Here is a 461373-nt window from a genome sequence, read left to right as displayed (position 1 = left end):
AGTGAGGTGTATTTTTCAGCTTTTTTAGCTTGATTTTCTAATGATTTGAGATTCTTTGTGATTTCGTAAAGCAAGTCATCTACACGGCTGAGATCGGCCTCCGTATCTCTCAGCTTTGCTAAAGTTTGTTTTTTACGAACTTTATACTTAGAAATTCCGGATGCTTCTTCGAATAGGTTGCGGCGTGAATTATCTTTATTATTGATAATTTCATCAATCATTTTCAATTCGATGATCGAATAGCTGTCTGCGCCAACTCCGGTATCCAGGAATAAATCTGTGATATCTTTTAAACGACATTTGACATCATTCAATCGATATTCACTATCGCCGTTGCGAAACAGCTTACGGGTGACAGTCACTGTCGAGAATTCCGTTGGTAAAATATTATTGTTGTTGTTGAAGGTCAGCGAAACCTCCGCAAGGTTTGCCGGCTTTCTATTTTTCGTTCCATTGAAGATAATATTTTCCATTTTATCGGAGCGAAGCATCTTTGTGCTTTGTTCTCCCAGTACCCAGCGTATGGCGTCGACCACATTGGACTTCCCACATCCATTGGGACCGACAATCGCTGTGACACCATCATTGAAGTTGATCGTGATCTTGTCTCCGAAACTCTTAAATCCTTTAATTTCTAGTTTGGTTAACTGCATTTATACCAAATTTGTTTGTCGTTATAAGCTTGCGAAAATAGTAAAATTAAACAATAATTTTTTCTTTCTTTATTCACATTTTCCTGTTTCAGGGTCACATGAAGGGCCTTCTTCGCCTCTACGCTCAAGCGGTGCAGGCTGACTGGCCAAGCATTCATTTATGGTGTTGTGAAAGACCTCCATGGGCTGTGCGCCGGGGATAGCATATTTTCTGTCAAATACAAAGAAAGGAACACCTCGTAGTCCTAAGCTGACACCTTCTTGGATATCCTGTGCAACATCATAAGCAAATTCATCCGATTCCAATAAGTTTTTTACCTCCTGAGCGGAAAGCTGCTCTTGTGTTGCGATAGCGATGAGAACCTCGTTGTTATTTACATCGAGACCATCGGTGAAATGAGCTTTAAATAGGGCTTTTTTGATCTGGGTGCTTTTTTGCTGCGCCTGGGCAAAATGGATCAGACGATGTGCTTTTTTTGTATTTACGACGATTGCCTTTTCAAAATTTAGTTCAATACCCAGCTCTTTTCCCTGTGTACTGAGCTGTGAAGTCATCGCAACGACATCGTCCAAGCTCATGCCTTTCGTCTGAACGAGGTAATCGTAGGTTGGCATTGCTGGAGCATCTTCGGGATAATCGGGGTTAAGCTGATACGATTTCCAGATGATTTCAGCGGCGGGCTTACTTGTGGATTCCTGAAGTGCCATTTCAAGCTTTGTCAGACCAATATAACAAAATGGACAAATGATGTCCGACCAAATTTCTATTTTCATATTTCTTTTTTTACTGCGTATATTGTAATCAAAAATACATATAATAACGATGATTATCTGTTTACATTGTTGCTTGGATGTAAACAAGTGTTTCAAGTACTTGTATAACTATGGTGGAGAAAGCTTTTTTGAATCGTAAAGTTACCCTTGTCCTGGGCGGAGGTGGTGCTAGAGGTCTTGTGCATATTGGTATTATTCGACGGCTTGAAGAGCTTGGCTTTGAAATCGATGAGGTGGTAGGTTGTTCAATAGGAGCGCTTGTCGGTGGTATTTATGCACAGGGAAAGATGGATGTTCTAGAAGATTGGATGCAGCGCCTGACGAAGAAATCGGTCTTTAATATGATGGATTTTAGTTGGAAGGGATTGGGGATGATGAAGGGAATCAAGGTTTTTAACGCCTTGAAATCTGTGATTCCTGATGCGAATATAGAGACTTTCCCAATTTTATTTAAAGCCGTTGCAACAGATCTAAATTATGAAAAGGAGGTTGTGCTGGATTTTGGAAGTATGTATGATGCGATTCGGGCTTCGATTGCCATTCCCGCTGTGTTTACAGCTGTAGAAGAAGATAATCATGTCTATGTTGATGGAGGGGTATTGAATCCATTGCCCATAAATCATGTCACCAAAAAAGAGAACCTGATCATAGCGGTTAATCTGGAATCTAAACCGGATAAACAATATTCTGTGATCAAAAAACTGGATACAAAGACTTCGAATTCGTTGGATATACTCCAAGCCTCATACTATGTGATGCGCAGGAAAATGAGCCGTATGATTGTTGATTTATACCATCCCGACGTGGTGGTTGATATTCCTTATAATATCTGTAACCTTTGGGATTATCACCGCTCTGAATTTTTGGTTCAAAAGGGGCGGGAATATATTGACAAAGCATTAAAAAACAAAACCAAAGCAAAGTAGTTGCGGGTGAACAGCTTTGCTTTGGTTGGACTTGGTTTCTCCTGGCATTGAGATGCACTGGAATTCAGTTTTTTATTTTAGGCGAAACAAGCAATGTGTTCGTTAAAACAAATTGGGGTAGTCGCTAATAATGCCATCAACCTTTACGGCCTTCAGCTGTTCTATCTCGTCTTTTGTATTGACGGTCCATGGAATAACCTTGATATCTGCTTTATGACACTGCGTTATAAAATCGCGCGTAGCAATTTTATAGTGTGGACTTAGAATAAAAGGTGTAAAACCTAAAGCTGCAATTGTTTGCTCTACACTTTTGGTATAGTTTGCATCAATAAGATAAGAAACTTTGATTTGAGGATATGCTTTGTGCAGGTATTTAATAGCTCTGCTATCAAACGATTGGATGACGGTTCGTGAAGCAATTTTCTTATCGGTGATTACCTGCACCATAAGGTCCACAAATTCTTCTACCCTTGGATGGAAAATACCATCTTTATCTTCCTTACTCTTCACCTCGATATTATAAAACATCGGCGCTTTCCTTTTTACACTTGCGTAGGCTTCAGTACTATCAATAAGGTCTGATAGTTTTGCTATACGTGTAACCTGTTTTTTCTGTTCAGGAAACTCTTTATAAAATTTCGATCCGATATCGTATTTAATCAGATCTTTATAAAGCATATCATAAATTCTCAGCGGTTTATCCTTGTCAGAAATTTCGGCGCCATTGGGTTTCAATACAAATTTTGGGTTAAGATAATCGTCGTGAAAGACAACAACCTTACGGTCTTTGGTAATATGGCAATCCATTTCCAGTGTGGTCACCTTTGTGAGATCTATTGCATTTTTCATGGCTGCGATAGACTCTTCAGGATATAGGCCGCGACCACCGCGATGTGCTTCCAGACTAAGTTTAGGGAAATTGTCTGAATTTGATTTTGCTGAATCTTTCATAACTGAACAAGATACAAATGGTAATAACGTGCCCCAAAAGGCAATTCTGAGAAGACTTCTTTTCATTATTAAAATATTTAAACAAAATAGGGGAGTTGTTATATATTGCCCTTTTGAATAGGCGAATATACATATATATTTTACTTCTAAGCCGAGCTCGATTAAAGAAAAACTATAAATGGTCATTCCCACCAAAATGTTTGCTGTGAAATTAACTAACGTACGATGTTTGAATGGGCACTCATTTTTATTCTAGCGTGAGAGTGGTCTGATGATTGCCGTTTTAATAGATATTCAAAACCTATATTAAAACGGTAACATCTTCGTGTCAAGTTACCCCTAATCTCAATTTTTAATCAATTTTTAGACAGTGATCATTCAGTTATTATTCAGTCCGCACTGAGCAAGCACTGAACAATCACTGAACGATCACTGAACAAGCACTGTATAAAGGTGGAAGTTGATCCCTATCTGATCCCCGTTCGTTGCTCCTATGTGCTGACCTCAACTCCGTTATTCGGTCCTTTGTCATTGGATAAATTTCTTAATTGTTGACATGAAATCTATTTTTTTTGTCTTTTTTGCAAGAAATTATTGTCATTCCTTTCAGAATTCCCTTTATTTGCACAAATCTCAAATTAGATGGCGAAAAATTTATTGATAGTTGAGTCTCCGGCGAAAGCGAAAACCATAGAAGGGTATTTAGGAAAGGATTTTTTGGTCAAGTCAAGTTATGGACATATTCGCGACTTGGTGAAAACCGATGATGCAATTGATACCGAAAAGAATTTTGAACAAAAGTATGAAGTTCCCTCCGATAAAAAGGCGGTTGTCAGTGAACTTAAGAAATTGGCTAAAGCTGCAGAAACCGTTTGGTTAGCGTCCGATGAGGACCGCGAAGGAGAGGCTATTTCATGGCACTTATTTGAGACTTTGGGTTTAAAAGATGAAAGCACAAAAAGAATTGTGTTTCACGAGATTACGAAGCCTGCTATTCTAAAGGCTATTGACAATCCACGTAAAATAGATTATAACCTCGTGAACGCCCAACAGGCGCGAAGGGTATTGGATCGATTGGTCGGTTTTGAATTATCGCCGGTTCTCTGGAAAAAGGTGAAACCTTCCTTATCTGCTGGTCGGGTGCAATCTGTTGCAGTTCGTCTGATTGTAGATCGCGAGCGTGAAATCAATAAATTTGAACCCGAAGCGGCTTTTAAGATCGTTGCTTTTTTTCATACGGGAAAAGTTAAAGATAGTTTCAAGGCTGAGCTTCCGCAGCGTTTTGCAACAGAAGCAGAGGCGACCAAATTTTTGGAAGATTGTAAAGCAGCGCTGTTTTCTGTAAAAAACTTGGAAACAAAACCTGCAAAACGTTCACCAGCGGCACCATTTACAACATCAACATTACAGCAAGAAGCAAGCAGAAAACTCGGATTTTCGGTTGCTCGCACCATGCAGGTAGCTCAAAGGCTATATGAATCAGGACGAATTACCTATATGCGTACCGATTCTGTTAATTTGAGTGATACGGCAATTGAGGCTGCTGAAAAGGAAATCAAATCGGCTTATGGTAACCAGTACCATAAGGTCAGAAAATATAAAACAAAAACATCGGGTGCACAAGAGGCGCACGAAGCTATTCGTCCTACTTATTTCTCTGAGCATACCATTGACGGTGATGCATCCGAAAAAAGATTATACGAGCTTATTTGGAAAAGAGCAATTGCGTCCCAAATGAGTGAGGCGGAATTTGAACGTACATTGGCAAAGATCGACATCTCAACCCGCACCGAAGATTTGAATGCTTCGGGTGAGGTTATGAAATTTGATGGATTTTTGAAAGTTTACATGGAGTCCTTGGATGATGATCAAGACAATACGATGGACGAAGATAGTGACAATGCTATTCTTCCGCCATTAGCCGTTGGTATGCCATTGACTTTGAAAAATATGTCGGCAACGGAGCGTTTTACTCGACCTCCGGCACGTTATACGGAAGCGGCTTTGGTGAAAAAATTGGAGGAACTGGGAATTGGCCGACCTTCAACCTACGCACCTACAATTTCAACGATTCAAAACCGCGGTTATGTTATAAAGGAAGAGCGTGAAGGTAAATCGCGCGATTACCGTGTGCTGACATTAAAAGATGCTGAATTAACAGCGGTAACAAAAACCGAAATCACTGGTGCCGAGAAAGGAAAAATGTTTCCAACGGATATCGGTGTTGTGGTGAATGATTTTTTGGTTGAACATTTTAACGGTATTGTGGATTTTCATTTTACCGCTAACGTGGAAAAAGAGTTTGATGATATCGCACATGGATTGACCGAATGGACAAAAATGCTGCACGATTTCTATGGCCCGTTTCATTCTGAAGTTGAAGATACCTTGGTAAATGCTGATCGCGCAAATAACGAGCGTGAGCTTGGTGTTGATCCGGTTTCTGGTAAGCCAGTTTCGGTGCGTATTGGTAAGTTCGGTCCACTGGTACAGATTGGTTCCCCTGACGACGAGGAAAAACCACGTTTTGCATCTTTGCGGAAGGGACAGATGATCGAAACCATTACTTTTGAAGATGCCATGGAGCTGTTCAAATTACCGAAAAAAGTTGGTTTATTTGAAGACAAAGAAATGACGGTTGCCGTGGGACGATTTGGACCTTATATCCGTCACAATTCAGCTTTTTATTCGTTACCAAAAGGTATCGATCCTTTGGATGTAACAGAAGAGGAGGCAATACAGATTATCAAAGACAAACGTCAAAAAGATATCGAGAAAGTTATTCGGGTTTTTGATGAAAATCCGGATGCTCAGATCGAGCAGGGACGCTGGGGACCATTTATTCGTTTTGGCAAGCAAAATCTGAAAATCCCTAAAGGAACCGAGATTGAAAAAATCACCTATGCCGATGTGCTGCAGTGGGCTGAAGCGGATGCGCCGAAAGGGAAAGGGACCAAAGCAAAATCGACAGAAAAGAAAGCTGCCGTAAAAAAGACTACAGCGAAGAAAGCTCCTGCTAAGAAAACTACAAAGTCTAAATAAGCATGAAAGCAGATTTGCCTGAAAATATTGTCAAGGACATTATGATCGCCGTTGTTTTGGAAGGTGAGACCGTGGAGACAAAAAATTGGACTGTCTATGTTATCAACGACAAGAACATTGCCATTCAGAATGTGCTGATCAGCTCAAAAGGTTATGGCGAAAAGGATGGTCGACAAGTAACAACAACGACTTTGCGTCATTTTATTGGAAATATAGAAGCTAAATCTTTTGATCGCGTTGAAGCGATCGATGAACAGGTATTCGGGCTGACGAATGAATATTGGTTAAGTTTTTATATTGATAATATTATTTACGATAAAAAATATATCTTTTTACCCGAGAGCATTGTAGACGGTAACCTGACTAAGGTTCCTTTGGTCAATCGTCCAGGTGTAATCATAGGAGGAAACGAATAATGAGTGGACGTCACAATTTTATTATTGCCATAGATGGTTTTTCCTCCTGCGGTAAGAGTACACTGGCAAAAGCTTTGGCAAAAAAACTGAAGTTTGCCTTTATTGATAGCGGAGCTATGTATCGGGCAGTCACACTCTATTTTATTCGGCATGAAATAGCGCTAGATGATCAAGAAGCGATCGAAAATGCACTGAAAGATATCCATATTGATTTTATCCCAAATGCAATAAAGACGGAGATTCATCTTAACGATGAGGATATCTCGGAAGAGATCCGTCAGATGTATATTTCTGATAAAGTCAGCGATGTGAGTGCGATCAAAGCTGTTCGGCTTGCAATGGTTGCCCAGCAGCAGAAATTGGGCAGCAGACGAAATATTATTATGGATGGCCGTGATATCGGTACTACTGTGTTTCCAGATGCTGATCTGAAAATTTTTATGACAGCAGATCCCAAAGTACGCGCTGCGAGACGTTATCTGGAGCTGACGGAAAAAGGAGAGGATGTGACTTTAGAAGAAGTCGTCGAAAATCTTTCTACGCGTGACCGTATCGACAGTACGCGTGCGGAAAGCCCATTACGACAAGCTGAAGACGCAATTGTTTTGGATAATTCAAATCTGACGCCAGAACAGCAGCTTCATTTTGTTGAAGAAGAATATTTAAAAGCTAAGGCTGCAAAAGCCCAATCATAAAACAAAAGAAGGCCGATTAAGTAATCGGCCTTCTTTTTGTGCTAGCTATTTTACGCTATTGATCTGTTGTTGTTCCAATAATTTTCCAACATTGTTTTTCTCTCCGAACTCCGCTGTCTGCTCTTGAAAAGATTCCAGAAGAGCCTTAATAGCATCTGAATTATCTGCTGTACGTTGATAGATATCAGGAATTGTTTTTTCAATATTCTTATCGCCGAGTTCAATGTTATCAACTTCGATTTTGCCTATTTTTTCCAAAACAGCTTGTTGACTATTTCTAACATCTTCTAATTCTCTTGCTATTTTTTCCATCAATTGGAATTTCTTCAATTTATCCATATGAAATCGCTTTTGTTACTATAATAAGAACAAGATGCTTCAAAACTTTGTTTTGTTTTTTTTAAAAAAGCAAATAGAAGACAGGTTTATGGGAAGGAACTATGAAAAAAGAAAAAGGCGGAACATACATGTCCCACCTTTCATAAGTGCTGTTATTTTATTGTTAATTTGTACGTCCCGGATACACTTGGAGTGCTTTCTCTAGGCAAACTAAGGCATTTTTAAGATCATCCTGATTCAGTACATAGGCCAGGCGTACTTCATTTACCCCGGCACCTTCCGTGCTATAAAAGCCAGTAGCTGGAGCCATCATAACTGTTTCGTTATTGTAAGAGAACTCTTCCAACATCCATTGACAGAATTTATCTGCATTGTCAATTGGTAGTTTGGCGACGACGTAAAATGCACCACCTGGGTTAGGAGAGTAAACTCCTTCAATGGCATTAAGTCCTTTTACGAGTGTATCTCTTCTTGCTGTATATTCTTTGGATACCGCTTCAAAATAACTGTCTGGTGTATCAACAGCAGCTTCACCCGCTATTTGTCCTTCTAAGGATGGGCTTAAGCGAGCTTGTGCAAATTTCAGGGCAGTCTGATATAACTCTTTATTCTTGGTTATGATACATCCAATTCGCGCACCGCAGGCAGAGTAACGTTTAGACACCGTATCAAAAATAACGACATTATTTTCGAGCCCTTCTAAATGCATTGGGGAAATAAATTCTCTTCCGTCATAGCAGAATTCACGATAAGCTTCATCCGAGAAAAGGTAAAGATCATATTTTAAGCAAAGTTCACGAAGTGCTTCTAGTTCTGCTCTGGAATAGAGGTAACCGGTAGGGTTATTTGGATTACAGATACAGATCGCTTTTGTTTTAGGGGTGATTACTTTTTCAAATTCAGCGATAGAAGGCAATGCAAATCCACTTTCAATATAGGACATGATTGGCTTGATAACAACATCTGAAGAGCAGGCAAAGCCATTGTAATTCGCGTAAAATGGTTCAGGAATGATAATCTCCTCGCCTTCATTTAAACAGGCTTGCATAGCGATCATAATCGCTTCCGAACCGCCATTTGTTACCAATATATCTGTTGGCTCAATATTATAATTTAGCTTATTATAATATTCTGCTAACTTGTTTCGGTAAGAGGCTGTACCTTCAGAAGGTGTGTAGGCCCACACTTTGAACTGTATATTTTTCAAAGCATTAAGCATCACTTCAGGTGTTTGGATATCAGGTTGTCCGATATTGAGGTGATATATCTTTTTACCTTCTTTTTTTGCTTGATCAGCATATGGCGTCAACTTTCTGATAGGCGACGCAGGCATATTCAGTCCTTTTTCTGATATTACTGGCATTATCGTTTTTTTAAAATTAGTAGTGCAAAGCTAACCAAAATAAAACGAAAAAAGCCACATGATTATGTGGCTTTTTTCGTTTTATCTACGAGAATTGTTATTCTACAATACCCTTAATATATAGCGTTTTTACAGGAGTTTTGGTGTTTGACTGCACCGTGAAGCTCTTTGTGAATGGAGCTTTTGCTGCCGCATTATAAGTCACTTTAATTGTGCCGCTTTCTCCTGGTTTAATTGGCGTCTTTGTGAATTCTGCTACAGAGCAACCACAGGTAGGTACAACATTTGAAATGATAATCGGCTCACTGCCGGTGTTTGAAAATTTGAAATTATACGAAACGGGCGTACCTGCCGGAATTTTGCCAAAATCATGTGTCTCTTTTTCGAATTTAAATTCCCCTTGTCCTGTTTGCATCGAAGAAAAACCAATAAAGGAAATGATCACTGCTAAGATTGTTATATACTTTTTCATGCTTCTAAAATATTACTTTACGATTAAAATAGTACAACTGATATGCCAAATTTAATATTTATTGCCAATTTATTGTACATCTAACAACTTTATTACAGTTATATTATCCCTTCTTTCAGTAGGTCCTGTATGTGGATGACACCGGCATAATTCCCTATATCGGAAACCAATAGTTGTGTGATGTTATTTTCACGCATAATATGGAGGGCATTGGCCGCCAATTCATTTTTGTCGATGATTTTTGGTGATTTTCCCATGATGTCAGCAGCAGTAATTGCCGCTAAATCAGTGTGTTTCTCCAGCATACGACGGATATCACCGTCTGTAATGATGCCAAGTATGTGGTCACCATCCAACACGGCGACAGCTCCCAGTCTAAACTGTGTTATGGTGATGATGATATCACTTACTGTGGCTTGTGGTTGGACACTAGGTTTGCCGTTCTGATCAGATAGATCGCCGACTCTTAAGTACAGCTTTTTGCCTAATGCTCCTCCAGGATGGTATTTTGCAAAATCTTTGTCTGTAAAATCGCGGCACTCTTGTAATACGACGGCAAGCGCATCACCCATTGCTAACTGAGCGGTTGTACTTGAAGTTGGTGCAAGGTTGTTAGGACAAGCTTCTTTCTCAACGGTGGTATTTAAGATATAGTCGGCATTTTTAGCGAGGTAGGATTCGGTGTTTCCAACCAAAGCCACCAATACATTCTTTGTTTGCTTTAGGAAAGGAACAAGTACTTTAATCTCAGGTGTATTACCACTTTTAGAGATGGCAATAATTAAATCATTTTGTTGGATAATGCCTAAATCTCCATGGATGGCATCGGCTGCGTGCATGAAGATCGATGGTGTACCTGTCGAATTTAGCGTTGCAACTATCTTTTGTGCAATAATGGCACTTTTACCAATTCCAGTTACGATCACTCTACCTTGCAGATTTAAAATACAATCGACAACGGTAACAAAATCATCGTCAATATATTGGGCTAAAGCAGCTACCGCCTTAGCTTCTTCTTGAATAGCCTGAATAGCTATATTTTTTATTTCGTAGTTGTTTTTCACAAAAAATACTCTTACTTTTATGTATTAGAATAGATTGCAAAAATAGATTATTTTTCAAGATTATTTCTTCATTTATCTATCTTATTTTTGCCCAAGGCGCAATGGAAATAGAAAAATCACTTTTCGACAATTTACAAGATTTTTTTGGTTTTGATACTTTTAAAGGGGATCAAGAGGCAATTATAACTAGTATTCTTCAAAGAAGAGATACCTTTGTAATTATGCCAACCGGAGGAGGAAAATCAATTTGCTATCAGCTTCCTGCTCTTATGAGTGAGGGGACAGCAATTGTTATTTCTCCGTTGATTGCTTTAATGAAAAACCAGGTAGATCAGCTTCGTGCATTCGGTGGCGAAGATAGTATCGCTCATTTTTTAAATTCTTCATTGAATAAGAGCGAAATTACAAAGGTTAAGGATGATGTACTCGCCGGAAAGACCAAGTTGCTGTATGTAGCTCCAGAATCACTTGCTAAGCAAGATAACCTGGAATTCTTACATCAGATTACCGTGTCTTTCGTAGCGGTTGACGAAGCGCATTGTATTTCGGAATGGGGACACGATTTCAGACCAGAATATCGTAAAATACGCCAGGTCATTAACGAAATAGGGGCCAATATTCCTATTATCGCGCTTACGGCGACTGCTACACCCAAGGTTCAGTCGGATATTCGTAAAAATTTACAGATGAATGATGCTGTTTTATTTAAATCATCGTTTAATCGGAGCAATTTGTATTACGAGGTGCGTCCCAAAAAGGATGTTGTTAAAGAGATTGTTCGTTTTATCAAAACCAAATCAGGTAAGACCGGTATAGTTTATTGCTTAAGCCGTAAGAAAGTAGAAGAAATCAGCGAAGTGCTGAACCTGAACGGCATCAAAGCTTTACCTTATCATGCTGGTCTAGATGCGAAAACGAGAGCTGATACGCAGGATAAATTTTTGATGGAAGACGTCGAAGTTATTGTGGCGACCATCGCTTTCGGTATGGGAATAGACAAACCTGATGTTCGTTATGTCATTCACCATGATATTCCTAAATCCATGGAAGGATACTATCAGGAAACAGGGCGTGCTGGCCGTGATGGCGGAGATGGTTATTGTTTGGCTTTTTACTCGGAAAAAGATGTTGAAAAGCTGACAAAATTTATGAAAGATAAACCTGTGGCTGAACGCGAAATTGGTACACAGATTTTAAAAGAAGTTATTGATTATTCCGAGTCTGCAGTATGTCGTCGTAAACAGATCCTCCACTATTTTGGAGAAAATTTCGACGAACAGGGTTGTAGTAACATGTGCGATAACTGCCGCTCGGAGAAAGAATATTTTGAGGCAGAAGACTCCTTGAAAAACGTACTGGGCTTCATCCAGGAGCAGGGCGAGAAATTTGATGATCATCATGTGATCAATGTCATGATGGGGCAAAATAATCAACCAGTATCTTCCTATAAACATGATGAACACCGTCTTTTCGGAACAGGTAAAGAGAAAGGCGTTATCTATTGGAAATCCTTACTTAGACAGGCAGTGCTTGATAACTTTATCGAAAAAGATATTGATCATTATGGCCTTTTAAAATTGACAGATATTGGGCGTCATTATTTGGATAATCCTTATCAATTAAAATTTGTTTTGAATCGCCCAATTGAAGGAGGAGATAACACAAATTCGGAAGATACAGGGCATGGCACAGGTGCTTTAGATACCGTATTGTTGGGTATGCTCAAAGATCTACGTAAGAAAATTGCAAAAGGTAAGTCGTTGCCTCCGTTTGTCATCTTTCAGGACCCTTCGTTGGAAGAGATGTGTACCCATTATCCGGTCTCAATTGATGAATTGAAACAGATTCAAGGCGTTGGAAATGGTAAAGCAATCAAATTTGGAACACCATTTATTGCGTTGATTAAGGACTATGTGGAAGAAAATGAAATTGATAGACCGGTAGATCTTGTTATTAAGAGTACAGCCAACAAATCCGCGTTAAAGGTATCTATTATTCAAAATATCGATCGTAAAATTGCCTTGGATGATATTGCTTCAGCTAAAGGGATCACCTATGAGGAAATATTGAAAGAAATTGAGACGATTGTGAACGCTGGGACCAAAATCAATATTAATTACTTTATTGATGAGGTCATTGATGAGGATCGTCAGGATGAGGTATACGACTATTTTAAGACAGCGGAGACTGATTCAATTAATGATGCGCTTAAAGAATTAGGTGGAGACGATTATAGCTACGAAGATCTCCAATTGATGCGCATCAAATTTTTATCAGAACTCGGCAATTAATTTTTTATAATTTTATGATTAACAAATACATTCCCGAAATCAAGAATGGGACATCGCAGAATTTCTTTTTAATGGCAGGGCCATGTGCAATTGAAGGAGAAGAAATCGCTTTGCGTATTGCTGAAAAGATTGTTACTATTACAGATAAACTTAATATTCCGTACATTTTTAAGGGATCTTATCGTAAAGCAAATAGATCTCGCCTAGATTCTTTTATGGGGATAGGTGATGAAAAGGCCTTGAAAATTTTGGAAAAAGTAGGGAAGACTTTTGGTGTACCGACTGTTACGGATATCCATGAGAGCCATGAGGCAGAGATGGCAGCGGCCTATGTTGACGTTCTTCAGATTCCTGCATTTTTGTGTCGCCAAACGGATTTATTGGTTGCAGCAGCAAAAACAAACAAGGTAGTAAACGTAAAGAAGGGGCAGTTTTTGAGTGCTGGTTCCATGAAATTTGCGGTAGATAAAATTATTGAATCTGGTAATGAGAAAGTTTTTTTAACTGATCGTGGCAATACGTTTGGTTACCAGGATCTTATTGTTGATTATAGAGGAATTCCCGAAATGCGTTCCTTTAATGTACCTACTGTCATGGACTGTACCCATTCTTTGCAGCAGCCGAATCAGACTTCTGGTGTTACAGGCGGAAAGCCTGCGCTGATTGAAACGATTGCGAAAGCAGCAATCGCCGTGGGAGCTGATGGTCTATTTATCGAAACACATCCTGATCCGGCAAATGCAAAGTCCGATGGCGCCAACATGCTACATTTGGATTTACTTGAAGGCTTGATGGAAAAACTGGTACGCGTTAGACAAGCTATTTTATAGTATAATAAATAAATCGCAATAGAAAGGAGCCAATAGGCTCCTTTTTTATAATCAATTACACCCAAATAAAGCTAAATTATTGTATGTTTTCAAAAGTTGCGTTGACAGCTTTCTTGCTGTTGTCTTTTTCTGCCATCAAAGCGCAGGAGAATTATAGTTGGTTTTCTCCACTTGAAGATAAACATGTGGAAGGTAGACTGGAGAATCAGAAGCTTTCTGGATTTAACCGGCTTCCCGATGAATTGGAAAGCCAGGTACGTAAACCCGTATGGGAACTGGGGAAAAACAGTGCCGGATTCTACATAGACTTTCAAACCGCTTCTCCCGAAATAACCGTTCAATATCAAGTGGCAGGAGGTTTAAATATGGCCCATATGCCGACAACCGGTGTCAGTGGCGTGGATCTTTACGCTTATGACACCGTAAAGAAAGAATGGAAGTGGGCTTATGGGAATTATGATTTTTCGGACACCATTTCATATACCTGGAAAAATATTGGGCGTAATGAAAAGTTTAACTACCGTCTATATCTACCTTTATACAATACTGTTAAATGGTTGAAAATAGGCGTTCCGAAAAGTGAAAAGTTAACATATACTCATACTACGGCTGCAAAACCAATTGTCGTTTATGGAACGTCGATCGGACAGGGTGCCTGTACGAGCCGTCCTGGTTTGGCTTGGACCAGCCAGGTAGGGCGAGCATTTAATCACGAGGTGATCAATTTATGTTTCTCTGGAAATGGTCGACTCGAACAACCCATTCTAAATATGATGAACAAAGAGGATGCCGCCTGCTATATTCTCGATTGTATTCCTAATCTGGCTATTTCGAAGTCGTTAACAGAAAAACAATTGGATTCTTTGTTGGTCAATGCGGTGACATTTTTAAGAAAAGAACATCCTGCAACGCCTATTATTTTGACGCAGCATAGTTCGGGCAATATAGCCGAAGTTTTCAATGAGGATAAAAATGCAGAGTATCAGCAAAGTAGCCGTGTGTTGAAGGCAACGTTTGAAAAATTGCAATCGAAAGGTGTTCGCCAGCTTTTCCTGTTGTCGAGCCAAGAGCTTAATTTGGATCTGAATTCAACTGTGGACTATGCTCATCCAAATGATCAGGGCATGGAACGAATCGCAAATGCGTATATTAAATTGTTGAAGAAAATTCTAAAGTAGGCTTCAGCTACCAGTGACATCACGATAGCATCGTTCGGAATTTACTTTATCAATAGGGAGTCGTATATGAAGGAGATTTATTCGGGCAGTATTCATCCTTCGGCAAAAATAGAAAGGGAAGTTTTAAACTTCCCTTTTTTATTTCTTTTTCATTTTCATCGTCATCTTTGCCTTTTCGCCACCCCCGTAATTAAAAGTCTTGGCATTGCTTTCTTTCTTTTGGTGAAAGGCGCCACCACGGGAAAGATCTTCTTTATATTCCTCCTTGCTCGACTTTTTCTTCTTGTCAGTGATGGGATTATAAATTGCAAGATCCTCCGGCAATTCCAAAACATCCATTCTCTTACCAACGGCCTGTTCTATTTTTTTAACCATGGGTAATTCCAGGTCAGTTGTGAAAGTCAACACGACCGATTCTTCATTTTCGTCGTTTTTAACAAGATGATTTAAGAATTCCTCCTTTTCATTCGGTAACTCAAATTGAAAAATGAATGGAACAGCGGAAAGGTCCACATCGTTTGTATTTTCCCGTGCAATAATCAGGACACGAGATTGACTATTTTCCTTGAAATCTTCCATAGTCTCATAGCCAAAATCATCGTAGAACAATGGATTGAGGATAGCAATTTCTTCTTTATTGCTACTGAATAAACTGCTGGCCAACTTTTGGGCAGTAAGCTTCGAGTTTACAAAGACAACTACTTTTTGAAATACTTCTTTATCCTGCAACAGAAGATTTAATAAATTGATCTTTGTTGTGAAATTAGGAACATGATATAATAATAGATCTAGGGTGTCGACGGTGTCATTCTCAAGTTCATCTATTTCGACCGAGGCACAATTTTCATTCATGAAATTGTCGATCATATCATAAAGTTTTTGGTGTTCAACAGTACTGAAAACCAAATGTTGTACTTTTCCGCAGCTTTCGGCCAATTCCCTTACTGTATTTTGCATTCCTTGTTTGATAATCTCTTCGGCATCATCGATAATTAATGTCTGAATACGGTTGAGATTCAAGGCCAATTTAAGATAAATAGCTCTTGCACGATTTGGAGTAGCTACGACGATGTCTTTTCCATCAACCAGTTCTTCTATTTCTTCCTCCATGCTGCCCGAAGCCCGCAATCCAATGATACGAAGACCTTTGTTTTTGCTTAACTGGTAGAATCTCTCAACAATCTCGTCGATACGTTCTTCATTAGGCGCCAAGATCAAAAACTTTGGAGCTTCATCTGTGGTGAATTTCAGCTTCATCAAGGTCGATAAGACATAAGTAGTGGTTTTACCAGCACCTTCGGGAGCAATGGCAATTACATCCTGTCCACCAAGAATTCTGGAAATGCATCTACTTTGAATTTCCTTTGGAGCCAGATAACCGAGTTCAGTCATCGTAGCAGTCAATCTTTTGCTAAGTTTTAGTTTCTCTAACGACACGTATCCTTTAATTTATGTAAGTTACAAAAATACAAATTTAGATCTTAGATCAGCTAATGTGCGCCCATTTTTGAAAATAGATTGATAATAATGACGCCAGCGACAATCAGTGTCATCCCAATAATAGCAGCGGTATCGGGAATTTGTTTAAATAAGAACATCCCAATTAATGTAATCGCTACAATGCCAACTCCCGACCAAATTGCGTAGGATATGCCGACGGGTAAGTATTTGAGGGTGATACTTAAAAAGTAAAAGGCGATGATATAACCGACGATACAGATCATAGTCGGTTTTACAAGGGTAAAGCCTTCGGACTTTTTGAGGAAAGTGGTTGCTAGGATCTCAGCAGCTATGGCAAGAAAAAGATATATATACTTCATTGTTATAAAGGTACAATTTTTTGCTGGGCAAGGTGCAGTTAATTAAGACAATAACTGGGGCTCTTTAACTTCTATTTGGGATAATTAATTGCGTATAAAGGTAAATTTATCTAAGTTTGGCCTATTCACATAGCTAGAGCAATTATTTTTTTTATGGGGCATATTCGAAATTTTTGGAGATCGGTACTGATATTTTTTATCTTTTTATGCGTCTGTTGTACTGTTTTTGCCCAAGAACAACTGCAGGAGTTAAAAAAATCGTACTACAGTCTTCCTTTGGGGAGCAGGGAGCGTTTTTTGTTGACTGGAAAATATGCACAGGCTTTATATTTTAGTAATGAGAAGGCGCTGGCGAGTCAATTGCTGAATGATAATATTCAGCTGGCCAGAAATTACCCCGACAAACAATATTATGCCTATTTGAATTGTATTGCTGCCATGAATAGCTTTAACGATCATGCATTTGAAAAATCACGCTATTATTTGGAGCATGCTAAATCTGTGCTCCCTATAGTTAACGATAATGGCATCAAGGGCTATGTTCATTATTGTGATGGATGGGTTATGACACGCCAGAATAAGGAGGATGAGGCTGTTTCACAGTTCCATAAAGCAATTTCATTTTTGGAAAAGGCACCACAGACTGAAGCAAATATTGCCCGAAAATTGGCGGTTTACAAGGAGCTTACAGCTATCTATGCGAATCAGCGAAATTATGATTTCCAGGAGAAGTATACATCACTTTTGTTGGAAACAGCTAAAGAAGGGAAAAATATCAATAGTTTATTTGACGCCTATATGCAAGCAGGTTACTTATTTGAAGAGGAGTATAGATCAAATAATGCAGACCGCAATTTGTTGAGGAAAGCTGAGCAGCATTACCTTGACGCATATAATTTGGTTAAAGATCATGAGAAGAATATGGTTAATCCGACTGATCTAGCGTATGTTTCTGTTAACCTGGCGAATCTGTATCATGAGTTTTATCCTGATAATGGCAGTAAAAAAGCGATATCATATGCAAAGCAGGCTTTAGAGATCGCCGCGGAAACAGGCCAATATGCGATTACAATACCCGCTTATGGCGTCCTGGCTGATGAATCTTTTAAATTGGGACGTCGCGAAGAGGGTAAAAAATATTTACAGCAAGCACTGTATAATCTTCAACAGGAGCCTCATTATGACTACCAGGTCGGATTAAGCCTGTTTAGCAGATTGGCCGAAGTAAGTGTGGAAGAAGGAAAATATGAAGAAGCTTTCAACTATCAAAAAAGCTATATTGACGTCTTTGAAAAGGCATTTAATTCGGACAAACTGGATAAGACGAAGCAGCTGGAGCTGAAGTATGAGCGTGAACTGCAAAACCAAAAATTAATGCGGCTTCGACTGGAAGGAGAGAAAAAGGAACAGCAGATCAAGTTGATGAAAGCATTGAATGACAGGCAGCATCAGTTGGTTGAGAATTTGAAGTTAAATGAACTGAATCGAACCCAGCAACTTAAAGTATTACAGCTCGAACGCGATAAAAAGGAACAGGATCTGCAATTAAGCCGACTGGAAAATGAACAGCGCTTACAAGAGCTTGATGTCTCCAAAAAACAGATTGCTTTTAAATCACGGATGAATTCGATTTATATCTGGCTATTTATCAGTTGTTTGATCGTGATCATGTTACTATTTTATGCCTATTGGCAGCGTTCAAAGGCATTGAAGCAAAAGGAACATTTGCATGAACTTGAAATAGAAAAGAATAATCAGCAACATGCAATTAAAAATCTAACTGCGATGCTCGCAGGAGAGGAGAAAGAGCGTACCCGCCTTGCACGGGATTTACATGACGGCCTGGGTGGTTTATTGTCAAGCACCAAATTGGGCTTATCGTCTATCAGTAAAACTACCTTGGAACAGGAATCCGTAAAGGAAGGAATCGATAAAAGTATTGATTTGTTGGATGGTGCTGTCGATGAACTTCGTCGGCTCGCTCATAATCTTATGCCTGATTTAATTGTAAAATATGGATTGAAAGAGGCTTTGAGAGATTATGCGAGTCGGATGAGTCAGTCTAAATGTCAAGTTGAATGTGAATTTTTGCAATTCGAATCAAGTTTGAGCACTGAACAGGAGATCTCTTTATACAGAATTATCCAAGAATTGGTCAATAATGCCTTAAAGCATGCCGATGCTTCAACTATTTTAATACAACTTTCTGCACATAAAGAACGTTTACATATCACTATTGAAGATGATGGCAAGGGTTTTGATATGGAAAGTATCGATTTGCAGCATTCTGCTGGAATGCACAATGTGAGATCAAGACTTTCATTTCTACAAGGAGAAATGAAGGTTCTCTCGGAAAACGGAGCGGGCACAACAATAGAATTGGAACTGCCCATGATTTAAATTTTTGAAAATGATTAAAATAGCAATTACAGACGATCATCCTTTGCTGCTTGAAGGATTGAAAAATATTATAAATGCCCACGAAGATTTTGAAGTTGTGGGAATGTATTCCAGTGCAAGTGAGTTATTCAACAATATTGCGGCTGATACACCTGCGGTATTGTTGTTGGATATTAATCTTCCTGATGCCAATGGAATAGACTTAGTTAAAGGCTTGAAAGAAACGAATACGGATTTGAAAATCATTGCATTTAGCGTTCACAATGAATTTGCGGTGATCAATAGTATTTTGAATGAGGGTGCCAATGCCTATTTGCAGAAAAATGCAAATGGCGATGAAATACTGGCCGCAATATCCACTGTTCTTGTCGGAAAACGATATATCTGTGCGAAAACTCAGGCTATCTTAAATAAAAAAGCAGAAATGGGCCTGAAACAGGTGCCAAAATTAACGCGTCGGGAAAAAGAAGTTCTTTCTTTTGTGGCCCGGGGAATGACGACCAATCAAATTGCGGATTCCCTGTTTATCAGTTCGCATACAGTGGAAAGCCACCGGAAAAACCTAATGGAAAAATTTCAGACCAAGAGTGTGACTGCAGCAGTAAAATCTGCCATAGAGTATGGATTGATCCGGGAAGCTTAGTTAAATCCCTCAATTCCCTGAATTCAGGGATAAAGAAATGGACTTGCATTTGATACTTTTGACATTGTTGATTTAAAAAGAAATTATAAAGGATTTCACCAGATGGATTTTCAAAAATTGACTATTCAATTGAGGTAACTGAGGATGATAAAAAAAATAATAATTTGGACGATAAGTGTCATTATATTTTCGGCAGTAGTTGCTTGGGGATGGTATATAGTTCGGCAGCAGCAGTCTTACAAATCATTGGTCCATAAAAAAAGCAAGTCTTTATTGACCGTATCATTGGACGATATTCTGTTGAACCAATTTTTCGATAAATGGCAGACAGCACAGAAAGAAGGACAGGATTTTGGTAAAAAATTAAGTAAACTCAGAGACAACGGGATTGATATCAAAGCGAATGTATTCCTTTTTGCTTTGGAAGACCATCCAAAAAACTTTTATGCTTTTTTCCAGCTGAAAGATAGGCAACAATTTTTACAGTTTTTAAAGGAGGCAATACAGGTTGATACTATGGAGACAAATCTTGCTCCGGGTGTGAGTTATGCCTATCATCAAAAGAATAACATTGCATTTGCCTGGAAAGGGGACGACTTGTTGATAAGCTTGGGCTTTGATCTTGATAGAAAGAAGAATGAGATGATTCAGCTCATTCAGTCAAAAGACAATTGGGTGACCATAGAACAATTTATCAGTCATCCAAGTACACTGACACGTAAATCATTGCGCTATAGTGATGTTTCTACGCCAAATTTTATCGAACTTGAATTGAAAGGAGATCGCGTCGATGTTACGGGTGAATTTTTCTCAAAAGACTGGAACTTTCCAAAGGATTATCTTGTTCGTGAACTTGTATCCGCAAATTACATTGGGAAAGGCTGGACCAACATCCCGAATATCCAGCTGAAAAATAAGTTAAAACAAGTGCTTCAGGAATTTCCTATTGCTGCTGATTCTCTGATGTCACATTTGGATGGAAATTATGTGGACATTGAGATTTTGAAAAATAAAGTTGTTCAAACTGATACCATCATTAATTATGCTGTTGATGAGAATTTCGAAACGGTGGAAGAGAAGACTCCTTATGAAACGAAAGTTCCCGATGTTAGAATAGCTATGCGTGGTGATCACTACCTTTCCAACTTCCTTCCAAATAAACTATTCTATCAATGGTTTCAAAAGCGGGATAATGAATTCAGTATTTTATCAACATCGAAGGATATGGATAAAATTCAGCCAAAATACAATAAGACTGTAGAGCTGTCTAATGTGGCACTCCGTTTGGCGGATTGGCCCGATGAAGTGAAGATATCGCCTATTCTATTATTAAAGGCTCTCGCTTCGGATATTAATCTCAGTCTGAAGGTGGCTGGACATGATCATTTGGTTCTCCAGGGAACGATTGAGGACTATTCACATTAAAACGCTCTAAAAACAAACTTTCTTCCCTTGTAAACGGTTTGTTCTTGTGTATAACAAAGCACAGGAATATGGATATAAGAACAAAAAGTAGAAATAAGTTAAAAACATATTGGCGAATTTTGAAGAGCACTGTCTCAGGATTTCTAAATGAGGATTCGATGAAGTACAGCGCATCATTATCTTATTATACTGTTTTCTCGATTGGTCCGATATTAGTTTTAATGATTGCACTGGCAGGAATTTTTTATGGAGAAGACGCTATTGAGGGAAAGGTGTTTATGGAACTGCGCGGTTTTGTGGGAAATAGTGCTGCTAAACAGATCCAGGAAGTTATTCAGAATTTACAGCTTTCCGGAAAATCAAATCTGGCTTTGCTTATCAGTGCGATTACGCTGATTTTAGGAGCGACGACAGTCTTTGGGGATATCCAAAATTCAATTAACAAGATTTGGCATGTACGTGCAAAGCCTAAAAAAGGGTGGCTAAAACTAATTCAGGATAGGCTGTTGTCGTCCTCATTGGTTATTGGTTTAGGGTTTTTGTTGGTCGTTACGCTCATAGTCAATGGTGTAATTTTAGCGGCGACAGATCAGCTACAGCGCTATTTTCCGGACATGACGGTGATGTTGATGGATGGGATTAACTTTACCTTATCCTTTGGGATTATATTTTTGTTATTTAGTGTGATATTTAAAGTGCTTCCGGATGTCAATATACATTGGCGGACCGTACGGGCCGGTGCTTTATTCACCTCAATTTTATTTGTACTGGGGCGGTATTTAATTGGAGTTTATCTGGAGCATTCAGCGACACAAGATACCTATGGTGCCGCAGGTTCATTTGTATTGATCCTGCTCTGGGTCTATTATACAGCTGCAATTTTATATTTTGGTGCAATTTATACCAGGGAATATGCTACAGTCATGGGCATTCCGATTGAACCTTCGCAATATGCTGTTCATGTCGAAACTCAGGAGATTGAAAGAAACGTAACCGAAATTCCTCCGGCTCCGCTGACACAGGAGGAACAGACGATAACGATAGACGAAGATCAGGGGCATCATTCCGATAAGTCGTAGAAACTGAATTTACACAATTATTAATCCTTAATTCTGTAAATTTGGTCAGAGGATCAAACTATTATGATGAGCAAATTGCAGTTATTACGGGAGAAGCATAATCTGACTCAGGAAGATGTCGCACAAAGATCGGGCATTTCTGTTAGAACGATTCAACGGATTGAAGCAGGGCAGGCACCCAAAGGTTATACGCTTCGTGCTTTGGCCCAGGCGTTAGACGTTGATGAGTCGGAGCTTTCTTCTCCTGGCACAGGCGTGGAATCGGAAAACTTGCTGTGGGTTAAGATCATCAACCTTTCCTCTTTGCCGTTTTCTATCCTGCCACCATTAAATGTTTTGGTTCCAATTGCGATTATGCTATTAAAAAAACAGAATTCTCACAAGATTCGCCAGCTTATTTCTATTCAGATTTTATCCACATTAATTGCTGTTATATTGTTGCTTGCGGTATTTATCCTCAATGATTGGTTGGGTGTTGAAAGTAATGTGAAATTATTGATTCCACTATTTTGGATTCTTGCAAATGTGATTGTTATACTACGCAATGCCATCGCATTAAATAAAGATGTAAATAAACGTATTTTGCCGGATGTTAGTATTCTGTAGGCGTCTTCAAGCAATTGTCGGGTACCTGTCGGGACATTGTCAGGTAATAGACTAGCCTTCTTCTTTTGCGATTTGTTTTCTTTGATTTTGACAAAAAAGCAAAATTATGAAAGCAATAAACTATCAAAAAATCCAGGGCGATGTAGCCCGCCTAACTCTTGTTATTATTTTTATTTTTTCAGCCGCATGGAACAGCTTCTCCCAAGTTAAAATCCCTCTCATTAGAGCCTCATCTGAGAAAGTAGTTATTAAAGATGGCGCCCATTGTCGCGTTGACTGGAAATTAGATCCTCTAACAAAACCAGATACTTATTTCGTCAATATTCCGTCAAAGAAGAGCACAGTTGTTTTCAAAACAGATCAGGAAGAATTGGCCGTTGCCACTGAACCGGGCAAATCTTATGATTTTGTGGTTCTATTGAATAACAGAGATACCTGTTATGTTCGCATAAGTGCTCAGCTGCCGCCAGATCTACCTTCAATGGATAGCACGCTTCAATATCCTATTCGAATACCTTTTAGGCTCATTGGTTCCCGAATTTTCCTGAATGGGTCAATTAACAAAAAAGAGGTAAGTATACAGTTTGATTTGGGCGCTGGAACCGGTGTTGTTAACAGGAATAGCTCAGAACGGCTAGATTTATCATTTTCTTCGTTTACTACGGTTTCAAATACAGAGGGGGTGAATAGCGAACGCACAAGTTTGGAAAATCAGTTGAACATCGGTTCGATTGATTGGAAAGGTGTTTCGTTAACAGAAGTTGGTAATATGAAGCCTTTTGAAGATCTTATTATTGGTAACAGTTTCTTTCGAAACCACATTATTGAAATCGATTATGACAAAATGGAACTGGTAATTCATAACGATCTCCCCGCTAAAGCAAAAGAGTATACAAAACTTCCGGTATTCTATGAGCAGAACCGACCTAAGTTTGAAGCTGCTTTTAGACATAATAAACGGCAATATGATTTCTGGTTTCTTTTTGATACCGGACGTGATGGCACTATGCTTTTAGGGGAAGATTTTACAGGAAAAGGTAATATTTGGAGTGAGTTAATGCCACTGACAGTGATCAATAATCGTAAGATCATTCGTTTAGACGCTACGATTGCTGGTGTAGAATTTAGAGATATTGTGACTAACGCGGCTGATCCGACCAAACCTAACGGAAGATCGAGCTTGTTTGGCAATCAGATTCTCAACCATTTCAATGTAATTTTGGACAATAGAGCTGGATTTCTGTATCTAAAACCAAACGGAAGGACCAAGGAGCCCTATTCAAACTATGAAAGTTATTTAAATCAAATACCGCCATCCATCAAGAAGAACTAGAGATAGGACCGATGTGGTTGGTATTCGAGCAGAAAAACCACATCGGTTATTTACTATATGCTGGTATTTAAATTAAAAAATCGGTCCATTTTTGTTCTGATTTTCCTGAAGCTATTACCGTTTCTAGAAATTTCATGCCACGAACGCCATCAGCAACAGTTGGAAAGTCCGCATCTTCTTCCGTCGGCTCTATGCCTTGCATGGTGGCCAAAAGAGAGACCGCAAAATTTCTATAGATATTTGCAAAAGCCTCAATATAGCCTTCTGGGTGACCGGCAGGCAAACGAATATTGTGTTTTGCACTTGAAGAAAGATATTGTTGACCTGCCCGAAATATTTGCGTTGGTGCATCGAGCTGTTTAAATAAGAGTGTGTTAGCATCCTGTTGGTTCCATTCCAATCCCCCATGTTCACCATATATTCTAATTTTTAGCGCATTCTCTTCTCCCGCAGCGACCTGAGAGGCCGATAGTACGCCGGTAGCACCATTTTCAAAGCCAAGTAATATATTACCGTCATCTTCAAGTTTTCTTCCTGCTACGAAGGTTTGAAGATCGGCACACATTTTAGTGATTTTCAAGCCTGAAATATATTCTGCCAAATGTGCTGCGTGTGTTCCGATGTCACCCATGCAACCACTTTTTCCACTCTTTTCGGGATCTGTCCGCCAAAAGGCTAGTGAAAGTCCATTTTCGATCATTTTACTCAGCCAGCCTTGAGGATACTCGACCATAATTTTTCTAATAGTACCTAATTGGCTGTTTCTAACAAGCTGACGGGCTTGCTTTACCATTGGATAAGCAGAGTAGGTATAAGTAACGCAGAGCATCAATCCCGTTTCTTCTACCTTTTTCTGTAGCAGCAGCGCCTGTTCCAGCGTAAAAGTCATAGGTTTTTCCAGCACAACATGAAAACCATATTCCAGAGCCATCATTGCAGGTTCGAAATGAGCGAAATTGGGTGTGACAATGCTGACGAAATTCATGCGGTCATCTGGAGAAAGTTCACTTTCCCGCACAATCATTTCCCGGTAACTAACATAAACCCTTTCTTTTGGAAGTCCCAGAAGTTCACCGGATTCTTTTGCAACAAGAGGGTCAGAACTCAATGCGCCGCAACATAATTCAATGTGGCCATCGATTCCTGCGGCCATGCGATGTACCGCACCTATAAAGGCATTTTTCCCCCCGCCAATCATTCCCATTTTTAGTTTCATATTGCTCATAAAGTTAAATTTATAATGACGGTATCATTGTTTACAGACCCAATAGTTTGCGATTAAGACTGTCATTTGTTTCGACAGCAGCAAAATTATCGAATGCTTTATCGGTAACACGAATAATATAGTCTTTTATATGCAAAGCGCCTTCCCGTGCACCGTCCTCGGAATTTTTGAACGCACATTCCCATTCCAGTACTGCCCAGCCTTGAAAGTCATATTGCGTGAGTTTGGTAAATATAGATTTAAAATCAACCTGTCCGTCGCCAATTGATCTGAATCGTCCAGCTCTTGATTGCCAGCTCTGAAAGCCACCATAGACGCCCTGGCGGCCAGAAGGAGTAAACTCAGCATCTTTGACATGAAACATTTTAATTCGCTCGTGATAGATATCGATGAACTGAAGGTAGTCAAGACATTGAAGGACAAAGTGGGAGGGATCATAGAGAATGTTTGCACGTTTGTGGTAATTTACATTCGCTAAAAATAGATCGAAAGTGACACCATCATGGAGATCCTCGCCAGGGTGTAATTCATAACAGAGGTCGACATCGTACACTTCACATTCATCAAGAATGGGTAGCCATAATTTTGCAAGTTCGGCAAATCCGGTTTCAATCAGATTAGCAGGTCTTTGCGGCCAAGGGTATATAAATGGCCATAGAAAGGCTCCACTAAAGGTGGCCAGTGCTTTAAGCCCGAGATTGTGGGAAGCTTGTACGGCATATTTTAATTGCTGGATCGCCCACTGTTGTCGTGCTTGAGGATTACCATGTAAATGCTGTGGCGCAAAAGCATCAAATAGATCATCGAAACTTGGATTTACGGCTACTAATTGCCCTTGTAGATGAGTTGAAAGCTCGGTGATTTCCAATCCAAAAGACTGAACTTTAGCTTTTAGATCAAGTGCATAGCTTTTATCGAGTGCTGCTTTTTCTAGATCGATAAAACGGGCATCCAAGGTTGGAAGTTGTATACCCTTATAGCCAAGTGCAGCAGCCCACTGGCAGATAGAGTCCAAGGAGTTAAATGGAGCTTCATCGCCAATAAACTGTGCGAGGAAGATGGCAGGACCTTTAATTGTTGTCATATGTATTGCGTTTAGAAAAAGACTATGTTCTGTACAAAACAGCTCAACATTCCAATTCGTTTGAAGAAATGGCTCCGTCTGTCGTTTATACTATTATAATTTGGTTATCCAAGCTACCTGCTTGTTTAATACAATATTACAAAAATTTGCAACCGGTTGCAATAAAATCAAAAAAAAACCTTAAACTTGTTTAGATGATCGATTTTTACGCTTTCCAAAATATAAGAATAGGTCGTCTAAACAAGGTAAAACTGTCAGGCATCTTTGTGGCGCTTGATCGTAGAGGAGACTTGATTTGAACCGGAAAATTTTCCCTCGAGTAATAACCAAATAAACCAATTATAAATAAATGGCAAATAACGTTTATGATGCAATTGTCATCGGGTCTGGGATCACAGGTGGCTGGGCAGCCAAGGAACTAACAGAGCGTGGACTTAAAACCATTATGTTAGAAAGAGGACGCAATATTGAGCATATCAAAGATTACCCATCGCCAAACAAAGATCCATGGGATTTTCCGCATCGGGGTCGGGTGCCCTTGGACCGTGCTCAGCACTACTTACCTTTTGGAATTAAAAATCAATGGATGAACGAAGGGAACATCGACTTTTGGACCAATGAGACAGAAAGTCCATATAAGGAAATAAAACCTTTCAATTGGTTCCGGGGCTATCACGTTGGCGGGCGTTCGCTTATGTGGGGACGACAGAGTTATCGTTGGTCGGATGTTGATTTTGAAGCGAATAGCAAAGATGGGCATGGCATTGATTGGCCCGTACGCTATAAAGATATAGCACCTTGGTATAGTCACGTTGAAAAATTTGCCGGTATTTCGGGTAATAGAGACGGTATACCGGTGCTGCCTGATGGCGAATTTATGCCGCCAATGGACATGAATATTGTCGAAAAAGATCTTGCTGCGCGCTTGAAATCGCATTATCAGGGAAAACGACACTTTATAATTGGCCGGGTCGCCAACATTACAGTGCCCCACCATGGTCGTGTTAATTGCCAATACCAAAACAAATGTTGGCTGGGTTGCAATTTCGGCGCTTACTTTAGTACACAGTCTGCAACGTTGCCCGCAGCAATGAAGACAGGGAAACTTACCCTACGACCATTTTCAATTGTAAAGAGTATTATTTACGATCGGGATACGCAGAAAGCTAAAGGAGTAGAAATTGTAGATGCGGAGACGAATCAAACCTATGAGTATTTTGCTAAAATTGTCTTCGTATGTGCTTCGACTTTAAATTCCACCTGGGTATTAATGAATTCAGCTACCGATGTATGGGAAGGTGGGCTCGGGAGCAGTAGTGGTGAACTGGGACATAATCTGATGGATCACATGTTAAATAGTGGGGCTGGGGGAAGAGTAGAAGGATTTGAGGATAAATATATTTTTGGACGACGGGCCAATGGATTATATGTACCCCGATTTGCTAATCTTACCGGCGATACCAAGAAGAGAGATTACATACGTGGTTTTGGCTACCAGGGCGGAGCTTCAAGGGGACAATGGTCTGGTAAGGTCGATAATAAGAGCGTGGGCGGGGCTTGGAAAGATGCGATTGCTGAGCCCGGAAGCTGGGGTGTAGGTTTTACTTCATTTGGCGAAATACTTCCATATCACGAAAATAAAGTCCTATTGGATTCATCTGTAAAAGATAAGTGGGGGCTTCCTGTATTGGCCATAGATGCAGAGATTAAGGATAATGAGCGGAAAATACGGGTTGATGCAAGCAACGAAATGAAGGAAATGTTGGAATCTATCGGGGTCAAAGACGTAACAACCTACGACAACGGGTTTAGTATGGGGCAGGGAATTCATGAAATGGGAACAGCGCGAATGGGTAATGATCCGAAAACCTCAGTATTAAACAAGTTTAACCAAGTATGGGATGCTAAAAATGTTTTTGTGACAGATGGGGCCTTTATGACGTCTTCTTCCTGTGTGAATCCATCGCTTACCTATATGGCATTTACTGCAAGGGCAGTAGATTTTGCTGTAAATGAATTAAAAAAAGGGAATCTTTAATATTTTATGATGCAATAGTTATGAATAGACGAGAAGCAATACAACGTGTAGCCATGCTCATGGGAGGAACAGTTATTGGCGCTTCGTTATTTTTGGAAGGATGCCAACGGTCTGCTTCGAAAGACATAGAAATGCTTTTTGATTCAAAATCAATAGACTTTCTGGGAGATCTCGCTGAGGCCATTCTTCCTAAAACCACTACTCCGGGGGCGAAAGAAGCTGGTGTAGGTTCTGAGATTCCCGTTCTGGTGCGAGACTGCTATAAACCTGAAGAACAGCAGGTCTTTTTGACCGGAACAGCCGGAATTGACGAACGTGCCAAGAAAGAATTTGGGCGTAATTTTCAGCAACTCGAAAAGAACGACCAAACTGCCTTTGTTGATATTTTGGACAAGGAAGCGCAGGATTATGATGAAAAGAAAAGAGCAGGCGAATTGCCTCATTTTTTTACGATGTTTAAGCAGCTTACCCTTCTTACGTTTTTTAACTCAAAATTGGGTGCCACGGAAGTGTTCCGTTATGTGAAAATCCCAGGAAAATATGATGGCGATTTCCCATATCAAAAGGGGGATCATGCCTGGGCAACATAGCTAACAAATCGTATAAATCTGATATTGACCCCCTTGCCCTTAATTGGCAGCGGGGTCAATTAAAGAGGTTGTCAAGCCCATGAACTTTAACAGATTTTTGCTATCAAAAAGTAAGGTGGTAAAATGTGTTCCCGTTTTCATCGTTAGTCTGGTACCTTCAGGAAAAGAGCTCCCAGCATCAAGTTTTTCTCTTTTTACATCGTGACGACTGAATTTTGATAGCGCCTCGTTGAGCGTTGTTTTATTGATTGCTAGATCGAAGGGCAATCCTTCAACAACCAGGAACTTGTCTTCCGGAATATCAAAAAAGATCTCATTAACGGATTTATCAGCTTGGTAATTGCTGTAGAGTTCTAAACCGGATTTAGTGATCCATTTCGCATACTTTTCGTCATTGGCATCTTCATAGAAGATCGTTTTTACGTTCAAGGCTTGAGCAATTTTATCCACTGTCTGTGGAAAGATAAATTCTCGGTTTTTATTTAACAGCGATTTTAACGCTGCATTCTGCTGCGCAAAGGTCGTCACCGCAAATAGGAAAAGGAAAATAGTTAGGGTAAACGCTTTTATCTTCATCATGATTTTGAGATATGTATGTCAGTACTTGTTCAATGAGATTAAAATTAATTAAACGAATAAAAATATACAATAGTATTATATACTTGTTTTAATGGTTTACTTAGCGACCACCTAAAGAGGTTTGATCAAATAAGCAATTTCTAAAATCGATCTAATTTAATCCCAAAAGTGAATAGAGTAGTTCTTTTTTATTGCTTGCTATAGGAATGATTTTCCCATTTGAAAGCTGAACGATATTTCCATTTAGTGACTGTATACGGTCGGTGTTGACGATGAAGGCCCTGTGAATTCGAAAGAAATTGGAGTGATGTAAAATTTCTTCCATTGCTTTAAGAGTAGATAGTGTCTGACTTGTACCAGCATCAGTGACAATGTGCAAATAGTTTCCCTGAGCCTCCATATATATAATATCGCTAAGCATTATTTTAATAAATTTACTCTCGCTTTTTATAAAAATACGATCGTTTTTTATCGCTCTGGAAGTTAGCTTGTTAATGATATCCAGTTGTTCTTTTACTCTATTTACAGCTTTTAAAAATCGTTCAAAACGGACGGGTTTAATGAGGTAATCTGCCGCACCTTTTTCAAATCCGTCAATGGCAAAATGACGATGCGCAGTAATAAAAATAAAATAGGGTTGCCGCTCTAGTGTTTCCAAAAGATCCAAGCCCGTTAGCCGGGGCATCTCAATATCGCTAAACACGAGATCGATTGAATTATTCTGCAGGTAAGTCATCGCTTCAACAGGTTTTCTAAATATCTTTTTGAGCTCCAGAAAAGGCACTTGGCTGACGAAATCTGTAATGAGTTCTATACCTAAGGGTTCGTCATCAATGACGATGCAACTGTATTTTTCAATCATGTTGTAATGCAATATTTAATGAAACTTTAAATTCACCTTGGCCGTCTGTGATTTGGAGATCACTCTTAGTTGGGTAAATTAGATGTAAACGCTTCTTTAAATTCTTAATTCCAATACCCCTGGATCGGGATGTTATTGTTTTATCTAAAATATCTCTGTCATTTTTAATTTCAAAAACAAATTGATCTTTGGTAATATTAATTGTCAGTATAACAAAGGATTCTTCCTCGTTTTTCAGACCATATTTAAATGCATTTTCAATAAGAGTAAAGGTTAGTAATGGAGCGATGGTCAAGTAATTAGCGTGTTCACGACCTTCTATCTGCAGGTTAATCTCATAAGATTTTGGGTACCGCATTTTTTCTAACGAGAAGTAGTTCTCGATAAAATCCAGTTCTTTTGTCAATGATACATATTCAGCATCCGAATCGTATAACGTATATCCCATAATTTCGGACAAATTTAATACAACCTCAGGTGCCGTATTATCTTTTTTTATAGCGAGACGATAAAGATTATTCAGTGTGTTGAATAGGAAATGTGGATTGAGCTGGGCTTTTAAAAAATCCTTCTCCACTTTGATATTTTCCAATGCTAATTTTGACCTCTGGTCCTGGATTCGAAGACGATCCTTATTTATTCTCCTGATATCAATTAATATTTTTGTAAAGAAAAATGGGGACAAGGAATAAATAACAGATAGGGCATTTAATATGACTGCTTTAAAGCTGAACACAGACCACAAGGTAGGTATGAAATTCTTTTCCTTGCCCATTAAGGGGTATAAATTTGATATGTCAAAACCATATCGATAGGCTAGTACATAAAATAAATTATTAATGAACAGCCAAATAAGAATACATATAGGGGCAGCTAAGAATGGTATTATCCATAATTTTGATCCCCTGGCGTAAGGGATGACCAAATAGAAAAAAAGATAAAATATAACAAGAGAAGAAACTAAAACACGGACTGATAGAAACAAGGATTGGTTGATCGAAATTCCGATCACATCATAGTAATTGCTAAATAGAAGTATGGTAAACATAAGCCACATGCCAAAATGCATTATGATGCGGACTTTTGATGTATAAAGGCTGTCGAAATCCTGCTTCTTAAAAAATGAATTTACTTTAGTGATAATTTGATCAGGTCTAATTTTTTTCATAAATCATTTGATATGTTGAGATAGCGGCTCATTGAGCCGCAAATATAAAAATAGTCGAGCATTTATAACCTTCCTTTCTCCTCCATATTGCTGGATTCTATTCGTTTTGTTTTAAAAGCGGAGCCAGTTTTAAAATTATATATTAAAGAAAGGGAGCTTACCCGCGATTGTTCCTTATGGCTTATCCAAATTTTAGTATTGTTAAAATAACTTGTGGCCTTGTAATTATTTGTGTAAAAGATATCGCTTACGTTTGCTTTCGCAATAAGCTGATCTTTAAGAAATTTTTTCTGGATTCCTAAATCCACAGTTCCGATGGCTTTCGTGATAATATTTCCAAGTAGCATTTGAGGTGTATAAAATGCATTCAGATTTATACTGTAACCTTTGCCACATGAGATTTCTTGGTCGGTTTGTAATACAAAAGAAGCTTTTTGTAAATTAAAATAAGGTGAAGTGGAGTGGGTATGCGTGAATAAAAGAGTATTCGTACTTGTCCACCAGGATACCCATGAAACAGGTGCGCTTAAAGTGACTGTCCATATTTTGTTCGTTCCAGCGTTGTCCTTAATAACCGTCAACAGTTCGTCTTCGACATTGTTGCGTATAATCTGTGCAATCGCATTTTTAGTATGTGAATAGCTCAAAGCGGTATAATATTTTTCTTTCCACAGTCCGCCCATCTCAACTGAATTTGTAAATTGTGGTTTCAAATGAGGATTTCCCGTTTGTACAGAATAATTATCAATGTAATATTTATATGGATTTAAATCAAAATAGGAGGGTCGCCTTATTCTGCTGTTGTAGGAAAGTGAGAGGTAGTTGCTTCCCTGTGTATTTAGATTCTTCTTTAAAAAAATACTTGGAAACCAATTGAAATAATTTTGCGATAGGCTGGCATTTTGATTTCCCAAAAGTTGTCCATGGACATCGGACTTTTCAGCTCTTAAGCCCAGTTGATAGTCAATTTTTGCCCATTTCCCGGTATAGTTTGCATAGGTAGCATAGATTCTTTCTTGATAATCGAATTGGAAATCAAGTGTGGGTATGGGTAACCAATCTTGCTGAAAAACTTCATAGTTATTGGTATTCATGATATCTGTTGCTGTCGCCTTAAGACCCACTGATAAATTGCTTCCGGTTTTAGCTATCCAATTGTATTTGGCATCAGCGGTAAAAATTTTCGCTGTGCTGGGATAAGCTAATCTAAATAAAGTATCAGCTATTATATGGCCACTTGCATCGATATCTGTACTGTTGCTAACACTATTTCCTGTCCGTTGATTGAGTGTGTAGTCAGCCACAATGGTAAATTTGGAGTGTAGACTGTCCGTTTCAATGGAGTAGTTTAATCCGAAGTTTTGATAATTGGATTTTGATTCTGAAGGAAATCTTCCTGATGAAGTCATGTTTTTAGTCGGATCGGGATAATTGATTGTCGAATGGGCCAGGGATGGCCCAATAAAACGACTGTATTGACCTGTATAGGAAAATCCTAAAAATTCTCTTCCAGAGATATCGTATGTAGCAGCTGCTCTTATCCGGTTATTCCTGTTTGTTTGGGTATTTTCTGTTGCTTGGTTATATGTACCAAGGTTTGGAAAGTTCCGTTGCTGCTTCAGTTCCTCATATGACTTAGCATGGGTATATGAATAGCTCGTCATTAGGCCAATTTTGCCCTTTCGATAATTTAAAGCTGTATAAGGGTTGTATGTCGCGTATTTTCCAAGACCAAGGGCATAGTCATTGCCAACATGGCCATTGATGCCTTGTATATTATGTTTTTTTAATATGATATTGATGATACCTCCACTACCCTCAGCATCAAATTCTGCTGAGGGGTGTGCTATAATCTCAATGGATTGGATATCATTAGAACGCAATGTTTGAAGGTAGTTTTTGAGATCATTTCCTGCTAGATTGAGGCTTTTGCCATCCACAAGAATACGTGTCCCCATAATGCCATTAATGGAAATTTGCCCATTATTAACAAATACTCCCGGTGCTATTTTAAATACATCTAAGGCTGATTTTCCTACAGCGTTGGCTGTTTGTGCAACATTCATGACAAGACGGTCAATTTTTCGCTGTATCATAGGTTTCCCTTTGCTTACAGTTACTTCATTTAATATCTGGTTGGTTAATAGTGATTTGGGTATAATAAATTCTAATGTCTCTTTAGATTCCTTTATTTCGATTTTCCGCTGTATTTTAAGAACATTTTCAACGTGAATAGAAACAAGGTAGAGACCTTTTTCGGAGAGAGCTAAGTCGAAGTTGCCGTACTCGTCTGTGATTTTTTCAATTATCGTATCTTTCTTTGTTTTCAATGCTTGAAAGGATACTGTAGCATAGTGGAAGGGCGCACCATATTGATCAGAAACTTTTCCCGTGACCGCGCTTTGAGCAAATGAAAAGCTATTGATAGAAATTGTGGTAAGACTAATGGTAATTAATTTGATCATAAATTTTGAATAGTTATCCAAAACTATGTTCATATATATTTTCATTCAATTTTTTGGGATATAAGATGCTGCTTTAGGGATGAAAGGGGTAGATTTCATGATGAGCTATTTTGTAGTTGGCAGATTCATTTTTGCTAAAAATGAAAAGGATAAAAAATCATTGTTCCGAAAACAATTTGAAGTATTGGACAGTTACAATTTAAATTGTACTTTCATAACGTTTTTTAACAATGGGAGATATTGATATTTTATGATCACAACCAAGTATTTTAACTATCGACAAATATTCAATTTAGCTGGAGCGCATTTGATATGGCTTACGTTATGGTGTTCTTTGGTGGCGGTCATTTATTATTTTTTTAATTGGCAGTGGATGATAATTCCATGGGTTCCCTTGGCATTGATTGGAACTGCAGAGGCGTTTTACGTTGGTTTTAAAAATAATCAAGCCTATGACCGACTTTGGGAAGCTCGAAAGATTTGGGGCGGAATCGTCAATTCGAGCCGTTCTTTTACGGCGATGTTGTATGCATTTGATACCGAAGATGGCGATCATACAGATTTAGAGGAGAGAAGAAAAAGGATTGCTTATCGGCACATTGCCTGGCTGTATACTTTTCGTGAGCAATTGCTCGTCCCGACGGAATGGGAGCATATCAGTTTAAAAAAACACTTTGGTTCAATGAATGTTAAAAGGAATAGACTGATAAAAGCGGGCTTTCCAGATTACAGTAGAACATCTATTTTTTTGCATAAATATCTTCCTACAGAAGAACTTAAACTACAGCGCGAATACAAGAATTTTGCGACTTATTTGATTTCAAAGCAAGCCAAGGAAGTCAATGCGTTGAAGAATGATAGAATTATTTCGGATTTCAATCAAACTCAATTGCAGAATTGTCTCAATCAGTTTTATGATTATCAAGGACAGGCAGAAAGAATAAAAAAATTTCCTTCACCAAGACAGTTTGCCAGTACAGCATTTGTCTTTAATGTTATCCTCATTATTCTGCTTCCATTGGGGCTAGTGAACGAATTTGCAAAATTGGGGGATTGGGGAATATGGACCAGCATTCCTTTTTGTGTGGTCATTGGATGGATCTATATTGTGATGGAATTGGTAGGGGATTATACCGAGAATCCTTTTGGAGGACTTATGTTTGACATTCCTATGCTATCCATTTGTAGAACAATAGAAATTGATGTATTGCAAATGATAGGTGATAAGGATCTTCCAGAACCCATTGCATCGAAAAATGGTGTACTGGTTTAAGTTTCTATAGACCTATTGCTATTGTGTTTTTTACTTCAGCGATCATAAAGGAGCTATGGGTGCTTGCGATATGCTGTAGACTTGTTAGTTTTGTTAGCATAAAATTACGGTAATCTGCCATGTCCTGAACACATATCTTCAGAATATAGTCGTAATCACCACTAACATGGAAGCATTCCGTTACTTCCTGAAGATTTATTACCTCTTTTTCAAATTCCAGGATAAACTCCTTTTTGTGTTGTGCTAGTTTAACATGACATAATACCAAAAAATCTTTGGCTATTTTCTGTCTATCGAGTATTGCGACATAACTTTTGATAATTCCTGTATTTTCGAGCTTACGCACACGTTCGTAGACTGCTGTTACGGATAAATTGAGTTTATGGGAAAGTTCTTTAGTGGTTTGTTTTGCGTCTTCCTGTAGAAAAAGCAATAATTTACGGTCAATTTCGTCGAACTGCATAGATTTTTTTTTGGTTTTCTCTAATTATTTTTACTTCAGTTAGTTCTTTTAACTAGATATTGTTGTTATAATAGATTTATAATCTAATATATGTATAATTCCTTGTAATCTAATTTGAAATATCCCAATTTTAAAGATAAAAACATGGAAGATTTTAATGCAGCAAATGAAATCCAAGATTTGCAATATTTCGGTGAGTTTGGAGGGGTAAATCCATCAATATCTGATAGTTCTACTTATACGTTTCTTTCCGCTAAAACAATGTTTGATACATTTGAAGGAAATGCGGAAGGCTGTTATCTCTATTCAAGGCATTCATCGCCAATGAATTTATATTTGGCGCAGGCCTTAGCGAAAATGGAGAATACAGCTGCAGCCAATGTAACCTCTTCAGGCATGGGGGCGATTACAACAGTTCTTCTTCAGCTTTGTAAAAGTGGTGACCATATTATTTCAAGCAGGACGATCTATGGTGGAACTTATGCTTTTCTCAAAAATTTTCTTCCGCCGTTTCAGATTGAAACAACGTTTTTGGACATTAATGATTTTGAGACACTCGAGAACTCAATAAGGCCCAATACAAAAATTGTGTACTGCGAAAGTGTGAGCAATCCTTTGTTGCATGTGGCAGATCTAAGGAGATTATCGGCGATATGTAAAAAGTATAAGCTAAAATTGATTGTTGACAATACGTTTTCTCCACTTTCTATTTCACCAATACGCCTGGGGGCAGATATTGTTATTCATAGTTTAACCAAGTTTATCAACGGCAGCAGTGATACAGTGGGTGGGGTTTATTGTGCGAGTCAGGAGCTTATCGATGACACTAAAAATGTGAACACAGGAGCATCTATGCTGTTGGGGCCAACCATGGACAGTTTGCGTTCGGCGAGTATCTTGAAGAATCTACGTACACTTCATATACGGATGAAACAGCATAGCCATAATGCCATGTATCTCGCTGAGAGGTTTGAGAGAGACGGATTAAAGGTTTCTTATCCGGGATTGCCATCTCACCGAGATCATGAATTAATGAAAAGCATGATGCACGAGGCCTATGGTTTTGGTGGTTTGATGACTTTGGATGTGGAAACAACTGAAAGAGCCAATGCATTGATGGAGTTGATGCAGTCTGAAAATTTGGGATATCTTGCCGTAAGCTTAGGGTTTTATAAGACATTGTTTTCCTGCTCAGGTAGTTCAACATCGTCGGAAATCCCCGAGCAGGAACGTCTAAAGATGGGAATTTCAGATGGATTGATTCGATTTTCTATTGGCTTGGATCAGGATATCGAACGGACATATCAAAAGATGCGAACATGTATGCAGAAGACCGGGGTTCTGAAATAATATGGATCATGTATTTAGACCTAGAATAAGACATCTTGACATGTATGGCCTGATCGTATCCATGCTTTACTATCTGTTGCGGATTAAAATAGTTCCAATTGTCACAGGGAAATCAGTATTTAGAGTAGAACGGTTTAAGAATCTAAAAAATAGATCTTTTGGCATATCATTAGCAATTTTAAATCAATACGTTATCGATATGGCAAAGCGACTTTTACTGATATTATCCCTATTTGCGTTAGGTGACATCTATTTTTTTCAGGCTTTCAGTACTGTTATTCAAGGTTCAATCTGGCACAACATGTATTGGTGGTTAGATGTACTGTTGTTGTTTGGGGTTTTTACCCTAATTTTTTTGCGAAGGGCGGGATATGATGTTCAGCATACAGCGACCAGTCTGATCACCGCATTTTTGATTGTCTTTATACCGAAACTGCTTGCTATTCCGTTTTTATTTATAGAAGATCTTACTCGTATTTTTCGTTCCTTTCCACCACGGAGCATTTTTTTAAGTGAGATTGTACTTCTTTTGGGCGGAGCGATGTTATTGCTTATTTTTTTCGGCTTAACGAGAGGCCGTCATTTTTATAGGGTTCGGGAAGAGGTATTAAGTTTTCCAGATCTTCCGGAGGAATTTGATGGGTTTAAAATTACACAGCTTTCGGATATCCATTCGGGAAGTTTATCTGATATCAAAGGAGTTCGTAAAGGTATCGAATTAGCAAACGCACAACACAGTGACCTTGTATTATTTACGGGGGATTTGGTGAATAATAAAGCTTCAGAAATGGAACCCTGGATTTCGGACTTTAACCGGTTGAAAGCTCCCGCAGGTAAATTTTCGGTACTTGGAAACCACGATTATGGAGATTATGTGCAGTGGGAAAGTGCCGAATCGAAAACTTCAAATTTGAATAGGCTGAAAGAAATACATCATGAAATGGGATTTAAGTTGCTGTTAAATGAATCTATTGCGATTGAGAAGCAAGGAGCCCGAATTTCATTAATTGGTGTTGAAAATTGGGGAAAAGGTGGGTTTCACCAATACGGCGATCTAGCAAAGGCAACCCTTGGATTAGCCAAAGATACGTTCAAAATATTGATGTCTCACGACCCTTCACATTGGGATCATGTTACACTTGGGCATGATCAGCATGTTCATCTAACCTTGGCCGGGCATACACACGGTATGCAGTTTGGAATAGAATTGTTTGGCTTTAAATGGAGTCCGATCCAATATTTTTATAAACAGTGGGCCGGACTTTATCAAAAAGAAGGAAAATACCTATATGTCAATCGTGGTTTTGGTTTTCATGGCCTAAAAGGCAGGGTAGGTGTTTGGCCTGAAATTACGGTTATTACATTGAAAAAAAGTATTACCTGACTTTCTGGCACATGATAGGGTATTCAGTTTAACTTCAATCAATGAGGTTCATTTCCTTTAACTGCTGAAAGATAAGTTGATCCACGGCAGAGGTTCTATCTTTGTCCTTATAGGTTAACCATTCAAATGTTTCAATTTCATTGGCTGGAAGCAATACTCCTTCGAAATCAGAAAAGTAGCAGATCATTCTTACGAGCGTATCTTGATTTCGTCCATCGGCGATTGCTTCAAAGGTGCCCAAAAGGCGCATTGATTCTTCGACTATGTGCACAGAAAGCTCCTCCAGTATTTCTCTTTTTAAACAGGTAATATCGGATTCATTATTCTCTCGTTTACCACCGGGAAAGTAAAATTTTGTTTTAGTCTTGGATCGTGTACTCAGGATTTTCCTATCTTTAATGTTAATTAAAGCAACTTTGTCTATTATTTTATGCTGCATGTTACAAAACTAGCCATTGAGAATGAAAAATCAGATAGCATGGTGAAATACTTCTTGAGATTTTATTCAAATTTGAGTATTTAAAAGAGGATGAACCTTTATATTCCTGATGTTAGTATCTTAACAATTTCATTGAAGCCTCTTTGTTTTGCGTGTTGCAAAGGGCTTGTTCCATTAAAATCAGGAATATCCAATTTTGCTCCAGCATCTTTGAGAATCCGAACGATTTCCTGATATTTTTTACTTCCGTCACCGAGTACAATTGCTTCCATCAAAGCAGTCCATCCTAAACGATTGACATGGTCCAAGGGGAAATTTTTTGTATTGGCTAATAATTTTACCGTTTCGACGTGACCGCGCTCGCATGCAGGGATCAAAGCTGTGCCGTTATATCTATTAAATAGATCAAAACGAGCTCCGTGATCTAAGAATAGTTTGACAAGTTCTGTCTGTCCGCTTGCACCCGCATATAAAAATGGGCTATCCATATTGTCCGCTTGAAGGTTGACGTCGGCACCATATTTTACCAATAATTTTGCCATTTCAAGATGTCCATTGTTTGTTGCAATAAGCAGGAGAGAGCGTTTGTTTGCATCTTTACTATTCACGTCGATATTGTTTTCCAACGCATTTCTGACCCCTTGTATGTCATTCTTGTTGACCAATTTAATAATATCTTCCTGCGGCGCAGCTTCAGTAGCGGGGCTTTCTGTGAATGCTGAGCGACACGAGTTGGTTAAAGTCATCATGATGAGGAATATTAAAGTTGTTTTCATCTTTTTTTGATTAGTGCAATTTCATCAATAAGCAGTTGAAGAAATTCCGATACCTTTCACAAAAATAGTAGATAACAGTATTGCTGCAATGTAGTTTTCATCTCATCCGTTGGAGAATTTATTCCAGCGACATATTAGGAGATTCATTATTCACGTCATTTTTAGATAATCGTTAACACCTCGTTTTCCAGTCGTTTGGTCGGCTATTGTTGTTTAAAGCGAACGCTGTGATAAATTGTTCAAGTATCGGGATGTATTCTGCAAAGCATCCGAGGGAAACATTGCGACCTTTGTTCAGCAAACAGATGCCATTTCTATTGTCTTATCGTTTATTGATGACCGGAAATGGCTTTTATCAAAATAAATATGAAAGCTAAAACATATCGTTTAAAAAATGTATTACTGGAGACTGGTTTTGAGTATGAAGGTAATGAAGTTGTAAGGACAAACACCGCTTTACATACCGTCGAAGTTGAAGATGGTAAGATAAAATTGCTTAAACCCAATGATCCAAATGTAAATGCTATTGACGCAAAAGGACATCTAATGCTACCGGCCTTTAAAGATATGCATGCACATTTGGACAAAATGTTATTTGGTTTGCCTTGGGAAGCAGTATCTCCAACACGACATACCGTGAAGGATATGATCGCCTATGAACAAAAAATGATTCCCACATGGCTAAATACTTCTGTAGAAAGAACGGGTAAAATGCTGGATTTTTTGCAGGCCTATGGAACCGATTTTATTCGATCACATTTCAATGTTGATCCAACATCAGGACTGAAATCTCTATCGAACTTAGAAAAAGCACTTGCTTCAAAAGAAGGTACTGTGGAAGCTGAGCTGGTTGCTTTTCCACAGCATGGTCTCTACTATACGGAGACATTACCTATTTTAAAAGATGTTGCAAAATTGGATGCAGTAAGTTTTATCGGTGGAGTAGATCCATACTCCCTAGATGGAAGCATAGAAAGAACCATGGAACAGATTACCAAGTTGGCGCTCGATAATAAAAAAGGGATCGATATACATCTCCATGAGATGGGAGAAAGTGGTATAAAGACAATTGAGTTTTTGATCGATCGAACGTTAGAAAATCCAGCATTGAAAGGAAAAGCTTTTGTAAGCCATGCCTTTGCACTTAGTCGTCTCACCAATGTGGAGGCAGAGAAAATAGCAGCACGTCTTGCAGAGGCAGGAGTTGGGATTGTTTCCTCAGTGCCTTTTGGCAACATGATTATGCCAATACCAACACTGCGAAAATACGGTGTGGAAGTATTGGTTGGTAACGACAATATTCAAGACCATTGGAATACTTTTGGATCTGGTAATATGCTTCAAAAAGCGAATCTTATTGCAGAGCTATATGGTTATGGGACGGAATTTGGTTTATCAAGAGCGCTTGCTTTTGCCACGCGTTATAAATTACCTTTGGATAATCAGGGTAATCAGCAGTGGCCAAAAGTAGGGGATGAAGCAAGCATGGTTTTTGTCGATGCAAGTTGTTCGGCAGAAGCAGTTTCGCGTATTTCGCCAGTGACATCACTATTGCACAAAGGAAATATTGTATTTTAAATGGGGTTCTTATAACGCTATAAAGCAAGTATCTCCTTATTGCATATCGCAACAGAAATATTGGAAAAGAAAGAACAATTATATGTGGGAGCCAGTTATTATAAATGACTGGCTCTTTTGTTATCTTGATATAACAAGATTGAAAGCTAGAATATAGCTATTATTGGGTTTGAATATAGATGATCACTGAGGATCAGGTTTAAACATTTAAATATGGAATTTTCACCATTTAATCATGTTGTAAAGCTTTGCATACAAGGAATGCGTATGGAAGAAGAAGGCAAAGCTGATGAAGCATTAGATTTTTTTATGCAGGCTTGGGCAGACGCTGCTGATGACCATGAGAAGTTAATTTCGGCCTATTTTGTAGCAAGACAACAAAAAACGGTGCCTGATCGCTTACATTGGCTTCAGATAGCCTTAGATCACGCTTTGGTAATAGAAGATGATCGGGGAAGCAGCGCGCTACCTGGACTCTATTCGAAAATTTCCGAAACCTATACAGACTTAAGGGAAGAAGCAATGGCGGCTGAATATGCTAGATTGGCATCTTCCTATAGGAATAATCTGGTTGATAAGGGCCCTTTCTACCATGGTACAAAAGCAAACGCGCAAATTGGAGATTTATTGACGCCTGGATTCAATTCCAATTATAAGGCTGAATTTAAAATGAACCACATTTATTTTACAGCCATGATGACTGGAGCCGGATTAGCAGCGGCGCTAGCAAAAGGCGATGGCAAGGAGCGGGTATTTATGGTTGAACCTACCGGTGATTATGAGCATGACCCTAATCTGACGGACCAGAAGTTTCCCGGAAATCCGACACGTTCCTACCGATCGGAATCTCCATTAAAGATTATAGGTGAGGTTGCTGAATGGGCAATACCAGGTGTTCAGGAACTTGAAAAATTTCGTGATAAACTAGATCAGAATGGTGGCGAGATTATCAATTAAGAAACCAGGAGCGGTTGCTCCGGCAATCGGAATTATGTCTTACTGATAACAATCTTACTGATGACTTCAAAATCTGAAATTCGATAATCGTCGTCAAAAAATAACCCGTTGATATAACGTTGTATTGGATAGAACAGATCGGCCGGTGTATCCCCGAAAAACGTTTTGAAATCGTTCGGAATAGAATACAGATAATTGTATTGCCCTTTACCCAAACTGATACCGCCGATCTTTTTGAGATAACCCGTTATCTTATGTTTATTTTTGTTGGAGAATGCTTCTTTCGTCTCTATAAAATAATCTTCAATGTAAAAATTACGGATATCTTGAAGATTAAGTATGCTGTTTGGAGCAGGTTTGATACGTCTTGAATAGGATACATCAACCAAAATACAACTGGCTTTATGCGCTTTTGAGAGATCAATAAAGTAGCCTTCATCGACCATAAGGTGTTTACTGTCTTTATATACACCGAGCAGCATTTCATTGATCTCCCGATCCGAATAATCGGATATATTAGAAGATCTTCCCAACTTTTCAAATGCGAGATCACTTTCACTCCAATTTTTTCTAATTCTATTAAGCTCGTGCTGTTGAAAAGTTTTTATTTTCTCCATATATAATTTGTCTAACCTTACTTTAGCGAGTTTAAAGATAATTTTAAAACTTTACTTTCATCAATCTTATGGCTTGCAAAGTGCAATTTGAATCAAATCTAATTTAATAGAGTCTTTGTTTAATGCTGTCGTACTGCGCTAATGCGCTATTTCTGAGGAAGGATAAGTGTAATAATTATTGGATTTTCCGTGTCGATATGAGGTGACATCACAGCTTTAAGTAACCCGTGTGTCAAATCATTTTGAGTAAATCGCGTCGATTCTCGGCGCGATTACGTAGTGAAGAAAGAGCCACCTGTATTAACAAATGGCTCCTACGATTTTTTTATTTTACAGCCTTAAGCACGATATCTAAGGTGAATTCATCATCGATGGCGCGATTGCCTAAGTCGGAGAAAAAGCTTGCTGAACGATACTGTATATCAAAGTCCAGTCGATTTACCTTAACTCCTATAGCTTCAGCAGAAAGTCCGTCTGCAGTTGTGGTGACTTTTGCTGGAAAGGAGATCGATTTTGTTTTATTCTTAATCGTCAGATTACCCGTTATGATTGGATTACCTTTGCTATTATCAACTTTACTGATGACAAATTTACTGCTGGGGTAGGTAGGCACATTGAAGAAATCTTCATTTTTTAGATGCCCGGTCAATTTGGGAGCATCAGTACAAGCCATGGAATTCATATCTATGGTAAAACCACCGCCGGTAATTTTCCCCTTTTCTGTCTGTACCGTTCCTTCTTGTATATTGATTGTTCCCACATGTCCCCCGACAACTTTTTTCGCATTCCATTTGATCGTCGAATTTTGCGTGTTCACTTTGTAGCTTATCTTTTGGGCGAATGCCATTGATGTTAAGCAAATAATTGCTAGCGTTAGACTGGTTCTTTTCATTGAAGTGATTTATATCAACTCAAATATACATGGTCTCGTGCGGATACTTCTATGTTTAAACTTGTTTTTTTGTTTGCGCAATGTCAATATTATACTCGACTTCTTTATCAGTCGGCAATAGCGACTAACTTAGCACAAAGTAAATCGTGGATCGAAGATATTTTCGTATCCGAATTTTGGTCTATAAAAAAAAGATAATATGATTAAATCGAAAGGTTATGCGGCAAAAGACAGTAGTTCTCCACTTGAGTACTGGGAATTTGAAAGAAGGGAGCTTGGTGCAAACGATGTTTTAATAGATATCTTGTATAGTGGGATCTGTCACTCCGATATTCATCAAGTGCATGATGAATGGGGGGGAACACAATACCCGATTGTGCCTGGTCATGAAATTGTAGGCCGCATCAGCGCAGTTGGTCCTGAAGTGACTAAGTTTAAAAAAGGTGATCTAGCTGGTGTGGGCTGCATGGTTGCCTCTTGTGGAGAGTGTGACAACTGCAAGTCGGATCAACAACAGTTCTGTTCAGAAAAGAAGACCGTCTGGACCTATAATAGCAAGGATGTGATGCATGATCACAGCTATACATTTGGTGGGTACAGCAATAATATTGTTGCGGATGCAGATTTTGTGCTTCATGTGCCCGAATCCTTGGATATCAAAAAGGTTGCACCGTTGCTTTGTGCTGGGATTACGACTTATTCGCCATTAAAAAGATGGAATGTAAGCAAAGGTCATAAGGTAGGGGTACTGGGTTTAGGTGGATTAGGGCATATGGCGGTCAAAATTGCAGTAGCTATGGGAGCAGAGGTTACCATGATAAGTCACTCGCCGCGAAAAAAGGACGACGCAGCTTTGCTTGGCGCACATAAGTTCTTGAATACACATGAAGCGGATGAAATAAAAGAGTTCTCATCGTATTTTGATTTCATCATCGATACCGTATCCGCACCCCACGACTACAACCTCTATTTAGCATTGCTGAAAACAAAAGGTGTTTACATTTGTGTGGGAATTCCTGCTGCTCCTATGGAGATTAATGGACGCTCCATCATGGGAGGAAATAAGATTCTAACAGCTTCTAGTATTGGAGGAATACAAGAAACACAGGACATGCTTGATTTCTGTGCTGAACATAGTATTCTTCCCGAGACAGAAATGATTGACATTGATTACGTCAACGAGGCTTATCAACGCGTATTGGACAGTGATGTAAAATATCGATTTGTAATCGATATGGCATCTATCGAAAAGTAGGAGAAAAACAGGTTGACTCCTTCGAGCAGCCTGTTTTTATCTAAACATCTTTTGAATATTTCATTAAATAAGAGTCGTGACTTTCTTCCATAATTTTAAATCCAAGCTTTACGTATAGTCTTTGTGCTTTATTGACTTTTAAAACCTGTAATGTAATTGATCTCTTCTCGGAATTTGCTTCATTTATGATCTGTTCAAAGATCTTTTTTCCGATTCCTCTGCCTTGGTATAGCGGATCGATCTGAATTTGTATCAACTCGATACTATCCTGTTTTCTTTCTATTTTTAAGAGTCCAATTGATGTTCTATTATATTCAATGATGGAGGCATGTTCGAATTTGTATTTTACTCTCAGCATATGTGAGTCGACGGTTGTCGAAAGAGAAGATGCTATTAAATGGGGATTCATAGTTTTTGTTCTTAAATCCAAAAGAAAATTCAAATCACTTTCCAGTGCTGTTCGATATGTTAATTGGGACATTACTATGTTGATGTTTTAACGGTTTAATCTATTTAGTTTGATGGGGCATATTCTGCTTAACCATAAACTCAGAATACAAGTTTCTGTAATGAGGTGATGAATCAGATGATAAATCACCCAGGGAAATTATCCTGCAATTTAGCATATTCTTATCATATCTGTATCTTCTCATTCCTACAGCTTTGCCTAAAGGCTGAATAACTAAGTTGTTTTAGATTTTTTTTATGACAATTTTATGTGACGGTTTTTGAGCCTGTCTCGCTGTGAATAGCGTAACTTTAGTGTAGTTTTTACACATATTATGTGATAAATATTTTTTATTCAATGAGACAATAAATAAATAATTTCAATGAAAAAGGTAGAAATACAACACACAGATTTGCAGATAGCACCTATTAATTTTGGTGGAAATGTTTTTGGATGGACTTTGGACCAACAGCAGTCATTTGAGATTTTAGATAAATTTGTAGGGGCAGGATTTAATTTTATTGATACGGCCGATACCTATTCATGGTGGGTAAATGGCACAGGGGGACAATCAGAAGAAATTATTGGCAAATGGCTGAAGAGCCGTGGTAATCGTCAGGATATGGTGATTGCAACAAAAGTTGGCTCGGAAACCAAGGAGCACGGCTACGATATATCAAAAAAGCATATTCTGAAATCTGCAGATGAATCTTTAAAAAGGTTGGGAGTAGATCATATTGATTTATACTATACCCATTTTGACGATAAAGTAACACCGGTGGAGGAGACGCTATCTGCTTATGATGAATTGATTAAAGCGGGCAAGGTTAGGTATATTGCAGCTTCTAATTTGTCTCCAGCACGATTAATCGAAAGCTTTGATGTTGCAGAGAAAAACGGTCTACCCAAATATGTCGCATTACAGCCACATTACAATCTTGTTGAACGGGCAGGTTTTGAAACAGATTATGCTTCGTTGGTTGAAAGATATGGCTTGAGTGTATTTCCTTATTGGTCGCTTGCTGCCGGATTTCTGACAGGTAAATATCGCACTGAAGCAGATTTTGATAAAACAGCCAGAGGGGGAGGAATTAAGAAGTATTTTGATGAGAAAGGAAAAGCTGTTTTGAAAGCACTGGATTCCATCTCTGAGAAACATGAGGCGAAACAGGCGACGGTAGCGCTAGCTTGGTTGTTGGCCAAACCCCTTATTACGGCACCGATTGTAAGTGCTACAAGTGAAAATCAATTGGAAACATTGTTTGCTGCTCCGGCGCTAAAATTGGATACAGAGGACATTGAATTGTTGAATGAAGTGAGTAAATGATGATTTTATAATTATCCAGTGATCACTTATTAGATCCCAACCATCATACAGAAATCCTCACCTTTGGTGGGGATTTTTTATTTCTGTCTGGAAGATAAGAAATAGAGAAATACGTATGCTAATAAGCGTTGTATAAAACAAAACAATGGACCAGGACAAGAGGAGGTTATTTCTATACTTTAAGAAGTTTATTGTAAATTAGGTTGATAAATTGATCTTATGAAAAAAATCTTGATACTCTTTTTGGTATTGCTTTCCGGTAGAAGTTATTCCCAGACGCTTACACCATATGAACAAGGCAATGGTAATCAGACGACAACTTTTGATGAAATGCGTAGATACTATCAGGGATTAGCACAGCAATACGCATCTATCAGTTATGAACCAAAGGGGCAAGATGATAACAATAAACCAATCGATGTCGTTATATTTAATCCTTCAGGAAATACTTTGGAGGAGTCGAGAAAAGAGAAGTGTATTTTATTTGTCAATAATGGCATTCATCCTGGAGAGCCAGATGGGATCGACGCGACTATGATGCTTATGAGAGATTTGGCAACAGGAAAAATTAAACCGCCAAAAAATGTAATTGTCGTTGCGCTCGCGAGTTATAATGTCAGTGGAATGTTGAATAGAGGTAGTTTTTCCAGGGCCAATCAAAATGGTCCTGAGGAGTATGGTTTCCGAGGAAATGCTAGAAATTATGACTTAAATAGAGATTTTATCAAAACGGACACCAAAAACTCACGTAGTTTCCAGCAGATTTTTCACTGGATCAAACCTGATGTTTTTATTGATAACCATGTCAGCAACGGTGCAGATTATCAATACACATTCACGTATATTTCAACAAATAAAGAACGTTTGGGAAACCTTTTGGGAAACTACTTTAACGGCCAAATGCAGAAAACCTTGCTAAAGGATCTTCAGGGAAAAGGATTTATTTCTGTTCCCTATGTTAACATCCATAACGACGTTCCAGATGGTGGATTTCCAGCTTTTATGGACTCACCGAGATACGCAACGGGTTACACCAGTTTATTTAATGTAATTGGAACGGTTGTAGAAACGCACATGTTGAAGCCTTATAAAGAACGGGTTAAAGCGACTTATGATTATATGCTTTGTAACCTCAATTTTATGGAGGAGAATTGGAAGATCATCAAGCAGAAGAGATCTGAAAACCTGGATCAATATAAAATAGGGAATAAATACGCCATTGGATGGAAGCTTGATTCCTCCAGGTATGAAACGATGGACTTTAAAGGCTTTGAAGCAAAATATAAACAGAGTGATGTTTCTTCCAAAGATAGATTGTGGTATGATAGGGAAGCAAAATTTTCAAAGCAAGTTAAACTGTACAATACGTATATGCCAACAAAAGAAATCACTATTCCAAAGTATTATGTAATACCGCAGTCCGAATGGAAAATTATTGATTTGTTAAAGCTCAACCAAATCAAATTGATATGTATCAATAAGGATACTGTTATTACAGTGGAGCAATACAGGATTAAGGACTTCAAGACAACTTCAAGCCCCTATGAGGGACATTATTTGCATTTTGATACCGATCTTCTTCGGGAAGTTAACAAGGTCAAATTTAGCGCTGGCGATTGTTTGGTACCATTGAATCAAGAAGGCGTGAAATTTTTGCTGGAAACTTTAGAGCCTGAAGCTATTGATTCTTATTTCAATTGGAATTTCTTTGATGCAATCTTAGGCCAGAAAGAGTATTATTCAGCCTATGTTTTTGAAGACACGGCAGCTAAGCTTCTAAAAGAGGATAAAGAATTAGGAGCTGCATTTGAAAGAGAAAAAATGACCAATCCTAAATTTGCCGAAAATGGAAAAGCACAATTAGACTGGATATACAGACATTCTCCTTATTATGAGGGATCTCATCTTCTTTATCCTATTTGTCGCATCAATTGATAATTATTTTTTTGATAGAACCATATCGTAGGACTGTTATTTTGCAAATATGTCCAATGTGATACCGATGCAAAGTATGACTATAGAGTATGTTGTAAAGCCTAATATTAAGACTATGAATGCTTTGAAATAATTGATCATTTTAGATTTATCAAAAAATTGGCCTATTGCCCAAGAATAATAGACAAAGCTTAATACAGTTGCATGCACTATTAAACTAATATGGGTCACCCCCTCCATAATGGCAAACAGGGCATAAATTAACATGGTCATCCCCATAATAAAACACAAAAGTATGAGGATCTCGAAAAGGTTATAATCGTATTTTTTGAAGAATATTCTAGTCCAGAGTGCGATAAAGAATCCCATAATGATATTCGCATAGCCGTAATGATTTTGTAGCCACTGGAAGATTTTGGTTGTTATAATTAGTTTTTTTTCAATGGAGTGTGTGTCGATTGACTGCATGTATCTTTCTTCTGTATGGAAGAAATGCGAAATGATAGAATACAGCAATGATGTCACAATAACGAAAATGATTGGTTTCACTAGGCGGCTTCGGTTTTCAGAAATATAGTTTCGTACATTCAGTCCGGGAGCAGTCACCAGTTCTCGAATAGTATAGAGTATGCCGCGTTCAAAGTGAAGTACGTGCTCTATTTCATGGGCAACATAATGGGCGTCTATTCTTTTAAGAACCGCAGGCTGACCACAATCGGGACAGAATTTTGATGTCATGTCCGTACCACAGTTTTTGCAATTTATCATATTTACGTGTTTCTTTAGTTAAAGGTTAGTCTTCCTTTTTTAAGGTGGAGGACGTCAAAAGGAGATCGTCATTCCCGATTGGATTAATTAAGATATTCCGCAGCTTCTTTGAGTTGATATTTAGGACTCCTTTTTATAAACTCATGCAGAAAAGCGGCGTGAGCGGCGCCCGAGATAATAAAAATGCGATCTTGTTCTGTTACCGGAATTTGATTGAGGTTGGAGAATATTCTTAAATTTCTCCGATAGAACTTACTAGCTTCATCTGCTCCCTCAAAATTGCCTTTGGTACTGCTATATGTGAGTATATCCGCGTTTATGTTAATAAATTTTTGTAAAGTCTCTTGCTGATTAAATAGTTTTAATTTATTGAGTGTTGAAAGTTCTTCAATGCTGGAAAATTCCTTCATTATATTTTTAATATAGTTTTTGGAGGTTACGCTGTCTACCTGGTTGTCTAGTTCTGTTCCGATGTTGTAATTATAAAGAGCGGTTTCCTGCTCATCAATTCCATAAATTTTTTTTACCCCTGCAAGTTTGCCAACTTCATAAGCGATTAAGGCTACTTCGCCGCCAAACTTGGTTTTATAGGCTTTATCATTGATAAAAGAAGTATAATCTATGTTTAATTCTTTATTTTTTTGCGGCACAATTTCCACACAGATAATTGTTGGTTTAAACGCAGCTAATAATTTGGCTATTTTAAGGGTTTCATCTCTATTTTTTTTATCCTTTTCATCGAAATCCACTTTATGAGCATCAGGTGTGTAGCTCATGTGAAATGTCGCAAAATTCAGAACCTCTATTTTTTTCTGGGCATAGGAGTTTCCATAGAGTAAGACCCCGAGGATTATCCCAATATTTCTAAGGTGGATGGCGTTAATGAACATTGTGCTATTATACGATTATATGTTTTTCAGTTATGATGGCTAGTTTTTTAGCTGTTTTTTCCAAAAGTATTACAGTTTGTCTAATTAAAAGCTACACTTGAGTGTAGTTTTTTTTAACTTCGGGATTTAGAATTTTGATATGGATTTTAACGCGTTGTTTTCTCAAAAAAATACGGTAGATAAACTTTCAGAGAAGGACCTATCACAAGCCTATGGTTACATCGAGCTCGTCAAAGCATTTTCACGAGTTACTTACCAAAGTATTTACGTGATAGATTATCAAGCTAAAAGTTTTGAGTTTGTATCAGATAATCCATTGTTTTTGGCAGGTTTAACAGCTACTGAAGTGATGGAAATGGGGTATAGCTTTTATCAAAAATATGTTTCACCAGAAGACTTCCAGATGCTCATCAATATTAACGAAGCGGGTTTTAGCTTTTACGAAAAAATCCCCATGGAGGAAAGAAAGCTTCATATTATATCTTATGATTTTCAGATACAAAACGCCTACAATAAATTTATTCTAATCAACCATAAATTGACGCCTATTTTTTTGACAGAAGAAGGTAAAATATGGAAAGCAATCTGTATCGTATCACTGTCAACGAAGGTATCTTCAGGTAACGTGACAATCGAAAAACTGCATTCTGATTCGTTATGGGAGCTAGATCTCTTGACCGGTAAGTGGAATTCGCAAAAAAAGATCAATCTTACAGAACGCGAGGTAGAGATCTTACGTTTTTATCATCGTGGTCTGACAATTCACGAAACTTCAGAGAAAATATTCGTTTCGATAGATACGGTGAAATTTCATCGACGGAAATTATTTGAAAAGTTGGGTGTGAGTAATATGAATGAAGCACTGGTCATTGCGTTGAACAATAGATTATTGTAGCGGAGCGAGGAATTGATCCTGTTTTAATAAAAGCGCCCCCGTAAGGAGGCGCTATTTAGCTATTTTTTTACCAATAAGGGCAGGTACTTTTCGTAGCCCTCTGCTTTCATCTTATCTTTTGGAACAAAACGCAGCGAAGCACTGTTGATGCAGTAGCGCAAACCACCTTTGTCGGCTGGTCCATCATTAAAAACGTGACCGAGATGAGCGTCTCCAGTTTTACTGCGTACTTCCGTTCTTCGCATTCCATAAGAATTGTCTGAGAGTTCCTGAATCAGGCTATCATTAATCGGTTTAGAGAAACTTGGCCAGCCACAGCCAGATTCAAATTTATCCGTGGAAACAAATAAGGGTTCTCCTGTAGTAACATCGACATATATCCCTTCCCTGAATTCATCATTGTATTCATTGTCGAATGCGCGCTCAGTTGCACCGTTTTGTGTGACATTAAATTGTAATGGTGTTAACTCCTTCTTCAAGGTTTCCTTGTCTGCTTTTTTAAATGATTTTTCGGAATTCAATGCCGTCTTTTCTGGGTTCGCCTTTCGGGCAAGTTCAAATAGATCCGGACTTATATGACAATAGCCACCTGGGTTTTTGTCCAAGTATTTTTGATGGTAGGCTTCTGCATCATAGTAGTTCTGTAAAGGTTCTACTTCGACAACTATTTTGCCCGAATATTGACCTGCCAATTTAGTGATCTGTTCTTTGATGATAGCGGCATCTTCCACATTATTGTAATAGATACCTGTGCGGTACTGTGTGCCTATATCATTACCCTGTTTATTGACTGAGGTTGGATCAATAGTTTTGAAGAAAAGGTCAACGAGCAGTCTGAGGTCTACAGCCTGAGGATCGTAGCTTACCTTTACTGTTTCTGCAAAACCAGTCTTTCCTGTAGAAACTTGTGTGTAAGAGGGATTTTGAAGATTTCCATTGGCGTAGCCAACCTCGGTTGCAGTAACCCCTCGAACTTGTTTAAAGAAATGTTCCGTTCCCCAGAAGCAGCCTCCTGCAAAATAGATGACATGATCTTTTTGATGTGTAGTATTCATAGTATTTTGTGTTGACGATTTTAAATCTTTTCCTTTTTGTGAAAAACAAACCTTACTGATCAGAAATAGACCGATGGCTATAGCAAGGAGGATAAATAAGTGTTTCATAATATGAATTGCTAAGCGAAAGAAACATAATTGTTTCTTTATGTCAATTAACAAACACCGTACCTTTCTACGCTGTTTCGCTCGGAGATATCAGCAGTCATTAAATCTTAGTACTCTTTTTACAATTGAAAGACGAAGTCGTTAAATCAAACTTGGATACTGACAAAAAGACCACTCTGGCGACAATCGAGCGTGGAATGTTTGACAGTATAATTCTTATCCTGTCAATAGCTTCTATGGCGCATCGGAGATGAATGATCAAGTGAAAATAGGACAGTTTTAATAACGAGATACACTGTTGGCTGATAAGGAAGCTACGTTGTCATAAAACTGTCTTATTACTGCGATTATAGCTTCCTTGTCATAAGCATAGAGTCTATGAAGTTCTTCTTGGGTGCCCTGGACCGCAAAAGTATCAGGTAGTCCCAGTCTTTTTAAACGGGCCTTATAACCCTGATCGACCATAAATTCCATGATAGCGCTGCCCACGCCACCTGCTATACATCCATCTTCGACAGTAATGACATAAGGATATGTTTGGAATACTTCATGTAAGAGTTCTTCGTCGAGGGGTTTAAAGAACCTTAAATCATAATGAGCAATAGATATTCCTTCGTTGAGCAATTCGCTGCAGGCTTCCATAGCATATTGGCCGACCGGGCCGAGAGAAAGTATTGCAATATCTTTACCGACGCAGAGTTTTCTTCCTTTTCCGATTTCAAGTTTGGTGAATCTATTGGTATGCTGATCCTGAATGCCAAAACCTTTTGGGTAGCGGATTGCAAATGGCCCTTCAACAGGGCCGGCCTGTGCGGTAAATAGTAAGTTTCTAAGATCCGTCAGTGTCATAGGGGAAGCCCCCACGATATTGGGTATGCAACGGAGAAAAGCAATGTCAAATGCACCCTGGTGAGTGGGGCCATCGGGACCGACTACGCCAGCTCTGTCAATACAGAGCACGATCTGTAATTTTTGCAATGCGACATCATGGATCAGCTGATCGTATGCGCGCTGTAAAAATGTCGAATAGATGACACAGAAAGGCAGCAATCCATCGGTGGCAAGACCCGCAGAAAAAGTAACAGCGTGCTGTTCGCAGATACCAACGTCAAAAACACGATGGGGCATCGCTTGTTTCATTGAAGTCAACTTACTGCCCGAGAGCATGGCTGGACTAATGGCCACGATACGGTTATTGCTCTGGGCCAATTTGGTCAGCGTTTCCCCAAATACCTCCTGAAATGTGTTCCTATAAAGCTGAGAAGACTTGTTTTCTAAACGCATGCCCGTCAGCTTATCGAATTTTCCGGTTGCATGCCACAGTTCTTTGTTTAGCATTGCTGGCGCAAAGCCTTTTCCTTTTTGTGTTACACAGTGTAATATTTTGGGCCCGGGGATCTGTTTTAGCTGTTCGAATACTTTGATTAATTTTGGAAGATTATGACCATCAATCGGTCCAAAATAGCGGATATTTAGAGCTTCGAAAAGATTGCTCGAAGCAAGTAAGCCTGTCTTCATAAGTTTTTCCAATTTTCGGATTGTAGCGATAGACCAGCCTGCCCGCTGTTTAGTCGACAAGAGCTTTTTAATGTGAGCTTTTAATTTATTATAAGTGTGCCCCGATATTAGGTCAACCAGATAGTTCTGCAATGCCCCGGTACCAGCATCAATAGACATATTGTTGTCATTTAAAACAATAAGTACGTTAGGCTGTTCGAATCCTATATTATTTAAAGCTTCGAACGCCAGACCAGCCGTCAACGCACCGTCGCCAATCACAGCAATATGCTGACGATTGTGGTCCCCTCTATAGCTGGCTGCACATGCCATACCCAAAATTGCAGAAAGAGAAGTTGATGAATGGCCGGTGCCGAAGGCGTCAAATTCATTTTCTTCCATGGAAGGAAATCCGCTGATACCTCCTAAAAGCCTATTCGAGTGAAAGAGGGGAGCTCTTCCTGTTAGTAATTTATGTACATAAGCTTGATGCCCTACGTCCCAGATCAATTTGTCTTTAGGAGTGTTAAATACGTAATGCAATGCGATGGTAAGCTCCACAACACCAAGGCTTGAACTAAAGTGACCACCATACATAGCGATATGGTCAATTAAAAAAGTGCGTAGATTCTGGCTCAATTGCGGTAATACATGGGGTGGAAGCTCCCGTAATTCTTCGGGGTTGTTTATTTGGTAATTGCCTGTCATTTCTTTTTTGTACAAATTTAAATTGATTAGATTTGTGGTACAGGTACAGTATATGTAAAAGTGATCAATACAGATGAAGAGTTACAAATTTGAAATCTTTACACAAACAATCGAGAAAAATATCAGATCGGGCACCTATAAGCCCGGTCAAAAACTACCTTCGGTACGTGAATTGAAAGATTACTATGGTTTTAGTATGAGTACAATACAAGCTGGCTATGAGTATCTCGTGATTCGTGGTTTGGTAGAAAGTGTTCCAAAATCGGGATACTACGTTAGCACGAAGATTGAAATAGTGATCGAAACCGGTCGGGTTACACATCGGCCAGTAGCAAGAGATGCGGTCTTTGAACAGGGGATTGGTCTGACGACTTCCTCTCGAGGAACTCGCCATTTTTCGGAATTTAACGTTGCTGCACCGGGAGATCTTCTTATACCTCAAAAATTGCTACTTCGGACTATGCAGCAGGTCATTCGGGAAGAGGGGGCCAGATTATTGCGCTATTATCCATCCAATGGTTCGCTGCAATTGAAAGAAAACATTGTCAGACGTGCCGCCTCACATCAGATGTCGCTGCATCCAGATGAATTGCTGATTACAGATGGTGCTCTTCAAGCATTATATATTGCCTTAGCCTCTGTATGTAAATGTGGGGATGTAGTTGCAGTGGAAAGCCCATGTGTGTTTTCTGTATTGGAAGTCATTCGGGTGCTAAAACTACGTGTCATTGAAATTCCTGTTCTTGGTAATGATGGATTTGATATAGACTTTTTTAGCCAAGCCTGCCAGGGCAATGTGCTAAAAGCAGTAGTCCTTACACCCAACTTTCATAATCCAACAGGTATTTTGCTCTCAGACGAACAGAAAGTTGCTTTACTGGAGATTGCTTATCGATATAACATTGCAGTTATTGAGAATGATATCTATGGTGATCTGAATTTTCAAGGGAATAGACCATCTACGATAAAACAATTTGATGAAAGTGGACTGGTTATGACATTTTCGTCTTATTCAAAAACACTGGCACCTGGTATTCGACTGGGCTGGTTGAGTACGGGGAGATTTCTGAAAGATGCCGAGCAGATTAAGTTTGCGTTAGGGAGCACAGTTTCACCTTTGAATCAGGAAACGGTAAACCGTCTGATTGGCAACAATAGTTATGATCGGCACATTCGATCGCTGCGGATGCAATTGGCGAAAAATTCTTATCAGGCTATCAATCTTATTACTTCCAGTTTTCCCGAGAAGACCGCGGTTATCGGACCTGCTGGCGGTTATAATCTTTGGGTGAAGATGCCAGGAAATATAAATATGAACGATTTTTACACACAGTGTGAAAGAATCGGAGCAAAGTTTACTCCTGGATATACATTCTCTTTTTCGAATACCTTCGGACACTATTTCAGAATGGTCATCGCAGACAAATTCTCTGATAAACGTGTAAAAGCTATTGAGCTTATAGGCCAGTATTTATGTGGGATTATTTAGCATCTGTATCGATTGTAAATGCAGAATGTGTACCGAATAATAGTCATTTAAAGGGTTTACATTTGAGCTTTTAAATGTAGATGCAAATATGAAAATAATCACAAAATTTACAGTCGCAACAGAACAAGGCATTGAAGCGCTGATGATGCTCACCAAAACATTGGCTATACAAAAATTTACTCAACTATTGAAACCAGTTGAATTGGAACATTATATTATTGAAAATTTTAATGCGCAAACCCTCGTCAGCGAAATAAACAGTATGTCAAATCAATGGTTGGTGGTATATGTTGACGACCAGCCGATAGGATATGCAAGAATTACGTCAAAAGGCCAGAAACCGATCGCTGTGGAAGGTAAACGCGCCATCCGAGTGGCGGACTTTGGTGTTTGCCAACATCAAGCTCAACAGCAAATAATGACATCATTAATTGATAAATGTCTTACAGTATGCAGTACTTACGAAGCGATTTGGATCAACGAACCCATAGGAAGTTCCTTCACAGGGCTTTTTGAACAGAAAGGTTTTATCAGGCAACCGGGAACGAGCCGATTCGATAAGTTGCCGTTGGAATCAGCCTTATACCTTAAGATCAATTTGTAAACAAACAAAAAACGCACGCCATCAGTGCGTTTTTTATTTAGTTATGGATACGTTAATATTAAAATTTGTAATTTGAGCTATCGAAAAGAAAATATTGATGTGATTTCTGCCCTAATAGCTTATGGGGTAGAAAGCCGTATTTTATAACCTGCTTTTAAATCTGTGTAATGAAGAAATTGTTAATTGTTGTTCCCGGTCTATTACTAAGCACAATCGCATTCGGGCAAGAATTTGAGGAGGTAAAGTTAGATAGTATTGTGCAATATTTTAGTGAAATTAAAACTGCAACTAAAAGATCTTTTGGTTTGTGGGACAGGGATCTATATGGTAATGTTATTTTAGTTGATCCAAGCACACGACAACTCTTTAGTAACAACTCCGGCACAGATAATTCTTTCATAAAGTATAAAAATATCTATGTGGGCAAATTACCGGATAGTGTCAATATTGCCAACACATCTTTAAAATGGAATGGTCATACCTGGGCGATGGTTATGTTGCCTTTGTCCAAAGATTATTACGCACGTATAAATTTATTGGCGCATGAATTGTTCCATTCCGTACAGTCCTCTTTAGGATTTGTTCAAAATAACTACGAAAGCAATCATCTCGACCAGCAAAATGGACGTATATTCTTACGTTTAGAGCTAGAAGCACTTAAAAAGGCTTTTGATACAGATTCACAAGACAAGCAAAACAAACATTTGACGAACGCATTGATCTTTCGGAGATATCGAAATTCACTTTTCCCAGGATCTGCCCAAATTGAAAATCAATTGGAACTTAATGAAGGTATAGCTGAATATACGGGCGTAATGATTAGTGGCAGAGGCAAAGAGAGGACTAAAAAACATTTCATTGATGCAATAGATAGTTTTTTCTTAAATCCAACTTATGTCAGGTCTTTTGCATATAATACTACAGCACTCTATGGTTATTTGCTGCGTTTAAAGCATCCGTTTTGGAATCAGAATATTTCCGCGAATACAGATTTGACTGATTTTTTCATTCGGGAATTTAGTATTGAGCTTCCTGAGGATTTAGCATCTGCGGCAGAAGGCCTCGCACCTGATTATAATGGAAACAAGATTTTCGCTGAGGAACAAGTACGAGCAGATAAAATAAAAGAGCAGATCGGGTTATATTACTCATTGTTCGTTGATCAGCCCCATGTGATCCTAAAATTTGAGAAGATGAATATATCTTTTGACCCAAGAAATATTCTTCCTATTGCAGATCTGGGGACTGTCTATCCGAACATTAGGGGCACAGATAATTGGGGAATTCTCGAAGTTAAAAATGGAGCACTCATGAGTCCCAATTGGGATAAGATAACGGTTAGTATACCGACAAAAATCGAAGGACAGCGAGTAGAAGGAGAAGGTTGGGTACTACAGCTCAAAGAGCCCTATGCCCTCCATAGGGACGAATTATTGAATAATTATAAATTGATTAAAAGATAGTTCCCTTCAATCGAGACTTTTAGTCGTTTTGGAGTTTTGCCCCTAAACAAATTGTATCAGATATAATCCAGTGAGTTTAAAGCTCTAAATTTTCGTGGACTAAGGCCTGTATGCTTTTTTATAAACCTTGTTAAAGAAGCCGATGAACTGAAACCATAGCGAGATGTCAATTCTTTAATTGGAATTTCAGTAGAAGCTAGCTTCTTGGCAATCTCATTTGCTACAATATCCTTAACGATCATGCTTGGAGGTGCTTCATTGTTGGAAACCGTCAATCGATGTAAAGTTAATCTTGATACGTTAAGCTTTTTCAAATAGAACTGGAGATCCCAATGATTCTGAGGGTATTGGTGTATTAGATTTTTAAACTCTGCTAGGATGGGGTGTTCAGTTAGCAATGCTGAATTTTGATCCAATTGATTTAATGTTTCTTTTTGTTTTGGAATGTCGTTTTTCATGTTTTCAGATAATTTGCCCTGTTGCCGTCCCACATTGCGCGGCCTCAATATTTTGGTTAGGTGTTTAATCAATCTTATTGAATGAACCAAAATTAGTATATTAATTTCATAGTCTACTTTTCGAAATTAACGATTCGCTTTTTAAAATTATAATTTTTTGTGGTTGATCGACCTAAAACTGACACACTGGCGACTATTATTGAAAAAATCGGAAAGTAATGCTCGATGGAAAATATTAAGTGAAAAATCCCGAGTGCTGTTCCGATTTGGTAATTGATTTATTTTGCTTATATTTTTATTATTACTCTTTGTAATTTAGGTTTTTATGGGTTTTAAATTTATTAAATATTTAAGTGGTAAAATGCAGTGTTATAACTTTAGGTTATAGTATGTTTTAAGTGTTTTTAGATGTCCACACACAGTGTGTTCGCGCGTCACACCAAAAAATCTATATGCTGATGAATGATAAGAATGCAGAAAATTTAACTTGCTCCTAATTTCAACCTATATGATTGCACCATACTAAAAGGAGAAGGTCTTGCTTTCCATGGGACAGAAAAGTCAAGTAAGCGGAGTTCCATCGGAATAATTAGTTCGAATGACATCTACAGCCCATATTAAAGTTGATGAATCGATATATATAGAGTTAAGGAATTTGCATGCTTTAACACAGGATATATCCGCTTTAAGAGATTAGGCCGATGAATTACTGCACTATACGCCCAATTTTGTTACTAAAAAAAATTAATCATTGTTTTACAATAAAAACATTGAAAAGTATTATCTTTAGTATGGAAGTTAATTCCAATAACCACGTATTTATTTAATTAATTGAGAAAATGGGTAAATTTGAAGTAAAAACAAGAAAAAATGGAGAATTCCAGTTTAATTTAAAGGCTGGAAATGGACAGGTAATTTTAAGCAGTGAAGGTTATACAACCAAAGCCAACTGTTTGAATGGAATTGAATCTGTTAAGAAGAATGCTCAGGATGATAATAAATTTGATCGTAAAACTTCCACGAACGGCAAGCATTACTTCAATCTCAAAGCCACTAACGGCCAAATTATTGGGACTAGTGAGATGTATGAAAGCGCAAGTGGCATGGAGAATGGTATTGAATCTGTCAAAAAGAACGCACCTGATGCTACAGTTGAGGAAATAGCTTAAAGAGTAAAGCTTATGATTTGATAATAAAAGAGCCGGTTTTTATCCGGCTCTTTTTAGTTTATTTTTGTGCTGTCGGAAGAGGAATGGAAAACCAGAAACTGCTTCCTTGGCCTATAGTACTATCGACACCAATCTCACCAGCATGTTTTTTTATAATCTCAGAGGAGATGTAAAGTCCGAGTCCAAGGCCTGAATAGGATTTACCCTCATGATTAGCCCGGTAATATCTATCGAATATAAAAGGTTGTACAGCTGGATTAATACCTTCGCCTTTGTCTATAACGGTTATTTTTATTTGATCTTGTAATTGTTCAACGACAATATTGATTTCTTTTGATTCCGGGGCGTACTTAACAGCATTGTTGACGAAATTAACAAGAACCTGTTCTAATCGCTGTTCGTCTGCAAATATATCTGCATCAAGATCTCCCGTAATGTTGACTTGATGGTTACCTTGCGATATAATATTGTGACAACTCGACGTAAGTATCTTTAATGCCTTGAAAGTTGTCTTTTCGAGATGGAGCTGCCCCTCACTGATTCGATGCATATTAAGTAAATCGTCAACAAGTGTAACAATCTTTTTGATATTGACAGCGGACTGATCAATAAGCCTTGAAATAACGTCACTTCCGGTCTTGTCTTTGAATCGCTCCAGCAGCTGAATGGTGCCTTTTAAACCTGTGACAGGGGTTTTTAATTCATGACTCGCAATACCAAGGAAGTCATCTTTTTGAGATTCATAATTTTTCCTTTTTGTAATATCTGCGACTACGCCAATGAGGTGAGTGGCGTTACCTTCTGCATCGTATTTGGGAAGTCCAGAGGCATTGATCCAATGCAGTGATCCATCTGGCCAACGGATAAGATATTCAGCGTGATAGGTCTTCCTGTTTTGGATTGCTTCCTGAACTTTTCTGTAGACCATTTCACGATGCTCAGGAATGATGCTTTGCATAAGGTCTTCATAATCAAAGCTATCTTTTTTAGTGAGGCCAAAATTTAGTTTGCAGGTTTCAGAGCAATCCATTTTCCCAGTTCTGATATCGCGATTGTAAGAGCCAAGTTCACCAGCTTTTAGTGCAATTTCTAACTGGTGATTGAGCGCTTCGAGATGTTCATTTCTTTTAATACGCTCAGTAACTTCATTTGCTATAACAATAATAGATTCGGTTTCACCTTCATCATTTTTCAAAGGCTCATAAGTGAAATCGAAGTAATGATCACCTAAGACGCCTTTCGACTCAAGTTTCGCATAGGCGGTATCTCCAATATAATTTTGGCCTGTTGTAAAAACGTCGTCCAATATTCCCAGATAGGGTTGTCCTTGCAGTTCAGGGAGTGCCTGAACGAGTGGTTTGCCAATGATAGCTTCTGTCTTACGCCAGAGTTTAAGCATCATATCGTTGGCTACTTCTATATATAAATCACGGCCTGTCAAAATAGCAAAAGCGATGGGAGCTTTATCTATAAAGGATCTGAATCGACGTTCGCTCTTTTTGAGGTTTTTGTTGAGTAGAACTGTCAAATCGTAGGATTTATTCAGCTGGCTATTGGTACGATAGAGTTCGTCATTGGCAAGTTCCATCTCATCGTTAAGTTCGATGAGTCGTTGTTGCATGGTTGCCATTGTAATATTTAGTCCCTCGAGCTCATCAATTTTATCTATGGAAGAGCTCCGAAGCTCAATTTGATCCATTGCTGTTCGTGCAAGACCCTCCAGTATCTGTCGGTCACTGCGCGTGAATGTGCGTGGATGCTTGTCGATAACACATAACGATCCGATCATAAATCCATCGTGAGTAATGAGGGGAGCGCCTGCGTAAAACCGCAAGCCAAAATCACCTATCACATTTGGATTGGCCAGCAATATGTCCTCCTTTAGAGCATCTTCGAAAACTGTTACTTTCTTGTTCAGAATAGCCAGACTACATAAGCTTTTACCTCGATTCGTTTCTTTTGTGGCACCCATGCCAATATTTGCTTTGAAATAGACAGATTCAGCGTCAACCAACGATAGCAACGCAATAGGAGCATTGAATATTTGTGTGGCTAATTTTGCGATTCCATCGAAGCTAGCTTCGGAAGGCGTACCGGTAATTTTATAGCGTCTAAGTGCATTCAGTCGGTCATGTTCATTTTTTGGCAAAATATCCATTCCAAACGTATTCTGTATCATAGTGACCGTGTAATTCTTTTCATAAAGATAAAGTTTTAATTACAAAAGCAATGATGCTTTTTCTCTATTTCATGTTTGAAAGAACGGGTAACATGGATTGTGTAAGGCATGGTGGTCGCCAGTTGTCGAAAGAATAAACAATTTTAGGAATCAAATAGCGTCGGTGTGCGGCATCGTTGTTCAAGATCAAGCAGGATAGATTTATTACGGAGGCCTCCGGCAAAGCCCACGAGCTTACCTGATTTGCCAATTATCCGATGGCATGGAGCAATAATGGCAATGGGGTTTTTATTCAATGCACCGCCGACAGCCCTGACGGCTTTGATGTCACCTAATTGCTGCGCGAGCTGGCCGTAAGTGATGGTGGTGCCGTAGGGGATTTGTAAAAGTGCTTTCCAGACCTTGACCTGAAATGCTGTTCCTTTAAAATCCAGCGGAACATCAAATACCTTTCTTTGCTTTGCAAAGTATTCCTTCAGTTGCAGTTCTGTCTGTATTAGAATTGGCGCCTGTTCGTCATAGTTTGCAGTAGGAAGCTTTGTGCGTATATAGTTTTCGCCTTCCCAAAGCAGACCTGAAAGTCCCTTTTCTGTAGCAACAATGTGGATGAGCCCAACAGGCGTGTTGATTTCCTTGTATACAAATCTATCGTTAACTTCCATATCTCTGTTTATCAATGCAGGGTTTGGATAAATCTACAAAAATGAATAGGTATCGAAAAATGTTAAGTTGACTTGTCTAGTGGATAAATCCAAGATTTTTTAACTCAATAATTTCAAAAGCTGCTCCTCTGCTAAAAAATACCTATTTTTATAGCTACTCTATTTTCAATGAAGATGAAAAAGCTTTTTCTGCTGTTGCTGATTACTTTTTTTTGCCAAAGCTTGTTTGCCAAAAAGATAAACGAACTTAAAATCTTGCAGATCAATATCTGGCAAGAGGGCACTGTCGTACCCAACGGTTTTCCGGCTATTGCTGATGAGATTATTGCTAAGCAAGCAGATGTCGTATTATTTAGCGAGGTCCGAAATTATAAGAATACAAATTTTGTTCAACATATTTTAGCCGAACTACGGGCAAAAGGAGCAAGTTATTTCGGAAAGTCAAGCGATGAAAAGCTGGATGTGGGTTTCATTTCCAAATATCCAGTGAGAGAGCAAAATGCGCTCTACGAAAAAAATAGTGATATGGGAGGGGTACTTAAGAGCAAGATTAAAGTCGGAAGGCGCAATTTTGTATTCTACTCTTTGCATCTTGATTACACCAATTATGCTTGTTATATGCCACGGGGCTATGATGGAGTAACTTGGGAGAAACTGACGAATCCAATTACAGATGTTTCAACCATAATCGCTGCAAATCGGAAAAGCAAACGCGATGAAGCGATCCGTGATATTATCAAAGATGTGGAAAAAGAGGATCAATCACAATCTTTTGTTGTCGCTGGGGATTTCAACGAGCCCTCACATCTGGATTGGACGAATGAAACAAAAGATCTTTTTGATCATAGGGGAGCTGTGGTTCCATGGGATTGTTCAGTTCTGCTACAAAGGGCTGGATTTACGGATAGTTTTCGTCAAAAGTATCCCAATCCGGTCAGGTATCCGGGATTTACTTATCCTGCATATAACAAGGATGTATCAATCAATAAATTGGCATGGGCACCAACAGCAGATGATCGTGATCGGATAGACTATATATATTATCGCAGTAGACTGCCCTTTCAACCGATCGAAGTGCATATAGTGGGTCCGGTTGAAACGGTCAAATATGGGCAAAAACAAGATAAAGATAGCGAAGATCATTTTTTAGTACCCAAGGGTATTTGGCCTACCGACCATAAAGCATTGCTCGTTTCCTTTAAATTCTAGCCGATCAGTTTTTGTGCTAACAGCACGTGGGTTCTTCTAGCTTGACCTGTGGTGTATTGCTTGGGCAGGAGGGTAGCCCCACGCTAAAAACTGAACCCTTGTTGGGCGTACTCTGGATGTTCACAACACCTTTGTTCCGTTCAATAAGATCCTTGCATAGGACAAGCCCCACACCTGACCCCGGTTCGTCTTCGGTACCAAAGGACTTTTGCTGAATCTCGTTAAACAATAAGGCAGATTTCGAGGGGTTGATGCCTACTCCTTCATCCTGAATATGGATATGTGTATAGAGGTCGTCTACGCTAGCATAGATGTTGATATTCCCATTAGCATAACTGAATTTGATTGCATTACTGATTAAGTTGCGCAAAATAATTATTGTATGATCCCTATTGGCAATTATTTGCGTCTCAGTAGGTATATTGATATTGATTTTTAGTTGTTTAGATAATGTGTTCTCCTTAAAACCTTTAATGATCTGCTGGATCATGGGTTTGATTAATAATGCTGACGCCTTGGTATCCATTCCCTGCATGCTGCTGCTGCCCCATTGCAATAGGTCATCTAATGCTTGATTCTGCTGCCTAATCTGCTGATATATTTGTTGAATATATTCCTGTGAGGTGGTACTGTCAAGCATTTGGTTGCGAAACATGAATACCAATGCCTCAAGGTTGGCAAAAGGACTTTTAATGTCGTGCGCAATAATTGAGAAAATTTTTTCTTTGTCTCGATTCAAGGATTCTAAATGATGACGTTGACGTTCGATCTTTTTCATATTCTTATAAATGATATCAAGAAAGAAGTTGACCGCAACAACCATAAAAGCAAGTGCATTGATAATGTTGAAAACAGACCTAGAGCGAGGGACTTGCTGATTCAGAGGAAGAATATCCGGGAGCAGATATAAAAGCGAAATCAAGAAAGCTACGGTAAGGCAAAGAATAATATGAATTTTTCTATTGTCATACATCAGCATGGAGACAATCAATGTGCACAATAAAAAGTATTCGCCCCCATTTTTATAGAGGAGAGCCCCTAAGAAGAAAAATACCGAATTGCTTGTCAGCAACGTAGCCTTAGCGATATTGTGTTTTCCATAATATTGAAGTAAAAGGACGGTAAACGCACATATTGAATTGGAGAAATTAATCGCTGATAAAATATAGCGGTGGTCAATAAGATTGAGGACTGAAAAGAAAATTGTCGGAAATAAACATAATAATGCAATCAGGTTTATCATGTAGACGCGTTTGAAATCGATGTACGACATCTCATGATGTGCACCAATATGGGAAAAAAAATTCCAATATTTACGAAAATGATTCATAGGGACGCGTCTGAATTTTCTTACAATTTCTGAATAGTCAAAATTAGCCATAAATCAGGAGTCCAACAATGATTTTTCTCGAATAGAATATATCGTAGACAGCGTCGGTAATTAAAAGGAGATCTATTGAATTGGGCGGGCACCCTTAATTCGGAAAAAACAGGCGTATTTCGGTCCCTTGATTTTCCTGGCTAAAGATAGCCATCTGTGCTTTCAGTCTTTCCAAAAGTTCCTGGACGATAAACAATCCGATACCCTTTCCCTGGTAATCCATAGAGTTGGAGCCACGAAGTCTTTCCATGCGGATATTTTCGAGTTCGTGTTGCGGAATGCCTATGCCATTATCTCTGATAATATATAACACGCCATTGGTTACTTTCTCACTGTAAATGTGTACCTGCGCATTTTTATTGGCCGATGAGTATTTAATAGCATTATTGACCAGGTTGGTGAAGATCTGGTAAATCCCATTCTGATCGCTGTTTACTGAAAAAAGATCGCCGAAAATAAGTTCCGTATGGGGGCTACGATATAATAATTTGGCCTCTCGGCACCAATTGGGAAGCGTGAGATCTAAACGGATGTTTTGTTTCTGTAGCTTATTGATCGGAGCAAGACTCAGTTCTACCGTTTTGTCAATAATATCTGCAATGTTTTCAAGCGATTGGTCGATCACATCGTACAGCTCCATCCGTCGATTGGATTGCATGTCTAAATGTTCTTTCAGCACACCTATCCCCAGTTTAGCGAGAGCTAATGGATTCTTGGCATCGTGAGAAAGCGTGTAAGAGATCATTCGCAGGTTTGTTGCGGGGTTGATCGCGGTATTTTCTTGATTCTTTTGTTTTTCTTCCTGTATTTTATGGGTAACATCTGTGGCTGTATGCAGGATAGAATATGTCCGACCACGCTTATCAAACAGCGGTTTATATTCAAAATCAAAATATCGTTTAAATTTAAAGTCACGGTCAGTGATTGTTGCTGGCGTATCAAAGGCCTTATAGGTTACACCGCTATCCCAAACATTACGCAGTATATCGGTAAATCCCTCTTGCGTAAATATGGGAAATACCTCTGCGAAAGAATGTCCGAATATCTCATTTTCAGTACGCCACATGCTTAACATACGCGAATTGGCAAATGCGATATTGAGGTTTGAATTATCATAAATGGCCGTTGCAATCGGCATCTGATTTAATGCTTCAAAAAAAATCGGAACATCCTTTTGAGGTTTTCGCATATTGGATATCTAATGATGGCCTGCTTACTGCAGTGCTGCGCTAAAATTACTCAAAAATCAAGCCAATAGGCAATTATTTTTGCGCTTTTTAGTTTCATTCCAAATTATCTTTTAGCTAAATTTAAAGGACATAGATATGGAAGATACAATTGGTTTTAAGATTTATGATCCTTTTAAAAGACAGACTTTTCCTTTTACGTATAAAGGACAGGATTATCAAGTCAGATTACTAAAAAGAGATGTAGCGAAAGAACAGGAGGAAGTGGAAATACTATTGGATGGCGTCATTCAGAACATTGTCAAAAAAAATAGCAAGTGGTCCTTTGATCGTATTGATGAAGACCAAGATTTTGCAAATGATATATGGCGGGCCATTTCATTACGTTATAGACTGTAATTTAATCAACAGACAAAAGAAAATTTAGCCAGTCGTACGTTTGGGATACTTGGAAAATACAATACTATTAGACTTTTTTATAGTAAGCTGACCTAATAAAAACACAAAATATTATTATATTTAATAAGCGTCAGGAATTTTAAAATTAAGAAATGGATAGGAATTTGTAATCGTATTACATATGGATAAGTATCTGGAAATTAGAGAATATGATGTTCAGGATAGAAGTAAGCTGATTGATATTCTCCGTATGAATGTACCGAAATATTTTGCGCCGAATGAGGTCGCAGACTTTAAGGAATATCTTGACCAGGAGATGGAAAGATATTTTGTTGCTCTTGTTAATGGACAAATTATTGGTGGTGGCGGAATCGGTTTTTCGGATGATGAACGGATAGGATTTCTTAGCTGGAGTTTTTTAAATCCAAAATATCACGGATTTGGTTTTGGTAAAGCCTTATTGCACCATCGTATCGATTTTCTCTACAGCCATGGCAGTGTCGAAACAATAGAAGTTGGAACCTCCCAGTTTACATTCGGATTCTACAAGAAAAACGGATTTATATTGAGGGAAATTCACAAAGATTACTGGGCTGAAGGATTTGATCTATACGATATGGTTCATACAAGGCAATAGGCTATATTTGATTAAGCCTAGTTAGATTGGGAGACTATAGGTAAAGGATAATATCATTTATTTAGTATCGTGAGATTTGCTTTGATTTGATTAAGGTGATGTATCGGATGATAGCTCATCAGGTAAAACATTTCGCGTATACTGAGCTTTCCCAGTAGAGGATGGGGTAGAGCCAGGCGATCAAGTTCATCTTCCTTGTATAAGGCAAGAAGCTGACTAATTGTTTCTAAAGTCTCTTCCGTTTGTGCTATCAGGAGCTCTTTTTGTTCGGTTGCAATCTCTTCAGGCAAAAATTGTTTTGGCGCCTGACTGCTTGTTTTTAGATAGTTATTGCGTACAGCATCGTAATCCCAGGGCGCGCGCTCCAGCATGCCGAATTTTTCGGAAATGAAATCTTTTGACTGAAGTACCTTAGGAAAAGGCAGTAGCGTTAGTAAAATATGTTTTAGCTGCTGACCGGCAGTCCATTTTTCATTGTGGCGAAAGGAAAAATGTGATTCAGGTAATGCCTGTATATAAGAAATAGCCGTATAATGATTGTCAGAAAAAGTTTTGATCAGCTCTTGTTTAGTCATAAAATTTTTATCTGTAATTGGTGTTTCTGCTTTGTTTAACGGAACATCCCCAACAGATGCTAGCATATAGCAGGTATTAAAAATAACAAATTATTTGTGAATGTCTATTATTTCGCTGTAATCAAAGCTAAAAACGGCCGGTATTTCACTATACCGGCCGTTTATTTAATCATCCAAGGTTTATTTTCTTCTTTGAAAGAGGCTATCTAGCTTTTAATAAGCACCAAAATCAGCAAGATGAGAATAAAAGAAATCGCCCCAGGAACTAGTAGATTCTATTTTAAAATACTGGGTACTAATTGATGTGTTAAGATCAACATTGATCCAGGATCCGGAAACTTTAATCAATTGAGCTGTTTTAATCAACGTCCAATTTATGCCGTTTGTACTTGAATAAATATTGATATCCTTCATCGCTCCATTTAAATTGTCGCGGTTACGGAAAGCAACTCCTTTCACTGTACGTATTGCACCCATATTGACGGAGAAGAAATGTGGCTGTGGGGTTTGGGTAGAAGACCAAGGCGTATGCCAAACCGTACTTCTGTTCATATCCAGGACATTGCTTGCCGGTGAACCAGGTTCGTTGCTATCGCTGGCGATAATTGACCAGCCTGTGGTCGGTAATAATTTATAAGTAACCACTTTGGATAGATCGGGTATATTATTAACGAAATTATAGGCGTAGCCTAAAGTTGTGCGGCTTCCGTTGACATGCATAAATCCGATTCGCATTTCGTAATTGCCTGTGAGATCATAGAAATCAGCTAATGGACATTCAAATCGAAAACTATCCTGACCGATTATTTTTGTAGCCCACTGTACCGCATCATAATCGTTATTTACACCGAAAGGTTCTCTATCGTGCCAAACAACAATGTCATTCACTGGTTTTGTTGCTGTAAACTTTCCAGAAACAATAATCTTGTTATTTACGAAGCTTGAGGACAATGAAGTGATTTCTGCAGATGCAGATGCATACCAGTCACTTCTTGCCACAGGGCTGAATACCTGGCTATTGTTGAATGTTGCTGCAGTGGTACTTGTCAATGAGGTAGTGGAGATTCCGTAAGTTGAGTTGCCTGAACCCATTAATGCAGTACCTAAGGTTGGAGCTAATGTTTTGTTCATTCTATTATGACTTGCATTTAAGCCATGGCCCAGTTCATGAATCATTCCGCCGATCCATACGGTCGCCTTCCAGCCAATATCACCGCCTATTCCGAGGTTCTTAGCGTCCAGATTTACATAATCCAAGGCGTAGCAACTCGTACCTGTGCCATAGAATGGAGGTCCTCCAGGATTTGCTGGATCGGTATCATAAGTTGGGATAATGATTAGATTATGTTCACTTTTTTTCGCGGAAGGATTTTGACTAAAATAACTGTCTACTTCCGTCTTCACAGCTCCGCTGCCTCCCGAATAAGGGTAAGTAGCTTTACCATATTTTCCAGCTATGTAATGGATATTAATTAGGCTGTCGTTGAGGAGATCCAGTCCAAAAGATCTTCGGCCAAAGCCTTCACGATCCATATTGTTGGCAAACATATTTTGTGCGTCCAGCAGGATCTTGCTGAGCCGTTTTCTGAAATTGGGAATAGAGTCTACATCATTTGGAACGAAATAGATGACGTTCAGTTTATAGGGGTTACTATTCCATTCGTTCGTTACTGTGGCAGTAGATGCTTTCGCTTTGAGAGTTCCAACGGATTCTTCGGTGTTTACCAGCGTCTTGCTACAGGACGCAGCTCCTATGGTGAGGGCCATAAGCATTAAATTTAGAAGTTTTCTCATAATGGTTTATATTGTGTGCCAATAAATATAAATGATACACCTTTTATTGGTGTGTAAAGAAATAAACTTTTACCATAATTAGTTTAGTCAATCGATTGATTAATCAACTTTGAAAAATGTTTTGTAACATTTTGTTTTTTTGTCATGAATCCGCTTAATTATGAATCAATAAATAACTTGATAAAATTTAAGGTCGTTTTTGCTGATTTTCCTAGCGGTCTTATTACATTTGAGTGTTTGAAGCATTAAATCGGATGGAAAAAATTAAAAACCTGATATTATTACTAGGCGCACCCAATGATGAGCAGGGGAATCTTAGCGTTATGGCATTAAATCGAAATGAATGTGCCTATAATTTCTATTGCCACAATGAAGGGACTGCAATTTTATGTACGGGCGGCATAGGTGAACATTTCAATCGGACAGAAAAACCGCATGGAGCTTATGCCAAAGCCTATTTGACGGAAAGAGGTGTCGCTGAGAGAGATTTACTTTCGTGCGTACTATCCACAAATACTTACGAAGATTTCATGCTATCAAAGGAGATCATCAAACAGATTTCTCCTGATCTCTTCATCGTGATTACATCTGATTTTCATATGAAGAGAGCAAGATTATTGCAAGAAAAACTGATTGGCTATCCTAATGTAATATTTATAGCAGCAAAGTCGACTGTTAGTTCTGAAGAATTTGATTTGCTGTCATTGCATGAACAAAAGGCTATTCAGCGGATACTGGAAAGTTAAAGAGTCATATTGTTTTTAGCGATTGATCCCTTATGCCGCAGTGTTAGTTATACAATGAAATGGATAGAACGATTAAATTAGATGTTTTTTTACCTTATGACCAAGATCTTGTGTGGCGTGCCCTGACGGATGCAGATCTTCTTGGAAAATGGTTTATGCTAAATAATATCAAAGCAGAAACGGGGCATTATTTTACTTTTAGGATGAAGGCCCAAAAAGGCTGGGATGGTATTACCCATTGCGAGATTATTTCTGCCATACCCCGGCAGTATCTTGCTTATACCTATCGGGGTGAAGCTACTGGGGAGAAAGCATTGGCCTGCGCCGGAATTCATTCGGATAAGGCAGATAAACTAACCAAAGGGATCTTTACAAAATTGGATACGGTATTGAGTTTTTCATTGGAACCTACATGCGGCGGGACTCTATTGAAGGTGAAACAGTCCGGGTATAAAGGCATTAAGCTTGTCTTGATTAGTTTTATTATGGAAATGGGCTGGAAAAAGCAGTTGCGCAAGAAGTTACCCAATCTCTTGCAAAAGCTCAATCCAGACCTATAGAAGCCATGATTAGCCCATTTTTTTTCTGAGCCATTTGCGGACAGGTTCATCATACCATTTCAAGCTGGCATAGGCTAGCGCAATACTTGTTACCAGAATCAATATGGCGTAAGGTAAGGCCTGTACAATGGTCACATCCTTATTGTTGCTGATCCAGGCAACATAAAAATAGACAAAAGGGTAGTGTACGAGATATAACGGGTAGGAGATGTCACCCAGAAATTTACAGAGCTTATTCTCTATTTTGCTGGTTGATATGTTGCCTGTCCCTAGGTAAACAATCAGGGGGAATACAATGATAATGCATACCGACTCATATATTCCATTCATCCAGAGTTTTTCTGCTCCACCTATACGAGGCATATATAACACAATAGCGATTAAAATACTACAGTACAAAAATGCATGCCGGATACGGCTCGGACTTGTTATTCTCGATAGGAGGAGCCCTGCAAAGAAAGGATACATCGTCCGGGTGATTCCTATCCGCACTTGCTCAGTATTTAATGTCCAGCCTCCGCTAACATCTCCGTTGGGACTTGTGATTGCCAAATGGGCGAGCGCCACAGCTGCTATAAAGACCAAAATGCTTAATGCTGTTTTAGATAATTTTCGAATACCTATGGCATATAAAATATTAGCAATATATTCAAAAAACAAAGACCAGCCGACACTATTGAGTGGGTGCATTTCCTGCCAGCCACGAATATCCAATGAAAGGGGAACGGGGAGAATCGTATAACCGATGAGCATTACCAAAAGCATTTTCCAGAGTGGAACGGTGTGAATAAGTGGCCAGATTGTGGAATCTGTAAAGTAAAAGCCGATTGCGCCAAGGGTCATGCCCAGTATAACCATGGGTTGAAGTCGTTCAATACGGCGTTTAAAGAAGGTGCCAATCGTCATTTTAGGCCAGCGATCATCATAGGCATAACCGATCACAAATCCAGATAAAAGAAAGAAAAAGTCAACTGCTAAATAGCCATGATTGACCAAGATATCGAGATGCCCTGTCCCCAGTGGCTCCGTGAGATGAAAGGTGACAACGATAATTGCTGCTACTCCTCTTAGTCCGTCTAAAATGGGATAGTGTGGCTTTGTAGAAAGGTTTTTATTGTTCATGGCTTCTGATCGTATTTCGAAGATGTCTATGGACTTGCTAATTGTTTATAAATATTATAATGAATGGGTGAAAATAATGAAATAACAGGTTCGAATTTGATCAAATCGTATCAAAATCCCGATGGTTAGTCTCATTTTTCATATTGCAGCGAACAGTTTATACGGATTCACAATTCTTGTTACTGGTATATACAGCTACCCAACTTATTTTCTTATTGATGATGCATTGCGGGATTCAATGCTCCAAATTTTTTATATCTTGCTGCCCGATTCACAAAGGCTTTCTTTGACCTTAAGTTTACGAAAGAAGGAAAAGAAGCTCACTTTGCGCATTGAAAATCCTATTGAGCATTTATAAACATAAATAATAGAAGAGATGATTGTTGTTAAAGTAACCTATAGTGTCCATGATGACTATATACATACGAATAAACAAATGATTGAAAGCTTTCTCAAAGATTTCAGAAAGTTAGATGGAACACAATTCCTATATACTATTTTACAGAGCGGTGAAAGCAATACCTTCGTGCATATTTCCCAGTATAAGAATAGAGAGATACAGGATCAATTGTTGAAAGTACCCAGCTTTCTCCATTTTCAGGAACAAAGAGATAAAAACCTTGCTACTGAACCCAAAATCGAGTTTATGAACTTTATAGGAAGCTCAAAGAATCAGTTTTAGCGAAGACGAAACTACTTCCTAAAAAGATATGTTTAATCGCTATACGCAATCAAACCACTTTGTTTGGTATTTGCAATGTCAAGAATTTGGGTTAAGCTTTTTATGTCAGTATCCATGTGCAGTCCCTTGCTTAATATAATTTGCTGCATTTGTTTAATCAGAGCAGTATCCAGCCTGAAATCTGTATAATAGTCAAATCGTTTGGCGATTATTCCTTTTTGCTGAAGGCTACAGAAAGTTTTTTCATCAAGTTGTCCAGCAAAAACCAGCCCTGCCTTTTCGGGGAAATCTGGTTTTGGTTGTTTATCATCGATCGTATAAAAGTCTAACATGTTAAGATTTAAGTTTAGCAAGTATCTGGTTACATCGACTCGATGGTGTACCGTGTACTTCAATGACCTGTATGCCGAGATCGTCAATCCAATCGAGGAGTAAATCATTTACTTGAGATCTAAGTTTTGGTAGATCCGACTTTTGGCAATGTATCAAATCAGGTTCTTCGATGGGGACAAACACCAAAATATCAATTTCAGCCAAAACTGTAATGGTTTTTTCAAAAAGGGACTGAATATTTTTCTTAGGATCAAGAATATGCAGATACGCCAAGATGTCGAGTACACATCTGTCGAATATCACATCCTCTCCACTTTGGGAAATTAGCCGGGCAGAGTAGTTAAATTGTTCAACGAAATCTTCAGCAGTGGGTTCTTCAAGGAATTCATGCCCCGATGATTCCAGCTGATAGTAGGGTTCTACTTCTAGGGTATACTCGGGAAGCTTTTCTAGGAGCTCCTCTGCTAAGGTGGTTTTACCTACTTTGTGCGTGCCAAATAAAGCAATTCTCATTTTTCAAATATATTTGTGGAGTAGGTAATTCAGGTGTTACGATAATGGTGTAAACTCAAAAAGTGGATTTTTTGATTCTCTTTTTGAGCGTTTCCTACGTTTTTGCTTATTGTAAATTTGGGAAAGGCAATCTATAAGATAAAGAATATTTTTCTCCATTAATTTCAACGGCTTGCTTTTCCTTCATGGTTTGTAATAACTTAGTGAAGTCACCAAAAAATTTTTTGTCTAAATAAATACTGTATAAGTCATCACTTCTTTTAATCGTCGAACCGCTCTTAATATCGTTCCAGTCCTCGTTCCATTTCAATGGTTCTTCAGGCGAGTAACTATACTTTGTCGCCATAACTTCAAAGGTATCTGGTAGCCATTCTTTTGCTTTACTTTCATTGTAATTGACAATACGATCAAATACAGTTAAGAAGTCTTTTGGGGTATTTTGTCGAGCATCACTATTAATTCCCCTTATTTGGCCATATACACTGATTTCTTTTAGTGTATCAAAGTTAAAAATAATAATATTGGTCGGTTGGTCTGTTTTACTTGAAGCTTCAATAAAGTCTTCTTGTTTTATTAAATTGTCTGTGATTCCAAGTGATTTAATTATTTCCTGCGCTGTCGTTCTGTCATTTGACACTTCATAGTATTTCCATTGTTTATTGACTATTTTTTTGTAAATGATTTGCCCACTTTCATATAAGGCAAAAGTAGGGACGTCAGAACCGATAACCATTAGCCAAGGGTCTGTTTCAATTAAAACAACAATGGGTTTTCCATATTTTTCATTAAAGGTTTGTCCGAATGTAACCGTCAAATTCAAGGTTAGTAATATTGTCAAAATCTTTTTTATCATATCAGTTGTATTTTTTAAGTGATAAACAAAGTCAAGCAATTATGCTTTAATAAGCTGATTGGAGATGATTCCATTCCTCGGTCTCACGAATTACCCAGAATGATAGCTACATAATTGTTGGAGAATATTTCGTCAAGTCGAACTTAATAAAAAATAGTGTACTTCATACGATGAAAATGAAATTTTTTAGGTACAGGACTAAGTCTGCAAAAGGATCTACCCCGGCTCTTGTTTATTTGTATCCAAATGCGGTTAAAACAAAAAAAGCTAATCTTGCGATTAGCTTTTTTTTGTGATCCCGCTGGGATTCGAACAAAGCCCGAAAATCTGCAAAATAAAGGGAGAAACGGTATATAGTGGTGGAATAAAAAGCTTTTATTGAGTATTATAGCTCAAAATCTTTTAATAGTGCTATGACGATTTGATCTATGAATCTTCAAAACTATATGGTTCATTCTGTTAAAATGTTATAATCTTTGTCAATCCAGAGGATTAGAAATTATTAGTTTTTTTTGATGAAAAAAGAGTTGGTCGGATTTGTGCTGTCAACGAAGATAAATTATTCCGACCTTATTTATCTGTTTGATTTAGTTGGTTTTGGAAATGTGAGAAGCATCCTAATTGGCTCTTAAAGCTATCTCGATAATTTTCTGATGGATCCTGAGGGAAAAATCATTTCTAGGAGTGATAATAAAAAAGGGTATTGGAAAAGAATAGTAGAATGTTTTAATAAATCAATCAATGGTTAATGTTTTTTAGTAAATCACGGTCTTTTGAAAGAAATATTTTCGTTTCGAAAAGGTTTTCGTAGAAAGAACAAACGTTTGCTTGTGAAAAAAAAGTAAAAGTAAAAGAAACTTTTATCTACATTGGATAGACATTCCTAAATACAGGAAAATAAAAGAACCAATATAAATTATGATAAGTATTCCGTTTTTTCTAAAAAATAGATTGTCTAATGATCTCCTTGAAAGTTGTTCAGCATTATTAAATCACTATAACATAAAATATACACGGAACAAATTGAATGAATTTCTGGAATCTCATGTAGAATATCCCTCACTTCTTGCCATTAAGGATACCCTAAATGAATATGGAGTCGCCAATGTAGCCGTCCGTAAGGGATCGTTTAATTACATAGAGTTTGAAACACCCTTTATCTGTTCTATACAGAAGCCTTATTGGGCTAAGGCTAGTTTCGTTTTAGTAACCTCTACGGAAGAAAATCAGATAACCTATCTAGATCCCGAAAATTTTGTAACAACTGATTTATCTATAGAAGAATTTGAACGAATTGATAAAGGAATAGTCTTATTAGTTGATGGATCTGAAGCAAAAGATGAAATAGATTATAAGAAAAATAAAAAAGAAGAAAGATTAAATACGGTTATAAAGCAGCTTCCTATCAATATATTATTAGGTATTTCTCTACTAACAGTATTTTTCTTATTGTACGAAGAAAGGACAATATTTAGTTGGTTACATATAGGTTTTATAATCAGCAGTTTGTCAGGTGTTGTTTTATCCTCTAAGATTCTTCTCTATAATATTGATTCCGAGGATCCTTTTTTAAAAAGTGTTTGCGGTATGTTAAAAAAGCAGTCAGATTGTAATGCGGTACTTTCTTCATATGGAGCAACATTTATGGGTATAAGTTGGTCCATATGGGGATTTTCCTATTTTGTGACTTTCTTTGTCAGTATAATATTTTTTGCAGGTAGTTTAAACAATATATGGCTTTGGTCCCTGATATCTGTGTTGGCTAGCTTTTATATTCTTTTTTCTCTATATTACCAATGGCGTGTGGTAAGGCAATGGTGTCCTCTTTGTTTAACAATACAAATTATTTTAGGTATTAACCTCGTTATTGGATTGATTAGTCTTTCTATTTTTGAAGATTTTCAGAAAAAGATAGACTATCATAATGTATTGTCGGTCTTTTTTATTGGCATGGGAGTTCTTGTCTTGGCGTATTTATTAATTCCTATTATCAAAAGAGCAAAAGATAGTCACCTCTTTGAAAAACGTTGGAAAAAACTGCATTATAATCCTGTTATTTTTAAATATTTACTTGCTTACAACGAATCTATTTCTATATCTCCCGAAGGATTGGGAATAGTACTTGGGAATAAATCTGCATCAACAGAAATTATCAAGGTCTGCAATCCATATTGCACCCCATGTTCAAAAGCACATCCTGAATTAATCTCTATTTTAAAAAATAACCGAGATGTTAAAGTGCGTATAATCTTTACTGCCTCGGTTAATGATGGAGATATGAGAACTGCTCCGGTGCTGCATTTGTTGGCAATTCAGGATAGGTATGATGATATTGTAACTCATCAGGCATTAGATGACTGGTATCTTTCGACGAAAAAAAATTTTACTGCTTTCGCAGCAAAATATCCAATCAACAGCGAACTAAAGGAACAAAAAAACCAAGTTAAAGCAATGCGAGATTGGTGCGATACAATGAAAATCCGTGCAACTCCCACATTCTTTATTAATGGTAGAGAATTACCCGATAGCTATGAAGTAAAAGATTTGAAGAATTTTTTCTAGATTAAAAAATGCCCGAGCCAGTTCGAAATGTACTCGGGCAAAGGGGGCTCACAAAATCTCTCTTTTAAAGACTGTAACAAAGTAATCTGATGTGAGCAGAGTACAAATTTAAACATTTTAAATTTTGTAAAAATGAAAAAAATTTCATTAAAAAACTTTAATCTAAAGGAGATTGAGCAACTTTCAAGAGAACAATTGAAAAATGTTTTAGGAGGGTATGTGCCTAAAGCAACGGATGTTACATTACCGGGTGATCCTACTGGCACAACAACCTATGCTCAATCTGGAACTCGATGTAGCAGCGATCAGCATCTTTGTAAATGTAAGTCGGGAGCTGAATATTGTATTCCAAGTGATATGGACTGCGTTCATGCTTGTCCTGAGGACTCTATTTAACTTTATTTTTCATAGGCCACATTCAAAGGTGGTCTATGGCATTTGATAAAAATTTACAGTTTTGAAGTTTAATAAATTATTTCGTTATATCTATAATATACTTATTATTTTTCTTTTGATCGGGGGTTCTGTCAGCCGGACTTTTGGCCAACAATCCGTTTCACAAATCTACCTACATACAGACCGAGCAGCGTATTTCCCCGGAGATACAGTCTGGTTTAAAGGGTATATATTGAGGGGAGGAAAGTTAGATAGCTCGATTCGTAATCTCTATATCGATTGGGGAGATCAAACAAAAAATATCATTCAACATGATGTGTACTTAGCTGGAGATGGGTTTTCCGTAGGACAATTCAAGATTCCGGAAAACTACAATCAGGAGGAACTTCAATTAAATGCATTCTCTTCTAAAATGGAAGGAAATGGAACAGAAGGATATTATAAATCTATTGGAATCATATATCCGAATGGCAGACAGCAGACTGCCAAAGCAGAGGAAGATCTAGCAGAGAAGACCTTGCCGATATATTCGCCGGCAACGCAAGGAGGACGAGAAAGAAATAGTTCGATGTTTACGGTTAAAACAGTTGCTGACACAACAGTGATACAGGTCAATCCTGTGACATTAAAAAATAGATCCGTTCACCTGATTGGTATATTTCACCATAAAGAAGTTTTGAATAGAGAGATAACCCTCCGAACAGATAATATGTTAGAACCTATTGAGGTAATGACAAAAGGATGGGGATATGGACTTTTGCAGTTACAGATAAAAGATCATACAGGAGCAATATTAAATTTTCAGAATATCCCGATTGGGATAGACAATGTCGTTATACCACAATTGGCCACTAGCGAGGATTCCCTTTTGGTCACACTGCCCGATGGAATATTTGGTAATATATCGCTATCTGTTACCCATAAAATAGCCCCAATTGATAGTGTACATCACATTGTCGCTGATTTATTGTTGGGTAACAATTGGAAAGCTCCATTTCCTACGATAGATATCTTAAAAGCTTCTTCTACAAGCCTAATCGGAATGTTACAAGAAAAAAGTCCTTCATACAATGATTACCTGGCGTTCACCCCACATGAAGACAAACTTTTATATCTCAGGGGCAAACTGCTTTTTAACAAGAAACAACTTGCTCGTTTTCAGCAAGAATACCATAAGCTAAAAGTAAAAAATAAAAATGTAAAGGGGATTTCTTTTGGATATAAAGAATCAAAGGACATACAGTTCCGCTATGAAACACTTTCTCTGGATACAGCTTTTCAATTTGAAGTCCCTCAATTGACTTTTTTCGATTCACTTAAGGTTCGGATTACACAGATTGAACCAACATTGAGATCAATTCCATTTCAGGTGACTTATACTTTTAATCCCATGAAACCTAACGCACAACTATATACTCCATCATGGAAAAAGTGGAAAACGGAAAAGTTTTTTAAAAATGAGGAGTGGGTGCAATGGTACGGAACCTATTTGAAAAACACCAAAGAAATTCGGTTAGAGGAAGTTCAAATAAAGCGGCAAATTAGGGATCAACGTATAACGAAATTGGAAAAAGAACATGCTATTAGCGGTATTTTTTCGGGAATTAATGCCATGAGCATAGCTGTCGAAGATGATCCCCGTGCAGAATCCGAAATAAATATTTTTACTTATCTCCAAAATCAACTTCCATCATTAAGGATCAATACTACCGATCCACTGAGGCCACAGGTTAAAAATAATCGCGGAGGAGGAATATCTTTTTTTCTCAATGGAAGTCCATGTACCAATTTGATGGATTTGGCATTGATTCCGATAGCAGACATTTCATATGTTAAATATTTTTATCCTCCTTTTGTAGGAGATCCAAAGGGAGGAGCTGCCATTGCCGTGTATAGCAAGAAAGGAAATCCAAGAACTCGTACCCCCGATGGTGAGATTTCAGAAACATATGTGAGAGGTTATGTTAATCCGCTACCTTTTTATAAAAATAATAATTTACTGACTCCAACGCTTCTCTGGATGCCATTGCTCTTCTTATCTGCGAAAAACGATACGATTCGAATTGGACTCGACAAATTGGACATTCAAGATGGATGGGTTACTATACAAGGCGTTACAACTACAGGGAAACTTATTTTTATGCAGGAAAAGTTAAATATTTCGAATCGTTAAAAAAGAGACAGTACGTTTTTATTTATAAAATCAGATTCTAAAGGAGATAAAAATTAATTGATGAAAGTTCTCATTATCTATTTGGCTATTTTATTTCTATGTGGACCTACTTTTGGACAAGGTATCAATGGAATTTATGTCCATACAGACCGAACAGCCTATTCGCCGGGTGATACCGTTTGGTTTAAGGGATATGTATTGAAGGATGGCCATTTAGACAGATCAGCAGTCAATCTATTTGTGGATTGGGCAGATCGTGACACTATTATTCGGAATGATGTTTTTTTGGTTGGTGGGGGTGTTACCCCAGGACAGTTTGTAATTCCAATAAATTACAGATATCCGATGTTGGAACTTAATGCTTTTACCCGAAATATGGTAAGCCATAGGCAATTTGGATATTACAAGAGTCTTGTTGTGTTTCAGGACAGTCTAGAGACAGAAAATTTTCCACAGGATACATTTCTTAAAAATTCGGTAACACCCAGTTCGGCAGATACAAGTCATGTGGAAATGAATGTTCTTTTTCAACCGGATACGATTAAAATCTCGCTGAGATCACTGGTTTCATATGACATACAGAATTTAATGCTGGAATGTATTTTTCAGTATGTGGAGGTTTTTTCAAATCAAATAGATCTTCAAAGTAGGGCAGAGATGACTTTTAAGCTTCCGCGTTACGGGATTGACAGTGGCGTTTTGCAATTTCGTCTAATCAATGAAAAGAATAGGATATTATGCCATTACGCCAAGCTTCTAATCGATAGTTCACAAATGATTACGCCTAAGATAGGGTTCAACGGGACCGGAGAACCTACAGTCAGCCTATCGAATGGCGAGCTGGCGAACCTGTCCATCGCAATTACCAAGAAGAATACTGTAATTGGAAATTCAAAAAGCATGTATGGAGAACTGTTGTTGAATAATACGGCAGACAAAAGCTATCCCGACCTATACCATGTCAATAACAAACAGGTCTGGCAATGGAATAACCAGGCTGAGATTCCTCAATTACGGGACAGTGTTCTTTATCTGAAAGGGAAACTGAACTTTTCAGAGAAAGTAAGCAGGCAATACGAGAAAGCACTTGCTAACCTTACCACTAAAAAGAAACGTGACTTGAGGGTACTCTCTGTGGGATTTCGTCCGCTAGCAGATACTTTGATGCAATTTTCGGAATATACGCTAAACGCAGCCAATACCTTCGAGATACCAAATTTAACTTTTTTTGACAGTATCGAAGTGCGAATCAAACAGATAGAGCCTTCTTTACAGTACTATCCGTTTGATGCTATTTGTAGTTTTTATCCTATTGAAAGACATAAAACAATATACCGTCCGTCTTGGGCAACTTTCGAAAATCAAGAAAGCAGATTATTATCAATCGTAAATGGTAATGAGAGATCAGTAATAGAACGACGTTCTTTTCAAAATATGAGAAGATTACAAACTGTAGTTGTCAAACGAGATGTAAATACTCAACGAATTGCTTTGTTAGAAAAGGAACATGGTATTTCTGGCCCGTTCAAATCAGTCAATGCTTATGCTTTTGATGCTGCCAATGATCCGCTCATTTCCGTGTCGTCAGATGCGAGGTCTTATCTTTCCTCGAAGCTCCCCCATGTTAATATCGGTTCGGGAAGAATGAACCGTGGAGACAATATTCGCCTTTTTATTAATGAAACACCAAGTGAATTTTCTGAATTGGAATATCTATTTGCCGATGATCTTTCTTATATAAAATTTTTCCAGCCTCCTTCAATATTAAATCCTTCCGGCGGGGCGGCCTTAGCGGTCTATACGAAAAAAGGAAATCAGTATAAGCGTAGCTCTTTGGCTAAAGCCTTCACTGCGAAGGTGATGGGTTATACCGAACCATTGGCAAAAAGTATCAGTCTGAAAGAGGAGACAATCTATTGGCAGCCTATGGCTCTGTTGTCACTTTTAAATCCTTATTTCACGATTCCCTTAAATAAGAGCGAGCTTAAAAATACAACTCTTACAATAGAAGGGGTAACGGAATCGGGGAAAATAGTGTATTTACAAACAGAAATGGATAAGTTATAATTATAATTCTATTATTAAAAACTAGTTATTGATAAGACCTCGCAAATATTGTTGGGTATTACCAACTAGCAATAGTAGAAATCAATTTATGGGCCAAATCAAATAATCTTATCATAAATAAGACATGCCGAACTGTTTATAAAATATCATTAAAATTTCTGATTATAACCTTATAATATGTCTAAAATGTTATATCTATCAGCACAGCCAGATGAACAATATTTTCTTTGGCAGTTAGAGATTCAAATTAAAAATTTTCTTTCCGTAGGAATTAAAAAAACTCAAATCCATATTGTGGTTGCGTATGATCCCAATTTAGGGTTGGACGATAACTTTCGAAAGTTTTTCGTGATTTACGAAAATTGTGCAAATTTTTACACGTATCCTGATCTGATAAGTAGTAAAAAATACAGATCCTCGATACGCCCACATATCCTAAAACAGCACTTCCAGAAATTTCCAGAACTTGAAGAAAAGACTATTTTTTACCATGATTCTGATATTTTATTTTCTCGAATTCCCAACATATCTGCTAGGGAAAAAAACAATATATGTTATGTATCTGATACGCGAAACTATTTGGATAGCCAATATATCCGCGGAGCAGCAACTGATGGTTTGTTAAATGATATGATAAATATCGTGGGCATTTCGAAGGAAATTTTAGAACGGAACGATTCTCATACTGGCGGAGCGCAGTATGTGCTGAAAGGAATTACAACATCTTTTTGGGAGAAAGTTGAGAAGGACTGTGAAGAGTTATATGCTCTGATGAAAAGGTATAATCATCAGCTCTGGGAAGATCAGTACCCTAAAAATAAAGAATTTAAAAGTAAAAAAAGGGGTATACAAGCTTGGTGCGCAGATATGTGGGCCGTACTTTGGAATCTCTGGTATTTTGGCAAGGAAGTAAAGATAGATCCTGAAATGGATTTTTCATGGCCATTCAGCGCGATAGGGGATTGGGAGAAAAAATCTATCCAGCATTATTCAGGAAATATCACAGAAAAAGATAAGTTTTTCAGAAAAAGTGAATATTTAAACTACCCTCCCTGGTACGATGAGGATCTTCTTGCTATCCCACCAACAAGTTGTAGTTTTAAGATCGTTGAGTTTATACGAAGCAGACGTCAGGAATTGGATGCTGAACGGAAATCAATATTTGAAAAAGCGATTATCTTTCGCATTGAAAAGATCGATCAATCTATAATCCGTCTGTTTGAATTGTTGAAAAAATATATTCAAAAATATCTTAATGTCGCGGTCTTTTTGAACGGGGAGGAAAAACGAGAAATGGACGAAGAGATAGACTCATCCCCTTATTTATGGAACGATAGGTATTGGGGGGGGTATGATCAGTGTCTGATTTTACCGATCCATGTCTTGCCAGATATCGCCAGCATTATTCGGATATTGGAAGAGAGTAACGACACGAGTCTATGGTTTGATGTCGTAACCAACTACAGAGTGGATGCTCTTTTTGTAGAAAGCTTTGAGAAAATATTGGACAGTGATCTTTTATATCAGAATCGTGGTAAATTTAACAGAAAAGAATGTTCAAGGGGCTGTTATGCGTTGTTATTGCATCGAAATGAAAATAGGGCCGATTCAAACCTAGTTCCCACTGAAGACAATTTTCCACAGGAGCGTCGTCGCATCATTCCTATAGCTTATAATTTACTATTAAATTAACTCATCATGGAACACATTATGGTTATAAGTGATATTCTTTTTAAATATACTTTTTATAACGAAGAAGTTGGAAAGGAAAATTTATTGGACAATTGGGCTTCAATAGTAGTCTCCAGCGGCAAGTACGGGTTTGAAGATGGTCTGTTAGGGCTGGGCTGGCTGGTTGCTTATTTGGGTAAAGTAGGGAAAATTGACTGTGATGTGGACGAGGTATTGGAAGATATTGACGATATGATCTATAAACTGACCATCAAAGAACATCTACAAATTGAAATCTGCCCCAAAAGGATACTAGATTTCGTTACCTTCTACCAGATGCGTCTGTATTCGAAAGGTAACAGGGCATCTTTTCATAGAAAGTTTGTCCATTTTGAGTGCCTAAAATTATTGGTGGAAAAATTAAATCAATATCTTCTGAATTTGGACTATTCCTCTCGTCCTGCAGTAGAGAACGGAATAGAGATCATATTAAAATATAGTCTCATAGCCAAGGTAAACGGAAATGAAGGCACTTTTGACACCTACTTCTACTCGTTTATAGAACAAGTGCTGGAACTTTTGGAAAGTGGAAGACCTTTGGATATTGCATCTTTGTCACTTCTTAAACTGTACTGTGCAATTAAGCAATATGAACATCCTTATTGGGAAAAGAAACTTAAACCTTTTGTTCCCAAAAATCCGATAAGTAAACAAGAAATCTATTGGGGAAAAGTGCGAGATTCTTTGGAGAATAATAATTCGGAGATTTTTCTCCCGTTGAACCAATTGGACGACCCGCAGGGTAGAAGTTTTTTGTTAGACTATGTTACTAATATAAAAGGGGCAGAAATAATCTATGAAAAAAATAGCAGTGAGTATTGTCGTTCCTTTGTTCAATAACAGAGAACATGTTGTTCGTACATTGGAAAGTATCTGCTTACAGTCTTATCCGGATTGGGAATGCATAATTGTAGACGATGGTTCAACAGATGGCTCAATAGAAGCTATACAGGAATTAATAATCCATGATTCAAGGTTTACGCTCTTAAAACGAAGTGACCGGACAACTATAAAGGGAGCGAATGTATGCCGCAATATCGGGTTGAAACAGGCAAAGTCAGAATGGTTGATCTTTGTTGATGCAGACGATTATCTGGCTAATGATTGCCTATATCGACGTCTCCAATATATACAATCCAACACCGGGTTTGATTTTTATGTATTCAAAACAGCATTTGTTAATGATGCAGGAACGGTCATGGGTACCTTCTGTCACCCCGATAATAATCTCCAAAACCTGATTTTTGGGTTGATAAAACATCAGATTCCCTGGCATACCATGTCCCCGGTATGGAATGTTAAATTTTTGCAAAAAATCGGTGGTTGGAGTGAAACATTTGAACGCTTGCAAGATGTTGAGCTTTCTATTCGCGCTTTACTCCATGCCCCTTCTTTCCGAGTCGATAATGGGCAGATAGATAGTTTCTACCGTTCCAATGGAATGACACCGCAAAAAATAGCTGCCGCACGAATGGGCTTCTGTCGTCTGATAAAGGATTGCTATTTTGATTTAATGAATTCCAAATTATTGGACGAATCTTGTAAAGAAGAAATTGTTGGAATATTTCAGGGGATAATAGAAGGGCAGCTTTACCATTATATAGTCAATAATGCAGAAGATAAAAACTGGGAAGCACTGTACCTCCAGACGCTTGATACCTTAGAGATGGAAGAATATACGAGCGTGAAAAAATTGTTTGAAACTATTTAATATTACAGAGGTATATGAGAATTAGACTGACCACCTTTGCAAGGCCTGATGACGATCTTCTAAAACGCTTTTCGCTACGATATATTGACGGAAAGACTGTTTGGAAAGATCTGCAATTTGTGACGGATGAATCTTATGACAGACTGGTAATATTAACCTATCCTTATGAAAGAACACTTCAACAGGGATATCTGCCTGAGAAATCGATCATCTTTATGACAGAACCTTCCGTATCTTATTTTGCTAAAGCACATCCCACTGGAGCTGTTATGGATATACATTTGCATTTACCTTTTTTTCCTATGCGATCAGAAGGTATGTGTGGGACTTGCCTCAGGGAAGATATTGCCCTCCTAAAAAAAGACGTCTTGTCCTGTATTGTGAGCGAACTGTCGGGGCTAGAAGGGCATAATAGGCGCCTTGAGTTCGTATATGTGTTGGATCAGCTATTTGAAGAGGGGTTGGACATTTTCGGCCGCCCCTCAAAAGGTAACTTCTTTCAACAACTGTCCAATTATAGGGGCTTTTTACCGGATAAATATGATGGACTATGGTCGTACTGTTATCATTTCGCCTGTGAAAATTGCTTTCAGGAAGGTTATTTTACCGAAAAAATTGTGGATCCCATCATAACTGAATACTTCTGTTTCTATGATGGCTGTCCCGATATTGAAAACTATAGACAGTAGGGCATACATTAAAATAAATGTTAGGGATATAGCCACATCTATTCCTATGATAATTAAGAGCATTCACGACAAAGAATGGAAAAAACGGCTTCCGTATATCCAACAGGAAAAGCAACGCTTTCTTACAGATTTACACCCCTTCAACCTGATCTGGATGGCGGTACATGACAATGATCTTCATCGTCTTTAAACTAAATATATATGACAATAAACCATATAACGTGCTAAATAAATTTCCTCATTATAAACAGATGGATATGATGGACTGTGGAGCTACCTGTCTCCGTATGGTCTTTAAATACTATGGACAGTTAGTTTCTATCCATAAGATCCGTAAGCTTTGTCAGACCACAAAAAATGGCGTCAATCTGCTCGGAATATCCGAAGCAGCCGAAAAACTTGGTTTTCGTACCTATGGTGTACGGTTGACCCTAGAGCAACTTGGTGAAGTAGAACTTCCCTGTCTCTTACACTGGAACCAGAACCATTTTGTAGTACTCTATAAAATCAGAAAAGGACGATATTATATCGCGGACCCAGCAACAGGACTGATATCGTGTGAGGAAAAAGAATTTGCCAAAGATTGGTATTCTACCAAGGAACTTCATTCAGGGTTATCACTACTATTAAGTCCTGGTCCTAACTTTTATCAGTTGGACGAAGAAGAACCTGAACTTGCGCTGCAATGGGACAAGATGTTTACTTATTTTTATCGGTACAAAAAGCTTTTTCTTCAGCTGATCCTCGGCATGCTGCTGGGTACGATTCTTCAGTTAGTTACACCATTTTTGACTCAATCGGTAGTAGACATTGGAATCAATACCAAGAACATCAGTTTTATTAACCTGATCCTGACTGCTCAGCTCATGCTATTTGCGGGAAGCACGTCAGTATCCTTTATTCGCTCCTGGATTATGCTACACATCAGTACAAGAGTAAATATTTCCATTTTGACGGATCTACTCATCAAGATCATGAAACTGCCCATGTCATTCTTCGACCTAAAAACCCACGGCGACCTGATGCAACGGATGTCGGATCAACAGCGTATCGAATCGTTTCTAACAGGAAATACATTAAATACACTTTTTTCCCTAGTCAATATGTTGATATTTGGAACTCTGCTGATTGTATATAACAAGACCATATTTGTAGTGTTTTTTATCGCAACAGTATTATATACTTTGTGGATATTATTTTTTATGAAATACCGGCGCGAGCTTGACCACAAGCGGTTCAAGATTTCTTCGGAAAATCAAACCTATATGGTCGAAATGATTCAGAGTATTAAGGATATTAAGTTGAATAATGCCCAGAAACAAAAACGTTGGGGCTGGGAAGCACTACAAGCTAGATTATTCAAGTTTAAGGTGCGAAGTCTCGCATTATCCCAATATCAGTCAATCGGATCGATGGCAATCAACCAGACTAAAAGCATCTTGATCACTTATATCAGTGCCAAAGCGGTCATCGACGGCGAGATTACCCTAGGCGGCATGATGGCCATTCAATATATCGTAGGGATGGTAAGCAGTCCAGTGGAGTCTTTGTTGAGCTTTATGCAATCCTATCAGGATGCTAGGATCAGTATGGAACGGTTGAATGAAATCTATGAGACAGAGGAAGAAGAGAATATTCAGAAGGACTATCTGGACAAATTACCGCCGCAAAAAGATATTGAGATCCGTAATCTGACTTTTCGTTATTATGGTGCTGGAAATGAACCCATATTTCACAAGATTAATCTATCCTTTCCTTCCGGAAAGACAACTGCCATTGTGGGCACAAGCGGGAGCGGTAAAACGACTATATTGAAACTGTTGCTTAGGTTTTACGATTATGAAGAGGGCGAGATTCTTGTTGGCGGTAAACGTCTGGAGCAACTTGATTTCTCGCTTTGGCGGGACAGCTGTGGGGCTGTATTGCAAGATAATTATATCTATGCTGACACAATTGAACGCAATATTGTAGTCAATGACGAGTTTCCGGAAGAACGGCGCTTACAGGATGCTATCACAATAGCCAATCTGGACGAATTTATCGCGGAGCAACCTTTTGGCTTAGCAACCAAAATAGGCACAGGAGGAAAAGGTGTCAGTCAGGGGCAACGGCAACGGCTCATGATCGCCAGAGCAGTGTATAAGGCGCCTGAATTTATCTTCTTGGATGAGGCGACCAATTCATTGGATGCCAATAATGAAAAGGTAATCATCGAAAATCTTGATCGCTTTTTCCAGAATCGGACAGTGGTTGTTGTGGCCCACCGATTGAGTACGGTAAAGAATGCCGACAATATAATCGTAATCGAAAAAGGAGAAATCGTCGAACAGGGTACACATATAGAGTTGACCCGATTAAAAGGTAGGTACTTCGAATTGGTTAAAAATCAATTGGAATTAGGGAATTAGCGGATGAAAAAATCGAATTTAATGGAAGATGATCTCCATTCCGAAGACTTACAGGAAATTATAGCGAAACCACCTTCCTGGCTGCTAAAAAGGGGAATTTCACTCGTGCTTGGAACCGTTCTATTGATTATAGGGCTTTCGGTATTTATCCGTTTCCCGGAAATGGTGGGCAGCTCAATAAAATTCAACAGTGTAGATGCGCCAAAAGTCATTACCAGTCGAGTCAATAGTAATTTGACTAAGCTATTGATCAAGGACGGGGAACAAGTAAGCCCAGGTACTGCATTGGCTTATTTGGAAAGTACGGCAGAACACAGTCAGGTAATTATGTTGTTGCAACGCTTACAGGATTTACGAACAGGAGAAAAACAAAATTATAATCTTGAAAGTCTGATCAATCCTAAAGATTTGAATTTAGGGGAATTACAGGGAAGCTACCAAAACTTTTATCTCGCCTATCTAAATTATAGAGCCGCAAGTCAGGATGGAATTTACCAAAAGCGAAAAGGAACACTGCAACAGGAAAAAGCTAATATAGTCCGACAATACGGGAAAGTATCTCAATCTTTTGAATTACAGCAACAACAGCTAAAACTAGCGGAAGAAGAATTTGAAAAATACCGCTTGTTGGCACAAAAGAAAGTTATTAGCCCTTCGGAGCTACAGGAAAAAGAAGCACTGCTGCTTGTCAAGAGACAAACTATACCCCAGATGGAAAATAATCTGATCGGCTACGAAGGAAGTGTACTTTCGAAAAACAAAGAATTGACTGATCTCGATAATCAGATCAATGAGGAACGCAAGAAATTTGTACAGGCTTTGAATAGTTTTATCAGCGAGGCGGAGATTTGGAAACGGCAATATATCTTGACGAGTCCTGTAGGAGGTAAACTGATCTATGGGGCTTTCTTACAGGAAAACCAACCTGTCAAGATAGACGAACCACTCTTTTATGTCAATCCAAATAGTGATCAGTATTATGGCGAGGTATTATTATCTCAAAATACATCTGCTAAAGTCAAAAAAGGGCAACAGGTGCTGATAAAAGTCCGCAGTTTCCCCTATCAGGAGTATGGCTACCTGCATGGCAAAGTAGATTATATATCTGATATTCCAATGCGGGACAGCGTATTTTTCATTAAAGTATCACTTATTAGATCAACGTATGATGCGTTGATTACATTGAAACCAGGTATTTATGGCGATGCGGAAATTATTACGGAAGATAAATCAATATTTAGGAGAATATGGGATAATCTCACCAAAAACCTTAGATTTTAGTGTTATCTAACTCTAAAAGCTGTTTTATTAAAATATTGCCGGTCCAGTTGGCTGGTTTTTCTCACGCTCATTTTCGGCATGCGGAAACCCGTCTTTTTTTCTTTGGTTCCGGTGGCCTTTCCGGCCTTAACGTTCCATCTGTAAGGTTCAATTTCCCGTCCAGCAGATAATTCTGTCCTAAAAAAGCAAAAACCCTGCAAATCATTTGATTTTCAGGGTTTTTGCTTTTTTTGATATTGTCTCTTGTGATCCCGCTGGGATTCGAACCCAGGACCCATACATTAAAAGTGTATTGCTCTACCAGCTGAGCTACGGAATCTTACCTCTTTATTTTTGAACTACCGTTCCTTGTTTGAAGTGATGCAAAAGTAGGGCTTTAATCCTATTCCTGCAAATAATTTTGGCTTAAAATCACGCTCTAATGCTTAATAAGCTGATTTTAAGCCAAAAAAATTAATCATTTTCCAAATCCATGATTTCTTCCGCCAACTGCTCCCAACTCTCCTGGAATTGTGTCAATAATGCCTTTGCTGAGTTGTAAGAACGTGTAGTTTCCTGTAACTTAGTCGCATCCGAATACACTGCTTCGTCCGCAAGCTTCGATTCTAAGTTTTTGACTAAAATTTCCTGCTCCTCAATTTTTTGTTCAAAAGACGTTAGCTCCTTATTTTTCTTGCTCAACAAACGTGTCTTATCTTCCGTAAGTGGTTGTTTCTCCTTCTTTACTTTGGGTTCTTCCTTGACTTTTTTCTCGGTTTTTACCTCCGTCTTCACAACGCGTTTTGCAGCCCATTCTTCATACTCCTGGTAAGTACCTGGGTACTCCTTGATCTGTTTGTCTTCAATGTACCAGATTTTGTTGGCTACATTATCCAAGAAATAACGGTCGTGGGATACAACTATAAATGTGCCTTCGTATTGTTGTAAGGCCTGGATCAGAATGTTGACAGACTGCATATCCAAGTGGTTGGTAGGTTCATCGAGCGCTAAGAAGTTCGCGTCTGCGGTTAATGCTTTCGCTAAAGCTACACGTGATTTCTCCCCACCGGAAAGGACTTTGATCTTTTTGAATGCATCGTCACCTGAGAATAGAAAACATCCAAGAATAGAGCGTAGCTCCGTCTCTGTATGCTTTGGTGCAAAAGCCTGTAACTCCGCAAGGATAGAATTTTCCAGGTGCAGTGCCTCGAGCTGATGCTGCGCAAAAAATGTTTGCGACACGTTGTGTCCCTGTTCTGCTTTTCCTTCAAACTCGTGATCCGCATTAGCCACGATACGTAAGAGGGTAGATTTACCTTTACCATTGGCACCAATTAGTGCAATCTTATCACCTTTTTCTATAATCGCTGAGGTATTTTTTAAGATCTCCAGGTTAGGGTAGGACTTGGAAATATTTTCCAATGTCACAACGTGACGACCTGAAGGTTTTGAAAATTTAAAGCTGAAGTTTACTGTAGGGTTGTCATCGTCAACATCGTCAATTCTCTCCAAGCGATCCAACGCTTTGATCCGCGACTGCGCCATTTTAGCTTTGGAAGCCTTAGCGCGGAAACGCTCAATTAAACGTTCTTCCTGTTTTATCTTGGCTTGCTGGTTTTTAAACTGATTGGCCTGCAATTCATTTCGTAATTCCTTCTCTTCAAGATAAAAACTGTAATTACCTGCATAAAGTGTTAATTTTCCTTTACGTGATTCTACCGTTTTCTTGATGATGCGGTCAAGGAAATATCGATCGTGGGAAACAATCACAATGGCCCCATCAAATGCTTGCAGATAGTTCTCCAGCCATTTAATGGAAGGCAAGTCCATGTGGTTGGTCGGCTCATCCAGCAATAGAATATCCGGAGTTTGCAATAAGATACGGGCAAGCATAACCCGCATACGCCATCCTCCAGAGAAAGTGGCCAATGGTCTTTTTTGTTCTTCTTCCGAAAAACCTAGACCAGCAAGGATTTCATGGGCCTTAAATTCGATGTTATAACCATCTAAGGCCTCAAATTCTACTTGTTTATCGCTTAGTTTATTCAGGATGTCATCCGAATAATCTGTTTCTAGTTTGTGGAGTAAGTCCTCGATTTCGGCATGTAATTGATTTTGGCGCTCAAAAGCTTCCATGGCAACATGCAAAATGCTTTTGTCAGAATGGTACGACAATAAGTCCTGGTTTAAATAACCAATCTTAAGGTCCTTCGCCATGGAAATTGTTCCTGATGTGGGCGTATATTGACCGACAATAAGGCGAAGTAAAGTCGATTTACCTGTACCATTGGCACCGATCAAGCCAACTTTATCTCCTGGTTTGATATGCCAGTTTGCTTCGTCATATAAGGCGCGAGATCCTATTTCAAATGTTAAATTATTTATTGATATCATTTCAACTGCAAAAGTACAAAAGTAATGAATATTTCTTCTTCTTTGAGTAACTTTGCGATTATGTATAAATTAGTCAAACCTATATTCTTTACAATGAATCCGGAGACGGCACACCATAAAGTGACCGGCGGATTGAATGTCTTCTCAAAAATTTGGGGTGCCAAGCAATTATTGAACGCTTTTTTTACCGTGGAAGATCCACGTTTGGAACGCGAAGTCTTTGGATTGAAATTTAAAAATCCTGTGGGCCTTGCTGCTGGCTTTGATAAAAATGCGGAATATATTGCAGATATGACTAATTTGGGATTTGGTTTTATCGAAATTGGAACGGTGACTCCCAAGCCTCAGCCGGGCAACGATAAACCCAGGATGTTCCGACTTGTTTCCGATGAAGCTTTGATCAATAGAATGGGATTTAATAATCAAGGGGCAGACGTTGCCGCCACAAGATTGAAAAATCTAAAGGATCGAAAAGGATTGCTAATAGGGGGGAATATCGGTAAGAATAAGATCACACCCAACGAAGAAGCGGTCAATGATTACATTTATTGCTTCAATGCCTTGTTTGATTACGTAGATTATTTTGTTGTCAATGTGAGTTCTCCGAATACACCTGGTTTACGGGATTTACAGGAAAAGGAACCGCTAAAACATATACTGAACACTTTACAGCGTCTGAATGTTGAGAAACCGGCACCGAAGCCGATCTTGCTTAAAATAGCGCCTGATTTGACAGATAGTCAGCTGGATGATATTGTTGAAATCGTTATGGAAACACAGATCGCAGGTGTCATTGCGACAAATACGACCATTTCCAGAGCAGGATTAAAAAGTCAGCCAGCACTGACGCAAGAAGCGGGTGGGGTAAGTGGACGTCCTTTGACCAAGCGTTCAACAGAAGTTATTCGCTACTTAAGTGAAAAGTCCAACAAGGCATTTCCTATTATTGGTGTAGGGGGGATTCATTCGGCCAAAGATGCTATTGAGAAGTTAGATGCTGGAGCCAGTCTCATTCAAGTTTATACCGGTTTTATCTACGAAGGTCCAGGCTTGATTGCAAATATTTGTAAGGGTATACTGCAGACAAGAAGATAAGGATTAGGATGGCAGTTGATTTTGATTTGAAAGATTTCTTGGATAAAAAAGTTGATGAATATAATCAACCAGGTTTTATCCCAAATGATCCCATATCGATACCGCATCAATTTTCTGCGAAGCAGGATATTGAAATTATGGGATTCCTGGCTTCCATTATGGCCTGGGGACAAAGAAAGACCATTATCAATAAATGCAATGAGCTGATAACGCGAATGGATGGCGCACCCTATGAATATATCATGAACCACCAGGAGCATGACTTAAGGAGCTTATTGGGATTTAAGCATCGCACCTTCAATGATACTGATATTCTTTATTTTGTGTCTTTTTTTAAACAGCATTATCAGCATTTTGAATCGTTGGAAGACGCGTTTCTAATGGGACAGGAGGCCAGCAAAGAGATTGATCTGGAAATGGCACTTAATGCCTTTAAAATATATTTCTTTTCATTGCCAGACTACCCTGTTCGTACACGTAAGCACATCAGTAGCCCAGCACAGAAATCTACGGTCAAGCGGATCAATATGTTTTTGCGCTGGATGGTCAGAAAAGATACAAAAGGTGTAGATTTTGGTATCTGGAACCGCCTTTCGCCAAAAGACCTGATTTGTCCATGTGATGTTCATGTGGAGCGTGTGGCACGTAAATTGGGTTTGATTACGCTCGATAAGGTGAATTGGAAGACCGCACAGGAGTTAACCGCTAATCTGCGGCTACTGGATTCGAATGACCCGGTAAAGTATGACTTTGCACTTTTTGGTTTGGGCGTAGAAAGGGAACTCTAATGTCCCTTCAAACTCCCTTGCTTCCATACCACCTCGGTACGGATAAGGCACTACTGCGGTACTGTTGCCATAGCAACAAGGCATACGCCAAGCAGCGGCCCTAGGCATAAGTACTTCTTTCGTGTTTTATCTATGCTTTTCTTGCCTTAGGTCTATTGTTAATAGGGAAAAAGATACCCAAAAAAAGCGTCCTTGCCAGAATTAGCTGACAAGGACGCTTTTTTTCTTTTATACCGGTACCTATTGTAGGTCGGCACTGGTTCAGCTAAATTATACGAGCCTATCGATCTTGATCAGTAGGTCTACCAGCCGATTGGAATAACCAAATTCGTTATCATACCAGCCAACAACTTTAACCAATCCACCTACAACGGATGTAAGCTGTGCATCAAATACACATGAATAAGGATTGTTAATAATATCGACAGAAACGATCGGATCTTCCGTATAATAAAGTACTTCCTTTAATTCATTTTCGGCAGCTGATTTAAAGGCCTTATTGATTTCTTCTACCGTAGTACCTTTCTCCAGAGTGCAGGTAAAATCCGTCAATGAGCCATTGAGTACGGGTACACGTATGCCTGCTCCTCCAAGCTTATTCTGCAGATGCGGAAAAACATTGGTGATCGCTTTCGCGGCACCTGTAGTTGTCGGAATGATGGATGAAGACGCAGCCCGAGCTCTCCTTAAGTCTTTATGTGGGGCGTCATGAAGATTTTGATCGCCCGTCATGGAGTGGACCGTCGTAATATACCCATCTTTGATACCCCAATTTTCATCCAATATCTTAACCAGTGGAGCGACATTGTTTGTCGTACAGGATGCATTGGATAGGATGGAAGCCGCAAGATCAATTGTGCTGTCATTAATGCCCAACACAACAGTAGGTATATCTTTATCTTGTGCGGGTGCGGAGATGATCACCTTTTTTGCACCAGCTTCTAAATGCAAAGCAGCCTTGGCACGACTGGTAAAATATCCCGTGGATTCAATGACAACATCAATAGCCAGGTCCCGCCAGGGTAATGCTGCAGGATCTTGTTTATTGGTGACCAGGATCGAATTGCCATTGACAATAATATGTGTGTCATCATGCGTTACGGTGCCCGGAAAAGGACCATGTACAGAATCATATTTAAAAAGATGGGCCAAAGTCTTGGTGTCTGTCAGATCATTGATCGCAATGACCTGTAGTTCATCGGTAGCCCCCCGCAGAAAAATGTTACGCAAGGTATTTCTGCCGATACGCCCGAATCCATTGATTGCTATGTTTAGCATTTCAGATTATTTATGAAATTGGCTGATGGCCTCGTTAATGTTTTTTTCACCTTCCCAATGTGCTTTCAATTTTCCATCAGCGCCATAGACATAATTTGCTGGAAATTGTGAAGGGACATGGATCGTTTGAATAAATGTCTGATCCTTATCGATTAATACCTCTACGTTGGAAGCTTTGGACAGTTTAGGTGCAAATGTGTCAAAAAAGCCCAAAACTAATGCCGGGTCATTCATAGAAATATAATAGATGTTGACGTCTTTCAAGCGATCGATATTTTTTTCAAGCTCGGTAGCTTCATGCTGACAGTGACTGCACCCTGGATCAAATAGAATAAAAACAGTATTCTTATCTTTCGCAACGTTTTCCTGTGTAACGCGGATTCCCGAACGAAGCTGATAAAATGTGAAATTAGGAAGGATAGCTGCTGGGTCTGAAGATTGTGTGGGTGCAGCTTGACTATGATCATGGCCGGCATGGTCATGATTTTCAGGGCTGGCTTCTTGGCTGGTATTTGCCGTATTATCTGTTTTCGGTTTACTGTTATTGTTGCATGAGTAAAGGATTGCGGCAGTCAATATCGCTGATACTCCTAAGATTATTTTTTTATTCATAGACTACGTTTGCTTTTAAATCAATTTTAATGATTTTATCGTTTTAATGTTTATGCACAATAGATTGTCAAACTTTGCGTAGAAAGGATGGAAGAATCTATTGAATCAATGACCAAAACTAGGAAAAAAAAGGGATTATCAATCTTTCAATCTCATTTATGACAGTTTACTGGATATTCCGTTCCGATCAGCCTGATTCAATTAAATATCCTTATTCAATGATATCCGGTGTATCATGTGGAGCGGTTGAATCCGTCAATGATGTCGATTGAATGATTTCAGGCGTGCTTCTTCCAAATTCAATGCTGTATACTTTCAGTAGTACACCAACACAAGATAGGATTAGTGGACCGAATATTAATCCGAGCATACCAAATAAATTTAATCCAAGTAATACCCCAAACACGGTGATCAGGGGGTGTACGTCGCCCAACCTTTTTAGTATGGTAAAACGCAGTACATTATCAATGCTTCCGATAATAATGATGCCATATAGGGCAAGACCTATTGCATTGCCAGATTGTCCATTGGCAAGAAGAAAAAGTGCCGCTGGTAGATACACGACCATGGTTCCTAGAATAGGGATTATGGTAGAAACTGCGGTGAGTATACCCAAAAAGATAGGACTTTCCAATCCAAAGAACCAATAACCCAGGCCTGCTACTATACCTTGACACATCGCCAGGATAGGAATACCAATTGCATTGGATTTTACCATCATATCAAACTCTTTCCATAACTCGGCTTTACTTGTTTTGGTGAAAGGGATTGCTTGATAGATGGTCTGCTCTAATTTTTTGCTGCTTACCAGCATAAAATATAAGACAAATAAGGCAACAAGAATATTGACACCGACCTCAGCAACGGAATTCAGAATGTTGGGTATAAATTTAGCTGCTTTTTGAAGAGCACCCATTAATGCGGTATCCGAAAGATCTATATTGCTCAGGTACGGGCTGTCCTTGAAGTAAGTCTTGATCGAGTCGAACTTTTGCATGAGTTCATCTTTGTTGCTGATAACTTCTGTAACCTGCGGCACCATGTAGTTGATTAAAAGGTAGAGCGGGCCTACCAAGAATATGATTGTCAGCAATATCAATAGAATACTGGTAAAAGATTTATTCCATTTTTTTTCTTCCGTCAGTTTCAAATTGACTTTTCTAAAAAGAACATACAGTGTAATTGCGCCAAGAAAACCAGGTAAATAATAAAATAAGCTCGTAAAAATCAATATACAGATCGCCAGAATAATGACGATAAGCATGATTTGATTGATGGAATTGTTGTTGATTTGTTTATACTTCATATAGCTGACAAATGTACTGTCTATGGATTGTTATTTATCGTATGACAATATTTTTTTGGAAAAGTTTTATAATGTTAAATTAAACTTCCTTTTTTATAATTTCAATGATTTTTTGAATTTCTTTTTCTAAGCCTATGCGGGTTTCGATAAGATAATTACGGATTGTGCCAGTGAATTCCCTTCGCTTGATTTGGAATTACTTGTGTATCTGCTCATTTTCGGGTGAATTCGCTTGGTTTAGAACCAAAACGTGCTGTAAGACGGCAATAGTCAGCTACACTGATCTGCATATATAGCTGCGATTGACCGTTTTTATCAATACGAATAAATGGACTAAAATCTAGCTGATCCAAACCAATTCCTCACTTGTGCCTGGAAAGTTAAGCATTTTAACTAAATTTTAGTTTTGATTCTGTGGCATGAGGATCTCCTTGAAAATACTTAGGATATCGTAATGTTTGACAAAAAGCATAGATTGTGCTGACCGCATAGAATCGGATCCGCGATCTGATGTGTTTGCATGGCCCGATGTTTTAGCCCCCTTATGAAAAAAAGGATGAGACCCTTTTCCTTTTTTATTGTTTGAAAATAAGCCCATAATCTTTTGTTTTTACTGGTTATAGCGGTCACACCAAGTGAGTTAGACCACTATAACTAATATACAAAATAAATTGGATTTAATTGATAAAAATTTGGCTGCCATGCTCTTCATCCTTTTCGATCGAAAGTGATACCGGAATACGTTCTTTGAGCTCTTCAACGTGTGAAATAATGCCGACGATTCGGTTTTCTTTATGCAGATCCAAGAGCGTTTCAAAAACGATGTTCACAGAGGTGACATCTTGGGTTCCAAAGCCTTCATCGATAAAAAAGAAATTTTTGGCTGCCCGTGTATTCGACTGGACACTTTCAGCCAAGGCCAAGGCCAAGCTTAAGGATACCTGAAAGGCTTGTCCTCCGGACAGCGTCTTTACACTACGGCTTTTTCCTTCATTCAAATAATCTATAATCTCAAACTCATTGCTGTCATTTATCTGTAGACTAAGCTGATTTCGGGTCATACGGTGGAAGCGGATATTGGCGTGATCACACAGCTGACGGAGATAAATCGAAGACACATATTGTACAAAACCCGCGCCTTTAAACAGGTTAAAAAGTTGTTTTAAATTGTCATTGCGCAAATTTAATTTGACCTGTTGTTGCAGAAGATTTTCCTTTTTAGCATAGGCTAACTGCAATTGATCGAGGTCCTGCCGGAGTCGGGCAACGTTTTCTGTGCTTTCTTTTAACTGTTGGGAGCTTTCTTCTAGGATCTTTTCCTGCTCAATAAATATGTTTTCGTCGTGTACCTGGTCGGCAAGTTTCTTTTCCAGCTGGCCAATCTGTGCTTTGACGGTCTCGAATTGTATTTGAAATTGTTCAAGTTGCTGCCGGATCTGCTGTATAGATAGATTTTCAGCTAAGATTTGTCTGATCTCTGCCAATGTGCCAAAAGATGAACCGGTAAGCAGCTGCTGAATTGTGCTGTCGACTTCAAGCTGTTCGCGTTTGATCGTTTCCAGACGTTCAGCGATTGTCTGTACCAAGCTATTTTGCGCAGCAAATTGACTGTTCAAGTTGTTAAATCGTTCGGTTAACGCACTGTAATCTCGCTCTATCTCAAGATTTGATTTTTTCAGTGCAGTATATTCCCGGTCGACACTTTCGGCTTCCTGCGTTATATAATCGGACCAGTTCAATTCTTTTAGGTTGCCCTTATTTTGATTGATCTGTGCCTGTTTGCTTGCCTCATCGCGCTCAAATTGATGCAATGCTTTGGAGTATTTGTCCAGCTTTTCATCTATAGCAGCTAATGCGGACTGATTCGTTGCAAGCTGTCGCTCCACCATTGTAATCTGCCCTTCGATTTTAGAAAGTTCCTGTTTTTTTGATGAATAGCTGGATTCGTCTGTACTGCTGTAACCGGTCCATATAAACTGATTTAAATGTGCAATTTTGCTGGATGCATTTTGCTGGATTTTCGTATTTAAATCATGTTGCTGGTCGGTCAATGACTGTAAACGAAGAAGCAGTTTTTCGACTTGGAATTTTTGATCCTGTCTGTATTTGAGCGTTTCATTTATCTCAGCAATCTTTTTTTCGTTGGCGATAATTTCCAGGGAAATATCTTGTCCCTGGTTGATCGCGGGATGTTCCAATGCCCCACAAAGCGGGCAGGGGGAACCTTCTTTCAGATTTTCTGCATAATGAGTCAGCCTTTGCTGTAAAAGGAGGTGAGACTTCTCATTCTGGAGTGCCTGAAGTGTGTGTTCCAGTTCTCCAACCTCGGTACGATGGTTTGACTGGAATTCTTCAGGATCAGGATGGACAGCATATAGATCTTGTTTCAGTTGAGTAATGCTCTTTGCTAAGTCGATATGCTGTATATGGAGATCGCTTTCCTGTTGCACTATCCCTTGCTGTTTGGTGTACCATTGACCTAGCTCCATTAGTTCGTGCGCAGAAGGTTTTGACTGTTTTAAAGCAGCGATCTGAGTTTCGTTTTCTTGGATTTTGGCTTTATAATGGAGCTGTTGTTCTTTTGTTTCCTGAACAAAATTGCGTCCTTTTTGCGCGCGTTCCTGTAAACTTTTAATTTCATTTGAAAAAGTAATCAACTGACCTATTAGTTCAAGGTCTAATTCCTGAATACGGAGTTGCGGTAGTCGTTCATACTGGGGCTTCAGGTGATTTAGACCTGTGGAATGTTCCTGCAGGAGCAGTTGAATTTCTGCCTGTCTTATTTTTTCGATTTCCAGTTTTTTTCTCTCGGTTACGCCTTCTTGCTCCAATTTTTCCTTGGACCTAAGGGGATGTGAAAAGTTGGTCTGTGCTTCCTCAAACTTATTCAGCTTGATCCGTAAATTCTCTTTTTCGGTTTTTTTTTCAAGCAATTGCGCAAAGGCCGACTTCATCTTGTGCAATTCCAAAAAATCCTCTTTGAGTTTTTTTAGGTTCTGAAATTTTTCATGATGAAGCTTATGTGTAGACTCAATCGTGGCAAAGGACGCTAACTCGGCATGCAGATTGGTTTCCGTCGTTTCGATATGTTCGGCTGTAACATCTTCAAATCCGATCAACTGACCATTGAGGTGATCCAGTTCGGATTGGTTTTTTTTATAGAGGTTAGAAACTTTATCCTGGAGGTCGAATCGATGCAGCTGAAAAATCTCTTTCATCATATCCGTACGTTCTTTGGCACCTAGTTCTATAAATTCTTTGAACTGTCCTTGTGGAATGATGATAGTTCTTTTGAAGTTTTCATAGCTCAGGCCAATGATCTGCTGGGTATTGCTGCTTTCTAAAGGAGTCCATTGTTCATTTATTAGCTCGTATAATACAACTGTAGGCGATTTTACATCATCAAAATTTTTGGAATTCCGTTTAAACTCCCGTGTGATTCTGAAGGTACGATCTTCAAAGTTGATAAAATCAAGTTCGATGTATGATCTATTCGACTTGAGATTCATCATGTTATAAGCGCGTTTATCACGCGCATTTAAACGCTCAGTTTCTCCGAATAAAGCATAGGTGATCGCTTCTAATATAGACGATTTACCGGAACCTACGGCACCAAAGATACCAAAAAGCCCTGCTTCTGATAGTGCGGTAAAATCGATCGTCTGACGATCCTGATAGGAGTATATACCTTCTAATATGAGCTTTAATGGAATCATGGGATTAAGAATTTAGTATTTCGCGAAAAAGGTCGAGGATATCATCATTGGGTGTCTGGTTTGCATTCTTGGATTTAAAGTAATCTTTAAATAAAGTAGACATGTCTTCCGTAAGGTTGATTTCTGGGTTATCCGAAATTCCTGCTTTGTTTTGTTGAACGACAGGAATAAGATAAATTATGCCCGAATGTGCCTGATAGATTCTTTTGCGGTCCGCTGCTTTCAGGAATGTATCTGATTTTAAGGAGAGTTCTACCAGGGCATTTGGATTTTCCGCCAGCCAGGATATACAGCATTCAATATCGTCAAATGATTTGCGGATTAACGGTTTGCCCGCTGTTAAAGGAATTCGCTCCACCTTTGCCTGGCTGCCTGCAGCTATATCGACTAGCGCGACATATTTGGTTTGTCCGGCCTCCGAAAAACTATAACACAATGGGGATGATGCATACACTGCTGGTTTCTCGGCAGAACCAATATTTTTATAACCATGGAGGTGTCCCAATGCCGTGTACTGTATCTGGGCGGGGATGGATTGCGAATAAATCAAATCGGCATTTCCGATTTTGACAGGTTTTTCGCCGTCAGGTTCTTCTAAAAGTGGACTGCCCATTTTGTTCATATACAGGTGGGCTGTTAGTATATTTACTCCTTTGTCATCACAGTAAGCATTTGCGATAGTTTGCCAATTTGTTGCCAGAACCTCATTTAATTTACTTTCTTTCTCTTCCCCTAAATATTGTTTCAGACGAATTTCATTTGCATAAGCAGTATGCAGTATACGAATTGGGTACTCAAATTTTGGTAAACCTATTTCAATGAAACCTGCATCTGAGCGAAGAACAGTAAAGCCATCTGTATAAAATGGGGTAACCTCGGCATTTGGATGTCCAATGAGGATGATTCCCGACGCTCTAGCCAACGGATCAGGAGCATCAATCAAATGCGGTGAATCGTGGTTGCCTGCAATAGCAATTACAGGTCGCATGCCGTTTCTCGTAAGGCGTTTGATGGTTCGATAGAATAGTTCAATGGCCTCCACGCCTGGATTGAAAGCATCGAAAAGATCTCCCGCAATAATAACGAGGTCCACACTTTCCCGATCTGCGATTTCAACGATCTCATCCATGACCTGTATCTGTTCTTCTATCCGAGAGAAACTGTCCAATCGTTTTCCTAAATGCCAGTCGGCGGTATGCAATATTTTCATGTGAGAGCTTGAATGTTTTTGCGTCAACAGTACAAACTAAGATAAATTTGCCATGAAATGCAATTATAATTGAATTGAATCTTACAAATCGGTGGTTTGGTTAAATGAGTTATCTGAAAATTTTCTCTTTCCTAAAACGGATATTGTTTTTGTGAAATGTTAAAAGTTGTTAAATGCATCTTGTAAAAGTCATTTAATTGTATTTTTAGTGCTCCAAAATTAAGCTAAATAGTCATAGACAAGTATTATGCGAAAAGTTTATCTGTATGTCTGTTTTTTCTTTATGCTGTTGATACGTGCACATGCGCAAGAGATACAGGCAATAAAAGGGGAAACTGCTTATCCTTTTTTATTGAAAGAAGCGGCTCCTGATTCATTGGAATCGGAGAAACAGCCTGTATTTGTTTTTTTACACGGGAGAAGTCTGTCGGGAACAAATTTGGATCGTGTAAAACGTTATGGGGTATTGTATGCGATCAATAAGGGGCAGGAGGTACCGGGAATTATCGTTGCGCCGCAGTCGCGGGGCGGATGGGATCCCGATAAAGTCATCGAAATTGTGGATTATGTTATCGAACATTACCATGCGGATCCCGATCGTATTTATGTTTGTGGCATGAGCATGGGCGGCTATGGTACGATGGATGTTGCCGGGAAATATCCTGAAAGGGTAGCTGCAGCCGTGGCAATATGTGGTGGGGGGTCAAGTCAGTATGCATCCAATTTGACACAGGTGCCCATTTGGCTGCATCATGGTACAGCTGATCGTGCTGTGCCCATTTCGGAATCCAGAAAGATTATGAATGCAATTAAAAAAGAGGATCCGGATGCAAACGTGAGCTTAAATGTAATTAAAGGCGGTACACATGGAAGTGTGGAGCGTCTGTTTCATGACGATGCAATTTACAATTGGATGTTAAAATTTAAGAAAAAGCATAAATCATAGTCTGTACAGACGATGGTTTGAAGTCATAAAAAAAGCCTGATGAATTTTCATCAGGCTTTTTTTTAACCTTCATGGTTAGTGGCAGGCTGTCTTTTTCGAAATTGAGCCATTAGAATATTCGGCTGATGGATCAAATGCGATTTTGCCAGATAGTCCGAATTGTCGGCATAAATAAACAATAAAGTCCCATCTTTGATGGTATTGATGATCGGGCCTGCAAATTCTCTGGGGACTGCAGGGCAGCCATAGCTTTTTCCCAGTCTGCCTAAGCTCGCGATCGTTCCCGTGCTGCAATAATCAGCACCATGCATGACGACATATCTTGCTTTCGCATTATCATTTATACCTTCTTCAAGGCCATTTAATACCAAAGAGTAACCATTTTCACCATTGTAAGTGTTCTCCGTCGTAAAGAATCCCAACGAGCTTTTTAATGACTCCTGTTGATTTGAAAAATTTACAGCGTAGTTTTCTCCACTATTTTTTCCGTGAGCTACCAGCGTATTGAAAAGTACTTTTTTATGCGCAAGGTCGAGCACCACAAGTCTCTTTTCTGTTGATGCCAATGAAAAGTCAATGACTGTCATGATATCTTTGTTGTGGATAGAAAGCTCTTTTCTGCCTTCCATTGCTTGACGAAACGCTTCGTATTTCAATACTTGGCCTAGGTTCATTTCATCGTATAAGGAGTCAACCTCGGTGCGTTGACGTTCTACATTAATACGATGTGTGCTGTTGGTTTGTTGATCTGTTGTTTTTAATTCTTCTTGTGACGACAATGCGGTGTTGAGTGCCATCAAAAGAAACATAAACGTATTTCCCATTCTTCTCCCTTTTCTGTGTAGATGTTTACAAAATTAATTATTAAAGTTAATACATATTTGATTTACAGAATGTTAAATATTGTTAATCAATAACAATGACCAATGAGGCAAGGTCTTTTGACCGTTTATAGACAAATTGGGCGTGAGATGACGCATTTCTGACGCACATATGTGACTTGGGTGTGGTGCCAAGACTTTCACTGTATTCGATAATACTTCCATTGGGATTGTTAACGGGGACACCGTGTATATATGCTCCCGCCGTAAATCGGGTGGCATAGGGGGCAAATCCACCATAGGTTTTGGTGCCATCTTCATAATAAAACATCTTGGATTTATGTTCTTGTACCACAAAAAGTCCCGTTGGGGTTTCTTGAGCGTGCGGAGGTTTGTGCCTTCCGCTCGTTACGGGATTCATGCTCCTGACAAGCCATTCATTTCCGACCTTCTCTAAGGTGCAAATATTTTGGTTTGTAACATCGACGACGTTAATAATCTTAAATTGCACTGTGTCGCTCACCATGCGTAGATATTTTTTTGGAACGGTGTATTTTCCTTCAAATGAGATACCTTCAATTGGAATTCTCGCTAGGGTATCCGGACCTTGAACCCTGACAAGCCAGCCATCGCGGCCATAGCGAACAGCTTTGTCGGTATTGATATCATACAATGGGGCAGCTTGATATCGTTCAACATTGAAACTGTCAGATACACGTTTATAGGAGTCCCTTTTATAATCCTGTATTGTTGGGGCTTCGCCTTTTTCATTTTGATAATTTTGAAGAACCCCATATAGGGAAGGTGTTTGCTGGAAATTTTCTACGAATGCAAGTCGTTCTTTGATTTTGTCCCATTGAAAGCCGCGGGTGGTATCTTTGTAAGGGTAGCTGTCTTCCAAGGTATATTTGTTATAAAGCAACTCCTTTTTTATGCTAATATCCGCAGCTGTGAATACCTTAGGTTTTTCCTCCTGTTTTTTAGGTGGAGGAGCTGTTTTTTGTGACTTAACGACTTCCTTATTAGCTGTTGTGTCTTTCTTGCCTTGTTGACATCCGAGCGATAGAAATAGTATGCTTAGTATTAAACAGGTTAATCTTCGATTCATATATGGATTTATAGATTATTGCTTTATTCTTTAAACTTAGATAATTTGTTTATTATTTGCAATTTTATTCGGGCTGAGCGAAAGCAATTTGCTGTTTGCTTTCTTCTTGTCTGTTCGGTTTCAATCATCAAATATGTTTTCGATCATTCGTTCTTTACGATCCGGATTGGAGGAATTGGATTCCAGGGACGTTTGCTCATTGGTCGTCGTATGTTTTTTTACATGATTAATAAAAGGTTAGTTTTGTGTTCTGAAATAAAAGATATGGATAAAATTGTTATTTGCTCTGCAGCACTGCTTAATCCGGAAGGAGATTTGTTGATGGTCCGAAAAAAAGGGTCTTCCTATTTTCAATTGCCTGGCGGAAAAATAGGACCTAGAGAAAATCAAGAGCAAACCTTAGTTCGTGAATTAAAGGAAGAACTCCAATTTGATGTAAGCGAAATGGGGATGAGGTTCATTGGAAGCCATTGTACTCAGGCTGTAAATGAGCTAAATACAGTGGTGGAAGGCCATATTTATTTAATTAATTTGGCTGAACGCCGGGCTTTTGCTGCTTATGAAGAATTGGAAGAAGTGGTTTGGATTTCGCGCCAAGACTGGCAAAGCTACCGATTGGCACACCTTGCGTCTGAATTTGTGATCCCGAAATGGCTTTCGGGTGATTTTGATGAATAAGGTGCATAGAGTGAACAAATTAAACCTTTGTTTGTTAAAGTTTTATATAAACTAAAAATAAACGAAGATTATGGAAAATCAGCTTTTAAAAGGGGCGCGGGACTTTTTTGACGAAGAGACCGTCGCTCAAATAGGGCAAGTTTTAAATCAGGATAATGAACAGGTGAAACAGGGTTTGAATGTAACAATTCCAGCTTTGTTTTTGGGCTTAAGCCAGCAGTCTGATGCAAGTGGCGGAATTGCTGCGATTTTGGAAAAAGCGAAACAACACTTCTCTAATTTCGATCTGCATAGCCTTTTCGGTGCTGCGGGCGACACAAATGAACCTTCAGCACAGGATTCTACAGAAGAGGGGAAAGCACAAGGGATACTGGGGTCTATATTTGGCGGCGGACTGGAGACTGTTTTGACAACTGTTTCCGGATATCTTGGTATTGATGGAAACGCTATTGGAAAATTAATGAATTTTTCTTTGCCCGCAATATTTTCCAGTTTAACCAATAAGGGGCAAAATTGGGATTTTGATCATATTGGCCGTGTATTACAGGACAATAAAACAGCTTTTGCGGCCGCTGTTCCGGCGGGATTAGGATTGGGTGCTTTTGGTAAGCTGTTTGATGGCGGACATTTTTCTTCACCGGTGGAGCCGACGATTGAAAATGAGGCGCCGACGGAGGTTCCGAAAGAACCTGGTATACATACATCAACTCCCATTACTCCTTCAAATGAGTTGGAAGCGCATAAGGAACCATTGTCATTACCTAGGGCTGAGGATTCTAGGGCTGCGGCCGCGAGGAGTAGTTCTGGCGGCAGCTGGTGGAAGATTTTAATTGCTTTAATTGTATTGGCCGCACTCTGGTTTCTATTTGGAAAAGGTTGCAGCGGCAGTAAGCAAGAGGGGGCTACTGATACCAGTGTAAATAGCACAAAGGTTGATTCAAGCGCCTTGAAGACGGAGCCAGGGAGCAGTGTGGTAGAGCGGGAGCGTACGGATGTAGTTTTACCAAATGGCGTCAAACTGGCCGCTTTTAAAGGCGGGATAGAGGACCAATTGGTTCAATTTTTAAAGTCCGACTATAAATCCCTGGGCGAAGATTCCTTGAAAAATACGTGGTTTGATTTCGATAATCTGAATTTTAAAACGGGTACAGCAGAGGTTCTGCCTGAAAGTCAGGTGCAATTGAGTAATCTGGCAGCGATATTAAAGGCTTTTCCTACCGCAAGTATTAAGATTGGAGGATACACCGACAAAACGGGAAATGAGGACTTTAATAAAAAGTTATCGCTTGAACGGGCAACGGCTGTAAAGGACTATTTAGGTAAAGATGGTCTATCCAAACAGGTAACAGGGGCAGAAGGCTATGGCTCACAATTTGCAAAGTATAATGCGGATGCACCTGAAACTGATCGCATATTAGATCGGCACGTTTCTGTCAGTGTTCGGTAGGTAGATACTATCGGTGTCGTCAATTGGGAATGATATATGAAAAAGCAGAAGAATAGCTGGTCTATCTATTGACCAGCTATTCTTATTTTAGGTGTATGTTTAGAAGCTATAGACACATGCTAATAGAAACTGCCCTGCAGATTTCGTCGGACTGAGGTCATTCTTGATGAACCGCTCTGTATTTCCTTTATCAATTCTGATTTCGGGAATAAATTTGAATCCATGATAACTGTATTCTGCCGTTAGTGTTGTTGCGAGGATGTTGGTGCTTGGAATTCCGTTTTCCTCTTCTTTATGCGTCTGGAAAAATTCTTCACGCAGTCCCAGCCCAAAATTTTCTGAAAAATGAACCCTAGGGTAAAGTGCTACGCCAGAGTAGCCGCCACCGTCTCTCTTTTTATAATTCGTCGCATTTAAACCGAGGAAAAATTTAGGGGTAAAATCATAGTTAGCAACAAGATCAACCAGAGTGCCGGAACTATAATTCGATTTGCCACCTGCAGAGGAACCTGTTAGGAAGTTAAGGTAAAAGCTGCTTTTATCGTTGGGTGTATAAGCCAGTTGGGAGCCTACGTGGGAAACCCCGTTCATATCTTGATAGACATTCCAGTCGTTGAATAGTCCGACCATTAAAGCCACTTTGTCTGAGAAACTATACGTAGCTTTTAAACCTGCGTCTTGAAATGGACCAGCGCCGAATAAATAAGAGGTTGAATAGTGGAAGTTGTAGGTTGGTGATATCACTTCAAAACCCACAAATGTTCCCATGAAACCTGCGGTAAGATTGAGTTTCTCGGTTAGATCATAGCCTACATATAGATTTTGGATATGGAAACTGTTTTTGTCATCACCGGCTTGGCCATCGCCATTCATAATTGATCGGTATTGGCCGCGGGGACCAAAAGATAATTCTCCGACAAATGATGCTTTTTTAAACTTCTTTTTTACAGCTAGATCCACCATCCCAATAGAGACGGAGTTGTTGTCTTCGGTAAAGTAGGTGTTGATGTTAGGTTTATTTTGAAAATCATATTTCCAATAGGTGTCCACTGATCCGGATATTTCTATTCCTTTTTCTTTGTTTTCCTCTTGTGATGTGGCTGTTTTTATTATAAATACTGATAAAATGATGGTTGTTAGAAGTTTTTTCATGTTTTTTTCTGGTTTAAGTTTGATTTGTTTGGGATTTTTGTGGTTGTTTTCTTTTGTTTTACCTGTTTTATCTTTGTTTTTGTTTGAAAAATAGGTTTTTATTATGGTTTTTGTATTTGTTTTTGTGAAATTATGTAAAAAAAATCATAAAAAATAAAATAACATAGTATTTTTTTAACAAAAAGACTTTATATTTGAGAAAATTATAAGGGAAAGTAGGTTTTTGTTTTGTTCTTGTATTTTTTTAACAATTTTATTAATGTATTGAAAACACTAATCAGTTTAAACAAATGAAAAAAATTATTCCACTCATTGTTCTAGTTCTTTTAGGAGTATTGGGACTTGTATTTCCATCCATTGACTTGTCTGACTTAAACAAGGCAGAATTTGATACGGGAGATACGGCCTGGTTGTTAACTTCTTCTGCATTGGTGTTGATTATGACACCTGGACTTGCCTTTTTTTATGGCGGTATGGTTAGCAAGAAGAATGTAATCTCCACGATGATGCAAAGCTTTATATGTATGTGTTTGATGACAATCCTCTGGGTCATTGTTGGCTTCAGCTTGGCTTTCGGCGATGATATTGGTGGTATTGTTGGTGATCCACGTACGTTCTTTATGATGAAAGGTACATTAGGGAATGTTGCTTGGGGAGCACTTCCCACTATACCTTTGGTTTTATTTGCCATGTTTCAGCTTAAGTTTGCAATTATAACACCAGCGCTAATCACCGGTGCATTTGCCGAGCGTATCCGATTCAATTCATTTATGTTGTTTATAATTCTGTTCAGCATTTTTATTTATATGCCACTGGCACATGCAACTTGGCACCCTGAAGGGATATTGGCAAAGTTTGGCGTACTAGACTTTGCTGGTGGTACCGTTGTACACATGTCGGCAGGTTGGGCGGCTTTGGCGGCAGCGATTTATTTAAAAGGCCGTAAAACACAGATTCATAATCCCGCTCGTATAAGCTACGTGATATTGGGTACTGCACTTTTGTGGTTTGGCTGGTTTGGATTTAACGCCGGTTCTGCCGGCGGAGCAAATTCTTTGGCAGCTTACGCTTTTGCGACCACGACGACAGCTTCAGCCATGGCCGCTATGGCCTGGATATTTGTTGATATCATACGCGGAAAGAAACCTTCAGCAATGGGGGCATGTATCGGCGCCGTTGTTGGTTTGGTTGCGATTACACCAGCTGCTGGTTTTGTTAGTATTCCACATGCGATGATCATTGGTTTGGTTGGCGCTTTGGTTAGTAATCTGGTTGTATACCTGAGAAGTAAAACGAGTATCGATGACACCTTGGACGTATTCCCTTGTCATGGGGTAGGTGGTATGGTTGGTATGGTACTTACGGGTGTATTTGCCCATCATAACATTAATCCTGTTGTTGCGGACAATGGTTTGTTTTTTGGCGAAACGAAGTTGTTCTTTGTGCACATGGTTGCGTTATTTGCGGTGTCATTTTTTGCCTTCGTTGGTTCATTGGTGCTATTGAAGATCACTGATCTTATTGCTCCATTGCGCGTCGAAGAAACGGATGAAGAACTTGGTTTGGATGTTTCTCAACATGCAGAAGCTTTGTAAACGAGTCGCGGCATAACGCATAGTTTATCCCAAACAATGTACTGCTTAGCGGTACATTGTTTGGGATATTTTTTGCATTTTTGTCAGGCCAGGAGAGGGAGGATATGATTCTATACGCTATTTCCAACAACTGTGCCTCTAAAAAAGATTTTCATGACTACTGAGATAAAAGATACTTTGCGTTCTGATTTTGAAAAAATGATGCGTTATTGCTTACAGAAAAATGGCGATTTTGGATTTAATATGTTTGGTGACTACGCTGTTTCCGTGCTGAACTTCTATGTTGGAAGCGGTATTCTGCCCCTCGATCAAAAACGTGAAGCAGCCCTTTTCTTGGCAAACCTGTATAATGCGGGTATCAGAAACGCCATTAGCCCAGAGGATCTTGAAGAGATTGCTGATGTGCTGAAACAGGATGCAACATTAAACTACCAGCTATTAGCTCCGATCTTCGACTAATGTTTGGTCCATACAAGGTCGCCGGTCTCATAACCACATTGTAGGGCATAGGTTAGAAATTCATTTCTGATTTTATCTGGGATCTCCGTCTCGCGACCCAAAATCCACATATAGTCGAGGTTGTCACCAAAAACGAGTGCGTATTTATAATCCGCCGTTATTTTTACAACATTATACCCACTGTAGAACGGACCAAAGAACGATACTTTAAGTGCACCTTCATTGGGGCTGTTGACAAATTTGGCTTTTCCGATAGACTGTTTCCATCGTTCCTTTTCTTCTGAATAACCCTGGTTATTGACGCGTATTGTGCCATTTTTATTTTTATTGTATTCGGCAGAGACCTGACTTAATCCTCTTTCCCAATGGAAATCGAGCCGGGCTATTTCATACCATTTTCCAAGGTATTTATCTAAATCAAAAGGATCCACGACATCCGGACGGGAGACGACAGGCTTCAACGCATTGTAGGCTACCGCTCCAATTGCAGCCGCAGCCAAAAGTAAGAGTGATTTTTTTTTATCTAAGTTCATCTTTCGAATTTGTTTGTTAATAAAACAACAATTTTGATACCAATAAGGTTTAGACATACCGAGCTATTTTGTTAATTTTGCTGACTTAAAAGTTGTATCAGTGTATTCAAGGGAAGAGATAAAGCAATTAAAACAGGTGTTCTGGACGAAGTTTGGTCAGTTTATGGCTTTACATTTATCTGCAGACGGTGAGAAGGCCAATTGGATTAATTACAAAACAGGTATAAAGCATTTATTCTTCAAAATGGATGCAGATAAAAAAGTGGCCAAGATTGCGATACAATGGTCTCAGTCCGATGCTGGTATCCGAGCTTTAATGGCCGAACAATTTCTTCAATATAAGGCTTTATTACATGATCTTTTGGGTGAAGAATGGATTTGGGATATGGACGGCAGGGATGAATATGGAAAACCTGTTTGCCAGATCTATGCAAGTCTAGAAGGCTATAGTGTCTTTAAAGAAGCCGATTGGCCTGAGCTGATCTCTTTTTTCAAACCGCGGATGATTGCGCTGGATGAGTTTTGGTCCTCCGCAAAATATGCTTTCGATGTTTTCAAATAATTAAAATTCAATATATACTAAGATGGACTATTACAAGTTTGAATCGGCATTTACAACCACTTGTGTGGAGTCGAATGCGTTAGCATGTAAGAGTCTTATCATCATTTAAAACAACAATCTAATGAAAAAAATGATTAAGGGTTTGCTGGCGATGGCATTGTGTTTTCAGCTTTCATCGGTATTTGCATGGGGAACTACGGGGCATCGTGTAGTCGCTGAAATTGCGGAACGTCATTTGACTAAAAAGGCTAAAAAGAATATTGGAAAAATCATTGGACAGCAAAAGTTGGCCTACTGGGCCAATTGGGGTGATTTTATCAAGTCAGACCCTAATCCTGAGTTTAAAAAGCTGGGTAATTCACATTTTATAAATTTAAATTCAAATTTACCTTGGGCTGAATTCCAACTGGGGCTGGAAAACTCGGCTGATGAGAATTTATATAAGACCGCGATTCGTATCGAAAAGTCGTTTGCAGATAAGACGGTTTCTATGGATCAGCAGAAGCAAAACCTTTATTTCCTGATCCACATTTTGGGCGATGCGCACCAGCCTATGCACGTTAGCCGTGCCGAAGATCAGGGCGGAAACAAGATTGAAGTAAGTTGGTTTGGAAAGAAATCCAATATTCACCGTGTATGGGATAGTGATCTTGTGGATAATGAAAAGTATAGCTATACAGAGTATGCAACTGTTCTGGATGTAAATAATAAGCAAGAGAATGTGGAGCTGGCTGCGGGCGAACTTTCCAACTGGTTGTACGAATCGAATCAATTGGCTGAAAAAATTTATGCCGATGTAGCGAATAATGCCAACTTGTCTTATTCCTATGTCTATCAAAATAAAGATATTATGGAGCAATGCATGCTGAAAGGTGGTTTGCGCCTGGCGAAAGTGCTGAATCGGATCTTCGGATAACCCAGAGCAGCTAAAGCATTTTTAGAAAGGCATATCACCATGTGATATGCCTTTTTTAATCCTATTCTCCCGTTGTGATCTTCCCGATTTTATACTTAGATTTAAACAATGTCGTCAGATTATTTGTTTGCTCTGTATTAAAATCGATTTCAATGACTATTCCGCAATTATTTAAAAAAATTGTTCCCTTCGCCAAACCCTACCGTAGACTGATTATTTATACCCTGCTATTGACCGTAGTCGGTTCTTTTGCCGCGCAGATCAACGCTTTTATCTTACGCTATACGGTAGACCAGATTAATGTGCTGATGGTTGCCAAAGAACCGTTGTCTAAAGGCATGTATCTCGTTGGTATGATCAGTATCGTCTTGTTAGCGAAGGAAATTATTTATGCTTTGGTTCAGTTTGGGCAGAAGTTTTATGGCGAAAAACTTCGGATCTATATTGCCCGTGACTTCTCTCAGTCGATTGTTGACCGTATTTTAACGTATAGGCTGGCCTTCTATACCTCAGCAGATAATGAAAGCGGAAAATTGGCGACCCGGATTGATGCAGGAATTAGTTCATTGACCCGCTTGGTACAGAATTTTTTTATTGATATTCTTCCTTTGTTTGCGAACGCAATTATTGCGCTCATCTGTATGTTCTACGCAAATGTATACGTAGGTTTGGTCGGTGTAGCTGTTATTCCTTTGTACCTCTATATCGGTCAGGCTCAAGCGTCAAAATTAACAGGTTTCCGGAGACAGATGCGCAATTATCGGGAATCAAAAAATAACCGGATTATTAGTTTGATCGATTCAATTTTGGTCATTAAATCTTTTGTCCGTGAGCCGGAAGAGGCTAAGCGCCATGAGAAGATCCAATATGAAATGACCGAAAATCAAATGGCAACCCGTAAAACAAGTTTCCTATATGACAGTATTAAAAATTTTGTTGAACAGATAGCTGTCGTGATTATCATCGTATTGACGGCCTATCTTGTGCTTTCTGGTCAGATTACTATTGGCGCCATTATGTTTCATATCATGTTATTCAATAACGTCTCGGCGCCTATACGCCAGCTACACCGTATATATGATGAAGTAAATGATGCTTTGATTTATTCAGAATCCTTTTTTGAGATTTTGGAATCCGATGAGCAGATTGAATCCAAAGGTAACTATAAGCCTGTTCACATACACGGAGATTTGGAACTGAGGCATGTATCTTTTGAATATCCCAATGGTACAGTTGCCTTGAAGGATGTGAGCTTTGCTATTAAACCGAATGAAATAACGGCTTTGGTTGGTTTGAGTGGTGCGGGAAAAAGTACGATTATCAATTTACTGGACAAGTTTTACGAACCTAGCCATGGGCAGATTTTTTTGGATGGCGTAGATCTGGCCAGTTACGATACGGCTTTTCTCCGTCAGCATATCGGAATGGTACTGCAGCGCAACCATATTTTTAAAGGAACTATTTTTGAGAATATCGAATATGGTAAAATGGGCAGCTCGCGGGAAGAGATTATTGAGGCGGCAAAAAAAGCTTACATTCACGAACAGATCATGGAGCTTCCTAAAGGGTATGATGCTGATGCCCAGTCGTTGTCTGGTGGGCAACAGCAACGGATTGCCATCGCACGCTTGTTTTTGAAAAATCCTCCCATTATCTTTCTCGATGAACCTACAGCTAATCTGGATGCCATTGCTACCGAACAGATCAAAAATAGTTTAGATGCGATCAAAAAAGATCGCACAGTCATCATCGTTTCTCATAGCATATCTCAGATCATTGATTCCAATGCGATTGTGGTTATGGAAAAAGGCTGTGTTGTAGAAAAAGGTCAGCACGAAGATCTTTATGCAAATAAAGGCACCTACTACGACATTTTTTCCGCCATGGCCAACAGCTTGAATTTAAATAAAATAAGTAGGACCTTGCAATCCGATGAGCGATGAATAGGACGGTTAGCTTGATCGGCTATGTAGTATCATCCCGATGACCACCATGAGAATACCGAGACAAGAATACATTGTTGGAAGTGCGGCATGCAGGATAAGAATTTCACCGATTAATGTAAAAATAACCTCCATGGCCTGTGTTGCTTCCACTGCGGCAAGGGCCTTATGGTCATGATGGACCAGGTCGGTAGCTGTGAAAAATAGAAGTGTTGCAATCACCCCCGAACATAAAGCAACCAGGAAGGTCTGGAAGAGCTGACTATCTGTAGGCAGTCCGTTTTCTGCATATCCAAATAGACTAAGCACAATCCAAAATGGCATGCTGCATAGTGTCATTCCCAGCGTACGCTGAAAAGCATCCAGTTTATTGCCCGAAATTTTCATCATTTTACGGTTGCCTAAGGGATAAGCAATTGCACCGATTAATACTGGTATAGTACCTAATAACATGGCCTTCATGGAAGTCGATCGAGCTTCTGAAATCTGCATGAGCAGAATGCCGCAAAAAATAATAATGGAAAAGAGAAGAGAGGCTTTTGATAAGCCTTTTCGATGCCCTTTTTTCTCGAGAAGGGGCCCAATAAACATCCCGGCAATAATGGTGAATTCAAAGGTGCTCGCAACCAACCAGGATGGTCCATAATTTGCGCCATACGTAAGCGTCGCATAGAATACTCCGAATCCGATGGTACTCCAGCATAGCCATTGAAGCAGATTGGATTTAATTTCTTTGAGTAAACTGACGAGATTTCCTCTGATAGCAACAATAAGGACCAAGATTGGAAGCATCCAGATAAAACGTAAAGAGGCTGTCCATTGCCAGCTTCCACCCGATACCGCCATGATGCGATTGAGAACAAAAGTGCTGGCAAAAAATAAAGCAGCTAAAGTTCCGAGGAGAAGTGCATTATTTTTATTCTTTTTTATTGTAAATTGGACTGGCATAAATAAGATGAATAGGATGTAAACTTAACTTTGTGAAAGTAAGCAAATGCCCGTTCAATTGAAAATGAAACAAAAACTAATTGATTTTTATCACGATTTTCTCATTTAAAATTCCTTATTTTGCCTAATCAATAAAACAAGTAGTAAGAAAATTAATCAAGATGATTATACAACCAAGAACTAGAGGTTTTATTTGTTTAACCTCGCATCCACAAGGGGCTGCGCAAAACATTAAAAATCAAATTGAATACGTGAAATCCAAAGGTGAAATCGCGAATGGTCCGAAGAAAGTATTGGTGATCGGTGCTTCTACAGGATTTGGTATTGCATCTCGGATTTCTGCAGCATTTGGTTCTGGAGCTGCTACAATCGGTGTATTTTTTGAAAAACCTGCAGCAGAAGGCAAGCCAGGAACTGCTGGATGGTACAACTCCGCAGCTTTTGAAAAAGAAGCCCATGAAGCGGGATTATATGCCAAAAGTATTAATGGTGATGCTTTTTCAGACGAAGTGAAAAAACAAACCATTGAGCTTATTAAAAAAGATTTGGGACAGATTGATTTAGTGGTTTATAGTTTAGCCTCGCCGCGTCGTACGCATCCAAAGACTGGAGTGGCACACGCTTCTGTTTTGAAACCAATACAAGAACCGTTTACCAATAAAACAGTAGATTTTCATACTGGTGTAATTTCAGATATTACCATTCAACCAGTAGAAAATGAAGAGGATATTGCAAATACGGTAGCTGTAATGGGTGGGGAGGATTGGAAATTTTGGATCGAAGATCTGAAAGCTGCTGGTGTATTGGCCGACGGCGCTAAAACAGTTGCTTATTCTTATATAGGCCCTGAGCTTACTTACCCGATTTACCGTAATGGTACTATTGGCCGTGCTAAGGATGATTTAGAAGGAACGGTACCTGCGATAAACGCTATTTTGAGCGATATTCATGGTGTATCTTATGTATCTGTTAATAAAGCCTTGGTTACACAGTCAAGTTCTGCTATCCCTGTGGTTCCTTTATACATTTCTCTATTGTATAAAGTAATGAAAGAAAAAGGAATTCATGAAGGCACAATCGAGCAGATGCAACGTTTGTTTGCTGAGCGTCTTTATACAGCCGATGGAAAGGTATTGCTTGATGATAAAGGCCGTATCCGTGTAGACGATTTAGAAATGCGTGAGGATGTTCAAGCTGAAGTTGCGGCGTTGTGGGAAAAAGCGACAACCGAAAACTTAGCTGAAATTTCAGATATTGAAGGTTACCGTAATGAGTTTTTCAATTTATTCGGTTTCAATTTTGATGGCATAGACTACAATGCGGATACCAATGAAGTTGTTGGTGTACCTAGTATTGAAGGTTAACATAAAGAGTTTTAATACAAAAAAGAGCGGCTGTATACACAGCCGCTCTTTTTTGTATTAAACGATTTGACAAGTCCTTATTTCTATTGCAATGGACTATTTTGCCAGCACTTTTCGTTTATTATAAAGAATATTTCCAACGACAGCAAAACCGATAGAAACCATTATGGTGCTAAAAGGATATATAGCCGTCATCCCCATGTTATTGGCAACAAATCCGATTAAAGGTCCGGTGATCCCCAGGGATATGTCTATAAATAAGCCATATGCTGCCAAAGCAGCACCCTGTTGATTTTGATCAACCCTTTTTATCGCTTCCACACCAAGCGCCGGAAATACCAGAGAGAAGCCAAGGCCTGTTAAAGCGGCCCCTAAGAGTGTCCATAGGGGATGGATCGCTGTAGCAATAACCATCAGACCCAGTGTTTCGACGAAAAGACTTACCAAGGCAACTTTTAATCCCCCATATTGGTCAATGACTTTATTGAATACTAACCGTGTCAGAATAAAGAAGATTCCAAATACAGTTAAACATGCTGCACCATTCTGCCAGTTAAAGTGCTCATAATAAAGGGTCATAAAAGTGGAAATGCTTCCAAATCCAAGACCTCCTAAAGCGAGGCAGATTCCGAAAGGAGCTACTAAAAGCAACACACGTTTAAAACTTACTGTTTCAGTTTTTTCACGGCTTACCCGATAGGGTGTTTTCGAGCGGCAATAGAGGTAGCCGAGTATGCCCACGGCAATTGTCAGAAAAGCTAAGGTTTCATAGCTGATATGGTCTACCATTAATACACCTAATGGAGCTCCGATAGCTAATGCCCCATAACTGGCTATCCCATTGAAAGAGATTGCCTTGGCCGCGTGTTCATCACCCAGTTCCATCAATGCCCAGTTTATAGGGCTGGCACCGACGAGGCCTTCGCCGATTCCGGTCAATAATCGGGTAATAAGCAGGAGGCCCAAGCTTATAAAGGGCTGAGACTTGAATAAAAATACGAGGAGGAGAAGTAGGCCTGATAATGCAAAAAATAACATGCTGCGCAGAACAGAGACCTTGGGTCCCTTGGTGTCAACAATTTTTCCGGCATAACCGCGGAGCATAAATGTCGCAATATATTGAACGCTGATGACCAGGCCAGCAATAATTGTGTTAAATCCTAAGGTCTGGTGGATAAAAATGGGGAGGGTTGCAAGCGATAGGCCGATCGTGAAATAACCAAGGAAAGTTAAAGATACATAGCCTAAAATCTTTTGATTGACCTCCCGAAGAGAAACTGTCATTTTAAAAAATTTTAGGCAAAATTACGTCTTTAAGCTTATTTTTTGAAATAAAATCAATAGACAACTGTCTCTTTAATATCACAATTGTTTTTTAGCCACTCCTGATCAAATTGTTTCGGTGAAATTCTTTTGCCTTGATAGATGTAATAAATCTTTTCGGTTTCACCCTTTACCGGCGGACCGGGTATTTTGTTTACAATTTTCTCTTCGGGACAGTCTTGTATTAGGGCCTGATCCTTCAGTTGGTTTGTTTTACAGGAAACAAATGCTGTTACAGCAATGAAAAGGTATATTACTTTATTCATGAGTTTAGTTTTAATAAAATAGTTAACGTAGTAGCCGGAGGGATCGCGACATTAATTTATGCGTAGGGCACAACTTTTTTATCCACGATTTGTTCTATGAATGGTGACAGGGGAACTTTTGTCACAAAAGCTGAATTGATAAAAATTAGAATTGATAACAGATATTAAAATCATGAGAAGAAAAGCAACAGCCCAATGGAATGGCAATCTTAAAGAGGGGAAAGGTAACCTGACTACCGATAGTACAGCGTTGGATCATACGCAATATTCATTTTCGACCCGCTTTGAAAACGGTGTCGGAACAAATCCCGAAGAATTACTGGCAGCAGCACATGCTGGCTGTTTTACCATGCAGCTGAGTGCCTACCTGTCTGAGGCGGGTTTTGTCCCTGACGAGTTGACGACCGTATCAACGATCGTTTTTGAAAATGGTTCAATAGTACGGTCTGAACTTGAACTAAAAGGTAGTGTCCCTACAATCAGTGAATCCGAATTCCAGACAATAGCGAATAAGGCAAAAGAAAATTGTCCCGTTAGCAAGGCATTTAGCTTCGAAAAAACGCTGCAGGCTACTTTGCTGCAATAAAGCCTTTTTAAAGAACAAAAAAGCCGATTTTTTTCATTAAAAGGATAAAAAGCTGTTATTTTGAGAATAAAATAAATAATTGGCATTTTAGCAATTTAATCAATTTGGTTTTGGTTCAGAAAAAGAAAAATAAAGCAAATTCAGGCGCACTTCTGGAAAGGAATCGCGAAGCAGGAAGAATATTTTTGGAGGAAAATGCGCACAAGGAGGGCGTTGTGGTTTGTGCATCAGGTTTGCAGTATAAGGTATTGACGGCGGGAGCTGGGAAGATTCCCAAAAAATCTTCCAAGGTAATCTGCCATTATAAAGGCGAGCTTTTGGATGGAACGGTATTCGACAGTTCCTACAAGCGCAAACGTCCCGAAACTTTTTATATTAATGAACTCATTATCGGTTGGCAAGAGGCTATTTCGAAAATGCCTGTTGGATCGATTTGGGAGGTATGCTTGCCGCCGAATTTAGCATATGGAAAAGAAGAATTGCTTCCCAGAAAAGGTGGCGAATGTACATTGATTTTTCAGATTGAGTTAATTGCAATCTTAGCCTAATTTATTGGGTATAACAAAAAGAAAAAGCCCGCATAACCAGTTATGCGGGCTTTTTCTTTCTTAAAGAAATCGATTATTCAACTTCTTTGATTTTTGCATTGATTTCAGCGGTTTTAGCTTCATCTTGCATAAAGATATAGTAGTTCTTTAAGTTAGTTAAAGCGTCTACATTTTTTGGCTGTAAAGAAACCGCTTTCTCTAGGTAAGGAAGTACTGGTTTCAATTCTGCTTTAATTTTATTCAATTCTGCGTCATATTGAGCTTGCGTCAATTTTCTGTTGTTATTGACAACATTTAATTTTTCACGCGTTTTGTTCATCAATGTGATCGCTAAGTTTGTATTTGCTTCGAAAAAGTTAGGATCGATTTCCAATGCCTTTTTATAAGCTGCAACAGCTGCCTCGTCATTTTTTGCAGAAGATTGTGCAATACCTAAATAATAATTTAAGCTCTTATTATTTGGATCTTTTGCCAATTGCGCAGTAATTGCATCAATTGTTTCTTTTTCATGACCTGTAATCAAATTAAGTTCAATGTTTTGGGTCATTGCTGCATTATCATCTGGATATGCTTCAGCTGCTTTTTTTGCATATTCAAGCGCTGATGTAGTATCTTGCATAGATAGGTACAATTTAGGTAAATCCACCATGATTGTTTTATGCGAAGAGAAATCTTTTCTTGGAATTAATTCTTTGTACCTTTCAATGGCATTTTTATAATCTTTATTAGATAATGCCGCAACACCACTGTAATAAGTCACTAATGTATCACCAGGGAGATAGGTCAATGCTTTTGTAAAAGAACTGTATGAATCAGCATATTTTTGAGCCTGATATTCTTCAGCACCTAAATTGAAGTTATATTGTCCCAAGATTTGTTCTGCAACATTAATATTTGCTTTATTGGCGCCATCTGTATCCAGCTGTTTTGCTCTAGCAATCCCATCTTCAGCTAATTTTGCTAATTCGGATGATTTATCTATTGTTGATAAGTTTGCATTTACTAAAGCATATACAGTCCATGCTTCAGCATTATCTTTTGTTTTGTCATTGATAACAGCTGCATCAATAGCTTCTTTTGCTGATTTCAGATTTGGGATACCCAATTGAACGGTGCCAGCATCTTTCAATTCTTGAAATTTAGCCAGGCCTGTTTTTGCTTTTTTAATATTACCGGTTTGCGCAAAAGAAACTGAGGTAGATACAGTACCTATTGCTGCTAATAATAATAGAGATTTTAAATTCATATCTATTTAACTGTTAATTGATTCAATAATAAATTCACTCTGTCTAATTGTGATGCGTCTTCAATGAGTGTATAGTATTTCGCCAAAGCTTTAAGGGCATTGACATCATAGGGTTTTATCTCATTCGCTTTCAAAAGATATTCGATCGTTAATTCCTGTATATCTTGATTGGAAGGTTCCTTCAATAAAGTCTCCAGGTTGATCAATCCTAATGCAAGATTAGATTCATAATTATTCGGATCTAGACGCAATACATTATTATAATACTCTTTCGCTTTTTTGACGTCATTCGCATTTTCATAGGAATAACCTGCAATATAATTTAATTCGACATTTTCAGGCTCCAAACGTATCGCATCGGCAATTACGTTCAAGATAGCATCATACGAATGATTGGCCGAATACACATCTATTAATCTGAAAAGTATCTGTTTATTTTCAGGAAATATAGCATGTCCTTTTTCAAGAACGTTTAAGACATCCTGTTTAGTACCTCCAAGTGTATAAATATGTGCTAATTCGAGAAAGTAATTTGGCTTCGGCTGTTCACCTTTGATGAGCTCGTCATAATATTTGATTGAGTTCATATAATCTTTATTCTTACCAGAAAGCACGGCTAGATTATATTTCAGATCATTATTTTTAAAACCCAGTGAGTCTATGCGGAGATATGATTTATAGGCTTTGTCAAATTTACCTTCTTTTAACGCCAATCCACCTTGATAGGAGATGGCTCCAGCAAGGTTTTGACGAATATAGTCCATCTCTGCAGGAAAGTTTCGGCGTGCTTTTTTCTGATCCAAAAGCTTAAGCGATTTAATGGACACGTCAATAGGATCCATTTTGTATTGCTGTTTTCTTGTTGAATCTGCAACTGCTAAGGAGCTATATACCAGCGCTCTTAAAAGATTGTTATTGACAGAAGCTGAATCCTTTTTAGATTGAAAAGCAGCATCGGCGAATTTTCGCGCATTTTCAAGATTTTTAAACTCGCCAGTTTTGGTATATAAAGCAAAACTGTTGCTGCCCTCTTTCAAATTAGATTGGGCAGCAACAGTTAAACTACTTGCAGATATTAACAATGATATCAGTAAGTTTTTCATTAGACTATTTATTCTTCGTTTGAGTCCGTATTTTCTTCAGAAGTCGAATCATCGTTGTCTGTAGAACCTTCGACAAGATCAGACTCTTCTTCAGATTCTTCTTCACGATCGACTTTCGTAATGGAAGCGATCTCATCGTTATCTTTTAGATTAATGAGTCTCACACCTTGCGTTGCACGTCCCATTACTCTTAATTCTTCCACAGCGATGCGGATAACAATACCGGATTTATTGATGATCATTAGATCCTCATTGTCGTTAACGCCTTTTATCGCAACAAGCTCGCCAGTTTTATCCGTAACGTTAATTGTTTTAACGCCTTTACCACCACGATTTGTTACGCGATAATCCTCAATATCTGTACGTTTTCCATACCCTTTTTCTGAAACGACCAATACAGTTGTTTCTGAATCATTCACACTAATCATGCCAATCACTTCGTCACTTTCAGTACCTAAGGTGATACCACGTACACCTGTTGCTGTTCTGCCCATTGGACGAACAGTAGATTCATTGAAACGAATTGCACGGCCAGAACGAAGAGCCATGACAATTTCACTACTTCCGGTAGTCAAACAAGCTTCGATTAATTGATCTCCTTCATTGATATTGATCGCATTAATACCATTTGCTCTTGGACGTGAATAGGCTTCTAAAGACGTTTTCTTAATCGTACCTTTTTTGGTACACATAATAATGAAGTTGTTTTCCAAGTATTCTTGGTCTTTCAAGTTCTTCACTAAGATAAAGGCCTTTATTTTTTCTTCTTTTGGAACATTAATGATATTTTGAAGTGCCCGTCCCCGAGAAGTACGGCTTCCTTCAGGAATTTCAAATGCGCGCAACCAGAAACAACGGCCAGCTTCTGTGAATAGAAGCATATAGTTGTGTGCTGAGGCTGTGATGATATGTTCCGTAAAATCTTCTTCACGTGTATTTGTACCAATTGATCCACGACCACCGCGACCTTGGCGTTTGTATTCAGATAAAGGCGTACGTTTTACGTAGCTATTGTGGGAGATCGTGATCACGATTTCTTCATCATCAATAAAATCTTCCATACGCATATCTTCCGCAGAGTGGACGATTTGCGATCTACGTTCATCACCAAATTTTTCTTTGATCTCAATCAACTCATCCTTGATGATCTTCATCCGAAGTTCTTCATCTGCCAATACAGATTTCAAATAGTCAATTGTTTTCATTAATTCAGCATACTCTTCTTTGATCTTATCACGTTCCAGTCCAGTTAGACGGCGCAAAGTCATATCGAGAATTGCACGTGCTTGAAGATCGGATAAGCCAAATTGTTCCATTAACCCAACACGTGCATCTTCAGGTGTGTCCGAATTACGGATTAACTTGATTACTTCGTCCAAATGGTCTAGTGCAATCAAGTACCCCTCTAAGATATGAGCACGTTTTTCAGCTTCTGCTAGTTCGTAGCGTGTACGTCTGACAATGACATCATGTCTATGTTCTACAAACTCATGAATCATATCTTTAAGATTCATCAGAACAGGCCTTCCTTTAACTAGTGCAATGTTATTGACTGAAAAAGAGGTTTGTAGTGCGGTGTATTTAAATAGATTATTTAAAACAACATTGGCATTAGCATCACGTTTGATATCGTATACAATACGCATACCTGTACGATCAGATTCATCACGGATGGCAGAGATGCCCTCCAGTTTCTTTTCGTTGACCAACTCGGCTGTACGCTCGATCATATTGGCCTTATTCACCTGATAAGGAATTTCTGTAACGATAATTTGCTCTTTTCCAGACTTGGTTGCTTCGATTTCTGCTTTAGCACGCATAACGACACGACCACGACCTGTATTGCAGGCATCCTGAACCCCCGAATAGCCATAGATCAATGCACCAGTAGGGAAGTCTGGTCCCTTGATATGCTGCATGAGTTCAGCGATTTCGATATCACGGTTGTCAATAAAAGCGATTGTACCATTAATAACCTCAGTAAGGTTATGTGGAGCCATATTTGTCGCCATACCTACTGCGATACCAGAAGCTCCGTTAACAAGGAGATTTGGAATACGGGTAGGTAGTACAGTTGGCTCTTGCAGCGAGTCGTCAAAGTTATTTTGGAAATCAACAGTATCTTTGTTGATGTCGGATAGCATTTCTTCAGCAATTTTCTTTAATCTTGCCTCTGTATAACGCATCGCCGCAGGAGGATCTCCATCAATGGAACCGTAGTTACCTTGACCATCTACCAACGGATAGCGTAAACTCCAATCTTGAGCCATACGGACCATGGTGTCATAAACGGATGAATCACCATGTGGGTGATATTTACCTAATACGTCACCAACGATACGGGCAGACTTTTTATAAGGCTTGCCACTGGTAACCCCTAAGTCCAGCATACCATAAAGAACACGTCTGTGTACTGGTTTCATACCATCACGTGCATCAGGAAGCGCCCTTGATACAATGACAGACATAGAGTAGTCAATGTACGCAGACTTCATCTGATCCTCGATATTGATTGGGATAATCCGGTCGTTTGCCGGAACAAGATTGTTGTCGTTTTCTGTTTCTTCAGCCATATGAATTTGGTTTCAATAAAACTAGTAGACAAGCCCCTTAAATTGGCTTGCCACGCATGCGAAGTTACAAAAATTTAACCTCAAAAGCGAATGATTCAAGCTCTAATATACACAAAAAAGACAATCTTTTATGGATTGTCTTGGTACTTATGGAGTAGGGTATTTATTTCATTTTTTTAAAGCGCAGACGAATGGAGTTACCTATCACAACGAGGTCTGAAAAGGCCATGCTTAAGGCTGCTAGCATCGGTCCGAGAAAGCCGATCGCGGCAAGCGGTATAGCAACAATATTGTATGCAAAAGCCCAAAATAAATTTTGTTTAATCGTCAGTAAGGTATGATGGCCAATCTTTAGAAGCTTTTCGATCGACCGCAGATCGTTGTTTAACAAAACGACCTTTGCTGACTGGATCGCGATGTGTGTCGAGTCTCCAAGCGAAATACCTACATCCGCAGCGGTAAGTGCTGGAGCGTCGTTGATGCCGTCACCTACCATTGCTGTCGGTCCGTTCTTTTTTAGTTTGAACAAAATTTCCAATTTTTCTTCTGGTGATTTGTCCCAATACACATCAGCAATGCCAAGTTTTTGAGCGGTTCGCTCGCATTTACTCTGTCTGTCCCCACTTAAAAGAATAGGACGTATGCCTTTGTCTTTCAGGTATTGTATGAGTTCCTTTGCATAAGGTTTAATCTGATCTTCCAGTACAATACCGGCAATGACAACGCTATTGATGGTTAAAGTGAGGTCATAACGATTGGAGTAATCTTTTTCGCCAAGTTTGGCATTGCAAATAGAATAGCTGTTTCCGTTTGTATCTGTTGCAAATATTCCTTTCCCTCGTATTTCGTTGACTTCCTGGAAGATAATTCGGTAAGACTTGATCTCTTTGAGTTGTTTCCGGATTGATTTCGCAATCGGATGACTCGAATAGCTTTCAAGCTGCGCTATAATAGATTCTACCTGGGATTGTTCAATACCGAATGTCTGAATCGCTTTGATATTGAAATCGCCGGTGGTTAAGGTGCCAGTTTTGTCGAACACCATCTGCTTGAGGTCTGACATTTCCTCAATTGTGCTTCCGCCTTTGATCAATATTCCTTTTTTTGCTGCCCTTCCCAAACCAACCATAACAGCTGTTGGAGTCGCTAACCCCATCGCACATGGGCAAGATACAACAAGCGTTGCTATGGCATTCATTAACGATTGCTGCAAGGGTAACTGGACAATAAAGTATGTAATGAAAAAGGTGAAAAACGAGATCGTGACGACAATGGGAACGAAATAAGCAGCTACCTTATCGCCGAATTTCTGGATAGGTGGTTTTTTGCTCTGCGCATCCTTAATTAACTGGATAATTTGATACAGCACGCTTTTTGAACCAACTTTTGTAGCAATAATTCGGATGTTGCCTTCAGTCAGAAGGGTACCGCCGATGACTGAGTCATATTTTATTTTTTCTACAGGCACACTTTCCCCTGTTAACATCGATTCATCCACCCAAGCCTGTCCATCCACGATATCACCATCAGCAGGTATCTGATTTCCTGTATTTACTTTGAGTATATCACCAGATTTGATTTCTTTAGCCAGTATTTCTACTTCTTGGTCGTCTTCAATTTTAATAGCAGGTATATCTTGATATTTAACCAACTCTTTGATTGCTGATGTGGTTTTGGTGACAGCTCTTTTTTCCAGAACATTCCCCAAGAAGACTAAAGTAATAATTGTCGCACATGTTTCATAGAACTGATAATCATGTCCAAGATGATAGTAAGTTCCAATCAGGCTATAGATAAATGCGGCTGTAGATCCAATAAAGATGAGCACATCCATATTGGGCATTTTATTCCAGATGGAACGAAACGCACTGATTCCAAAATAGGAAAAACCAATCAGGTAAACTGGGGTACATAGCGCAAGTTGGATATAGGGATCATGCAAGACGGATAGTTCCGTAAACATGTGGCTCCATAAGGGTATGGTAAAGATGAGGCAGCAAAGGAACTTAAATTCAATAGATTTCCAAAAGCTAGGCTTCTTATCCTTGTCCCCAATTACTTTGTAACCCAAAGACTCGATACCTTTGACTAGCACAGGGATTTGTTCCGGGGGGATCTCCGAAAATTTCACCTCATCTGAGGCAAAATCGACGTAGATATCTTTAGCTCCGTTGTTTTCTAGGTATTGGTGAATTGAAATAGCACAATTTGCACAGTGCATTCCGCTTACGTTAAGTTCAGTTTGCACGTTCGATTCCTTCATTTAATAGCATGTAATGTCTTTAGACAAAGATAGGTATTTCCTGATAATGCTTTTTACGTAAAGTAAAATTGTTTAGTTTAGCAAGCCTGTTTGTAGCCATTTTACATTAAATATCGCGAATAGCGAATGGGAGAACATTAAATTTGATTAGATAGACAACTTAAGCTTGTGTAAAAAATGACAAAACCAATTTCAATTTCTTTTATTGTACGGATTATACTACTGATTGCACTAACAGCATCCTTTGTTCAATTTGAAACCTTTTATCAGCAGCGGGAGATCATTCGAAATATGGCATACGGCTTAAACACTTTTCTTACTGCTAGTGTCTTGATCTCAATTGGTCATTTTATCCTTGTGAAACTATACAATAGTCGAAACGAGCAGCAGGTTGTCCGCGGAAATTTTGTACTGGGCATTACCCGCGTAGCTACCGTAGGGAATGTCTTTTTCATTATTGTCAGTCTCATGATAGCCGTAGGTATTAATCCAAAGGATTTTATCACCAGTATGACAATTGTCGCAATGGCTATTGCTGTGATTTTTAGGGAGTATATCACGAATATGATATCCGGTTTAATTATTATGTTTTCGGATCAGTTCTCCGTGGGAGACCGGATAAAAATAGGCGAATATCAGGGTAAAATTGTTGATATTACACTGGCCAATCTTGTGGTGCGGGATGAAGATGATGATGCCGTGATGATTCCAAACAACTTGGTGTTTACGGCGACCTTAGTGAATAAGACCTCTCAAAAGTCGAATAAGATTGTCGTGAAGTTTGAATTGCCCACTGATCGTTCCGTTGCTGTGACAGAGTTGGAGCAGTATTTAAGCCCATTATTTCAAAAAAATCCAAATTTAGACCATTCCCAGGGATTTACGGTTAAAGTTGCCGATGTTGCAAAAGATTATATCAAGTATAAAGTGGAGATAAGCACGATTTCTTCCAGTAACAAAATTCATCAGCAAGTGCAGAGTACGATATTAAATGAGGTTTTGCAGTTTACGAGAGCAAGGGGTTAAATCTTTCTTACTTTTACATTTTTAACAAAATGGTGGCTTCCTTTTTCTAAAATGAGATCGGCGCGATATCTCGTCGGCAAGATATTCTTGATTAAGTTGGGTTTATTGATCTCATTCCAGATATTTACAGCCATAGCATGGCTTTCGTCGGCGGTCATATTTGCATATTTATGGAAAAAAGATGCTGGATTTTGAAAAGCTGTTGCTCGGAGTGACTCAAATCGATTGGTATACCATTCAATCAGATTTTTTTCACTGGCATGTACATAAATGGAATAATCAAAAAAATCGGAGACGAATACACTGTGTCCTTTCCGTGGCCGCTGAGAATTCACCTGTAAGACATTGATCCCTTCTACGATTAGAATATCCGGCTGTTCGATCACTTGCTGCTGCTCGTCTGGTAATACGTCGTATACCAAGTGGCTGTATACCGGAACGGAGATTTTTGGAGCGCCTGATTTTACAGCTGAAAGGAAATGGATCAATCTTTTGGCATCATAACTTTCAGGAAAGCCTTTTCGGTTTAGAATACCACGTTCGATAAGTTGTTGATTAGGATAAAGAAAGCCATCTGTCGTCACCAAATCGACCTTCGGCTTGGATGGGAGCAGACTCAGTACACGCTGCAATACCCTGGCTGTGGTACTTTTTCCTACAGCAACCGAACCCGCAATACCAATGATATAGGGTAGTTTGCTTTCTTCCTTTCCAAAGAAGCGGTTTGTTCGCTGATGAAGACTTTGAAAACGATCAATATGAATCTCAAGCAAGTGACTGAGCGGAAAATAGACTTCTTCGATTTCCTGATTTGTCAATGGCTCGTTCAGTGCATGCAGATTTTCGAGATCTTCGACACTGAAGTTGTGCAATACTTTTCCATTTAGATTTTTCCAGTCTTCCCGTCTGATCGATCTAAAAGGCGAGTCTATTGCTATTTGTGGATCCAATTGCATCGTTTGCTTTATTTTTATTTCAAGTATCTGTTTTCCTCTGGGACAAGCAAACCTTTATGATTCAGTTATAACGATTATTAAAGGTCTTTTTTGCGCGGACAAATATAAATAGTGTTGTCCGTTATCCCAAGAAACATTACAAATGATTTGAAGTTATTACAATGGGATTTGATAATATCTTGTGCACAGGGCATTTTTCAGCAATTTTAAATAGCCGTTGTTTTTGAATATCATCTAAATCCCCTTTAAAACTTAGGAAGCATTGGATATAGGTCGTCTGCTGCTGTTCACTTTGCTGTACCTCATGTGTCAGGCGTACGACAACTTCTTCTAAGGGCCAGTTTTTACGATCCGCATACATTTTTACTGTAATTGCTTTACAGCTGCCTAAAGAAGAAAGCAATAAGGGAGTAGGGTTTATTCCTTCATCCTGGCCGCCCAAATCCTCCGGTTCATCAACAATTATTTGATGTTTGCCGTATTGTACCGTAGTTGTATAAGGTATTTTTCCTATTGAAACGATTACTTCATTGTCCATGGCCTATTTAAATTATTCTGTAATATCTTCCAATAATCCTTCGATGATGAGACTTCCCGTAGCCGGATTTGTCGCTAATGGTACATTGTAGAGATCAGACACGCGCATAAGCATTTGGATGTCCGGTTCATGGGCATGTTTTCCCAGTGGGTCGCGAAAGAAAATAATGCCGTCGACTTTTCTTTCGGCCGCTAAAGCCGCGATCTGTGCATCTCCGCCCATTGGTCCACTCAATTTCAATTCGACGGGTAAGCCGGTCTGTCTGACATAAGAGCCTGTTGTACCTGTAGCAATGATGTTGGCGCGCTCCAATAATTCTTGGTGGTCTTTGACAAAGGCGACCATTTCAGGTTTTTTGCCGTCGTGGGCTATTAGTGCAATTGTTTTTTTCATCACGATATAATATTTGTAAATACCTGGGCACTGTTATAAAAGCAGGCCTTTTCTGCAATATAAGTATGTTATTTAAAGAATATGTAGGAGATAATAATTGCTGCAATAACACCTGCCAATTCCGCTAATAATGCACACGGCAATGCATGCCTTGTACGCTTGATACCCACTGCTCCAAAATACACGGCGAGGACATAAAAGGTAGTTTCTGTTGATCCCTGAATCACACAGGCAACGCGTGCAGCGAAGTCCATCGGACCTTTTGCATTCATCAGATCAACCATTAATCCACGCGCACCTGAACCGCTAAGTGGTTTCATAAAAGCTACAGGCAAAGCGTCGACAAAGGAGGTGTCTAAACCGCATAGTGCGATTCCCTTGGATATGCCAGCGACCATATAATCCATCGTGCCAGACGCTCTAAACACCGCAATACCGACCAGCATGGCGACGAGGTAAGGGATTATTTTAACAGAGACTTCGAAACCCTCTTTGGCCCCCTCGATAAAGGAGTCGTACACATTTACCTTACGGAAAAGAGCTAAGCCTATGAATGAGGTGAATAAACTAAATAAAATAACATTCCCGAATACCTTGCTGAATATTTCGATTTCGGTTTGCTGCAATCCCGAGAAGTAATAGAGCAATCCACCAATAAATAATCCCATTGCACCCAGGTAGCCTAGGATTACACGGTTAAACAGATTGATTTTTTGATAAATGGACACAAGGATCAAGGCAACCAATGTAGAAAAGAAGGTTGCTATCAGAATTGGCAGAAAAACATCTGAAGGGTCTGGTGCACCTGCTTCCTTTCGATAAGCCATAATGGAAATGGGCAAGAGGGTTAAGCTGGAAGCATTGAGCACAATAAACATGATTTGTGCATTGGTCGCGGTTTCCTTATCTGGATTAAGCTCCTGGAGTTCTTTCATGGCTTTGAGTCCCAATGGGGTAGCGGCGTTATCCAGGCCCAGTGCATTAGCTGAGAAATTCATAAGAATAGAGCCGAGCGCAGGGTGGTTTTTGGGAATCTCTGGGAATAACTTATGGAAAAAAGGACCTACGATTTTTGCGAAAATATTGATCATACCACCTTTTTCACCAATTTTCATAATCCCAAGTGCAAAACTCATCATGCCGATCAGCCCTAAAGAGATTTCTGCCCCGGTTTTTGCGCTGTCAAAGATTGAATTTACAATTTGTTGGAAGATTTCTGTATCTCCGAAAAAGATTAGTTTTACAAGGGCTACGGCAAATGTGATTAAGAAAAATGCAACCCAAACGTAGTTTAATGCCATATAGATTTAAAATATGCGTAAAAGTAATCTTTTAGAACTTATCCATCAACTTGCTCCATGGATTTTTCTTCTTATTCTGATTCTTTTCCTTAATTAAATGTGCAACAATATAATCCAGTGTATCCTCATGCTCGCTGATCATTTTATCCGATAAGGAGATGAGCTTCTGTATATTATTAGGGGAAGCCGCATCGAGTGAAGCATTGATACTGGAAAGGTTCGCCGGTTCTATGCGTAGATAATTTTGTTGCTTGCCATTATTTTGAAACAGTTGCCGGATAAAAAACTCTGTACTTTCTGACGATGCACTTGTCATGATATCGACCAAAGCCGGGCCGATCTGAATGGCGAGTTTTTTCTTGAAATGTTCATAATTATATGCCGTTTTTGACATACCGGTACCCAAAGATACCATAAACATATCGTTTATCTGGGTGCTGTTAAATGCCTTTAATACTTCAAGTAAACCGCATATAGATGGGTTCTGTGCGAATACACCACCATCAATCAAAGGGTATCTCGTTTTTGAAAGTGAATAGATCTCAGCAACAGGAAAAAAAGTTGGTGCTGCCGAAGTTGCCTTGCAGACATCTTTGAGGTAGAAATCTCTCGCTTCGCCATGGGTAATCGCTTTTTGCTGTCTGAAAAAGTGATTTTTTCGTAATTCGATGTTGTAAGCGGTAATAATACAGGGCTTGATCAGGTGGCTCAATCGTGCATTCTGGAAGTATTCATCCAGAACATTCGATAAGGGATTGGATGAATACAGTTCGCTGACCAGCCCAAATCCACTAAGAAAACGTCGCCATTTGGAGGCATTGAAGATTTCAGTTCCATGATTGACAAATAAGTTTAACGCATCCCGGGCAGAAAACTTAGGATGGGAGGGATTGCCTTCCTCTGGATATAATAGGATACTCGTCAGAATTCCGCCGCTGCTTGTACCTGCAATAAAATCAAAGTAGGAGGCAATCCGTGCATTAGGATCCATGGTCTGCTTTTGTAACTTCTCTTCCAAAGCGACGAGAACCATTGCAGGAATGATACCCCGGATACCACCGCCATCAAGCGCGAGAATATTCTTCATATGCTAAAAACTGATTTAGTAAACGATATGTAAATATAATAAATGTCTACAATTGGCAGGAGTCATATATTGGTGACAATTGGATCATATATCCTGTGCGAAAAAAGCATATTCAATATTTTTCGTAGATCACCTTGGCCAGCATCGTGCTACCCGCTAAGCAGTTTCTGAACTAATGGGGATTTACTAGATTATACCCCTGTTAATCCCTAGTAATACCCCTGTTAATATAGAAGCTGATGAGTGTATTATACAAATCTGATAGGATCGGAGACACTACAGAAAGGAATCTTGGGGTTTATGAGGAGTATGGACCGTTATAAATACTTTTACAAGTTCGTCCTATACAAAAAAAGCTGTCTCAGTAAAATCTGAGACAGCTTTTTTATTTAGCATCGATGCCGATTTAATTGAACCAAGCAAATACTTCGTCTTTGGTTGGCATGTTGATATCTAATTTCAATTTTTTACGCATACCGCCAAGGTCGTTAAAAACCTTGTTTGGATTTGCTTCTTTTAAAGCTTCAATAGTTGTAAAGCCCATTTTTTGTAAGGCAGGAACCCATGCAGCTGGAATGCCTTGTTCTTCATAATCTTTTACTTCCGCTACTTTGGCGACTTTTTCAGGTCTCATTTGTGGGAAGAAAAGAACTTCCTGAATGGAAGCATTATCAGTCAGGAACATAATTAAACGGTCCATTCCGATACCAAGGCCCGACGTTGGTGGCATACCATATTCCAAGGAGCGTAGGAAGTCCTGATCAATAAACATCGCTTCGTCGTCACCTTTTTCAGAAAGACGCAATTGATCTTCGAATCGCTCACGTTGATCTATAGGGTCATTCAGTTCGGAGTAGGCATTAGCAATCTCCTTACCGCAAACCATCAGCTCAAAGCGTTCCGTTAAATCCGGATTATCTCTATGTTTCTTGGTTAAAGGAGACATTTCTTTTGGATAATCCGTGATGAATGTTGGCTGAATATAGTTGCCTTCGCATTTAGCGCCGAAAATTTCGTCGATAAGCTTGCCTTTACCCATCGTTTCATTGACATCAATTCCCATTGCTTTGGCCGCAATACGGATTTCTTCTTCAGATTTTCCGGTAATATCAAATCCAGTGAATTCCTTGATCGAATCCGTCATCGATATACGTTTGTATGGAGCTCTGAAATCAATTTTATGTTCTCCGAATGTAGCTTCAGTTGTTCCATTTACAGCAAGTGCACAATGTTCCAGTAAACGTTCTGTGAAATCCATCATCCAATTGTAGTCTTTATAAGCTACATAGATCTCCATTGCGGTGAATTCTGGATTGTGGGTACGGTCCATTCCTTCGTTACGGAAGTTTTTAGAAAACTCGTATACACCATCAAATCCACCGACGATCAAACGCTTCAAATAAAGCTCGTTGGCAATACGGAGGTATAATGGGATATCCAATGCATTATGGTGCGTGATAAATGGACGCGCAGCAGCTCCACCTGGAATGGATTGTAGCACAGGTGTTTCGACTTCCATATACCCCGCGTCATTAAAGAACTGACGCATCGCATTGAAAAGCTTCGTACGTTTGATAAATATGTCTTTGTTACTTGGATTTACGATCAAATCTACATAACGCATTCTATAACGTTGTTCGGGATCTGTAAAGGCATCAAATGTTTTACCTTCTGCCGATTTAACGACAGGTAGGGGACGAAGTGATTTGGATAAAACGGTAAGTTCTTCTACGTGTACTGCAATCGCTTCGGTTTGTGTTGTGAAAACATAGCCTTTAATGCCGACGATATCCCCAATATCCAATAGCTTTTTGAAAACTACATTGTAAAGATCCTTATTTTCATCAGGACAGACGTCATCGCGCTTAATATAGGCTTGAATTCGTCCGGTAGAGTCTTGAATTTCAAAAAATGAAGCACTGCCCATCACACGACGGCTCATGATCCGTCCAGCAATAGTAATGTTCTTATAATTCAATTTATCTCTATCGTAATTTTCTAAAATATCAGCAGCATGTGCATTGACGACAAATTCGTTTGCTGGAAAAGGGTCAATTCCCATATCCAACAACGATTGCATCGCTTGTCTTCTAAGTTGTTCCTGTTCGGATAATACAGTACTCATTCGGTATGAATAATATTTAAAATGTGAAAATCACGCAAAAATAGCCATTTTTTTTCAATTCTTTTTATGGATTTTTTTCGAAATCACTGTAGCAAAAGTACAATGTACTCCGTTTAAGGAATAAAAATAGTTAAATAGTGATATTACAAGGGGACATTCGGCTATTTGATTTTAAGTTTTATAACTTTAATTTCGTTATCTCCGCGACAAAAAATGGTTCACAATGCTAGCGGAGGGTTCGATAGGTTGTTTTCGTAGCTGCTGCAATTTATTGCATATAAAAAGCAATTTGTCTAAGTTTGAAACTTGATAATTAAATAGTTTAAGTGGGTATAATTCAGTCATATTTTTATAACAGGAAGTTATCATCTTTACATGATGCCTTAGAACGTTGCTTGCGTGATCGTGAGGATGGTAAAGCCTTCGTTTATAAGAAGTATTATGGTTACCTCATGGCTATTATTATACGTTATGTAAAACAGGATGTGGATGCAGAAGAGCTCGTGAATGAAAGCTTTGTTCGGGTATTTCGCAAATTGGATTCGTTTAACAGAGATATTGACGATGAAAATCTAGAAAAGTCTTTCAGAGCCTGGATAGGGCGTATTGCAGCAAATATTTCCATAGATTTTTTACGAAGTAAGAAGCAATTTTATTCAGTTGAAGATCTAGGAGAAGGGGATATGCATACACCTGCTGTTCAGTTGGATAGTCGACTGGAAGTTAATGAGATTATGCGTTTGCTGGATCAGCTTCCTGAGATTCAAAAAACTATTTTTAATCTCTACGAAATCGAGGGGTATTCGCATGATGAAATAGCTCAAATGCTTAATATACCAGATAGCACTTCGCGTACTTATCTGACAAGAGCGAAACAAAAACTTAGAAAGTTATACTTGGACTATACAGGTATAGTTCAAGAAATAAGATAAATATTGTTGTTACGATGAAAGACAATAAGAAAAAGGAATTGATAGAAGAGATCATTGGACAATTAAAAGACCATGAACTACCTTATAAAGAAGGTTCCTGGGAGAAGTTTGCTTCAAATTATGGGGTAGCTTCCCGTGGTTCTTCCAATTGGAAGTATTGGAGTGCTGCGGCGGCTGTATTATTATGTTTTGGTGCAGGGTATTGGGGTTTTAAAAATAATGTACAGACTGATTCACCTTCAGTGGTCATGGAACATCGTCATGAAAGTGCAGAGGTTTTAGGGAATAATAAAGACTTAAAAGAATCTATTCAGCGTTCGCTATCAGCGATTACACAGGATAATGGAGCAGCTTCAGAGGCACTATCCTTGAAAAAGCCCTTTACGTATTCAGCAGCGCCCACTTCTTCCAGTCAAGCTATGGACAAGCATCAACTCGCATTAAATTCTGGACAATTGATACATGGACATGATGTAAGTGTTTCAAATGATGTTGGACAATTACGGTCGATGCAATTGAAAAATACCAATTTTTCAGCGAGTATTAGTTTAAATGAAAACGAAGGGGAGGAAGCATCAGTTGCTCCAACAAGCCGTGTTGCTGCTGCCCAATCTAATCCATTCAATATTTCTTCCGGCAATCAGACCCAACGCGAAGCAGCGAAGCTTTCACAGCTGTATGCTGCGCAGCAGGGAAATGTTAAAAATAGTGTTGTCATTAATAAGACAAGCCAGGAGAAAAAATGGGAGATGGGAGCTTTTGTATCTCCTGCTTCAACATCAGAGAGTATAACATTGGGTGGCGGTGTAGCGCTAGCTTATAATCTTTCGAGCAAAGTAAGCCTTCGTTCGGGCGCTTCGATTCAACATTATGGAGCTGTTTCGGGAAATACGCCTATAACACCAGCGATGGGATCGAATTCCATTTATGCGGATGCTCCAAATTATATTTCTCAATCAAGTGTTAGCAACTCATTTGCGATGCGTACTGCTGATGCAAAGGATGCGAAGAGTAATGAACGGGTTTCTGGTAAAATTTTAACAGTAGATATCCCGTTGGATGTTCGGTACGCGATCAACAAGAATTTCTATACTTCCGTTGGTGTATCTTATGTTGGTGTCTTGGATCAGGAACGAGCAACGATTTATGAAACAAATAATACGGAGTATAAACAGAAGTCTACCGATAAAAATGTTGATGATAAAGGTGTAAACGGTTTTATTAATTTTTCAGTTGGACGGAAACAGAAGGTTGGGAAATTGTCCATTTCCGTAGAACCTTATTACAAAGCCCCTATAGGTGGATTAAAATCATCGGATTTGAATTACAGCAATGGTGGGGTGAAAATAATTACCAGTTTTTAAATAAGATAAAGGATTACTGCAAAAAGCCGCAATTGATGTTAGCATTGATTGCGGCTTTTTTTATGAAACTGTCTGATGTTATTGGTTACAAAGAACCTTCAGTTCGCTGCTATAGTTCATCAACACGAACCCAGCCCATTCCAGCTGCTTTTGCACCTTCTACTCCGGGGATACCATCTTCATAGACCAAACATCTTTCTGGGGCAATATTCAATTGAGATGCGGCCAAAAGGAAAGGCTGAGGTGAAGGTTTGCCTTCTGCAGTATCTCCTGCGCAAACTAGTGTCTCTAAATCATCCCATACCCCAATGGTGTTTAAGGTCATCGATAAGGTCGTCCGGGTACCTCCCGATACGGCAGCAATATGCTTTTTCCCTTTTTGATATTTTAGATGTTCAACAACGTAATCCACTGGTTTGGTCTTGAAAACATATTCATCTCGAAATATGGTGGATTTGAGCGTAGAGAATTCCTGGAAGTCAAAATCCACGCCATAACGCTTACTGATCTCCTCCGCGACGGCAACCGTTGGCCATCCAGCAGTTTCATCAATCAGATTCACATCCAGTTCTACACCGTATTGTTTGGCAGCAGCTTTATAAGATTGTTTATGGGCGTCCATATTGTCCGCCAAAGTGCCATCGACGTCAAATAATAGCGCATCATAGGATTCGGCAAGAAGGTTTAAGAGTTCAAATTTGCGTTGTGATTCAGGTGACATATACGTTTAATAGTGAGCTGTAAAATTAAAGAAATATAATTGGAAGAGCAAAAAGCAAGAAGCCTTTCCTACATTTAAAGGAAAGGCTTCTTGCTTTTTGCTCCGTATGAATTTCATACGAAGGATTGCATATAATTAGTGTGAACTTAAATTTTTTGCTTTTTCTTCATCGAAATTCGCTTCCAATTCAGCTAACTTTTTCTTACCGTACGCCATGCGTGTAATTACAACAAATAGCACCGGAACGATAAAGATCGCTAGAAGTGTGGCTGCAGTCATACCGCCGAATACGGTCCAACCGATGGTTTGACGGGAAATTGCTCCAGCTCCATGCGATAACATCAACGGAATAATACCTAAGATAAAGGCAAAAGATGTCATGATGATTGGACGTAAACGTAATTTTACAGCATCTAATGTCGCTTCATAAAGATTCATTCCGATATCAACCCGTTCTTTCGCAAACTCCACGATTAGGATGGCATTTTTGGCTGCAAGACCAATAATTGTCACCAAACCAATCTGCGCATAGATGTTATTGTCCAATGTAGGGATTAATGTTAGTGTCAATATGGCACCAAATACACCCAGCGGAACTGACAATAGAATGGAGAACGGAACTGACCAGCTTTCGTATAATGCGGCTAATAGCAAGAATACAAATAGGATACAGAGGGCAAAAATTTGAATTGTCTTCGATCCCGACTGCATTTCTTGAAGCGACAGACCAGAGAATTGATAGTCAAAACCTTCAGGCAATGTTTGTGCAGCAACTTCTTGCAGTGCTTTCAATGCATCCCCTGAGGAATAACCCGGCGCAGAGCTACCATTAATCTCAATACTTCTAAATATGTTGTAGTGGTTGATGATTGAAGGCATCGTCGTTAGCTCATATTTTACCAAGGTACCCATTGGTACTGGGTTTCCAGAAATATTATTGACATACAATTTGTTGATGTCTTCAATATTCATACGATAAGGGATATCAGCTTGCGTAACGACACGGTAGCTACGACCGTACTTCGTAAAGTCGTTTACATAACTACTTCCCAGATAAGAAGAGATTGTCGAATAAATACTTGAAATCGGCACACCCATACGTTTAGCCTGTTCACGATTTACTTCCAATTTGTAGTTAGGCGAGTTGGTGTTAAACATCGTATAAGCCATTCCAATTTCAGGACGTTGATTGGCAGCCATCAGGAACTTGCCTACAGTAGCTTCGAAGTCCTTGATATTGACCGTCTGCAAATCTTGAACTTGCATAGAAAAACCGCCTGAAGTACCTAGACCTGGAATTGCAGGAGGTGTTACAGCCAGTACTCTTGCTTTTGTATACCCCATGTATTTACCCATGATCATGCCCGCGATGTCATTTGCTGTACGCGTACGTGTTTCCCACGGTTTTAGCGACACGAACACTGTTGCACCATTGGATTTAAACGCACGGTTCAAGATATTGATACCCGAGATTGCGGTAACATACTTGATTTCAGGGAAAGTCTTGTGTAGATCGTCTTCAATCTCTTTAAGGACTTCATTTGTACGTGCCGAAGAAGAACCCTCTGGCAGCGTAATACCCGCGAAAAATGCCCCACCATCCTCGGAAGGAATAAATCCTGTCGGCTTGGTTGTAAACATCCAGCCTGTCCCGATGAAAATACACAATAGAATAATCAATACAAGCGGTGCTTTTTTAATCGCTTGTTTTACCCCATTGGAGTATTTGATGGTCACTTTTTCAAACCAGACATTGAATTTGTAGAAAAACTTATTCAGTCCTTTTGCGCCTTCATGTACTGCTGTAGGTTTTAATAATATCGAACATAACGCAGGAGTTAGTGAAAGTGCGATAAACGCCGATAGCATAACCGACACAGCGATCGTGATGGCGAATTGTTGATACAATTTACCTACCATCCCTGGAATAAAACCTACTGGAACGAATACTGCAGCCAAAATCAATGCAATTGCAATAACCGGAGCTGTGATATCGCCCATGGCGCGGCGTGTCGCTTCTTTCGCATCCAATTTATAATGGTCGATATAGTGCTGTACAGCTTCCACCACAACGATGGCATCATCCACCACAATACCGATGGCCAGTACAAACGCAAGCATGGTTAAGTTGTTGACCGAAAAGCCAAACATCAGGAAGAAGATGAAGGTACCGATGATGGACACCGGAATTGCCAGTACAGGAATTAGGGTTGCTCTCCAGCTTTGAAGGAAGAAAAATACCACTATCGTTACTAAAATCAATGCTTCAACCAACGTATGGATAACCGAAGAAATAGAGGCATTTACAACCGATACTGTCTCGTAACTGATTGTGTAATCCACGTCAGTAGGAAACGATTTCTTCAATTTTTCCAATGCAGTAACAATGCCCTCTGCGGATTCTACGGCATTTCCTCCCGGCGTTTGGTTGATCATCATTGCAGATGAAGTCATGCCATTTACAGTTGAGGATGTACCATAATTGAATTGACCCAATTCAACACGTGCAACATCTTTTAAAAGTACAATGGAACCATCTTTGTTGGTCTTGACGACGATATTTTCAAAATCTTCAGGGCTCGAAAGGTCACTATCAGTAATGATTGGATATTCAAATACCGTTGAAGATTCTTGTGGACGTCCACCAACACTACCGCCAGGTATACGGGAGTTTTGTTCCGCAATCGCTGTAGATACGTCTGCAGGTGTCATGCTTAGGTTCGCTAATTTGTTGGCATCTAACCATACCCGCATGGAGAATGGCTGACCAAATGCGGTTACATCACCGACACCTTTAACACGCAATAATGCGTCTTTAACGTATAAGTTGTTGTAATTGGCCAAGAAATTTTCGGTTCTTGTTCCTTTTGGTGATGTCAACGCAACCAGCATGAGGATATCGTTATTGGCTTTACGGGTTGTAATACCTAAACGACGTACAGCTTCTGGCAAGGCAGGTTCAGCAATTCCCACACGGTTTTGCACGTCCAGGGTTGCTATATCAATGTCGGTACCTACTTCAAATGTAACAGTAATTGTTGCTTGACCATTTGAAGTACTGTTGGACGACATATAAATCATGCCAGGAGTACCGTTGATCTGACTCTCAATGAGTGTAGTCACCGTTTGCTCAACCGTCTGTGCATCTGCACCAGTATAATTGGCTGTAACCGTTACTGTTGGAGGTGCAATAGAAGGATACTGGCTAATTGGCAGTGTAGATACCGCAATAATCCCGATAATTGAAATCAATATCGAAATAACGATTGCGGTAACTGGCCTCTTAATAAATACTTCTGAAATCATTCTATATCTTTTAGATTCTCTTTAAAAATTAATGCTGTTATTTTCCTTGAGGAGCTCCTTTTGCAGCCTGTTGGGCAGCAACAGCAGCGTCAACTACTTTAACACCATTTTGGACGTTCATGGTACCATCGACAATGATTTTTTCACCATCTTTAACACCCTCTTTGATAACAATTTTATCGCCGGCTTTAATGCCTAATTTTACCTGACGGATTTCAGCTTTGCTGCTATCATTAACAGCATATAGATTGAATACCCCTAGTTGTTCAAAGATAGCTTTGTAAGGAACCACCACTTCTTCTGTTGCCGAAGTTGAAGAAACATTCATCGTGATGTTCATTCCAGCTCTCAATGTATTGGAATTATTTGGGAATGTCGCTCTAACTTTAATTGTTCCTGTTGCCGGATCTACAGCACGGTCAATCGTCGTAATTGTTCCTTTTCCTTCATAAGTACTGCCATCAGGCAAAAGCAAAGAAAGATCTGAAGAAGAATGGCTGCTCTGTAATTTGGTGAATTTCGTAATATCCTTTTCATTTACCTGAAATTCAACGGCAATAGGGCTTGTTGATGAAAGTGTATTCAACAGGGTAGTACCTGGATTCACCAATGCACCTAGACGTACTTGCGAGATACCAATTGTACCCGAAAATGCTGCACGTATGGTTGAGCGGGATAAATTTGTATTTGCAGTAACTAATGCAGCGCGAGCCGATTCAACCTGTGCCTGCGCAGCAGCAACACTCGATTTGGCATTGTCAAACACTTGTTTTGCAATCGCATCTTTATCAGCCAGCGTTTGGTATCTTGCCAAATCTCTTTTTTGACGCTCCAATTCCGTTTGCTGTACTTGGAGACTTGCCTTAGCTTGTTGGACAGCGGCATTATAGCGTGTTCCATCAATTTCATAAAGGGCTTGTCCTTGAGACACTACGGCGCCATCTGAAACATATATTTTGGTGATATAACCGCTAACTTCCGCAAATAGGTCTGCTTCGTTCAACGGTTTGACTGTTGCAGGGTAGCTGATCGTACCTGTAACAATCTCATGTGATGCTACACCAAAGCTAACAGGAACAACCTTCTCAGCTTGAGCCTGAGCTGCGCCTTGCTTTTTTGCATCTTTATTTCCACAAGAGGTCCATACTAATGCCGTCCCAAGGAAGAAAGCGAATAATAATTGTCTTTTATTCATGATTTGTATTAGTTTCCGTTTATTGATTAATTTGTGTGAATCGCACCAACAGCTTTCTGAACATCTAATTTACTCGATAATAAAGCATATAGCGAGTTCAGATAGTTGAGTTGCGTTGTTTTGAGATCAGTCTCTGCTGTCATGAGATCAAGGTAAGTTTTAATACCTGAATCATATTGAAGTTTGATTGTATCGTATACCTCTTTGGATAAATCCACATTTTCTTTGGCTGTTTTCCAGTCATTTAAGTTCGCATTATAGGTTGCTTTTGCCAGCGAATATTCGGTATTGATGCTATTCTCCAAGTTTTTGATGTCCCAGTCGATTCTTTCTTCCTGCAGTCTGGATTTGTTGATTTGTTTTTTACGTTTAAACCCGTCGAAAATTGAAAAAGATACATTCAGTCCAGCAACAGAACCTGGGAAATTATCGGTATAAAGCTTACTGAATTTGTCATTTCTATAGTTGAATGCATAATTATAGAAGGCGCTCACACTTGGCAAGTACGTCCATTTATAATATTGTGTACTTAACTGCTGGATCTTTTTTGATGTTTCCAATTGTTGGAATTCAATTCGATTAGAAACATTTATTCCGGCTGTTGTGTCTATCAGAATCTCCGACTCCATACTGCTATTGTCAAATGAAAGGGTCAGATTTTGACTTTTATCCAAAGCTAATAGCTGTTTTAGATATTCGTATTTATATTTTCGAAGTTCAACCGTCCGTTTTTCGTCGGCGTTTGAATTCGCTAAAGCTATTTGTGCTCTTTTATAATCTGTTTTGTCAACTATACCTACATCATATTGTGATTTGGCATCTTTCAATTGTTTTTGCAAACGGGCAATGTTTTCGCGGACAATTTTGATCTGCTCTTCTGAAGTAAGGATGTCGTAGTATGCTTTGCTGACCTCAACGACTGCAGTTATTTTTTGGTTCTCGGTATTTTGTTTATTTCCGAGACGTACCAATTCAGCTGCTTTTCTTGCTTGCATTAACTCAGGGTTCAGAATCTGCTGGTCTACCTGAAGCGTTACTGCGCTCGCATTATTCTGTCCCATTTTGATGTTATTACCACCAATATTTGCCAATGGAACGATGACGTTATAGTTGTAACTTCCTTTTAAGCCCAATTGGGGGTACCAGCCTGAAAGGGAGATGTCGATATCCTTTTCACCAATGGCTTCATCCAATTGCGCTTGTTTTACAGAGATTCGATTACGCAAGGCATAATCTATCAGCTGCTGAAGTGTTGCATTTGCAGGCAAGTTTTCAGATTGCTGTTGTGCAAATCCTGTATTACTCAAAAGCGACAGGGCCGCCAAGGAATAAACGATTTTATTAAACTTCATATATGTAATTAATTATTTTTTTCTCTATTAATTGCTCCATCCCAAATAATTCCAATCAATTCCTCCATATTTCGTTCGGAAAAGCTCAGGTCTTTGAATTTTATGCTGTGAACGGTAGACAATGCGACTCCGATATAACTGGCCACAAGCAGATGCACATTCACTTGTTTCAAAATTTTGCGGTCTATACCTTCCTGTAAAAAATCGACAACTTTATTTTGGCCTCCTACAGGTTCCTGTATCTCAGCCTTATTTTTTTCGTAATAAGGAGAGGAGAAGAATTGCTCAAAAAAACTGAAGACATGACCGTTTTCTAAATAAAACTTCACAAAATTGCGCCACACATGGAAAAAGGAATCTTTGTAGCTGAAATCATCTTTTATACCATCAAAAATATAATCATTTAGTAATGCCCGACAATGTTTGAACAAGGCAAAAATAAGGTCATCTTTAGAAGGGAAATAATGGTAGATAGTTCCGATTGCCACATCTGACTCTTGGGCGATTTTACTCATCGGCGTCCCGTGGAAGCCGTTTGTTTGTATAAGTTTTAGTGTGCTGGCAAATACTGCCGCTATTTTTTCATTAGAATTCATCAATCGAACGTTCATTCGGTTGCAAAATTAGCGATTAATTTGTATCCAAAATGTCAGATTATTGTTATAAATCAATAAATGTAAAACGATTTGGATCAATAATACAATAAGGAAAAAAGGATAAAATTGTTTTCATCTTTTTATTTTTTTTGTCAATAGGTAATGGAAGCGCTCCGGAAGCTTAATGGGGCTGTTTAGTGGTGTTGTTTCAACTTTGGTTCAAATGGATGCGGGAATCCTTTTTTGTTCATCGGGAGGACGTCTTTGTTGGGAAGTGGGTGTTAAAAAGAGAGGGAGCTTTTGGCAAAGCTCCCTCTCTTTTTATTGACAATTCTTTAAATTTCTTTCCACCTCATCCAAAGGGTAACTATGTTTTCCTTTGTTGATTTTAGTGTTGATATATGTCAGTACATAAGCGATATCAACAGCAGAGAGATTAGATGCCGGCATTACACTATTGAACTTTTTGCCTGCGACTTCCAGCTCACCAGAAGTTCCATGCTTGATGATACAAGCTAGTTTATGGCGATTAACCTGTAAAAATGTGGTATCTGTTAAAGGCGGGTAGAGGGTGCCCAATCCTTCGCCCTTCTCTCCATGGCAATTTTGACAATGGGTTATATATACTTTTTGACCGTTTACAGCATATTGTGCCGTTTTGATATCAACTTCATTCTGGCAGCCTATCAATATAAGCAATAGAGCGCCAATTGCCAGGCATGTTGTTAGGAGAATGCGCATATTATTTTTTCGCCTCGCTCAATAATGATGGTAGATCGTTCATTAATTTTTTTACCTGCTCATCATTCGTGCCATCATAAGCACCTCGAATACGTTTATCTTTGTCAATCAAAACAAGGTAGCCCTGATGATCATAGCCGCCGGGTGCATTTTTATCCTCCGCAGTATAAACCAGGTATTGATTGGCAAGTCCATAAATTTCTGCTTTCGTTCCTGATACAAATTGCCAATGATTATTGCTTACACCCAGTTTGTTGGCATAATCTTTCAAAACGTATGGCTGATCGTATTTAAAGTCAATACTATGAGACAGAAAACGAACCTCATCATTGTCTTTATATTGCTGGTATATCTTTAGAAGATTGCGATTCATTGTCGGGCAGATGCTTGGACAATGGGTAAAGAAGAAGTTTGCAACATAAACTTTTCCATCAAAATCTTTATCCGAAATCATCGCACTATCTTGATTAAGAAGTTTAAATGGCGGTATTGTATGGTAGAGGGTATCTACAATTTTTTTTCCATCAACTGTTTTTTCTACAGCCTCCCTTTCGCCATAGATCGGTAAGTTTGTCTGACTATTATTTTTACAGGAAAATAGCCCCAATAATAGAAAAGTTGCGCAGTAAAATTTAGTTATGGATCTCATGTTTTTATTTTTTGTTTTAAGGTTTGGCTTAACTTCCCGACTATATTAATTCGTTCCGTGGCCATTTTGTTGAACTTGTGAAGTCTTTTGGACTTAAAAATTCTTTAATTTTCCTTCACTTTCTTTGGAGACATTATCAAATATCTTTTTCATATCACTTACTTTCTGTAGTTCTGTTTCGAAATATTTGACATCTGTTGAATCCGGATTGTAGCCTTTCATCCAGTCCATCATATGGTCTGTGGCGCTTTCTAAGTTGGCTTTTAAAACACTCAGTTCTTTCCTTGTCGCAATGGTATCTAAATCCGTGCGGGCTGTCTTAATAGTTTTTAAATTTGCCAGAATGGAATCTATCTTGACGGCATCGCGGTCGAAATGGGCAATTTGAGGCATGATTTCATCATGGATTTTTATGGTTGAATCTTGCAGGGCTTTTACTGTCGTTGCGCCATTTCCATTCGTCCCACATGCTGCTATTGCCAGAGATGCGATAGCCAAAAAAGCGATTTTATTCATGTTTCTTGTTTTTGGTAATTCGACAAATATATCAATTTCTTATGGCTCGACATTTCGATTTCTGGACGGGAATGTAAAATTCAAGTCACGAATATAGGTTTCACAGCGTACCGTAGCACATAAGTCACCTGTTTTGTCTTTGATCTCTAAGGTAAAATCTCTTACAATCTTTCCTTTTGTTCTGATCGTCTGTGCGCATTCTTCAAGTACTTCTTCGGAAAGGTTTACAGCATACTCTACACTGGTCTTTCCGGGCTTCTTAAAAACGATCTGTGATGATTTTAGCCAGGCTACTGTTTTCTTGAAACCAATTTTTTGAAGATATTGATCGATCAGGATGGGAAATATAGGGTCTGCAGCAGCGAATATCGTTCCACCAAATAGTGTTCTGTTTGTATTGATATTGAATGGCGTCTTGTATATTTTTACTTGGGCACCTTGAAAGCCGGGACTAATTTTTTTTACCCATATTCCTTGAAACAGAAAAGGCGGATAAATACGCAATAGCCAAGTTAAGGCAAGTGGACTGTATCTCATAAAGCAAAAATAAAACAATGTATCGGAATATTTTCTGAAATCTTGGTTTTGTAGCTTCACTATGGTATTTTTACAGCTTCAAAAAACCTAAAATGTCAACACTAAAAGAAAATCGACCCGACAATAAAGTATGGTTACTGGTTATGATCGCATCACTGGGATACTTTGTCGATATCTATGATTTAATTATTTTCTCCATTGTCCGTATTCAGTCCTTTACTGATATTGGTGTTCCCGCTGAAGAAATGCGGGTAAAAGGTGAATTTGTGCTTAATATGCAAATGGGGGGGCTGCTATTAGGCGGCATCATTTGGGGAATTATTGGTGATAAATATGGCCGTTTAAAAGTGCTCTTTGGATCGATTCTTCTCTATTCTTTAGCAAATATCGCAAATGGCTTTGTACATGATGTGCTTATGTATGGTATTATTCGTTTTATAGCGGGTATTGGTTTAGCGGGAGAGTTGGGAGCGGGTATTACCTTGGTCTCCGAAAGTATGCACAAGTCAAAACGTGGTTACGGTACGATGTTGGTTGCTGGAGTCGGTGTATTGGGAGCTATACTTGCTTATTTTGTGTCTGAGGAATTTGATTGGCGGACCGCTTATTTCGTCGGTGGAGGCATGGGCTTATTATTATTGCTTTTGCGTGTGGGATCCTTTGAATCAGGACTGTTCAAGGAACAAGATCATGCAGGGGTAGTGAAAGGTGATATCCGCATGCTTTTTACGGATAAGAGCCGGTTAAAACGGTATATTAATTGCCTTTGTATCGGGCTGCCTATTTGGTTTGTTGTCGGTGTATTGGTGACTCAAGCACCCGAAATAGGGAAGGCATTAGGTACTACAGATGTGCTGAGTGCTGGAAAAGGGGTGATGTTTACGTATATAGGTATATCATTGGGCGACGTATTAGCGGGGATATTTGCACAAGTTTTAAAATCCCGAAAGAAAGTTGTCCTTATTTGCCAGGTAATTATCATCGTCAGTTCGCTTTGGTATTTGTTGAGCGATGGTATTACTGCCACTAAGTTTTTGGGCTTAGCATTTGTGATGGGATTAGGGGTGGGGTATTGGGCTACATTTGTAACGATTTCGGCAGAGCAATTCGGTACAAATCTCAGAGCGACTGTGGCAACTACTGCACCTAATTTTGTTCGAGGCGCACTCATTCCATCAACAATGATCTATGGGGTACTAGTCAATGCTTTTGGTATCGTACCGGCTGCAATTACAATGGTCTTATTGCTTTCAGGAATAGCGATCTATTCACTGACACAATTGGAAGAAAGTTTTGATAAAGATTTGGATTACCTAGAAGAATAGCAAATGAGAAGCATGTCTATTTTTTCTGACCCGGACACTTTTTACAACGTTTACCTTCTTTGTACTTTTTGCAGCACTTCTTAAAACAAGCACATGAAAAGTCAGAAAAAGGGTTCATGGCTGTATTTCTAAATTGAAACACATGGCCTTTGTTTTCTGACTCACATACATCCATCACCGATTCAATAACTTCGTTCATGAAAGCAAAGTTACGATTTGTTTAAAACAATTCTAAATAATAAAATTGTTTTTACATTTTTTTGATCAGATTCTCAATAATTTTAGGGAAGTATTGGTGTTCGAGTTGCTGCCCTTTAAACTTGATGATATCTAATGTGTCATTTGGATCGACTTTAAAACGCGCCTGATGGATAATTTCTCCTTCGTCGAAGTGTTCATTGGCAAAATGTATCGTGATACCATGTTCCTCTTCTTTATTAGCAAGAACAGCTTTATGCACATGATCGCCATACATTCCCTTGCCACCATATTTTGGCAGGAGGGCAGGATGTATATTAATGATTTGATTCGGAAATGCTTTTAGCAGATTGGTTGGAACAAGCCAAAGAAAACCTGCTAAGACAATAAGATCAATATTCAAGTTCTTCAGTATATTGACAACGTTGTCTGTTTTGTAAAATTCTTCACGATCGAAAATATGTGCCGGGATTTCAAAATTGTCTGCCCGCTGAATAACGTATGCATCAGGATTATTAGATAAGATCAAGGCAACCTCAGCTTCATCCGAATATTTAAAATGTTCCATTATTTTTTGAGCATTGGAACCTGAACCTGAAGCAAAAATAGCAATTCGTTTTTTCACGATTAATGAGTATTAATAGATTTGATCGACTTAAAAATTAGCCCAAACTTACGGATTTTTTGTAAAAAAACTAAAATATTAGTGTACTGACGCACATTTTTAGGTATTATTGATTAAAATTAATTGAATATTCATTGTTGGTTTAAAATTCTTTAACATGAGGTTTCTTTATTCTCTATTTTTTGCAAGTGCTTTTTTTTTAATTCAACCTATATTTGCACAGGCACCTAAAACGCTTCCAGCCTTTACTTTTGATGAGGTTTATCAAGCGAGTAATTTTAATTCGGATAAACTGCCCAAGTCCGGCTATATCGTATTGAATTTTTATGATCCCGGTTGTGGACATTGTCAGAAAATGGGAGCGGGCATTGCGCAAAATTTGGCGAAGCTAAAGAATGTTTCGTTTTATTTTATTTCAATGAATGATAAAGCCTATGTGGATGGTTTTATTAATATGCATGCTAAGGCATTAAAAAATGCAGCAAATGTAAAGTTCTTATTTGATGCTGGAACGCAGTTTATCGAAAAATTCAAGCCGAGCAATTATCCCTCATTATATATTTATGATGCGAAAACGAAAATGCTGGTACAGCATCTGGACGGAGAAGATGATGTAAAGAAGCTATTAACAGCGCTAGGAATCAGTAGTTAGTGGTCAGTTTGCATGGTATAAAAGCGAAGCGCCCGGTTTTTCTGCCGAGCGCTTCGTTTTTTACTAATCTTGTTTATTGATGAAGACAAATTTACCGTCAAATACATCCAGCCGGATAATGGAATCACGACTCACTTTTCCGGATAGTATTTCCTTCGAAAGTTCATTCAGAATGCGTTTCTGAATAACCCGCTTTAACGGTCTTGCTCCATATATCGGATCATAGCCAAGCTGTGCTAACCAGTCCATCGCTTCGTCTGATGCCGTGATAAAGATATTTTGTTCAGCCAGCTGTTTCTCAACATGGGCAAATTGCAGCCTAACAATATCTCCAATTTCGTCTCTGCTTAACGGAGTAAACATAATGACTTCATCGATACGATTCAGGAACTCCGGACGGATCGATTGTTTCAGCAGATCAAATACCTCGTTGCGTGTTTTGGCAATGATCTCATCTCTATTGTCATCACTCAGATGGCTGAAATTTTCTTGTATGATATGAGAACCCGTATTGGATGTCATAATAATAATCGTATTCTTGAAGTTTACCGTACGGCCTTTGTTGTCCGTTAGATGGCCATCGTCCAGTACCTGTAAGAGTATGTTAAATACATCAGGATGAGCCTTTTCAATTTCATCGAGCAGAACCACGGAATAAGGACGTCTCCGGACGGCCTCTGTCAACTGACCGCCTTCATCATAACCAACATATCCCGGAGGCGCTCCAATCAAACGGGAGACAGCATGCCGCTCCTGATATTCCGACATATCAATACGTACCATCGATTGTTCGTCGTCGAATAAGAACTCAGCCAGTGCTTTTGCCAATTCTGTTTTTCCGACACCAGTAGTACCTAAGAATATAAATGATCCTATAGGTCTTTTTGCATCATTTAGTCCAGCTCTTGAACGGCGTATCGCATCTGAAATTGCTTCTATTGCTTCATCCTGACCAGCAACGCGTTTATGGAGTTCCTCTTCTAGATTCAGCAATTTTTCGCGCTCAGACTGAATCATTTTACTTACGGGTATTCCAGTCCACTTAGCGACGACATCGGCAATATCTTCGGAAGTTACTTCTTCTTTCAACATACGTTTGCTTTCCTGTTTTTCGGCGAGCTCAGCTTTCAGTTTTTCCACTTTTTCCTGCGCCTCTTTGATTCGGCCATAACGTAATTCTGCAACCTTGCCATAATCGCCGGAACGTTCTGCCTGTTCGGCCTCGAGTTTGTAATTTTCAATGTTTTCAATCTCCTGGTTTACATTGTCAACCAAACTCTTTTCCTCTTGCCATGCGGCACGCAGCGTATCACGTTCAGCAGATAGATTGGCTATACTTTCTGAAAGTTCTTGCACCTTTTTATCGTCGTTTTCACGTTTCAAAGCCTCGCGCTCGATTTCAAGTTGCATAATGCGGCGTTCCAGTTCATCGACTGCCTCAGGTACAGAATCCATCTCCAGACGTAATTTAGAAGCTGCCTCGTCAATTAAATCAATCGCCTTGTCTGGTAGGAAACGGTCCGCAATATAACGTTGCGATAACTCTACTGCTGCAATAATGGATTCATCCAGTATGCGTACCTTATGGTGTGTTTCGTACCGTTCTTTCAATCCCCGAAGGATGGATATGGCGTCTTGCGTATCCGGCTCTTCTACCATAACTTTTTGGAATCGACGCTCCAGTGCTTTGTCCTTTTCGAAATATTTTTGGTATTCGTTTAACGTTGTAGCTCCAATGGCACGAAGTTCCCCTCTGGCCAGCGCTGGTTTAAGGATATTTGCTGCATCCATTGCGCCTTCACCACCACCGGCACCCACTAAGGTGTGAATCTCATCAATAAAGAGGATAATTTCGCCGTTGGAATCTGTAACTTCTTTAACGACAGCTTTTAAGCGCTCTTCAAATTCCCCTTTATACTTAGCCCCAGCTACCAAGGCCCCCATATCCAAGGAAAATACGATTTTGGATTTTAGATTTTCAGGAGCGTCACCTTTTATAATTCTGTATGCAATACCCTCAGCAATAGCAGTTTTACCAACCCCTGGCTCACCGACGAGTATAGGGTTGTTTTTGGTACGGCGTGAAAGAATCTGCATGACGCGTCGAATTTCCTCGTCGCGGCCAATCACAGGATCTAATTTGCCAGATTCAGCATACTCATTCAGATTTCGGGCATATTTTCCCAAAGCATTATAAGTCGCTTCAGCATTTTGATCTGTCACCCGGCTGTTTCCACGTAGTTCCTTAATTGCAGTCTTTAAGTCCTTTTCAGTTACGCCCTGTGATTTTAGGAGCGTTGAAGTCTTGTCGGATGTGGCTAGAATACCTAACAGTAAGTGTTCCACAGAGACAAATTCATCATTGAATTCTTTTAAAAAACCTTGTGCTTTCTGCAGCGCACTATTCGCATCACTGCTTAAATAAATGTTGCTTCCACTTACTTTAGGAAATCCTTCAATCTGCTTGTCGAGTTCAGTTCCCAAATAGGTGATATTGACGTTTAGTTTCTTTAATAAGTGGCTGACAACGTTTTCATCCACAGTAAGTAAAGCTTTTAAAATATGCGCAGTTTCAATAGCCTGTTGTTGATGTCCGGCTGCAATTTCTGACGCTTTTTGTATGGCCTCCTGGGCCTTGATTGTATAATTGTTAAAATTCATTCCTATAATCTTAATTAAAGTTTTGTTGATACGTCTAAATGATAACAATCGAAGTGCCATTCAGGTTTTAGCTGCTATTTCGGAAAAAATGGCAATATTTTTTATTGAATCATGACAAATTTGCAGCTATTTAAAATAATAGGCTTGATTTTTAAATAATTGGCTTAGCAGACGGAAAAATTGTTGTGATCGACTTGCTTTTTTGATTGAAGGTTTCGATATTTGCAGCATCTTAAAGCGGTCAGACGTGATAAGATTGAGAAGAAGTAACGCCTCTTTAGCTCAGCTGGTAGAGCAACTGACTTGTAATCAGTAGGTCATTGGTTCGATTCCGATAAGAGGCTCTTAAGCACAAGCATTAACTTCTTTAAAAAGCCTCTTTAGCTCAGCTGGTAGAGCAACTGACTTGTAATCAGTAGGTCATTGGTTCGATTCCGATAAGAGGCTCATAAAAAAGATCCCCAAGATTTCTTGGGGATCTTTTTTTGTTTAGTCTAAACTAAGTTTTGCTGCTGTAGCGATTTTCTTTGGTATATCTGTGTTGTCCATTTTCTGACTGAATTGTTCAGAGCCAACTCCGATTGCATATACTGGTGCGTAGGCCGCCGAATGATTATTGGAAGCCCAGCTTATTGATCCCATCCGATTTAAGATTGAAATACTCAATGCAGCTATTTTGTCGTCACTGGCGTAAAGACTTTTTGCAGTCTCCTTTTGATGATCGACAAAGCTTTTTTGATAGGCATCCTGTAGCGCTTTACGATCTGTTTCGGTTACCTCTATTTTGGAGAACAGACCTGTTTGCAAAGAGATCAGATTTTTTAAATCATCCCAGGTAGCATTTGGACGATCTTTACGCAAATTGCCAATTGTATTTGAAAGTTCAGACTGCGAGGTTTTTTGGTGGGATAAGAATTTCGTTTTCAGCGAAGAGCTTCCATTTCCGATACCTAATCCTCCAGTTTCGTGGTCTGCAGTGACGACAATCAGCGTTTCTTTTGGATATTTTTGATAAAATTCATAAGCCAGTTGTGCTGAAGCATTGAAATCCAGGACTTCCTGAATAGTTGTTCCAGCGTCATTGGCATGACAGGCCCAATCAATTTTGCCACCTTCGATCATTAAAAAGAAACCATTTGTGTTGTCTTGATGTAGTGAATTGATAGCTGCAGATGTGATATCTACCAATTTTAAATCACTCGGCTTTTGGTCTATGGCATATTTAAGGGCATCTACAGGCGTGCCATCTGAATTCATCAATATGATCTTATCTGATTTATTTGGTAGTTGTGTGTAAGCATCTTTTCCTTTAAGCACTTTATAACCGGCTTTTTCTAATATAGGGAAAAGTGATGGTGCCTTTTTATGATCAAATGTTGTTTCGGGTTTGAGAAAATTGGATCCGCCAAAAAAATCGAAATTGGAAGTTATAATTTCTTTACCGATTTCATAGTACATGTCGCGGTCAGGCTGGTGAGCATAAAAGGAAGCCGGGGTGGCGTGGTCAATGCTGACACTTGTAATGATACCTACTTTTTTACCTTGTTCCTTCGCTGCATAGGCAATGCTTTTATAGGGAATGGTCCCTGTACTATCCATACCGATCACGCCGTTTTTCGTTTTTTTCCCAACAGCTAAAGCTGTACCTCCTGCGCCAGAGTCGGTCACACCATTGGAGAGTGAATGTGTGGAGGCAAATCCAACGTGAGGAAACTGGGTGAAAACAAGTGGGATTGGACTATTTTTATGCTGTATTTCAGCTTGATGGATTTCGGTGAGATTAACTTGGTTGAGCCCCATGCCATCTCCAATTAAGTAAAAGATGTATTTTGCTTCTTGACCAAAAGTGGGGATAACATGTACAAAAACGAGGAAGAACAGAAATAAAACGTGTTTTTTCATTTGAATGGTTGTTATTTTAAAAAAACACAAATTACAGCCTTAGGATTAGCTTATTGTTAAATCTATATTATGAATGCTTTTTATTGCAGTTGTACAGTTCGCTACGTTGTCTATTTCTAATTTATCAATTTAGTTTCTTCGCTCTTCGCTTCGAACTAGATTCGTACCTGCTTCGGATGATCTATAGATAATGAACAGATCCTGACCAGTTTCCGACCAGACCCTGAACAGGAATTATCTGGTCGGAAAATGGTCAATCATAGTTACCAGACTACCCATGGCCGAAGGTGGTCCGAACACAATACGAAGACAACCCGAAAACAGCATGTGCGCTACAGACAGAGAAAGCCACTGCAGACCTAAAACGCCAGCTAACCTGCTGCACAGAGGTATAGAAACTTACGAAAGTTTAGCTTATAGGTTCAGGATATGAGTAAGCAAATTTTGAAACAGGTTAAGAATTTGCTGCTGTTAATGATTTTATATCCTTCACTGAGACAGTATTGATTTTCTCTTGACATTTATCGATTGAATGAAGCATTGCGGCGGCAACTTGCGCAACGGGGAGAGCCTCATATGCTTTGAATAATCCGATGCCATTGAAGACACGAAGCGCACCAATGGATATTTTTTCACCTAAACGGTCAGTATTTGGCCGGATTAGGCCACCCGGCTGGATGATAATAAGTTTTTTGAAATCAAGGGACTTCACGTGTTGTTCAAGGCTCCCTTTCATCCGGTTATAGAAGATCTTCGACTTTGGATCTGCATTAACGGCCGACAGTAAAACGAAAACTGGACAGTCATTTTTTTTAGCCAGTGCTGCAAATTGCAAATTAAGATCATGGTCTATTTTCCATTGTGCTTCCTGACCACCTGCATCCTTGATCGTTGTACCAAGGCATGAAATGGCAATGTCGCCTTGAATATAGGTATCAAAGTCCGCTAGATTTTCAAAATTCACGACGACCTGCTTTAATTTGACATGTTCATCAAAAGAGATACGGCGTAAAAGAACGACGATTTCTGTAATCTTGTCAGATTTTAGCATCAACTGTACAAGTGCTCTTCCAGTAGCGCCAGATCCGCCAATTAAAATTACTTTCATGATCTATACCTGTTTTTTGGATTTATATTTGATGAAGTGTTTATCTAATCCGTCAGCCAAAAGGATGGATTTACAATTAATCTTTATAATTTGGTTTCCCTGGTGTAAAACGGACGATAGATTGATCTAGTCTGAGTGTGTCTGCCACCGTGATAAGGTCTTCTTCAACAATAAAATTTTGATCAATGGAAGTCTTGATCGTGGTAAAATCTTCTTGGTCTGCGTCCTGAAAGTACAAGAGCGATTGAATTGTAGACACAGCTACAAGTTCAAGTAATTCTTCCTCACCTTCGTATCCTACATAGAAAAAATCTGCCATAACAATAGAATTGATGTTATACGAATATACTTTTTTTTTCTGAAAGTGCCTGATCTTATTTGCCAGAAAGAACCTTCAGTTTGCTTTCATTGCTGTTGGTGCCTGCGAAGTCATGAAGGTTTTATTCTTAAAATTTAGCAATTAAGGTGAGAACTTCGTAAGACAGATCGAAGCGGTGTCAAAATTTGTTGAAATTTAAGTTTATTTCAGGTCGCTTTGGGTAGCCAAGATAAAATACATTATATTTGGTATAGTCATTTTATAGATAATTACAATTAAATTTGGATAACGATGGATAAAGAGCAGATACAAAGTTGGCTGGATAATGGTTATGATATACTTCATCATGGGCGGCCAGTGAAAGTAGAAGGCGATTTGTGGGATTACATAGACGGATTGGGCAGTTATGAGAACGTGTATGTCTTACGGGAGTTGATTTATTGGACAGAGGAAGAGCTGGCAAATATTGGTAAATAGTTTTGAGATTCTGAATAGCTCCATCCAGAATCCCCGTTCGGTACTGTTTTTCTCTTAGAATACAATATTGCGTTTGAAAGCGCAGCCAAGTTCGATCAGGGAATCTGTTTTGGCAATTCCTGGAATGCTATCAATCTTCTCATAAAGCAATTGCCGCATATGTTCGTGGTTTTTAGCAATAATCTTGACGTAAAGTGTATAGTTTCCTGTAATGTAATAGCATTCTGTAACTTCGGGTATTTTCTTTAGTTCTTCAATAATGCGGCTTGAGTCATGGTCTTTTTCTAAGCTCAATCCTGTAAAAGCCCCCCAATCATATCCCAGCTTCTTTTCGTTCAGCACAGGTTTTATCCCTGCTAATATTCCTTGTTCGGTTAAACGGTTTATTCGTTGGTGAATCATGGTATTGGATACGCCCATAGCTGCGGCTATGGCAGAGAAGGCCATCCGTCCATCTTCATCCAAATATTTTAGAATTTTGAGATCAAAGTCATCTATTTTATTCATGTAAGTAGGGGTTTAAAAGTTAATTTTAATATTTTAATACGAATTTAACGTTAAATTTTATTTATTCTACAATAAAATAGTAAATATTGTATATTTGTTATTATTTGAAAAAATCCAAATTATGAGTACAGTATCTAAACAAGGGAAAGGCGAGCTATTCATTGCCAAAGAAGAAAAGTATGGAGCGCACAATTATCATCCTTTGCCGGTTGTATTGGAACGGGCTGAAGGCGTTGTGGTGTGGGATGTGGATGGTAAGTCGTATTTTGATTTTTTGTCAGCATATTCTGCCGTCAATCAAGGGCACTGTCATCCCAGGATTATCAATGCTTTAAAAGAGCAAGCGGAGAAATTGACACTTACCTCGAGAGCATTTTACAATAATAAGCTGGGTGATTTTGAGGAAATGCTTTGTCAGCTTTTTGGATTTGATAAGGCTTTGGTGATGAATTCTGGCGTTGAGGCCGTGGAAACAGCCATGAAGCTTTGTCGGAAATGGGGTTATCAGGTGAAAGGTATACCTGCTAACCAGGCGAAGATCGTTTTTGCGAAAGATAATTTTCATGGGCGGACAATTTCCGTAATATCTGCATCGAATGACGTAACAGCAACAAATGAATTCGGTCCTTTTGTTGACGGCATTGTTCTGGTTCCATACAATGATGTAACAGCTTTGGAGCAGCTGTTTAAAGCGGATAAAAATATAGCTGGTTTTATTGTCGAGCCGATTCAGGGTGAAGCGGGTATCGTTGTTCCTGATGCGGATTATTTAATGCGTGTCAGACAATTATGTACAACCTATAATGTATTGTTTATTGCTGATGAAATCCAGACTGGGATAGCCCGGACAGGAAGTATGTTGGCATCTTATGATGTTGCTGATCAGCAAAGCGAAAGTAAGCCAGATGTATTGATTCTGGGAAAGGCTTTGTCTGGCGGCGTATTGCCTGTGTCAGCTGTATTGGCAAATAATGCGATTATGTTGTGTATTAAACCCGGTGAGCATGGTTCTACTTATGGTGGGAACCCATTAGCCTGCGCAGTGGCTATGGAAGCACTCAACGTGGTCCGGGAAGAAAATTTGACAGAGCGGGCTCGTCAAATGGGTGAATTATTTCTGCATGGTCTACGTGATATAGCGACACGATGTGATTTAATTACAGAAGTTCGGGGAAAAGGCCTTTTGACAGCGATTGTCATTAATGCGGATGAAGAAAGTGATTTAGCCTGGAATATATGTCTTGAATTTAAAGAAAATGGACTTTTAGCCAAGCCTACACACGGTAATAAAATCCGTTTAGCTCCACCGTTGGTTATCACGGAAGAGCAAATAAAGACCTGCCTGGAGATTATTGAACGATCGTTGACTAATCTGAAGTAGTGTATGGAGAAGATGATTGAATTGATTAAAAATAGATCCGATATAGGCGCCGGAACAAGAGGGTCGGACCTGGGGATCGACGCTATTGAGATAGCAGCAATAAATAAAGGAAGTCAGTATTTTATTAATTATCCTTTTGTTGATGTGCCAACCCGAAATAGCTCCATCTACCAAAATGATAATCACCCTTTCGGTAAGCATATTCAGCAGATCTACGAGCAATGTAAACAGGTTGCTTCCACAGTTGAAGATAGTCTTTCTTCTGGCAATTTTCCATTGGTTTTTTCCGGAGATCATTCATCAGCGATGGGAACGATCAGTGGGATAAAATCTGCCTATCCGGACAAAAATCTCGGAGTGATTTGGGTAGATGCGCATGCCGATATTCATTCTCCGCACACAACACCCTCCGGAAATATGCATGGAATGCCATTGGCGGCCATGTTGAATGAGGATAATATGGACTGTAAAATCAATGCAATTGACGATTCTACCCAAGAGTTTTGGAATAAACTAAAGCGTATAGCTGGTCCGGCGGGAAAAATCCAAGCCAACCATTTGATTTATTTTGGGGTAAGGGATACTGAAGAGCCGGAAGATCTGTTAATTGACCGTTTAGGGATCAAAAACTACCGTGTCGAAGATACGAGGCAGCGTGGAATAACGGATTGTGTGAAAGAGGCTTTGACAGCGCTGGAAGACTGTGATATGGTTTATATTTCGTTTGACGTGGATAGCATGGATAGTGAATTGATATCGGATGGCACGGGGACACCAGTACCTAAAGGGTTTTTACCTAGGGAGATTGTCTTGATCTTGGAAGAGATTATTCGATCTGGAAAAGTAGTCTGCTTTGAAATTGTGGAAGTTAATCCCTTATTGGATAATAAGGGCAACAAGATGGCAGAGGTTGCATTCGATATATTAGAACGGATCACGCCTTTAATTGAATTTAAGTCGAGTAGTTAACCATTTTTGAATAAGGCGTTTAAGGCCCTTTTGTTGATTCTTCAATCAGCAAAAGGGCTTTTTTATAAACTGATAGCTGGATTAAATATGAAAAATTTGACAGACTATCGGGTTAAAATTGGCGCAGCTCTGTGTTATTTAATATTCTGTTAACATGTTTAGCGTACATTTACACCTATCCATTGTTCACTTTAAGTATGCGGATTTCTTCTAAGATTATATTGTTGGTATTTTTTTCCATGCAGCTGTTTCTGAGCCCTTTAATTTATGCCCAGATAACCTCTTTTAAAGATATTAGGCTGTTAAGCCAAAATCATCCAGATTCGGCAATTATGCTGGTCAAAAAAAGGTATGCGAAAGCCGTGGGCGATAAGGATTTATTCGTGCAGGCCAATTGCTTACAGGCAATTGGTTGGCTGTGTGTCAATCAAGGACACTATGGGCAAGCGCAGGATTACTACTTCCAGGCAGACCGTATCTATACACAGCTCAATTCAAAACAGCTTCTGGCATCCAATTGGAGCGACATTGGAGAACTCAATATTTTTAATAAACAGCACGATTTGGCGAAGATTTATTTCAATAAAGCGCTGCATTCTTTCAAGATTGAGGGGGATAAAAACGGGGAGGCAAGTGTCTTGGGAAATATCGGCCATTTATTTGAGAAAGTGGCCAACTATGATTCAGCTTTTGTGTATCAAAAACGGGCTTTGACAATTTATAAGGAAGTGGCGAATAAAAATGGCGAAGCGAAGATCCACGAAAATTTGGGAAGTATTTATGAAGACCTAGCGAAATACGATAGTGCATTTTATCATTTTGAGAAAGCTAGCGATCTCTATCGAGAAACAAAAGATAACTACGGAATGATTGTGGTGCTGAATAATATGGGTGATATTTTCAGAAAGACCGATAGATTTCCAGAGAGCATTAAATTGACGCAATCTGCTTATCATATGGCCGAAAAATTGGGTGATGTATATCAGATGGCGGCGACGACAAAAGACTTGAGCAAAACTTATGCGTTGAGCAACCAGATGGACAGTGCCTATTTTTATGCCGAAAAGAGCCGCAAATTGGTGCTCGAACTTTACAGTGTAGACGGTGCCCGGCACACCGCTTTTTTCCAGGCACTCTATGATATGAATCAGAAAGCAGAAGAGATTGAAAAATTACAGGTCACAAAGAAAATCAATTTAATCATGTTATGGGGAACAATAGTGGTGTTGGTTTTACTTATTGTGTTGTCCTATGTATTGTACAGTCGCCAGAAAATTAAGATCAAAAACCAGATTACTGAATCCCGGAAGCAGGAGGCAGAACGTGAATTGACCGAAATTGCACTTAAAAACCAGTTGCTTGAAGATAAACAGCTTAAACAGGAACTGACATTAAAACAGAAGGAATTGACCTCTCATACCCTTAATCTGATTCGTAATAACCAGTTTTTGGAAGAGCTACGTGATGAATTAAAAGTGATGGTCAAAGATGAGCGTCGGGACCAAAAGCGGCAAATGCAGCAATTGGTTTTACAAATCAATGAAAACATTACCCAGGGGGTTCATTGGAAAGAATTTATGGGAACTTTTGAACGGGTACATCATAGCTTTTTTGAAAAACTTATTCAACGATTTCCCGATTTGACAGCGGCGGATATGCGATTGATAGCGTTGCTTAAGATCAATTTGAACAATGCAGATATCGCGGTTTTACTGGGCATATCACAAGATAGCCTTCGAGTTGCGAGACACAGGCTACGAAAAAAAATGAGATTGGAACAGGGAGAAGACCTTGCTGGTTACCTATTAACTGTTTCATAATTTATTAACATAAGGGTAATAGAACCTTAATGGCGGTTGTTCATAACTTAAGTGTCTATTATATAGAGTTTTACTGCTCTTTGTTTCCTTGTTGTATAGTGCTCATTTTGCCTTGTTTCCTTGTTGTAACGCTCGAAATTTTGCCAGATTAAAATTGGCCATCATCTTTGCGACAACAATCAAAGATTCATAATAATCTAAGCAAAATGAAAAATTTTTTAACGGTATTACTTGCCTCTAGTATTTCGGTCAGCACAGCCTATGCGACCAAAATAAAAGGTAAGGTTTTGGATGTACAGACCGGAGAAGCTATTGTCGGTGCTACTGTGTTTCTCGAACAAAGTGGCTTATCTACCAAAACGCAATTGGATGGTTCATTTGAATTCAAAGGATTATCAGCAGGTATGGACAGAGTTCATATTAAACACATGGCCTATACTGAATTGATTAAGGAAATTGAGATCCAAAAAGAAAACACACCGCACTTCATTTTTCAATTGATTTCTACGGAACAGACTTTAATGGAGGTTACTGTTAAAGGGCGACGAAATGGAGGCGACGATGATCCAAGCGCAAGGCGTTTGGAAAAAAATGCTTCGCAAATTATGAATGTCGTTTCGGCCCGCGCGATTGAAATTTCTCCGGATATTACCGTAGCAAATGTTGCACAGCGTGTGTCGGGAGTATCCATCGAAAGAAATTCAAATGGTGAAGGACAATACGTTATCTTAAGGGGGATGGATAAGCGTTACAACACGACCTTGGTTAATGGTGTTAAGGTACCTAGTCCTGACAATAAATATCGTTATGTACCCTTGGATTTATTCCCTTCGGATATGTTGGAACGATTGGAAATCTATAAATCACTGACACCAAACATGGAAGCTGATGCGGTAGGTGGGGTTGTCAATATGGTTATGAAATCGGCACCGAGTAAACTATTGCTTCAGGCAAATTTGGCAACAGGTTATGGTCAGCGTTATTTTAATCGTGATTTTGGGAGTTTTTCAACAGGTGGAACTTCAGCAAAATCTCCCTATGAACTGAACGGAAAGAATTATAATGCGACTTCAGCAGATTTTAATAAGGGCGCATTAGATTATACCTATAAAAAACCTTTGCCTGATCTTATTGGTAATCTGACAATTGGCAATCGGTATCTGAATGACAAATTAGGTGTTATATTAGGTGCGAGCTATCAAAATCTACATCGCGGTAGTCGCTCTATTTTTTACAAATCTTCTGTTGTTGGCGTAAATCCCAATGCGGTAATCACCGAGCAGAGTGATCGTCAATATGATGAACAGCAACAACGTTTAGGTGTGCATAATAAGATCGATTATCGATTTAATCCGAATCATCGTGTAAGTTTCTATCAAATGTATGTGAATTTGAATAACCTGCAATTGCGTGATGCGGTAAATACAATATACAATGGTCAGTATGATCCAAGCATCGGTAAAGCCGAGTTGACTTACGTAACAAGAAGCCGAAAAACCCAACAACAAATTTATAATGGTACTTTACAGGGAGATCATCACTTTTTAGATAATCGTCTAAATGTTCGTTGGTCAGGTGTGCTTTCTTCGGCGCGCAATCAATTACCACAAAATACGATGATTAGTTTGGATGGGGTAGAAGAAAATTTTGAGCGCAAACGCACTTCTCTTGTCAACAAATCTCCTGTAACCTATCGTTGGGAACGAAATACGGATAATGATCGTGCAGGTTATTGGGATGTGGCTTATAAAGTTCCAATGGATCACAGTAAGCTGGAATTGTCTACCGGTGGATTGTACCGTGATAAACAGCGCAGCAGTTTTTACAATAATTACAATCTTTCGCCAGCCTCGGCAGAAGAGGCAAAGTATAAATACGGAGTGGATTTTCAGCGGTATACTGATCTAAATTTGACGGTGACTAATCCTACTGGTGCTGTCGCAAATCCATTAACGTACGATGCCAACGAGAAGACGACTGCTGTATATGGGATGTTCAATTATGAGAACGATAAATGGCAAATGATCGGTGGCGTCCGGATGGAGCATACCAATCAAGATTATAAATTATTGTTTCCTGCAGGAGAAAAAAGACCAGAAGGATCACAAATTTATACAGAATGGCTGCCGAGTTTGACCATGAAATATCATCTGGACGACAAACAACAGCTTCATGCGGCTTATTATCGTGCGTTAAACCGTCCTGGATTTTATGAGATCGTTCCTTCAAGTGTGGTTAATGAAGAGTTTTTGGAGAAAGGAAATCCAGATTTAAAACATGCCATGGCTGATAACTTTGATTTAAGGTATGAATTGTTTCCGGAAGCCTCTTCTCAATTTCTTGTGGGTATGTTCTATAAAAAGATTAAAAACCCCATTGAATATACCTTTCAGCCGGATGAGATTCGCAAACAGGATGTATACTACACACCGGGCAATTTTGGTAATGCCAACAACTTTGGTGTCGAGGTTGATTATATCAAGTATATCAAGCAATTTGGTGTTAAGGCCAATTATACCTATACACATTCGCGGATAACAACCTCGAAGATGTCCCGTCGAATCAATGAGACCACACAGGATCCCGAAGCGATTATTGTCGACCAAACACGTCCGCTTTATGGCCAGGCAGCGCATGTGGCAAATCTATCCCTGCTTTATAAAGATGCTAACAAAGGTTGGGAAGGACAATTGGCCGGTTCTTATACAGGTTCACGTATCAACACAGTATCCCAGTTCCTGAATGATGATTTATGGCAAAAAGGATTCATTCAGCTCGATGCTTCCATTGAAAAGAAATTTAGGGCAGGCTGGGCGATTTTTGCCAAAGCTAACAACATCTTGAATACACCGATGGAATTGTATGTGAAAGGAACAAATCCCGAAAATGAGAAGATCGCCGAAAAGCTTATTGAAGGTGGAAATACATTGATTAGAAAGGATTTGTATGGACAAAACTATATCCTTGGTTTACGTTATTCGTTTAGTAAATAATAGACCCGCATAAAACACGGCATGTTTTAATCTGAACATGTGCGACGTGAAATAACAACAGTTTGTTTCGGTGAAGCTTTCACTTTTTTGGAAAGCCAAAATTTTGGATAAGTGAAATCTGCTTCATCATTAAAAATTAAATATATACAGATGAAAAATAAATGTATTTTATCGTTTCTAGCGTTTTTTATCGTGGTGCTAAGTGCCTGTGAAAAAGCGAATATTGATGTTGATACTTCTGATGCTGATGGAAGTGCTATTGGTGAGGTATCTGGTGTGTGGAGTAAGGGGAGTGTACAGCATATTAAGGGAGACATTATTATTCCCGAAGGCAAGAGCCTGACGATTGAGGAAGGCGTAACCGTATTGATGGATTCCGTTAATAAGCCTGAAATTGTTGTTTTGGGTAATTTGTATGCACTAGGTACAGCTGAAAATCCGGTGAAGTTTACGGTTGAAGATGGCTATAAGACAAAAACGAATGAATTTGGCAAGTTATGGGGTGGGATTTTGGCTGCCCCAAGTTGCCAGGAACTTGTTTTGGACAATACAATCATCGAATATGGCGGTGCAATTACATCGGATGCTTCGACTTCTGTGAAGATGGGTTTGTATAAAAAAGTATCTGGTGAGGCGTTGCCAGCATTGTGGTTTTCAAATCCGGATGGGAAGTTAGTAGTTCAGAATAGTACCGTAAGCCATTTTCATGAGGACTGTACGTATATTGAGGGCGGAAAAATCATTTTCGCTAACAACCGCTTCTTTTCCAATGGTGTGACCGGTGGTGAAGCGATGAACTTTAAATCTGGCTGTCTTGCGGATGTAGCCTATAACTTGGTTTATAGCGTAAATACCAATGCGCTGAAATTATCCAATTCAGGAGATCGGACTCCGCAAGCGTATATTATTGTTTATAATAACACCATGCTCAACACAGGTTGGCGGAGACCTACTGCAAAAGGAGGTTCTATTTGGTTAGAAGCATCTGTCAGAGCCGAGATTTATAATAATCTCTTTGCCAATACACGGTTTGGAGTCAAGCGAGACCCTAAAAAACCAGAAGATAGCCGTTCGGTATCAAGTAATAACTGGTACTATGGCTATAGCCAATTGACTGTAGATCAGTTTCAGGTCGGTAAAAATGATATCGTAGGCGGCAGTAATGATGTCCGGGGCAAAGTGGCAGGGGAGAATAACCCTAAATTTGCCGCCTATCCTTTAGAAACATCGGTTGACAACTATGTATTTGATGCAGCCTGGGATTTTCATCTCCAGGGAAATTCTCCAGCATTAAAGGCGGGTACTCTAGCTTTTAAACCTCATTTCACAAGTGGTTTGGTGATGTCAAATGGCTTGACCTATAATTCTCCTGAACCTGCAGTTTATGTAGGTGCATATGGTACCAAATTCTAATTTATTTCATGTAATGACAAACTATAAAACAATACTCTCGATTGGTGCTGGCGCAGTTGCACTGTTTCAATCAGCTTGCAAAAACCCACAGCAAAATGCCACAAACCCGGTTAAGCCTGTTATCGTTACCGATGCGGTACGTTATGACTCTGATGATCCTGCCATATGGATCAACAAGACAGACCCCAGTAAAAGCTTAATTATCGCCACAGATAAGGATGCTGATGGCGCATTATTTGTATACGATCTGGAAGGTAAAACCGTGAAGGAAAAAGTAGTTTCAAACCTGAAACGTCCGAACAATGTTGACGTGGCTTATGGTTTGCTATTGAACGGGAAGCCCGTAGATATTGCGGTGACAACAGAGCGTATGACCCATAAATTACGTGTATTTTCGTTACCAGATATGAAACCTATTGATCAGGGCGGATTAGATATGTTTGTCGGTGAGACTGAGCCAGAATTTAGGGACCTTATGGGAATCGCCTTATATACAGCTCCGAAAGGAGAAATCTACGCTATTGTCGGACGGAAAAATGGACCAAAGGATGGTTACCTGGGACAATATTTATTGGAAGATAATGGTTCAGGGGCAGTGAGAGCGACCTTGGTGCGCAAGTTTGGTTCATTTAGCGGAAAAAAGGAAATCGAGGCGATAGCTGTAGATAATGAACTTGGTTATATTTATTATTCGGATGAACAAGTTGGTGTAAAACAGTATTATGCGGATCCTGCAAAAGGGAACCAGCAGCTGGCATTATTTGCTACCACGGGTTTTAAAGAAGATCATGAAGGTATTTCGATTTATAAACTAACGGATAGTACGGGGTATATATTGGTTTCTGATCAGGGGGCTAACCGTTTTCAGATCTTTAGCAGAGAAGGAACTAAAAGTAATCCATTTGAACATACTCATCTAAAGACAGTGCCTGTGATGGCAACACAAAGTGATGGTTCAGAAGTTGTTTCTTCCAGCTTAAACGAGACGTTCAAACATGGACTTTTTGTAACGATGAGTGACGATAAAACATTCCATTATTATCGATGGGAAGATATTGCTGGGGGGGATCTGAAAAAGAAATAGTCCTGAGCTAAAATGTATCGGCAACAGTTGTATTCTGAAATACAACTGTTGCCTTTCTGAATACAAAAGCTTTTTGCCAATATAGTTTTTAGGCATTCACCGGTATTTTAAACCAGAAAGTTGAACCTTCTCTCCGCTGACTGTCAACACCAATTTCACCATGATGCTTTTGAATTATTTCCTTACAGATAAATAATCCGATACCAAATCCTGATGCATAGCTTTGGGTATCGTCATTTACGCGATAAAACTTATCGAATATTTGTTTTTGGTCTTTCGGGTCTATACCTTTTCCCTGATCTTTAATTTCGACCTGAAAATAAGCTTTATTTACTGTAACATGCATCGTAATTGTTGAATTATTAGGGGAATATTTAATTGCGTTATCCATGAAATTGATGAGCACTTGTTCGATTTTATCGCGATCTGCCATGACTTCCAAACTTGAGTGGATGTCACCTGTATAGTGGATGAAATGTCTTGCGGGTTTTAAAGAATACATATTTTGGATATAATCCATTAGTGAACAGACTCGAAATATTTTTTTACGAAGTAATAATTTACCTTCATTCAGTTGTGTGACATTTAGAAAACCGTCAATTAACCCACGCATACGTGTAGCTTGTTCATTAGACTGATGCAGATATTGTATTCGTTTTTCAGTACTCAATGATTCTTCTTTGGCTATCAATAATTGAATATAGGCAATTAATGAAGTCAAAGGCGTTTTGAGTTCGTGACTTGCAATGCTAATGAAATCCAGTTTTTTTCTTTCCTCTTCTTTATCGCTCGTATTGTCTATTATCGCCCCATAGATCATGTGTCTTGTGGTATCGGATTCTGATTGGCTGCCGCCAATGGATCTCAGCCATTTTACCTGGCCGGTCTTTTTGTCTTTTATTTCGCATTGGCAATCGAAAGGGGATTGTTTGAGCGTTACCTCCTGAAAAATCTGCTGTATTTTATTTCTGTATTTGGGCAGGATCTGAGCAAAAAAGTCAGATTCTTTGATTTTTGTATTTTGTTCGAAACCGAATAGATCGCGACAGCGATCATTGAGCTCCATTTGATTTGTCTCTACATCAATAGAAAAAATACCGATTCCGGCAGCCTCCACAATCATTCGAAACTGCTGGTCCCTTTTTGCAATGAGATGATTAATTGCTTCGAGCTTTTCACGTTCCTGATGCTGAGCGGTCACATCAATTGCTGTTCCTGCAAACCATTCCGGTTGCTGGTCCGCGTCAAAATATACCCTGCCTTTACAATGCAACCAGCGTAACTGATGATCCTCAGCGCCAATGGTCCGGAATTGTACGTCATAAACTCCTTTGTTCTGGTTGGTTAGCGATTTTTGGACTTCCTGATCAATTTGATGTCTATCTTCTGAGTGGATATATTTTAATACCTCATTGTAAGGTACATATTCACCTTTTGCGAAGCCGAAGAGTTCCCGTGTCCGTTCATCCCAGTGTACAATGTAATTTTTACAATTTAGGTTCCATGTTCCCATCTCGGCTGATTGCAGCGCGAAATGATAATGTTCTTCACTTTCGATGATCTTTTTGAGCGCATCTTTAAGTTTTTCATTAAGATCCTCCGTCTGTTTATTTGATGTGGTATCATTATTATGAAACTTCATGATTTTGTAATTGCTCGCAGCAATTGTCTGCTTTTGTGTCAATAGATCCTGTAGAAGTTTTCGCTCAATTGTGTTTTTTTCATGCGTTAGGGGCTGCATGCTATTGTTTTCGGGAATCAGTGTCATCCGCTGAAATACACCGCAGGTTTCACCTTTTTCATTTAAGAGCGGATGATATTCAAATGTGTAATCATAGGCTAAAGAAGGTTGTATTTCTGATTGAAGTTTGATCTGTACCTTTTTTGCATCCTGCTCTTTGCCATAGTGCCAAGCCTCTTTCAAGAGCGGAATATAGGGCATTAATTCTTCACGTCGCATGCAGTCTTCAAGATGCTGACCGATAGCCTGTTGATCACAATTCCACAATTTTAACATGTTTGTATTTGCATAGGATATATGAAGATCTGCGCTATCATAAATTGCACAGGCTTCCATTGAAGATGTGAGAACGGCTAAAATGTCTTTATCTGAACGAATCATAACGTGTCAAAAATTAAGTGTTGATTAAAGTAATACCAAGTATTATTTGATTTAATAGCGTGCAAATATTGTTCCTTTTCTAATTAGTTTCCTGCTTCTCTTTAAATGATAGCCAGCTGTAAGTTACGATGAGCCTGATTAGGAGGATCAATGATGTGTTCAGTACAATGTGCAGAATTTCGTATCTTTATTTCGTTTATGCAGTTTATTTCTCGTCATTCCAGCTAGAATTATGCAAGCATCACGATTGTGTTGTACGAGTTTTGGAAGAAAGCAGAGCTGAAGGTTTTATTTAAATGCTATAGAAGATGAATACGGTTAAGATACTATTAGTTGAAGATCACATGGTCGTGCGCAATGGTATTAAGCTACTTTTAGAATCCGAAGGAGAATTTACAGTGATAGGCGAGGCATCTGATGGTGTTGAAGCTTTATCCATGCTAGCGAATGGTTTGGCTCCTGACATTGTCTTAACGGATATCAGTATGGAAAATATGGATGGGATGGAGCTATTAAAAGTCGTCGTTCAGAAATACCCTTTGGTAAAAGTTGTTATATTGTCCATGCTTAATCAGATTCATTATGTTGTGGAGGGATTTGACCATGGTCTTGCAGGGTATCTACTGAAAAATGTCGGTTATCATGAGCTTCTTTTTGGACTAAAACATGTGGCTGACGGTGGTCGTTATATCAGTGAAGAAGTGAGTATGGCCCTGCTTGAGCAAGTTTCTTCTGGACAAGTTTATACCGCTGTTGAAAAGGGCATGACGGTAGATTTAGATATCAATGATCGTGAACTGGAAGTATTGGCATTAATCGCTGATGGGTTTACCAACGTAGAGATTGCTGATCGGATCTTTTTAAGTAAGCGAACTGTGGAAGGCTATCGCCAGAGCCTGATTGATAAAACAAAAGTAAAAAATACAGCAGAACTCGTAAAATATGCCTTCCAGCACGGTTTATTAAAGTAGGTAGCAGAGCAGCTTTTTGTAATGACTGCTGGTACACATGTGGCTATAAGTGGCTATTAGGGCCTGTGTAGCTTATTAGTGCAACTGTTGTGTACTTGTCTTAAAGCGGTTAAGAAGAAATATACCGATTCCGATTATGATAAATGGTATGCTGAGCAGCTGCCCCATATTGATGAATAAAGAATCTTCAAAACGTTCTTGGTTGATTTTCATGAATTCATCCAAAAATCTAAATGAAAATAAGAGAATCAATAATAGCGCAAAATAATTACCGTTACGGCTTCGAAGCTGGGTATTTTTCCATAGTCCGTATAACAATAAAAATAACAGGATACAAAATATGGCTTCATAAAGCTGGGCCGGATGCCGGGGTACTGTATCGATATGTGTAAATACAAAGGCCCAGGGCAGGTTACTTGGCGTGCCAATCATTTCGGAGTTCATTAAGTTTCCCAATCGAATACAGGCACCAGCAACAGGCACAACCAGTGCTATGCGGTCTGCGACCCAAAGAAAAGAAAGCTGCTGCTTTTTGGCGAATAAATAGATAGCGATCAGTATGCCCATGCCAGCTCCATGACTCGCCAGACCTCCTTCCCATAGGGCAAAGATTTTTAATGGATTATGGAGGTAATAGCCGGGGTCATAAAATAAAACATGCCCTAGTCTTGCTCCAATGACAGTGCCCAATACAATGTAAATGGTTAGCTGATCGAGAAACTCAATTGGTCGGCCTTCTTTTTTGAATATTGACCACAATATCCTATAACATAATACAATACCCAATAACCAGCATATTCCGTACCAGCGGATGGGGTGTTCAATAATGGGGATAACAAAGATGTCGCTGTCTATATTCCAGGTGATGTAATTCAAGAATAGATTATTTGTCATTTTGCGCTGTATAGTGATACTTCTTTGTATAAGTATACACTATTGGTCTTTCGTTACAGGATTTAATAAAAAAATGATGATGAAAAAGGAATAGCGGTGATGCTGTATGCGGAAAGTTGCTTCGTAGTAGGCAAATATTAAGTTGAATACCACGATTATGAATTGTAATGTTCCCCTTCTTTGGCTAATTAGTATGTTTGTGGATGGCAGGACTGGGTAATGTCTACTTAAGTATCAGTAAGGTTAAATACTTTTGAAAGTATGTATTGTTTTTTTGAGAATATTCCGATATTCGGCAATAGATAATAGGAGATGCTCACCTGCACGTAAATGCAAAATTGTTTGTTATATTCAGATGATACAAAATTTGAAAAGATTTACTTTTTATTTTCTATCCTTCGTGCTGCTGGCACAACTGTTCTCCTGTCACCAAAATAGTAATCAGGCTGCCGGAAACAATAGGAGGATTGAAGACGATTCACAGGATCTAAGATATAGGGATACTTTATTAAAATTCCTCTCTTCGCAGGATTTCAGCGATCAGTCTATTATCGCAAAAAAGATAGCTGAATTCAAGGGGGATAAGTCTTATGAAAACTCTGGGTATAATTGGGTTTTCTTGGCTTATATGTACTTGTTGAATGATAAAATTGATTCTACAGAAATAGCATTAAAAAACCTTGATGGAAGAAAATTATCTTCAGATTTACTTGTACTGAAAGATTACTTTAATATACGCGCTCATTTTAGTTTTAATGATGTGACTAATATTAGCACCATGGAGCAGATTATTGATGCGAAAGAGTATGCGATAAACCATCATAGTAAATTCACTTTCCTTTTTTTTAATTTACTGGCGAATGCTAACTATCGTCGGGCGGATTATAGTCAGGCTCTCAAAGACAATGAATCATGGTATTATTATCATCCCAATAAATCGGATCCGCATGTTGCGCAGGCTTATCAGGAGATCAAATTTATGCAGTATATTGAGCTGCATGATTTTGAGAAACTAAAGATAACATTGGATAGCTGTAAATATTATGCAAATAAAACGGCTGATTCTGCTGTTATTATGCGTATGTATAATTTACAGTCCCAATATTTCTTTAGCATTGGTAATAGCCGAAAAGCTGTGGAGGTGTCGCAGCAATACTTTAACTATTTAGCTGCAAGTAAGAAACTCAATGCTTATGCGTATGCTAACCTGGCAAAAAACTTTTTGAATAACCATCAGGTTGACTCTGCTATATTTTATTTTCGGGCGGGATTGCAGTTTATCAAAACGCATAAAAGCCAGCAGAGTAAATTGTTCTATTATCAGAATCTACAATTAGCACATGCCTTAAAAGGTGATTATGAACAGGCTTATTTTACATTGGACTCTGCCTATCAGGATTATAAGAATGGTATAAAACGCATTGAAAATGAACGGATAAATGAGATCAATACTCGGTATGAAACTGAAAAAAAGGATCAGGCTATCACGCTTCTAAAAACAACAAATGCATTCAATCATAAGATTATGGCTCAGCAACGCTGGATTTTCGTCATTTTATTTGCCCTTATCTTAAGTATTGCATTTTTCATTTATTACCGGAATAAACAGAAGTTACTGCAAAATATAAATCAGCGTATAGTTGCTGAAAATAGGCAATTAATTCTTGAGCAAAAGACGAGACAAAATCAGCTTAATCCCCATTTTATATACAATGCGATCGCTAATTTGCAAGGTTTGATTAGCAGTGAGCAAAAAGCAAAAGCAAATCAGTACCTTATCTTATTGTCCCGTCAAATCCGGGATATACTCGAGCTGAATAGGGAAGAATATATTTCTTTGGATCAGGAGATTAAATCATTAAAGAATTATATACTTTTACAACAGATGCGCTATCAGGATGTATTTGATTTTGAAATTGACAGTGATGAACTGGATGTTGATGATGTGATGATTCCCCCGATGTTAATACAGCCATTTGTTGAAAATGCGATTGAACATGCGTTCAAAAACTTGGATTACCGTGGACAATTGCAAATTCTTTTCAATCGGGTGGATGATCAATTGCATATTGTTGTCCGTGACAATGGCTGGGGAATGCAAGCTGAAAAGAAAGAGACTGGACATAAAAATTCTTTATCACAAGTGATCACCAAAGAGCGTCTTGAGCTTTTGTTTACTGATCCTAAGCACAAAGCAAGGATTGAAATCAAACCCAATTATAGAGAGGATAAAAGTGGGTATAGTGTAGAAATCTACATACCACTCGTTTTATATTTTAATTAAATACGTGAAATTATGAAAGTTTATATTCTTGAAGATGAGTATAATATCTATTTGTATATTAAGTCTTTATTGGATGCTATTCCTTATGTTCAAATTGTAGGTCATAGCCCATCGATTGCTCAGGCAGAACGCGAATTGCCCGGATCAAATCCAGACCTTATTTTAGCGGATATTCAATTGAAAGATGGATCAAGTTTATCCTTCCTTTCAGAATTGAAATTGGATATCAATACCATCTTTATCACCGCTTTTAACCAATATGCCATAGAAGCACTTAATATTGGTGCTATAGCGTATTTACTCAAGCCTCTTGTTCCCGAGCAATTTATGGAGGCTATTGAAAAATGCTATAAGAAAAATACTGAGTTTAGGTTCAATAGCATGCAATTAAGTATGGCCGAAAACTACCTGAAATCTCCCAGTAGACCGCGGAAGATTGCCCTGCGTACATTTGAATATACCCAAATTGTCAATATTGATGATATTCTTTATTGCCATGGAGATAAAGGGTACACGACCTTTTATATCAAGGACAATAAACCTATGATGGTTTCGAAAGTTCTCAAACATTTTGAGACGATGCTTCCGGAATCAGAATTTATACGTTGCCATCAATCGTATTTAATTAACGCAAACTGTATAAAAAAATACTTTAAGGATGGTCAGATCGAAATGTCTGATGGTAAAATGATCCCTGTTGCCACAAGAAAAAAAGAGGTTATTCAGCAATTCCTGAATGAAATTTAACATTTGAGATAACCAGGGGACGATGCATTTGGGAGTCTTTGTTTGCTAAAAAAAATAGCTTTTACTTTTAATACTAAAATATTTAGTATTACATTTGTATGTAATACTAAATAGGAGGGGCTATGATGTTAGAAGATAAAAAGGCTTTGATCAGCAAACTTAAAAAAGACTTGCTTGTATGGCAGGGGGTGCCTCAAAGGTCTATTGATGATAGCCTAATGGACTTGGGGTCTTTGGAAGAGGCTTTTCCGAATGGCGTCTTTCCTAAAGGTGTGATCCATGAATTTATTAGCTTTAACCGTGCTGATAGTGCAGCATCCTGTGGTTTTATTGGTGGGCTTCTAGGGAAACTTATGCAGCATGGGGGGATTTGTATCTGGATAAGTTCTATTCAGACATTATTTCCAGCTTCAATTAAATCATTTGGTGTTGTGCCTGAATCTATTGTTTTTGTTTCTATGAAACGAGAAAGGGACGTTTTATGGGCAATGGAAGAGGCACTCAAATGCCCTGGTATAACCGCGGTATTAGCAGAAATACATCAATTGGACTTTGTCCAGTCAAAACGGCTTCAGCTTGCTGTCGAAAAAAGCCGCGTGACGGGTATCATCCTGCAGCATAACCCAAAGATGCTGCTGGCTACGAGTTGTGCGGCCCGCTGGAAGGTCACTTCATTGCCCAGTCAATCGGAAGATGAATTGCCGGGTATTGGCTATCCGAGCTGGAGTGTGGAATTGTTAAAGGTAAGAAATGGAATTCCGGGCAAATGGCAAATAACCTGGTGCTCTCAGGGATTTAAAGTGGCGCCTAATAAAACGACGAAAGTAAAGGACTGGACTCCTCGTTATCAAAATTTAGGTTAAAATAATGATGAAAAAAAGATTTGCCTCACTTTGGTTTCGTCATTTGAAAACGGATTGGATGACGGTCTGTAAACCGCATTTACAGGAAGTTCCCTTTGTCCTGGCGCTTGCTGTCCATGGAAAATTAATTGTAAATGCAAGTAATTTATTGGCAGAACAGGCCGGAGTACATGTAGGTATGGCCATAGCAGATGCGCGAGCCTTTATTCCATCACTCCATATCATTCATGAACAAGCCGGATTAGGTGAAAAAATACTTCATTTTATTGCGCACTGGTGTATAAGGTATACACCACAGGTATCTTTGGACAAGCCTGATGGAATTATACTGGATATTAGCGGCTGTGCACATCTTTGGGGCGGTGAGGCCTCTTATCTGGAATATATTGTTACTGCATTTAAACGGCATGGTTATGATGTTTGCATGAGCATCGCAGATACGATCGGTGCTGCCTGGGCAATGGCGCGTTTTGGTCCTGAAAAAACAATTATAAGCGAGCAGGCCCAATCACAGGAACTTCTTTCTTTAAGCCCTCGAGCATTACGGCTGGAACAATTTCAATTGAACCGATTACAGTCACTTGGTTTAAAAACAATCGGCAGCTTTGCACATATGCCCCGCTCCGTGCTACGCAGGAGATTTGGAGATGGCCTACTACTTCGTCTGGATCAGGCAATGGGATTTGAAGATGAATTTGTTATTTCTATAAAACCCATCTTGCCCTATGAAGAACGTTTACCTTGTTTGGAGCCTATCAGCACAGCAAATGGCATTGAGCTGGCTTTGGAAGAGCTGTTAATCAAATTGTGCCAGCGTTTGTCTGGAGAGGGTAAAGGATTGCGTGAAGCTGAATTGAGCTGCCACCGTATCGATGGAAAAATAGAAAGAATTAGCATTGAAACAAATCGTGCTACGGCGCAGGTAAACCATCTTTTTCAATTATTTGCGATTAAGATTCCGCAGGTGGAGCCTGCATTAGGTATTGAGCTATTTAGCCTAGCCGCTTCCAGTGTTGAGGATGCGGACGCGGTTCAGGAAAACCTGTGGGACAATCGGATAGGTCTTAAAAATCCAGCGGTTACTGAACTTTTAGATCGCCTGAAAAGCAGAGACTCCAGCTGTGAAATTTTACGTTACGTGCCTGCGGCACATTACTGGCCAGAGCGATCGATGAAAATAGCCGCGACAATGGATGAGGTAGCCACTGTTGATTGGCAAACCGCAAGACCCCGACCGACAAGGTTGTTAAAGGTGCCCGAGCGTATTGTCGTTACTGCACCTATACCTGATTACCCACCGATACTGTTCATCTATAAACGAACTGCGCATTATATAAAAAAAGCAGATGGTCCAGAACGTATCGAACGCGAATGGTGGATGGATCAAGGTGAACATCGGGACTACTATGCTGTAGAAGATCAGGAGGGAAGGCGTTTTTGGCTGTTCCGTGCCGGTCACTATGACGGTCAGACCGATCAGTGGTTTATACATGGTTTTTTTGCATAAAGATGGGATATTGTGAATTACAGATAACAAGTAACTTTAGTTTTCTTGAAGGCGCCTCACATCCAGAAGAATTGATAGAACGTGCGGCGCAATTGGGGTATCATGCTGTTGCGGTAACTGACCGGAATAGTTTTGCTGGAATTGTTCGTGCGCATATAGCGGCTAAAAAAGAAGGTATACGACTGATTCCGGCATGTCGTCTGGATTTACAGGATGGTCCAAGCTTACTTGCATACCCTACAGATAAAGAGGCCTATGGGAGGCTTTCCTCCTTGTTAACTGTTGGAAATCTAAGGACTGAAAAAGGAAAATGCAAGCTGTATAAAGCGGATGTTTATTCTTATGCTGAAGGGATTATATTCGTTGTTTGTCCACCTGAAAAATTGACGGTAGAATTTGAGCTTGATTATTCTTTTGTTGAATTCGTCAAGGAATGCCAGCAACACCTGCATGGCTCTCTGAATTTAGGGATCAAAAAACTCTATCGTGGAGATGACGCTAAACTGCTGTATCGGATAAACCAGCTGGGTGAACAGCTGGGTATTCCACTCGTTGTACTCGGGGATATCTACTATCATATACCTGAAAGACGTGAATTGCAGGATATTTTAACCTGCATCCGGGAGAAATGTACGATCCATACAGCTGGATTTAATTTACACCCCAATGCTGAGCGTTATCTAAAATCAATGACCGAAGTTGAACGTTTGTTTAGAACGTATCCAGAAGCGGTACAACAGAGTGTCAAAATTGCTAATGCTTGTCATTTCTCTTTAGATGATCTGAAATATATCTATCCGGATGAACTTTCTTCCAATGGCCGGACGACACAAGAGGAATTATCCTATTTAACTTGGGAAGGAGCGCGGAAACGTTTTGATGGACATGTTCCAGATGCAGTGCGCGAAACAATCCAAATGGAACTTGATTTTATCGAACGCAAAAATTATGCTTCTTATTTCCTGACCGTATATGATTATGTGCGTTTTGCAAAAGAACGCGGGATTTTATGTCAAGGACGTGGGTCGGCCGCCAATTCTACGGTGTGTTATTGTCTTGGCATTACTTCTGTCGATCCATCGAAATATAGACTTCTTTTTGCACGATTTATGTCTGATGCACGGGATGAGCCCCCTGATATAGATGTCGATTTTGAACATGAGCGCCGGGAGGAAGTGATCCAATATATCTATGAGAAATACGGCCGTAATCGAGCCGCTATCGTAGCCACAGTAACACAGGTGCGTTCTAAAGGAGCAATACGCGATGTCGGCAAGGCGATGGGGCTTTCAATGGATGCTGTTGGACGTTTGGCGGGGGTAGTAAGCAGCCATTGGGATGATTACATCAATTTAGAACGCTTGGTTGAACAGGGCTTTAATCCCGAAGATCAGCATTTACAGAAGGTTCTGGAACTCACGCATCAATATATCGGTTTTCCACGGCAATTAGGACAGCATACTGGTGGATTTGTGATCACACAGGGCAACTTGCATGAACTTTGCCCTTTGATCAATGCAAGGATGGATAACCGGACGAATCTCGAATGGAATAAAGATGATCTTGAGGCACTCGGTTTCCTAAAGGTTGATGTACTTGCTTTGGGGATGTTGACCTGTATCCGTAAGGCTTTTGATTTAGCCCGAGTCCATTATGGAAAAGAGCTCACCTTGGCCGATATTGGGGCCAACGATGATCCTCAAGTTTACGATATGATCTGTCATGCCGATACGCTGGGCGTATTCCAGATCGAAAGCCGGGCCCAGATGTCGATGTTGCCCCGGTTAAAACCGCGGGAATTCTATGATCTGGTTATTGAAGTGGCCATTGTACGCCCAGGGCCTATACAGGGTGATATGGTGCATCCCTATTTACGCCGTCGAAATAAAGAGGAACATGTTGACTATCCCAGTACGGAGATCCAGACCATCCTTGAAAAAACATTGGGTGTGCCTCTTTTTCAGGAGCAGGCCATGGAAATAGCGATTGTTGCAGCAGGTTTTACGCCAGCAGAGGCTGATGAACTGCGACGCAGCATGGCAACATTCAAAGCAAAAGGAAAAGTGTCTGCCTTTCACAAAAAGATGGTTGACGGTATGGTGAAGAAACACTATACCGAAGAATTTGCCAATAGGGTTTTTAAACAATTGGAAGGTTTTGGCAGTTATGGTTTTCCCGAAAGTCATGCGGCATCTTTTGCTTTACTGGTGTATGTTTCCTCGTGGCTTAAGTGTTACTATCCTGATATTTTTGCAGCCTCTTTACTCAATAGCCAGCCAATGGGATTTTATCAGCCGGCTCAAATTGTTATTGATGCACAGAAACATGGTGTCAAAGTACTTCCTATTGATATTAATCATTCCTCCTGGGACAACAGCCTGGAAGGAGAAATTGGAAAACCACATGCCCTTCGCTTGGGTTTACGCCAAATTAAAGGGTTTTCACAGGAAGAGGCCTTGGTGCTGACACAAGGAAGATGCCCGAGCTATTCATCCATTACAGGCATGATGGATGCAGGGGTATCCCTTGTCGCTTTGGAGAAATTAGCTGATGCAGACGCTTTCCGTTCCCTGGATATTGATCGTAGAAAAGCGCTTTGGGAAATTACGGCATTGGGTGACCGTCCGATCGCATTATTTGAGGGACAACCTTCTGAGAGTATGGCAGAAGGACAGATTGCCCTGCCTTTATTGACAAAAAGCCAGCACGTAGTAGCAGATTATGCAAGAACCTCTTTGTCCATTAAAGCACATCCGGTCAGTTTTTTGCGTGGGAAATTAGATCTTCTCCAGGTTGTTCCCACAGCAAAATTGGCTTTATTAAAAAACGATATGCCCGTGAAAGTATGTGGGCTAATTACTGTTCGGCAGCGACCGGGTACTTCGAAAGGTGTTTTATTTATTACTATTGAAGACGATACAGGCTTTGCAAATATTGTTGTCTGGAGCACTATATTTGAAAAATATCGAAAGGAGATCCTCCGTTCAAAACTCTTCATGGTGGCCGGTAAAATACAGGTTGAAGGTGAAGTTATTCACGTGATTGCACAACGATGTTTTGATATGTCAGGACTATTAAAAGATCTGACGGCAGCAGATGATAATATAAGAGGTGTTTTTCATAAAGGAAGAAATTTTCATTGATCTTTCATTTTTAAATCTCACTTTTGGGAAGACTGGCGTTGTTGGTAATACAACACAACATTAAAGCAGAAAGATAAAAGGATATGGCCAAGAATATTCTCGTAAATACAATTGAAATTGATAAAGCAACTATTCGCGATTTAATTAAGCAGGGAGATGAAAATGACGCTCTTGATCTCATTGCCAAACAGGCGAATGTGACATTAAAAGCCGCCCGGGATATTGTGCGGATGTTTAAAGAAGAGCATATTGACCGATTTGACGGCAAAGACTTGTTTTTACTGGATTATGATGAGCTTGCAAATAACAATGATTCCCAAAGAGCGAATCCCGATGCGTCTTCATTTTTGGAAGTAGAAGCAAATAGCCGCCGTCGTACGGGAGCCATGAAAGGATTGTTTATCTTGTTTTTCATTGCTTTATTGGCTTTTGTTGTATTAAAATATGTTGTAGGTTTTAATCAAATAGGGCATCATATCTCCGAACTTACTCAACTATTTGATAAAAATGATGGTTCACCTGCGCTTGATGCAGATACATCCAAACTGAATCGCCCATTGGAAGCCGGTGTTACCCAGGTAGCTGAAGTTAATGACCTTCATCCTGTTGATACAAATCTTTTAACCATGGACTTAAGGCCGGCAGAAATAGACCGGATAAATAAGGCTCAATTCCATCAATTAAAACCCGCAAAAAAATCACCAACAGATGAAGACGCACAACTGGCTTTAATTCACCTGACTAATGGAAGGCTGACAGATGTTATTATTCAGCAGAAACTGAATATAAAAATTGGCAAATGCTATGAAAATCCAAGTCTCAAAGACAAAGGGATCTGTGTGAGCTGCATGATACTCCTGTATAATCGAGAAAAGAAAAAGTGGCAGGAAGCTCCCAATGGTGAAAATTTCCTGGATAATGCCTATGATTTCTATTTGCCCGACGGCGGGGATATATGGGAAGCGGCTCCGCTGAGTATGCGTATCCCATATGATTACGCATTAATAAATAAGTATAAGGCAGCAGATTAACGATCTCATCAACGACTTTAAGTATTTATCCCATCGATTGAAATATTGAACTACATTTGGTTTTATTTTACTTTTTCTGAAGGTAAATAGCTTATTAAACTTACCACACATAAAAGTAATATGACCGATAATGTCGTTGCGTAACCATAGGCTGAGGAAATGTCCTGCCAAAAGAAAAATCTAGCTTTTTGTTGATGTAAGAATACACCGACAATAAATGCAATTCCTAAACAAATAGATAGTTGCTGTACTGTGAGATAGATGGCCGATCCTACTGCAACTAATTTTTCAGGAAGATCCTTTAATGCAAGCGTCATCAATGCAGGTAATACACTGCCACAGCCAATACCATAGAAAAAGAAGAGCGCATGTACCTGATGCGGATCTAAAAGCAATGTATTGAAAACAAAAAGATGAGACAGTAACCCTAAGATCATAATCCCTAGGCCGAAAAGGACAACCATCTTTCCATGCCGCTGGATCAATTTGCTGACAACGATACTTGCCAGTACATAACCAATACCTTGATAAACAAAGGCAATTCCTGTCATTGTAGCCGAATACTGTTTTTGATTCTGAAGGTAATTGGAATTAATAATAAAGTAAGCATCCTGTACCATGTAATAGGCTAATGCTGCTAGCAATCCTAAATTGAAAACCCGGTTATTGAATAGAGAGAAATTGAGGAGACTAGCATATCCCATTTGCTCCAATGCTCTTTGCTTTCTGATAAATACGATGAAAAGGACGATTGCTGTTCCCAACAGCAGCAGTGACCATAAGGGCCATTTCAGTTCAGGTCCCATAATTAATGGAAAAATAATTCCCATTAAAAGAATAAATAGTGTTATCATAGGCATGAAAGAGCGCGGAGATTGTCCGTTCACTTGATCTTTAGGCGTGTAACGGTAAACCGCTAGGCAGGCAAGTGATCCTATTGGGACATTAATTAGAAAAATAAGACGCCAGCTTTCGTTTATCCAAGTCTGATCAGGAAGTATTCCGCCCAAGAGCTGACCAATAACAGAGGCAATACCGGCTATGCTTCCATAGATGCCCAATGCCATCGCTCTTTTTTCCCGGTTTTCAAAAAGTAAGGTGATTAACGCTATACCCTGCGGAACCATAAGCCCGGAACTGATTCCCTGTATCAGTCTACCCGCCAATAGCATGTAAAGATGATTGGATAGACCACAGACGAGGGATGCAAGGGTGAAACCTGCCATTCCTATTAAATATAATTTTCTCTTTCCGAAATGGTTTCCCGCGTTGCCAGCATTAATGAGAAGGCTTGCGTAACCAATGATGTAAAGGATGATAATCCATTGTGTATCACTATTGCTTAGCTGTAGTGAATGCTGAATCGTAGGTAAGGATACATTAATAATAAAAAGATCTATCACGAAAAGAAATATGCCTGTTGAGAGCAAGAAAATATGAAGTAAATCTTTAATTTGAAAGCGCATATAGAAAGTTTTTAATAATTTTACGGTTAAAAATAGTTTGGATATTTTTTACAATCAAGTAGTTATAAGTTATGTACTTAGTATGTTTTTATGAACTAATGGTCAGTATGAGATGATTATGAATGAAAAAAAAAGTGAAAATTTTGGGGCCTGTTGTGATGTTAACGGAATTTTTAAGATCATCGGGGGGAAATGGAAAGTTCTGCTCATTAAAGCTATTGCCAAGCAATGCCCTAAAAGATTTGGTGAATTGAGGCGGGAAATGGAAGATATGGCCCAAACAACACTAACTGTTCAGCTCCGTGAGCTTGAACGGGATGGTATTTTATGCAGACAGATTTACGCTGAATCGCCGCCACGAGTGGAATATAAACTTAGTGAATTGGGCAAAACTTTATTACCAGTCATCGAAAGACTTGATGACTGGTGGGAAAGTTATAAAAGCGAAAGGGGGTAGGCAGCTATCTGTTCCTTTACAACAAGACCTCTGCATCCGTCGTTCCTTTGGTGGATAGGTCAGCAATGCTTCGCAGGGTTCTTTGCGAAATTTCTGTTAAGGCTTCTGTTGTGAAAAAGGCCTGATGTGCTGTGACCAGAACATTCGGATAACTCATCAACAATTGTATTGTTTCATCTTCAATGATTGTTGTCGATAAGTCTTTAAAAAACAACTTTTCTTCTTGTTCATAAACATCAATGCCGAGAAGGCCAATTTTTCGTTCTTTAAGGGCCTTAATGACATCGTTGGTGTTGATGAGATTTCCTCTGCTCGTATTAATAATAGTAACACCATTTTTCATTTTCTCCAAAGATTCCTTATTAATGAGATAGTGATTTTCGGGAGTGAGCGGACAATGAAGTGAAAGGATATCCGATTCCTGAAATACCTCATCCAATGATTTGTAACTGACGCCTTGTGCGGCCAGTTGCGGATCTGGAAATAAATCATAGGCGAGGACGTTTGCGCCAAATCCCAATGCAATCTTGATAAAAGCCTTTCCAATTTTTCCTGTACCAATTACCCCAATCTTTTTCTGGTAAAGGTTAAACCCCAAAAGACCATTTAATGCAAAATTTTGCTCTCTTACCCGATTATAAGCTTTATGTGTTTTTCGATTAAGGGTGAGCAACATAGCCATTGTATGTTCGGCTACAGCTTCAGGTGAATAAGCGGGGACCCTGCAAACCTTTATTCCAAACTCTTTAGCAGCTTCCAGGTCAACGTTGTTAAAACCGGCACAGCGCAAGGCGATGAGTTCCACACCCTTTTGTGCAAGTATCTCAATAACCTGTCGGTTTAGTTTATCATTGACGAATGCACAGACAACTTTTTCATCTTCAATAGCATTGACAATATGCGGACCTAAATGCGTTTCATAGAAATTAAACTGAAAACCATAAGTGCTATTTTCCTGTTCAAAGAATAATTTGTCGTAAGGTTTTGTCGAAAAGAAGGCGATTTTCATAAAATTGATTGTTACGTAATACGATATTCTAAATATACGGTATAAATCGGTTATTTGGTATGCGCTTTCTAGGATCTTTTTATCAACAGCATCGTATATTTTGTGCTAAAAAGATCTAAATTAGAGCAATCACAATAACGGTATTATCGTCGATTTTTAATGATTAAAAATTATCCCTGATATGAAGTGGTCAAATCAAATCACACAATTAATAGGTATTGAATATCCAATTATCCAGGCCCCCATGTTTGGTGTTACTACCCCCGAAATGGTTATTGCGGCCTCGCGTGCCGGTGCGCTCGGCTCCTTATCTTTAGGCGATCTTCCAGCAGATCGCTGCAGCGATCTGATTCGTTCAACAGCTGCAAATTTGAATACCCCCTTTGCTGTCAATATTTTTGTGAATACTATTCCAGAGATATCAGCTGATTTGCGTGCACAATACAACGAGACAAAGGTCTTTGTGGAGGAACTCGCCAGGGCGCATGACCTAGAAGTGACTTTACCAGCACTTGATAGCATTCGTATAACCGATTATAGAGAGCAAATCGACGCTATTCTAGCGCATCCCTGTAAAGTCGTAAGCTTTACTTTTGGTAATTTAGATACGCAGAGTATAAAACGCCTGAAGGATAATGATGTAACTATTATTGGTACATGTACTTCGGTGAGGGAGGCTATAGCTTTGGAAGAGGCGGGTATCGATATTATCTGTGTGCAGGGATTGGAGGCTGGAGGGCATCGTGGAAGTTTTGATGAGATGCCTGTTCCGGAGATCGGCGGATTTTCCCTGCTGCCACAAGTGAAAGAACAGGTCAGTGTTCCTTTAATTTATGCCGGAGGCCTTTATAATGGAAGGACTATCCAGTCGGCGACGCTATTGGGAGCTGCCGGTTATCAGATCGGTAGTTTACTGCTTAGATCTAAAGAGAGCGCCTTGCAAGATTTTGAGAAAAAGCGCCTTTCACAGGTGCAGGAATCGGAGATTGTATTGACAAGAAGCTTTTCAGGACGTTATGCCAGAGGGATTAAGAATAAGTTTATCGAAGTTTTGGATGCTTCGAAAAAGATCCTGCCGTACCCTTATCAAAATAAGTTGACGGGCGAATTAAGAAAGGTAGCAAGGGCGCATCAAAAGGTTGATTTTGTAAATATTTGGGCCGGGCAATCCATTCACCCTTACAGTGAACTATCGACAGCGGATATTATCCGCCATCTAATCCGAGAAGTTGAAATTTTACATACTAGTTTAGTTGTTTAACTTTTATATCGCTTGGTTTAGATGTCATTGCAATGTCATTTAAATTAAAGCTAATGATTAAATTCTTTGTTTAAATGCTTTTAATAGGGTTGTAGTTGTTAATCTACAAGGAGTTTTTCTTTTTTTTCGAAACTTTGTACCACTGTGAAAAACTAAAAATTTACCGCTATGGGGAACGAAAAAAAGAGAATTCTTGTTATCGAAGATAATGAAATTCTATTGGGCACAATGCAATTTGTTCTTGTTAGGGAGGGCTATGATCTATTGCTTGCCAAATCTGGCAAAGAAGCACTCGCATTGGTTTCTGACGAAACAATTGATTTAGTCATAACGGATCTGGCATTACCTTTTGCCAATGGTTACGAAATTATTGATCGCATTAGAAAGGGCAATACGAATAATCAGGTGCCTGTTATTATTATTTCTGGCTACCGTGATGATAACAGCATTGTAGAAGGATTTGAGGTTGGTGCGAATGATTATATTAAAAAACCCATTGCTCCTTCTGAACTGATTTCACGTGTACGTTTAAGAATCGGCCATGCTTAGTTTTAGAAAATAGATGCTTTACACTTAGGGGGGCTGGAAGTATTTTTAATATGATGTGGAAGTTTATGTTATGCTTATTGTCTATTGTAACGATAGTTCAAGGTAAGGAAAGAATTACATTGGTTGAAAATGGAAAAACGGATTATGTAATTCAAGCCAATATGCAGGATCCTGTCTTACAAAAAGCTGTGGACGTTATCAACGTATTTACGGCGGAAAGCACAGGTACCAAGTTTGCAATAGGCGCTACATTGGAAGGAACCCGTTCCATTTTTTTAGAGAAAATGCCTATAAGCAGTGCATTCCCTGAGGATAGTTATTCCATTCAAGCTGTAAGGAATAGTATCTATATCAAAGGAAGTGGCAAAGGTGTATTGTTTGCAGCCTATCGGTATGTAAGGGATATCATAGGCGGGAGAAAATGGTATGTAGGCAAGGAAAATACATATATCCCCAAATTAACGCTCTTAGCTGTAGATTCAGACTTAAAGATTTATGCCAAACCCGATTTTAAGTTTAGAGAGGTTTATTTCCCTGTGGAGTTAGATCAGGAGTATATGGATTGGTATGGATTGCATAATCTGGAGGAAAGATGGGGCGATTGGGGGCATAACTTTAGTAAAATATTACCGCCATCAATTTATTTTAAAGATCATCCTGAATATTATTCTTTATATGATGGAAAACGTCAGCCTATTCAACTTTGTTTATCCAATGAGGAAGTTTTTCATCACACAGTAGCCTATTTTAAACAAAAGATGCTCGAAAATCCGGCGGCTATCTACTGGTCCATTGCGGCTAACGATGATATCGGTAGCTGTACCTGTGATCGTTGCCAGGCTATTGATAGGAAAGAAGGTGGGCCACAGGGCTCATTGATCCGTTTCGTAAATAGAGTAGCTGCTCAATTTCCCGACAAGAAATTCACTACACTGGCCTATCTGGAATCTGCAAATGCTCCAGCACAGCTTCGTGTTGCAGATAATGTCACCGTTATTTTAAGTAATATCGATGCTTTTAGAAAAAATGACATGGAGAGTGAACCTTCTGCGGCAGCATTCCGTAGACAATTGGGGGCTTGGAAAGCTAAGGCTAAACATGTATTTGTATGGGATTATCTGACACAGTTTACCAATTATCTTGCACCTTTTCCAATCCAAGGTACGATGGAATCGAGTTTGCAGTACTTGAAGTCACAGGGTATTGAAGGAGTCTTTTTGCAGGGGGGCGGAGGCACATATAGTGATATGGCTGAACTAAACGCCTATGTATTGGCTAATCTCGCCTGGAATACAGGGCTTTCAGAAAAGCAGCTAACCGACGAGTTTATCGAGGGCTATTATGGTCAGGCTGGACCGTTTATCAAAGCCTATCTCGTCCAACGAAGAAATCATTTGCCCGGAGCCTCGTCAGCGCTGTCGATCTATGGAAATCCAATTGACAATAGAAAGGACTTTTTAAGTCCAGAAGCCATGGACCAGTATAGTACATTACTGGAAAAGGCCGAAGTTGCCAGTGAAGGAAATCCAATGTTGGAGTCGCGTGTTAGACGTATTGGATTGGGACTGGATTATACGTATTTGCAACAAGCCAGATTTTATGGTCCGCATCAACACGGTATATTTGAGCAAAAGGAGGGACGCTGGAGGGTAAGACCCAATGTCAGCCGTAAAGTAAAACAATTTGTTGAAGATGCCAAAAAACTAGGCGTCGTGGAGCTCGCCGAGGGTGGACTATCCCCAGATGGCTATGCAAAGGAGTGGATGGAGATATTCAACGCTGGCGTTAGAGCGAACAAAGCCTCGGATGCAACTATAAAATTGAAATACCCGTTTGATCCTTCTTTCCCTGCTAACGGACTGAAGACACTAACGGATAGCGTACCCGGTTATATGGATTATAGTTATAATTGGCTGTTGTGGAATGGTGATCCAATAGATATCACTTTTGATTTTAAACAGGAGAAGCAGATAGATACCATTGAGCTTAATTTTCTAAAGGATGCCAGGCATTGGATATTTCCACCGAAGGAAATCAGGATTTCTGTGTCTAAGAATGGTACGGATTTTCAGGAAGTACTTTTCCATAAGCTTGAATCTGTAGAAGAGGATTATACCTTGGAGAAGGTCCGTTATCGCGCATTAATAAATGACCATATCAAAGTGGTCAAGGTTTATGCTGAGCCATTGCCAAAATTACCTGAATGGAGGTACCATCCGAAGCGAAAGGCACTTATCGCCTGTGATGAAATCTGGCTAAATTAATTTCGAAATCTTATTTGAGTTGTTTTTTACCTGTGTGGATATTGTTCTACAATAATTTATTTAGCAGTATAATTTTATATGGAAAATGATTAAATTAGAGTTAACTAAGTTATAAACAGATTCATATGGAAATTAAAACATCTTCAAAATTTGTCGCCGAACTCATTGGAACATTTGGTTTGGTGCTTTTTGGCTGCGGAGCAGCCGCTATTGCAGGAGCCAACACCATGGGTGGCCTTTCTGGGCTGGGGCTCTTGGGTATTGCCGTCGCTTTCGGTCTATCGGTTGTCGTTTTCGCCTATGCAATTGGGGGAATTTCTGGCTGTCATATTAATCCTGCGGTGACAGTTGGCGTATTATTGGCAGGAAGAATGTCTGCCAAGGATGCGATCGTCTATATTGTCGCTCAATTTATCGGTGCGCTCTTGGGTGCATTTGTGCTCCAGCAGATTTTAAGCGGGCAATTGGGCGGATTTACCGCAGGTGAGTGGGCTTATGGTTCAAACGGCTGGGGTAAGGGCTATCAAAACGAATATGGCACTGTTTCGGCCTTTCTGATTGAAGCTGTATTAACCTTTATCTTTCTATTTGTGATCCTGGCAACGACTTCGAAGGTGGGCAATAGTACAATGGCCGGACTCGCTATCGGCTTTACACTTCTTCTGATCCATTTAGTAGCTATTCCGGTGACAGGTACATCGGTTAATCCAGCCCGTTCATTTGGGCCCGCAGTTCTGGCCGGTGGACAGGCATTATCACAGCTTTGGCTGTTTATTGTTGCGCCTCTCGTAGGAGCGGCTGTAGCAGCAGGAGTGTGGAAAGCACTGGAACCTAAAGATTAGTCTTTTTAATTTTATAGGAAACGCCCAATAAGTATATGGTTACTTATTGGGTGTTTTCGTTTATGATCTAGATGAGCAAGGTGTTGAGCCGCCTATGAATTCAGTATGTCGTTTATGAAGTTATTGACCTGTGTCTCGTCTGTGGCCCAGGAGGTAATCAAACGGATTGCTGCATGATCATGATCTATTTCCTTCCATATATAAAATTGATAATCTAAAAGCAGTGTATTGATGACTGATTTAGGTAAAATTGGGAAAATCTGATTTGTCGTGGAATCCGTGAGAAAAGAATAACCTCTATCCTTGATGGCCTTCGCCATCCGCATAGCAAGTGAATTCGCTTTCCATGCCAGTTCAAGATACAGATCATCTTTAAATAGCACTAGAAATTGAATGGAAAGCACTCTGCCTTTAGCGAGCATAGCACCCTTCTGTTTAATTGCATAATCAAAATCCTGCGCTAAATCGGGGCGATTAAACACAACTGCTTCCCCTAAAAGCGCACCATTTTTTGTTCCACCAATATAGAAAACATCACTGTACTTAGCGATAGCTGCAAATGTTAGATCGTTGTTTTCTGCAGTCAAGGCATGACCTAGGCGTGCACCATCCAAGTAAAGCAACAGTTGCTGCTGCTGACAGCATAGGTATAGCGCTTTCAGCTCTGCCAAAGAATATATCGTGCCGATTTCAGTCGAATTAGAAATATAAACTATCCGTGGCTTTACCACATGTGGTGCCAAAGCATGGTCGTTTAGTGTCTTGGTGATATCTTCAGGTGTCAATTTTCCGTCCGCTGTTTCAACAGTAATGACTTTATGTCCAGTTGCTTCTATAGCACCAGTTTCATTTGCAGATATATGCCCTGTTTTTGCACTGATCACCGCCTCATGCACACGTAAGAGAAAGGATATAACAAGCAGATTTGTTTGTGTTCCCCCAGATAAAAAATGGATAACAGCATGCTGGTTATCAATCTTATTTCTTAAAATCGTCTTTGCTTCTTTCGAATAATCATCCTCTCCATAACCCAATTGCTGTATCAGATTGGTTTCAACAAGTTTCTCTAAAATGTGAGGATGTGCCCCTTCCGAATAATCATTTTTAAAGTTATACATAAATCTATCTATTATAAATACAGTAACTATCAGTGATTTATCTAAAATTGTTCCTCCGGTAGGAGGGCGAATCTTATGAAAATCAAATGTATAAATACAATCTCGTTTTTCACTAATCTCTGAAGGGAAAACATTAAATTCGAAAGAGATTGAAGCAAGTTGTATGTAATCTTATTGTATAATGAAAAGAACCTTATTTGTCGGAACTATCTTATTGGCATTTGGAATGGGATATGCTTTTAATAACTTGACACATCCGAGTAGGACCACGACGTTAAAAAGAGTGACCGGAATTGGTGGAGTTTTCTTTAAGTGCAAGGATCCCAAAAAACTTAGGGCCTGGTATGCCGAGCACTTAGGCCTAACGACAAACTCGTATGGCGCCGTATCTGAGTGGTATCAGGGGGGCGATAGTACAAAAAAAGGATTTACGCAATGGAGCCCTTTTAAAGAAAATACAACTTATTTTGCCCCCTCAGATAAAGACTTTATGATCAATTATCGCGTAGAAAACATGGAGCTATTGGTCGATGCATTGAAAAAAGAGGGGGTCACAGTTCTTGATACCATCGAATCATTTGACTATGGTAAATTTGTTCATATCATGGATATCGAAGGGAATAAAATAGAACTTTGGCAGCCTAATGATGTTGTTTACGAAAAGATGGGAAAGGATATGGGAGCTAAAACCACCAAGTAAAGCTATTTATCCCGCACTTTGTCTGTCATGTCTATTTTTCGAGACCTCGTATAGTCCCATAAAGCAGCACCGATTGTTCCAATACAATAGGCGACTAGATCTGACCACAGAAAACCCTGACCAAATACTAGCCGCAGTAGGGGATTGCTTCTTATCGATCTAAGTAATGGACATTGTACAAGTTGTAAAAACTCGATGCTAAAACAAAAAATGATTGTAGCTACAAAAGAAAATAACAATGATTTCCCCGTAAATAAAAATCGCGACAACCAATAAATCATCACCGCATAAAGCACATCTCCAGTAATGGGTGGTATGGCTGATATTTTGCGTGAGAGCAATCCTAAGAGTATGGTTAAACCAACTAAAAATAAATATCGAATTTTTGTCATCCTCTTCATGGAATCCAGTATATATCGTTATTGTTTCGAATAGGAGATGGTTTCAACAGGATTGCCAAAGATTTTCTTGTTTCCCTTTTTTTGTATAAATCCGCCATGTTGCGCGATGGCATCTGCAATAGCGAAAATAACATTCATATCGTTCTGAGGATGTATCGTCGTTAGCAGCTGTCCATTTTTGCCGAATAGCTGAAGCTGGTTGACCAGAGCGTGATTAATTTCCATCTTATCAATGACATCTAGCAGGATAACTTTGTCCTCCTTTTTCGGCTGTTTAATAGATAACTTATCTTTGTCAACTTGTATTTCGATCTTAGGGTTGATGAATTGCAATAGTATAATTAGCGGGCCGATTACGATTACAGCAACCAAGATGCCAAGGCCCTTCGCCGAACCAAAATTGTTGACCGCATCAGCGAGCCCATTTATACCGCCAAAAACTAAGCAGAATAGAATAAATACAACAATTAGGTAACCAAATCCGAAGATCAGGCCCTTTTTAACATTATGGGATTTAAATTGAAAAGTTTTCATTGTCGTGCTTTGTATTTTTTACGCGTTTATATTTACTAAAGATATTTATATTTATGCAATCAAAGATATATTAGCTAAAGAGATTTTTTTCTTTCATTAAAGAACACATTGGAAAATATCATTGAAATTAAAAGAACTAATTTTCAGCGGAAGTCAGCGTACTTTCAGCTAGTGAATTATGCGCTGTTTTCAATTCTTGGAATCGTGAGTATATTTTGGGATTGGAAATCCAGCATTGCCCCAATCATTTGTGTCATTGTTTTCTATCTTTTGCAGCGCAAAATTGACTTTTGGTCAAATGTAATCTGGTTTATCATCGTTTTTTTAGCCCTTTCATTTTCTTTGTCATGGATATTCAGTCTTTCTTTTGGTATATTTATTTTTCAATGCCTATTGCTTACCGCCATTAAGCCTGCTATCGATGTCTGGAAAGAAACCAGACGGGAGCATTCTGATGTGATCTTCTCCATGAATTCGGATTATTTTGTCTGTTTATGTCCGGAAAACAGTGATTATAAAGGTTACGCCGTGAATCCTATGGGGTATAAAAAACGCTTTCCAATGGCTGATATTATTTCAGTCCAACGAGATGGCAAAACTTTACTTATTGCATTGAAAGAAAGGGTAATACGTCCCCGCGAATTGCGCGCAGATGAAATCGAAATGATTCTCACCTATTTTAAAACGAATAAGGCAGCTGTTTTAGCTGCTGTCGAAACGAAGACTATCCGTAAGGAAGAAGACCGGGTGTATTGGGTTAAATTTATCGTTATCGCTGTGCCATGTATTTTAGGTGGACTATCACTGTATTTCTGGGCAGATAATGGAAGGAATACCCTAGTGACCATACTCAGTATCGTTGCGGCATTACTTCTGGGAATAATTTTATTGAAAATTACAAATAATGTATCTCGTCATAAAGATAATTAAGCATTCCAATTATTTTAAAAAGTCTGCATACCAATGACCAGAGGATTTTATAATACGCTGTTGATTTTTGAAATCAACATACACCAGTCCAAATCTTGGCCGATATCCCTCGGCCCATTCGAAGTTGTCAAGAAACGTCCATACAAAGTATCCATTGACATTGATCCCCTCTTGCTTCGCTCGATAAACTTGATGTAAAGCTTGCTGCAGATAGTCTAACCTTTTGGGATCGTGAACAAGGCCATTTTCGATTTGATCAGGAAATGCAGCGCCATTCTCGGTAACGATTAAGGGAGGGATATTGGGGTAGGCACTAAATTTCTTAAGCATATGATAGATCGAAGCTGGATAAACTTCCCAGTTCATTTCGGTCAATTCAACTTTACGCTCTTTGGCTGATACAATTTTTGCCTGAAGGTAAGGAACAAACATCGCATATCGTATAATCTCCCGTGTATAATTCTGTACACCAATAAAGTCCATGTCAAATTTCAGATCCCTTTCATCATCGGCCTGCATGTACTTTTCAATTCTATTCAGTATCTTGATCTCCTTGGTCGGGTAGCCCATTCCTAATAAGGGCTCTATAAATAAACGATTGAGCAAAACGTCGGCTTTCTTTGCCGCAATAATGTCTCTTTCTTTCGTTGTGAATGGCTCGACATGAGAACAGGAAAAAGTCGTTCCTACTTCGCTATCGGGCAGCAATGACTTAATGATCCTTCCACCTTGAGCCTGAGCTAGGGCCGCATGATGCGCTGCCGCCAAAAAATTACCGAGACCTTTCCTTTCTGGCGCATGTACACCGAAAAAATAGCCTGCAGCGGTGAATACGGTAGGTTCATTCAAAACCATCCAATTCTTGACACGATCACCATAGACATCGACACATTTGGAAACAAATTCTCCAAACCAATCTTTCACTTCACGGTTTACCCAGCCGCCTTTTTTTTCTAATGCATGTGGAAGATCCCAATGATATAATGTAACCCAGGGTGTTATCCCTAATTCGAGCGATAGATCGATCAAACGATCATAAAAGTCCAATCCAGCTTGATTTATCTCACCAGTGCCCGCTGGAAATATACGGCTCCATGATAAAGAGAATCTATAGTTTGGAATATGCATTCCCTTCATCAAATACAAATCCTGGATATAGCGATTATAAAAATCACATGCCTCATTGCCATGCTGATTCTGAAATATGCGATTTCTTTTCTTGACGAATATATCCCAGATGGAAGGACCTTTTCCATGTAAATCATGTGCTCCTTCAATCTGATAGGCAGCTGTAGAAACTCCCCAAATAAAATCTTTGCCAAAGGCATCTTTGGTTAAAAGCATTTATAAAAATAAAATTATCGGACCTCAATGCCGTTTTTAAAACAACTAAGTTTTGTGGAATCTCAATGGTGAATAGAATGAACTAAATCGACCTAAAAAGATCCTAAATATAATCCGCTGGAAAAAATAGTTTATCGTTTTCATAATAGATACATTAACTCCGTTGACTACATTAACTATCGCATTATAAAGTAACGAAACTCATATGAACTGAATATGAATTATATATTAAATATACGAAAAAAATAGATACTATGTTTCCCCGCATTTAATCGTTTATGGAGATAGCTGTTTTTCCGCAGGATCTGCCATGAATAGTTCGTTTTATTTGTCCCGTTAACAGTCAAATTGAACAGTCCCAACGTAAGGAAATTTTTGCGTTGATAAGATGAGTATTTTACGATGCTCTTCATAATCTCTTGGGCTTGAAATTATAAAATCCAATATACCGTCCCTATCTAGATCACCAATAAACTCAAGCTCTGTTGCGGTATCATGATAGGCATCTTGATCAATAAGCGTCCGAATAAACTTATTATTGATGAAAAGTTTTAAGGTATATCCCGGATGTTCAATGTTTGTATTTTCGTCCTTATAGAATTCTATTCCAGCAGCCACCAACTTATATTTATCATTTTTAAAGGAAAATTCCATTGGCTGATTTGGGGGAACGATTTTATTATGAAAGGGAATGCTATCCACGGGGCCGGGTTGCAATGCTGAAATATTGAAGAAAAGTAGTACATCTGCCTTCGGATTGATCGTTTCTGTCGGTAATCCTGCACAAGGTTCTTCTTTTTCATAAACGATGGAGTAAACCGCTTTTCCTATATTGTACTTGCCATCTTTTCGATGTAGTTCGAGCCAACTTGGGTTAATGATTTTAGACACATTGTTATCGTCAAAAACACGATAGGTATAAGGCATAAGAATTTGGCCATCAATCAATGAATCTTTAGGCTGGGCGGATTGATTAGATTCTACAACTGCTTTTTGCTCAATCGCTGGGGAAAGAGATGCTTCTTTGCCTGGTATGCGTATTTTTCGCTGATTGGTTGAACCAGTCGTTGAATTTTGACACGAAGCTGCTGTACAGGCTACAATAAAATAAATGCCGATAAAATAAGAAAAATGCATTGTTGTATATTTTACTGTAAAGTTAAATAAATGCATGATGATTTGCGAATGGCATTTAAATGCTAGATTCTTTATCCTTCCTTGTTAGCTACATCCTTCCTTGTTAGCTATTTAATTTCAAATTCGGTAAATATTGTTCTTTTAAACTCCAGGACTTCGGGTGCAATTTTAAAGCCTTCGCCACCATAGGCCTTATTGAAGGTTTCCAGGGCCATACCAGTTCGATATTGTGTTGACTCGTTGGAAGCACTGCCGTCGTTGGATAAAAACAATAGTTTGCCGATTTCTACATTTGCTCTAGATGCAAGTTTTTTTGCAGACTTTAAGGCATCATCATAAGCAATTAAATCGGCTTCTCTCAGTATACTATCTGCTTTAGAGTGATCAAATGATATGGATCCGATTCCGCTTATTTTGGTTTCCAGTAATTTGCCTGTTAATTCGGTAAATTTGGACAAATCATGTAAAACAAAATCGATCGTTTGCTGTGCTTGATAGCCTACAAATTTATTTGTATTTCCTATGTACTGATAATCCTTATTTGCAGATACACTACTTGTTTTAATGTCTTCTTTTTTATTTCCATATTTTTGGAGCAAAGCGATTACGGTATCAACAGTTGCCTGGGTTTCTCGAACAGCATCAATCATCCGCGGTTTTGTGAAAGCTGTGTTGATCGTTAGTGTAACCTGATCCGGCATAATCCTAATTTTTCCTTCGCCACTTACCCGTATCCGATTTTCGCTTTCTTTTGATCCGGAATGGCAGGAAATCACAAGCATGATTCCGATTAAACCCGTAAAAATAATGAAGATCGATTTCTTTTTCATCTCGTAAAGTCCTCAGATTTATAGTTAACTTATTGATTTGCTATGCTAAATATACTAAATATTCACGATAGCTGCGATTGATCCTGTCTAATTTACCTTAGATTATTCAAAATAAAAAAGCAGGTATTTCACCTGCTTTTTTATTTTGAATAATCTTTTAATCTATACTTTTCGAGTAAATCTTTAGCTGCTTTTGCAATGATTTCCGTGCCATATGTATACGTGTTTTCACTGTTCCTTCCGGTATTTGCAAGTGCTCTGCAATTTCGTAATATTTAAACCCTTCCAAAAACATGGCAAAGGCATTATAATAATCCTTCGATAAATTATTGAGGGCATGCTGTATATCAGAAGCAACAAAATTATCTTCTCCGCGATTGGTGGTTATTTCATTACGATAACCCGTGCTGATGTATTCGCTTCTGTAATTCTCTAATCTTTTATTACGTGTATATTGATTGATATACGTATTTTTCATAATGATATAGAGCCAAGACATCAATTTCGGATGTTTCAGGAATTTTTCGATAGATGCTAGTGACCTCACCATGGTCTCCTGAACCAAATCTTCCCGTTCATCCGGATCGTTTGTAAATTGCGCTGCCAAATATTTTAATGTAGGTCTTTTTTCCTTAAACAGTTGATCGATTGTTGTATTTTCCATATTATCAAATTTTAAGTGTCTATCTTGTCTACACTTACTACAATTAAGATGCTAGAAAAGGTAATTTAGATACATGACTCTAATTAGAGTATATCTAAGTATATTAATACTTGTTTTTTGTAAATTTTTGAAATTCAATGTTTTACATTTTGTTTTCGCCTCGATAATGGACTGTTTTGCCAATCTTTATACTTTAACAACAAGTGTTTTCCTGTCCCAATTCCCCCTTTTATCTTTTTCCTGCACGTATTTATACGTAGTACTTTAAAGAATACATTTTTTATTTAAATAGGTGTTAATTTTTAAAACTGTTCATGCCTTGAAGTGGTTATTAGTTATAACATGAAATGGAAAACAATATGGGGGACGAGAACAAAAAACTATATTTTGACCTATCGGAAGGAGCGAAAGGCCAATCTGAAGGCCTGAAAGATCAGTCTGAATTAAAGCAGATATGGGAAGGTAGTCAAGAAGATTTTTACAAGTCGATTATTAGAAATCAGCAGGATGATATTGGAAGAATAGGACGATATTTCCGCGATGAGCTTGCTCAGGAGCTCTATGGGATGCGTATATCTCTTCAGAATTTTACAAACCGTTATGGAGATTTTGAAGAATTGCGTTGTCTGCGTGATTCATTGAGTACTTTAGTTGTAGAAATCCGCAATAAAGCGGGATTACTGTATAATCCCATATTAAATGACCTGGGAATTTTTCATGCCCTTGATGAAGTGGTGGCCAGTTACAAGAAACGATCCGGTTTTACAATTGATGCGCTGCTTGACCCTCAATTGCGGGAACTACATCATCAGGCACAAGTTCATCTATTTAAATTGCTGACTGCAATATTCCAATATTTAAATGATGAAGTCCCCTCGCAGGCCATCTCAATTTCAGTGCAGGTGATTGAATTTGAAATCCTTGTTAAAGTATCACCATTTTTTCAGCAAGGAGAAGCCCTATCGGTATCAAAGCTCGAAAACAGTCCAATGCGTTTGATGAAGATTGCTGAGCTCTACAATGCGCGCATCATGAATGACACATTGACGACAGGTATTTTACTAAAATTGACTATTTAAAAAGATAATAATGATAAAAATCCTATTGGTTGAAGACCACATGGTTGTACGTAACGGTATAAAATTACTATTAGAATCACAAGATGGATTTGAAGTTGTTGGTGAAGCGTCGAATGGAAAAGAAGCTCTCCAATTCTTAAGCTCAAATCCTATTCCTGATATTGTCCTAACAGATATCAGTATGGATGAGATGGACGGCATGGAACTACTTCAGGTCCTAAACAAACAGTATGACTCTATTAAAGTAGTTATACTATCCATGCTAAATCAGATTAATTATGTCATCGAGGCCTTTGAATCTGGTCTTGCTGGCTATTTGGTCAAAAATGTTGGCTATCACGAATTGCTTTTTGGATTGAATCACATTGCAAACGGTGGCCGGTATATGAGTGAGGAAATCGCCATGATACTTTTAGATCAAGTCCGTTCTGGACAGAGTTATGCACAGATCCCGGGGGAATTGCAAACGGATTTTGATATCTCGGAGCGGGAATTGGAAGTTTTAAAATTGATTGCGGAAGGCTACACGAATGTAGAAATAGCAGATAAGATTTTTTTAAGTAAGCGTACTGTTGAGGGCCACCGTCAGAATCTCATCGACAAAGCGGGTGTAAAAAATACGGCACATCTGGTTAAATTTGCTTTTGAAAGAGGTATTTTAAATTAGGAAAAATTTTCCTGACAGATGATCAGGAAAATTTTGATATATGCAGGTATGGGGGTATGCAGCTATTTTGATACAAAATGATGTTCAATTGATACGATTTACCTCCCGTCTTCGCAAATATTTATTCAATTTTAGGCTTTCACCTATATGATGTATTACAATCAATGAATAAAATATATTTGCTGCCTATTGCGCTCTTGCTGTTTTTTGGCCAAAGGACGGTTGCGCAAACTACAAACAAAGATCAGATTGGAAATCAGCAGATGCCGACCAATGGCATTTTTCAAGCGGATCCCACTGTATTCTACCATAAAGGATATTATTACCTCTACGGTACAAATGGTGATCCGGCAGAACAGCAAGGGTTTAAAGTGTATCAATCGAAAGATTTAGAGTCTTGGGTAAGTCCGGAAGGAGCTAATTCAGGTTTTGCTGCTGTAAAAGGCGATATTTTTGGCTCAAAAGGATTTTGGGCACCGCAAGTATGGTTTGAAAATGGGAAATTCTATATGGCTTACACAGCCGATGAGCATATTGCAATTGCAGTCAGTGATACGCCAACCGGTCCTTTTAAACAGGCGGTTAAAGCGCCAATTGCTGTTGGACAAAAGCAAATTGATCCCTTTGTATTCCGCGATAGAGATGGGAAAAAATACCTGTTTCATGTAAGGCTAAGGGAGGGAAATCGGATTTTTGTAGCGGAGCTGAAGTCGGATTATTCTGGAATAAAGGAAGAAACGCTGAAAGAATGTCTCCATGCAGAACTTCCCTGGGAAAATACGGCAAATGCTGATTGGGCAGTCAGTGAAGGTCCCACTGTCATTCGGGAGGGGAAATATTACTATATGTTCTATTCAGCGAATGATTTTCGGAATAAGGACTATGCTGTGGGTGTTGCTATCGCTGAAAATATTTATGGTCCCTGGAAAAAACTGGACGATCAGCCTGCCCTAAGCCAAAAAAATAGTGGATTTGCCGGAACTGGACATGGCGACATATTTAAAAAAGGCAAGCAATGGTATTACGTCTGTCATACCCATTTTTCAGATGAAAAAGTTGCTCCTCGGCGGACAGCCATCGTACCTATTCATTTCGTGGCAAATAGCAGCGGTGTTTTGATTCCGCAGTTTGAAACTGCAAAGTTTCGCTTTTTGAGCTCTGATCTGCAATCGAAGCAAGGTAGAAAATCTTATCAGACAGACGTAGCCTTTGGTGACCCTTTTATTGTATTCGATCCACCTTCGGATCAATACTATTTATATGGGACCGGCGGAACCGAAAATGGTTTTATAGCCTATAGCTCCAAAGATCTAAAGACATGGAAAAAGGAGGGAAAAGTATACGATGCCAAACAGCCCAATGGTTGGGGAGAAAAGGATTTCTGGGCCCCTGAAGTCTATCGTGTGAACAACAAATATTACATGTACTATAGTGCTCACTGGAAAGAAAATCCTAAAAATGACTTGGAAAACTATCGTATTGGAGTTGCAGTGGCGGATAACCCACTGGGGCCCTTTAGAGATCTGACCGGCAAACCCATTTTTGACCCTGGATATCCCATCATTGACGCAAATGTTTTTAGAGATACAGATCATAGAAATTATCTTTTCTATTCACGCTGCTGCTACGAACATCCTGTAGAATCAGAAATTGCAGATTGGGCGAAGAAGAAATTTGGCTATAAAAATATTGAAGAAAGCTGGGTCTACGGAGTCGAATTGGATAGCAGTATGACGAAAGCAATTGGGAGTCCGGTTCTTTTAATGCGCCCCCCAGCGACGATGCACGATGCACAGTCTGAATGGGAAAGTCGATCAGTTACTTCAGGTGAAGTCAATAGGCGATGGACAGAAGGCTCTTTTCTAGTCAAAGAAAACGGAATATACTATATGATGTATTCGGCCAATTATTTCGCAGGAGCCAATTACGCTGTTGGCTACGCTACAGCAACCGCGCCTTTGGGAAGCTATCAAAAATCGTCATCCAATCCGATCATTGAAAAAAATACCAATAGAGGTGGAGTAATTTCGGGAACAGGGCATAATAGTTTATTTCAAGACAGGGAAGGAAAAATCCGCTGTGTATATCATGGCCGCACTATACAGACGGGCGATCAACGTATTGTTTTTATCAGCGATGTTTCTTTTGATGAAACGGGAAAGTTGAATATCGTTACAGATTGACCCATCGGTCAATCTGTCTTTTTTGGTATGGCCGGATTTTTGACATTTTCATCCCAGTTGGCGGGAGATTTCTTTTTGGGGTTGATGCTGTTTCTTGTATGCGGATTTTTATGTGAGTAGCTGATATTTTCCTCTTCTTCCGGATCGGTTTCATCTATATCTGGCTCAGGATGTTCGATAGGATCAGTGTCAGTTGGATCGGGAATAGTGCGTTGCCCGAATAATCCTTTACGATACCAGATGTTACTAAAATAATAGGCAATAATTAAACCTCGTTTTACTACTGCATGTTGCAATATCTCTTCCATTTTCGATTTCGTTTTAAGTGATACGATCCTTTTTTGAGGGATGGTATACTCTCCCTAAATGAACAACGTTAGGTGGAAAATAGTTTGAAAGATTTCAGGATTTGAAACAAAGATCAATCGAGTAACATTTGCTCAGGAAATGGCTTAACAATAGGGAAGTAAAGGTGGACAGTGGTGCCCAAACCGACCTCTGATTCAATTGCTATACTTCCGCCCAATCGTTCCATTATCCGTTTCACGAGCGAAAGTCCAATCCCTGTACCGGGTATGGAACCTACATTGTCTGCTCTGGTAAACATTTCGTAAATATGAGGCAAGTGGTCATCCGGTATGCCAATACCGTTATCCTTGATCTGATAATGCGTATAATCGTCTTCATGGGAACTATCTATTGTCACTAAAGGCCTGTCTGCTTGTGCAGAATATTTTATTGCATTAATAATTAGGTTGGAAAAAATTTGGTATGCGGCACTTTTTTCGCCCCAAATTGGTAATAGGGTACCAAAAGTAGGCTGACAATTATTGACATTATATAAAATACTGTTTTCTTGAAATATGCGTTGAATTGTATACGCCATGGGAAGTGGTTCCTTGTCTAAAATGCTAGAGCGGTGCTGACTTAACTGAACCATATTGTTGATAATATCTTCAATGTTCGTAACGCTTCGGCTGAAATTCTGGTACCACTTATTGATTTTTGTAAAGTCAATATTGTCGGAGTGCTGCTGTAGAAATTGTATGCCCATTTTTAAGATGGACAAGGGGTTTTTTAAATCATGTGAAAGCGTATGAGTAAACATTTCCAGCTCATTGTTCAAACTCAGAAGCTCTTCATTCAGCAACTGACGTTCCTTTAATTTTGCAAAAATAGATTCTTTGATAATCTGATTCAGACGAAGAACAAAATTGATTTCAGCATCATTCCAGGGTTTGGCAACGTCATAGCGCATATCTGCCCAGATTTTGAGCTGCTTGTTCTCACGCGGTTCATTTTTTAGCTCCATCTGCATCACCTGATTGCGGTTTTCCTTTCTAAACCAAACGAGGTAATAATCGTTTTCTAAGCCAACCTTTAGATACATAAGTCCCGCAAAACCGAGTTTATCTTTAAAGTTATCCTGATGATTTAGCCGAAAATTATAGTCTTTGAAGAGGGCTTTATCGGTATGTTTTTGCAGGAATTGAATGATTTCATAAAATTGCGCTTTCTGCGGAGAATGGCCATAGTTAAAAACATCGCCCTGATTGAATATCGCCAATCCATCTGCATTAACCAGCTGGGTCAATATATCCATATGCTGTATCAAAGCACAATTCACCATCTTATTTTCAGAGAGACTTCTTTTTAATTCTTCCTCGGCGAGTTTCAGAAGCTCCGTTCTTTCCAGCAGATTCTGTTTGACATGACTTTCATACTTACTGGTGGCTGCCTGGATGGCAAATGTACATAGCTTTCGCTGCTGCAGATCGACCACTCGCTCTTCATCGTTCTGTGCCACTACCAACCCCCAGAATTCGTCATCGATACAGATTCGAAAAAACAAGGCGCTTTGGACATTTATTTTTTTCAAAAAAAGCCGATGAAGCTCAGGTAAAGGTGATAACAAGCTCGAGAGCGGATCAATCCCTTCGTCTGTATAATAGAACTCCTGTCCCTCTAGATCAATATTGGGAGCATATCGATAGGAATAACTCCGATAGTATGACAAGACTTCCTCTGGCATGAAATCTTTCGAGAACTCTTTTCCTTTGAAATGGGCTTGTCCGTCTGCTGTATGCTCCGCAATCACTGAACTGTAACCCGTCTCCTGAATCTGCAAAACGAAAACCCGATCATAATTCAATAACTTGTTGATGGCCGAACAAACACGACCCCAATTATTAGGCTGGATAGTGTCTAGCAAAAAATTAAGCTCATTTATTTTTTTTGCGGCAATGTATTTTTTGTGTTGTTGTTCCCATTCTATATAAAGGTATTCATCATGTCTCCGTAATTTTACGTAAACACGTTCTTTTCTTATTTTAATAGGTAAAATATGGCGAGATTGTCCGTTTTCAAGTAAATCAACTACGGTATTTTTGATTTTGGATAGCGCTTCACCAAATGTATTGTTAAAACTATCAAAGAAATTAGTTCCTAAGAGGTCCTCTTTGGCGCCATGGTCTTTTACGACAGATTCGGTTATTCCAACGACATTAAAATGCTGATCTAAGATGACTAGACTGCCAAAAGATTGAAGCTTAATGATGGTTTGATTGTTAGATTGAAATGTATGATTCATAATACCCCAAAACTCCTTATGATATACATAAATATAAGAAAAAAAATTACGACAACATAGATCGAATCTTTATTAATAGAACGTTATAAAAGGTATAAAATTGCCTTATTGGGTTCTTTTTACTTTGAAATTAAAGTTGCTACCGAATTTCGGCGGACAAAAAGCATTAATGTTGCATATTAAACTCTTTGGCTACTGCATGAGCCATTCCTTTGAGAAGTGATTTCCACTGCGGATAAGATGCGCCCATTTTAGCTGCTAGGCCAACAAGATAATTCCGGATATTATCACTCACATTTTCATTGTCAACATTGATGATCTCGTTTCTTCCAGCATATTGGAACAAGATGCTATTTCTCCGCTGTTCGATCAGAAAAGTTGACGATGAAATCCCTTCGAAAAAATGCGCAGTATTTTTATCTCCTGGATGGCTCGGGTCGGGGCAAGGTTTTAATGTTATAGCAAAAACACGATAGTCATTTGTTTTTTCTGAAATGAGGTTAACAACATTCACCCAATCATAGCCATCACTACTTGGGAGCCCTGGTCCTGGAATATCCAGTCTAATATAATCATGTAATTCGAGTAAACGATCAATTGGAGTACCATAACCAGCCGTTAATTGAAACACAGTGGCAGGTAACTGCGCTAGTTCATACCAATGATTGACCTTTCTAAGATTGTTTATAGCCAAATCATAGGCTAATTCGGCAATAGCTTCACTTGGAAACTCGAGGGATTCAAAGCAATCCAGATGCTTACCTTCTTTCTGTTCCGGTATGATATTTTTCATGATTTTTCACTTCTTATGCTTAAAATATTGAATTTCTTGCTCATGTTTTTTTGCCTCTTCAAGGGTATCAAAAGTACCCAGATTCCGACGTCTGTTCGTTTCTTTATCTGGATGCTTGGCATATATTCGATACTGCCCAGATTTTAGTTTACGTATCATGGTACAGGGTGCTATGTTTAACCTAAGCTTGCCTTCAGTTTTGCAAGCAAATCATCTGCTTTTGTATGCTCTACTTTCATTTTTCGAATGGTCGGACGTTTCCCTTTGTCTTTTTGTTTGATTATTTTGAGGAGATCGTCCATGTATTCGTTTTTATAACTACTGATATCAAAGGATGCGCTGTGTTGTTCGATCAGTTGAGTAGCCATGTCCATTTCTGCTTTTTGAATTTTAATTTTACTGGGCAATTTCAGCTCATCCAGTGTCCTGATCTCCTGTTGATAACGTATTTTATTCAGAACTAATGCGTTTTGATAGGGCTTTATCAGGGCTAGATGCTCGACATTTCGCATTACGAATGACCCTAAGCCCGCCATCTTAGTTTTTTCCAATGCTTTGAGCAATAGTTGATAGGCTTTTTCACCACCTTTTTGTGGCTCCAGATAGTAGGGGGTTTCAAAGTATATACTGTCAACATCCATTAGTTTGACAAATGCATGGAGATTGATAAGTTTAGTCTTTTCTGGACTTGCGTCTTCAAAATCCGCATCTTCTAACACGACATAATGGTCTTTCATGAAATATCCTTTGACAATATTGTCCCATTTAACTTCTTTGCCGGTTTGTTCATTTACCCGCTTGAATTTAATGTTGGATAGGTCATTTCGATCAAGCATATCCAGATCCAAAGCCGCATTCTCCGTTGCACTATATATTTTAATTGGGATATTGACCAAACCAAAACCAATAGCCCCCGTCCAAATTGCTCGCATAAGTAAACTATTTATTGCTAATAAGATAACCTTGGTAATGCTCAAATGGTTTGAAATTTAATAAAATGCCAAGCAAACTATTTCTTTTTAGAACTAGTTATACAAACATTTAATATGCTTTTATTACAATGGATTTAAAGTCAAATGAACCTTTCTGGTTAGTAAAAAACGGTCTTTTAAACAATTACCCTTCCTTACAGGATGATCGCAGCTGTGATGTTCTTATCGTTGGAGGTGGCATTACGGGAGCCTTGATCGCACATCAATGCATGGGTGATGGAAAGAAATGTATACTTATAGACAAGCGTGAAATTGTGAACGGGAGTTCGGCGGCGACAACTTCGATGTTGCAATATGAAATCGATGTGCCTTTGTATAGATTAAAGGAACTAATTGGCGAAGAGGCTGCAATAGCGAGCTACAGGGCCTGTGGAGAAGCAATTGGTAAATTGGGAGAAATCGCAAAGAAAATCCGGTCGAAAGCTGGTTTTAGAACAAAAAAATCACTCTACTACGCGGCTAGAAAAAAAGATGTCTCCTGGTTGAAGCAAGAGTTTGAATCCCGGCAAGAGGCGGGTTTTGACGTTAAATGGTTAACGGAACAAGATATCAGTGAACGTTATGCAATACAAGGCGCTTATGCAGGAATTCTCTCGGGGCTAGGGGCAAGCATTGATGCGTTTTGTTTTACACATGAGCTGCTGGCATACAACGTTAAAAGGGGGCTATTGATTTTCGACAAAACGGGGTTAGAAAACGTGGTTTATAAGCCAGGTTATAACGCTGTGATGACTTCAACTGGGGCTAAAATCAAGGCCAAAAAGATTATCTATTGCACAGGCTACGAAACAACAAATCTTATCCCCGAAAAATTTGTTGACCTGTTAAGCACATTTGCAATTGTATCTGAAGTTGATAAAGAGCAATATCAGCGATATCGCGATCTGCTTATCTGGAATACTGCTGAGCCATATTTGTATATGCGAACCACAGACGACAATAGGTTTCTAATTGGGGGAGAAGATGAGGAATTTAGGGATCCGGTCAAGCGAGATATGCTGATTTCGAAGAAGTCACTTAAATTAGAGAAGTCATTTAACAAAACGTTTGTCGATAGGACCTTTCGTACTGATTTTACATGGGCTGGCACTTTTGGGACGACCAAGGATGGGTTGCCCTATATCGGAATACATAAAAAGTTTAAAAACTCCTACTTTGTGTGTGGTTTCGGTGGAAATGGCATTACATTTTCTGTTGCCGCCATGGATATGGCATCATGTTGGCTGAATAACCTAAGCCATCCATTGGATGAATGGTTTAGGTTTGGCCGTTAAGCCGTTGCCTAATCGTTGTGTTTAAGCAAAAAACGATATAGTTTATCCTCTAGCTTTGCTAGGGGTAATTTACTTTTTATGCTGGGGAATTTTCCTTCCATAAATAAACGCTGTATGGTGGGATGGATATAATAAGTCTGCGAAACAGTCTTCGTATTTCCGAGCTGCTCAGCTACCTGTTTAATGACCTTGTTTAATTGTCTTTTTCGTGCATTGAGTGCCTCTGCCTGTTTGGTTTGGGCGAGCTGGTAAAAAGCTTCCCGACTAGCTCCCCAGATGCGGATGCTTTTGCAGCTGATCTGGCCGGTAGAATTCTCCCTTAAATAGTGATTAAAGGCGGCACCACAGAAAGTACTTTCGCATGTAGCGCTATCAAGCTGAAATATCCTTCTGCCTTTCATTTTTAGAAGTTCTTCCAGAAGCTTCGCCTGCTGCCTATTGGACCAGGACTTTTGTTGGAAAACACCTTTTTTGCCTTTATAGGCCAAAGATATTGTATTGTTTTTGATGGTGACGTGCCTTTTTTCCAGCGTACTCAGGCCATAAGACTTATTGGTAAGGGTATAGCGCTTATTGCCGATACGAATTAATGTACTGTCCATTATTTTAAAAGCAATTGCACACAATTTGTCCATATCCCAGACCTGATGTTTAAGATGTTTAGTGCTGATTTTTCTTAATTCCTGTAAGTATTTACCCATAAAAAGGATATTACTGAACTTTGCAGCCTGCCTTTGATCAACGAATTTCGCATGATATATATATTGTTTACGTTCTTTTTGGTCGAATCCAAAAGCTTGCAGATCACTGGTGGCACTTTTGGCAATCCATACATTCTTCCAGTTGGGTGGAATAACCAGTTTTATAATTCTTTCTAAAATCTTTTTGTCAGATATTTCGGTTCCTGTTCTATCAAAATATTTAAAAGACTTGCCTACTTTCTTTCGTGTATAACCGGCTTTTACTTTCATATCGTAATTTCTAAAGTCATCGTATTCTTAAATCCGAAAATGTAATCTAAATTTTCTATGTGGAAGCATCCGTACAAATAAGCCACCTATTGATAAGCTACAATTTGATCCTTTTAGATCTGTATTTGATCATCGATCGCTGTCTTGTGATTTATCAGGTTATTGTTCATTTTATCCTGCTGGTATGCGAATTCTTCATCTTATTTGTAAGAACGGATGAGCGATATCTCCGGTTTTTGAAAAAGATAAGTTGCGTATTATTCGCATACAGCAAGGATTTATACAGATAGGGGTGGGATAGGCTAACAATAGATAAAATAGTAAAAGGCATTAAAAACGGCTGTTTTTTTTAAAAAAAACAGCCGTTTTTAATGATAAATTTTCATCTATTTTGTTTTATTTACGGCAGAAGTTTTTTTACCTTTTTCTGTGTCTACTTTAGTTCGGTTTTTGTCTAATGTATCCAGAACTTCTGCTTGTATAATGGTTTTACTATTTCCCTTTCCTATAGGACCGCCACAGATAATCAGCATAATCACCATATCGTGCTGATTTTTTATTTTAACTTCCGATTTCATATGTTTGTTATTTAGCGAATTGTCAGCTATCCGGTTAATCAACTCTAGTTATATAACCTCAAAATTTATCTTTTGTTTTTATTTTAGTCTGTAAATTTTAAGCTGTTTTTGAAGCTTTTTTCGCGTCATGTGAATTCTGGTTTTAATTGTACCCTCTGGCATTCCAAAATACGTGGCGATTTCATGGTATTTGTATCCTTCGAGGAACAATTGAAATACCTGATAATTTTCTTCCGACAAACTGCACATCGCTTTTTCAATATCATCAGCGATAAACTTGTTGTCACTTTTATTGGATTCTACAGTGTTAGTACTTTCCAGACCGATGTAGGCTTCATGGATGTCGTTTGTACGTTTGGCTTTACGATATTGATTAATGTATACATTCTTCATAATAACATAGAGCCATGACATTAACTTTGGATGACGGATAAAATCATCGATCGATTTCAATGCACGAATAAGGGTCTCTTGAATTAAATCCTCTTTTTCATCGGGATCATTGGTGAATTTTCCCGCAAAATGTTTCAAAAGACTTCTTTTTTCTTCGACTAGAATATTCAAATTGGAATTGCTCATAGTATCGTTTGTTAAATTGATTGATGTGTATTTGATACATTGAGGTACAATTAAAGTGCTACAATTACGTTTAATTGCTCATCTAAAACTTGTTTAAACAGTCATACGGGAAAAATACGTACAGCTGCGAATTGATCGTTTTGTAGTCTAAACGCTACAAGAATACGCTATTGAATGCGTTTCGATAGAAGGAGGCAACTGATTTGGGACTGGTCAATTGGGTATTTGTTCCATTAAAAAATGTCTTTATTACGGGTACCCTTCTGTATTTAGCGGAGTTTTGAAGTGTCTGTTTTTTTAAGCAGAAGTTTAAAGCATTGTTTTTTATGAGTTTTTATTAAACTAATAGGTTCTGAATGTGGTTCTTAAGAAAAAAGGTTCATCATAAAAACAAAATAGACTATGAAAAAGAGCAAGAAATACACTGTGGTTTTGGGAGCATTATTATTTTGCAGCACACTATTTTTTTCGTGCCAAAATACAAACAAAAATCCAACTGAAGGAAGTGGTCAGGCGGACAATATCGCACCGAGCGCTGCCGATGAAACAAGATACAATTTAAGTGAGCAACAAAAAATGAGTATGCAGAAGGATACCAGTTTGGCAGACACGCTTAGGAAGGATAGTATCAATGCTATACAATCTAAACCTTAAAGGAGCACTTAGAAAAGGTCACTCGGACCTCTTCGTTATATCCACAAAAAAACTCCCTTAGCTGTGGGAGTTTTTTTTGTCCTTTTCTTTTTGATCTGAATTAGCATCATAAATATCTTCTTCTGAATGATCTGGTTTCTCTTTATGTTGATCCTCTTCTGTATTAATTTTTTCTTTCGTCGTGCGGTCGCGTTGTTCTTCTTCACTTGGATCGGGGCCAGCCATACTTTTGGGAGCGTATAGTTTGAGGTTGACCGCATCTCTATCCGAGACTTTGGATGAGCTAAAGAGAAGCTTGCGAACAGCGGTGTCCGCTTCGTTTTCCATTGGGACTATTTCGCGCAAGAATAGGGAGCTGTCTTGGAAATAATCTGAAATAGTATCGCCAAATTGAATTGCTGTATGCATAGTCTTTTTAATAGGAACATGAGTCAAATCTGATTGGTTCTCTTTTTTATAAAATGAAAACGTGGCATATTTTAAGAATAAATTTAAAACTTTTCATTTGTCGATCTTGTTATAAAGCTAAAGTAATTTAGATAATAGAAATACTATGAGAAAATTGACACTTCTTTTATTAATAACAGCAGCTATTGGGTATCAGGCCCATGCTCAGAAAATTGAGACAACACCGCAGATGTCATCCGACGTTGGTATTGAACCCATACGTCAAGGGAATTGGATGGTCGGAGGATCAATCGGTAATCTTGGTTATAGTTTTGAAGGAAAATCATTTAATGTCGCACTTCAACCGCGCGCTGGTTATTTCGTATCCGATGGATTGGCTATTGGTGCACAGGCAAATCTTGGTCTGGCTACTCAAAAAGATGCTGATAATGAATGGACCTATGGTGTAGCGCCATTTGTACGTTATTACTTTCCAAATGCAGGATCAAGTACAGGTCGCTTTTTTGGTCAGGGAGACATCGGTATTTCAGGAAGTTCCAGGGGTAAAGACGTCGCGCTGGCTGTGGGAGCCAATGTTGGATATGCACATTTTATAACACGAACCGTTGCTTTGGAAGCTACCTTTGGCTACAATTATAGCAAAGCCAATATTAATACAGGTAGTGGTGCAAGTGGTTTAGGCTTTGGATTAGGTTTTCAAATCTATTTACCAGGTAAACGCTAACAGAAATAGCAATCTTTAACAGCATGTTTCCAATTGATCAATTGGGAACATGTTTTTTTTGGTCGCGACCGTATAATTACTTGCTCTTGTGTATGAAAGACCTATTCTTATCAAAATGACAAAAATTAGAAAACATTTGGAGCAACGTAGGTGTTTTTTTTAAAAGAAGCTGAAGCGATGACAGGTACAAAAAATATTGGATTGGTGCTCAAAGATAAAATGGGTAAATGGTCTTCTTATAACATTCCATTACTCAAAGAGTGCCACCTGAACAATAAGCTTGTGAAGAGCAATGAGCTCGAAGGTATTTTTGTCATAGGAAGTTTGGCAACGGGACTATACATATTTTCATTATATAAAAACCGTTTTATAGACTTGATGGGCAAGCGAATCGGGACCGAGGAAATCTGTGAACATTTTGATCGGTATAAACAGACATTCATATAAGTATATACATTTCATTTTTAAAATAAGGAGCATTTATGAGTAATTTAACATGGAAAGGCCGTTGGAACGAGCTGAAAGGTAAAGTAAAACAACAATATGCAGATTTAACTGATGATGATCTTTTATATGCCGAAGGAAAGGAAGATGAATTGTTGGGTAAATTGCAACAAAAGACAGGAAAAACCAAAGAAGAGGTGGAAAGCTGGTTGGATAAATTGTAATATTTTATCGAGGCCATTTACTTGGCCGTTATAAGTGTATAAGATGTGCGATCAATTTATATTGACCGCACATCTTGTTTTATGTCAATGAGAAAATAGGTTTATCTAATTTTATGGCTAGCCGATACACAGCATTCATCAACCCGACATGACTGTAGGCTTGTGGAAAGTTACCCCACTGGCTGCCATTATCCTCTGTGACGTCCTCACTGAATAGACCCAGGTGATTGCTGTAGGTCAGCAAACGTTCCAGGATTTCTTTCGCTTCCTCCACACGGCCGACGCAGGCTAGCGCTTCCACATACCAAAATGCACAGACTAAGAAGGTGGATTTGGGTCTGCCGAAGTCATCCTGATGTTTATAGCGATAGAAAAGTCCATTTTCACCTTTTAATTCCTTTTCCAGCATTTCGAGATGATGAAGTGCGCGTTCCGATTTTGGGTCAAGGTAATCCATGACAATAAGCTGCAAGGTGCTGGCATCTAGATTTTGGCTATTAATTGCATTCTGATAGACTTTCCGCTCTTCATCATAACAAGCCTCAATATAAGCTTCTGCTTTTTTTAAGAGGACATTCGCGCGGTCCTCCATATCTTGATAACCATTCTGACGTGCAATCAATAAGGCTGCTTTACATCCAACCCATTGAAAAAGATTGGAATAACAATGGTGGTTGGAAAAATTTCTAAACTCCCAAATACCAGCATCTTTTTCCTCTATAGTAGCCTCAATCTTTTCGAGAATGAAATTTACCCAGCCCAACACATTTTTGTTTTCATGAATTTTAAAACGTTGATCCGTGAAAAGGGGCAACAAGGCAATCATTGCCTGACCATATACATCATTTTGAATATGTTCAAAAGCTTGATTGCCAATCCGCACTGGACCGTTATCCTGATAGCCCTTTAGATAAGGTAAGATATGTTCTGTCAGTTCGGAGGTTCCAAGGATACCATACAAAGGTTGAAGTCTTCCCGGGTTGCGATGCGTGATGCCGGCAATATAATTTGCAAAGCTTTCCATTTCTTCAAATTGACCAATGTGTGTCAATGCTGTTAAGACGTAATAACTATCACGTACCCAGCAATAGCGGTAGTCCCAGTTTCTTCCCGAACCTGGATATTCGGGTAGGCTAGTTGTTGATGCGGCAATAATTGCTCCTGTGTCCTCATATTGATGTAGCTTGAGCACCAGAGCTGATCGGATAACCTCTGTTTGATAAATATTGGGAATACTACACCTTTTAATCCATCGCTGCCAATAACTGAGCGTCTTATGGAGGAAATCCTCACAGGTGCTTGCAATAGCCGATTCGAAGGCTGCATCATACGTAAGTATAAGGTATTTATTTTCACTGATAATCGTCCAGCTTTCCTCTTGGAAGAAATGGGAAATAGGCAGATCAGTGGTCAGGCGAATCCGTTCGCCGATCTGATCGTTGCTATAAAGAATATGGTTACTGCCACGGGTAGGCTTAAGTGCCAAGCGGCCGTAGTCACCAGTCGGCTGACATCTGATGTTAACGCTAGGAGCTCCATGCAGCGGTTCGATCTTTCGTATCAGCATCAGTGGTTTAAAATACCGCCCGAATTGTTCAAAACGAGGGGCAAAATCGGTAATACGATAGGCGTAGGATTCTGTGTGGATTTCCGTGCAGAGTACATTGGAGTTTTTGATGTAATACTGCTTGGTTTCCAAAACTAGTTCCTCTGAACTGATCTTGAAAGATCCACCTTGATTTTTATCGATCATACTGCCGAATACAAAGCTATCTTCGAACGATGGCCAGCACAACCAGGATATGTTTGTGTCAATGCCAACATGCGCTATGTAGGAACAATTACCAATGATTCCAGATTGATAGATATGTCGGTTTTCTGTTGTATTTTCGCTCATTATTTTACGATAAGTTGATTCAAAAATTGAAGAACATCCTCTTGTTCATCTAAATAATATTTTGCGGCAGATTTGTTACTGCCCACCTTAATACTTATGGTCGATTGAGGTAGATACCTGAATAGATCCTCGTCGGTAATGTCGTCGCCAATAGCCAACATAAAATCTGCTTTTATATGTCCTGCGATTTCCAATGCCGCCTTACCTTTATTAACTTCTGTATTTTTTACTTCAATGACAGCATTTCCGTCCAGTAGCTGTAATCCATAGTCGTTGAGCATTGGGTTTAAGATCTCTTTTAGCTCTGTCGCTTTAAGTTCGCCCAGGCCCAGTTCTACTTTTCTATAATGCCAAGCCAACGAATAGGGTTTGACTTCAATGTAAGCACCCGGAGTTTGGTCGGCCAATTTTTCCATCAGCTTTTTTACTTCAGGCATCCAGTGTAGGGCCAATCCTTTTTTATACGACCAGTTGAAATTTGGAAAATTTGACCAAATGCCATGTTCGGCAACTAAATAATAAGATCGGCCGTCAAACCAAGACGACAAGCTCTCTTGTGATCGGCCGCTTATGATGACCAATGTATTAAGTGGATCAGAAATGATATTGTCCAAGAGGTTATACAACAAGGTCGTCGGAGTTGCTTTCTGGGCATGATTCTGGAATTTGACCAAGGTACCGTCATAATCCAGAAAAAACAGTCTGTTGTTACTTTTGCTATACCTTTCTGAAATACTATTAAAGACCTTATCCGAGATTCGTCTTGCCCATTCGTCACGTTGTATCGCTTTGGTCTCTGCCAGACGATTGGTGAAGAGCTGTACCCAATGCTGCACATTAAACTTCTGTATAATCTGAATATTGGCGTCTGTTCGTTCCTGAATTTCTTCAGGTGACATTTTAAGCGCTTGGTAAATACTGTCTGCTGTTTCTGTACGATTATAAGGATTAATAATCAAGGCATCAACAAGTTCTTTGGAAGCACCTGCAAACTCACTTAAAATCAATACGCCTTTTGATAAAGTCTTACTGGCGATGTATTCTTTACTGACAAGATTCATCCCGTCTCGCGTAGATGTAATCATACAGATATCGGATGCAACATATAGTCCAACCAGCTCTTCGAATGGAAGTGATTTGTAAAAATATAATACTGGCGTCCAGCTTAGATTTCCATAAATGGAATTAATTTCGCTCACCTTCCGGTTAATCTCATCTTTCAGTTTTTTGTATTGCGATACCTTATCCCTGGAGGGTACAATTAGCATATATAGGACAACTTTTGTATGCCATTCGGGGTATTTTTCAAGGAAAGTGAGAAAAGCACGTAATCGCTCTAATATGCCTTTGCTATAATCGAGCCTATCGACAGCTATAATAATCTTTTGATCGGGAAAATGGCTCCTGAATTGGCTTGCAATAGATTGAATTTTAGGCTGACTGCTGGTTTCGACAAATTTATCAAAATCAATACCCATCGGAAAGGATTCTACAAAAATATGACGGTCTTTGTACTTGAGCTGGTTATATCCTGAAGATACATGCAGTATTTTTTTGCAGGCATTTAGAAAGTTTTGACTATCGGCGAAAGTATGAAATCCGATCAGATCGGCACCCAGTAAACCTTCTACCAATTCTTTACGTTGCGGAATGTTCATGAAGAGTTCTTCCGAAGGAAAGGGAATATGGTGAAAATAACCGATGTTGAGCTCTTGATTTTCTGAACGCAGAAGCTGCGGGAGTAGCATAAGCTGATAATCCTGGACCCAAATAAAATCGGATGGCTCATCAATAGAAAGAGCGGCCTCGCAAAATTTCTTATTTACCGTGACATAGGTAGTCCAATATTCGCGGTCAAAATGGATGTAACTCGGTTGATAGTGACAGATAGGCCAGAGGACCTCGTTAGAATAACCTTCGTAGAAATTGCGTATTTCATCTTTTGATAAGAAAACAGGAAGTAAGCTCATCGGTTTGAGGAGCTCAACAATTTTTCCTTTTTCCTCTTCATCTTTGGGAACAATTCCCGGCCAGCCAACCCAGAGTATTTCGTCTGTATCAAAAGCGGAATTTAAACCAGTTGCCAGCCCACCCGCACTCGGCTTGATGACTAATTTTTCTTTTTTTCGTTCTATTTGTATCGGCAGTCTATTTGAAATTATTATTTTCTTCTTTTTCTTCATAAGAATATTAGATCGATTTATTTGCAGTGTGGAAGAGTTATATTGAAATAACGATGGGTATGTAATCCACTTATCTGAACAACCTCGGGAGAGAATAGTTTGAATAAATTCAAATTAGAAGGATAGTAGAAACAGCTATTGGAGAAAGAACAAGGTAATTTACTGGAACAGGATTTGGAAATTTGCGCAGAGTCATACCCTAAATAGCAAAAAAAAGGCCTGTAGAAATACAGGCCTTTTTTGCTATTTTATTGGATTACGATATACTGACTGCAGCAGTCTTTTCGTTATCCAGCTTTTTCATAAACTGATCGAGGATGTCTCCCAATCTCCCTGAAATTTCCCCTAGAATGCTTTCCCAATCTTTCACTGTACCATCACAATTGTCTGATACAATTTTTATACTATGAAAGGTGAGATTTTTTTGGAAACAGAAATTCGCTAGAGCATAGGATTCCATATCAAATGCCAAGGGATTGAAATGTTTAATGTCCTGATAAAAAGCAGTATTTATATTAATAAAACGATCCGATGTCAAAAGTGCATCTTCGTAGCGAAACTCATCAAGCGCTATGGATTCCAATACACCTTGCCCTTTAAAAAATAAGGTGTTTTCCAGAAAAAATCCATCTGTATAAGCATCCCCTTGTGCATAGTATGCCGGATAAAGGACATGGCCTATTGGGTGCCTTGTACAGCCAACAGTGCCAACGTTGAGCAGAACAGGACTAATCCCTAATGCTTTGATGTCCTCGTAAAGCGAGGCAATAGAAAGAAGGGCATTTACCTTACCTACACCAATTTCGTATACAAAAGTCGATTCACTTGTCGAATTAAAAGATAGCTCATTTTTGTTCGCTACCAGGATAATCGTTTCAATATCTTTATTCAGGATCATTTAATTTTCTTCAATATATGGATACTCAAATGCCAATTCTTCGGCAGTGATTAGATTTAGGAAGTTAACACAAGCCTGTTTTGAGGTAGGAAAATCCATGAATGTGTAGTTTCCGCAGCTAATCGGATTTTGGAAAGGCACCTCGTATCCTTCGGTAAGAACCGTTTCGAGTACTTCTTTCATTAACTCCGCCACGTTCTGAGGAGTTCGATCTGTGCCTGCTAATACAACATAAAATCCAGTACAACAGCCCATTGGTCCGACATAAATAACCTCATCACCTAAGATGGTTCTAATTTCTGTTGCAAAACAATGCTCTAGTGTATGCATGACTTCAGGTGATAGCATACGCTCAGGAGAATTCGGTCTGATCATGCGAATGTCGTAAGTTGTATAACTTTCAACATTGCTGTTATTGGTTGTAGAAGCTTTAGCGTAGATCCCTTGTTTTAATTTGGTATGATCTACCGTAAAACTATTTACTTTTGCTTTTTCTTTTGTGTACATCTTGTTCTGTTCAAAGCTATAATGCTTGTGGCGTTATAGGGGTTAAAAGTTGAATATCAAAAATTTCTACAAAGATACTAGATTATTATAGAAAAGGACGACAAAACTACTATTTTAACACTTCATAATGTTCGACTGTTGGAAATGGATCGTAGTAATGATGTAAAAGTTTTTCCCATTCCTTGAATAATGCCGACTCCCTGAAACCAATGGTATGGTCTTCTAAAGTTTCCCATTCAACCAACAGAATGTACTGATTGTCTTTTTCAATACATTTACGTAATGAATGGGTTATATAGCCTTTACTCGCACTAATATACTGGCAAGCTGTTTTATAATCTCTTTCAAAATTGGATTGTTGTCCTTCAATAATTTGCAATACAGCTACTTCTAAAATCATAATTTGTTTTTTTATCAAGTTTAGTAAATATCTCAAACTTAGAAAATTTGTTTCTGATATGCAATACAAGAACAAGCTTATCCGAACAATTTATTTATCATTCTTTTAACAAAGACTTATGCCTCATTACCCCGATTTGACGTATTATATCCTTTTTTAACCTGCGAAGTGATGATCTGGGTGACCAATGGAATACCCGGATTACGATTTTGAGCATTCCAAACTAAAGAGAGCGTTGTTCGCTGCGGTAAAGTGTTCAATTCGAGGAAAGTGACATCAACATGGTATCCGTTCTTTAAAGACGAAGGAACAATGGCAACACCCAGTCCCTGAGCAACCATATTGAAAATGGTCAAAGCATTCACTGTACGTAGCGTAACTTTGGGGATAAACTTATGATCACTAAAAATACTCATGACGAGATCATAATAGGAGTGGCTATAGTTTTTGGAGAATAAGATGAATGATTCATCTTTTAATGCGTCAAGACTTGGTTGCGGCGACTTCAATAGCGGATGATCGTTGGGTAAAACGAGGCTAAAATGCTCCGTATGTATAGGCAGACTATGTAGGCCGGGTGGAGTTTCGGAAAGACGAACAAAGCCTAAGTCCAGTTCTTTTTTCTCCAACAGATCCAGCTGGGTTTCATTCGCTAGTTCGTGAAGTGATAACTCGATATCCGGCTGCTGCTGTTTTAAATTGACGAGCAGTTCTGGTAGGATTGTTTGAACAGCCGACCCGATAAACCCCAGCTTTAAAGTGCTTATTTTACCATTGGCAAAACTTTGAAGTTGAGTTTCAATCTGATCCAAGTGTCTAAATAATTCTTTCACCTCCTGAAAAAGATATATCCCAGCTTCCGTCATTTGAACATTTCGTTTATTACGCTCAAAAAGTGTTACACCATAGGATTCCAGCTGCTTAATTTGTCTGCTCAAGCCCGGCTGCGCAATAAACAATTTTTCGGCAGCCCTTCTAAAATGTAGTTCTTCTGCCAATACTTTAAAATACAGTAAATGTCTTAGCTCTATTTGATAATTCATGGTTATCAATTGATGATAAAAATGGTATTTCTAATTATCAAATATAGCCAGTAAATTTGAGTAAAGCAGATATGATAATGGAAAAATTTTTATATGGCAGTGGGCAGCTAACATGTTCCACAGCCTTAGCGATAGCAAAAGGAACGACGACAGGGGAAATATCGCCTGAAGTCAAGGATAAGATCGAACAAAGCGCCAGTTATGTCAGGAAAATAGTGGAGCGGGGTGAGGTTGTCTATGGAATCAATACAGGTTTTGGTCCTTTGTGTACCACACTTATTGACGCAAGTCAAACGCAGCTGTTACAGGAAAATATTCTAAAAAGCCATGCTGTCGGTATGGGAGAACCTATCGCCAATGATTTGGCCAAATTGATGCTTATTCTTAAAGTTCACGCGCTTTCTAAAGGATTTTCTGGAGTTCAGTATGCGACGATTGAGCGGATTATATGGCATATTGAAAATCATATTATTCCTGTGGTGCCTAAACAAGGCTCTGTCGGCGCATCGGGTGATTTGGCCCCCTTGTCACATTTATTTTTACCATTGATTGGTTTAGGAAAAGTCAACGTAGATGGGGAGATTGTAGAGACAGCTTCTGTTTTGGAAAAATACGGTATGGCTCCGGTTCACTTGGGTGCAAAAGAAGGACTGGCTTTAATCAATGGAACCCAATTTATGGCGGCACATGGTGTGATGGCTGTTGCTGAGTTAAATCGGGTACTTCAGAATGCTGATATTATTGCTACGTTAATGATTGAAGGCCTAAATGGTTCAATAAAACCATTTTTTACGGAATTACATCAATTACGTCCGCATGCAGGAAACCGCTATGTGGCCGCACGTATTTTTAATATGCTTCATGGATCTGCTATTTTAGAAAGCCATAAAGATTGCTCCCGTGTGCAGGATCCCTATTCTTTACGGTGCATTCCACAGGTTCACGGTGCATCACGCAATGCATGGTTTCATTTAAAAGATACCATAGAGATTGAAATAAATTCAGTGACCGATAATCCTGTGATCATTAACGATGAGCTGACGATTAGTGGCGGAAGCTTTCATGGACAGTCAATTGCCTTACCTTTAGATTATGCCACACTGGCGGCGTCCGAGATCGGGAATATTTCGGATCGAAGGGTTTATTTGTCTCTAGAAGGACAAACCAATGGTGTTCCCAAATTGTTAATGAAATCAACAGGACTCAATTCGGGATTCATGATTTTGCAATACAGTACCGCGGCGATAGCAAGCGAGAATAAAGGTCTTTGTTTTCCGGCCAGTGCAGATAGTATTCCAACCTCATTGGGCCAGGAAGATCATGTCAGTATGGGATCTATTGCCGGCCGAAAATTACTGCAGGTCATTGACAATGTCGATAAAATATTGAGCATTGAGCTATTATGTGCGGCACAGGCCAAGGATTACCACCAGCCTTTAAAATCGACCGCTGCGCTGGAAGCGATCCATGCGAGAATTCGTCAGTCCATTCCGCATATTGAATCTGACCAGCCGATGGAAGAGCTACTGACAGCGGCATTGAAATTGGTGAAATCAGGAGAGCTTATTGCATTACATCGTCAATATGCTACCGGTGAGGTTGCCGAAGAACTGAAACAGCAATTTGATGTATTTTAAGCAAAAAAGGCATGGAAAAAGAATTAAAATTAGTCGGACCTTTTAGACAGCTATTACCCATGTCCAATATGCCTTTAAATGGGGCTATTCACGATAAACAATTGCCTATTATTGAGGAAGGGGGGATTTTAATAGCAGGTAACACGATTTTGGATGTTGCTGTTTTTGATCAATTGGAGCAGAAATGGGGTGAACAGGCAACCCGTATTCATATAGCAGGTGATCAGGTCGCTTTGCCGGGTTTTATTGATTGCCATACGCATATTGCCTTTGCCGGTAATCGGGCAAATGATTTCGCCCTTCGAAATGCAGGCTCAAGCTATCTAGAGATCGCTGCTGCCGGAGGTGGGATCTGGAGCACAGTTTCGCATACAAGGGATTGTAAACAGGAAGAATTGGTCGACCTGACTATCCAGCGAGCAGGTTTTCTGTTGAGACAGGGGATTACAACTATTGAAGTGAAAAGTGGTTATGGGCTTAATGTGGAAGAAGAGCTTAAAATTTTGCGTGCCATTCAGGAATCCAATCGTCACACAGCTGCAGATCTCATTCCAACTTGTCTGGCAGCGCATATGCTCCCGCGTGATTTCAGTGGGTCTGCCCAAGATTATCTTCATCAGATCGCGGAGGTTCTGTTTCCTCAGCTAAAATCAGAACAGCTATCAAATAGAATTGATGCTTTTATTGAAGCATCAGCTTTTCAGGGGGAGGAGATCCTGCCTTATTTACAAAGGGCAAAAGAAATGGGCTTTGATCTGACCATTCATGCCGATCAGTTTACCACTTCGGGAAGTCGGATTGCGGTGGAGCTCGGAGCAAAATCTGCGGACCATCTTGAAGCATCCACTGGGGGTGAGATAGACCTTCTCGCACATTCAGATACAGTTGCGGTGGCTTTGCCTGCAGCGTCAATCGGCCTTGGTTGTGGTTTTACACCCGCTAGGAAACTGTTGGATGCAGGTGCATGTTTGGCCATAGGAAGCGACTGGAATCCCGGTTCCGCCCCAATGGGACAGTTATTGACAAGTGCGAGTATTTTGGCAACTGCAGAAAAGCTCAGTAATGCCGAATTGCTTGCCGCATTAACCTACCGTGCAGCGAAAGCTTTAAACCTGTCGGACCGTGGCGTGTTGACCAAGGGCATGAAAGCAGATTTCAGTTTATTTAAGACAGATAATTATCAGGATATTACATACTATCAAGGAAGCTTGCAGCCCACTGCAGTATGGAAAAATGGTCAGGAAGTATTCTCAATATAACAACATGGAAGATACATTTAAGAGCGAGGTTGCGGAAGGTATTCCAACCGTATTACCTCCAAAAGTCGAACGAGATAATACAATAAGCCATGCCCCCCGACGAAAGGATATTCTCAACAAGTCGGAAGAGAAGCTGGCTTTACGGAATGCATTACGCTATTTCCCCAAACAATGGCATACAGTTTTAGCACCTGAATTTTTAGCGGAGCTCCGTAATTACGGCCGAATCTACATGTACCGCTTTAGACCTCAATATCCAATGCACGCTCGACCGATAGCTGATTATCCAGCAGAGAGTAACCAAGCGGCAGCGATTATGTTGATGATTCAGAACAACCTTGATCCAGCTGTAGCACAACATCCCCATGAACTGATTACTTATGGTGGGAATGGAGCTGTTTTCCAAAATTGGGCTCAATACCGCCTCACCATGCAGTATCTTTCACAGATGACAGATGAACAAACTTTACATCTCTACAGTGGTCATCCCTTGGGTATTTTCCCGTCGTCGCAACATGCACCACGTGTTGTTGTAACGAATGGTATGATGATTCCAAACTATTCGAAACCGGATGACTGGGAGCGTTTTAATGCCTTAGGGGTTACACAATATGGACAGATGACAGCAGGTTCCTATATGTATATTGGTCCCCAGGGTATAGTACATGGCACCACGATTACTGTCATGAACGCTTTCCGAAAACACTTAGCAGCAGATGATACCATTCAAGGCAAGGTATTTTTGACTTCTGGTTTGGGAGGAATGAGTGGCGCACAGCCCAAAGCAGGTAATATTGCCGGCTGTATCACCGTATGCGCTGAAATAAATCCTGCTGCAGCAAAAAAACGGCATGAACAAGGTTGGGTAGACCGATTGATCGAAAACATCGATGAGCTTGTTGAACAGGTATGGTTGGCGATGGATCAAAAGGAGACCGTATCCTTTGCCTATATCGGTAATATAGTCGAAGTGTGGGAAGCCTTTGATAACGAAAATATCCACATCACTGTCGGGTCTGATCAGACATCATTACATAATCCTTGGTCTGGAGGCTATTATCCAATGGGGCTGACCTTTGCAGAATCCAATGCTTTGTTAGCGACTGATCCTGATCGATTTAAGCAATGTGTACAAGAAAGCCTTGTACGACATGTTGATGCCATCAATAAACATGTATCCAAAGGAACCTATTTCTTTGATTATGGTAATGCCTTTCTCTTGGAAAGCAGTCGTGCTGGTGCAGCTGTATGGAATGATAAAAAGGATCAGTTCCGCTACCCATCTTATGTGCAAGATATTCTTGGTCCAATGTGTTTTGACTACGGTTTTGGACCTTTTCGCTGGGTTTGTACCTCTGGAAAGGCTTCGGATCTTCAAAAGTCAGACGAAATAGCTATGACTGTTTTGGAAAATCTCAGAAAAGAGGCCCCAGTAGAAATTCAGCAGCAGATGCAGGATAATATTCAGTGGATCAAGGAAGCTGGAAAAAATAAACTTGTAGTAGGCTCTCAGGCGCGTATTCTCTATGCAGATTCCAATGGACGCATTGCGATTGCACAGGCTTTTAATGATGCTGTAAAAAGTGGCTTATTTGAAGCACCTATTGTTTTGGGAAGAGACCATCATGATGTGAGCGGCACCGACTCGCCTTATCGAGAGACAAGCAATATCTACGATGGAAGTCAATTCACTGCGGACATGGCCATTCACAATGTCATTGGTGACAGTTTTCGCGGTGCTACGTGGGTCTCTATTCACAATGGCGGCGGAGTTGGCTGGGGAGAGGTCATCAATGGTGGATTTGGTTTACTGTTGGACGGTTCGGCCGATGCAGCTGTTAAACTAGAAAAGATGTTATATTTTGACGTCAATAATGGGATAGCAAGACGTGCTTGGGCTAGAAATAAAGAAGCAAATCAGGCACTGGACCGTGCGATGGAAAGAAATAACACCTTACAGGTTACCCGTGCACAAATTGTAGATGACCATATTATTGAACAATTATTTGATGTAAGCGAATGAATTTGTTGCTGAGTGATCCAGGAATATACACCAAAGGCGATCCGTCTGTTTGGAAAGGCCGTATCGATGGCCAGGAACGCGATTGGATGCGTTGGCATCAATTGATGGATTGTGTTGATCTTCTCGAACGGCCCGGATTGCAAAGATCCATCGCCCTTCTGGGCTTTTGTAGTGATGAAGGTGTTGGCCGGAATCAAGGCCGCATAGGAGCCAAAGATGGGCCGGCAGCAATCCGAAATGTACTAACAAATCTCCCTGTACATTTTTCAGATGAACTTAAACTTAAAGATTGTGGAGACATTATTTTAAAAGACAGTGATTTAGAGTTAGCTCAAGAAAGCTTGGGCGCGGCATTGAAACTGATTCTTCAACAAGAAGGATTTCCGGTCATATTGGGTGGTGGCCATGAGGTAACTTATGGACATTATCTGGGTATTCGAGAATTTCTAAAGGATCGTAACCAAACGGTTGGAGTTATTAATTTGGATGCACATCTTGATATACGTGCATTGCAGGATGGCAAAGGGAATTCCGGCACAGGCTTCTTTCAAATTGAGCAGGACCAATCAGCAGCAGGTCTGCCATTTCACTATTTGGCGATTGGTATTCAGGAAATTAGCAATACCAAGGGATTGTTAGCGTATGCCAGAGAGAAAAATGTACAGCTTATTGAAAGAGAAAATTTGGTAACCGAAAAACTGGACCTCATTCGGGATAAAATCGTTAACTTTTCAAAATCAGTGGATTATGTGTATTTGACGATTGATCTTGATGCATTTGCTGCAGCCTATGCGCCTGGAGTTAGTGCACTTGCATTTAATGGTATCGTGCCCGATGATTTGTTTTTTACGGTCTACGATCTTATTCTGGACCTACCTAATATCAGGTCCGTCGATTTTGCTGAATTAAACCCTTATTTTGATATTGATTCCCGAACAGCCAAATTAGCGGCCGATCTGATATTTAAGTTGATCAATAAGATGGCTACAAAATAGAATTAATAACGATAAAGCAGTTCGATAAAAAGGTGGTTAGACTTCATTGGAAACAAGTCTAACCACCTTTTGTGTATTGATAGAGCGATTAAAAAAGTACGTCTGCTAATGTTGCATCTTTATCAAAAACCGATTTTGCAAATGGGCATAATGGCATAATTTTTAGATGATCTCTACGTGCAAAAGCGACTGCTGCCATCAGCATCTGTTTGCCCAGCCCTTTTCCTGCATAATCGGGGTCAACCTCGGTATGGTCTATAATGAATTTTGTAGGACCAGCCCAAGTATATGTCATTTGCGCAACGGATTTATCTTGATCGATAACTTCAAAGCTACCGTGTTTATCGCTATTTTTTTGTATTACTTCCATGTCAATGAATTTAATTAAAGGAATTGCAAAATAAACAAAATCCACCAATATATATAATATGTGCTGTTTTCAATAACCAGGGTAGGAGTATTGTAATAAATCTGTTGTTTTATCCAAATGATTAATTATTGTTGTATTTTCAGGTAATCCTGAGAAATATCTATTTTCATTATTTGGGTTACATAATTGGTTTTCCCCGTATTTTGTAAAAGTACGGGGATTTTTGTGATAGCTAATATTTTTAGTATATTTGCTTTGCATTATGTGTATGAATCAAAGCAAAAAACAAGAGTTTGCCATTGTGGACATTGAGACTACAGGAGGCAATGCAAAATCCAGCAGGATCACTGAGGTTGCCATTGTTATTCATGATGGTAACCAAGTTTTGGAACGTTGGGAGACACTGGTTAATCCGGGAAAGGAAATTCCTAATTCAATTTTTGCACTTACCGGTATAGACAATGATATGGTGAAAGACGCTCCATTATTTGATGAAGTTGCCGAACATATTTTTAGCATGCTCAAAGACCGCATTTTTGTTGCCCATAATGTTAATTTTGACTATTCATTTATTCGTTTCCAGCTCCAGGAATCAGGATTTGAATGGTCAGCTATAAAATTATGTACCGTACGTTATGCGCGAAAAATAAAACCAGGATTATTATCCTATAGTTTGGGACGTTTATGTGATTACTTAGATATTCCGATTGAAAATAGACACCGTGCGGGTGGCGATGCCGATGCAACAGCCATTCTCTTTGCATATTTAAAAGTGCTGGACACCGATCAGGTATTTCAAGATATGATCAAACATAAAGCGGTTGATCAGCGTTTTCCGCCACATTTAAATCCGCTGGAGTACGAACAATTACCCAATGAAGCCGGGGTCTATTATTTTCACGATAAAGATGGAAAAGTCATTTATGTTGGCAAGGCCGTGAATATAAAAAAAAGGGTTTTATCTCATTTTACCGGCAATAATATTCAGGCGCAAAGGCAGCATTTCTTAAAAGAGATTCATCATATAAGTTATGAATGCTGTGGGACAGAGCTGATGTCATTGTTATTGGAGTGTGCTGAAATCAAAAGGTTTTGGCCAAAATATAATAGAGCGCTTAAAAGATATGAACCTAAATTCGGTTTATTCTCTTATGAAGATCAAAATGGCTACCTCCATCTGGCTATAGGGAAGGTAAACAGGGGACAAGCCTGTATTCAGCTTTTTCAGCGTGAATATGACGCTATTCAGTTGTTGCAGTCGTTTATTCAACATGGGGATATTAATCCGCAATTTTGTCAGTTTGGGCACGCCAGTTTGTCTACGAAATCCATCAAGAAGGATGAATTGCCCGATCGCGACCTGCACAATACCCGGGTTGAACGTTGCATTGAGGATTGGCTCAAACAGCAACCATCGTATGTATTGATCGATAAAGGACGTAATTCCGAAGAAAAAAGCTGTATTGTCATCGAAAATGGTATTTTTTATGGAATGGGATATATAGATCAGTACTGCCAATACCAGGAGTTTGAAGCTATAAAAGGACAGGTTAAAAGATATCAAAGTAACCACTATATGATGGAATTGGTCAAAATGGCAGCAGAAAGGCAGCCTGTTAAGGTATATTTTTTGACAAAAACGACGGTTTTATCTGCTAACGCGGCGGAGCCTGATTTTTCATATGACAAACAGTCTCCACATCATCTTTTTGAGCTGTTTGAATAGCATCTTTTTCGTTTAATATTTATTACTATTTTCCTGTTAGTCATCTTAATCTCAGTATTCTGTTAAAGAAATGTGAAATAGTGATTCGCGCAAAACTTTGGTCCAATAGTTGAAATATATCTGATGTAGAATATTAAAAAAAGACTTTTCATAATTTAGGTTAATAATTGGTTAGTTAAAACCTGGGGCTCCCAACCTCAGGTTTTCTTTTTTTTAGTACTTTAGGGCGTGACTCTTTATTTGATGCCCCCGCATATTTAGTTTGTGTAAGATAAAATTGTCTTTTTTTTAAATTAAAATATGTGCTTCAAATTATTGGTTTTCAGTAGTTTGATTTTTGTCCCCCCTTTGTCCCCCTAAATTTTTTCCCTGTATAGTTAGTTTAACCTATTTTAGTGTCAGCATACTGTAATAGCGGAATTAGTAAAACAAAGATGGGGCGTTTTCTAAAAGTAGCTGCGGTATATCTTATCCATATCTTTATATATAAAAAGGGCCTTGGCCCTTTTTTTTGCATATCAGAGTAGCCGTTCAATTGGCATTGTCGGTGACAGATAGGTGGCCTAGATTTTAATATAGATATTTTTCTTTCGCAAGTAATATGCGATCAACCAATTTAGGGTGACAAAGAGTAGTGCGAACAGGGCAGAAGCGAGGGACTGAAACTGCCAGTTGCTGAACAATGCTTGATAGCTAAAACTCCATAGATTTTGTTGTGTTTCTCCGATAAGAATAAAGGAACAAACTGTTGGAATCAGCCCACTAAGACAGTAAATAAATAGTGTGTTTTTACCGAAATCGTCAAATATGGTATAAAAGATTCCTCTGATGTGCTGAAATTCGATGAGGTAGATTAATATCCCAAGGAAAGATAGTGCAATGCCCGTTGTGAATATGCAGTAACTGCTGGTCCAGATTTTCTTATTGATCGGGAAAGCAAATGACCAGAGATAGCCCATTAAAATAAACACCAGGCCTACGACAAATAGGTTCATCAGCTCCCTTTTGCCTGTCAGTTTTTGAATAATGTATTTCCCTGTGATATACCCGAATATCGTTTGACTGATGGCCGGTAACAGGCTCCAGATATCCTCTGGATCAAAAGCTGTTCCTTCGCCATGATAGAGGTGGGATGCGCCGAAGATTCGGATATCCAGTGTCGTTCCAAACCAACCATCCAGGCTATATGGATCTGCTTGGTTACCGTAATAGCAAATAAGCCAATAGACGGGTAGGAGCAAGATACTAATAACTGCAGCACCTTTATCTCTAAAATAATATAATATAATCGCTGTGCTGAAATAGCAGATTGCAATACGCTGCAGCACCCCAAAATACCTGTACTTGGCAAAGGGAATCCATTCGAGCTGGTGAAGACTATTCCATTCCACAAAGGGGAAAATATTTAAAAACAGACCCAGTAGCGAAAGTATGATTGTTCTCTTGAGAATTTTATTCCAATATAGTGCGGGTGCCAGCTGATCGCTGTTTTTTAAAGAAAATGCCATGGAGTTTCCGACAGCAAATAAGAAAAATGGAAATATGAGGTCTGTAAACGTACATCCATGCCAGATGGAATGTTCAAGTTGAGGAAAAACATGATGATAGTTGCCAGGATTATTGACGAGAATCATAGCCGCAAGTGTAAACCCACGGAAAATATCCAGTGATTTAAAACGAGTCATAATAAAGTATATTAGTAAAAAAGGCTGTTCAGGGAGTTAATCCTATGAACAGCCTATGCTTGGTCTAATTAATAGCCTGGATTTTGAGTCAGGCTCGGGTTTGCCTGCAGTTCCAATAATGGTATCGGAAGGAGCAGACTATTTTGGTTAAAATTATACTTAATCAAAGTGGGGTTGCTCAGCTGACCGTTATCGCATGTAAATTTGATTTCATTTAACTTATTCATCACATCTACCGTGACACCATAACGATTTAAATCATCCCAGCGTTGCCCCTCGAAAGCAAGTTCTAATCGGCGTTCGTTTAAAATGATGGTCTTTAATGCACTGGAGCTGACACCGGATAGATCGGAGAGTCCTGCTCGGTGCCGGATGATGTTCACCGTATTCAGTGCATCAGCGGTGTTCCCTAAGGCATTTTGCGCTTCAGCTTTGAGTAGTATGATGTCTGCAAGTCGCAAGAGGTAAAAATGATCGCCACTTTGGAAGCTGTTTGCATGTTTCTGTTTGACATTAAAAGGAATCTCGGTGTCGGCATCTGCGCATGGATTCCAGAACTCATCTGCCCAAGGCACCGAGTAGAACCAGATGTTGGCATTCTTTCGTTCAGTGTCACCGGCATTGTCATAAGCTTCGACAAGATCCTTGGATGGTGTCCCGTATCGGCGCCATTCGTTTTCATTGATTTTTCCATTTTCATCAAGATCCGGGAAGAAGAAAGCGCCACCCCAACAACTTAGATTGGGGCTGCCAGCGATATAGGGGATCTCAATAATGGATTCATTGTTGTAATTATGTTTTCCATCAAAGAGGTCCGCATAGTTTTGAAGCAATTGGTAACCACCTTTTCCATTGATCACAGCATTGGCATATTGCAATACCTTATTGTAATCTCGATCAGGCCGCTGAGCCCATATTTTTGTCAGTAATGCATTTGCAGCTCCTTTGGTTGCTCTAACCTTGTCAATGGAAGGCTGTCCAAATACATCTGGAAGATTATTGACAGCAACTTGTAGGTCCGAATCAATAAAATCATAAACCTCCTCGGCAGTTGATCGTTTGATGCGCAATACTTCGGCATCAGTGCTGTTGGAGTGTTTTTCCAACGGCACACCACCGTAAAGTTTGACCAATTGGTAGTAATGAAAAGCTCTTAAAAATGAAGCCTCCCCAAGGATTTGTTTTCTCCTTTCTTCTGAAAACGTAGGATCTGTGACCTTATCAACGTTGTCGATAACGACGTTGCATTTTGAGATTGCTCCATACAGCTCTTCCCAGTCCCTGCGTACCATCTCATTGGTATTGGTAATGGTATTATAATCAATTTGTGAGAAGTCTATTTCACCGCCACCGGCGGCATGTGCATTGTCGGAGCGGATATCCGTTTGCAGAATCATTTCCCATTGATAATAATTGGCATTACTTCCTTCCCGTGTATCGTTACCAATAAAAGAATTGTAGGCTCCGTTTAAAGCTTTTTCGATATTGTCTCCGGTGAGATAGGCATTTTCACTCGTTACCGTGGAGGTCGGTTGAAGATCTAAAAACTTTTTGCAGGAATTTAGAGCAAGAGATGCCAATAAGGCTATGGCTAATGAGGTATATCTATTTGATTTCATTGTTTGTAAGCTAAAAGGTTAAAAAGTTAGGTTTAAACCAACAATAAAGGTTCGTGCCTGGGGTGAAGTCCCAAAATCAATGCCCGGCGCCATATTAGCACTCACATTTGCCTGATTATTTCCCCCATACATACTTACCTCAGGATCTAAACCTGAGTATTTTGTGAATGTTAAGAGATTCTCACCTGTCACATAAAAACGGACCTTATTGAGCTTCCATCTTTCTAGCACTTGCTTAGGTAGGTTATAGGCCAAAGTCATCGATTTTACCCTGAGGTAGGATCCTTTCTCTACAAAACGCGAGGAAATCTGCGAATTATAGTTGTCATCTGTATTGTTAAGATCCGGACGTGGCATATGACTATTTTTGTTGTCAACCGTCCATCTGTTTAACACAGCAGCACTTTGGTTTCTAGGTTCCCACATACCTTCTGTATAAATACGCGTCGCATTAAGGATATCATTTCCCTGTACACCTTGTAAGAAAAAGGAAAAGTTGAAGTTCTTATAGCTAAAGTCATTTGTCATGCCATAGGAGAATTTTGGTGTCGCATTACCAATAATTGCCATGTCACTGGTTTGAAGACCTGCTTCAGGATCAGCCATCTGATAGATCATGTCGCCGGTCTCTGGATTGACGCCTTTTGCAATATATCCCCAGAATGATCCCAAAGCAACGCCTTCTTTTGCAATTGTACTATTGCCGCGGCCATCAATATTTCCGTCATAGTAGGTTCCGCCATCAATATTCAGGACTTTATTGCGATTGAGCCCAAAGGTCACTGTTGTATTCCATTTGAAATCGTGAACGAAATTTCGGCTACTCAATTCGAATTCGAAACCTCTATTTTGTAGGTCGCCGAGGTTTTTCAGTGCAGTTCTATAGCCCGAACTATACGGAACTCTTGAGCTGAGAAGTAGGCCTACAGTCCTTTTTGCATAATAATCGGCCGCAAATGTTAGTCTTGAACTGAAGAAGCTGGCATCTACACCAATATCGGTCTGGTTTGTTGTTTCCCATTTTAGATTGGGGTTATCCAAAGTGAAAGGTGTGTATCCGGGTACAACTTGATCGCCGATGTTGTAAGACCCTGTAACATAGACCAAACCCAGGTAGGCAAAAGCCGGAATTTGGCTATTTCCAACTTTACCCCAACTCGCACGAATTTTTAAGTCGTTTACTGTGTTTTTCAAAGAGCTAAAAAAGTCTTCGTTGGATAAACGCCAACCGGCAGAGAAAGAAGGGAAGTAACCCCAACGGTTATTAGGGCCAAATACCGATGACGCGTCAGCCCGCAGATTTGCTGTAAATAAGTATTTGTCATTATAATCATAACCGATTTTCGCTATACCGGAAACAGTCGATACGGCGGCATCTATCGCTGTAGGCATCGCCGTGATCATCGAACCACCATTGACGGTGTGAATTGCTGGATTAGCAAAATTCTGTGTAGCGATATTTGAGATTGTTGTTTGTGTTTTAGTGGTGATATAACCTAGTAAACCTGTGAAGTGGTGCTTGTCACTAAAGGTTCTGTCATAGTTTAATGTATTTTCGGACATCCAATACTGATTGTCCTGCTGCTGGAGCGTCGCCATTCCTTTATATTTTCTACCTTCTGTCGTGCGGAACGGATCCACAAAAGTGCGGTACTGGTTGTTAAATTTCTCATACCCAAACAGCGATTTGAATTTTAATCCAGGTAGGATGTTGGCTTCCACAAAGGCATTTCCTGTAAATCTGTTGTTGATATAGCTGTGCTCGTTGCCTGTTGCCAATGCAACGGGGTTGTCGAGATCGGTATAGAATGGATCTACTGTGAAAGCGCCTTTATCGCCATATATACCGATTACTGGAGAGCCCAGATAAGCATTCATGATGACTCCATTTCTGGAATTTTCATTAATATCTACGTCGTACCAACGATTGTAAGATAAGCTTGTTCCAACTTTAAAGATTTTATTGATCTGATGATCCAAATTAACCTTGAAATTGACTTTATTGACTGTATTGGTAATTACCGTACCATTATCTTTTTGATAAGATCCCGAGATGTAAAACCCTGTCTTTTCATCTCCACCGCGTACTGAAGCCTGGTATTTTTGGCTGTGACCGGTGCGGAATAGCTGATCTGGCCAGTTCGTGTCAGCGGTATATTTCGACCAATCCAAGGCTTCTCCCATCTCAGTCATTAATGCTCTATATTGTGCCGCATTTAGAACGCTAGGCTTTTTTCTGATGGCTGAAAATCCTTGATAGGTTTCGAAATTTACCTGTGTTTTACCGTTTGTTCCTCTTTTGGTTGTAATCAATACAACGCCATTTGCTCCAGAAGATCCATAGACAGCGGCAGAAGCAGCATCTTTTAATACCGAAATACTTTGAATATCTGATGGATTGAGTTCTGCTATATTTTCCGTAGGAACTCCATCTACAATGTATAATGGATTGCTACCTGCAGTAATTGTTGAAGTTCCGCGAACGCGAATGGAAAATCCGGCTTGAGGTTGTCCGGAAGATTTTACAATTTCTACCCCCGCCATTTTGCCCTCCATGGCACTCGCTAATTGGGTCACAGGACGATCTTCAATATCCTTTGTGCTCATGGTTGCAATGGCTCCCGTAATGTCCTTTTTTTTCTGTGTTCCAAAACCAACGACAACGATCTGCTCCAATTGATTGTTGGCAGTTTTTAGCTGCACATTGAGGAAGCTATTCGAACCTACAGTACTACTGATTGTCTCATAACCGATCGAACTAAAACTGAGCTGATGCGTAGGAGTCGCTTCAATTGAAAACTCACCTTTGCTGTCTGTTTCCGTTTGTTTACCTGTTGTTGTATTGCGGATTGTGACCCCTGTTAATGCTTTACCGTCGCCATCGGTAACGCGCCCTTTGACAAGCTGTTGTACATTTATCGTGTTTCTTAAAGGTATGTCATCTGTTTTCCTTTTTAGGACAATGGTGTTGTTGACAATTTTGTATGAATACGACAGCTCTTTCAGGTTGTCATCAAGAATTTCAACAATAGAACCATCTTTATGGTTTATTCGGATTTTTTGGTTATCATTAATCTGTGAGTTATCGTACAGAAACACATAAGAACTCTGACGCTCAATTTCTTTAGCAAACTTTGCTAAAGTGTATTCCTTGTCTTGTAACTTGATTTTAGATTGGTTTACATTCGCCATCGCCAAATTATTTGCATGGGAAACGCATTGGATAGCAAGTAAAGCAGCAAATAGTTTTGCCTTTTTACCAGTCCCTTGGATGGTTTTAAGTTTATACATAATTAGTTGGGTAAGTTTGTTTTATATTAAATAATTTAGAGTTCAACTTCAATTTTGTTGTTTTGCAATCGACATTTTATATCCAGGAAGTTGAGGGTCTCAACCAGTTGCTGGGCCGTTGAATTACGTTTTATTTTTCCTGTCAGTTCACGCTTTTCATTTGTTCCTTTATACACGATATCTACATTATACCAGCGTTTTATGGCGGCAAGCGCATCTTTAATTGGTGTCGATTCGAAATAGAAAAAGCCATTTTTCCAGGCCATTGCTTCTTCGATATTGGCTTCTGCTACGATAAGATCTCCGCCAGTGGTAAATGCTGCTTGACCAGGTTTCAGCATTTTCGACTTGCCGAATTGTGAAACCTGCACCGAACCCTCCATTAAGGTTGTTTTATTATGCTCACCTGGATAGGATCGCACATTAAAATGGGTTCCGAATACACGAATGGTCTGTTCATTGGATCGCACATAGAATGGTCGCTTGCTATCATGGCTGACCTCAAAATAGGCCTCCCCAGATAATTTTACTTCTCGGCTATTGGAAGCAAAAGATTCAGGAAATGTCAATATGGAGCCAGCATTTAGCCACACCTTACTGCCATCGGCCAAAATGATCGTATACTCTGTTCCAATCGGGGTTTCAATGGTATTGGTACGGCTTGCAGCAGTATTCTTACTGGCTGTAAATTGATATTGCACGGTTCCGGAAGCAGTGGTAACGACTTTCACCTGTTCATCCTGATGGAGGACACTCTGTTGGTGAGCAGAAAGGTCAATTTTAGTTCCGTCGGCTAAAGTTAATACGGCCGCTTTAATGCCCGGATGAACTTGTTGTTGCGTCTTCGCGGTTACCTGCGGGGTATCTCCGGTTGTTCTTTTAACAAGGTAAAGGGGTAATATAAACAACAGTGCCAAAGCAGCAGCTATTCCACTCAATTTCACCCATTGTGGAATTCGCTTGATTTTTGACGCTTGAATTTCCTGCTTTATATTGGAAAATAACAACTCTTTGAGTTGTTGTTCATCGGTTGCCAGCTCCTCAGGAATAGGGAGCGGTTCGCCATTACTTGTTTCATACCACTGTTGCAATTCAGCTTCCTCTTCAGGGGTACATGTGCCTTGAAGCCATTTATAAGCCAATCGCCTTATCCGGAATTGATTATGATCAACCATATTTAGGGGTTATTTGTATATAGAGTCCCCAAATTGGGCTGATACCCTGACAAGAACAGGAAAAAAATTATAAAGTAATCAGAAAGCGCTGAATACCAGTGCGTATTTTTTTTAAGGCACGACTTAATTGGGTTTCGACCGTTTTCACAGAGATGTTCATGTGCTCAGCGATCTGTTTATAAGTGAGCCCCTCTTCGCGGGATAATTTGAAAACAAGCTGGCATTTTTCAGGCAGTTCCGAAACAAGCTGATCCAGCCGAACACGAAGTTCTTCAAACTGAAGCCAATTTTCCGTCGAGTTATCGAAATCCGCCCATTCCGTATCGTGTTTAAAAGCTTCCTGCTTGTATTGTTGTGCCAGATATTTAAAGACTTTGTATTTAACGGCTACAGCGAGGTAGGAGGCGAGATTGCTTTCAATTTGGAGTTGATGGCGTCTCAGCCAAAGCGAAGTAAAGATGTTTTGTACGATTTCCTGCGCGTCTTCCAACGAATTTGTTTTGCGTGCAGCCTGGTAATAAAGCTTTTTCCAATAACGATCATACAAAGCTTCGAAAGCTAAGTTGTCGTCTTGTTGAATCAACACAATCAACTCTTCATCTGAATGGCCTCCAAAATCTTTCATGCAAGACAATAATTTGTTTTTCTACGGTTATACGACGTGAAATGCTAATTGCGCTATAAATGTAGGTACTAAATTAGGAATAATGCAACTTTAATATATAAAAGCTGGTTTTGAATAGCTAAACGCCTATTTTAAAAAGGCAAAGGGGGGGCAAATGGGCAAAAAAAAAGAATATCTGAATCAACAAATACTCTTTTTTCTTTTAAACAGATACTTCTTAGAAGTTTGGTTTCAACAAGTACTTGTCGTAGAATCGGAAAATATGATCCGCAGCCTCTTCGGCAGTATCGACAATACGGTACAGTTTCAAATCTTCTTCGCTGATATATTTGTTAGGAATCATTGTATTCTGAACCCAATCCATCAATCCTTTCCAATATTCAGAGCCAACCAATACAATCGGGAAGCGCGCAATTTTGCCTGTTTGAATCAGTGTTATTGCTTCAAAAAGCTCGTCCATTGTTCCGAAGCCTCCTGGCATAACAATATAACCTTGAGAATACTTCATGAACATCACTTTTCTGACGAAAAAGTACTTGAATTCAAGTAGTTTGTCGCGATCAATATATTTGTTGTGAAACTGCTCAAATGGTAATTCAATATTCAGACCAACAGACTTTCCTCCAGATTCATAAGCACCTTTATTGGCTGCTTCCATAATACCAGGTCCACCGCCCGAAATAATACCATAACCGCGTTCTGTCAATAAACTGGCAATATCTACCGCCATTTGATAATATTTGTGCTCACGTGGTGTACGTGCTGATCCAAATATAGAAACACAGGGGCCAATTTTTGCCAATTTCTCAAATCCGTCCACAAACTCTGACATCACTTTAAAAATCTGCCATGAGTCCTTTACTTTAATTTCCTGCCATGTTTTGTTTTCAAATGCGCGGATAATTTTATCTTCTTTTGTAATGTCCATATATAACGTTATACATTTAATTTCTAAAACCCAATTTTTCAAAAAGGAATACAATATAGCTATTTTTTTAATACTAGCTACTTTTTCTTATTATTCTTACATTTGCAGTATGAATTTTTCTTCTAAACTTCTTGAGAATGCCGTTGCTGAATTTGGAAAACTACCAGGTGTAGGGCAAAAGACAGCATTAAGACTGGTTTTGCATCTGCTGAAGCAATCCGATGCAGATGTAGCCCGTTTTACAGCCTCTATCGATCGCTTGAAAGAAGATATTCAGTATTGCCAGGAATGCTTCAATATTTCGGATCACAGTATATGTGAGATATGTACCTCCTTCAAACGTGATAAAAGCTTGATTTGTGTTGTAGAAGATACACGTGATGTGATGGCCATTGAAAATACAAATTCCTACCAAGGTGTATATCACGTATTGGGAGGGTTAATTTCGCCAATGGACGGTATTGGTCCTGCGGATCTAAAGATTGAGGGATTAATCAATCGGATTCAAAGAGGTGAGGTAGAAGAAGTTATTCTGGCACTTTCAGCAACAATGGAAGGAGATACCACCATTTTTTATTTATACCGTAAATTGCGCGAGTTTGATGTTAAAATTACAACCATTGCCCGCGGTATAGCATTTGGTGGCGAATTGGAGTATGTCGATGAGTTGACCTTAGGACGATCCATTGCGACACGGGTGCCTTACGAGCGCAACGTTGGTTAATTGTATTTCAGATAGATTTGTTTCACACCCTCGTGTACCTTTCTTCCTTTGTGGATCTGTTGTTGTCGCCATAAGCTATCGGTAACCATACGATTTGCTTTTTTATTTTTTAAAATATTCACATAAGCAATTTTACCGAGTACCGTTTTCTTTAAGCCCAATAGTGAACACGAATAGTCTCCCAATAGATAATGATTGTAATAGAGATGAATTTCACACATAAGCTTTCTTCCCCATTTGTTTGTGGGGTAGGCTGCATTAATCGGTTCTTCCATGAGTGCTTTCGCTAAGGCTAAACTATCCTGATCTCCTGATCGTTGGGTCATCGTCCAATAATACAAAGCTTCAATAGCTTGCTCCTCTGTGTCGGGTAGAAGTTGAAGGGGAATACCCAGCAATGTCCCGATAAATTTCCAGACATGAAATACACCTTCAACCTCGCTTTTCAATATATTGAATTTCATGCGTTTTAGCCCTGTTAGATAAACAAGAGAGAATCCGAGGTTGGTCGCAAGCATATCCCATGTGTTTAAAGGGGCACCCCATTTTTCTGATTGCCACTGACCGTGCTTTAGAATGTTTAATCGTGCATACGAATGGATACATCGGGTGAGTAGGATGGCCTCAATACCGATATTACCCTTTTTCAGCGCATTATCACCAGTGATATCCACCCAAAAGGTGACCGTTTCGGTGAGCCGTTTGACAGCACCTTTTTTTAATGCGCCTGTAAAAATTAAGGGTTTATTGATGGCACTGGATTCATAGCCCCCCATGAGGACATAATCGCGTAGTACGATAAGTCCTGATAAGCCAGAACGTTGACTGAGGCCAATACCTTGTTCTATTTTATTCCAATCTAACCAAGAAGGGTTGAGATCTAATGTATTTAGAAAATTCAGCAATACGGCTTCGTATGCAGCAGCAATAGGTTTACCTGCAAGTGCATCTTTGAGCAGTTGTTGACCTTGAGCGAAACCAATTTTTAGGTGCAGCTGCTCGACAAGTTGATCGCAGCTCTTGTCATATTGATCGAGTAAAGGGGTAAATTGATCGGCAGCAGCGATCGAAGGTTTAGTCGGCAATTTGCGAAGCAGTTCGACACCAAGACCCTTTGACCAATAGAAAGAAAATGAACTTGTATTAAGTTGATAACGTTTGGGTATTCGCCTATCTTTTATTGAATTGTCCAAGATGTATAACCTCCTGTTAATGTGATGGTATTATTTGATTTGTTAAACTTAAAGTCTATGTAGTCAGTTTGGCAGGACAAGATATCACTGCAGCAGAATTGTCGATCAATCTTAAAATGAAGTCTGAAGGAACCCGTGTTGTTCTCCATATTACATAACAATGCACTTATGCCAAAGTCGCTTAGATGTGGTCCACCGTCTTTATCTTCCAATTGATCGATAACGTAATCATTGATTTCTTTCTGATGTTTTTCAATGAATGGCAGGAGCTCATGATCGGTGAATGGAATGCTTAAATCGTTTTTTTCTACTGGGATTCTGATGTTAATTTCTGTCATCTTATTATGCTGTACGAATAAAGATCCCTCCAGTTTGGGATATATAAACTGAAAATTGCTTCTGTTTCCTTTGGGGTCTTATGAGCAAATTTACAGAAAGCCTTTAGAATAATTAGATTGATCTGTTCTTTTTTAAAATCAATTAGTCGATTTGAAAATTGAAATCCACCTTTAACGATTCTAAAATCGCTTTTGGGTAGTTTATGGATAGTTACTGTTGTGACATCATATATATCCAATTGTTCCTCCCAGTATGCAATTTGCTTGATGACTTCATGGTAGAGTAGTTCCTGGCTCCATTTGTGCAGTAATTTCAATGTATTTGTGCTCTTCTTTTGATACACGCATATACTTGTCGCTGTCAATTCAATGGTTGCTAGCGTTGTGGAAGGATAGATCTTGACCAAATAAGGTTTTCCAAATAGGTAGTAGGGATCTTCTAGATAGGAATAGGATATACCTTCCGATTTACTTTCTGGAGGGTTTAACTTGATGTACTCTTTAAGGAAAGCAACATCGCAATGTACTGGAGCATATACACGATAGGGTGATGAACTACCCAAAATTTGGATATAATCTTTATTCCAGGGAACTATTTCATAGAATATACTGCCAATTTCGATTTGCATTGCTCAATTTTAAAATTAGATATGGGGCGTCGGCATTCAAGATCGCTTGATACCCTATCAGCTGTGTTAAAGTAACATTTTTTTATATTAAACAATAGTTATAATCGTAATAATTTTCTTTTACAAGGAGTCCAAACAATAAGAGTTTCGTATGAACAAATTGTAGCTTACGAGTAATCAACTTCGGACTGTAAGTAGTATGTCTGTACGATGTAACCATGGTAAATGCACTATGGAAAGGTGGACTCAACCTGGACTTACTGTGGACTCAATGTGCATACAGTACGAACTTGGGCACTATTTAGTAGTAATTTCTAGCATTGTTGTCAGCTTTCACTAGCTTTTGTTTTTTGTTTTAATATTTAGATACTATCTTTGGAATACTGATTATGTATCAACCCAACGACCATTTCCCAATATTAGACCTGCAGAAATTTCAGGAAGGAATTATCGCTGACCGCGATTTGCTTTTTCATGAGCTCATTGGTCCACGGGAAATTAGTGAACCGCATAAACACGATTTTTTTATCCTTTTATTGTTTCAGGAGTCTGTAGGCACACATACAATAGATTTTGATCGTTTTGTACTTGGCAGAAATCAGCTACATCTGGTTTTTCCGGGACAGGTACATCAGTGGCAGATGGCAGATCCTACCTATGCATTGCAGCTTATGATCAGTAGACGCTGGTTTGAGAGCCTGTTGCCCGCATTGCGGTTTCCCATTTCTTACTATTTGAAGCATTTAGTCATCAATCTTTCCGAAACAAGCTTTCAATCGTTACTAGTTGAATTCAAGGCAATTTCTGAAAATTTGATGGAGAAGGAGATTTTATGGGAATTGGTATATGCACGGCTTAAAGTTATCTCACTTATGATCAGTAAGATTGTTCAGGATAATTTTGATGATTATGAACAATATCAGGATAATCCGATTATGGCAAAATTTGTTCAGCTTATCGATGAATGGTATAAAAGTGAAAAATCAGTCGCTTTTTATGCCGAGAAGCTAAATATTTCCGCAAATTATCTGAATGTTTTAAGTAATCGGGTGTTACAAAAGTCAGCTTCATTTTTGATTCAGGAACGTGTATTATTAGAAGCAAAGCGCTTGCTGAAAATTTCGGATAAAACGATCAAAGCTATTGTCTTTGATCTCGGGTTTTACGATAACGCAAGCTTCAGCAAGTTTTTTAAAAGCCATACGAATATGACCCCAAGTCAGTTTAAAGCGCAGCCATAATATCTACACAAGCTGTGATAATTCGTACAAAGATCATTGTCTCAAATCACTTAGCTTTGGTGAAAATCGTATAGGCATGAATGAAATCAATCAAAATCAAGATACTTATTTGTTGAAGAATGTTTTGCTAGAAACAGGCTTTCTTTATGAGAAAGAAGAAATTGTTGCTACGAAAACGGCATTATTTGATATTCAAATTGAGGCAAATAAGATAAAAAATATTGAGCCGGCGCAATTGGCGACGAATGGAAAAGGCTTTGATGTGAAAGGTAAATTGGCCTTACCACCATTCCGTGATATGCACATTCATCTGGATAAAACATTATATGGTCTACCCTGGAAGGCGATATTTCCGAAAAACAGGACTGTAAAAGATATGATTGCCAAGGAACAGGTAATCATCCCTGAATTGTTGAAAACCTCTGTTGAACGGGCCGAAAAATTAATAGGGTTATTGCAGGGATACGGAACAAATTTTGCACGCACTCATTTTAATGTAGATCCAACATCGGGGACAAAGTCATTGGAGCATTTGTTACTGGCGCTGGAACATTTAAAATATTCCTTTGCTGCAGAACTGGTCGCATTCCCCCAACATGGCTTATTCTATACAGAATCCGCGAAGTTAATGGAGGAAGTTGCAAAATGGGATCAAGTAGATTTTATTGGTGGTTTGGATCCATTTAGTATTGATGGCAGTATCGAGAAACCGATGGACTTGACGGTTCGACTTGCATTGGATAATAATAAAGGAATCGATATCCACTTGCATGAAGGTGGAGAATCAGGTGTGAAGACTATTCATTATTTGATTGATAAAGCATTGGAAAATCCGGCTTTGCAGGGACGTACATTTATCAGTCATGCTTTCGCCTTAGGCTACATGCCGAAAAAAGACTTAGAATATACAGCCGAGCGACTGGCAGAATCAAAAGTTGGCATATGTAGTTCGGTTCCCTTCCGCAATATGTTGATGCCATTTCGGGAATTGAAAAAGGCGGGAGTGGAAGTTTTTGTAGGGAACGACAATGTTCAGGACCATTGGGGTACTTTCGGGAGTGGTAATATGCTTCAAAAAGCTAATCTCACCGCACAATTGTATGGTTATGAAACTGAATTCGAGCTATCCCGTTGCCTTCGTTATGCGACCAATGGCAAAATTCCGCTTGATGACCAGGGAAATTCCGTGTGGCCAAAAGTAGGAGATGATGCTAGCCTCCTTTTTGTCGATGCTAGTTGTTCGGCAGAAGCAGTTTCTCGTATCTCGACCGTGGATGGGCTTATTCATCAGGGAAATGTTGTCAAATGGAATAATAGTTCCCAAGCTTAATTGAAAGTAGCAAATAATCATAAATTGAAAATGCCAATTTATTGTCTAGAAAATTGGCATTTTCAATGCTGGAGGGAACGTTTAGTGTAGGAAAGTCGTCTTGCAGTAATCTATTTTATAGGAACCTTGCTCATTGACCAATTGAACTTCATTTTTTGTTCGGATGTTATCACCATAATCAATAAATACGATAAATTTGCTTTCCGTTATTTTGTCGATTTTAACATCCTTGATATCCAATGCGTCATCATTACCTCTTCCAAATAACCAGGTTTCCTCCGTATATAAGGGATAGATTTTTTTCCATTTGGCCTTGTAAGCTGCCTCAGCTTTGGGTAGTTCTTCATCCGTGAGGTTAGATGGTCCGTAAATTTCATTGGCATCTTTTAAAAAGGCTTGGAATCGCTTGGTACATAATGCATCCTCTTTATCCAGATAGTAACAATATTTTCCAGATGCGGAACCTGTACATTGAAAAATTCCTTTCAACCAGGTTTCAGCTTGCTGATGCTGACCCACTGCCGTGTCCTGCTCCGCTGTCCTTGTGCCGTCTTTGAATGGTATTTGCTTTGCAGGATGATTTGCAGTAGCACTTTTATGGTCTTGCGCTGAATTTGTACAGCTTGCTAGCATGCAAAACAGCACTATTGTTGCATATAAACTCTTCATGTTTTGATATTGTCTTAATCTAGGTATAAAATTAGGATATAAATCGCATAACGTGATCACGGATTTCCGCTATATTCGACAGAATATTCACCCAAAAATCCAATTTCCCATTCTTTCTGAAATAAAGCAGTGCTCCGTGCGTGTATCGTGCGCGGTATGGACGCAATGAATCTGCGTAGTTAAGGGATTTTATTTTTTTTTATACTAATTCATTTATTTTTATTTTCTGTATATCAGTGTTTTATGTTTATTTTTAGATTTTTAATATTTCTTTTTGTTGTTACGCCAATTCCCTGCGCATTAACCCAACGATATTTGTAATGTCAACAATGACAAACGTTCTTTGATGGAAATTATAGCGAAAAGCTTTAAGATATATACTTTATCGTAAAGTATAAAGAAGCCTTTCTTCTTCAGATGGCATCCTGGTCACCTGTTTCAATATAGCAGGTTAGTATTGTCCTCTATGAGATTCAATATACTGATAAAACGAGAAGATGAGAGGAAAATGCTAGTGTTAGAGGTTCGAATCCTCTCCTGTAAAAAAGGTAGCTCAAGGGTAGAGCATAGCAGTTAGTTGTGGGTCGTAGGTTCGATTCCTACTCCTGAGCAATCGGGATAGTTCAGTCTGGTTAGAACAACAACACAATCGTGTGGGTTCGAATCCCACTTCCATTTTCGGATGGAATAGCATAAGGGTATTGCACCGAACTGTTCATTCGGACGTTCAAAGTTAAGATCTTCTTTAAAAAGGTCATTTGGTAGAAGCTTGCTATCTTTTATCCTGCTTATGTGCTGTTTTCAGTGACGGAGCAATTGATTGATGGCCTGAGATTCCTAAGATGTGGTATTTGCATTTATACTAAAAAGTCATGACCAATAAGATGGGGTATTTGTTCACTGACTTTTTTTGTAAAAGCAGGCACCCGGACTTTTGAATCCCGCTTGAGGTCAAGGGATAAAAAATAGCAGGTTTTATAATAGAAATGATGAAAATTTAAAAGAATATACAATGAAAAGAGTACAGATAACTACAGACGAAATCGGATTGGTTGTTAAAAACAATGCGGTGATCCGTGTTTTGAAATCCGGTAACTACTGGTTGGGATTTGGTGAAAAACTAGAGAAGTACACGACTACTCATCCATTTCCTTCCGGTCGCAATGTCGATGTACTGTTGCAGTTGACAGGTTTTCGCGAATTGGTCGATATCGTTGAAGTGGGTGATACGGAGATCTGTCTTGTTTTTTTGAATGGTAATTTTGAAAAGACGTTAGCGTCTGGCAGGCATGTTTTTTGGAAGGAATTGCGTGAACGCAGATTTCAATTGGAAGACATTACGGAGATTGAGATCCCTGCATCTGTTAATCGTCTATTGCTGGAGAAGCAGAGCTTAGGCTATTATGTACGTCAATATAAGATTGACCCAAATGAGAAAGCATTGCTTTTTGTGGACGGTGTGTTTGTGGATATTTTGAAGTCAGGAACGTATTGTTGGTGGAAGAATACAAAAACCATAGCGATTTCAAAAGCTGATATGAGAGTCTTGACCCTGGAAGTGGTAGGACAGGAGATCTTGTCCAAAGATAAGGCACAGATCAGAATCAATTTCACGCTGCAATATCAAATTGTGGATATTGTCAAAGCGCTATTGGATAATAAAGAATATGAAAAGCAATTGTATTCATTGATGCAGTTGACCTTACGGTCCTATATTGGCCAGATGACTTTGGACGAGTTGATGGAGCGAAAGACTGAAATACAGGGGTATGTCTTAGAAAACACATTGCCACAAGTCGCGGGCTTGGGTATAACATTGTTGACCTGCGGCGTTAAAGATGTTATTCTACCAGGAGATGTGCGGGATATCATGAACCAGGTGTTGATTGCGGAGAAGAGGGCGCAGGCAAATAGCATCATGCGTCGTGAAGAGACTGCTTCAACACGGAGTTTGTTGAATACTGCGAAGCTGATGGAAGAAAACAGTATGTTGTTTAAATTGAAGGAAATGGAATATGTCGAAAAGATTGCTGAAAAGATCAATACGATTTCGGTTTCCGGAAATGGACAAATTGTTGACCAACTCAAGCAATTGTTTGTGAAATAAAAGATTAATAAGTTGAAAGAGGTGCAGGTAGCAACGTAAAGAGATGTTGTTACCTGCTTTGGAGAAGTTGTATGGCGGCTCCATCAAAAAAGAAAGTAAAAAATGGAAAATAAGAGGATAAATGGCAATGATTTAATTGCATTAGGGTATAAAGAGAATCATTCCTTGGGCGTGGCATTAAAGATCAATAGTAAAAGACACGGTTTTACGCGGGTAGAAATGCTCGAAAAGTTCAAGTCTGTCCTGGAAGATCCGACCGGGTATTCAGAAGATGCTGTTTTCGGAATTTTGGCCCATGCCATACTTGGGCAAGAAGCTGTTGATAAGTCGTTAATTGCATTGAACGAAACTCCGGCGGAATATACGATTTATGGCGCGTCTGAGATCGAGACAGGAGCGAAAACACAAATGAGTGTCGCCATGAAATTACCTGTTTCTGTTGCGGGAGCATTGATGCCAGATGCACATCAAGGATATGGGTTGCCAATTGGTGGAGTACTGGCGACTAATAATGCGGTGATTCCTTATGGGGTCGGTGTCGATATTGGCTGTCGTATGGCTTTGTCGATTTTTGATTTGCCAGCCTCGTTTTTGGAAGAGAATTTAATGACATTGAAAGACATTATTCTGCGTAATAGTAAGTTTGGTGCTGGCAATGGATATTTGAGACATGAACGTGTAGATCATGCTGTATTGGATAACGAGTTGTTCACTGAGAACAGCTTCCTTTCCGCATTGAAGGATAAAGCCTGGACGCAATTGGGATCTTCAGGTGGGGGGAATCATTTTGTGGAGTTTGGTATAGTCGAATTTGAGGAAAGAGATGAGGTTTTGAACATTGAAAGCGGAGCCTATTTAGGTTTGTTGACACATTCAGGTTCAAGGGGAATGGGCGCTACCATTGCAGCACATTATACTAAGTTGGCCAAATCTTTGTGTAAGTTGCCTTACCAAGCGGAAAATCTGGCCTATCTGGACCTGGACAGCCATGAAGGGCAAGAATATTGGCTAGCGATGAATCTCGCCGGCGATTATGCCTCAGCTTGCCATGAAGTGATCCATGAAAAGATTACGTTGGCTTTAGGGGCCGAATTGTTGGCGAAGGTTGAAAATCACCACAATTTTGCATGGAAGGAAACTTGGAATAGTCAAGAGGTTATTGTCCATCGAAAAGGTGCTACGCCAGCTGCAAAAGGGGTAATGGGGATTATTCCAGGCTCCATGGCTACACCCGGTTTTTTGGTTCGTGGAAAAGGGGAGTCGAATGCGATACAATCGGCATCTCATGGGGCAGGTCGACTAATGAGCCGTACACAAGCGATTAAAACGCTATCTTCCCATGATCTCCATTCGATGCTTAAAGATAAAGGTATTATGTTGCTTGGGGCAGGGATGGATGAAGCGCCGATGGCCTATAAAGACATCCATACTGTAATGGCTTCACAAAAAGATCTTGTTGATGTCGTGGCAAAGTTTTCGCCCAAGTTAGTCCGTATGGCAGATGACGGGAGCAGGGAAGATTAAATCATGAAAAAAGTGCCTCAAATGTATTTGAGGCACTTTTTTATTGTAATTTGATCATGTTTGTTGATCAATGAGTGAGATTAAAGTGGTTTGGCTATCGCCACTTCCTTATAGGTGTATACATTATAAGGATATAGTTTTTTTGCCAGTGCTTTCGCAATAAAACTGCTGATGAGTAGCGGTGCTAGTAATAAATACCCTGAAGGAACAAGGCTTGCGATAATAAAGATCGCCGTAAATGGTGCGTGTATAGCCGCAGAAAGCATTGCTGCAGCACCAAAAAGAGCAAAATTAATAACCACCAATTGGGTGCCTAGGTAATGATTACAAAGCTGTGCAAACAAAACGCCTAACAATGCACCGGTAACAATACTTGGGGCAAAAACGCCGCCATCACCACCTGCACCTAACGTCAAAGAGGCTACAAAAGGTTTTAAGAGAACAAGCAGGATCAGCGGAAGAAAGTATAGTACATTGACAGAATCATGCAGACTGCTTTTTAGAATTTCTCCAAGACCATGATAGCTGTCGCCATAGAGTGCCGGCAAGAAAAAGATAAACGTCCCTACAGTGATTGCGCCCAAATTGACACGGATAAAATTACTTTTTATGCCTGCAAAATAGGACTTCGCATAAATTACAATTTTAGTGAAATATAACGCTAAAATCCCACCAATCAGTCCTAAAATAGCGACAAAAGGGATCGCCTGCCATCGCCATGCTTTTACTTCAAATGTAAATAATGGACTTGCGTCAAGGTAATAAACAAATACGGACGCTACAGCCATTGAAGTTAGTCCACTAATGAGTAAAGTCTTATTATATCGCCGTGCAATTACCTCAAATGCAAAAAGAAAACCACCCAATGCGCTTCCAAACAACAGTGTGACTCCAGCAATTACGCCTGCGCAGATCAACTCGGTTTTGTAAGCCCAGGCAGGATGTAATCGCTTATACGCTTGGTTGCCTACTGTGGCTGTGGCAACAACTGTGGAGACTTCAACACCGGTTGAACCACCAAAAATTACCGTTAGAAAACCATTGATATAATGTGAAGGAATCTTAAAAAAAGGCAAATGGTCTTTTCTTGTTTCCAATGTCGTATAGATTTCTTTGATCCCCTTGTTTTTTCTGTTTTGAAAAGCGTATTTCCTTAAGAAGTAAATAGCTGTAATACCTATGCTGGGTAAAATAATAAATAGTTTAGGATCCCAGGAAGATACTCTTTCAAACAGTTCGTCCTGTACATACCCTGTACTGTGTTTGAGGCTATATGCCAATAAACAACAAATGATACTGACGAGAGCTGAACTTCCAATTAATTTTAAATAGCTATATCGAACAACTTTTTTTCTGTATGTCGTATTGCCTTGCATAATGTTTTTCTTTAAGTCGGCACAAAGGTAAGTGTTATTTAGTTTAAAATAAATGATAAATACCTTACGACATACTTTTTGTTACGATATACCCCCTAATGGATACCTATGTATATATCCACCCTTGCGTCTTGTGGATTTTGGGCTTTTTCGCCATATATTTCGAAGTCTGCGGCATACGTTCTTGGTAAATCCGAACTCCATATCTTTTGCCAAGTTTCATAAACGATACCATCTTCTAAACTTCCCTCTGCTGTAAAATGTTGATAATGATTTTCAGCGATATGAATACCATCCAAGTCTTCGGGTACTTCTTCAAGATTGCTTACTTTACAGCCCAAGAAAGTGGTATAAGGTAAGGTGTGATCCTTTTCATATTCGGTATAGATACAGTAGAGGTCGCTGGATATCTTGTTGGGAATACGGCTTAATACATCTTCTTTAAAAAAGCGGGTCCAAAGTTCCGGAATGTCCTTAGCTGCCTGTCCATCTTGGTTGCTCGTACGGATGGCGAGGCCAATTATACTGAATGAAGGGATTATTTTATTTTTCATGTCTTTTAGTTTTCCCCAAAGTTAGACCGATAAATGACAACGGTATGTCACGACCAAAGAGCTAATGTTGTTTTTTCCAGATTTTATCTACTTGGGAAAGATATTCTGCCAATGCAGCTGAACCATACCAAGGGTAAAATGAAGCATCCAAGAGTCCATTTTTTATCGCTGGATCGCTTTCTAAAATATGCTTTGCCGCATCAATTGAAGCCATGTTATTTAAAATAAAAAGACCTCGAAAGTTATTGTCATTTTTTCCAAATGGGCCAGCAACAATCAGTTGTCCATTTTTTACGAGACGATTGATATTTTCCATGTGACCTTTGAAACATTCATTAATGAATTGTTTGTCTGTTGTTTTATTTTCGCCAGTTTTGAGGAGGACAAAGATGTAGGATTTCATTCCATAATCATCAGCCCCTAATTTTTTTGCGAGCTCCTGATCGTAATTTGGGTTCGCCTCAGTCGTTGTGGGTACGACTTTAGTTGCATAAAAAGACCTACGTTTTCCCGACTTTCCTTCCACTACAATATGAAGTCGATTTGTAGCGACGGGTGTATACCGAATGTAATTGGGGAAATCATGGGCCTCATTGACAAAAGAATAGGTACTATCCTGATAATTTAGCTCAAAATTAACTTCTTTCCCATTGTTTTGTCCGATGACCAGTGCTGTATATATGATTTTATCCTTTATTTTGGTCAATTTTAGGTATTCACTGACTATCTTTTGGCCATTTTTCAACGCATAGGAAAGGCCTTTTAATTCATGTTCGTTTATACGATCCCATTGTTCGTATTCCTCTTTATTGTCAACCTTCCACGTCCCTTCTAAGAAGGAAGGGAAAGATACTTGTGAAAAAATCGGTTGAGCAGCTCCCCAGCAAAAGAGCAAGGTGGCGATTAAAATTGTTTTCATATAGGTTTTATATTTTGAAGGTTAAGTACGTTTAATTAAAGAAAAAGAATGGCGCGAAACCCACGTGCTGCATAATAGGAGATTGCACCATTATGATAAGTAAAAACTTGATTGTAACGTCTGTCACAAAACAAGGCGCCACCAAGCTTACGTATAGCCTCTGGTGTTTGTATCCAGCTGGAAGTTTTTAAATCAAATTCACCTAACATTTGGAGTTGGCGATACTGTTCTTCAGAAAGTAGCTCGGTCCCCATTTTTTTAGCTTCCTCAACAGCACTTCCAATAGGCTTATTTTCCTTCCTTTCATCTAAGGCTCTTTGGTCAAAACATAGGCTTCTTCTTCCTTTAGGACTTTCTGCTGTACAATCCACAAAAGCATACTGCTTTTTGTTTGGATCAATAATAACAAGGTCGGGTTCGCCAGCGCTCTTTTCCATTTGGAACAAGCTCCATAATTTCTGGGGATTTTCAAGTAACTTATGAGCTACCTCGTCCCAACTGATCTTTGGATGTCTTTTAGGGAATTTATGAAACCTTTCTTTGAGCGTTTCAAGTAGCAATGACTGTTCCTGTTGTGTAAGTGAATTTTTCATAATGGTTGTCCTTGTGGTATTAAAATTACGTATTTAAATCCAATGTAATGTAGCTTGATATTGCAAATGAATTAAATTCCTTATTTCAAAATTGAATTAAATTTATATTTTTACGTTCAATTTTTATATAAATATGGCTTCAGGAATATTTGCAATTCTAGATGATATTGCAGCGTTGATGGATGATGTAGCAGTAGCGAGTAAAATCGCAACAAAAAAAACTGCCGGAATCTTAGGTGACGATTTAGCGGTTAATGCCGAGAAAGCGACTGGTTTTTTGGCTTCACGCGAGCTCCCAGTTTTATGGGCAATTACAAAGGGCTCACTGCTCAATAAGTTGATCATTGTGCCAATAGCATTATTATTGAATGTCTTTTTTCCAATTGCCATCAAATATATTTTAATCTTGGGCGGTTTCTATCTTGCTTTTGAAGGTGTTGAGAAGATTATTGAATACCTGTTCCATCGCAAACATGCTACGGAAGAAACAAAAGTAGAAGCTGTCGTTGCTGAAAACTCAGTTGCCGCTGAAAAAGCGAAGGTGAAATCAGCTATTACGACAGACTTTATTCTTTCCGTGGAAATCGTCATTATCGCTTTGGGAACAGTTCTAGGAAAAAGCTTATCTATACAAATTATTACGGTTTCGGTTGTTGCTTTCTTAGCCACAGTTGGAGTTTATGGTATTGTAGCACTTATCGTTAGAATGGACGACGCAGGTTATAAATTGATTAAAACCTCCCATGAAAAGGGTCCTGTTGCGAGCCTGGGTCGGTTTTTGGTCCGTGCGCTACCCTTTGTTATCAAATTATTGGCTGTTGTAGGTACATTTGCTTTAATTTTGGTTTCAGGCGGAATATTCGCCCATTATATTGATTTCTTACACCATGCACTACCAGCTCTGCCAGGAATGATAAAAGAGCTTTTATTTGGCCTAGGAGGAGGTATTATCGTGGTGATTTTATTTACGCTTGGCAAAACCCTGTTTAAAAAGAAAAAATAACCCCATACTGATCTTCGATGATCAGCAACAGTATAACAAAAAAAAGGCAGCAGATATATCTGCTGCCTTTTTTTTGTTTCTGCTCCTTAAATTATCTCTGTCGCCTCTGCCGCAGCATCTATTTCTACACGTTCACCTTTTGTATTAATCAAAATGACATCGTCTGAATCCGCTAATGATACAGAAGCCACACCATCACTGAAAGAGGTGGCTCCGCTGTATATAAGTGGTATTGCTACTTTTCCCTGACCATCTAAATAACCATACTTTCCATCTTTACTGGCAAGAAAGAGATTGGGTTCTTCTGTAATTGAAATTAAATCGTAATCGAGCGCAACGATTTTATTGGTCTTTATATCATTAAGATTATACCTGTCGTTTTCGATGCTGACGAAATGCGTTGAGTTATTTTCAGAAATATAGCTATACGTTGCTGGCACAATTATTTTGCCCGTTTGATTCAATACGCCATATTTATTTTTCAGTTGAAATACAGCATACCCCCCGTTAATGAATGATATCATGTCATAATTTGCTGAAATCAAAATTTTGCCTGATTTATCCATGACCCCATATTTTTCGTTTAGTCCAAAAACCAGTTGACCAAGGTGATCATCGTAGCCTAAATAATCGTATTGAAAGGGGATGATTGGTTTGCCGGTGAGATTAATGGCGCCATATTTTTCATTTTTATATTGAACTATACTAAGTTCGCTAACAAATGGTGCGATGTACAGGTATTGCGCTGGTACAATTGTTTTTTCTTCGCCGTCTTGCACCCCCACAAGGTTAGTTGCGGCATCTTCAAATAAATACATATTTTCAGCAATCTGGTTGCTCTCTTCCGAATCTTCTTCGTCGTCATAAATGGATGCTACTTGCTCATAATCCTCAGGCACGATAAAGTCCTTGTCGTCCAGTTGGCTATCGGCGATTGTCTGCGCGATCATATTCATTCCCAGGGGTGTTGTTAGCTGCAGTACGGCCCCGGGGATTTTTTTAAACAGATCAAATCCCTCCCAATAGGCGACCGGTAGTTTATCGCTATACCAAATCGATAAGGTGCTGTTTTCCTCGTTATCTTCCGAAATTGGAATTTCGACCTGAGCTAGTTTGCAGGGATAACCAGCAATCATTTTCGTCTGGTTTGGAACGAATTTGATCGCATGTGGGCTAAGTTCATTTTCTTTTACGACATATTTTGCTAGTCCTGGGTACAATATAACCGACTGCTCTTCATTTTTTTTAACAAGAAAGATGGACTCTTCTCCGTCTCCAGAAGCCGATACAACCTTTATTTTATCATTGTTAACATAAGCTTCATAGACAGAAGCTGGAGCCGATTGCGCTTCTTCGCTAGGATCGACGGAATACGTAATGGCATAGTTGATCTTGAATGCTTTATTGATTTGCGCAAACGACATTGTGCTGGCCGCTAAGATAGCTGCGAATGATAGGGATATTTTTTTCATCTTCTTAAACTTTGAATGACAAATATCCTGATTCAAAGTAAGGTGTTTTATCCCTGAAATCCGTTATTTAACGATAAATCAAAATATCGCAATCGTATACATTGATTTTCGGGATGTAGTTGAATGGCAGTTCCGAGATTTAATCAATAGTCAGCTGATATTTAAGCAGTAAACCGGGCAGTTGTTCCTGACCAAATTTGCTTTTTTTCATACGATTCGCCTCTGGATCTAGCTGGATATTGATCGAAGACCGAAAATCACAGCCCTCGAGATTGCATTGTACAAAACGGGCATTTAACAAATTCGCTTTTTTAAACACTGCCTGTTGAAGATTGGCCCGTTCAAAATCCACATGCTGCAAAGAACATTCTTCAAACTGGAACTTCTTGATATTTCTTTCAAAAAAAGAGGAGTAATCCAGAACCGAGTTGCTAAAATTGACATGAAAGGAAAATGAACTACATTCATTGAAATGTATGCCTAGCATTTTGCAGTTATCAAAAACAACATGATCTAATTGTGTACCCTTTAGACTGGCATTGGAAAGATTGCATGATTTAAATTCACAATTTGTGAATAGGAGATCAACGAGTTCTGCGTTCTGGAAATCACATTGCTCAAAGGTGCATTTGTAGAATTCCTGAACTTGCTTCAGTTCAGGGGTAAAAGTTTGTTTCGTGATTGTTTGTTCGAAAAGTTCTTCCATTCTGTATCGTGTTGGCATTGATTTTAGCGAAAATAAGCAATTCTGCCGAATGATTTGACTTTAAAATAATGATTTGACTTTAAAATAAAGTCAAAGGCGCTATTTCCCCTTGCGAACAAAATACCTGATTTCAGGGATAAAAAGGGGGATTTTTTATAGCTATTTTTGGTATAGCCATAAAACATAATTCTTGGGGTGCTGGGGGTAAAACTGACGTATTGTAGAACTCTGGTAGGTTTTTATATAGTTTGTTAAAGGGCACTGATCAGTGCCCTTTACTTTTTTAGCTATTTCGATGCTCTAATTTGGACAATGTTAGTTGTTCTTTAAATACTGACGCAGCACATATTGTAGAATACCGTCATTCTTAAAATACTCTATTTCAATGGCTGAATCGAGTCTTGCTTTCACTTGAAATGTGGTTACTGTTCCATTGTCATGTACCGCCTTTACCGAGAGAAGTTTATGGGGTGTTAAATCGGTCTCAAGTCCCGAGATACTATAGACTTCTGTTCCATCTAATCCTAATTTCTCTGCGTTTTCGTCATTGATAAATACAAGAGGTGCTACGCCCATACCGACAAGATTACTTCGGTGAATACGCTCGAAACTTTCAGCAATAACCGCCCGTACGCCAAGAAGGAATGTTCCCTTTGCTGCCCAATCTCTTGAGGAACCCGAACCATACTCTTTTCCTGCTAATACGATGAGGGGGGTATGATCTTTACGGTACGCCATCGCGGTTTCATAGACCGTCTTCACCTCATTGGTAGGAAAATAACGGCTAAATCCACCTTCACGATCGGTAATTTTGTTTTTGATACGCACATTAGCAAATGTTCCGCGCATCATGACTTCGTGGTTCCCACGCCTGGATCCATAAGAATTAAAATCTTGTTTACTTACCTGATGTGATGTGAGGTATTGTCCAGCTGCAGTTTCTTCTTTAAATGACCCTGCGGGTGAGATATGATCCGTTGTAACCGAATCACCGAGATAAAGTAACACCCTTGCATTGTGAATATCCTGTATGGGATTAGGTACAGCTTGTAAAGCTTCAAAAAATGGTGATTTTTTGATGTAGGTTGACGTGTTGTCCCACTGGTAATTTTGATCAAGATTCACTTCAAGTTCTTGCCAATCTGTTGATCCGTCGAAGATGACATCATAGACTTCCTGAAAATCCGATTGTTTGACGCAGGCATTGACGGTTTCGATAATATCCTCCCGGCTTGGCCAGATATCTTTCAGATATACGGGCTGACCGTTGGGGTCGTAATCCAATGGTTCCTCCAAGAGATTAATATCAACTCTTCCGACTAGTGCATAGGCAACAACAAGCATTGGAGACATTAAGAAGTTCATTTTTACCTGTGGATGCACACGTGCCTCAAAATTTCGGTTACCGGACAATACGGAAGCAACAATCAGTTCACCTTTTTCTACCGCCTCAGCTATTTGTGGTGGCAGAGGGCCGGAGTTCCCAATGCAGGAGGTACAACCGTAGCCCACGGTGTGAAAACGTAGGGCGTCAAGATCAGCACTAAGCCCTGATCTTTCAAGGTATTGTGTAACGACTTTTGAGCCCGGGGCTAAAGAGGTCTTTACCCAGGATTTGGTGCGCAGCCCACGTTCGATGGCGTTACGGGCCAATAATCCGGCACCGATCATAACAGTAGGATTCGAAGTATTGGTACAGCTTGTTATGGCAGCAATGGCGATACTGCCATCACTGACAATATATTCCTTATGATTGTGTTTGATGCGAACGGCATGAATAGACTCTTGGATAACTTCATGTGGTGAATCATGTTCGACAGGTACCTTCCCAAAGGTAAACTCTGTACCAGAACCGCCGTCGGCAAGCCAGGCAGATTCCGATCGTTGTAGAACAGGGACATATTGCCGATGGTGCTCGCTGTCCAAGAGCTGTGAAAATGTAGTTTTCAAATCCTTCACTAGAATTTTATCCTGAGGCCTTTTGGGGCCAGATACAGTTGGCTCTAAGCTTGATAAATTGAATTCAACAACCGACGAATATTGAATTTCTTCCTTGCCTGTGCGCCAGAGTAGATTGCTTTTACAATAATCTTCAACAATTTTAATCTGTTCTGCACTTCGATTGGTGCTATACATATATTCTAGGGTTCGGTCATCAATCGGGAAATAGGTGACTGTACAGCCAAATTCTGGGGACATATTGGAGATTGTTGCTCGATCTGTGACCGAAAGGCTGTCCAATCCATCTCCAAATACTTCAACAAATTTGCCCACAACACCTGTATCGCGCAGTATTTTTGTGATTGAAAGGACCATGTCTGTCGCCGTGCATGTCGCTGGTATTTTGCCCGTAAGCTTAAGGCCGATAACTTCTGGACAGGTAAAAAAGATAGGTTGTCCGAGCATGGCTGCTTCAGCCTCAATGCCGCCAACTCCCCAGCCCAATACACCAATGCCATTGACCATTGGCGTATGTGAATCCGTGCCTACCAATGTATCAGGAAAAAGCCAATTGTCGCGTTCAATGACTCCTTTGGCAAGGTATTCCAAATTGACCTGATGGCAGATCCCCATACCTGGAGGAACAACGGTAAAATTTTTTAATCCTTTCTGTGCCCATTTAAGGAGTTCATAACGCTCGCGATTACGTTCATATTCCAACTCGACATTCTTGTCATACGAGTACTCTGTACCGAAATAGTCGACCTGAACGGAATGATCAATGACCAGATCCACAGGGATGGCAGGATTTATTTTCTGTCCATCTTTGCCATGACGGATAAATTCGGCACGTAGCGATGCCATATCGACTACAGCAGGCACTCCGGTGAAATCCTGCATTAAAATTCTGGCCGGTTTGAAGGGTATATCTTTGTCGATAGGTTGTGGAGTCCAATGAATCAAGGTGTTAACATGTTCGTCCGTGATACTGAATCCATCATGGTTACGCAATACATTTTCCAGTAGTATCCGGATACTGAATGGTAAGTGTGTAATGTTACCATCAGGAAGATCCTGAATAGAACTATACCGGTAAACTTTTCCATTAATTTCAATTTCTCGTATTGATTTCTCTTTGCTCATATTCATTTACTTATTTTCATAGTATATAATATACATATCCTTAAATTTGTTTGTAATATCTTTTACATATATCTTTTAACTTTTGCATTCCAAATCGAAATTTAAGCCTATATCGCTGCAAAAAGCCGCGCTAAAAATAGGGTGAAGAAATTTGATTAATTTTCTGATTTAAAAACAATCAAATTAGGATACAAACGTTATGTTAATGTTTAGGCTTAGAAATAGTGTTGTATGACAAAAAGAGTAAATTGTAATCTCCTTTTATTGGTTAGTTTATTGTTTTGTACTCCTTTTTTGGGTAAAGCAAGCAAGCGTTGTGTTGTCGAGGAGGAGAATAAGAGCAGGACCGAGGGATACGATCTTAGTTTTAGGGACAGTAAAAACAATGTGGTGAGCTTAGATCAGCTCAAAGGGAAAGTTGTGGTGATTAATCTATGGGCAACTTGGTGTCCACCTTGTCTAGCTGAAATGCCTTCCTTGGATCAACTTTATAGGGACTTTAAGGGCAACGACAGTATTGTTATTTTGGCTGTCGATATGGATGGAAATCTTAGCACCTCGAAGAAATTTATGGCGAAAAGGAAATATAGTCTACCTGTCTATCAATTAAATTCGGCCTTACCGAATGGATTGAGTACCAAAAGCATACCCACAACAATTATCTTGGACAAGGCTGGCAAGCTCGTCATTAAGCATGTAGGTGGAATGAATTTTGGGTCGCAGAAATTCAGGAAATCCCTAATGGATTTAAGTAAGGAATAGATTTTAGTGTTGGAGACTATAGCAATATAATGGAAGATAATTTATGTTTCATTTAGCATTTATGGCATTTTCTTGCTAATTTTGCATGCTAATTGTATAAGGAGAAATTATCTATGCCAGTCAAACTTCCTAATAACCTTCCTGCCATTGAGCTGTTGAAGAAGGAGAATATATTTGTCATGAGTGATTTAAGAGCAAACGAGCAGGACATTAGACCACTTCGCGTTTTAGTACTGAACTTAATGCCGCTTAAAATTACGACAGAGACAGATTTTATTCGTTTGCTGTCAAATAATCCTTTGCAGGTAGAAATGGAATTTTTGCGACTTGAAACACATGTTTCAAAGAATACCCCCGAGGAACATTTAGAAATGTTTTATAAAAGCCTGACGGAGGTTAAGGAGAATTTCTACGACGGAATGATTATTACAGGAGCTCCAGTTGAAATGGTTGCATTCGAGGAAGTGACCTACTGGGCTGAAATTCAGACCATCTTCGATTGGGCAAGAACCCACGTAACATCAAGTTTGTATATCTGCTGGGCCTCTCAAGCCGCATTGTATCATTTCTATGGTGTAGAGAAAAAGCCATTAGAGGAAAAGCTTTTTGGTGTATTTAAGCATACTACGTTAAACAAAAGACATCCGTTATTTCGTGGATTTGATGATGAGTTTTTTATTCCGCACAGCCGCCATACGACCATTGAGAAGGATGATCTCCTGGCAAAAGAGGGGATAGAAATTCTTTCGGAATCGCCAGAAGCAGGTATCGCTATTGTTTCTTCACGCGGAGGGCGGGAATTTTATTTGACTGGACATTCAGAGTATGCTCCTTTTACATTGGATGAAGAGTATAAAAGAGACTTAGAAAAAGGGCAGGAGATTGCTATGCCGGCAAATTATTATGTCGATGACAATCCCGAGAATCGTCCTCTAGTACGCTGGACAAGTCATGCGAATCTGCTTTTTAATAATTGGTTGAATTACTTTGTATATCAAGAGACTCCTTTTGATCTGAAAGATGTAGTTTACTTAGGCGAGATCAAACAAGGATAATTTAATTCATTCAAACAAAAACAGCTAAAAGAGCATTCTATTTATATTGAAGTGAATTGATATGAAAAAGACTGCTTTATTTTGTTGTACTGAGCTTTCAGTTTTTTTACTGAAAGCTCAAGTTACCCGAGAAGAAAATCAAAAGCTCAAAGAAGCGAGTGGCACTTTATGGTATGCTAATCCATGGGTCTGGATCGCCGGTGTTGCCTTGTTCTTACTGATTTTTATCCTTGTACTACGTAAATCAACACGCAGTAAAGCATAGACCTAACTATGCTTCTTAGTTTTAGTTATCCTTAGCATCATATTTGTTGCATCAACAATAGAAGAACTTTTGTTAAGTTTGTGTATAGCGATAAACAAACTAAATTTTTATATGAAGAAAAATCTACTTTTAGCAGCTTTGTTAGCCTGTGGTTCATTGGCGGGCCATGCGCAAAATAATGCAATCAATGTAAGTTACATGGATAAGAGTGTTCGTCCTCAAGACGACTTTTATAATTTTGTGAACGGGCAATGGATGAAAACAGTTAAAATACCTTCCGATAAAGCACGTTGGGGTTCATTCGACGAGTTGCGAGAAAATACCGATATTGCTACTTTGAAGGTTTTGCAAGAATCGCTAACTGGACAATTCCAAAAGGGTACAGACAATCAGAAGATAGGTGATTTGTATAAATCATTTGTGGATATGAAAACACGTAATAAACTTGGTTTAGAGCCTGTTAAACCTTATATCGATAAAATTGCAGCAATCAAGAATTTTGATGATTTATATAAATATCTTGTTGAGGTAGCACCCATTGGTGGAAATCCTTTTTTTAGTGGCTATGTATATGCGCATCTTAAAAATTCCGATGTTAATACAATATACCTTGGCGGAGGAAGTCTAGGTTTAGGGCGTTCATATTATCAAGTAAAAGACAAGAAGAACGAAGAAACCTTAACGGACTATTCAAATTATATTTCTGCACTTTATGCTAAATCGGGCCAAGTTACGAAGGATTTAAAAGGTCCAAAAATTGTTGCCTTTGAAAAGCAGATGGCCACAAACCTTAAAACTGTTGAGCAATCACGTGATGCTAATGGTCGATATAATCCGATCGCTGTAGCTGATCTAAAAAAGATCGTGAAAAACGTCGATATTGCAAAGTATCTAAAGGATGTCGGTTTCAAGGCTGATACTGTTATTGTACCGGAAATAAAGTATTATGAAAATTTGGATCGAGTTTTCAATCCTGAAAATCTACCGGTGATCAAAGAGATATTGACATTCCATATCTTAAATAATGCAGCATCATATACTACACAGGATCTAAATGATCTGTATTTTGATTTCTGGGGACGTAAGTTAAAAGGACAAAAGGAGCAGCGTGCTTTAGATAAGCGTGGAGTAGAATTTGTCAATTCGATTGCAGGTGAGCTATTGGGGAAATTGTATGTGAAAGAAAACTTCCCTCCAAAGGCCAAAGCTGAAGCTGAAGAACTTGTAAGCTATCTTGTTAAAGCTTTCGGACAGCATATCAAGGGACTGGCTTGGATGTCGGATGAAACAAAAGTAAAGGCATTGGACAAACTGGCTAAGTTTAAAGTTAAAATTGGTTATCCGGATAAATGGAAGGATTATAGCAAACTTGATGTTGGTACTTCGTTGTATGAAAATGTATTAGCCTCGAGTAAATGGGCATTTTACCAAAATTTGGCTAAACAAGATAAGCCAGTGGACAAATCTGAATGGGGGATGACGCCGCAGACTGTAAACGCTTACTATAGTCCATTATTTAACGAAATTGTCTTTCCGGCAGCTATTCTTCAGTCGCCGTTCTATGATTATAAGGCTGATGCTGCAGTTAATTTTGGTGGTATCGGCGCGGTAATTGGTCATGAACTTTCGCATGGATTTGACGATCAGGGTGCGAAATACGATGGAAACGGAAACCTGAACAACTGGTGGAGCGACAGTGATAAGGCGAAATTTGAAGCAGCGGCTGATGCTTTGGTACGTCAATTTGAATCTTATGAACCTGTACCGGGCATTTTTGTGAACGGTCGCTTTACATTAGGAGAGAATATAGGGGATTTGGGAGGTTCATCAGTTGCTTTTGATGCATTGCAACTTTATCTGAAAGATAAAGGAAATCCTGGATTAATAGATGGTTTTACGCAGGATCAGCGCTTTTTCCTTTCCTGGGCAACTATCTGGAGAACGAAGACTACAGATGAGTTTGTGGTCAATCAAGTGAAAACTGATCCACATTCTCCGGCACAGTACCGTGCTTTTGCGCCGATCATTAACCTAGATGCTTTCCATAAAGCTTGGGATACAAAGAACGGCGACAAAATGTTTGTTCCGGTCGATAAACGTATTAAAATTTGGTAGGTTATCAATAAATAAACAAAAACGGGTGTATTTAATTCTAAATACACCCGTTTTGTTTATTTAGTTTACGCTATTTCATCCATCTCAGAACCATATAGAATCCGATTGCCGTTGCAGATAAGGTCAATGCAGTTGCCCACCATAGTGTTGTAAAACCAAAGGAATCGACAATACTGGTCCCCAAAAGCGGCGAAAAAATATTTGCAGCCGAAAAAGCAAGGGAATTGAAGCCCATGTATGCTCCTTGTGTTTTGGGTGTCGAGCGGTTAACAGAAACCGTTGCCATAAAGGGCAATGTCAACATCTCACCTAAACCAAAAATAAAGAATGTGAAATATAACCAACCAAGTCCGCCTGTAAGATTTAGCATGGCATAAGAGCTGGCACATAAAAATGTTCCAAAGACGAGTGTGCTAATTAACGAGAATCTTTTTTCAGCTATATGGACAATAAACATCTCCAGCAATACAATAACGAAACCACTCCAACCCAGTAAAAATCCGATTTGATGGTCGTTCAAATGATGAACCTCACGGTAGAAAAGCGGTAAAGTCGTAATCAGCTGAAAGAAACAAAAGGAGAAAATACAACAAAAGATATTGAATAAGACAAATGGTAAGTCTGTATAAGGATTTCGTCCTTTTTGAGTCAATTCGTTTTCAGGAGTAATCTCTTTTTTTGATTTGATATCGCTTCTTTTTTCTCGTTTATGAAAAAAGACAAAGAAAATCACTGCAGCGCAAAGGACGGCAAAAGAATTTCCATAAAAGATCCAATTGAATGAGATGGTGGCCAAAAAGCCGGCAACCGCTGGGCCGATTGAAAACCCCAAATTTATGGCTAGGCGATTCAATGAAAAAGCACGCGTGATATTTTCTGGTTTAGCGTAACTCGCCACTGAGACCGAGTTTGCAGGTCTAAAGGCATCGAAGATTAAGCTTAACGTGAAAATCATGATGGATAACGACTGCACCTCTTTGAAATGTGGTATCAGTAAGAATAAAGGAGCGGCCAATATGAGACTTCCGAACTGAACCTTGAAACTACCAATTCGGTCAGTCAGCCAGCCACCTATATAGGAACCACAAACGGAGCCGAATCCATAACTCATCAATACCACACCGACCTGTTTAATGTCAAAATGTAGAACCTGGGTCATATAGAGGCCAAGAAAGGGAATCACCATACTTCCCATTCTATTGATGAGCATAACTATGGCAAGTAGCCATGCGGCTTGAGACAGTCCCTTAAAGGAGTCGAGGTATATCGATAAAATTCTCTTCATTGAATGATGAATCAGCTTGTATAGATCGTATGAGTTTTTTAGTTCATACGTCTTCTTGTCGTATTGGTAAAAAAAATGCCAAATTGATGAGTCAACTTGGCATTTATCAAAATTAGATCATATTATGCCAACATGGTCTCTGGAATTGTCGGATTGACCTGATAGGTACTTGCCACCATTTGTTTCTTCTCCGACCCCGGTTCCATAATAAAGTCAATACGTCCTAGATTAATCCCGGCAAAACCGACTTGGTTCACAACGGTCTTTGTTCCTTTTAAATTAGTAACCAGTGTTGGTTCATTTAAGAAGGTGTGGGTATGGCCGCCGATTATGAGGTCAATATCTGAGGTTTTAGCGGCAAGGATCAGATCTGAAACTTTATCGTTTTCATATTGATAGCCCAAATGCGATAAACAGATGACCAAATCACATTTGTGTTTTTCCTTCAATATGCGGACCACCTTGTTGGATACTTCAATAGGATCCAAATATTTCATTCCCTTGAAGTTATTGGGGTCAACCAATCCTTCAATATCTACTCCTAGTCCAAACGCGCCTATTTTTATTCCACCTTTATGGAATATGGTATAATCCTGAGTTCTGCCCTCCAATACGGTTCCTTTGAAGTCGTAATTGGCCGTTAAGAACGGAAATTTAGCGTGATCCAGGTACTTTACAAGACCGTCAAGACCATTGTCAAATTCATGATTTCCAAATGTCCCAGCATCATAACCCAACTTCGTCATGAGATCAAGTTCAAGTTTTCCTCCAAAAAGATTAAAATAGGGGGTACCTTGAAACATATCGCCTGCATCTAGTAATAGAAGATGTTCTTCTTCTTTGCGAATTTTATTGATCAATGTACTTCTGCGCGCAACACCAGCCAATCCCTGATATTTGCCGCCGTCCATTGGAAACGGTTCAATACGGCTATGAACATCGTTGGTATGTAAAATTGTAAGTTTTACCTTTTTGCTCTTCGCGTCGACTTGAAAAGGAAGTGATCCCAAAGCAACTGCAGCAGAAAATCCACCAACTTGCTTGATAAATGATCTTCGGTTAATTGATTTTAATTCTTCCATCTAATTCTGCATTTACTTTTTTGCCTTCTTTCGTTAATTCACTCACATATTCAATCAAACCTTCACGCATACGTTGCGGATAATCTGCCCGCGATACAGGTTGTGTCAACAGGGTAAGGTTGTCACCACCATTGGCAAGATAATCATAGGTCACTAGTTTATATAACTTATCGTCTTCAATACCTTGACCTTTGATCTTGATGTCCTGAACTTTGTTGCCTGTAATTGTCAAAGTCATTCCAGCAATAGGTTGACCATGTGTTGTTGCGATATAGTCAGCAAGCTGACGAATCTGACTACCCTTGAGTTCGAGTATAGTCAACGTGTTCTCAAAGGGCATAACCTCGAAAATATGTCCTACGGTAATATCTCCTGCTTTAAGGTCATTTCGAATCCCACCCTTTGTTGCGAACGCTAAATCCGCAGGGTTATGGGCATTATGTTCACTCATCCACAACAAGGCTTCACAAAAAAAGTTGCCCATTAATGTTTCCGCCGTTTTTTCTTTTGTCAATGCCTTGTCCGCATGTCCAATCACACGGTTCATTTCCGCTTCCATTTTGTGCTTGAAGGGCTCGTAGATTGATACGACTGCAGGATCAGCTTGCATATCGCTATTGATATGATATTGTTGGAAATCTTTTTGCGTTGGATGGAGCTGCTTTGTACAACCTGTAACCATCAAAAGCGAAGCGACACCAAGACTACCAATAAAGGCAATTTGCTTCGATATATTCATTCTTTTTAATTTAACCAAATACTACGCAAAGTTAGCCAATTATATATGAACAAATCTTATCCAATGTTAGCTAATTTTTAAAAACAACAAAAGCTTAACATTGTTACACATTAAGCTTTGTCCATATAATTAGAAAAATAACAACCTAGTGAACTAATTCCGTGTCAGGAATAGTATTGGCATCCATTTGGCGATCCGCTGTTTTCAAGTTCTCCAGCTTATTACCTTGTTGGATGATCTTTTTCCTTTTGCTGCGCGAGGACAGCTTGGTACGATACGCTTTCCAGTTCATTAACAGGACAGAGAAAAGAATAACTGCCAGTCCCACAATTTGCAATGAGGTTACCACGTGCGAAGTGAAAAAGTGACTTAAAATAAGTGCAATAATTGGGTTCACATACGCGTAGGTACTTACTTCCATCGCTGGACGCACCTGCAATAACCAAATATAAGAGCTAAAAGCAAGAATTGAGCCAAATGTGATTAAATACCCCAAATTGAACCAGTCAACAGGTGCCACACTACGCAGTGTAAATGAGGCATATTCACCGGTAAAAAGCGCCGTAACATTAAAGAGGAGACCTGCGGTAACCATTTGCCAAGCGGTCTTCACCATAACATGCAGATCCTCTTTTTCTTCTTTTTCAGATTTTTTAAAATATTTGGAAATCAATGAGCCTACAGTCCAAGCAATAGAACCCAATACCAAAATAGATAGGGCAATCACCTTAAGGGTACCGTCTGTATTATCATTGGTCGCCATGATCTGTTCGGCAAACAGCATCACAACACCACAGAAACCTAAGGCTACACCAACTACCGTGCTAATACTGCTAAAGTTTTCTTTCCATTTGGGTTTGTCCAATAAAATGAACCAGATTGCGGCTGCTGCAGCAATAATAGCGGCAACACCACCAGACACATATTGCTCGGCCCAGATAACCCCGGCCATATCCACAAAGAGTAATAAAAAACCTACGATTGCGGCCTCCTGAATGGAACGCTTGTTAAATAATTTATACCCTTTTATAGCACAATATGTCATTAGAATTGCACTGGCTGCAACAAATCGAAACGAACCCAAAATAAATGGGGGGAAACTATGCAATGCTTTTTCTATAAAGAAAAAGGTTGAGCCCCATACCACATAAATAATGAAATAAGCAACTACAACCATTAATGGGCTAGCTGCCTTTTTTTGTCCTTGCAACATAATTAAACCTCCTTTCTATTACTCAGGTATCACAACCTGCTGATCTTCCTTGACAGTCTGAAGTACAATTGTTGTCCGCGTTGAAATAATACCTTCAACTTTACTTAACGTATTTCGCATGAGATCCACTAAACCTGTAGAATCTGCAGTTCTTACTTTAATAAGGTAACCATCATCACCCGCAATGTCATGTACTTCTTGAACTTCAGGGATTTCGGCAAGTGCCAACCCTACACCCTGTTCGCCAATAATATCATTGGCTTTGATAAAAATAAACGATAAAAGTTTTTGATCGACCGCAGCAGGATTGATCTTGGCGCTATATTTTAAAATCACATCTTTTTGCTCAAGCTTCTTTACACGCTCGAGGATTGCTGATGGTGCCATGCCTAATTCTCTTGCGATATCAGCATTGTTGATCCGTCCATTATCCTGCATTAAGCGCAAGATTTTATAGTCGACCTGGTCTAAATTATATTCTACTTTTGTCATTTCGACTGCAAAGGTAGGTAAAAAAGTATAAAATTCAAAATTACATATAAAATAATGAATATAATTCTGAGTGAATAGAAGTGTATATGAATTTTATTCGAATTTATCAGGGATAAATCTTGACTATTTGGGCTATGGTACTGAAAGTAAGCATATTGCTTTTTAGGTTGCCCAGAGGCATAATTCAACAATTATACCTTTTTCTTAATTTCAGAATAATATTTCTCGTTGACAGGATGACACCCAATCCAATCAGGCAACCTAAACAGACACAGCCAAAGCGATCCAAGGCGGCGAAGTAGGAGCGACTTTGCTGTTCATGAAGGTAAACGATAATTAGCGCGACCATTGACGTCCGTGCAACAGCCATAATATTGAGTAGCTTACATGTAATCAATGATGCAACGATACCGATAATCATAGCATAGAGTTGCGAAATGGGAACAAAATATAGGCTGAGACCGATGGCTGATCCTATGAAGTTGGATTTAGCACGATCGATAGCTATTTTTTTCGATTCATTTTCTTGCGGGGAAATGACCAGTATAATGGAGATTAGCGTCCAGGAAACCGAATACTGGGGAAAGGATACAAAGAGGGGGTAACCTATAAGGAAGCCAATCAATACCCGGATGGTGTATATAATAAAATCAGAATGTAGCGTATAGCGAAGGAATAGATTACGCATATAAGGATATGAATCGTTAATTGTAAATGATGTAGTGCCACAAAAATACGTGCATTGTGTGAAGGAATGAAATAAAATTGGCTTTTAATGTAAATTGCCTTGTTTTGCGTTTTTATGCGTTTTTTAGTTTTGATTTGGGTATTTCTTGCATTATCCTCTTTTTCCGATGCATAAATTTAACTAAATTTGTTTCATACATTAAATGCAGATTAAGTGAAAGATCAAAATCAATTAGCCTTATTAGCTTCTCAACTCAAAGGGGAGCTCTATTATACCCGTGAAACTAAGGACCAAACGATGTTACTTGCCTATTCGACAGATGCATCTGTTTATCAGGAAAAACCGTTGGCCGTAGCAATACCAGCTGATATTGATGACATTAAAAAATTAATTGATTTTGCGCAGCAACATAGGATAACGATCATTCCACGTACTGCAGGTACTTCGCTCGCTGGACAGGTTGTGGGGCATGGCATTATCATGGATATTTCTCGTCATTTTAACCAAATAATTGAACTTAATGTTGAAGAGCAGTGGGTTCGGGTACAACCAGGTGTGATTCGTGACGACTTGAATAGTTATCTTAAACCGTTCGGACTGATGTTTGGGCCTGAAACTTCGACAGCCAGCCGGGCTATGGTAGGTGGAATGATTGGTAATAACTCTTCGGGTCTGCATTCTATTGTCTGGGGAGATACACGGCATAATTTGATTTCGGCCAATGTCCTTTTGGACGACTGTTCTGAAGTGACCTTTGAAGCAGTTGATGAAGCAACCTACTTCAAGAAATTATTATTAACTGGTCGTGAGGGGGATATCTATCGTCAAATGAATGAATTATTGACAGATCCACAGCATTTAAGTGCCATTGAAGCCGGCTACCCCAAACGATCCATCACGAGAAGAAATACCGGTTATGCTTTGGATATTCTTGCTGATCGTTCGACACCTTTCAATATGTGTAATTTATTGGCAGGATCTGAAGGAACACTGGCTATTGTTACAGAAGCTAAACTCAAACTGATGTCCTTACCGCCTCAGGAACTAGGCTTACTCTGCGTTCATTTTGCGGATATGGTGGAGTGTATGCATGGTAATGTGGTAGCCTTAGATCACAGGCCTGAAGCATCCGAATTGGTCGATAAGTACATCATGGATTTCACCGTTGGGCATCCAACCTACAAATATAATCGTTTTTTTATTGAGGGGGATCCACAGGCTTTATTGATCGTTGAATTTAGAGGACACACAGCTGCCGAAACTGAAGCAAAAGCCATGGCCTTGAAACAAGATCTTGTTGACCGCGGTTTGGGTTATGCCTATCCTTATATTACCGGTATTGAACAGACAAATTTGGTCTGGGATGTACGCAAAGCAGGACTGGGTCTAATCCGCAATTTGCCAGGTGATAGTCAACCTGTAAATTTGATTGAAGATTGCGCGGTGTCGCCTGAAGATCTTCCTGCTTACGTGCGTGATATTCAAGATCTTTTGGTGGAAGAAGGGGTGCATGCATCCTATTATGCGCACGCGGGAGCGGGTGAACTGCATATTGAACCTTTTGTGAATTTGAAAACAGCAGAAGGGAAGCGTACTTTTCGTTCAATCCTCGAAAAAACCAGCGATCTTGTCTTAAAATATAACGGTTCCCTGAGTGGTGAACATGGTGACGGTCGTTTGCGCGGAGAGTTTATTGGCAAAGTGCTTGGTGAAAAAGTGTACAAATTGCTTGAAGATGTAAAATACATCTTTGATCCACAGGGTGTTTTTAATGCAAATAAAATTGTCAACACGCCGCCAATGGATTCCCATTTACGTTATGACAACGATAGCAACCGAACAGAAATAAAGACCTATTTCGATTTTTCTAAAGATGAGTCTATTCTTCGGTTGGCGGAGAAGTGTTCTGGTTCGGGAGATTGCCGAAAGACTGAAATTACAGGTGGAACAATGTGTCCCTCATTTATGGCTACACGCGATGAAAAAGATACGACACGGGCGCGAGCGAATATGTTACGTCAGTTTTTGACGAATTCTACAAAGAAAAACCGTTTCGATCATGAAGAGATCAAAGAGGTCATGGATCTATGTTTAAGCTGCAAAGGCTGTAAAACGGAATGTCCTTCCAGTGTGGATGTAGCTAAAATGAAAGCCGAATTTCTACAACACTATTATGATGAGCATGGTGCAGGGTTTAGAACAAAATTAATTGCTAATTTCACCCAGTCTCAGAAACTCGGATCGTGGGTGGCACCTCTTTATAATTTTGTGGTCAAAAATGATTTCTTGTCAGGAATGGTCAAAAAAACAGTAGGATTTGCGCCAAAGCGTTCCCTGCCAACAGTCAATGGAACGACCTTAACCGAATGGGTAAGAAAACAAGCAGTGGTAAGTGATGCCAAGCGTCGTGTTTATCTTTTTTCGGATGAATTTACTGAATATAATGATGCAGAGATCGGTATTACAGCATACAAATTGTTGACGGCATTAGGGTATGAAGTAGTCATTCCAAAACATGTGCAAAGCGGGCGGACTTATCTTTCCAAAGGGTTTGTCAAAGAAGCAAAGAAGATTGCGAATCAGAATATCCATTTCCTAAAGGGATTAATTACGGATGATACGCCGCTTTTAGGTGTTGAACCATCAGGGATAATTACATTTAGAGACGAGTATTTGAGTTTAGTAGACGATGATTTAAGAGTTGACGCACAAAAGGTAGCCAAAAATGCGTTGATGATTGACGAATTTCTGTTGACTGAAATGAAGGCCGGGCGTATTCATCCGGAACAGTTTACTGGAACAACAAAAAAGATAAAGCTGCATGGTCACTGTTACCAAAAGGCTTTTCACCTCGTGACTGTTACAGAACAGGTTCTATCATTCCCGACGAACTTCAGCGTAGAAACAATTCCTTCCGGGTGTTGTGGCATGGCAGGGTCATTTGGTTATGAGGCTGAACATTATGATGTTTCCATGAAAGTGGCCGAGCTGGTTTTGTTACCCACCATACGTAAAACATCATCCGATACTTTAATTGCTGCAGCGGGTACTTCCTGTAGGCATCAGATTAAAGATGGTGTAGGAAGAAAATCTTATCATCCTGTGGAAATTTTATACGATGCTTTATTGAAATAAAATAAAAACATTGATAATAGTTGTTTGTTATCAGTAATAATGGTAATATTATAAGAGCAATATTCATTAATAACTGATAACAAACAATTCAATATGTACAAGATTCAATCTATAGCATTTCTTGCAACCGCTACGGTGCTGATGGCTAGTTGCGGAAATTCCAATCAAAAGAAAACTGATGGAAGTGATACAACAACGGTTAACAAAATTGAAGGTGTAAAAATCGAACAATTTACGAATGGTACACCGGGCACAGAAAAGAAGAATTTCTTTCTACGTATCACAGATGAGATCTTAACCGATTCAAGTCGGATTTATATCACAAAATCTCTTTACAAACAGGATACTGTAGGAGCGAAGTTTGAGGTTGTAGATTTTATACCCGCAGGTATAATAGATGGCCAGCCGAGTGATGACGTCGGTTTTACCAAGGGTAAAATTAGGATCTCATCATCGGGTCAACAGTCTGACAATTTAATTAAAGCATTAGCTGACTTGTTTCAGACACCTACAACTGACTCTTTTACAAAAGACGTAATCCTTCCAAATGTGTTTTCATCCAATAAGGTAAATGCCGATTTATCTAAAAAAACGGCGTATAGCTTTAAATTATTTTTGGACAATAAAAAAGCTGCTCCGGCGGAGCTCTTCTTTAATGTAGACACGTATAAGCATTCTATTGAGTTTTCTGAAAAAGATCCTTCGTTCCGAGCTGGTTTGTTGTCAGCGTTAACCGGTAAATAGTGAAGCTGTGACATAAGCTAAGCTGTATCTGCTTATGCCTTATGAATAGATTGATCATAAAATAAAGAGGCTAGATTCTATCTGGCCTTTTTTATTTTTCAAAAAAAAGAGATAGATTTGTGCTAATATATTTAGTTTACAATGAAACGGTCCGGCATTGCAGATCTCCCATTACACTATGGAAAAGTACCAGCGTGGCTTTACGAACGTATGGCTTCCCTAGGTCGCTCCATCGTTGAAGTTATACTAATGGATTATGGTAAAGATGAAGTTTTAAGGAGACTGGCGGATCCATTCTGGTTTCAGAGTTTTGGAGCCGTACTTGGGATGGACTGGCATTCTTCAGGGATCACAACGGCTGTTATGGGGGCATTAAAACGCGCTATTAATCCCGATGCGAAGTCGCTGGGGCTTTATATCTGTGGGGGGAAAGGCAAGTTGTCTATGCAGACTCCACAGGAACTACTTCAGTTGTCAGATCGAATTGGGTTGGATGGCAACGGCTTGATTCGCAGCAGTAAGCTTGTCGCTAAAGTGGATAACACAGCCATTCAAGATGGTTACCAACTGTATTTACATAATTTTATCGTAACAGATCGTGGTAATTGGTCTGTTGTCCAGCAAGGTATGCATGAAAAGGATGGGACTGCTCGTCGCTACCATTGGCATTCTGAAAAGGTCAAATCGTTCGTTGAAGAACCACATGCCGGTATCAGTGGGCCATCACAGGGTATAATCCTCAACTTAACAGCTGCAGAAGCGGCAGCCAATAGAGCAGGTATTATGACTTTGGTAGGCGAGGATTCAACCAAAGTAATGCAAGATTTCGCTAAACTTATTATGCCAGCTCATCATGATGTACGTGCTTCGGATGTTGACTTGAAAAGATTGGGAGCGATGTTGTACGTCGCCCGAGAAAGTCAACCAAGCCATTTTGAAGACCTACTGCTTTTAAAAGGAGTAGGTCCCCGCACGCTACAGTCATTGGCTTTGGTCAGTGAGGTGATCCACGGTGCGCCTTCACGGTTCAACGACCCCGCTCGATTTTCCTTTGCTCATGGCGGAAAAGATGGACACCCTTTTCCGGTTCCATTGACCATTTACGACGAGAGCATTCAGATTTTACAAAAAGGTGTTGAAAAATCTAAACTGGGTTATGGTGAAAAGTTAAAATCAATCAACAAGTTGCACCAGATCGTCCTGGATAGTGAAAAAGATTTTCAGCCACAGTTTGATATTCAGCAAATTATAGCGGAGGAACGAAGGGATTCTTGGAAGTATGGAGGCAGAACAGTCTTTGGAGATGCAGAACCTTTGAGAACAAATGGACCGGGCCTGCAACTGTCGCTTTTCTAGTGGAAATCTGCGGATTGTAATTGTTTTGTTAAAATGTGTTAAAGATCGTTAAAATTATTTGTACGCTAGTATATTTGCTCCGCAATGAAAGCGGTTATTACCATATTCTTCTTCCTATGCTTCTTATTCGTTAGAAGCAGTAATAGCCATGCTGTGCTCATTGAATCCGATCGACCAGCTGTTAGTTTTATGTATCAGCATAACCATGCAGACGTACAGAAGTATATTGATGCATCGGTTGATCACATCGATCCGTTATTTTATGGGAATATACATAGTGATAATCCCGTTATAGAGGAATTTGATACCGAGAATTTTCAATTGACCAAAGATTTGCAGGTAACGTCTCAATTTGTTGCGCTGCTGCTTTTTGCAATTGTCCTTTTTGTTTTTGTTTTTAGATTTGCAAAGAAGATTCCTTTTTGCAATTTCATAGCCTATCTTTTCCCTCAAAGATATGTTCTTCAACAAAACTGGAGAATTTAAAATATACCCTTCGAAATTTCATATGCTTTGGTGGATATCCTAAGGGATGCTCTGCTTAGTCGTAATTGATTTGTACAATCTATTAACAAGTCGAAACAGCCATAAACCAAAGTAGAGGTTATTTCACCAACCAGCACAACAAACAATCAAACTTATTTTTTTAATTAGACGCTTACAAATGAAAAGAGTATTTATGCTCGTTAGTTTGGCTATTAGCTTATGCCAAATCGGGTGTACTTCCAAAAAGGAAGAAAAGGAAGAAAAAGAAAAATTTACAGCGACCTCTCCGGTACAAATGGATACAACTATCCGTAAGGATTTTGTCTCCCAGATTAGATCTTTCCGAAATATTGAGCTTCGGGCTCAAGAGAAGGGCTATCTTGAACAGATTTTCGTTGACGAAGGACAATTTGTTCATAAGGGGCAACTACTTTTTCGGATTATGCCGAAGATGTATGAGGCCGAATACCGCAAATCTTCGGCAGAAGTTAATGTAGCGGAAATTGAAGTTCAGAATACAAAAACATTAGCTGATAAAAATGTTGTATCGCCCAATGAGCTCGCTATGGCTAAGGCAAAACTTGAGCAAGCCAAAGCTGAGGCAGCGATTGCAAAATTACACCTCTCCTTTACAGAAATCAGGGCACCTTTTGACGGAACCATTGATCGGATTCCATTGAAATTGGGAAGTTTGGTGGATGAAGGTGAATTATTGACGAGTCTATCCGACAATAGTGAGATGTTGGTTTATTTCAATGTTTCCGAACCAGAATATTTAAGTTATCAAACTAACGTCAGTAAACGCGGGGATACTCATGTGGGCCTGTTACTTGCCAATAATGAGCTATTTGCTCAAAATGGTCTTGTAGAGACCATAGAAAGTGAATTTAACAGTGAAACAGGAAATATTGCTTTTAGAGCGAAATTTCCCAATCCAAACCGTTTATTAAAACATGGCGAAAGCGGTAAGGTGGTGATGAACTTTCCGTTGAAACAGGTTTTAATTATTCCACAGAAAGCGACATACGAAATGCAGGACCGTAAATATGTGTATGTAGTCGATAAGGATGGCAAATTAAAAGCTCGTCATATCACAATTGGTAACTCCCTACCAGATCTGTATGTGGTAACGAGTGGACTTCAAAAAGATGATAAATTTTTGTTGGATGGTATTCAGAAAGCGAAAGAGGATGATAAAATCAGCTACAGCTTTGTGCAACCTAAAGACGCCATTTCAAATTTGAAGTTAAAAACAGAATAGACCCCTTACACTTAAATTACTATGTTTAGTCGTTTTATAAATAGACCAGTACTTTCGATCGTTATATCACTGATCATTGTGTTTTTGGGTGTGCTTTCTATGGTACAGCTTCCTGTAACACAATTTCCATCTATATCACCACCGAAGGTGAATATCACTGCCGAGTATCCTGGAGCAAATGGTGAGTTGATGATTAAATCAGTTATCATTCCGCTAGAGCGGGCGATAAATGGGGTTCCGGGCATGAAATACATGGCTTCTGATGCCGGTAACGACGGGGAAGCAAGTATCCAGGTGGTATTCAACCTAGGAACAGATCCGAATCAGGCTTCATTAAATGTGCAGAACCGTGTGGCTTCTGTGGTCAATAAGCTTCCTCCAATTGTGGTACGTGAGGGGGTGAAGATTACACGTGAAGAATCCAACATGCTCATGTACATCAATCTCTATAGTAAAGACAAGGAGCTTGATGGAAACTTTATGTATAACTATGCGGACATGAATATTGTCTCCGAATTACGTCGCGTAGACGGCGTTGGAGTGGCTAATATTCTTGGAACGCGCGAATTAGCCATGCGTATTTGGTTGAAACCAGATCGTATGACAGCCTACAAGATTTCTGCAGAAGAGGTGATGAAAGCCCTATCCGAACAGAGTTTGGAAGCATCCCCAGGTAAAGCCGGCGAGTCGTCCGGTATGACCTCTCAATCGTTCGAATATGTATTGAAATATCCGGGACGTTTTACGACAACTGAAGGTTACGGCAATATCGTTTTACGCGCGGGTGAAAATGGTGAAATGTTACGTTTAAAAGATGTTGCGGACATCAAATTCGGCTCAGCGATGTACGATATCTACTCTACACTAAACGGAAAACCATCCGCAGCGATTGTCTTAAAACAATCCTATGGAAGTAATGCTTCTCAGGTAATCCAAGACGTTAAAAGCAAAATGAAGGAATTGAAGGCATCTTTCCCTAAAGGGCTGGATTACGAAATTAGCTATGACGTTTCAAAATTTTTGGATGCATCCATGGAAAAAGTAGTTCATACTTTATTGGAAGCATTTGTGCTTGTTGCTATTGTCGTTTTTCTATTCTTAGGAGATTGGCGCTCGACCTTGATTCCAACCATTGCAGTGCCGGTTTCATTGGTGGGATCATTTTTGTTCATGCAGTTTTTTGGAATTACCATCAACTTGATCACCCTATTTGCACTGGTGCTTGCCATTGGTGTAGTTGTAGATGATGCGATTGTGGTTATTGAAGCTGTCCATGCCAAAATGGAAGAGCTTCATATTTCGGCCTATAAGGCGACCAAAAAAGCGATGCATGAAATCAGCGGTGCCATTGTTGCGATCACCTTCCTCATGGCGGCAGTTTTTATCCCCGTTGCCTTTATGTCTGGTCCCGTAGGGATATTCTATCGGCAGTTTTCCATTACCATGGCAACTTCTATCATTTTATCGGGTGTTGTGGCATTAACATTGACTCCTGCACTATGTGCGATCATGCTGAAGAATAATCATGGCAAGGCAAGAAAGAAGTCCATTATCGATAAGTTTCTTGATTCTTTCAATAGATTGTTTGATAAGATGTCCAACAAATATGTTTACTTGTTGAAGGGCATAGTGGATAAGCGCGTGTTTACATTTTTAGTATTAATTGGTTTCTGTATTGGCGCATATTTCTTGAATAATTCTGTTCCTGCAGGTTTTATCCCCAATGAAGACCAGGGGATGATTTATGCTATTATTCAAACGCCGCCAGGATCGACATTAGAACGAACCAATTTAGCGGCCCAGACATTGCAAAAAGAAGCTGAAAACATTGATGGTGTACAATCGGTATCGTCGTTAGCTGGTTATGAAATCCTGACCGAAGGAACCGGGGCAAATACAGGTACTTGTTTGATCAACTTGAAAAGCTGGGAAGAACGTAAAGAATCCTCGCAAGAGATTATTGAGCAACTAGAGGCTGCTGCGAAAAATATTCCTGGGGCGTCTATCGAGTTTTTCCAACCACCAGCCGTACCGGGCTATGGTGCCGCGGGTGGATTTGAGCTTCGTCTTCTGGACAAAGCAGGTTCTGGTGACTACAAGAAAATGGAAACGGTAAGTAAGGATTTTGTGCGTGAGTTGAACAAAAGACCTGAATTATCGTCTGTATTTACCTTCTATAGTGCGAGTTTTCCGCAGTATATGTTACATATCGACAATGACTTGGCGCAACAGAAGGGTGTTACCATTGATAATGCACTGAATACGCTTTCGACTTTGGTGGGTAGTAATTACGAAACGAATTTCATTAAGTATGACCGCCAATATAAAGTTATGGTTCAGGCCCTTCCACAGTATAGAGCTTTGCCAGAGGACATTTTAAAGCTCTATGTGAAGAATGAAAAAGACGAAATGGTACCATTTTCAGCCTTCATGCATATGGAAAAGGTTTACGGTCTTTCTGAGATCACTCGGCACAATATGTATATGGCATCTGAAATTTCGGGCTCTGCCGCACCAGGTTACAGTAGTGGTGAAGCAATTCAGGTGATTAATGAAGTTGCTGCCAAAACGTTACCAAGAGGCTACGGCATTGACTGGGCCGGTATCTCCAAAGATCAGGTAGGTCGTGGAAATCAGGCAATTTATATTTTCTTAATATGTCTTGGTTTCGTTTACCTGATACTTTCCGCGCAATATGAGAGTTTTATTATGCCTTTTGCGGTGTTGCTCTCTTTACCAATCGGAATCTTTGGGGCATTTCTATTATTGAAGTTATTAGGATTGGAAAACAACATCTATGCACAGGTCGCATTGGTCATGCTCATAGGTTTACTTGGTAAAAATGCGGTGTTGATTGTTGAGTTTGCCGCTCAACGGCATTCGCAAGGATTGAGTATCATTGAAGCTGCCTTGGACGGTGCAAAAGTTAGGTTTAGACCTATTTTGATGACATCTTTTGCTTTTATCGCTGGGTTGATCCCATTAGTTATGGCTTCCGGTCCAGGTGCAATAGGAAACCGTACGATCGGTACGGCAGCAGCGGGAGGGATGTTGTTTGGGACAGTTTTTGGTATTCTGGTGATACCGGGCTTGTACTTTATCTTCGGAACCATTGCCTCCAAACGTAAGCTTATTAAACACGAAGATGATAATCCATTAACTGAAGAACTTGATAATAATGACTAATCGCAGAAAAATACAATGGGTCATTGCATTTTCGCTTTCAGCAGCAGTGACGGGATGTAAAGTTCCAAAAGCGACGCAAATACAGGAAAATAAATTTGTTCCGCAGCAATTTACGGACACCGATAAATCAGATACAATAAATTCAGCATCTGTTAAGTGGCGTGAATTTTTTACTGATCCAAATCTAGTTGTATTAATAGATACAGCGTTGAAAAACAATCAGGAACTGAATGTTACGCTGCAGGAGTTGGCAATCGCAAAGAATGATATTCTTTTAAGAAAAGGGGCATTGAAACCTACCGTTGGATTACGTGCCGGTGGTGGCGTTGAAAAAGTTGGACGATATACGAGCCAGGGGGCTGGTGATGCCAGTACGGAAATTGCTCCTGGAAAGGAAATGCCGGATCCACTAGGAGATTTGACAATTGGTGCGTATGCGAGTTGGGAAATCGACGTTTGGAAAAAACTTAAGGACTCCGAACAAGCAGCACTCAACCGTTATCTTGCTACAGTAGAAGGGAAAAATTTTGTCTTGAGTAGTCTTATTGCCGAAGTTGCCCGTTCGTATTATGAATTATTGGCATTGGACAATCAGTTGACCATTATCAAACAGAATATTGAGCTGCAGGACAATGCGCTTGCGGTAATCCGATTGCAAAAACAGGCTGCTCGTGTAACAGAACTGGCGGTTCAAAAGTTTGAGGCGGAAGTGTTGAAGACCAAAGGTATGGAATTTGAGACGCGGCAGCAGATCAAAGAAACTGAAAACCGTATTAATTTTCTGTTGGGACGTTTTCCACAAGAGATCAAACGTGACAAAAGCAATTTTGTTGATTTGATCCCGACGAAAGTTCAGACAGGTATACCGAGCCAACTACTAAGCAATAGACCTGATATTCGTGAGGCAGAGTATGAACTCGCTGCAGCGAAGTTGGATGTACAGATCGCACGGAAAGAGTTTTATCCTTCTTTGGAAATTTCGGCTGCTCTGGGCTTACAGGCATTCAAGCCTTCTTATCTATTTAAGATGCCTGAGTCAGTTTTATATAATCTAATAGGGGAGCTTGCAGCACCATTGATAAATAAAAATGGGCTTAAAGCGGAATTTAATACAGCCAATGCGAAACAAATACAGGCTGTATATAATTACGAGAAGACAATTCTGAATGCTTACTTAGAAGTCTCTACACAACTTTCTAATATTGAAAACCTAGGGCGCAGCTACGATTTCAAAACAAAAGAAGTTGAGGTTCTGAATAATTCCGTGTCTGTGTCCAATGATCTCTTTAAATCGGCGAGGGCAGACTACATGGAGGTTTTAATGACACAACGCGATGTACTGGATTCAAAACTTGAATTGATAGAAACAAAGAAGCAGCAGCTCAATGCTGTTGTCAATATCTATAAAGATTTGGGAGGAGGCTGGAAATAAGTTGTTTGTTTGAATGGACCCCGCTAGGCGGGGTTCTTTTTTTTATAAGCTTATGTAAACTTCTTTCTTGTGAAAATAGAATTAATGCTTATTTTTAATCCTTATTTAATCAATCGTATTTGTTTTATGGAATCACAAGAGTATGTTCTTATCAATGATGACGCTGAAAGGGGAGTATTTTATAAAAAAACCTATCTTCATGTTGCGCTTTCGATTTTAGCATTTATCGTTTTGGAAACTTTGCTAATCAAATTGATCCCTTATGATTTTATCGTTTGGATGGTTAGCGGAAAATTTATTTGGTTGTTCTTATTGGGATGTTTTTGGTTGGGGTCCACACTTTCATCAAGATGGACACTTTCGCAAAACCGTCAAACCCAATATTTAGGCCTAGCATTCTATATTGTACTGGAAGCAATTATCTTTCTGCCAATGATTTTTATGGCGGTATTTATGACCGAAGGGATTAGTGTAATCTACCAAGCTAGTATAATGACTTTGGCATTGTTTACTGGACTTACTGTCGTTGCGTTTGTATCCAATAAAGATTTTTCATTTCTCAGAAATATCCTGGTGATTGGAGGCTTCCTATCTTTGGGGGCAATTGTTGCCGGAGCTATTTTTGGTTTTGAACTTGGATTATGGTTCTCGGTTGCCATGATTGCACTTGCATCCGGAAGCATACTCTATCAAACTCAAAATCTGAAGTATAATTATGGTAACGAGCAATATGTAGGGGCGGCCTTACAGCTATTTTCCTCAATAATGTTGCTGTTTTGGTACATTCTACGAATTTTAATGCGCAGAAGATAAATTTTGTTCGCTTTAAAAATAAAAAAACGGTGGTTAAAGTAGTGTCTATTTTAACCACCGTTTTTTTATTTTTAAATACCCGCTATTTTAATCTATTTTTTAAGTTTTTCAGACCCTGATCGAAGTCTTTATTCATATTCATAAATAAGTTCATGAAGTTCCATGGATAGGGCGATTTTCCTGAAATTCCCCAGGTCACTGAGGTTTGAGTAGGCGAGATCTCTTTTAAGATAAAATAACCCTTGGCCGGCTCACCCATACCGAAATCGAGCGATGTTTCAATCGTTTCGCCATCGACTATTTTTGTAATAGTCTGTGAACCTTTACCAACTTTCTTACCATCCCAGCTGGATTTATAGCCGACTTGACCATCTACACCCTGTTCAGTTTTTTTCATTTCCGGGTCTGAAAGCTGCCATACACCAAAGTTCTCTTGGTTCTTAAGCATTTTTACGTAGTTGAACACTTCCTGCTTTGGCTTATCGATTGTTATCTCACTTTGGGCCGAGAAGTCTTTACTGACGAACAGTGCAGTAATTAAGGGAATAGCGATGATGATCGCTAAAACAATTAGGATTTTTTTTAGGATTTTCATAATCGTGCATTCATATTGGTTTGCCTAATAAAGATAAAGGATAATCGGGATTTTCACAGGAAAAAACAGGAATATATTTAGAAATGAAAAAGCCTCTTCCAATATTGAAAGAGGCTTTTTTGTAATAAAACTTAGCACTACTTTAATAGTTCTAAATGGGTGCTGATACCAATTCTATTCCACGCATTTATGGTAATAATCGCCATAATAATCTGTGCAATCTCCTTTTCCTCAAATATTTCTTTTGCTTTTTGGAAAGTGCCTTCTGTTAATCCTTTTTGATGTATCAATGTAATTTCTTCTGTCATCTCCAACAAAATCTGTTCTTCCTTAGTGAATAGATCCGTTTCTCGCCAGGCATTTAATAAAAATATCCGTTGTGGGGTTTCACCGTACTTCAGTGCATCCTTGGTGTGCATATCTAAGCAAAAGGCGCAACCGTTGATCTGTGACGCACGTATTTTTATGAGTTCCTTCTGAATAGGGTTTAAAAAAATATCGTTGAGATATGTTTCCAATCCCATCATTGCCTTATAGGCCGTTGCATCTACTTTTGCAATATTAAATCGTGTAGTCATTGTTTTAAATTTTGATAAGACAAAGTTGCGATAAACATGCAACACAAAAGTTAAACTGGTTTAAGAACGGAGATTTTACTTATGAATAAAATCCAACATACGATTGACCAATAAAGCGATCAGACTAGGCTGATACAATCAGGTAATAGTTGTCGGGGTCTCGTAAGATAAATTGATCCTTCAGAGAGTTCTCGTTGTAATGTATATCTTTTTCTATAGCTGCATTTAGCAAAGTTGCATTTTCGAAAATTTGCTTTAAATTGTCTACTCTAAAGAATAATATGAATCCGTTCCCGGCATGTATTTGATCCCGCATAGTAGGGTGATCATGTTCACCCCATTTGTGTAAACAGAGAATGACAGTTCCGTTATCCGTGAGAATTTCAAATGTTTCTCCTCCATGTTGACTGGTACAGCCCAAAAGGCGTTGATAAAAGAGTGAGCTTTTGGGAACGTTATCCACTGCGATGATTGGTTCTGTTCGTGTCATATGATTTCATTTAAAGCTTAGAAATTTAATTAAAGAGGCTCAGCGATTTTTCTGTCACCAAATCCAAAATCATGCGGTATGCTGCTACAGAGTTGCCATGTTGATCCAAAGCTGGACTGTAAGCCCCTATACCCATTTTATTAGGAACACTTACGGTAATGCCACCGCCAACACCCGATTTACTGGGCAGCCCTACCGTTCTGGCATATTCACCGCTGAATTCATACATCCCTGCAATAAGCATCTGTGATAAGATAAGCTGGGATAAATTGGGATTATTGTATTGTTTATTTCCGTCATAACGGATGCAATGATTTGCGAAAAAGAAACCTATTTTAGCCAAATCCTCAGCGGTTATTTCAATAGAGCATTGCTTAAAATAATTATCGAGCTTATCTTCACCTTCACCATCAATAAGGCCGTTGTTGCGCATTAAATAAAACATTCCTCTATTTCTATGACCAGTCTCCCGTTCCGAATTGTATACGGATCTACTGTAATCAATTTTCTCATTATTCGTTATGAAACGAATCATATTGCGTATTTTAATAAAGGGATCTTCACCTGTTCCTTTAATCAAGGAAGTGGTTAATATCGCGCCAGCATTCATCATTGGATTGAGGGGCTTACCCGTGGTTTCTAAATTCGCAAAATGATTGAAAGGTTTGTCCGTGCCATAGTATCCCATTTTATTAAAAACATCTTGCTCGCCATTTTCCAATACGGCAACCATCAAGGAAACAATTTTTGAAATACTCTGTATTGTAAATCTTTGTTGTACATCTCCGATACTAACAATTGTTCCATCTGTATTTACAACCGAAAGTGCGACAGATGATGCATTGGCTTTACTTAATTCTGGGATATAATCAGCTACTTTACCTTCTTTGAATGACTGTCTATGTTTATCCAATATTTTATCCAATAGTGCTTTATCAATGATTGTACTTTTAGCAGCCTGCTGGTTTTGAATATTGTTTTGAGCAAAGGCTACGGGAATTGATCCGCAACATATCAAGCCTATAATACAGGCTACCAACCTCACATTTTTTCTCATTTTTTAATTATTTATTCATCCCAAAGATAGGGAACAGTGTATGAAAAAGAAAAGAGGTGCTAAATATGTAAATGTTAGCACCTCTTGGTAGATCATCGTTTAGGCTGCATTTGGAGCTGCGTCAACATTCCAGCCAGAGAGAATGCCACCATAAAAAAAGAAGGTGACATAGAAATTCTTTTTGCTAACCTTATCGGTTACAAGGTATTTATGTGTAACATCATAAGCATCTATTTTTTTATACTTTGATAATACTATCGGGCCTGCGGAAGGGTTTTCCGAGCGGACTATTTCTTGTATCTTTTGATTTATTAATTTCATAATACCCTCTTTTTTGAAAGGGTCATTTTCAATTTTCACATGCGCGGAGCGTATGAGGGTGCCATTATTTTGAGCTTTTCTTGCTTTTGCGGCAGTTGTATAGGCTCTGAATTTTTCCCTGATCTGAGGATCTTTTAAGCTATGGATCGTAAAAATAGAAATTCCCTGTGCACCATTATTTAGCGCCTCGTCCATATCGGTAAATATTTCCTCATTATTTTTAGCCATCAATCCACAATATAGGGTCGTATTTGCACCTTTATCCCGTACATTTTCTAGTGTGCAATCTCTTATAAAGCTGGGATCTTCTGTATAAAAATTGCTGTATACCATAGGAAAAACAACATCCAAATTCCACTTACCCCAATCTTGGCGCACCATACGTGATGCCATTTTGGGAGTCGGAAATGGAGATGCGGCCATTGTTTTACCATGGGAATGAACAATCTCTGCAATCATATTGGCGATATCTGTTATCTGATCGCAACGAAATTGGCGCCATTTTAGGTCTTTCGATGGATCTTTTTGTGCACGAGGGTCATAACCATATTGTTTTTTAAATTTTTCTATAGCAATGGGGTGGTATCCGTAATCCCAAGCGGGATACTCGCGGTCCTGTACAATATTATATTTAGGCCAAAGAGTTGTAGGGAGAACAACATCCACATAACGATTGTAATCAATAGAGATACCCTCCAATCCCTCAACTTCACAATAGGATTCTATTTTTTTACGGATATACTCTTTTACTCCGGGAACGACAGGTGACAAAAATTTATAATAACCGACGTATGCAGTGGTATCTGCGAGACTTTTTCCGTTGCGATTGACGCTAAACCAATCCGGATGTTCTTGGAGTATTTTATCTCTGTCGTGTTCCAAGTTCATCGTCCAAAGCCACGCAATAACCTGGATGCCATATTTTTTTGCGATCGGAATAGCGACACGATACTCATCTGGGCTAGCAGCGTTTAGCATAACGCCATCGATTCCCAGATAGTTCATCTCACGGCAAATAGAATCAAAGTTTGTTTTAGCATTGTAGTCTAGCCAAGTCCAAAACATGGCTGGTTTTCCTTTTTCGTTGGCGAAAGTTGTCGATATGGAGAACCCCTGGATCATGAGGAGCACTATGCCAATAAAACAAATCTTGATTAATTTTTCTTTCATAATATTTATTGATTCTAAGTTTCGCTTACCATAATTCGCACCAAGCTTTCCAATGCGTTTAATAACCCCTTAAAAGGTCAATCTGCTAACTGGAACTACGTTCGTCCGTGAAAATACATAAAAACACGGAATTATACTACCGCCGATTGTAATCGGTTTGATTTTCTTACAGTTATTAAATTATATTAAAATAACAAAACATTTTTTAATGCTATCTGTTGTTACTACATGACTCTATCAAAGGAGTAACATTATTGACAGTGAAAAGTGGGCTGGGCTACTAGCTAAGGACAAATTGTTTTGATATGAAGAAATACCATATTCCAATTTTTGTAGCATCTTTACTAGTTTGCGACCTGGTTAAAGGGCAGGAAGTAGGCTCTGTACAGCAAAGCAAAACGGATTCTATCCAACAAACCAAAGATGATACGACTTATCCCAAACTTCAGGTGAAAGGATTATTTCAGGCTAGGTATCTTGTCAGTGGAACAAAGAATGTGGATGTTAATGGGCTGCATCATAGTGATGGTTCAGGTACAGATAACAACTTTATGGTAAAGTACATGCGTGTGCAAATGCGTGCGCAAATTAGCAAACGTACGGAAGTAGCCGTCTTGGCAAACCTGGCTGATTTTAAAAGTGATCCAAAAACAAAGGTTCTTGAAAATGCCTATCTGAAGTATACGTTTAGTCCCAAATTGGCAATTACTGTGGGTCAATTTCGTCCTTGGTTTGGCATCGAAGAAACCTATCCAATTGACATCATCAAATCATTGGACTGGTCAAACCAATACCTTGAATTTGGGAAACTGGGATGGGCAAGTTTTCAGATCGGAGTAGCTGCTACAGGCGAGACTACGCTTGGGGAGATGCCTTTTAGCTACTCGCTATCCGTTGTGAATGGAAACGGAAAGAATCAGGTTGTCGATAATGATAACGGAAAGCAATACGCTACGCGTCTTGTATTCGGCCTTTCAAAGAAGTATGGTGTTAATTTGGGCCTCAATGGTGGGATTGGTGAAGTCATGAAGAAACAGGTCCATGCATTAGGTGTTGATTTAACAGGTAATGTGAGTTTTGGCAGACGATGGAACCTCGATATGCAATTGGAAGCAAAGCAGGCGATAAATCATAACCTGTATTATTCTTTGGAGGAAAGTGCACGTACCTCTAAATTGAGCGATTACCTTGTCCGTGGCATTTATTTTCTGCCAAACTTACGGTATGAAGTCAACTATTTTAATCTAAGCGCTTTTGAACTATCTTGTCGATATGAATATATCGATCCAAATTATAAACTTAATGCAAATGCACGTCAAACATATACCCCTATGTTTGGGTTGGAATTTTTAAAGAATTATGGTGCAAGGATACAGCTTGGCCTCCAGTTAGACCGCTATAAAAAACAAACAGAGAATACCAGTGAATTTAATAAGAACTTATTTATTGTTCAAGTACAAAGTCGATTCTAATCCATTAAACCACGTTTATTATGAAAGAAATCAATATAAAAAATGTAGCTATCACTTTTGTTGTAGCACTCATTTTATGGTTTATCCCCATACCTAAAGGTGTCAGTCCCGAGGCTTGGCATTTATTTGCAATTTTTGCTGCGACCATCCTTGGGATTATTTTAAAAGCGGCTCCAATGGGTACGATGTGTATGATGGCGATTGCATTTACGGCGTTGACACAAGTTTTAGCGCCAGGAGATGCAGGTAAGTCTATCAGTAAGGCGCTGACCGGTTTCGGTGACAAAGTTATTTGGTTGATTGGTATTTCGTTTTTTATTGCGCGCGGTTTCATTAAAACTGGCTTGGGAAATAGAATCGCATTTCTTTTTATTCGTGTTTTTGGAAAGAGCTCCTTGGGACTAGCTTACGGATTGGGGCTTGCCGACGTTTGTCTAGCTCCAGCAATCCCCAGTAACACAGCCCGGGGAGGTGGAATTATCTATCCAATCATGAAATCTATGGCTATCAGTTTTGATTCCATTCCCGATCAGCCAGAAACACATCGGAAGCTAGGATCTTATCTAACTTTAAATAGTTATTATATGAATCTAATCGCTTCTTCGATGTTTCTGACAGGAACAGCCAGCAATCCAATGTGTCAAAAGTTTGCTGCGAATCTGGGGATTGATATTACCTGGATGTCCTGGGCGGTAGCTGGATTTGTACCTGGTCTCGTTGCATTTTTTGTCGTTCCACTTGTCCTTTATAAATTATATCCACCTGAATTAAAAAAAACAGGGGATGCACCAAAGATGGCTGCCCAGAAATTAAAAGAGATGGGGCCAATTTCCAGAAATGAGTGGTTAATGTTGCTAGCATTCTTTATTTTGTTGGCACTATGGATTTTTGGTGGATCGTTTTCTATTGATGCTACAACGACGGCTTTTATAGGTTTAACGCTACTTTTACTAACTTCTGTATTGACCTGGGAGGATGTTAAAGCAGAAAAAGGCGCTTGGGATACTATTGTTTGGTTTGCTGTTTTGGTTATGATGGCCAGTTCATTAAACGAATTGGGATTCATCGGCTGGTTTAGTGATTTAATTAAAGTACAGATCGGTGATTTGAGCTGGCAAATAGCCTTTCCTGTCATCATTCTAGTTTACTTCTTTAGTCACTACATTTTTGCCAGTGCAACTGCCCATGTAGCAGCGATGTATGCCGCTTTGTTGGGGGTCGGTGTTTCTTTAGGTATTCCACCTATGTTGCTTGCCATGATGCTCGGATTTTTAGGCTCTATCTATGGTGTATTAACACATTATGGTCATGGCCCTGCACCGGTATTCTTTGGAAGTGGTTATGTTGATTTAAAATCATGGTGGCTACGTGGATTGGAAATCGGTATCGTATTATTGGTGATTTATATGGGTGTAGGCGGACTGTGGATGAAAGTTATTGGCTATTATTAAAATCAGGACTTTATTATGTTATCTACTTTGTCAAAAAAGATGCTTATGTGTCTGACTGGATTGTTTTTAGCTTTCTTTTTGCTAATTCACTTTCTAGGAAACTTACAGTTATTCCTACCGCAGGAACAGGCACATTTACAGTTTAATGCCTACTCACATTTTTTGGCTGGCAATATCTTGATTAAGATTATTTCTTATGTACTTTATGCCAGTATTATTCTTCATGCCTTAGATGGTCTTGTTATTACCTTAAAAAATAAAAGGGCAGGTGCTGTTTATAAATCGGAACATCGCGGAAGAGCAAGCAAATGGTATTCGCGTAATATGGGAATTTTAGGTACTATAATTCTCATCTTCTTAGTTATCCATTTTCAGAATTTTTGGTATGTATACAAGTTTGGCGCTCCTCCACTTGATGAACGCGGCAACAAGGATTTATATGTGCTTGTAATCGAGGTTTTTCAGCAATGGTGGTATGTCCTTATTTACGTCTTGTCTATGGTGGCTTTATGCTATCATCTTGTTCACGGTATACATAGTGCAATTCGAACCTTGGGATTGTATCATCCAAAATTTGTAAAATGGTTTAAGATCGTTGGGATTGGTTATTCGGTCATTATAAGTATGGGATTTGCAATGATGCCTATTTATATATTTTTTACAATAAAATAAGGGAGAGAAATCATGATTTTAAATTCGAAAATACCGGAAGGACCATTGGATGAAAAATGGACACGCTATAAGAAGACTGCCAAATTAGTTAATCCTGCCAATCGAAAAAAATTGGATGTTATTGTAATCGGTACCGGATTGGCCGGTAGCTCTATTGCAGCTTCCCTTGGGGAGATGGGGTATCAAGTTAAATCCTTTTGTTTTCAGGACAGTCCGAGACGAGCACATTCCGTTGCTGCTCAAGGTGGGGTAAATGCTGCAAAGAATTATAAGAATGATGGTGACAGTGTCTACCGGATGTTTGTTGATACCTTAAAAGGGGGAGATTTTCGCGCCCGGGAAGCAAATGTATACCGTATGGCAGAATGCTCACTAAATTTGATCGATCAAGCCGTAGCCCAGGGTGTTCCATTTGGGCGAGAATATGGGGGCTATTTAAACAATCGCTCTTTTGGTGGAGTACAGGTCAGCCGTACCTTCTATGCGAGAGGTCAAACTGGACAGCAGCTTCTTTTGGGAGCGTATCAGGCACTTATGCGTCAGGTAGGTAAAGGTACAGTAGAACTTTTTGCCAGGCACGAGATGCTGGATATTGTTGTTATAGACGGAAAAACACGTGGAGTTATCGTACGTAATTTAGATACTGGTGAAATTGAACGACATGCCGCCCACACAGTCATATTAGCGACAGGAGGATATGGTAAGATATATTATCTATCGACCTTGGCGATGGGATGTAACGGTTCCGCAATCTGGCGGGCACATAAGAAAGGTGCATTAATGGCTTCTCCTAGCTGGATCCAGATCCATCCAACTTCGTTGCCACAATCTGGAGATTATCAGTCTAAATTGACATTAATGTCAGAATCGTTGCGTAATGACGGAAGGATTTGGGTGCCCTTAAAACAGGATGAATCACGAGAACCTAATGCTATTCCTGAAGAAGAAAGAGATTACTATTTAGAACGTCGTTATCCGGCATTTGGTAATCTTGCTCCAAGGGACATTTCATCTCGAGCGGCCAAAGAACGGATTGATGCTGGCTTTGGGATTGGTCCACTTAAAAATGCAGTTTATCTTGATTTTGCAAAAGCTATTCGAGAACAAGGGAAACAGAAAATACAAGAGAAGTATGGTAATCTATTCGATATGTACGAAAAGATAACTGGATATGATGCTTATAAGGAGCCGATGATGATCTCGCCATCTGCGCATTTCTCTATGGGTGGACTGTGGGTGGACTATGAACTAATGACGAGCCTACCGGGTTTATTTGCTTTAGGGGAGGCTAATTTTGCGGATCACGGAGCCAATAGGCTTGGTGCAAATTCGCTACTTCAGGCATCTGTAGACGGGTATTTTATTGCTCCTTACACCATCGCCAATTACTTGGCGAATGAAATTCATACGGGTAAGATTTCAACGGATCATATCGAGTTTGACCGTGCTGAAGAACAGGTTAGAAAGCAGATCGAAATGTTTCTAAACATTAAAGGCAGCAAAACTGTCGATTATTTTCATAAAACACTGGGTAAGCTACTTTACGATTATTGCGGTCTCGCACGGAACGAAAAAGGACTTCGTTATGCTATTGGAGAGATTAAAAAACTCAAACAGGAATTTTTTAAGGAGGTGATCGTCAGTGGTGGAGCCAACACCTTAAATACGGAACTAGAAAAAGCGGGGCGTGTAGCAGATTATTTTGAAATTGGAGAATTGATGTGTTATGACGCATTGACACGAAATGAGTCCTGTGGAGCACATTTTCGCGAGGAATATCAAACTGCGGATGGGGAAGCGTTAAGAAATGATGCTGAATACCAATTCATCTCTGCATGGTCCTGGAAAGGCGAAAATGAAGAACCTGAGCTGATCAGGGAGCCACTGACTTTTGAAGAGATACAACCAACTGTAAGGAGCTACAAATAAAAGGAACGATTATGGATTTACATCTTAAAATATGGCGGCAAAAGGATCGGAATGCTGCAGGCAAATTAGAGACTTACACCTTAACTGACCTTAATCCGCATATGTCATTTCTGGAAATGTTAGATACATTAAATGAGCAGCTTATCACACATGGGGAAGAGCCTGTGGAGTTCGATCATGATTGTCGCGAAGGGATTTGTGGACAGTGCGGAATGATGATCAATGGAATTGCACATGGCCCTCTTAAACATACAACTACTTGTCAGCTGCATTTACGTTCATTTAAGGATAAAGATACTATTACCATTGAGCCTTTTCGTTCAGCAGCATTTCAGGTAAAAAAAGATTTGAAAGTGGATAGGTCGGCTTTTGATCGTATTATTTCCTGAGGGGGATTTGTCTCCATTAATACAGGCCAGGCTCCAGACGCAACGGTCATTCCAATTTCTCATGAGCTGGCAGAATCGGCATTTGACTCCGCAGCTTGTATAGGCTGTGGTGCCTGTGTGGCGACTTGTAAAAATGGTAGTGCAGCTCTATTTACCGCTGCAAAGATTACCCATATGGCCCTTTTGCCCCAGGGAAAGGAAGAGCGTAACCAGCGGGTTTTGAGTATGGTCAAACAGATGGATAAGGAATCCTTTGGTCATTGTTCGAATACGGAAGCCTGTGAAGTAGAGTGTCCACAAGGGATATCAGTTTTGAATATCGCTAGGATGAATTTTGAGTATAACAAGGCGTTATTTTTTAACAAGAAGTAAGAGAAGGCTTTGCGTAGAACATTGCAAAAGTGGCACGATTGTTTCTAATGTAGGATTTAGATTTAGAAACCACAGCCATCAGAAAGCCGCTACATCGTATTGAATCTGCGGGATCTTATCCCTGAAAATGGGGATTTGTATTATTTTATGGTTGAGAAAAGGGTTTTTGTATTAATTTTGAAAAAAGAAACTCATTAAAGTTATAGCGATTGATATGAAGTGTAGTAGGATGTTTGTTGTACTTTTCACATGTAGTATAGTGTTTGGTATGACCGCATGTAAAGATTTTTCAAATAAAGTCTTAGGAAAAGGAGATTTGAAAGATACAGTTACGGAGCAATTGACGGTTAAGGAAAAGGTGCCACATTTGTTAAATCGATGGGATTCACTTCAAAAAAATCAGATTCAATTTACTGTTGACAGTTTACACCCTATCCCGGTCAAACAGCAAAAGCGTGAGCTTAAGGATTCTTTGCGTAAAGCATTTGATAAGCACCCAAAACATATTTATTTGACTTTTGATGACGGGCCATTAATTGGCAGTGCTTTTATTGATTCTATCGCAAAAGAGAAAAATATTAAGGTAAGTGTATTTTTAATTGGTAAGCATGCCAATATGAGCAAAGGTCGGCAGCGAGATTTGGCTCGCTATGAATCGAATCCACTTATTGCCTGCTACAATCATAGCTATACCCACGCAAACAATCAATATTCAAGATTTTATAGTAACCCGGAGCGCGCATTTGCGGATTTCGAAAAGAATGAAAAGGACCTCAATTTAAAACATAAAATCGTCCGGCTTCCGGGCAGGAATATTTGGATATACGATAACGTTCGTAAGATTGACCTTAAGAATGGATCCAGTACTGCAGATTTACTACACAAGAATGGCTATACCATATATGGCTGGGATGTGGAATGGCGCCTTAATAGTATTACAGGAGCGCCAATCCAGAGTCAAGAGTCTACCTTATCTCATATTCGAAATTATATGAACAATAAAAGTTCAATGGTGCCTAATAATGTTGTTTTCTTAATGCATGATGATATGTTTCAAACGCAAAAAGGACAGCAGGAATTATCCACTTTAATTGATGCATTAAAAAAAGAGGGCTATCAGTTTGAATTTATGCAAGATTATCCAATCAAATATTAATTTGAATTTACATAATACAGAAGAGTTTGGTTTTATTTCATACCCCAAACTCTTTTGGATAGCGAACCATGCCATGTATACCTTTTAGGGAATTTTCAAATAGTTCCTTTGCTAGACAATTTTCATCAGGAACATCAAATGGCAATTTTATCGCATAAACTGATGCAGGTACATAGCCAAATTTGGGATAATAATCTGCGTGGCCAAGGAGAATGATCGATCCAAAACCTAATTCTTTTGCAATTTGATGGGAGTAAAGAATTAGCTGGCTTCCAACTCCCTTTCCTTGAAATTGAGGCAGCACAGCCACAGGTGCCAATGCAAGAGAATCTTGTATTTGGCTGCTATCTTGATTAACGATCTGAATTTTTGTGAGGAGGATGTAACCCACTATCTTTCCTTCAATTTCTGCTATTATTGATAATTCTGGTATAAATTCTGCTGATCGCCTCAAGTTTTCCACTAATACTTGCTCTTGATGATCGCTGTGCTGCTCGCTTTCAAATGCAAGTTGAATCAATTCAAATACAGAAGGCATGTCGTAGGGCTCTTCTTTTCTAATTTTTACATTCATGGTTTAAGTTTTGTTGATCCTGACATTTCTTACATATTAATATAGCCAATTTTTATACATGTGTTTGTGTATACATAGTTGCTTGTGAAAAATCAATTATAGATCTAATTATAAAGAATAAATATGCGTATTATTATTATAAAAATTGATAATATACTTTCTATAAGATAAAAAAAACCTTTTCGTCTAAAAATTTAATCCTCAAGTTTGTTTGCGAACTATAGAATAAGACATCAGGTAGCGACAGCGTTGGGAATCATTCTAAATGAAAACTAGTTTAATTGACATGCTACACGCAAGTAGCTAAATGTCAAATATTTGATTTCAAATTGTTAAATAGTGTAAAAATAACACTTGCATTGTATATTTATTTTCGTATTTTCATGTTAGATATACAATTATAAATCGCTTCTACTAGGCTCCTAAACCGATTGGCCTTATAGAGGTAAAAAAAATAACTAATTAAACACAAAATTTAAACAATTAAACAGTTTTTATGATTAACTGCCATTATTTCTCAAATCAATGGAAGAGAGCGTTTTGGACTGGATCATTGTGCTCTTTAGTAGCCTTGAGCCCTCAAATCGTCGATGCTGCAACTCTCGCAAGCCATGGAATTCTCTTCCAGCAGGAGCTAAGTGTTTCTGGAACGGTACATGATGAAACTGGAATGCCAATTCCAGGGGTAACTGTATCCGTAAATGGAACAAGTTTGGTGACGAAAACCGATCTACAAGGTAAGTACAAATTGGACAAAGTTCCTATCAATGCAACCATTAATTTCCGTATGGTCGGCAAACAATCTATGGATGAATCTGTAAAGGGAAGGCATGCGATAGATGTCACGCTTCTTAATTCGGAGTCGAACCTGGAAGAAGTCGTTGTTGTTGGTTACGGGAAACAACGCAAGGAAACAGTTACGGGTGCTGTCGCCACTGTTAAAGGAAGTGATCTTGCTCAATCACCGGCATTAAACGTTTCCAATGCATTAACAGGACGAGTTCCGGGAGTTACAGCGACCAATGGAAGTGCTGAACCCGGATATGATGGTTCCAATATCAAAATACGGGGAACAAATACATTGGGTAATAGCAGTCCCTTAGTAGTAATTGACGGAGTTCCTGCGCGTGAGGGAGGAATTGACCGTATTAATCCTCGAGATATAGAAAATATTTCGGTACTAAAAGATGCTTCTGCTGCGATTTATGGAGCCAGAGCGGCAAATGGTGTTATTCTTGTTACGACAAGAAGAGGAAAAACAGGAAAACCACAGTTTTCTTACACCTTCAACCAAGGCTATTCCCAACCTACCGTTATTCCTAAATTAACAGATGCCTCCCAATTTGCGGCAATTAGAAATGAACTCGAAATTTATAACCTTCCTGTTGAAGAATGGTCGGCTGCTTATACCGCTATCAACGAGAAAGGCAGTTACAATAAACAAGGTGGAGGAGTTTTGGATGCTCCATTTAAACCAGAAGATATCCAAAAATTCAAAGACGGATCAGATCCTTGGGGGCATCCCAATACCGACTGGTATAAGGCTACGCTAAAAGACTGGTCACCACAACAGCGTCACAACCTCCAGATCAATGGTGGCACCGAAGATGTCAAGTATCTGATGTCTTTGGGGTACCAAAATCAGGATGCCTATTATAAAAATTCGGCTACAGGTTATAAACAGTACGACTTAAGAATTAATCTGGATGCGAATATCAGTCAATATATCAAAACACAATTTGGTGTTTTAGGAAGACAGGAAAACCGGAATTTCCCGACCAAGAGTGCCGGCACAGTCTTTAGAATGCTGATGCGGGGAAATCCAACACAACCAGCGATATGGCCTAATGGAATGCCGGGACCAGATATCGAAAATGGCGAAAACCCGGTAGTAATTACCACTAATGCGACAGGTTACGATCACGATAAACGCTACTATTTTCAAACAAATGGTCAGGTTGAGATTACAAATCCCTGGATAGATGGTCTTAAATTAACGCTTAATGCCTCTGTCGACAAATATGTGAAAAATCAAAAAACATGGGTTACACCCTGGACTTTGTATTCTTGGCAGGGCGCTTATGAGGCCGATGGTAGCACACCTCAACTGGTTCCTGGAAGACGTGGGCCTGCTGATCCAAATTTAAATCAAAGCAATGAAGATCAGCTGAATATCCTACTTGGCGGAATCTTAAGCTTCGAGCGGAAATTTGGTGATCATCAAGTAAATGCTATAGCCGGTATCAACAGAGAAACAATTGATAATGATAAATTCAGCGCATATCGTCGTTATTTTCTTTCAAATGCGATCGACTATCTTTTTGCCGGTGGAGAACAGGAAAAAAATAATGATGGATCAGCATGGAAAAGAGCGCGGTTAAATTACTTTGGGCGATTTGGCTATAATTATAAAAGCAAGTATATTGCAGAATTCCTTTGGCGTTATGATGGATCATATATGTTCCCTGAAAGTGAACGGTTCGGTTTCTTTCCAGGTGCTATGGCGGGATGGGTAGTGTCGGAAGAGAATTTCTGGAAGGAAAATGTACCTGTCATTAATTATTTTAAGATCCGTGCCTCATACGGCCAGATGGGTAATGACAACATCTATTATGATGATAAGTTACAAGAATATCAATATTTTTCAACCTATTCATTTGGCACTTATATCGTCAATGATAAGCTAGCGAAATCCCTTTTTGAAAGCCGTGTTCCTAATGAAATGATTACTTGGGAGGTTGCCAATAACTATAATTTAGGGTTTGATTTTCAATTTTTACAAGGAAAACTGAATTTCGAGTTTGATATTTTTAAAAATCGTCGTAATTCCATTCTATGGAGGAAAAATGCATCAATTCCACAAAGTACGGGTATGACACTGCCAGCAGAAAATATTGGTAAAGTAGATAATAAAGGTTGGGAGTTTAACTTAGGTTATCGTGGTAAAGTGGGGGATTTCGGGTATACGGTTGGTGTTAATGGAGGGTATGCTAAGAATAAAATTATCTTCTGGGATGAGGCTCCTGGCGCCCCTGCATGGCAGCAAAGTACAGGCAAACCCATTAAAACAGATATTTATTATGTTTATGATGGTGTATTCCGTGATATGGATGATATCAACAACGATAAATTAGATTATAGTGCCATTGTAGCCTCTGAACGTCGTCCTAATGGAGACTTACGTCCTGGAGATATGAAATATAAGGATATTAACGGTGATGGAAAAATTACCCCTGATGATAAAATAAGACGAGACAAGAATAGCGACCCAACTTTTCAGGGTGGTTTCAATTTTAGCCTGACCTATAAAGATTTTGACCTTTCCGTACTATTTCAAGGAGCTACAGGAGGAGAGATACGTGTAGGAACGGATGAATCTGGATCAATCGGAAATTTTGTAGAAGAATTCTATGATAAACGCTGGAGTATTAGTAACCCGAGTAGTGTTTATCCACGTTTGACAGACCGTGGCAATCAATACTATTCTTATAATAATACCTATTGGATGCGGAGTACAGATTATCTGCGGCTTAAGAATGTGGAAATAGGGTATAATCTTGCGTCAAGTATTTGTAGTAAAATTGGTATTGGTTCGTTACGTCTGTATGCAAATGGTATGAATTTAATTACCTGGAGTAAGATAAAGATGTATGATCCAGAGGCAGTTAATGCGTTAGGGCAATACTATCCACAGGCAAGATTGATTAATTTTGGCGCATTATTATCGTTCTAGCCAACTGTCTTATTAAGAACTTAACGAAGAAGAAAAATGAAAAAAATTAAGAATATATCACTTATACTACTTGTACTTTCTGCATCATTACAAGCTTGTAATGATGATTTTGTCAGCACGAAGCCACTCAGTGAAGTGCCACAGGAGATCGTTTGGTCAGACGCTGGGTTGTCCGAGGCTTTCGTGACAGAAATCTATAACGGTTTTGGAGTAGGAGGCTTTTATGAACAAGAAATGGCATCTATGACAGACGAAGCCTTATTTACACACCCTAATCGGGGGATAAATACCGTTACTGAATCTCGATCAAACCCAGCCGATCAAGGTTATATTATGGACACTTACGAATATGGCCGGATGTATACGCGTATCCGGGCAACTAATATTGCAATCTCCAATCTGAGTGCACCCAAGTTTGACAAGGTGAAAGCCGATAAGCTGCTAGGTGAGGCTTATTTCCTGCGTGGGTATTATTATCAACAGCTCTTACGTTTTTATGGTGGCATCCCTATCGACAATAAAATATATACATTAAACGATAAAGATTACATGGTTCCAAGGAACAGCTATGAGGAGTGTGTCAATGCAATCGTGAAGGATCTAGACAGCGCAGCTCTTTTGCTAAAGGGGATTTCATCGGCAAAGGGACGTGCAAATGAAACTGCAGTATTAGCTTTGAAATCAAGAGTGTTGTTATATGCTGCCAGCGATCTCCATGATGCAAATAAAGCAAAGGTGAAATCTACATTATTAGCAGGCTATAAAAATCCGGAGTATTTAATGTATACTAGTGGCAACCAAATGGAACGCTGGACAAAAGCAAAAGCCGCAGCAAAAGCCGTACTGGATCATACAGAATTCGCCTATAAGTTAGACTTAACTAAACCAGCTTCGCCAAGTGATGGTACTTCCAACTATATGGCCGTTTCATTAGGAGGGGGGAGCAAGACCGTTGATTTTACTGCAGGGAAGGACATTATTTTAGGTAGATTTTTTATTGACGAAAAGGATGAACGTGGGGGCTGGGTAGGACGAGATAATGGTCCAAATGGCTATCATAACTGGGCAGGAAATACACCGATACAACTTTTGGTAGACGATTACGAGACTAGTGATGGCCAAAAGTTTAATTGGTCAAATCCGACTATGGCAGCCAGTCCATATCAAAATCGCGACCCACGTTTAAAAGCAACCATCTTATATGACGGTGCAGATTGGAAACCAAGGACGGCTGATGTCGCTGAAAGAGATAAGGTAAATCAAATTCAAACTGGCCAATATGAAATAATGAATGCCAAAGGACAGAAGATTATCCAGTTTGGTCTTGATACAAGAAAGAGTCCAATTGAAGACTGGAATGGTTCCCGGACAGGTTATTACATTCGTAAATTTACCGATCCTGATCCTACAATGGAGGACCAAAACACAAGACAACGGATTCCTTGGCCAATGTTCCGTTACACGGAAGCAATATTGAACTACGTAGAAGCATGTATTGAATTGGGAGAAGAGAATGAAGCTAAAATATGGTTAAACAAGATCCGTTTTAGAGCTGGAATGCCCGCAATTCCGACAGCGGAAACTGGGACGGCCTTAAAAGCGCGTTATAGAAACGAGCGTCGGATTGAATTGGCCTACGAAGAGCATCGTTTCTTCGACGCTCGACGCTGGATGATAGCTGCAGAAACTATAGGTCGTAAGGCAAATATTATAAATATCACTGGAACGCTCAAGGCTGGTAAAAATGTAACTCTTTACCAATATAATCCAGATAATTATACATATACATATGTTGTTTCAAATATTGATCCGGGGATTGAAAACAGGAACTGGGATGACAAGATGTACTTCACGTCATTACATCGCGATGAGGTTAATCGAAATACAAAATTGATTCAAAATCCAGGTTATTAGCATTTAAAGAAGCTGTCCAAAATGGACAGCTTTTTTTACGGCTAGATACCTATTGTGTTCGTACCTGCTTCGGAAAGCCTTCGGAGCTGAACATATGAGAATCGCCTATTGCTCAATTCCTGACCGGTATTTTCCTGTTCGGAGACTGGTCAATATCTGTTCAGCATCTGTACAGGATCTGTTGATGATCCGAAGCAGGTCCGAATATGGTACGAAGCAAAGCTCTCCCGGCTCGCTTATTGCAGGTATTTTTCACCGGATTTCACCATACCGCTTTGGGTAGGTTGAAGCTGTATCTGCTATTCAAAGATAATGTCCACAAGACGGGTGACTGACTTTTCGGACATACTGATTTTATAATTACTTTTTCTTCCGATTTATATTAGGCAATAGCCCTGTAACTATTCCGATTAATGGAAGATAAGCACAAATATTGAATACATATTCGATCGACGTTCGATCTGCAAGCCAGCCCAATACAGCCGAACCAATTCCCCCCATACCAAAAGCGAAACCAAAAAATAAACCAGCAATCATACCAACCTTTCCCGGGATGAGGTCTGTTGCATAGACCAGGATAGCAGAAAATGCAGAAGAGATAATAAGACCAATTAAAATAGCGAGGATAATCGTTACCCCCAGACCGACATGCGGTAATAGTAAGGTGAAAGGCGCTGCTCCGAGAATCGATACCCAGATAATTAGCTTACGTCCATAGCGATCTCCCAAAGGTCCCCCTAATATAGTTCCTGCAGCAACAGAAGCAAGGAATATGAATAAGTAGATTTGAGATTCTTGGACTGAAACATGGAATTTATTGATCAGATAGAAGGTAAAATAACTGGTCATCGAAGCCATGTAAAAGTATTTGGAAAAGATAAGCACCAAAAGAATAACAAGCGCAAATATCACTTTTGACTTTGGCAGATCCGATTTTAGGGCACTTACGGAAGCAGTCTGTGTTTTGGGTTTGAGATGTATCTGATACCAGTTACCGACATAAGTAAGAATCATAACTGCTACAATGGCCAATACACCAAACACACCGATGTATTGCTGGCCCAATGGGATAACTATAAGCGCCACGAGCAGTGGACCTATTGCACCACCCGCGTTACCTCCGACTTGGAAAATTGACTGTGCGAGACCTTTTTTACCTCCAGAAGCTAAATGGGCAACTCGAGAAGCTTCGGGGTGAAAAATGGACGAGCCCATCCCAATCAGACTAACAGAAAGGAGGATATAGATAAAGTTTGATGCAAATGAAATGCATATCAAACCTGCCAAAGAGAAAAGCATACCAATGGCAAGCGAGCGAGGTGTAGGCTTTTTATCCGTATACAAACCTACAAAGGGTTGCAAAATAGACGCCGTAAGCTGAAAAACCAGCGTGATTATACCAATTTGGGTAAAACTAAGAGCATAATTTGATTTCAACATGGGGTACACTGCTGGGATGACAGATTGAATCAAGTCGTTGAGCAAATGTGAAATACTAATTGCAAATAGGATTGGATAGACAGTCTCGGAACTTTTCCAAGCGCCACTTGGATTTAATGATTGTGTTTTCATAAAGGGAGTATTCATCAGGTCATCTGATGTTTTAAGTGGTAAAAATAGATTATTCTAAAATTATTGTTTCTCATGCGTTACGAGAAAATTACAGATGTTGGATAATTCGGTTAGCAATATCGACAGCTTTGTTGACTTCTTTGTCTTTGATTGCCAACATCAGTTCCTCGTGTTGTCGCTGTGAAGCAAGGAAGGGAGCTGTATCCTTATAAACAGTCATAAAAAACTTATTAACATGGATTGACAAGGTTGTGTACAAAGCGGTCAAAATATTATTTCCACATGATTCTGCAATCGCACTGTGAAAAGCAATATCTGCATCCACACACGCGGTCAAATTTCCATTTTCGGCATATTTAGCTCTATTTTTAAGTGCTTGTGCCATATCTTTGAGACCTTTTGTTGTACGATTTAGAGCTGCTTTTTCGATAATTCGTAATTCCAAAACGTGTCTAACTTCAAAAATATCGTTAAAATTGGCTTTTTCAATTTTTGAATCGAGTGCATGATGGCCAGTAGTGCTTTTCACAAAGGTACCTAAACCCTGTTGGACATTTAGATAGCCAGATTGACTTAAATATTTGACAGCTTCGCGAATAGTCGATCTACCAACGGCAAATTGTTTCATCAATTCCGGTTCTGCAGGAAGCTTAGATTCCACAGGGAATTCACCCAATCGAATTTTTTCTTCTATTGCGGCAGCAACTTCCTCTGCCAAGGATCTCCGTACGATAGCTTCGGTTTTCATATAGTCATATCATCTGATGTTTGTAAAGGTAATAGAATTATTTTAATTCTTCTTATTCTTTTTCAAAAGTTTGTTCAAACCAACCGAATATTGTCCGTGTGGTACCAGATATTTATTACAGGTTTTACAGCATCAAATTTATTGGCAGTTTTATGATAATTAACAAGGAAGATGGTCTTCCAATGTATTATCTAAAACTTAGAAACATGAAAAAATTATTGATGAGTTTCGCAGCGCTGGCCTTGATGTCATCCGCTACTTTTGCGAAGACAAACACTAAAACGGTAGAGAACAAGACCGCAGAAAAAACCGTGCTTTACAAAAATGCCGCAACCAAGACCAATTTAAACATCATTGGTGAAGCAAAAGAGATCAAGTTGGGAAAATTCCGCACGCTCTGCAGATTGACGATGAGTATTTACAACACCAGCGGTCAGCTAATTGATACGCAGGTTCTTACGTACACAAGTTATGGTGCAAATGATATGTTTTATAGCAGTTGCGGCGCATGGTTCAGCGCAACTATCCAGAATTATCAAAACTATTATGGTAATCCCAATCATTAGGTACTAATTAATCAAATTTATTTGGCGGGAGCGTTTGCGCTCTCGCTTAAACTTTATTCGAAACAATGAAAAAGCAACTTTTATTTCTAATGCTTACATGTGCATCGTTTACAACCTATGCACAGAAATTACACGCCTCCTATGAATACATTCCCTCTGCTATAGCCACTTTTAAGGAAGATGTCTATTACGAAAATGGGAGCAAAATAGCTGTACGGGATTCTGTTCCCCTTAAAACAACGGTAGGAGAAATTGAAACTCCCGACGGAGAAATTGCGTCTAGCTTCTCCATGGTTCTGAATACCGGCGCCAGTTATAGACGTATTGTTATGCAGCAGGCCAATGTAGATGCTCTTCAGGAAACGCGCGCGCTCCAAGGTGTTAACTATATCGTCAATGATGATTTTCCTAAATTATCCTGGAATACAGACTATCGAGACATCGATACCTTAGGTAAATTTATTTGTCATAAAGCAACAACGACCTATCGTGGAACTAAACTGACCGCATATTATACAAACGATATCCCAGTTCCTGTCGGCCCATATAAGTTTGGGGGCCTACCTGGACTTATCGTGATGTTGTATAATGAAAGTGCCACGCCTAATTATTGGATGCTTAAAGAGGTATCGTATCCTTATGCGGGTGATGTTCCAGTTAGTAAGTCCTACATAAATTCTTTACCAGCATTATCTCTTCAGGAATTCGTTCAGAAAGATGAAGCTGTCATCCAGGAGCAGATGCGAATTATGGAAAGTAAAATGCCGGCAATGGAAGGTGTAACAGTTGAAAGAAAGAAAGTTCGCGGTACAGTAGAACAAGTTTATGAATGGGAAAAATCAAATAAAGAGAATTAGGGTCCCAGCACGATGTGCATGGCTATTTGTCGGCATGTGGATGACCATTTCCGTTTCACAGGCACAGGTATGTGTGAGCGGAAAGGTCACATCGGCGGGAAAGCCGCTCGGTAGTGTACGTGTCGATCTTTGTTCCGCAGATAGTAGTGGGCTCATCCAATATACCTTTACCAATCAGTTTGGGCAATATCGGTTTGACGGTATCCAGTTAGATCAGATTGTTTTACGTTTTAAAGCACTGAGCTACAACACGCTGAATGAACCTGTTTTGTTAAAAAAAACGGATACGATATTGAATGTTGAGCTATCCGCGGGAGGTGTCGAAAGATTGCAGGAGGTTCTTGTCCATGCAAAACGGCCCTATAGACTTGGCCGGGATACTATTGAACTTCAAACAAGTTCCTTTCTGCAAGGAGATGAGCGGACTGTTGAAGATCTTCTTAGGAAAATTCCAGGATTGAGCGTAGGAAATGATGGTATCATTAAGATAGGAGATAAGGAAGTAGAAAAAGTTATGGTTGAAGGGGATGACCTGTTTGGGAAAGGTTACCGACTCCTTACACAAAATATGTCTGTACAGCCTTTGGAAAAGGTACAGATCTTGCAACGATATTCGAATAATAAACATCTCAAAGGTATTGAAAATTCCGATAAAGTAGCACTGAATCTATCACTCAAAGCAGATAGTAAAAGTCAATGGATTGGATCGGCCGCTATTTCAGGGACACCTGTTGGTAAGCAATATTATTCTGGAAGTATCAATGTAATGAATTTTGGCAAAAAAAATAAATACTATCTTCTAAGTAGTGCCAATAATAACGGGGTTGATGCAGTCAGTAGCATCAATCACTTACTCTATTCCGGTCAAACAGATGAAGCGGGACAAATTGGTGCTGAAGTAACTACACCGACTATCATCGATAATAGTCTGGAACTTCCGGGATTTGACTATAGACGTACAAATTTCAATCGAGATATGTTGCATTCATTTAATATGATCCTGAACCCGCTAGAACATTTGAAAGTTAAATGGCTCGGTTTTGTTAATCTGACCAAGAAATCATTCTATCGCAATACCATTCAAACTTATCATGTTGAGGATATCAGTTTTACCAACAGAGAGAACAATGAGTTTAGCAAAGAGGCAAACAACTATTTCTCAAAGTGGGAACTGCAATATGATATCGACAAGCGTTCAACTCTTGTCTATACTGGAAATCTGGGGTCTCTTCAAAGGAATGACAATGGGAGCATTCTCTTTAATGATGTTGCAAGCAAAGAATTAACATGGGGTAAAGGTGTGTTGACTAACCATAATATAACACATACCTTTAAGGTTTCGCCATCTGCAGCACTTGTCAGTTCAGCCCGCTGGATCCTGCAGCGGTCACCGCTGGATTATGGTCTAGATCAGTACTATTATGAAGATCTCTTTCAAACAAAGGATGTAGCAAATGTAACACAACATATCGAAAATGATCTCCAATATTTGGGTATCACCTCCCAGTATGTAAAGAAATCAATCCAAGGTGATTATTTGGAATTGGCTCTTAGCAACGAATACAAAGATCAAAAACTGCTTACAAACCTTTTTCTCCATACCAATGATGGTCAAGCACTATCACCCAATGGATTTAACAATTATTTACATCTCAGATCCAATAACAGCAGTATTTTGGCAAAATATACAATAAAACGTAAAAAATGGGAATTAACACCGCAGCTGAGAGCCGGATTTGCAGCTAGCCGATGGGGTGATCTATCAACTGAAAATCAGAAAAATTATTTGCAATTCTCACCCAGTTTATCCACCAGATGGTCAATGTATCATAAGGGAAAGCTAGAAGCAACATTCTCATTAAGACAGAATAATAGTGAGCTAACAGATATAGTACCGAATTACTACACCATAGGGATTAGAAATTTTGTAAAAGGACTGGATAATATTGCTTTGCTGACTAATTACGGTGGTGTCATTTCTTACACGCAAGGTAATTTGTTGGATAGATTTTTTGGAAGCTTATCCCTGGGGCATCATACTTTTTCCAATTATATCAGCACCAGTAGTTTGATAAATCCCAATTTCACCATAAACCGACAAATTGTGCTGAAGAATAAGAAATCTTCATTTTTTAAAGCACAACTCAATTATTACCTGAAGCCATTAAATGGTAATCTCAAGTTTGATGTTGAAGGTCGTTATTCTTCCTATGAAACCGCTGTTGAAGGGTTAGGTATCCGACAGGTTCATACGGACTCCTATGATTATGGGCTTTCGTTCAGAAGTGTTTGGAGATCTCGATTGAATATCTATGGCGGTTATCGGATAGAGTCGAAATCCTATACAGTTGAAAATAAGATGCAATTAAAAAATACCTATGGTTTCCTCCAGCTCTTTTTAAATATGGGAACTGGTATACAGGCAAATTTAAAAAATGAATCTTATCATTTCGGTGATTTTATGGGCTCAAAATCAAAGGCATATTATTTTTCAGATTTCTCAATTTCCTATGACGTAAAGAAAATCAAAACCAGATTTGATATTACTGCTAAAAATATATTTAATAATAGGACCTTTCAACAGGCTCTCCTTACGGATACCTATCAAGCAATTACATCATATCAGCTTTTGCCGCGCTATGTATCTTTTGGAATTGATTACAGTTTTTAATGATGCCTATATCCGAAAATGCTGAAATCCGTTGTTCAAAGATTTTAGTGTTCATGTTTTTCAGCAATCCTTTGCCGACAATGAAATGAGATCAAGAGAGTTAGTAAATCTTACAGCAGAACAGCGTTATTTAAAGCTTATGAATGAACAACCGGACTTATTACATCTTGGCCCAATGCGTTTGATAAGCGTATAGTTATTGGGTGATAGAGTTGGTGGTTTCAACAGTATTACTAAGATAGAATCCAGTTTGATTGGAAACGTTATAAAGCGAATGCAATGAGCTAATTTTTTGTTAATTTGCATCCATGTCAAACCAAACAAATAATTATCAATTATTTTCCAAAGAGATCTTATCGCTTTGGAAAAGCCAAGATGTATCTTATATTAAAGTAGAAGAGCTTTCTATTGTTCAGGGAATTACTTTTTTTGAGCTTATACCAGACTCCGAACTTTTGGATGACGGAGGAGCGGACACCCTTTATGCCATAGACTCTGAGGATGTTGAAGACATGCTTGTATTTAACAAAAATATCAAGTTTGTTGTTCACGATATTTATTTGGATGAAGATTAGTGCGTTTATTAGTTTAAGATCTGCAATAGCGTTTTTATTGCAGATCTTAAACGACAGCATCAAGCTGGTCTAGGGATGACCTAACTTCTCATATTCAATCTTTCCTCTTGAAGATCCAGTAAACGGAGGTGTTTTCTAATAATTTCTTCGTCCAACAAAAGCTCCTCACGGTTTTTATTAATAAGCCAGATACGTTGCGTTTCGAGAATGTCTATATAGATTTTTCGGTATTCTGCGTAGTTAATGATGATTTCGGAGCTCCGTAATTGATTTTCATATTTCTGCAATTGATCTTTCAGGGTTGGAAAACTTTCAACTTTATCTGCATAGTCGTTTCGGATTTTGTCAACTGCAACCTGAGCGAGTCTGTTCTGGATTTCATAATCGATTTCCTTTTCGCTTCTTACAAAATCTCTATCCACCAATTTGACTTTTCTTAATATAAAGGGAAGTGTTAATCCCTGGACAAGCAGCGTTAAAAGAATCACAACAAAAGTGATGAAAAGGATCAGGTTTCTTTGTGGGAAAGGGGTTCCGTCAGCTAAAGTTAATGGGATGGAAAGTGCTGCGGCCAAGGAAACAACACCGCGCATTCCAGTCCAACCGATGATTATAGGGGTCTGCCAACCTGGTGATTGTGCATCTGCAACTGTTATGAAGTTTCTCATGATCAATGTTGTAATTACTGCTGCGTATCCTGCAAACACCCGAACGAGAATCAGTACGACAGTAACGGCTACGCCATAGCCAATAGCTGTAGAAATATCCGTATCGCCTAAACCTGAAACAATTTCGGGTAAATCCAATCCGATAAGCATAAAAACTATACCATTCAGTAAAAAACAAAAGCTTTCCCATACTGTTACTGTGCGAATCCGGGATGCACTGCTCAAAAAATCATGGCTGCGATAAGAGAGGAATAAACCACCACTTACAACGGCCAATACGCCCGAAGCATGCAGCTGCTCCGTCACCAAGTACATTGAGAAAGGCGCGATGAAAGTGAGCAGTATATCTGTATTGGAATCGGTAGGTAAAAGTTTGTGCATTTTCAAAAAAATATATGCGATTGCAAGGCCAATTCCCACGCCGCCAATACACATCCAAATAAAGCTTCCGGCGGCTTGGTACCATACATACTGACCTGTCGCAGCGGCGACCATGGCAAATCGAAAAATGATTAAAGAAGAAGCATCATTCAGCAAACTTTCACCTTCGAGAATCGAAGCCAGCCTTTTTGGCACTTTTACAAATTTTAAAATTGCTCCAGCACTAACAGCGTCAGGAGGTGAAACGATGCCTCCGAGTAGGAAGCCGAGCGCTAAGGAAAATCCCGGAATGAAATAGTTTGCAAAAATCGCAACAGATAACGCTGTAAAGAACACGACAACAAAGGCAAAACTGAAAATAATCCTGCGCCAGCGCCAAAGTTCTTTCCATGAGGTCGACCAGGCAGCTTCATATAACAGTGGTGGAAGAAAAATTATAAATATTAACTCGGGTTCTATTTTTATGGGCGGAACTCCTGGTACAAAACTAATGGCTAGTCCAGCCAGTACCAGTAAAACAGGGTATGCAACCTGGATTTTTTTTGCCAGCATGATCAGCATAGTGATGAGTAGAACTAAAAATAGATAAAATTCAAAATTTTCTAACATATAAAAACTTTAGGTACCTAAATATAAATCAAATTTCTAGAAATATTTAGACTGACAGGATAGAGGGCAAAGCTTTTTTGCATCTCTCCAAATTTAAAGGGGCGATTCAATAATCGAGGAAGAAATAGGTATATTGACTATCTAACTTTTAATTTGTCTATTTTGTGACTAATAGTCAATCAGAAGTATTATTTTTAAGCCTATTTATATTTATCATGAAAAATCTAAGCTGCATAATAATCCTTCTATTTCTTTTTTTGAGCAATAGCTGGGCAAGTGGGCACAAAAATGTTCTATTGCTGCTCGGTTCGGCTAATCCTGATGTGCTGACACGTCGGGTGGATGTCGCTGCACAGCTTTACCGAATACGTAAGATAGATGCTGTTATTGTCTCGGGAGGATGTGGAGCTCATGGATCCAAGATTTGCGAGGCCTCTTCAATGGCTATGCAGCTCGCTGGTAAAGGTGTACCATCAAGCTTAATCTTCAAAGAAGAAAACTCGAAGACAACTGTGCAGAATTATATTTTCAGCAGACGTTTAAAAAATGAAGCTGGTCAGCGAATTATACAACGAGGAGATACGGTGTATGTCGTTTCGGACCATTGGCACGCTATCGCTGTTGCTGCTCGATTGGAGAAATATGATGGCGTGACCGCGAAATTTTTTATTGAAGGATCTATACAGCCAAAAAAGGAAGATCGACTGGATTATGCGGCTATATTTAATGGCTACGAAGATAATCACCTATTCACTTTGAAGGGGACCTGGCTCACTCCAGAAGCCGTATGGACAAAAAGAGATAGTATTTATTATCTGAGCCAAGACATTATCTATGCGACTGATTCCAGTAACTCATCCTACAACGTCAGTCCAGCAAAGAAACTGTTCCCATTTTTGGCAACGGGCTCAGAATTCAATCCGCCCATATTTGTTGATAACCGCTCGTTTTGGTATATTCTATTTGATGGTCGTTGTCGAAAAGTTTCAAAGAAGGATTTTACTATTTTACAGGATCAACCAATAAATGAATGGCTGACATTGCCAGACAGCCTAAATTGGAGTGAATTTAATACGGGATATATACAAACAAATAAGCTGGTACTGATCGGCAATGAGAAGATACTATTGGCGGAGAAAAATGGAAAGCAGTTTAACATGATAAAGATCACTTCAGCAGAACGATATTTCACTAACTGGCCATATAGCTGGGCCAAAGGCAATGTAAGTGCTGTTGGGCTAAAGAATGATAAAATTGTGCTATACCGCAATATGGAATCCGTGGAATGTGATCTTGGGTCAAGGACTATTGGAAATGCCACCGCGTTAAAGCTGAAATGGATTTCAAATTAAAACGGTCGTTATTTTACACCGGTATAAGTCCTGCCATGGCCTTCAGTAGGATCAGTCATCGTTGAAAGAGGAATGTGATATTGGTAAAAGAAAAAAGTTTAATCGTAATTTTGCGGGAGAAACAGAGGAAGACGGGTTGTATTCACAATTTCCTTCATCACAAAATAACTTTCCATATGTCTAATCCCTTTGATCGTCGCTAGTTTATTAAAATTGAATTCATGATAGTGATCAACATCCCTTACCATCACCTTTATTTGATAGTCAAATGCGCCCGTTACGTGAAAACATTCGACCACCTCTGGAAATTTTTGTATCTCTTCCATAAATAGTAGAGCACTTTCATTCGAATGCTTTTCCATGCTAATGGATACCAAGACCATCAAATTAAGATCAAGTTTTCTTCTATCCAACAGGTAGACACGCTGCTTTAAAACTGAGTTTGCTGTCAATTTCTTAATCCTTTCATATACTGGAGTCATTGATAAACTAACACGGTCTGATATTTCCTTGTTGCTTATGTTGGCATCCTGTTGCAACAGGTCCAAAATCATGAGATCCTTCTCATCCAATTTCATTAGGGCAGTAAATTAATTCTAAAAAAAATATTTCAAAGAATATAGTTAGATCCTATACACTATGAAAATGAATATAATAATATTGTTTTACTAAAATAGGTATAATTATAGATATATAACACTACAATTTAAACAATAAGTAGTAAATTTATTTTAGTTAATTACATCAATTTACCAACCTAAATAAAATTATGAGTGAGCCTCAATTAAAGAAAGTCCTTGGTCCTGTTATGTTGTGGGGTTTAGGTGTAGGCTATGTAATCTCGGGAATGTATTTTGGATGGAATCTCGGTTTGGCTGAGGGAGGCACATTGGGGTTAGCCATTGCTACAATATTCGTTATTATCATGTACCTGACATTCACCTTCAGCTATACGGAGATGGCCTGTGCGATTCCCAAAGCCGGTGGAGCCTTTGAATACGCCAATAGGGGATTGGGCAAGCACTTGGGATTTGTTGCTGGAATTGCACAAAATATTGAATTTGTGTTTGCTCCGCCTGCAATAGCAGCGGCAATAGGAGCTTACTTACATCTATTACACCCATCGGTTAGCTACCTGAGTTTTGCTATTGGAGCTTATCTCATTTTTACCTCGATGAATATTCTGGGCGTAAAGCTTGCTGCATCATTTGAATTAGTCGTGACAGTTTTGGCAGTTGTTGAATTATTGATATTCGCTGGTGTGACACTACCAGTATTCGAATTTTCCAATCTTGAACGTAATGCGCTGCCTCATGGCTTCTCCGGTATTTTTGCAGCAATTCCTTTTGCAATTTGGTTCTTTCTAGCTATTGAAGGCGTGGCTAATGTCGCGGAAGAAACAATCAATCCGCAGAAGAATGTATTAATTGGCTTTGGATCAGCAATCGTAACTTTAGTTGTACTCTGTATCATCACATTTTTATCTGCGGTTGGCGTCGCCGGCTGGGAAGCCGTTGTGTATCCTGTCGGCAGTACAGAGCCATCGGATTCACCATTGCCACTCGCCATTGCTAATGTGATTGATAATCACCATATTCTCTATAAATTACTCATAGGTGTTGGTCTTTTGGGGCTTATAGCCTCTTTTCACGGTATCATTCTCGCTGGTGGCAGGGCTACATTTGAGTTTGGAAGGGTAGGGTATGCACCCTCAATACTCGGGAAAGTACATTCGCGATTTAAAACCCCAGCCAATGCACTGCTGATCAATATGGCTATTGGGATCATAGCACTGCTTACGGGCAAGACAGCAGGCATTATTACCATCGCTTGCTTTGGTGCTATATGTCTTTACATTATATCTATGTGGTCATTTTTTGCTCTGCGAAAAAAAGAACCGATGCTGAAACGTCCCTTCAAAGTCCCTATGTATCCCATGTTTCCAATGATTGCGTTGATTATTGCCGTGGTGTGCCTTATTGCAATGATATATTATAACCCATTGACAGCCTTATTATTCTTTGGGCTTGTTATCTTATCCTATCTCTATTTCCTAATCTTCCTTGACAAGGACAAAACCATCAAATTATGATCGATAAAAATGAAATTATCTCCAAACTAAAAGAGAGTACAAGCACACATGTGAAAGTGGCTGTTGCCGATATAGACGGTGTTTTAAGGGGTAAATTTATGCACCGTGATAAGTTTATCTCTGCGCTTGACAATGAATTCGGATTTTGTTCGGTGGTGTTTGGATGGGATGTTAACGATCAGGTCTATGATAACGTGGAAATTACGGGTTGGCATACGGGATATGGCGATTTCCCTGCACGTATAGATGGAAATACATTTCGGCTAATTCCCTGGCAGGAAGATATTCCTTTTTTTCTAGCTGATTTTGATTCCCCAATTTCGCGGGATCAGAATGTATGCCCAAGATCACTCCTCAAAAATATTATTTCACAGTCAGAGGCTGCCGGGTATAAGCCAATTTTTTCACAGGAATTCGAGTGGTTTAATTTTGTGAAGGCAAATAACGGATCTTCAGTAAGTGTCTTCAAAGATATGATACCAATTACTTCAGGTATGTTTGGCTATTCCATCTTACGGATGTCCGATAATTATGGTTTTTTTCAGGACCTGTTAGCCATGCTGGAAAAGTTTGGTGTACCACTTGAAGGATTACATACAGAGACGGGACCAGGTGTACTTGAAGCTGCGATCCAATGCAGTGACGCTCTTGAAGCTGCAGATAGGGCGACACTCTTCAAATCTGCTGTAAAAGAAATTGGAAAGAAACATGGTATCACTGCGAGTTTCATGGCTAAGCAGACAAAAGAGCTGCCAGGTTGCAGTGGGCACATACATCAGAGCCTTTGGGATCTCAATAAAGACAGAAACCTCTTTTATGATAAAGGAGACCAGCTTGGAATGAGCCCACTGATGAAGCATTTTCTTGCAGGTCAATTGTATTGTTTGCCGGATATACTTCCGCTGTTTGCACCTACTGTTAACAGCTACAAAAGGTTAACTGAGGGGGCCTGGGCGCCGACAACACTGACTTGGGGCATAGATAACCGTACTACAGCGCTTCGGGTTATTGAAGGGGGAGCCAAAGCGACACGTATTGAACATCGTGTTGTTGGATCGGATGTGAATCCTTATCTGGCTATAGCTGCATGTTTAGCAAGTGGACTATATGGTATCAAACATAAGTTGTCACTAGAAAATGCACATACTGTTGGCAATGGCTATAAAGATCTCCAGCATGGGATCTTGCCAAGAAATCTATTTGAAGCCACTACCCGAATGGCACAATCAGAAGTAGCATCTCAATTATTTGGCGAAAAGTTTGTCGACCATTTCTGCAAATCCAGAATATGGGAGTGGCGGCAGTTTTCAGAACAAGTAACTGATTGGGAAACAAAAAGATATTTTGAAATTATTTAACTGAACGATGGATACAGCAAAAATTTATGGTTTTAATTTTCCGACGCCAATCCGTTTTGGTGCCGGAGCAATCAATGAACTGCCTGACTACCTGTTGGCGCACGGACTTAATCGTCCGTTGTTAGTAACCGATCCCACAATCGCCGAACTGCCATTTTTTAAAGATATTCAGCAGAAGTTGACTCATAAAGGGATTGATGTAATTGTCTTTTATGACCTGCACAAAAACCCCGTAAAATCAGACGTTCTTTTAGGTGGGGATGTATTTAGGGGGCAAAATAGAGATTCCATTATTGGTATTGGTGGTGGTGCGGCACTGGATGTTGCCCGAGCGATAGCTTTGCGTGCAAACCATCATCGGGACCTGTTTGACTATGATGATCTGATCGGCGGAGATATCTATGTGACCAATGAAATACCACCATTGATCACAGTACCGACGACAGCAGGAACAGGAAGCGAGGTAGGACGCAGCGCCATTATTTCCGAAGATGAAACCAAGAAAAAGCGGATTTTGTTTAGCCCGAGGTTAATGGCAAGGATAGTATTTGCGGATCCCTTGCTTACAATGGACCTTCCACCGTTTATTACGGCGGCGACGGGAATGGACGCCCTTACGCATAATATGGAAGCCTATCTGGCCAAAGGGTATCATCCGATGTGTGATGGTATAGCTCTTGAAGGAATGGCGATGGTAGCCAGCTCAATTGAGAAGGCCACTAAGGAGTCCGATTTGGCATCGCGTTCAAACATGCTTTTGGCGTCACTGATGGGGGCTATTGCCTTTCAAAAGGGATTAGGCGTGGTCCATAGCTTGGCACATCCTTTATCATCACTTCTCGACACGCATCATGGACTGGCCAATGCCGTGAATCTACCTTATGGAATGCAGTTTAATTATGCCGGTTTTGAAGATCGTTTCGAGCGTATGGCCATGGCCTTGGGGCTTGGTAACAACGCTGGAGATCGAGTCGTTGACTATCTATTTGATCTCAATACACGCTTAGGGCTTCCGACAAAACTATCGGCCATCGGTGTAGAAAAGCATCATTTGGAACCGCTATCGGAACTGGCATTTGCCGATTTTTGTCATCCATCAAACCCTAAACCTGTTAGTACAGCAGATTTTCGAGCTATTTATGAGACCGCATATGAAGGAAGGTAATATGGTAAAAATTGGTGTCAGCGCTTGTTTTTTCTATCCAGATATTGAAAGGGCAGTCTTTGGTCATAAGTCATTGAGCTATATGGAAAATGATATGGCCAGATGGATAGGTAAAAAAGGTGTACTCCCTGTGTTATTGCCTGATCTTGAGGGAACATTACTAGAAGATATCCTAGATCAGATGGACGGTATAATTCTTCAGGGGGGGAGTGATATAGCTCCACAGCATTATGGGGAGGAACCAATAGGTTCTTGGAAAGGGGATGCGTATAGGGATCAATATGAGTTAAAAATATTGGATTATGCCATGAAACACCATAAGCCGGTCTTAGGAATCTGCCGCGGCTTTCAGTTGATGAATGTGTATTTTGGAGGTACAATGTATCAGGATATCGCCAGCCAGCTACCTGAAGCGGGTCTACACCGATCAGCAAGCTTATATGATCAGATCAATCATCCGATACATATCGAACAAGGAACACTGTTCGACCGGTTATATGGCCATGTTCTTAACCCATTGGTCAACACTGTACATCATCAGGCGGTCAAAGATCTTGGCCGCGACCTCGAAGTATATGCGCGCTCGGAAGATGGATTTGTGGAAGCATTTGGCTATATTAAAGAGGCTCCGGGTAAGGTCATGGGCGTTCAATGGCATCCCGAATTTTCCCAAACACAGAAGGGAATACTTTTAGATGAAAATTTGATTTTTAATGTTTTTATCGAACATGCAAGACAACATAGAAATTAGGAATCCTGCAACTGGCGCTGTAGCGGCAACGTTGCCTTCTTCCACCACAGTTGAGTTGGAAAATACACTATCCTTACTAAAACAAGGGCAGCGGGACTGGGCTAAAGTCCCTTTACAAGATCGCTTGGAGTGCATCATACAGTTTGGGCAGCTGATCTTGGCAAATAAACAGGAACTTTCTGAAATCCTTACCAATGAAACGGGCAAACCCATAACACAATCACTTAACGAAATTAACGGCGCACAGAACCGTATTGAGCATCTTCGAAAAAATGCCACCAAATGGCTTTCAGAAGAGGTGGTAGTAAGTGAAGGAGCTACTTTGGAAAACATCCGATATGAACCTTTAGGGGTGATTGCTAATATCTCTGCATGGAATTTTCCATATAACGTCGGGTTTAATGTTTTTCTGTATGCTTTGGTTGCGGGCAATGCGGTTCTCTATAAACCATCTGAATTTGCTACTTTGACAGGCTTGCAGTTTGCAAAATATCTTTATCAGGCAGGCATTCCGGAAAATGTATTTCATTGTATTGTTGGAGATGGGAGGATTGGCGAGCATATCCTATCATTGCCATTGGATGGTTATTTCTTTACAGGATCCTACAAAACAGGCTTGCATATTGCCACGACGGTTGCACATAAACTGGTTCCGGTACAGCTTGAGTTAGGCGGAAAGGACCCGCTATATGTTGCCGACGATGTGGCAGATATCAAGCAGGCTGCGGTTTCGGCGGCGGAAGGAGCGTTCTACAATAATGGACAGAGCTGTTGTGCGGTTGAACGTATCTATGTTTCAGCGTTGATATACGACAGGTTTGTTGAGGCCTTTATTGAAGAAGTTGCGTCCTATAGGGTTGGTGATCCCATGGATGTAGACACGTTTATCGGTCCTTTAACTCGTGCCGAACAGTTGGTTGTTCTGGAGGATCAAGTAAAGGATGCGTTACAAAAGGGAGCACGACTACGATTAGGCGGTCATGTATTAGAGGGAAAAGGATATTATTATGCCCCTACAGTTTTCGACCATTGTGACCATCGTATGGCACTCATGTGCGACGAGACCTTTGGGCCATTAATTGGCATTCAAAAGGTCTCTTCCGATGAAGAAGCAATAGGTCTGATGCAAGATACAGCCTACGGCCTTACTGCAGCGGTATTTTCTTCAGATCGCGACAGAGCAATGCGTATTCTTGACCAGATGGATACTGGAACAGTATACTGGAATTGCTGCGACCGGGTAAGTCCTAATGTGCCTTGGTCTGGAAGACGAAATTCAGGGTTGGGTTCGACTTTGTCAGCCCAAGGTATCCGAGCGTTTGTTCAACCTAAAGCCTATCATTTAAGGCCCTAGTAACTAGATTTTATCTAATAGAGCCCATTATACAGATCATTCTTGGATAATGGGCTTTTCTTTTAGAGAATCACTCGTCTCGTATGAGAAGGCTGTAAGTTCTTAGGTCTTTGCATGAATAGGTAAGATAATAATGGGGCGATTATCTATTATTCTTGTTGAAATAGTTGCTGAAAAGTAAATTCAGGTCGACGCATTTCAATTTCGTTTTTGCTTGATGCAAGCTGTGCTTCCCGTGCGTATATAAACATCTGTTCTTCATATGCTTCAATTGCAGTTGTCAGCGAATCATAGGTATTATCGGTCAGTTTTTCTGACAGGACCAATGCATCTAGTAAACCTGTATTCACACCTTGACCTGCAAAAGGAGGCATCAAATGAGCCGCATCACCAATAAGCGTTATCGGTATAGGACGGTCACTTTTCCAAGCTTGGTCCAAGGGAAGTTTTCTTGTCGGGAGACAGCTAAATGATATTGTAGACTGGAGTAATTTTTTGAATCGCCCATCCCAATCGTTCAATCGATCTAAAAGAAATGTACGGATAAATTGCATATCGTTAAAATCCGATTCCTTATCATCCTTCCATGTTTCTGGTTTTTCAAAAATAATTCCGTAGGTCAATGTCCCATTATTTTCTGGATTGACAACTAACAAGCTGCCTTGATGAGCCGTCATCAACCTATGCCCATTACACCATTGGTAAAACTCTGGGGTTTGGATTTTTGGGTCAGTAATGTCACCCTGAATGATGATTGTTCCTGTTTCCTCCACATAAGCATCTGTAACATACGACCTCAGACCCGACATACCACCATTAGCAACAATAACGAGATCCGCAATTTCTCGCATACCGTTTTCAAAATGAATAAGCCACTGTCCACCTGAGACTTCAAGTCTCCTACATTTGCTATCCCAAGCTACAGTGTCATAATTTAAGCTATCCAATAGCATTTTCCGTAGTATATTCCTGTTAATCTCGGGATTATCATATCGATTTTCTGGAGTTACTTGTTTTGTGAATAGAGATTCGCCCTTTTCATTAGTCATGATAATTCCCATGGGGACTGCCAAAGCATAATAGTTATCCAGTAGCCCTGCTTTTTTTAGCGCTTCTTGACCAGCCCCCCTATGTAGATCAAGAGTACCGCCCTGGATTCTCGCAAGTGGATCTTTGTCTCTTTCATAAACGGTCACATGAGCACCACTTTGCTGTAGCAGCTTGGCTAAGATAAGCCCAGCTGGACCTCCACCTATGATTGCTGTCTTTTTATCCTTGAGTAACATACTTCGTTTTCTTGTTTAAGATCAATACAAAGTTGCACGTCATTTTAGAAATAAAATATCTATATTGGACTTAAAAATAGTCGTAAAGGACTTCAATGAAAAGAGATGATCAAACGGTTCCAAGTGTTCTTCAAAAGCTTGCTGATATTCTGGGAGCGGAAGTAAAGAATAGAAAATTAGAGATCCCCACCAAATTTGGATCAGGATACTGTATTGGTTTTGTTTTTAATGAACATATCAGGATGCTGATCAGCAATTATGAGCTGAATCAAAATATTGAAGTTGAAAACCCAGAGCTGGACGAAACCAAAAAATTGATTTTTTTTAAATTTCAGAACATTTTTCCCAAACTGGAAACAGTATTGCCACGGGAGCGTGCTAGCGGGATACCATCTGTTTTAATTGCAACAAGTCGTATTAATACAGATGAAATAATTGCTATCCATTCCAATACGTCTACCATTAATATAGAAGTAGACACAGCCTACCTGAGTAAATTATTAACGGGCACTTCACAGTCACAGATTTTAAAGCGTCTTATTCAAAATACGCAACCCTATCTTTTTGAACAGCTTATTTATCCTACATTACAAAGAGTTGTCGATGAAATTATGACAGATCCAATTAGCGATACATTCGAATTGCTCTTAAAGCGGATCAAGTCTGAGGAGCTGATCTGTCGGTTGCTTATGGAACTGGAGAAGCGGGACGAAAAGCATATATATGCAATAAACAATTATGATATCTCAATCCTCTATAAAATAAGGGATCAGATTCTTGAGCATCTCCACATTCCTCCAGTAATCAGTGAACTATCAATAGCATTCGGAATGAGCCCAACCAAACTGAAACGGTTATTCAAACAGGTGTTTGGGGATAGTATATTTAGTTATTATCAAAGATTTAGGATGAATGAAGCGGCACTTCTACTCAAAGAGGGACCATATTCTGTTTCGGAGGTCGGTTATAAATTGGGTTTTACCAATCTCAGTCATTTTTCCAAACTTTTTAAAGAACATTTCGGAATGAATCCAAAAATGTATACGATGATGTAATATTTATAAAGGAAGCTGGAGCAAAACAAATTTTTGCTATCCGTGCTAATTGGCCAGCCATAAATAATGAATATGGCAATCTTATATTAGCTTATCTTAAGCTTTAAAACGACTTGGAAGTATCCCATAATATTTCTTAAAAGCAACTGTAAAATGTTGGGGATTGCGATAGCCCATCAGCTCGCTAACCTCATTAATATAGCGTTTCTCGTCCAATAAGAGTCTTTTTGCTTCACACATACGAGACTCCTTTACAAATCCAAAGATGGTATTACCGAATATACTTTTGAAACCCAGTGTTAGTTTTTTTGTGTTTAAACCTACTACTTTGCTTAATACCTTTATCGTTGGTGGATTTTGAAGGTTCTGGCTCATAAGTTCTTTAGCGTAATGAATTTGCTCTATTTCCTTTACGGTAAATTTAAGATCGGTCATTGGACTGTCTTTTTCAAAAGCGTCCACTTGTACTAGTAAAAGTTCCGTAACCTTTGCCTCCAAGTAGAAATTTTGTAAAGCCCCCTGATAGGGAGCGTGCAACAGGTTATCCAAAATTGCATAAATGTGTGGACTTATGGTGAGACTCTGATCGGTCCATAAATGTGATTTTGTTAAGGTCTGATCTAAAAAGCTTTTTTGGAAATCATTGCCATCACTGAAATAGCTTTCGAAAAGATCTTGTGACAGCATGATTTCAAGAAATTTGCCTTTTTTTACAGTAGGTTTCATTTCCACTTTGGTTTCACAGTCTCGGTGGTACATCAGACTATGTTGTCCTGTCTGCAATCCAAATAAACCTTCCTGATTGCAAACACATACGGAATCACCATGCAACCTAAAATGCATCTTCAAGGCATGGTTACGTACATTAATCAACAGATCCTGTTGTCTTTCTAGTTCGTAGTCACAACTGATAATTTGCATGTTTTTTAATGATTTCTCTTTGAACCTGAATTGGCCTTTCCCTTGCTCAGCAACAATCACTCGATGTTCTTCTTTTAAGAAAGCATGCGGTATATTGCTTAAATCTCGATGTATCGTTAGTTGAGAATCCATAAAGTCCGTCTTGCGTTATTCTTAGTCAGTTTCGCGTTGCCCTTTTGCCTAGATGCAAAACTACCTTTACACAAAAATATAAAACAAAATCTAATGGAACGGAACGTATATCGATATTATGAAGTAATTGTGATAGGGGCTGGACAGGCAGGTTTAGCCATCAGTTATTATTTGAAAAAGGAAGGGATCGATCACTTGGTATTGGAACGGAATAACATCGCTTCTTCCTGGACAGACCAAAGATGGGATTCATTCTCTTTGAATACCCCCAATTGGATGAATTTACTTCCTGGCGAGCTGCTGGATGATAGTATAGACAGGGAGGCTTTTATGAGCAGAAACGAATATGTGGAAAAATTACAAAATTATGCCCTGCAGCACAGACTTCCAATTCTAGAGCAGCATCGTGTGGATGCGATTTATAAACATGAAGATAGCGAGCATTATGAGGTATGTTTTGAGTCAGGAGTAGAGAAGGGGCGTTTGATGACGCATCAAATCGTAGTAGCTTCGGGGGCAATGAGTGACTATGGTACTCCTGACTTCGCCTTTCAGATTCCGGATAGAATAAAACAAATTAATGTCGGAGCTTATCGAAATCCCGATCAGGTAAGGGGAAATGTTTTAATAGTAGGAAGTGGTCAATCGGGAGTACAACTCGCCGAAGAATTGGTTCAAGCGAATTTTCCACAAAAAGGAAGTATTTACCTGGCAACGAGTCTTGTGGCGCGGTCGCCGAGGAGATATCGTGGCAAAGACATGATGGAATGGCTACATTTATCTGGGTTGATGAGCCAAAGAACAGATCAACTAACAGATCTGTCAGTGACGAAGTCTACACAGCCACAGGTTTCAGGATTAGGAAAATATGGCCATACGATTAGTTTACAAAGTTTAAATCGCTTGGGCGTTAAAAACCTTGGCATGTTGGAAGCTACTGACGATAAACGAATTTATTTCACAGATACGGTTAAGCAACATATTCATTTTGCAGATAAACATTCGGAAATGATGAAGCATAAAGTGGATCAGTATATTGAAGTTAGCCAAATTGAATTTCCCTCAAAACAAGACATTGATGCAGCAGATTTACCAGACAATGAATATAAAGCAGACAGTGGTATTCTACAGTTAAAGTTCGAGGAGATCGATACCATTATATGGGCAATAGGCTATCGTGGAGATTTCAAATATCTTAAAATTCCGGGATTATTGAATGAAAGACAGCAACCAATTCATTTAAATGGTCAAGCGCCAATAGATCGGCTGTATTATTTGGGGTTTCCATGGTTGAGGATGAGAAAATCAGGAATTATTTTTGGAATAAAAGAGGATGCCGAACAGCTATTCCAAAAAATAAAAAGTTGGATAAATTAGTGGTACTTTTATGATATGAAGTTGAGAAACGAAAAATTAAAAATGATTAGTGAATGGGCGGAAAACAATGGGGATATACGTGTTGCATTACTAACGAGTTCTCTTGTCAATCCATTGGCTCCAGTAGATGACCTTAGTGATTTAGATATCGAACTCGTATTTAATGACAATTCCAATTATATTACCGACAATAGTTGGATACGGTATTTTGGAGAAACCATCGCAATGATTGAGGAAGACGAGTACTGCTTTGAAGGTCGGCATGGAATGAAAATGGTATTATATGATGACTACATAAAAGTAGATTTCAAGTTATATAGCAAAGTGAAATTTTTAGTGGATCTAGAAAGAGCTGAGCTACCTGAAGATTGGGATATTGGCTATAAAGTCTTGGTTGATAAAGATGGAATTACTTCGGAGATGCAAAAACCCAGCTATCAAACCTCTATCATTAAAAGGCCCTCAGTAAAGAAAGTACAGCAGGTTTTAAATGATTTTTGGTGGGACACAACATATGTGGCAAAAAGTCTTTTGCGAGATGAATTGTTCTACGCAAAGTTTTCGTCAGAGCATATTATCAGAGTCGATTATCTGATACCTCTAATTGAATGGTATATAGCTAGTCAGCATAATTGGAATATAACGACCAATAAATATGGTAGACTGTTTAAAAAATACTTGACGGAGGAAATGTGGGTAAGAGTCGAAAGTACATTTGCTGGAAGTTCAATTCCTGCAAATTGGGATGCGTTATTTGCAATGGCGGATTTAGTATCTACCATTGGAAAATTGTTGGCTGAGAATTTAGATTTTAGTTATCCTATAAAATTGGAAACTGATATACGGAAGTATCTGTTTGATTTGAGAGCTAAATCTTAACGATACAGTGCTTTCAATAAGAATCTTAAAATCTAATTATTCTTTCATTTTCCTAAATTAAACCAATCATCTGAATTTTTGTCCAATAAATTGAAGTAAGGTTTACGGGAGGGAGAGATTAGTTTTTAATTGAAAGGTCGGGTTTTAGTACCTGGCCTTTTTTTATAGGTTAAATTATCGAAATACCTAGAGGTCAAAATGATCTGAGCGGATCCGATTAAACATACTCATTACTATCAGTTTTTAGAATTGGCGTATAAAATATGCAAAAAAAGGTTAATTTAGCAATGAGCCTCAAAATCTATGTATTTATAATCAAATATGAAATTTATGTACGAGCCTGAAAAATATGAGAAGGAGAAATTAACGATCGATCTAGTCTGGGCCAATAAGTTTGGTCTACTCATCTTGATTCCAATAGTTCTCGTATTTGGTTTACCCTTTTATTTAGCCTGGGGATACGAACTGGATTTTAAAGTTATGTTTGGTGGCTTGGGGCTTTCAGCTAGCATCTATGTTTTTGGCATTATTCTCCTCGGGATTGTTGTTCACGAATTGATTCATGGAATTACATGGGCCATTTTCGCGAAAAATGGGTTAAAGTCTATTAAATTTGGTGTAATGTGGAAAATGCTTACCCCATATTGTCATTGCAAAGAACCCTTGAAAGTGAAAGAGTATATTATTGGAGCCATTGCACCTGGTATTATTTTGGGAATTCTTCCCGCCGTTGTTGCCATCTTTAATGGAAGCATTGGTCTGCTGATCTTTGGTATGTTTTTCACGATGGCTGCATGTGGAGATTTTTTAATCATCAACCTAATTCGAAAAGAAAATAGTCATGATCTTGTTCAAGATCATCCTACGGAAGCCGGATGCTATATTTATAGAAAAATTACCAGTTGAGGCCAATTCTTTTTTATTAATATAAAACTATACGAAGAGAATAGGTAACCCGATGAGCTTTTGAACAAAATAGATTGAGCTTTTGAACACAACGCGGTGAACTGAAATACTCTTACTTTGTGTTAACAAATAGGAGGAAATATGAGAACAATAAAAAGCGTTTATATTGATGGAAAATTCTCGATACCACATGGAAGTGAGTGCATGGAAGTTATTAGCCCTCTAAATGGGGAGCCTATAGCTAAAGTAATATATGCCGATCAGATAGACACACAAATTGCTATCGAAGCTGCTTCAAAAGCACTCATTATGTATAGTAAAACAACTATTCAGCAACGAATAGAATATCTGACATCTATACATGATGAGATTTTGAGAAGGGTAAATGATCTTGCAGATGCTACAATTATAGAGTATGGCGCAACGCGAGAACGAGCTAAATGGGCAAATATGATCGCTGCCACAACATTCCTTGACGCTATTGAGGTTTTACAAAAATTCCAATTTTCCTACGCGGTTAATGAATCATGGATTATTAAAGAGCCCATAGGGGTATCAGCGCTATTTACTCCTTGGAATGCAGTGGCAGGAACTATAGCACTAAAAGTCGCGGCCGCGCTATCCGCAGGTTGTACACTAGTTTTAAAACCGAGTGAATTCTGTCCTTGGCAAGCTGAGATTATGATGGAATGTATCGATGCTGCAGGACTGCCTGATGGTGTTGTCAACATGGTAAATGGCAGAGGGGAAATTATTACAGAGACCATTATGCGAAGTCCTGAAATCACGAAAATTTCATTTACCGGCTCGACAGTGATAGGTAAAATTTTAGCAAAAAGAGCAGTTGATACCATGAAACGTGTTACACTGGAACTCGGGGGCAAATCGGCAAATATTATTTTGGAAGATGCTGATTTTTCACTTGCAATACCTATGGCCTTGGAGGCTGCTTTCATGAACAACGGCCAAGCCTGTGTAGCAGGAAGCAGACTTTTGGTACCACGATCACGAATTGATGAAGTGCGTACGCTTATAAGCCGAGAGGCTACACGTTTTACTGTTGGCGACCCAAGGTTAGGTAATTTTAAATTAGGCCCTTTAGCAAATAGTAAACAATATGATCGAGTTCAGCAGTATATCGAAATAGGAATTGGGGAAGGGGCTGAACTTTTGGTTGGGGGGATGGGACATCCACAAGGGCTAACAGAGGGGTACTATGTAAAACCTACTGTTTTTATGGGTGTCACTAATGCGATGAGAATCGCTCGGGAGGAAATCTTCGGTCCTGTATTATCTGTAATATCTTATGATAAAGAAGAGGATGCCATTTCTATGGCAAATGACTCAGAATATGGTCTCATGACATACATTAGCTCTCGCTCCGCTACACATGCCAGGGAAGTAGCAAAGAGCGTCAAGTCGGGGCGTGTATTGATCAATACCCTTAAGCATGATCCCATGGCTCCTTTTGGCGGTTTTAAAAATTCAGGTATTGGACGTGAAAACGGCAGTTTCGGTTTGGAAGAATTTCTTGAAGTAAAGACCTTAATTAGCTAATTCAGGTACTCCGGTAAGGAATTTTTGAAAAGCTAGACAGAGCCCTTTTTTGTATCTTAATGGCCTAAAACATATCTTGTAATTAATTAGGTGAAATTCTGTGGGATAATTTTAATAAAATGGATTCAATATCAAAAAATATAAACATTCTACATTCCTGTTATGATTCAAAATATAGGGAGGGAGAACAATTTATTGCCGACCATGTATTTACTTACTTGATTTCAGGGCGCTCAGAGAATGTAATCGGTGATGAAAGGTATGAATTCAATGCTGGAGATTATAAATTGTCAAGGCGGAATCAGCTCACCCGGTTTACTAAATACCCACCTTCGGGTGGCATATATGAATCCGTATCAATTGTTCTCGATCAGGAGTCTCTCCGAAGCATTGCGAATGAATATGATTTTAAAGTACAGGTTGCTGTTGACTTCCCTAGAACAATTAGATTGGATAATAACCTGTTGTTTGAGAATTACATGAATTCGATACGACCATACCTAAACGATAGGAACAAATTAAATAAGATTTTTTCTTCCTTGAAAGTAAAAGAGGCTGTAATGATTTTATTGGAGACCAATCCATTATTAAAAGACGTTCTATTTGACTTTGCTGAACCAGGGAAGATTGATCTCGAAGCTTATATGAGTAAGCATTACAGATATAATGTAGATCTGGATCGATTTGCCTATCTCACGGGAAGAAGCCTGGCGACATTCAAAAGAGATTTTGCCAAGGTATTTCATACTTCACCAAATCGCTGGTTGCAGCAAAAAAGACTGGCGGATGCACATTATCTGATTAGTCAAAAGGGATATCGCATTTCCGATGCCTACATTGAAGCCGGTTTTAAGGATTTTTCTCACTTTTCGTATGCCTTTAAAAAGGCCTATGGTATCTCACCATCTAAATTAGGCAGTTTGTAATCAATCTATCTAGTATCTTTTAAATAATTGAAATTATGAGGATGGAATTTCTCATAATTTCTTATTTTTGTAGTCTGTTATACTATATCTAACATATCATCAGCGTCTTAACTAAAGAGACTTGCTCTAAAAAGAGCAGCGAACACGTGGAAATCCTGTGATTTTTAGCGTACGGATGATTATACCTTTTTATTTTTTAGATTTCAAATAAACTATTGATTATAAAATCGATTGTGCGATCAATTTGCAATGTATTAGTATTTCAAATTGATGGCGATATGTGACGTATCATGAGTAGTAAACAGTTAATAAGCAGGGATATAGAAATATTCTATACAATTGCGTCCGAGGAGACACGGCTCGACAAAGGAATGGGCATATTTGAATTTGAACGAATCAAATCACTTATCGAACGGCACCTTTTATCTTTTCCTTTGACCGTAATTGACATCGGCGGTGGCACGGGCAAGTATTCCGAATGGCTTGCGAAGAAAGGACATCATGTTCATTTGGTAGAGCCTGTTTTAAAGCATATAAAAATTGCGCAAAATAGAGCTCATAGATTAAAAAACAAATTTTCTGTTCACATCGGTGAATCCCGAAAATTGGAGTTTCCTAATAATTATGCAGACCTGGTTATACTGCATGGACCTCTTTACCATTTGCAGGAAAGAGATGACCGGGTATCAACGATTTGTGAAGCGAAGAGAGTGTTGAAAAACGGGGGAATTATATTGGGATTTGCCATCAATTATACGGCTTCAACCTTAGCCGGCCTTTTAAATGGTTTGATTCATAAAACTTCTTTTTTTCAAATGTGCAAAGAAGAGTTAACTATTGGCAAACACAATCCCCCAGATGATTTTCCATGGCTTTTAGCCGAAGCATATTATCATAAGCCCCAAGAGTTGAAAGAGGAGTTTATGAATCAGGGATTAACCTATTTGAATACGTACGCTGTGGAGGGGATGGCCTGGTTAGACAAAGATTTCTTTGTCAATTTACAGCATACTGAAAAGCGAAAAACATTATTGGAGCTTATTCACATTACTGAAAACGATAGTTATCTTCTGCCTTTTAGCCCACATATGATGGTAGCAGTTCAAAAAAAACACAATTATGAAAAATAAAGAAAAATATTACAAAGCGCTCATAGAAAACAGGGGGCAGTTCAACGAAATTGAAGTTGGAGAACAGTTGGGACTTCATGAGACTGAAACAAGTGAAATTATTACGCAGCTCTTATCCGAATATAAAATTGAATATGCTATAAATCGAAGTTGTAATTATAGTCTAACGAAAAAGGGCATGAAAAAGAAGAGCAGGACTTAGCATTCACTCAAAAGACAAAAAGAATGAATTCGCTAAAATGCTTGAAGACTCTCCTAACATTTTTTTATTTTTGTTACAAACAGAAAAAGATGAGCAACGAAGTAACAGGTTTGAAGCGAGTAGCCACACTATGTATATTAAGAAATAAAGATAGATTTTTATTGCTAAGACGCCTTAAAGAACCAAATAAGGATATGTATGTTCCTGTTGGAGGAAAAATAGACCCATTTGAAAATCCTGATGATGCCGTTGTACGTGAGGTCATGGAAGAAACAGGTATCCGGATCACTTCAAAACAGTTTTGTGGAATTTTAACCGAAACTTCTCCGGTAAAATACAATTGGATCAGTTATGTATATGTCTCTGATATCCAATTTGTAGAAGCCCCTTATTGTAATGAAGGGGACCTGGAATGGATCTCAGCCACTGAATTGGAATCTATTCCGACACCTTTAACTGATCTTTATATCTATGATTACGTGGCCAAGGGAAAGCCTTTTGCTTTTAATGCCATTTATGATGCAGCATTAAATTTGACAGCGTTATTGGAACAATATAGCAATACCAAGATCAAGTAGAACTCGTAAATTGAATAAGAATTAAAATGATTGTCAATAAAGATGCAATTAACGTCATCGCATTCGATGCTGATGATACATTATGGGTAAATGAACCCTATTTTCAAAAAGCTGAACACGATTTTTGTGCATTATTGGAAAACTATCTTCCACAGCACGCGATATCAAAAGAACTATTTGAAACAGAAATGAACAATCTATCACTCTATGGCTATGGCGTGAAAGGCTTCATTCTTTGTATGATTGAGACCGCTAGCCGGATTTCTGCAGGGCAGCTACCGTTGAAGACAGTAAATAAAATTATCGAGATTGGACAGGATTTATTAAGAATGCCTATTGAATTACTGGATGGAGTTGAGGATACATTGGTGCAGCTCAGTGCCCATTATAAATTAATTGTAGCCACAAAGGGTGATCTTCTGGATCAGGAAAGAAAGTTGAGAAATTCTGGTCTTCAAAAATTTTTTCACCATGTGGAGATTATGAGTAATAAGAAAAATGAGGATTATGTAAAATTGCTGCGAAAAATTGAATGTCAGACCGAGAGTTTCATAATGATCGGAAATTCTATTAATTCAGATATTCTGCCAGTTTTGGAAATGGGCTCGCAGGCAATACATGTTCCTTATCATGTTACGTGGACACATGAACAAGCTAGTACTGAAATCAAACCCAACAATTTTCTACAGGTAGACAGCTTAGATCAATTGTTACCAATCTTACTTTAACAAAAAATGCGCATCTAGATGCGCATTTTTTGTTATTTACAAGAGCGTATCCGCAATCCTGAGCGTCTGAAAATTGTTGCTATTTCTGAACGGTTTGGCTTATCGCCGACCTATCTAGGTATCTATTTTCGTAAACAGAGCAGACATCGTTTTTAATACTGATCAATTTAAACCATTTCTGCTGTTGAAAGTACTATTGAATTAAGCAAAACAATTAACTATTTTTTTTGTTATCCATAAACACTATTAACCTGTCGTATGGGAACAATTAAAAGATATCTATTTCTCCTTCTTCCACTTTTTGTTTTTGCTTGCAAAAGCAATCAGCCGAAAGGAGATTTAATCTATTTTGGCGGAGATATTATTACGATGGAAGATGCGTTTCCACAGGTAGAAGCTCTCGTATTAAAGGATGGAAAGATTATTTTTGTCGGAAGTCAACAAAAAGCAAATACCTATATAGGAGATAATACGCAGCAAATTGATTTAAAAGGGAAAACATTGCTGCCCGGTTTTATCGACGCACATGGACATATTACTTCAAGAGCTGGAATGGAACAAGCAATAGATCTTTCTCCAAGTCCTTATGGAACCGTAAACTCTATACCCGACCTTCAAAAGGCTTTAACAACAGTTATTCAGCAGATGAAACCAGGATCTTCCGTTCCGATATTGGGAAACGGTTATGACGATGCCATTATGGTTGAACATCGTCATCCGACTCGTGTAGAACTGGATGCCGTAAGCACCACAAATCCTATTATTGTCATTCATGCATCTGGTCATGCCAGTGTTGTAAATAGTGCTATGCTTACTTTATTGGGTATTGCCGAAAATGCAAAAGATCCGGAAGGAGGCCATTACGGTCGAACGTCAGATCATCGTCTGAACGGAAAACTGGAAGAAAATGCATCTTTTGCCGCTTTGGTGAAGTTAACAGAAATGATGCCCAAGCCTAAGTCTATTAAAAACGAATTATCCCAATCTCTAAAAGATTTTATCAAGGCTCAAGATGAATGGCTTAGTTATGGTCAGACGACAATATGTGACGGACGATCTATGGGGGTGAGTGTCGGCTTACTGAAAGAAGCTGCTGCCAAAAACCTTCTCAAAGCAGATGTGGTATATTTCCCAGATTTTGAAGCGAATAAAGCAGATTGGGAATCCTTTAGGCCCAATTATATGAAATATGAAAAGCGACTGAAATTTGGCGGTTTTAAATTCTCCGATGATGGTTCACCTCAAGGAAAGACGGCCTGGCTTACACAGCCCTACCTCATCCCACCTGAAGGACAATCTGCGGATTATAAGGGTTTTCCAATTTTTTCAGACGAAACCCTCTATAATGATCTAAAAACAGTATTCTCAAATCATATCACAGCGCAGCTTCACGTTAATGGTGATGCGGCAATAGACCAAGCACTTCGTGTGATCGGCAGATTGAAGGAAGAGGGGATTTATAAGCCGGAACTTAGAGCGACTTTGATTCATGTGCAGAACAGCAGACCCGATCACATAGCCAAAATAAAAGAAATTGGTGTTATTCCTTCATACTTCTCAGCTCATGTCTATTTATGGGGAGATTGGCACTATCGAAGTGTTTTTGGACCTAAACGCGCTGCATTTATCAGTCCAGCTCAATCAGCCAAAAAAGCTGGAATATTGTTTACTATCCACCATGATAGCCCTGTGACACCACCTGATCTATTGACTGGTGTCTATGCTGCTGTTAATCGGACGACCCGTTCAGGAATGGTCTTGGGGCCAGACGAGCGGATCGATGTAATTGATGCCTTAAAAGCAATTACGATTAATGCCGCCTATCAATATCAGGAGGAAAAAAGTAAGGGGTCTCTGAAGGAGGGAAAACTGGCAGACTTGGTTATTTTGGATAAAAATCCACTAACAATTGAATCTCAAAAACTAAAGGATATCAAAGTACTTGAAACCATCAAAGAAGGGGTTACAGTTTTTAGAAGAGAATAAGACAATGCCAATTGACCTGTAACAATACTTTTATTTTTTTGATTGCGCCAATATTTTGTAATAAATCCAATACTGATCATTCTTATAATAGCCTGCAATTTATTTCTCAGAAATAGCGAATAATAAGTTCTCCCATACAAATATTAATTCGTTTGTAGCTTTTATGATTTGTCGTCTATCTTTATATTCAATCAGTTCTAAATGTCTCATTTTTGGTGGCCAATAGAGATATTTGTTACATGGTATAGGAAAGCTCATTTCACATGATCGCCTTCTGCTACGATAATCAAGAAATAAAACATGAAAATAGCTTTGATAATTCTTTTTTCTCTAAGCCTCGTTTACGGTCAATCTAAACAAGATGTGACGGTAGGCTATGGAGATAGATATGACAGTCTTCCTAAATTAAAATTCTACATCGCAACAGCAGATGATTATAATGAAGCATTTAGTAACAGTAGTACTTCAAACAGAACTTTTACGTTTGAAAAGAAAAATTTAGTGGTTCCAACAGGAAAAGGCAATCTAAAATTTAAAAAGTATGATTCTTCACTAGGGCAGGGTGATGGATTTAGAGGTTGGGAGTATAAGGGTTATCTTCCACAGCTCAAAACGCATATTCTAATTAGCAATCATGTGGCCGAATCTTTGGGATTTAGTGATCTTGTTTTATTGGATAGCATCGACGGTAGCCAGTACACAATCGCTTCGGTTGGTGATGGTGCTGTTGAGATTCCTATTCCATCACCAGATGGGCACTTTCTTGCTTATTATTATAATCAGGTATATGCGCCTAATAGTTGTTTTATAGGTATTCTTACCGTCCGCAAGGGACAAACCCCATTGCGGATTAATCTGGCAGAACACAGCAGTTTTGAAACGGATGACTGGGCTGTGGAAAATATCAGATGGGTGGACGGGACCACAATCATTATAGAAGCTTATAAATTTAAAAAGGTTGGTAATGAAAACAGTAAACAATTTATGTATTACAGTACTCAGATCAATCAAAACACATCAATTAACGCCAAAGAGAATTATCTAAAATAGCATAGAAAACAAAGATTTATTGAAAGGGCAATCCCTGAAAATTTCACCGGTTTGAATTCCAGTTACACTGATGGAATATAAAAATTATAGTCTATCTAGATCGAGAGAGTTCTACATTGACAACTAAAGAAAAAATTCACCAAAGGGTACCCCGATTAACATTGGAAGGTTTATGAAACGAATGCTGCATATCATCATTTTAGCGACTGGGATATTTTGTTCCTGCAATAACCCTAGTATAGAGCAACAAAAGCAAAATTTAAAGCAAATTGAACATCATGTTGATCATGAAGCAAACATATCTGATCAGAAAATTAATACAGTCTCTACTGTAAAAGCTATAGATGAGACGAAGTCCAATACAACAATAAAGTTCAATGATCTTACGGTTTCTATTCAAGACCTGGCAATTTTTGACCCAGATAAAATGGATAGGATACAAGGTGACACAGTGGAGATAGAAGTTGAGATCGGGGAAAGCATTGAAGGAAGTTTTATTTCTATTTTAGGCGATCATATTAGCGATTTGCGGATAGAACAACGCTATGAAACCAGCGCAACCATTATGAATGAAGGCCCCCATTGTGACCTCAACGAGTGGAAACATTTCAACTCGGCTTGGAAATCATTAAAGCAAAATGGAAATGGGCAATTTTTAAGTACGGAATATACCGAGGAGGAACATACTATCTTTCCCGAGGTATCCATGGATGAGCTAAAGCAGAAAGTAAAAGAACAGTGTGGCGAAGAATGGTTTAAACTTTTAGTGAAGGTAAAATCGCCTACAGAATACCCTTGCGCTATCGGTATAAGTCGATATTTCTTGCGAATCACAGGCATCCAGAAAGACAATGGAAAAAAAGTAACTAAGTTAATCGTCTTCAAAACTCCGATGGGGTGTTAAGGTTACCAATTGCGTAATTGGGTATAAATAGCAAAGGTAAACGCTAAAATATGACTGAACGCTTAAAGATCCTTATTTCACCTCTTTTTATCCTTTTTCTGACGCTATTGATTACCAACGACTTTTTTCTGAAAGTCGAATTCCATAATGCAATTACTGGAAAGCTTTCTGATTTTAGCGGGCTGTTTATCTTTCCTATTTTCTGGTCCGTGATCTTTCCTCAACGAAAACTGCTTGTCTTTATCTCTACAGCGGTCTTATTTACTTTTTGGAAGAGCGAATATTCCGAGGGGCTTATTGAATTTTTAACGCGCCATTTCAATATTGGCCGAACGGTGGACCTATCCGATCTGATTGCTTTGCCTATGCTTTTGTTTGCGTGGTTTTACATGGAAAATAATTCAATGCGATGGAGCAATCCAACGTTAATGGTTCGATTGACTGCCTGCTTTATTGGTATTGTCACAGTTTTTTCGTTTTGCGCCACCAGCCAGCTCAGATATATCCAGTCTTTCGATCAGCCGCAGTATGTATTGCTAAAAGATCCGACACTGCAGGAGTTTCATTCTTATGATGAATTTGAATTTTACAAAAGAGACTCTTTTCTTGTTGTCAAAATAAATTATTTGAATATTGGTGAGCCGGTCGAGAGTGATGATTACAATAAGAATCAATCCATTAAAAACCTAGACCAAGATATTTTGCGCCTTATTGGAGATAGCGCAAGTCTGGTTCCCTTAGAGAAAATAACTTTGCTGACGATAGATACAGAACGAAGCGTTGATTCTTTGAGATTTAATGGTGGGCGACTTGACGGAAGGTTTACAAGAACAAAAGGCGGTAAACGGATTATGGAGGGATTTTATAAAATGGGGCTGGAAGATTCCACTTGGACCATCAGAGACACTATAGGTAACCATAAAGTGGTAAAAACTTTTGTTAACGGAGAAGCTAACCATATCCAGTACTTTAGCGATGATAAACTTAAATCATCTTCAAGAATCAATACCCGTTCTGATACCATATTTAATACCTACATGAAGCTGGCTACGCTGATTCTATGTATGGTGGGTATATGTTATCTATTGCATAAAAACCATCGCAATACTGCTCAAGGGCACTTTGAACTTAAGCTAGGATGGAAGTTGCTGCTATGTTTTCTTGCTCCACTTTTGATCTGGCTGTTTTACATTGGTATCATGTTATTGTTTGTGAATGATGGTCTGGATACTTTTACGGTCATAGCGACTTTGTTTTTTATTTTTATTATCTTCTTACCGTTGATGTTTGTCGTTGTATTTTTGATCAAACTCGGGAAGGAGATAGATATTTTTCTGTACCTCCTTTTATTCGCACTTGCATGCAGTGCCTTGGCAATATATATCAGGCTGGAAGCACTTTCTAATTAAAATTACGCTGTCGCTGAAAGGTTAGAGATAAACAGTATCCATTAGCGATCTTCCAGCCAGCTTAGGAATTGTGATGTTTTATCTTTGCCAATCAGTAGTTTCTCGGCAGTAGGAATCGTCAGTTTTACAAGCAGTTTTCTTCCAAAATAGTGTTCAACTTCCTTGATCGCTGAAAAACTAATGAGGTATTGCCTATTAAGTCTGAAGAACTGTTTGCTGGACAACAGGCCTGCTAAATGATCCAATGATTGATTTAAATCGTATTCCTCGCCTTTGAAAGTGACCAGAGAAGGAGAGGTATAATTGATATAGAAATAAGCAATATCATCTGTTTTTACCGTCAGATATTTATTGTGTTTAAAAACAAGAAAGCTCGTCTTTTTATTTTCACCGCCGTTGATCTTGCTGATAAGCTCTGTGAGATCATTACCCGAAATCTTTTGAAAGAAATTTTTGAAATTATCAACTTTTTCAAAAGCACTTCTAAGGTCCTCTTCTGAGAATGGTTTGAGCAGGTAATCAATTCCATTTTCCTTTATAGCTTCCATGGCAAATTCCCCAAAGGCAGTACAAAAGATAACTGGACATAGGATCTTGACAGACTTAAAGATATCAAAGCTGATGCCATCAGACAATTGGATATCCATAAAGATCAAATCGGGAGTACCTGTATTGGAAAGATAATCTATAGCGCCTTCGACGCTCTGAATTTTGGAAAGGATGCGAGAATCTGGACGTAACTTCAAAATTAGATTTTCAAGTGAACGCGCCGCCTTTATTTCATCTTCAATGATTAGGATGTTCATATAGTATGTATTATGGGAAGTTTTATGGCAAAGATATCGTCTGTTTTCAAAATTTTAATTTCTTTATCAGAGAGGTGAAGATAACGCTGACCTATATTTTTAATTCCAAGTCCAGTCGATGGTTCGGGAATTTTTCTTTCCTGAAGGTTATTCTCGACGATGAGATAGTCTTCTTCGTGATAGACTCGGATATGAAGCGGTTTTTCCAATGAAACAATATTGTGCTTGATACAATTTTCGATGAGTAGCTGAAGGGTAAAAGGAGGAATGAAGGTATCCTTCACATTAGCATCAAGGTTTTGTGTTATCGTCAACCCATCTTCAAAACGTGCATTCAGCAGATAAACATAGGAGTCCATAATCGCCAACTCTTCTCTCAGCGAAAGGATATTAAGTTTAAGGCTATCTAACGTAAATCTATAGAATGCAGCGAGCTTAATAATAAATTCGGCAGATTGGCTATCATGGCTTTCGACCATATATTTTAACGTGTTTAGACTGTTAAAAAGGAAATGTGGGTTGACCTGCTGCTTCAATAATTCATACTGTGCTTCCAGGTTGGCCGCCATGGAACGTTCGAGCTCACGTACAACTTGTTGATTCATGTAGGTCTGGTACAAGATGTGAATGAACATATAGAACGTCAGATTTATCAATATTCCCCTTACTTCGTACATCAGCATCTTAGGACCGTAATTTAGGTGGGAGAGGATATAATATTGAATTGAAGATAACAAAAACATAAGGATAAGACCCACGCCCAATCCTTTAAATAACTGGGGAGAAATAACGTTTTTACGACCTGTTTTCTTTGTATAGGCAGGTATAGTATAGCTATTATAATACCAGATTAACAATGCAAAACCAGAGGTTACGGCAAAATCAGCTATACCCTCAGCTGGATCAAAATGATGGTCAACAATTTTTGGTATCGAAGTAAGTATTCCCAGCGAAATTGAGCTGATCCATATTAACCGGTTTGATATCCTAAAGGGTGCTTGCTTCTTAGGCTGGAACATGAAAATGAGATTTATATTGCAAAAATGTGCTGATGTTTGATACCGCAACATATCCTTCGTTTGGATATGTTGCGAAGGTAAAAATATTTAAATTTCACCATAAACAGTAAAAAAACTGTATATCCTCATTTATGGGATAAAGCGGCCGCATAACCGGCCCCATAAAGTTTATTGAATGCGTAGTATGTTAGAAAAAGCACTGCAAAAGCTACCATTGTATCCACGGTTGAAGTTAAACCGAGGACCGCTACTTTGGAGAAAAAAGCAAATGTAATGTCAAAAAACATTCCTGCAAAGATCCATTCTTTTAAGCGATTGGGCACAAAGAATAAGATACTGCCGCAAATTTTGAATACACCTAGGATATAAATGAAATGCTCGGGATAGCCTAGTTTTAGTGTAATATCCCAGACCACGGGATTGCGGCTAAGTTCGAAGAAGCCGCTAATGGCAAACCATAGGGACATAAAAATACGTCCGCCGAGATAGATTTTTTGATATGTTGTATTTGTCATGTCATTATTGATTTAAATTCCGAATCGGAATTTGAGTTCTAAATGGTTGTTCAGTAAGTAGGATCAGTTTGTTAGCGCCATAGTGTCTGCCTCAACAATGGCTTGAGCGAAAGCTTCTGGAGCTTCTTGGGGTAAATTATGACCTATACCACCGGTAAGGGTATAGTGTTTGTATTTCCCTGTAAATTTTGAAGCATAACTCGATGGCGGAGGAAATGCGGCTCCATTAGCATCGCCTTCCAGTGTGACCGTTGGAACGGAGATAACAGGCAATTTTGATAGTTTTGCCTCCAATCTATCGTATTGTTTTTCTCCCTGGGCTAGTCCAAGCCGCCAGCGATAATTGTGGATGACGATAGCGACATGATCTGGATTGTCAAATGCCAGTGCAGTACGTTCGTAGGTCGCGTCGTCGAAATTCCATTTTGGCGATGCTGTTTTCCAGATCAGTTTATTAAACGCCGCAGTATTTGCCTGATACCCTTGATAACCCCGCTCAGTTGCAAAATAATATTGATACCACCATAAAAATTCAGCGTTTGGTAATAGTGGGTTTTGGTTTGCTTTTGGTGTACCAATTAGATACCCACTCACGGCAACTAGGGCAGTACAGCGCTCCGGCCAGAGTGCTGCAATAATATCAGCTGTTCTTGCACCCCAATCAAAGCCAGCAATGATCGCCTTGTCAATTTTCAGTGCGTCCATAAACTTGATGATATCAAGAGCAACGGCCGACTGCTGTGCATTACGCATTGTTTTGGACGAAATGAATGTTGTTGTTCCGTATCCGCGAAGGTAGGGAATAAGAACGTGATATCCCTTGGCGGCTAGGAGCGCCGCTGACTTTTCGAAACTATGGATATCATAAGGCCATCCATGCAGCAGGATAACGACGCTGCCGCTTTGAGGTCCAACCTCGGCGTATCCAACGTTCAATAAACCCGCTTTGATTAGCTTCGTATCCTCAAAACTTGTCCTGTCGCTACGATCTACTCCGATCCGCCCTTCAATCAACAAACTCTGTGCTTTGATGATAGCCCCATTGGCTGAAATCAGCAGCGACAGGACAACTAGTCCAAGACATATAATTAGTTTGATATGCATGATTTTAATATTTTATTGAACTTAATTTTAAACAATTCAAGAATTACTGAGGAAACTTGACAACCTCATGGTCGAGGAAGTTTGCTATGCGCTGATCCTTGTTCTGACCGGAAGGCATCTTTCCAAATTCGATCCCATATTCAAGATTTCCCTTTGTATCGGTTTTTAATGTTTCAACACGCAGCAATTCACCGTTTACCTTGCTGCCGAAGTAATTGGGATCATCTTGCATCTGATAGGTAACGAGCTTGAAAGAGGAGCGGATCTGTCTTTTGTTGGAGCTCGACAACAACGAAACTGCCTGCTGGTTTCCATAGAGCGCAGACATGGTTTGCCGTTCGGGATTAAATGACGAAGAAATAAACATGAGATCGCCCGCATCGAACATAAAACGGATTTTTCCAGCATCACTTTCTACATTTTTAGAGCAGGATACAAAAATTACGCTACTTAGTAACAGTTTAAATAGGATCTTTTTCATTTTGTAAAGTTTTTAGATAGTTCTCGATTAGTTTCTTGGAGTTTACTTTTGGCGGTACATTAAATAAAAAACCTGTAGACGCGGCGAGCTGTCTATGGCAGCTGATGCAAGATTGCTGTGCAAATAAAGCTGTCTTTCCTGTTGGTTTCAATTCATGTCCATTAAATTTTGCAAATCCCCAACCCTCCGTCCCAGAGTATTTTGCCTTATCTTTAACCATGTATTGCATATTGACAAAATCACCAGGAACTATTTCGCCATTGGCTTTTTTTGTCTGTTTGAAAACAGCTTTTGCAATCGCGCTCCCATCTGGCCAGGGATGAAAATTTTCTGCTGCAATAGCTTTAACCGCAATATCATTTCCATAGATTATTCGTATGCTGTTATCGATAAGCGTACTCATACCGATCACTTTCCAGCTTTTAAAGTCTGCATTGTATGTTATGCCATTCGGTGAAACCGGAACTTCAGCTTTTGCTACTCCTGAAGCTGCAAATGTCTGTTGTACTTGAAAAGTTTGTATTGTGTCAGCAACCGTATTCAATGGGATAAACGTATCTTTTTCTGAAAGTGATAAAGCAAATTGCTTAATCGTCTCTATTTCAATTTTGGAGAGTTTCGATTCTGGATGCGTCAATATATAGCTGGGAAGTGGCATTTTCCCGGCCTTGACCATATTGAATATGGCATAAAACTTTCCTTTTTTTTCTGCTTCGGAAAGTTTGTCCCATTCAGAAAAGTTCATGACTTCACGGGCTCTTTTGATATCCTTGTTAACAATCCACGAAATCGGAGCGATTTTATCAAAGAATGAAAGCTGCTGGGTATTGGAATGACAATTGTAGCATGAGCGTTCCAAAATAAATGATACTTCTTCCGGAACGCCTTCTAGCTGGCCTTTAGCTGAAGCTTGGGCTATTGGCTCATTGAAAAATTGTAAGACAATGAAACTAAGTCCTAGACACAGTAGAGTAATCGTCAGTAATTTATTTCGTTTTATGTGCTTCATGATATTCTCCTTTTTTTATTAAAATTATAGCGTCAGACCTTCTCTGAAAAGAGGAAAGATGTTGAACCCGACATATTGATCCTTTAAAACGGCATATCTGTTGTCGAAACAGACAGCATTTTATAGACTAATGCTCGTTGCGTCAATGATTTCACCAGACTGTTGATTTTGCTCAAATACAATAATTTCATAATCTTTATCTGCGTCCGGGAGATTAAATGAAAAGCTATCCTTTGCTTTAAGTATACGGCGCTGCAATTGCCGGACAATCTGCACATGTGAAAGGGATTTACCTGCGTTTTCGCCAGCCGTGACCTGTGATGAAGCCTGCTTTTGGACAAGGACCATCAGGATAGTTGAATGCCGTGATAATGACGATGAGCTATAGCTTACCTGAACATGACGTGCCTCATTTCTATCTATTTTAATAGCTAGATTTTCAGGATGGTTTTCCTGTATCGCCGATTGGATACCGCTCAGCACTTTGCTTGTTTCAGAACCGACCATCTCTGTCTTACCATTGATGACCAATTGTGGTGTGTATAATGTATGGAGCTTCATCCAAGAAGCATATTGCCGCTGCCTTTCAGTAAATTCAGCTTTGCTGAAGCGATCCTTCCAGCCCTGATGATCCCAATAATCAACATGAAAGGCCATGATAAACAATTTCTTGTTTTGGTTATCTTTCTGAAGTTTCGCAATCAGCTCATCTGCCGGAGGACAGCTCCAGCATCCTTCGGAAGTAAAAAGTTCAACTACAGCAAAGCTTTTGTCGCTCTTATCTGCTTTGATGTCTGCCAATCTATGATCATCTGCAAATCCTTTAACAGTCATGATCATGGTAATAATTAGAGGGAGACTTAAAATATATAGGATGTCTTTTAAAGTTTTCATAATATAAATTTTAGTTTATTACAGAAATTCTTTTGGGTTTCTGCGAGCCTACTTATGGCCGCAGTTTTAAAGAAAAGCCAAAGTCTTGTGGCGGTACGCAAATTTCATCGCTGCATTGCATAAATTGGATGGTTCCCTTTACCAAGCCGTTTTTTCCCTTTATTTTGATCTTTTGGCCAAACGTTACCTCATCCTCAAAATAGGTTACCGGAATACCCAACTGTTTCTCCAATTTGCTGAGCGGCTTGGGTTGACTAACAGCCCCAATCAATTCATAAGATTTGTTGGCTGTGAACTTGAAGTTCATTCGGATGGGGCTATTGGGACTATTTCCAAGTGCATAAAGATGCCATCCAGCAGGTATCTTGGCTTTGATTAAAATTTCCCCTTCATCGCTCGATGTTTTTTTAAGTATACATTCCCAGCTAATCTGACCCGAAGAAGTTTGTCCTTTGGTATAACCTCTGAATAACATCAGGAGGCTCATCATTAAAATTGCTAATCTGTACATTTTCTTGATTTTTATCTGTTGGAACTTTTCTATATTCAGTTGAATGCGTTTAATCTGCCTCTTTATTGAAAGAAAATATTAGTTTGTATTTCAATGTACAACTGGAACAAGATTTATGAGCCCGATGACAAATAGATCTGTTTAAACGGGCTCTTTTATCTCTGAAATGGCAACTAAATATTCTTCGAATACATAGGCACATGTTAAGAAATCATTGTATTAAAATCAGTGTAATCTAAGCGGTTTGAATGCAGCTCTAAGCTCTTCGGCAAATACCTGTGGCTGTTCCCAGGCCGCAAAATGGCCGCCCTTAGGTGCCTTATGGTAGTAAAATAATGAAGGATAAGCCGCTTTCGACCAGCTTTCAGGTGCTTGATAGATTTCATGCGGAAATACTGAAATGGCCACTGGAACTTTGATGTCCTTGGTCTTTTGATGATCGGAGCTAAAATTATTATTACTATTTTCCCAATAGAATCTTGAAGAAGAAGCGCCAGTATTTGTCAGCCAGTATAATGTTATATCATCAAGTATTGCATCTCTGCCAATTATAGTTTCTGGATGGAGATCACTTTCGCTCCACTCAGCGATTTTTTCGTAGAGAAATGCAGCTAGGGCACTAGGAGAGTCGGAAAGTAAATAACCAGTAGTCTGCGGTCGTGTCACCATCATTCCGCCATAGGCGGCATTTTTCCCAAAAAAGGCACTTAGGGCCTGATAAGCATTGCGTTCGTCTTCTGAAAGTGCCGTTGGAGCAGGGTCTCCTGCATTTATCTGCTTAACTAGATCAGAAGGAATTGTCGCCGGCATTGTCAAGTGGATTCCCAAGAGACCTGAGGGAGCCTGTCTAGCTAATGCATCGGAGATGACCGAGCCATGGTCGCCGCCCTCCGAGACATATTTTGTGTATCCGAGGCGTTTTACCAATACATCCCAGGCTTTTGCTACACGATCGGGATTCCAGCCTATTTCTTTAGGGATTTCTGAAAAACCATACCCCGGTATTGCTGGTATAATTACGTCGAAAGCATCTTCTGCTTTTCCGCCATAACTGACAGGATCAGTTAATGGGCCTATTGCACCAATAAATTCTAGTGGCGAACCCGGCCAGCCATGGGTAAGGATCAATGGCAAAGCATTGGGTTCTTTGGAACGTACATGAATGAATTGAATATCTAATCCATCAATATGGGTAACATACTGTGGAAGAGCATTGAATTTTTTCTCCAATTTCCTCCAATCATAGCCAGTGCCCCAATAGGACACAAGATCTTTAAGCTGCGCAAGTTGAATGCCTTGTGATTCATCTTTGACGGTTTCTCTATCTGGAAATCGGGTCTGGGCAATACGTTTTTTAAGCTCGTCAAGTTTTGCCTGTGGAATGTTAATTTTGAAGGGTCTTATTTCCTTATTGAGTGTCGAAAAAGACGCAGGTGTTTCATAATACTGTGCATTTACAATTGTAGGGATACTTAATGCGTATGTTACCGCTAAAAGGATTGTTGAAAGTGTTGTTTTCATTGCTTCTGGTTTTTGATTACTGTTCTAATTTTCTTGTTAAGACAAATTTAGATCAGGCAGAGGGGCATTTAAAGAAACAATAGGTTCAACTGGACATATTGGCTGTCGAGTTGGTTATATAGCGGCATGAACAGACATATGCTATAGATACCCAGCGAGCGGGTTAGCAAAAATATAGTTCTATAAAAAGTCACTTCGACTATTTTGGCAGGAATACCGCCAACGATCAGGACAGGATCTGATTATTAAATTTCTGAGGGGTTAAAACCATAGTGCTTTTTAAAAGCAGTTGAAAAATGAGAAGGATTTTTAAATCCCACTTCGAGATACACATCATTCACTTTTTTGCCCTCTTCCTTCAGCTTGATATAAGCAGCTTCCAGACGACGTCTAATTAACCATTTCTGGGGACTTAGGTTGCTAATCTTTTTAAAGTCCCTTTTGAATGTTGCTAGACTTCGGCCAGTATAGAATGCGACCTGTTCCATCGTCAGCTCGTCCATATAATTTTCATTCAAAAATTCCAAAATATCGATTTTCCAAGGCTCCGCAAAATCAAATAAAATGGGAAAGAAGATTTCCGAATTGTTTAATAGGGCATAAATGCCCTCCTGTAATTTAAGCTGTGCAACGCCGTCCGAAGGTTTTAGTTTCTCATCAAAATAGGGGACCAACGACTGAAAAAGACTTGTAATATCTGCTCTCGCATCAATTTTAAAAACATTCCTATCCGATAATGGGGCCTTTTTGGGCAGATTATTTTTGCTCAGTTTACCGTAAAATTCGCGCAGCAGTGTCCGATTGAAAGTCAGGGAAATTCCATTGTATAAATCGTCACCTTTACTATTCTTATACATCAACAAGCGGTGGTTACGACGTATAAATGCACATTCTCCAGCTTGTATGGTAATCTTTTTATCCCTATCTTCAATCACTTGTTCGCCCGAATATAGGTAAAGTAGAACATGCTCTGGAGTTGCATGGATACATTTTTCGCTAGATTCGGAAAAACAAGAGAGAAAGATGCCTGAATAGTTTATAGTTTTCAACGTTGTGTTCTGATCCATTTTTTATTGTTTGCTCGCTTGAAAGCCAAGCAAAAGTACTACATTCTAGTCATTAAAATCTTTCTGTAAAGCTCAATTTATAATTTCCAAACACGTAAGAAGACAAATGAAAAAGGTCCTGTTTCAAAAGATAAACTACATTTGTTTTCTCTTTTTCCTTCTTTCTAATAACAGCACAGCACAAACAGACAAAAAAGTGTCTAATAGACCTATGTTACATGAGCGGTCAATTGTTTTTAACACGGATAAGAAAAATCGTATAGGGCTACCCTTTGGGTATGCCAATATTTCAAAACAGCCAACTATCGACTCTGTACTTTCCGTAATACAAGATCCAAGGAAATCGGGAGCTGTCAGCACGCTGAAATTTAATAAGATAATTGAAAAAAAACTTGTATCGCTCTCCGAAGAATACGATATTTCATTTCCATACAATAAAAGTGTCAATGAAAAATATGATAAAATTAAAATTGCTTCCAATTTCATCCCTTATGGTGACTATTCATTGCATTTTATGGCCGTATACAATACTGTCCGTTATGCCCAACCCTTTATCGAAAAGATATATTTAATTTCGATAAAGGACAATAAACCTATAGATATGATGCGAATATATCTGCATCGTGAAGGAGAAATGGGATTTGCAGATTATACCTTGTTTTATATCGACAAATATTATAGGATCTCTTTGCAGGACTATGAGTTTAATGACGATCCTTTTAAACCTAAACCGACACATCAGTATCAGGTTTTAGTCAATGGAAAATTTTCCAGATACTACGATCAGAATGGTTTGTATAGAAGTGAGGAGGAACAAGGGTTGGTGAAGAATCACCGCAAGGAAGGAGAATGGTTAGAATTTAAATCAAATCATTATGTGAATTTAGCGGAATATCCAGCATTCACAGATAATTATACTTATTTGGAAGCAACCTATAATAATGGATTGCCAATTGGAAAATGGAGTTATTATAAATTATTGCAAGAATATAATGCAGAAACGGGGGAGCCGATAGTCCATACAAGAAAAAAAGGATCGTTGATTTATACCGAATCTTACGAAAATGGCACATTGGAAAAACGGGAATTTTATAAAGACGGTAAATAATCAGCATACTCAATTTCGTGCAATCGATTGCATTTCGAAAACTTTTCTCCAAATTGTTTAAATCTCCTATATTTCATTCTCCAATTCGTCGATAAACCATGAGATTTAAGTTATTTCTATCAGCACATACCCTTGCATTAATCCTTATAGGTTCAGGCAATGGATTTGCACAGACCAAAGAATACGAGCACCGTGATTGGATGATGTGTCAATCAGGCTAATATCAAGCGCATATTGTCGCTAAAGATCAAGATATTATACTTGAAAACGGACTTGTACGTCGCTCGTTTAAAATAAAACAAAATGCTTTTTGCTATGATTTTACAAACCTCGTTACCGGACAGCAGCTTATCCGTGCTGTACAACCTGAAGCACAGCTGCAGCTTAATGGCACATGGTATAATGTAGGTGGGGTCTATGGCCAAAAAGAACGCGCCTACCTGAGACCAGAATGGATGAATGATTTTACAGCCAGTGATGAAGACTTCATCTTTGTAACCTATGAAATTCGTGATCTGGATCCACTCTTGAATTGGAACGGTGAAAAATGGTGGGCCACCCATAAGTCCGCGGCTAAGGGGAAGGTGTTGATATTCAGTTATGCTAGTCCCAAGACATCGGGCCTGTCAGGGATAACTGTAGAAGTTCATTATGCCATTTACGATGATATTCCGCTGATCAGCAAATGGGTCACCGTAAAGAATTATAATAATCAGGAAGTACAGATCAACCAGGTTATCCACGAAAAACTGGCATTGGTCGAGGAAGAAAGCGCTGTAGTCGGTTCGGTTGAGGACATGAAAAAACAGCATGGTTTGTATGTTGAGAGCAACTTTGCTTTTAACAATGCGATGCGCTACCATCTGAGCGACCAGTCATTGCATTGGAGGGCAGACACTACCTATACCTCTCAAGTAAATTACGACTACAAAACTCCAGCTATTATGGAAGTTTATCCGAAGCTTGGCGTAGGTATCAAATTGCAGCCGAAAGATGATTTCGTATCTATTCGTTCTTGGGAACTATTGATGGATAGTTACGACCGTGAACGTAGAGGCCTTGCTATCCGAAAAATGTACCGTTTAATTGCACCATGGACTACGGCTAATCCAATATTTATGCACCTCGTCAGCAAAACAGACGATCAGGTATATTCAGCTATTGATCAGTGTGCTGCCACTGGATACGAAGCGCTTATATTAAGCTTTGGGAGCCACATCAATATGGAGGATACCACAGCTGCAAATCTTTCAAACCTCAAAAAAATAGCTGATTACGCCCATCATAAAAACGTTAAAATTGGTGCTTACTCCTTGTTCAGTTCACGTAAAATAAGTGAAGCTGACGATGTGATTAACCCCAAGACAGGTAAAACAGGTGGTGCCTTCTTTGGGAATGCGCCATGTTTTGGTTCTGTATGGGGAATAGGCTATACAAAACGTATTAAAACATTCTTTGAAAAAACTGGTTTTGATATCTGGGAAAATGATGGTCCTTTTCCGGGTGATCAATGTGCCTCGACCAGTCATCCCGGTCACCATGGCCTTGAAGACAGTCAATGGGTACAATTTAATATGCAAAAAGAACTTTATCACTGGCTCAACGCTCGTGGAGTTTATATAAATTCGCCGGATTGGTATTTTCTAGACGGTTCGAACAAGACGGGGTTGGGGTATCGTGAAGTGAATTTTTCGCTTCCTCGTGAAAACCAGCGCATACTCAACCGTCAAAATATTTTCGATGCACTTTGGGAGGAGAATCCGTCCATGGCATGGGGCTTTGTGCCGTTAACAGCCTATCAAGGTGGAGGCAAAGATGCTGTATTAGAACCGCTCCAAGAACATAGGGAAGACTACAAGCAACTCATGATGCAATATTACGGTGCTGGAGTCCAAGCCTGTTACCGAGGTCCGCGTCTGTACGACAGCGAAAAAACCAAGGAGACTGTTATTGATGTCATTCAATGGTATAAAAAATATCGGACGATCCTAAACTCAGACCTGATCCATCTTCGTCGGGCTGACGGGAGGGACTGGGATGGCTTTTTACATGTCAACGCAACTGAAACAGGATTCAAAGGGCTTGGTATGCTATTCAATCCATTGAAAACCGCGATTACGCGAACGATAAAACTTCCATTGTACTACACAGGATTAACTGGTCGAGCTAAAATAGGCTTTGATGATAAATCGACCAAAGAAGTATCCCTAGATCGTGAATCAAAAGCAACGCTAAGCATTACTATCCCAGCAGAAAGTTATCGCTGGTTTACAGTGAATTAAATAAAGAATTGCGAATTTAAATCTAATCCTGTTAAATTAACACACTAGCTGAAGGTAAGCTCCAGTTAGTGTGTTAAAGAATAATCAAATGATAAAATAGTTATTGGCGCTTACAAATTTTCTATATTGCGGCCATCATTCTGGCCGAATGTTACAGGCACTATTTAAAAGGATTTATCAGGAGATATTAATTTAAGATCTTACGTATGGGAACAATTATCAGACAAGCACAGGAGAATGAAATCAATCTATTAATCAAGTTTGAACAAGGCATTGTTGAAGCGGAGCGACCTTTTGACAATACATTAAAGGATGGTGAAATTCATTATTATGATCTCTTAGAATTGATCAGGTCCGAGGAAGCAGAAGTCCTTGTCGCAGTTGTTGAAGATCAACTTATCGGATCAGGCTATGCCAAGTTGTTGGATGCTAAGCCCTATCAGAAATACAAAAAGTATGCATATTTGGGGTTTATGTATGTTGAACCTGCATACCGAGGTCAAGGCATTAACAAATTAATTCTAGAGAGATTGATAAGCTGGGCCAAAGCAAGAAATATCTCAGAAGTTAGGCTACAGGTTTATGATGAAAATACCATCGCAAAAAATGCTTATCACAAAGTCGGATTTAAACCCAATTTATTGGAGATGCGAATGGAAATCGACGGCTAATTGAGAAAAGATCCTACTAGCAAACATTCAGCACAAGACAAAAAAGCCCTCATTTAAAAAAAAATTAAATGAGGGCTTTTTTTATGCGTAATTCACTGCTATTATTGACAGTTATTTTCATTAACTATTATGTTCTATTTCCTCAATAATTTCTTTGGCAGATTTGATTACATTTTCATTTAATTGAATAACCATATCTGCCTGAGAGGCAGCATTAATTAGAATTCCTTTTACTTTTGGAGAAGCATTAATTGCTCTGTACATAATGTCAGGATTTGTATTCGCATTCGGGATTGCCACCAATTCGTCCGCAAGCTTAAAAACGAGCGAATTGTAGTATGCCTGCCAATCGTCTTTTGCTGGAACTGTTGTTTGATAATATTCCAAAATTCCTGTTTTTAATTTCCGGTCCTTGATTAGACCAATTTTCCCGCTAGAACGAAAGCCTTCATAATTTCCGGTATTTCTAATTTTGAAAATAGGATTGAGGTTCATCTTGATACGATCATTTGGAGTAACTTTAGTCAGACTGTCAATTTTTTGCTGGTTAAGATCTCCATAAAATTTACAGCCTTTCGATGTATATGCAAGGTATGAATTCTGTTTCTCTAAATCTTTGATATCCTTTTCTAGATCAACTTTAAGGTCTTCCAAAAACTCTTTTACTTCTTGTTGCTCATGCCGATGTTCACTCCAGCCATGAAGCCAGATGGATAGGGATACCGCAAAAACAATAATAAAAATCTCTATGGAAATTTCTTTCAATTTTTCACCAAGGCTATGTTTTGGTTCCTTTGCAGTCTTGTAAATTTTCTTTGTGTGCTTAATGATTTCGTCTTGCATTTTACAGCTTTAAGTTAATATAGAGATGATTTTGTCAAATATTGGTGCTAACACACAAATATGCAAAAGTTTGGCAGAACACACAAATTAATAACTTGTCAATTATAAGTTATGGAACTAAAAATTGATAAGGTTACTGCAGCAGACTGAGTAACATCAATTCATTTTTTTGCAGCAAATGCGTTTTGGTTATGATCGAAATAGAGATAAATACCTTTTCCCTCTGTCTGCGCAGCACGACAATTCTCCGCCCACTTAGCTAGTCCAAAACTTATTTTAATCTTTTTTACGAAAGGACATTAGATAATTGCCTTTAATTTCCAGTTAGCAACGTACATATTGTAAGCTAATTTAAGATATTGATATTCTCAAGACTATGTTCATTAACTCCATAATATCTAAACTGTTCTAAAAGAAAAGATTTGGTATCATCGATACCGCAATATGTTTTCAAGAAATCAGAAACATTCATTTTACTCAAATCCTCCCGTTTCATAAATTCCTTCAATCTGTCTTCTCCCATCTTCTTGACAAAATAGTTTGTGACAATGGCATTGAAAACAAAGTGGGGATTTGTCTCATCATCATAGTAATAAAAAGAATCCAGGTCATCCAATACTTCTGGATGTTTTAAGATATGCGGTGCGAGCTTACGGAGATGGTACATAATTGGTTTACCAGCAGCTCCACCAACGAGATTTGTGAATCCATCCATTAAAATAGCGGGACTTTTTGGGAAAATTACCGTCAATAGACGCAACAGCTCATGCTTATGCAATTCAGCAGAAGAGCTAAACATGATACGGTTTTTAGCATCGGTAAGCCCGCATACACTGCTTTTTGTAGACATCATATTGGCCACATAATCATATCCCCTTAGCCGAAATAAAGCCTCACAGCCCGGTGCATAAACATATCGCAGTTTATAGGGGACTTTCTTGTCGAAATATCGCTCGATGTTATTTACATATTGGTTGATTTCGTCAATATGTGCTTTGGAAAATGTTTGATCCCGCGGAACGTAGAAATCAAAATAATTATCGGAAATCATTTTATAATCCTCCTTTTGAATCTGGAATCCAAGAATATCCTGCATTCTAAGGCCCTCGGCAGTTTCCTTTATGATAAAATTCTGTATAGCATATAGCATATCGGACTGACTATCTTTACCTGTAATCAACATAACTTTAACTTTGTAGTGGTTTTCTGAGACTTTTGACAAACCTAAAATTGTCTGTTCGCGATAGGTATACATGCCATAAATCCACGATTCATAACTATCCTTTTGTGGCAATTCGAGTACTTTATCAGAATACCAAAAATTAGCAACATTTTTCCCTGTAGCCCTAGCTTCAATTGCATCGGTAAAAAAATTAATCAATCTTTGATTAATCGAGCTGACGGTATCCACATTATTGAATTTAAATTTTACCTGGGACAAACTGTTAGTCACAAAAAACAAGCAACTAACCAACGTAAGAAAATAGCATTTAAACATAGTTATCAATTTAGTATATTTCAAATAGTCCTTATAGGGCCTATTTCGGAAGACCTCTCCGGCATTAGTTTTTTTACATTCTGGTAATGAATGCCTCCTTAAAACTATTAGTCTAGCCGTCTAGTCTATAAATAAATTCCTCGATCTCAGCTTGTCGTGCATTTGCAAAACCACGATCTGCACCTATTTTAACAAAGCCACAATTTTCCAATACTTTTTGTGAGCCTATGTTGTCAAACGCTACACGCCCGTAAATGGGACGGATTGTTTCAAGTGAGAGAAAGTCTTTAAGTGCTCTTGTCGCAATACCTCGTCCCCAAAATTTTCGATCAATCCAATAGGTAATTTCGGCATCTTCTCCAATTAGAAACTTTGCAATACTTCCAACAATGGTTCCATCAATTAGAATTGTCTGGTTGTTGATACTTGGCTCACTAAGAAACTTACTGTATTTCTCAAGATACGCCTCCTTATCTAAAGAGCTACTTGATGTAAAAGCGGCAAGATGATTTGCTTCTTCATTTAGTTGAAATCGATAATGTGTTTCTAAGTCAGTAAATATTGTCTGTCTAAGAGTAAGTTGAAAGTTATGGTTATCCATGCCTTTTTATGTTCGGTTTACTTTCAAATATACTGATTGTAAAATAATTTTAGATGAAATCACCTACCATTCCGGTTATCGACCTTTGGCTTTCCGTTATTTTTATTTCAGTTTAACCGATGCCAATTTGAAGAAAACCCAGTGACGTCTAGAAGAAAGGCTGAACAAGGGCAGAAGTTGGCCCGCCAATATGTACCCTTATCGGCAAAAAGTATAAGATTCTAATATCATTCAGATTATTGAGCCCATATAGGGAGACAGGGAGATATCTCGATTACTGAAATCGTATCCTGATAGTTAAATACAATTTCAGGTACCATGTCATTCTCACCTATATCGACGCCCTTAACCGAGGAAAACAGATGTAGGTACCGTTTTACAAGTGGTATGGTATGAGCATAAAAATTGGCTATTTTTTCTGGGCTAAACTCACAACTACCATTTCTCCTGCCTTTAGACCGTGCATGGCATAAATGGATATTATCAGTGTAAAAAAGGATCATTTCAATCCTATTTTCCGGATAAAGGGCTTTGATATCTTGTAACATTTGAAGATGCATCTTGTTCGCTATATTGACCTCCACAGCAAAATTCTCATCATCGTTCAACAACATCAACAGCTGTTCCTCAAATCGTCTATATCCATCTTCTACACCCAGCGCAGCGTAATGTTGAATAAAGAAGTTTGGATCAAGTATTTTGATTCCTTCGGGAATGAAATATTGTCCACAAGTACTTTTCCCAATATGAGGCGGACCGGCTATTAAATATATTGTCGCCATGATCAGATATTTTGAATTGTCCCATCTCTATGTTCCTCAACTATTTTCCCATCCTTGCTATAAACCAATGGTTGCTGGCAAGAAAACAAATAGGAGCGAATGCTTTTTTGTAGTTCTCGCCTCCATTGGATCTTCTCATCCGCAGACATGGTAAATGGATCTTTCTTCATTTTTCCAATTTTGACAAGCTCTTCTTGGATTATCCTTTTCATTTAAAAATTAAGTTTATATTAACTATGCTACACAGTTAAATATAAACATATATTAATATATTTTAAAAAAATATTAATACAAAAAACTATCAAAATCTGGTAAATATACTTTAAGTGGGAATAAACGCTTACTAGAGAAGTTGATAGACGCTATATAAGCTATTTATCAAGAAAGTATAAGAATTATACAATTTATTGTTAAAGTTTATGCTACAATTAGGATTCCTTAAGAGGTGAAGATAAAATTTCAATAGATATCTAGCATGCTGTTAAGATGTCTCTATCGATGGAACAGTTTTTATATTATGGTTGTGCAGACTCCAAAATTGTTATGGCTATTTATGATCCGAAGCGGATAGGAATCTGCCTGCCCTGAAGCAGTCTCAGTTCTTTTATCAGAAACTTTTAAACGGAGAATAAAAGTGCTCAGAGGTCAGTTTAGGGGGAGATGCTATCAATTTCTTTCCACCCATATTGACCAAATTATTCGTTTAGGCCAAAGCTTTTGAAGAAGCGCCCTTTAGGAGTGTTTAAAAAAAACTCAATAAAACCTCTCGAAATGAAAATCCCTCTAATTATTTAAATTACAGGGATTTGTACTTTTTCTTATGCTTTTGAAAGGTTTGAAAAACCTTCTCAGCGGAAAGGGAGGGAACCGAACCAGCTGCTCCCAGGCCGTTTAAACGTACTTTTTAGGGTACTTTTTTATGAGTGCCACGAATATGGATTTTTATCTTGTGTCAAAGAATCATCATCCGAAATGATTAATCAAAACTACATTAAATTTTTAATATAGTTAACTTCAAAAATGTATACTTGTTATAAAATTTCATATTTTATTCTTACAACAAATATGAAATTTATCTTGTAACAAAGAATTATAATCCAAAACGCTTTAGTCCAAAATTTATATTTGAATTCTTAACTAGTCAAGCTCATAAAAATTGAATATTGTTTATTCCCAAATTTTTTAGATGTATAGTTTAATAAAATCAAAATTCTTCGATACCGTTTTTCTTAAAATATTCAGCTTTATGCTCTAATCCCCAAGCTTCCATAGAAAGTGTGAGAGGTAGTATTTTATTTCCAAAATCTGTAAGTTCATATTCCACTTTTGGAGGTAATACTGGATATATTTTTTTCACTAAAATGTCATGGTCTTCTAATTCTTTTAATTGCATTGTAAGAGATCGCTTGGATGCATACGGAATAGCTTTTTCAAGCTCACTTGGACGCTGTATTCCTCTACTAATACAATTTATTATACAAGGTTTCCATTTTCCTCCAATAATATCCATTGTAACCTTAATTCCACAATCATAGTGTTTTTTCTTTTTGTGCTGACCTCTCCCCAAAAAACTGGAGCATTTAAAAGTAGGGAATTCGGTTATGAATTACTAATTTTAAAAGGGAGGAAAAACGATGAAAAAATCAAAGTTTACCGAAGCACAGATCGCCTTTGCGATCAAACAGTCCGAGACCGGTACCCGCGTGGAAGAGGTCTGCAGAAAAATGGGTATCAGCGAGGCTACATTCTACAACTGGAAGAAGAAATATGGCGGTCTGGGCGTGTCGGAGTTGCGTAAGCTTCGGCAACTGGAAGAAGAGAATGCGCAGCTGAAAAAGCTTGTGGCAGATCTTAGTCTGGACAAACAGATGCTACAGGATGTATTAAAAAAAAGTTTTAAAGCCTTCGCAGCGTAGAACAATGGTTACGGGCCTCATTTCTGACTATCGAATTTCCCTACGCAGAGCATGCGAGGTATCTCTGCTGAGCACCTCAGTTTGGTATTATAAACACCATAGACGTGATGACGGTCCGTTACGCCTTCGCATAAAAAGCATTGCAGAAACACGTGTCCGTTACGGCATAGAACGGATTGTTGTTCTATTGAAACGTGAAGGTTGGCGTGATAATCCAAAAAGGATTTATCGAATATATAAGGAAGAGGGCTTAAATCTCCGGGTGAAACGGCCCAGACGCTGCCGCGCCGCCGCTCATCGATCCGAGAGACCGGTTTTCTCCAATTTACATGACTGCTGGAGTATGGACTTTGTCGCTGATGCGCTGTTCGATGGCAGGAAGATCCGCTGCTTAACTATAGTGGATAACTATAGCCGTAAATGTATGGCTATTGAGGTTGGACAGGGTCTTAAGGGAACTGATGTTGTTTCTGCTTTGGAAGAACTCAGGCTGTTCCAACAGGCAAGGCCCAGGAAAATCCAAGTGGATAACGGATCGGAGTTTATTTCCAAGGATGTCGATAGGTGGGCATACGAACATCAGGTGGAATTAGTATTTTCCAGACCGGGAAAACCAACAGATAATCCGTATATTGAGTCATTCAATGGAAGTTTTCGGGACGAGTGTCTAAATGCGCATTGGTTTCTTTCATTGGAAGATGCGAAGGAAAAAATTGAAATCTGGAGGGAAGAGTACAACACCTTCAGACCCCACAGCTGTTTAGGGGATATGACGCCCGAAATGTTTATCGAAACACAGGTGAAAACAACAGCGGAATTTTCTACTTTAGAACACTCCTAAATTCGGGGAGAGGTCAGTGCTCGTACATATTCTTAAATTATATGTGGCAAAATTTTGCCATATAGGCAAAGTTATACTCCTGTTGCTTTCTAGGCTACATATCAATAACTTTGTTTGAGATCAGGTAAAAATACTAAAATTTTGACGCCTTTTTATTAAGTAATTTGTTATCCCTGCTCCAAGGATTAAAACAATCTCATTAATGCCAAATAATGATAAAATAAAAACCAACAAACACAAGACAATAAGCAAAAGGTTATTTTTCAATGTCTTATCATATAATCGAAAAACAGTCCCTAACACTTGTGCAGTAGTCGCAGGCCGTATTCCGTAAATTATTTGCTGAACATCAGGAAGCGTGCTGTATCGCTTGTAAAAATATCCGAAAATTAGGCATATGATCATTGCCGGAATAATATAACAAATACCGGCAATGATTAATCCTATTCGACCACCTCTTTCTTTTCCACAATGCATAACTACCTCCACAGAATTAGGGCCAGGAATGATATATGATGTACTTAAAACATCCATAAAATGCTCATGGTCTATCCACTTTCTTTTAACAACCATTTCATTTTCAATGGTGGCAACCATTCCTGCTATTCCTCCAAAGCCAATAGTACCCAATTTAAAACATGATATAGCGATCTCACGTAATTTTTTAGCTTTACTCTCAAATTCGCAGGTATTTTTTTGTATTGGCATTAATGATATTTACAACAATTAAGAAAATTGTTTCTACGATAAAGATTAACTAAAGTTTATCGACTAGTCTTTGAGCTGCAATAACTGCTCCTTCCATATATCCTGGAAATTGAGTGGCAGTTTCAGTGGCTCCAAAGAAAAGTTTTCCACTCATATATTCTTTCTGCAAAACAGGGTGTCCATTGTTCTGATGTGGTCGGTGGATAATTTGACTATCCGCGAGTATAAATTCGTCAGTCCACACCTTATCGGAATAAGTAGTGGGGGTTAAAGATTCTTCACCTAACATATCAGCTAATTGGCGTAATACATATTCTCTCCTTACTTCGGGCAAATATGATGCAGCACCTCCATTTAAAAATCCTGTAAATCCAAATTTATTTCCTTCATAGTTTGTGTGATCATACATTTCAGTTATTATGCCTGCATGGCTATATAACATTCCTGAAAAACCTTTATTCCTCCAAAATGGTGTTTTGTACTCAATTGCAAATTTTATTGCCCCCGCCATCCAGGTTTGAACGCTTGGCAATAGTTCATTAACTTCCTCAGGCAGTGATGGATCGAAGTTAATATTTTTGGCAATTAATTGTGGTGGTATACACAATATTACCTTATCTGCAACATGAACTTTTCCGTCCTTGGTTATGACGTTTATTTTTTCTCCATTTTCCTGGATAGCAATTACTTTGGAATTTAATAGAATATTATCCGATAATAATTTTGAGGCTAAGCTATCAATAAGCATTTGTGTCCCTCCAGCCAATCTATACGATGGGTTATCTGATTCAGGAACATGGAATTCTTGTGGCGGTTCAAATGATTTAGTTTGAAAAAGTGATATCCCCCTGGAATACTGAGGATAGATACTATTACCCAAATCTGATATCAATGCGAGTAAATTCGGATGCATTTCAGAAAACCAAGTTGCCCCAAGTTCCAGCGGAGTCTGTAAAGATCCTTTTATGGTTTGTATTCTACCACCTAGCCTTTCTGACGCTTCTAAGACTTTGGCATGTATGTTTCTTTTAGACAAAAGATATGCAACCGTAAGTCCACTTAAACCTCCTCCAATTATTAAAATTCTTTGATGATCCTTCATTGTTTGGCAAATTTTTTCTCTGCAAATTTCCTAGTTTGAAGTTGTCATATTGGTGGAATAATCGGAAAAAGAATGGTAATAATCTGCAAAACTATTCAAACAGGCAGTAAGATTTCATAAACCATAACTTCTATTTAGTAATTTAGTTCTGTATAAATAATTGAGTTATTATTATGGCGAAGCAAAATATTGTAAAAATTGACGAATATCATTTGAATAAAAATCAACCTGATAAGCCGCAATTTGTTATTCACGATTTGAATGAATATCTCAAAACCAACCAATGTCAAGCTGTAAAACCTCATATTCATAGCTTTTATCAATTAATTTGGTTTAAAAAGGGGAGTGGTGAACATTCTGTTGATTTCAAAACATACAATTTTCTAGATAATGCAATATTTTTTATTGCTCCTAACCAGGTTCACTACTTTGATGACAAAACCGATTATGAGGGAATACTTATTCATTTCAACGAACTATTCTTGGTTCAGGACCAGAGCCCAATGGAATTTTTTCTAAATTATAATTTGTTTAATAATCCCTACCAACAACCATCTTGTTGTATTGGAACAGGAATCGAAGATATTTTGGATGAATATATATCCCAGATTAAAAAAGAATTAAAAAGTGAGGAGACATTTGGTAAGGAACTTATCTTGAAAAATTACCTTCAATCTTTTTTGATCCAGGTACAACGAAAGAAAAGTGAGTTTGAAAAAACTACAGACCATTTATCTACATCTTTAGATGAAAAGAGAATGCAGCTCGTTAAGTTTTTAAACCTGATTGATGAGAATTTTGTGAAAGGATTAAGTGTTGCGGAATATGCACGTTTGCTTTTAATCTCGTCAAGAAGTTTGTCTGATTTAACGCAACAACAGATCGGCAAAACCCCTTCTCAAATGATTCATGAACGTATAATATTGGAGGCCCAGCGTTTGTTGATCTATTCAAATTTAAATATTAACCAAGTTGGATACAGGTTGGGATTTGATGATCCATCATATTTTGTGAAATATTTCAAGAAGTATACAACTCTTTCACCGCTGGAATTCAAAAAATCCATTTCTTAAAATTACCATTTCTTTTCCCTTTTATACATTGTTTAATATGCTTAATGAATAGACCTTTGTTTTAAGTATAAGTTTTAAAAATTAAACATTTATTACAATGGCAAATTCGTATTTAGAGATTACATTAAAAATTGATGATGCTGACAGAGCAAGCGCAGCTGGAGTTTATACAAAATATAAAACTCCTTTTCTTGAAAACATTAAAGGCGCTACATCAAAAGAGTTACTGATAAGAACTGAAGATGTACAGGTTTTACATGGTTTTGATTCAGAGGAAAATGCTCAGGAATACTTAAAAAGTGATTTGTTCAATGACGATGTTGTAACTGCACTTAAGCCTTATTTAAAGGATAACCCTGATGTAAGAATCTATTCGGTAGTATAACATACTGTCTGTCCTGATTAACTATTTTTTTTATGAAGAGCCACAATTTTATTTGTGGCTCTTTCATTTTGCTTAAAAATACCATTTGTTTTCCTTTCTGCCCATTGTTCACCCTGCACACATTATGGAACTTTGCATTAAGATTTTAAAATACAATTGAAGGATATACAAAATGATTGAGGTTAAAGGACTTGCGGCATATAATAGTATTACAGGACTTGCTCCGTATTCTTTTAAAAGGAACTTACCGCTCAGTAATGAAGTTTTAATTGATATACTTTATTGTGGCATCTGCCATGCGGATATTCACCAGGCAGAAAATAACTATGGAAATACTGTCTATCCATTCGTTCCAGGACATGAAATAGTAGGACGGGTAAAAGCAATAGGGAATGATGTAACAAAGTTCAAAAATGGAGACCTGGTCGGTGTGGGTTATTTTCTTGGATCTTGTGGACATTGCCCAAATTGTTTAAACCATGAAGAACAGTATTGTGAAAATGGGATCACGCCAACTCAGAATGGCAGACTTCCTGGAGGAGAAACAACAAAAGGAGGATACTCTGATTCTATTGTCGTAAATGAAGACTTCATCGTAAGTATTCCTAAAAATCTGGATACTGCTCGTGTTGCGCCACTGCTTTGCGCTGGAATCACAACCTACTCAGTATTAAAATATAATTTGGTGAAGCCTGGTCATAGGATTGGCATTTTGGGTTTAGGTGGTTTAGGCCATATGGCTGTAAAGTTTGCTGTGTCCTTTGGGGCTGAAGTGACTGTGTTAAGTTCAACATCTGAAAAAGAAAAAGATGCAAAGGACTTGGGTGTGCACTATTTTATAAATACCTCTGATAAAGATGAAGTTAAACGTTTAATAGGCAGTTTCGATTTTATTGTGGATACGGTTTCAGCTAAACATGACATCAATCTTTACTTAAGACTTTTAAAAAAGGATGGGACACTGGTATTATTAGGTGTTCCAGTCGATAATCCAATTTTGGGGGTTGGATTATTGACCTCCCTAAGAAAAAAAATAACAGGCTCTTTTGTCGGAAGTATAGAAGATACGCAACAAATGCTAAACTATTGTGCTACAAAAGGAATAACTGCTGATGTCGAATTAATATCACCTGATTATATAAATATTGCCTATAAAAGAATGATTGAGAGCGACGTGAGATACAGGTTTGTAATCGACATGAAAAAACTATAAAAATATATATAAAAATTAAATTAAAGATCATGAAACAAGCGTTAATTATCGGTGGAACAACCGGAATGGGAAAAGCAACAGCAGAACTTTTATTGAAAAAAGGAATCGAGGTTGTTATTGTTGGCAGGGCTGACAAAAATTTAGACAAAACAAAAGAGGAATTGGCATCTTTTGGTACTGTAAAGACATTGGCTCTAAATTTATTTGATAGTGATGAAGTAAATGCTTTCGCGGCATCATTGTCTCAGGAAACTCCAAACTTAAAATATCTGGTAAATGCCGCTGGTTATTTTAGCCCAAAACCATTTTTGGAGCATACGGAAGAAGAATACGATATCTACCATAATTTTAATAAAGCATTTTTCTTTATTACACAGTCTGCAGCAAAAATTATGGCCGCAAATGGGGGAGGTTCAATCGTTAATATCGGTTCTATGTGGGCAAAACAAGCTATTAAAGCAACACCTTCATCAGCTTACTCAATGGCTAAAGCTGGATTGCATAGCTTGACTCAACACTTGGCTATGGAATTGGCAGAAAGTAATATCAGGGTAAATGCTGTTTCTCCAGCTGTTGTTGTTACCCCTATTTATGGATCATTTATTGAAGAAAGCAAAATTGAAGAAACCTTGCAAGGATTCAATGCTTTTCATCCAATCGGAAGAGTTGGTAGGCCTGATGATATTGCTAAGACAATCGAATTTTTACTGTCCGATGAAAGTTCTTGGGTTACTGGCGCAATCTGGGATATTGATGGTGGTGTAATGGCTGGAAGAAACTAAAATCGATTTTAAAATGCTAAATGATATAAATCTGGCAGCACTAAAAGATTATGCTGCAACCATTTCTGAAAACCCAAAAGAAGGCATTTCTTCTTATGGTATAACGGCTAAATGGATGGGTGGTGTCCAATCCGAGATTAGTACCCATAATCAATTCGTTGGATCAAAAGAAGTGGTTAAAAATTTCCGCTTTACCGTCGGCGAACCTGAGGAATTGTTAGGGGATAATAAATTTCCTACCCCACAAGATTACCTATTAGGTGGAATGGCAGGGTGTATGATGGTTGGTTTTGTTATCCTGGCTTCGGATCGCAACATTAAGCTTGAGAGTGTTGAACTAAAAATAGTCGGTTCATTAAATCTTCTAGGTATGCTGGAACTTGATCCATTGGCACCTGTCGGTTTCCCCGACCTGGCGTTCAATTTTAATGTAGTAGGTAACGGTACTCAGGAACAATATGACGAAATAATCCGCCATGTTCAAAAAATATCACCTAACTACCGTACAATTTGCGATTCAGTCAAAATTTCCATTAATGGTGATATTTAAGTAGAATCTTTAAATCTATTTTACAATTGTAAAGTGTTTACAGCTCTAAATCAGGTATTTATCTTATTGGATTGAATACCTGATTTTTTATTCCTTAAGTGAATATTAGTAGTCAACAATAAATATATTAAATAATGCAGCTTACAGATAAAATTAAGTCAGATAAACCAACATTAGTAAATTTTTATGCAACGTGGTGCGGTCCATGCAATATGATGAAGCCACAAGTTGAAGAAGCCGCTCAAGAGCTTGGTGACAGAATTCATTACGATAGGATTGACATTGATCAAAACCCGGAATTGGCCGAACTATTACAGATAAGAAGTATTCCTACAACTATAGTTTTTAAAAACGGGCAAGTCAATTGGAGGCAAACAGGAATTTTACCGGCTTCCTCTATTATAAAATTGGTTGAAGAAATTATTGGGTAAATAAATATTGGATAGAGCAATTTTGCTCTTTATATAATGATGAAATGTTTTTACGCATTCATGATTTTTACTAAAAATATGTCTTGAAATGAAAATTCTAATTGTAGGAATTGGGGGTGTAGGGGGATATTTTGGAGGGTTATTGGCCAAACATAAAAGTAATGAGAACAAAATATACTTTATGGCCAGAGGAGAACATCTTGAACAGATTAAAACTAGTGGATTGACTATTGTCTCCCAGGATCAGAAATGGATAGTTTACCCTGACATAGCCTCAGATAATCCCGAGGATTTTGGATTAGTCGATTACGCTATTATTTGTACTAAAAGTTATGATCTGAAAGAGACCGCACAAAAAATTAAGTCATGCATTAAGGACGGGACAGTTATTATCCCTTTACTTAACGGTTTGGATAACTCTACCTTACTTCGCAATTTATTTCCTAATGCATTAGTTGCTGATGGTTGTGCGTTTACAATTTCAAGATTGGTTTCTCCAGGGAAAATTGAAGTCAAGGGTAACAGTCACAAAATAATTTATGGCATCCAAGGTACTGTTGACGTTCGACTAAACTATCTTTCAGAATTATTTCATAAAGCTGGAATTGTTTGCAAATTAACGGAAGAAATAAATATACAAGTTTGGCAGAAATTCATATTTATAGCTGCTATTGCAACAATAACTTCTTACTATTTATTATCATTTGGGGAGATTAAAGCAAATCAAACATATATAAGTGAATTTGCAGATCTTATTAATGAATGTATTTCCCTTGCGCTAAAAATGGGTATTCTTTTGGAACCTGATTTTAGTGACATTGTTTGGAATAGATTTCTACTTCTACAGCCACAATCAACATCTTCCATGTGCGCTGATTTTATGGCTCGTAGAGAAAAGACGGAAATTGATTCATTAAGTGGCTTTGTAGTAAAAAAAGCTCAAGAATACAAACTTGAGGTGCCACAATTCAAACGGATGTATGAAGGTATTTTAGGTAGGTATTAATTTTTTCTTTTACTTATGAAACAAACCATAACGGCAGCTATTGCTGTTATGGTTTTTAATCTCTTTCCAACGTTAATATTGGCGCTTTTAAAATTTGTGAATTTAACATTATGACTAATTATAAATATGTCGAGCATACAATCAATTATTAAATCCATAATTAATTACCATAATGGATTTTTCAAGAAAGTATTCCAGCCTTTTTATTGTTTTTCATGTTAATAAAGCTTAAAATGAAATAGTTTATTTGCATGCAATTTTAAATATTGCTACTTTTAAAAATTCATGAACAGAACAATTTTAAATATGTTGACAAATTTCAAACGCTACTTCTTAGTATGCGCTGCGATTTTGTTGGTACTCTTAACTTCCTGTCCTGTTAAGTTAAGCATTAAAAATTGGGCTGGTATCCCTATTAAAACTGAAAGAGGGGTAAGTAAAGGTCATCAGAGCGTTTCAACTAATTTGATAGAAAAATGCCCTCAGTATAATATTGAGGATAACCAAATTTTTCACAAGAATTCAATTGATTCGAATGATTTATTACCTGCATTCATTCTTTCGTTGGCTTTTCTTTTCTATTTTGGGTTTCGGGTAAATCCAAAAGAAATCAAGCATCCCATGTACAGTGGGAGTAACAGGATCAGAAGCACGATACCGCTATTCCTGGAGTATCGAAAACTCATCATTCACTAATTTTATACTTCTTTCCTTTTTTACCTATTGAGTCAGTCTTCTCAATGGGCATAATTTTTATCGTTTTCATTTTAAGATAATTCAGGGTCGTGATTTACGACCTGTCAAAAATTCGTATAATAATATGATTAAACATATTATGGCGACCGCATTGCTGTGGTCAGCCATTGTTGCTGCGCATCCATTAAGTGCACAGCAACAAATGGATAATACTTTGGGTTCCCTCTGGTCCAAAGTAGAAAATAACTATGTGGGGGTAAATGTAAAATCTGCTGCGATTGATGCCGCAAGGTTTAATCAAAAGGCTGTAAAAAGTAATATGCTCCCCCAGGTCAACGCACAGGCACAGAATACCTACGGCACCTTTGAAGGGAGTGCTGGCGCATTCTTTCCCCAGGCTGGCTTTTTTAATGTTAGTGGTTCAGCTGCTCCATTGGAAGGCAGTTCGACAGCAGCCAATACCTTTGGTTCGGCGTTGGTACAATGGGAAGTATTTTCTTTCGGTAAACTTCAAACGCAAAATAAGGCTGCGGGCTCTTTATTCAACAAATCGGTTAGTGAAAAGGAGGCTTATTTGCTTAGCCTGAAAAAGTTATTGTCGGAAAGATACATCAGTCTTTTGTATAATAATGCAAAGCTCAGATGGACAGATAAGAATACAGAACGACTGGATGATATTCGGAAAATTACATCTGGCTTATCTGCATCAGGGCTAAGACCCGCTGCCGATAGTTTGCTCGCCTCCTCATCCTATGTTCAGGCTTTGGGTGAGCAAGAAAAATGGACCGGCCAAAAAAATGCGGCCTATGTCAAACTATTGGAACTGTATGGCAATGATACGGTTAATTATGCCGCATCAGCCGGCCGATTTGGCAATTTTACTGAAATCGGATTAAATAAAGTCCGTTCAATCAATCCTGAGCATCCTGTCCTTGATGCTTTGAATGAGCAGGCCCAATATTACGCTTCGAGTGGTCAGGCACAAATGAAAGCTGCCCTTCCTTCATTCAACCTGTTAGGAGGATATGCTTACCGGGGAACCGGCATTAGCCCAAACGGTAAAGTATCAGGTGCATGGAAGGATGGTTTTAATAATACAACAAACAATTTCCTTGTTGGAATCGGTATGACCTGGAACTTGACCAGCCTACATACCAACAAGATGAAAGCCGAGAAGCTTTTCAAAGATGCTGAAAGCACCAGATCTCTTCAGACACAATATGAACTGGCCATGCAAGCCGATCTTTCTGCTTCCCAGGTGAAAATCTCACAACAATACAAGCAGCTCCAGAAAACGGGCCTGGCGGTCAAGCAGAGCCAGGACGCCTATGATATGTATCTGGCAAGATATAAGAGTGGACTGATCACACTCAGTGAATTGTTGCAGATACGCATTTTGCTCGAGCAGGCCGAAAACAATCACATTGAAGCATCACGGGATTATTGGTTACTACTGGCTTACGAAGCCGAAATGACTGCCGATTTCGATTTTCTATTTAACAACCTCTAATTGATCGTATATGAACATCATAAGATTTGCGTTAAGAAAACCTATTGCGATTATGGTTGTCGTATTAGCAATAGTATTCTTTTCCTACAACACAGTAAAAAAAATAAACGTCGATATTTTCCCCGAAGTCGAATTACCGGCAATGTATGTTGCAATGCCCTATGGAGGACTTTCCCCAGCCTATATGGATGGTTTTATGGCTAACGAGTTCCAAAAAGTACTCCTGTTTGTGAGTGGTGTAAAAAATATAGATTTTAAAAGTGTACAGGGACTTACGCTGATGAAACTTACGTTCTATCCCGGTACTAACATGGCACAGGCATCGGGCGAAGTATCTGCTTCGGTATCCCGTGCGATGGGATTTCTTCCTCCCGGTGCCGTTCCTCCAATGGTGGTCCGGTTCGATGGTAGTTCACTTCCGGTCGGCAATCTGGTATTTGAAAGCGATCAGCGGTCCGTGAATGAAATACAGACCTTGGCGCTAACTAAAATTAGACCGATGTTTGTGCAGATCCCAGGTATAACTTCTCCAGCACCTTTTGGCGGAAATACCCGAACTATTGTCATCAATATTGATCCGGAAGCGATGCAGGCCAATGGCCTGAATCCAGAAGATATTACTGTCGCGATAACTAAAAATAGTCTTCCGTCTCCTGCGGGAAATATTCGCATTGGGGATGAAAACCTGATGGCTCCAATCAATTCAATTGCTAAAGGACCCGAAGAGCTTCTAAAGACTCCGGTTAAATCAAATGATAACCGTACCGTTTATGTGGGTGATGTCGCTCGCGTGGAGGATGGTGCCGATCAGACCGTTAGTTATGCTTTGATTAATGGCAAGCGCTCGGTTTACCTTCCGATTATTAAAAAAGCGGATGCCTCCACTTTGGAAGCTGTGGAGAACCTCAAAAATGCCATTCCCATGCTGAAGGAGCAGCTGCCCGAAGATGTAAAAGTGAGCTATGAATTTGACCAGTCAAGCTATATTGAACGCTCTCTTTCTAATCTTATTCACGAAGGGATATTAGGGGCTGTTTTTACAGGTTTAGTCATATTACTCTTCTTAGGAGATACCAGGGGCGCGATCATTGTGGTTCTGACTATTCCGATTGCTATTCTTTCAGCTGTAACAACATTATATCTCTTCGGACAAACGATCAATATCATGACTTTGAGCGGTCTCGCTCTTTCCATTGGTATCCTGGTCGATGAAGCCACGGTTACCATAGAGAATATACATCAGCATATGGAAATGGGCAAAACCAAGCAACGTGCCATTATTGATGCTTTGCTTGAAATCTCGGTTGCTAAATTGCTGATTTTATTCTGTATCCTGGCCGTTTTGACTCCTGCGTTTATCATGACGGGTATTCCCAAGGATATGTTTATGCCATTGTCCATGGCGGTAGCATTTGCGATGGTTGCTTCTTTTTTAGCTTCGCAGACTTTTGTCCCGATCCTGGCAAACTGGATGATGAAAAACAAACACAACATTGTGGCCAACACCCCGAGAAAACGTGCTTTTTTTGAAAAATTCCGTGTGAATTATTCTTTTCGCATGCGTAAATGGTCAACAAGGGCTGTTTCTCTTTTCGTTGTTTACCTCCTGGTAGCGACCGCTATTTCCGCCTTACTGTTGACTGTTGTGGGTACGGATGTCATGCCTGTTTCCAATAATGGTGATTTTCAGATGCGTATACAGGCTCCACAGGGTAGCAGGCTGGAAAAAACAGAACGGATTGTCAAAGATATTACCGAAGACATTAAAGCTGAACTGCCTGAAAATGGTTTAAATATCACCTCTGCATTTGTGGGAATGCATCCAGCAGGATCACCTATCAATCCGATCTTTCTTTTTAGTAATTCTTCACACGAAGCAGTCTTGCAAATCTCTGTAAACCAAAACGTATTTAAAGGCTCAATGGAAGACTTTAAAGAAAACATCCGCAATAAGATCATAAAAAAGTATCCGGATGTGGCATTTAATTTCGAACCGATGGAGCTTACCGAAAAGATTATGGGACAGGGTGCCATGACACCCATAGAAGTTAAAGTAGGAGCAGGGCAGGTAAAAGGTGCTTACGCACATGCCTCAAAGATTGAGGCCAATCTGAAAAAGATTCCCTATTTACGCGATGTGCGGATTGCAGAACCGATCGCTTACCCGAGCATGGATATCGAAGTAAATCGGGACTTAGCCGGGCAATTTGGTCTAACGATGCAGGATATTACCCGCAGTCTGGTAACGGCTACCTCCTCAACTCGTTTTACGGATAAAAACCTATGGATCGACCCCAAATCTGGTTTGGTGTTTCAGACCCAGGTACAGATTCCCGAAGGAATCATGTCTGAAGAAAGATTACGTTCCCTTCCCCTGAAAGCCGGAAGTCTTCGTCCGGTGTTAGAGGATGTGGCTACCATTCGCAGGGTGACAGCACCGGCCCAAGTAAACCGTAAAGGGCCAAACCGTTACGTGACCATTGTCGCCAATGTATATGGTAAAGATCTTGGTACTGCTTCCAGTGCGGTCAAAAAGGCCATTAAGGATGCTGGAGATCCTCCACGCGGTACGACCATATGGACCGAGGGAACGCTGCAGCTACTGGACGATACCCTAGGCAGCCTCATTGCAGGCTTAGGTGTTGCTATTATTGCCATATTCCTGATGCTTTCCGCGTATTACCAATCCTTTAAAGTGCCGTTGATTATTCTTTCGGTCTTGCCTGCAGTAATAGCAGGTAGTCTGATTATTCTCTATTTGACTGGCAGTACGCTTAATCTGCAATCCTACATGGGGATTATTATGTCATTAGGTGTATCCGTGTCCAATGCCGTACTGTTGGTCAACGAGGCAGAATATTACCGAAGAAAACTGTTGCTAAAACCTTCGAACGCTTCCAGATTGGCCGCTTCATCCAGGTTGAGACCGGTTCTCATGACCGCTGCAGCGATGCTTGCCGGGATGTTGCCAATGGCACTGGGACTAGGTGATGGTGCCGAACAGGTCGCACCTTTAGGCCGGGCGGTTATCGGCGGACTTATTGCCTCCACTTTTACCATTCTGGTACTGGTTCCGCATTTCTTTTCTTCTCTGATGTCAAGGACAAAGGTCATTAGCCCTTCCTTGGATCCTGATGATTCCGAGAGCAGATTTCACGAATTACAACCTGGTAAACAAACGATATAGCAAACTTTTAAATTAGATAATTACAATGTATTATAACATTTCAACCAATAGAAAATTTTCAACTATAGCATTCACTGCATTTATAGTGCTTTCACTGTCAGCTTGCTCGCAGCATGAGAAAAAGAAAGAACAGGTAAAGAAAGAGCAGCCTAAATCCATAAATTACAAGACAGCTCTTATTGAACACATCAACCCTGAATATGAGTTGTCGATTCCTGCCGAGTTAAAACCATTTGAGCAGGTGGCTGTGTTTGCAAAAGTGACGGGGTTTGTTCAGAAGATGTATGTAGACAGGGGAGATAGGGTGCGAAAAGGCCAGCTTTTGGCCGTCCTGGAAGCTCCTGAAATGCAACAGCAATACCTCTCCGACAAATCAACTGAGCAAAAAGTTTATAGTGATTTTCTTTATGCCAAACAGGCTTATGATAGGTTGATTACAGCATCCAAAACCACAGGGGCAGTTGCAGATATTGAACTCGATAGAGCGAAAAGTGCGATGGAAAGTGCCCAGTCAGCCTATGAGGCTTCCAAAGCGGGAACAGCACACTCTTCACAGCTCTCCCAATATCTGCGCATCACCGCGCCATTCGATGGAATTATAACCCAAAGAAATGTTTCAGTAGGTGCTTTGGCTGGTACAGGTGCCAATACACCTTTATTTATGATGGCTCAGAATAACAACTTGCGCCTGACCTTATCTCTACCTGAAAAACACAGCTCTTCCGTGCAGCAGGGGATGCCCGCCACCTTTACTATCAGTTCCCAACCTGCTAAAACTTACCAGACCAAACTTACCCGCACATCAGGTTTGATTGATCAGCAGGACCGCTCGCTTACCTTGGAATTTGAGGTTAACAATCCATCGGGTGAACTTCAGGGTGGGGATTATGCCCAGGTTATGCTGAAATTAAAACGTAAATCGCCTACGTTTTGGGTTAAAAATGGCAGTGTACTAAACACACAGTCGGGAAATTACGTTCTTACCTTGAACGGAAATGAAGTAAAGAGAATTCCAGTCAAAGAAGGGATCCGGTTAGACTCATTGACAGAGGTGTTTGGGAATTTAAATCAAGAAGATAATATCATTTTAAAACCCTCGGAAGAAATCAAAGAGGGGCCGGGCAAATAATAATTAGCATTAAATCATATATCAGATAGTCACTTTTAAACAATAAAAATAAAATGGAAAAAAAATATAAATCAATAAGCTCAAATAAAAATATCCCAATGAAATTAGTCGCTGGGATCTGTTTAATGTTAGTGGCCATCTTTTTCTTTACTGCCTGCGGAAATACAGATAGTGAAAATAAAGGTAATACGGAGAATGGTGAAACCTTAGTTAACGGAGGTCCAGATAATGAGACAAAAGATTTGATAGCCGGAATTTCATTTAAAGATAAGGATGGAAAGACGGTAATGCTTAGTTCGCTGAAAGGGAAGGTAGTTTTTATTAATTTCTGGGCACTATGGTGCCCACCTTGTATAGAAGAAATTCCTTCCATCCATAAGCTCAAACAAACCTTTATAGGTAGTCAGGATATTGTCTTTTTGATGGTTGACGTGGATAATAAAATGGACAAATCCCTTTCCTACATGGAGAAAAATAAGTTTGACCTTGACGTTTTTGTTCCCAATAGTGATATTCCAGACAATTATCTAGGAAACGCAATTCCAACAACAGTGATTCTAAATAAATCAGGAGATATGATAGAACATTTGGAAGGCGGAAGAGATTATTCTAGCCCCGAAATGGTCAAAATGTTAAAAGAATTGGTGGATAGTAATTAACAGTTTAAAGGAGAAATAAATGGAAGATAATAGAAACAATCCCAAAGTTTACAACTTAGCAAATATAGTATCCTGGTTAAAGAGAAATGTTGTCAGCATAATACTGCTGTTAATAACAGCAATTTTGGTTTTAATTCCCGATGCCAAAACTTTTGTACTCCAGCAATTACTAAAAACTGGATTATTTAATTCGAGCATTATTAAAAAAGATGCTATTGACCTCAGCCAAGTAAATGTTGATTTTGACTTTACAGATAATTTGGAAAAGGTCCGTAACACTTCATCCTTAAGGGGCAAAGTAATTTTTATTAATTTCTGGGCCCCTTGGTGTCCTCCCTGTAGGGCAGAATTTCCCTCCATAGAAATGCTGTATTCCAAATACAAAGATAATCCAGGCATTTTCTTTCTTCCGATCAATACCGATGCTGACCTCACAAAAGGACAAGCCTATTTGGAAAAGGAAAAGTTTTCATTTCCTATGTTTCATTTAAAAGGCAGTGCCCCGGCAGAAATATTCTCCGGATCATTGCCTACAACGGTAGTACTTGATAAGAAGGGCAAAATCAGACTTTATCACACCGGATTTGGTAATTATTCTTCCGATAATTTTATCAGGCAAATACAAGAATTAATCGACGAAATATAAAGGAAATGTAAAGGTTATAAATTTGTTGGTGTTTTGCGCGTATTACTGCAATAGGGTGGGCGCGCTATAACAAAAAACAATCCCTATTTATAAGCCCTATTGTTTACCTCTAGGGCTTTATTTTTATTGTGAAAAACTAAAGGTTTGGGAGGAGGAGGGATTTGAACTAATTTGATTTTTCAGGTATTATCCACTTAATACCGTGTGTTAATAAAAACTGCCATGAATTTGGATTTCATGGCAATTGTTTTATTATCGGCGGGATTCGAACCTTATGGCTCAAAGCCGCTTCCAGTGCGTATTTTATAGTGCTAAAAACAAAAATGCCACGAATAGCGATTATTCGTGGCATTTGTATCATTTGGCGGAAAGGGAGGGATTCGAACCCTCGATACAGTCATCCCGTATACAGTCTTTCCAGGACTGCTCATTCGACCACTCTGACACCTTTCCGTGTTTCAGTGCACAAATGTAGCAATTTTTTAATGTATTGCAACTCCATTTTAATTTTTTGCCAATAGATTTATTATATCCTATTGAGATTAAGCTTATTGTTTTTATTTTTTTATGAATAAAACTTATTCCTTATTTTTCAGGATGACAAATAGCAATTTCGATTTAAAAAAGGAAGTACTTGGAATAGTCCTAAAGCGTACACAAGAACGCATCGACATGATTGAATCCGCATTGGAAACAGCTCAAGACTCAAGTAATGATGACACTAAAAGTAGTGCTGGTGACAAATACGAGACTTCGCGCGAAATGATCCAACAGGATATCAATCGCTATCAGAAGCAGCTCTTAGAGGCCAATAAAGACCTTCAACAGCTTAATAGTATAGCAACCGCTGGGGACGATAGACCAGAGTTTGTCAGATTGGGGAGCCTTGTCCAGACGGATACGGGGCTATATCTGATTGCAACAAGTATTGGTGCATTAACAATTAGGGACAATAATATCTTCGTCATTTCTCCAGTTTCTCCGATAGGTCAGCTGCTTATCGGAAAAGAAATAGGAGATAGTTTTACCTTCAACAAAACAACTCAGCAAATAACCGCAATTTGCTAGCGGTCTGAAAAACGGAAACATTAAACAATATTCCAATCTATCTGTTCTTATTTAGTATAGAAAAGAAGGATGATATGAAATTAAGTAGTTTATTTTTGATTTTTTCATTAGGTATTTTACCATTTGTTCATTCGTGTAGATCCCCTGAATCGGATGACAAACTCAAGTCTAAAATTGAGAACGCATTGAAGACAACTGCTGGCATTGAAGTGGATGTAGAGGAAGGTAACGTAACTTTGAACGGACAGATAGGTTCAGACGATCTTAAACGGGAAATTGAAGATAAAACAAGATCCGTAGGAGGAGAGGAAATCAAATCTATCCACAACAATATCATTGTAAACCTTCCAGAACCTGAGGATGCCCGTGAAAAATATCATGAAATCTTAGGTGGTGCGATAGATTCTACTTTGACAAGGGACGTAAACCTTGTTCTTGAAGACTTTCCAACAATAACGGCACAGGTTAAGGAAGGTATTATCATCGCGACGGGCAATCTTGAAAAATCAAAAATAGATACGTTAAAAAAAAGGTTGGCACACATCAAACCCAAAGGAATTGATATGAAAGGCGTCACGAGTCGATAGCGAAAATAAAAAGAAGCCTCCAATCCAAGGAAAGGAAGCTTCTTTTATTTGTTCATATGTTTATTTAATACCTAAGTTAAGCATTTTCGATTAAATCTCGTATAGCAACCGATGCTATTGCTCCACCAAATGCTGCTGGTAGGTAAGACATGGTCCCATAGGCGGACTTTTTAAAATTACTTCCATCGGTATATAATAATGAATTCTTGTCGGGCAATTCTGTGGAGAATGCTACTTTAACACCATTTCGAATACCGTGTTTGCGTAATTTCTTACGAATGTGCTGTGCCAGCTTACAATTGTAGGATTTACCGATATCTGCAATTTGGATCTTTGTTGGATCCACTTTACCGCCTGCACCCATAGAACTTACAAATGGAATATTAGCCTCCAGCGCTCGTCGAATAAAGAATAGTTTAGGCGTGATGCTATCAATAGCTTCTACACAATAATCCGGAGCAAGATCTAACAAAGCCGGTATTTTTTCTGGTATTATAAAGTCCTGTATAACTGTTAAATCAAGTTCAGGATTGATCGCTAACAGTCTTTCCCGCATAATCTCTGCTTTTGCTTCGCCGTGATTGGTCGCCAAAGCAGGCAGTTGTCTATTTCGATTGGAAGGATCTACGGTATCTCCATCAATAATAGTCATTTTGCCAACACCTGCTCGACATATAAATTCCGCAGCAAAAGAACCAACCCCGCCTAAACCTAAAACCATTACATGTGAATTTGCTAATTTTTCCACCGCCGTTCTACCGATCAATGCTTCGGTACGCGACAGCCAACTTAAATCTTTCATCTATTCAAATTTGTTTTCTTCTTGTGATGAAATTATCAGATTTATTTGCTCAGTATCGGGACTGAATAAATCCAGGTGATTTCATTTATTAAATACATTCCTATAATTCCGGTAAAGATTCTCTTTTACCTCTTCCGGTTCAAGAGATCTGATCTGTGCCACGTATTGATAGAGCGTGGTAATCTCCACTGTAACATCCATATCTGTCTCCAAAAACAAATGTGCAAGCGGAATATTTTTCAAAAGCTCATCCTGGCTTCCATTTAAACAATGTACACCTATAGACAAATAGTAACCCCTGTCTATTAACTGTTTAGCTAAAATCCAATTCTTGCGATAACCATGAAAAACAACAGCTCCTTCAAACTTCATGCTCTTTAAACTATCGACTGTTTCCTGAAAAGCACGAACACAGTGAATAATCAAGGGCTTCCGATAAGCCTGAGCCAGCTGAACCTGTCGGTCAAAGACAGACTTTTGATCGGAGAGGGGAATGGCGGTATTTTTGTCCAAACCACATTCACCTATAGCCAAAACTTGCGGTCGATTTAATTCATTGGCCATTAACCGCAATTCGTGCTCAGAATTCCCATCGATAAACCATGGATGTAAACCTATGGAGCAATCCGCTTCAGTGATTGTCTCAGAATGGTTCAAGGCGACATTCTTAACAGAAAGAACTCCGCTCTCTTTGACCGGATAATTCCGATGAGTATGTAGATCGATATAGGGAATCTGTGCTGCCAACGGGACAAAGGTCGAAAAAATACTTGAAGCAAAAAATATTCTCTACAAAATTAGTATAGTTTTATGACCGCAAGCTTGCATCCAAGGCTTCAAGGATCGCAGAAGCTTTCAAAAGACATTCTTGATACTCCTGATCTGCAGCTGCCTGATTGGTAACCGCTCCACCTGTATGAAAAGAAAGGTACTCTTTTTCTTTATTGTAAAGCAATGAGCGAATAACCACGTTAAAATCAAATTCATCGTGGAGGCTGTCAAAATATCCTATAGATCCGGCGTAAATACCTCGCTTTCGGGCTTCAAGCTGATTGCAGATTTGCATCGCTGCGATTTTGGGAGCACCAGTCATCGAACCTGCAGGAAAGGTATTTCTAAATACATCTACATTGGAAATTTTCGGATCCTGCATACATGTAACGGTAGAGATCATTTGATGCACCTGCTCAAAAGATTGAATTTCAAAAAGATGGGTAGCCTCAACCGTGCCAGGAAAAGCGCTCCTTGTCAAATCATTCCGGACCAAATCAACAATCATCACATTTTCGGCGATCTCTTTTTTTGACCTAAGCATCTCCGCTATAATTTGCTGGTCTTCTTCCGAATTTGCGCCTCTTTTAGCAGTCCCTTTAATTGGCTGAGAAATCAGCTTCCCTTGTTTTTTCGCTAAAAACCGCTCTGGTGAGGCACTGATGATAAAATGATGCCCAACTTTGAAGAATGAACTAAATGGTGTAGGCGATATGGTATTTAGTCTATGATAAACTTCGACGGGAGTGATATCAGCGCCTTCAGCGAAAAATTCCTGACAAAGGTTAACTTCATAAATATCTCCACGCTGAATATGAGCTTGTACATTTTCAAATGCTTTAACATATTCACTCTTTGTCCAACGCGATTGAACTTGCACGGAAATTGGGGCTGTTGCAGGAATCTCAGTATTCAAGATAGCTTGATAGATTTTAACAGGATCTTCGGCTTCTATATGTACTTGATCGTCTGTCCATCGAAGTACAATGGCTGGTACAAAGAAATAGGCTTCCGGAAATCCAAGCTGATCCTTGCCTGTTGTTTGTAATTCTTCTATCTCATTCTTGAGGTCGTAGGATAAGAATCCAGGAATAAACGGAAACTGATGTAATTTCAAAAATGCATCAAGCTGGTCAAATACATTTTCCTCTGCACGAAAAGAGTATAAAGCTTTTACTGCTAATATACGTTCAAATTTCCCCCATTGATCGGACATCCCATTGCTATTAAAGAAAGAAATTTCATCAAATTGCCCTGACCAATGCAGGGCTTTTTGATGAAATTTATCTTTAGAATCGAGAAGATCAAAACTTTCGATCCGCATAGTTTATTTTGATAAAGCTAATGTTTGTTTACGATCAGGACCCACCGATAAGATCGTGATAGGCACTTCGAGAGCTTTCTCTAAATAAGAAATATAATTTTTTAATGCTTCAGGTATTTCTCCTTCCGATGTTATACCTGTCAAATCTTGCTTCCAGCCTTCAATTTCTTCTAAAATAGGCTCCGCTTGGTGTGTGATGATTTCATAAGGCATATAATCAATCACTTCACCATTGTACTTATAGTGTGTACACGCATAAATTTTATCGAAAGTATCCAATACGTCTGCCTTCATCATAATCAGGTCAGTCACACCATTTAGCATAATGGCATATTTCAACGCCGGAATATCAATCCAACCTGTACGACGAGCACGACCAGTAGTCGCTCCAAATTCATGACCTAGTTGACGCAATTTCTCACCCGTTTCATCATGAAGTTCAGTAGGGAAGGGACCACCACCCACACGAGTGGCATATGCCTTAAAGATACCATATACCTTGCCTATTTTATTCGGAGCAATACCAAGGCCGGTACAAGCACCCGCTGTTGTAGTGTTCGATGAAGTAACAAACGGATATGAACCAAAATCAACATCTAAAAGTGTACCTTGTGCACCCTCCGCTAATACGCGCTTGCCTTCTTTGAGATATTGATTAACCAAATGCTCTGAATCCACATGAGGTATAGACTTAATGAATTCGATAGCATCTAAGAATGCTTTCTCTTTTTCACTGAAATCAGGAATTTCCCCATAGTGCGAAAGAATGCTTAGGTGCTTTTCCTTCAATTTTTGGTAACGCTCTTGAAAATCTGGAAGAGTGGTATCACCTACACGTAAACCATTTCTTCCTGTTTTATCCATGTAAGTAGGACCGATACCTTTTAAGGTAGACCCAATTTTTCCTGCTCCCATTTTTGATTCGGAAGCAGCATCCAATAATTGGTGTGTTGGCAGAATAAGGTGTGCTTTACGCGCCAAAACCAAATTGCCTTTACCCACCGGATCAAAACCAGCTGTCTTTAGATTGTCTAATTCTCTTTTTAAGATAATTGGATCAATAACGACGCCATTACCAATAAGATTTAGTGTACCTTCATTGAAGATACCAGATGGAATTGTGTTGAGTACGAATTTCTTGTTATCGAATTCCAACGTGTGTCCGGCGTTAGGGCCGCCTTGGAAACGAGCGATTAAATCGTATTTTGGACAAAATACGTCTACGATTTTACCTTTACCCTCGTCACCCCATTGTAAGCCCAAAAGCACATCAACTTGCATAGCTTTTAAAGTATAGTAATTAAAATGTTATTAATAAAATAGACTCTATCAAAAAATAAAATGTTCAGGAATTTTCCCCCTGAACATTCCTGAACAAATGTACTATTATATTTAAGAAAATATAAGATTAATTTGAAATAGCTTCATGAGCTATGGTTTCTTCCTTTTTGTTTTTAATTTGGCAATCTTGGCATACACCGTACAAATTGAGCGAGTGGTGCTTAATGTCAAATTTTAAAAGATCACCCATCAGACTCTGAATTTGATTGATACGTGGGTCACAGAATTCAACGACCTTATTACATTCAATACAGATCACGTGATCGTGTTGTTTAAAACCATAAGATTTTTCAAATTGCGCCATGTTTCTTCCAAACTGGTGTTTGGTAACCAAGTCACAAGACACCAAGAGTTCTAAGGTATTATAAACTGTAGCACGACTAACACGATACTTCTTGTTCTTCATATGGATATACAAAGACTCGACATCAAAGTGATCGGTTCGGGAATAAATCTCTTCCAAAATCGCATAGCGTTCTGGTGTTTTTCTTAGATTTTTATTTTCTAAGTAGGCTTCGAAGATTTTTTTTACAGTTGCAAAATTTTCAGCTTGATTCATAGTAAAAATATTCTTGTACAAATTTACCAATTAAGATTGATATTTCCTCTATTAAAATAGGACACAGGAGCAGTTGCTCTAGCAGAATCATCAATCCAAACATTGGCTATTAATTTTCCGATTCGTATCGATTGACTCCTGTTATTCCTCTGACTTGCTTTAAATTTTTCATTAAACTTTCAAGTTGTGCAGTATCATTCACATAGACCATAATATTACCGTCAAAAATACCGTCGTTGCTTGAAATGGACAACGACCTAATATTAACAGCGAATTCTTGTGAAATAACAGTTGTAATCTTATTAACTAATCCAACATCATCTATGCCAACAATGTGCAGACCTGTCAAAAATGCAGAATCTTTTGTTGAAGCCCAGCGTGCCTTTAGAATTCTATAGCCATAATTAGCCATCAACTTGGATGCATTTGGACAACTCGTACGGTGGATTTTTATACCATCATTAACAGTTAAAAAGCCAAAAACATCATCACCAGGGATTGGATTGCAGCATGGCGCTAAAGTATAATCGACTTTCTGCATGTCATCTCCAATTAAGATCGTATCGAATTCCTTCTTATTGATCTTTTCGACGAGACCACTAATATGAGTATTGAATTGATTTCCAGATGAAGAGCTTGTATTAATTTCAACCGCTTTTTCATGCGCCACATACTCCCTTAACTGTCTGATGTCAACAACTCCCTTAGCAACATTATAGAAAAGATCCTGTGAACTTGGGTACTTCAGAAAATTGGCAATTTTATTGATATTATCCGTATTATACGTGACTTTAAGAGACTTCAGCTTCCGCTCCAAAATCTCTTTTCCATCCTCCGCAACTCTTCGTTTTTCCTCTTTTAAAGAAGATCTAATTTTAGATTTGGCTTTTGCCGTCACCACAAAATTTAACCAATCTTCTTTAGGCGACTGTTTGCTCGAAGTAATAATCTCTACCTGATCTCCATTTTGTAAAATATGACTCAAAGGGACAAGCTTGTGATTTACTTTAGCCCCAATACAGCTTGCGCCAATATCAGAGTGTATTTCAAATGCAAAATCTAAGGCGGTTGCACTATTTGGCAACTGAATCAAAGTTCCCTTCGGGGTGAATATAAAAATCTCATCGGAGAAGAGATTCATTTTAAAATCATCCACAAAATCCATTGCGTTCTGGTCCGGACTGCTCAATACATCACGTATTTTCTTGATCCACTGATCCAGACCTGAATCCGAATTTGATTCTTTGTACTTCCAATGCGCCGCAAAACCTTTTTCAGCAATCTCATTCATACGTTTGGTCCGAATCTGAACTTCTACCCATTGTCCTTTTGGCCCCATTACTGTCGTATGCAATGATTCATAGCCATTTCCTTTAGGAGAGGAGATCCAATCCCGCAAACGGTCTGGGTTAGGACGATACAGATCTGTCACAATAGAATAGACTTTCCAGCATTCTGTCTTTTCCTTTTCATCAACAGCGTCTATGACGATACGAATTGCAAAAAGATCATAAACTTCCTCAAAAGGAATAGACTTCTTCCGCATCTTATTCCAAATAGAATGGATAGATTTTGGCCGTCCAAATACAGAGGCCATAATACCTTGTTCCTCCAAAATCTCTTTAATAGGACCTATAAAATCACCAATAAACCGCTCACGCTCCGCTTTCTTCTCATTCAGTTTTCGCGCGATGAATTTATAAGTATCCGGATCGGTGTATTTCATCGAAAGATCTTCCAATTCGGATTTAATGGCATAAAGTCCCAGGCGATGCGCTAAAGGCGCATACAGATAACTCGTTTCGGAGGCGATCTTTAGCTGCTTGTCTCTCGCCATGAATTCCATGGTACGCATATTATGCAGCCTATCAGCCAATTTGATTAGAATTACACGAACGTCATCGGCAAGTGTGAGCAGCATTTTTCTAAAGTTCTCAGCCTGCATGGAACTATTGGGGTCAAAAATCCCCGAAATCTTGGTAAGCCCATCGATGATACGGCGAACTTTTTTACCAAACATTTCTTCAATTTCATCCAGCGTAACATTGGTATCTTCAACTACATCATGGAGTAAGGCACACACAATTGACGTTGTTCCTAAACCAATTTCTTCGGCAGCAATCTGGGCAACAGCAATCGGGTGATAGATATAAGGCTCCCCTGATTTACGACGCATCTCTTTATGACTATCCAGCGCTAAATCAAATGCCTTTCGAATCTCTTGCTTGTCTCCACGTTGTAAAGTAGGTTTACAAGCGCGTAACAATGCACGGTAACGTTTCCTTATCTCTTTGTTTTCTGCTTCAATATCAATCACATAATCTTTCATAAACGTTGCAGGTAAATGATGTTTTTTGAGTAAATTTGTGTAATTTAGTTAATGTATTCTTGAATACTATTTTCAAGCTAACTTATTTTGTAATAAATCTACCAAAATATTATAGCATTGACAAATTAAAAAAGCGTTATATAATTGCCCAGATGAAGACAATATTATTTTGTTTGCTTTTTCTCACAGAGACTTTGTCCAGTTGGGCGCAGTCTCAATCGCTCACGCTCCCTTTGTATGGAGAAGGCGCGCAGGAGACTGTAAACAGTTATATGACAACAACCCTGCAAAGCGGAGAGATTTTACCATGGTTTCCCATTCCTGAAGTCATTGTTGTAGCTAAACGGACCTGGTCGAGCGAAGAAGCACGAAGAGAGTATCTCCGCTTTAGAAGAAATGTCCTCAAGGTTCTACCTTATGCAATATACGCACAAAAAAGATATGACCAGCTTGATCGGGATCTCGCTTTGACCTCAGACAAAAAAGAACACAAAGCGTTAGTTGAGAAATGTGAAAGCGATGTAAAACAGATGTTTGATCGCGAGATCAAAAATATGACCATTTCACAAGGTAAAATACTCATCAAATTAATCGATCGTTATACAGGGCATACAGGCTACGAAATGGTCAAAGAGATGAAAGGCGGGATTTCTGCTTTTTTCTACCAAGGTGTCGCGAAAATATTCGGACACAATCTAAAGTCAACCTATGACCCAAAAGAAGACTTTGCCATTGAAAATATCATTCGGGAATTTGAGAAGTCGAGACCTCAACCCGTCATGTAGCCAACTAAAACATAAAATAGATGAAAACAATATACGACTTTGATGCGCTTCAGTTTAACGGCAAAAAAAAATCCCTCGCTGATTTTGAAGGAAAAGTTTTATTAATCGTCAATACTGCCAGTCAATGCCTTTTTACGGGACAGTTTAAGTCGCTCGAAAAACTCTATCAAAAATACAAGGACAAAGGATTCGAAATTTTAGCTTTCCCGGCCAACAATTTCCGGAATCAGGAACCATTAACAGGCAGCACATTAGAAACATTCTGCCGGATCAACCAACAAGTGAGTTTTCCTATTTTCAAACGCAGTCATGTTATTGGCGAATATACAACCCCTCTTTATAGCTTTCTTTCAAACAAAGAGAAAAATGGGCACATCAACAGTAAGCCGTCCTGGAATTTCCACAAATACCTGATAAACAAAAAAGGTGAGGTGATTGATTTCTATTATCCGATTACTTCGCCATTATCAAGTAAAATTTGTCGCAATATTGAGCGTCTATTAGAAGAGTAAACCATAAACTACTTACCTTTGCCGCGGCTCCGCAGCGCAAACATCAGTTCGTACATCGAATTGCTGACCATGTCATTTCGAAATAGCAACATTACAACACCCGCCTATTTCATAAAGATAAAGGAAGACAATTTGCCCAAAAAGCGGAGGACCAATAAAAAATATTATATGTTAAAATTAGATCTATTAATCATTGCTGTACATCCTGACGACGCTGAATTAGGTGCTGGAGGAGTAATGGCAAAATACGTTGCTGAAGGAAAAAAAGTAGGAATTGTTGATTTGACGCAAGGTGAACTAGGCACCCGCGGCACAGCCGAAACCAGAGCACAGGAAGCAAAGGATGCTGCTGAGATTCTAGGCTTAGCTGCAAGAGAAAACCTCGGCTTAAGAGATGGTTTTTTTGAAAATGCAGAAAAAGAGAAAATGGCAGTGATACGTGCTATCCGCAAGTATCAACCAGAAATTGTGATCACAAACGCCATTACTGACCGCCATCCAGACCACGGAAGAGCCGGACAAATGGTCAATGAGGCCTGCTTTCTTTCAGGCTTGAGAAAAGTGGAAACATTTGACCAAAACAATCTTCCTCAAGAGGCCTACCGTCCTCGATTAGTGCTACAATTTATACAGGACTATTATATCAAACCAGATGTTGTTATTGACATAACAGATTATTACCACATCAAAGAAAAATCTGTTTTAGCGTATAAAACCCAATTTTACACTGGAGAAAATGTAAATCCCGATGAACCGCAAACTTATATCTCCAATCCCGATTTCATGGAATCTACCGCGGCTAGAGCGCGTGAATTTGGACGTTACATACAGACAAAATATGCTGAAGGATTTACATCAAAGAAAATAATTGGAGTAGATGATTTATTCTATTTAAAGTAAAAACGATTCGGAAATATTCACCCATAAAATTAGGCTATAACTATATTTATAACTCTACTTAGTTATAAATATAGTTATAGCCTAAATCAAGATTGCATTCTGCAATCTTTTGACCAACGAATAAGTAGCTTCCTTGCTTAGGATATAAATCCTTTTACATACTGTTTAGTAATTTCATTTTGTGGGTTTAACAGAACCTGCTCCGTTGGACCAAACTCAAGTATTTCCCCGCCATAAACAAAAAGAATATAGTCGGACACCCGTCTTGCCTGCCGCAATATATGTGTCACCAAAACGATGGTGTAATCTTTTTTTAATTCAATCAATAGCTCCTCAATTTTGGCTGTAGACAAAGGGTCCAAAGCCGATGTCGATTCATCGCCAAGTATAATCTCTGGCTCTACAGCCAAGCCTCTAGCCAGGCAAAGTCTTTGCTGCTGGCCTATAGACAAACCGCTGGCAGAATGTCCTAGACGATCTTTGACCTCATCCCACAACGCTACATTTCGCAGCTGTTTTTCGACAATCTTATCTAGCTCTTTCTTGCTTCGAGTACCGTGTATACGTGGGCCATAGGCTACATTATCATAAATAGACATGGGTAGTGGATACGGTTTCTGCGATAAAAGCCCCATTTTCTTACGGATGTGTGTCACCTCAGCATTCTTGCCATAAATATCCTCACCATTCACTAGCACTGATCCTGTTATCTCAACACCTTTGGTATCGTCCACCAAGCGGTTGAGTGTTTTTAAAAGCGTTGTCTTTCCGCAACCCGACGGACCAATAATAGAAGTTACGCTATTATTGGGCAAAGCGAGGTTGATATTTTTGAGTATATGCCGTCCATCGATATAAACGTTAAGATCCTTAATTTCGATATGCGGATCAGTTAACGGATTAATTATCGACGATTCTTTTGTTTCGATTGAAGGATATGTGTGCATACTACAATAATTAAAATAATGATTGTTAAAACTAAAGCGGAAGCGTAGGCACGCCCCTGAACTTCAGGAATAGGGCTACTTAACTGAAAAAATATGGCCAAAGGCAGTGTTGCCGCTGGTTCATCGATATATTTTGGAAGATTATCACTAAAACCTGTTGTCAATAAGACACCAGCCACGTCGCCAATGGCTCGGCCAAAAGCGAGTAAAATAGCAGTGAGTAGACCGGTACGTACACTTCTTAACATCACCTTGGCCAGCTCCCAGCGTGTAGTCCCAAGCGAAAGCGTTACATTCTTTAGATCTTCGGGAATTGTTTTGATCAGTTCATCTACAGTCCGCACCACAATGGGAACAGTAAGCAAGGTTACTGTGATAATTCCTCCCAATAAGGAGGCACGAATGCCCAGATACACCATGATTCCAAAGCCAACAGCGCCATAAACAATAGAAGGGACACCGTACAGCACGTCGAAAAGAAGTTTTGAGAATTGTGTAACCCTGGATTTTGCTCCCAAATACACATTAAGATAAAGGGAAATGGGTATCCCGATGAAAGCGGAAAGCGCCGTTGCTACGCCAGCCAGATATAACGAACCGAGTATAGCATTCAAAATACCACCTTCCTTACCGATGTAAAATCCCCCCTTAGGCAGCTGGCTGACCATCTCCCAGCTGAGGTAGGGAAGACCCTTATACAATATAGTTCCAACAATGAAAAAAAGGGAGGCAGTTACGGTGACCCCAGAGAGATGCATAAAACCTTTAGCTACTTTTTCATTCAGTAAGCGTCTTTTTGTATTATCCATGCTGATCTCCTTCCAGTCGTCTCAATATCAGACGAGATATTAAATTAAAAACAAATATGATGACAAACAGCAATAACGCCGAAAACATCAAAGCGGATTCATAAAGTGGAATTGACATCATTTCTCCAAAATTATTCGCAATCAAGGCCGGAATAGGATACCCAGCATCAAATATTGAGGTGGGTACTTTTGCAACATTTCCACAAACCATCAACACGGCTATTGTTTCTCCAAATGCCCTAGACGTCGACAAGACAATAGCAGCAACAATCCCTGGCCGTGCTTTTTTCAAAATGATATGCTTAATAGTATCCCACTTTGTTGCACCCAATGATAACGAAGCCGCTTTGAGCTCATAAGGTATTGTTTGAAGCACTTCAACCATAATAGAAATCATGATTGGGAAGATCATCACAGCAAGTACAATACCACCAGCAAGAACCGAATACCCAGAGGTTACAACACCAAAAATAGGCGCAATGTACAGCTGAATTAATGGGACTATGAACAATACCCCCCAAACACCATAGAGCACCGGTGGTATAGCAGCCAAAATATTAACCAAAGGAAGCATCATATTTTTTAAGGCATCGGAAGCATATTCAGTCAGATAAACGGCCGTTAATACACATAGTGGAATTGCAATGACAAGTGAAATCAAAGTGACCGCTAGCGTCCCTGCTATAAAAGGTAAAAAACCAAATGAGCCTTTCATCGGCGACCATACTTTATCAGTCAGCAATTGAAAGATATTGCTATATTCAAATAGTGGAATTGACTTGATGGTTAGACCGACCGCGATGATCACCACTACAGAGAGAGAGATCAGCAGCAGGAGCAAAGTGGATCGCTTCACCAGCGCATCTTTAACGAGACGGGTATTTAGCATGCTATAACTTATTAAGTTCTTCTTTTATCAATGTTTCATTTAACGGCACATAACCGTTTTCAAGAAGCTGTGATTGTGCCTGCTTTTGAAGCACAAATGAAATAAACTCCTTCAATAGAAGTGATTCTGTCTTATGGCGCGTCACAAAGGTCAGCTCTCTGGAGGGTGGAGCAGGATACCGACCCGCTGCAACTGCCGCCGTTAATTCAGATAAGGTGTGGTAAAACCGTTCCTCATTTTCAATCTGGCCATTTTTATTCAGATCTAATGGAACCACATCAATACGATCAAATACCTTATTTGTCTTTAGATTATAGACGTAATTAATATTATTGAAGCCAATACCATGAATATCATCCTTAATTGCCTGCGCTATCCCAGGATCACCAAAAATTCCAATACCCTGCAAATCTTCCTGCTTATGACCAAAAAATTTAGCCCAGGTCTCCGCTGCTCCGGCTGCATCAGAACGAACATATACATTGATCGGGTCAGCTGTAAATCGAGGATCAATTTGTTTCCAGGTTTTGAATTTTCGACTGATAAAAATATCGGACAATTCTTCACGGCTTAGACCACGTTTCAAAATCGCCTGATAGTTTGGGTTACCCGGATTGATTGTACAGATCACAGCATCCTTTGCAACAACAATCGGAACAGCCCCTTTTTTTACTTCCTGTTCATGAAGATCCCTCGAAACCATCCCAATATCGACCATCCCCGTAAGTACATCGGCAATTCCTTTACCCGCACCACCAGCTGATATATTGAACCGAACGTGGGGATGTATTTTTTTGAAGTCTTCACTCCATACAACTGCTAGAGGATAAAGTGCAAATGCTCCAGACAAAGAAATATTACCTTCAAAACCACGTTCTTTACTGTAGCCATTCTTAACTTTAGGCGCACACGAAATTATCTCAAATACGATTATAAAGCTTAAAATCAAGACTATAAAACACTTTCTCATCATTACACCTATTAGTCTACAGGTTTTGTATATTAAATTTTACAAGGCAAATATATATTAATTTGGTAGATATTATAGAATATTAAAAAAATATTTTTACATTTGACCTCGAGAAAAGAATACTAAATCAATAGATTTTATTTGTTTTATGCAAAGTTTCCGCACAGAATTAGAAAACCCAATCGTGGAAAGGGAAATTATCGAACTTGAAAAAAAGATTCGATTATTCCATGAAGGCAAGATCGCCGACGAGAAATTTAGGTCGTTGCGCTTAGCCAGGGGAGTATATGGACAAAGACAACCTGGAGTTCAGATGGTTCGTATAAAGCTTCCATTTGGAAAGGTTACGTTTAAGCAATTGATTAAAATTGCTGCGATATCGGATGAATATGCAAGCCGTAATCTACATCTTACAACACGTCAAGATATACAGATCCATTATGTTAGCTTGGACCGTACACCAGAACTTTGGTCCAAATTGGCCGAAGATGACATCACATTACGTGAGGCCTGTGGCAACACTGTGCGCAACGTGACAGCATCACCAACTTCTGGTATTGATCCCAAGGAACCGTTTGATGTATCTCCATACGCACAAGCTACATTTGAATATTTCCTACGTAATCCAGTCTGTGCAGAAATGGGCAGAAAATTCAAAATGTCTTTCTCTGCCAGTGATGATGATACAGCGTTCTCATATATTCACGACCTGGGCTTTATTCCTAAATTGAAACTAGTTGATGGCGTCGAAACTCGTGGCTTCAAAGTCCTGCTGGGAGGAGGTTTGGGATCTCAGCCTTTCTTGGCGTCCGTTACGAGTGAGTTTTTACACGAAGATGAGCTTATCCCTTATATAGAAGCTACACTCCGTGTATTTGACCGCTATGGAGAACGAAATAACAGAAACAAGGCACGCTTCAAATACCTTATCCAAAAATTAGGCTTAGAAGAGGTTTTGAGTTTAATTGAATCCGAAAAAATTGCCACGAAAGTAAAGATTTTCCCCATTGATCGAAGCAAAATCGAACAACCTTTAGCCCCAGATGATAGCGAGGTACCAAGTATTGATCTGGATAGTGACCTAAACTATCAAGTTTGGAAAAGCACCAATACTTTTGCACAGAAACAAGAAGGATATTACGGAGTTTATGTAAGAGTGTCCACAGGTGATATCGGTACTGACAAGGCACGCGCATTGGTAACAGGGCTAAAAAACCTAGTCGCTGACGACATTCGCATTACGCAAAATCAAAGCCTGCTATTGAAATATGCGACAGAAAAATCTCTGCCACATATTTATCAGCTGCTGAAATCACTGGATCTTGCACAAGTAGGCTTTGACAGTACAGCAGATGTAACAACCTGTCCTGGCACAGACACCTGTAATCTAGGTATTTCAAATAGCACGGAAATGGCTCGTGTTATTGAGTCTTACATAGCCGAATTCCATCAGGATTTCGTGTTTAATAGAGATCTGAAAATTAAAATCTCTGGCTGCATGAATTCTTGTGGTCAGCACGGTTTAGCACATATCGGTTTTCACGGCAGTTCTGTCAAAGCAGAAGGCAAAGTTGTACCTGCAGCACAAGTTATGCTGGGAGGTGGAACTATAGGAAATGGCGAAGGCCGTGTTGCCGAACGCATTATCAAAGTTCCAACAAAAAGAGTTTTGCATGTCGTTGAATGGGTACTGAACGATTATAAGAAAAATGCGGAAGAGAATGAAAATTTTCATGCTTACTATGATAGACAAGGAAAGAATTACTTCTACAATCTTTTAAAACCACTTTCGGATCTGACCAATCTTGCTGAGGACGAGTTTGTGGACTGGGGGCATGAAGGAACATTTCAGACAGCTATTGGCGTGGGAGAATGTGCGGGAGTCGTGATTGACTTGGTCGCAACCTTAATTTATGAGGCGGAAGAAAAATTGCAATGGGCAAATGAGACATTCCAGGAATCTAAATTCTCCGATGCTATCTATCACGCATATAATACCTTTGTACAAGCAGCAAAAGCATTATTATTAGATAAGGGAGTTAGCGCAAGTACACAAAATACGGTCATCAATGAATTCCAAGCGCATTTTGTGGAAACAGGTGAATATAGTTTTGATCAGGCCTTTCCGGAACTAGTCTTACAGATCAGCAAAAATGAACCAAACGAGCACTTTGCAGCTACCTATATTCAGGAAGCAACAAAGTTTATCAATACGGTTTATCAACGTAAAAATTTAAAACCAGTATTGGTATAGGGAGGGAATAGTATGTCAATAAAAGCGAAAGTAACCTTAGTTGGAGCAGGACCGGGAGATCCTGAACTGATCAGCCTTAAAGGGATAAAAGCGATAGAAAAAGCGGACGTTATTTTATATGACGCGCTCGTAAATGAAGAATTGCTGGATTATGCAGCGCCTGATTGCATCAAGATATATGTTGGAAAACGCGCCGAACAGCTCTCAACTTCCCAGGACGAAATCAATCGTCTACTGGTGGATTATGCACTAAATTACGGGCAGGTTGTCCGTCTAAAAGGTGGTGATCCATTTGTCTTTGGCCGCGGCGGAGAAGAAATTGATTATGTACATCAATATGGTATAGAAACAAGTGTTGTGCCAGGTATTTCCTCTGCTATTGGACTGACTGGATTGCAGCAGCTACCATTAACTTATCGCGGTATCAGTGAAAGTTTTTGGGTGATTACGGGCTCCAGATCGGACGGTTCGCTATCCACAGACCTTTATTTAGCCGCTGAGTCTAAAGCTACCGTTGTTGTACTGATGGGCTATGGAAAGTTGGCTGAAATCGTAAACATTTATCGCGAAAGAAACCTGCACAGCTTACCAATTGCTTTAATTCAAAATGGTTCTTTACCGAATGAAAAAGTCGTTTTCGGCACCATAGACAGTATTTTGGATGAATCTACGGAGAAAAGAGTAGGGGTACCCGCAATTATTGTAATCGGTGAAGTGGTGGCAAAACATCGCTCATTTCAAGAAATTAAAGAAAAAGCTCTAGCCTTATAGCCATGAACCAGCTATTTCCCATATTCGTCAAACTGAATCAGATTCACACCTTGCTCGTTGGAGGAGGGAACGTTGCATTGGAAAAATTCCAGGCACTCGTTTCCAATGACAATGCATTGAATTTAACAATCGTAGCGAAGGAAATCAATCCTGCATTTGAAGAGCTTCTAAAAGAATACCCTCAGGTCAAGCTGTATGTCCGTCCATTTGAGTCGAACGATATTATCGATAAACAGCTGGTCATTGCAGCAACAAACAATACTCAGCTCAACGATCAGTTACGTAGTATAACATCACAAGGAAACATACTGTTTAATGCGGCGGACAAACCGGATTTGTGTGACTTCTACTTAGGATCAATTGTTAAGAAAGGTGATCTGAAAATAGCCATTTCAACAAACGGAAAATCCCCAACAATTGCCAAACGTGTAAAAGAATTATTGAATGACCTTTTACCAGAAGAAATTGACGAAACTTTGTCACTGATGAGTGCCTATCGAGAGCAGCTCAAAGGCGATTTCGAGTTTAAAGTAAAGAAGTTGAACGAGCATACCAAAAATATATTACGTTATGAACGTTAAAGAAATCAAAGAAATTATTGGCACCAAAAAAGGAGTGGAGCTCTTACAAGCAATAGCTGCAACATTTCCAAATGAAGTCGTTTTTTCAACATCTTTCGGTATTGAGGACCAGATCATTACAGAATGGATCGGTAAAAATAATATTGATATCGAAATATTCACACTGGACACGGGACGATTATTCAAGGAAACCTATTCTTTGTGGAGCCGTACCTTGGAGCGCTATCAACTGCAAATTAAGACCTACACGCCAGACACACGCCTCTTAGAAGAATTCATCAGCAGAAAAGGCCCCAATTCATTCTATGAATCGGTAGACAATCGTAAGGAATGCTGCAGAATAAGAAAAATAGAACCATTGCAGCGCGCAGTCAAAGGGAAGAAAATTTGGGTAACCGGGATCAGATCTGATCAATCCGTGAATCGGCACGATATGGATTTTATCGAATATGATGAAGTTAATCAGATCATTAAAATCCATCCTTTATTTGACTGGACCTTTGACGAGGTGAAAAAATATTGCAAGGAACAATACATTCCTTATAATGTCCTGCACGACAAAGGTTTTCCGAGTATCGGCTGCCAGCCTTGCACCAGAGCGATACAGGAAGGTGAAGATTTCCGTGCTGGCAGATGGTGGTGGGAAGATCAAAGTAAAAAAGAATGTGGTTTACACGCTGTTAAATCTTAAAATAACCAAGCATAAACTCAAATTCATTAAATCAAATTTTATTATTTCAGAAAATGGACTATTTAGATCATTTAGAAGCGGAAGCAATATATATATTAAGGGAGGTCGCTGGGCAATTTGAGAAACCTGCGTTACTATTCTCTGGTGGCAAGGATTCTATCACACTTGTTCATCTCGCAAAAAAAGCATTTAGACCTGGAAAATTTCCATTTCCATTAGTGCACATTGATACGGGCCACAATTTCCCCGAAACAATTGTTTTCAGGGATTCACTGATTGAAGAAATTGGGGAAAAACTGATTGTAGGTTATGTGCAGGAAAGTATCGACCAAGGCAAAGTGGTGGAGCAAAAGGGAAAAAATGCAAGTCGAAATGCTTTACAAACAGTCACCTTATTAGATACAATTTCGAAACATGGCTTCGACGCCTGTATTGGAGGTGCACGCAGAGATGAAGAAAAAGCCCGTGCGAAGGAGCGGATCTTCTCCGTGCGAGATGAATTCGGCCAATGGGATCCCAAACGCCAAAGACCTGAATTGTGGAGCATATTCAATGGTAAAATAAACAAGGGTGAGAATGTACGGGTATTTCCTATTTCAAACTGGACAGAATTGGATGTCTGGAATTATATAAAACGTGAGCAGATTGCGTTGCCATCTATATATTTTAGCCACGAACGGGAAGTTATCACACGCAATGGACAATTAATGGCAGCTGCACCGTTTCTGAATATCGATGCTGACGATGTAATTGAACGCAAATCAGTACGTTTTAGAACTGTCGGAGACATGACATGTACAGCAGCCGTGGATTCAACGGCTACAGAACTTGATGATATCATAGCAGAAATAAAAGCGTCAACTGTAAGTGAACGTGGAGCCAGAATGGACGACAAAGTGTCGGAAGCAGCTATGGAAGAACGTAAAAAACAAGGATACTTTTAACCCACATTTCAAATTAACACCTGATATTGACAACAATGAATATATTGAAATTTATAACCGCCGGTTCCGTGGACGATGGTAAGAGTACCTTAATAGGCCGCTTGCTTTACGATACCAACTCCATTTTGGATGATCAATTGGAAGCCATACAGCGTGCTAACCGGAAAAACGATGATGGAACGGTAGACTTGGCCATATTGACTGATGGTCTTAAGGCTGAACGAGAACAAGGGATCACTATAGATGTTGCCTACAAATACTTCCAGACTGATCATAGAAAATATATTATAGCTGATGCCCCAGGGCATATCCAATACACAAGAAACATGGTGACCGGTGCCTCCAATTCGGACCTGATTATCATCCTGGTTGACGCTAGAAAAGGCGTAATAGAGCAAACAAAACGGCACTCCTTCATCGCTAAACTACTAGCTATGAAGCAGATTTTGGTTTGCATCAACAAAATGGATATGGTCGATTACAGCGCCACGGTATTCGAACACATCAAAAGCGATTACTTAACACTGGCTAGCAATCTAGGACTCAAAGATGTTGATTTCATACCCGTTTCCGCTCTAAAAGGTGATAATATCGTCCATAAATCGGATCGTATGCTATGGTATACAGGCGAGTCTTTATTAGATTACCTAGAAAATGTAGAAATACATGAACAGGAAACAGCCAACTGGAGATTTCCAGTCCAATGGGTTGTAAGACCGCAAACAGATGATTTACACGATTATAGAGGATATGCAGGTCGCGTATTAGGAGAGGGGTTAACAGTGGGAGATCCTGTAATTGTTTATCCAGCTGAGACTTTCAGCACAGTAAAAGCTATAGAATTGAACGGACTGCAGCTTCAAAGGGCTGAAAGTGGACAATCTGTCATTATCCATCTCAGCGATGATGTCGACATTAGCCGTGGAGACACGATTGCCAGCGTGGAAAATCCACCGAAATTCGAACGTAATATCCAAGCAAATTTGTGCTGGTTCGATAACAAACCTTTGGATACGGATCAAATTTACCTCGTTCAAAGTCACAGCAAATTAACGAAAGTTAAAATTGTTGATGTGCTTTACAAATTTGATATCAATACGCAGGAAAAAGTTTATAATGAGGAGATCAAGCTTAATGATATTGGCCGCATAGCAATTAAATCTGCTGAAAATCTTGTATTTGATCTACAAAATGAAAATGCAGAAAATTCGCAAGCCATTGTTATTGACCCACGGACAAATCTAACTGTTGGTGCTTTAATGATTCAGGCAGTCGACTAATATTTTTTTAAACGTAAATATTCAACCTAAATATTTTTAAAGGAACTCAGACATTGTCTGAGTTCCTTTTTTTACGAAATATAGCTAACATTATCGCAGAATCTACTTTTAAAGAGCTGAACTGATAGCGAGCAACGGTACAAGGAGGTATACTTTCATACTTTCTATTTAACATAATATAAATTATATATACAATATGCAAAGTAATATTTAGCAGTTTAATCAACAGTACTTTATTAAATAATCATCAAAAAGCATTCATGATTAAATTATTTTCAATCGTACAGCATATTTATCAATATTTTATTAAAAAAGACAATAATTCGATGATTAATACTTTCAATCGAATAAAACGCAGATATTCCGTTATTATACAAAACTTTATACAACAAACACGTTATTTTAAACGACTTACGTAATATCTGAAATTTCATCAAAACAGAATAATATTTGTAAATAATTAACGATTATTGGTTTTTTGTTAAAAAATATATAAATTAGTGCCAGCCAAAGGGAAATTTTACTAATTAAAACATGTCAAAAAACTTTAACGAGTTCATTTCAATCGTTGAGAAACGTAATCCAAATGAACCAGAATTCTTACAAGCTGTAAAAGAAGTTACTGAGGATTTATTTCCTTATATCACTGAAAACCATCCTGAATTTTTTGACCAAAAAATTCTTGAAAGACTTACTGAACCTGAGCGTATTATATCTTTCCGTGTAACCTGGTTAGATGATAACCATCAAGTACAAGTTAATCGTGGATATCGTGTTCAGATGAATAGTTCAATCGGTCCATACAAAGGCGGTCTACGCTTCGCTCCTTCCGTTAATCAAAGCATCTTAAAATTCCTCGCTTTTGAGCAGGTATTTAAAAATAGCTTAACTGGATTACCGATTGGCGGTGGAAAAGGTGGTTCTGATTTCGATCCTAAAGGTAAATCAGACAATGAAATTATGCGTTTTTGTCAAAGTTTCATGACTGAACTGTACCGTCATATTGGCGCAGATACAGATGTTCCTGCCGGTGATATCGGTGTTGGCGGCCGTGAAATTGGCTTCTTATTTGGACAATTTAAACGTCTTCAAAACAACTTTACTGGAGTTCTTACAGGTAAAGGTGAACTGTGGGGCGGCTCATACATCCGTCCAGAAGCGACTGGTTATGGCTTATTATATTTCGTCGACTGTATATTCAGACATCAGGGAAAATCATTACAGGGTAAAGTTGCTACCGTATCAGGAGCTGGCAATGTAGCTTTTTTCGCTGTAGAGAAAGCGCTGCAACTGGGTGCTAAAGTAATCACGGTATCAAACAGCTTAGGAACATTATATGATCCTGACGGTTTTGATGCTGAAAAAATGGCCTTTGGTGCAACATTAGGAAGAAATTTGGATCAATATCCGGCTCGCTACCCTAATGCCCAATTTTTAGCTGGTCAGAAACCTTGGCAATTTAAATGTGATATCGCATTGCCTTGTGCAACACAAAATGAACTGGATGAATCCGATGCAAAAGCACTTATAGCAAATGGTTGTATCTGTGTTGCTGAAGGTGCTAACATGCCTTCCACGGCCGAAGCAATTAAAATTTTCTTGGATGCAAAAATTAGTTTTGCGCCAGGTAAAGCTGCTAATGCTGGAGGAGTCGCTGTTAGTGGTCTGGAAATGTCTCAAAATTCAATCCGCACACAATGGTGTACAGAAGAAGTTGACAATCGCTTAAAATCCATTATGGAGAGTATACACGAAACTTGCTTGAAATATGGCCAAGACAGCGGATTTGTAAATTATTTAAAAGGTGCCAATATTGGTGGTTTTATTAAAGTCGCCAATGCTATGAAAGCACAAGGTATCGTATAATTAAGCCTTTTTCTAATCATATCATAATCCTGAGCGCTCAAATGCATTGCATTTGGGCGTTTTTTTATACTTTTATACTAAATTTAAAAACAAGGACTTTACATGAGATTAATAGCTGAACTTCCTCATCCTGATTGCAAGATTTCAATTTTTGGCATGAACCAAAAATTCATTATTAAGTTTGAACAAGGCAATTTAGAACAATCCTATAAAATTGCGGAAATGGATATTATTGGTGGTGTAAATGGCGTATTCGATTTGCTTGATGAGGAATTTCTAAAAAGTGTAATCGATCAATTCGCATCGATGCGCCAATCTTTTAACAGTGCTTACAGTAGATACGAATAACGGATTTATGTTAAACTATATATATTTTGCTGCATTTTGGGCATGTCAGATTATTTCCTCTATCCTATTCAAACTTGGAGGAATACATCCAAAGTATAAATGGACAGCATTGATTATTGGAAATATTATTCTGCTATCTGCAAGCTGGTTCCTTGTACAGTTATTTAAAAATGTTTCTCAGCCTATTGTCATCGCCTTATGCTCGGGCGGCACATTTCTAACCGTTCAGCTGGCCATGGCACTGTATTTTAAAAGTCCATTAAGCTGGCAGCAAGTCTTGGGCATGTTTGTCATTATTTCAGGCATGATTTTGATTACTTTTGGAGGAAAAGAAACGACGTAAACATGTATGAGGCAATCTTTATAGATGAGTTTTATTTGTTGTAGTAAAACTCATCTATAACTTGGGAACCGGCCAATTGCTGATTAAAACGATCCAGATCATTCATTTTGCCCGAGATATCATACATTACTTCTAACTTCCCACCGATTTTTTCTATGACACGCCTTGTCGCTTTAATCTTAAAATCGAGTGCTAATTGTTCAAATTCATGCAAATGATAGAATTCATTGGAGCTGAATTTAATATGAAGAGAACGGATCAGGTAATAACGCGCTAAAAGGATCTCTATCCGTTGAAAAAGCGCAAGTATAACGACCATAAACGCTGCAAAAGAGATCGCATATACAAGCTGCCCCAAACCTGCAAACATTCCAATTCCAGCTGTGGCCCAAATAACTGCAGCAGTAGTGAGGCCACTGACCGATAATTTACCTTTAAATATGACTCCAGCACCAATAAAACCGATACCAGTTACAATATTGGCTGCAACACGGTCTGTACTGTTGCCTATAAACAAACAGGAAACAATGGTAAACATCGCTGAGCCAAAACAAATAAGCACCACCGTTCGAAATCCAGCCGATTTGTTCCTGTACTCCCGTTCAAAACCAATTAAACTGCCGCACAAAATTGAAGTAAGGGCATTTAATAAGGGTTCACTGCTCAAAAAATCAATAATACTTTCCATAAGAAACTTTTGCAGAAAGATTGAATATGGAGCCCTAATGGTGTTAGGGCTCCATTTAATTTTTAACTATAAATAGGCATAGGTTATGCCATCACCTCCACGATCCTGATGTTCATCTTCAAATCGGCTTACATGGCTATATTTACGAAGGTAGTCGCGAATAAATTTGCGCAAAATACCATCCCCTTTGCCATGAATGATTTTTAAAGATGGATAACCGACCATTACGGCTCGATCCAGTACACGTTCCAGTTCATTTAGCGCATCCTCGGTCCGCATGCCTCTAAGATCAAGTTCGGGTTTAAAGTCAGCTACAGTGCCCGCAGACAGTGACCTGGACAAACTTTTTGCAGTTTTCTTTCCTTCCCGCCCCTCGAGCTTGATCACACTCTTCCGCTTTTGTACGGTGCGCAATTCGCCCATGGCAAGAATAAGGTTGTTTTTTGCAATTTCCACAATTTGTGCTTCGGCTCCATTATCTAAAATTTGAACCCAGTCTCCAATGGCTAATTCCGTAGATTCTTGAACCTTTTCTTTGATGAATTGCTTTGCAGGCTTTTGTTCTTTAGGCAGCACAGCCTGGAGTGCCTGATCTAAGTTGCTGCGTAATTCCCGTGTCTTCTCTTTATCCGCTTTTGCGGACTTGATCTGTGCAACGGTATTTTCGATCAACTTATTCGAGTTTTTAATGATCTGCTGGGCTTCCTCTTTTGCCTTCTTTAGTATGACACGTTTATTTTCTTCCAGATAGCTTTGCAGTTCAAGATACTCCGATTTAATCGACTCCAGTTCTTTTTCTCTTTTATTGATTGCCACTTTTGTGTCAAACACTTCTTTCTTTTCCCTCTCCAGATCAATTAACAGCGTGTCAACTTTCTTCTGCTGTACACCAATCTTACCTTTAGCAGATTCCAGAATATCTTTGCCCAAACCTATCTTCTGTGCAATTTCAAATGCATAAGAGCTACCGGGTTTACCGATCTGCAAGATATACATTGGTTTCATTTCGCGGTTGTCAAATAACATTGAAGCATTCTCCAGTCCATGAGTATTGCTGGCAAAGACTTTCAGATTTGAATAGTGTGTTGTCACAACTCCCCTAATTTGCTTCTTGTTTAGCGATTCCAATACAGCTTCGGCGATAGGTCCACCAAACAAAGGATCAGTTCCAGTCCCAAATTCGTCGATCAGGACTAAGGTGCGTCCATTCGCAAATTCAGTGAAATATTTCATCTTAGACAGATGGGCACTATAGGTACTTAAATCACTTTCGATGGACTGATCATCACCTATATCTGCAAATATCTGTTTAAAAACACCTACTTTTGATGTTGGTTCAGCCGGAATCAATAAACCTGACTGCACCATAATCTGCAAGAGCCCCACCGTTTTCATACAAACTGATTTACCTCCGGCATTAGGCCCCGATACTACGATGACACGTTGGATATGATCAATCTGAATATTCAAGGGAACAACAGTGTGATGCTGATTCAGTAATAAAAGTGGGTGGCGACCATTCACCAGACTGATCTCTGCTTCTTTCGACAATTCAGGCATCTCGGCATCAATATCCAGTGCAAAGAGTGCTTTTGCCCGCACAAAATCCACTTTTGTCAATAGACCATGGTAAGACAGCAATAAAGGAATATGTGGACGGACTTTATCCGTCAATTCAACCAAAATGCGAATGACCTCACGCCTGCGTTCAAACTCTAGATCTCTGATTTTATTATTTAGGTGAAACACCTCTTCAGGCTCTATATAAGCAGTTTGTCCGGTTGCAGATTCATCATGTATCAAACCTTTCAGCTTCCTTTTATTCTCTGCCAAAATAGGAATACAGAGCCGTCCATCCCGTATGGTTAGGTTCCCATCTGCGGTCCAGCCACTGTCTTGAGCACTCTTAAAAATACTGTTGATACGTTTCATTGCCTCTTGCTCGGCACGCTGAATCTGCTGCGTAATTTCCAGCAGCAAGCGGGAAGCATTATTTTTAAGTTTCCCACGTTCGTCAATAACCATCTCGATATCACGAATAACTCCTTTCTCGATCGGTAAATGTTCAAACAGTACTTCAAGATTAGGGTAAAGCCCCTCGCGTTCGTTAAAATAACGAATAATAGCATAGACGGTTTTCAGAGACAACAATACCCTAAAAAATTCCTCTTCAAGTAGAAATGTACCTTCTACCCTTGCCTTTTCAATAATGGATCGAAGAGGAAAAAAATTCTCAACGGGAAACGCACTGTCATTGATCAAAAGATCTTTAAACTCGCTAGTTTGTCTTAAAAATCTATCAATTTGATCGTAACGGGTCTGCGGTTGAATCTTTTCAACCAGCTCACGGCCTGACTCACTCAGGCATTTTTCTTTTATTTTATCTTTTATCTCGGAAAATCCGAGTTTATCAATTGCATTTATTGGATATACCATAGAAATTATTTTCTTAAATGGTTAAAGTTTCACCGGCGGCTTTATCTGCTGCGGCGGAGTAAGAACTGGTCTCTTTTCCAGTTCACTTGTTGTTGGTCGTGGCTCCACAGGTTTTTGTGCCAATGCAGTATCCCTAGCCGAAGTACCAGGTGTTGTCGGCGGAGAAACTGTACTTTTCTGTGGAGCAGGCGTTTCAATCGGTAAATTTGAATTGCCTACAGACAACTGGTTCATTAAATAACCGTCCACGCTAATACCAGTCTTTGATTGAATCCCTTTGTTAAACAGTGAAGAGGATTCTCTAAAATTGAATTTCGACTTATTGGGCAAATAATGTATAAGTGCTGCGATACGCTCCTGATAGGCTTGCTGCGTACGCATAACGCGATTGGTGCTATCCTGAATATGCATATTTTGGATAGAATCTCTCGTCCGGATGGAGTCCTGTTTTTTTCGTTCTATATCCGCATAAAACTTATTTTCCTTGGTCAGATTATCTTCCACTTTCTTATAAATAGCGGACATAACCTCTGCATCCTTACCATAATAGTCCAAATTCTTTCTGAAAGAGACCGAGTCCAAACCGTATTTGTCGAAAGTCACTTTATACAAAGGCAACATCACTTTGCGTGCACTATCTATCGGTAAAATATTGAGATAGGAATCAGTCAATTGAATTTCAGTAAGCGCGTCGACAAACTTACTTTGAGAGATAATATCTTTCCCTCCAGTTCCGACACAAGAACCAAATAAAAAAATCACTGCAAGTAGATTCAGTATTAATCGTAGCATTTCGTAGTTTTGTACAAATTTACAAAAAGCACCGACATTTGGCACTTTTTACATCATCAAAACTATATCAGAAATGAGTATCGCTAGTAATTTAGAAGCATTAAGATTGGAAACCGAGGCTGTTGGCGTACAACTTGTAGCTGTTTCAAAAACAAAATCCAACTCAGACATCATGGAAGCTTATGAAGCTGGGCAACGTATCTTTGGTGAAAATCATGTTCAAGAGTTGGTTGAAAAAGCAGCGCTTTTACCTAAAGATATTCAGTGGCATATGATCGGTCACCTTCAGACAAATAAGGTTAAATATATCGTACCTTTCATCAACTTAATTGCATCAGTCGATTCATTAAAATTACTGAAAGAAATCAACAAACATGCGCTAAAAGCAAAGCGGACAATCGACTGCCTTTTACAGGTATATATTGCGGAAGAAGAAACAAAATTTGGTTTTGACCACGCCGAGCTCATCGAACTTCTCCGTGATGAAGAGTTTCTTGCGTTAACAAATATTCGTATATGCGGTTTGATGGGAATTGCCTCAAATACCGATAAGGAAAAAGTAATTAAAGCTGAATTCTATGAACTGAAGATGTTGTTTGATGGAATCAAGGCAAGTTTCTACAGAAAAGATGAGTTTTTCAATACCCTATCCATGGGAATGTCCTCAGACTATAAACTGGCAATAGCTGAAGGTTCGACGATGGTACGCATCGGAAGCACAATTTTTGGCAAAAGAATTATCAAACACTTCAAAAACAATGACTAAAACCACTATACGACAAGCAGTTATTGCAGACTGTCCACGAATGCTTGAGTTAATCAAAGAGCTTGCTATTTATGAAAAAGCGCCAGACGAAGTAACCGTATCACTTTCAGAATTTGAGGATGCTGGTTTTGGTACTCATCCGGTATGGGGTGCCTTTGTTGCGGAGATAGACGGCGAAATTGTTGGAATTTCATTATATTATACACGCTATTCGACCTGGAAAGGCCGGAGACTCTATTTAGAGGATCTGATTGTCACAGAAAGTATGCGGGGTCTGGGAATCGGTAAATTACTTTTTGATAAGACTTTGGACTATGGCAAACAGTGCGGATTTCATGGGATGGTATGGCAGGTCCTGGATTGGAATGAGCCGGCTATAAAGTTTTATGAAAAATATAAAGCAGACTTTGATGCGGAGTGGATCAATGTGTCAATCACTTATTAAATAACAGAATATTCAAATCAATGCGGTTTCATTTTTTTTTAAAGATTTTAGTTCTCAGCGGTTTGTTATATGGATGCAATGGCCAAAATAAAACATCTGTAGACATACAGCATACCGATACACTGTCCTATAGCAGAAAAAATATAGATGAGCATAGCAATTATTTTCTAAAAGAAGATGATCGATTGGATACGACTTATTTCCGGGCCAAATACCCTATTTTCAAAGAAAGCAAAATTAACGACCTTATTGCTACTGTCGTTCATCTTGAAGGCGATACAAGCATGGAAGAGGCGGCACATCGCTTTATTAATTCCTACAACGACTATGTAGAAGAGAATAATGGGAAATCTACGGCAACCTGGAGCCGGGACCTACAAGTGGATGTAGTCGCCAATACCCCTATTTTCTTGGGAATACGAACCAAACAGGAAGAGTATACCGGTGGAGCACATGGAGACCACTTCACTCTTTACTCAAATTTTGATCGGCAATCCAACAAAGCGATTACGATCAATGATATCATTATTGAAGATAATAAAGATAAATTCATAAAGATCGTTGAGCAATATTTCCGTAAGCAAGAAGGATTAAGCGGTGATGATTCATTAAATGGAAAATATTTTTTTGAAGACGGCAAGTTTTCACTGGCCGATAATTTCACTTTTGAAAAAAATGATATCCTGTTTTACTACAATGTATACGAGATCAAATCCTATGCTGAAGGAAATACGGAACTGCGTATCCCCTATACGGTATTTAAGCATCTGATTTCAGACAAAGGACTAAACTATATTAATAGTATCAATTAGCAATCAACTAAACTAATAAATAAATGCAGGTTTTTAAATTTGGAGGTGCGTCAGTAAAAGATGCTGAAAGTGTCAGAAATTCAGCTCGGATTATTTCAAAATACAAAGGCGACGCCTTATTAGTCGTCATATCCGCTATGGGGAAGACAACAAACCTCCTGGAAAAATTGACCAAAGAGTATTTTAATAACACAGGTTCGCAGTTTCAGACCTTAGAGGACGCAAAAGAATTTCACTTTCATATCCTTCAGGAATTGTTCCCTGAAGCCGGAAACCCTATATTCGATGAAATTGCCAACTGCTTTGTCGAAATCGAATGGATTCTGGAAGAAGAACCTCAAGACTCATATGATTACCTTTTTGATCAGATTGTGTCAATGGGAGAACTTATCTCCACGAAGATCGTAGCAGCCTATGTTGCTTCTATTGGAGAAAACGTAAAATGGCTGGATGCGCGTGATTATATATTCACAGACAATACCTATCGCGAAGCTATTGTAGATTGGAACAAAACGGAAGAAAAAATCCGTGCAGAACTTCCTGCCATTCTCGATGAATACATTGTAATCACACAAGGATTTTTGGGTTCTACTTCTGAAAATTTCACAACCACCTTAGGCCGGGAGGGTTCCGACTATTCCGCAGCGATATTTGCGTCCTGCTTAAATGCCGAAAACGTAACTATCTGGAAAGATGTACCGGGTGTCCTCAATGCTGACCCCAAGTGGTTTGAAAAGACCGAATTGATTCCTGAATTATCGTACACCGACGCTATTGAACTTACGTATTATGGTGCAACGGTCATCCATCCGAAAACAATAAAACCTCTGCAAAACAAAAAGATCGCTTTGAATGTACGTTCCTTTGTTGATCCCGATTCGCCCGGTACCATGATAAAGAGTACAAATCAGACCTTACCAGTACCCTCTTTTATCTTTAAGGTAAACCAGATTTTCATTTCAATCTCGCCGAGAGATTTCTCCTTTATAGTCGAAGACAACCTCCGGGATATCTTTAATTTATTTCATGAATACCGTATCAAAATCAATATGATGCACAACACAGCAATCAATTTTACGGTGGCAGTAGATGATACAGGGAAAAATCTGGTCGACCTGATCAATGAACTGGAGCAGCGTTTTAAGGTCAAGTATGAATCAGGACTAGAGCTAATTACAATCCGTTATTACAATCAGGAGACAATCGACCGTGTTTTGGTTGATAAGGAAGTTATTAGCGAATTAAAGGATACTTATACTTGCCAACTTCTTGTTAAAAAAATATAAATGAATACATTAATCCTTCAAGAGGAGATTCAGCAGTTTTTAGAGAGAAACATGCATGAGTCACCAGCTAAAATTGCGTTAAAAAAATCTCCTTTTGAAGGAATATCTTCCGCAGAACTTGCAGCCCAGCTTGATGGTCGCCAACGGGCGAATGCTAAAATTCCATTGTGGGCACAAACACGTGGAATCTACTTTCCTGCTAAGCTCAATCTTGAGCAATGTTCCTCCGAGAAAACAGGTATATTCAAAAGTTCGCTTATAAAAAAAGGAAGCCATTTAATTGACGCCACTAGCGGTTTCGGTGTTGATAGCTACTACTTCTCGCAAAAGGTGGAAAAAGTAACTTCCTGTGAGTTGAACCCCGAACTCGCGGCAATTTCAAAGCATAATGCGGCAGTCTTGGGTGCGGGCAACCTCCAGGTCGTCGCTGCAAATGGTATCGATTATATTCTCAAGGCTCCTGCTGAACGATTTGATTATATCTACCTTGATCCTTCAAGAAGAGTCCTGAACAAAAAGGTATTTTTACTGGATGAATGTGAGCCTAATCTAGTTGAATTACAAGATGATTTTTTTAAACATGCTGATACGATAATCAGCAAGCTTGCTCCATTATTGGATATATCGGCGGCAATACAAATGCTCCGATATGTAAAAAACGTTTACGTCGTTTCTTTACAGAATGACTGCAAGGAACTCATTTTTATACAGGAAAAGGGCTACGAGGGTGAGCCATACATACATGCCGTAAGATTGTTTCAGGAGCGGCAGCAGCTTGTCTCCTTTACTTACGAAAACGAACGTGCAATCGTAAACGACTACAGTGCTCCCCTGTCCTATTTATATGAACCTGATGTTGCTCTATCCAAAGCTGGAGCTTTTAAAACGATTGCTCAAGTGTTCAATGTAAAAAAATTGCATAAAAACACCCACCTCTATACTTCCGATCAAAAGGTTGAGAATTTCCCAGGCAAGACATTTGTTATAAAGCAAATTGAATCTTTCACGGATTTTAAGAAAAGTAAAAAACAATTAAAATCCGATATCATCGCAAAAAACTTCCCCCTGAAAACCGAAGAGATCAAAAAGAAGTTTAAAATAAAAGATGCCGGCGACTCGTTCACATTTTTTACGACCACCCTAAATGATCAATTTAGTGTCATACATACACAGCGTCTCTTAGATTAGACATTTTCATTACAATTGTCGAAATTCTTCTCCGTAATTTTAATGCATGGATAAAATAGCATTATCAGCATTGGACTTAGCGCCAATCAAAAAAGGAGAAAATACCGCTAGTGCCCTAAAGCGTACTGTAAAAATTGCCCAACATATAGAGAAACTGGATTTTAAAAGAATTTGGGTTGCCGAGCATCATAATATGGAATATATAGCCAGCTCAGCAACATCACTTCTGATACAGCATATAGCGGCAAATACCGATCATATACGTGTAGGCTCGGGGGGCATCATGCTGCCTAATCATGCTCCATTGGTCATTGCTGAGCAATTTGGCACATTGGAGACATTATTTCCCGGTCGTATTGATCTTGGTTTGGGCCGTGCTCCGGGAACGGATCAACTGACCGCCATGGCATTACGCAGAAACAATCTGAATACAGCCTTTCAATTCCCACAAGAAGTAAAAGACCTACAGCGGTATTTCAGTGCAGATAACTATGATGCAAAAGTAAGAGCTTTTCCGGGTGAAGGTCTGGATATTCCGCTCTATATTTTGGGGTCAAGTACCGATAGTGCCTATCTGGCAGCTAGCCTGGGTCTTCCATATGCCTTTGCGACACATTTTGCACCAGCACAATTTGCATCAGCAAGTATGATCTACCACCAGAATTTTGTGCCTTCGGAAGTTTTAGAAAAACCCTATTTCATCTCCTGTGTCAATGTCATTGCAGCGGACAGTACGGAAGAAGCCAATTTTTTGGCAACAAGCTTCTATAACCTATTTGCGGGAATAGTGACCAACACACGAAGACCTCTTTCAGAACCGACGCAGGATGTAATTTACAAAGGTATCGCCGCCATTGAGCAGGCTGTACAGAGTATGGCTTCTTGTGCATTTATCGGCGATGGTGCCAAAATCCGTCCGGAAATAGAAAAGTTTGTTAAGGATCACAAGGTCGATGAAATCATGGCAACTTCCTATATTTTTGATGACGACAAATGCCTTCGTTCATTTTCATTGTTAAAAGAGCTATTTAGCTAGGAAACAGAAATATTATATATACGGTGAATTTTATATATTTAAACAAAATTCACCGTATATGAATGTTTTCATTTCCTTCAGCCTGATCCTGGGATTATTTTCCCTACAGGCGTGTACAAACTCTTCTACAAAACAGCATAGAAATTTACCTGATACAGCACACATTTCAGACAGCTTATCAGTATCAACTAATGATAACACCGCACCTTTCATTTCGCCTAAGACAGATTCTTCACAAGGACAGATCTTTCTTGTCCGCAGCTATCGCATGTGGGAAAAGGAAGATCCTACGGCAGTATTAAACAAAGAATGGTATGATCTTTATGAGGAAAATGGTCAATATTATTTGGGCAAAGTAGATTATGAGGTCAAGGATGGTTTTGACGACTGCGCACAAGTAGCTACTAAAAGCGTTGAATCACGAAGAAATTCATTGTTATTCCTGAAGCTGAAAGGACTTAAAGCAGGCGTAGTAGAACATATTAAAATAAGTCAGTCCGAAATTTGGCCAAAAGAATCTGTTACTTATTCATTCAACAACAAAAAGATAAACCTCAGGGCCTCAGGAACTATAAGGTCCACAGAAGTGCAAACAGATGAAAAGGCGCACGAAAAGGTATTTCATGAGGTTACCGATTATAAGCTGCTCTATATCCCAAATAATGGAAATAAAGAAAAAATGCTGTTTCAGGTTGACCAATATGACCACGTATTTATGTCGACGCTATTCGTTGGGGATATCGACCGAGATGGTGCATTAGATTTCGTTTTTTCTAATCCAAAAAATTATGAAGAAGAAGCTATGCTACTGTTTCTGTCCAATCACGGCAACCCACTGATGTTTGATGCAGAAGAACAATTTGACTGTTAATTGAACCTCAAATGGGAAAAATGAACTACTACTTGCATCGGATGCAATCTATTCATCGGGCGCTGATTTCGGTCCTTGTCTTTCTATTGATCTACCTGATCTCGCCCATCAAAAGCCTCCCTCTGCTTAATTTAATGTTATGCTGGTTTGGCTTTTGTTTAGCCTATATTTCTATATCCTGGTACACATTTTATACCACACCAATTGCTGCTATTGCCCGAAAAGCACAGCAGGAAGATGGCAGCCGTCTCTTCGTATCGCTATTTATTATTTTAGTGACCATAGGCTGTTTTGTTTCGGTATTGATGATTATTATATCAAGCAAGGATAAACAGTTAAATGACGCTTATATTATCATTATTTGCATCTTAGCCATGCTGTCCTCTTGGGTATTGGTACATACGATATATACTTTTCATTACGCACGCTTATACTATGAAAATAAGGTGACTGGAACCGGACTAGAGTTTCCGGGAGATGACAAGCCCGATTATGTGGATTTCGCTTATTTTTCATTTGTGATGGGCTGTACCTTCCAGGTGTCTGATGTCGGAATCTCATCAAAAAAAATACGAAGGGTGGCTTTATTTCACGGCCTCCTCTCCTTTGCTCTAAATACATTTGTCGTTGCATTGACAATAAATATCATTTCTGGATTAATCAATTGAGTTTTTGACCAAAAAGTCTTATTTTAGAGCAAAAATTACATACATGAAGTTGTTTATTCCATTGGCCACGCTCAGTTCATTTATTATTCTAATCACCTCATGTGCAAAAAAAGATAACACAGGAGGTGGATCTGCTGGGGCTTCCGGCAGCTTTATAGGCCGTGTTCAATATCAGGATAATACATTGGATGTGGATCGGGATAATCGTTTAATACGTGTATTACAAGTGAGCGGAAATACCTATAAAATTGAATTTTATACAGGGATTCCGAATATTACAGACCTTGTATTAAACAAAACAAATGATAGTACCTGGATCTCTCCTGACACCACAGGCTTAAAAGAAGTGACAATTAAAGGAAAATCGCTGACAATTAACTATCAACCCAATAGCCAGAGCTGGATTGTCAATAACGCTGTACGTAAATAATAATCAATCTAAATTGTCATTTTAAATTCATATTCTGTTTGAAAATTACCTCTTTCTCCCTATATTTAGTTAAGCATAAAGGAAAAGAGAAATGAAACAAATAAATAAATTAGGTGCGATTGCATCGGTGTTGGCTATTGCGCTTGCTTTGAGTGCATTTAGTTTCCAGCAGGAAAAACCGAAGGAAGAGCCAAAACCAACCAATCTAAAAGTTCTTCCAAAAAATATTTCCCATGACGAATTGATTTCCACCATGAAGGAATTTAATGTTGCACTTGGAGTAAAATGCGGTTTCTGTCATGCACCTTCAAAACAAGATCCGAACAAATTGGACTTTGCAAGTGATGAGAACCACAAAAAGGATATTGGACGGGCTATGATCAAGATGACCCAAAAGATCAACAAAAAGTATTTTAACCGTAGTTGGGATAATTCTCCTGCCAAAGCGATTTCTTGTAAAACCTGTCATGGCGGAAAAGAAGAACCAGAAATGGTCTTAGCGAAAAACTAATCAAACCACATATTCAAGTAACACCATAATACCCTGTATTGTGGTGTTTTTTATTTAAATGTACGGATCTCGGCAATCATCGCAATCAGAGACAAATTGCAGAATACTTTATCAGCATACTATTGACGTAGATCAATAGATTTTTGTATCAATTGTCATCGCCCGTACAGGAATTTTACATGATGAAGCCATAAACACTGACTCCAACTCAAAAGATCGTACAACGCATGCCCTAAAATTCTCGGGTAAACCTCCCAAGCGAAAACAAAGTGGGGCCACAATTGGATAGCGCTTTTTGTAGGCGATACCCCAAGCTAACAGGCGATAAACGTCATGTTGTTTTTGTTCCAAAAAGTTAAACCACATAAAATATTCATTTATAACGGCATTCATTGATTTACCTCGACAAATATACTACATCAAACCGCGCATTGTCAATAGCCACTGGCAGGTTGGCGGAGACTCGTCGGTTGCGGCTTCGCTTGTGTCGGTGGGCTGTCAGAGACCAGACAAAAGCCGGCACAAAATAAGTCGTACAGTACGGTATATTCCAACCACACACTCGTCTGATACTTCAAAAAATACAAGCTCAAGCAACAGTTTATCGCCCTTGCTTCGAGTTAGATTCGTACCTGCTTCGGATCGACAATAGATCTTGTACAGAAGTTGAACAGACATTGACCAGTCTCCAAACAGGGAAATACTGGTCAGCAGTGGTTCAACAGTGGCTGCTCGCTAGTTCAGCCCCGAAGACAATACGAAGCAGGTACGAACAGTGTAGGGATTTAAGGCATTTGCCGCGGCCATTTTTATATTCGATCACATACAGCTGTATCACCTCTTTGAAGTGACCTCCTCCACAAAACAGGCGCCAAAATAATAGAGCTAAGAATGGATATGCAAATTTTATAAATACATATAGTTAAGTATATTACTTAAATTTCCTGTAATTTACTTTTGAGAAAATGTAAAACTTTTTGATGTTTTATAAATTAAAGTTCACCTATTTTAAATTTTCACTTTACTTTGATCAGAAATAGCTGCTTGGGATCGGGAGAGTAGAATGAAAAGCCATGTGGCGAATGATAAAAAGCGGGATTATAAATATCACATGACGCCCCAGGTTCACGCACGATGTACAGACCTGATTTGAAATCGTCATGCTTTTCGTTCTCCACGACCAGTTGGGGAACCATAAATTGGAAATTCTTTCCTGCGATACTGGTTTCAAAAAATCCCCGTCCTCGCCAATTATAGACACTGAAACCACCATCTCCACCGCCAATAATGTGATAATATTTTATTTTTTCTTCAGGATAAAAATAAAGGAGCTTAACATCATCAGGTCTTTCGAAACCGTATTCTCCACTGCGGAAAATGTCTTTACGATACCTATTACTACTTTCCTCATTCGGAATATCTGTATAACCCGGCATTTTTTGCCATAACAACTTCCATTGCCGATCAGCATAAAAATAGGTTTTTCTATACCAAATACCTTCATTTGCAAAGGAGCTGAAAAACCAATATTTTTCAGTAGCCTTTATTGCTTTGACCCCGGCACTCACCTTTTCATGATCCCAGCTCAGATCAGCATTCAGCTCTATTACTTTATGTCTGACAGTATCGCCATTGAGTGGCCAGGTAGTATAGTAGTCATCTCTGTCACTTGTATAAACTATAAAGTCATCAATGAACTGTGCCCAATAACCATCATAGGCATCATAGATGGAATCAGCCACCTTACCTGTCTTATCTATTTTATAGTAACGGGTATCATCTTTTGTTTCTTCATCTACCCTTGCATCACAACCTAAAATCAATTGGTCATTGACGGAAGAAAAAATACGGATAGGGTTCGGAGAAGCTGCGCTTGACACCACCACCTTTGCAACCAAAGCCACCTCGAATGTACCAGATCTATAATGTTCATTGATTTCCTGAAAAGAGGCATAATTGGCATCCAAAGACTCGTTATTCCGCTCTATAATCAGTTTATCAATTGAGAAAAAAACGCATATCCCAACGGCAATAGTTAAAAGCATACAGATCCAAATCCACTTTTTTTTCATCTCTTATTTTCTTTACATTTTTAATTCTCTATTTGGGGACAATAGGCACCTCGTAATCCCTATGAAATTCAATCTCTTGAAGGGACAAATGTAAATCGCTTTTTTAACTGCAAAAATGGTTTTTCAAAAAAACTATAGGAAAGCATCGAAAGCAGCACCGTTGCGATAAATACGATGATGAAGCCAAGTGTATTCCGCCATTCTCCAATACCTAACGATTGGCTGATTTCACTTAACTCTTCACCAAATGTTTTATATACAAGCCAGTAAAATGAAATATGAAATACATAAAGTCCATAAGAAATCCGTCCTAGATAAATAAGGGGTTTTGGCAAAAACTGACCTGAGATTCCCAGCAGACTCAAAAACAGCAAAACAGCTCCCAGTAAGATCAACATCCAACCAATGACAGTTTCCGTTACATTAGACAGGTGAGGCGCATCAGCATGTATGCCACATACGATAGAAGCAGTCAGCCAGCAGCCTAAAGCTGCAACTATCATTAACACACGCACAGTTATCGGCCATTGGGGAGTCCATCCCTTAAAATATACGGATAGTAAGATTCCAGCCGAAAAAAACTGAAATTGTACAAAACTGTTGGTCCATGCGCTGTTAAACCCATCTGTTGGATGTAATCCATAACAGACAAGAACAGCATAGGCTACAGCAAGAAATAAATAAGCGGCGGTCTTCAGCCCGGTCTTCCCGCCATAGGCGGCAAGTAAAGGTATTAGGATATAAAATTGTTCCTCAACAGATATACTCCACAATGGATTGAGCGGATAAGCCGGCAACCATCCGTTAAAACTTATGTAGATGTTTCCCGCGAACATACTAAAAGCTCCCCATGCTATCGGAGGGAGTTTAAATTCTGGAAAGAAAAAAGGAGTCACCAATACCCAGCAAAAAAATACCAAGAAATATAGTGGCCAGATCCGAAGAATACGTCGCAGATAGAATGCTTTGGGATGAATACTTCCCGTCTGCTCCTGTTCTCGGATCAGTAGTTCGGTAATAAGGTAAGCGCTCAGCAGAAAAAACACCGGAACACCAAAATTTCCAACTAAGCTAATATTGTATAACCAGTACTGTTTGACCGGATCAAATGGCGCAAGGTCCATCCGATGTACAAAAAATACACACAAAAAAGCAATAAAGCGCAGCACATCTAATTCAGGTCTATAGTAACGAGAAACGGTCATAATTGCGATTATTAATAATTGTTACAGATCATCTAGTACTTCAATCTGATGCTTACCACATACTTGAAACATAAAAATAAGAAATCTCCGGTAAAAAATCCCCTATGACCTTTTAAACAAAGCTAATTAGGACGTTTAAACAAAGTCGAACCACTGAATGTCTTCTAAATTTGTCTAAACAGAAGCAAATAAAAAATGAAAGCAAACAATTATCAAGGAGTGTTACAGAAACCGATTGGTTCTGGCTTCACAGCAGCGTCTACTTCAACAGAGGTGATAGAAGGAATTAATTTGAATGGTAAAATCGCGATTGTAACAGGAGGCAATACAGGCATTGGACTGGAAACCACCAAAACACTATCTTCAGCAGGTGCCACTGTCATCGTTCTTGCTAGGAATTTAGAAAAAGCAAAAACAAATCTAAAAGGCATACCCAATATTGAAATCGAAGAAGGAGATATGATGAACCCTCTATCAATTGAAAGATTTGCGCAAAAATTTCTATTATCCGGCAGACCACTTCATTTGTTGATTAACAATGCAGGTATAATGTGGGTTCCCCTACAACGTGACCAACAAGGTATTGAATCACAACTGGCAACAAACTATTTAGGTCAATTCCATCTGACGGCAAAATTATGGACAGCATTAAAACAGGCAAATGGTGCAAGGGTTGTAAATGTTTCTTCTCTTGGGCATCACAACGCGGCCTTTGATTTTGAAGATCCAAACTTTGAAAAACGAGATTATCAAACTCTTCTGGCATACGGTCAGTCAAAAACAGCTAGCAATCTCTTTGCATTGGAGCTGGATAACCGAGCCAAAGATTTTAATGTAAGAGCATATGCTTTGCATCCAGGTTCTATAGCAGGAACAGAATTAGGCAGAAATGCGGACGTAGAACAATGGAAGCAGCTGGGGTTTTTGGATGAAAATGGAAATATCCAGCCAGAGGTACTTGCAGGTTTAAAGACCATTCCTCAGGGTGCTGCTACAACTATTTTTGCGGCGACCAGTCCACTATTAAATGCTATAGGCGGAGTATACCTAGAAGACGGGGATATTGCAGAGCTGTTACCAACTGACTCCTCAATTCAAGCTAATGCAAAACTGCATCAAAATGGTGTACAAGAATATTCACTGGATGAAAGCTCAGCAAAACGCTTATGGGACCTGAGCCAGGAAATGACCGGAGTAACATTCAGCATCAGTTAATTTGTTGGGAATTTTTAACTATTGAAAGCTTAGAAAATAAAGTTGCGATTATTACAGGCTCCTATCTTTTAACTGACGGCGGTCAATCTACATAAGCGTATAATAGCATAAGAACAGAAGTAAAAATCACTGTTTCCTTCTGTTCGCTACTTTACGATCACGACCTTTTAAACAAAGTAATCAATATAAAATCGCTATCTTTATTTCATCACTTCACCTTATAGATCAAACAAATAGCCAATTATGGAGTATAAAGCAAAATATATTACAGAAGACATTAAGCTTTCCTGCTATGAGGATAAGTTCTTTAAATCAGACATCAGTTTCGAGTGCCATATGCTGATCTGGTTTATTTCAGGTGAAACAAAAATTGTACAGGCCGATGCTACTTATCTTTTTAAGAAAGGTGATATCTTCCTAATCCCAAGAAATCAATTGGCCACAATTATCAATTACCCCCTAGATGGCCAGCCACACAAAACGGTCGTCATGCATTTAACAACAAAAAGGTTGAAAGATTTTTATCATCTTCTAAATATTAAACCTACTATACAGCGATCTCAAAAAATACATCGTTTCAATAATCACCCATTATTGGAAAGCTGTCTTGCCTCATTGATTCCTTATTTTGAAATGCGGGAACTACCGGAGAATATAGCTTTTCTGAAAATCACCGAAGCAATTAGTATCCTCCGAGCCATAGATTCTGAAATAGATCATGTACTGGCAAACTTTGAAGAACCCGGAAAAATCGATCTGGCAGCTTATATGGAAAAAAACTTTATGTTCAATTTACCGCTGGAAAAGTTCGGATATTTGACAGGAAGAAGTCTCACTACTTTCAAAAGGGATTTTAGTAAAATATTCAAGATCACACCACAACGGTGGTTAACCCAGAAAAGATTGGAATTAGCACATTACCTGTTTGTTGAAAAACGCACGAAACCCATTGAAGTTTGTTATGAAGTAGGCTTTGAAAACCTCTCCCATTTTTCATATGCTTTCAAAAAACAGTTCGGTTATGCGCCAAGTGAATTATTAACAAAAAGAGATGCGGAAGCCGGTACGTTATAAAACAACCGGCTTTTATTGGGATCAATCAGTCTTATTTAGCTCTATTTGAAGCTTTAGTTAGGTTTGGTATAAAAACCAAATAGTCATATCCTTTTATAATTCTTTCGAGCTCCAAGTCCTCAACTTTAAGTTTCTGTTTTGAGACTGCCTGTTTCAGCGGTCTTAAATCGTAGGCATACCAGTTATCATCTTTTACAACATTTAAGAAAGATTTGTATTGATCTAAGTCAGCCAACGTTTGTCCTTCTCCTTTTCCGATGAGCATAATATGTAATGATTTCCGGTAATTTGCCTCTTCAATATTGGAGACCAGATTGCCAACATCAAATACTTCCATTAAACTCTCACCTTTAGGCATGTGATTAGCACCAAATTTGAAAAGATTCTTTTTGTCTTTCCATTCGGAAAGTTTATTAAGAACCAGGTGCTTTAGGTATTGAATTCTTAAAGGATGAATTCTATTCAAGTATAGTTCTCGACTTAATTTTAATGCTTCAAGCTGTTCTTTCTCATTGGCAGATAGGTTCATAGCAGACAGCGCGTTCATTTTGGCAAGACAATCATCTGAGAACAAATAAAATGTGGTATTTTTTTTTGTATCATATGACGCCGAATTAGCAATCATCTGTTGATAGATTTCTTTAGCTTTGTCATTTTTAGATTGCTTACTCAGCTCCGAAAACAGCAACCGGTCAGAAAATAAACTAATTTGCTCAGCACCATAGGTTTTAATATCCTGCTGAACTATATTTTTGAACAAATTGAACTCCGTCTCACCTTTTAAAAAAGATAAAGCGGAACCATATTCATCCCGAAATTTATCCAGTTCTGTAGACGATAAGGACTTAATTTTTGTTGTTATCGTATTGATTGTATAGGGGTCAACTTCCAGAATATAATTGTCGAACTTAATCGCATTGATAACTGCGTTGGTAAAATAAGGCACTTCATTGGTAAAATGAACCTCGCCTAATAATAAGGAATTGTTTTTGTTGATTTCATCTTGTAAAGTAATCCATCCTTTGCCTTCGAAACCGTTGCTGTTATTTTTTCTAAAGGTTGAATAGTTTTTTTGAATTAAACTATCCATTAATGTGTTTTGCGCATAACTGAAATTGGCAATAAATAGGCTTAAGATTAATAATTTGGCTGTCTTCATATTTTTTTCTGAAATATACAATTAATTGAATTTATTACCGTAAAAATCCACTAATACTTTCCGATGCTCTTCTACAAAGAGCTCCCCAACGAAGCCATTATAGCAATCTAAAGCTGTTCTCCCTGACGAGCGAACAACAACGCTACTATAAGGCTGTGTAAAAATCAACATGAATTACTAACGTCAACTTCTGATTTCTTAAGAGTAGATTTCAAAAAGGAAATGAAAACTCTTTTAATAAAAAAAAAGAGATAGCCAATGGAGTCTTTACAAGGAAACTCAAAGATGTTATTTTTGAACGTAGTAAATTCAAATAAAAAAAGCTCGAAACAATTCTGTTTCGAGCTTTTCAGTACCCGGAGCCGGAGTCGAACCGGCACGGTTTCCCACTGGTGTTTGAGACCAGCGCGTCTACCAATTCCGCCATCCGGGCATATCCGTTTGGGATGATGCAAAAGTAAGCAAAGTTTTTGTTATTCCAAATAACCGCCACGAGCATTTTTAAAACTCACTGAAAATGAATAAGAAAATTTTAAAAAAACTTTTCACTCCGCTTTAAATGGATTGAAAATGGGCTTTTTTACTTAATTTTAATCAGGAAACAATCAAATGATCATGGAAAAAGTAAAACTCGGAAACAGTGAAATTGAATTCAAACCGCTTGTCTTTGGTGGAAATGTATTTGGTTGGACCATAGATGAGAAGCAATCCTTTGCTCTTTTAGATGCCTTTATCGATATGGGATTCAGCCTAATTGATACATCTAACAATTACTCTCACTGGGTACCGGGGCACAGCGGATCTGAATCAGAAACAATCATTGGCAAATGGATCAGTCAAAGAGATATTCGCGACAAAGTTCAGATTGCCACAAAAGTCGGTGGGCGCCGAGCAGATAATAGTAAGCCTAATCTGAAAAAAGAGTATATTATTAAATCTGTGGAAGACTCACTCTTGCGACTGAATGTTGACACAATCGATCTTTATCAATCTCATCACGATGATCTGACAACCGAAATCGATGAAACATTGGAAGCTTATCACCATCTGATCCAAACTGGAAAAATAAAATGGATTGCCGCATCAAATCTAAGTCCAGAGCGTATTTCCGCATCTCTCCGTATTGCCGAAGAACACAATTTACCATCTTATATCGCTATCCAGCCGGAATACAACCTTTACGACCGAATGAAATATGAAGAACAGTATGAACAATTGGCCATTGACAATCACTTGGGTGTAATCAGCTATTATTCACTCGCAAGTGGCTTCCTCTCGGGTAAATACCGCTCTTTGGATGATATAAAAGAGGTGAAGCGTTACGATGCATTAAAAGACAGATTTAATCCCCGAGGTCTACGTATTTTGGATGTCTTGGCTGAAATAGCACATAGCCAACAAGCAAGCATGTCAGCCATTGCCTTAGCCTGGATTTTAAATAGACCTTCGGTTACAGCTCCTATTGTAAGTGCAACCAGTATCCAGCAGCTCGAAGAACTCAGCAGAGCTGTCGAAATCAAGCTAACACCTGAAGAGTGTTATCTATTGGACAAAGCAAGCGCCTACTAGACTAAAAGCAAGGGGAATACATTTTAACAAATTGAAAAAGAATGCATTAAACATGAGTCAGCCGTGCAACCAAATAATATTTGGGCATACGCCATCAGATGGCAAGTAGATCGCCTTAAACAATGAAAACATATTGTTGATATAAAACACACAAAACCCTGTTTATCAACAACAAAAAAAGTCATACAAAATATTATTTTGTATGACTTTTTTGTTCAATCAGCTGTCTTGCTTTACTAATCTGACTTATCTACTTTTTTCATTCAACAACGACAGAATGGCAACAGGCACCATTGCACTGATATCCCCTCCATTAAACCAAATATCCCTAACAATGGACGAAGAAATATGAGCCGTTCCAGATCTACTCATCAAAAAATAACTTTCCACCTCGTCATTGAGCAACAGGTTATTTTGAGCAATGGCGTTTTCAAATTCGAAATCATTGGTATTCCGGAGCCCTCTTAATATAAAACGCGCTTTAACCTGTTTACAGAAATCCACAGTTAGGCCTTTATATTTCAGCACCTCAACCCTGCTGACATCCTTAAAAACACGGCTAATTGAATCCACCCGCTCGTCGTGGTCTAACATTCCTTTCTTATTAGCGTTATAGCCCACAGCAATAATAATTTTATCAAATAGCGGCATTGCTCTTTCAACAAGATCTTGATGTGCTAAAGTAAAAGGGTCAAATGACCCCGGAAAAACAGCAATTTTCATATTAGATAGTCTTAGCGTAAAAAGAAAATGATGAATACCCGTATTTTCTAGTTTCTATAAAATTTGGATGATCTTCCATCTGTCTCGTTGACGGATGCTCAACAACGAGGAGTCCATCAGCATGCAGTAATTGTTGATCAAAAATTAATTTTGGTAATTGTGGCAATTTAGGAATATCATAAGGTGGATCTGCAAAAATAAAATCGTAAGTATTCTTACAACTGGCAATGAATTTAAACACATCAGCTTTCCTTGCTTTAATCTGCTCCAATTTCATCTTCTCCGCCGTATCATTGATGTATTGCACACATTTGAAATGAAGGTCTATCGCATCTACATGCTCCACATTCCGCGATGCAAGCTCAAAACTAATATTCCCTGTCCCTGCAAAAAGATCCAGACATTGTAACCCATCGAAATCCAACCTGTTCTGTAAAATATTAAACAGCGCTTCTTTGGCGATATCCGTTGTTGGTCTCACAGGTAAATTAGTTGGTGGATTCAACCTTAAGCCACCTAAACGACCTCCGATTATTCGCATAGTATAGAATCAAATAATACGTTATACGGCGTCAAATTTGACTCGATCTCGCTATCCGCCAATACAACTTTGGTTTTCAAATCCAATATTTCGATATCACCAGCATAAGCCGAAATTCGCTTATAATAAGATTCATCTGGAATCTCTCCTGAGAGGAGCACTTTATTAATGGAGTCTCCCAGATTGAATTGTGTTAAAATATTAAGTATATAGTAGCTGATATCATCCAGACTATGCATTTCAAAACTATTATAAAGTTGGAAGACCCCGTTTTTAAACAGATAAAAATCAACTGTATTTTCAGCTACAAAATGAAGCCCCAACACACTGCCTCTAATGGATACGCGCTCCTGCGCGCGATCGAGCACAACAGCGAATTCGGGAAGTATAACAGCATCTGGAAACAACCTCTTCCATCTATTTAACAACAACCCATCAAACTGATACACAGCAACTAAATTAAGACTATCTAAAGAATAGTTAAATGTATTTTCAAGATCGGATGTACCTAAAAACTGTAGGTAATCGCTCATCTGTTCGCTCAGAAAAAACTCTTTTGGAATAAACGTAAAAGTTTGATGCGGTATCACAACGCGGACAAATCGAAATGGAAGGCTCATAATTCGTGTGGCATCCAAAATCGGCTCTTCTGACGGATACTCGATTAAAATCGGTGCGACCGACTTTTTATCAACCACTGCCAAGACATCCTTCTGAAAGCCAGCCTTGACCAAAAGATTGTACTCCGGTAAATAATGAATATTAAATTGTTTTGAAATATAATTCATTCGCTGAATTGTAAAAATTAAAACTTCTTAGAGCAAAAATAGCTTTTTCTAGAGGATAAGACAAACCTTTTAAATAACTTTGAGGGTGTTCATCAAAAATCTGTTAATACAGCAATTTCCATGGCAGGCCACCGATCAGCAGTTAGAGGCCTTCGAATTACTGGAAGAATTTCTACTCGCTTTTGACAAGCAATCTTGCTTTGTACTGAGAGGATACGCCGGTACGGGAAAGACAACGTTAATTTCGGCACTGGTCAAAGTACTACCGGCATTGCGAAAAAAAGCTGTTCTGCTGGCTCCAACGGGCAGGGCCGCAAAAGTAATCACCTATTATTCGGGACGCAAAGCACTGACAATCCACAAGAAAATCTATCGGAAAAAATCTGCTGTTTCATTTCAGCTGGATTTCACTTTAGCGGAGAACCTTCATGAAGATACTTTATTTATCATAGATGAGGCTTCAATGATATCCAATGCACCTGTGAATGCGTTTTCAGGAAGCCTTTTGGACGACCTGATCCGCTATGTGCAATCAGGAAAGAACTGCACGCTATTATTTGTTGGGGATACCGCCCAGTTACCTCCTGTAGGACTCCTAGACAGCCCCGCATTAAACCCAAGTTATCTCGAAAGTGAATTTCATCTATGCGTTTATCCATTTGAACTGACCTCCGTTGTCCGTCAATCTAAAGATTCCGGCATACTGTATAATGCGACAAAAATACGCGAAGAGATAACCTCTGCTGAAGAAGATCAAGATGACTTTCCCTTCCCCAAATTCATAACAAAAGGATTTAAAGACCTTTACAGAATGACAGGTGAACGGTTAATCGAAGGAATAAACTATGCCTATGACAAATATGGAGTCGAAAATACAATGATTATCTGTCGTTCAAATCGCTCTGCAAACCTATACAACCAAAATATAAGGAACAGGATTTTGTTCCGGGACGAGGAGCTGACCGGCGGAGATTATATTATGGTTGTAAAGAACAACTACTTCTGGCTGCAGGAAAACAATATGGGCGACGGGTTTATTGCAAATGGTGATATGGCCAAGGTGCGAAAAGTGAGCAATATTCATGATCAGCATGGATTTCGATTTGCAGATGTTACACTTGAATTTGTAGACATTGACGAAATAGAACCTATCACTTGCCGCGTGATCCTAGACAGCCTCTATACCGAAAGTCCCAATCTGCCTTATGAAACCCAGAAAACACTCTACGAAGAGATCGCCTTGGATTATGCCGATATTATGGATAAAAAAGACCGCCTTGAAGCAATCAAAAAGGACCCCTATTATAATGCGCTTCAGATTAAATTTGCATTTGCAATTACCTGCCATAAAGCGCAGGGCGGCCAATGGCCAATCGTCTTTGTCGACCAAGGTTATATAAACGATGACATGTTGGATCTTGAATTTTTAAGATGGCTGTATACCGGAGTGACACGAGCAACAAAGGAGCTTTTTTTGGTTAATTTCAATGAAAATTTCTATCCATCATAGGATTATTACACGAATCATTCGCAAAAGAGCCTAATTATAAATATTTTTGCATCCAAAACCATTATTATACAATTATCTATATTATTATTTAATGCATAAGTTCTACTTTATCTTAGCAGCCAGCTTATTACCCTATATTGGCACTGCACAACAGGCGAAAGAGGCACCTATAAAAGCCAACTATCAGTTGGCGGCGAAATTTTCCCCTGAAAAATTAAAGAAAATAATTTTTTCAACGAGTATCAAACCAAATTGGATCAATTTTTCTGATCGCTTTTGGTATGATTATGCAAGTCCACAGGGAAGAAATTGGTACATTGTTAACCCTGCCCTGAAAAAGAAAGAACTTCTTTTCAATAATGACGACATCGCTGCTCAAATTACCAAAATCGTTAAAAACCCTGTAGATGCCCAACATTTGGAATTACAAGGGCTTCGATTCACCAAAGATGAGAAAAAATTAAGATTTCAGGTCCAGAGTACCCAAGATACCGTGAAATCCAAAGATGAAATACAAAAGCTCAAGAATAAGTCCGACACCACCAAAAAGAAACTCTTTTATCTGGAATACGACCTGGCAACAAAGTCTGTCTTAGAAATCAGTGACTCGACAAAAGTTAAATCGCCATTAGGTTGGGCGAGCTTCTCCCCTGATACTAATACGGTTTACTTTGCAAAAGATTATAATCTATATTGGATGGACAGATCCAACTATCTTAAGGCGGTAAAAAATGAAAAGGACAGCACCATTGTAGAGCACCAGATTACAAAAGACGGTGTGCAATATTATGCTTGGGGCGGTGATGAATACAGCACAACTACCGGTGACGAAAAAGATAAAGACAATGATCCTAAACGTAAACGGGTATGGATCAGCTGGTCGCCGGATGGTCGTTATTTTACCTTGAGCAGGAAGGACAACCGTTCATTAAAACCTTTGTGGGTAATCAATAATGTTGGCTCATCCCGACCGACACTTGAAACCTATAAATACCAAATGCCGGGTGAGGTCGATTCAACGGAAACTGAACTTTATATCTTTGATGCAGGAGCAAAAACTCCACGTCGCATCAATGTATCCGCGTTTAAAAATCAGACCCTCTCTACCTGGACCAAAACACCAGATAGAAATTCGTATAAAGAGGATTATTTTATCAACTACTGGTTAGGCAATAATGAGGAATTTTACATTTCACGTTCTAGCCGTGACCTCAAACGGATTGACCTCCTAAAAGTCAATATAAATGGCACAGTGAACAACATTATCCAAGAGCGTTCCAATGTATATCTGGATGTTCAAAAACCATTCCTGATTGAAAATAAAAAACAATTGGTTCATTGGTCAGAAAGAGATGGCTGGGGCCATTACTACCTTTACGACACAAATGGAAAATTGATTAATCAAATTACAAAAGGTGCCTTTCATACGGAAGAAATTACAGGTTTAGATCCTGCTTCAGGAACACTATACTTTACAGCATCGGGCCGCGAGAAAAACGAAGACCCCTATTATCTACATCAATACAGTGTAAATACTACCGGCTCCGGCATTAAACTATTAAACCCGGGAAATTTTGATCACCAGGTGGAAATGAGTGAATCCTCCCGATATTTTGTTAATAATTCCTCCAGGGTAAACACGACTCCTGAATCCGTCTTATACAATAGCAATGGACAAAAGGTAATGACATTGGAAAAGGCCGATCTGTCTTTACTATTTGCTGCTGGATACAAATTTCCAGAACCTTTTAAAGTAAAAGCTGGGGATGGCACCACGGATCTCTATGGGGTCATGTACAAACCATTTGACTTTGATAGTACCAGAACGTATCCCATTGTCGAATATGTATATCCCGGACCTCAGACCGAAGCTGTCAATAAATCCTTTGGCAGAAGCATGGACAGAATCGACAGGCTAGCGCAATTCGGTTTTATAGTCATCACAGTTGGTAACCGTGGTGGACATCCTTCACGTTCGCAATGGTATCATACTTATGGCTATGGCAACCTGCGTGACTATGGTTTGGAAGATAAAAAAGTAGCGGCGGAACAGCTTGCTGATCGCTATAAATACATTGACATAAACCGTGTTGGTATAACCGGCCACTCCGGCGGTGGATTTATGTCTACAGCAGCGATGCTTGTTTACCCCGACTTCTTTAAAGTTGCGGTATCTGGTGCTGGAAATCATGAAAACCAGATCTACAACCGTTGGTGGAGTGAGCGTCATCATGGCGTAACAGAAAAAGTATCCGCGAAAGGAGATACTACATTCTCCTACCAAATCAATAAAAATACGGAGATCGCAAAAAACCTGAAAGGCAGACTATTGATCGCCACTGGAGATATTGATAACAATGTACACCCGGCAAATTCAATTCGTATGGTAGACGCGCTGATAAAGGCTAACAAAAGATTTGATTTCCTGCTATTACCTGGACAAAGACACGGCTTTGGCGATATGACGGAGTATTTCTTCTGGAAAATGGGCGATTACTTTAGCCAATATCTGTTGGGTGATTCCAAAATGAATGAGGTTGACATGACCGAAATGAATCGAGAAAAGCCACAAAAATAACGGCATCATGACCCACGATGAAAAATTAGCATTTCTATCCGTTACCTTGAGATCTTTCGAGGTAACGGATTTTTCTTTGGATATCCTTCAGGGGATAACCCTTGCCGATCTGCTGAACATCTCCTTAGAGAAGGACAAAAAGATTGCCTTTCGCGCCGCCTGGGTATTTGAAACCATCGTTTTAAAAAATACAACACTGCTAAAATGTGTTCTCCCGCAATTTTTGGATAATTTAAAGAAACAAAAGAATTGGAGCTGCCTTAGAAGCTATACTAAAATTCTGCTATTTCTGACCTCGAAAAAAAATAAAAAATATACGCTCCAAAATGAGATAGAAGAAGAAATTATCGAGCATTCCTTCCAATGGATGATCGAACCTTCATGTCCTGTCGCTGTATTAGTCAACTGCCTGGACATCTTAAATAACCTACGAAAGAAGCACCCTTGGATATATGAGGAGTTACAGGCTCAAATAAGCTATTTTCAACGGACAAAACCTAGTCCGGCTTTAATGAGCCGGACTAATAAAATTATTCGCCAGAAAAGTTAAAATATACTTTTCATTCGCGCTTAAAACAGTGTGTTTCCTTTCGAATGGTTGACACGCCCCAAGTGCTTATAGGCCGCCTCGGTACATTCGCGTCCCCTCGAGGTTCGCATAATGTATCCTTCTTGAATCAGAAAGGGTTCGTAGACTTCCTCAATCGTACCTTCATCCTCACCAACTGCCGTGGCCACTGTTTTTAATCCTACAGGACCACCTTTAAATTTATCTATAATGGTCGTTAAGATTTTATTGTCCATCTCGTCTAAACCATTTTCATCCACATTAAGCGCATGTAAAGCATATTTTGCTATTTCTTTATCGATACTCCCGTTGCCCTTTATCTGCGCAAAATCTCGTGTACGGCGCAGTAAAGCATTGGCTATCCGTGGTGTCCCCCTGCTCCTTCGCGCAATCTCATAGGCACCTTCATCAGAAATTGGTGTGTTTAAGATATGAGCCGAGCGCAGCACGATAGTTGTCAGCAATTTTGCATCATAATATTGTAAGCGTGAATTAATTCCAAAGCGTGCGCGCAAGGGGGCTGTCAAAAGACCTGAGCGCGTTGTGGCACCAATCAAGGTAAACGGATTCAGAGAAATCTGCACAGACCGTGCATTTGGGCCTGTCTCCAGCATGATGTCGATTTTGAAATCTTCCATAGCCGAATAGAGATATTCCTCCACCAAAGGACTTAAACGATGGATCTCATCAATAAACAAAACATCACCTTCTTCCAGATTAGTCAATAAACCCGCTAAATCGCCCGGTTTATCCAATACAGGTCCCGAAGTAATTTTGATACCAACCCCCATCTCATTAGCAATGATATGGGATAAAGTCGTTTTTCCTAGGCCTGGAGGGCCATGCAGCAAAACGTGGTCCAGCGCCTCGCCTCTCAGCCTAGCCGCTTTCACAAAAATATTAAGGTTTTCTAATATTTTAGCCTGTCCCGTAAAGTCTTCGAAAGCCTGAGGCCGCAATGCTCGTTCAATATCACGATCTGTATTGCTCAGACGTTCTGGATTTGGATCTAAATTCTCGTTCATTGTGGCAATATTTTTAATTTCTCTTATAGCGCTTTCCGATACTTCCCAGTTTCAATTGGATAACACCAAAAAATGCCTCCTTAAAGATACTTGTGCTCATCTTTGATGTACCTTCAGTCCGATCTGTGAATATAATGGGTACTTCCACCACCTTAAAGCCATATTTTATGGCTGTAAATTTCATTTCAATCTGAAAAGCATAACCTACAAACTTAATCTTTTCAAGTGGGATTGTCCTGAGAACTTCTCTGGTAAAACAAACAAATCCCGCGGTAGCATCCTGGATATCTATTCCGGTTATAAAACGAACATATACCGAAGCAAAATAGGACATCAATACCCGGCTCATCGGCCAATTGACCACATTCACGCCCTTGATATAACGCGAACCTATGCTCATATCAGCACCATCCACACAAGCCTGCCGTAAGCGAAGCAGATCCTCCGGATTGTGACTGAAATCTGCATCCATTTCAAAAATATATTGGTAATGCTCGCGCGATAGCGCCCATTTAAATCCATGGATATACGCTGTCCCTAACCCCAGTTTTCCGGTTCGTTCTTCGATAAACAGACGGCCAGTAAATTCATTAAGCTGTAAATTCTTGATGATGGTAGCCGTCCCATCGGGAGAACCATCGTCTACAATTAAAATATCAAATGCGTGTGATAAGGAAAAAACTTTGCGAATGATTTTTTCAATATTTTCCTTTTCATTATATGTTGGAATGATAACTAAACTATCCGTCACTTTTTTATATTTAAGACCAGTAAAGGTAATCATTTACGTTAAATTCCAGTGCAGGAATTCGATGAAATATACAGGATAATCAACATTGCTCCGATGAAAAAGCAGTAAATCCTTCAAGCTCAAACCAACACATCGGTATCATAAATAAAAAGCATCAATAGATTGCACGCCATAAAAAAGAGAAGCCCGTTACTTTGGGAGTAACGAGCTTTCATTAACCAATTATAAACTTAAATTATGAGACTGCAAATATGATGAAAATTGCTTTCATTTACAAATTTATTTGCGTTTTCATGCAACATTTTCAATACAATCTCTATTTTATTTTGCTAAATCGTTTATAAAACATGCATACTACCGCAATTTAGCGATCCACCTCTCCCAAAACGATATCAATAGATCCGAGAATCGCAATCAAATCAGCAATCAGCACGCCTTTTCCGAGTTCCGAAATCACTGAAAGATTATTAAAACTTGGCCCCCGCGACTTTACACGCAATGGAATATCTGATTTATCTTTAGTGACAAAGTAAAACCCTAATTCTCCTTTCGGATTTTCAGCACGGACATAGTAATCCTGAGCCTTCAAATTCACTTTCTTCGGAACCAGAGCCCTCGGATCAAATTCAGCTGTACGTTTAAAGTCTTTCTGTAATCGTTCAAGACATTGCTCAACAATGCGAACAGATTCTTTGACCTCATCTACCCTAACTTTATAACGATCCCAGCAATCGCCGATTGTTCCCATCTCACCTTTTCCCACTGGTATCTCAAAATCAATTTCTGGGTAAACAGAATAGCCATCTATTCGTCTCAAATCCCATTTTATCCCCGAAGCGCGAAGCATGGGCCCTGATACACCATAATTTATGGCGACATCAGCAGGAAGTACCCCTATTTTAGCTGTACGGGAAATAAATATTTGGTTCTGTGTCAATATCTCATCCAGTTCGACCAATTTAGGCTTAAAATACGCTATAAATTCAGCACAGCGCTCTTCAAAGCCTACAGGCAAATCATAAAATAAACCTCCTACCCAGATATAATTGTACAACATTCTGGAGCCAGATGCCCATTCCAACATATTCATAATATGCTCACGGTCGCGGAAACACCAAAGAAACGGTGTTGTTGCACCGATATCAATCCCATATGTCCCAATAGCAATCAGGTGGGATGCAATTCGGTTGAGTTCACAGACCAGCACCCGGATATACTCTATTCTTTTCGGTATTTTACTATCGAGACCAAGCATGCGTTCAACCCCCATCACGAAAGCATGACTATTGTTCATCGAGGCTAGGTAATCCAGACGATCAGTAAAGGGAATTGTCTTTGCGTAATTTAACGATTCGGCATGTTTGTCAAAACAACGGTGCAAATAACCCAGATGTGGAACAACCTCTTTCACAATCTCTCCATCTGTAATCAGCTGCAGTCGGAGCACGCCATGCGTCGAAGGATGCTGAGGCCCCATATTCAACACCATTTCCTGACTGGATATCTCTGTAAGGTGTTTTTCATAGCGCAGTAATGCCTCTTTATATTTTGGATTCGCCATTTCTATCAATTAATATGGATGCCATGATATTTTTCTGCCTCTTCATAATCCTTCCGTAAAGGATATCCTTCCCAATCGTCAGGTAGCAAAATCCTTCTAAGGTCCGGATGCCCCTCAAAATAAATCCCCATCAGGTCAAATGCCTCGCGCTCATGCCAGTCTGCCGTGCGCCATACCGAAGTTAGCGAAGGAGTCTCAGGGAGTTCATCTAGCGAACGATTACCAGACAACTCAACTTTTAAGACCAAACCGTGCTGATAGGGCAAAGAATTGAGATGGTAGACAACAGTAAAATGCGTTTGATAATCTACCGCAGTAAGGTTGCTTAAAAAATCAAAGTACAAACCCTCTGTATCCCTCAGGAATAAACAGACGGCTATAATATCTGCCTTATCAATAAATAATGCAGGCTGCAGCCCACTGCGATCTTCTTTAAGAATAATTTGAGTTCCAAATGTGGAAACAAGCGTCGATTTAATTTCGTCAAATGTCATATTTATGGAGCTATACGCGTAATCTTCCAGGAATCAGACACTTTTTTATAAACGATACGATCATGCAGCCGACTTGCACGTCCCTGCCAGAACTCGAAATAAATCGGTTTCAGTAGATAGCCGCCCCAATGGGATGGTCTAGGTACAGAGTCGCTTCCATTATATTGGTTTTCGAGTTCTTCCACCCTGTTTTCTAAAAAACTGCGGTTTGGAATTTCATGGCTCTGCGGGGAGGCCAGTGCACCGATACGGCTCGCTTTAGGTCGCGATTGGAAATATTCATCCGAATCAGCTCCGCTCACAAATTCAATAACTCCTTCAATCCGAACCTGTCTCTGCAATTCAGGCCAAAAAAATAACAGTGCAGCATGCGGATTAGCTTTCATGTCTTCCCCTTTACGGCTCTCATAATTTGTAAAAAAGACTAAACCTTCTGATACAATATCCTTCAATAAAACAACTCTTGAGGATGGCAAATGATGGGAAGATACGGTTGAAAGCACCATGGCATTGGGTTCGATCACCTCGCTGTGAATAGCCGCATCGAACCATTTTTTAAACTGGTGGACTGGATCACGATCCACATCCGATTCAGATAGGCTACCTAATACGTAATCCTGTCTGATTGCTGCAATATCTTTATGTTGAATGGACATAGAAACCTGTTTTTATATCCTACAAACTTACTAAAATCATTGCTTTTTCTCTATAAAGTTAGTAGAAATTGACAAAATCCTAATTTTGGCACAAATCTCGCATAGATTAAATAAAAAAGATTAAATTCAATAAATAATTAAAATTCGCGCTATATGTTTACCGAACTAGACCCACAAAAAGGAAGCCTATTGATTTCCGAGCCGTTTATGCTAGACCCCAGATTCCTCAGATCCGTAATATTGTTATGTGAATACAATACAGAAGGCTCCCTCGGATTTGTTCTAAATAATCAAACCAATGTTCGTATAGGCCAATTATTGGAATCTATACCGGATTGCAATTTCCCCATCTACGTCGGTGGCCCTGTAGCTCAGGAAAGCCTTTTTTTTGTACATAGCCGTTTTGATTTACTATTAAGTGGCGAAGAAGTGGCTCCAGGAATCTATTTTGGAGGCGATGAAGATAGACTTATTGAAGCCATCCAAACGGATAGCATAAAAGCTGACGAATTAAAATTCTTTATCGGGTATTCCGGATGGTCTGCTGGTCAACTGGACGGCGAGATCAAAGAAAATAGCTGGGCTGTACAGAACAAATACCATCATCAGCTCATTTTTGAAGGTAACGGCGAATTACTGTGGAAGGATGCCATTATTGGACTCGGTCCCAAATATGCACATGTCGCCAACTTTCCACAGAGCCCAGGCCTAAATTAGTGAAAGGGACTTCCACTAGTTGGCAGTTTACTTAACGACCCTATATATTAAATGAAGGGCCTATGACAAAATAGGCTGTTTCCTGCCATCATGTCCTATAGAGACGATTTGGAACACTGATTGTGTGTTTTAAACAAATCATAAAATTAAAAATAGCGACATACAAATTATGAATCCAGAAAAAGGTAGTATTTCAATTCACACGGAGAACATATTTCCCGTAATCAAAAAGTTCTTATATTCTGATAATGAAATTTTCTTGCGTGAACTGGTATCTAATGCAGTTGATGCTTCTCAAAAAATCAAACGCCTAGCTTCTTTGGGTCAGTACCAAGGTGAAACAGGTGAATTAATTGTAGACGTAAAATTTGATGAAGCTGCCAAAACCATCACTATTTCCGACAATGGTATTGGTATGACAGCAGATGAAATAAAAAAATACATCAACCAGATCGCTTTCTCAGGCGCAACAGAGTTCATGGAAAAATTCAAAGAGGCAAATGATGCAAATGAAATCATTGGCCGTTTTGGTTTAGGCTTCTATTCCGCATTTATGGTGGCCGATACGGTGGAAATCCAATCTTTATCCTATCAGGATGGAGCAGAACCGGCTCATTGGACTTGCGATGGTAGTACATCTTACGAAATTTCTACAGGTACAAGAACCAAACGTGGTACTGATGTCATTTTACATATTAACGAAGAATCAACTGAATTTTTAAGCCAGGCACGTTTACAGGACATTTTAGATAAGTATGCGAAATTTCTTCCTGTCTCAATCCGTTTTGGCACCAAAACAAATTCTGAACCGGATGGTGAAGACGAAGAAGGAAAACCAAAATACAAATCTGTAGAGGTAGACAATATCATCAATAACACCAATCCAGCCTGGACAAAATCACCATCCGAACTAAAAGACGAAGATTATCTGGCCTTCTACCGCGAGCTCTATCCTTATTCAATGGATGAACCATTGTTTTGGATTCACCTCAACGTCGATTATCCATTCAACCTGACTGGTATTCTCTACTTCCCTAAAGTTAAAAATGAACTGGAGATCCAGCGCAATAAAATTAAGCTGTATTCCAGACAAGTGTTTATCACAGACGAAGTGAAAGATATTGTTCCAGAATTCTTGATGTTACTTCACGGGGTAATCGATTCACCAGATATTCCATTGAACGTATCCCGTTCATTTTTACAAGCAGACAGCAACGTTAAGAAAATCAATAGTTATATCACCAAAAAGGTGGCTGACAAATTAAACGAGATATTTAAGACTGACCGCAAGGGCTTTGAAGAAAAATGGACAGATATCGGTTTATTTATCAAATATGGTATGCTAAGCGATGAGAAATTTGCTGAAAAAGCAAATGACTTCTGTTTAGTAAAAAACACGAACAACCAAAGTTTCACCATCAAAGAATATTACGAAAAGGTTAAAGATATCCAGGTAGATAAAGATGGCAACATTGTCTACTTATATACGCATGATGCCGCTCAACAAGATGGCTTTATCCAAACTGCATTAAACAAAGGTTATGATGTTTTGATGCTTGATGGACCCCTGGATACGCACTTTGCTGCTTATTTGGAGCAAAAGGGCGGTGAAAAGGTACAACTGAAACGTGTAGATGCTGACGTTATCGATAAATTGATTCAGAAAGACGAAAAAGTCGAGCTTGCCCTTTCTGAAGAAGAATCCAAAAAAGCGCTTGAGGTTTTCGAAAAAGCAATTTCACGCCAAGATATGAAAGTTGAAGTTGACGCCTTAAATGAAGGTGATCTGCCTGTATCGGTAACAATTGATGAATTTATGCGCCGAATGAAAGATATGGCCAAGACAGGTGGTGGTATGAATTTCTATGGTTCATTGCCCGACAATTATAAGGTAACTGTCAACGGTAACCATCCGCTGATCAAAAGAATTTTATCAGCATCGGACGAAGAAGGCTCTAAACTAGCAAAACAGGCTTTTGATTTAGCACTCTTATCCAGAGGTTTATTGTCTGGAGCTGATCTAACATCTTTTGTGAAGAGAAGTGTAGAGATGATCTAAAAACATTTCTTCCAATAAAAAAGGCGGTTTCTTTGACAAGAACCGCCTTTTTTATTAGAAATTGGAAGCAAATAGTAACTTTGGGGTTAGCGAAATACATATCCGCACCAATATGGACGCGTTTCAATGTTTTTTATTAAAATTTAATAAACTAATCTTCACCTAGTTGGCTTTAAACGCTGTTTTTTTTCAATCAAATATTTGGAGGGAATAGGGTTTAATCGTACTTTTGTATCATCAAAATCACGGTAGGTATAGCTCAGTTGGTTAGAGCACTAGATTGTGGTTCTAGGGGTCGTCGGTTCGAGCCCGATTACTTACCCTTGATTGGGCAAATCAAATAATTCATTGATTTGCCCTTTTTTATTCCTTTGTATTCCGTTATTAATCAAATTACTACTAACATTTGCATCTATAAATAACTTTGAAACATCACACAGTTTCTCCATCGAATTCCAGACCATTTCTTTTACTTCGGAAAAACTATATTTAATTTTTGAAGTCAGGTTGCACCCCTACCTTTAGAAGAACTACCACAGATAGCTCTATTGCATCTAGGGCATGACATTAGACCTTTAAGAGGGAAATCATTGTTTGACATTATGGTTATTTTAACGTTTCGATTATTATCATTTAATACATTTTGAACTTTAGCGAACAGTTCAACACTGATAATAGGTTCATGAATTCCAATAACTAAATTCTCTCGCTCATCTCTAAATTTTGGAATTAGTATCTTTCTGCAATACATTGGATTCCTAATCAAGTGTAAAAAATTGTTTTTTTTACATTTTAGCCTTTATTTTTGGCAGTTCGATAAATCGAACCTAATGTGAATTTTGCTAATGCAATCATTTCAAAAGTCCATCGAACTCTATCGGCTTGCTGGCGATCAATTACAATAGTCTTTTTACCATTGCTTTCAGTAATATTCTTATATCCTGTTGGCGCCTTTCCTGGCCATCTCCCCTCCTTTTTTGCTCTCCTTATAGCATAAACTACATTTAAACTTCTTCTATCATTTTCGATTACAGGCGCGGTTAGATAGATCGCCAGCGTCATCTTATTTTCTGCTATTGTAAGGTCCAAAGGCTGTTCAATTGCCTGAGGCTCTACGCCAAATTTCCGGAGCATAGTAATCATCTGATATGTATCGGGAGCATTTCTGCTGAATCTATCCTATTTGTAAATAGTATCAAGTCCGCACTACCTCTATTTCTTTATAAAAATGAAAGATATTCTGACCATTCAGGCCTATTGAAAGTCTTCGCTGAATAATCTTCGAAAATAACTTTTCTGATTCCTATCTCTTTACTTTCGCAAAACTTCTTCAGTCTCTCTTCCTGATCTCTTTAGGAATAACCTTTATCTGCCTGTTCAATACATCAATAATATTATTGATGTCATGCTCAAAATACGTTGTTTGAGAAATGAGCATATCTAAATCCAAAAGCTTTTTGATGAATGTTATCCGAGCTTCAATACAAGTAGGATATAACATATCATCGCCATTCAAAAATATAAGGAAATCTCCTTTGGATGATTTTAAGCCAATATTCTTACAAAAATTTGCGTCTCTATTGCTCGAACTTTCAATCAATTGAAAGCGACCATCATTTGCAATCATGGATTTTATTTTCCTAACCGTTCTATCAGTGGAATGGTCGTCCACGATGATACAGCTCCACGATTGTGATGTCTGCTTTTTTACAGACTCTATCTTATCAACAATAGTGTTTTCATTGTTATACGTTGGAATTATAATCGAAATTGGTTGCATTATTTTTTTAGAGATCGTGATCAATAAAAAACTGCCTCCATCAAAGGAGGCAGTTTCCTTGAAATACTTAAGCTTATAATTTAAGTCTACAAATTACCATAACGGCTTGTGACAAGATCTGTTACCGGGTTAGAACCTGGTCCACCTCCATTAGAAGGGTTTGTTGGTGAAACCCCATTATAAGTTCCACTATTTGCACCATAGCCGTCACCCAGGACTTTTTTTAGTTGATCTTTTGATAGAACATCCGCATCTTCTAGATTAATGAAATTTAATTTTATTTTTTCAATTTTTTGAATTTTTAAATTAATAAACTATCGACAGTTTCTAGAGAACAATAATTGTTTTATAATATCTTTATCTTAGATTTTTGCATCCATCAATTTGTCTTCTACAGTTTTCGCATTCCCCAATTTTATCTTTACCAAAAAGGCTCGTTTGGATTGCAAATTCTCAGGAATGATGATATCGAAATACATATTTTTATCTCTATCGAAACCAATATTTGCCTTTTTTAAAACTAAATCCTGATGGGACTCCAGCAATTTGGCTGTAGTAGGGATCAGTTTGGAATTCTTGGGGAAGGCCACTCTTAAAATATTATTGACGGGCCTATTCATAACGGTTAAGAACAACGATGCCGAATCGGTTTTACTGACAGTATAGTATCCATACTTACTCTCAAGTGGAAAGTGACGAACATTATAGATACCTTCAGCATTCGCCGTGGTCCATTTCCCCAAATCTGTGATAAGTTCATTTTCATGCTTGCTCATGTTTCCGTCCCCGTCAGGTCCGAAATTGAGAACAAAATTGCCATTCATGGAACGGGACCTCATCAATAGGTCGATAACATCATCGGTGGACTTAAGGTACATACCATCGGTGTTCTTAACATAGCCCCATCCATTTGGAGGTATCGTCATCACACAATCCCAATCATGCCCATCAAGAATGTCCATACTTGCAGGCATCTTACGTTCCCATCCCTGTTCGTAATCCCCTAACAGTACCCCATTTGAATCAAAATGTCTACTTCCGTGTTCATCGTTGCGAAAGCGTGAGCCAATGATTAAATTTGGATTATTTTTCCTGAGTTCTTTCTCCAAGTTGTAAGTAAATTCGTAGGAATTAACCCAGGAACTATCCCAGGTGCCATCAAACCAAAACCCTTTTATTTGAGGATAATTTGCTTGCAGCTCCAGTAATTGGTTCTTGGTATATTTTAGAAAACGGTCAAACCTTGCTTTTTCATCGGCGGTTTTCGGGATGGACGTAATGCAATCGTTGTTGGCCCATTCCGTCACAGAAAAATAAAGGAAGACATCAATACCTTGTTCGGTATAAGCGTCTACGACCTGTTTAACTATATCTTTTTTATAGGGGCTGTTAGCCACTGTATAGTCAGAATATTTAGAGGGCCATAAACAAAATCCATCATGGTGTTTTGTAGTAAAAACTAGATATGTGACCCCCATTTCTTTCGCACGTTTGGCCCAGATTTTGGCATCAAAATTCTTTGGATTGAATTGCTTATAAAGGTTATCATAGATGTTCAGCCAGTTTTTTGGTGCAGTCGGTCCATCCCAAGTTCTGATCCACTCAGATGCTGGAGCCCCCTGTCTGGCACTTACGCCATTCCATTCGTTGCCAGGTATAGCATACAATCCCCAATGGATAAATTGTCCGAGTCCATAATTACGGAAAGCCACCATGGCGGAATCCGCTCTGTTTGGTGGAGTAATCCTACCATATTTGACTTCAACGGTCTTTGTTGGTTTTTCTCTTTTACCGGTCCACTGTGCTTTAACTAAACTTAACGGGGTTAACATAGCTAACATTAAAAGAATTTGAATCCTGTTTTTTTTCATTTTTCAAAATAATTAACAACTTATTATATCGGAAGAAAACCCAAACAACACTGCTCGTGGTATTTGACTTCACCTATTTTATTACATTTCATACAAATTTTAGATATTATGGACATGAGCAATCATTTGCGCAATTAAATCTTCATCACATTTTGCCCAGAACACCTCATCGTCAGTACCCTCCCACTCCTGAAGCGTGTAAAACATGAATATAGGGACATGATTATGAGACGCATCTTTTACCAGGTCCATTTCCGAAAAGGAACCAAACTTCGTCGACCATTGTCCGATCTTTAACAGAAATCTTTTTCCCATGTCACTGAACTCATTGTCCATATCTGGCAGCATCTTATCAGACTATTGATCAGGTCGTGATAACCCGTTTCTATTATACTATGGTTGATGCTACCAATAACATGGTCGACCTGAGCCTTAAACAAAGTGGTATGAGAAGCCAAAATATCTATTTTTGACCACCCTTTAATAAAATAACCTCTTGTCTCAATACAGGTACGATTGGTTTAAATTCTGGATTATCCAACACAGCTTTACTTATTTAACCCAGACCGGCCTTAACAACCTACTGCTTGAATTTATGATGTAATATTAGTTTAATAAATTCAAACAATTATCAGTAAAAACAAACGCAATCGATTGTGCCAATCTCGAAAACGTTATAGTGTAAAGTAAACACTTTAACTAAAACACACCCTACATTGCTATATATCTAAATCTAAAACAAACAAAAGAAGATAGACGAAAAATGGTAAAGCTGAGAAGCTACCAGGTTCTTTATTCCAATTTCCACCAGAAATGTGAAGTGATCAGGATTTATCAGAAATATCGTAAGTCGAAACAACAGATTTATCAGGAATTTATGGAGACAATTTGAAAAAGAATGGATTAGCGTGGATATATCTTGCTTTGTGGTGAACAGACCAAGATATCTCATATGATTGAGATAAGCGTTTTGCTCAATTTTTCTATGAGAGATATTAATATTACAAAAAGTAAAATTTTACACAAATTATATTATTGTGTTTACCATACACTATAACGTTTTCGTTTGTTGCGCAATCGATTGCTGGATTTTATTGAAATATTTATGAAATATTTCCTTCTATATTGCTTACAGATTATAACCCAATTAATAAATTTTTAAACTGGAGTTTTATGATAAATTGTAGGAAATACAATACCTGTTTGACCGTTATGTTATCAGTTCCAAAATTTTTCTCTGTCATTGTTTACACAAAATTGAAGGATTCAAAGAAACCTGAGAAGCTAAGGTACAGCGTTATCAATCCTAGATTTTGTGACGAAGAAGCCGTGAAGTCATATAGGTATTATAGGCTGAGGCAATCAATCCAAAAGAGAATCTTTTCGTTCCACGCAAGCCAACAAGCGTTACCAGTGGTAACAATGATTCTAGGGCAAAATCAGATTCTAGAAGTTCCTCATTCGGATATGAGAGGGGTTCTTGATAAGGACCTCTACTATCATATTCCATATCCCAGCTAGGTTTTTACTTTGCCCAAAACAATCGGAATGGCGGTTCCGGTGCAACAAGAAGTTTAGTGGACGATTATTTATGTATCGACGGACAGTCCATCAGCACGAGTCCAAAATATAAAGGAAAAGGGAGCATAGCATTAGAATTTGAGAACAGAGATCCAAGGCTCTTCCAGACAATCAGCAAACCTGGGGAATATGCTCTGCGCCCCGGAATTGGAATGACCGGGGCTACAGCCAATCCGTTGCCTGGCATCAAAGGATCTAATACGGCAAATGGTAACTTATGTGTAACGGGTTATCGTTGGACAAAATGGTTTTATGACAACCCCGATGATTGGGCAAGAACGACAAATGGGCTTCAGGCAGCACCCGTGTTGCGATATGCCGAAGTGCTCCTAAATTATGCGGAAGCGAAAGCTGAACTTGGGCAAATTTCACAAACAGTATTGGATCAAACTGTTAACGTATTGAGAGACCGTGTGGGGATGCCGTCATTAATGTTAGGTAATGAACCAAAAGATCCACGGTTGGACCAAATATACGCAACTTATGTCGGTTATGGCGTAACACCTACCCTAAGGGAAATCAGAAGAGAGCATTTAATGAAAGGATGTATTTATTTCCTATTCCGATAACGGATCTGGTATTGAATCCCAACTTGAAACAAAATCCAAGATGGGACACGGGGCAATAATTTAATTAATACTATTTATAAACTTAATTTTTGAGAATCAATGAAAAAAAACATCTTTTACGTAATTGCAATCTGCTTTGCAACTTTATTTGCTTCCTGTAAAAAGGATGGTGGTTGGATGAGTCCAATTCTCGCCAATCAGCAGCCCGTTCAACTGGCGGTTGCCGATAGTGTTCAAATTTTCAAAATTACTCCCTCTGCGTCGACTGAGTCTAACAGGATGCTTAATTCGACACACAATGAAATGCAGGCAACAGGGTTTTATGCAGCCCCAAATAGTACAATAACAGTAACGGTGAAGGTCAATGCCGGTACAACAGGCGCCCGACTTGCCATTGGCACACCTTTTAGGGATAATATTAGGCCTGTGAGGCAATATTTTAACCTACAATCGGGAACACAATCATTTACAGTAGATCAGTATGGTGGGCTAGTTTATTTAATCTATACCGCTAACAATTATACAACAACGGGTGAAATTGAACTTACTTTCGGTAATGGCTTTATTCCTGTTCCATATTTCCAGAAGGGTAAAACAACACACAATCAATGGATTGCAACATTAGACTCACTCAAGAACATTGCTCCTGATGTCGTCTTTTCTTCCGACCGTACAGTTATGGTGGCTAATATGGATGAAGCTCTTCTTTATAAGAATGAGGATCAACAATTAATCGTTGATCGATTGGATTCCATCATCGGTTTTTCAAATCGTATCAGTGGCCTGAGTGGTACAAGCGGCGTACATGCCATTCCATATAACAAACATTTAATCACAGTTAGGGATTCTGCAGCTGGAGGATATATGGCGGCAGGTATTTCCATTTACTACACAGAAGCACTGTCCTACAGAATGTTACAACCTAAATACCTTTCCAACACGAATGGATGGGGTATATGGCATGAAATAGGACATACCTATCAACAAAACGCCTGGACATGGGGCAATTTGACAGAAACCACGGTCAATGTTTATGCAATGGCAAGCGAGCGGGGCTTTGGTATACCTATTAGTCGGGTTACTGCAAATAATGCATGGCCAAAATTGGATACTTATCTCCAAAAGCCTATTACTGAGCGTGACTTCAATGCGGGTAACAATGATCTAAAGATGATTATGTTCCATCAATTATGGTTAGCATTTGGTGACGACCTGTATATTAACTTGAGCAAGGCTACACGTGAGAATCGTCCTACTGTATCTACAGATGCAGCGAAAATGCGCTATTTTATGCTTGCAGCTTGTCAATTTTCACAGAAAGACCTATCAGACTTTTTTAAAAAATGGGGTTTCAAGGTTGATCAGTCTGTTTATACTGAGATAGCCAATCTCAATCTTCCTGTACCGAACCAAGATCTTACGGCATTGAGAGACTAAAATATTATTTTCAGTAGTTAAGTGTGATTGGGTACATGATAATTCATGTACCCTTTTCATTGAAGATCAACTATTTGAACTGAAAAACCAGTTCTAATCTAAATTTCTGTACACCCCCCCCCCCTTAAGTGCGGGGTCCGCAACGCCTTGAACTGAAAAACCAGTTCTAATCTAAATTTCTGTACACCCCCCCCTTAAGTGCGGGGTCCGCAACGCCTGTAGCTAAAGAATTTCTGTAAGCAAAATCTTTTATAGAAAACGACCCCAAATACAAAAAATCTGCACGAAGTGCTAAAAAAGGCAGGATATGTACAGCAAAAGATATATAGAACGCGCCAATAGAACTGAATCATATAATCAAAATTCTAAAAAAGGACTATGCACTCCTCGTCACCGCTGCAAGAGTACACGAACTTTTAAAAAGACACATTGGCAAGGGTACAATAATCAAAGAACATAAAATGCGTACAAGTCAAGAAAGAAAGTCATTTCAACCGAAGATTCTCCAGTTTTACAAGAATTTCTGATCTTACAGTTTCCGTTCGTGAAGAAGCAGGTCAAATAAAAAAAATCCCCGAACTAGCAAACGCTTGCCCGGGGAAAGTTAAAGGCTTCGAAAAAGAATTACTTTAATTGTTGAGCTTCGCTCTAACACAACGGATCTGTACACCTAGCCGTTGTGATGTATTTTGAATACTTGTCCCACCGAAACTGCCGTTCTGAATCTGACTGTACAGAATATAGGCATTCCCATTATTGGTATATTGGTTGCTTCTCAGATGCAATGTACCCGTTCCAGTCTGAGAATTGGATGGCATCTGCTGCACCACACCGTTCGCATCACGATAGCCATAATAAGAGATAACTAGTTTATTGTCCGGATATGCCGGATTTGCTGCCTGTGTAGTATTCCAGATGATACTATGACGGTAGCCATCGGAAACTTTTTTTGTCAATGTGGTCCGATCCGTATTCTGCGATAGCTGGGTCATTTCTTTCGGGTTGTTCAGTTCCTGCGGATAACGCCAGGTACCTTCGGGATATACACGTCCGCACTCGTCAACCGTATTTACATCTGTCCCAGTTGGCGTGGACGCTCCAAAGTTCCAGTATTCCGCATTGACGTTAGGGTATGCATATTCATTGTTGGTTCTAAAACGGTAAGCATCGGAACTACCCTTTGTATAGGCCGAACCATATAATTTATTCGCGTCATAAATCATATTAGTACGTGCCCACACCACATTGCCGACTTTAATTCCAGATTCGATCAGCCGTATGCTCGTCTTGGACAATGTGCCTTTTGCCAGGCTCAATGATGCCGCGTGGCTGACAGGAACAAGTGCATTCGAACTGAACGTACGTGTTGAATTGTCATCCAAAGCGATGTTCAGTGAATTTAACCGGATACGAAGATTATTGGCCGCTATCGTTGCTGTTGTATTGGCTGTAAAAAACCGGCCGGTTTTCTCAGCGTTGCCCCAGCGGCTATCGACAGCTGTCATTTGAGATCCCATTAATGGCTCCGCATCCTGTAAGTTCGAGAATGATCCATTGTATACATTAAACGTACCGGTCTGAATCAGGTTGGTAAAATTGGTTCCGGTTCCAGATCCTACGGAAAAGGTAGAATTATCGGTGATTCCACCAAATATACCTCTTGTATTAACAGTAACATCTATTGCCGCCATCTGACGCAAGAAAATTATATCCAGATAATTTTGATCCTCCGTTGTGGTGATATCTCCGGAATCAAACATAAAGTCTTTATTGGTCAGATCCGAAGGCGATATATTTCCCGATCCATCAATATTGGGAACGGTATTGGCGTCGTTAACAGAAAACGCATACCAATGGTACTTTTTGCCAGCAGCAACTTTTAGCTGCGGATCCTGGCCCGCATTAAGCACATCATTGTAAAGCGGTGTCGACTGACCATCTTCTACAAAAACTAGACGGAACTTCTTGTCTTTGGTAAGGGGAATGTTCGCAGCTTTCAGCTTATTGTCTACTGACGCACGCGTAAGTCCATTATTCGTACTAGTTTTGATGGTCGCATTAGACTGCAGATCGGCGGTGTAATCAAATTCTGCCGATTTTTGAATATCCAAGGTATTTTCTGCCGTTGTCGCATTTTGTGTTGACGCGCTGAGCTTGGCCGATGATCCATCTTCATCACTTATTACATTGATATCAGTGACATGATCATCATTGACAAACTTTACTGACCGGATGCTAATATTGCTGTCCGAAGAGGAGATTTCATTCTTATCTTTATTAGTCGAACATGAAATCGCTGTCATGGCGATCAAACCAGCGATTCCCAGCCATTTTATTTTATTAAAATACATTTTTTTAGATTGAATAGAATATTAAATATCAAAGTCCTGGTTATTGGTCCAACCGTTATCCCAAGATTTTTCCTGTGGAGTCTGACTATCAGATCCCGTATTAATAGTTGCAGATCCTGCTGCAATGCCCTGCTCCAATTCGATTACATTAACCGTAATTTGGGGCGCAATGTAGGCCGCTTTCTTTTTTTCGACAATTTTCATCTTTTCATTGTTTTTTTATTGGCAGACGTAGCTACTAGCCTGATTATTTGACAAATAAGAAATATGCACCTTCCCCTATTTGTGGTGCCTAAATTCAGAAATATATCTCGCTCAGCAGTTTTCGTAATTATTCATTCGCTTTTCAAAATAAATAGACAACTTAAGTTGACAATATTATGACAAACAAAGCTCATTTAAAATCTAGATAATTTTTCGTATCAAAATGTTCATTCCTGCAATGATAGGAAGTCCCGCGGTGACAGTCCGGTATGTCTTTTAAAATAATTAGAGAATCCCGAAAGGTCATTGAAATTAAATTCCATAGCAATTTCTTTGACGGTTCGGCCAGCACTTAGAAGCTCAACAATAATGACGTTGATCACTTCCTTTGAAATAAAAGCATTGGCATTCATCTCAAAGCACCGCTGGCATAAGATATTAAGATAGTTTGCAGTTACACCGATCCGTTCGGCGTAAAACTTCACCGTCCTTTGCTCCCGGCTGAATGCTAAAAGGAGCAGCGAAAACTTTATTAATAAAGGATCTGATTTTGAATCTCCAATTTGCTTGCTTCCGTGAAGAACCAGCCTATTGAACATCAAAGAAATGACCCTAAATTTAGAATAGATGATCTCCCGCATGCCTTCGGCGTGGACAAGTTCTCTATCAATACCTTTAAATTCAACAAGCAGCTCCCGATAAATCTGACTCTGCAGTTCAAAAACAGGGTTTTTCTTATAAAAATCAATTGGATAAATGAAAAAATTTTCAAACAGCCTGAACAGTTTTGCTGATACAAATACCGTATGCACCTTACTCCCTGCCAAGATATCCCAGCTGTGAAGCTGGCCGGGAAAAATGAGGTGAAGCTGTTTACTCTGGATTTCATACACCACACCATCAATGGTATGGGTGCCGCTGCCTGTTTCAAAGAGCAGGAAAGAAAAGAAATCCAATCCGATGGGATCTTTTCTTTGTATTGCAGATTTAGTCTTAAAGTACAAAATGTCTTCGTTAGAACCCTTTTTATTTTGAAAGTCTTCGAAATGTTCAACAGGGTATTGATTGTTTTTCATCCTTGGTTTTTCTTCGCTTCTGGTCTTTATTAATTGGAAATCAAAGTGAAATGGTCTGACGTTTGTCAGACCATTCGCTCTAGTTATCTTTTAAGCCAAAAATAGCTAATGATTTAGCACAACCAGTTAACGCAATGCATCCATTACTTTACATCATTATATCTGATTTCATTATCTTTAAATTGATACAAATCTTGTGGACAAAAAAAACATGGACAATCGTAGATCATCCATGCTCTTTTATGTGAAACACCTATTTTAATTTAACTATTCTGCGATACACCGGATTGGAGCTCCAGTCGTTTTAGCAAAAAAATCGGGATCAGATGGCACTCCACCATAGAGCGTTACTGAATTCTCATAAAACCCAAACATCACCTGATCGTTAGTTTTTGTTGACGCGCTCCAATAATTGCCACTTCCGCCGCGCCAGTATAGAATTCCCTGTTTTGCATTCCGGTATCCATTAGCTGGAAAGGTGAGCTTAACATTGCTATTCGTTTTACTGGTCAATACTTTAGCGGCGCCGATTGTATTTTGTGTTCCAGAAGTTGCCCAGGTCCCTGTATTGCTATAATCTGTATTGTCCATTAATTTCTGGAATTCAGCTTTTAAAGGTACTCTATATCCAGTAGGACAGGGATCATTCGCTGTTTTGATTGGACTAGCTTCGGTACCTGAGTTCCAGGAACCATCTGCGGCGGCTGTTGTGTTCCAACCCGAAATTGCACCGGGGGCCGTATTGACCGTTGCCACAACCGCTTTCCTGCCAAATTGGTAATAATTTCCATTTAGATCTGTCGTAGAAGGAGATTTGTCAGGATCCGTTGCTGTATTCGCGCCAAGATTGTGACGCATCCAAACTAAGCCACCGATCCTTGCCGCAGATTGCCCCTGTTGTGTCAGATAGATATCATTCGGCGTAACGGTTACTTTTAGGTTATATTTGATTCCTGGGCTAATGGCAAGACCTGTAATACCCGACAAATTAGTTTTTGTAACCGAACCGATTTGTATAGAAGAAATCTTAAAGGAAGCATCGGTTGTACTGCCATTGATGATGGTAGGACTGCCGGTAACGATAGCCGTATTCAGTCCGGAAAATGAGGAGATCTGAACGTCACTTGCAGCTCCGGTCCTTGTGATGCTCCCATCGGCCAACTGAATATCGGCTGTAGGAAAATGGGAATCAAAACCTGCATTTATAGCACTTATCATGTAACCCGTTGCTGATGCGTCAACACTCGCGGTTATCTGGCTAAACTTATGCTGCAGATCGATTCCCAGATAATTGTCCTGATCCGTGGCGATCTCCATTACTTTCTGAAAGTACATAAAATCTGAACTCCCCTGGATGCCACTCAGATGTGCCGTAGATAACGTCTTCGCCGAATTATCCGTAAATTCCATCGTCGGCAGGTCTGTATTACTGTTAATCGAATAGGCAACAAAAGTATAGGTCTGTCCACCATTAAGTTTTAATTCTTCAGCATTGGCTTCGGATCCACGCACATAATCGCGCTCGCTGATGTAGGTGCCGCCAGAATTAAAAACGGCAACTTTATATTTCACCCCTGCTGTCAGATCATTTTCTTCAACTGCCGCTCTAGTTGTAGCTTTTAGCTGAGCTACTGCCTGCGTCACAGGACTCAGTTCCATTAAAAGTGTCAGGTCATCATTGAAGCGAAGCGTCCTCCGTTGAACGGGTAAGGGAGAACTATTTACCTGATTAGACATTTTCTTTCCATCCCCTAATGTACCGGCCCCTGAATAGCTGCTGCCCTGAAGTTCGATCCTTACCTTCGCTAAGCTACCCACCGAAATGTCATCTTTTTTAGAATTACACGACAGCAGAAACAAAAATGAAACGATCAGCGGTACAGAAACAAATTTTGATTTATTTTCCATGATTTTAAAGTCTTAATTAACACATAATTGGCTACCATTGCATTTCTGCATTTTTATCGTCATCAGCATTCCAGTTGGACTTCACTTCATCGTTTGTTGTTCCCGGTGAAGCCGTCCCAGATCCTGCTGCAATTCCGCTTTCCATCTCCAGTACCCAAGAACTCACTGTTGGGGCACAATAAATCTGCTTCTCCCTGACATTTTCTCGTTTTAGTTTCGACTGTTTCAACGCTAACTGTTTTTGATTAATTTGCCTTTCCATATTCATGTTATTTAATGTGTAAAAAATTCATCTCAGTTCGGTCTTGGGAATTCTAAAACAACCTATGGATCTTTAAACTTTGTTGAAATACTTAACTAGGTTCAAACCAGCATCCCCTATCCAAAACTTTATGTTTATGAATATTGATATTTGTTTAGTTAAAGTTAAAGGCAACTTTTTTTGATTGCAACAGCTTTCGCTTACCGTAATTATGCATTCGCTTTACTTAATTATCATTTCTATTTCTTTTTTTTCGATTTAAAAATTGCATCACCCAATTTGTCTTTTTTTGAGAAATTCCAAGAATCGCTTTCCGAAATCAGCAATACGCTTTCTATAATTATTTATTTGTTTAAACATATTTTGAAGAAAGTTTAAAATCACGTTAATTAGAGAAAATGGTCAGTTTGTTCGAACAACGCCTTGCTAATCCATTATGATCAGCATAAAAATGAAAAGAATTAAAAATTCACCAAAGGGGATTAAAAATGACAAAGAAAAATCATCCACATGAACATTTTATGGATGTTCAGCAGAAAATGAAAGTCAAGGAAGAAATGCTTTATTTTCAGGTTAGCCATCGCTCATATCGAGAGGATCCAATTGGATTGGACTTCTTTTCTTTTCTGCTTTTTGAAAAAGCAACAGGCACACATACAATCGATGGAGTCACCCATCAATTGAATGACCAGCAGTTACATATCATTTTTCCGGGCCAATTTCACAGGTGGGATATGCAAGCCGACGGTAAAATACATGTCCTTTTTTTATCGGCAAGATTATTTAAAACTTTTGAACACCTGTTTATATGTCCCATAGACTACTATAAGCGCTATCCGGTCATGAAGCTTTCACCAAGGGTATTTAAAGAGCTCCTTCACGAATTCACCGGAATAGATGCTGAATTTAAAGAGGAAAAAAGATTAAATGAGATTGCATTCTTAAAATTTAAAATCGTTTCCCTTATCTACAACCGGGAAATTCTAGAAAAATTAGGCCCAGAGGGTGAATCAGTTCACAAGCCCATCATGCAACGTTTCCTTCTCTTGTTACTGACAAATATATATGAGCGTAAAACGGTGCAATATTATGCCAGTAAACTAAGCGTCTCGGCAAATTATTTAAACCAGCTTTGCCACAGGTATCTAAATAAAAGTGCCAATGCCATAATTACCCGAGAAACGCTAAAGTTGATCACGTACGACCTGGTCACTGGCAAAAAATCAATAAAACAACTGACCGTGGATCTAAAATTCACTGATCTAGCGGGATTCTCAAATTATTTTAAACGGCATATGGGCATGTCGCCCAATCAATATATTGAACAGTTTGGTATACGTGGCGCTGAAATTCATATTCCTTTCAAATTTTATAATAAAAAAATAAAAACGTAAACAAATCGGATAAAAGCATTAACCGGACCTAAGGATATTCTTATTAGGTTTGCGGCGTTCACGTCATCGGTAGAAAAAATAGGTGAACTGTTTAATGATCAGTCTCCTCCAGAACAGAGGAGACTTCTTAAATCTTCTTATTTCTTTCCTATAATAATTTAACCCTGCCATCAAGATTTAATAATGATCTGCTCGCGATACTGTATTCCCCACTCTCCCATGGTATCGATAATCTTATGGAGACTTCGACCAAACTCCGTCAATTCGTATTCTACTGAAACGGGCATCGTATTATTCTGTGTTCTGATGACCAATCTGTTCATTTCAAGATCTTTAAGTTCTTTCGAAAGTGTTTTTGAAGCGATTCCCTCGACCTGTCGTTTAAGATCCATAAATCGCATTTTACCGATATAAAATAAATGACTGATGATTAATGTCTTCCACTTACCATCAAGCAGTGACATAGTATCCTTGACACCACGGATGTGCTCATTACAGTGAACTGCTATTTCAATTTTTTCCTTTTTCATATCCTATTAAAATACAAAGGTATAAAAACTTCCACCTACCATTTGGTTACCCACAGGTAACTGGTTTCCTGGGGGTAACAAGTAGTGGAATGTAATCTAATAACATCTAATTTTGTAACCGAAAACGAAGCCAAACTTTTCCATTCATTTTGATTTGGAAATAGTTTTTAAAAACGCTTCCAAGATTTACTAAATAAAAAATTATACATTATGTCATTAAAAGAAGCATTAAACTGGAGATCTGCAACCAAAAGTTTCAATGGAGAGACAATAGAACAAGAAAAATTACACCAGATCCTGGAAGCCATCCGTATGGCACCAACAAGTTCAGGATTGCAGCCATTTAAGGTTTTTGTACTAACAGACAAAGAAGTCAGGGAAAAGCTGCAGCCAATCGCATGGGGACAACAGCAAATCCTTGATGCTTCACATATCCTGGTTTTTGCGGCATGGGATAAAATATCAAAAGATAGAGTTGATTCATTCTTTGAATATAACAATCAGGTCAGAAATATACCTTCATCTGCAACAGATGCATATCGACTAAACCTTTTAGACCTTCTTTCAAAAAAGAGTACTGAGGAGCAGTTTGTTGATGCATCAAGACAAACCTACATTGCCCTTGGCTTTGGGTTACTGGCTGCTGCTGAACTAAAAATCGACGCAACCCCTATGGAAGGATTTGACACCGCAGCACTTGACGAACTGTTGGGTTTAAAAGCACACGGGCTTAGAAGCACCGTGATGATGGCCCTAGGCCACAGAGATCATGAAAATGACTGGTGGTCAAAATTAGAAAGAGTTCGGAGACCACATGAGGAACTATTTGTTGAAATATAGATATTCGATGTCGTTTCAAAAAAGAAAGCGCTAAAGGCTTTCTTTTTTTGTGTTAACTATCGGGCTGAGCCATGCTGACTATTACCATTGACTTTAATTCAAAACCATCAATACGTTGATCATCTTCCGCGGATGATTTAATTCAACTTCATCCGTGGAAGTCCGATTTCATGTTCCTGGGGATAGGGAGCCCTATGCGTCATACTGACGTCCTCCTTCATTCTTCTTCGTTTTTCGTATTTTTTCTCATCGTCGTGCGAATACCTCGGATCTTCAATGAATGTCATCTTAGCCAACTTTGTTATGGTGATCGTCGAACTGTTATTATTAAGCCTCAGAATAAATTGGTCAAAAAATCTGTACAGTATTTTTTGTTCATGCAGGACGATAAGGCAAGTCAATTGCAAAAATAATTATTGCAAGAGGAAGAATATAAAAAATGGCCTAAAGAAAAAGTAGAGACAGTACTTGAGGCAGTTTACGCTGAACAAACAATTTACGATAAATAATTACATAAATAAGTAGATAAACAATATCTTTACGAAAGGCAATATGACTTGGAAAAGTATTATAAAACGATTAGCACAATAGCATGAGAACACTGAATATATATATCATTTTTTTAACGGTCCTTTTTACAAATTGCGCCACGTTACGCGACCGCGCAGAGGAATTGAAGGTACACAAACGCATGGAAGAGCTGAAAACTTTTGAAGAATATGTGACTGCAGATACCGAAATCAAAAAGAAAAATGTACTGGCTGCTGAGATCACTTTCATAGACGGAAGAGATCTAAAAACAAAAATTAAAGCAGTCAAAGGCGTGATCAATAACTCACTTGATGAACGATCCATAAATAAATCTGTAGCGATTTATGATTATCAAGGGAAGGAAGATTATCTTTCATATACCCTCATTCGGCAATTAACATTCACGGACTATGAAGGGAAAAAGCGAATATTTGTCAATAAAGGCGACCAGTTTGACTCATTACTTGAAATAATGTATGCTGGCCGTATCAAATGGTTTAGAGAATTTTATGAAAGTCCATATAATTCATTCCGAAATTATTATGATATTTTCGTCAAGGAGTCAGGTGAGGAAATAAACGACAAGGTCGCAATTAAATTGAAAAATAAATTGATTAAAGCTACTGCAGAAAAACCTGTATTAAAGGAAAAAATAGAGCAGACAAACAAGTTAGATGATCAGACCGTCATTGCCCTGTTAAAGGAATTTGAGCAATAAGCTTCAAAGACAACTTCTTCCTTTTTACAATCCAGGTACAGGATCCATTGGCCCTGGATGGCGCGGATCGTAAATAGCCACTGCAACTTTAGAGTCGGCACAACCATAATATAAAAACCATTTTTGTTTAAAAAAGACCAATCCTTCGATAAAAACCGTTCCATCTATATATTGCCCGCTTTTTTCGAAAGATTCCATGGGGCGCAAAAACGGAACATCCATTCGAGCCAATACGCTTGTCGGATCTCGTTGATCAAATAAAACCTGCCCAGCGGAATAAGTGTTTTTATTGAAACGCATATCCCCTTTCTCAGCATGATTCTTACCATTGTACAACAATAAAATTCCCTTATCAGTCAAAACTGCTGGAGGACCACACTCCGTCAATCCGCTATCAAAATAACCATCCATTGGCGAAATAAAAGCTTTCAGAGCACCTTTACTATCTGTTACAGGTTCCCAGTCAATCAAATTATCGGATATGGCGCCATAGACACCATGTTCCCCCCAGTACAACCAATATTTCCCATTGATTTTAGCAATCACCTGTTTATTGCCTTTCAATACGGTTACAACGGACGCCGATTTATGCGGTTCATTGACAAGAGTAGGCTTATTTTTCGATTTTTTAAAAATGGGACCATACTTAACCCAGTGTCTCAGATCAGTGGATATTGCTGCACCTAGCCGCGGAACCTTTCGGTTCCATTGGGTATAAAACATCACAAAGCGCCCATCCTCAGTCTGTGCTATCCGAGGATCTTCCGTCCCGCCGGGCCACTCGTTATCCTGCTGCTCATCGGGCCCCGGATAGAATACCGGTGTTTTGAGCCGTTCAAAATGAATACCATCCACACTAGCCGCTAACCCCAGACGGGAGGTCCGGTGACCGATAGCCTTCCCCGTCCGGTCTTCCGCACGATATATGACAAACACACTATCTCCCTTCACCACTGCCGCAGGATTAAAGGTGTCGTTGTTCTCCCATCGGATCTCCTTCTTTAGCATTGGATCATAAAATACCGAACTTGTATCAGGCTCAATAATTGGATTGACTCCTTTGGGTCGCTCAAAGCCACCCAATACCCATTGTCCTTTCTTAAGCTGTGCGCCATGCTGAACCTTACAGCCACTCAAAAAGACGAACAGAATAAAACCTGCAATTTTTACGATAGTATTCATATTTTAATTGATTTCCGATGCTATACCTGTAGAGTTAAACAACAGCCTGTAAAAGCGAAAATTATAAATTGGTTACAACTGAAGAACGACCGAAACTATTACCGATCATTCACAAATATAATGCTAATAAAAACAATAAGTACGGCAAAAGCAAGTTCATCAAAATGGGATTGAGTACGATCCTCCAGAACCAAATAAGTTAATTTCACATTAAACAGCAGGCTAAACTGCAATATACTGCAACATTTTAACAAAAACAAAGCTAAATATTGCAATATTTAACATAAAAGCATATATTTATAGCATGATCTCAAAAGAAGAACGTCACGATTTTATATTAATTAAAATCCAAAAGGAAAGAAAATTAGCGATGATGGACTTGGCCACCGAGCTTGGTGTTTCCGAACATACCGTACGACGTGATCTTAAAGAATTATCTGACGCCGGCTTACTTCGGGCTATTCGGGGCGGTGCCACGCTACGGTCAAATATTCCATTCGATATATACGACCGGAATAACCTTGATGTTATGGAGAAACAATCCATAGCTGAAAAATCAATCACGCTATTAAAAGATCATCAGGTCGTCTTTTTCGATGGTGGCACAACAACACAGGCAATTGCTGGAAATATTCCAGAAAACCTAAACCTTACTGTTGTCACACATAGTCTCCCGATAGCCAATATACTTGCAAGCCTCCCAAACATCAGCTTGATTTTTGCGGGCGGCGCTTTCTGCAAATCATCTCTTACAATGCAGGGACAGCAAACTATTTCCACCTATGGAGAAATATACGCAGATATCAGCTTCATAGGTGTGTGCGGCCTGGACCTCTACCGCGGACTTACGGCAAGAACTCTCGAAGAAACAGCTATCAAAAGAGTGCTCTGTAAAAATTCAATGAACATTGTTGCTGCCACAACAAGCAATAAGCTCGATACCCCCACATCTTTCTTAACATGCGCCGCGTCTGATATCAGTTATTTAATTACAGAAAAGGATCCTTCGGATCATATTTTACAACCTTATGCGGCACAAGGTATTGCAATTTTATAAATTTACCATTTATGACTAATCTCAAACAGGAAGCTGCCAAAGCTGCTCTTCAACTATTAGAACCTGATCAGCTCATTGGACTGGGTGTGGGATCAACAATAGCTTATTTCATCGAATTGATAGCAAGCAGTATCAGCTTTAAATCCAGCTTAAAATTTACATCACCTTCCTTGGAAACCAAAATGCTGCTCCAACAGCATGGTCTTATTTGTATTGATAACAGTACCCTAGCAACATTGGACTATTATTTTGACAGCTGCGATCAGGTGGACATGCATTTAAATGCATTCAAAAGTGGCGGCGGCGTGCACACAGGTGAAAAGATTATGGCGAATATGGCACAACAGTTTATTCTCTTGGTGGATGGCTCAAAGATGGTCGAACAACTGACCACAAAGCATCCGCTATGTGTTGAAATTATACCCGAAGCCTGGTTATCGGTACTTAAAGAACTAAAATCAAACTATTCTACAGCAATAGCCGAGGTCGTATTACGAAAATCGGAACAAAAATCAGGTCCTCTCCTGTCTGAGAGAGGTAATTTCCTGGCAGATATTTATTTTTCTAAACTGCCAGATATTCTTGAGTTAAATAAACAAATCAAACTCATAACAGGAGTTGTAGAACATTCACTTTTTTATCAACTGTGTTCGGTATGCCTATTGGCAACAAAAGATGGCATAACACATCTAACTGCAAACCGAGCAGAGAAGTAAAAGACAGATAAGGGCGAAACCAAATAGAACTAAAGTTGTCATTAAATCCAACAATTAACAAGACAGATCTAACATATTTTAAATCACCATGAAACATACTCAAATTAATACAGGAATACTTAGTTTTGGCATGTCAGGGCGTGTTTTTCACGCACCATTTATATATACCAATCCACATTTCAATCTTAGCGCTGTTGTAGAACGATCGAAAAAAGCAGCACATGAATTCTATCCGGCAATAAAAAGCTACGATAACATCGCAGAATTACTAGCTGATGACAGCATCGAACTGGTCATTGTGAACACACCAAATTATACACATTTCCAATATGCCAAAGAAGCCCTGGAAGCAGGAAAACATGTCTTGATAGAAAAACCCGCCGTTGATGACTCAGCACAATTTGATGCGCTACTTGCCATTAGCAAAAAACAAGGAAGACAATTATTTTTCTATCAAAACAGACGCTACGACAGTCATTTTTTAGACATGAAGAAAGTAATCGAAAGTGGAGAATTAGGAAAGCTAATTGAAGTGCATTTCAGATTTGATCGCTATAAAATGGAATTGGGACAAAAATACTTCAAGGAAGATACGCAATATATTTCCAATGGTATTACCTATGACCTCGGTCCTCACCTTCTTGATCAGGCAATCTCCCTTTTTGGAAAGCCGATTAAATTCAGCAAAACGACGTCTATTAACAGACCTGATTCAAAAGTTGCAGACTACTTTCACTATCATCTCTACTATCCAGCTGAACTGAACGTCTACTTAACGGGCAGTCTGCTCGTCGCTTCTCCGCAACCAGCCTTTGTCATCCATGGTACTAAAGGGAGTTTTATCAAGAATATGACGGATGTACAAGAACAGCAATTGATCGATGGTATGCTACCCGACGATCCATCTTATGGCCTTGAGCCAGCAGGACTCGAAGGGAAACTTGTCACCATAGATGCAGCGAATCAAAAACATGAATCTTTCGTAACCCCACATAAAGGAGATTATAATCAGCTGTTTGAAGCTATTTATGACAGCTTAAGAAATAATGTCGATTACCCTATTCAAGCTGATCAGATTAAATGGCAGATCGAATTGCTTGAAGCTGAAAACACCTAAGCTTCCTAAAAATCAAATGGCGGCACCGTTCAACAAAAGCGATATGTGCTGCCATTTTTAATTTACTTCCCAGCGGCATTCGTTGGGCTCGATATGGATCATCACATGACCAAGGTCAGGAATATGTGCTATCAAATGGTCTTTGAGTTTATGTGCCAGCTCATGCCCTTCCCTTACCGTAATTTCACTATCGACAATAGCATGCAGATCGACATGATATTTTGCTCCGGATTTACGGACAAAACATTTTTCCGTCGCTTTTATCCCCTCGACATTTAATGCCTCTTCCCGGATGTTATCAATGACTTCATCGTATACATTTTCATCCATGATCTCGCCAAGCGCTGGTCTGAAAATATGATAACAGTTATAAAGTATAAATCCAGCAGCAAATAATGCCGCATAGTCATCCGCATTTTCGTATCCTTTTCCGAGCAACAATGCAATAGATATCCCAATGAAAGCTGCAACTGATGTGATCGCATCGCTTCGATGGTGCCAAGCGTCTGCACGAAGTGAAGAACTATTTGTTTCTTTGCTTTTCTTCATAACGATCCTATAAGAAATCTCTTTCCAAACAATGATCCCGCCCAGCACAAATAGCGTCCAGGGCTTGGGTAGATCATGTGGCGTTCCTATATTCTCAATACTTTCATAGGCGATTATGGTTGCAGAAACAATGAGAAAACCAACGACAATAAATGTAATAAGGGGTTCTACCCGACCATGACCATAAGGGTGATTGTCGTCGGCAGGTCGTTGCGCATATTTTAAACCTAAAAGTACTAGAAATGAAGAGAAAATGTCCGCTGTTGACTCAATTGCATCCGCAATCAGCGCATAGGAGTTTCCGAAAAAACCAGCTAGCCATTTTAACAAAGCCAGTAATGCATTACCTACAATACTAAAATAAGTCGTTCTGACTGCAGTCTGCTCTTGAAGTTCGGACATAGCTATAAATTAACTTGACACCGCGAAAATACTGTTTTTCTTTTCAAATTCTATTCTCCAGCTGTAGAAAATAGTGATCACATCGATCGTTAGCTGCCGCTCGCGATATCCTCCAAAGCTTTTTTTATCTCAGGAGCCCCATAGTCACGGCTTCCTTCTAAACGCTCTACAATCTTTCCAGCTTTATTCAAGATGACTGTTGTCGGTATGGACTGTCCTAAGAATTCTGCAGGAATATCACCCTCTGCTATATAAAGAGGCAGATCATACTTATTTTCTGCCATGAATGCTGAAGACTTATCCATGTCGCCATCAACATCTACCATGAGAAAAACGATATCCTTATTATCTTTAAGCGATTGCCTAAGCTGGTCAATAGAAGGTAGTTCATGAATACATGGAGGGCACCAAGTCGCCCAGAAATTGATAAACACGACCTTACCTTTTAAAGCACTTAATTGAAGAACCTTACCTTCTTTATCCTTAAAAGATAACTCCTGCGTTATGGTTGCTGTGTCTGCAGTAGCTTCAGCAGGTTCCTCCACCTTTTCGGCCTTGACCTCATTTTTGGTTCCTGTATTTCCACAGCTAAAAAATAAACTGGTCGATAACGCCGCAAGGCCAAAAAAAATAGATCTGCTACTAAACCTAATACTCATTGTCTTTTGTTTCATTAAAATTATTCTATTTACAAATAAATCGCCCTCCACTGATCTTCTCCATCTCATCGTTCCAGGAGAAATTTCTCAAAGCATTAGCTAATTTAACCTTAATTATTCGGGGCCGCAAGCATCACATATCCCTTCTTAACCTAAGCCACTGACTGTAAGAAGAATAAGCGACAATAAAAATAAAATTTAGAAATTAACAAGAACTTTTCCGACATTTAAAAAAATGAATAAATCACTGATTAAAAGATAATTTATTGAATACCTCATGAATTCTACAGCAAATTATTTCAAAAAATACCTATCAACCTATTTCCTGTTATTCATCTCCATTCAGCTTAATTTTGCTCAGGTGACTTCTACTAGATTCAACACATTCTGTCAGCTGATAGAGTCCAAAGATTTCTTCAGCGCCCGTGAGCTATTTATGAGCAATAAAACTGACTTTAGCACTAACGAACAAGCTTTTATTTTGGCAATACTCGATAATGCATTTAACAAACCAATTGCTTCAAACAAAAAAATAGTGTTACTGAACAAATCATCTGAAGTATTGCCTGACACACTACGACTAAAAATACAACGTATTCAGGAAGATAATTTTGTCAAATTGAAAGATTATGCTGGCGCAAAGCGAACGACACAAAAAATTCTCCACGAATTCGATCCCTTGCTTTCAACTGAAGTAAAAGATGATCTCCGAAACAATCTAAAAATCTGGTCAGCTCTCGAACATATAGGGCCACAGCGTATAGAAATGAATGGCGATACCCGTCTAAAAATGACAAAAGACAGAGCCGGGTTGAAGAATCTAAAACTAACCATTAACGGTGATACAGCAAGTTTTATATTTGACACCGGAGCAAACCTATCGACAGTCTCGGAGTCCGTGGCCAAACGTCTTCATATGGATATTATCCGTGCAGCTATTGATGTAGACGCAATTACAGGTATTTCGATCAAAGCCGATTTAGCCGTTTGTAAACAATTAAAACTTGGTAACATCAACATATCGGACGTTATATTCTTGGTTTTTCCAGACAGCGCACTTTATATCCCACAAATTAACTATCAGATCAATGGCATATTAGGCTTTCCAGTCATAGAAGCCTTGCAAGAAGTACAGCTTACACAAGATGATTTTTTTATTGTCCCAAAGACACCGACAGTTCCAAAAACAACTTCAAATCTTGCAATAGACGGATTGACACCACTTATCGCGATTGATGGAAAACATTATACTTTTGATACAGGAGCCGAAAAAACGATCCTATATGCACCTTTTTATGAAGCTTACAAACAGCGTATCGAAAAACATGAAATACCGACCAAAATCGCCATGGGAGGCGCTGGTGGAAAAGTTGAATATGACGGCTTTGTCATACAGCATACATTCCATATCGGTGACAAACCGATCGATATCAAAAATATAAGCCTATTAAAATCGAAGATCAAAAATGAAACTGTATATGGAAATATAGGTCAGGATATTATTCGGCAATTTTCTAAAATGACACTTAATTTTAAAGATATGTTTATCCATTTTGACTAACAGAAATCCTTATTTTCCATGAGCTTCCTTATGCGTAACCAAACGTCTCTATATGCTTTTGTTCGCTGCAGATCATCCTGGCAACCTTGCCAGTAGAATCCCCCCTACTAAACTAATAAAACTGAGCGCAGTTTCGTCTCATAATTATACTTCATAAAAACACCCTAAAAGTTTTGTCCAACTTTTAGGGTGCAGTTTAATAATAGAGCGTCTATAGATTTATTAAACAATTATACGGAGTAGGTCGCGGCATTAAAGCCCTTCTTTTTAATAATTTCAATGATTTCTTCCTCTGAAACGCCTTCAGATTTTACAGTTAGAATTTTGTCTGCATTGCTGGTGTCAACATTCCATTCACAGATGCCTTCCATACCATCCAGATCAGCACTTACTTTGGACACACAGCCGCCACAATTAAGGTTTGTTTTAAATTGAAGTTCTTTGCTTTCCATGTTATTTAATTTTAATGTTATCAATCTATTTAATTACTTATCCAAATATCCCTATAATTCATTTGGTTGTACTTACAGTTTTTCTATTTTATTTTACAATATTTACCGTTTAAAACGAGGTCTACAGCTCAACCATAGTTAGCTATTTTTTCCAGCGAAGGCGCAAGCTATTACTGACGACACTTACACTGCTCAATGCCATTGCAGCTCCAGCTATCATCGGGTTTAAGAGGAAACCATTGAATGGATACAGAATACCTGCAGCGAGGGGAATCCCAATTAAATTGTAAATAAACGCCCAAAACAAGTTTTGCTTAATCGTTGCGACCGTTTGTTTCGAAAGTCGAATCGCTTGGGGTATCTTCGTCAAATCAGAAGAAATAATTGTCATTTTCGCTACATCCATTGCAATATCACTTCCTTTTCCCATGGCAATACTGACATCTGCTGTTGCTAAGGCTGTGCTGTCATTAATACCGTCCCCAACCATAGCGACCACCTGCCCCTTTTGCTGCAATTCTTTAACAAAATCAGCTTTATGCTCTGGTAATACCTCAGCTTTGTAATGCTGGAGACCTGTTTCCGCAGCGATGGCCCTGGCTGTAGCCTCGTTGTCACCAGTCAGCATATATAGTTCAATTCCCATTGCTTTCATTTCCTTGATGGCGCGTACAGAAGTTTCCTTAATCCGATCCGCAATGGCAATGACAGCTAATGCGGTCTGACTATTGGCAAACCAGATCACTGTTTTGGATTGATTTTCCCATTGAGTGGCATGTGCCATCAATTCCGTCGAAATTGTAATCCTATTTTCATCCAACAACCTCCGGTTCCCTACATAGTACGTTTCGATTCCTTCACTGCCCTTGACACCTTTCCCTGTAATACTTTCGATAAAGGATATTGGCGTAACTTTCACATCATTAAAATACGCTACAACAGCTTCTGCCAATGGATGTTCAGACTGTTTTTCCAGGCTTAACAAGATACCTTTTAAACTATCCTCATCATTATTCCAATACACATCAGTTACAACAGGTTTTCCTTCCGTAATGGTTCCAGTTTTATCCAAAACAACTGCAGTTACCTTTTTGGCCAGCTCCAGGCTTTCCGCATCCTTAATTAAAATGCCCTGCTCAGCTCCCTTACCCACTCCAACCATGATCGCTGTAGGAGTAGCTAAACCTAGTGCGCAAGGACAAGCGATAACCAAAACCGTTACTGCCGCCAATAATCCTTGTACCAGATGGTTTTCTCCGCCTAAAGTAAACCACAGCAGAAAAGTTAAAATAGCAATCCCAATGACAACAGGAACAAATACAGCAGCAATTCGATCGACCAGTTTTTGGACAGGAGCCTTACTCCCCTGTGCATCCTGCACCATTTTAATAATATTTGCCAGCATGGTTTCCTTGCCAACTTTTGTCGCTCTGAACCGAAAGCTGCCTTTCTGATTGATCGTCCCCGCAAAAACCTGCTCATTTTCCATTTTTAAAACCGGGACCGGTTCACCGCTTAACATACTTTCATCGACATAGGAATTTCCACTGATAACGATACCATCAACTGCGATTTTCTCGCCGGGTTTTACCAGAATAATGTTGCCTGCCTGAACAGCTTCTATCGGGACCTGACGCTCTGTTCCATCGGATTGAATGACCATAACGGTCTTAGGTTGTAGCCCCATCAGTTTTTTTATGGCCGATGAGGTGTTACCTTTTGCTTTTTCTTCCAGCAACTTACCTAATAAAATAAAAGCAATGACAACGGAAGCGGCCTCAAAATATACATGTGCATGTAAGCCGCGTTGATGCCAAAAGTCAGCAAAAAGCATATTAAAAACACTGAAAATGTAGGCTATTCCTGTACTTAATGCGACAAGTGTATCCATATTGGCCGAACGATGTTTTGCCTGTTTATACGCATTGACAAAAAAGTCCTTGCCCAGCCAAAGAACTACCGGTGTAGAAAACAGCCACATAATAGGATTAGCGTAAGGCATATCCATAAAGAACATACCAATCACGACCACGGGAAGTGATAGCAACACTGCCCATCGTGTTTTGATCTTAAGCTTATGGAATTTCTCAGCGTGAATAGCCTCCAAGGTTTCCTGCTGTGTGGATTCATCTTCGATTAATAGATCATAACCGCCAGCTTGGACTGCCTTCTGAATTTTTAAAGGATCTGTCATATTGGGCAGGTATTCAACAGTCAGGTTTCCTGTTGCAAAATTTACAGACGCATTGACAACCCCGTGTTCATATTTCGCCATACTTTCGGCACTACTGGCACATGAAGCGCAAGTCATCCCAAGAACCGGAAATGTTTTGGTCAATGTAGAAACACCATAGCCAAGATCTTTAATCGTCTTTACGCTGCTAACGACGGCTTCCCTATCCTTCGGTACGATAGCAGCTCTATGATTATTCAATTCCACCCGATAGCTCGCTAGGCCTTTAACCTGAGCTAGTCCTTTTTCGACAATTGATGCGCAATGTTCGCTTTCAACATCTTCCAAAGGTAGATAAACCGTATCTTTATAAATATCTGTCGCCATAACTGATTGTTTGATTTTACACCACAAATTTGGCCACAAATAGGATGCAAATCATTACACAATTAAGGAATTGATTTGTAAGATTTACTCGATAATACGATACGATAAACTAAACTGAAAAAAAAATAATCGATTTAATGTCCGGTTGGAAAGAAAATACATGAATATAAACGACCTGCGCAGATACCGCTGTTTTATGACATCAATGGATTTTAGCACAAAATGAAACTCTTCTTTAGATTTCGACTTCTTCAACAAAACCATAAATGATATAATCACCACGTTCTTCGAGTTTAATAGTCTCCACTCCATCCCACGTGGATGCATTGGTATATTCATCCATAAAATTTTGAATTCTGTCGAATGCGACACCGATCTTCGTTTTCCCATCTGCATAGATCTGATATTTCGCGGAGGTCTGCCAGCTTACTTTTTTTCTAAATAGCCTTAAACCTTCTCTTTTCAAAAAACCGTGCATTTCATTAGATAAATTCATATTCTCATTTGTTTTTACGCGCCCACACTACTCACTATTTATTTGGCAGATGCTTTTTTGGTTTAAGGAATTACCTCAAGCCCTCTCGTTGGTCGATCTATTTACGCTACATGGCTTTAATGGCTAAAGAAATGGTTTCTCAACGCTAAAATAGATAGGCTAAGATAACGAACCGGATAGAATCCTACAATTAAGCTACTGCCATTTCATCGTACTCAAACGCTATTTCGTCGAATATTATAACAGCACACAGTTGTTCTTCTCCCATGTAAATTATCGTATGATAGGTTACACCGAGAAAGTTTATACCGTAAACAGAAATAGCGAAAGTTCTGATTTTTTTATCGAATAAATCCTTTAGTTCGTCTGATTCATTTTCCATTCCGTCGATATTTTTCGTTGTTCTTTTCCGTAGAAAGCACATTTGTTTACAATTCAAACGAAAAGCTATGGAAAACATTGAAAATTTTTTAGCAGAAGATTTTGTACTGGATGTACAAACTGTCTGCATAGTCGAACCGATCTCATTTTTTGATTTTGATGATATGGAACTGGTAACTATTAGAACAGTCACATCTTCAAAAGTAATATAAAAGAGGATAATGCTGTGAAGGCGTTCTGGTAGACGCCTTTACAGCAATCATCTTTATTAGCTATTAAACAAAAAGAATCAAGTAGATGACTTCACCCAGACTAAAATGTATTCTCATTGAGGATGAACCACTGGCAACAAAAAAAATAGTTGAATACATCCATATGTTCCCAGATCTTCAACTGATAAAAATGGTTGAGGACATTGAAAATCCAGAATTATTTAGTCATGATTTAAAATCTGCAGACATCTTATTCTTAGATCTCATTGTTAGTGGTGGTAATATCAATACGCTTGCCGAATTGATCGCCGATATTCCTATCCTGGTCATTACATCCGCTGTGTCGCGCTGGCAATACCCAGAATTTATCAAAAACAGGAAGCATTTTGCGCTGCAAAAACCAATTTCGCCCGAAATGTTTCAGTCTTGTATACAACAAGTCATGCAATACTAGTCCTGCGCATCTATGTCATTATTCCAGTTATCCGATTATTTTCTTCTGCGCACCCCCCTGCTTCCCGCGGCAGTTGCCGTTGATCTTTTAAGGATAAAAGAAGCAAACGAGATGGAAGAGAAACTTCGTCATCTGTTTCAAAGTGAGCAATTAAAAGAAGCACTATTTCTAGCAAGCCCAACCTTCTGGGTAGAGGTCAAAAAATGGCTTGAATACAAGAAAGAGAGCAGCCCAAAAATGATTACTTCGTTACTCAAATATGCGATTCGGATGAGCACCAGGAGCACGCCTTTTGGGTTATTCGCAGGTGTATCTTTAGGGAACGTTATAGCCTCCGAAAAAAAGGTGTCATTAATCAGGGGTAATAGCCATAAAACTGTATTGAAACTGGATGCCTCCATTCTGACAGGAATCATTGCACAGCTATCAGAAGACAAAAGAATTTATAGTCAACTCTATTATCGCATTAATCCGACCATATACTTAGATGGCAAATATTACAAATATTATCAAAAAGTAACAAATGGAAAAAAAGGACAGAATATACTGAAACGTATAAGGCTGACCCCTGTTTTGGATCGTGTCGTCCAATACTTCGAAAGCAATAAGAGAACTGCCCACTATCAATCATTGACTGATTTGCTGCAGCGTCTTGGGGCATCAACAGCACATGCTACCCTATTCGTCAATAACCTCATCAACCTTGGGATTATATGTTCCGAATTACAGCCCAATGTAATTGGCCGAGGTTATCTTGACAGTCTGATAATGACTCTTGAAAGAGTGGATAAGGAGGAATATTATTTAAATCCTTTATCAAGGATAAAAACACTGCTCCATAGTTCTCAATCTGTCATTGATATGCAGAACGCCATTGTTAAATTATTGCAGCCTATAGTACCAGACCTTGACATGACCAACGCGTTACAGGGAGACCTGCTTATTAACATGGAAGACAACAAGTTACCCAATACTGCATTAAATCACCTAAGAGATCAATTTCAAGATTTACTACCCCTTTGCAGTCAGGCTAAATTAACAGATTTCGACCGGTTTAGCGCTGCATTTTCTGATAAATATGAAGATAGAATGATCCCACTGACTACAGCCTTGGACCCCGACACCGGTATTGGTTATGGCCGTCAAGAAGGTGTCTATAATATAACCGATGAAATACTTGGAGAAGTAAAAAATATAGCCTCAACCGGAGAAAAAAAATATAGCGACCACCATTATCAAGATCTAGTCATTGAAAAATTTGTAGAAAGTGTAAAAAGTCATTTCACAGAAATCCAGCTTACCAGCAGAGATTTAGATCATATTGCTAAACAGCGTAAACAGACGACCAATGGCATTCCTTCCTCGTTCTATGCCATCGGCACTCTTCTGAGAGGTTCTTGTCAGGAAAATCTATTCTTCAACCTGGGAACTATCGGCGGTTCATCATCAGGCAACCTAATTTCCAGATTCGCACATTTAGACGAAAAATTAAACAGCAAGTTAAAAGAATCGGCGGAGAAAGAACAGCAGCAACTACCCAATGCCATACTCGCCGAGATATGTCACTACCCGGATAACAATGCAGGAAATATCATTTATAGACCAGCAATGCGAAGGGCATCAATCTGTCTGACCCCGACTATTGACGAAGAACAAGAACAAATTGACGTTAGTGACTTATACCTGTTCCTCAAAGACAATCGCTTAGTCTTGTGGTCCAAAAAATTCAATAAAGCCGTTATCCCCCGTTTGACGACAGCCCACAATTTTGAGCAGGGTATGAATTTATATAAATTTCTTGCAGATTTTCAGTTCCAAAATAATAGGCTGGATCTGTCCTGGAATTGGGGAATTATGAAAAAACAACCGAGGCTTCCGAGAATAAGCTACAAAAATATTATCTTATCTCGAGCGCAGTGGCGAATTCAAAAACTCGCAAAATACCCAAGTGATCCCCACGCTTTCGTGAAAAATATGCAGGCAGAGCTCAAAATCCCTGCAATGGTCGTCATTAGCAGCGGCGATAATGAACTACTTATCAATTTAGACAATCCTTTTTGCGCAGAAATACTATTGGATCACCTCTGTAAAAGAGAGACGATTTTAATCGAATATATCCTGAATGATTATTCATCTATAGCAAGCGATAAAGACCAAAATGTTTTTGCCAATGAGATCATTATTCCAATGGAAGCAGAGCATAAGACTTTCACAGATGAATCGGCCCCTCAAGAAAATAACCTAAAAAGATGCTTCCCCTTGGGCAGCGAATGGCTTTACGCCAAAATCTATTGCGGATTACATTTTGCGGACAGCCTCTTAAAGGATATTTTCCCCCTAATCATCGCTGCTATTAATCAACAAGAAGCCATGAAAAAATGGTTTTTCATACGTTACAACGATCCAGCTCCCCACATTAGATTTAGGGTGCAGGTTTCAGATCCAAGCCAGTGCTTTTTCATTATATCCACTATAAATACCCTATTGGAACAATTTGTTCAAGAAGGTCAGATTTCAACGATATCCTTTGATACTTATGTACGGGAGATTGAACGATATACCCCATTATGTATGGAACTTAGCGAGGAGCTATTCTATCGGCAGAGCGAAACCATACTGATGGCAATTCAGCAAAGCACTTCAATCAACGATCGATGGCGTTTGGCTTTCGAAAATATGGAGTCGCTACTCGAAGCCGCAAAATTTACACTGATCGAAAAAAAAGATTTCTGCAGTCAGATGAATGCCCTATATCAGCAAGAATTTGACAATAATAAAAACCTCTGGGTTCACCTCAACAATAAATTCAAAGAGAGAAAAGACTGGTTTGATAAACCGTTAGGCAATCTGGGAGACGCCAAAGAGAAACTAAATGCAGTTCAATATAGCATATTTTCTACATTACGGACACATACCGATCAAGACGAGTTCCAGACAACCCGGACGTCATTATTGTCAAGCTATATTCACATGTTTATTAACCGATTGTTCATGTCGGATCAACGTTTGCATGAGCTTGCGGTCTACCATTTTATGGTTTGCTATTATAAAATGCAGATCGGGAAACAGAAAGAGCGTATGACATCAATAATTTAAACTATTAAATAAGTCCCATCTTAGCAAAAAGCTGATTACGATATTGTAAACCTATACTGAGTTCTGTCCCATTTTTCAGTACTACTTTGCTTGCCTCAACCCCCTTGATCTGCTTAACATTGACTATATAGGATCGGTGCATACGGGCAAACATATCCCAAGGCAGTTCTGCTTCCATATCTTTCATGGTAGACAATAAAGTTTGCATGCCTTCTACAGAATAGATCTGTAAATAATCCCCCCAAGCTTTTAGATAGAAAATATCAGCAGGATCTATAAAAATAGTCTTGTTCCGATCCTTTATCTTAATCGCCCTTCTTTCCCCTTGTGGACCTCTTCTAGAAAACAAAATTGCTTTTTGAACTTTCTCGATTGCTTTGAGCAACCGTTCCTCTGTCAGTAGTGGCTTTAGAATGTAGTCGATTACATCCAGTTCAAATCCGTCGACAGCATATTCATAATGGCCAGTTATAAATACAACAAATGGTGGATGGGCAAGTCCCTTGAGAAAAGTAATTCCATCCATTTCCGGCATATCTATATCCGACAAAATAAGGTCAATCTCATGCTGCCTCAAGATATCGATGGCCTGCGATGGGTTTTCAAATACGCCCAAAATTTCGATCAGCCCCAATTTGGAAACTAGTTTCTCCAGGCGACCTCTCGCAATCGGCTCATCTTCAATAAGGATAGTTTTAATTCTATTCATAAATACTTAGCAATCCACAGCTTTGGTGCTACGGCTCTGTTTCCGAATGTAAAGTTACAACAAGATTAACACTAAATACACCCTCATGCGACTTTATTTCCAAATTGTGATGATGAGGATAATGAAGTTCCAATCGTTTTTTTACATTTTCTATCCCTAATCCGCCAATATAATTTTCTGGTTTTGAAAGTTCTCTATACGCATTAGCCACATACATATATACCTTATCATCCTTCACCTTAATATCTATGGATATCCATCCTGCCGAAGAACTTAACCGAGGTCCGTGTTTGAAAGCATTTTCTACAAACGGAAAAAAGATCAAAGGAACCATCATGCAGTTTTCGTCTTCAGCCGCCAAATTTAGATCGATCTGCACTGTTTCATTATAGCGTAACTTTTCCAATTCAACATAGTCCTTTAGCAGTTGAAACTCGCGACTAATTTCCACTCTGGGCTGATTACTTTCGTGAAGCAAATACACCATAATACTACTTAAACGCATCATACTTTCGCCACCTCTTTCATCGTGATCGGATACCAGTACATAGATGCTATAAAGTGTATTAAGTAAAAAATGCGGGTTAATCTGATATTTTAGAAAAGCAAGCTCCAATTGAACGTTGTTCAATTCCAATGCGGCATTTTTCAATTCGAGTTTCATTTTTGAATTTCTGACAGACATAAATGCCTGCACAAATTTTACCGTCAATGGTAGGGCTACCAAAAAAATAAAATCCAATAAATAATCGCTAATGGAAGAAAGCCGAAAGGCTCCAAAGATTCCATTACTTAGTACTATTTCGAGATAACTTGATAAACGAATATCTGGTGTTAAATATTTTAGTGTTAACATCGCACCAAAATAACTTAGAAACGACCACCAAGAATAAATAAACAATAACCATAAAATACACAACAAAAACTTCCCCGGAATAAACCAACGCGGAATAATGACATATGCTGTCACATAAAATATTGTCAATAAAGAAAATACGTCCTTTAGAAACAATATCCACGAATTATTAATATCTATCCGCTGATAGGAAATGAATTGCATTCCCAAAACCAAAAACCAAAAACACAAATGAAGAATAATACGTTTCCCAGTATTGTAATTTTGGAAAAAACTGTTCATAGATAGCATATCTGTCAATAATATCAGTCTAATATAAAAATATCCTTTAGTTTGTCATAGGATCAGCTGTCAAGTAATGCCGCAAAAAGACAATTCTGCGACAAAAAACAAAAACCTATAAATATAAAAACCTGAATATAGACCAATTATAACAGAAACAAAAAGAAACAATACATTTGCTATTCGTCGCGCAAACTTTTCACTGGATTAGCCAAAGCTGCCTTAACAGATTGTGCGCTTACAGTCAATACTGCAATCAAAAGAGTCGCGAATGCTGCTGCTGCAAAAACATCCCACCCGATTGATATCCGGTAGGTATATTGACTGATATAGCCATCCATTGCCCAATAAGCAATTGGGAATGCAATTAAACATGAAAGCCCTACTAACACAATAAACTCTATGGAAAGCATCTTTGTTAAGGTAAATATAGAGGCTCCGAGGATTTTTCGAATGCCTATTTCTTTTGTTCTGCTTTCGGTCATGTATGCGGCCAAACCAAATAAACCAAGGCAGGAAATAAATATTGTCAAGCCCGCAAAAATACTGGCCAAGCTACCTGTCTGCTGTGCATCCTGAAACTTTCTACTATATTCTTCATCTAAAAAATGATACTCAAAAGGATAGGTTGGATTGTAAGTTTTAAAAACGGCCTCAGTTTTCTTTAAAGCATCGCTTATGTTAAGTGTAGTATTCAACTTAATATGCACTGTCCCCAACGTTCTGCTCGCCCCCTCAATAACAGTGGGAGTCACTGTTTTAAATGGTGATTCCTGGATAAAATCTTTAACCACACCTATAATCGTAAACTTATCTTCACCGTCCATAATATAATTTCCGATGGGATCCTTCATCGCCATAACCTCCGCCGCAGATTCATTGATGATAGCTGACATCGAATCAGTGGGAAAATTAGCTAAGTCAAAGTCACGTCCCTTTAGAAGCGTTAGACCTGTCGTTTCAATGAGCCCGTCATCGGCAGACTGCCTGTTAAAAACAACCGCTCGATTGGGGTCCTTTCCCTCCCAGGATGCACCTCCCCATCCACTCCAACGTTCGGTCATCGGAGACATCGTACGGGTTACAGCGCTGGCGATCCCCTTATTAATCAGATCATGTCGAATCATTGCAATATTTTTCGTGACATCTCCGTTTTCCATTACATAGATCAGGTTCTCCGTATTAAAACCGGCATCCCGATTCAGAGCGTGCTGAATTTGTTTTCGAATGACTAACGTACTAACGATCATTAAGACAGCAATGGCGAATTGGGTCACAACGAGAGCCTTTCGCGGATTTATTTTCTGTTGAAAAAGGAAAAATCTATTTTTTAATACATTAATCGGTCTAAAGGAAGAAAGGAAAAACGCGGGATAACTTCCAGCCAATACACCTGTCAAGATAATGAAACTTAAAAATCCTACCCAGAAATAACCTTCGCCTACCGGAAGAGCCAGCTTCCTTCCGATTAGATCGCCGAAGGAAGGTATCATCAGAACCACTAAAATAAGTGCAACTACTCCAGAAATCAGCGACAGTAGCATTGATTCTGATAAAAATTGCCAGACTAGACTACTTTTCCGGGCGCCGATCACTTTTCGCACACCGACCTCCTTTGCCCTACGCTCACTTTGTGCCGTACTTAAATTCATGAAATTGATACATGCGATCAATACAATGAAACCAGCGATAAGGATAAAAACACGGACCATCTCAATCCTCCCGCCTACAACCACTCCATCTTTATATTCATTATAAAGATAACTCTCCTTCATCGGTTTCAGAAAATTCTCATTTTTGACTTCAGCATGCCGCTTCGAGATATCTTTTAGCTTCTGCTGTACTGACGTAAATGTTGCGTTGGGATACAGCTCAACAAAGGTTGAAATCGAGCTATTGTACCAATTATTATCCGTATACCCTATTTTAGCCGCAAATGCCCAGGGAAAGAAATACTGCAATTCGGCAAATTGACTATTGCTGGGGATCTCCTTTAACACTGCCGACACATGTACTATTTCGTTACTATCGATCTTGATATTTTTCCCAATGACATCTGTTGAACCAAATAATGAAATAGCCAAATCTTTTGTCAGCACAATTGCCGAAGGGTCTCCTAGCGCATCCGCTGGATTTCCTTCCAAAACTGGAAGTTGAAAAATTGAAAAGAAACTGGTATCGGCAAACGCCCCTCGGCCAGCGATGAGCTTTTGATCACCTGCAGTAAACAGAAAACCGCTAAGCTTGCTTAATCGACAAGTCTGTTTAATTTCTGGAACTTCCGCCTTCATCACCTCCGCTAAAGGTTCGGGAGTAACGAAATAAACGGAAACTCCTTTGTCGTTTCGTCCAACTGAACCTACAATCCCAATTCTGTCGGCTTTGGGATACATCCTATCATAACAGAATTGAGAATTTACCCATAATATAATTAATATACTTGACGCCATACCAATGGCCAAGCCAAGGATATTAATGGCCATAAACCCCTTGTTCCGTGTTAGATTGCGAAAAGCAATTTTAATATTATTCTTGATCATCAGCTGTCTACTATTGGTTGGTTATTGTTAAGCAGAAGGTCACAAGCACCTTGCCAATGCAAAAAATACACTGAAAATCAAAGAATTAAAAAGAATACATCAGCGATAGGATGTTCATTTACGAACAAACATTGTTCGTAAATGAACATTTGGTGGGGCTTTCAAATCCACTAAATTGAATGTTTAGATCACCCAGCATTGGTACACTTAATAGTTTTCGATAATGATATAAAAAAGTTATTTCTATCTTCAGTATATTTAATTTTACTGAACCCACGTAAACAACAATTAGATGTCAACTATTTTTATGCAGCTTTGGTTATATAATGACTGGGCCAACACAGCACTACTGGATAAACTAAAAAAAGAAGGTGAAAAAGTACCCCATTCTTGCATACGGCTCTTTAGCCATATTGTCAATGCACAAATTATCTGGTTAAGTCGATTAACTGGAGAAAAACCACCTGTTGGGGTTTGGGACGAGCACAGTATCATCGACTGCCAAAGGTATCACGATTTAGCTTCAGAAGGATTCGGGCAACTGATTCAGCACAGAAATGATGCGGAGAATGAAACTGTCAATTATACAAACACACAGCATCAGGCTTTTCATAATAAAGCCAACGACATCCTGTTACACGTCTTTAATCATGGTACCTATCACAGAGCGCAAATAGCAAGCGAAATGCGGAAAAATGGCATTGAGCCTATCAATACGGATTATATCACTTTTGTTCGCACATAACAATACTGTAATCAGACTGAAGCGCGGTCTGATTACAAATGGAGTAATTTTATTGTAATACCGATTTGACCCAGATGATAAATATCATGCTGGATCAGTCCTTCTACAAGGTAATAATAGGAATAGCCTGGAACATAATCGTTTTCAAACAGGAAATGATCATCTTGATTTTTAAGCAACTCTATTAATTCTAATTGAGACGCAAAGAAATCATTTGTTAATTTATCCCATCCCATTTCCTTTAATTCAGAATTTGACCGCCAGTTCTCAGGACTATCTATTGTTACATTTGATTTATGCCCTTGAAGCTTTTTGATGCCCTCGCTCCGCCAAATCAGTAGATGGGCGACTAGTTCTGCTATACTGTGAACTTCGGGAATAGGGCGAATAAATGCATCATATTCACTTATGCCTGTCAGCTTCTTTTTAAAATTTTCATCCAACCAATTCGATCCGTCCTGCACATCTTGCAATTGGCGGACCAGACATTCCATAATTTTATTCTCCATACCTAAAATATAAAGGGTTCGTTCTACCCTACTTACAAAAATAGTTCCAACCGATCTCAAATAAGAATATTCGTTGAGCTGTTAAGCACAACAATCCAAGGACAGGCATGGGTGAATAAAATCAATAAAAAAAAAGAACTAAAATCGGATAATACGTTAAATTTGAAACAAAAATGAGCTACAAACATATTTTTAAAGCGTCCCTAATTTGGAACCATCCTGAACAGCCAAGTCTTCAGGGATCAAAAATTTATAATAAAAGCCATCACATTGCGATTGAAGGAAAAGCAGATCTCCATGTTTCAGCAGCAAAAGCATTCAAGGGTGACCCCACATTGTACAATCCCGAAGATTTACTGCTCAGCAGCCTGATTTCCTGCCATATGATGTCCTACCTATATGTCTGCTCACAAAACGGCATTCAGGTTCTATCGTATACTGACAATGCCGTCGCCACCTTAACAACGGACATAGATGGCAGTGGTCGTTTTACAGAAGTCACTCTATACCCCGAGGTTCTCATTACAGATGAGTCTCAAATAGAACTTGCGTTAGCCTTACATGCTCAAGCAAATAAACTTTGTTTTATTGCCAATTCATGCAATTTCACTGTGCTGCACCATCCCAAATGTCAAGCGATCTAATCAGAAAATGGATCTTTTAAGTAGAAGTAAGCATCCAATTAGGTTTCTCATTAAATTTTTCCCAATCCATGAGCAGCTGTTTTTTTAAGCCCTCCCAAGAATGATGAGAAGATGGTATCCGAAGAACGATACGCAATAAATTAAAACACATCGTTGCCTGACCAGCAATCAGTAAACTTGCCAGGGCGTCGTCTTTCAAATGATAATCATCAAACCACAATGTTGTCTCCATGGCCGTCGCGCTGTCTACATGGAAACGCAATGCTGCACTAGGTTGCAAAACATCTAGAATCATCCGTGGATCTTCCACACTTATTGGTCTATTTTTTCCTTTTAAATCAGTTTTCAGCTCCTGTTGCAACATCCGGTCATTCTTTGTAGACAGCAGATAGACGGTAGTTAAACCAATCTGGCTGTTGGGTATCCCCATATCACTAAACAGTTGCTCGTAACTTGCACGTCTAATTTTTTTGAGAAATATGGTATTGGCTAGAAGAAAAACAGATTTCCCCCGAGCTTCCAATAACTGCAGCAATTTTCCAAGTGGCATTTCCATAAACTCTACACTGTACTTTCTAAGCATAATGTTCCAGGTCCCTTCTGTCCGTTCGGCCCCCATAGATCGATTTGTATTGACCACAATGACTTTACGTATTTTAGCCAGCCCAACCTGCAATGCAGCTAGTATCAAGGAACCCAATAGCGAAAATCCAAATATAATAGGCCAAACCAAAGACTTGCAACCAGCCGAAACAAAAACTACAGATACTACCGTTACCAGAATGGACAGCACCAATAGTACAAAAACTGTCGAATAAATACTCGAAAATAAGCTGCCCGCACTCCGATTTAACCACGGATATTTACGCTCATTAGGGTACCTGAATGGTTTTTTTAGATAATTACTGGTTACATCGCAGGGCATATACAAATCATATTCATAGCCTTTTGTTTTTCTCTCATCCGCCAGCCTGAATGCATACACTCCCTGATTGTCATCGATTCCTCCGTCCATTAAGGAGAACATCTCCCTATCGAGGGTGGGTGGTTGAAAATCGCCTGAATAATAGTCTTTTGTTTTTACAGTGCCTCCAAGATCATTCCAGGAGAGCGTCGTATCTGCTTCCGAATAGGCAAAATCACGTGGAAAAACAATCGGTTCAAAACCAGCCGGAAAACAAGAGGAACAGGCCAGTATATCACCAAGTTTAATTTTCTTTATCAAATCGAAAGAAGATTGATGTCCTCTATTTAAACTCAAGTACTGATTGCCTATACGTCCCTGCGTGCTAAACCTAAAATTCATACCATTATTTAGCTCCGTGGCATTTACGCATAATTCATCGATAACCGGTATCGATTTATCTACATGTCCGGCAAAAAGACTTCCATAGGTAGCACCTTTAAAGATATGCTGATCGTACACCAAGGCCAGCGCATTGATTAAATTTCTGTTCTTTTCTGGACTAGCCGACCATGCGCTCTCGTTATTTAAAATCTCAAAAACCTTATCCAATAATTCACTTCCCTGAAGCTGGCGAATTAAATGCAGATAAATTTCTTCAAATGGAACGCCCTGTCTAAGCATAGAAAACACAGTCATCGCCGTTATTGACCCACCCGAAATGGAAGAAATATACTTTACCCGATCTAACATGGTCCCTTCTCCGTAAGGAAGTAAAGAAAGATAACGACAACAGCCGAGGCTAAACGAAGCTGCCCTAAATCCTCCTCCGGAGAAACTCAAGGCAATATTCTGAATTCCTTCCGATAAGGGTGAACTTTCTACATTCATAACAATACATTATTATTTTAGGACTTAAAAATTAGCATTTCTTTCTAATCCACAATTTATTTTTCCGACGGTTCCTTCTTCCTGTCAGCAATTCGATTAATGCCTGCAAAAATAGGATTAGCAAGGGACTTATTGAAAGAAAAAGAACCTTCTGTTCTCGGTTTGTTAACGTAACCGAAAATAAAAGAGCAATCACAAATTAGTAATTAAATAACAGACAAGTTTTTAAGGATTTCATTACTTTTGGAACATGATGGAAAATTCCAAGAAAAAAGCAGCAATCGGATTCATATTTATCACATTACTCATCGACATTACAGGTTGGGGAATCATCATTCCCGTTGTTCCTAAACTTATCGAGGAATTGATTCATAGTGACATTAGTGAAGCTGCGAAATACGGAGGCTGGCTTGGCTTTGCTTACGCTTTTACGCAGTTCATATTTTCTCCGGTCGTCGGCAATCTCAGTGATAAATATGGGCGAAGACCCATTATATTGATCTCCCTCTTCGGATTCGCTGTAGACTATATCTTTCTTGCCCTCGCTCCAAGCATAGGATGGCTTTTCCTGGGAAGGGTCATTGCCGGGTTGACTGGCGCCAGTTTTACAACGGCAAGTGCCTATATTGCGGATATATCAACAGATGAAGATCGGGCAAAGAACTTTGGCTTGATAGGCGCTGCATTTGGTCTAGGCTTTATCATCGGCCCAGTTATCGGCGGTCTACTTGGTCACTATGGTGCCAGGGTTCCCTTTTACGCCGCTGCAGGATTGTGTATGCTAAACTTCCTGTATGGCTATTTCATCTTGCCTGAAAGCTTGGACAAAGAAAAACGCAGGGCCTTTGACTGGAAACGTGCCAATCCCGTTGGATCCTTTAAGTTCCTCGGAAAACATCCGGAAATATCCGGATTAATCGTCGCCTTAATTTTAATATATATTGCAGGCCATGCGGTTCAGAGCAATTGGAATTTTTTCACCATGTATAAATTTGATTGGACCGAAAGAATGGTCGGTATTTCGCTGGGTGTTATTGGTTTGCTGATTGGATTGGTCCAGGGTGTTTTGATTCGATGGACAACCCCCAAACTTGGTGAACAGAAAAGCATTTTTTATGGGCTGACTCTCTATGCCATTGGCTTATTGTTGTTCTCATTTGCAAGCGAAGGATGGATGATGTTCGTATTCCTTATCCCCTATTGCCTTGGCGGTATTTGTGGCCCTGCCCTTCAATCTGTTATTACCAAAAATGTTCCTTCAAACGAACAAGGTGAACTTCAAGGGGCCTTAACCAGTCTGATGAGTGCAACATCAATTATTGGTCCTCCAATGATGACCAATCTTTTCTATTACTTTACTCATGACGAAGCTCCCTTTAAATTCTCAGGCGCACCATTTTTCTTAGCATTCGTTCTGATGACCATAAGTGTGATAATCGTATACAGTGCTTTTCAGAAAAAGCGAAATCAACACATAAACCAGTAAAGTGGATTAATCACTTCGCGATATTTTCACCTATCATCACCAAAAAATCCATTGGCGGGAGTTTTCTACAGAAACCCCGCCAATGGATTTTTATATTGTTGACTTGAGGCAGTATACTTGAACTACAATTCTTCAATTTATGGATCGAATTCTTCATTTCCGGCAATAATGATCTCTTTAATTTTGCCTCCAAGGAAATACTATTCAAGATGATACATATAACAAACATAAAAGATCAAAAAATAAGCATTCATACACCATCAAAACCTGACACACCTGTACTGACAAAATCTCTTCTTTGGCTTATTACATTGACAACAGGAATAGTTGTCGGCAACAATTATTACAATCAGCCACTTTTAGGACTGATGGCAAAAGACTTTCATGTTACTGAAGCCGCAATCAGTATCATAGCTATGCTTACACAGATCGGTTTTGCAACCGGATTACTCTTTATCGTTCCATTGGGGGACATGGTAAAACGAAAAAAATTAATACTATCGATATTCTTGCTCATTATTGTTTCCTTAGCTGGGGTGGTTATGGCGCCTACACTTGAACTGCTCTATCTCGCCAGCTTTATGGTTGGATTCAGCTCTGTAGTTCCACAAATGTTGGTCCCACTCACTGCAGAACTCTCTGCACCGGAAAAACGCAATTCATCTATTGGCATGGTCATGAGTGGCCTGCTATTGGGCATTTTGCTTTCACGTGTCGCGGCAGGATTTATCGGCGATATCTGGGGCTGGAAAGCCATCTATTATATCGCTATAGCATGTATGATTTTATTAATGCTATTATTGACCTTCAATCTCCCCGATGTAAAACCAACATTTAAAGGAACTTACCTGCAACTAATGCATTCATTAGTTCATCTTACAAAAACTCAACCTGTACTACGCCTATCCGCATTAAGAGGGGCATTAGGCTTTGCTGGATTCAGTGCTTTTTGGATTACATTAGTGTTTCACCTGCAAGAAGCCCCCTTCCATGCGGGGTCTGCTGTGGCCGGATCCTTCGGATTGATCGGTGCCGTTGGCGCTCTGGCAGCATCAGTAGTAGGAAAAATCTCAAGCCGTGTTTCCACTTATCGGATTATTTTAAGTTCAATATTCATCCTCTTATTAAGTTGGGTTATCTTCTATTTTGGGGGCTATAGTTACATGGGTTTGATCAGTGGTGTTATCTTGATTGACCTTGGCCTACAATCGATGCATATCAGCAATCAATCTTCTTTTTTTGCATTAAATTTAGGTGCAACCAACAGGTTAAATACAGTTTATATG

Annotated in this window: 415 protein-coding genes, 6 tRNA genes and 2 pseudogenes (2 of these 423 running past the window's edge); 216 read left to right on the top strand and 207 right to left on the bottom strand. The window is 39.1% G+C overall.

What is annotated here, in order from left to right; genetic code table 11:
• Both smc and AB1Z56_RS08315 read right to left on the bottom strand, forming a co-directional pair.
• A protein-coding gene (gene smc, locus AB1Z56_RS08320) for a chromosome segregation protein SMC (RefSeq protein ID WP_426791677.1) crosses the window boundary here: on the bottom strand, positions 1–653 show its start. 2890 nt of this gene lie to the left of the window's left edge; the window shows 653 of its 3543 coding nt (coding positions 1–653); its start codon is at positions 651–653; its stop codon lies beyond the left edge, outside the window.
• Between the two features lie 69 nt (positions 654–722).
• The gene (locus AB1Z56_RS08315) at positions 723–1427 is read right to left on the bottom strand and encodes a DsbA family oxidoreductase (protein WP_426791676.1); all 705 of its coding nucleotides are present in this window, start codon (positions 1425–1427) and stop codon (positions 723–725) included.
• 110 nt (positions 1428–1537) lie between these two features.
• Here AB1Z56_RS08315 and AB1Z56_RS08310 point away from each other — a divergent pair, with 110 nt between their 5' ends.
• Complete coding sequence (locus AB1Z56_RS08310; RefSeq protein ID WP_313265538.1) at positions 1538–2353, top strand: patatin-like phospholipase family protein; 816 nt, start codon at positions 1538–1540, stop codon at positions 2351–2353.
• Between the two features lie 102 nt (positions 2354–2455).
• On the opposite strand, the gene AB1Z56_RS08305 is transcribed toward AB1Z56_RS08310, so the two are convergent.
• On the bottom strand, positions 2456–3370 hold the full coding sequence (locus AB1Z56_RS08305; protein ID WP_309366885.1) for a glycerophosphodiester phosphodiesterase family protein: 915 nt from the start codon (positions 3368–3370) through the stop codon (positions 2456–2458).
• Between the two features lie 576 nt (positions 3371–3946).
• Between AB1Z56_RS08305 and topA the strand changes: the two genes are divergently transcribed.
• The 3 genes from topA to cmk are packed head-to-tail and all read left to right on the top strand — an operon-like array spanning position 3947 to position 7457.
• The gene (gene topA / locus AB1Z56_RS08300) at positions 3947–6346 is read left to right on the top strand and encodes a type I DNA topoisomerase (RefSeq protein WP_309366886.1); all 2400 of its coding nucleotides are present in this window, start codon (positions 3947–3949) and stop codon (positions 6344–6346) included.
• A gap of 2 nt (positions 6347–6348) precedes the next feature.
• Complete coding sequence (locus AB1Z56_RS08295; protein ID WP_046672862.1) at positions 6349–6762, top strand: hypothetical protein; 414 nt, start codon at positions 6349–6351, stop codon at positions 6760–6762.
• The gene (gene cmk, locus AB1Z56_RS08290) at positions 6762–7457 is read left to right on the top strand and encodes a (d)CMP kinase (RefSeq protein WP_309366887.1); all 696 of its coding nucleotides are present in this window, start codon (positions 6762–6764) and stop codon (positions 7455–7457) included. Before AB1Z56_RS08295 ends, cmk begins: the two co-directional genes overlap by 1 nt.
• Before the next feature lie 45 nt (positions 7458–7502).
• On the opposite strand, the gene AB1Z56_RS08285 is transcribed toward cmk, so the two are convergent.
• From AB1Z56_RS08285 to AB1Z56_RS08270, 4 genes are all read right to left on the bottom strand, one after another.
• A complete protein-coding gene (locus AB1Z56_RS08285; RefSeq protein ID WP_075992843.1) occupies positions 7503–7796 on the bottom strand; it encodes a hypothetical protein in 294 nt (97 codons plus the stop codon).
• 163 nt (positions 7797–7959) lie between these two features.
• Positions 7960–9159: a pyridoxal phosphate-dependent aminotransferase gene (locus AB1Z56_RS08280; RefSeq protein WP_426791675.1), complete on the bottom strand. Its 1200-nt coding sequence runs from the start codon at positions 9157–9159 to the stop codon at positions 7960–7962.
• A 97-nt stretch (positions 9160–9256) separates the two neighbouring features.
• Positions 9257–9631, bottom strand: a complete 375-nt coding sequence (locus AB1Z56_RS08275) for a DUF1573 domain-containing protein (RefSeq protein WP_075992841.1) — start codon at positions 9629–9631, stop codon at positions 9257–9259.
• 98 nt (positions 9632–9729) lie between these two features.
• Positions 9730–10695: a KpsF/GutQ family sugar-phosphate isomerase gene (locus tag AB1Z56_RS08270; protein ID WP_313265545.1), complete on the bottom strand. Its 966-nt coding sequence runs from the start codon at positions 10693–10695 to the stop codon at positions 9730–9732.
• Positions 10696–10796: 101 nt separating this feature from the next.
• Here AB1Z56_RS08270 and recQ point away from each other — a divergent pair, with 101 nt between their 5' ends.
• From recQ to AB1Z56_RS08255, 3 genes are all read left to right on the top strand, one after another.
• Complete coding sequence (recQ, locus tag AB1Z56_RS08265) at positions 10797–12986, top strand: DNA helicase RecQ (RefSeq protein WP_309366890.1); 2190 nt, start codon at positions 10797–10799, stop codon at positions 12984–12986.
• A gap of 14 nt (positions 12987–13000) precedes the next feature.
• Positions 13001–13816 (top strand): 3-deoxy-8-phosphooctulonate synthase, encoded by an 816-nt coding sequence (gene kdsA / locus AB1Z56_RS08260; protein WP_293908094.1) that lies wholly within the window; start codon positions 13001–13003, stop codon positions 13814–13816.
• 83 nt (positions 13817–13899) lie between these two features.
• Positions 13900–14994: an SGNH/GDSL hydrolase family protein gene (locus AB1Z56_RS08255; RefSeq protein WP_426791674.1), complete on the top strand. Its 1095-nt coding sequence runs from the start codon at positions 13900–13902 to the stop codon at positions 14992–14994.
• A 138-nt stretch (positions 14995–15132) separates the two neighbouring features.
• On the opposite strand, the gene AB1Z56_RS08250 is transcribed toward AB1Z56_RS08255, so the two are convergent.
• Both AB1Z56_RS08250 and AB1Z56_RS08245 read right to left on the bottom strand, forming a co-directional pair.
• Positions 15133–16431 (bottom strand): DEAD/DEAH box helicase, encoded by a 1299-nt coding sequence (locus AB1Z56_RS08250; protein WP_426791673.1) that lies wholly within the window; start codon positions 16429–16431, stop codon positions 15133–15135.
• A gap of 53 nt (positions 16432–16484) precedes the next feature.
• On the bottom strand, positions 16485–16814 hold the full coding sequence (locus AB1Z56_RS08245; RefSeq protein WP_313265551.1) for a DMT family transporter: 330 nt from the start codon (positions 16812–16814) through the stop codon (positions 16485–16487).
• A gap of 153 nt (positions 16815–16967) precedes the next feature.
• Between AB1Z56_RS08245 and AB1Z56_RS08240 the strand changes: the two genes are divergently transcribed.
• The 6 genes from AB1Z56_RS08240 (at position 16968) to AB1Z56_RS08215 (ending at position 24300) form a co-directional block, all read left to right on the top strand.
• Complete coding sequence (locus AB1Z56_RS08240; protein ID WP_426791672.1) at positions 16968–19214, top strand: ATP-binding protein; 2247 nt, start codon at positions 16968–16970, stop codon at positions 19212–19214.
• A 10-nt stretch (positions 19215–19224) separates the two neighbouring features.
• Entirely contained in the window at positions 19225–19857 is a 633-nt protein-coding gene (locus tag AB1Z56_RS08235; protein WP_309366896.1) for a response regulator transcription factor, read from the top strand.
• Positions 19858–20001: 144 nt separating this feature from the next.
• Complete coding sequence (locus AB1Z56_RS08230; protein WP_309366897.1) at positions 20002–21282, top strand: hypothetical protein; 1281 nt, start codon at positions 20002–20004, stop codon at positions 21280–21282.
• 68 nt (positions 21283–21350) lie between these two features.
• Positions 21351–22361: a YihY/virulence factor BrkB family protein gene (locus AB1Z56_RS08225; protein ID WP_309366898.1), complete on the top strand. Its 1011-nt coding sequence runs from the start codon at positions 21351–21353 to the stop codon at positions 22359–22361.
• Positions 22362–22424: 63 nt separating this feature from the next.
• Positions 22425–22967 carry a helix-turn-helix domain-containing protein gene (locus tag AB1Z56_RS08220; RefSeq protein WP_309366899.1) on the top strand — a complete coding sequence of 181 codons (543 nt, stop codon included), beginning with the start codon at positions 22425–22427 and terminating at the stop codon, positions 22965–22967.
• Positions 22968–23073: 106 nt separating this feature from the next.
• Positions 23074–24300, top strand: coding sequence for a hypothetical protein (locus AB1Z56_RS08215; RefSeq protein ID WP_426791671.1), 1227 nt, complete (start codon positions 23074–23076; stop codon positions 24298–24300).
• A gap of 67 nt (positions 24301–24367) precedes the next feature.
• Here AB1Z56_RS08215 and AB1Z56_RS08210 read toward each other — a convergent pair whose 3' ends face one another.
• Positions 24368–25525 (bottom strand): Gfo/Idh/MocA family protein, encoded by a 1158-nt coding sequence (locus AB1Z56_RS08210; protein ID WP_426791670.1) that lies wholly within the window; start codon positions 25523–25525, stop codon positions 24368–24370.
• 31 nt (positions 25526–25556) lie between these two features.
• Positions 25557–26609, bottom strand: a complete 1053-nt coding sequence (locus AB1Z56_RS08205) for a sugar phosphate isomerase/epimerase family protein (RefSeq protein ID WP_293908072.1) — start codon at positions 26607–26609, stop codon at positions 25557–25559.
• 349 nt (positions 26610–26958) lie between these two features.
• Between AB1Z56_RS08205 and AB1Z56_RS08200 the strand changes: the two genes are divergently transcribed.
• Positions 26959–28647: a GMC oxidoreductase gene (locus AB1Z56_RS08200; protein WP_426791669.1), complete on the top strand. Its 1689-nt coding sequence runs from the start codon at positions 26959–26961 to the stop codon at positions 28645–28647.
• Between the two features lie 20 nt (positions 28648–28667).
• Positions 28668–29237, top strand: a complete 570-nt coding sequence (locus AB1Z56_RS08195) for a gluconate 2-dehydrogenase subunit 3 family protein (protein WP_426791668.1) — start codon at positions 28668–28670, stop codon at positions 29235–29237.
• 39 nt (positions 29238–29276) lie between these two features.
• On the opposite strand, the gene AB1Z56_RS08190 is transcribed toward AB1Z56_RS08195, so the two are convergent.
• The 4 genes from AB1Z56_RS08190 to AB1Z56_RS08175 all read right to left on the bottom strand — a co-directional run bounded on the left by AB1Z56_RS08190 (position 29277) and on the right by AB1Z56_RS08175 (position 34311).
• Positions 29277–29816 carry a hypothetical protein gene (locus AB1Z56_RS08190; RefSeq protein ID WP_313265566.1) on the bottom strand — a complete coding sequence of 180 codons (540 nt, stop codon included), beginning with the start codon at positions 29814–29816 and terminating at the stop codon, positions 29277–29279.
• Positions 29817–29967: 151 nt separating this feature from the next.
• A complete protein-coding gene (locus tag AB1Z56_RS08185; RefSeq protein WP_426791667.1) occupies positions 29968–30678 on the bottom strand; it encodes a LytR/AlgR family response regulator transcription factor in 711 nt (236 codons plus the stop codon).
• Positions 30671–31846 carry a sensor histidine kinase gene (locus AB1Z56_RS08180; protein ID WP_426791666.1) on the bottom strand — a complete coding sequence of 392 codons (1176 nt, stop codon included), beginning with the start codon at positions 31844–31846 and terminating at the stop codon, positions 30671–30673. Before AB1Z56_RS08180 ends, AB1Z56_RS08185 begins: the two co-directional genes overlap by 8 nt.
• Positions 31847–31908: 62 nt before the next feature.
• Positions 31909–34311: an outer membrane beta-barrel protein gene (locus tag AB1Z56_RS08175; RefSeq protein ID WP_426791665.1), complete on the bottom strand. Its 2403-nt coding sequence runs from the start codon at positions 34309–34311 to the stop codon at positions 31909–31911.
• 250 nt (positions 34312–34561) lie between these two features.
• Between AB1Z56_RS08175 and AB1Z56_RS08170 the strand changes: the two genes are divergently transcribed.
• Positions 34562–35584, top strand: coding sequence for a bestrophin family protein (locus AB1Z56_RS08170; protein WP_309366909.1), 1023 nt, complete (start codon positions 34562–34564; stop codon positions 35582–35584).
• 4 nt (positions 35585–35588) lie between these two features.
• On the opposite strand, the gene AB1Z56_RS08165 is transcribed toward AB1Z56_RS08170, so the two are convergent.
• The gene (locus AB1Z56_RS08165) at positions 35589–36047 is read right to left on the bottom strand and encodes an Lrp/AsnC family transcriptional regulator (RefSeq protein WP_426791664.1); all 459 of its coding nucleotides are present in this window, start codon (positions 36045–36047) and stop codon (positions 35589–35591) included.
• Between the two features lie 144 nt (positions 36048–36191).
• Here AB1Z56_RS08165 and AB1Z56_RS08160 point away from each other — a divergent pair, with 144 nt between their 5' ends.
• Both AB1Z56_RS08160 and AB1Z56_RS08155 read left to right on the top strand, forming a co-directional pair.
• Positions 36192–37397, top strand: a complete 1206-nt coding sequence (locus tag AB1Z56_RS08160; protein ID WP_426791663.1) for an aminotransferase class I/II-fold pyridoxal phosphate-dependent enzyme — start codon at positions 36192–36194, stop codon at positions 37395–37397.
• A gap of 1 nt (position 37398) precedes the next feature.
• Positions 37399–38781: a metallophosphoesterase gene (locus tag AB1Z56_RS08155; RefSeq protein ID WP_426791662.1), complete on the top strand. Its 1383-nt coding sequence runs from the start codon at positions 37399–37401 to the stop codon at positions 38779–38781.
• 34 nt (positions 38782–38815) lie between these two features.
• Here AB1Z56_RS08155 and AB1Z56_RS08150 read toward each other — a convergent pair whose 3' ends face one another.
• Both AB1Z56_RS08150 and AB1Z56_RS08145 read right to left on the bottom strand, forming a co-directional pair.
• Entirely contained in the window at positions 38816–39220 is a 405-nt protein-coding gene (locus AB1Z56_RS08150) for an NUDIX hydrolase (RefSeq protein WP_426791661.1), read from the bottom strand.
• A gap of 98 nt (positions 39221–39318) precedes the next feature.
• Positions 39319–39996, bottom strand: coding sequence for an ankyrin repeat domain-containing protein (locus AB1Z56_RS08145; RefSeq protein ID WP_426791660.1), 678 nt, complete (start codon positions 39994–39996; stop codon positions 39319–39321).
• A gap of 366 nt (positions 39997–40362) precedes the next feature.
• Between AB1Z56_RS08145 and AB1Z56_RS08140 the strand changes: the two genes are divergently transcribed.
• Together AB1Z56_RS08140 and arr are read left to right on the top strand one after the other, a co-directional pair.
• Positions 40363–41574 carry an amidohydrolase gene (locus AB1Z56_RS08140; protein WP_426791659.1) on the top strand — a complete coding sequence of 404 codons (1212 nt, stop codon included), beginning with the start codon at positions 40363–40365 and terminating at the stop codon, positions 41572–41574.
• A 213-nt stretch (positions 41575–41787) separates the two neighbouring features.
• Positions 41788–42531, top strand: coding sequence for an NAD(+)--rifampin ADP-ribosyltransferase (arr, locus tag AB1Z56_RS08135; RefSeq protein ID WP_426791658.1), 744 nt, complete (start codon positions 41788–41790; stop codon positions 42529–42531).
• 32 nt (positions 42532–42563) lie between these two features.
• Here the strand turns inward: arr and AB1Z56_RS08130 are convergent, their stop codons facing one another.
• Together AB1Z56_RS08130 and AB1Z56_RS08125 are read right to left on the bottom strand one after the other, a co-directional pair.
• Positions 42564–43148, bottom strand: coding sequence for a hypothetical protein (locus AB1Z56_RS08130; protein WP_153844641.1), 585 nt, complete (start codon positions 43146–43148; stop codon positions 42564–42566).
• A 325-nt stretch (positions 43149–43473) separates the two neighbouring features.
• Positions 43474–44040 carry a YceI family protein gene (locus AB1Z56_RS08125; RefSeq protein ID WP_120334151.1) on the bottom strand — a complete coding sequence of 189 codons (567 nt, stop codon included), beginning with the start codon at positions 44038–44040 and terminating at the stop codon, positions 43474–43476.
• A 199-nt stretch (positions 44041–44239) separates the two neighbouring features.
• Here AB1Z56_RS08125 and AB1Z56_RS08120 point away from each other — a divergent pair, with 199 nt between their 5' ends.
• A complete protein-coding gene (locus AB1Z56_RS08120; protein WP_309366917.1) occupies positions 44240–45295 on the top strand; it encodes an NAD(P)-dependent alcohol dehydrogenase in 1056 nt (351 codons plus the stop codon).
• A 40-nt stretch (positions 45296–45335) separates the two neighbouring features.
• On the opposite strand, the gene AB1Z56_RS08115 is transcribed toward AB1Z56_RS08120, so the two are convergent.
• Entirely contained in the window at positions 45336–45704 is a 369-nt protein-coding gene (locus AB1Z56_RS08115) for a GNAT family N-acetyltransferase (protein WP_426791657.1), read from the bottom strand.
• 421 nt (positions 45705–46125) lie between these two features.
• On the opposite strand from AB1Z56_RS08115, the gene AB1Z56_RS08110 reads away from it, so the two are divergent.
• Both AB1Z56_RS08110 and AB1Z56_RS08105 read left to right on the top strand, forming a co-directional pair.
• On the top strand, positions 46126–47070 hold the full coding sequence (locus AB1Z56_RS08110; protein WP_426791656.1) for an aldo/keto reductase: 945 nt from the start codon (positions 46126–46128) through the stop codon (positions 47068–47070).
• A gap of 219 nt (positions 47071–47289) precedes the next feature.
• Positions 47290–49005, top strand: a complete 1716-nt coding sequence (locus AB1Z56_RS08105; protein ID WP_426791655.1) for a hypothetical protein — start codon at positions 47290–47292, stop codon at positions 49003–49005.
• Positions 49006–49041: 36 nt separating this feature from the next.
• Here the strand turns inward: AB1Z56_RS08105 and AB1Z56_RS08100 are convergent, their stop codons facing one another.
• Together AB1Z56_RS08100 and AB1Z56_RS08095 are read right to left on the bottom strand one after the other, a co-directional pair.
• Positions 49042–49773 (bottom strand): DUF3667 domain-containing protein, encoded by a 732-nt coding sequence (locus tag AB1Z56_RS08100; RefSeq protein ID WP_426791654.1) that lies wholly within the window; start codon positions 49771–49773, stop codon positions 49042–49044.
• An 83-nt stretch (positions 49774–49856) separates the two neighbouring features.
• Positions 49857–50522 carry a DUF5694 domain-containing protein gene (locus AB1Z56_RS08095; protein ID WP_309366922.1) on the bottom strand — a complete coding sequence of 222 codons (666 nt, stop codon included), beginning with the start codon at positions 50520–50522 and terminating at the stop codon, positions 49857–49859.
• A 280-nt stretch (positions 50523–50802) separates the two neighbouring features.
• Here AB1Z56_RS08095 and AB1Z56_RS08090 point away from each other — a divergent pair, with 280 nt between their 5' ends.
• Positions 50803–51558, top strand: coding sequence for a response regulator transcription factor (locus tag AB1Z56_RS08090; RefSeq protein WP_309366923.1), 756 nt, complete (start codon positions 50803–50805; stop codon positions 51556–51558).
• A gap of 59 nt (positions 51559–51617) precedes the next feature.
• On the opposite strand, the gene msrB is transcribed toward AB1Z56_RS08090, so the two are convergent.
• Together msrB and dxs are read right to left on the bottom strand one after the other, a co-directional pair.
• The gene (msrB, locus tag AB1Z56_RS08085; protein WP_313270029.1) at positions 51618–52721 is read right to left on the bottom strand and encodes a peptide-methionine (R)-S-oxide reductase MsrB; all 1104 of its coding nucleotides are present in this window, start codon (positions 52719–52721) and stop codon (positions 51618–51620) included.
• A gap of 279 nt (positions 52722–53000) precedes the next feature.
• A complete protein-coding gene (gene dxs, locus AB1Z56_RS08080) occupies positions 53001–54941 on the bottom strand; it encodes a 1-deoxy-D-xylulose-5-phosphate synthase (protein ID WP_426791653.1) in 1941 nt (646 codons plus the stop codon).
• 58 nt (positions 54942–54999) lie between these two features.
• Between dxs and AB1Z56_RS08075 the strand changes: the two genes are divergently transcribed.
• The 3 genes from AB1Z56_RS08075 to AB1Z56_RS08065 all read left to right on the top strand — a co-directional run bounded on the left by AB1Z56_RS08075 (position 55000) and on the right by AB1Z56_RS08065 (position 58482).
• Positions 55000–56415 (top strand): PLP-dependent aminotransferase family protein, encoded by a 1416-nt coding sequence (locus AB1Z56_RS08075; protein ID WP_426791652.1) that lies wholly within the window; start codon positions 55000–55002, stop codon positions 56413–56415.
• An 88-nt stretch (positions 56416–56503) separates the two neighbouring features.
• Positions 56504–57019 (top strand): N-acetyltransferase, encoded by a 516-nt coding sequence (locus AB1Z56_RS08070; protein ID WP_426791651.1) that lies wholly within the window; start codon positions 56504–56506, stop codon positions 57017–57019.
• 167 nt (positions 57020–57186) lie between these two features.
• Positions 57187–58482, top strand: coding sequence for a hypothetical protein (locus AB1Z56_RS08065; RefSeq protein WP_426791650.1), 1296 nt, complete (start codon positions 57187–57189; stop codon positions 58480–58482).
• 56 nt (positions 58483–58538) lie between these two features.
• Here the strand turns inward: AB1Z56_RS08065 and AB1Z56_RS08060 are convergent, their stop codons facing one another.
• Complete coding sequence (locus tag AB1Z56_RS08060) at positions 58539–58940, bottom strand: helix-turn-helix domain-containing protein (RefSeq protein ID WP_309366929.1); 402 nt, start codon at positions 58938–58940, stop codon at positions 58539–58541.
• 839 nt (positions 58941–59779) lie between these two features.
• On the opposite strand from AB1Z56_RS08060, the gene AB1Z56_RS08055 reads away from it, so the two are divergent.
• Complete coding sequence (locus AB1Z56_RS08055; RefSeq protein WP_309366930.1) at positions 59780–60109, top strand: YegP family protein; 330 nt, start codon at positions 59780–59782, stop codon at positions 60107–60109.
• A 58-nt stretch (positions 60110–60167) separates the two neighbouring features.
• Here AB1Z56_RS08055 and AB1Z56_RS08050 read toward each other — a convergent pair whose 3' ends face one another.
• Entirely contained in the window at positions 60168–62288 is a 2121-nt protein-coding gene (locus AB1Z56_RS08050; protein ID WP_426791649.1) for an ATP-binding protein, read from the bottom strand.
• Positions 62289–62431: 143 nt separating this feature from the next.
• Positions 62432–62950: a methylated-DNA--[protein]-cysteine S-methyltransferase gene (locus AB1Z56_RS08045; RefSeq protein WP_309366932.1), complete on the bottom strand. Its 519-nt coding sequence runs from the start codon at positions 62948–62950 to the stop codon at positions 62432–62434.
• Between the two features lie 174 nt (positions 62951–63124).
• Here AB1Z56_RS08045 and AB1Z56_RS08040 point away from each other — a divergent pair, with 174 nt between their 5' ends.
• The gene (locus tag AB1Z56_RS08040) at positions 63125–64159 is read left to right on the top strand and encodes an endonuclease/exonuclease/phosphatase family protein (protein WP_426791648.1); all 1035 of its coding nucleotides are present in this window, start codon (positions 63125–63127) and stop codon (positions 64157–64159) included.
• A gap of 16 nt (positions 64160–64175) precedes the next feature.
• Here AB1Z56_RS08040 and AB1Z56_RS08035 read toward each other — a convergent pair whose 3' ends face one another.
• Together AB1Z56_RS08035 and AB1Z56_RS08030 are read right to left on the bottom strand one after the other, a co-directional pair.
• Positions 64176–65489, bottom strand: coding sequence for a sensor histidine kinase (locus AB1Z56_RS08035; protein ID WP_309366934.1), 1314 nt, complete (start codon positions 65487–65489; stop codon positions 64176–64178).
• 145 nt (positions 65490–65634) lie between these two features.
• Entirely contained in the window at positions 65635–66729 is a 1095-nt protein-coding gene (locus AB1Z56_RS08030; RefSeq protein ID WP_313270006.1) for an ATP-binding protein, read from the bottom strand.
• Positions 66730–66865: 136 nt separating this feature from the next.
• On the opposite strand from AB1Z56_RS08030, the gene AB1Z56_RS08025 reads away from it, so the two are divergent.
• Together AB1Z56_RS08025 and AB1Z56_RS08020 are read left to right on the top strand one after the other, a co-directional pair.
• Positions 66866–67126 carry a hypothetical protein gene (locus AB1Z56_RS08025; RefSeq protein ID WP_309366936.1) on the top strand — a complete coding sequence of 87 codons (261 nt, stop codon included), beginning with the start codon at positions 66866–66868 and terminating at the stop codon, positions 67124–67126.
• A 181-nt stretch (positions 67127–67307) separates the two neighbouring features.
• Entirely contained in the window at positions 67308–67763 is a 456-nt protein-coding gene (locus AB1Z56_RS08020) for a GNAT family N-acetyltransferase (RefSeq protein ID WP_426791647.1), read from the top strand.
• Positions 67764–67816: 53 nt separating this feature from the next.
• On the opposite strand, the gene AB1Z56_RS08015 is transcribed toward AB1Z56_RS08020, so the two are convergent.
• Positions 67817–68404 carry a DinB family protein gene (locus AB1Z56_RS08015; RefSeq protein WP_426791646.1) on the bottom strand — a complete coding sequence of 196 codons (588 nt, stop codon included), beginning with the start codon at positions 68402–68404 and terminating at the stop codon, positions 67817–67819.
• 147 nt (positions 68405–68551) lie between these two features.
• A complete protein-coding gene (locus AB1Z56_RS08010; RefSeq protein WP_309366939.1) occupies positions 68552–70132 on the bottom strand; it encodes a discoidin domain-containing protein in 1581 nt (526 codons plus the stop codon).
• 254 nt (positions 70133–70386) lie between these two features.
• Here AB1Z56_RS08010 and AB1Z56_RS08005 point away from each other — a divergent pair, with 254 nt between their 5' ends.
• Positions 70387–70878 (top strand): YdcF family protein, encoded by a 492-nt coding sequence (locus tag AB1Z56_RS08005; RefSeq protein WP_313269997.1) that lies wholly within the window; start codon positions 70387–70389, stop codon positions 70876–70878.
• A gap of 59 nt (positions 70879–70937) precedes the next feature.
• Positions 70938–71438, top strand: coding sequence for an SRPBCC family protein (locus tag AB1Z56_RS08000; protein ID WP_426791645.1), 501 nt, complete (start codon positions 70938–70940; stop codon positions 71436–71438).
• 9 nt (positions 71439–71447) lie between these two features.
• Here AB1Z56_RS08000 and AB1Z56_RS07995 read toward each other — a convergent pair whose 3' ends face one another.
• Positions 71448–72560, bottom strand: a complete 1113-nt coding sequence (locus tag AB1Z56_RS07995) for an acyltransferase family protein (protein ID WP_426791644.1) — start codon at positions 72558–72560, stop codon at positions 71448–71450.
• 376 nt (positions 72561–72936) lie between these two features.
• Between AB1Z56_RS07995 and AB1Z56_RS07990 the strand changes: the two genes are divergently transcribed.
• Complete coding sequence (locus AB1Z56_RS07990; protein WP_309366943.1) at positions 72937–73242, top strand: hypothetical protein; 306 nt, start codon at positions 72937–72939, stop codon at positions 73240–73242.
• Positions 73243–73274: 32 nt separating this feature from the next.
• Here the strand turns inward: AB1Z56_RS07990 and AB1Z56_RS07985 are convergent, their stop codons facing one another.
• The 3 genes from AB1Z56_RS07985 to AB1Z56_RS07975 all read right to left on the bottom strand — a co-directional run bounded on the left by AB1Z56_RS07985 (position 73275) and on the right by AB1Z56_RS07975 (position 74941).
• Entirely contained in the window at positions 73275–73574 is a 300-nt protein-coding gene (locus AB1Z56_RS07985) for a hypothetical protein (RefSeq protein ID WP_426791643.1), read from the bottom strand.
• A 1-nt stretch (position 73575) separates the two neighbouring features.
• On the bottom strand, positions 73576–74088 hold the full coding sequence (locus AB1Z56_RS07980; RefSeq protein WP_309366945.1) for an AAA family ATPase: 513 nt from the start codon (positions 74086–74088) through the stop codon (positions 73576–73578).
• A gap of 106 nt (positions 74089–74194) precedes the next feature.
• On the bottom strand, positions 74195–74941 hold the full coding sequence (locus AB1Z56_RS07975; protein WP_426791642.1) for a hypothetical protein: 747 nt from the start codon (positions 74939–74941) through the stop codon (positions 74195–74197).
• A 918-nt stretch (positions 74942–75859) separates the two neighbouring features.
• Here AB1Z56_RS07975 and AB1Z56_RS07970 point away from each other — a divergent pair.
• The 11 genes from AB1Z56_RS07970 (at position 75860) to AB1Z56_RS07920 (ending at position 89959) form a co-directional block, all read left to right on the top strand.
• On the top strand, positions 75860–77503 hold the full coding sequence (locus AB1Z56_RS07970) for a thioredoxin domain-containing protein (RefSeq protein WP_426791641.1): 1644 nt from the start codon (positions 75860–75862) through the stop codon (positions 77501–77503).
• Between the two features lie 132 nt (positions 77504–77635).
• Positions 77636–77899, top strand: coding sequence for a hypothetical protein (locus tag AB1Z56_RS07965; RefSeq protein WP_426791640.1), 264 nt, complete (start codon positions 77636–77638; stop codon positions 77897–77899).
• A gap of 61 nt (positions 77900–77960) precedes the next feature.
• On the top strand, positions 77961–80072 hold the full coding sequence (locus tag AB1Z56_RS07960; RefSeq protein ID WP_426791639.1) for a hypothetical protein: 2112 nt from the start codon (positions 77961–77963) through the stop codon (positions 80070–80072).
• Between the two features lie 60 nt (positions 80073–80132).
• Entirely contained in the window at positions 80133–82139 is a 2007-nt protein-coding gene (locus AB1Z56_RS07955; RefSeq protein ID WP_426791638.1) for a hypothetical protein, read from the top strand.
• Between the two features lie 186 nt (positions 82140–82325).
• Positions 82326–83831 carry a hypothetical protein gene (locus tag AB1Z56_RS07950; RefSeq protein WP_426791637.1) on the top strand — a complete coding sequence of 502 codons (1506 nt, stop codon included), beginning with the start codon at positions 82326–82328 and terminating at the stop codon, positions 83829–83831.
• Between the two features lie 6 nt (positions 83832–83837).
• Positions 83838–84710 carry a hypothetical protein gene (locus AB1Z56_RS07945; RefSeq protein ID WP_426791636.1) on the top strand — a complete coding sequence of 291 codons (873 nt, stop codon included), beginning with the start codon at positions 83838–83840 and terminating at the stop codon, positions 84708–84710.
• Positions 84667–85581 (top strand): glycosyltransferase family 2 protein, encoded by a 915-nt coding sequence (locus AB1Z56_RS07940; RefSeq protein ID WP_426791635.1) that lies wholly within the window; start codon positions 84667–84669, stop codon positions 85579–85581. Before AB1Z56_RS07945 ends, AB1Z56_RS07940 begins: the two co-directional genes overlap by 44 nt.
• 14 nt (positions 85582–85595) lie before the next feature.
• A complete protein-coding gene (locus AB1Z56_RS07935) occupies positions 85596–86270 on the top strand; it encodes a hypothetical protein (protein ID WP_426791634.1) in 675 nt (224 codons plus the stop codon).
• A 46-nt stretch (positions 86271–86316) separates the two neighbouring features.
• On the top strand, positions 86317–86460 hold the full coding sequence (locus AB1Z56_RS07930) for a hypothetical protein (RefSeq protein WP_426791633.1): 144 nt from the start codon (positions 86317–86319) through the stop codon (positions 86458–86460).
• A gap of 31 nt (positions 86461–86491) precedes the next feature.
• The gene (locus AB1Z56_RS07925) at positions 86492–88678 is read left to right on the top strand and encodes a peptidase domain-containing ABC transporter (protein ID WP_426791632.1); all 2187 of its coding nucleotides are present in this window, start codon (positions 86492–86494) and stop codon (positions 88676–88678) included.
• Positions 88679–88681: 3 nt separating this feature from the next.
• Positions 88682–89959 (top strand): HlyD family efflux transporter periplasmic adaptor subunit, encoded by a 1278-nt coding sequence (locus tag AB1Z56_RS07920; RefSeq protein ID WP_426791631.1) that lies wholly within the window; start codon positions 88682–88684, stop codon positions 89957–89959.
• A 246-nt stretch (positions 89960–90205) separates the two neighbouring features.
• On the opposite strand, the gene AB1Z56_RS07915 is transcribed toward AB1Z56_RS07920, so the two are convergent.
• Both AB1Z56_RS07915 and AB1Z56_RS07910 read right to left on the bottom strand, forming a co-directional pair.
• Positions 90206–90278, bottom strand: a tRNA-Lys gene (locus AB1Z56_RS07915).
• 134 nt (positions 90279–90412) lie between these two features.
• Positions 90413–92332: an ABC-F family ATP-binding cassette domain-containing protein gene (locus tag AB1Z56_RS07910; protein ID WP_426791630.1), complete on the bottom strand. Its 1920-nt coding sequence runs from the start codon at positions 92330–92332 to the stop codon at positions 90413–90415.
• Positions 92333–92392: 60 nt separating this feature from the next.
• On the opposite strand from AB1Z56_RS07910, the gene AB1Z56_RS07905 reads away from it, so the two are divergent.
• Together AB1Z56_RS07905 and AB1Z56_RS07900 are read left to right on the top strand one after the other, a co-directional pair.
• Positions 92393–93427, top strand: a complete 1035-nt coding sequence (locus AB1Z56_RS07905; RefSeq protein WP_426792384.1) for a quinone-dependent dihydroorotate dehydrogenase — start codon at positions 92393–92395, stop codon at positions 93425–93427.
• 8 nt (positions 93428–93435) lie between these two features.
• Entirely contained in the window at positions 93436–94215 is a 780-nt protein-coding gene (locus AB1Z56_RS07900) for a TIGR02757 family protein (protein WP_426791629.1), read from the top strand.
• 270 nt (positions 94216–94485) lie between these two features.
• On the opposite strand, the gene gap is transcribed toward AB1Z56_RS07900, so the two are convergent.
• The 6 genes from gap to AB1Z56_RS07870 form a co-directional block, all read right to left on the bottom strand.
• A complete protein-coding gene (gene gap, locus AB1Z56_RS07895) occupies positions 94486–95493 on the bottom strand; it encodes a type I glyceraldehyde-3-phosphate dehydrogenase (protein WP_426791628.1) in 1008 nt (335 codons plus the stop codon).
• Between the two features lie 6 nt (positions 95494–95499).
• Positions 95500–96105: a TlpA family protein disulfide reductase gene (locus tag AB1Z56_RS07890; protein ID WP_309366210.1), complete on the bottom strand. Its 606-nt coding sequence runs from the start codon at positions 96103–96105 to the stop codon at positions 95500–95502.
• 211 nt (positions 96106–96316) lie between these two features.
• Complete coding sequence (locus AB1Z56_RS07885) at positions 96317–97411, bottom strand: AI-2E family transporter (protein WP_309366208.1); 1095 nt, start codon at positions 97409–97411, stop codon at positions 96317–96319.
• Positions 97412–97811: 400 nt separating this feature from the next.
• Positions 97812–98009: a hypothetical protein gene (locus AB1Z56_RS07880; RefSeq protein WP_309366206.1), complete on the bottom strand. Its 198-nt coding sequence runs from the start codon at positions 98007–98009 to the stop codon at positions 97812–97814.
• 79 nt (positions 98010–98088) lie between these two features.
• A complete protein-coding gene (locus tag AB1Z56_RS07875; RefSeq protein WP_426791627.1) occupies positions 98089–101127 on the bottom strand; it encodes an AAA family ATPase in 3039 nt (1012 codons plus the stop codon).
• A 4-nt stretch (positions 101128–101131) separates the two neighbouring features.
• Positions 101132–102337 carry a metallophosphoesterase family protein gene (locus tag AB1Z56_RS07870; RefSeq protein WP_426791626.1) on the bottom strand — a complete coding sequence of 402 codons (1206 nt, stop codon included), beginning with the start codon at positions 102335–102337 and terminating at the stop codon, positions 101132–101134.
• A gap of 247 nt (positions 102338–102584) precedes the next feature.
• On the opposite strand from AB1Z56_RS07870, the gene AB1Z56_RS07865 reads away from it, so the two are divergent.
• Positions 102585–103283 (top strand): prolyl oligopeptidase family serine peptidase, encoded by a 699-nt coding sequence (locus AB1Z56_RS07865; protein WP_426791625.1) that lies wholly within the window; start codon positions 102585–102587, stop codon positions 103281–103283.
• Positions 103284–103345: 62 nt separating this feature from the next.
• On the opposite strand, the gene AB1Z56_RS07860 is transcribed toward AB1Z56_RS07865, so the two are convergent.
• Together AB1Z56_RS07860 and AB1Z56_RS07855 are read right to left on the bottom strand one after the other, a co-directional pair.
• Complete coding sequence (locus AB1Z56_RS07860; protein ID WP_426791624.1) at positions 103346–104107, bottom strand: murein L,D-transpeptidase catalytic domain family protein; 762 nt, start codon at positions 104105–104107, stop codon at positions 103346–103348.
• Between the two features lie 82 nt (positions 104108–104189).
• Complete coding sequence (locus tag AB1Z56_RS07855; RefSeq protein WP_309366195.1) at positions 104190–105212, bottom strand: L,D-transpeptidase; 1023 nt, start codon at positions 105210–105212, stop codon at positions 104190–104192.
• 264 nt (positions 105213–105476) lie between these two features.
• Here AB1Z56_RS07855 and AB1Z56_RS07850 point away from each other — a divergent pair, with 264 nt between their 5' ends.
• Positions 105477–105890, top strand: a complete 414-nt coding sequence (locus AB1Z56_RS07850; RefSeq protein ID WP_426791623.1) for an NUDIX hydrolase — start codon at positions 105477–105479, stop codon at positions 105888–105890.
• 70 nt (positions 105891–105960) lie between these two features.
• Entirely contained in the window at positions 105961–107337 is a 1377-nt protein-coding gene (locus AB1Z56_RS07845; protein WP_426791622.1) for an OmpA family protein, read from the top strand.
• A gap of 99 nt (positions 107338–107436) precedes the next feature.
• On the opposite strand, the gene AB1Z56_RS07840 is transcribed toward AB1Z56_RS07845, so the two are convergent.
• Positions 107437–108489, bottom strand: a complete 1053-nt coding sequence (locus AB1Z56_RS07840; protein WP_309366189.1) for an outer membrane beta-barrel protein — start codon at positions 108487–108489, stop codon at positions 107437–107439.
• Between the two features lie 290 nt (positions 108490–108779).
• On the opposite strand from AB1Z56_RS07840, the gene AB1Z56_RS07835 reads away from it, so the two are divergent.
• Together AB1Z56_RS07835 and AB1Z56_RS07830 are read left to right on the top strand one after the other, a co-directional pair.
• A complete protein-coding gene (locus tag AB1Z56_RS07835) occupies positions 108780–110084 on the top strand; it encodes an ammonium transporter (protein ID WP_309366187.1) in 1305 nt (434 codons plus the stop codon).
• A gap of 153 nt (positions 110085–110237) precedes the next feature.
• On the top strand, positions 110238–110543 hold the full coding sequence (locus AB1Z56_RS07830) for a hypothetical protein (protein ID WP_426791621.1): 306 nt from the start codon (positions 110238–110240) through the stop codon (positions 110541–110543).
• On the opposite strand, the gene AB1Z56_RS07825 is transcribed toward AB1Z56_RS07830, so the two are convergent.
• The gene (locus AB1Z56_RS07825; RefSeq protein WP_426791620.1) at positions 110540–111076 is read right to left on the bottom strand and encodes a lipocalin family protein; all 537 of its coding nucleotides are present in this window, start codon (positions 111074–111076) and stop codon (positions 110540–110542) included. The genes AB1Z56_RS07830 and AB1Z56_RS07825 overlap by 4 nt on opposite strands.
• Before the next feature lie 100 nt (positions 111077–111176).
• On the opposite strand from AB1Z56_RS07825, the gene AB1Z56_RS07820 reads away from it, so the two are divergent.
• The 3 genes from AB1Z56_RS07820 (at position 111177) to AB1Z56_RS07810 (ending at position 114497) form a co-directional block, all read left to right on the top strand.
• On the top strand, positions 111177–111638 hold the full coding sequence (locus tag AB1Z56_RS07820; protein WP_309366181.1) for a DUF4268 domain-containing protein: 462 nt from the start codon (positions 111177–111179) through the stop codon (positions 111636–111638).
• 121 nt (positions 111639–111759) lie between these two features.
• Positions 111760–112554: a S1/P1 nuclease gene (locus AB1Z56_RS07815; protein ID WP_426791619.1), complete on the top strand. Its 795-nt coding sequence runs from the start codon at positions 111760–111762 to the stop codon at positions 112552–112554.
• 152 nt (positions 112555–112706) lie between these two features.
• Positions 112707–114497 (top strand): ABC transporter ATP-binding protein, encoded by a 1791-nt coding sequence (locus AB1Z56_RS07810; protein WP_309366177.1) that lies wholly within the window; start codon positions 112707–112709, stop codon positions 114495–114497.
• Positions 114498–114506: 9 nt separating this feature from the next.
• On the opposite strand, the gene AB1Z56_RS07805 is transcribed toward AB1Z56_RS07810, so the two are convergent.
• Positions 114507–115445: a DMT family transporter gene (locus tag AB1Z56_RS07805; RefSeq protein WP_426791618.1), complete on the bottom strand. Its 939-nt coding sequence runs from the start codon at positions 115443–115445 to the stop codon at positions 114507–114509.
• 161 nt (positions 115446–115606) lie between these two features.
• On the opposite strand from AB1Z56_RS07805, the gene fabV reads away from it, so the two are divergent.
• A complete protein-coding gene (gene fabV, locus AB1Z56_RS07800; protein ID WP_313269658.1) occupies positions 115607–116809 on the top strand; it encodes an enoyl-ACP reductase FabV in 1203 nt (400 codons plus the stop codon).
• 96 nt (positions 116810–116905) lie between these two features.
• Here fabV and AB1Z56_RS07795 read toward each other — a convergent pair whose 3' ends face one another.
• Together AB1Z56_RS07795 and AB1Z56_RS07790 are read right to left on the bottom strand one after the other, a co-directional pair.
• Positions 116906–118093: an MFS transporter gene (locus AB1Z56_RS07795; RefSeq protein ID WP_426791617.1), complete on the bottom strand. Its 1188-nt coding sequence runs from the start codon at positions 118091–118093 to the stop codon at positions 116906–116908.
• Positions 118094–118146: 53 nt separating this feature from the next.
• Positions 118147–118398 (bottom strand): hypothetical protein, encoded by a 252-nt coding sequence (locus AB1Z56_RS07790; protein WP_309366169.1) that lies wholly within the window; start codon positions 118396–118398, stop codon positions 118147–118149.
• A 172-nt stretch (positions 118399–118570) separates the two neighbouring features.
• Between AB1Z56_RS07790 and AB1Z56_RS07785 the strand changes: the two genes are divergently transcribed.
• On the top strand, positions 118571–118984 hold the full coding sequence (locus AB1Z56_RS07785; RefSeq protein WP_313269652.1) for an OsmC family protein: 414 nt from the start codon (positions 118571–118573) through the stop codon (positions 118982–118984).
• A gap of 110 nt (positions 118985–119094) precedes the next feature.
• The gene (locus tag AB1Z56_RS07780) at positions 119095–119532 is read left to right on the top strand and encodes an FKBP-type peptidyl-prolyl cis-trans isomerase (protein ID WP_309366165.1); all 438 of its coding nucleotides are present in this window, start codon (positions 119095–119097) and stop codon (positions 119530–119532) included.
• A gap of 73 nt (positions 119533–119605) precedes the next feature.
• On the opposite strand, the gene AB1Z56_RS07775 is transcribed toward AB1Z56_RS07780, so the two are convergent.
• From AB1Z56_RS07775 to AB1Z56_RS07760, 4 genes are all read right to left on the bottom strand, one after another.
• Positions 119606–120778: a tetratricopeptide repeat protein gene (locus AB1Z56_RS07775; RefSeq protein ID WP_309366163.1), complete on the bottom strand. Its 1173-nt coding sequence runs from the start codon at positions 120776–120778 to the stop codon at positions 119606–119608.
• Positions 120779–120780: 2 nt separating this feature from the next.
• Positions 120781–121881: a tetratricopeptide repeat protein gene (locus AB1Z56_RS07770; RefSeq protein WP_309366161.1), complete on the bottom strand. Its 1101-nt coding sequence runs from the start codon at positions 121879–121881 to the stop codon at positions 120781–120783.
• Between the two features lie 8 nt (positions 121882–121889).
• Entirely contained in the window at positions 121890–124454 is a 2565-nt protein-coding gene (gene gyrA / locus AB1Z56_RS07765) for a DNA gyrase subunit A (RefSeq protein WP_309366159.1), read from the bottom strand.
• 163 nt (positions 124455–124617) lie between these two features.
• A complete protein-coding gene (locus tag AB1Z56_RS07760) occupies positions 124618–126717 on the bottom strand; it encodes a heavy metal translocating P-type ATPase (protein WP_426791616.1) in 2100 nt (699 codons plus the stop codon).
• Between the two features lie 177 nt (positions 126718–126894).
• Between AB1Z56_RS07760 and AB1Z56_RS07755 the strand changes: the two genes are divergently transcribed.
• The gene (locus AB1Z56_RS07755; RefSeq protein ID WP_426791615.1) at positions 126895–127743 is read left to right on the top strand and encodes a mechanosensitive ion channel family protein; all 849 of its coding nucleotides are present in this window, start codon (positions 126895–126897) and stop codon (positions 127741–127743) included.
• Here AB1Z56_RS07755 and coaA read toward each other — a convergent pair.
• From coaA to lysS, 6 genes are all read right to left on the bottom strand, one after another.
• The gene (gene coaA, locus AB1Z56_RS07750) at positions 127740–128699 is read right to left on the bottom strand and encodes a type I pantothenate kinase (protein ID WP_309366153.1); all 960 of its coding nucleotides are present in this window, start codon (positions 128697–128699) and stop codon (positions 127740–127742) included. The two genes, AB1Z56_RS07755 and coaA, sit on opposite strands and share 4 nt — an antisense overlap.
• Before the next feature lie 136 nt (positions 128700–128835).
• Positions 128836–129237 (bottom strand): OsmC family protein, encoded by a 402-nt coding sequence (locus AB1Z56_RS07745; protein WP_313269640.1) that lies wholly within the window; start codon positions 129235–129237, stop codon positions 128836–128838.
• 12 nt (positions 129238–129249) lie between these two features.
• On the bottom strand, positions 129250–129630 hold the full coding sequence (locus AB1Z56_RS07740; RefSeq protein WP_426791614.1) for a methylglyoxal synthase: 381 nt from the start codon (positions 129628–129630) through the stop codon (positions 129250–129252).
• Positions 129631–129698: 68 nt separating this feature from the next.
• Positions 129699–130931 (bottom strand): nucleoside recognition domain-containing protein, encoded by a 1233-nt coding sequence (locus AB1Z56_RS07735; protein ID WP_309366151.1) that lies wholly within the window; start codon positions 130929–130931, stop codon positions 129699–129701.
• Positions 130932–130962: 31 nt separating this feature from the next.
• Complete coding sequence (locus AB1Z56_RS07730) at positions 130963–132018, bottom strand: patatin-like phospholipase family protein (protein WP_309366150.1); 1056 nt, start codon at positions 132016–132018, stop codon at positions 130963–130965.
• A gap of 406 nt (positions 132019–132424) precedes the next feature.
• On the bottom strand, positions 132425–134143 hold the full coding sequence (gene lysS / locus AB1Z56_RS07725; protein ID WP_309366149.1) for a lysine--tRNA ligase: 1719 nt from the start codon (positions 134141–134143) through the stop codon (positions 132425–132427).
• Positions 134144–134469: 326 nt separating this feature from the next.
• Here lysS and AB1Z56_RS07720 point away from each other — a divergent pair, with 326 nt between their 5' ends.
• Entirely contained in the window at positions 134470–135075 is a 606-nt protein-coding gene (locus tag AB1Z56_RS07720; RefSeq protein ID WP_313269635.1) for an RNA polymerase sigma factor, read from the top strand.
• Positions 135076–135089: 14 nt separating this feature from the next.
• The gene (locus AB1Z56_RS07715) at positions 135090–136439 is read left to right on the top strand and encodes a hypothetical protein (RefSeq protein WP_426791613.1); all 1350 of its coding nucleotides are present in this window, start codon (positions 135090–135092) and stop codon (positions 136437–136439) included.
• Between the two features lie 109 nt (positions 136440–136548).
• Here AB1Z56_RS07715 and AB1Z56_RS07710 read toward each other — a convergent pair whose 3' ends face one another.
• The 9 genes from AB1Z56_RS07710 to AB1Z56_RS07670 all read right to left on the bottom strand — a co-directional run bounded on the left by AB1Z56_RS07710 (position 136549) and on the right by AB1Z56_RS07670 (position 146052).
• Complete coding sequence (locus AB1Z56_RS07710) at positions 136549–137160, bottom strand: HAD family hydrolase (protein WP_309366146.1); 612 nt, start codon at positions 137158–137160, stop codon at positions 136549–136551.
• A gap of 135 nt (positions 137161–137295) precedes the next feature.
• On the bottom strand, positions 137296–140466 hold the full coding sequence (locus AB1Z56_RS07705; protein WP_309366145.1) for an efflux RND transporter permease subunit: 3171 nt from the start codon (positions 140464–140466) through the stop codon (positions 137296–137298).
• Positions 140467–140503: 37 nt separating this feature from the next.
• A complete protein-coding gene (locus AB1Z56_RS07700) occupies positions 140504–141661 on the bottom strand; it encodes an efflux RND transporter periplasmic adaptor subunit (RefSeq protein ID WP_426791612.1) in 1158 nt (385 codons plus the stop codon).
• Positions 141662–141687: 26 nt separating this feature from the next.
• Positions 141688–143013 (bottom strand): TolC family protein, encoded by a 1326-nt coding sequence (locus tag AB1Z56_RS07695; RefSeq protein ID WP_293905942.1) that lies wholly within the window; start codon positions 143011–143013, stop codon positions 141688–141690.
• Positions 143014–143021: 8 nt separating this feature from the next.
• Positions 143022–143609, bottom strand: a complete 588-nt coding sequence (locus tag AB1Z56_RS07690; RefSeq protein WP_309366143.1) for a TetR/AcrR family transcriptional regulator — start codon at positions 143607–143609, stop codon at positions 143022–143024.
• 321 nt (positions 143610–143930) lie between these two features.
• Positions 143931–144350 (bottom strand): c-type cytochrome, encoded by a 420-nt coding sequence (locus AB1Z56_RS07685; RefSeq protein WP_309366142.1) that lies wholly within the window; start codon positions 144348–144350, stop codon positions 143931–143933.
• 1 nt (position 144351) lies between these two features.
• Positions 144352–144999, bottom strand: coding sequence for an SCO family protein (locus AB1Z56_RS07680; RefSeq protein ID WP_313269622.1), 648 nt, complete (start codon positions 144997–144999; stop codon positions 144352–144354).
• A gap of 93 nt (positions 145000–145092) precedes the next feature.
• Positions 145093–145515 (bottom strand): transposase, encoded by a 423-nt coding sequence (locus AB1Z56_RS07675; protein WP_293905934.1) that lies wholly within the window; start codon positions 145513–145515, stop codon positions 145093–145095.
• A 39-nt stretch (positions 145516–145554) separates the two neighbouring features.
• On the bottom strand, positions 145555–146052 hold the full coding sequence (locus AB1Z56_RS07670) for a DUF4442 domain-containing protein (RefSeq protein WP_293905932.1): 498 nt from the start codon (positions 146050–146052) through the stop codon (positions 145555–145557).
• Between the two features lie 92 nt (positions 146053–146144).
• Between AB1Z56_RS07670 and AB1Z56_RS07665 the strand changes: the two genes are divergently transcribed.
• Positions 146145–147377, top strand: a complete 1233-nt coding sequence (locus tag AB1Z56_RS07665; protein ID WP_426791611.1) for an MFS transporter — start codon at positions 146145–146147, stop codon at positions 147375–147377.
• Between the two features lie 250 nt (positions 147378–147627).
• On the opposite strand, the gene purN is transcribed toward AB1Z56_RS07665, so the two are convergent.
• The gene (purN, locus tag AB1Z56_RS07660) at positions 147628–148200 is read right to left on the bottom strand and encodes a phosphoribosylglycinamide formyltransferase (RefSeq protein WP_293905928.1); all 573 of its coding nucleotides are present in this window, start codon (positions 148198–148200) and stop codon (positions 147628–147630) included.
• 157 nt (positions 148201–148357) lie between these two features.
• On the opposite strand from purN, the gene AB1Z56_RS07655 reads away from it, so the two are divergent.
• Positions 148358–148852: a TlpA family protein disulfide reductase gene (locus AB1Z56_RS07655; protein WP_426791610.1), complete on the top strand. Its 495-nt coding sequence runs from the start codon at positions 148358–148360 to the stop codon at positions 148850–148852.
• Positions 148853–148915: 63 nt separating this feature from the next.
• Here AB1Z56_RS07655 and clpB read toward each other — a convergent pair whose 3' ends face one another.
• Positions 148916–151513: an ATP-dependent chaperone ClpB gene (gene clpB / locus AB1Z56_RS07650; RefSeq protein ID WP_309366137.1), complete on the bottom strand. Its 2598-nt coding sequence runs from the start codon at positions 151511–151513 to the stop codon at positions 148916–148918.
• Positions 151514–151784: 271 nt separating this feature from the next.
• Here clpB and AB1Z56_RS07645 point away from each other — a divergent pair.
• Positions 151785–151857 (top strand) — tRNA-Thr (locus AB1Z56_RS07645).
• A 30-nt stretch (positions 151858–151887) separates the two neighbouring features.
• A tRNA-Thr gene (locus AB1Z56_RS07640) sits at positions 151888–151960 on the top strand.
• 42 nt (positions 151961–152002) lie between these two features.
• Here AB1Z56_RS07640 and AB1Z56_RS07635 read toward each other — a convergent pair.
• The 3 genes from AB1Z56_RS07635 to AB1Z56_RS07625 all read right to left on the bottom strand — a co-directional run bounded on the left by AB1Z56_RS07635 (position 152003) and on the right by AB1Z56_RS07625 (position 154842).
• Positions 152003–153415: an alkaline phosphatase gene (locus AB1Z56_RS07635; protein WP_309366136.1), complete on the bottom strand. Its 1413-nt coding sequence runs from the start codon at positions 153413–153415 to the stop codon at positions 152003–152005.
• 454 nt (positions 153416–153869) lie between these two features.
• Positions 153870–154523, bottom strand: coding sequence for an NAD(P)H-binding protein (locus AB1Z56_RS07630; protein WP_309366135.1), 654 nt, complete (start codon positions 154521–154523; stop codon positions 153870–153872).
• 76 nt (positions 154524–154599) lie between these two features.
• Complete coding sequence (locus tag AB1Z56_RS07625; RefSeq protein ID WP_309366134.1) at positions 154600–154842, bottom strand: hypothetical protein; 243 nt, start codon at positions 154840–154842, stop codon at positions 154600–154602.
• A 291-nt stretch (positions 154843–155133) separates the two neighbouring features.
• Between AB1Z56_RS07625 and AB1Z56_RS07620 the strand changes: the two genes are divergently transcribed.
• Positions 155134–155319 (top strand): hypothetical protein, encoded by a 186-nt coding sequence (locus AB1Z56_RS07620; protein ID WP_309366133.1) that lies wholly within the window; start codon positions 155134–155136, stop codon positions 155317–155319.
• 54 nt (positions 155320–155373) lie between these two features.
• Here the strand turns inward: AB1Z56_RS07620 and AB1Z56_RS07615 are convergent, their stop codons facing one another.
• Positions 155374–155826, bottom strand: coding sequence for an Lrp/AsnC family transcriptional regulator (locus AB1Z56_RS07615; protein ID WP_426791609.1), 453 nt, complete (start codon positions 155824–155826; stop codon positions 155374–155376).
• A gap of 121 nt (positions 155827–155947) precedes the next feature.
• Between AB1Z56_RS07615 and rocD the strand changes: the two genes are divergently transcribed.
• The 6 genes from rocD (at position 155948) to AB1Z56_RS07585 (ending at position 165486) form a co-directional block, all read left to right on the top strand.
• Positions 155948–157207 carry an ornithine--oxo-acid transaminase gene (rocD, locus tag AB1Z56_RS07610; protein WP_309366131.1) on the top strand — a complete coding sequence of 420 codons (1260 nt, stop codon included), beginning with the start codon at positions 155948–155950 and terminating at the stop codon, positions 157205–157207.
• A 3-nt stretch (positions 157208–157210) separates the two neighbouring features.
• The gene (locus AB1Z56_RS07605) at positions 157211–158176 is read left to right on the top strand and encodes an arginase (protein WP_309366130.1); all 966 of its coding nucleotides are present in this window, start codon (positions 157211–157213) and stop codon (positions 158174–158176) included.
• 332 nt (positions 158177–158508) lie between these two features.
• The gene (locus tag AB1Z56_RS07600; protein WP_309366129.1) at positions 158509–159996 is read left to right on the top strand and encodes a tetratricopeptide repeat protein; all 1488 of its coding nucleotides are present in this window, start codon (positions 158509–158511) and stop codon (positions 159994–159996) included.
• A gap of 206 nt (positions 159997–160202) precedes the next feature.
• Positions 160203–162989: a TonB-dependent receptor domain-containing protein gene (locus tag AB1Z56_RS07595; protein ID WP_426791608.1), complete on the top strand. Its 2787-nt coding sequence runs from the start codon at positions 160203–160205 to the stop codon at positions 162987–162989.
• A 150-nt stretch (positions 162990–163139) separates the two neighbouring features.
• Positions 163140–164402 carry a right-handed parallel beta-helix repeat-containing protein gene (locus tag AB1Z56_RS07590; protein ID WP_293905906.1) on the top strand — a complete coding sequence of 421 codons (1263 nt, stop codon included), beginning with the start codon at positions 163140–163142 and terminating at the stop codon, positions 164400–164402.
• Positions 164403–164415: 13 nt separating this feature from the next.
• Positions 164416–165486, top strand: coding sequence for a phytase (locus AB1Z56_RS07585; protein WP_309366127.1), 1071 nt, complete (start codon positions 164416–164418; stop codon positions 165484–165486).
• 88 nt (positions 165487–165574) lie between these two features.
• Here AB1Z56_RS07585 and AB1Z56_RS07580 read toward each other — a convergent pair whose 3' ends face one another.
• Positions 165575–167608 (bottom strand): PAS domain-containing sensor histidine kinase, encoded by a 2034-nt coding sequence (locus AB1Z56_RS07580; RefSeq protein ID WP_426791607.1) that lies wholly within the window; start codon positions 167606–167608, stop codon positions 165575–165577.
• A 308-nt stretch (positions 167609–167916) separates the two neighbouring features.
• Between AB1Z56_RS07580 and AB1Z56_RS07575 the strand changes: the two genes are divergently transcribed.
• A complete protein-coding gene (locus tag AB1Z56_RS07575; protein ID WP_426791606.1) occupies positions 167917–168579 on the top strand; it encodes a response regulator in 663 nt (220 codons plus the stop codon).
• Between the two features lie 75 nt (positions 168580–168654).
• On the opposite strand, the gene lgt is transcribed toward AB1Z56_RS07575, so the two are convergent.
• Complete coding sequence (gene lgt, locus AB1Z56_RS07570; RefSeq protein WP_309366124.1) at positions 168655–169473, bottom strand: prolipoprotein diacylglyceryl transferase; 819 nt, start codon at positions 169471–169473, stop codon at positions 168655–168657.
• Positions 169474–169840: 367 nt separating this feature from the next.
• Here lgt and AB1Z56_RS07565 point away from each other — a divergent pair, with 367 nt between their 5' ends.
• The 6 genes from AB1Z56_RS07565 to AB1Z56_RS07540 all read left to right on the top strand — a co-directional run bounded on the left by AB1Z56_RS07565 (position 169841) and on the right by AB1Z56_RS07540 (position 179048).
• Positions 169841–171757 (top strand): sensor histidine kinase, encoded by a 1917-nt coding sequence (locus tag AB1Z56_RS07565; protein WP_309366123.1) that lies wholly within the window; start codon positions 169841–169843, stop codon positions 171755–171757.
• Positions 171758–171769: 12 nt separating this feature from the next.
• Positions 171770–172504: a LytR/AlgR family response regulator transcription factor gene (locus AB1Z56_RS07560; RefSeq protein ID WP_309366122.1), complete on the top strand. Its 735-nt coding sequence runs from the start codon at positions 171770–171772 to the stop codon at positions 172502–172504.
• Positions 172505–172626: 122 nt separating this feature from the next.
• Positions 172627–173367, top strand: coding sequence for an ImuA family protein (locus AB1Z56_RS07555; RefSeq protein WP_313263152.1), 741 nt, complete (start codon positions 172627–172629; stop codon positions 173365–173367).
• Positions 173368–173371: 4 nt separating this feature from the next.
• On the top strand, positions 173372–174874 hold the full coding sequence (locus tag AB1Z56_RS07550) for a Y-family DNA polymerase (RefSeq protein WP_426791605.1): 1503 nt from the start codon (positions 173372–173374) through the stop codon (positions 174872–174874).
• 2 nt (positions 174875–174876) lie between these two features.
• The gene (locus AB1Z56_RS07545; RefSeq protein ID WP_426791604.1) at positions 174877–178017 is read left to right on the top strand and encodes an error-prone DNA polymerase; all 3141 of its coding nucleotides are present in this window, start codon (positions 174877–174879) and stop codon (positions 178015–178017) included.
• Positions 178018–178100: 83 nt separating this feature from the next.
• Entirely contained in the window at positions 178101–179048 is a 948-nt protein-coding gene (locus AB1Z56_RS07540) for a hypothetical protein (RefSeq protein ID WP_426791603.1), read from the top strand.
• 62 nt (positions 179049–179110) lie between these two features.
• Here AB1Z56_RS07540 and AB1Z56_RS07535 read toward each other — a convergent pair whose 3' ends face one another.
• Positions 179111–180514 carry an MFS transporter gene (locus tag AB1Z56_RS07535; protein ID WP_426791602.1) on the bottom strand — a complete coding sequence of 468 codons (1404 nt, stop codon included), beginning with the start codon at positions 180512–180514 and terminating at the stop codon, positions 179111–179113.
• 118 nt (positions 180515–180632) lie between these two features.
• On the opposite strand from AB1Z56_RS07535, the gene AB1Z56_RS07530 reads away from it, so the two are divergent.
• Positions 180633–180971, top strand: a complete 339-nt coding sequence (locus tag AB1Z56_RS07530) for a winged helix-turn-helix transcriptional regulator (protein WP_293905881.1) — start codon at positions 180633–180635, stop codon at positions 180969–180971.
• A gap of 16 nt (positions 180972–180987) precedes the next feature.
• On the opposite strand, the gene AB1Z56_RS07525 is transcribed toward AB1Z56_RS07530, so the two are convergent.
• A complete protein-coding gene (locus AB1Z56_RS07525; RefSeq protein ID WP_309366116.1) occupies positions 180988–181980 on the bottom strand; it encodes a 2-hydroxyacid dehydrogenase in 993 nt (330 codons plus the stop codon).
• A gap of 181 nt (positions 181981–182161) precedes the next feature.
• Here AB1Z56_RS07525 and AB1Z56_RS07520 point away from each other — a divergent pair, with 181 nt between their 5' ends.
• From AB1Z56_RS07520 to AB1Z56_RS07505, 4 genes are all read left to right on the top strand, one after another.
• On the top strand, positions 182162–183241 hold the full coding sequence (locus AB1Z56_RS07520; RefSeq protein WP_426791601.1) for an NAD(P)H-dependent flavin oxidoreductase: 1080 nt from the start codon (positions 182162–182164) through the stop codon (positions 183239–183241).
• A gap of 168 nt (positions 183242–183409) precedes the next feature.
• Positions 183410–183790 (top strand): response regulator transcription factor, encoded by a 381-nt coding sequence (locus tag AB1Z56_RS07515; RefSeq protein ID WP_309366114.1) that lies wholly within the window; start codon positions 183410–183412, stop codon positions 183788–183790.
• A gap of 50 nt (positions 183791–183840) precedes the next feature.
• The gene (locus AB1Z56_RS07510; protein WP_309366113.1) at positions 183841–186054 is read left to right on the top strand and encodes a DUF4838 domain-containing protein; all 2214 of its coding nucleotides are present in this window, start codon (positions 183841–183843) and stop codon (positions 186052–186054) included.
• Positions 186055–186179: 125 nt separating this feature from the next.
• Positions 186180–186896, top strand: a complete 717-nt coding sequence (locus tag AB1Z56_RS07505; protein ID WP_309366112.1) for an MIP family channel protein — start codon at positions 186180–186182, stop codon at positions 186894–186896.
• A gap of 92 nt (positions 186897–186988) precedes the next feature.
• Here the strand turns inward: AB1Z56_RS07505 and AB1Z56_RS07500 are convergent, their stop codons facing one another.
• Positions 186989–188014 (bottom strand): threonine aldolase family protein, encoded by a 1026-nt coding sequence (locus tag AB1Z56_RS07500; protein WP_309366111.1) that lies wholly within the window; start codon positions 188012–188014, stop codon positions 186989–186991.
• 181 nt (positions 188015–188195) lie between these two features.
• Between AB1Z56_RS07500 and AB1Z56_RS07495 the strand changes: the two genes are divergently transcribed.
• Entirely contained in the window at positions 188196–188714 is a 519-nt protein-coding gene (locus AB1Z56_RS07495) for a VOC family protein (RefSeq protein WP_426791600.1), read from the top strand.
• A 2-nt stretch (positions 188715–188716) separates the two neighbouring features.
• Here the strand turns inward: AB1Z56_RS07495 and AB1Z56_RS07490 are convergent, their stop codons facing one another.
• On the bottom strand, positions 188717–189106 hold the full coding sequence (locus tag AB1Z56_RS07490; protein WP_408733555.1) for a DUF2809 domain-containing protein: 390 nt from the start codon (positions 189104–189106) through the stop codon (positions 188717–188719).
• 27 nt (positions 189107–189133) lie between these two features.
• Complete coding sequence (locus AB1Z56_RS07485) at positions 189134–189649, bottom strand: hypothetical protein (RefSeq protein ID WP_309366109.1); 516 nt, start codon at positions 189647–189649, stop codon at positions 189134–189136.
• Between the two features lie 204 nt (positions 189650–189853).
• Between AB1Z56_RS07485 and AB1Z56_RS07480 the strand changes: the two genes are divergently transcribed.
• A complete protein-coding gene (locus AB1Z56_RS07480) occupies positions 189854–190579 on the top strand; it encodes a hypothetical protein (protein ID WP_426791599.1) in 726 nt (241 codons plus the stop codon).
• A gap of 9 nt (positions 190580–190588) precedes the next feature.
• On the opposite strand, the gene AB1Z56_RS07475 is transcribed toward AB1Z56_RS07480, so the two are convergent.
• The 4 genes from AB1Z56_RS07475 to AB1Z56_RS07460 form a co-directional block, all read right to left on the bottom strand.
• Positions 190589–191923 carry a GH1 family beta-glucosidase gene (locus tag AB1Z56_RS07475; RefSeq protein ID WP_426791598.1) on the bottom strand — a complete coding sequence of 445 codons (1335 nt, stop codon included), beginning with the start codon at positions 191921–191923 and terminating at the stop codon, positions 190589–190591.
• A 336-nt stretch (positions 191924–192259) separates the two neighbouring features.
• Positions 192260–193060, bottom strand: coding sequence for a hypothetical protein (locus AB1Z56_RS07470; protein ID WP_426791597.1), 801 nt, complete (start codon positions 193058–193060; stop codon positions 192260–192262).
• Positions 193061–193167: 107 nt separating this feature from the next.
• Positions 193168–193890 (bottom strand): SIMPL domain-containing protein, encoded by a 723-nt coding sequence (locus AB1Z56_RS07465; protein WP_309366105.1) that lies wholly within the window; start codon positions 193888–193890, stop codon positions 193168–193170.
• Positions 193891–194047: 157 nt separating this feature from the next.
• A complete protein-coding gene (locus AB1Z56_RS07460) occupies positions 194048–194554 on the bottom strand; it encodes an RNA polymerase sigma factor (protein WP_309366104.1) in 507 nt (168 codons plus the stop codon).
• Between the two features lie 347 nt (positions 194555–194901).
• Here AB1Z56_RS07460 and AB1Z56_RS07455 point away from each other — a divergent pair, with 347 nt between their 5' ends.
• From AB1Z56_RS07455 to AB1Z56_RS07445, 3 genes are all read left to right on the top strand, one after another.
• Positions 194902–195633, top strand: coding sequence for a hypothetical protein (locus tag AB1Z56_RS07455; protein WP_309366103.1), 732 nt, complete (start codon positions 194902–194904; stop codon positions 195631–195633).
• A gap of 10 nt (positions 195634–195643) precedes the next feature.
• Positions 195644–196300 (top strand): response regulator transcription factor, encoded by a 657-nt coding sequence (locus AB1Z56_RS07450; protein WP_309366102.1) that lies wholly within the window; start codon positions 195644–195646, stop codon positions 196298–196300.
• A 164-nt stretch (positions 196301–196464) separates the two neighbouring features.
• Entirely contained in the window at positions 196465–198483 is a 2019-nt protein-coding gene (locus tag AB1Z56_RS07445; RefSeq protein ID WP_426791596.1) for a glycoside hydrolase family 43 protein, read from the top strand.
• Between the two features lie 8 nt (positions 198484–198491).
• On the opposite strand, the gene AB1Z56_RS07440 is transcribed toward AB1Z56_RS07445, so the two are convergent.
• The 5 genes from AB1Z56_RS07440 to AB1Z56_RS07420 all read right to left on the bottom strand — a co-directional run bounded on the left by AB1Z56_RS07440 (position 198492) and on the right by AB1Z56_RS07420 (position 202798).
• Positions 198492–198791, bottom strand: coding sequence for a hypothetical protein (locus tag AB1Z56_RS07440; RefSeq protein WP_426791595.1), 300 nt, complete (start codon positions 198789–198791; stop codon positions 198492–198494).
• Positions 198792–198904: 113 nt separating this feature from the next.
• On the bottom strand, positions 198905–201073 hold the full coding sequence (locus tag AB1Z56_RS07435) for a GAF domain-containing sensor histidine kinase (protein ID WP_426791594.1): 2169 nt from the start codon (positions 201071–201073) through the stop codon (positions 198905–198907).
• A 166-nt stretch (positions 201074–201239) separates the two neighbouring features.
• Positions 201240–201866: a hypothetical protein gene (locus AB1Z56_RS07430; protein WP_309359144.1), complete on the bottom strand. Its 627-nt coding sequence runs from the start codon at positions 201864–201866 to the stop codon at positions 201240–201242.
• A 6-nt stretch (positions 201867–201872) separates the two neighbouring features.
• Positions 201873–202025 carry a hypothetical protein gene (locus AB1Z56_RS07425; RefSeq protein ID WP_172840694.1) on the bottom strand — a complete coding sequence of 51 codons (153 nt, stop codon included), beginning with the start codon at positions 202023–202025 and terminating at the stop codon, positions 201873–201875.
• Between the two features lie 17 nt (positions 202026–202042).
• The gene (locus AB1Z56_RS07420; protein WP_426791593.1) at positions 202043–202798 is read right to left on the bottom strand and encodes a Ku protein; all 756 of its coding nucleotides are present in this window, start codon (positions 202796–202798) and stop codon (positions 202043–202045) included.
• A gap of 128 nt (positions 202799–202926) precedes the next feature.
• Between AB1Z56_RS07420 and AB1Z56_RS07415 the strand changes: the two genes are divergently transcribed.
• Positions 202927–204132 carry an NAD(P)/FAD-dependent oxidoreductase gene (locus AB1Z56_RS07415; RefSeq protein ID WP_309359150.1) on the top strand — a complete coding sequence of 402 codons (1206 nt, stop codon included), beginning with the start codon at positions 202927–202929 and terminating at the stop codon, positions 204130–204132.
• 8 nt (positions 204133–204140) lie between these two features.
• Here AB1Z56_RS07415 and AB1Z56_RS07410 read toward each other — a convergent pair whose 3' ends face one another.
• From AB1Z56_RS07410 to AB1Z56_RS07400, 3 genes are all read right to left on the bottom strand, one after another.
• A complete protein-coding gene (locus AB1Z56_RS07410) occupies positions 204141–205103 on the bottom strand; it encodes a DNA topoisomerase IB (protein WP_309359152.1) in 963 nt (320 codons plus the stop codon).
• 386 nt (positions 205104–205489) lie between these two features.
• Positions 205490–205681 carry a hypothetical protein gene (locus AB1Z56_RS07405; RefSeq protein WP_426791592.1) on the bottom strand — a complete coding sequence of 64 codons (192 nt, stop codon included), beginning with the start codon at positions 205679–205681 and terminating at the stop codon, positions 205490–205492.
• Positions 205682–205759: 78 nt separating this feature from the next.
• Positions 205760–206260, bottom strand: a complete 501-nt coding sequence (locus AB1Z56_RS07400; RefSeq protein WP_309359156.1) for an RNA polymerase sigma factor — start codon at positions 206258–206260, stop codon at positions 205760–205762.
• Between the two features lie 402 nt (positions 206261–206662).
• Between AB1Z56_RS07400 and AB1Z56_RS07395 the strand changes: the two genes are divergently transcribed.
• Positions 206663–206914, top strand: a complete 252-nt coding sequence (locus AB1Z56_RS07395) for a hypothetical protein (protein WP_426791591.1) — start codon at positions 206663–206665, stop codon at positions 206912–206914.
• Between the two features lie 57 nt (positions 206915–206971).
• Here AB1Z56_RS07395 and AB1Z56_RS07390 read toward each other — a convergent pair whose 3' ends face one another.
• On the bottom strand, positions 206972–207322 hold the full coding sequence (locus tag AB1Z56_RS07390; protein ID WP_426791590.1) for a hypothetical protein: 351 nt from the start codon (positions 207320–207322) through the stop codon (positions 206972–206974).
• Positions 207323–207467: 145 nt separating this feature from the next.
• Here AB1Z56_RS07390 and AB1Z56_RS07385 point away from each other — a divergent pair, with 145 nt between their 5' ends.
• The 3 genes from AB1Z56_RS07385 (at position 207468) to AB1Z56_RS07375 (ending at position 208714) form a co-directional block, all read left to right on the top strand.
• Positions 207468–208046, top strand: a complete 579-nt coding sequence (locus AB1Z56_RS07385; RefSeq protein ID WP_426791589.1) for a hypothetical protein — start codon at positions 207468–207470, stop codon at positions 208044–208046.
• Positions 208047–208223: 177 nt separating this feature from the next.
• Positions 208224–208493 (top strand): hypothetical protein, encoded by a 270-nt coding sequence (locus tag AB1Z56_RS07380; RefSeq protein WP_426791588.1) that lies wholly within the window; start codon positions 208224–208226, stop codon positions 208491–208493.
• Between the two features lie 35 nt (positions 208494–208528).
• Positions 208529–208714 carry a CsbD family protein gene (locus tag AB1Z56_RS07375; protein WP_309359165.1) on the top strand — a complete coding sequence of 62 codons (186 nt, stop codon included), beginning with the start codon at positions 208529–208531 and terminating at the stop codon, positions 208712–208714.
• Between the two features lie 79 nt (positions 208715–208793).
• Here AB1Z56_RS07375 and AB1Z56_RS07370 read toward each other — a convergent pair whose 3' ends face one another.
• From AB1Z56_RS07370 to AB1Z56_RS07345, 6 genes are all read right to left on the bottom strand, one after another.
• Complete coding sequence (locus AB1Z56_RS07370) at positions 208794–210611, bottom strand: glycoside hydrolase family 15 protein (RefSeq protein WP_426791587.1); 1818 nt, start codon at positions 210609–210611, stop codon at positions 208794–208796.
• Complete coding sequence (locus AB1Z56_RS07365; RefSeq protein ID WP_426791586.1) at positions 210611–212794, bottom strand: bifunctional alpha,alpha-trehalose-phosphate synthase (UDP-forming)/trehalose-phosphatase; 2184 nt, start codon at positions 212792–212794, stop codon at positions 210611–210613. The genes AB1Z56_RS07370 and AB1Z56_RS07365 overlap by 1 nt, the downstream gene beginning before the upstream one ends.
• A 256-nt stretch (positions 212795–213050) precedes the next feature.
• Positions 213051–213692 carry a hypothetical protein gene (locus AB1Z56_RS07360; RefSeq protein WP_426791585.1) on the bottom strand — a complete coding sequence of 214 codons (642 nt, stop codon included), beginning with the start codon at positions 213690–213692 and terminating at the stop codon, positions 213051–213053.
• Positions 213693–214199 (bottom strand): S-ribosylhomocysteine lyase, encoded by a 507-nt coding sequence (locus AB1Z56_RS07355; RefSeq protein WP_309359172.1) that lies wholly within the window; start codon positions 214197–214199, stop codon positions 213693–213695. It abuts the gene before it with no gap.
• 109 nt (positions 214200–214308) lie between these two features.
• Positions 214309–214599 (bottom strand): antibiotic biosynthesis monooxygenase family protein, encoded by a 291-nt coding sequence (locus AB1Z56_RS07350; protein WP_046673491.1) that lies wholly within the window; start codon positions 214597–214599, stop codon positions 214309–214311.
• A 116-nt stretch (positions 214600–214715) separates the two neighbouring features.
• On the bottom strand, positions 214716–215642 hold the full coding sequence (locus AB1Z56_RS07345) for a LysR family transcriptional regulator (RefSeq protein WP_426791584.1): 927 nt from the start codon (positions 215640–215642) through the stop codon (positions 214716–214718).
• Positions 215643–215719: 77 nt separating this feature from the next.
• Between AB1Z56_RS07345 and hutH the strand changes: the two genes are divergently transcribed.
• Genes hutH through hutG form a run of 4 tightly spaced genes read left to right on the top strand, consistent with a single transcriptional unit; the run spans position 215720 to position 221556 of the window.
• Positions 215720–217279 (top strand): histidine ammonia-lyase, encoded by a 1560-nt coding sequence (gene hutH, locus AB1Z56_RS07340; protein ID WP_309359179.1) that lies wholly within the window; start codon positions 215720–215722, stop codon positions 217277–217279.
• An 11-nt stretch (positions 217280–217290) separates the two neighbouring features.
• A complete protein-coding gene (gene hutI, locus AB1Z56_RS07335) occupies positions 217291–218538 on the top strand; it encodes an imidazolonepropionase (RefSeq protein WP_426791583.1) in 1248 nt (415 codons plus the stop codon).
• Between the two features lie 4 nt (positions 218539–218542).
• Positions 218543–220561 (top strand): urocanate hydratase, encoded by a 2019-nt coding sequence (locus AB1Z56_RS07330; protein ID WP_426791582.1) that lies wholly within the window; start codon positions 218543–218545, stop codon positions 220559–220561.
• A complete protein-coding gene (hutG, locus tag AB1Z56_RS07325; RefSeq protein WP_426791581.1) occupies positions 220558–221556 on the top strand; it encodes a formimidoylglutamase in 999 nt (332 codons plus the stop codon). Before AB1Z56_RS07330 ends, hutG begins: the two co-directional genes overlap by 4 nt.
• Before the next feature lie 88 nt (positions 221557–221644).
• On the opposite strand, the gene AB1Z56_RS07320 is transcribed toward hutG, so the two are convergent.
• Positions 221645–221926, bottom strand: coding sequence for a GNAT family N-acetyltransferase (locus AB1Z56_RS07320; protein WP_426791580.1), 282 nt, complete (start codon positions 221924–221926; stop codon positions 221645–221647).
• A gap of 268 nt (positions 221927–222194) precedes the next feature.
• On the opposite strand from AB1Z56_RS07320, the gene AB1Z56_RS07315 reads away from it, so the two are divergent.
• A complete protein-coding gene (locus AB1Z56_RS07315; RefSeq protein ID WP_313263188.1) occupies positions 222195–223652 on the top strand; it encodes an exonuclease domain-containing protein in 1458 nt (485 codons plus the stop codon).
• A 563-nt stretch (positions 223653–224215) separates the two neighbouring features.
• Here the strand turns inward: AB1Z56_RS07315 and AB1Z56_RS07310 are convergent.
• From AB1Z56_RS07310 to AB1Z56_RS07285, 6 genes are all read right to left on the bottom strand, one after another.
• A complete protein-coding gene (locus AB1Z56_RS07310; protein ID WP_426791579.1) occupies positions 224216–225337 on the bottom strand; it encodes an acyltransferase family protein in 1122 nt (373 codons plus the stop codon).
• Between the two features lie 68 nt (positions 225338–225405).
• Positions 225406–226956, bottom strand: a complete 1551-nt coding sequence (locus AB1Z56_RS07305) for a RagB/SusD family nutrient uptake outer membrane protein (protein ID WP_426791578.1) — start codon at positions 226954–226956, stop codon at positions 225406–225408.
• Positions 226957–226974: 18 nt separating this feature from the next.
• The gene (locus AB1Z56_RS07300) at positions 226975–230247 is read right to left on the bottom strand and encodes a TonB-dependent receptor (RefSeq protein WP_426791577.1); all 3273 of its coding nucleotides are present in this window, start codon (positions 230245–230247) and stop codon (positions 226975–226977) included.
• A gap of 35 nt (positions 230248–230282) precedes the next feature.
• Positions 230283–231422: a FecR family protein gene (locus tag AB1Z56_RS07295; protein ID WP_426791576.1), complete on the bottom strand. Its 1140-nt coding sequence runs from the start codon at positions 231420–231422 to the stop codon at positions 230283–230285.
• 67 nt (positions 231423–231489) lie between these two features.
• Positions 231490–232047 (bottom strand): RNA polymerase sigma-70 factor, encoded by a 558-nt coding sequence (locus AB1Z56_RS07290; protein WP_426791575.1) that lies wholly within the window; start codon positions 232045–232047, stop codon positions 231490–231492.
• 217 nt (positions 232048–232264) lie between these two features.
• Entirely contained in the window at positions 232265–232969 is a 705-nt protein-coding gene (locus AB1Z56_RS07285; RefSeq protein WP_046673602.1) for a TIGR00730 family Rossman fold protein, read from the bottom strand.
• 115 nt (positions 232970–233084) lie between these two features.
• Here AB1Z56_RS07285 and recR point away from each other — a divergent pair, with 115 nt between their 5' ends.
• The gene (gene recR / locus AB1Z56_RS07280) at positions 233085–233699 is read left to right on the top strand and encodes a recombination mediator RecR (RefSeq protein WP_313263194.1); all 615 of its coding nucleotides are present in this window, start codon (positions 233085–233087) and stop codon (positions 233697–233699) included.
• Here recR and AB1Z56_RS07275 read toward each other — a convergent pair.
• From AB1Z56_RS07275 to AB1Z56_RS07265, 3 genes are read right to left on the bottom strand one after another with little or no spacing between them, the layout of a single operon-like run.
• Complete coding sequence (locus AB1Z56_RS07275; RefSeq protein ID WP_426791574.1) at positions 233696–234892, bottom strand: oxygenase MpaB family protein; 1197 nt, start codon at positions 234890–234892, stop codon at positions 233696–233698. The two genes, recR and AB1Z56_RS07275, sit on opposite strands and share 4 nt — an antisense overlap.
• Positions 234877–235230: a hypothetical protein gene (locus AB1Z56_RS07270; RefSeq protein ID WP_426791573.1), complete on the bottom strand. Its 354-nt coding sequence runs from the start codon at positions 235228–235230 to the stop codon at positions 234877–234879. Before AB1Z56_RS07270 ends, AB1Z56_RS07275 begins: the two co-directional genes overlap by 16 nt.
• Positions 235227–235859 carry a hypothetical protein gene (locus AB1Z56_RS07265; RefSeq protein ID WP_426791572.1) on the bottom strand — a complete coding sequence of 211 codons (633 nt, stop codon included), beginning with the start codon at positions 235857–235859 and terminating at the stop codon, positions 235227–235229. Before AB1Z56_RS07265 ends, AB1Z56_RS07270 begins: the two co-directional genes overlap by 4 nt.
• 389 nt (positions 235860–236248) lie before the next feature.
• Between AB1Z56_RS07265 and AB1Z56_RS07260 the strand changes: the two genes are divergently transcribed.
• Positions 236249–237100, top strand: a complete 852-nt coding sequence (locus tag AB1Z56_RS07260) for an AraC family transcriptional regulator (protein WP_426791571.1) — start codon at positions 236249–236251, stop codon at positions 237098–237100.
• Positions 237101–237176: 76 nt separating this feature from the next.
• A complete protein-coding gene (locus AB1Z56_RS07255; protein ID WP_426791570.1) occupies positions 237177–238430 on the top strand; it encodes an amidohydrolase in 1254 nt (417 codons plus the stop codon).
• 81 nt (positions 238431–238511) lie between these two features.
• Here the strand turns inward: AB1Z56_RS07255 and AB1Z56_RS07250 are convergent, their stop codons facing one another.
• Positions 238512–239099 carry a hypothetical protein gene (locus AB1Z56_RS07250; RefSeq protein ID WP_426791569.1) on the bottom strand — a complete coding sequence of 196 codons (588 nt, stop codon included), beginning with the start codon at positions 239097–239099 and terminating at the stop codon, positions 238512–238514.
• A gap of 1012 nt (positions 239100–240111) precedes the next feature.
• On the opposite strand from AB1Z56_RS07250, the gene AB1Z56_RS07245 reads away from it, so the two are divergent.
• Both AB1Z56_RS07245 and AB1Z56_RS07240 read left to right on the top strand, forming a co-directional pair.
• Positions 240112–241206 carry a slipin family protein gene (locus AB1Z56_RS07245; RefSeq protein WP_309359215.1) on the top strand — a complete coding sequence of 365 codons (1095 nt, stop codon included), beginning with the start codon at positions 240112–240114 and terminating at the stop codon, positions 241204–241206.
• A 102-nt stretch (positions 241207–241308) separates the two neighbouring features.
• The gene (locus tag AB1Z56_RS07240) at positions 241309–242730 is read left to right on the top strand and encodes an RtcB family protein (RefSeq protein WP_426791568.1); all 1422 of its coding nucleotides are present in this window, start codon (positions 241309–241311) and stop codon (positions 242728–242730) included.
• Positions 242731–242810: 80 nt separating this feature from the next.
• Here the strand turns inward: AB1Z56_RS07240 and AB1Z56_RS07235 are convergent, their stop codons facing one another.
• The 4 genes from AB1Z56_RS07235 to AB1Z56_RS07220 all read right to left on the bottom strand — a co-directional run bounded on the left by AB1Z56_RS07235 (position 242811) and on the right by AB1Z56_RS07220 (position 246172).
• Entirely contained in the window at positions 242811–244106 is a 1296-nt protein-coding gene (locus AB1Z56_RS07235; protein ID WP_426791567.1) for a chloride channel protein, read from the bottom strand.
• A gap of 95 nt (positions 244107–244201) precedes the next feature.
• Entirely contained in the window at positions 244202–244660 is a 459-nt protein-coding gene (locus tag AB1Z56_RS07230) for a GyrI-like domain-containing protein (RefSeq protein ID WP_426791566.1), read from the bottom strand.
• A gap of 61 nt (positions 244661–244721) precedes the next feature.
• On the bottom strand, positions 244722–245579 hold the full coding sequence (locus tag AB1Z56_RS07225) for a DUF6265 family protein (protein ID WP_313263203.1): 858 nt from the start codon (positions 245577–245579) through the stop codon (positions 244722–244724).
• A gap of 35 nt (positions 245580–245614) precedes the next feature.
• A complete protein-coding gene (locus tag AB1Z56_RS07220; protein WP_426791565.1) occupies positions 245615–246172 on the bottom strand; it encodes a DUF4256 domain-containing protein in 558 nt (185 codons plus the stop codon).
• A gap of 133 nt (positions 246173–246305) precedes the next feature.
• On the opposite strand from AB1Z56_RS07220, the gene AB1Z56_RS07215 reads away from it, so the two are divergent.
• A complete protein-coding gene (locus AB1Z56_RS07215; protein WP_309359227.1) occupies positions 246306–247175 on the top strand; it encodes a DUF808 domain-containing protein in 870 nt (289 codons plus the stop codon).
• Between the two features lie 86 nt (positions 247176–247261).
• Here AB1Z56_RS07215 and AB1Z56_RS07210 read toward each other — a convergent pair whose 3' ends face one another.
• The 3 genes from AB1Z56_RS07210 to acnA all read right to left on the bottom strand — a co-directional run bounded on the left by AB1Z56_RS07210 (position 247262) and on the right by acnA (position 252437).
• Positions 247262–248647, bottom strand: a complete 1386-nt coding sequence (locus AB1Z56_RS07210) for a WG repeat-containing protein (protein WP_426791564.1) — start codon at positions 248645–248647, stop codon at positions 247262–247264.
• 139 nt (positions 248648–248786) lie between these two features.
• A complete protein-coding gene (locus AB1Z56_RS07205) occupies positions 248787–249353 on the bottom strand; it encodes a pentapeptide repeat-containing protein (RefSeq protein WP_426791563.1) in 567 nt (188 codons plus the stop codon).
• A 315-nt stretch (positions 249354–249668) separates the two neighbouring features.
• Positions 249669–252437: an aconitate hydratase AcnA gene (gene acnA / locus AB1Z56_RS07200; protein WP_426791562.1), complete on the bottom strand. Its 2769-nt coding sequence runs from the start codon at positions 252435–252437 to the stop codon at positions 249669–249671.
• A gap of 231 nt (positions 252438–252668) precedes the next feature.
• Here acnA and AB1Z56_RS07195 point away from each other — a divergent pair, with 231 nt between their 5' ends.
• The 4 genes from AB1Z56_RS07195 (at position 252669) to AB1Z56_RS07180 (ending at position 256634) form a co-directional block, all read left to right on the top strand.
• Positions 252669–253199, top strand: coding sequence for a TlpA family protein disulfide reductase (locus AB1Z56_RS07195; RefSeq protein WP_426791561.1), 531 nt, complete (start codon positions 252669–252671; stop codon positions 253197–253199).
• A 113-nt stretch (positions 253200–253312) separates the two neighbouring features.
• A complete protein-coding gene (gene metA / locus AB1Z56_RS07190) occupies positions 253313–254254 on the top strand; it encodes a homoserine O-acetyltransferase MetA (protein WP_309359237.1) in 942 nt (313 codons plus the stop codon).
• Between the two features lie 61 nt (positions 254255–254315).
• On the top strand, positions 254316–254519 hold the full coding sequence (locus tag AB1Z56_RS07185) for a hypothetical protein (RefSeq protein WP_309359239.1): 204 nt from the start codon (positions 254316–254318) through the stop codon (positions 254517–254519).
• A gap of 111 nt (positions 254520–254630) precedes the next feature.
• A complete protein-coding gene (locus AB1Z56_RS07180; protein ID WP_426791560.1) occupies positions 254631–256634 on the top strand; it encodes a M13 family metallopeptidase in 2004 nt (667 codons plus the stop codon).
• Positions 256635–256704: 70 nt separating this feature from the next.
• On the opposite strand, the gene AB1Z56_RS07175 is transcribed toward AB1Z56_RS07180, so the two are convergent.
• The 6 genes from AB1Z56_RS07175 to AB1Z56_RS07150 all read right to left on the bottom strand — a co-directional run bounded on the left by AB1Z56_RS07175 (position 256705) and on the right by AB1Z56_RS07150 (position 262133).
• The gene (locus tag AB1Z56_RS07175) at positions 256705–257919 is read right to left on the bottom strand and encodes an MFS transporter (protein ID WP_426791559.1); all 1215 of its coding nucleotides are present in this window, start codon (positions 257917–257919) and stop codon (positions 256705–256707) included.
• Between the two features lie 122 nt (positions 257920–258041).
• On the bottom strand, positions 258042–259001 hold the full coding sequence (locus AB1Z56_RS07170) for a bifunctional metallophosphatase/5'-nucleotidase (RefSeq protein ID WP_426791558.1): 960 nt from the start codon (positions 258999–259001) through the stop codon (positions 258042–258044).
• Positions 258979–259740 carry a 5'-nucleotidase gene (locus AB1Z56_RS07165; RefSeq protein ID WP_309359247.1) on the bottom strand — a complete coding sequence of 254 codons (762 nt, stop codon included), beginning with the start codon at positions 259738–259740 and terminating at the stop codon, positions 258979–258981. The genes AB1Z56_RS07170 and AB1Z56_RS07165 overlap by 23 nt, the downstream gene beginning before the upstream one ends.
• Before the next feature lie 145 nt (positions 259741–259885).
• Positions 259886–260953, bottom strand: a complete 1068-nt coding sequence (locus AB1Z56_RS07160) for an EamA family transporter (RefSeq protein WP_426791557.1) — start codon at positions 260951–260953, stop codon at positions 259886–259888.
• Positions 260954–260971: 18 nt separating this feature from the next.
• Positions 260972–261445 (bottom strand): Lrp/AsnC family transcriptional regulator, encoded by a 474-nt coding sequence (locus tag AB1Z56_RS07155; RefSeq protein WP_046673335.1) that lies wholly within the window; start codon positions 261443–261445, stop codon positions 260972–260974.
• Positions 261446–261629: 184 nt separating this feature from the next.
• Positions 261630–262133 (bottom strand): FUSC family protein, encoded by a 504-nt coding sequence (locus AB1Z56_RS07150; RefSeq protein WP_075992664.1) that lies wholly within the window; start codon positions 262131–262133, stop codon positions 261630–261632.
• Between the two features lie 213 nt (positions 262134–262346).
• Between AB1Z56_RS07150 and AB1Z56_RS07145 the strand changes: the two genes are divergently transcribed.
• The 8 genes from AB1Z56_RS07145 (at position 262347) to AB1Z56_RS07110 (ending at position 274546) form a co-directional block, all read left to right on the top strand.
• Positions 262347–265268: an FAD-binding and (Fe-S)-binding domain-containing protein gene (locus AB1Z56_RS07145; protein WP_309359255.1), complete on the top strand. Its 2922-nt coding sequence runs from the start codon at positions 262347–262349 to the stop codon at positions 265266–265268.
• 93 nt (positions 265269–265361) lie between these two features.
• Positions 265362–266012 (top strand): hypothetical protein, encoded by a 651-nt coding sequence (locus tag AB1Z56_RS07140; RefSeq protein WP_426791556.1) that lies wholly within the window; start codon positions 265362–265364, stop codon positions 266010–266012.
• A 141-nt stretch (positions 266013–266153) separates the two neighbouring features.
• Positions 266154–267368, top strand: a complete 1215-nt coding sequence (locus AB1Z56_RS07135; protein ID WP_426791555.1) for a DUF763 domain-containing protein — start codon at positions 266154–266156, stop codon at positions 267366–267368.
• Between the two features lie 84 nt (positions 267369–267452).
• Complete coding sequence (locus AB1Z56_RS07130) at positions 267453–267854, top strand: hypothetical protein (protein WP_309359261.1); 402 nt, start codon at positions 267453–267455, stop codon at positions 267852–267854.
• Positions 267855–268032: 178 nt separating this feature from the next.
• Positions 268033–269115, top strand: a complete 1083-nt coding sequence (locus AB1Z56_RS07125; protein WP_426791554.1) for an efflux RND transporter periplasmic adaptor subunit — start codon at positions 268033–268035, stop codon at positions 269113–269115.
• A gap of 21 nt (positions 269116–269136) precedes the next feature.
• The gene (locus tag AB1Z56_RS07120; protein WP_426791553.1) at positions 269137–272301 is read left to right on the top strand and encodes an efflux RND transporter permease subunit; all 3165 of its coding nucleotides are present in this window, start codon (positions 269137–269139) and stop codon (positions 272299–272301) included.
• Positions 272294–273733, top strand: a complete 1440-nt coding sequence (locus AB1Z56_RS07115) for a TolC family protein (protein WP_426791552.1) — start codon at positions 272294–272296, stop codon at positions 273731–273733. The genes AB1Z56_RS07120 and AB1Z56_RS07115 overlap by 8 nt, the downstream gene beginning before the upstream one ends.
• 126 nt (positions 273734–273859) lie before the next feature.
• Positions 273860–274546 carry a Bax inhibitor-1/YccA family protein gene (locus tag AB1Z56_RS07110; RefSeq protein ID WP_426791551.1) on the top strand — a complete coding sequence of 229 codons (687 nt, stop codon included), beginning with the start codon at positions 273860–273862 and terminating at the stop codon, positions 274544–274546.
• 82 nt (positions 274547–274628) lie between these two features.
• Here AB1Z56_RS07110 and AB1Z56_RS07105 read toward each other — a convergent pair whose 3' ends face one another.
• The 5 genes from AB1Z56_RS07105 to AB1Z56_RS07085 all read right to left on the bottom strand — a co-directional run bounded on the left by AB1Z56_RS07105 (position 274629) and on the right by AB1Z56_RS07085 (position 278757).
• A complete protein-coding gene (locus AB1Z56_RS07105; protein WP_309359270.1) occupies positions 274629–275141 on the bottom strand; it encodes an SRPBCC family protein in 513 nt (170 codons plus the stop codon).
• 137 nt (positions 275142–275278) lie between these two features.
• Positions 275279–275719: a carboxymuconolactone decarboxylase family protein gene (locus AB1Z56_RS07100; protein WP_309359272.1), complete on the bottom strand. Its 441-nt coding sequence runs from the start codon at positions 275717–275719 to the stop codon at positions 275279–275281.
• Between the two features lie 124 nt (positions 275720–275843).
• Complete coding sequence (locus AB1Z56_RS07095; RefSeq protein ID WP_426791550.1) at positions 275844–276209, bottom strand: VOC family protein; 366 nt, start codon at positions 276207–276209, stop codon at positions 275844–275846.
• Between the two features lie 25 nt (positions 276210–276234).
• A complete protein-coding gene (gene glsA, locus AB1Z56_RS07090) occupies positions 276235–277266 on the bottom strand; it encodes a glutaminase A (RefSeq protein ID WP_309359276.1) in 1032 nt (343 codons plus the stop codon).
• Positions 277267–277365: 99 nt separating this feature from the next.
• Positions 277366–278757, bottom strand: coding sequence for a hypothetical protein (locus AB1Z56_RS07085; protein ID WP_313263220.1), 1392 nt, complete (start codon positions 278755–278757; stop codon positions 277366–277368).
• Positions 278758–279062: 305 nt separating this feature from the next.
• Between AB1Z56_RS07085 and AB1Z56_RS07080 the strand changes: the two genes are divergently transcribed.
• The 6 genes and pseudogenes from AB1Z56_RS07080 (at position 279063) to AB1Z56_RS07055 (ending at position 286198) form a co-directional block, all read left to right on the top strand.
• Entirely contained in the window at positions 279063–280229 is a 1167-nt protein-coding gene (locus AB1Z56_RS07080) for a porin (protein ID WP_426791549.1), read from the top strand.
• Positions 280230–280249: 20 nt separating this feature from the next.
• The gene (locus AB1Z56_RS07075; protein WP_309359282.1) at positions 280250–281680 is read left to right on the top strand and encodes an anion permease; all 1431 of its coding nucleotides are present in this window, start codon (positions 280250–280252) and stop codon (positions 281678–281680) included.
• 15 nt (positions 281681–281695) lie between these two features.
• Complete coding sequence (locus AB1Z56_RS07070) at positions 281696–282352, top strand: succinate dehydrogenase cytochrome b subunit (protein WP_426791548.1); 657 nt, start codon at positions 281696–281698, stop codon at positions 282350–282352.
• A 12-nt stretch (positions 282353–282364) separates the two neighbouring features.
• On the top strand, positions 282365–284281 hold the full coding sequence (locus AB1Z56_RS07065) for a fumarate reductase/succinate dehydrogenase flavoprotein subunit (RefSeq protein ID WP_309359286.1): 1917 nt from the start codon (positions 282365–282367) through the stop codon (positions 284279–284281).
• A gap of 11 nt (positions 284282–284292) precedes the next feature.
• Positions 284293–285042: pseudogene (locus AB1Z56_RS07060) on the top strand (succinate dehydrogenase/fumarate reductase iron-sulfur subunit).
• A gap of 268 nt (positions 285043–285310) precedes the next feature.
• The gene (locus AB1Z56_RS07055; protein ID WP_309359289.1) at positions 285311–286198 is read left to right on the top strand and encodes a polysaccharide deacetylase family protein; all 888 of its coding nucleotides are present in this window, start codon (positions 285311–285313) and stop codon (positions 286196–286198) included.
• A 37-nt stretch (positions 286199–286235) separates the two neighbouring features.
• Here the strand turns inward: AB1Z56_RS07055 and AB1Z56_RS07050 are convergent, their stop codons facing one another.
• Positions 286236–286772, bottom strand: coding sequence for a GNAT family N-acetyltransferase (locus AB1Z56_RS07050; RefSeq protein WP_426791547.1), 537 nt, complete (start codon positions 286770–286772; stop codon positions 286236–286238).
• Between the two features lie 496 nt (positions 286773–287268).
• Between AB1Z56_RS07050 and AB1Z56_RS07045 the strand changes: the two genes are divergently transcribed.
• Complete coding sequence (locus tag AB1Z56_RS07045; RefSeq protein ID WP_426791546.1) at positions 287269–290505, top strand: SusC/RagA family TonB-linked outer membrane protein; 3237 nt, start codon at positions 287269–287271, stop codon at positions 290503–290505.
• A gap of 36 nt (positions 290506–290541) precedes the next feature.
• Positions 290542–292419, top strand: coding sequence for a RagB/SusD family nutrient uptake outer membrane protein (locus AB1Z56_RS07040; RefSeq protein WP_426791545.1), 1878 nt, complete (start codon positions 290542–290544; stop codon positions 292417–292419).
• 360 nt (positions 292420–292779) lie between these two features.
• On the opposite strand, the gene AB1Z56_RS07035 is transcribed toward AB1Z56_RS07040, so the two are convergent.
• Both AB1Z56_RS07035 and AB1Z56_RS07030 read right to left on the bottom strand, forming a co-directional pair.
• Positions 292780–293991: an MFS transporter gene (locus tag AB1Z56_RS07035; RefSeq protein WP_426791544.1), complete on the bottom strand. Its 1212-nt coding sequence runs from the start codon at positions 293989–293991 to the stop codon at positions 292780–292782.
• 88 nt (positions 293992–294079) lie between these two features.
• On the bottom strand, positions 294080–294739 hold the full coding sequence (locus AB1Z56_RS07030) for a FadR/GntR family transcriptional regulator (protein ID WP_426791543.1): 660 nt from the start codon (positions 294737–294739) through the stop codon (positions 294080–294082).
• A gap of 206 nt (positions 294740–294945) precedes the next feature.
• Here AB1Z56_RS07030 and AB1Z56_RS07025 point away from each other — a divergent pair, with 206 nt between their 5' ends.
• The 4 genes from AB1Z56_RS07025 (at position 294946) to AB1Z56_RS07010 (ending at position 299408) form a co-directional block, all read left to right on the top strand.
• Positions 294946–295305 carry a hypothetical protein gene (locus tag AB1Z56_RS07025; protein ID WP_426791542.1) on the top strand — a complete coding sequence of 120 codons (360 nt, stop codon included), beginning with the start codon at positions 294946–294948 and terminating at the stop codon, positions 295303–295305.
• Positions 295306–295370: 65 nt separating this feature from the next.
• A complete protein-coding gene (locus AB1Z56_RS07020) occupies positions 295371–296162 on the top strand; it encodes a GLPGLI family protein (RefSeq protein ID WP_309359305.1) in 792 nt (263 codons plus the stop codon).
• Entirely contained in the window at positions 296131–298833 is a 2703-nt protein-coding gene (locus tag AB1Z56_RS07015) for a hypothetical protein (RefSeq protein ID WP_426791541.1), read from the top strand. Before AB1Z56_RS07020 ends, AB1Z56_RS07015 begins: the two co-directional genes overlap by 32 nt.
• A gap of 308 nt (positions 298834–299141) precedes the next feature.
• The gene (locus AB1Z56_RS07010; protein WP_309359308.1) at positions 299142–299408 is read left to right on the top strand and encodes a hypothetical protein; all 267 of its coding nucleotides are present in this window, start codon (positions 299142–299144) and stop codon (positions 299406–299408) included.
• 80 nt (positions 299409–299488) lie between these two features.
• Here the strand turns inward: AB1Z56_RS07010 and AB1Z56_RS07005 are convergent, their stop codons facing one another.
• Positions 299489–301066: a Na+/H+ antiporter gene (locus AB1Z56_RS07005; protein ID WP_426791540.1), complete on the bottom strand. Its 1578-nt coding sequence runs from the start codon at positions 301064–301066 to the stop codon at positions 299489–299491.
• A gap of 215 nt (positions 301067–301281) precedes the next feature.
• Between AB1Z56_RS07005 and AB1Z56_RS07000 the strand changes: the two genes are divergently transcribed.
• On the top strand, positions 301282–302418 hold the full coding sequence (locus tag AB1Z56_RS07000; RefSeq protein WP_426791539.1) for a YdcF family protein: 1137 nt from the start codon (positions 301282–301284) through the stop codon (positions 302416–302418).
• Positions 302419–302516: 98 nt separating this feature from the next.
• Here the strand turns inward: AB1Z56_RS07000 and AB1Z56_RS06995 are convergent, their stop codons facing one another.
• On the bottom strand, positions 302517–302996 hold the full coding sequence (locus tag AB1Z56_RS06995; protein ID WP_309359314.1) for an Lrp/AsnC family transcriptional regulator: 480 nt from the start codon (positions 302994–302996) through the stop codon (positions 302517–302519).
• 191 nt (positions 302997–303187) lie between these two features.
• On the opposite strand from AB1Z56_RS06995, the gene eat reads away from it, so the two are divergent.
• From eat to AB1Z56_RS06970, 5 genes are read left to right on the top strand one after another with little or no spacing between them, the layout of a single operon-like run.
• The gene (gene eat, locus AB1Z56_RS06990) at positions 303188–304510 is read left to right on the top strand and encodes an ethanolamine permease (RefSeq protein WP_426791538.1); all 1323 of its coding nucleotides are present in this window, start codon (positions 303188–303190) and stop codon (positions 304508–304510) included.
• The gene (locus AB1Z56_RS06985) at positions 304507–305868 is read left to right on the top strand and encodes a glutamine synthetase family protein (RefSeq protein ID WP_426791537.1); all 1362 of its coding nucleotides are present in this window, start codon (positions 304507–304509) and stop codon (positions 305866–305868) included. Before eat ends, AB1Z56_RS06985 begins: the two co-directional genes overlap by 4 nt.
• A gap of 7 nt (positions 305869–305875) precedes the next feature.
• Entirely contained in the window at positions 305876–307033 is a 1158-nt protein-coding gene (locus tag AB1Z56_RS06980) for an iron-containing alcohol dehydrogenase (protein WP_426791536.1), read from the top strand.
• The gene (locus AB1Z56_RS06975; protein WP_313263237.1) at positions 307020–307784 is read left to right on the top strand and encodes a gamma-glutamyl-gamma-aminobutyrate hydrolase family protein; all 765 of its coding nucleotides are present in this window, start codon (positions 307020–307022) and stop codon (positions 307782–307784) included. Before AB1Z56_RS06980 ends, AB1Z56_RS06975 begins: the two co-directional genes overlap by 14 nt.
• Positions 307762–309138 carry an aldehyde dehydrogenase family protein gene (locus AB1Z56_RS06970; RefSeq protein WP_426791535.1) on the top strand — a complete coding sequence of 459 codons (1377 nt, stop codon included), beginning with the start codon at positions 307762–307764 and terminating at the stop codon, positions 309136–309138. The genes AB1Z56_RS06975 and AB1Z56_RS06970 overlap by 23 nt, the downstream gene beginning before the upstream one ends.
• Positions 309139–309287: 149 nt before the next feature.
• On the opposite strand, the gene AB1Z56_RS06965 is transcribed toward AB1Z56_RS06970, so the two are convergent.
• Positions 309288–310424 carry an FAD-dependent oxidoreductase gene (locus AB1Z56_RS06965; protein ID WP_426791534.1) on the bottom strand — a complete coding sequence of 379 codons (1137 nt, stop codon included), beginning with the start codon at positions 310422–310424 and terminating at the stop codon, positions 309288–309290.
• A gap of 95 nt (positions 310425–310519) precedes the next feature.
• Here AB1Z56_RS06965 and AB1Z56_RS06960 point away from each other — a divergent pair, with 95 nt between their 5' ends.
• Positions 310520–311479, top strand: coding sequence for a helix-turn-helix transcriptional regulator (locus AB1Z56_RS06960; protein WP_426791533.1), 960 nt, complete (start codon positions 310520–310522; stop codon positions 311477–311479).
• A 96-nt stretch (positions 311480–311575) separates the two neighbouring features.
• Here AB1Z56_RS06960 and AB1Z56_RS06955 read toward each other — a convergent pair whose 3' ends face one another.
• Positions 311576–312532 (bottom strand): helix-turn-helix transcriptional regulator, encoded by a 957-nt coding sequence (locus tag AB1Z56_RS06955; RefSeq protein WP_309359331.1) that lies wholly within the window; start codon positions 312530–312532, stop codon positions 311576–311578.
• Between the two features lie 93 nt (positions 312533–312625).
• Here AB1Z56_RS06955 and AB1Z56_RS06950 point away from each other — a divergent pair, with 93 nt between their 5' ends.
• The 14 genes from AB1Z56_RS06950 (at position 312626) to AB1Z56_RS06885 (ending at position 326164) form a co-directional block, all read left to right on the top strand.
• The gene (locus AB1Z56_RS06950) at positions 312626–313909 is read left to right on the top strand and encodes an NAD(P)-binding domain-containing protein (protein ID WP_426791532.1); all 1284 of its coding nucleotides are present in this window, start codon (positions 312626–312628) and stop codon (positions 313907–313909) included.
• 15 nt (positions 313910–313924) lie between these two features.
• Positions 313925–314788 carry an AadS family aminoglycoside 6-adenylyltransferase gene (locus AB1Z56_RS06945; protein WP_309359335.1) on the top strand — a complete coding sequence of 288 codons (864 nt, stop codon included), beginning with the start codon at positions 313925–313927 and terminating at the stop codon, positions 314786–314788.
• 330 nt (positions 314789–315118) lie between these two features.
• The gene (locus AB1Z56_RS06940) at positions 315119–315694 is read left to right on the top strand and encodes a DUF3267 domain-containing protein (RefSeq protein WP_309359337.1); all 576 of its coding nucleotides are present in this window, start codon (positions 315119–315121) and stop codon (positions 315692–315694) included.
• 141 nt (positions 315695–315835) lie between these two features.
• A complete protein-coding gene (locus AB1Z56_RS06935) occupies positions 315836–317251 on the top strand; it encodes an aldehyde dehydrogenase family protein (RefSeq protein WP_426791531.1) in 1416 nt (471 codons plus the stop codon).
• Positions 317252–317370: 119 nt separating this feature from the next.
• Positions 317371–318177: a helix-turn-helix domain-containing protein gene (locus AB1Z56_RS06930; protein ID WP_426791530.1), complete on the top strand. Its 807-nt coding sequence runs from the start codon at positions 317371–317373 to the stop codon at positions 318175–318177.
• Positions 318178–318467: 290 nt separating this feature from the next.
• A complete protein-coding gene (locus AB1Z56_RS06925; RefSeq protein ID WP_426791529.1) occupies positions 318468–319307 on the top strand; it encodes a class I SAM-dependent methyltransferase in 840 nt (279 codons plus the stop codon).
• Entirely contained in the window at positions 319297–319509 is a 213-nt protein-coding gene (locus tag AB1Z56_RS06920; RefSeq protein ID WP_426791528.1) for a hypothetical protein, read from the top strand. Before AB1Z56_RS06925 ends, AB1Z56_RS06920 begins: the two co-directional genes overlap by 11 nt.
• Positions 319510–319598: 89 nt before the next feature.
• Positions 319599–320087 carry an NUDIX hydrolase gene (locus tag AB1Z56_RS06915; RefSeq protein WP_313263248.1) on the top strand — a complete coding sequence of 163 codons (489 nt, stop codon included), beginning with the start codon at positions 319599–319601 and terminating at the stop codon, positions 320085–320087.
• A gap of 26 nt (positions 320088–320113) precedes the next feature.
• The gene (locus tag AB1Z56_RS06910; protein WP_309359349.1) at positions 320114–320815 is read left to right on the top strand and encodes an HAD family hydrolase; all 702 of its coding nucleotides are present in this window, start codon (positions 320114–320116) and stop codon (positions 320813–320815) included.
• A gap of 18 nt (positions 320816–320833) precedes the next feature.
• Positions 320834–320971, top strand: a complete 138-nt coding sequence (locus AB1Z56_RS06905; RefSeq protein ID WP_426791527.1) for a hypothetical protein — start codon at positions 320834–320836, stop codon at positions 320969–320971.
• A 102-nt stretch (positions 320972–321073) separates the two neighbouring features.
• Entirely contained in the window at positions 321074–322801 is a 1728-nt protein-coding gene (locus tag AB1Z56_RS06900; RefSeq protein WP_309359351.1) for an amidohydrolase, read from the top strand.
• 300 nt (positions 322802–323101) lie between these two features.
• Entirely contained in the window at positions 323102–323851 is a 750-nt protein-coding gene (locus tag AB1Z56_RS06895; protein WP_426791526.1) for a hypothetical protein, read from the top strand.
• A 172-nt stretch (positions 323852–324023) separates the two neighbouring features.
• A complete protein-coding gene (locus tag AB1Z56_RS06890; RefSeq protein WP_426791525.1) occupies positions 324024–324755 on the top strand; it encodes a hypothetical protein in 732 nt (243 codons plus the stop codon).
• A 50-nt stretch (positions 324756–324805) separates the two neighbouring features.
• The gene (locus AB1Z56_RS06885) at positions 324806–326164 is read left to right on the top strand and encodes a hypothetical protein (protein WP_309359357.1); all 1359 of its coding nucleotides are present in this window, start codon (positions 324806–324808) and stop codon (positions 326162–326164) included.
• Positions 326165–326205: 41 nt separating this feature from the next.
• Here the strand turns inward: AB1Z56_RS06885 and AB1Z56_RS06880 are convergent, their stop codons facing one another.
• The 10 genes from AB1Z56_RS06880 to AB1Z56_RS06835 all read right to left on the bottom strand — a co-directional run bounded on the left by AB1Z56_RS06880 (position 326206) and on the right by AB1Z56_RS06835 (position 335091).
• The gene (locus AB1Z56_RS06880) at positions 326206–326970 is read right to left on the bottom strand and encodes a LytR/AlgR family response regulator transcription factor (RefSeq protein ID WP_309359359.1); all 765 of its coding nucleotides are present in this window, start codon (positions 326968–326970) and stop codon (positions 326206–326208) included.
• Entirely contained in the window at positions 326967–327989 is a 1023-nt protein-coding gene (locus AB1Z56_RS06875) for a sensor histidine kinase (protein WP_426791524.1), read from the bottom strand. Before AB1Z56_RS06875 ends, AB1Z56_RS06880 begins: the two co-directional genes overlap by 4 nt.
• Before the next feature lie 125 nt (positions 327990–328114).
• The gene (locus tag AB1Z56_RS06870) at positions 328115–328504 is read right to left on the bottom strand and encodes a DoxX family protein (RefSeq protein ID WP_426791523.1); all 390 of its coding nucleotides are present in this window, start codon (positions 328502–328504) and stop codon (positions 328115–328117) included.
• A 63-nt stretch (positions 328505–328567) separates the two neighbouring features.
• The gene (locus AB1Z56_RS06865) at positions 328568–329608 is read right to left on the bottom strand and encodes an alpha/beta fold hydrolase (RefSeq protein WP_426791522.1); all 1041 of its coding nucleotides are present in this window, start codon (positions 329606–329608) and stop codon (positions 328568–328570) included.
• Positions 329609–329651: 43 nt separating this feature from the next.
• The gene (locus AB1Z56_RS06860) at positions 329652–330089 is read right to left on the bottom strand and encodes a hypothetical protein (RefSeq protein WP_309359367.1); all 438 of its coding nucleotides are present in this window, start codon (positions 330087–330089) and stop codon (positions 329652–329654) included.
• A complete protein-coding gene (locus tag AB1Z56_RS06855; protein ID WP_426791521.1) occupies positions 330070–331098 on the bottom strand; it encodes a heme-binding domain-containing protein in 1029 nt (342 codons plus the stop codon). The genes AB1Z56_RS06860 and AB1Z56_RS06855 overlap by 20 nt, the downstream gene beginning before the upstream one ends.
• A 120-nt stretch (positions 331099–331218) precedes the next feature.
• Entirely contained in the window at positions 331219–331992 is a 774-nt protein-coding gene (locus AB1Z56_RS06850) for a DUF1223 domain-containing protein (RefSeq protein ID WP_426791520.1), read from the bottom strand.
• Positions 331993–332044: 52 nt separating this feature from the next.
• Entirely contained in the window at positions 332045–332503 is a 459-nt protein-coding gene (locus AB1Z56_RS06845; RefSeq protein WP_309359373.1) for a protein-disulfide reductase DsbD domain-containing protein, read from the bottom strand.
• Between the two features lie 225 nt (positions 332504–332728).
• Positions 332729–334024: an epoxide hydrolase family protein gene (locus AB1Z56_RS06840; RefSeq protein ID WP_309359375.1), complete on the bottom strand. Its 1296-nt coding sequence runs from the start codon at positions 334022–334024 to the stop codon at positions 332729–332731.
• Positions 334025–334269: 245 nt separating this feature from the next.
• Complete coding sequence (locus AB1Z56_RS06835) at positions 334270–335091, bottom strand: helix-turn-helix domain-containing protein (protein ID WP_426791519.1); 822 nt, start codon at positions 335089–335091, stop codon at positions 334270–334272.
• 196 nt (positions 335092–335287) lie between these two features.
• On the opposite strand from AB1Z56_RS06835, the gene AB1Z56_RS06830 reads away from it, so the two are divergent.
• From AB1Z56_RS06830 to AB1Z56_RS06815, 4 genes are all read left to right on the top strand, one after another.
• Complete coding sequence (locus tag AB1Z56_RS06830; protein ID WP_426791518.1) at positions 335288–336199, top strand: hypothetical protein; 912 nt, start codon at positions 335288–335290, stop codon at positions 336197–336199.
• A 98-nt stretch (positions 336200–336297) separates the two neighbouring features.
• The gene (locus AB1Z56_RS06825) at positions 336298–336420 is read left to right on the top strand and encodes a hypothetical protein (RefSeq protein ID WP_426791517.1); all 123 of its coding nucleotides are present in this window, start codon (positions 336298–336300) and stop codon (positions 336418–336420) included.
• Between the two features lie 234 nt (positions 336421–336654).
• Positions 336655–338481 (top strand): alpha-galactosidase, encoded by a 1827-nt coding sequence (locus tag AB1Z56_RS06820; RefSeq protein WP_426791516.1) that lies wholly within the window; start codon positions 336655–336657, stop codon positions 338479–338481.
• 206 nt (positions 338482–338687) lie between these two features.
• Positions 338688–339152 carry a GNAT family N-acetyltransferase gene (locus AB1Z56_RS06815; RefSeq protein WP_426791515.1) on the top strand — a complete coding sequence of 155 codons (465 nt, stop codon included), beginning with the start codon at positions 338688–338690 and terminating at the stop codon, positions 339150–339152.
• 120 nt (positions 339153–339272) lie between these two features.
• On the opposite strand, the gene AB1Z56_RS06810 is transcribed toward AB1Z56_RS06815, so the two are convergent.
• From AB1Z56_RS06810 to AB1Z56_RS06785, 6 genes are all read right to left on the bottom strand, one after another.
• Positions 339273–339995 (bottom strand): hypothetical protein, encoded by a 723-nt coding sequence (locus AB1Z56_RS06810; RefSeq protein ID WP_309359384.1) that lies wholly within the window; start codon positions 339993–339995, stop codon positions 339273–339275.
• A gap of 346 nt (positions 339996–340341) precedes the next feature.
• Positions 340342–341376 carry a hypothetical protein gene (locus tag AB1Z56_RS06805; RefSeq protein ID WP_426791514.1) on the bottom strand — a complete coding sequence of 345 codons (1035 nt, stop codon included), beginning with the start codon at positions 341374–341376 and terminating at the stop codon, positions 340342–340344.
• A 229-nt stretch (positions 341377–341605) separates the two neighbouring features.
• Complete coding sequence (locus AB1Z56_RS06800; protein WP_309359388.1) at positions 341606–342094, bottom strand: GNAT family N-acetyltransferase; 489 nt, start codon at positions 342092–342094, stop codon at positions 341606–341608.
• Positions 342095–342330: 236 nt separating this feature from the next.
• On the bottom strand, positions 342331–342876 hold the full coding sequence (locus AB1Z56_RS06795) for a hypothetical protein (RefSeq protein ID WP_426791513.1): 546 nt from the start codon (positions 342874–342876) through the stop codon (positions 342331–342333).
• A 2-nt stretch (positions 342877–342878) separates the two neighbouring features.
• Positions 342879–343088: a hypothetical protein gene (locus AB1Z56_RS06790; RefSeq protein WP_426791512.1), complete on the bottom strand. Its 210-nt coding sequence runs from the start codon at positions 343086–343088 to the stop codon at positions 342879–342881.
• Between the two features lie 992 nt (positions 343089–344080).
• The gene (locus AB1Z56_RS06785; protein WP_426791511.1) at positions 344081–344443 is read right to left on the bottom strand and encodes a winged helix-turn-helix transcriptional regulator; all 363 of its coding nucleotides are present in this window, start codon (positions 344441–344443) and stop codon (positions 344081–344083) included.
• Between the two features lie 67 nt (positions 344444–344510).
• Between AB1Z56_RS06785 and AB1Z56_RS06780 the strand changes: the two genes are divergently transcribed.
• A protein-coding gene (locus tag AB1Z56_RS06780; RefSeq protein WP_426791510.1) for an IS3 family transposase occupies positions 344511–345633 on the top strand; the annotation gives its coding sequence in 2 pieces (ribosomal slippage) (positions 344511–344764 and positions 344763–345633; 1125 coding nt in all).
• Positions 345634–345753: 120 nt separating this feature from the next.
• Here AB1Z56_RS06780 and AB1Z56_RS06775 read toward each other — a convergent pair.
• Together AB1Z56_RS06775 and AB1Z56_RS06770 are read right to left on the bottom strand one after the other, a co-directional pair.
• Positions 345754–346341, bottom strand: coding sequence for a chromate transporter (locus tag AB1Z56_RS06775; RefSeq protein WP_426791509.1), 588 nt, complete (start codon positions 346339–346341; stop codon positions 345754–345756).
• Positions 346342–346390: 49 nt separating this feature from the next.
• Positions 346391–347443 (bottom strand): flavin monoamine oxidase family protein, encoded by a 1053-nt coding sequence (locus AB1Z56_RS06770; protein WP_426791508.1) that lies wholly within the window; start codon positions 347441–347443, stop codon positions 346391–346393.
• Between the two features lie 173 nt (positions 347444–347616).
• Between AB1Z56_RS06770 and AB1Z56_RS06765 the strand changes: the two genes are divergently transcribed.
• The 12 genes from AB1Z56_RS06765 (at position 347617) to AB1Z56_RS06710 (ending at position 360710) form a co-directional block, all read left to right on the top strand.
• Entirely contained in the window at positions 347617–348516 is a 900-nt protein-coding gene (locus AB1Z56_RS06765; protein WP_426791507.1) for an AraC family transcriptional regulator, read from the top strand.
• A 97-nt stretch (positions 348517–348613) separates the two neighbouring features.
• A complete protein-coding gene (locus AB1Z56_RS06760) occupies positions 348614–348901 on the top strand; it encodes a hypothetical protein (RefSeq protein ID WP_426791506.1) in 288 nt (95 codons plus the stop codon).
• 172 nt (positions 348902–349073) lie between these two features.
• Positions 349074–350114, top strand: coding sequence for an NAD(P)-dependent alcohol dehydrogenase (locus tag AB1Z56_RS06755; protein ID WP_426791505.1), 1041 nt, complete (start codon positions 349074–349076; stop codon positions 350112–350114).
• Positions 350115–350143: 29 nt separating this feature from the next.
• The gene (locus AB1Z56_RS06750) at positions 350144–350896 is read left to right on the top strand and encodes an SDR family NAD(P)-dependent oxidoreductase (RefSeq protein WP_426791504.1); all 753 of its coding nucleotides are present in this window, start codon (positions 350144–350146) and stop codon (positions 350894–350896) included.
• Positions 350897–350909: 13 nt separating this feature from the next.
• Positions 350910–351446 carry an OsmC family protein gene (locus AB1Z56_RS06745; RefSeq protein ID WP_426791503.1) on the top strand — a complete coding sequence of 179 codons (537 nt, stop codon included), beginning with the start codon at positions 350910–350912 and terminating at the stop codon, positions 351444–351446.
• A gap of 134 nt (positions 351447–351580) precedes the next feature.
• The gene (trxA, locus tag AB1Z56_RS06740; RefSeq protein ID WP_426791502.1) at positions 351581–351877 is read left to right on the top strand and encodes a thioredoxin; all 297 of its coding nucleotides are present in this window, start codon (positions 351581–351583) and stop codon (positions 351875–351877) included.
• Between the two features lie 88 nt (positions 351878–351965).
• Entirely contained in the window at positions 351966–352883 is a 918-nt protein-coding gene (locus AB1Z56_RS06735; RefSeq protein ID WP_426791501.1) for a ketopantoate reductase family protein, read from the top strand.
• Positions 352884–353703: 820 nt separating this feature from the next.
• Positions 353704–355089, top strand: a complete 1386-nt coding sequence (locus tag AB1Z56_RS06730; RefSeq protein WP_426791500.1) for a TolC family protein — start codon at positions 353704–353706, stop codon at positions 355087–355089.
• A 10-nt stretch (positions 355090–355099) separates the two neighbouring features.
• Positions 355100–358276, top strand: coding sequence for an efflux RND transporter permease subunit (locus tag AB1Z56_RS06725; protein ID WP_426791499.1), 3177 nt, complete (start codon positions 355100–355102; stop codon positions 358274–358276).
• Positions 358277–358301: 25 nt separating this feature from the next.
• Positions 358302–359405 (top strand): efflux RND transporter periplasmic adaptor subunit, encoded by a 1104-nt coding sequence (locus AB1Z56_RS06720; RefSeq protein WP_426791498.1) that lies wholly within the window; start codon positions 358302–358304, stop codon positions 359403–359405.
• A gap of 98 nt (positions 359406–359503) precedes the next feature.
• Positions 359504–360064 (top strand): TlpA family protein disulfide reductase, encoded by a 561-nt coding sequence (locus AB1Z56_RS06715; protein WP_426791497.1) that lies wholly within the window; start codon positions 359504–359506, stop codon positions 360062–360064.
• A gap of 19 nt (positions 360065–360083) precedes the next feature.
• The gene (locus AB1Z56_RS06710; RefSeq protein WP_426791496.1) at positions 360084–360710 is read left to right on the top strand and encodes a TlpA family protein disulfide reductase; all 627 of its coding nucleotides are present in this window, start codon (positions 360084–360086) and stop codon (positions 360708–360710) included.
• A gap of 362 nt (positions 360711–361072) precedes the next feature.
• Here the strand turns inward: AB1Z56_RS06710 and AB1Z56_RS06705 are convergent.
• Positions 361073–361163: transfer RNA gene (locus tag AB1Z56_RS06705), tRNA-Ser, on the bottom strand.
• 114 nt (positions 361164–361277) lie between these two features.
• Between AB1Z56_RS06705 and AB1Z56_RS06700 the strand changes: the two genes are divergently transcribed.
• Positions 361278–361778 (top strand): hypothetical protein, encoded by a 501-nt coding sequence (locus tag AB1Z56_RS06700; protein WP_426791495.1) that lies wholly within the window; start codon positions 361278–361280, stop codon positions 361776–361778.
• Positions 361779–361852: 74 nt separating this feature from the next.
• On the top strand, positions 361853–362365 hold the full coding sequence (locus AB1Z56_RS06695) for a BON domain-containing protein (RefSeq protein ID WP_426791494.1): 513 nt from the start codon (positions 361853–361855) through the stop codon (positions 362363–362365).
• A 76-nt stretch (positions 362366–362441) separates the two neighbouring features.
• Here AB1Z56_RS06695 and AB1Z56_RS06690 read toward each other — a convergent pair whose 3' ends face one another.
• The 6 genes from AB1Z56_RS06690 to AB1Z56_RS06665 form a co-directional block, all read right to left on the bottom strand.
• Positions 362442–363167, bottom strand: a complete 726-nt coding sequence (locus tag AB1Z56_RS06690) for a tRNA threonylcarbamoyladenosine dehydratase (protein WP_309359398.1) — start codon at positions 363165–363167, stop codon at positions 362442–362444.
• Between the two features lie 81 nt (positions 363168–363248).
• Complete coding sequence (locus AB1Z56_RS06685) at positions 363249–363914, bottom strand: TatD family hydrolase (protein ID WP_309359400.1); 666 nt, start codon at positions 363912–363914, stop codon at positions 363249–363251.
• 61 nt (positions 363915–363975) lie between these two features.
• The gene (locus tag AB1Z56_RS06680) at positions 363976–365262 is read right to left on the bottom strand and encodes an anthranilate synthase component I family protein (RefSeq protein WP_313263272.1); all 1287 of its coding nucleotides are present in this window, start codon (positions 365260–365262) and stop codon (positions 363976–363978) included.
• Between the two features lie 3 nt (positions 365263–365265).
• Positions 365266–366543: an adenylosuccinate synthase gene (locus AB1Z56_RS06675; protein ID WP_309359404.1), complete on the bottom strand. Its 1278-nt coding sequence runs from the start codon at positions 366541–366543 to the stop codon at positions 365266–365268.
• 127 nt (positions 366544–366670) lie between these two features.
• Complete coding sequence (locus AB1Z56_RS06670; protein ID WP_293899895.1) at positions 366671–367162, bottom strand: Fur family transcriptional regulator; 492 nt, start codon at positions 367160–367162, stop codon at positions 366671–366673.
• Positions 367163–367271: 109 nt separating this feature from the next.
• Positions 367272–369491: a RelA/SpoT family protein gene (locus AB1Z56_RS06665; protein ID WP_309359406.1), complete on the bottom strand. Its 2220-nt coding sequence runs from the start codon at positions 369489–369491 to the stop codon at positions 367272–367274.
• A gap of 152 nt (positions 369492–369643) precedes the next feature.
• On the opposite strand from AB1Z56_RS06665, the gene AB1Z56_RS06660 reads away from it, so the two are divergent.
• The 3 genes from AB1Z56_RS06660 to bshB1 all read left to right on the top strand — a co-directional run bounded on the left by AB1Z56_RS06660 (position 369644) and on the right by bshB1 (position 371688).
• Positions 369644–370276: a DUF4294 domain-containing protein gene (locus AB1Z56_RS06660; RefSeq protein ID WP_426791493.1), complete on the top strand. Its 633-nt coding sequence runs from the start codon at positions 369644–369646 to the stop codon at positions 370274–370276.
• A 20-nt stretch (positions 370277–370296) separates the two neighbouring features.
• A complete protein-coding gene (locus AB1Z56_RS06655) occupies positions 370297–370788 on the top strand; it encodes a glutathione peroxidase (protein WP_426791492.1) in 492 nt (163 codons plus the stop codon).
• 168 nt (positions 370789–370956) lie between these two features.
• Positions 370957–371688, top strand: a complete 732-nt coding sequence (gene bshB1, locus AB1Z56_RS06650) for a bacillithiol biosynthesis deacetylase BshB1 (RefSeq protein ID WP_426791491.1) — start codon at positions 370957–370959, stop codon at positions 371686–371688.
• Positions 371689–371825: 137 nt separating this feature from the next.
• On the opposite strand, the gene AB1Z56_RS06645 is transcribed toward bshB1, so the two are convergent.
• Genes AB1Z56_RS06645 through AB1Z56_RS06630 form a run of 4 tightly spaced genes read right to left on the bottom strand, consistent with a single transcriptional unit; the run spans position 371826 to position 375306 of the window.
• Positions 371826–372635: a phosphate ABC transporter ATP-binding protein gene (locus tag AB1Z56_RS06645; protein WP_309359413.1), complete on the bottom strand. Its 810-nt coding sequence runs from the start codon at positions 372633–372635 to the stop codon at positions 371826–371828.
• Positions 372593–373444: a PstA family ABC transporter permease gene (locus AB1Z56_RS06640; protein WP_309359415.1), complete on the bottom strand. Its 852-nt coding sequence runs from the start codon at positions 373442–373444 to the stop codon at positions 372593–372595. The genes AB1Z56_RS06645 and AB1Z56_RS06640 overlap by 43 nt, the downstream gene beginning before the upstream one ends.
• Positions 373437–374333: a phosphate ABC transporter permease subunit PstC gene (pstC, locus tag AB1Z56_RS06635; RefSeq protein ID WP_426791490.1), complete on the bottom strand. Its 897-nt coding sequence runs from the start codon at positions 374331–374333 to the stop codon at positions 373437–373439. The genes AB1Z56_RS06640 and pstC overlap by 8 nt, the downstream gene beginning before the upstream one ends.
• A gap of 1 nt (position 374334) precedes the next feature.
• Complete coding sequence (locus tag AB1Z56_RS06630) at positions 374335–375306, bottom strand: PstS family phosphate ABC transporter substrate-binding protein (protein ID WP_426791489.1); 972 nt, start codon at positions 375304–375306, stop codon at positions 374335–374337.
• A 145-nt stretch (positions 375307–375451) separates the two neighbouring features.
• Here AB1Z56_RS06630 and AB1Z56_RS06625 point away from each other — a divergent pair, with 145 nt between their 5' ends.
• The 9 genes from AB1Z56_RS06625 to AB1Z56_RS06585 all read left to right on the top strand — a co-directional run bounded on the left by AB1Z56_RS06625 (position 375452) and on the right by AB1Z56_RS06585 (position 384381).
• Entirely contained in the window at positions 375452–377557 is a 2106-nt protein-coding gene (locus AB1Z56_RS06625; protein ID WP_426791488.1) for a HEPN domain-containing protein, read from the top strand.
• Between the two features lie 12 nt (positions 377558–377569).
• On the top strand, positions 377570–378328 hold the full coding sequence (gene cobA / locus AB1Z56_RS06620; protein WP_426791487.1) for a uroporphyrinogen-III C-methyltransferase: 759 nt from the start codon (positions 377570–377572) through the stop codon (positions 378326–378328).
• A gap of 2 nt (positions 378329–378330) precedes the next feature.
• The gene (locus AB1Z56_RS06615; RefSeq protein WP_309359424.1) at positions 378331–378909 is read left to right on the top strand and encodes a precorrin-2 dehydrogenase/sirohydrochlorin ferrochelatase family protein; all 579 of its coding nucleotides are present in this window, start codon (positions 378331–378333) and stop codon (positions 378907–378909) included.
• On the top strand, positions 378899–379600 hold the full coding sequence (locus AB1Z56_RS06610; RefSeq protein ID WP_309359426.1) for a phosphoadenylyl-sulfate reductase: 702 nt from the start codon (positions 378899–378901) through the stop codon (positions 379598–379600). The genes AB1Z56_RS06615 and AB1Z56_RS06610 overlap by 11 nt, the downstream gene beginning before the upstream one ends.
• A 53-nt stretch (positions 379601–379653) precedes the next feature.
• Positions 379654–380544 (top strand): sulfate adenylyltransferase subunit CysD, encoded by an 891-nt coding sequence (gene cysD, locus AB1Z56_RS06605; protein ID WP_309359428.1) that lies wholly within the window; start codon positions 379654–379656, stop codon positions 380542–380544.
• A gap of 35 nt (positions 380545–380579) precedes the next feature.
• A complete protein-coding gene (locus tag AB1Z56_RS06600; RefSeq protein WP_426791486.1) occupies positions 380580–381824 on the top strand; it encodes a sulfate adenylyltransferase subunit 1 in 1245 nt (414 codons plus the stop codon).
• A gap of 534 nt (positions 381825–382358) precedes the next feature.
• Positions 382359–383690: an NADP-specific glutamate dehydrogenase gene (gene gdhA, locus AB1Z56_RS06595; RefSeq protein ID WP_309359432.1), complete on the top strand. Its 1332-nt coding sequence runs from the start codon at positions 382359–382361 to the stop codon at positions 383688–383690.
• A gap of 102 nt (positions 383691–383792) precedes the next feature.
• On the top strand, positions 383793–384038 hold the full coding sequence (locus AB1Z56_RS06590; protein WP_153848492.1) for a hypothetical protein: 246 nt from the start codon (positions 383793–383795) through the stop codon (positions 384036–384038).
• Between the two features lie 7 nt (positions 384039–384045).
• The gene (locus AB1Z56_RS06585) at positions 384046–384381 is read left to right on the top strand and encodes a hypothetical protein (protein WP_293899944.1); all 336 of its coding nucleotides are present in this window, start codon (positions 384046–384048) and stop codon (positions 384379–384381) included.
• A gap of 31 nt (positions 384382–384412) precedes the next feature.
• Here the strand turns inward: AB1Z56_RS06585 and AB1Z56_RS06580 are convergent, their stop codons facing one another.
• The 3 genes from AB1Z56_RS06580 to AB1Z56_RS06570 form a co-directional block, all read right to left on the bottom strand.
• Positions 384413–385069, bottom strand: a complete 657-nt coding sequence (locus AB1Z56_RS06580) for an MgtC/SapB family protein (protein ID WP_426791485.1) — start codon at positions 385067–385069, stop codon at positions 384413–384415.
• A gap of 66 nt (positions 385070–385135) precedes the next feature.
• Positions 385136–387505: an endonuclease MutS2 gene (locus AB1Z56_RS06575; RefSeq protein ID WP_426791484.1), complete on the bottom strand. Its 2370-nt coding sequence runs from the start codon at positions 387503–387505 to the stop codon at positions 385136–385138.
• 21 nt (positions 387506–387526) lie between these two features.
• Positions 387527–388297, bottom strand: a complete 771-nt coding sequence (locus AB1Z56_RS06570; RefSeq protein WP_309359439.1) for a DUF4296 domain-containing protein — start codon at positions 388295–388297, stop codon at positions 387527–387529.
• A gap of 73 nt (positions 388298–388370) precedes the next feature.
• Here AB1Z56_RS06570 and AB1Z56_RS06565 point away from each other — a divergent pair, with 73 nt between their 5' ends.
• From AB1Z56_RS06565 to AB1Z56_RS06520, 10 genes are all read left to right on the top strand, one after another.
• Entirely contained in the window at positions 388371–389063 is a 693-nt protein-coding gene (locus tag AB1Z56_RS06565; RefSeq protein ID WP_313263286.1) for a YggS family pyridoxal phosphate-dependent enzyme, read from the top strand.
• Positions 389056–389508, top strand: coding sequence for a GNAT family N-acetyltransferase (locus AB1Z56_RS06560; protein WP_309359443.1), 453 nt, complete (start codon positions 389056–389058; stop codon positions 389506–389508). The genes AB1Z56_RS06565 and AB1Z56_RS06560 overlap by 8 nt, the downstream gene beginning before the upstream one ends.
• Positions 389509–389528: 20 nt before the next feature.
• Entirely contained in the window at positions 389529–390320 is a 792-nt protein-coding gene (locus AB1Z56_RS06555; RefSeq protein WP_313263287.1) for a DUF3298 and DUF4163 domain-containing protein, read from the top strand.
• A 23-nt stretch (positions 390321–390343) separates the two neighbouring features.
• On the top strand, positions 390344–391606 hold the full coding sequence (locus AB1Z56_RS06550) for an aspartate kinase (protein WP_309359447.1): 1263 nt from the start codon (positions 390344–390346) through the stop codon (positions 391604–391606).
• A complete protein-coding gene (locus AB1Z56_RS06545; protein ID WP_426791483.1) occupies positions 391607–392794 on the top strand; it encodes a THUMP-like domain-containing protein in 1188 nt (395 codons plus the stop codon). It begins immediately after the preceding gene.
• 46 nt (positions 392795–392840) lie between these two features.
• Complete coding sequence (locus AB1Z56_RS06540) at positions 392841–393830, top strand: LLM class flavin-dependent oxidoreductase (RefSeq protein WP_309359451.1); 990 nt, start codon at positions 392841–392843, stop codon at positions 393828–393830.
• Between the two features lie 58 nt (positions 393831–393888).
• Entirely contained in the window at positions 393889–394701 is an 813-nt protein-coding gene (locus AB1Z56_RS06535) for a hypothetical protein (RefSeq protein WP_426791482.1), read from the top strand.
• 20 nt (positions 394702–394721) lie between these two features.
• Complete coding sequence (locus tag AB1Z56_RS06530; RefSeq protein ID WP_426791481.1) at positions 394722–395369, top strand: DUF1345 domain-containing protein; 648 nt, start codon at positions 394722–394724, stop codon at positions 395367–395369.
• A 43-nt stretch (positions 395370–395412) separates the two neighbouring features.
• Complete coding sequence (locus tag AB1Z56_RS06525) at positions 395413–395799, top strand: hypothetical protein (RefSeq protein WP_309359457.1); 387 nt, start codon at positions 395413–395415, stop codon at positions 395797–395799.
• 91 nt (positions 395800–395890) lie between these two features.
• Positions 395891–396310, top strand: coding sequence for a c-type cytochrome (locus AB1Z56_RS06520; protein WP_309359459.1), 420 nt, complete (start codon positions 395891–395893; stop codon positions 396308–396310).
• Between the two features lie 1016 nt (positions 396311–397326).
• Here the strand turns inward: AB1Z56_RS06520 and AB1Z56_RS06515 are convergent.
• Both AB1Z56_RS06515 and AB1Z56_RS06510 read right to left on the bottom strand, forming a co-directional pair.
• Positions 397327–398382 carry a hypothetical protein gene (locus tag AB1Z56_RS06515; RefSeq protein WP_426791480.1) on the bottom strand — a complete coding sequence of 352 codons (1056 nt, stop codon included), beginning with the start codon at positions 398380–398382 and terminating at the stop codon, positions 397327–397329.
• A 68-nt stretch (positions 398383–398450) separates the two neighbouring features.
• Entirely contained in the window at positions 398451–399587 is a 1137-nt protein-coding gene (locus AB1Z56_RS06510; RefSeq protein WP_426791479.1) for an acyltransferase family protein, read from the bottom strand.
• A 195-nt stretch (positions 399588–399782) separates the two neighbouring features.
• Between AB1Z56_RS06510 and AB1Z56_RS06505 the strand changes: the two genes are divergently transcribed.
• Both AB1Z56_RS06505 and AB1Z56_RS06500 read left to right on the top strand, forming a co-directional pair.
• Positions 399783–400802, top strand: a complete 1020-nt coding sequence (locus AB1Z56_RS06505; RefSeq protein WP_426791478.1) for an SDR family NAD(P)-dependent oxidoreductase — start codon at positions 399783–399785, stop codon at positions 400800–400802.
• Between the two features lie 243 nt (positions 400803–401045).
• Positions 401046–401876: a helix-turn-helix domain-containing protein gene (locus AB1Z56_RS06500; RefSeq protein ID WP_426791477.1), complete on the top strand. Its 831-nt coding sequence runs from the start codon at positions 401046–401048 to the stop codon at positions 401874–401876.
• Between the two features lie 31 nt (positions 401877–401907).
• Here AB1Z56_RS06500 and AB1Z56_RS06495 read toward each other — a convergent pair whose 3' ends face one another.
• Both AB1Z56_RS06495 and AB1Z56_RS06490 read right to left on the bottom strand, forming a co-directional pair.
• On the bottom strand, positions 401908–403035 hold the full coding sequence (locus tag AB1Z56_RS06495; protein ID WP_426791476.1) for a hypothetical protein: 1128 nt from the start codon (positions 403033–403035) through the stop codon (positions 401908–401910).
• 353 nt (positions 403036–403388) lie between these two features.
• Positions 403389–403468, bottom strand: a tRNA-Leu gene (locus AB1Z56_RS06490).
• A 182-nt stretch (positions 403469–403650) separates the two neighbouring features.
• Here AB1Z56_RS06490 and AB1Z56_RS06485 point away from each other — a divergent pair.
• Positions 403651–404604: an aldo/keto reductase gene (locus AB1Z56_RS06485; protein WP_313263300.1), complete on the top strand. Its 954-nt coding sequence runs from the start codon at positions 403651–403653 to the stop codon at positions 404602–404604.
• A gap of 246 nt (positions 404605–404850) precedes the next feature.
• On the opposite strand, the gene coaD is transcribed toward AB1Z56_RS06485, so the two are convergent.
• From coaD to AB1Z56_RS06470, 3 genes are read right to left on the bottom strand one after another with little or no spacing between them, the layout of a single operon-like run.
• On the bottom strand, positions 404851–405327 hold the full coding sequence (coaD, locus tag AB1Z56_RS06480; protein WP_313263301.1) for a pantetheine-phosphate adenylyltransferase: 477 nt from the start codon (positions 405325–405327) through the stop codon (positions 404851–404853).
• A gap of 1 nt (position 405328) precedes the next feature.
• A complete protein-coding gene (gene rsmD / locus AB1Z56_RS06475) occupies positions 405329–405868 on the bottom strand; it encodes a 16S rRNA (guanine(966)-N(2))-methyltransferase RsmD (protein ID WP_426791475.1) in 540 nt (179 codons plus the stop codon).
• Positions 405859–406656: a DUF3822 family protein gene (locus AB1Z56_RS06470; RefSeq protein ID WP_426791474.1), complete on the bottom strand. Its 798-nt coding sequence runs from the start codon at positions 406654–406656 to the stop codon at positions 405859–405861. The genes rsmD and AB1Z56_RS06470 overlap by 10 nt, the downstream gene beginning before the upstream one ends.
• Positions 406657–406741: 85 nt before the next feature.
• On the opposite strand from AB1Z56_RS06470, the gene AB1Z56_RS06465 reads away from it, so the two are divergent.
• The 3 genes from AB1Z56_RS06465 to AB1Z56_RS06455 all read left to right on the top strand — a co-directional run bounded on the left by AB1Z56_RS06465 (position 406742) and on the right by AB1Z56_RS06455 (position 411294).
• Positions 406742–408166: an ATP-dependent DNA helicase gene (locus AB1Z56_RS06465; RefSeq protein ID WP_313263303.1), complete on the top strand. Its 1425-nt coding sequence runs from the start codon at positions 406742–406744 to the stop codon at positions 408164–408166.
• Positions 408167–408257: 91 nt separating this feature from the next.
• On the top strand, positions 408258–410744 hold the full coding sequence (locus AB1Z56_RS06460) for a DPP IV N-terminal domain-containing protein (protein WP_426791473.1): 2487 nt from the start codon (positions 408258–408260) through the stop codon (positions 410742–410744).
• 7 nt (positions 410745–410751) lie between these two features.
• A complete protein-coding gene (locus AB1Z56_RS06455) occupies positions 410752–411294 on the top strand; it encodes a hypothetical protein (protein WP_426791472.1) in 543 nt (180 codons plus the stop codon).
• Positions 411295–411314: 20 nt separating this feature from the next.
• Here the strand turns inward: AB1Z56_RS06455 and ruvB are convergent, their stop codons facing one another.
• From ruvB to pdxH, 5 genes are all read right to left on the bottom strand, one after another.
• Positions 411315–412337 (bottom strand): Holliday junction branch migration DNA helicase RuvB, encoded by a 1023-nt coding sequence (gene ruvB / locus AB1Z56_RS06450; protein ID WP_046673408.1) that lies wholly within the window; start codon positions 412335–412337, stop codon positions 411315–411317.
• A gap of 13 nt (positions 412338–412350) precedes the next feature.
• On the bottom strand, positions 412351–413088 hold the full coding sequence (locus tag AB1Z56_RS06445; protein WP_309359627.1) for a polyprenol monophosphomannose synthase: 738 nt from the start codon (positions 413086–413088) through the stop codon (positions 412351–412353).
• Positions 413089–413452: 364 nt separating this feature from the next.
• A complete protein-coding gene (locus AB1Z56_RS06440) occupies positions 413453–414649 on the bottom strand; it encodes an NADH-quinone oxidoreductase subunit D (RefSeq protein ID WP_426791471.1) in 1197 nt (398 codons plus the stop codon).
• A gap of 5 nt (positions 414650–414654) precedes the next feature.
• On the bottom strand, positions 414655–415143 hold the full coding sequence (locus AB1Z56_RS06435) for an NADH-quinone oxidoreductase subunit C (RefSeq protein ID WP_426791470.1): 489 nt from the start codon (positions 415141–415143) through the stop codon (positions 414655–414657).
• 2 nt (positions 415144–415145) lie between these two features.
• The gene (gene pdxH, locus AB1Z56_RS06430) at positions 415146–415799 is read right to left on the bottom strand and encodes a pyridoxamine 5'-phosphate oxidase (RefSeq protein ID WP_309359486.1); all 654 of its coding nucleotides are present in this window, start codon (positions 415797–415799) and stop codon (positions 415146–415148) included.
• A gap of 153 nt (positions 415800–415952) precedes the next feature.
• Between pdxH and AB1Z56_RS06425 the strand changes: the two genes are divergently transcribed.
• The 3 genes from AB1Z56_RS06425 (at position 415953) to AB1Z56_RS06415 (ending at position 418897) form a co-directional block, all read left to right on the top strand.
• Positions 415953–416516 (top strand): YqgE/AlgH family protein, encoded by a 564-nt coding sequence (locus AB1Z56_RS06425; protein ID WP_293900043.1) that lies wholly within the window; start codon positions 415953–415955, stop codon positions 416514–416516.
• Between the two features lie 169 nt (positions 416517–416685).
• Positions 416686–418575, top strand: a complete 1890-nt coding sequence (gene htpG, locus AB1Z56_RS06420; protein WP_309359488.1) for a molecular chaperone HtpG — start codon at positions 416686–416688, stop codon at positions 418573–418575.
• A gap of 248 nt (positions 418576–418823) precedes the next feature.
• Positions 418824–418897 (top strand) — tRNA-His (locus AB1Z56_RS06415).
• Between the two features lie 180 nt (positions 418898–419077).
• On the opposite strand, the pseudogene AB1Z56_RS06410 reads toward AB1Z56_RS06415, so the two are convergent.
• The 6 genes and pseudogenes from AB1Z56_RS06410 to AB1Z56_RS06385 all read right to left on the bottom strand — a co-directional run.
• Positions 419078–419350: pseudogene (locus AB1Z56_RS06410) on the bottom strand (recombinase family protein); the annotation flags it as partial.
• Positions 419351–419367: 17 nt separating this feature from the next.
• A complete protein-coding gene (locus AB1Z56_RS06405; RefSeq protein WP_426791469.1) occupies positions 419368–419718 on the bottom strand; it encodes a hypothetical protein in 351 nt (116 codons plus the stop codon).
• Between the two features lie 187 nt (positions 419719–419905).
• Positions 419906–420355, bottom strand: a complete 450-nt coding sequence (locus tag AB1Z56_RS06400; RefSeq protein ID WP_426791468.1) for a glycosyltransferase family 2 protein — start codon at positions 420353–420355, stop codon at positions 419906–419908.
• A gap of 362 nt (positions 420356–420717) precedes the next feature.
• Positions 420718–422187, bottom strand: coding sequence for an alpha-L-fucosidase (locus AB1Z56_RS06395; protein WP_426791467.1), 1470 nt, complete (start codon positions 422185–422187; stop codon positions 420718–420720).
• A gap of 138 nt (positions 422188–422325) precedes the next feature.
• Positions 422326–422574 carry a hypothetical protein gene (locus tag AB1Z56_RS06390; RefSeq protein WP_426791466.1) on the bottom strand — a complete coding sequence of 83 codons (249 nt, stop codon included), beginning with the start codon at positions 422572–422574 and terminating at the stop codon, positions 422326–422328.
• Between the two features lie 958 nt (positions 422575–423532).
• Positions 423533–423736 carry a hypothetical protein gene (locus AB1Z56_RS06385; protein WP_309359492.1) on the bottom strand — a complete coding sequence of 68 codons (204 nt, stop codon included), beginning with the start codon at positions 423734–423736 and terminating at the stop codon, positions 423533–423535.
• Here AB1Z56_RS06385 and AB1Z56_RS06380 point away from each other — a divergent pair.
• The 3 genes from AB1Z56_RS06380 to AB1Z56_RS06370 are packed head-to-tail and all read left to right on the top strand — an operon-like array spanning position 423735 to position 425813.
• Positions 423735–424376, top strand: a complete 642-nt coding sequence (locus AB1Z56_RS06380; RefSeq protein WP_426792383.1) for a RagB/SusD family nutrient uptake outer membrane protein — start codon at positions 423735–423737, stop codon at positions 424374–424376. The genes AB1Z56_RS06385 and AB1Z56_RS06380 overlap by 2 nt on opposite strands.
• A complete protein-coding gene (locus AB1Z56_RS06375) occupies positions 424352–424435 on the top strand; it encodes a hypothetical protein (RefSeq protein ID WP_408733534.1) in 84 nt (27 codons plus the stop codon). Before AB1Z56_RS06380 ends, AB1Z56_RS06375 begins: the two co-directional genes overlap by 25 nt.
• A 40-nt stretch (positions 424436–424475) precedes the next feature.
• Positions 424476–425813, top strand: coding sequence for a M60 family metallopeptidase (locus AB1Z56_RS06370; protein WP_426791465.1), 1338 nt, complete (start codon positions 424476–424478; stop codon positions 425811–425813).
• A 629-nt stretch (positions 425814–426442) separates the two neighbouring features.
• On the opposite strand, the gene AB1Z56_RS06365 is transcribed toward AB1Z56_RS06370, so the two are convergent.
• The 5 genes from AB1Z56_RS06365 to AB1Z56_RS06345 all read right to left on the bottom strand — a co-directional run bounded on the left by AB1Z56_RS06365 (position 426443) and on the right by AB1Z56_RS06345 (position 431614).
• The gene (locus AB1Z56_RS06365) at positions 426443–428164 is read right to left on the bottom strand and encodes a hypothetical protein (protein ID WP_426791464.1); all 1722 of its coding nucleotides are present in this window, start codon (positions 428162–428164) and stop codon (positions 426443–426445) included.
• Between the two features lie 21 nt (positions 428165–428185).
• Positions 428186–428368: a hypothetical protein gene (locus AB1Z56_RS06360; RefSeq protein ID WP_426791463.1), complete on the bottom strand. Its 183-nt coding sequence runs from the start codon at positions 428366–428368 to the stop codon at positions 428186–428188.
• Between the two features lie 227 nt (positions 428369–428595).
• The gene (locus AB1Z56_RS06355) at positions 428596–429444 is read right to left on the bottom strand and encodes a helix-turn-helix domain-containing protein (RefSeq protein ID WP_426791462.1); all 849 of its coding nucleotides are present in this window, start codon (positions 429442–429444) and stop codon (positions 428596–428598) included.
• Positions 429445–429711: 267 nt separating this feature from the next.
• Positions 429712–431352 carry an FISUMP domain-containing protein gene (locus AB1Z56_RS06350; RefSeq protein ID WP_426791461.1) on the bottom strand — a complete coding sequence of 547 codons (1641 nt, stop codon included), beginning with the start codon at positions 431350–431352 and terminating at the stop codon, positions 429712–429714.
• Between the two features lie 31 nt (positions 431353–431383).
• A complete protein-coding gene (locus AB1Z56_RS06345; protein WP_426791460.1) occupies positions 431384–431614 on the bottom strand; it encodes a hypothetical protein in 231 nt (76 codons plus the stop codon).
• Between the two features lie 488 nt (positions 431615–432102).
• On the opposite strand from AB1Z56_RS06345, the gene AB1Z56_RS06340 reads away from it, so the two are divergent.
• Positions 432103–433008 (top strand): helix-turn-helix domain-containing protein, encoded by a 906-nt coding sequence (locus AB1Z56_RS06340; RefSeq protein WP_426791459.1) that lies wholly within the window; start codon positions 432103–432105, stop codon positions 433006–433008.
• Positions 433009–433178: 170 nt separating this feature from the next.
• Here AB1Z56_RS06340 and AB1Z56_RS06335 read toward each other — a convergent pair whose 3' ends face one another.
• A complete protein-coding gene (locus AB1Z56_RS06335; RefSeq protein WP_426791458.1) occupies positions 433179–433538 on the bottom strand; it encodes a winged helix-turn-helix transcriptional regulator in 360 nt (119 codons plus the stop codon).
• A gap of 210 nt (positions 433539–433748) precedes the next feature.
• Between AB1Z56_RS06335 and AB1Z56_RS06330 the strand changes: the two genes are divergently transcribed.
• Positions 433749–434378 (top strand): NAD(P)H-dependent oxidoreductase, encoded by a 630-nt coding sequence (locus AB1Z56_RS06330; RefSeq protein WP_426791457.1) that lies wholly within the window; start codon positions 433749–433751, stop codon positions 434376–434378.
• A 137-nt stretch (positions 434379–434515) separates the two neighbouring features.
• Here AB1Z56_RS06330 and AB1Z56_RS06325 read toward each other — a convergent pair whose 3' ends face one another.
• Positions 434516–434665, bottom strand: a complete 150-nt coding sequence (locus AB1Z56_RS06325) for a hypothetical protein (RefSeq protein ID WP_426791456.1) — start codon at positions 434663–434665, stop codon at positions 434516–434518.
• 305 nt (positions 434666–434970) lie between these two features.
• On the opposite strand from AB1Z56_RS06325, the gene AB1Z56_RS06320 reads away from it, so the two are divergent.
• On the top strand, positions 434971–435627 hold the full coding sequence (locus AB1Z56_RS06320) for a hypothetical protein (protein ID WP_426791455.1): 657 nt from the start codon (positions 434971–434973) through the stop codon (positions 435625–435627).
• 24 nt (positions 435628–435651) lie between these two features.
• Here the strand turns inward: AB1Z56_RS06320 and AB1Z56_RS06315 are convergent, their stop codons facing one another.
• Positions 435652–436809: a hypothetical protein gene (locus AB1Z56_RS06315; protein ID WP_426791454.1), complete on the bottom strand. Its 1158-nt coding sequence runs from the start codon at positions 436807–436809 to the stop codon at positions 435652–435654.
• A gap of 304 nt (positions 436810–437113) precedes the next feature.
• Between AB1Z56_RS06315 and AB1Z56_RS06310 the strand changes: the two genes are divergently transcribed.
• The 3 genes from AB1Z56_RS06310 (at position 437114) to AB1Z56_RS06300 (ending at position 439699) form a co-directional block, all read left to right on the top strand.
• Positions 437114–437866 carry a DeoR/GlpR family DNA-binding transcription regulator gene (locus AB1Z56_RS06310; protein ID WP_426791453.1) on the top strand — a complete coding sequence of 251 codons (753 nt, stop codon included), beginning with the start codon at positions 437114–437116 and terminating at the stop codon, positions 437864–437866.
• 11 nt (positions 437867–437877) lie between these two features.
• Entirely contained in the window at positions 437878–438582 is a 705-nt protein-coding gene (gene rpiA / locus AB1Z56_RS06305) for a ribose 5-phosphate isomerase A (protein ID WP_426791452.1), read from the top strand.
• 88 nt (positions 438583–438670) lie between these two features.
• Positions 438671–439699: a Gfo/Idh/MocA family oxidoreductase gene (locus tag AB1Z56_RS06300; RefSeq protein ID WP_426791451.1), complete on the top strand. Its 1029-nt coding sequence runs from the start codon at positions 438671–438673 to the stop codon at positions 439697–439699.
• Positions 439700–439756: 57 nt separating this feature from the next.
• On the opposite strand, the gene AB1Z56_RS06295 is transcribed toward AB1Z56_RS06300, so the two are convergent.
• The gene (locus AB1Z56_RS06295) at positions 439757–440650 is read right to left on the bottom strand and encodes a cation diffusion facilitator family transporter (protein WP_426791450.1); all 894 of its coding nucleotides are present in this window, start codon (positions 440648–440650) and stop codon (positions 439757–439759) included.
• A gap of 89 nt (positions 440651–440739) precedes the next feature.
• On the bottom strand, positions 440740–441309 hold the full coding sequence (locus tag AB1Z56_RS06290; protein ID WP_426791449.1) for a TlpA family protein disulfide reductase: 570 nt from the start codon (positions 441307–441309) through the stop codon (positions 440740–440742).
• A 277-nt stretch (positions 441310–441586) separates the two neighbouring features.
• Between AB1Z56_RS06290 and AB1Z56_RS06285 the strand changes: the two genes are divergently transcribed.
• Positions 441587–442870 (top strand): retropepsin-like aspartic protease, encoded by a 1284-nt coding sequence (locus AB1Z56_RS06285; RefSeq protein ID WP_426791448.1) that lies wholly within the window; start codon positions 441587–441589, stop codon positions 442868–442870.
• 230 nt (positions 442871–443100) lie between these two features.
• Here AB1Z56_RS06285 and AB1Z56_RS06280 read toward each other — a convergent pair whose 3' ends face one another.
• The 4 genes from AB1Z56_RS06280 to AB1Z56_RS06265 form a co-directional block, all read right to left on the bottom strand.
• A complete protein-coding gene (locus tag AB1Z56_RS06280; RefSeq protein WP_426791447.1) occupies positions 443101–443322 on the bottom strand; it encodes a cation transporter in 222 nt (73 codons plus the stop codon).
• 142 nt (positions 443323–443464) lie between these two features.
• Positions 443465–445882 (bottom strand): heavy metal translocating P-type ATPase, encoded by a 2418-nt coding sequence (locus tag AB1Z56_RS06275; RefSeq protein WP_309359530.1) that lies wholly within the window; start codon positions 445880–445882, stop codon positions 443465–443467.
• A gap of 235 nt (positions 445883–446117) precedes the next feature.
• Positions 446118–446378, bottom strand: coding sequence for a hypothetical protein (locus AB1Z56_RS06270; protein ID WP_309359532.1), 261 nt, complete (start codon positions 446376–446378; stop codon positions 446118–446120).
• Positions 446379–446568: 190 nt separating this feature from the next.
• A complete protein-coding gene (locus AB1Z56_RS06265; RefSeq protein WP_426791446.1) occupies positions 446569–446760 on the bottom strand; it encodes a hypothetical protein in 192 nt (63 codons plus the stop codon).
• 296 nt (positions 446761–447056) lie between these two features.
• Here AB1Z56_RS06265 and AB1Z56_RS06260 point away from each other — a divergent pair, with 296 nt between their 5' ends.
• The gene (locus AB1Z56_RS06260; protein ID WP_309359534.1) at positions 447057–447425 is read left to right on the top strand and encodes a hypothetical protein; all 369 of its coding nucleotides are present in this window, start codon (positions 447057–447059) and stop codon (positions 447423–447425) included.
• A gap of 12 nt (positions 447426–447437) precedes the next feature.
• Positions 447438–450521, top strand: a complete 3084-nt coding sequence (locus AB1Z56_RS06255) for a lantibiotic dehydratase (RefSeq protein ID WP_426791445.1) — start codon at positions 447438–447440, stop codon at positions 450519–450521.
• Between the two features lie 4 nt (positions 450522–450525).
• Here the strand turns inward: AB1Z56_RS06255 and AB1Z56_RS06250 are convergent, their stop codons facing one another.
• From AB1Z56_RS06250 to AB1Z56_RS06240, 3 genes are all read right to left on the bottom strand, one after another.
• The gene (locus tag AB1Z56_RS06250; RefSeq protein ID WP_309359538.1) at positions 450526–451230 is read right to left on the bottom strand and encodes a LytR/AlgR family response regulator transcription factor; all 705 of its coding nucleotides are present in this window, start codon (positions 451228–451230) and stop codon (positions 450526–450528) included.
• A gap of 28 nt (positions 451231–451258) precedes the next feature.
• A complete protein-coding gene (locus tag AB1Z56_RS06245; protein WP_313263318.1) occupies positions 451259–452368 on the bottom strand; it encodes a sensor histidine kinase in 1110 nt (369 codons plus the stop codon).
• 179 nt (positions 452369–452547) lie between these two features.
• On the bottom strand, positions 452548–454908 hold the full coding sequence (locus tag AB1Z56_RS06240) for an ABC transporter permease (RefSeq protein ID WP_426791444.1): 2361 nt from the start codon (positions 454906–454908) through the stop codon (positions 452548–452550).
• A gap of 292 nt (positions 454909–455200) precedes the next feature.
• On the opposite strand from AB1Z56_RS06240, the gene AB1Z56_RS06235 reads away from it, so the two are divergent.
• On the top strand, positions 455201–455653 hold the full coding sequence (locus AB1Z56_RS06235) for a DinB family protein (protein WP_309359544.1): 453 nt from the start codon (positions 455201–455203) through the stop codon (positions 455651–455653).
• Between the two features lie 32 nt (positions 455654–455685).
• Here AB1Z56_RS06235 and AB1Z56_RS06230 read toward each other — a convergent pair whose 3' ends face one another.
• The gene (locus AB1Z56_RS06230; protein ID WP_309359546.1) at positions 455686–456162 is read right to left on the bottom strand and encodes a DinB family protein; all 477 of its coding nucleotides are present in this window, start codon (positions 456160–456162) and stop codon (positions 455686–455688) included.
• Positions 456163–456335: 173 nt separating this feature from the next.
• On the opposite strand from AB1Z56_RS06230, the gene AB1Z56_RS06225 reads away from it, so the two are divergent.
• A complete protein-coding gene (locus tag AB1Z56_RS06225) occupies positions 456336–456806 on the top strand; it encodes an OsmC family protein (RefSeq protein ID WP_313263322.1) in 471 nt (156 codons plus the stop codon).
• A gap of 16 nt (positions 456807–456822) precedes the next feature.
• Here AB1Z56_RS06225 and AB1Z56_RS06220 read toward each other — a convergent pair whose 3' ends face one another.
• Positions 456823–458601 (bottom strand): patatin-like phospholipase family protein, encoded by a 1779-nt coding sequence (locus AB1Z56_RS06220; protein ID WP_426791443.1) that lies wholly within the window; start codon positions 458599–458601, stop codon positions 456823–456825.
• A 250-nt stretch (positions 458602–458851) separates the two neighbouring features.
• Here AB1Z56_RS06220 and AB1Z56_RS06215 point away from each other — a divergent pair, with 250 nt between their 5' ends.
• Together AB1Z56_RS06215 and AB1Z56_RS06210 are read left to right on the top strand one after the other, a co-directional pair.
• Positions 458852–460087: a TCR/Tet family MFS transporter gene (locus AB1Z56_RS06215; protein ID WP_369012313.1), complete on the top strand. Its 1236-nt coding sequence runs from the start codon at positions 458852–458854 to the stop codon at positions 460085–460087.
• 209 nt (positions 460088–460296) lie between these two features.
• Positions 460297–461373, top strand: the 5' portion of a protein-coding gene (locus AB1Z56_RS06210; RefSeq protein ID WP_426791442.1) for an MFS transporter. Its footprint extends 147 nt past the window's final position; 1077 of the gene's 1224 nt are visible here — the first part of the coding sequence; the start codon lies at positions 460297–460299; its stop codon lies beyond the right edge, outside the window.

The sequence above is a fragment of the Sphingobacterium sp. WOUb80 genome, assembly GCF_050058145.1.
In the GTDB taxonomy this organism is placed as follows: Bacteria; Bacteroidota; Bacteroidia; order Sphingobacteriales; family Sphingobacteriaceae; genus Sphingobacterium.
This window is presented reverse-complemented; position numbering and strand designations above follow the sequence as displayed.

Bases quoted from the DNA above. Each gene is read 5' to 3' on its own strand.
- cobA (WP_426791487.1), top strand. From the start codon at position 377,570: ATGTCAATAAAAGCGAAAGTAACCTTAGTTGGAGCAGGACCGGGAGAT.
- AB1Z56_RS07825 (WP_426791620.1), bottom strand. From the start codon at position 111,076: ATGAACTTAGATAAAAAAAAATCACTCTTACTTTTGGCTGCGGCTGCA.
- AB1Z56_RS07840 (WP_309366189.1), bottom strand. From the start codon at position 108,489: ATGAAAAAACTTCTAACAACCATCATTTTATCAGTATTTATAATAAAA.
- AB1Z56_RS07465 (WP_309366105.1), bottom strand. From the start codon at position 193,890: ATGAAAAAGAAATCGATCTTCATTATTTTTACGGGTTTAATCGGAATC.
- AB1Z56_RS07080 (WP_426791549.1), top strand. From the start codon at position 279,063: ATGAAGAAATACCATATTCCAATTTTTGTAGCATCTTTACTAGTTTGC.
- AB1Z56_RS07310 (WP_426791579.1), bottom strand. From the start codon at position 225,337: ATGACTCGTTTTAAATCACTGGATATTTTCCGTGGGTTTACACTTGCG.
- AB1Z56_RS06225 (WP_313263322.1), top strand. From the start codon at position 456,336: ATGAGCTACAAACATATTTTTAAAGCGTCCCTAATTTGGAACCATCCT.
- AB1Z56_RS07075 (WP_309359282.1), top strand. From the start codon at position 280,250: ATGAAAGAAATCAATATAAAAAATGTAGCTATCACTTTTGTTGTAGCA.
- AB1Z56_RS07535 (WP_426791602.1), bottom strand. From the start codon at position 180,514: ATGCGCTTTCAAATTAAAGATTTACTTCATATTTTCTTGCTCTCAACA.
- AB1Z56_RS07015 (WP_426791541.1), top strand. From the start codon at position 296,131: ATGAATGGGAAAAATCAAATAAAGAGAATTAGGGTCCCAGCACGATGT.
- AB1Z56_RS08105 (WP_426791655.1), top strand. From the start codon at position 47,290: ATGAAAAAAATCTTGATACTCTTTTTGGTATTGCTTTCCGGTAGAAGT.
- AB1Z56_RS06540 (WP_309359451.1), top strand. From the start codon at position 392,841: ATGGATAAAATAGCATTATCAGCATTGGACTTAGCGCCAATCAAAAAA.
- AB1Z56_RS08170 (WP_309366909.1), top strand. From the start codon at position 34,562: ATGATCACAACCAAGTATTTTAACTATCGACAAATATTCAATTTAGCT.
- AB1Z56_RS06230 (WP_309359546.1), bottom strand. From the start codon at position 456,162: ATGGAGAATAAAATTATGGAATGTCTGGTCCGCCAATTGCAAGATGTG.
- msrB (WP_313270029.1), bottom strand. From the start codon at position 52,721: ATGAAACACTTATTTATCCTCCTTGCTATAGCCATCGGTCTATTTCTG.
- AB1Z56_RS06520 (WP_309359459.1), top strand. From the start codon at position 395,891: ATGAAACAAATAAATAAATTAGGTGCGATTGCATCGGTGTTGGCTATT.
- AB1Z56_RS07155 (WP_046673335.1), bottom strand. From the start codon at position 261,445: ATGACAAAAGTAGAATATAATTTAGACCAGGTCGACTATAAAATCTTG.
- gyrA (WP_309366159.1), bottom strand. From the start codon at position 124,454: ATGGCTGAAGAAACAGAAAACGACAACAATCTTGTTCCGGCAAACGAC.
- AB1Z56_RS07990 (WP_309366943.1), top strand. From the start codon at position 72,937: ATGATTGTTGTTAAAGTAACCTATAGTGTCCATGATGACTATATACAT.
- eat (WP_426791538.1), top strand. From the start codon at position 303,188: ATGAGTGAGCCTCAATTAAAGAAAGTCCTTGGTCCTGTTATGTTGTGG.
- AB1Z56_RS06840 (WP_309359375.1), bottom strand. From the start codon at position 334,024: ATGAAAACAACACTTTCAACAATCCTTTTAGCGGTAACATACGCATTA.
- AB1Z56_RS07675 (WP_293905934.1), bottom strand. From the start codon at position 145,515: ATGAATAAAATCGCTTTTTTGGCTATCGCATCTCTGGCAATAGCAGCA.
- AB1Z56_RS07620 (WP_309366133.1), top strand. From the start codon at position 155,134: ATGGATAAAGAGCAGATACAAAGTTGGCTGGATAATGGTTATGATATA.
- AB1Z56_RS06280 (WP_426791447.1), bottom strand. From the start codon at position 443,322: ATGGAAAGCAAAGAACTTCAATTTAAAACAAACCTTAATTGTGGCGGC.
- AB1Z56_RS06285 (WP_426791448.1), top strand. From the start codon at position 441,587: ATGAATTCTACAGCAAATTATTTCAAAAAATACCTATCAACCTATTTC.
- AB1Z56_RS07910 (WP_426791630.1), bottom strand. From the start codon at position 92,332: ATGATATCAATAAATAATTTAACATTTGAAATAGGATCTCGCGCCTTA.
- AB1Z56_RS06300 (WP_426791451.1), top strand. From the start codon at position 438,671: ATGAAACATACTCAAATTAATACAGGAATACTTAGTTTTGGCATGTCA.
- AB1Z56_RS06700 (WP_426791495.1), top strand. From the start codon at position 361,278: ATGAATAAAACTTATTCCTTATTTTTCAGGATGACAAATAGCAATTTC.
- AB1Z56_RS06495 (WP_426791476.1), bottom strand. From the start codon at position 403,035: ATGAAGACAGCCAAATTATTAATCTTAAGCCTATTTATTGCCAATTTC.
- AB1Z56_RS07085 (WP_313263220.1), bottom strand. From the start codon at position 278,757: ATGAAAGAAAAATTAATCAAGATTTGTTTTATTGGCATAGTGCTCCTC.
- AB1Z56_RS08175 (WP_426791665.1), bottom strand. From the start codon at position 34,311: ATGATCAAATTAATTACCATTAGTCTTACCACAATTTCTATCAATAGC.
- AB1Z56_RS08180 (WP_426791666.1), bottom strand. From the start codon at position 31,846: ATGAAAAAAATTAGACCTGATCAAATTATCACTAAAGTAAATTCATTT.
- AB1Z56_RS07920 (WP_426791631.1), top strand. From the start codon at position 88,682: ATGAAAAAATCGAATTTAATGGAAGATGATCTCCATTCCGAAGACTTA.
- AB1Z56_RS06945 (WP_309359335.1), top strand. From the start codon at position 313,925: ATGAAGTTGAGAAACGAAAAATTAAAAATGATTAGTGAATGGGCGGAA.
- AB1Z56_RS06600 (WP_426791486.1), top strand. From the start codon at position 380,580: ATGAATATATTGAAATTTATAACCGCCGGTTCCGTGGACGATGGTAAG.
- AB1Z56_RS06260 (WP_309359534.1), top strand. From the start codon at position 447,057: ATGACTTCACCCAGACTAAAATGTATTCTCATTGAGGATGAACCACTG.
- AB1Z56_RS07425 (WP_172840694.1), bottom strand. From the start codon at position 202,025: ATGATACGTAAACTAAAATCTGGGCAGTATCGAATATATGCCAAGCAT.
- AB1Z56_RS06975 (WP_313263237.1), top strand. From the start codon at position 307,020: ATGAAGGAAGGTAATATGGTAAAAATTGGTGTCAGCGCTTGTTTTTTC.
- AB1Z56_RS07255 (WP_426791570.1), top strand. From the start codon at position 237,177: ATGAATGAAATCAATCAAAATCAAGATACTTATTTGTTGAAGAATGTT.
- AB1Z56_RS06270 (WP_309359532.1), bottom strand. From the start codon at position 446,378: ATGAATTTATCTAATGAAATGCACGGTTTTTTGAAAAGAGAAGGTTTA.
- AB1Z56_RS06900 (WP_309359351.1), top strand. From the start codon at position 321,074: ATGGGAACAATTAAAAGATATCTATTTCTCCTTCTTCCACTTTTTGTT.
- AB1Z56_RS07250 (WP_426791569.1), bottom strand. From the start codon at position 239,099: ATGAAGAGTTTATATGCAACAATAGTGCTGTTTTGCATGCTAGCAAGC.
- AB1Z56_RS08140 (WP_426791659.1), top strand. From the start codon at position 40,363: ATGAAAGCTAAAACATATCGTTTAAAAAATGTATTACTGGAGACTGGT.
- AB1Z56_RS06615 (WP_309359424.1), top strand. From the start codon at position 378,331: ATGAACCAGCTATTTCCCATATTCGTCAAACTGAATCAGATTCACACC.
- AB1Z56_RS08185 (WP_426791667.1), bottom strand. From the start codon at position 30,678: ATGATTGAAAAATACAGTTGCATCGTCATTGATGACGAACCCTTAGGT.
- coaA (WP_309366153.1), bottom strand. From the start codon at position 128,699: ATGCAATTGGATCCACAAATAGCAATAGACTCGCCTTTTAGATCGATC.
- pstC (WP_426791490.1), bottom strand. From the start codon at position 374,333: ATGCTAAATACCCGTCTCGTTAAAGATGCGCTGGTGAAGCGATCCACT.
- AB1Z56_RS06460 (WP_426791473.1), top strand. From the start codon at position 408,258: ATGCATAAGTTCTACTTTATCTTAGCAGCCAGCTTATTACCCTATATT.
- AB1Z56_RS06845 (WP_309359373.1), bottom strand. From the start codon at position 332,503: ATGTACAGATTAGCAATTTTAATGATGAGCCTCCTGATGTTATTCAGA.
- AB1Z56_RS07515 (WP_309366114.1), top strand. From the start codon at position 183,410: ATGGGGAACGAAAAAAAGAGAATTCTTGTTATCGAAGATAATGAAATT.
- AB1Z56_RS06640 (WP_309359415.1), bottom strand. From the start codon at position 373,444: ATGGATAATACAAAAAGACGCTTACTGAATGAAAAAGTAGCTAAAGGT.
- AB1Z56_RS07010 (WP_309359308.1), top strand. From the start codon at position 299,142: ATGTCAAACCAAACAAATAATTATCAATTATTTTCCAAAGAGATCTTA.
- AB1Z56_RS08045 (WP_309366932.1), bottom strand. From the start codon at position 62,950: ATGGAAGTTAACGATAGATTTGTATACAAGGAAATCAACACGCCTGTT.
- AB1Z56_RS07225 (WP_313263203.1), bottom strand. From the start codon at position 245,579: ATGAAAACAATTTTAATCGCCACCTTGCTCTTTTGCTGGGGAGCTGCT.
- AB1Z56_RS07430 (WP_309359144.1), bottom strand. From the start codon at position 201,866: ATGAAAAATATCATACCGGAACAGAAAGAAGGTAAGCATCTGGATTGC.
- AB1Z56_RS06400 (WP_426791468.1), bottom strand. From the start codon at position 420,355: ATGCAACCAATTTCGATTATAATTCCAACGTATAACAATGAAAACACT.
- AB1Z56_RS08200 (WP_426791669.1), top strand. From the start codon at position 26,959: ATGGCAAATAACGTTTATGATGCAATTGTCATCGGGTCTGGGATCACA.
- AB1Z56_RS07955 (WP_426791638.1), top strand. From the start codon at position 80,133: ATGAAAGTTCTCATTATCTATTTGGCTATTTTATTTCTATGTGGACCT.
- AB1Z56_RS06765 (WP_426791507.1), top strand. From the start codon at position 347,617: ATGGCGAAGCAAAATATTGTAAAAATTGACGAATATCATTTGAATAAA.
- AB1Z56_RS08070 (WP_426791651.1), top strand. From the start codon at position 56,504: ATGAAAATAATCACAAAATTTACAGTCGCAACAGAACAAGGCATTGAA.
- AB1Z56_RS07510 (WP_309366113.1), top strand. From the start codon at position 183,841: ATGATGTGGAAGTTTATGTTATGCTTATTGTCTATTGTAACGATAGTT.
- AB1Z56_RS06320 (WP_426791455.1), top strand. From the start codon at position 434,971: ATGAGAACACTGAATATATATATCATTTTTTTAACGGTCCTTTTTACA.
- AB1Z56_RS06815 (WP_426791515.1), top strand. From the start codon at position 338,688: ATGGGAACAATTATCAGACAAGCACAGGAGAATGAAATCAATCTATTA.
- AB1Z56_RS07600 (WP_309366129.1), top strand. From the start codon at position 158,509: ATGCTGGTCAAAAAAAGGTATGCGAAAGCCGTGGGCGATAAGGATTTA.
- AB1Z56_RS07975 (WP_426791642.1), bottom strand. From the start codon at position 74,941: ATGATAAAAAAGATTTTGACAATATTACTAACCTTGAATTTGACGGTT.
- AB1Z56_RS07635 (WP_309366136.1), bottom strand. From the start codon at position 153,415: ATGAAAAAACACGTTTTATTTCTGTTCTTCCTCGTTTTTGTACATGTT.
- AB1Z56_RS07215 (WP_309359227.1), top strand. From the start codon at position 246,306: ATGGCTTCAGGAATATTTGCAATTCTAGATGATATTGCAGCGTTGATG.
- AB1Z56_RS06525 (WP_309359457.1), top strand. From the start codon at position 395,413: ATGAAGTTGTTTATTCCATTGGCCACGCTCAGTTCATTTATTATTCTA.
- AB1Z56_RS07775 (WP_309366163.1), bottom strand. From the start codon at position 120,778: ATGAATTTAAAATCTCTATTATTATTAGCAGCAATAGGTACTGTATCT.
- AB1Z56_RS08035 (WP_309366934.1), bottom strand. From the start codon at position 65,489: ATGAATCATTTTCGTAAATATTGGAATTTTTTTTCCCATATTGGTGCA.
- AB1Z56_RS07300 (WP_426791577.1), bottom strand. From the start codon at position 230,247: ATGTATAAACTTAAAACCATCCAAGGGACTGGTAAAAAGGCAAAACTA.
- AB1Z56_RS08100 (WP_426791654.1), bottom strand. From the start codon at position 49,773: ATGATAAATTGCAAAAACTGTGGTACGGACATGACATCAAAATTCTGT.
- AB1Z56_RS06625 (WP_426791488.1), top strand. From the start codon at position 375,452: ATGCAAAGTTTCCGCACAGAATTAGAAAACCCAATCGTGGAAAGGGAA.
- AB1Z56_RS06290 (WP_426791449.1), bottom strand. From the start codon at position 441,309: ATGAGTATTAGGTTTAGTAGCAGATCTATTTTTTTTGGCCTTGCGGCG.
- AB1Z56_RS06710 (WP_426791496.1), top strand. From the start codon at position 360,084: ATGGAAGATAATAGAAACAATCCCAAAGTTTACAACTTAGCAAATATA.
- AB1Z56_RS06755 (WP_426791505.1), top strand. From the start codon at position 349,074: ATGATTGAGGTTAAAGGACTTGCGGCATATAATAGTATTACAGGACTT.
- AB1Z56_RS08220 (WP_309366899.1), top strand. From the start codon at position 22,425: ATGATGAGCAAATTGCAGTTATTACGGGAGAAGCATAATCTGACTCAG.
- AB1Z56_RS06870 (WP_426791523.1), bottom strand. From the start codon at position 328,504: ATGACAAATACAACATATCAAAAAATCTATCTCGGCGGACGTATTTTT.
- hutI (WP_426791583.1), top strand. From the start codon at position 217,291: ATGGAAAAAGAATTAAAATTAGTCGGACCTTTTAGACAGCTATTACCC.
- AB1Z56_RS06390 (WP_426791466.1), bottom strand. From the start codon at position 422,574: ATGCTGCCAGATATGGACAATGAGTTCAGTGACATGGGAAAAAGATTT.
- AB1Z56_RS06920 (WP_426791528.1), top strand. From the start codon at position 319,297: ATGAAAAATAAAGAAAAATATTACAAAGCGCTCATAGAAAACAGGGGG.
- AB1Z56_RS06915 (WP_313263248.1), top strand. From the start codon at position 319,599: ATGAGCAACGAAGTAACAGGTTTGAAGCGAGTAGCCACACTATGTATA.
- AB1Z56_RS07455 (WP_309366103.1), top strand. From the start codon at position 194,902: ATGGAAAACAATATGGGGGACGAGAACAAAAAACTATATTTTGACCTA.
- AB1Z56_RS07320 (WP_426791580.1), bottom strand. From the start codon at position 221,926: ATGGAAGTAATACAAAAAAATAGCGATAAACACGGTAGCTTTGAAGTT.
- AB1Z56_RS07120 (WP_426791553.1), top strand. From the start codon at position 269,137: ATGTTTAGTCGTTTTATAAATAGACCAGTACTTTCGATCGTTATATCA.
- AB1Z56_RS06370 (WP_426791465.1), top strand. From the start codon at position 424,476: ATGAAAAAAAACATCTTTTACGTAATTGCAATCTGCTTTGCAACTTTA.
- AB1Z56_RS08160 (WP_426791663.1), top strand. From the start codon at position 36,192: ATGGAAGATTTTAATGCAGCAAATGAAATCCAAGATTTGCAATATTTC.
- AB1Z56_RS07030 (WP_426791543.1), bottom strand. From the start codon at position 294,739: ATGAAAACCGAAGCTATCGTACGGAGATCCTTGGCAGAGGAAGTTGCT.
- AB1Z56_RS06560 (WP_309359443.1), top strand. From the start codon at position 389,056: ATGACTAAAACCACTATACGACAAGCAGTTATTGCAGACTGTCCACGA.
- AB1Z56_RS08030 (WP_313270006.1), bottom strand. From the start codon at position 66,729: ATGCGAAAACCTCAAAAGGATGTTCCGATTTTTTTTGAAGCATTAAAT.
- rocD (WP_309366131.1), top strand. From the start codon at position 155,948: ATGAGTACAGTATCTAAACAAGGGAAAGGCGAGCTATTCATTGCCAAA.
- AB1Z56_RS07545 (WP_426791604.1), top strand. From the start codon at position 174,877: ATGGGATATTGTGAATTACAGATAACAAGTAACTTTAGTTTTCTTGAA.
- AB1Z56_RS08210 (WP_426791670.1), bottom strand. From the start codon at position 25,525: ATGAGCAATATGAAACTAAAAATGGGAATGATTGGCGGGGGGAAAAAT.
- AB1Z56_RS06935 (WP_426791531.1), top strand. From the start codon at position 315,836: ATGAGAACAATAAAAAGCGTTTATATTGATGGAAAATTCTCGATACCA.
- AB1Z56_RS07605 (WP_309366130.1), top strand. From the start codon at position 157,211: ATGGAGAAGATGATTGAATTGATTAAAAATAGATCCGATATAGGCGCC.
- AB1Z56_RS07555 (WP_313263152.1), top strand. From the start codon at position 172,627: ATGATGTTAGAAGATAAAAAGGCTTTGATCAGCAAACTTAAAAAAGAC.
- AB1Z56_RS06890 (WP_426791525.1), top strand. From the start codon at position 324,024: ATGAAACGAATGCTGCATATCATCATTTTAGCGACTGGGATATTTTGT.
- AB1Z56_RS07105 (WP_309359270.1), bottom strand. From the start codon at position 275,141: ATGAAAATCCTAAAAAAAATCCTAATTGTTTTAGCGATCATCATCGCT.
- AB1Z56_RS07355 (WP_309359172.1), bottom strand. From the start codon at position 214,199: ATGTACACAAAAGAAAAAGCAAAAGTAAATAGTTTTACGGTAGATCAT.
- AB1Z56_RS06385 (WP_309359492.1), bottom strand. From the start codon at position 423,736: ATGGAATATGATAGTAGAGGTCCTTATCAAGAACCCCTCTCATATCCG.
- AB1Z56_RS07500 (WP_309366111.1), bottom strand. From the start codon at position 188,014: ATGTATAACTTTAAAAATGATTATTCGGAAGGGGCACATCCTCACATT.
- AB1Z56_RS06795 (WP_426791513.1), bottom strand. From the start codon at position 342,876: ATGGCGACAATATATTTAATAGCCGGTCCGCCTCATATTGGGAAAAGT.
- AB1Z56_RS07135 (WP_426791555.1), top strand. From the start codon at position 266,154: ATGAAACGGTCCGGCATTGCAGATCTCCCATTACACTATGGAAAAGTA.
- AB1Z56_RS08120 (WP_309366917.1), top strand. From the start codon at position 44,240: ATGATTAAATCGAAAGGTTATGCGGCAAAAGACAGTAGTTCTCCACTT.
- AB1Z56_RS08005 (WP_313269997.1), top strand. From the start codon at position 70,387: ATGGAAAAAATTAAAAACCTGATATTATTACTAGGCGCACCCAATGAT.
- AB1Z56_RS07880 (WP_309366206.1), bottom strand. From the start codon at position 98,009: ATGGGCTTATTTTCAAACAATAAAAAAGGAAAAGGGTCTCATCCTTTT.
- AB1Z56_RS07745 (WP_313269640.1), bottom strand. From the start codon at position 129,237: ATGGACAATGAAGTAATCGTTTCAATAGGAAAAATACCTTATACAACT.
- AB1Z56_RS07830 (WP_426791621.1), top strand. From the start codon at position 110,238: ATGACTACTGAGATAAAAGATACTTTGCGTTCTGATTTTGAAAAAATG.
- AB1Z56_RS07495 (WP_426791600.1), top strand. From the start codon at position 188,196: ATGAAAAGAACCTTATTTGTCGGAACTATCTTATTGGCATTTGGAATG.
- AB1Z56_RS07945 (WP_426791636.1), top strand. From the start codon at position 83,838: ATGGAACACATTATGGTTATAAGTGATATTCTTTTTAAATATACTTTT.
- AB1Z56_RS07270 (WP_426791573.1), bottom strand. From the start codon at position 235,230: ATGACAGAAATTAACATCAGAATCCCAGTAGAAAAAAACGATTTAAGC.
- AB1Z56_RS06960 (WP_426791533.1), top strand. From the start codon at position 310,520: ATGAAAAGAGATGATCAAACGGTTCCAAGTGTTCTTCAAAAGCTTGCT.
- AB1Z56_RS06535 (WP_426791482.1), top strand. From the start codon at position 393,889: ATGAATGTTTTCATTTCCTTCAGCCTGATCCTGGGATTATTTTCCCTA.
- AB1Z56_RS06910 (WP_309359349.1), top strand. From the start codon at position 320,114: ATGATTGTCAATAAAGATGCAATTAACGTCATCGCATTCGATGCTGAT.
- AB1Z56_RS07035 (WP_426791544.1), bottom strand. From the start codon at position 293,991: ATGAAAACACAATCATTAAATCCAAGTGGCGCTTGGAAAAGTTCCGAG.
- AB1Z56_RS06275 (WP_309359530.1), bottom strand. From the start codon at position 445,882: ATGGCGACAGATATTTATAAAGATACGGTTTATCTACCTTTGGAAGAT.
- AB1Z56_RS07785 (WP_313269652.1), top strand. From the start codon at position 118,571: ATGAGAAGAAAAGCAACAGCCCAATGGAATGGCAATCTTAAAGAGGGG.
- cmk (WP_309366887.1), top strand. From the start codon at position 6,762: ATGAGTGGACGTCACAATTTTATTATTGCCATAGATGGTTTTTCCTCC.
- AB1Z56_RS07585 (WP_309366127.1), top strand. From the start codon at position 164,416: ATGACAAACTATAAAACAATACTCTCGATTGGTGCTGGCGCAGTTGCA.
- AB1Z56_RS07735 (WP_309366151.1), bottom strand. From the start codon at position 130,931: ATGGCATTAAACTACGTTTGGGTTGCATTTTTCTTAATCACATTTGCC.
- acnA (WP_426791562.1), bottom strand. From the start codon at position 252,437: ATGAGCAAAGAGAAATCAATACGAGAAATTGAAATTAATGGAAAAGTT.
- AB1Z56_RS07405 (WP_426791592.1), bottom strand. From the start codon at position 205,681: ATGAAATCGGAAGTTAAAATAAAAAATCAGCACGATATGGTGATTATG.
- AB1Z56_RS08115 (WP_426791657.1), bottom strand. From the start codon at position 45,704: ATGAATCCCCATTTAATAGCATCTTCTCTTTCGACAACCGTCGACTCA.
- AB1Z56_RS06440 (WP_426791471.1), bottom strand. From the start codon at position 414,649: ATGGCGAATCCAAAATATAAAGAGGCATTACTGCGCTATGAAAAACAC.
- AB1Z56_RS06720 (WP_426791498.1), top strand. From the start codon at position 358,302: ATGTATTATAACATTTCAACCAATAGAAAATTTTCAACTATAGCATTC.
- AB1Z56_RS06510 (WP_426791479.1), bottom strand. From the start codon at position 399,587: ATGACCGTTTCTCGTTACTATAGACCTGAATTAGATGTGCTGCGCTTT.
- AB1Z56_RS07195 (WP_426791561.1), top strand. From the start codon at position 252,669: ATGACAAAAAGAGTAAATTGTAATCTCCTTTTATTGGTTAGTTTATTG.
- AB1Z56_RS08145 (WP_426791660.1), bottom strand. From the start codon at position 39,996: ATGAAAACAACTTTAATATTCCTCATCATGATGACTTTAACCAACTCG.
- AB1Z56_RS06655 (WP_426791492.1), top strand. From the start codon at position 370,297: ATGAAAACAATATACGACTTTGATGCGCTTCAGTTTAACGGCAAAAAA.
- AB1Z56_RS06860 (WP_309359367.1), bottom strand. From the start codon at position 330,089: ATGAAAAAGATCCTATTTAAACTGTTACTAAGTAGCGTAATTTTTGTA.
- arr (WP_426791658.1), top strand. From the start codon at position 41,788: ATGGAATTTTCACCATTTAATCATGTTGTAAAGCTTTGCATACAAGGA.
- AB1Z56_RS07265 (WP_426791572.1), bottom strand. From the start codon at position 235,859: ATGCAAATCGAAATTGGCAGTATATTCTATGAAATAGTTCCCTGGAAT.
- AB1Z56_RS07550 (WP_426791605.1), top strand. From the start codon at position 173,372: ATGATGAAAAAAAGATTTGCCTCACTTTGGTTTCGTCATTTGAAAACG.
- AB1Z56_RS06850 (WP_426791520.1), bottom strand. From the start codon at position 331,992: ATGAAAACTTTAAAAGACATCCTATATATTTTAAGTCTCCCTCTAATT.
- AB1Z56_RS07370 (WP_426791587.1), bottom strand. From the start codon at position 210,611: ATGAGCGAAAATACAACAGAAAACCGACATATCTATCAATCTGGAATC.
- AB1Z56_RS08125 (WP_120334151.1), bottom strand. From the start codon at position 44,040: ATGAAAAGAACCAGTCTAACGCTAGCAATTATTTGCTTAACATCAATG.
- AB1Z56_RS08110 (WP_426791656.1), top strand. From the start codon at position 46,126: ATGAAAAAGGTAGAAATACAACACACAGATTTGCAGATAGCACCTATT.
- AB1Z56_RS07115 (WP_426791552.1), top strand. From the start codon at position 272,294: ATGACTAATCGCAGAAAAATACAATGGGTCATTGCATTTTCGCTTTCA.
- bshB1 (WP_426791491.1), top strand. From the start codon at position 370,957: ATGTTAAAATTAGATCTATTAATCATTGCTGTACATCCTGACGACGCT.
- AB1Z56_RS07375 (WP_309359165.1), top strand. From the start codon at position 208,529: ATGAGTAATTTAACATGGAAAGGCCGTTGGAACGAGCTGAAAGGTAAA.
- AB1Z56_RS06215 (WP_369012313.1), top strand. From the start codon at position 458,852: ATGATGGAAAATTCCAAGAAAAAAGCAGCAATCGGATTCATATTTATC.
- AB1Z56_RS08310 (WP_313265538.1), top strand. From the start codon at position 1,538: ATGGTGGAGAAAGCTTTTTTGAATCGTAAAGTTACCCTTGTCCTGGGC.
- AB1Z56_RS07590 (WP_293905906.1), top strand. From the start codon at position 163,140: ATGAAAAATAAATGTATTTTATCGTTTCTAGCGTTTTTTATCGTGGTG.
- AB1Z56_RS08280 (WP_426791675.1), bottom strand. From the start codon at position 9,159: ATGCCAGTAATATCAGAAAAAGGACTGAATATGCCTGCGTCGCCTATC.
- AB1Z56_RS07755 (WP_426791615.1), top strand. From the start codon at position 126,895: ATGACAAAACCAATTTCAATTTCTTTTATTGTACGGATTATACTACTG.
- AB1Z56_RS07985 (WP_426791643.1), bottom strand. From the start codon at position 73,574: ATGTTAGACTTTTATACGATCGATGATAAACAACCAAAACCAGATTTC.
- AB1Z56_RS08215 (WP_426791671.1), top strand. From the start codon at position 23,074: ATGAAAGCAATAAACTATCAAAAAATCCAGGGCGATGTAGCCCGCCTA.
- AB1Z56_RS08240 (WP_426791672.1), top strand. From the start codon at position 16,968: ATGGGGCATATTCGAAATTTTTGGAGATCGGTACTGATATTTTTTATC.
- AB1Z56_RS08205 (WP_293908072.1), bottom strand. From the start codon at position 26,609: ATGACAACAATTAAAGGTCCTGCCATCTTCCTCGCACAGTTTATTGGC.
- AB1Z56_RS06875 (WP_426791524.1), bottom strand. From the start codon at position 327,989: ATGTTCCAGCCTAAGAAGCAAGCACCCTTTAGGATATCAAACCGGTTA.
- gdhA (WP_309359432.1), top strand. From the start codon at position 382,359: ATGTCAAAAAACTTTAACGAGTTCATTTCAATCGTTGAGAAACGTAAT.
- AB1Z56_RS07475 (WP_426791598.1), bottom strand. From the start codon at position 191,923: ATGCTTTTAACCAAAGATGCCTTTGGCAAAGATTTTATTTGGGGAGTT.
- AB1Z56_RS07855 (WP_309366195.1), bottom strand. From the start codon at position 105,212: ATGAATCGAAGATTAACCTGTTTAATACTAAGCATACTATTTCTATCG.
- AB1Z56_RS06730 (WP_426791500.1), top strand. From the start codon at position 353,704: ATGATTAAACATATTATGGCGACCGCATTGCTGTGGTCAGCCATTGTT.
- AB1Z56_RS08190 (WP_313265566.1), bottom strand. From the start codon at position 29,816: ATGATGAAGATAAAAGCGTTTACCCTAACTATTTTCCTTTTCCTATTT.
- AB1Z56_RS07365 (WP_426791586.1), bottom strand. From the start codon at position 212,794: ATGAAGAAAAAGAAGAAAATAATAATTTCAAATAGACTGCCGATACAA.
- AB1Z56_RS08305 (WP_309366885.1), bottom strand. From the start codon at position 3,370: ATGAAAAGAAGTCTTCTCAGAATTGCCTTTTGGGGCACGTTATTACCA.
- AB1Z56_RS07730 (WP_309366150.1), bottom strand. From the start codon at position 132,018: ATGAAGAATATTCTCGCGCTTGATGGCGGTGGTATCCGGGGTATCATT.
- AB1Z56_RS07460 (WP_309366104.1), bottom strand. From the start codon at position 194,554: ATGGAAAATACAACAATCGATCAACTGTTTAAGGAAAAAAGACCTACA.
- AB1Z56_RS07505 (WP_309366112.1), top strand. From the start codon at position 186,180: ATGGAAATTAAAACATCTTCAAAATTTGTCGCCGAACTCATTGGAACA.
- AB1Z56_RS06250 (WP_309359538.1), bottom strand. From the start codon at position 451,230: ATGAATAGAATTAAAACTATCCTTATTGAAGATGAGCCGATTGCGAGA.
- AB1Z56_RS07485 (WP_309366109.1), bottom strand. From the start codon at position 189,649: ATGAAAACTTTTCAATTTAAATCCCATAATGTTAAAAAGGGCCTGATC.
- AB1Z56_RS06965 (WP_426791534.1), bottom strand. From the start codon at position 310,424: ATGTTACTCAAGGATAAAAAGACAGCAATCATAGGTGGAGGTCCAGCT.
- AB1Z56_RS07295 (WP_426791576.1), bottom strand. From the start codon at position 231,422: ATGGTTGATCATAATCAATTCCGGATAAGGCGATTGGCTTATAAATGG.
- AB1Z56_RS06505 (WP_426791478.1), top strand. From the start codon at position 399,783: ATGAAAGCAAACAATTATCAAGGAGTGTTACAGAAACCGATTGGTTCT.
- AB1Z56_RS07560 (WP_309366122.1), top strand. From the start codon at position 171,770: ATGAAAGTTTATATTCTTGAAGATGAGTATAATATCTATTTGTATATT.
- AB1Z56_RS08050 (WP_426791649.1), bottom strand. From the start codon at position 62,288: ATGATACAGAATACGTTTGGAATGGATATTTTGCCAAAAAATGAACAT.
- AB1Z56_RS06375 (WP_408733534.1), top strand. From the start codon at position 424,352: ATGTATTTATTTCCTATTCCGATAACGGATCTGGTATTGAATCCCAAC.
- AB1Z56_RS06515 (WP_426791480.1), bottom strand. From the start codon at position 398,382: ATGAAAAAAAAGTGGATTTGGATCTGTATGCTTTTAACTATTGCCGTT.
- topA (WP_309366886.1), top strand. From the start codon at position 3,947: ATGGCGAAAAATTTATTGATAGTTGAGTCTCCGGCGAAAGCGAAAACC.
- AB1Z56_RS06570 (WP_309359439.1), bottom strand. From the start codon at position 388,297: ATGCTACGATTAATACTGAATCTACTTGCAGTGATTTTTTTATTTGGT.
- AB1Z56_RS06770 (WP_426791508.1), bottom strand. From the start codon at position 347,443: ATGAAGGATCATCAAAGAATTTTAATAATTGGAGGAGGTTTAAGTGGA.
- AB1Z56_RS07315 (WP_313263188.1), top strand. From the start codon at position 222,195: ATGAATCAAAGCAAAAAACAAGAGTTTGCCATTGTGGACATTGAGACT.
- AB1Z56_RS06715 (WP_426791497.1), top strand. From the start codon at position 359,504: ATGAAATTAGTCGCTGGGATCTGTTTAATGTTAGTGGCCATCTTTTTC.
- AB1Z56_RS07740 (WP_426791614.1), bottom strand. From the start codon at position 129,630: ATGAAAAAAACAATTGCACTAATAGCCCACGACGGCAAAAAACCTGAA.
- AB1Z56_RS07020 (WP_309359305.1), top strand. From the start codon at position 295,371: ATGAAAAAGCAACTTTTATTTCTAATGCTTACATGTGCATCGTTTACA.
- AB1Z56_RS07695 (WP_293905942.1), bottom strand. From the start codon at position 143,013: ATGAAGTTTAATAAAATCGTTTATTCCTTGGCGGCCCTGTCGCTTTTG.
- AB1Z56_RS06745 (WP_426791503.1), top strand. From the start codon at position 350,910: ATGCTAAATGATATAAATCTGGCAGCACTAAAAGATTATGCTGCAACC.
- AB1Z56_RS07160 (WP_426791557.1), bottom strand. From the start codon at position 260,953: ATGTTGCAAGGACAAAAAAAGGCAGCTAGCCCATTAATGGTTGTAGTT.
- AB1Z56_RS07935 (WP_426791634.1), top strand. From the start codon at position 85,596: ATGAGAATTAGACTGACCACCTTTGCAAGGCCTGATGACGATCTTCTA.
- AB1Z56_RS07905 (WP_426792384.1), top strand. From the start codon at position 92,393: ATGTATAAATTAGTCAAACCTATATTCTTTACAATGAATCCGGAGACG.
- AB1Z56_RS07435 (WP_426791594.1), bottom strand. From the start codon at position 201,073: ATGAATCATACATTTCAATCTAACAATCAAACCATCATTAAGCTTCAA.
- AB1Z56_RS07770 (WP_309366161.1), bottom strand. From the start codon at position 121,881: ATGAAAAACTTACTGATATCATTGTTAATATCTGCAAGTAGTTTAACT.
- AB1Z56_RS07995 (WP_426791644.1), bottom strand. From the start codon at position 72,560: ATGAACAATAAAAACCTTTCTACAAAGCCACACTATCCCATTTTAGAC.
- lysS (WP_309366149.1), bottom strand. From the start codon at position 134,143: ATGAGTACTGTATTATCCGAACAGGAACAACTTAGAAGACAAGCGATG.
- fabV (WP_313269658.1), top strand. From the start codon at position 115,607: ATGATTATACAACCAAGAACTAGAGGTTTTATTTGTTTAACCTCGCAT.
- recQ (WP_309366890.1), top strand. From the start codon at position 10,797: ATGGAAATAGAAAAATCACTTTTCGACAATTTACAAGATTTTTTTGGT.
- AB1Z56_RS08285 (WP_075992843.1), bottom strand. From the start codon at position 7,796: ATGGATAAATTGAAGAAATTCCAATTGATGGAAAAAATAGCAAGAGAA.
- AB1Z56_RS07875 (WP_426791627.1), bottom strand. From the start codon at position 101,127: ATGATTCCATTAAAGCTCATATTAGAAGGTATATACTCCTATCAGGAT.
- AB1Z56_RS07805 (WP_426791618.1), bottom strand. From the start codon at position 115,445: ATGCCAGTCCAATTTACAATAAAAAAGAATAAAAATAATGCACTTCTC.
- AB1Z56_RS07220 (WP_426791565.1), bottom strand. From the start codon at position 246,172: ATGAAAAATTCACTTACACAACAGGAACAGTCATTGCTACTTGAAACG.
- hutG (WP_426791581.1), top strand. From the start codon at position 220,558: ATGAATTTGTTGCTGAGTGATCCAGGAATATACACCAAAGGCGATCCG.
- AB1Z56_RS08155 (WP_426791662.1), top strand. From the start codon at position 37,399: ATGGATCATGTATTTAGACCTAGAATAAGACATCTTGACATGTATGGC.
- AB1Z56_RS07690 (WP_309366143.1), bottom strand. From the start codon at position 143,609: ATGAATTCTAATGAAAAAATAGCGGCAGTATTTGCCAGCACACTAAAA.
- AB1Z56_RS07870 (WP_426791626.1), bottom strand. From the start codon at position 102,337: ATGAAAATATTGCATACCGCCGACTGGCATTTAGGAAAACGATTGGAC.
- AB1Z56_RS07395 (WP_426791591.1), top strand. From the start codon at position 206,663: ATGAAAAAGAGCAAGAAATACACTGTGGTTTTGGGAGCATTATTATTT.
- AB1Z56_RS07040 (WP_426791545.1), top strand. From the start codon at position 290,542: ATGAAAAAAATTAAGAATATATCACTTATACTACTTGTACTTTCTGCA.
- AB1Z56_RS07410 (WP_309359152.1), bottom strand. From the start codon at position 205,103: ATGAAAGTAAAAGCCGGTTATACACGAAAGAAAGTAGGCAAGTCTTTT.
- AB1Z56_RS08225 (WP_309366898.1), top strand. From the start codon at position 21,351: ATGGATATAAGAACAAAAAGTAGAAATAAGTTAAAAACATATTGGCGA.
- AB1Z56_RS07630 (WP_309366135.1), bottom strand. From the start codon at position 154,523: ATGAAAGTAATTTTAATTGGCGGATCTGGCGCTACTGGAAGAGCACTT.
- AB1Z56_RS08195 (WP_426791668.1), top strand. From the start codon at position 28,668: ATGAATAGACGAGAAGCAATACAACGTGTAGCCATGCTCATGGGAGGA.
- AB1Z56_RS07665 (WP_426791611.1), top strand. From the start codon at position 146,145: ATGTCAACACTAAAAGAAAATCGACCCGACAATAAAGTATGGTTACTG.
- AB1Z56_RS06885 (WP_309359357.1), top strand. From the start codon at position 324,806: ATGACTGAACGCTTAAAGATCCTTATTTCACCTCTTTTTATCCTTTTT.
- AB1Z56_RS06550 (WP_309359447.1), top strand. From the start codon at position 390,344: ATGCAGGTTTTTAAATTTGGAGGTGCGTCAGTAAAAGATGCTGAAAGT.
- AB1Z56_RS06865 (WP_426791522.1), bottom strand. From the start codon at position 329,608: ATGCATATCAAACTAATTATATGTCTTGGACTAGTTGTCCTGTCGCTG.
- trxA (WP_426791502.1), top strand. From the start codon at position 351,581: ATGCAGCTTACAGATAAAATTAAGTCAGATAAACCAACATTAGTAAAT.
- AB1Z56_RS07125 (WP_426791554.1), top strand. From the start codon at position 268,033: ATGAAAAGAGTATTTATGCTCGTTAGTTTGGCTATTAGCTTATGCCAA.
- AB1Z56_RS06500 (WP_426791477.1), top strand. From the start codon at position 401,046: ATGGAGTATAAAGCAAAATATATTACAGAAGACATTAAGCTTTCCTGC.
- AB1Z56_RS06905 (WP_426791527.1), top strand. From the start codon at position 320,834: ATGCGCATTTTTTGTTATTTACAAGAGCGTATCCGCAATCCTGAGCGT.
- AB1Z56_RS06245 (WP_313263318.1), bottom strand. From the start codon at position 452,368: ATGAACAGTTTTTTCCAAAATTACAATACTGGGAAACGTATTATTCTT.
- AB1Z56_RS08075 (WP_426791652.1), top strand. From the start codon at position 55,000: ATGAAGAGTTACAAATTTGAAATCTTTACACAAACAATCGAGAAAAAT.
- coaD (WP_313263301.1), bottom strand. From the start codon at position 405,327: ATGAAAATTGCTGTTTTTCCGGGGTCATTTGACCCTTTTACTTTAGCA.
- AB1Z56_RS07685 (WP_309366142.1), bottom strand. From the start codon at position 144,350: ATGCGCATTCTCCTAACAACATGCCTGGCAATTGGCGCTCTATTGCTT.
- AB1Z56_RS07185 (WP_309359239.1), top strand. From the start codon at position 254,316: ATGAAAAAGACTGCTTTATTTTGTTGTACTGAGCTTTCAGTTTTTTTA.
- AB1Z56_RS06455 (WP_426791472.1), top strand. From the start codon at position 410,752: ATGACCCACGATGAAAAATTAGCATTTCTATCCGTTACCTTGAGATCT.
- AB1Z56_RS06565 (WP_313263286.1), top strand. From the start codon at position 388,371: ATGAGTATCGCTAGTAATTTAGAAGCATTAAGATTGGAAACCGAGGCT.
- AB1Z56_RS07150 (WP_075992664.1), bottom strand. From the start codon at position 262,133: ATGCGTAATCTATTCCTTCGCTATACGCTACATTCTGATTTTATTATA.
- AB1Z56_RS06970 (WP_426791535.1), top strand. From the start codon at position 307,762: ATGCAAGACAACATAGAAATTAGGAATCCTGCAACTGGCGCTGTAGCG.
- AB1Z56_RS06760 (WP_426791506.1), top strand. From the start codon at position 348,614: ATGGCAAATTCGTATTTAGAGATTACATTAAAAATTGATGATGCTGAC.
- AB1Z56_RS07235 (WP_426791567.1), bottom strand. From the start codon at position 244,106: ATGCAAGGCAATACGACATACAGAAAAAAAGTTGTTCGATATAGCTAT.
- AB1Z56_RS08010 (WP_309366939.1), bottom strand. From the start codon at position 70,132: ATGAGAAAACTTCTAAATTTAATGCTTATGGCCCTCACCATAGGAGCT.
- AB1Z56_RS07380 (WP_426791588.1), top strand. From the start codon at position 208,224: ATGACAGGTACAAAAAATATTGGATTGGTGCTCAAAGATAAAATGGGT.
- AB1Z56_RS07420 (WP_426791593.1), bottom strand. From the start codon at position 202,798: ATGCGAGCAATTTGGACGGGGGCTATTGGTTTTGGTTTGGTCAATATC.
- AB1Z56_RS07795 (WP_426791617.1), bottom strand. From the start codon at position 118,093: ATGACAGTTTCTCTTCGGGAGGTCAATCAAAAGATTTTAGGCTATGTA.
- AB1Z56_RS06405 (WP_426791469.1), bottom strand. From the start codon at position 419,718: ATGATTACTATGCTCCGGAAATTTGGCGTAGAGCCTCAGGCAATTGAA.
- AB1Z56_RS07170 (WP_426791558.1), bottom strand. From the start codon at position 259,001: ATGGAAGAATTAAAATCAATTAACCGAAGATCATTTATCAAGCAAGTT.
- AB1Z56_RS06240 (WP_426791444.1), bottom strand. From the start codon at position 454,908: ATGATCAAGAATAATATTAAAATTGCTTTTCGCAATCTAACACGGAAC.
- AB1Z56_RS07680 (WP_313269622.1), bottom strand. From the start codon at position 144,999: ATGAGATCCATAACTAAATTTTACTGCGCAACTTTTCTATTATTGGGG.
- AB1Z56_RS07095 (WP_426791550.1), bottom strand. From the start codon at position 276,209: ATGACACGAACAGAACCAATCATCGCAGTGGATAACGTTCCCAAAAGC.
- AB1Z56_RS06680 (WP_313263272.1), bottom strand. From the start codon at position 365,262: ATGCGGATCGAAAGTTTTGATCTTCTCGATTCTAAAGATAAATTTCAT.
- AB1Z56_RS07965 (WP_426791640.1), top strand. From the start codon at position 77,636: ATGAAAAAAATTTCATTAAAAAACTTTAATCTAAAGGAGATTGAGCAA.
- AB1Z56_RS07290 (WP_426791575.1), bottom strand. From the start codon at position 232,047: ATGAAAGATTTTGGAGGCCATTCAGATGAAGAGTTGATTGTGTTGATT.
- cysD (WP_309359428.1), top strand. From the start codon at position 379,654: ATGGACTATTTAGATCATTTAGAAGCGGAAGCAATATATATATTAAGG.
- AB1Z56_RS07110 (WP_426791551.1), top strand. From the start codon at position 273,860: ATGGAATCACAAGAGTATGTTCTTATCAATGATGACGCTGAAAGGGGA.
- rpiA (WP_426791452.1), top strand. From the start codon at position 437,878: ATGACTAATCTCAAACAGGAAGCTGCCAAAGCTGCTCTTCAACTATTA.
- AB1Z56_RS06580 (WP_426791485.1), bottom strand. From the start codon at position 385,069: ATGGAAAGTATTATTGATTTTTTGAGCAGTGAACCCTTATTAAATGCC.
- AB1Z56_RS07210 (WP_426791564.1), bottom strand. From the start codon at position 248,647: ATGAAAAAAATATCCCTATCATTCGCAGCTATCTTAGCGGCCAGCACA.
- AB1Z56_RS07360 (WP_426791585.1), bottom strand. From the start codon at position 213,692: ATGATCCTGAATAAAGATATTGAAACGATTATCCTGGTAGCGAACAAA.
- AB1Z56_RS07625 (WP_309366134.1), bottom strand. From the start codon at position 154,842: ATGGCAGATTTTTTCTATGTAGGATACGAAGGTGAGGAAGAATTACTT.
- AB1Z56_RS06220 (WP_426791443.1), bottom strand. From the start codon at position 458,601: ATGAATGTAGAAAGTTCACCCTTATCGGAAGGAATTCAGAATATTGCC.
- AB1Z56_RS07970 (WP_426791641.1), top strand. From the start codon at position 75,860: ATGATAAGTATTCCGTTTTTTCTAAAAAATAGATTGTCTAATGATCTC.
- AB1Z56_RS07885 (WP_309366208.1), bottom strand. From the start codon at position 97,411: ATGAAGTATAAACAAATCAACAACAATTCCATCAATCAAATCATGCTT.
- AB1Z56_RS06895 (WP_426791526.1), top strand. From the start codon at position 323,102: ATGAAAATAGCTTTGATAATTCTTTTTTCTCTAAGCCTCGTTTACGGT.
- AB1Z56_RS08015 (WP_426791646.1), bottom strand. From the start codon at position 68,404: ATGCTAGCATCTGTTGGGGATGTTCCGTTAAACAAAGCAGAAACACCA.
- AB1Z56_RS07835 (WP_309366187.1), top strand. From the start codon at position 108,780: ATGAAAAAAATTATTCCACTCATTGTTCTAGTTCTTTTAGGAGTATTG.
- kdsA (WP_293908094.1), top strand. From the start codon at position 13,001: ATGATTAACAAATACATTCCCGAAATCAAGAATGGGACATCGCAGAAT.
- hutH (WP_309359179.1), top strand. From the start codon at position 215,720: ATGGAAAAATTTTTATATGGCAGTGGGCAGCTAACATGTTCCACAGCC.
- metA (WP_309359237.1), top strand. From the start codon at position 253,313: ATGCCAGTCAAACTTCCTAATAACCTTCCTGCCATTGAGCTGTTGAAG.
- rsmD (WP_426791475.1), bottom strand. From the start codon at position 405,868: ATGCGAATAATCGGAGGTCGTTTAGGTGGCTTAAGGTTGAATCCACCA.
- AB1Z56_RS08130 (WP_153844641.1), bottom strand. From the start codon at position 43,148: ATGGAGAAAATAAAAACTTTTCAACAGCACGAGCTTAATAGAATTAGA.
- AB1Z56_RS07450 (WP_309366102.1), top strand. From the start codon at position 195,644: ATGATAAAAATCCTATTGGTTGAAGACCACATGGTTGTACGTAACGGT.
- AB1Z56_RS06940 (WP_309359337.1), top strand. From the start codon at position 315,119: ATGTACGAGCCTGAAAAATATGAGAAGGAGAAATTAACGATCGATCTA.
- AB1Z56_RS07245 (WP_309359215.1), top strand. From the start codon at position 240,112: ATGAAAAGAGTACAGATAACTACAGACGAAATCGGATTGGTTGTTAAA.
- AB1Z56_RS06980 (WP_426791536.1), top strand. From the start codon at position 305,876: ATGGATACAGCAAAAATTTATGGTTTTAATTTTCCGACGCCAATCCGT.
- AB1Z56_RS06610 (WP_309359426.1), top strand. From the start codon at position 378,899: ATGAACGTTAAAGAAATCAAAGAAATTATTGGCACCAAAAAAGGAGTG.
- AB1Z56_RS06255 (WP_426791445.1), top strand. From the start codon at position 447,438: ATGTCATTATTCCAGTTATCCGATTATTTTCTTCTGCGCACCCCCCTG.
- AB1Z56_RS06670 (WP_293899895.1), bottom strand. From the start codon at position 367,162: ATGAATCAAGCTGAAAATTTTGCAACTGTAAAAAAAATCTTCGAAGCC.
- AB1Z56_RS07710 (WP_309366146.1), bottom strand. From the start codon at position 137,160: ATGTCACCTGAATCACAACGCAAATTTGAACTCTTAAACCTTCTTGCC.
- AB1Z56_RS07575 (WP_426791606.1), top strand. From the start codon at position 167,917: ATGAATACGGTTAAGATACTATTAGTTGAAGATCACATGGTCGTGCGC.
- AB1Z56_RS07470 (WP_426791597.1), bottom strand. From the start codon at position 193,060: ATGCATTTTTCTTATTTTATCGGCATTTATTTTATTGTAGCCTGTACA.
- AB1Z56_RS06880 (WP_309359359.1), bottom strand. From the start codon at position 326,970: ATGAACATCCTAATCATTGAAGATGAAATAAAGGCGGCGCGTTCACTT.
- AB1Z56_RS08235 (WP_309366896.1), top strand. From the start codon at position 19,225: ATGATTAAAATAGCAATTACAGACGATCATCCTTTGCTGCTTGAAGGA.
- gap (WP_426791628.1), bottom strand. From the start codon at position 95,493: ATGCTAAACATAGCAATCAATGGATTCGGGCGTATCGGCAGAAATACC.
- AB1Z56_RS07845 (WP_426791622.1), top strand. From the start codon at position 105,961: ATGGAAAATCAGCTTTTAAAAGGGGCGCGGGACTTTTTTGACGAAGAG.
- AB1Z56_RS06435 (WP_426791470.1), bottom strand. From the start codon at position 415,143: ATGACATTTGACGAAATTAAATCGACGCTTGTTTCCACATTTGGAACT.
- AB1Z56_RS06315 (WP_426791454.1), bottom strand. From the start codon at position 436,809: ATGAATACTATCGTAAAAATTGCAGGTTTTATTCTGTTCGTCTTTTTG.
- AB1Z56_RS08255 (WP_426791674.1), top strand. From the start codon at position 13,900: ATGTTTTCAAAAGTTGCGTTGACAGCTTTCTTGCTGTTGTCTTTTTCT.
- AB1Z56_RS07070 (WP_426791548.1), top strand. From the start codon at position 281,696: ATGTTATCTACTTTGTCAAAAAAGATGCTTATGTGTCTGACTGGATTG.
- AB1Z56_RS06590 (WP_153848492.1), top strand. From the start codon at position 383,793: ATGAGATTAATAGCTGAACTTCCTCATCCTGATTGCAAGATTTCAATT.
- AB1Z56_RS08040 (WP_426791648.1), top strand. From the start codon at position 63,125: ATGAAAAAGCTTTTTCTGCTGTTGCTGATTACTTTTTTTTGCCAAAGC.
- htpG (WP_309359488.1), top strand. From the start codon at position 416,686: ATGAATCCAGAAAAAGGTAGTATTTCAATTCACACGGAGAACATATTT.
- AB1Z56_RS07045 (WP_426791546.1), top strand. From the start codon at position 287,269: ATGATTAACTGCCATTATTTCTCAAATCAATGGAAGAGAGCGTTTTGG.
- AB1Z56_RS07980 (WP_309366945.1), bottom strand. From the start codon at position 74,088: ATGAGAATTGCTTTATTTGGCACGCACAAAGTAGGTAAAACCACCTTA.
- AB1Z56_RS07260 (WP_426791571.1), top strand. From the start codon at position 236,249: ATGTATCAACCCAACGACCATTTCCCAATATTAGACCTGCAGAAATTT.
- AB1Z56_RS07165 (WP_309359247.1), bottom strand. From the start codon at position 259,740: ATGAATATATCGAAGCAAATTGCCTTTATTGGTAGTCTTGGTGTCGCT.
- AB1Z56_RS06985 (WP_426791537.1), top strand. From the start codon at position 304,507: ATGATCGATAAAAATGAAATTATCTCCAAACTAAAAGAGAGTACAAGC.
- AB1Z56_RS07865 (WP_426791625.1), top strand. From the start codon at position 102,585: ATGCGAAAAGTTTATCTGTATGTCTGTTTTTTCTTTATGCTGTTGATA.
- AB1Z56_RS07810 (WP_309366177.1), top strand. From the start codon at position 112,707: ATGACTATTCCGCAATTATTTAAAAAAATTGTTCCCTTCGCCAAACCC.
- AB1Z56_RS07900 (WP_426791629.1), top strand. From the start codon at position 93,436: ATGGCAGTTGATTTTGATTTGAAAGATTTCTTGGATAAAAAAGTTGAT.
- AB1Z56_RS07400 (WP_309359156.1), bottom strand. From the start codon at position 206,260: ATGAGCAATTCCAATTTGAATATTCTAGTCGAAGAAAAAAGAAGTCTT.
- AB1Z56_RS06470 (WP_426791474.1), bottom strand. From the start codon at position 406,656: ATGAATTATATTTCAAAACAATTTAATATTCATTATTTACCGGAGTAC.
- AB1Z56_RS06545 (WP_426791483.1), top strand. From the start codon at position 391,607: ATGAATACATTAATCCTTCAAGAGGAGATTCAGCAGTTTTTAGAGAGA.
- AB1Z56_RS06325 (WP_426791456.1), bottom strand. From the start codon at position 434,665: ATGACATTCATTGAAGATCCGAGGTATTCGCACGACGATGAGAAAAAA.
- AB1Z56_RS07350 (WP_046673491.1), bottom strand. From the start codon at position 214,599: ATGATTTTAGAAGTAGCTGTATTGCAAATTATTGAAGGACAACAATCC.
- AB1Z56_RS07940 (WP_426791635.1), top strand. From the start codon at position 84,667: ATGAAAAAAATAGCAGTGAGTATTGTCGTTCCTTTGTTCAATAACAGA.
- AB1Z56_RS07100 (WP_309359272.1), bottom strand. From the start codon at position 275,719: ATGACTACACGATTTAATATTGCAAAAGTAGATGCAACGGCCTATAAG.
- pdxH (WP_309359486.1), bottom strand. From the start codon at position 415,799: ATGTCCATTCAACATAAAGATATTGCAGCAATCAGACAGGATTACGTA.
- AB1Z56_RS07065 (WP_309359286.1), top strand. From the start codon at position 282,365: ATGATTTTAAATTCGAAAATACCGGAAGGACCATTGGATGAAAAATGG.
- AB1Z56_RS06530 (WP_426791481.1), top strand. From the start codon at position 394,722: ATGAACTACTACTTGCATCGGATGCAATCTATTCATCGGGCGCTGATT.
- AB1Z56_RS07240 (WP_426791568.1), top strand. From the start codon at position 241,309: ATGGAAAATAAGAGGATAAATGGCAATGATTTAATTGCATTAGGGTAT.
- AB1Z56_RS07595 (WP_426791608.1), top strand. From the start codon at position 160,203: ATGAAAAATTTTTTAACGGTATTACTTGCCTCTAGTATTTCGGTCAGC.
- AB1Z56_RS06345 (WP_426791460.1), bottom strand. From the start codon at position 431,614: ATGGAAAGGCAAATTAATCAAAAACAGTTAGCGTTGAAACAGTCGAAA.
- AB1Z56_RS07540 (WP_426791603.1), top strand. From the start codon at position 178,101: ATGGCCAAGAATATTCTCGTAAATACAATTGAAATTGATAAAGCAACT.
- AB1Z56_RS06925 (WP_426791529.1), top strand. From the start codon at position 318,468: ATGAGTAGTAAACAGTTAATAAGCAGGGATATAGAAATATTCTATACA.
- AB1Z56_RS07525 (WP_309366116.1), bottom strand. From the start codon at position 181,980: ATGAAAATCGCCTTCTTTTCGACAAAACCTTACGACAAATTATTCTTT.
- AB1Z56_RS07950 (WP_426791637.1), top strand. From the start codon at position 82,326: ATGTTATATCTATCAGCACAGCCAGATGAACAATATTTTCTTTGGCAG.
- AB1Z56_RS06750 (WP_426791504.1), top strand. From the start codon at position 350,144: ATGAAACAAGCGTTAATTATCGGTGGAACAACCGGAATGGGAAAAGCA.
- AB1Z56_RS06575 (WP_426791484.1), bottom strand. From the start codon at position 387,505: ATGGTATATCCAATAAATGCAATTGATAAACTCGGATTTTCCGAGATA.
- AB1Z56_RS06485 (WP_313263300.1), top strand. From the start codon at position 403,651: ATGGAAAAAGTAAAACTCGGAAACAGTGAAATTGAATTCAAACCGCTT.
- AB1Z56_RS06310 (WP_426791453.1), top strand. From the start codon at position 437,114: ATGATCTCAAAAGAAGAACGTCACGATTTTATATTAATTAAAATCCAA.
- AB1Z56_RS07850 (WP_426791623.1), top strand. From the start codon at position 105,477: ATGGATAAAATTGTTATTTGCTCTGCAGCACTGCTTAATCCGGAAGGA.
- AB1Z56_RS07490 (WP_408733555.1), bottom strand. From the start codon at position 189,106: ATGACAAAAATTCGATATTTATTTTTAGTTGGTTTAACCATACTCTTA.
- AB1Z56_RS06835 (WP_426791519.1), bottom strand. From the start codon at position 335,091: ATGGATCAGAACACAACGTTGAAAACTATAAACTATTCAGGCATCTTT.
- AB1Z56_RS06235 (WP_309359544.1), top strand. From the start codon at position 455,201: ATGTCAACTATTTTTATGCAGCTTTGGTTATATAATGACTGGGCCAAC.
- AB1Z56_RS07025 (WP_426791542.1), top strand. From the start codon at position 294,946: ATGAAAAAATTATTGATGAGTTTCGCAGCGCTGGCCTTGATGTCATCC.
- AB1Z56_RS07520 (WP_426791601.1), top strand. From the start codon at position 182,162: ATGAAGTGGTCAAATCAAATCACACAATTAATAGGTATTGAATATCCA.
- AB1Z56_RS07005 (WP_426791540.1), bottom strand. From the start codon at position 301,066: ATGTTAGAAAATTTTGAATTTTATCTATTTTTAGTTCTACTCATCACT.
- AB1Z56_RS08020 (WP_426791647.1), top strand. From the start codon at position 67,308: ATGGATAAGTATCTGGAAATTAGAGAATATGATGTTCAGGATAGAAGT.
- AB1Z56_RS08245 (WP_313265551.1), bottom strand. From the start codon at position 16,814: ATGAAGTATATATATCTTTTTCTTGCCATAGCTGCTGAGATCCTAGCA.
- lgt (WP_309366124.1), bottom strand. From the start codon at position 169,473: ATGACAAATAATCTATTCTTGAATTACATCACCTGGAATATAGACAGC.
- AB1Z56_RS07700 (WP_426791612.1), bottom strand. From the start codon at position 141,661: ATGAATAAAAGACAATTATTATTCGCTTTCTTCCTTGGGACGGCATTA.
- AB1Z56_RS06295 (WP_426791450.1), bottom strand. From the start codon at position 440,650: ATGTCCGAACTTCAAGAGCAGACTGCAGTCAGAACGACTTATTTTAGT.
- AB1Z56_RS07760 (WP_426791616.1), bottom strand. From the start codon at position 126,717: ATGAAGGAATCGAACGTGCAAACTGAACTTAACGTAAGCGGAATGCAC.
- AB1Z56_RS07860 (WP_426791624.1), bottom strand. From the start codon at position 104,107: ATGGGAAATACGTTTATGTTTCTTTTGATGGCACTCAACACCGCATTG.
- AB1Z56_RS06340 (WP_426791459.1), top strand. From the start codon at position 432,103: ATGACAAAGAAAAATCATCCACATGAACATTTTATGGATGTTCAGCAG.
- AB1Z56_RS06395 (WP_426791467.1), bottom strand. From the start codon at position 422,187: ATGTTAACCCCGTTAAGTTTAGTTAAAGCACAGTGGACCGGTAAAAGA.
- AB1Z56_RS06675 (WP_309359404.1), bottom strand. From the start codon at position 366,543: ATGCAAGTTGATGTGCTTTTGGGCTTACAATGGGGTGACGAGGGTAAA.
- AB1Z56_RS06995 (WP_309359314.1), bottom strand. From the start codon at position 302,996: ATGAAATTGGATGAGAAGGATCTCATGATTTTGGACCTGTTGCAACAG.
- AB1Z56_RS08275 (WP_075992841.1), bottom strand. From the start codon at position 9,631: ATGAAAAAGTATATAACAATCTTAGCAGTGATCATTTCCTTTATTGGT.
- AB1Z56_RS06630 (WP_426791489.1), bottom strand. From the start codon at position 375,306: ATGATGAGAAAGTGTTTTATAGTCTTGATTTTAAGCTTTATAATCGTA.
- clpB (WP_309366137.1), bottom strand. From the start codon at position 151,513: ATGAATTTTAACAATTATACAATCAAGGCCCAGGAGGCCATACAAAAA.
- AB1Z56_RS08000 (WP_426791645.1), top strand. From the start codon at position 70,938: ATGGATAGAACGATTAAATTAGATGTTTTTTTACCTTATGACCAAGAT.
- AB1Z56_RS07390 (WP_426791590.1), bottom strand. From the start codon at position 207,322: ATGCATACAGCAATTCAATTTGGCGATACTATTTCAGATTATTTCCAA.
- AB1Z56_RS06820 (WP_426791516.1), top strand. From the start codon at position 336,655: ATGAATGATTTTACAGCCAGTGATGAAGACTTCATCTTTGTAACCTAT.
- AB1Z56_RS07305 (WP_426791578.1), bottom strand. From the start codon at position 226,956: ATGAAATCAAATAGATATACCTCATTAGCCATAGCCTTATTGGCATCT.
- AB1Z56_RS06690 (WP_309359398.1), bottom strand. From the start codon at position 363,167: ATGAAAGATTTAAGTTGGCTGTCGCGTACCGAAGCATTGATCGGTAGA.
- AB1Z56_RS06790 (WP_426791512.1), bottom strand. From the start codon at position 343,088: ATGAAAAGGATAATCCAAGAAGAGCTTGTCAAAATTGGAAAAATGAAG.
- AB1Z56_RS07705 (WP_309366145.1), bottom strand. From the start codon at position 140,466: ATGATTTCAGAAGTATTTATTAAGAGGCCAGTTACCGCAATCGTTATT.
- AB1Z56_RS08065 (WP_426791650.1), top strand. From the start codon at position 57,187: ATGAAGAAATTGTTAATTGTTGTTCCCGGTCTATTACTAAGCACAATC.
- AB1Z56_RS06735 (WP_426791501.1), top strand. From the start codon at position 351,966: ATGAAAATTCTAATTGTAGGAATTGGGGGTGTAGGGGGATATTTTGGA.
- AB1Z56_RS07615 (WP_426791609.1), bottom strand. From the start codon at position 155,826: ATGAATAAAATAGATGACTTTGATCTCAAAATTCTAAAATATTTGGAT.
- AB1Z56_RS06695 (WP_426791494.1), top strand. From the start codon at position 361,853: ATGAAATTAAGTAGTTTATTTTTGATTTTTTCATTAGGTATTTTACCA.
- AB1Z56_RS06365 (WP_426791464.1), bottom strand. From the start codon at position 428,164: ATGTATTTTAATAAAATAAAATGGCTGGGAATCGCTGGTTTGATCGCC.
- AB1Z56_RS07445 (WP_426791596.1), top strand. From the start codon at position 196,465: ATGAATAAAATATATTTGCTGCCTATTGCGCTCTTGCTGTTTTTTGGC.
- AB1Z56_RS06585 (WP_293899944.1), top strand. From the start codon at position 384,046: ATGTTAAACTATATATATTTTGCTGCATTTTGGGCATGTCAGATTATT.
- AB1Z56_RS06555 (WP_313263287.1), top strand. From the start codon at position 389,529: ATGCGGTTTCATTTTTTTTTAAAGATTTTAGTTCTCAGCGGTTTGTTA.
- AB1Z56_RS08230 (WP_309366897.1), top strand. From the start codon at position 20,002: ATGATAAAAAAAATAATAATTTGGACGATAAGTGTCATTATATTTTCG.
- AB1Z56_RS06725 (WP_426791499.1), top strand. From the start codon at position 355,100: ATGAACATCATAAGATTTGCGTTAAGAAAACCTATTGCGATTATGGTT.
- AB1Z56_RS07815 (WP_426791619.1), top strand. From the start codon at position 111,760: ATGAAAAAAATGATTAAGGGTTTGCTGGCGATGGCATTGTGTTTTCAG.
- AB1Z56_RS06425 (WP_293900043.1), top strand. From the start codon at position 415,953: ATGTTTACCGAACTAGACCCACAAAAAGGAAGCCTATTGATTTCCGAG.
- AB1Z56_RS07890 (WP_309366210.1), bottom strand. From the start codon at position 96,105: ATGAATAAAAAAATAATCTTAGGAGTATCAGCGATATTGACTGCCGCA.
- AB1Z56_RS06955 (WP_309359331.1), bottom strand. From the start codon at position 312,532: ATGGATTCTCAACTAACGATACATCGAGATTTAAGCAATATACCGCAT.
- AB1Z56_RS07530 (WP_293905881.1), top strand. From the start codon at position 180,633: ATGAATGAAAAAAAAAGTGAAAATTTTGGGGCCTGTTGTGATGTTAAC.
- AB1Z56_RS06855 (WP_426791521.1), bottom strand. From the start codon at position 331,098: ATGAAGCACATAAAACGAAATAAATTACTGACGATTACTCTACTGTGT.
- AB1Z56_RS07715 (WP_426791613.1), top strand. From the start codon at position 135,090: ATGAAAGACAATAAGAAAAAGGAATTGATAGAAGAGATCATTGGACAA.
- AB1Z56_RS06355 (WP_426791462.1), bottom strand. From the start codon at position 429,444: ATGAAAAACAATCAATACCCTGTTGAACATTTCGAAGACTTTCAAAAT.
- AB1Z56_RS07000 (WP_426791539.1), top strand. From the start codon at position 301,282: ATGAAAAATCTAAGCTGCATAATAATCCTTCTATTTCTTTTTTTGAGC.
- AB1Z56_RS07385 (WP_426791589.1), top strand. From the start codon at position 207,468: ATGAGAAAATTGACACTTCTTTTATTAATAACAGCAGCTATTGGGTAT.
- AB1Z56_RS06950 (WP_426791532.1), top strand. From the start codon at position 312,626: ATGGAACGGAACGTATATCGATATTATGAAGTAATTGTGATAGGGGCT.
- AB1Z56_RS08150 (WP_426791661.1), bottom strand. From the start codon at position 39,220: ATGCAGCATAAAATAATAGACAAAGTTGCTTTAATTAACATTAAAGAT.
- AB1Z56_RS08295 (WP_046672862.1), top strand. From the start codon at position 6,349: ATGAAAGCAGATTTGCCTGAAAATATTGTCAAGGACATTATGATCGCC.
- AB1Z56_RS07930 (WP_426791633.1), top strand. From the start codon at position 86,317: ATGATAATTAAGAGCATTCACGACAAAGAATGGAAAAAACGGCTTCCG.
- AB1Z56_RS07140 (WP_426791556.1), top strand. From the start codon at position 265,362: ATGTACAAGATTCAATCTATAGCATTTCTTGCAACCGCTACGGTGCTG.
- AB1Z56_RS07440 (WP_426791595.1), bottom strand. From the start codon at position 198,791: ATGGAAGAGATATTGCAACATGCAGTAGTAAAACGAGGTTTAATTATT.
- AB1Z56_RS06360 (WP_426791463.1), bottom strand. From the start codon at position 428,368: ATGAAAATTGTCGAAAAAAAGAAAGCGGCCTACATTGCGCCCCAAATT.
- AB1Z56_RS07130 (WP_309359261.1), top strand. From the start codon at position 267,453: ATGAAAGCGGTTATTACCATATTCTTCTTCCTATGCTTCTTATTCGTT.
- AB1Z56_RS07655 (WP_426791610.1), top strand. From the start codon at position 148,358: ATGAGGTTTCTTTATTCTCTATTTTTTGCAAGTGCTTTTTTTTTAATT.
- AB1Z56_RS06330 (WP_426791457.1), top strand. From the start codon at position 433,749: ATGTCATTAAAAGAAGCATTAAACTGGAGATCTGCAACCAAAAGTTTC.
- AB1Z56_RS06800 (WP_309359388.1), bottom strand. From the start codon at position 342,094: ATGGATAACCATAACTTTCAACTTACTCTTAGACAGACAATATTTACT.
- AB1Z56_RS08315 (WP_426791676.1), bottom strand. From the start codon at position 1,427: ATGAAAATAGAAATTTGGTCGGACATCATTTGTCCATTTTGTTATATT.
- AB1Z56_RS06930 (WP_426791530.1), top strand. From the start codon at position 317,371: ATGGATTCAATATCAAAAAATATAAACATTCTACATTCCTGTTATGAT.
- ruvB (WP_046673408.1), bottom strand. From the start codon at position 412,337: ATGAACGAGAATTTAGATCCAAATCCAGAACGTCTGAGCAATACAGAT.
- AB1Z56_RS07175 (WP_426791559.1), bottom strand. From the start codon at position 257,919: ATGAAGAGAATTTTATCGATATACCTCGACTCCTTTAAGGGACTGTCT.
- AB1Z56_RS06775 (WP_426791509.1), bottom strand. From the start codon at position 346,341: ATGCCAATACAAAAAAATACCTGCGAATTTGAGAGTAAAGCTAAAAAA.
- recR (WP_313263194.1), top strand. From the start codon at position 233,085: ATGAATTTTTCTTCTAAACTTCTTGAGAATGCCGTTGCTGAATTTGGA.
- AB1Z56_RS06335 (WP_426791458.1), bottom strand. From the start codon at position 433,538: ATGAAAAAGGAAAAAATTGAAATAGCAGTTCACTGTAATGAGCACATC.
- AB1Z56_RS07230 (WP_426791566.1), bottom strand. From the start codon at position 244,660: ATGAAAAATAAAATAATCCCTTCATTCAGTATAATTGGCCTCGCCATC.
- AB1Z56_RS07670 (WP_293905932.1), bottom strand. From the start codon at position 146,052: ATGAGATACAGTCCACTTGCCTTAACTTGGCTATTGCGTATTTATCCG.
- AB1Z56_RS06660 (WP_426791493.1), top strand. From the start codon at position 369,644: ATGAAGACAATATTATTTTGTTTGCTTTTTCTCACAGAGACTTTGTCC.
- AB1Z56_RS08025 (WP_309366936.1), top strand. From the start codon at position 66,866: ATGGAAGATACAATTGGTTTTAAGATTTATGATCCTTTTAAAAGACAG.
- AB1Z56_RS07050 (WP_426791547.1), bottom strand. From the start codon at position 286,772: ATGAATGTAAAAATTAGAAAAGAAGAGCCCTACGACATGCCTTCTGTA.
- AB1Z56_RS07345 (WP_426791584.1), bottom strand. From the start codon at position 215,642: ATGAATTATCAAATAGAGCTAAGACATTTACTGTATTTTAAAGTATTG.
- AB1Z56_RS06645 (WP_309359413.1), bottom strand. From the start codon at position 372,635: ATGCACACATATCCTTCAATCGAAACAAAAGAATCGTCGATAATTAAT.
- AB1Z56_RS07055 (WP_309359289.1), top strand. From the start codon at position 285,311: ATGACCGCATGTAAAGATTTTTCAAATAAAGTCTTAGGAAAAGGAGAT.
- AB1Z56_RS07330 (WP_426791582.1), top strand. From the start codon at position 218,543: ATGGAAGATACATTTAAGAGCGAGGTTGCGGAAGGTATTCCAACCGTA.
- AB1Z56_RS06350 (WP_426791461.1), bottom strand. From the start codon at position 431,352: ATGGAAAATAAATCAAAATTTGTTTCTGTACCGCTGATCGTTTCATTT.
- AB1Z56_RS08165 (WP_426791664.1), bottom strand. From the start codon at position 36,047: ATGCAGTTCGACGAAATTGACCGTAAATTATTGCTTTTTCTACAGGAA.
- AB1Z56_RS07415 (WP_309359150.1), top strand. From the start codon at position 202,927: ATGGATTTAAAGTCAAATGAACCTTTCTGGTTAGTAAAAAACGGTCTT.
- AB1Z56_RS07790 (WP_309366169.1), bottom strand. From the start codon at position 118,398: ATGAATAAAGTAATATACCTTTTCATTGCTGTAACAGCATTTGTTTCC.
- AB1Z56_RS08090 (WP_309366923.1), top strand. From the start codon at position 50,803: ATGGATTTTAACGCGTTGTTTTCTCAAAAAAATACGGTAGATAAACTT.
- AB1Z56_RS08060 (WP_309366929.1), bottom strand. From the start codon at position 58,940: ATGAAAAACGACATTCCAAAACAAAAAGAAACATTAAATCAATTGGAT.
- AB1Z56_RS06665 (WP_309359406.1), bottom strand. From the start codon at position 369,491: ATGAAAGATTATGTGATTGATATTGAAGCAGAAAACAAAGAGATAAGG.
- AB1Z56_RS08055 (WP_309366930.1), top strand. From the start codon at position 59,780: ATGGGTAAATTTGAAGTAAAAACAAGAAAAAATGGAGAATTCCAGTTT.
- AB1Z56_RS06810 (WP_309359384.1), bottom strand. From the start codon at position 339,995: ATGCAAGACGAAATCATTAAGCACACAAAGAAAATTTACAAGACTGCA.
- AB1Z56_RS07580 (WP_426791607.1), bottom strand. From the start codon at position 167,608: ATGATTCGTTCAGATAAAGACATTTTAGCCGTTCTCACATCTTCAATG.
- glsA (WP_309359276.1), bottom strand. From the start codon at position 277,266: ATGAGAAAAAATGTGAGGTTGGTAGCCTGTATTATAGGCTTGATATGT.
- AB1Z56_RS06825 (WP_426791517.1), top strand. From the start codon at position 336,298: ATGAGATTTAAGTTATTTCTATCAGCACATACCCTTGCATTAATCCTT.
- AB1Z56_RS06265 (WP_426791446.1), bottom strand. From the start codon at position 446,760: ATGGAAAATGAATCAGACGAACTAAAGGATTTATTCGATAAAAAAATC.
- AB1Z56_RS07205 (WP_426791563.1), bottom strand. From the start codon at position 249,353: ATGGAAGAACTTTTCGAACAAACAATCACGAAACAAACTTTTACCCCT.
- AB1Z56_RS07180 (WP_426791560.1), top strand. From the start codon at position 254,631: ATGAAGAAAAATCTACTTTTAGCAGCTTTGTTAGCCTGTGGTTCATTG.